The following is a 461373-nucleotide window of genomic DNA, read 5'->3' on the forward strand; positions in this document are numbered from 1 at the left end:
TGCGCGGCCGCGGGCTGCAGATGGCGGTGGTGGTCGACGAGTACGGTGGCACCGCCGGCATCGTCACCCTGGAGGACCTCGTCGAGGAGATCGTCGGCGAGATCGCCGACGAACAGGACCGCCCGACCGGCCGGCATCTGCAGGCCGCCGACGGCTCGTGGCAGCTCTCCGGGCTGCTGCGGCCCGACGAGGCGGCCCGGCTGACCGGGCTCGACCTGCCGGAGGGCCGGATCTCCGACACCCTCGGTGGTGTGATCATCGAGGAACTCGGCCGGCTCCCCCGGGTCGGTGACACCGTCATGGTGGTCGCCGACGACCGGGAGCACCCGGACAGCGACGGACTGCCGACGGCCGTACCGGTGGATCTGACCGTGACCAGGGTCGACGGCCGCCGGGTCGACCGGCTGCTGCTGCTACGCCGCGCGAACGGACACTCCGCCGGCCACTCGAACGGAAACGGATCATGAGCGACGGCGTAGCGATCCTCGTCGGCGTACTGCTGCTCGCCGGCAACGCCTTCTTCGTCGGCGCCGAGTTCGCGTTGATCTCCGCCCGCCGGACGCAGATCGAACCACGGGCCGCGGCCGGCTCCCGGCTGGCCCGGGTCACCCTGCGGGCGATGGAGAACGTGTCGTTGATGATGGCTGGCGCCCAGCTCGGCATCACCGTCTGTTCCCTCGGGCTCGGTGCCATCGGCGAGCCGGCGGTGGCGCACCTGATGGAGCCGGGGTTCGCCGCGCTCGGGGTGCCGGAGGCGCTGGTGCATCCGATCGCGTTCGCCATCGCGTTGGCGATCGTGGTCTTCCTGCACATGGTGATCGGCGAGATGGTGCCGAAGAACATCGCCCTCGCCGGCCCGGAGCGCTCCGCCCTGGTCCTGGGCCCGGTGCTGTACGGCGTCGTCACCGTGTTGCGGCCGCTGATCTGGCTGCTCAACCAGGTCGCGAACATCGTGCTGCGGCTGCTGCGGGTGCAGCCCAAGGACGAGGTGACCTCCGCGTTCACCCGGGAGGAGGTCTCCGGGTTCATCGCCCAGTCCCGCCGTGAGGGCCTGATCGACGAGCACGAGCACCGACTGCTGACCGGGGCACTGGCGTTCAGCGACCAGCCGACGGCGCGAGTGGCGATCCCGCTGGAGTCTCTGGTCACGGTGGCGGCCGCCAGCACCCCGGTCGAGCTGGAGCAGCGGTGTGCCGACACGGGCTACTCCCGGTTCCCCGTCCTGGACGGCAACGCGGAGGTGACCGGGTACCTGCACGTCAAGGACGTCCTCGGGGCGCCGGCAGCCGACCGGGACCAACCGGTCGACGCCCACCTGATCCGGCCGCTGGTCACTGTCCGGGGCACCCAGCCGATGCGGGACACCCTCACCGTCATGCAGCAGCAGGGCGCACACCTGGCCCGGGTGGTGGATGCCGACGGCCGGTTGACCGGGCTGGCCGCGCTGGAGGACGTCATCGAGGAGCTGGTCGGCGAGGTCCGCGACGCCGCGCAGGCCGCCAGCCGCTGACGGCCGCTGGCTGGCTCTGGACGCACTGTCGCCAAGCACCGGTATTCCTGTGAGGAATAATTATTCCTCACAGGAATACCGTCGAACGCGGATACCTTTCAGGCCGGCCGGGCGGCGCGTCACTCAGGGTCGGTGGTCGGCCCGCCCGCAGGCAACGGCCCGCTGGTCGGCTGGCCGAGCGACTGGCGGGCGAGCAGGGTCGCGCCGGCCACCGCCGCCGGCATGATCAGCACCGCGCCGAACGGGATCAGGCAGCAGCAGAAGACCGCCGCCCCGAACCCGATCGCCCTGGGCCGGTTGCCCCGCAGCGCGGCCCGCCGGTCCGGCAGCCGCAGGCCACGGCGGTAGAAGGCGGAGCCGACCAGCTCCAGAGCGAGCCGCCAGCCGCCGAAGAGGGCAGCCAGCACCGGCACCACGGTCTGCCCGACGATCGGGATGAACCCGAGGACGAACAGTGGGACACCGATGATGATGCCGAACGCGATCAGCCGGGACGAGTCGAGCAGGCTGTGCCACAGCGACCGCCACCACGGCACGTCGACCGCGTTCGGCACGCCGCCGTGGTGCTCCTCCACCCACTCGGAGATCTTCTCGTAGAACGGATCCCCGATCAGCAGGGTGACGGCGGTGAAGGTGAGCACCCCGACCAGGCCACCGAGGGCCAGCAGGGCGATGGCGACGGTGCCGCGTACGGCGTCCTGCAGGCCCGTCGACCAGCTGTCGGCGAACGGGGTGAGCCAGTCGGCGAGGTCGACGACGATGCTGACCCAGCCGATGAAGGCGGCCACGAAGAGCACCCCGGAGATGACCGCCGGGATCAGCCCGAGCAGCACCATCTTCGGGTTGCGGGCGTAGGTGCCGAATCCGCGCAGGAACAGCCGCACGCCGTCGATGAACGAGCGGACCATGCCGCCTTGTCCTGCCACGAGGCGAGAGCCTAGTACCTGAGGACCAGTCCGGCGTGATTCGATGAGTGTCGAACTTGACTGTCGTCGAATCAGCCGGCATCGTAGGACTGGTTCGACAACCATCAAGACAACACGTCAGCCCGCCACGGAGGGGTCCATGAACAACGAGGAGTTGCCGGTCGTCGTCATCGGCGCCGGGCCGGTCGGCCTGGCCGCCGCCGCCCACCTGCACGAACGCCAACTGCCGTTGCTGGTCCTCGAAGCCGGCAGCCGGGCCGGCGCGGCGGTCGACCAGTGGGGCCACGTCCGACTCTTCTCCCCGTGGCGCTACGACATCGACGCCGCCGCCCGCCGGCTGCTCGACGCCGCCGGCTGGGCCGCCCCGGACCCCGACCACCTGCCGACCGGCACCGAACTCGTCGGCGACTACCTCGAACCGCTGGCCAAGCTGCCCGCACTGGCCGAGCGCATCCGGTACGGCGCGCGGGTGGTCGCGCTGGGCCGCGCCGGCGTCGACCGGGTCCGCACCGCCGGCCGGCAGCAGGCACCGTTCGTGGTCCGGCTCGCCGACGGTACGGAGATCCGCGCCAGCGCCGTCATCGACGCCAGCGGCACCTGGGGTACGCCCAACGTGCTCGGCGCCAACGGGCTGCCCGCCCACGGCGAGCAGCAGGCCGCCCACCTGATCAGCGGCGCACTGCCGGACGTGCTCGGCGCCGACCGGGCCACGTACGCCGGCCGCCACACCGTCGTCGTCGGATCCGGCCACTCCGCCGCCAACACCCTGCTGGCCCTCGCCGAACTCGCCGACCAGGAGCCCGGCACCCGGATCACCTGGGCCACCCGGGGTGCCAGCATCGACCGGGCCCTCGGCGGCGGGGACGCCGACGCGCTGCCCGGCCGTGGTGAGCTCGGCACCGGGCTGCGACTGCTGGTCGACTCCGGTCGGGTCGAGCTGGTCACCGGCTTCGCCGTACACAGTGTCCGGACCTTGCCGGACGACGGCGGCGTCGAGCTGGTCGCCACCGACGGACGGACGTCGACCGCCGACCGGGTCGTCAGCGCCACCGGCTTCCGCCCCGATCACCGGATCGCCGACGAGCTGCGCCTCGACCTGGACCCGGCACTCGGCTGCACCCGGATGCTGGCCCCGCTGATCGACCCGAACGAGCACTCCTGCGGCACCGTCCGCCCGCACGGGGTGGACGAGCTCAGCCAGCCGGAGCCGGGCTACTACCTGGTCGGGATGAAGAGCTACGGGCGCGCGCCGACGTTCCTGCTGGCCACCGGCTACGAACAGGTCCGGTCGATCGCGGCGGCGCTGGCCGGCGACTGGGCCGCCGCCCGCGACGTCCAGCTCGACCTGCCGGAGACCGGGGTCTGCTCGGTGACGCAGGCCTACCCGGTGTCGCCGGCTGACGCCGAAGCCGACGCTGGGCAGGGCGCGGCCGGTTCCGGTGGTTGCTGCGGTTGACCACCGTCGGGCCTGGTGGATCGTGGCGGCGCTGGCGGTCACCCAGACCGTCGGCTACGGCGCGCTGTACTACTCGTTCCCGGTCTTCCTGCCGGCAGTCGCCGCCGACCTGGCGGTGAGCCCGACCCAGGCGACCGGCGCCTTCACCGCGTCGGTGCTGGCCGGCGCGGCGCTCGCGGTGCCGGTCGGGCGCTGGCTCGACCGGTACGGTGGCCGCGCCTCGATGACCGTCGGCTCGATCGCCGGCACCCTGGCACTGGTCGGCTTCTCCCGGATCGACACGCTGGCCGAACTCTATCTGATGTGGACGGCGATCGGGGCGGTCGGCGCGCTGGTGCTCTACGAGTCGGCGTTCGCCGTGGTGGTCAGCTGGTTCGACGCCGCCCGCCGACCCACCGCGCTCCTGGCGGTGACCCTGGTCGCCGGTTTCGCCAGCACGATCTTCCTGCCGCTGACCGGGCTGCTCGTCGACCGGTACGGCTGGCGGGTCACCGCTCTGGTCCTGGCCGCCGTACACGGCTGTCTCACCGTACCGCTGCATGCGGTGGTGATCCGCCGACCACCGGGACGGGCGGTCGCACCTCGCAGGTCCGGGCGTGGCCGGCGTGGCCCGCGCGCCGACCGCCGGTCGGATCCCGGCCGGGCCGCGCTCGGGCGCGCTGTGCGTGACCACCGGTTCTGGCTGCTGGCCACCGCCTTCGTGGCGCACGCCGCCGGGCTGGTCACCGTCACCATCCACCTGGTGAGCTTCCTGCAGTACGCCGGACACGACGCCACGTTCGCGGCGACGGTCGTCGGCGGGCTCGGCGTGCTGTCGGTCGCCGGGCGGATCATCATGACGGTGCTGCAGCGGTGGCAGACCCCGACGCTGGTCATCGCCGGAGTGTTCGGGGTGCAGGCGGTGGCCGCCGGGGCGCTGCCGGCGGTGGCCGGCGGGACCGTCGGTGCGGTCGCCGGGATCGTCTGCTTCGGCCTCGGATTCGGGGTGGCCACGCTCGCCCGACCGACGCTGCTCAGCCAACTCTTCGGCGCCTCCGGTTTCGCGACCATCTCGGCGGTGCTGGTCGTGCCGGTGACACTGGTGACCGCGCTCGCCCCGCTCGGCGCGGCGGTACTGCAGCAGGTCACCGGCAGTTGGACGGTGGTGTGGGCCGCCGTCGCGGGGTGCTGCGTGGTCGCCGCGACGGCGGTGGCCGCCGTCGGCCGGAAGTCACCGGACCCGGCTACGGGGCGTTCAGGAAGTCGCTGACCCGCTGCCTCAGGTCGGTCCGGTGGTTCCAGAGCACACCGGGGCGGTCGTAGACGTGCAGGGTCGCCTCCGGCAGCGCAGCGACGTACCGCTCGGCGATCTCGACCGGGTGCAGGTCGTCGCCGACGCAGCCGATCACCAGGACCCGGGCGGTGACCGCTGCCAGCGCGGCCGGGTCGGGCACCGGCACCGCCGTGGCCAGATCCACCAGCTCGGTGGCGAGGCCGTCGCGCAGCAACTGGTCGATCCGGGTACGCAGGTACGCCCAGGCGCCCGGGGTGTTACGCACCTGCACCGGCGTCTCGGCGGCGATCACCTCGGCGACTCCGGACACGTCACCGTCGTTGACGGCGGTGACCAGTTCGGCGAACCGGTGCCGGGCCGCGACCGGCCGGGCGGTGTCCAGCACGGCCGGCAGGAACAGCACGACCCGGTCGAACCGTTGCGGGCTGTCGACGAGCAGCCGGGCCAGCGCACCTGCGCCGAGGCTCATCCCGACGGCCCGGCTGGCGCCAGACAGGTCCGCCACCGCCCGCAGGTCGCGGGCCAGGTCCGGGTAGTCCCACGGGCCGGTCGGCGCGGCCGACCGGCCGTGCCCCCGGAACTGGAAGAAGACCTTGCGGCCGGCCACCCCGCTGCCCAGCGGTCGGGTGGTGGCGATGCCGTGCGCGAGGCCGTGCGCGAACACGGTCGTCGGCTCGCCGGCCCCGGTGATCAGCTGTTCCAGCGCCACGCCGTGCGCGGTGGCGACGATGTCGGTCTCCGGCTCCGGCAGCGCCGGTCGGCCGGTGCGGGGGCCGGACGGTCCAGGTCCGTACGTGCGCGGGCCGCCGTCAGGTGGCGGCGGCCAACGGAAATCTCTCACCAGGACCCTCTGCCGTCGGAGATGTCCCGCAGCCCGACCCGTACGTCGAGCAGGTAGACCAGTCCGGCGGCGATCCCGATCAGCCCGAAGAGGCTGACCTGGAACAGCAGGGTGAGCAGCAGGCAGATGCCGAGAATGGCCAGCCACGCACCCTTGGGCAGGGTGCCGATCGCCGGGAACGCCTCGCCCTTCTGCGTGACGCAGTGCACCAGGGCGACACCCTGGACCACCAGTGCGAACACGAACAGCGCCAGGTCGAGGATGTACCGAACGTCGGCATAGAACAGCGGCGCGGCAGAGTCCATGAGCAAAGCTTATGCCGCGCGCCCCGGACGCGTGCCACCTGTGTCCGGGGCGCGGACGAACTCGAACTACTTGGTCGAGGGCCGGGTCCGCTTGGTCGGCTTCGACCCGTTGATCTTCGCCGGGGCCTCGGCCGCCGCCGTCGGCGGCGTGGTCTCGGTGGCGGTCGGCGCGGTGGCCTGCGGGGCCTCGGTGGCTGTCGCGACCGTCGCCGGGGTCGGCTCCGGTTGGCTCTGCGTGGTCGCGGTCACCTGGGCCGGGGCCTCGGTGGCTTCCATGTCGGCGGTGACGGTGTCGGCGGCCCGCACGACACCGGTGCCGACGACCCGCTCGCCGTGGGCGACCAGGGTGCCGTAGATCGCCATCGCCCGCTGGCTCGCGGCCTGCGCACCGGCGAGAACGGCGTCCCGGTTGCGCAGCGCCAGCGCCCGCAGCCGGTCCAGGTCGGCGCCGTTGTTGGCCCGCTCACGCAGCTCGGCGGTGCTCTGCACAGCCTTGGTCCGCAGGTCGGCGGTGCTCTGCGCGGCCTTGGTCCGCAGGTCGGCGGTGGTGACGGTGGCCTTGCCGGTCAGCTCGGTGACGGCCGTCGGCAACTTACGCAGCTGCTGGTACGCCAGGTCACCGGCGCCGGCGACGGCGTACAGCGGGGCGGGGATCCGTTTGGTCTTCGGCTGGCTCATGACTGCTCCTCCTTGGCTGCGGCGGCGGCCTGGTCGGTGGTCCCGGCGCGGGGCGTACGGCGCCGGGCGGTGGTCTTCTTCGGCGGATCCGCTGGCGGGGCCGCGGTGGGCGGGGCGGGCGCGGCACCGGCTTCGGTGACGGCCACGGACCGCAGCGCCTGGTCCTCGGCCTCGTCGGCGGCGGCGCTCGGCGCCGTGGTGTCGGTGTGCGTCTCGGCGTGCCGGGCGTTCTCCCGGCGGAAGGTCTCGTAGATCTGGCTCAGCGACTGCTTCTGCGCCATCGACAGGTCCGGGTCGGCCGCGATCGCGGCGAGCACTCCCTGGCCGTGGTTGTCGTCGAGCAGCCCGGCCCGCAGGTACATCACCGGGGTGGAGACCCGCAGCGCGCTGGCGAGCTGCTGCAGCACCTCGGCGCTGGGTTTACGCAGGCCACGCTCGACCTGGCTGAGGTACGGGTTGCTCACGCCGGCCTGCTCGGCGAGTTGGCGCAGCGAGATGCGGGCGTTGTGCCGCAGGTCGCGGATGAAGCCCCCGATGTCGCGAGGCAGGTCCTTGGGTGTGGCCATGACTCGACGGTAGCCCGAGGTGCTTGCTTCTGCTAGCGAATGCTTGCGAAAGTTAGCGGAGTCACCCGGCAGAGCACCCGCGACCCGGCTGAGCACCCGCAACGCGGTCACCCGAAACCCGGTCGCCCGCCCCCGACCGCCGGCGCTAGGCTCCCCGGACGATGGCATCGACCCGAGTAGGCGACGCGACGATCCACTACGACGAGATCGGCGACGGGCCACCCGTACTGCTGATCCATGCTGGCATCGCCGACCGCCGCATGTGGCAGGCGCAGCTCGCCGCGCTGTCCGGCCAGGCCCGGCTGATCGCCATGGACCTGCGCGGGTACGGCGAATCCGACCTGCCGTCGGCGGCGTTCGCCCACCACGACGACGTGATCGGGCTGCTCGACGCGCTCGGCGTCGCCCGCGCCACCCTGGTCGGCTGCTCGTTCGGCGGCGCGGTGGCCCTCGACGCCACGCTCGCCCACCCGGACCGGGTGACCGGGCTCGCCCTGTTCGGCTCCGCGCTCGGCGGCCACGACTGGTCCGACGCCACCGAAACGCTCTGGGACGACCTCGTCGGGCAGGTCGACCCCGAGGACCTGGACGCGATGGCCGACGCCGAGGTGCGGTTCTGGGTCGTCGGCCCGCACCGCCAACCGGCCGACGTCGACCCGACGCTGCTCAGCCTCGCCCGCGAAATGGACCGACGTGCCCTCGCCGCCGAAGCCGCACTCGGCGACGTCACCCAGCACGAACTCGACCCACCGGCGGCCCGGCGGCTCGGCGAGATCGGCGTACCGGTGCTCGTCGCCGCCGGCGCCCTCGACGTGCCGGACATCCGCACCCTGGCCGACCTGCTCGCCGCCGGCATCCCGCAGGCCCGGCGGCTGCCCGACGTGCCCGGCGCGGCGCACCTGCTGCCGCTGGAACGCCCGGCCGAGGTCAACGCCGCGCTGCACGACTTCCTCGCCGCCCTACCGCACTGAACCGCCCTGGGCGGTCAGACCGCGCTGAACCGCCCAGGGCGGTCAGACCGCGCTGACCCCCCCTGGGCGGTCAGGGCAGTGCCCGTACGGTGCCGACCGGCTGGCCGCCGCCGACCACCACCGCCCCGGCGAGCTGCACCAACGCCGGCTCGGCCGCGTCGTCGTCGCTGACCCCGAGCCGACGCAGCGCCGCCACCACCGGCGGTACCGCCGCCCGCATCGCCCCGTCGTCGACCTTCACCGCGACCGCGCCCACGTCCGGTACGGCGACCGCCAGCACACCCTCCGCGCCGACCTTGGCCAGCAGACCGGGCACCGCCCGCATCAACCGGGTGTCCGCCCGGCCGGTGCCGCCGACCAGTTCCGGGTACGCGCGCATCGCATCGGCCACGGTCCGCTCCACCGAGCCGGGCTGGCCGGACACCAACCGCAGGAACGCCCGCGCCACCGCCGTCAACGACACCGCGAGCACCGGCGCGCCGCAGCCGTCCACGCCGACGGCGGCCGCCGGCTCACCGGCCAGCTCCTGCACCGCGTCCCGGATCCGCTCCTGCAGCGGATGCTCCGGATGCCAGTACTCGTCCACCGGCCAGCCGGCCGCCCGGCAGGTCAACAGCATCCCGGCGTGCTTGCCGGAACAGTTCATCTGCAGCCGGCTCGGCCCGCCGCCGGCCCGCAGTACGGCGGCCGCCGCCGCCTCGCCCATCGGCAGGTCCGGCGGGCACCGCAACGCCGCCTCGGTCAACCCGACGCAGCGCAGCAGCGCCGCCACCCGGGCCAGGTGGAAGTCCTCGCCGCTGTGGCTGGCGCAGACCAGGGCCAGATCGGCCGGATCGGTCAGGCGCAGCCCGGCCCGCAACATGCCGACCGCCTGCAGCGGCTTGTTCGCCGACCGGGGAAAAACCGGCGACGTCACGTCACCGAACTGCTCCCGGCAGGCGCCGTCGGCTCCGAGGACGACCAGCGACCCCCGGTGCGTACTCTCCACGAAACCGGACCGGACCACCTCGACCAGTGGGACCCCACCGGCGTACCGGGCCGGGGCCGCCACCGCGCCGGGCCCGCTCACCGGGCGGCCAGGCCGAGCAGTTCCCGGGCCTGCGCCGGGGTGGCCGGCGGACGCTGCGCCACCTGGGCCAGGCTGACCGCGCGGGCCACCAGCTGCATGTTCGACTCGACCGGGCGGCCCTTGGCGTAGCTGAGGGTGTCCTCCATGCCGACCCGCAGATGCCCGCCGGCGGACAGCGCGGCGAACATCACCGGCAGGCTGGACCGGCCGATCCCGGTGGCCGAGAAGGTGGTGCCCGCCGGCAGGTCCCGGATCGCCTGGGTGCAGGCGACGAGCGCGGCCGTCGTGCCGGGCATGCCGCCGGGCACCCCCATCACCAGGTCGACGTGGACGTGACCGCCGGCCGGCAGCCCGTACCGGTCGAGTAGTCGCTGCAGCGCGGCCAGCTGCCCCAGGTCGAAGATCTCGTACTCCGGCACGATGCCCCGGTCCTGCATCCGGGTGTGCAGCTCGACGATGAACTCCCACCGGTTGCTGAACACGTCGTCGCCGAAGTTGACCGTGCCCATCGTGCAGGACGCCATCTCGGGGCCGGCGTCGAGCACGGCCAGCCGGTCGGCTTCCGGGTCGGTGACGGCCCCGCCGGTGGAGAGCTGGACGATCAGGTCGGTCCGCTCCCGCAGCGCCTCTACCGTGGCTCGCAACCGGCCCGGGTCCAACGTCGGGGCGGCGTCGTCGTCACGGACGTGGACGTGGATCACCGACGCGCCGATCGCGGCGCATTCGACCGCCGTACGCAGCAGTTCGTCGAGGGTGACCGGCAGCGCGGGCGCCTCGTGCCGGGCCGTTTCGGCACCGGTCGGCGCGACCGTGATCAACGTCGTTGTCGTCATGGCGCGATCTTCGCATGCCGGCTGCGTGGCCGGTCAGGGCTCGACTGTCGGGGCTTTCCCGTCAGTCTTCCTCGACGGCCGCCGCGAACTCGCCGACGCGCAGCGGGGCGTCGGCGGGCACGTTGCGTTTGAGTACCGCCAGCGCGATCATCCCGAGCTCGTGGTGGCGCACGGCGGTGCCGACGAACCCGACCGTACGGCCGTCCACGGTCAGCGGGGTGCCGGCGTCCGGCGGGATGTCACTGGCCACCCCGTCCAGGTGCAGCAGCGCCAGCCGGCGCGGCGGCCGGCCCAGGTTGTGCACCCGGGCCACCGTCTCCTGCCCCCGGTAGCAGCCTTTGTCCAGGTGGACCGCCGGCCCGAGCAGCCCGACCTCCGCCGGGATCGTGCGGTGGTCGGTCTCCAGGCCCACCCGAGGGGTACGCGCGGCGACCCGGACCGCCTCGTACGCCCACAACCCGGCCGGGGCGATCCCGGCCTCGGTCGCTGCGGCCACCAGCTGCGCCATCGCGGCCCGGGGCACCAGCAGGTCGACACCGAGCGGCACCCGACGCGCCCACCCGCCGGCGTACGGGCCGTCGCCCGGCAGCGCGGTCACCGCGTACAGCGCGGTGGGCCGGCCGGGCAGCGACCCGGCGGCGAACTTCGGCCCCGGCACCGCCAGCAGGTCCGGCGCGGCCAGCCCGGTCACGCCCAGCGCGGCGGCAGCGTCGGCCGCCGCCGGCCCGACCAGCGACAGCAGCGCCCAGTCGGCGGTCACCACGGCCGGGTCGACCTGGGTGAAGAACCGCATCTTCAGCAGGTACGCCAACAGGTCGTCGGCCATCGCCGGCTCGGTGTCCAGCCAGGTGGTGGTGCCGTCCTCGGCGACCATGGCGTGCTGCTCGACGTGGCCGTGCGGGGAGAGCACCAGCAGTTCGGTGCCCTGCCCGGCCCGCAGCGTCGCCAGGTGCTGGGTGGTGAGGGTGTGCAGCCAGCCGATCCGTTCCGCGCCCGGCACCGCCAGCACGCCCCGGTTGCTCCGGTCGACCAGCCCGACCTCGGTGTCCAGCCGGCGCTGCTCGCGCATCGGGTCGCCGTAGTGGGCGGCGACCCCGCCGTCACGGGCTCCGGGGGTGATCGCGGCGACGTCCACCGCGCCCGGCAGATCGATCATCGTTTGCCTCCGCACTGATCGATCATCGGTTGCCTCCGCACTGCTGGCAGATGCCGAACAGGGCCATGTGCCCGATGTCGACCTGGAAACCCCGCTCGGTGGCCAGCGCGGTGATCAGCGGCTCGGCCAGCGCCGGATCCATCTCCGCCACCGACTTGCAGGACCGGCAGACCAGGTGCACGTGCTGGTCGTCGGTGACCGGGTGGAAGGTGGGTGACCCGTGCGACAGGTGGGTGTGGGTGACCAGGCCGAGCTCTTCGAGCAGCTCCAGCGTCCGGTAGATGGTGGTGATGTTCACGCCGGCGGCGACCTCGCGGACCGCCGTGTGCACCTGCTCCGGGGTGGCGTGGCCCAGCTCGTGCACCGCTTCCAGGATCAGCTGGCGCTGCGCGGTGAGCCGTAGCCCGCGCGAACGCAGCATCTCAGCAAGCGATGAGTCGACCACCGTTCCCATCCTAGCGCCGCTCCGCCCATCCGCTGGCGAGCCGGATCAGCCGCCGACCCGGATCAGCCGGGCCGACAGGTGCGGCGACAGCGGCTGGCCCACCGCGGCCATCTCCTGCGCGTACAGCAGGGCGCCCTCGACGATGCCGAACAGCCGGTGTCCGCCGGTGACCTCCTTGGCGGTGCCGGTCCGGACCACCGCGTCGGTGGCCAACTCGACCTGCACCCCGGTGATCCGGCCCAGGTAGAGCTCCATCACCCCGGTCGGCGTCATCATCGTCGCCTCCAATTCGCCGGTCGCCCGACCCTCGGCGTCGGTGACCGCCCGCCACCAGCCGAGCTCACGGCCGACCGGGCGCACCGGGTGGGACTGCTCGTCGAGCAGCCAGGCCCGGGACTCGTACCGCAGGAACGGCCGGCCGTCGTGGCTGATCCGGATCTCCTGCGCGTAGTCGAAGTCCTCGATCGTGGGGTACCCGCCCCGGCCGCGGCCGCGCCACAGGCCGATGTACGGCAGCAGGGCGTTCAGCGCCGGATGCAGCTTCGGGCCGACCCGCAGGTCGTGGCTCTCCTCGAAGGGGTACGGCTCCACCGGCGGGGCGTCCAGCCACGGCGGCCGGACCGGATCCGGGTCCGCCCCGGCCGGTCGTTGCGTCCCGGGCGCGCTGCCCGGCTGTCCCGTCCCGGGCGCGCTGCTCGCGCTCATCGGTCCTCCGCTTCGTCACCGTCGTCCATGGCACCGTCGCCCATGGCATCGTCGTCCACGGCATCATCGTCCACGGCAGATGCGGACCGCGAGGTAGACCAGGCCACCGGTGAGCGCGCCGAAGCCCGCCACCAGCAGGCTGACGAACCCGATCTCGGTCACCATGACACGGTCATCCTATGCTGGCCGCATGGCTCGCACTCTCGTCGTGAAGGCGACCGCCGGCTCCGACGAGCCGGAGCGGTGCGCCCAGGCGTTCACCGTAGCGGGCACCGCCGCCGCGGCCGGCGTCGAGGTGTCGCTCTGGCTGACCGGCGAATCGGCCTGGTTCGGGCTGCCGGACCGGGCGGCCGCGTTCGATCTGCCGCACTCGGCCCCGCTGCCCGACCTGCTCGACGCGGTGCTGACCAGCGGCGGAACCGTCACCGTCTGTACGCAGTGCGCGGCGCGGCGCGGCATCGGCCCGGACGACGTACTGCCCGGCGTGCGCATCGCCGGGGCCGCTGTCTTCGTCGAGGAGATCATGGCCGACGAGGTGCAGGCCCTCGTCTACTGATCCCCACCCACGCCTCATGATCGCGACGATCTTGCACTTATCGTTGGACAAATCGGATAAATCTTCTCGATAACTGCAAGATCGTCGGGATCATGGGGGTGGGGTCAGCGGCGGCTGGTGGCTCGGCGTACCGCAGCCGCGCTGTAGGCCACGGCCGCGACGCCGGCGAACGCGCCGACGGCGATCAACGACGCGCCGATCGGCCAGAGACTCGCGTCACCCTCGGACGGGACGGTCACCGCGTCGGCGACCCAGATCGCGGTGAGCGTGACCGGCACCGCGATCGTCACGGCCGATGGACGGCGCAGCCAGCCGCCAGCGGCGGCGAGCACTGCCAGCACCCCGACCAGGGCGACGACCTGCCACGGCTGGTACGGACCGGTCTCCTCCAGGGAACCGGCGGCCAGTTCCCTCTCCCCGTGCCAACCGAGCAGCAGCAGATAGCCGGCCACGGTGACGACAGCGGATCCGATCGCGACGACCGCGCCGGGGATCCGGAGCCCCGGCGCACGAGCGGAGAGGTCGGTACGGGGTGCGGCGGAGAGACGAGCTTCGGTCATGTCTCTCAGTCTCGCCGCCCGCCGCCGGCCCGGCATGAGTGTGGATACTCAGCAACCGAAGACGGTCGAGGCGATCCGGAGCCTGTCGCCGTCGGCCTGCACCACGACGCCGGCATCGCCGTCGCGGTAGGCGTACCGCGCCGGTGCGGTGTCGGCGACCACCACCGCCGGGTCACCGACCTCGGTTGCCAGCGCCTCGGCGATCCGTTCGGCCTGGCCGGTGCCGGCCGCGACGGCGCTGCGCAGCCAGCCGCCCGCCGGGCAGGGCACCACGACCGTCCGCTCGGTCCGCACATCGGTCGCCCCGAGCAGCGCCAGCAGCCGGGCGGGTTCGTCATCGGAGTCGCCGGCCGACGCGGTGACGTCCACCGCGCCGGACTCCACCGGCCGACAGCCCGAACTGATCCGGAACTCCAGCACGCCGGGCGCGGTCAGCAACCCCCGTACGGCGACGAACTCCCCCGCGTCGGCGGTCAGCCGGGAGGACCCGCCGGTGGTGTCGCCGTGGCGGGTCCGCGCCACGTAGTGCGCCGGCAGCCGCTGCGCGACCCGGTCCAGCAGCGCCGGGCCCGACTCGGCACCGGTGTGCGCGGTCAGCACCCGGGTCAGCTCCGCGCCGGGGCGCACCGGGGTGATCCGGCAGCCGGACCGGACCACCTCGGCGCCGACGACCATCACGCCGGCGTCGCCGACGGCCGCCGTGAGGTCGACCGCCACCCGGTCCACGACCGGACGGGCGTCGGCGATGCTGCGTTGCTCTCTGACCGTCGGGGCGTCCTGTCGGACCGAGACGACGGCCAGGCCAAGCAGCAGCACCGCCCACGCACCGGAGACGGCGGCCAGCACCCAGCGGCGGCGTGACCGCCCCGGCGGAGTTGACGGCGGATCGAGACTCACCGGCCCATCGTGCCAGGTGCCGGCGACTGCCCACGCCAGGCCGGCGACCGGACCCGCCGACAGGTCCGCGTCAGGCCGGCGTCCGGACCCGGTTGTCGGCCGGCGATGTGACGGTCTGGTCCTCCGGTGCCGGCGCCAGGGGCGTCGGGACCAGGGGATCCAGGTGTGCGCCGGGATAGCCGGCGTAGCCGTGGTCGTCGGGGTCGGCGTAACCGTCGTCGACCGGGTAGCCGTCGTCCACCCCGTCGGCTGTCGCAGGGGTGGCCAGCCGGTAACCGACTCCGCGTACGGTCTGGATCTCCAGGCCGCCGCCGGCGCTGCGCAACTTGCGGCGCAGGCGTTTGACCGCGGAGTGCAGGATCGCGGTGTCGCCGAGGTAGGCCCCACCCCAGACGGTGCCGAAGAGACGTTCGTAGGTCCAGACGACGACGGGCGGCGTGGCGAGCCGGGCGAGCAGTTCCCGCTCCAGGCGGGTCAGGGCCAGTGGCTCGCCGCGCCAGGTGACGAGATGTCCCGGCACGTCGACGACGAGGTCACCGAGGACGACCGGCGCCGTCGGCGGCGGGGTCTCGGTGGGTACGGGCGGAAAGAGCATCGCCCGCAGCTCGGAAAGATCCGCACATATCACTACTGTGCCGCAGTCGTCGAGCCGTCTCACCACGCGCTCGCGGACCGCAACGTCAGCGGTGACACAGACAACCAGTGGCACTTCACCGTTGACCACCGCATTCCTCCCCAGGTAGCTGCGTGTCATCAGACAACGCCGTTTAGTCGCCGTAGTCAACAGCGACAGTCACCGATACCAGTCCCGCCCGACGCTCGACCACAAACTGTCCGGTTACTGCCTGAAAACTGCCCAACATTCCCCATTGATCACCCACGCCACCCGCTAAAGCATGACTCGTAGCCGTCGTGCGAGGACTTTCCGTAGATCATCTCCGCGCACGCGCCGAGCGGACTCCGGGCTTTCCGGGTCGCTGGTCTGCGGCCCGCCGGGTGCGGGCCGCCACGAGCTTGGGGGACCACGTGGTCGACCTGCCTCGCCGTCGTGCCGGACACCTGCACCGGACCCGTCGCGGTCCGGGCCGGCGGAAACGTTCCACCGCCGGCGGCTGGGCCGCCCGGACCCGGGCCACGGTCACCGCCGCGCTGGTCGCCCTGCTCGTCGTCACCGTCCCGCCCGTCGGCGCGGGCGCCGCCCCGTCGACCGGATCGGCGGACGCGCAACTCAGCGCCGAACTCGCCGCCACCCTGGACCGGCAGGGCACCGCCGACTTCATGGTGTACCTGCGCGAACGCGCCGACCTGCCGCGCGCCGCCACCGCCGCCACCGCCGGGCTGCCGGCCGGGTCACGACAGGCCGACGCCCGTGCCGCCGCCGTGTTCCGCGAACTGACCAGCACCGCCGAACGCAGCCAGCAGAGCCTGCGCGAGCTGCTCGACGAGCGCAAGGCCAGCTACACCCCGTACTGGATCGCCAACGCGGTCCGGGTCACCGGCGACCGCGCCCTCGCCGACCGGATCGCCACGCTGCCCGAGGTGGAACGCATCGACCCGGCCCGCAGCTACCCGCTGCTCACCCCGGAACCGGCCACACCGGTGACCGCCACCGACGGGGCCGGCACCGCCGCCGTCGAGTGGAACCTCACCAACGTCCGCGCCCCGCAGACCTGGGCCGAGTTCGGCACCCGGGGCGAGGGCATCGTGGTCGCCACGATCGACAGCGGTGTGCAGTACGACCATCCGGCGCTGGCGGCCAGCTACCGGGGCGCCGACGGTGCCGGCGGCTACGACCACGACTACAACTGGTTCGACCCGACCGGCATCTGCCCGGCCGGCACCCCGTGCGACAACAACGACCACGGCACCCACGTGACCGGCACCATCACCGGCGACGACGGCGGCACCAACCAGACCGGTGTGGCACCGGGCGCCCGCTGGATCGCGGCCAAGGGCTGCGAGGTCGACACCTGCTCGGACGCCTCGCTGCTGGCCGCCGGCCAGTGGGTGCTCGCCCCCACCGACAGCTCCGGCGCGAACCCGCGACCGGACCTGCGCGCCGACGTGGTCAACAACTCCTGGGGCGGCGGGCAGAACGACCCGTGGTACCGGCAGACCGTCGACGCCTGGGTCGCCGCCGGCATCTTCCCCGCCTTCGCCATCGGCAACGAGGGACCGGCCTGCGGCACCGCCAGCTCCCCCGGCGACTACCCGCAGGCGTACGCCGTCGGCAACTACGACGTCAACAACGTGATCGCCGCCCGATCCAGCCGGGGCGCCTCCCTGGTGGACGGTGCGGTGAAGCCGAACATCGCCGCGCCCGGCACCGCGATCCGCTCCAGCGTCCCCGGCGGCGGGTACGCGGCGTTCAGCGGCACCTCGATGGCCTCCCCGCACGTCGCCGGCACCGTCGCGCTGGCCTGGTCGGCGGCACCGACCCTGTACGGCGACATCGCCGCGACCCGGGCCCTGCTCGACGGCACCGCGATCGACACCGACGACACCAGCTGCGGTGGTACCGCCGCGAACAACAACAACTTCGGCGAGGGCCGGCTCGATGCGTACGCCGTCGTCGAGGCCGCCCCGCGCGGACCCGCCGGCCGGGTCGGCGGCGTCGTCACCGGCGACGGCGAGCCGCTGGCCGGCGCGACCGTCGCCACCGGCGAGCGCAGCGTCACCAGCGGAGCCGACGGCAGCTACGCGCTGACCCTGCCGACCGGCGAGCACACCCTCACCGCCAGCGCGTTCGGCTACCGGCCGGTGACCGCGACCGTCACCGTCACCGAGGACGGCACCGTCACGCAGGACTTCGACCTGGCGGCCACCACCGTGGTCACCCTGACCGGCCGGGTCACCGACGGCTCCGGGCACGGCTGGCCGCTGTACGCCCGGGTCGAGGTCGACGGACAGCCCGACACGCTCACCTACACCGACCCGGCGTCCGGGCGCTACACCCTCACCGTCCCCGGCGACACCGCCGTCGCCCTGCTGGTCACCCCGGTGCTGACCGGCTACCAGCCGGCCCGGGTCGAGGTCCCGGCCGGGGCCAGCGACCGGACCGTCAACGTCAGGGTCGGCGTCACCGCCGCCTGCGTCACCCCCGGCTACGCGGCCAGTTTCGGTACGCCGCTGCTCGCCGAGGACTTTTCCGCCGACACCGCCCCGGACGGCTGGTCCGTGGTGGAGCGCACCGCCGGCGGCGGTTGGGAGTTCACCGACATCGGCTCCCGGGGCAACCTCACCGGCGGTGACGGCGGCTTCGCCAACATCGACTCCGACGCACTCGGCGTCGGGCAGACCCAGGACACCGACCTGGTCACCCCGACCCTGGACATGTCCGGTACGGACGCGCCGTACCTGCGGTTCGCCAGCGACTGGCGGGCCGTCGGCCTCAGCGACAGCGCCGAGGTGGGGGTCTCCGTCGACGGCGGCGACACCTGGACCACCGTGTGGCGCCAGACCAGCAGCCGACGCGGCCCCCGGGTCGAGGAGATCCCGCTGACCGAGGTGGCCGGTGCCGCGCAGGTCCTCGTCCGGTTCCGCTTCCAGGGCACCTACGCCTGGTGGTGGCAGGTCGACGACGTCGAGGTGGTCGACCGCAGCTGCACCCCGCTGCCCGGCGGTCTGCTGGTCGGCACCACCACCGACCACAACACCGGGGCCGCGTTGAACGGCGTCACCGTGGCCGCCGTCGCCGACCCGACGGTCGCCGCCGTCTCCGCCGCCACGCCGGCCGACCCGACCCAGCCGGACGGCTTCTACCAGCTGTTCTCGCCGTTGACCGGGGAGCAGGAGTTCACCGCCACCCGGGCGCCGTACCAGGTGCGCAGCCGGACGGTGACGGTGGTGCCCGACGGTGCCCGACGGGCCGACTTCTCCGTCAAGGCCGGCCGGGTGACGCTCAGCCCGACCACCCCGGTGGTGTCCCACCAGCCGTACGGCAGCACCCGCAAGGCCAGCGTGACGGTGACCAACACCGGTAGCGCCCCGGCGACCGTGGAGATGCTGCCCAGCGGCGGCGACTTCGACCTGCTCGGCGCGGCCGCCGGTGCGGCCCTGACCGAGCACCGGGTCAAGGGGATCAGCAAGGCCTGGCAGGGTCAGGCGTACGGGGCTCCGGCCGGCGCGGCGCCGACCCGGATCAGCCCGGCCCCGGCGGCCGGCTCAGCGGCCGGCTCGGCGGCGGACGAGGCGTGGACCCGGGCACCGGACCACCCGACGGCGGTCTTCGACAACGCCGCCGCCACGCTCGACGGCAAGATCTACTCGGTGGCCGGCGGCAGCACCACCGGCACCGAACGCGACGCCTGGGTGTACGACCCGGTCACCGATGCCTGGAGTGCCCTGCCGGACCTGCCGGTGGCCCGCAGCAAGCCGGTGCTCGCCGCGGTCGGCGGCAAGCTGTACCTGTTCGGTGGGTGGGGTGCCGGCGGCACCCCGGTGGCCGGCGTCGACATGTTCGACCCGGCGACCGGGGCATGGTCGACCCTGCCCGGGGTGACCAGCCCGGCACCACGGGCGGCGGCCGGCTCGGCCGTGGTCGGCAGCACGGTCTACCTGATCGGCGGCTGCGTCGACGGCACCTGCACCGACTCCCGTACCGTGCTGGCCTTCGACACCGGCACCGGCACCTTCCGGTCCCGGGCCGACTACCCGCTCGCGGCGTCCTGGTTGGCCTGCGGCGGCATCGGCGACCGGGCGTACTGCGCCGGTGGGGCCGGGGCGGTCGAGTACCGGTCGGCGTACGCCTACGACCCGGCGGCCGACGCCTGGAGCCCGCTGCCGGACCTGCCACTGGACCTGTGGGGTGGCCAGTACGCCGCCGCAGGTGGCCTGCTGGTGATCGCCGGCGGGGTGACCGGGTCGTCGACCACGGTGACCAACCGGACGGTCGGCTTCGACCCGACCGCCGGGGTGTGGCGGGACCTGCCGAACACCCAGTTCGCCCGCTACCGGGGCGCCGGCGCCTGCGGGGCGTACAAGATCGGCGGCTCGCCGACGTCGTTCGTCGGATCGCCGCAGGTGGAGCTGCTGGACGGGTTGGCCTCGTGTGACGCGGCGGCCGACATCCCGTGGCTGGATCCCGCTCCGGGCAGCTTCACGCTGGCTCCCGGCGCGTCCCGGACGGTGACGGTCACCTTGTCGGCCACCGCCGAGGCCGGGGTGGACCAGCCGGGTCGCTATACCGCCACCCTCGGGCTGCGGTCGAACACCCCGTACCCGGTCGGTGCGGTGGACGTGCAGATGAACGTCTCGCCGCCGGCGTCCTGGGCGAAGGTGCAGGGCACCGTCTCCGGGCTCAGCTGCGCCGGGGTCGAGGTCGGAATCGCCGGGGCGACCGTACGGTTGAACTCGCTGACCGAGCCGGGCACCGGGTTCACGCTGCGCACCGACGCGACCGGTGGGTTCGCCTACTGGTTGCCCCGGGGGCAGTACCAGATCATCACCGCGAAGGACGGCTGGGTGCCGCAGGCCCACGAGCACCGGCTCCCGGCCGGGATCGTGACGACGGTCGACACCCTGCTGGAGCAGGTCGACCCGTGTCCGCCCCGGCTCGGCGGGGTCTGACAGCCACGGTGTGACGGCTCCGGCCGCCACGGCGTGACGGCACGAACGGGTGCCGGGCCAGCCCAGCTCTGGCCCGGCACCCGCCGGCGGTCAACCCTCGACGATCACGGGTTGACCGGGCACCGCACCCAGTCCCGGCCCTTCACGTAGGACCAGGAGCAGGTGTGCAGAGACTGGCCTTTCCGGTTCCGCAGGAATGCCTTGTCGCCGTTGACGTTCCACACGAATCCGCCATTGTTCCAGTAGACGGTCCGTGCGGTGTCGTCGCCGGAACCCGACCGCAGCCACACCCGACCACCGTTTGCCGGAATGACGACATCGCCGAATCGGTAGGTCCGGCCGTTGTTGTTGTGCACCGTGTAGCCGCGCAGATTGATGGCCTGCTTGCTCCGGTTGATCAGCTGCAACCATTCCCGGTTGAGCAGTGCTCCGCTGCCGTCGTCAAGCCCGTTCGGGTGGTACTGGACGCTGTGGACTCGCAGTTCAGAAGCTTCGGCACGGGCCGTCGCCGGCGCCGCAGTGGTCAGTGAGGCGACGACTCCGATCGCCACGGCCGTCAGGATACCGACAGTTCTCCGCATGATTCCCCCCATGGGATGAACGATTTTCACGGGCGCCGGAATGTCGAATGCCGATTCTTCGTCCGCTCGCCCCGGCAGGAAAATTGTGCGCGACCGACCCAGGAACAATCCAGGTAGTGACGTCATCAAGTCAGTTCGTCATCGTTCGCCGGAGTGCCGATGAGGGGCGGGCTTGTCGGCGATGCGGAGCGGCGAGTGACCGGGGTGACGCCACCGGTCAGCCGTTTCTGTTGTCGACAGCGCGACACCGGGGGTGCCGCTGTCGGCGACGCGACAGCCCTGATGGCTGCCGGTCCCGGCGGACCCGTACTGCGGTAGAGCGGTATTCCTGTGAGGAATATTTATACCTCTGAGGAATATCGTCCGGGCGCATGTCCCGGTGGGGCGGCGTCACGCGCAGTGACCCTGATCATGAGCTGCGGCCCTCGGAACGTGACGTTCCGAGGGCCGCAGCTTGTCGCAGGGGTGTCGGGGCCTCAGCCGCCGACGGTCACCCCGACCTCGTTGACGCCCTGGGCGGCGGTCACCGGCGTGTCGCCGTTGCCGTGCCGGGACAGGGCCCGCAGCGTCCAGCTGCCCGGGGCGGCGAAGAACCGGAACTGGCCGGCCGGGGAGGTCACCACCTCGGCGGTGAACTCACCGGTGGCGTCCAGCAGCCGCACGTACGCGCCGGCGACGACCTCGCCGTCAGCGGTCCGTACGGTGCCGGTGATCACGGTCTCCTTGGCCAGGTCGACGCTGGCGGGCAGCGGCGCGGACTGGTCCGGCGCGGCGCAGCCCGCAGCGGTCGCGGCGCTCGGCGTTGTCGCAGCTGTCATGGTCACGCCTTTCCGGGTTCGTCGCCGAGCACCACGGGCACGCCGATCAGCGAGCCGTACTCGGTCCAGGATCCGTCGTAGTTCTTGACGTTGGAGTGCCCGAGCAGCTCCTTGAGCACGAACCAGGTGTGCGAGGACCGCTCGCCGATGCGGCAGTACGCGATGGTGTCCTTGCCGTCGTCGAGACCGGCGTCGGCGTAGAGCGCACGCAGCTCGTCGTCGGACTTGAAGGTGCCGTCCTCGTTGGCCGCCTTGGACCACGGCACGCTGACCGCGGTCGGGATGTGCCCGGCCCGCTGCGCCTGCTCCTGCGGCAGGTGGGCGGGGGCGAGCAGCCGGCCGGCGTACTCGTCGGGCGAGCGGACGTCGACCAGGTTCTGGGTGCCGATGGCGGCGACGACCTCGTCGCGGAACGCCCGGATCGAGCTGTCCGGCTCCTGTGCGACGTACTGCGTGGCCGGGCGGGTGACGACCTCGGTGGTCAGCGGGCGGGCGTCGAGCTCCCACTTCTTGCGGCCGCCGTCGAGCAGCTTGACGTCGCCGTGGCCGTACAGCTTGAAGTACCAGTAGGCGTACGCGGCGAACCAGTTGTTGTTGCCGCCGTAGAGCACCACGACGTCGTCGTTGCTGATACCGCGCTCGGAGAGCAGCGCCTCGAACTGCGACTTGTTGATGAAGTCGCGGCGCACCGGGTCCTGCAGGTCGGTCTTCCAGTCGATCTTGATCGCGCCGGCGATGTGGCCACCGTCGTAGGCGCTGGTGTCCTCGTCGACCTCGACGAAGACGACGCCCGGGGCGTCGAGGTTCTTCTCGGCCCAGTCGGCCGAAACGAGTGCGGTGTCGCGACTCATCAGATCACTCCCTGGTTGGTTCTCCCCGACGGCGCCGGTGGCCGGACGGGGAACGCGGGTCGGTGGTGAGTCCACGCCGCAGGTGTCGCACCTGTGCGTGAACCCGTGGAGGACGGATCACGGACGTGCGACGGCGCCGCTGCCGGGCGTTGGTGGAGGATTCTTCGGGCACTGCCACCCGACCGTTGGAGAGGTCGGTGGACAGCCCGCCGGGTCAGCCCGCCGTCAGAGGACCGGGCGACACAGGCAGGTGGCCACACGGCACAGGTCGACCGCGCGCCGCTTGGTGAGGAACTTCCCCATGGGGCCGAAGCTTACCAGCCTGTTTCCGGCCGGTCACCGATCCGACCACGCACTGAGACGGCCGCCACGTCACCGGGTGACCAGGTGACCAGGTGACCGGATCCGGGCGCCGACCTCAGCCGAGGGCGCTCAGCGGCACGTCCTGGGCCGTCGCGGTGACCACCAGACCGGCCGGGGTCACGTGCACCTGCTGCAGGTCGAGCTGGAACGGCAGCTCCGGCAACGGTACGGCGATCGACAGCTGCTGCGCGTAGGCGTCGACGAAGCCACGGGCGGCGTCGTCGCCGGGCAGTCCCTCGGCGTCGAGGTTGGCGAAGCGCAGCAGGACCTGACCGTCGGCGACCTCCAGGTCGGCCGTGCCGGTCAGCACCACCTGCTGGCCGAGGATCTCCACGGGCGCGGTGACGGCGAGCTGGCCGTCGCGTTCGGACAGCTCGACGCCGGGCTGGTCGATCAGCGTGACCACGCTGCCGTACGCGACGGTGGCCTCGCCCTGCACGGTCTCCGCGACGACCTCGCCCTGGCCGGTCCGCAGGGTGTCCAGTGACGCCTGTACGCCGCGGGCGTCCACGTCCAGGGTCGGCAGCCGCACGCTGTTGCCGTTGACCGGGGCGGAGACGTCACGCAGCACGATCGAGATGGACCGGTAGTCGCCGGCGAGCACCTGGGTCAGGAACGGGAAGCCGCCGATCGAGACGTCCGGCTCGGAGGACTCGATGTTCTGCGCGGCGATCTGCTGCCGGATCTGGTCGGTGACCGCACGTTCGGCGTAGGCGACCGCCACCCGGTCGGCGACGACCAGGGCGATGCCGAGGATCACCAGCAGGACGGCGGCGACGACGAGCAGGCGACGCCCGGTACGTCGGCGGGGCCGGCTCCGAGGAGCTGGCTCCGGAAATGCCGGATACGTCGACACTGTCCCTCCTCGGCTGGGGTTCGTCGCGCCGTACCGTATCTACCCAACCTGAGTGCCCCTCACGCGGTCGGCGACCCGGACCGTCAGTTGAAGATCAGGACACCGAGGGCGTACGACAGCGGTGCGGCGAGCGCGAACCCACCGAGTGGACCCTGCATGTGCCGGGCCACCCACATCGTCGGCGGGTCACCGGCCATCTGCCGACTGGCCTCGGCGTACCCGGTGGCCAGGTCGACCAGCACGGCCGCGCTGGCCGCGACGAGGCCGACCACGGCGGCGGTCATCGGGGTGTAGCCGACCACGTAGATGCCGAGTACGGCACTGGTGAGCGTGCCGCCCATCGCGCCGAACACCACTCCGGCGGCGCCCCGGGGCACCTGTGGGGCGAGCCGGGGCCGGGACAGCACCGCGTCGGTGAGCCGGGCGAGCATCAGGGCGCTGCCGGTGCCGGCGAGCGCCACCACGATCGTCTGGGTGCCGCCGAGTTGCAGCCGGCTGAGCACGATGAGGGTGGCGAAGGCGACCGCGCCGACGACGATCTGCAGGTTGGCACCGAGCGACTCGGTGACCCGGGTCCGGTCGGCGGGGCGGACCAGCTGGGCGAGCACCGCGGCGACGAACCCGCCGGCGGCGGCGTACCCGACCGGGGCCAGGGTGGCGACCGTCGGCAGCAGCGCGCCGAGGGTGGCGCCGGCCGCGGCGGCCAGGCCGACACCACCGACCACCCACATCGCCGGTGGCCGAATCGCCAGCGTCCAGGAGATGACGAAGAGCAGCTGTACGCCGAAGACGACCACGGCGAACGGCAGCCGGGCGAGCCCGGGGCCGGCGGTCTGCGCCCCGAAGATCAGCCCCAACGCGAGCAGCACCGAGAACCCGGCGACGGTCAGCGACAGGGTCCGGCTGACCGGCACCGGAGCCGCCCGCGACGGCCCGTCGTCGTCCGTGGCGTCCCCGTCGGCCGGGCCGGCCGAGTCCCGACGTGGCGGGGCGGCGGCGTCCGGACGCGGCGGCGTCGCTCGGCCCGGCCCCGCTGCGGCTGGCGGCCGTACGGCGGCCACCGCCGCTGCCGCCGTACCGGGTGCCGGGGCCCGACCGGGGCCCGGCGGTGGGCCCGGCGGTGGACCGGGGACCGCCGCCCGGCCCGGTGACCCGCCAGGGCCAGGGCCGGGACCAGGGCCAGGGGCAGGGGCCCGCCCCGGCGTCGGGCCGGGAGCGCGGCCCGGCATCGGACCCGGTGCCGGGGCACGCCCGCCGGGCGTCGGCCCGGACGGCCGTCCGGCCGGGCCCGGCCGGCCGCCGTCGGGCCACTGGTCGCGGCCGGTCTCGGATGGCGTGGAGGGATACACGCCCCGATCGTGCCAGACCGGCCGGGCCGCCCGCTGGCGACGGCACGGTTGGTCGCGGTAGTGCAACCTTCAACCGTTATGGCCAACCGCACAGATGAACGGCTGGCCGCCCGGGTGTTTCCGGCACCTGATCGGTTAAGCTCTTGGCTTAACCACCCGTCAGCGAAGCCGGGGTCTCGACGCCGCTGTCTGCGGTGACGGCCGGTTCGGTCGTCAGCCCGCGGTCACCACGCGCGGCCAGGACAGGCCGCGAGGACGGAGGTGATGTGTGGAAATCCTGCTGCTGGTGACGGCCCGTGCAGGCGAGCCGTCGGCCGTACTGCCCGCACTCGACCTGCTCCCCCATTCGGTGCGGACCGCACCCCGTGACGTACGTACCCTGGTGTCCGGGCCCAGCCCCGACGCGGTCCTGGTGGATGCCCGGTCAGAGCTGTCCGAGGCCCGCGCGACCTGCCGGATGCTGCATGCCACCGGTCTGGGCGTCCCGCTGGTCGCGGTGGTCACCGAGGCCGGCCTGATCGCGCTCAACGCCGACTGGGGCGTCGACGACGTGATCCTGGCCAGCGCCGGCCCCGCCGAGGTGGAGGCCCGGCTGCGGTTGGCGGTCGGTCGGCTGACCAACGCCACGTCCGGTGCCGGCGGGCTGATCCGGGCCGGCGAGTTGAGCATCGATCCGGACACCTACGCCGCCAAGCTCAAGGGCCGGCCGCTCGACCTGACGTACAAGGAGTTCGAGCTGCTGAAGTTCCTCGCCCAGCACCCGGGCCGGGTCTTCACCCGCGACCAGCTGCTGCGTGAGGTCTGGGGTTACGACTACTTCGGCGGTACGCGCACGGTCGACGTGCACGTGCGGCGGCTGCGCGCCAAGCTCGGCTCGGAGTACGAGTCGATGATCGGCACGGTCCGCCAGGTGGGTTACAAGTTCGTGGTGCCACCGAGCCGCTCGCCGCTGCCCGACAACGAGCCCGCTCCGCTGCCCGTCTGACGTGGTCGCGCCGCCTTGCACAGGTGGTGACCGGCGCGCAGGCGAACACCGCGACATCAGCCGAGGCGTCATCCGGTTCCGTCCGGATGGCGCCTCGACTTTTATCGGAATGGACCCGTTTTAGGGCGCTATTGACCCATTCACCTCTCGTGACCCGCTGAACCGACCTAACGTCGCCCCCGACGGTGCGGATCCGGGAGGGCGATGGTGGCGGTGCTGGTGGGTTCCCGTGTGCTGGCCCTGGCGGCGGTGGCCGCTACGGCGGCGCTGACCAGCGCGTACGTGATCGGGTTCGGGACCGCACCGACCCGGGTGGCCGGCCCTGGCCCCAGCCCCACGCCGGCTCCGGCACCGGTGGTCACCCCCTCCGGCCACGACCCGGACCTCGGCCCGCCGCCGACCGTCGGACCAGCGACCGCCAACCCGGCGACCACCGGCCCGGCGGTGCCGCTGCCCGAGTACGCACCGCTGGCCGTCGACCGCAGCGGGCCGCACGGCACCCGACTGACCAGCGGCAGCGCCGCCGTGGCACTCACCTTCGACGACGGCCCCCACCCGGTGCACACCCGACAGACCCTCGACGTGCTGCGCCAGTACGGCGTCAAGGCCACGTTCTGCCTGGTCGGGCGGAACGCGGCGGCGTACCCGGAACTGGTCGCGGCGATCGCCGCCGAGGGCCACACCCTGTGCAACCACTCGTGGAGTCACGACTTCGCCCTCGGCAGCTACCCGCCGGCCGCGGTCCGGGCCGACCTGACCCGGACCTCCGAGGCGATCCGGGCGGCGGCCCCCGGCCACCCGGTCTCCTACTTCCGTCAGCCGGGCGGCTTCTGGACCCCGACCGTGGTCGAGGTCGCCCAGGAGCTGGGGATGGCCTCGGTGCACTGGACCATCGACCCGGCCGACTACCACCAGCCCGGGGCCGGCAGCATCACCGCCACCGTCACCGCCCAGGCCGTACCGGGCTCGGTGGTCCTACTGCACGACGCCGGCGGCAACCGCACCGGCACCGTCCAGGCACTGCGGACGATCCTGCCCAACCTGCGGCAACGCTTCCTCGTCGATGCGCTTCCACCGTTCGCCGAACGGGCCGATCAGCGAAGCCGCCGACTGCACCTGAAGACCGGCCAGATCTGACCCGCCGGCACCGCGCCGGACCGGCACCGACGCGGGCGTTACGGTGGGAGGCATGGCGGAGCCGGCGACCCGAACGAGTGTGACCGTCGACCGGTCCGACCGGCTCGACCCGGCCCAGGTCGACCGGGTGCTGACGCTGGCCCGGGCCGCCGCCGACACCGACGGTGCCGACCCGCTGCCCGAACAGGTCGTTCTCACGCTGCGCGAGGCGAGCGCCGCCCGGCACGTCACGCTGACCGGCCCGGCCGGCGACCTGACCGGGTACGCGCACCTCGACCCGACCGACCCGGCCGGCCCGGTCGGCGAGCTGGTGGTGCACCCGGCGCACCGGCGACGCGGGTACGGTCGCCGGCTGCTCGCCGGGCTGCTCGACGCCGCCGGCCCGACGGCCGCATTGCGCGTCTGGGCGCACGGCGACCACCCGTCAGCCGCTGCCCTCGCCCTCGACCACGACTTCGTCCGCGACCGGGTGCTGTTGCAGCTGCGCCGCAAGCTGACCGACCCGCTACCCGAGCCGACCCTGCCAGCCGGGGTACGGATGAGGTCATTCGTGCCGGGTCAGGACGACGCCGTCTGGGTGGCGCTCAACGCCACGGCGTTCGCCGACCATCCGGAGCAGGGCCGCTGGGGGCTGCCGCAGCTGCGGGCCAGGATGGCGCAACCGTGGTTCGACCCGGCCGGTTTCCTGCTCGCCGAGGACGCGGCCGGCCGGCTGCTCGGCTTCCACTGGACCAAGGTGCACGCCGACGCGGCGGTCGGCGAGGTCTACGTACTCGGGGTCGATCCGAGCGCCCACGGCGGCGGTCTCGGCCGCGCGCTCACCCTGGCCGGGCTGCGGCATCTGGCCGGGGCCGGCCTGCCCCGGGCGATGCTCTACGTCGACGAGTCGAACACCGCGGCGGTACGGCTCTACACCCGGCTCGGTTTCCTGCGCTGGTCGGCCGACGTCACCTACCGCCGGCCCTGAAACCGCGCCGGGCCTGCGCCGCGCCTACCGCCGGCCCTGACCCGCATCGGGTCAGGGCCGTTGCCCACCGGTCAGCCGAACCGGCCGGTGATGTAGTCCTCGGTCGCCTTGATCTTCGGGTTGCTGAAGATCTTCTGCGTGTCGTCCATCTCGATCAGCTTGCCGGGCTGGCCGGTGCCGGCGATGTTGAAGAAGCCGGTCCGGTCGCTGACCCGCGCCGCCTGCTGCATGTTGTGCGTGACGATCACGATGGTGAACTCGGTCTTCAGCTGGTGCATCAGGTCCTCGATGGCGAGGGTGGAGATCGGGTCCAGCGCCGAGCACGGCTCGTCCATCAGCAGCACCGCCGGCTTGACCGCGATCGCCCGCGCGATGCACAGCCGCTGCTGCTGCCCGCCGGAGAGGCTGGAACCGGGCCGGCCCAGCCGGTCCTTGACCTCCTCCCACAGGTTCGCGCCGCGCAGTGTCTGCTCGACGAGTTCGTCGAGCTCCGCCTTGCGCATCCGGCCACCGTTGAGCTTCACGCCGGCCGCCACGTTGTCGTAGATCGACATGGTCGGGAACGGGTTGGGGCGTTGGAAGACCATGCCGACCTGGCGCCGGACGGCGACCGGGTCGACGCCGACGCCGTACAGGTCGTCGCCGTCCATCGCGACCTTGCCGGTGACCCGGCCGCCGGGCACGACCTCGTGCATCCGGTTCAGCGAGCGCAGGAAGGTCGACTTGCCGCAGCCGGACGGGCCGATCAGCGCCGTCACCGACCGCGGCTCGATGGTCATGTCGACCTGCTCGACGGCTTTGAACGCGCCGTAGTAGATGTCCAGGTCGGAGACTTCGATTCGCTTGGCCACTTGAGGGGTCCTTTCCGCGTTCAGCGGCTGTTCGGCAGGGAGAAGAACCGGGAGATCAGACGGGCCACCAGGTTCAGTGCCATGACGAGGATGAACAGGGTGAGCGCGGCGGCCCAGGCGCGGTCCACCCCGAACTCCGGCCGGGACCCGGGGATGCTGTACGAGTAGTAGGTGAAGACCGGCAGCGAGGCCATCCGACCGTCGAACAGGTTGGAGTTGAGCGCCGTGGTGGCACCCGAGATGATCAGCAGCGGGGCGGTCTCGCCGATCACCCGGGCGATCGACAGGGTGACGCCGGTGGCGATGCCGGGGGCGGCGGTCCGCAGCACCACCCGCAGCACGGTGCGCCACTTCGGTACGCCGAGCGCGTACGAGGCTTCCCGCAGCTCGTTCGGCACCAGCTTGAGCATCTCCTCGACCGAGCGGACCACCACCGGCACCATCAGCACGGACAGGGCGACCGAGCCGCCGAGGCCGAAGCGGATGCTAGGGCCGAAGAAGAGCGCGAAGAAGGCGAACGCGAACAGGCCCGCCACGATGGACGGAATACCGGTCATCACGTCGACCAGCAGGGTCACCCAGCGGGCCAGCCGGCCCCGGCCGTACTCGACCAGGTAGACGGCGCACATCACGCCGATCGGGACCGAGATGAGCGCCGCCGCGCCGGTCATCAGCAGGGTGCCGACGGTGGCGTGCAGCGCACCGCCGCCCTCGCCGAGCACCCCGCGCATGTCGCTGGTGAGGAAGGTCAGGTCGAACCGGTTGATGCCGTTGCTGGTGACGGTGATCACCAGCGAGAGCAGCGGGAGCATGGCCAGCGCGAAGGCGAGGGCGACCAGCACGGTGACGAAGCGGTCCTTGGCCCGCCGACCGCCCTCGACCCGCCAGGAGACCGCCGGCAGCGCCACCAGGGTCAGCAGCACGCCGAACACGACCGACAGCGCGATGGACAGGCCGAGGCTGAGCCCGCCGAGCAGGCCCACGGACAGGCTGACGCCGACCACCGCCCACGGCGCCCAGGTGGGGAGCACGCCGCTGGTGAGCGAGTTGGTGGCCACCGCCCGGGGCGGGGTGATGGTGGTCATGCGTTCGCTCCCGAGAAGTCACGCCGGCGGGCGACGACGGCCCGGGCGGCGAAGTTGACGGCGAAGGTCAGCGCGAACAGCACCAGGCCGGAGGCGATCAGCGCGTTGACCGCCAGGCCGCTGGACTCGGGGAAGTCGAGGGCGATGTTGGCGGCGATGGTGTTGCTGTTGACCGAGTCGATCAGGTTGATGGTGACCACGTCGTACGCGGAGAGGATCATCGCGACGGCGAGGGTCTCGCCGAGGGCCCGGCCGAGGCCGAGCATGCTGCCGCTGATGATGCCGGAGCGGCCGAACGGCAGCACGGTCATCCGGATCATCTCCCAGCGGGTGGCGCCCAGCGCCAGGGAGGCTTCCTCCTGCAGACGCGGGGTCTGCAGGAAGACCTCCCGGTTCACCGCCGTCATGATCGGCAGGATCATCACCGCCAGCACCAGCCCGGCGGTCAGCATCGTCCGCCCGGTCGTCGAGGTGGGGCCGGCGAAGAACGGGATGAAGCCGAGGTACTCCTCCAGCCAGCGGTAGACCGGCACCACCTGCGGGGCGAGGAAGGCGATGCCCCAGAGTCCGTAGACGACACTGGGTACGGCGGCGAGCAGGTCGACCAGGTAGCCGAGCCCGGCGGCGATCCGGCGGGGCGCGTAGTGCGAGATGAACAGCGCGATGCCGATGGCCAGCGGGGTGGCGACCACCAGGGCGATCACGGCGGCCAGCACCGTGCCGAACAGCAACGGACCGACGTACGCGAGGAAGCCCTCGCCGCCGGGCAGATCCTCGGCGTCGGCGGTGAGCGCGGGGAAGCCTTCGTAGAGCAGGAAGGCGGCGACCGCCGCGAGGGTGACGAGGATCAGTACGCCGGCACCGACGGCGGTGCCGGAGAAGATCTGGTCGCCGATCCGTTTGCCGGACCGGCCCCGACGACGGTCCGTGACGATCGGCGACTCGTCCGGTGACGTGCCGCGCGGCGAGCCGCCCGGCGGCGGATCGCTCGATGGGGTACCGCTGGTGGCGGTGGCGGGCTTTGTCACGGGTTACGCCTCCTCAGGCCGTGTCGTGACGGTGGGGGTTCGGATACGCCGCAGGTCCGGACGGCCACCGGGTGACCGTCCGGACCTCGAGTCGACGGGACTGGACGTGGTGCTGGACTCAGCCGGCGACGGTGATCGCGTCGATGGCCTGCTGCGCCTGGGTCCGCAGCTCGGCGGAGATCGGCGCGGAGCCGGCGTTGTCGGCGGCGGCCTGCTGGCCCTCCTCACTGATCAGGTAGTTGAAGAACGCCTTGACCAGGTCGACGGTCTCCTGGCTGTCGTAGTTGACGCAGGCCAGCTGGTAGGAGACCAGCACGATCGGGTAGACGCCGGCCTCGGTGGTGTCCCGGGGCAGGTCGATCGCGAAGCTGAACTCCGGGCGGCCGGAGACGGTCTCGGCGGCGTCGACGACGGCCGCGGCGGCCTCGGCCGAGTACTCGACGAAGTCCTCGCCGACCTGGACCGCGGCGACACCGAGGTCGGTGGCCTGGGAGGCGTCGATGTAGCCGATGGTGCCCTCGCCGGAGCGCAGCGCGGCGGCCACACCCTGGGTCTGGGCGGCGGCCTCACCGGTCTGGGTCGGCCAGTCGCCGGAGACCTCGTACGGCCAGTCGGCCGGGGCGGCCTTGGCCAGGTAGTCGACGAAGTTCTCGGTGGTGCCGGACTCGTCGGAGCGGTGCACGGCGGTGATCGCCAGGTCCGGCAGGGTGGCTTCCGGGTTGAGCTCGGCGATCGCCGGGTCGTTCCACTTGGTGATCTTGGTGTCGAAGATCTTCGCGATCACCGAGGGCGACAGGTTCAGCGTCTCGACGCTCGGCAGGTTGTATGCCACGGCGATCGGGCTGATGTAGCCGGGGAACTCGATGAAGCCCTGGTCGCCACAGGTGGCCAGGGCCGCGGCGATCTCCTCCTCGTCGAGGTAGGCGTCCGAACCGGCGAACTGGGTGCCGCCGGAGGTGAACTGCTCGCGGCCGCCGCCCGAGCCGATCGGGTCGTAGGTGACGGTCGCGTCGGGGGCCACGGAGGTGAATCCGGCGATCCACGCCTCCATCGCGGCGCCCTGCGAGGAGGCGCCGGCGCCAGCGAGGGTGCCGCTGACCGAGGTCTCGGAGCCGTTACCAGACTCCGAGCCGTTGTCGCCGTCGTTGCCGCACGCGGCCACGCCGAGGGTAAGCATGACGGCGGCCGGCAGGGCGGCCAGCCGGAGGGACTTACGATTCACGGTGCGTTGCCTCTCTGAGGTCGGGTGGCGAGTCACCGCCCGGGTAGCGGGGGCGAGTTCACCGTCTCGAACGCCGAGGACGGTACGAGCCGTGGCTAAACTGACGACCGGAGCATGGTGAACAGAAGGTGAACGGGACTTGTCTGGTCACCGGCAGCGCTGATTCGACGCTCGACTGTGACATAGCTCGCGCCGCGCGGCGACGTTCGGCCGATGCCCGGCCCGACCGCAGGTCGAGGCTCACTCAGCCGATTGCCGACTCCGCACCTGACGCCAGCGGCGTGCCTGCTCGGCGGTGACCCGGTAGGCGACCGCGCCGGAACGGCCCGGCTCACTGCGCGGCACCCGCTGCAGCGGCAGCCCCCACTTCGGATAGTCGTGGTACGCCTTGACGATCCGGGTCAGCCCACCCAGCGCGCCGATGACCTTGTCGACCGGGCTGTCCAGGGCGGCAGCGAGGTCACCGACCGCCAACGTCTCGCCCGGCCGGCTGGCGAGCAGGTCGAGGATCGCGAAGACGGTCTGGTGGGTGCGGGAGCGGCCCTGGGCGAACCGGCGCAGCTCCTCGACGGGCCATTCGCGGACCGCCCGGGTGGTTACCCGGGGCCGGCGGGCGGGCTTCGGGATCGGGCGCGGGCGCTGGTCGAGCTCCTCGATCAGCCGGGCGATGTGGCCGACGTACTCGGCGGGCACGGCGAGGTGCACCAGGTCGCCATCCTGCGACGACGCACCACCCGCGGCTGAGGTTCCTGGTCGTGGAGCCATCTGTCCCGTCCGGTCACGGCGACGGGCGGTGACCGCCCGACTCCCTGGATCGCGATTTGTGCGCGCCAAAGTATCACCGCTCGGTAACGCAAGATCATCTATTCGCGACCGGGGGTTGACACCGACCGCCGGGCCAGTCGGCCGCGTCGGTCGGCCGCCGGTCGGCCGGGCCAGTCGGCCGGGTCAGCTCGCCGCGACGACGAAGCTGACCGTCCCGTCCGGATCGACGTGCAGGTCCGGGGTGATCGGCCGGGCCGCGTCCCGGTCCGCCGAGGCGGCGAAGACCGCCGCCGGGTCGGCGTACGCACCGACCTCGGCGAGATTGACCCAGGTGGGCGGCAGCAGCTGCCACCGACCGGCCGCAGCCCGGCCCAACGCCTGCCGAGGCGTGACCCAGAGCCCGTGGTCGGCCTCGCCGGAGACCTCCCGGGTCGCCTGGCCGGCCGGCAGCCGGGCGACGAAGAAGTACGCGTCGAACCGACGCCGCTCGAACGCCGGGGTGACCCACCGGCTCCACGGGGCCAGCAGGTCCGACCGCAGGGCCAGCCGGTGCCGGCGCAGCAGCTGTGCGAAGCTCACCGTACGGGCCAGCAACGCCTGCCGCTCTTCCTCCCACATCGGACTGTCCACAGCATCGACCATTGTGGCCGAGTCTGAGCCGGCGAGCAGGACGCCGGTCTCCTCGAACACCTCGCGGGCCGCCGCGCAGACCACCGCGCGGGCCTGCTCCGGGGTGCTCCCCCACCGGTGCGCCCAGGTCTGCGGATCCGGCCCGACCCAGTCGAGGTCCTCGTCCGCGTCAGCCGGATCCACCCCGCCACCGGGGAAGGCGTACACCCCGCCGAACGCGACGGCCGGCACCCGGCGGATCAGGTAGACCTCGACCCCGTCGCCGCCCGGGTCGGCCGCCGGCCGCAGCAACAGCACCGTCGCCGCCAGCCGGGTCGGTGCCGGGGTGCGGCCGGCCGCGTAGAAGCCGCTGGCCTGCTCGACCATCGCCTCCGGTACGGCGAACCGCAACGGTCGCGGTGGCCCGACGGCCCCCGTGTCAGCGTCGTCGGCGGTGGCGATGGTGTCGTCGTCGGCGGGCACGCGCCCGAGCGTAGGCGTCCACCGGCCGGCCGGCCAGCACGCCCCGCCGACCCAGGGCCGGACGGTCGGCCCCGCCGGCACCGGGTCTGCTGGTCAGCTAGCGTGCCGGCATGACTCGTTGGGGAATTCTCGCCACCGGCGCCATCGCCGCCAGCTTCGTCGAAGACCTCCGTCTGCTGCCCGACGCCGAGGTGGTCGCGGTCGGCTCCCGCTCGGCCGACAGCGCCCGGACCTTCGCCGACCGGTTCGACATCCCCCGGGCGTACGGCTCGTGGGCCGACCTCGCCGCCGACGACGAGGTCGACGTCGTCTACGTGGCCACCCCGCACTCGGCGCACCACGCCGCCACCATGACCTGCCTTGACGCCGGGCGGGCGGTGCTGTGCGAGAAGCCGTTCACCCTCGACCTGGCCAGCAGCACCGAGCTGGTGCAGACCGCGCGGGCCCGGGACGTGTTCCTGATGGAGGCCATGTGGATGCGGTGCAATCCGACCGTACGGCGGGTGACGGAGCTGATCGCCGACGGCGCGATCGGTGAGGTCGTCTCGGTGCACGCCGATTTCGGGCTGGCCGGACCGTTCGCGGCGGAGAGCCGGATGCGCAACCCCGCGCTCGGCGGCGGCGCTCTGCTCGACCTGGGTATCTACCCGGTGAGCCTGGCGCATCTGATCCTCGGCCGGCCGGACGCGGTGCACGCCTGGGCGAGTCTGACCCCGGAGGGCGTGGACCAGAACACCGGCGTGCTGCTGGGCTACGACTCCGGTGCGGTGGCCGCGTTGACCTGCGGCATTGTCGGTGCCACGCCGGTGACGGCGACGATCACCGGCAGCACCGGCCGGATCGCGCTGCCGGATCCGTTCATCTGCCCGGACGAGTTCACCATCCGCCGGGGCACCGGCGACCCCGAGGTGGTCCGGGTGGTCGAGCCGGCCGGCAACGGCTACCAGTACGAGGCGGCCGAGGTGCACCGGTGCCTGGCGGCAGGGCTGCGGGAGAGCCCGCTGGTGCCGCACGCGGTGACCCTGGAGGTGATGGAGCTGCTGGACACGATCCGGGGCCAGATCGGCGTCAGCTACACCTGACCGCCGGGGCGGACGAGCCCGCCGCCGACCGGCGATTGGACGTCCCGCCGCCGGCCTGCTTCGAGTCGGCGGCGCGCGGTACCGGCTTGACGCCGACAGTTACCTCAGCAATCATTGAGTCAATGAACGCTGAGGCAGTTTCCGACGAGCCGGCACCGACCGACCGGCTGCAGCACCGGGCCCGGGTGCACGCCGCACTCGGCGACCCGGCCCGGCTGGCCATGGTCGACCTGCTGCGCCTCGGCGACGCCGCTCCCGGCGAGCTCGGCCGGCGGCTCGGCCTGGCCAGCAACCTGGTCGCCCACCACGTCAAGGTGCTGCAGGAGGTCGGCCTGCTGCGCCGGGTCCGTTCCGAGGGCGACCGCCGCCGCAGCTACCTGCAACTGGTGCCGGGTGTGCTGGACCAGCTGGCGGCGGCCCCGGTGCGCGGCGCGCAGCGGGTGGTCTTCGTCTGCACCCGCAACTCCGCCCGCTCGCAGCTGGCCGCCGCACTGTGGCACCACCGTGGCCCCACCCCGGCCGCGTCCGCCGGCACCCGGCCGGCCGGCCGCGTCCACCCCCGGGCCGTGGCGCTCGCCGCCCGGCACGGGCTCGACCTCGACCCCACCCGTACGGCGCACGTCACCGACGTCGTCGCCGCCGGCGACCTGGTCATCGCGGTCTGCGACAACGCCCACGAGGAGCTGACCGGGGCGGACGCGCCGGACCTGCACTGGTCGGTGCCGGATCCGGTCCGCGTGGACACCGACGCCGCCTTCGAGTCGGCGTACACCGATCTTGCCGGCCGGATCGACCGGCTGGCCCCCGCCATCGCCCGCACCGGGGCCGCCATTCCCGCACCACCCGGAGCCCACCATGTCTGATGTCACCGTCCCCGTCCGCCCTGACCTCTCCATCGACCAGCAGTTGGCGCTGCGGACCGCCGCCACCCGGCTGGCCCGCGAGTTCGACGGCACCTACAACAGCGAGACGATCGAGCGGTTCCTGCTGTCCAGCTACGACCAGTTCGCCACCGGCAGCACGATCCCCAACTACCTGCCGCTGCTCGCCGAACGGTTCGCCCGGCAGCGGCTGCAGGCCCTGGCCCGGGTCGAGGGGTTGCACTCCGACGGCCGGCCGGTGGTGCTCTTCCTGTGCACCCACAACGCCGGGCGCAGCCAGATGGCCCTCGGTTTCCTCACCCACCTCGCCGGCGAGACGGTGGTCGCCTGGTCCGGCGGCAGCGAGCCGGGGCACGAGGTCAACCAGGCGGCGATCGCGGCGATGGCCGAACGCGGCATCGACATCTCCGGCGAGTACCCGAAGCCGTGGACCGACGAGGTGGTCCGCGCCGCCGACGTGGTCGTCACGATGGGCTGCGGCGACGCCTGCCCGGTCTTCCCCGGCACCCGGTACGAGAACTGGGAGCTGGACGACCCGGCCGGGCGCGACGTCGACGCTGTCCGCCCGATCCGTGACGAGATCGAGCGCCGGGTCCGCCGGCTGCTGACCGAGCTGCAGAAAGTGGAGAACGCGTGAACCCGGTCGCACTCTGGCGACGGCTGCTGGCCGAGTTCGCCGGCACCGCCCTGCTGGTCACCTCGGTGGTCGGGTCGGGGGTGATGGCCCAGACCCTGTCGCCGGACGACGTCGGGCTGCAACTGCTGGAGAACTCGATCGCCACCGCGTTCGCACTGGGCGCGCTGATCCTGATCTTCGGCCCGGTCTCCGGCGGGCACTTCAACCCGGTCGTGTCGGCCGCCGACTGGTTCCTCGGCCGGCGCAGTCGCACCGGCCTGACCCTGTCGGACCTCGGCGGGTACGTCGCCGCGCAGGTCAGCGGCGGCATCGCCGGTGCGGTCCTGGCCAACCTGATGTTCGCCCTGCCGGCGGTGACCTGGTCGACGAAGGACCGGTCGGCCAGCCACCTGTGGCTCGGCGAGGTGGTCGCCACCGCCGGTCTGGTCCTGCTGGTCTTCGCATTGGCCCGCTCCGGTCGGGCCGCCGTCGCCCCGGCGGCGGTCGGTGCGTACATCGGTGCCGCCTACTGGTTCACCTCGTCGACGTCGTTCGCCAACCCGGCGGTCACCATCGGCCGGGGCTTCACCGACACCTTCGCCGGGATCGCCCCCGGCTCGATCCCGGCGTTCCTGGTCGCCCAGTGCGTCGGCCTCACCGTCGGCGCGGCGCTGCTGCTGGCGCTCTACCCCGGTGTCGGCCGCGCCGCCGACCAGGTCGTGGTCCCGGCCGGTGCCGTCGACGACGAGCTGGCCGACGCCCGACGCTGACCCCTGGCACACCCCTTCGAAGGAGACACCCCCGTGAGCAAGCCCAGCGTGCTGTTCGTCTGCGTACACAATGCCGGCCGGTCCCAGATGGCCGCCGGGTGGCTGCGTCACCTCGGCGGCGACGCGGTCGAGGTCCGCTCGGCCGGTTCGGCGCCGGCCGACACGGTCAACCCGGCGGCGGTCGAGGCGATGCGTGAGGTCGGCATCGACATCACCGACCAGACCCCGAAGAAGCTGGAATGGGAGACGGCCGAGTCCTCCGACGTCATCGTCACGATGGGCTGCGGTGACGCCTGCCCGACGTTCCCCGGCAAGCGGTACGAGGACTGGGCGCTGACCGATCCGGCCGGCAAGGGGGTCGAGGCGGTCCGCCCGATCCGCGACGAGATCCGCCGCCGGGTCGAGGCGCTGCTGGCCGACCTGGTTCCCCACGACCAGCTGACCCGCTGACCCGTCGGCGGAGTCAGCTGAACAGCGGCCGGACGGCGAAGTACATCAGCGCGCCGATAGTGCCCGCCGCCGGGAAGGTCAGGATCCAGGCGCCGACGATGTTGCCGGCGACGTTCCACCGGACGGCCGACAGCCGCTTGGTCACCCCGACGCCCATGATCGCCGAGGTGATGGTGTGCGTGGTGGAGATCGGCGCGCCGAGGACCAGGGCGTTGAAGTAGAGCACCGAGCTGGCGACGGTCTCGGCGGCGAAACCCTCCGGCGGCCGCAGGTCGATGATCTTGCGACCGAGGGTACGGATGATCCGCCAGCCACCGGCGTAGGTGCCCAGCGCCAGCACGGTCGCCGAGGTCCAGAAGACCCATTCGGGGATGGTCTCGGCGTCGGATTGGAAGCCGCCGACGAACAGCGCCAGCACCACGATGCCGATCGTCTTCGCCGCGTCCTGCATGCCGTGCCCGACGGACATCGCCGCCGCCGAGATCGACTGGGCGATCCGGAAGCCCCGGTTGAGCTTGCCCGGCTGACCGTTACGGAAGATCCACTGCACGGCGAGCATGACGAGGAACCCGAGGACGAAGCCGACCATCGGGGAGAGCACCATCGGGATCACCACGTCGCCGGCGATGCCGCTCCACAGCACCGTGCCGGAGGCGGCGATGGTGGAGCCGACCAGGCCGCCGATCAACGCGTGCGACGACGACGAGGGCAGGCCGAAGTACCAGGTGATCAGGTTCCAGGTGATCGCGCCGACCACGCCGGCGAAGACGATGCCGAGGCTGGAGACCCCGGCCGGCAGTTCGACCAGGCCGCTGCCGACGGTCTTGGCGACCTCGGCGCCGAAGTGGGCGCCGACGAAGTTGCCGACGGCGGCCATGAGCAGGGCGACCCGTGGGGTGAGCGCCCGGGTGGAGATGCTGGTGGCGATGGCGTTCGCCGCGTCGTGGAAACCGTTGGTGTAGTCGAAGACCATCGCAACGGTGATCACCGCGAGGACGGCGATGAGTTCGGGGCTCACGCGGCTCAGGACTCCTTGACCGCGATGGTCTCGACGGTGTTGGCGACGTGCTCGAAGGCGTCGCAGGCGGCCTCCAGCTCGTCGGCGACCTCCTTCATCTTCAGCACGGTCAGCGCGTCGTACTCGCCGGAGAAGAGGCGGACCAGCAGCATCCGGTACGCCCGGTCGCCCACGTTCTCCAGCCGGTTGCACTCGATCCAGTAGTCCTCGAGGTCCTTCATCGCCCGCAGCCGGGGCATCCCCTCGGCGGTGACCCGGGCCTGCTGGTCGAGGACGGCGATCAGCTCGTGCATCTCGCGGGGCAGCGACGGCAGCTGGGTCAGCCCGTACAGGTAGAGCAGGCTGCCGACCGCTTCCAGGTGGTCCATCACGTCGTCGAGCTGGCTGCCCAGCCGGTAGATGTCCTCCCGGTCGAAGGGCGTGATGAACGCGGAGTTGATCTTCTTGTAGAGGTCGTGGGTGATCTGGTCGCTGTCGTGCTCGACCTCGGTCAGCCGCTCGCTGACCGACTGCACGTCGACCCCGGGCAGCGCCAGTTCGTTGAGCAGCTCGGTGCCCCGCACGAGGTTCTGCGCGGCTTTGGTGAAGAGTTCGTAGAAGGCACCCTCAATGGGGCGGAAGGAGAACCTCACGGCAGCAGACCTCGTCACGGATGGCGGAAACAGGGGCTGGCCACGGCGAACGATCCGCCGGCGCTGAGGGAATGCTAGGGAACCGTGAATCCCGTCTGCTAGCGGCCCACCCCTGGTCACCGTATGGTCAGCTGTCGTTCATCTGTTGTTCACCTCATCTAAATCACCGGACAGCGCAGCATCACCGGCGAGCAGCCGGGCCTGTTCCTGCCGCAGGTCGACGGCGGCCGGCGGGTAGCTCAGCCCCAGCCCGGCGAAGTGCTCCCGGACCAGGTGGGTCAGCGCCCAGTCCCGGTACCACTTGCGGTCGGCGGGCACCACGTACCAGGGCGCGGCGTCGGTGGCGCAGCGACGCATCGCCTCGGTGTACGCGGCCTGGTACTCGGGCCACTTCGCGCGGGCCGCCACGTCACCGGGGTGGTACTTCCAGTGCTTGGTCGGATCGGTCAGCCGCGACATCAGCCGGGTCCGCTGCTCGTCGAAGGAGATGTGCAGAAACACCTTGATCAAGGTGTAGCCCTCATCGACCAGCTCGGCCTCGAAGGCGTTGATCTCGTCGTACCGGGGTCGCCAGACCTCCTCCGGGACCAGCTCGTCGACCCGGACCACCAGCACGTCCTCGTAGTGTGACCGATCGAACATTCCGACGTAGCCGGCGGCCGGCAGGGCCCGACGCACCCGCCACAGGAAGTGGTGGTCGAGCTCCTCCGGCGTCGGCGGCCCGAACGCCCGGATGTGCAGGCCGAGCGGGTTCATCGCGCCGGCCACCCGCTTGACCGCGCCGCCCTTGCCGCCGCAGTCCATGGCCTGCAGCACCAGCAGCACCCGCCGGTCGCCGAGGCCTGCCACCGCCTGGGCGTACAGCATCTCCTGCTGGCGGGCCAGGTCGTCGCCGAGCCGGCGGACCTCGTCGCGGGCCCACGCCTTGCGGTCCGGGCCGGTCACCGGCAACGGCGGCAGACCCGGCGTCGACCTCGGGTCGATCGCGGCCAGGTCGACCGGGCGGCCGGCACCGACCCGCAGCAGGTCCCGGATCGGTACGTCAGGATGCTCCTCAGCAGCAGTCATCCGACGATGATCGCGCAGTCACCGCCCGGTCGCCCACCTCCGAGTGGACCGGTGCGTCGCCGGCCGGGTCAGCAGACCAGCGCGGGCGGGTCAGGAGACCAGCGCGGGCGGGTCAGGAGACCAGCGCCAGCCACTTGCGGTAGGTCGAGGCGAACGGCTCCGTACCGTCGTCGAGCGCGTCGAGCAGCCACCGGGTGGCGGCCCAGGCCGACTCGACCACGTCGTCCGGGTAGCCGTACCGGACCCGGTGCTCGGCGAACTCGTCCTCGTCGCGCAGCTCCACCAGGCCGGTCGCCCGGCGGCGCACCACATCAAGATCAAGATCAATCAGATGTACGGTGTCGGAGTCCTCCCACCGCGCCGGGCTCGCGATGTCGCAGTAGACCTCACTGGTGCGCGGCGGCGGGTTGAACATGCAGGTCCACCACTGCTGATGCGGCACCAGCAGCACGAACGGGATCTGCTCCACCGAGGGCCGACCATGGTAGATCGACCGGGTGCCCCGGTCCACACCCAGCCAGACGCCGAGATCGTCCTCGGCCAACCGGCGCGCCGGGTAGTCGCGGTGCGCCGAGCCGTCGTACTTGCGATAGACCACCCGCACGACATCGCTCGACATGTGACGCACCTTAACCGATGGGATCACGCCGGCAGGCAACGTGCAGGTGACACCCGAGTACACCGTGTGCCACGTTCCGCGTACCGTCGGCGACCCGCTGTGGACAACCCGCCGCACGTCGGCGGCGGTCGGTACTGTCACCCGGTGACTCCCGCTCTGCCCACCACCGCCACGCCCGGACAGTCGACGCCGTCCCGCCCCGCCGGCCAGAGTCAGGGCCGGGTCGGCGGCCAGAGCAGCGGCAGTGCCAGCGGCCGGGGCAGCGGCCGGCCGAGCGCCGACGAGCTGCTCGCCGCCGCCGTCGGCGCGGTCCCCGGCGGCGCGGCCCGGCCCGGCCAGCAGGAGATGACCGCGGCGATCGCCGACGCGGTCCGCAGCCGTACGCACCTGCTGGTCCAGGCCGGCACCGGCACCGGCAAGTCGCTGGCCTACCTGGCACCGGCGTTGACCGTCGACGGCCCGGTGGTGGTCTCCACCGCCACCCTGGCGCTGCAGTCCCAACTGGTCGAACACGACCTGCCCCGGATCGCCGACGCCGCCGAGCCGATCCTGCGCCGCCGACCGACGTTCGCCGTGCTCAAGGGGCGGCACCACTACCTGTGCCTGGCCCGGCTGGAGGCCTCCGACGAGGAGGAGCCGGCCGACCTGTTCGACACCTCCGGCGGCGGCGGCAACGGTGGCGGAGGTGGCGGCATCCAGTGGCTCGGGGCCGCCGGCCGGCTCGGCAAACAGGTCCAGCGGCTGCGCGACTGGGCGATGGAGACCGAGACCGGCGACCGCGACGAGCTCGACCCCGGCGTCGACGACACCGTGTGGCGGCAGGTGTCGATGCCGGCCCGCGAATGCGTCGGCGCCAGCCGCTGCCCGTACGGCGACGAATGCTTCGCCGAGGCGTCCCGGGCGCGGGCCCGGGAGGCCGACGTGGTCGTCACCAACCACAGCCTGCTCGCCGTCGACATGCTCGCCGGCCGGCAGATCGTGCCGCCGCACAAGCTGCTGATCGTCGACGAGGCCCACGAGCTGGTCGACCGGGTGTCGTCGGCCGCCCAGGCGGAGCTGACCCCGGACGCCGTGGACCGGGCCGCCCGTCGGGCCCGGCCGCTGCTGCCGCCGGATACCGCCGAGGCGTTGACCGAGGCCGGCGACGCCCTCGCCGTCGGCCTCGCCGAAACCCCCGCCGGGCGGTTGACCACCGGGCTGCCGCAGCCGCTGCAGGAGGCGTGCACCCTGCTGGAGGCGGCCACCCGGGCAGCGCTGGACAAGATCGGCGACGTCAAGGCCGACGACCCGGACCCGGTGCGCAAGCAGCAGTCCAAGGCGGTGCTGGACGAGTTGTCGACGACCGCGCAACGGCTGCTCGACGAGGCCGAGCACGACGTGGCCTGGGTGGAGAAACCCGAAGGCCCGGCCGCCGGCCGCCGGGCCCTGGTGGTCGCGCCGCTGTCCGTCGCCGGCACCCTGGCCACCCATCTGTACGCGGAGCGGACCGTCGTCGCCACCTCGGCGACGCTGACCCTCGGCGGCCGGTTCGACACCGTCGCCCGGTCGCTGGGTCTGGAGACCGTCGGCCCGGCACCGGCCGCCGACCCCGCCCGGCCCGGCATCCCGGGGCGCGCCGGGGCGGCGGCGTCCGAGGCCAAGGCCACGCTGCCCGTGCAGGTCACCGCCGAGGACCTGTCCTGGCGGTCGCTCGATGTCGGTTCCCCGTTCGACTACCCCAAGCAGGGCATCCTGTACGTCGCCGCGCACCTGCCCCGGCCGACGGTCTCCGGGTTGCCGGCTCAGGCCGGGGAGGAGCTGCTGTCGCTGATCGGCACCCTTGGTGGCCGTACCCTCGGGTTGTTCTCGTCGCGACGGGCCGCGCAGCAGGCCGCGGAGCTGGTCCGGGCGCGGACCGGGCTGACCGTGCTGGTGCAGGGCGAGCAGGCGCTGCCGCTGCTGGTCCGCCAGTTCCGGCAGGACCGGGCCAGCTGCCTGTTCGGGGTGATGTCGCTGTGGCAGGGCGTCGACGTGCCGGGTGACGCCTGCCAGCTGGTGGTGATCGACCGGCTGCCGTTCCCCCGGCCCGACGAGCCGTTGGCTGCCGCCCGCGCCGCCGCCGTCGACGCCACCGGCGGCTCCGGCTTCGCCGCCGTCAGTGTGCCGATCGCCGCCGTCCGCCTCGCCCAGGGCGCCGGCCGGCTGATCCGCGCGAACGGCGACCGTGGCGTGGTCGCGGTGCTGGACTCCCGGTTGGAGACCGCCCGAGGCTACGGCGCGTTCCTGCGCCGGTCGCTGCCACCGTTCTGGTACACCACCCGCCCGGAGGTCGTCCAGGGCGCGCTGCGTCGGCTGGCCGCCAGCTGACCGGTGCCGCGTAGGGCGGTCTACCCGGTTGGCACCGTCACGGCGGGGTCGAGCGGACCACCACCGCTTCCGGCACCGGGGGCGGCACCTTGACGTGCCGCCGCCGGGCCAGCCGGCGGACAGCCGTGTTGAGCACCGCGATCAGCGGTACGGCGACCAGCGCGCCGACGATGCCGGCCAGCACCATGCCGGCGGTCACCGCCAGCACCACCGCCAACGGATGGATCGCCACCGCCCGGCCCATGATCAGCGGCTGCAGGACGTTGCCCTCCAGCTGCTGCACCCCGATGACCACCCCGAGGATGATCAGCGCGGTGACCCAGCCGCTGTCGACGAGCGCCACCAGGATCGCCACCGCGCCGGACAGGGTCGCCCCGACGATCGGGATGAACGCGCCGAGGAACACCAGCGCGGCCAGCGCGAACGCGAACGGGATGTCGAACAGCACCAGGAAGATGCCGATGCCGACGGCGTCGATGAACGCCACCAGCACCGTCGCCCGGACGTAGGCGACCAGGGTCAACCAGGAGGCCCGGCCGGCGTCGTCGACCCGCCACCGGGCACCGGTCGGGAACAGCCCCACCATGAACCGCCAGATCTTCTGGCCGTCGCGCAGGAAGAAGAAGGTCGCGAAGAGCACCAGCAGGGCACCGGTGAACAGCTCCACGACGGTGCCGGCGGTGGAGACCGCGCCGCTGGTCAACGTCTGGGTGTTCTCGTTGATCCAGTTCTGGCCGGCCTCGATGTACTGGTCGAGCTGCCCGTCGGACATGTTCAGCGGGCCGGTCCGCATCCAGTCCTGGATCTGGCTGATCCCGGCGGATGCCTTCACGCTCAGGTCCGGCAGGCCGGTGATGAACTCGTTGACCACCATCGTCAAGGTGCCGACGACACCGGCCAGCCCGGCGATCAGCACCACGGCGGTGGCCAGGGTGCGCGGCACCCGGGCCCGCAGCAGCCAGCCGACCGCCGGGGCGAGCAGCGCGGCGAGCAGCAACGCCACCAGCAGCGGAATGACGACGATCCGGACCCTGCCGATGACCGCCAGCAGCGCCCAGCCGACGATGCCGATGACGATCAGTCGCCACGACCAGGCGGCGGCGAGCCGCAGCGCGTGCGGCACGTCCGCGTCGTCGCGGCTGCTGGTCGACAGGTGACCGTCACCCGGCGGGGGGACCTCGGCCACCTCGTCGGCGACCGGATCGAGCCCGTCGACGTCGCTCGTGCTGCCCCGCCGCGACCGCTCCCGCTCCCGCGCCGTGCGCACCGACTGACGTCCGGCCTCGTACGCCTGGCGCAGCCGCCGTCTCATCTGCTGAAGCCGGCTCAAGCGCACCCCCTCTGATCTGTCCCAGCCTGGTACACGGTAGTCCTCAGCAGCCACGAATCGGCCCCGGCGCAGCCCTGATTCCTCCCGGATGTGCCCGGGAACATGTCCGGCTCAAACCCTGAGACCGACTACCGCAACCACCCGGGGCCGACCGACGATGGCCACGCGGTACGGTTCGGAACGTGACCGCCGACCCGCCGCACGACAACGGCCTGCCGATCCGCCTGCTGCACGACCGGGTGCTGGTCAAACTCGAAGGCGCCGAGGGCGAACGCCGCTCCACCGCCGGCATCGTCATCCCGGCGACCGCCTCGATGGGTCGCCGACTGTCCTGGGCGACCGCCGTCGGCGTCGGCCCCAACGTACGGTCGATCGTCAACGGCGACCGGGTGCTGTTCGACCCGGAGGACCGTTCCGAGGTCGAGTTGCAGGGCCGCGACTACGTCCTGCTGCGCGAACGCGACGTGCACGCCGTCGCCGCCCGCCGCGTCGAACCCGACTCCACCGGCCTCTACCTCTGACTCTGCGCTGACTCCTCGGCCCTGCCGCTCACCGGGGCCGCTTGCGTTTGGCGTCGCCTTGATCCACTGCGCCCCATCGACTCGACACGCCGACGCCACGTCAGATCACCCGCATCCGATGCCGCGCCAAAGGGTGCCGACCCTATTTCGGTGGTTCGAGCCAGGCGAGTGGTTGTCCGGCCAGGGCGGCGTCCGCGAGGCGGTGGGCCGAGGCGGTCTTGAGGGCGGCGCGGGAACTGTCGATCCAGCGTTGGACGTTGTCGATGCCCTGGTGGCGGTACTCGACGGCTTGGACGAGCAGTTCGAGTTTGTCGGCGTCACGGGCGACGACCGCTTCGAGGGTTTCGCCGGCTTCGTACTCGGCGACGGCGGCGGTGATGACCTCGGCGACGTCCGGTGGGCAGTCGGCGACCTGGTCGGCGGTGACGGCAGTGCTGGGTGCTGCTGTGAGGTACCGCTTCGCGATGTGCGGCAGGTCGGTGGTGCGGGTCTCCTGGGTGTCGTGCAGGACGCAGAGCATGGTGACCTTGGCCGGGTCGGCGCCTTCCATCGCGGCGAGCATCATGCCGACGATCGCCGTACGAAACGAGTGGTCGGCGATGGACTCGGGCTGGGCGACGCCAGCGAACCACCAGCCGGTGCGGGCGGCGCGTTTGAGTACGCCGGTCTCGAAGATGAACTTCATCGCGCCGGCGGTGTCGTCGTGGTTGTCGCTCATCTGCTCGTTCCTGTGCCGGGAAACCCGTTGGTACGCAGGCTGTAAAGCACTGAGGTTAGCTCCTGCCGGGACTGGCCGGAGATCGTGTCGCTGTCCAGGAGTGCGGGGCTGCGGTCGACGAGGGTGCGGGCGCTGTCGGGGTCAGCGTGGATGAGTGTGCGCCGGGCAGTGAGCAGAGACCAGAGGTTGTGGATGTTGAGGTCGATGAACGGGTGACCGGGTTCCAGGCGGTGTACCAGGTGTCGTAGAAGTCGGGACCCGTACCAACTGGAGGTGGAAGCGGGCATGAAGGCGTCGTCACGCTGGCGGTAGGGGATCTCGCCGACCCAGTAGGCGGAGTAGTTGATGGCTGCGCGTTCGCATGCGTCGTCCGGGTGGGCTCTGGCGATGAAGTCCCGGAGCGGTTCAGGGTTGCCCTGCTTCGCTAGCGAGGTGGCTACAGACCTGGCGTCGGGCCATTTCGGCGACCACGTATGAAAGGTAAGCCTACGGCGGGCGTTGGTGGCGGTGTCCTGGGCGAGCCAGGCTTCGGAGGTGCCGCTGGGGTCCATGCCGGCTAGGAAGCATGCTTGCCGGTGCAGGAGCAGATGCGGTTGACGTTGACCTGCGGCACGCTCGGCGAGTACCTGCAGGTGAGTGAAAAATGCTCGGCGTTCGTCGGCGGACAGCAGCGGGCTGGCAGCCACCGGTCCACGACGGCGCTGCGGAGCCTGGCGGCTCTGGATGAAAGCGGGTGTCTGACCGATCACCGTCCAGAGTAGTAGATCGGTGAGGCGGTGGGTAAGGACTGACCAGCCGAGCGGTTGCTCGGCGATGTCGGTGCGTTCGATCCTGTCGTTCAGCACTGACGTGAGGATGAAGTCAGCCTCGACGGCGTCCTCGATCGCGGAGAGCAGGGTGGGGTCTGCACCGAGCCTGCCGAGTCGCTGCCGTGTTGCTACTGCCTGCCCTAACGGCACGGCCGCGAACGGTCGACGTCCAGATTCCCAGCTCTGCACGGTCGTGCGCTCAACGGAGAGTTCTGTAGCGAGCTGTTCCTGAGTCAACGGGACGGATTCCCGGATGAGCTTCAACAGGTATCCGGTTGTGTCACCGCGCTGGCGGCTTGATCGTGCGAGATCTGCCATGCATATCCCTACGTCGACCGGCGGTTTACGTTTGTACCGGGGAGGGCTCTGAAGCGGTTCTGGCCGCCTACCTACTCGTACTGCCGGTGAGTCCTACGAACCTCGCCCCGATCGTAGCGTTGTGGCTACCGAACGTGCCAAGTGTGGACACGTACCGGTTAGCCGGCGGCGGCCTCGGGGTTGTCGTGGAGAGCCACCTCGGGGTCGCCGCCCTTCCAACTCGCTTCGAGGGGGCATCGTGTTCGGGAAGTGGTTTCAGCGTGCGGACGTACCGGTGGATGTGGTGTATCCGGTGCCGGGCCGCCGCCGGTTCGCCGAGGTGAGCGCGTCGCCGCCGGATCGGCGGCCGGCGACCCGTACTGATCGGGCGTCGCGGCGGGGTGGTAACGCCGGCCGGCACTTCCTGCCGTGAGGACACCCGCAGCCGGTAGGGGGCCGGTGCATGAGCCGGTGCGGCCGTCGTGGTGGTGTGCGGTGTGTCCGGACGGTACGCCGTGGCCGTGTCCGCCGGGTCGGGTGCAGTTGGCGCAGGCCTACGTGGGTGAGCCGGTCGCGTTGTCGGTGGACGTCGGCGAACTGTTGCCGGTGGCGGCGCGGGAGGCCGGCATCACCGATGTGGTCGAGTTGTATGAACGGTTCGTGGCGTGGACGTGGATCGACGCGGGAGGCCGCCGGTGACCGTGACCGTGGGTGTGGGTCGTCGGGTCGCGCTGTGGCGGGTACGGCGTCAGATGACGCAGCAGGTGTTCGCCGATCGGATCGGCCGGTCGAAGAGCTGGGTCGACAAGGTCGAACGCGGCGTCCGGTCGTTGGACAGGTTTTCGGTGATCCGGCAGGTCGCCGAGGTGCTGCGGGTCGACCCGGCGGAGTTGCTCGACGGCGGCGAGGGTCGGCCGCAGACCGGTGAGGCGACGGCCGGTGTCGACGCGGTCCGGGCAGCACTGGCCAGCTACGACGTATTCGGCACCGCCGGCAACGTGCCGCCGCAGCTGTCGGGGGAGACGGTGCGGCGGGTGGAGCACGGGTGGGCGACGTACCGGCACGGCGACTATCCCCGACTGCTGCGGGCGGCACCCGAGTTGCTGGACACCGCCCGCCGGTTGCGTTCCGCCCGGCCGGAGCAGGGGGCGGACCTGTTGGCGTCGGCGTACCGGGTCACCGCGCTGGTGCTGGTCAAAGTCGGCGAGCCGGACCTGGCCTGGCTGGCCGCCGACCGGGCGCTCGCCGCAGCCGACGGCGACGTGGTGTCGGCCGGGTCGGCGGTGGTGCCACTCGCCCAGGCCCTACGGGCCCTCGACCAGCCCCGACTCGCGATGGCGGCGACGATCACCGCCGCCGACCGGGTAGCCGCGTCAACCGGAGGAGCCGCGTCGACAGAACGGCAGTCGGTGTACGGGACGCTGCTGCTGCAGGCGGCCCTTGCCGCCGCCGGGAGCGGCGACACCCACAGCGCCAGCGAACTCCTCACCCAGGCCGCCACCGTCGCCGGGCAGGTCGGTGACGGGCAGGACTACCGCACCTCCACGTTCGGCCCAGCCGCCGTCGAACTCGCACACGTCGTGGCAGCCGTCGAGTCAGGCGACGCCCACCAGGCCGTACGCCGCCACGACACCGCCACCAGCCGACAACCCTGGCAGGGACTACCCGCCGAACACCGGGCCGCGTACCTGCTCGACGCCGCCCGCGCCCACCTCGACACCGGCGACACCGCCGGAGCGGGACGGTGGCTCGTCGACGCCGACCGCGTCGCACCGGCTGAAATCCGCGCCCGACCCTCCGCCCGTACCCTCGTCGCTGAGATCGCCCGCACCGGACCGCAAGCGGCCGGCGTCGCCCGACTGGCCACGGCCCTCGGGCTCACCCGTTAGGGCATCCGGTCAGGAACCCGGGTGTTCAGTCGGCTGCCAGTGGGTCTCGGCGAGGAGTTGTGTCATGCGTTCCACGCAGCGTTTCCGGGCAGGTGACCAGTCGTAGGGCATCTTCGTGACTGCTTCGAAGGCGCTCATCCGAGGGCCCTTCTCCTCCGTCAGGTCGGCGTCGTCGATCTCGAAGAGCTGCTCCTCAGCCGCGCCCAACCCGGCTGCCTCCACTGCCCGATCCAGGGCTATCTGGTGGGCGCATCGCTGCACGGCGAGTTCCTCCACCCGGGGGTCCTCGGGGTCCACACTGTCGTCCAGAGCCGCCTCGGCCGCGTCCAGACGCTCCTGCTCCGCCCGCAGATCAGGGTCGGTGGCGAGCACGATGAACACGCTGGCCTGGATGGCGGCGCCCAGCGGGCCGAAGATGCGTTCCGTGACCAGCAGCGCGTCCAGATCGGCGGGGCGCAGTGCACCCGGCGGCAGGTGGGCGAGCCGGTCCGTGACCATTTCGGAGAGCAGCCCCAGCGGGCTGCCCACGGCGTGGAGACGCTGGATGGCCGCGCGTTGGCGTCTGATGTCGGCTTCCTTGGCGGCCAGGGTCTCCGCCAGTCGGCCCAGCATCTCCTCGACGTCCCGGGTCTCCTCGAAGGCGGCCCGCATGTCGTCGAGGCTGATGCCGGCCTCCGCCATCTTGCGGATCCACAGCAGGCGGATCATGTCCTCGTAGCCGTAGCGGCGACGACCGTCCGCGCCCCGCTCGGGCTCCGGCAGCAGGCCGATCTGGTGGTAGTGGCGGATGGCGCGCGGCGTGGTCCCAGCGAAGACGGCCGCATCACCGATCTTGACCTGCCGGGGAGGCATGACGGAGGAGTACGTCACAGGCTGAGCCTTTCGTGCTGAGGTGTCTCGAGGAGACCACATGCCACTACGGCATGTGCAACAGCAGCAGTTGGGCGAGCCGACGCCGTCAGTTGGTCGGCGGGTCGTAGTGGCCGGGCCGGACCTGGTAGTCCGACGGCGGACGGTACTCCGGCGGCGGAGGGCTGTTGCCGGGCGGCGTGCCATAACCCGGCGGCGTGCCGTAGCCAGGGGGCGGACCGTAGCCGGGCGGGGGGCCGTAGCCAGTGGGTGGGCCGTAGCCGGGCGGGGAGCCGTATCCGGTGGAAGGGCCGTAGCCGGGCGGCGGTGCGCCGTAGTAGCCAGGAGGCGGTGGGCCGTAGCCGGTCGGCGGGCCGTAACCGGGCGGCGGCGGGGGCGGCGGGGATCCGCCGTACGGCCAGCCCGGCTGACCGCCGTAGGCGTACACCGGCGGGGGCGGCGGCGGGGGCGCGGTCAGCACCACCGGGATCGGCACCACCGGCTCGTCCGGGGCGTCCACCGGCCGCGTCACGCCGTCCGGGAAGGCCATCTGGTAGCGCTCGCCGTCCCAGGTCGCCGCCGGGGCCTGCGGATCGCGGCCGACGAACACCTGCCGGTAGCCGGCCAACGCGGTCAGCAGCCGGTGCTCCTCCTTGGCGTGCCGGGCCAGCTGCTTCGGGGTGGACTCCAGACCACGGATCAGCGAGTCCCGCTGCAGCGCGAGCTTCGTCGCGACGGCCTGGAAGTCCCGCATCGCCCGCAGGCCGGGGTCACCGGCGACCCGTCGGGCCCACCGCCGCGCGGAGTGCCGCCGGCCGAGGCTGCCCAGCGCGGCCACCTCCGGCGGGGTGAACCAGCCAGCGCGGACGTAGTCGGGCAACACCCGTTCGGTGAGCCGGCCTTCCCAGCTGCGCAGCCACACCGCCAGGCCGACCATGCCGAAGAAGATCGGCACCATCAGCCCGATGTAGCCGTACAGCAGGATGAGGGTCTGCCCGGTCGCCTCGACCAGGGTCGGGATCAGGTTCCAGGCACCGTGCAGCATCATCGCCAGCAGCAGGCCGGCGGTCGGGGCGAGGACCCGGATGCGGCGGTCGGCGGTACGGGCGGCGATGCCCAGCCCCACGCCGGCCATCGAGGTGAACAGTGGGTGGGCGAACCCGGTGAACAGGATCCGCACGATGAAGATGGCGAAGACGTTCTGCGCGCCGGTCGCCGGGCCGTACTGTTCGGCGCCGGCGGCGTAGCCGTACCCGCCGAGGTAGAGGATGTTCTCCACCATCGCGAAGCCGATCGCCGACATGCCACAGTAGACGAGTCCGTCGGTGATGCCGGACCACTCCCGGCGGCGGGTCAGCAGCAGCAGGATCGGGCCGAGGGTCTTCGTCAGCTCCTCGATGAACGGGGCGACCAGCACCGCCACCAGCGCTTCCGAGTAGCCCAGGTTGTAGAGCAGATCCGCCGAGAAGTTGTTCACGTTCAGCGAGGCGTACGTGGAGACGAACGCGCCCCAGGCGAAGCAGAAGGCCAGGTAGCGCACCGGCTCCGGTTCGTACCGGTCCAGCCACAGGAAACAGGCGACCAGCACCGGTACGGGCAGCACCGCCGCGATGACGCCGACGGTCAACGCGACCGGGCCGATCGCCGTACCCAGGTAGACCAGGATGGCGACGCCGCAACCGGCGATCAGCACGACGATGCCGGCCAACGCCAGCCAGCGCAGCCAGACGCTGCGCCGCAGCCGACCGGCCGGCACGGCCTCGTCGGCCGGCGGGGCCGGCTCGACCTCGACCGACGCCGCAGCCGGGGCCGGCGGGGCCGGCTCGACCGCCGTGACCGGCTCGACTTCAGCCGAGGCGGGCGGGGCCGGCTCGACCGCCTCCGTCGGCCCGGTCGCCTCGGTCTCGGTCGGGTCCGTGCGGGGACGCTCCGGCGCGGAACCGCCGGACTGAGAGTCGACCATTGTGTCAGCCTAACCAGCCCGGTCCCACCGCGTGGATCACGTCTGCTCGTTGGCCGTCACGTCGCGGCCGAACGCCTCGCCGACCAGCCGTTCGACCTCGTCCGGCGGGGTGCCGCTGGCCCGGACCAGATCGCTCGCGGTGGCCCGGATCTGGGCGATCACGACGCTGCCGTTGAAGCCGACCCCCGACTCGTACGCCTCGGCGGCGCAGCGGGCCGCGTCCAGGGCCCGCCGCCGGGTCCGGGCCGGGTCGGCGCCGGCGTCGAGTTCGTACCGCAGGGTGCGGACCGCCTCGCCGAGGTGGCAGATCGCCGGCGGCAGACTCGGCGGCACCGGTTCCTGGTCGGTCAGGATCGACACCACCCGTCGGGCCAGCACCCGGGAGTTGCGCAACCCACGGGTCAGGTACTCGGCACTCTCGGCGTACTGGGCCAGTGGGGCGCGGGCCCGCCAGCGGGCCGGTGCCAGCACCGCGGTCTCGTGCCCGGCGTGGACGGCGTCGCGGAACGCGGACAACTCCTTCTCGGCGTCGTGCAGCCGTTGGGAGGCGGCCTGGGCGCGGCGGCGGTCCCCGGCGGCCAGCGCGTCGCCGGAGCGGATCAGCATGTCGCCGAGGATGTCGAGCGCCGGGTCGGCGGCGCGGCGCACGATGGTCAGTGGGTTCAGCGGCAGCAGCAGGATCAGCACCACCAGGCCGACCAGACCGCCGACCAGGGCGTCGATGAACCGGTCCGGATAGAAGCTCTGGGTCGTCGGCAGCAGGGTGGCGACCAGGACCCCGGAGGACGCCGACTGGGTGACCAGGGCCGATCCGCCGCCGAGGAAGACGGCGGCGATCACCGCGAGCGGCACGATCAACGCCAGCTGCCAGGTGCCGGTGCCGATGGAGAGGATGATGGCGTCGCCGACCGCGATCCCGATCGCGACGCCGACGACCAGTTCGGCGGTACGTTTCAGCCGCTGGCCGATGGACGCGCTGAGGATGACGACCGCCGAGATCGGGGCGAAGATCGGCAGTTCGTGGCCGATCACCCGGTGGGAGATGAACCAGGCGATGGCGGCTGCCAGACCGGCCTGCAGGGCGAGGACGATGTTGGCGCGGACCCGTTCCGAGCGTTCCCGGAACTCCATCGACGCCCGGCTGCGGGTGACGGTCAGGATCGCGGCGAGGCGCGGGCCCGCCGCCGGGCGGGACGACTTTCCGGCGACGGCCATGCGCGCAGCGTACCGAGCGGAATTGCACCAAACCGGCGCATGCCTACATATCCCCCAGCCTGGTGGTGTCCCGCGCTGGTCGAGGCACCGCCCGGCTGGCTAGCCTGCGACCATGTCCGACCTCATCGACGCCCTCCGCGCGGTGCTGCCCGACGGTGCGGTGCTCACCGACCCCGACCTGCTGCGCGGCCACCAACGCGACGAGGCGGACCTCTGCGCCGCCGGCACCCCCGCCGTCGTGGTCCGGCCCCGCACGACCGCCGAGGTGGTCGCCACCGTCGGCGTCGCCGCCCGGTACGGCGTACCGGTGGTGCCGCAGGGGGCGCGGACCGGGCTGGCCGGCGCGGCGAACGCCGTCGACGGCGCGGTGGTCGTCTCCACCGTCGCGATGGACACGATCGTCGACGTCGACCCGGTCAACCGCACCGCCGTCGTCCAGCCCGGCGTGGTCAACGCCACACTCGCCGCCGAGGTCGGTCGGCACGGGCTGCGCTACCCGCCGGACCCCGGCTCCTGGGAGTCGTCGACCATCGGCGGCAACGTCGCCACCAACGCCGGCGGCATGTGCTGCGTCAAGTACGGCGTGACCAGCGAGTACGTCATCGGCCTCGAAGTGGTCCTGGCCAGCGGCGAGGTGCTGCGGACCGGCCGACGCACCGCCAAGGGGGTCGCCGGCTACGACCTGACCCGGCTGTTCGTCGGCTCCGAAGGCACCCTCGGGGTGATCACCGAGGTGACCGTCGCGCTGCGGCCCGCCGCCGACACCGCCCTCACCCTGGTCGCCGTCTTCGACTCCACCGCCGCCGCCGGGGCCGCCGTCGCCGACATCGCCGCCGGTGGGCTCAGCCCCAGCCTGCTGGAACTGCTGGACCGCACCCACCTGCAGGCGATCGAGGCGTACCGGCCGATGGGGCTGCGCACGGACGCCGCCGCGCTGCTGCTCGCCTCGGTCGACACCGGCACCGCCGCCAGCGCCGACCTGGACCGGATCGCCCAGGTCTGCACCACGGCCGGCGCCACCGAGGTGTACGCCGCCAGCGACGCGGTCGAGGCCGCTGCCCTGCTGCAGGCCCGCCGGCTGGCCCACCCGGCGATGGAGCACTTCGCCGCCCGTACCTTCCCCGACGGCAGCGGCGGGCTGATCATCGACGACGTGGCGGTGCCCCGCTCGGCGCTGGCCCGGATGCTCGACGGGGTCGCCGCGATCGCCACCGCGCACGAGGTGCCGATCGGGGTGGTCGGGCACGCCGGCGACGGCAACCTGCACCCCAACATCGTGGTCGACCGCGCCGACCCGCAGAGCCTGGCCCGGGGCCGGGCCGCGTTCGACGTGATCATGCGGCTCGGCCTGGACCTCGGTGGCACCTGCACCGGCGAACACGGCGTCGGGCTGCTCAAACGGGACTGGCTGGCCGAAGAGATCGGCCCGGTCGGGATGCGGGTGCACCGGGCGATCAAGCAGGCGCTCGACCCGACCGGCCTGCTCAACCCCGGCAAGCTGCTCTGACCCGGCCCAGCGCAGACGCCGGCTGTGAGCTCCTGAGCCGGCCCAGCTCTGGTGCCGGCCGTCAGCCGGTGGCGATGCCGGTGTCCGTCGGCCAGTCCACGCCCCGGTCGGCGGCGAAGCCCCGCACGTCGGCGGCACCGAGCCGGGCCGCGTCCGCCGTCGCGTCGTCCGGCATCCGCTGCGACTGCAACTCTGCCGCCACCCGCGCCTGGTAGTGCTCCACCTCCCGGGCCCGGACCGCGTCGTCCCAGCCGAGCGCCCGGCCCATCACCTCGGCGGTGTGCTCGGCCGAGTCGTTGCCCCGGTGCGGCGTCTCGATCGAGATCCGGGTCCGCCGGGTCAGCACGTCGTCCAGGTGCAGCGCGCCTTCGGCGCGGGCGGCGTACGCGATCTCGGCGGCCAGATACTCGGGGGCCCCGGAGACCGGGCTGGCCAGCAGCGGATCGTCCCGGATCAGCGCCAGCAGCTCCACCGCGAGGGTGCCGTACCGCTCCAGCAGGTGCTCCAGCACGCCGACCGGTACGCCGTTGCGGCGGGCCACGTCCGCCCGGTCCCGCCACATCGCGGTGTAGCCGTCCGCGCCGAGCAGCGGCAGCTGCGCGGTCCGCGACGGCCGGGTCACCCCGAGCCGGGCCGCCGCCCGGTCCACCACGTCGGCGGCCATCACCCGGTACGTCGTGTACTTGCCGCCGGCCACCAGCAGCAACCCGAGCATCGGCTCGACCACCGCGTGCTCCCGGGACAGCCGCGACGTGGAGTCCGCCTCACCGGCCAGCAGCGGCCGCAGCCCGGCGTACACGCCCTCGATGTCGCGCGGCGTCAACGGCCGGTCCAGCACCGTGTTGACCTGGTCCAGCAGGTAGCCGATGTCCCGGTCCGAGGCCGCCGGGTGGGAACGGTCGAGCCGCCAGTCGGTGTCCGTGGTGCCGATGATCCAGTGCCCGCCCCAGGGGAGCACGAACAGCACCGACGTGGCGGTACGCAGGATCAGCCCCGCCTCACCGGTGATCGCCGACCGGGGCACCACCAGGTGCACGCCCTTCGACGCCCGTACCCGCAGACCGGGCCGGACCCCGACGTCGCCGAGCATCCGCGACACGTCGTCGCTCCACACCCCGGTGGCCGCGATCACGGTGCGGGCCCGTACCTCGAACTCGGCGTCCGGGTCCCCGGGCCGGGCCTCCATGTCCCGCACCCGGACCCCCGTCACCTCGCGGGCCTGCCGCAGCAGGCCGACGACGCGGGCGCTGGTCACCGTGGCCGCGCCCAGACTCGCGGCGGTCCGGGCCAGCGTCACGACCAGCCGGGCGTCGTCGACCTGGCCGTCGTAGTAGCGGATCGCGCCGGCCACCACGTCCGGCCGCAGGCTCGGGAACACCCGCCGGGCGCCTTCGCGGGACAGGTGCTGGTGCAGCGGCATGCCCCGGCCGCCGCCGAAGACACCGGCGAACACGTCGTACGCGGCGACACCGGCCCCGTAGTAGGCCCGTCGCCAGGCCCGGCCCGGCAGCGCCCGCACCCCGGGGGCGTCGCCGTGCGGCAACGGCACCAGGATCGGCACCGGCCGGACCAGATGCGGCGCGATCCGGGTGGCCAGCAGGCCACGCTCAGTGAGCGCCTCGTGGACCAGGCCCAGCTCCAACTGTTCCAGGTAGCGCAGGCCGCCGTGGATCAGTTTGCTGGACCGGCTGGACGTGCCGGCGGCGTAGTCGCGCGCCTCGATCAGCGCGACCTTCAGGCCACGGGAGGCGGCGTCGAGGGCGGCACCGGCGCCGGTCACGCCACCGCCGATCACCAGGACGTCGAACCGCTCGCTGCGCAGCCGACGCAGGTCGGCGGCACGACGGGTCACGGACAGCTGGCCGGCGGCATACCGGGAAACGGCTGGGTCACGCACCCGTCCACCGTAACCGCCCGCCTATCGTGGCGGACATGTCGCAGGTCCCCGGATTTCCCGGACACCCCTTACCCGGTCATCCCTACCCCGTCGCGCCCTACCCGGCACCGGCCCCCGCCCCGAGCCCGTGGCCGGTGATCGCTGCCGTCGCCGTCGGGCTCTGGTCACTGGGCGTCACCGTGCTGGCGCAGGCCGGTGGCTGGCTCACCGACCAGGTCCTGCTCGCCAGCGGCCTGCCCCGGCCGGCGGTGGTGTGGCCGCTGATCGGACTCGGCAACGCGCTGCTGGTCGGGGTGCCGGCGATGCTGCTGGCCCTGGTCCCCCGGTCGACCGCGGTCCGGGCCACCGGCCGCGCCTGGCTGGTCGGCGCGTTCGCGCTCGCCGGGTTCGGGCTGATCCGGGCGCTTCCCGGCGCGCAGCACGAGCTGTACCTGCTGCTGCTCGCCGCGCTGGCCGCCGGTGGCGCACTGCTGCTGCGGACGCTACGCCGCCGCACCGCCACCCCCACCGCTGAAGCCGCCCCCGCCGCTGAAGCCGCCCCCGCCGCTGAAGCCGCCCCCGCCGCTGAAGCGGCCCCCGCCGCTGATGCCACCGCCGAAGCGGCCACCGCCGAAGCCGCGCCGGAACCGGCGGCCGGGCGGGACCGGCTGACGCCGACGCTGATCGCCGTCGCGGCCGGGCTGGTCATGCTGGTGCCATGGCTCTGGCTCGGTGCCCTCGGCGGGGTCGCGGAGACCCTGCTGGCGCTCGTCGCGGCCGCCGCCGTCGGCTCGTACGCCGTCGAGCTGCTGCCGCCCGGCTACTGGTCGGCGATCGGCGACACCGCGCGCGGCCCGTCGGCGGTGCGGACCGTGCTGGCCGGCGGCACGGTCGCCGGGGTCGGCCTGGCGCTGCTCGCCGCCGGGGTCGGCCAGCCCGGGGTGCAACTGGTCGCCCTGCTGGCGGTGCCGCCGATCGGCTACGCCGCCGCCGCGATCGTCTGGGCCACCCGCCGGACCGGCAGCGCCCCGGCAGGCGGCGCCGCAGCAGGCACCGATCGGGCCGGCACCTCTCGGGCCGGGCGCGGTATGGCCGGCAGCGCCCCGGTCGGCGTACTGGTCGGGTCGACCGTCGTCGGACCGCTCGCCTTCCTCGACGGCGAGGAGATCTCGCTGCTGCTGATCGGCCGGGACCTGCCCTTCTGGGCGGCGGTCGGAGCCGGCGTGGCGTGGGCGCTCGGCGTCGTACTCAGTGTGATCCTCGGCGTCGGACTCGGCCGGGCCGGTGCCGGCCGGCTCGGCACCGCGCCGGCCGGTAGCGTGCGGCCGCGCCGGATCGTCGCGGCCGTCGTGGTCGCGGTCCTCGCGGCGACCGGTACGGCGGTGTACCTCACCGCCGGGCAACCCGGCCTGTACGGCGAACGCCTCTTCGTGGTGCTGCGCGAACAGGCCGACCTGTCCGACGTCACCCGGGCCACCGGGCCGGCCGGCCGCGACGCCCGGATCGGCGAGGTCTACCGCCGGCTGGTCGACACCGCCGAGTCCAGCCAGGCCGGCCTACGGGCCGACCTCGACCGCTGGGGCCTGTCGTACACCCCGTACTACCTGGTCAACGCGATCGAGGTGGACGGCGGCGCGGCGGTACGGGCGTGGCTGTCGCGCCGCGCCGACGTCGACCGGGTGCTGCTCAGCCCGCAGCTGCGGCCGCTGCCCGCCCCGGTCACCGGCGACGGCGGCGACGAGCCGGCCCCGTCCTCACCACAGTGGAACATCACGATGCTCGGTGCCAACGAAGTCTGGTCCGAGCTCGACGTCGACGGGTCCGGGATCGTCGTCGGCTCCTCCGACTCCGGAGTGGACGGTAGGCATCCGGCGCTGGCCGAAGGGTTCCGGGGCGGCGACGACTCCTGGTACGACCCGTGGAACGACACCCGTACGCCGACCGACAACAACGGACACGGCACCCACACACTCGGCTCGGCGGTCGGTGACACCTCCATCGGGGTCGCCCCCGGCGCCTCCTGGGTGGGCTGCGTCAACCTCGACCGCAACCTCGGCAACCCGGCCCGCTACCTGGACTGCCTGCAGTTCATGCTGGCACCGTTCCCGGCCGGCGGCGATCCGCTGCGCGACGGGCGACCGGAGCGGGCACCGCACGTGCTGACGAACTCGTGGGGCTGCCCGGAGCTGGAAGGCTGCGATCTCGACTCGCTGGCGCCGGCGACGCAGGCGCTCGCCGCCGCCGGGCTGATGATGGTGGCCGCCGCCGGCAACACCGGCCCGTTCTGCGGCTCGGTCGACGACCCGCCGGCCCCGTACGCCGACGTGCTGACCGTCGGCGCGGTCGACAGCGACCGTACGGTGACCGATTTTTCCAGCCGGGGTCCGGCGCCGCAGGGCGACGTCAAGCCGGACCTGGTCGCCCCCGGCGCGGCGGTGCTGTCGGCGATGCCCGGCGGCGGGTACGCGGCCCTCGACGGCACATCGATGGCGGCACCGCACGTCGCCGGCGTGGTGGCGCTGATGTGGTCGGCCAACCCCGCACTGATCGGCGACCTGGAACGCACCGACGAGATCCTGCGGCAGACCGCCGGCGACGCGTCGACCGGGTTCGCCGACCCCTGCGGCGACCGGGCGAACCTGACCGGAGCCGGCCTGGTCGACGCGTACGCCGCGGTCGAGGCCGCGCAGGCAGCCGGTTAAGGTCGACGGTCGTGGAACGCGACGCATCCTCAGGTCAGGACGCCCCGGCAGCCGGGTTCACCATCGAGGAACTGACCGACCGGCACCGGTCGGCGGTCGTCGAGCTGTGCCGCGACGCCCTCGACCTGCCCGCCGACGCCGCCGAGGCCGCGCAGATCATCGACCGGCTGCACCCGGCACCGCCCGTGCTGGCGGCCGATGACGCCGCCGGGCTCAGCCGCCGCCGGACCGTCGCCCTGGTCGCCCTGGTCGACCAGACGGTACGGGGCGTGGTGCTGGGTTCGCTGGCACACCGGGACCCGGCGGTGGGGCACGTCGACCTGATCGCCGTACATCCGGATTTTCGCCGCCACGGCCTGGGTCGGACGCTGCTGGGCCGGGCGGAGAGCGCGTTGGCCGTGCGGGGTGCCGCTGAGGTGCTGCTCGCCGGCAACCCGCCGTACTACGCCTGGCCGGGGGTGGACGTGCGGTACACCCCAGCGGTCTGCCTGGCGATGGCGTGCGGCTACCAGCAGGACCGGACCGCCTGGAACATGACGGCCGACCTGTCCGCCACGGACTCCCCGGCGCTGCGGGACACCGCCCCGGCGCAGCAGCGGCTGGCAGCTGCCGGCATCACGGTACGTCGGGCCACCGCCGCCGACGTACCGGCGTTGGTGGCGTTCACCCGGACCACGTTCGGCGACGCGTGGGCCGCCGAGGTCGCCCAGTCGGTGGGGCGGGCCGGGGCCGGCTGCCACCTGGCGGTACGTGAGCCCGCCGCCACCGCTTCTGGTGCCGCTTCCGCCGACGGCCCGGTCGAGGTGCTCGGCTTCGCCGCGTACGGCTCCTCACGGCCCAGCTGGTTCGGCCCGATGGGGACGGCACCGACGGCGCAGGGCCTCGGCATCGGCGCGTTGCTGCTGCGGCGGTGTCTGCAGGAGCAGCGGGCAGCGGGGCACCACCAGGTCGAGATCGGCTGGGTGGGCCCGGTGCCGTTCTACGCCTCAGCCGCCGGCGCCCGCATCCAACGGGTCTTCTTCCTGTACCGCAAACAGCTCTGACCCGACTCCGACCCCCGCCCCCACCCCCGCCCCACTCTCCCGACCACCCACCCTCCCACCCATGATCGCGACGATCTTGCGCTTATCGTGGAACAAAGTGGACATTTCTTCGCGATAACTGCAAGATCGCGGCGATCATCGGGGGGCAGGCAGGCGGACAGGCCGCAGGGGCGGTCACCGGTGGAGGGTTGTGCACCTCTGCCGGTGACCGCCCCTGCGGTCGATGTCGAGCTGTCGAGCTGGACTCAGAAGTCCATCTCGCCGCCGCCCGGCGCACCCGCCGGGGCCGGGTTCTTCTCCGGCTTGTCCGCCACCACAGCCTCGGTGGTGAGGAACAGCGCGGCGATCGACGAGGCGTTCTGCAGCGCCGACCGGGTCACCTTGGCCGGGTCGATGATGCCGGCCTTGAGCAGGTCCACGTACTCGCCGTTGGCGGCGTTGAGGCCGTGGCCCGGCTCCAGGTTGCGGACCTTCTCCACCACGACGCCGCCCTCGAGGCCGGCGTTGACGGCGATCTGCCGCAGCGGGGCGTCCAGCGCGATCTTGACGATCTGCGCGCCGGTCGCCTCGTCGCCGACCAGGTCGAGCTTGTCGAACGCGGTCTTGCCGGCCTGCACCAGGGCGACACCACCACCGGGGACGATGCCCTCCTCGACGGCGGCCTTGGCGTTGCGCACCGCGTCCTCGATGCGGTGCTTGCGCTCCTTGAGCTCCACCTCGGTGGCGGCGCCGACCTTGATCACCGCAACGCCACCGGCCAGCTTGGCCAGCCGCTCCTGCAGCTTCTCGCGGTCGTAGTCGGAGTCGCTCTTCTCGATCTCGGCCCGGATCTGGTTCACCCGGCCCTGAATCTGCTCGGCGTCACCGGCACCGTCGACGACCGTGGTCTCGTCCTTGGTGACCTGGACCTTGCGGGCCCGGCCCAGCATGTCGATGGTCACCGCGTCGAGCTTGAGGCCCAGTTCCTCGCTGACGACCTGGCCGCCGGTGAGGATCGAGATGTCGGTCAGCATCGCCTTGCGGCGGTCGCCGAAGCCGGGGGCCTTGACGGCAACCGACTTGAAGGTGCCGCGCACCTTGTTGACGATCAGGGTGGCCAGGGCCTCACCCTCGACGTCCTCGGCGATGATCAGCAGCGGCTTGCCCGACTGCATGATCTTCTCCAGGATCGGGAGCAGGTCCTTGACCGAGGAGATCTTGCTGTTGACGATCAGGATGTAGGGGTCGTCGAGGACGGCCTCCATCCGCTCCGGGTCGGTCCAGAAGTAGGGCGAGATGTAGCCCTTGTCGAAGCGCATACCCTCGGTGAGCTCCAGCTCCAGGCCGAAGGTGTTGCTCTCCTCGACGGTGATGACACCTTCCTTGCCGACCTTGTCCATCGCCTCGGCGATGATCTCGCCGACGCTGGAGTCCCCGGCCGAGATCGACGCGGTGGAGGCGATCTGCTCCTTGGTCTCCACGTCCTTGGCGAGCTTGCTCAGCTCCTCCGAGACGTTGGCCACGGCAGCCTCGATGCCCCGCTTCAGGGCCATCGGGTTCGCGCCGGCCGCGACGTTGCGCAGGCCTTCGCGGACCAGCGCCTGGGCCAGGACGGTCGCCGTCGTCGTGCCGTCACCGGCCACGTCGTCGGTCTTCTTGGCGACCTCCTTGACCAGCTCAGCGCCGATCTTCTCGTACGGGTCCTCGAGCTCGATCTCCTTGGCGATGCTCACACCATCGTTGGTGATGGTGGGGGCTCCCCACTTCTTTTCGAGCACGACGTTGCGGCCCTTGGGGCCGAGCGTCACCTTGACGGCGTCGGCGAGGGTGTTCATGCCCCGCTCGAGGCCGCGGCGCGCCTCTTCGTCGAACGCGATCATCTTGGCCATACGGCGTTGTCCTCCTGGACGCTCGCGGCATCGGAGCCGGTCGGCTCCGGTATGCCGCCTGCTTTACGCACCTTCGGACGTCACTACCTGGCGACAGTGACGTCCGCCGGCCGGGCCGGATAGCCCGCGACGACCGGCCAGCCCCCACGGCTCCGCTCCAGGGAACCGCGGTGGTGGCCCCACCGCCCCGACCATTGGCACTCCCGGTTCGCGAGTGCCAATCCTTGTTTAGCACTCTCCCCTGTCGAGTGCAAGCGAACGGCGGGTTGCCGGCACCCCCGAGGAGAGGCCTCGGCCGGCCGACGGCCGCACCCGCGGCCGCACCCACGCACGAAACCGCGCACGAAACCGCGCACGAAACCGCGCACGAAACCGCGCACGAAACCGCGCACGGAACCGCGCACGAAAAAAGGCGCCGGCTCCGCGAGGAGACCGACGCCCTGACAGGTACGGACGTGTGGTGCGACCGGGCGGCGCCGGGTCGGCGCCCCCGGCGATCAGCCGACGAGTCGGACCCGTTCGGCCTGCGGACCCTTCTGACCCTGGCCGACCTCGAACTCGACCCGCTGGCCGTCTTCGAGCGCCTTGTAGCCGTCCATCTCGATCGCGGAGAAGTGGACGAAGACGTCCTGACCTCCGTCGACCGCGATGAAGCCGTAGCCCTTTTCGCTGTTGAACCACTTCACGGTGCCCTGTGCCACGGTGCACTTCCTCACTTCTGTCGCGCCGGGCCTCCTGCCGGCCATGGGCAGGCGTGACTCGCCCACCCGGTCGCCCGTCCGAACGCTGAGTAGCGACGCGCGAACGGAGCGACCGAAATCGCACGCTACACGAGACGCGACGGCGCTGCACTACCCCAAATGGGGACATTAGGTCACGCTCACGTCCCACTGACTCCGCCTGTCGTTGACCATGTGTGTTCCGTACACCGCAGAACGTGAGGTCCGGGCGGCACCGCGCCGCCGGTGCCCGCGCGGCCCGCCGACCGGATCGCGCGGCCCCACGACACGACCACCGACGCGGTGGCCAACGACACCCGGTGGCCGCCGGCATCGGCCTGCTCGTCGTGCTCTCCGCGTTCACCGGGGCCCTGCCCGGCGACGCCGGTACGCCGCCACCCCGCCAGCCCGGCTGGACCGTCCCCGGCGACGACCACCGGACCGTCCTGCTCCGCGAGGGAGAGATCACGCTGCCCGACGACGGGTTCTACTCCTGGGCCGCGCTGAACCGGCGCACCGGGCTGCTCACCGGGTCGGCCAACTACACCGCGCAGAGCGACACCATGTCCCTGATCAAGGCCTGGCTGGCCGCCGACGACCTGCGCCGCGCCGACGAACAGGGACTGCTGCCCCGCGCCCCACGACTGGCCGAACTGTCCGCGATCATCCGCGACAGCGACAACCCGGGCGCGGACGCCACCTACGCCCGGGTAGGCGGCGAGGACTCGATCCACCGGATGGTGCGCGTCTGCGGCCTGACCGACACCGCCCCGGTCCTCGACCGGTGGAGCAACACCGTCGTCTCCGCCCGCGACCTCGCCCGGCTCGGCCGGTGCATCGCCGACGGCCGGGCCGCCGGGCCGCAGTGGACCCCCTGGCTGCTCGGCGAGATGCGCGCGGTACGCGGCGAGGGCGACTTCGGGCCCCGCGACGCCCTCACCCCCGAGTACGCCGCCACCGTCGCCATCAAGAACGGCTGGCTGCTGCGCGACGAGGACGACCTGTGGCATATCAGCTGCCTGGCGATCGGCGAACACTGGGTAATCGGGGCGCTGGCCCGTTACCCCGGCGAGCAGGGGTTCGACCACGGCGTCGGCTTCTGCCGGCAACTCGGTGCGGCGCTACTGCTGGTGGCCTGATAAGCAGATACCCGTGAACGAGGTTGCGACAGGCAGGGCGACGGTACGCCGGATCGGTCCCGACGACGCCGGGCGGATGCGGGCGCTGCGGCTGGAGATGCTGGCCGACTCGCCGCTGGCGTACCTCGAGACCCTCGCCGACGCGGCCGCCCGCCCGCACGACGAGTACGCGGCGAGGGCCGCCCGCGCCGCCACCGGCACCGCGCTGGCCCAGTTCGTCGCGGAGGCCACCGCCGGGCCGGCGCAGCAGCGTCCCGCCGGACCGGCCCAGCGGCGCACCGGCGGCCGGTTCGTGGCCCACGCCGGGGCGCACGCCGCCAGCGACGATCCGGCGGTCACCGTGCTGTACGCCGTCTACGTCAGCCCGCCCTGGCGCGGGCAGGGGCTGCTCGGCGCCCTGGTCGACGCGGTCGCCGACTGGTCTCGTGCGGCGGGCCGCCCGCAGCTGCTGCTGGAGGTGGTGGTCGGCAACGACCGGGCGCTGCGGGCGTACCAGCGGCTCGGGTTCACCGACACCGGGGTCCGCCTGCCGCACCCGACGCTGCCGGACCTGACCGAGCTGCAGATGCGCCGCCCGGCCTGACCCGCACCTGCGGCGGCCCCGACGGCACCAGCGCCGACGGCGGACCGGGCAGCCACCCGAGGCGTGGATCCCGGTTGGTACACAGGATCAGGTGACGATCATCAGCGCTGCGGCGCTGCGTACCCACATCTCGGAGCTGACCCGGCGCGGGCCGCGACATCACACCAACCCGGCCGCGACCGGCCCGGTCCTCGACTACCTGACCGGGCGTCTGTCGGATTCCGGTCACCGGGTGGTCGTCGAGCGGTACGGCGACGCCCCGCACCAGGTCAACCTGATCGCCGACGCGGGCCGGCCGGCCGACGGGCCGATCGTCGAGGTCTGTGCCCACTGGGACACGGTGGCCGGCAGCCCGGGAGCCGACGACAACGCCAGCGGGGTGGCCGGGCTGCTGGAGGTCGCCCGGGTGCTGGCCGCCGACCCGCCGGCCCGGCGACCCCGGTTCTGCCTGTTCGGCGGCGAGGAGGACGACGTGCCGTTCACCGGCAGCCGGGCGCACGTCGCCCGGCTGGGCAGCGACGGCGTACCGGTCGCCGGGGCGGTCGTGCTGGAGATGATCGGCTACCGCGACGCCACTGTGGGCAGTCAGCGGATCCCGGCCGGGCTGGGCGACGTGCTGGGCGACGTCGACGGGCTAGACCGGGGCGACTTCGTCGCCGTGGTCGGCAGCATCGAGTCCAGCCAGTGGTTGGCCGCCTTCCAGGCGGCCGGCTGGGTTCAGGAGCCGTCGCTGCCGGTGGTGCCGCTGCCGGTGCCCCGGCGGCAGGGCGGCGACGTCGCCCGCAGCGACCACGTGCCGTACTGGGACGCCGGGCTGCTCGCCGTGATGGTCAGCGACACCGCCGACTTCCGCAACCCGCACTACCACCGGCCGACCGACACCCTGGACACCCTCGACCTGGGTTTCGCGGCGGCGGTGGCGACGGCGGTCGCCGACGCGGTACGCACGCTGTCGCGCTGACCGACGCGGTACGCACGCGCCTCGCGCTGACCGGCCGGCGGGGCGATCCGCCGGCCGGTCGGGCCTGCACGGGACGGTCGATGCCGCGCGGTCGACTCAGCGGTGCCGGCGGGACTGGACGATGCGGAACCGGCCGGCGACGTACGCCCCGTCGGTCAACGCCGCATTGCCGGCGGCGTTGGCGCCGGTGGCGTGGAAGTCGGAGAAGGCCGCCGACTGGTTGACGAACACGCCGCCAGTCAGGTTCGTCGACAGGTGCACGCCGACGTCGACCGCCGCCGCCTCGACCTCGTCGAGCACCCGCTCGTCGGTCGAGTGGACGCCGGCGGTCAGCCCGCCACGGGTGCCGACGGTCCGCCGGAAGATCTCGATGCTCTGCGCGGTGGAGGCGGTGGCCAAGACGAAGGCCACCGGCCCGAACCACTCCCGGCCGTAGGTCTCCTCGGCCGCCGCGTCCAGCTTGACCAGCAGCGGGGTACGGACCACCGCGTCCGGGTGGGCCGGGTGGGCGAGCTCGCGCGACTCCAGGACCGGTTCGCCCAGCTTCGCGGCGTCGGCGAGCCGCTGCAGTACGCCGTCGTCGCCGATCGCCCCGATGATCTCGACCGCGCGGCCCGGGTCGCCGGTCAGTTTGCCGATCGCGGTGGCGATGCCGGCGGCCACCTCGTCCAGGCTCTTGTGACCCTGGTCGGTGTCGATGCCGTCGGCGGGCACCAGGATGTTCTGCGGGGTGGTGCACATCTGTCCGCTGTAGAGCGACAGGGAGAAGGCAAGGTTGCGGCACATGCCGGCGAAGTCCGCCGTGGAGTCGACGACGACCGTGTTGACGCCGGCCTTCTCGGTGTAGACGCTGGCCTGCCGGGCGTTGGCCTCCAGCCAGTCGCCGTACTCGGTGGAGCCGGTGAAGTCGACGATGCGCACCTGCGGGTGGGTGGCGAGGACGGTCGCCAGCCGCTCGTCCGGCGCCTCGGCCGCCAGCTGCACCAGGTCCGGGTCGAAGCCGGCCTCGGCGAGCACCTGTCGGGCGTACCGGACGGTGATCGCCAGCGGCAGCACCGCGCCCGGGTGCGGCTTGACCACCACCGGATTGCCGGTGACCAGGGAGGCGAACAGTCCCGGGTAGGAGTTCCAGGTCGGGAAGGTGCGGCAGCCGATCACCAGGGCGACGCCGCGCGGCACCACGTGGTACGTCTTGGTCATCCGCAGCGGTTCGCCCCGACCGGCCGGCTTGGACCAGTCGGCGGTGTCCGGGTGGCGGGTCATTTCGGCGTACGCGTACGCCACCGCCTCCAGCGCCCGGTCGAAGGCGTGCGTCGCGCCCGCCTGGAAGGCCATCACGAACGCCTGGCCGGTGGTGAACTGCACCGCGTTGGCCAGCTCGAAGGAGTGCGCGTGCAGCCGGGCCAGGATCTCCAGGCAGACCCCGGCCCGGGTACGGGGGCCGGCGTCGCGCCAGTCGGGCAGCGCCGCGCGGGCGGCGGCGATCAGCTGGTCGACGTCGGGGCGCGGATACCGTACGCCGAGTTCGACGCCGAACGGGCTGCGCTCGGTGGCGACCGGGCCGCCGGTGGCGCTGGCCTGGTCCAGTGGGAAGTCCTGGCCGAGGTAGCCACGGAACGCGGTGGCGCCCTCGTCCGCAGCGTGTTCGCCGTAGATCCGTGGGCTCGGCGACTCGGGGTACGCCGACCAGTAGTCCCGTTCGGTGATCGCGGTCAACGCACGGGCCAGGGTGTCGGCGTGCGTGACGTACAGGGGGTGCGGGGTCTCCGTCATGCACGCCATCATGCCGCAACCGGCCGGCCGGGTGGCGGCACCGACGGCCGGACCGGATGCCTCAGATGGTCTGCTGCCAGTTCTGCCAGATGTCGACGGCCCGGTAGCCGATCGCCTCGTTGATGGCGATCATGTGGCGGTTGCTGTCGGCGTTCCAGGTGTCGATGACCCGCAGCGCCGGCTCGTGCCGCGTCACCAGCCGCAGGTTCTCGATCTTGACGATCAGCCCGAGCCGGTGGCCGCGATGGTCCGGGTCGACGATGGTGATCTGCTGGATGGCGTGCCAGTCGGGCGTGGCCGGACAGGTGATGTGGGTCCAGGCGACGATCCGCCCGCTGTCGACGTGCCAGGCGACGACGTGGTAGCCCCGGACGCCCTGGGCGCGGCGGAACGCCTCGAACTCGCGGATCCGGGCGGCGTCGACCTGCTCGGCCTCCCATTGCAGGTCGCCCATTGGCGCGTCGGTGACCAGCCGGCCGTCGAGGTAGGCGATGTCGTCGAGGTGGGCGTCGGGGACCTCGCCGGCCCAGGTGAGCAGTTCGTAGCCGGCGGCCCGTGGCAGGCTGTCGGCGAGCAGCGCGTCGAGCGCGGCGGCGTCGACCGTGTCGATGTCGAGTCGGCGACGGACATCGACCAGTGCGGACTTGGCACCCAGCGACTGCGCGAAGGCGGTCGGCGCCGGGTCCCGGACCACACCGCCCGGCATGGTGTCCGGCGAGTGCCCCATGATCCGGGTCCGGCCGGCGGCGCGGACCTGCGCCACCCCGTACGCGTACAGTGCCCGCCCCACGCCGCGCCGTCGGTATTCGGGCAGCACCTGGATGTCCAGGCCGGCATTGTCCAGGTTGTCCAGCAGCGGGTACTCGATCTTGATCAGCCCGACCGGGACGCCGTCGAGGTACGCGAGGGCATGGTCGATCCGTTCGTCCTTGCGCTGGAAGCCGATGGTGGCCTCGAACCACTGGCGGGGTGATGGCGGCATGTCCGGTACGTGAACCGAGGCGGCCTTGATCCCGTACGCCTGATCGACGGTGGTCGGATCGGCGGGATCCAGCGGGGTGATGGTGATGTCCATGCCGTCGAGGGTGACGGGGTGGAGCCGCCCGCGCGACCGATTTACCGACACCTGGCGTGATCGGCAACCGCGCCAACTCGGGGCGGACGTTGGTCGGGAGGGCGCTCGCACAGCACCGCCGGCGCTGTTGGTCGTTGGACCTCAGGGTTGAGATTGTTGCCAAGCTCTGTCGAGGCCCTTACGGCGAGTCGCCCTCCCGCACGGAGCATCCTGCGCGGTGCAAGTGCAGTCGTCAAGACCCCGCTGGCGTGTTTTCTCAACCTATGGCAAAACTCTGACTACGGACCGCACACAGCACATCGGCCGATCGGCGCACGCCGACCGGCCGATCAAGGGATTGACCGCTGTTCAGCCGGTCAGCCGAGGAGTCCCGCCTCGCGGACTGAGCGCAACGACGGCTTGACCCGGTGCGTCGGCCCGACCAGTCCGGCCACCGCGTCGATCGTCTTCAGACCCTCACCGGTGTTGTAGACGACCGTCTCCGCTGCCGGGTCGAGCCGACCGGAGTCAACCAGCTTCTTCAGCACCGCCGTGGTCACCCCGCCGGCGGTCTCGGCGAAGACCCCGGTGGTCCGGGCCAGCAGCCGGATCCCGGCGCGGATCTCGTCGTCGTCGGCGTAGTCCATCCAGCCGCCGGTCCGCCGGACCGCCTCGAGCGCGTACAGCCCGGCCGCCGGGTCGCCGATGTTGAGCGACTTGGCGATCCCGGTCGGCTTCACCGGCACGATCGCGTCGGTGTCCCGGTGCAGCGCGGTGGCGATCGGGTTGCAGCCGGCCGACTGGGCGCCGAACACCCGCCAGCCGTTGGCCGACGCCTCGACCAGGCCGATCTCGACCAGCTCGGCGAACGCCTTGTCGACCTTGGTGAGCAGCTCACCGCTGGCCATCGGGATCACCACCTGCTCGGGGATCCGCCAGCCGAGCTGCTCGGCCACCTCGTAACCGAGAGTCTTCGACCCCTCGGCGTAGTACGGCCGCACGTTGACGTTGACGAACGCGGTGTCGGCGAACTCGTCGGTCTCCACCAGCTCACTGCAGAGCCGGTTCACGTCGTCGTAGGAGCCGTCGATCGCGACCAGCTCCCCGCCGTACACGGCGGTGGTGACGATCTTGCCGGGCTCCAGGTCACCGGGGATGAAGACGATCGACGGCACGCCGGCGCGGGCCGCGTGGGCGGCCACCGAGTTGGCCAGGTTGCCGGTCGAGGCGCAGGCGAACCGGGAGAAACCGAGCGTACGGGCGGCGGTGAGGGCGACCGAGACGACCCGGTCCTTGAACGAGTGGGTCGGGTTGGCGCTGTCGTCCTTGACCCACAGCGACCCGGTGATGCCCAGCTCGGCGGCGAGCGCGGCGGCCGGGACCAGCGGGGTGAACCCGGGGTCCAGGCTGACCCGGGTGGCCGGGTCCTGCCCGGCGGGCAGCAGCGGGGCGTACCGCCAGATGTTGGCCGGGCCCGCCTCGATGTCGGCCCGGGTGACGCGGGCGATGGCCGCCGGGTCGTAAGCGACCTCCAGCGGCCCGAAACACTCGTAACACGCGTGCTGCGCGGCGAGCGGATACTCGGTGCCGCAGCCACGGCAGACCAACGCCCGCGCCGGGCTGGCGGAGCTGACGGTAGCCGAGTCGGAACTGGTGGTTGCGTCGATCAGCGACGTCATGCGAGGCCGTCCTCTCATCTTCCCCTGCGCCGCACGTTGCGACGGGGACGGAATTGGCACCTGCCGCGCCTGGCCTCGGGCGATCCGGTCGCCGAGCGGGTCGTGCGGGGTGGTTGCCGGGGCTTCGTCGGGCCGTGTCCCTCTGCCCCTCTGGATGAGGTATGAAGTTGTGTTTCCAGCGAGTGTACGGGCGTGGACAGCTCAGGGCACCTGGTCGTCCCGAGGTGTGAGCAAGCCCGCACCCGGTGCCACCGCGCCGGACTCCGGCACCGCACCACCCGCCTGCGCCGCCGCGCCGGCCTCCGCGACCGCGGCCGCCACCATCGTCAGCACCTCGTCGAGCAGTGGCGGCGGCGCGGCGATCGTGGCCGACGAGTCGAGGGTGTGCGGCGTACCGTCGACGTCGACGACCGCCGCCCCGGCCTCGCGGGCGATGAGGGTGCCGGCGGCCATGTCCCACGGCTTGTTCGACAGGGTGATCGACACGTCGGTGCGGCCGTCGGCGACCCAGACCAGGTCGATCGCGGCCGACCCGAGCATCCGCACCCGCAGGGCACGGTGGGCGACCTGCCGGGTGAGCGCGAACCGGACGGCGTTGCGCTCCCCCGACCCTGCCCCGACCCCGTAGTCACCGAGGTTGGCCAGCGCGTCGGACAGCCGCGCCGCACCCCGGATCCGGATCGGCTCGCCGTCGCGCCACGCGCCGCCACCGGCGGTCGCGGTGTACCGGGCGGCCAGCAACGGCAACTCGACCACGCCAACCACCGGGCGGCGGTCGCGGACCAGGGCCAGGGACACCCCGCACAGCGGTACGCCGTGCGCGAAGTTGACCGTGCCGTCGATCGGGTCCAGCACCCACTGCTCGCCGTCGGTCGCGGCACCGCTGGTGCCCTCCTCTTCGCCGAGGAACCCGATGTGCGGGGTCCGTTCGGCGAGGAAGGTCCGCAGGTCCCGCTCCACCGCGAGGTCCACTTCGGAGGCGTAGTCCCGGTCGCCCTTGCCGGCCAGCCGCCCCGGCTCGCGGGTCCGCATCAGTTCCGCCCCACGGGCGGCCGCCTGCACGGCGACCGCAAGCAGGTCGTCCAGTGACGCCATCGGGTCAGAAACTCGCGGCGTAGCCGCGGCTGGACTCGATCGCGCTCTGCGCCAGCGCCGCCGCCTCGGCCAGCTTCTGCTTGGCCTGCTCCACCTTGGCGATCGTCTCGGCCACCTGCGAGTGGCTCGACCCGCTGGTGATCGCCCGCAACGCGGCCCCGCTGCTGCTCAGCGCCTCCGCGCTCGCCCGGATCGCACCGACCTGCTGGCCGAGCTCGTCACCGAACCGGGCGACCCCTGCCTTGACCTCTTCGACCGAACCCACGCGCACACCCTCCCCATCGGACGACGTCCCGTCCGGTACGACGCTACCGGACCGGCGCCGCCACCCGGCACGACAGTAACTCACAGTGACAACGGACGGTCGTGACGTGACCTGACACGACCCGACCGCCACGCTCGTGACGCAGCGTCGACCGCGCGGTCCGCCTGTGTTCCACTGTCCGTAGTGGAGCACGCGAAAACACAGGCCAGCACCGGATTTCTCGCCAACGGGTGACGGGTGCCGCAGCACCACCGGCGACGTGGCGGCAGCCGCGCGCCCAGCTGCGGCGGGCATGTTTCGACGATCACCGTCGGCAACGATAGAGTGGGGCCGGACCGTGTGGGACAGACCACGCTCGAGGGTACGGAGTTTGCCGTGGGACAGGGTCGCAGTCATCGAGGCACGCTGGTCGAGTCGGATCGCCGACGGCCGGCCCGGGTACGGCGGACACCGCACACCGCCGCACCCGTCGGCTCGACGGTCGAGCATGCGCTCCGGCGCTTCATGCAGCTCGGTTCGGTCGGCGGCGTCGACGACCGCGACCCCGAGCCGGGCCCGCTGCGGGTCGGCTGAGGCCGACCCGGCTCACAGTTCCCGCACCCGGCGGGTCAGCACGACCGAGATCGCCGCGAACAGGACGACGGCGACGGCCAGCATGCCGAGCGCGGTCGGCCACATCGCCTGCCAGCCGAACAGCGCACCACTACGCAGGCAGGAGATTCCGTAGGTCACCGGGTTCACCACCGACAGCCACCGGAGCACCTCCGGCATCTGCTCCACCGGGTAGAACGACGGGCTGGAGAAGAGCAGGAACGGACCGAGCACGTTGATCAGCACCATGAACCGCTGAAAGTCGCGAACGAGTGACGCGAACAGCAGATAGAGGCCGTTGAACGTCAGCGACACCACGACCGTACCCGCCCCGAGGGCGGCCCAGTTGGCCAACGGCCAGCCCAGGTCGAACAACAGCACCCCGACGAGCAGGGCGGCCACGCTCTGCGCGATCACCAGACCGGTGGTGGCGAGGATCTTCCCCGCGATGTAGCCCGCCCGGCTCATCGGATAGGACCACAGCTCGACCGCCATCCCGCCCATCTCCTCCTGGAACAGGGAGGTCCCGGTGGTCGTGGTCGCGGCGAGCATCGACGACAGCATGATCGCGGGGATGGCGAACTCGGCGTACCCGACGCTGATCCCCTGGTACGTGACGCTGCCGACCAGTTTCGTCAGCGACGTGGCGAACAGCAGCAGGTAGATGGCGGTCGGCAGCACCGCCAGCAACAGGTTGGTGCGGTTGCGGGTCAACAGCAGGAACTCGCGGTAGACGATCGCCCGCAGACCGCTGCGGCCCCGCAGCCGCACCCGGTCGGCCCGGCGGGCGGACGGCGCGACCTGGGGCGTCCCGCCTCGGGTGGGCGCGACCAGCACCGATCCGGTCGACGGTGTCGTGGCGTTCACGCGGTCACACCTTCCCGGCCCTGATCCACCAGGGCGACGTAGGCATCTTCGAGTGACGGGGTACGGAACTCGATCGTGGCGCCCCGTACCGCAGCGCCTCGAACGAGGTCGATCACGCTGGGCAGATGGTCGTCGGCCCCAGCGGCATCGAGGGTGAAGGCGGCCTCGTCGGCGGCGGTGACGCGGGCCGCCGGGAGCAGTGCCTGCAGCCGGTCACGATCCTCCACGTCCGGTAGCCGCACCAGAACCGACTGTTCGCCGTACCTGGCGACCAGCGTGGCGGGCGCGTCGTCAGCGGACAGTCTCCCCCGGTCGATGATCAGCACCCGGGAGCAGTTCCGTTCGATCTCCTCGATGTAGTGACTGGTCCAGATGATCGTGGTGCCGTGTTCGACGTTCAGCTTCGCGATCAGTTCCCACATCTGCCGCCGCCCCTGGACGTCGAGCCCGGCGGAGGGCTCGTCGAGGATCAGCAGGCTCGGCACGGTGAGCAACGCCCGGACCAGTTGCAGGCGACGCCGCTGCCCGCCGGAGAGGGTGAACGCCAGTTGCCCGGCGACCTCCTGCAGGTCGAACAGGGACAGCATCTCGTCGACCCGGCGCCGCACGTCACGCCAGCGCAGCCCGCGGAACGCCGCCGCGATCCTTACCTGGTCGATCGCGGGCAGCATGTTGTCCATCGGTCCCGACTGGTGCACGGCGGCGATCGCCTGCTTCACCGTGGCCGCGTCGGCGATCGGGTCCCCACCGCACACCGTCAGCGCACCCGCCGACCGGGACGTGATGCCGCACATGAGTTTCACCAGGGTCGTCTTACCGGCCCCGTTCGGGCCGAGCAGGCCGATCACCTCTCCCTGGTCGAGGGTGAACGAGACGTCGGACAGCGCCGGACGGGACATGGCCTGGTACTTCTTCGTCAGTCCGGCGGCAACGACGATCGCGGTCATCAGCTGCCTCCACCAGTGGTTTGGACCGGGACCGGGACCACCGCCCGGAGCACGGCCGAAAGCGCGGCCAGTGGGGAAACGCGGACCCGGGGCGGTCCGCAGCGCACCCGTACCTCGGCCAGTTCCGGCGGGATGAGGTACCCGGGAAGATCGTCGTCGAGCTGGCCGAAGGAACCACCGACGACGATCTGTGTACCGGGGGGCAGCGGCCCGTCGACGACCTCGCCGACGGCGTGTACCGCGTGCTCGGTGACCCCGACGCAGGGCCGGTCCGCCAACTCCGCCCGCAGCTCGGCCAGGACCACGGCGTCCACTCCGATGCCGTACGCCGGTCTGACACGCACCCGCCAGCCGGCCGGCAGGCCCGACGGCGGCCCGGTCGACGGATCGTCGGTGATGATCCAGACGGTCACCGGCAGGTCGACGGCGGCGGCCGGCGGCACGGCCCGGCCGGCGGGCGGCCACCGGCGGGGCGCGGGGCGGGCGACGATCCCGGGGACGACACCGACGACATCCGCCATCGGCATCGGCGGGTCGAACAGGTCGCGGCTGTCGCCCGCCGTCGTCACCCAGTCGTCGACGAGCGCATGTACGCGGTGCAGCACCAGTTGGTCGCGGTAGCGCACCGCCACGACGTCACCGGGGCGTAGCCCGCTGTCGGGGACAGGGTGGACCTGGACCCGCTCGCCCGGCTGGAGCGTGGGATGCATGCTCCGGCCGTCGACCGGCACGGTGACGCGGCCGAACTTCCGTAGCCCCTGTGCGATCAGGTCGATCGGGACGATGCTGGCCGGCTCAGGAGCCGGCGGCGGAGGGGTCCGGGCCGGATGGCTCGACGCGGATGAGGCCCTGCGCTGCGAGCTGCTCGATGAACCGACCAGTGTCGTCGGCGATGAGGCCGCGTTGGTTGTCATCCTCTGCTCCGAATTCCTCGGCGAGACCGGCCACGATGGCATCCTCGTCGCCGGTCTGGACCAGCTGTCGCCAGATGGCCGCCGCAGTGGCGTTGAGGGTCTGGAACTCTCCAGCTGTGGTGTCGTAGATCTGGATCTCGTCCGGCGAATCGACCCAGACGACGCTGGGACTGACCACCCACCCCATCACGACCTCCGGACAGCGGTGACCGGCAGTTGTCGCCGGTGTGCGGGTTGCGGCTGGGACGTGGCGCCGGCGTACGGGGCGAGCAGCGCGGCTTCCTTCTTCCAGTCCTCGTAGACCGGGTGCACGCTGCCGGTAGCGATCATCAGTGGCAGGAACGCCTCGTCCTCGTTGCTCAGTACGGTCTCGCGGCCGGCGCCGGCCGCGACCCACATCGAAGTGATCATCTGATGTCGCAACACCCGGCACAGCGCTCGCGAGTTGCGCTTCAGGTCACCGGTCGCTGCCATGTGGTACGCCCGGCAGCCGCCCGCGCAGGCCCCACGGATGTAGCAGCGACGACAGTCGGCGAGATTGTCGCCGGCAAAGACGGCGCTCGTGCGCAGATCAGCGAGCATCGGCGACCCGAACAGTTCCCGTAGCCCGGTGCTGCGGATGTTGCCTACCTTGTGGTGGCGTTCGGTGACGAGCTTGCACGGGTACACGTCGCCGAGCGAGTTGACGTAGATCTCGTTGCCGCCGATACCGCAGTTGATTTTCGTGTCGCACGATCGCTGTCCGAGCGGACCGTCGGGCAAGAGGTTCTGTGCCCGCGGATCGGTCCAGACGAACCGGTGTGCGGTCTGGTAGCCGGACCAACCGAACGACGAGTCGTCGGTCGCTCCCCTACCGAGACCGCTGTGATGCATCAGGCGTACGTGCGCGACGTCGATGTCCGCGAAAAGGACGGACAGGTCAGCGAGTTCGCCGACGTTGTCCTCAGAGACCACATGATTGATCATTGGGCGCACACCGAAGGTGTTGAGCATCCGCAGGGCGTCGACGGTCTTGGCGAAGGTCCCCACGCCCCGGGTCCGCTCGTGGGTCTTCGCCGTTCCCCCGTCGATGCTGACGGTCACTCCGGCGAACGTTTCCGCGACCCGCCGGGCCGTCTCAGGTTTGCGGATGAGCGTCGCGTTGGTAATGATGTTCGCCTGCATTCCGAGTTCCCGGACCCGGCCGGCGACCTCGAAGAGGTCCCGACGCAACATCGGCTCGCCACCGGTGAAGATGATCGTCCTGGCACCCATGTCCGCAGACTGTTCGACCAGTTCAAGCGACTCCCGGGTGTCCAGTTCGCCCGGCAGCCGCTTCTCGGAGGAGGCATAGCAGTACGGGCAGCGCAGATTGCACCCATCGGTGATCGCGTAGTAGACAAGTTTCAGCGGAGCGTCGACTTGCCGCAGCTCAGGCCGCTGGCCGGGCAGATAGACCAGCCGCGCCATCACCAACCTGGCGAGGAGACGCTCGGTTCGATCCGGCTCATCCCCGCCAACTGGGAGGTCGTTCGCCAACCGCCGCAGTACCTCGATCTCGAATTCGTCCAGGATCTGCCAGGCACCTATCTCAGGGTTGACGACGAGATTGCGACCACCGTCCCGAAAATAGACAAGATCCGCCGGAACCGAGTCGGACGACAGGAACCCGACAAGCATGATCACCACCTTTTGAGAGCGGAAGCGGTCGGGCGGTTCCGACACTTGCGACTACCGCCCGACCGCACCCTTTTACCAGCACTCTTCTGCCAGCACTCGTCGTCTCGCGGAGAAACTGATTCTCCGCGAATCGGTGCCAGCCGGTCTTAGCGTCCGGATCCCGCGCCGGCCCCAGCACCACCGCTGCAACCACAGGCGCACACGCCTGGCAGCGCCATCGCGGCCGCGAAGTCCGTCGGACGGATTTCAGGCTTGACCCACTTTGCCATTACACACCCCCTTGGGCGTCAGCAACTGCATTGACATGACGCGGGCCGTGATCACAAGTCTCGCGATTGACCAATGTTAACATTGGGGCAACCACTACACCACGATAAGTTTTTGTTGATTATTTGCATTCACATCAATAACTTTTATGCCACTCGCCAGACGTAGACGACCATCGTGGTAATCTCGGCCTCCATCCCAATTCGCCATCTATCCCCAGGGGACGGCCGGGCAGCCCTGCGACAACCTGCGGCTCACCACCGGAAGGTTGGCGTCGCCGGGGCAGGTGCCGGATCATGACGGACATGACGGCGGCGGTGTCGACCGGAGCGGGCCTTCGGCGAGGCACCGTACTGCTGCTGCGCTTCGCCTGGATCGAGGCGAAATCGTGCGGTTTCGCGGTCGCCGTCTTCACCTGCCTGGCGGTGACGTCGGTGGTTCCACTGCCGATCCCCCGGTACGACGCCCTGCTGATCTGCATGATCGTGGTGACGGCCGTACTGTGGCGCATCGGCTGGGAAACCGGCCGGGAGGTCGCCGTCATCGCCGGATTCCACCTGGTCGGGCTGGCCCTGGAACTGTTCAAGGTGCGGGTCGGCTCCTGGTCGTACCCCGAGGAGGCGTTGACCAGGGTCGCCGGAGTGCCGCTCTACTCCGGGTTCATGTACGCGGCGGTCGGCTCGTACATCTGTCAGGCATGGCGTCGCCTGGACCTGCGGGTGACCGGCTACCGGCCGGTTGCGCTGGCCGTGCTCGCCGTCGCCGTGTACGCCAATTTCTTCACCCACCACTTTCTGCCCGACGTGCGCTGGATCCTCGCCGCGCTGCTGCTGGTCGTGCTGCGGCGTACCTGGGTGCACTTCACCGTCGACGACGCCCGGCTACGGATGCCGCTGGCGCTGGCGTTCGTGCTGACCGGCTTCTTCCTCTGGGTGGCGGAGAACGTCGCCACGTTCCTCGGGGCCTGGACCTACCCGGACCAGGAGCACGTCTGGACGTTCGTGCACGCCAGCAAGTTCGGCTCCTGGTCGCTGCTGGTCACCCTGTCGTTCGTCCTGGTCGCGACGGTGAAGGCGACCGAGGGGCGGCTGTACGGCGACCGCCCCCGGCCCAGCGTCGTCACGTCATCGGGCTGACCGGCGTCCGGGCGTCCGGGCGGGTTTCAGCGGCACAGCGGCAGCCCCAGGCCGCCCCGGTCGGCGCTGCGGATCCAGACCTCCGACAGGAAGCCGGTACGCCCGTCCGGCCAGCGGATCTTGTACCAGAGGTTCGACGTGTCGAGGTACGGGTTGGCGTCGTCGGCCGGGTCACCGAGGTTTCCGTTGGTGAGCTGCTGGCCGGTCGTCTGACAGATCGCGTTGAGTTTCGCGCCGCTGTGCAGCTGCGTCTGCTCCAGGGCGCACGGCTGCCCGCAGTTGGCCGGCTCCGAGGTGAGGTACGCCGACACGTCCTCGCGCATCAGGTTGCCGGCGGTGACCCGGTTGTCGACGACCACCGGCGCGCCTTCCGAGATCCCCTGGGTGACATCCGAGGTCGCCACGGCGACCAGGAACTCCACGTCGTACGCCGCCGTCGGTGGCGTCGACGTCCGCACCAGCGCGGCGTAGGCGTTGCCGGCGGTACGGACGCAGAGCCGGGTGCCCTCCGCAGCGACCTGCGGCTCGGGCTGCCACACTCCAGCGGTCCAACAGGCACGTGGGTCGAGCGGGCCGGCCGGCTTCGGGACAGCCGTACTGAGCGACGCCTCGTTGTACGGTGCGAGCTGATCTGCGGTGACCAGCCGGACATCCTTGCGGTTGCCGTCGTCGAACCGCCACGCATCGAGGTCGAACCCCTGCCCGACCGCCAGACGCAGATTGCGGCAGGTCACGCCAGTGATCTGTACACAGGATCCGTGCGGCGGCGCCGGCGTGGCATTCTCGTCCGACGGCTCCGCTTCGGCCTTGTCACCACTACTGCCGACGAGGAACGACATGGTCAGCACCGTCACCGCGAGGACCGCGCCGACGAGCGTCGTCCACCACCGGCGGCGCCGCCAGCGCAGACCCCGCTGGTACCAGCGGAACAGGGCGGTGCCAGCGAAGAGCAGCGCTATCGTCGCGACGGTTCGCAACAGCGCCTTGTCGAGCAACGTCGCCGTCCCCGCCAGGATCATCAGGCCGGGAACAGCGCCGACGACCGGCCAGATCTGTCCGAGGTCGCTCGTCACCCGTTGCCTGGCCGGCTCCGACCCGGACTGCTTCGGTCGGGGCTCGGCCGGGGTGCTTCGGATGGCCCAGTAGGTCGGCAGGTCGTGGGCCTCGCGGAACCTGCGTACCGCGCGGGCCGGAGCCTCGATCAGCCAGCCGTTGGCCGCATCCGTCGGCACCGTGCGCCAACCCATCGGTTCGACGAGCAGCAGGGCGTACAGGGCGGGTAGGAGATCCTTGACGTTCTTGCGTTTGAAACCCAGTCTGGTGCCGACATCCGCACTGCTGATCCGGACCGGCACTCCGGGTTCGCCCGACGGTTCCCGGCTGACCGCCAGCCGTACCGACCGGAAGAAAAGGTCGAGAAGATCATCCGCCCGCCCGGTGGCCCGCGCCCCGGCCACGGTCAGCATGATCAATTGGTCGTCCGGGATGGGCGCGTCAGGAGTGACGCCGCACACCAGTTCCGGAGAGATGTCGTGGAGCAGCCCTTCTGCGGACAGGCCGTGAACGGTGTCCATCACCTTGTCCAGCTCGCAGAATCTCGGCCACCGATTGTTTGACTCGAGGAATTTCAGAACCTCGACCAGAACCATGTGTTGATCAGTGTCAGCCGGCCCAGGCATCGTCACGCCGTCATTGTGCAACGAGAAATCGATCTTCGACGGCGGGGGTGTCACCCGTCTCACATTCTCGACGACGAATCCGGCTATCCCGAAATGTCGGGCGAGCAGCCACCGATATGCAACCGAGCTCGCGCGAAGTCACGTTCAGCTTTCCAGGATGCGAATTGCATTCCCGTACCGCCGGATTGAAGATCAATTGCCGGCGGAGCGCACGGTACAGCGGCTGCGTCCGCGACAAGCTCGTCGCCGGCGCAGCCGCCGCTGGTCCGTGACCGCGCGGGAGGCTACTCCCAGCGGATCTTCACGCAGTTGCCGGTGGTGTAGCTGCCGTTGTCGTGCTTGACCAGGGCGTGCGACGAGTTCGCGATCCGGGCACACACCTTCGGGTAGTCGCCGATGGCGTTGACGAAGGCCGGGTCGTCGGTCCAGATCACCGACGGCTGCTTGTCCTCGACGTACCAGAAGCCCTGCTCGGCGCTGGAGACGTGGGTGCCCATCACCCGGTCCGCCGGGGTGGTGCCGTCGCTGCCGTAGATGTGCAGGTGCCAGCCGCCGTTGGCAGCCGGCTCGTTGTCGCCGAACTCGGCGTCGTACTCGACGGTGAACTTGCCCTCGGCGACCCGGGCCGAGGTCAGGCAGACCCAGGTCCAGTTGCTCTTGATCTCGTCCGTGCACTGCTCGTCGGCCGGAACCTCCGGCGCGGACGGCTCCGACTCGACGACCTGCTCCGGCTCCGGCTGCTCCTGGCCCTGGCCGGGGGCCGCGCCGTCACCGGGTGCCGCCACCTGACCGTCGTCGTTCTGCCCGCTGGTCAGGGCGTAGGTCACCCCACCGCCGGCGAGCAGCACGACGACCACCGCCGCGGCCACCAGCAGCGGGCCACGGCCACGCTTCGCCGCAGTGTCGCCGGCACTTCGCGACGACCCCGGCGGGGTGTCGTCGGCGCCGACGGAGCCGGCCGAGGAGTAGGTCTCGGTCCGCGCGGGGTACGTCGTACCGACGCTCGCCCGGGCCACCGCCCCACCGGCGGCGCTCGGCGCGACCGGCGCCGACGCGGCAGGGGTCGACGCGGCCGGGTACGCGGCGGCCGGCGGCGCGGCCGGGTACGCCGACGTGACCGGAGCGGTCGGTGCGACCGGGGCGGTCGGTGCGGCCGGGGCGGCCGGAGCCGGCGGAGTCACCGCAGCGTGGCCCGCACCCGCACCGTGTCGGCCCATCGCGTCAGCGGCGGCCAACCAGGCGGCGCCGAGGGAGACCGAGTACTTCGGGTGTGCGTCGACCGCCACCGGCCGGCCCAGCTCCGAGCCGACCAGTTGGGCGACGATCGGCATCCGCGACGAACCGCCGACCAGCAGCACCGAGTGCAGCTGCTCCGGCGAGCAGCCGGCGGACCGTACCGCCCGGTGCAGCGCCTCGATGGAGCCGTGCAGCACCGGACGGACCATCGCCTCGAGCTCGGCCCGGGTGAGCCGGATCTCGGTGGAGATGTTGGGCAGCAGCACCGGAATCGAGGTGTCGGTGTCCGACGACAGCGCCTCCTTGGCCTGGATGCACTCGTCACGCAGCCGGGCCACGGCGGCGATCGCCGCCGGGTCCTCCTCGTCGAGCTCCTCCAGTTTGCCGCCGAGCGCGGTACGGACGTGGTTGAACACCGCCGCGTCGAAGTCGATCCCGCCGAGTCGCTCGATGCCCTCCGGCTGACCCATGATCTCGAAGCCGGTCGGGGTCTTGCGCAGCATCGCCGCGTCGAACGTGCCGCCGCCCAGGTCGTAGACGGCGACGATGGAACCCGGCTCGATCCGCTGCTGCTCGGCGTAGTTGATCGCGGCGGCGGCCGGCTCGGTGGTGTACGTCACCGGCACCTCGAGGTTCGCCATCCGGACCGCCTGCCGGAGCAGATCCAGCTTGTACGGACCCCAGTTGGCCGGGTGTGACACGCAGATCGACGCCGGCAGGGCGCCCTCCCGACGGGCGACCTCCTCCACCACCGCGTGGAGCAGGCGCGACATCAGCGCCTCGGCCGACTGCGGTACGCCGCCGAGCAGGATCGGGGTGGTGTCGCCCAGCCGCCGCTTGAACTCCCGGGCCACCCGGTTCGGCTCGGACAGTCCGCGTCGGTGGGCCGCCTCACCGGTGAGGAACGTCTCGTCCTGCCGCAGCAGCACCACCGAGGGGATCGCCGCGCTACGGCCGCCGAGCGAGACGGTCTCCACCCGGCCTTCCCGCCAGATCGCCGCCGCTGTGAACGTTGTGCCGAGGTCTATGCCAAGTGCGTACATCGTGGTCGCTCCGAGGGAGTGTGTGGAGACAGGAATGGCCGGGTCTGGGGGGTCGACCGTACGGCGACGGTCCGGCGGGTGGTCACGCGGACCGCCGCTGGTCGGCGATGATGCCCTCGCAGGACCGGACCGCCACTCGGGCGGCCATCGCCATCTCGTACGAGGTCATCGGGCTCTCGGCGCGCCGCTGCCAGCGGCCCAGGGCCTCGATGGCGCCCTCGGTCACCTCGGCGGCACTCGCGTCGGCCGGTAGCCGCAGCCGCTGGTGCGCCGCCGCGCCGCCACCGCCGATCACCTGCTCCAGCTCGGCGACGACCGCCGCCTTGCCGGTGACCCAGCCGGCGCGCAGGCTGGAGAGCACCCGCAGCTCGTTGAACGGATGCGCCGAGGCGATGATCTCCTCCACCGCGCCGGCGACCTGGTCGCTGCCGGGCCGGACGCAGACCCGGGTGACGTCGGAGAGTGCCAGCAGTGCCGACCGGGCCTTGAGGACGTCACGACGCTCGAAGAACAGCGAGGTGAGGACCTCGCGCAGCTGGGTGAGACCGCTGCGCTCGGTCAACTCCTGAGCAAGTTCCGTCGCGGTGGTGCCGGGGTTGTGGCGCAGCATCGCCGCCGACAGCCGCAGCCCGAACATGCCGAACCGGCCGAGCAGCGCTTCCCGTTCGATCGTGGTCAGGCCGAGCTCGGGCAGGTGCTGCACGAACCGGTCGGCGGAGAGCAGCAGCTGCTCCGCCTGGGCCACCGGCAGTTCGGCGACCCGGCGCAGCTGGGCGACCTCCACCTCGGTGAGGGTGGCGGCGGTCTCGGCGAGCAGACCGGCGACGGGGACCACCGACTGCACCAGCCGGCGGACGTTCGCGTCGGTGCTCAGCCGGTCGGCGATCCGCCGGGCCGAGGCCATCGCGTCGAGCCGGCCGACGCCGATCTCGTCGGCCCGGGAGAGGATGCCGATGGCGTTGACCGGGTTGGGTCGGGACACCTCCACGTCGTGGAAGGCCCGGAGGAAGTCGACGTCGTTGGCGTGCAGGTGACGCATCAGGTAGACGACGGCGTCGGCCGGGGTCTCCTCCTCGTCGGGGACGAGCAGGTCCCAGGCGCGCCGGGAGGTCTGTTCGGACAGTGAGCCGATGCCCGGCGTGTCGATCAGAGTGACGGTACGTAGCGCCTGCGACGGCCAGGTGATCTCCAGTTGCGCGACGTCGTCGACGGTCAGATCGCCCAGGTCGACGTCGATCGCGCCGTCCTCGCGGCTGAACCGCAGCTGACGCGGCTCACCTCCGGTCGGCGTGGCCAGCACCCGGTAGGTGTGCCCGTCCTGGTACCAGGTGACGATCCGGGTGCACTCGCCGGCATCGGTCGGTGCCAGCCGGTCACCGACCAACGCGTTGAGCAGGGTGGACTTGCCGGCCTTGACCCGGCCGGCGATCGCGACCCGCAGTGGTTCGTCCAGGCGGTCGCGCACCGCGGTGAGCCGCTGTTCGTACGCGGTGCCCCGGTAGACGTCGACGGCGTGGCCGAGCACGCTGCGGGTGCGGTCGATCAGGCTCATCACGTCACCGCCGGTAGGCGCTGCCGATGCGGGCGGGTACCGGCCAGCTCGGATTCCACATTCTTCACGCCGCTGCTTTCTGATCTGCCGGGAGGTGTCCTACGTCTCAGCGAGTCGGCCGTCACCCCGGGCCGACCACGGACCGTCCCGGCTGACCTGTCGATCAACGGGTTGCTGACCGGCTGGACAGCCTCGCCGGGAGGGGCACCACACGGCTCACCCGGTGCCTGCTCGGCATCCGGCGGACCAGGCCCCCAGGTCGGGCCGAGAGTACACGGTACATGCGAACGACGTCATGCCCTGCAGCGGAGTCGGGAGCCGTCCGTACACTGCCTCACTGACGCGGGCAAGGAGGGGCTGCACCGGTGACTGTCGTGGTGGGTGTGGACGGCTCCGGCCGGACCCGACGGCTCGACGAGATCGCCGCGTCCGCCGGCCGTACGACCGTACGCGTGACTCCCGCGACCGGCGCGGACCTGGCCGTTCTCCTCGAACAGGCACGTGTCGACGGCGCCCTGGTCCTGGTCGACGACGCGCATCAACTCTCCATTGAGACGGTCCGATCACTGACGGTGGCGGCCCGCGCCGGGGTGACGATGGCGCTCGCCCGTCGGCCCACGATCGACTCCGCGGAGCTCGCCGACCTCGACGGGGTGGTCGCCGGTCAGGGCCCGGTCGAGCAGCTGGGTCCGCTCCCCCCGACGGCCCTGGCCGCGCTGGTCGAGGCGGCCGTCGGCCGGCCGGCCACGCCGGAGCAGGTGACGGCGCTCCAGACGGCCTCGGCCGGGCTGGCCGCCATCGCCGTCGAGATCGCCGCCGACCCCGACGGTACGCCGCCCACCCTCGTCGCCCGGCTGCAGCGGCGGTTCGCCGGCCCCGGACGGGAGATCGCCGGGCTGGCCGCGATCCTCGCCCTCGGACTCGACCTGGCCGACGAGGCCGTCTGTACGGCGGCCGGCCTGAAACCGGCCGAGGCGGCCACCGGGATGCGGTCACTACGCGACGCGGGACTGCTGACCCCGGACGGTGAACGGTTGATCCCGGCGGTGGCCCGCGCCGTGCTGGTCGAGCTGCCACCGACGGAACGCCGCCGGCTGCACGAGACCGTGGCCCGGGCGTTGCTGGCCACCGATGCCGACCCGGTCCGTGCCGCCGAGCAGCTGCGCGCCGCCCGGGCCCGTAACCCGACCGCCGCCGACGTCTACCGACGGGCCGCCGACCGGCTGCGCTTCACCGACCCTGGCAGCGCCCTCACCTGGTACGACGACGCGCTGGACGCCGGAGCCGAGCCGTCCACTGTGGCAGCTGGTCGGGCCGAGGCGGCGACCCTGCTGGGGATGCCGGTGGACCTGGACGGCCCGGTCGAGGCACCGGCCGACGCCGGCCGGGTCGCCCTGGTCGCCGGGGCGGCGGCCGCCTACGACGGCCGGGCCGGCCGGGCGGCAGAGGCGCTGCTCGGTGCCGACCCGCCCGGCCCGGTCCTCGCGGTGCCGGCGCTGATGGTGACCGGGCAACCGGCCGCCGCCCGGTCGGCGGCGACCGGGTCGGCCCCGCTGCCGGTACGCCGACTGGCCGAGGCGGCGCTGGCGATGGCGGACCCGCAGGCGGCGCTGCCGTTGCTGATCGAGGCCGCCGAGGGCTTCGAGCGGACGCCGCCGCAGGTCGCCGTACCGGACCCGCCGCACGCGATCGGCGCGCTGATCGCGGTGGCCGCCGGTGACTGCGCGACGGCCGAACACCTGTTGGAACGGGCGGTGGCCAGCGGATGCGGCGGGCCCGTCGCGCTCGACCGGCATCGCACGTTGCTGGCCTGGGTCCGGATGCGGACCGGTCGGTACGATTCGGCCCTCGCGGAGCTGCGCCGGTTGGCCGGTGTCGCGCTGCCGGGGCGCGAGCGGCTGGTCTACGCCGGCCTCACCGCGGGAATCGCCCGGCGCAGTGGGGACATCGCCCAGCTACGGGCGGCCTGGTCCGTCGCCGAGCCGGTGCTGGCCCGCCGGGCGGTCGACCTGTCCCAGTTGGAAGTGGTCGAGGAGCTGCTGGTCGCCGCCGCCCGACTACGCCAGCACCAACGGATCGCTCCGGTCCTGGCTGACCTGGACGCAATCCTGGACCGGCTGGGCCGGCCGGCCGCGTGGACGGTGTCGGTGGAGTGGATCCGGCTGCAGATCGCCGTCGTCGACGAGGATCCGCTCACGGCCGAGGCGACGGCCGCGCGGTTGGGCTCCCTCGACCCGGCCGGTTTCCGGCAGCAGGCGCAGTGTCGGGCGGCCGCTCGATGGTCCGCCGCCCTGCGCGGCGACGTGGATCCGGATGCGGTGCTGACGGACGCCGCCGCGCTGGTCGCCGCCGAGCTGCCCTGGGAGTCGTCCCGACTGATCGGTCAGGCAGCCGTGCGGACCACCGACGCGGCGGCCGCCCGCCGGCTGCTGGAGCGGGCCCGGGAGCTGTCCCGGCCGGATCCCGTCCCGGACGAGACCGCGCCGGGGTCCTCGCACGGCGGCCTGTCCGACCGGGAGGTCGAGGTCGCCCGGCTGGTGCTGGCCGGCCGGACCCACCGGGAGATCGGCACGCAGCTGTTCCTGTCCCCCAAGACGGTCGAGCACCACGTGGCCAGGATCCGGGGCAAGTTGGGGGCCACGACCCGGGCTGAGATGATCGCTACGCTGCGAAGTCTGCTGCCCGAGGAGCCCTGAGCTGTCGGTTGGCCGACGCGGGCTTGGTGCCACCCCCTAGACCCCCGAAGCTGGCAGGGGGGAAGCCCCGATGCGACGGGTGAGCACCGACCCGCACTCTTGTACCTGTCCGGCCGGTCAGGACGGACCACGAACCCGACGAACCCCTAACCCCCCAGGAGACACATCATGGCCGCGGTAGAAGTCACCCCGCTGATCATCGAGCAGATCAAGAACCTCTTCGACAAGGTGTTCAGCAGCGAGGCGGAGACCGCCAAGTTCCTCGCCGACCCGGAGGGCGCGTTCGCCGCCAACGGGATCGACGCGGAGACGCTGAACGAGCTCGACATCAACCAGATCGTCAACGAGGCGGCCTTCGGTAGCAGTGAGGGTCCGTCCAGCGGGGGCGGTTTCTCCGGCGGGGGCGGCGGCGGGGGCGGCTTCGCTGGTGGGGGGACCGGCGGGGGCGGCGGGGGCGGCTTCGCCGGTGGGGGGACCGGTGGCGGCGGCGGGGGCGGCTTCGCCGGCGGTGGGGGTGGCGGCGGCGCCGGTGGGGGCTTCGGTGCCGGCGCCGCCGCCAACGTGCCGACCCCGGAGGTCGTCCAGCAGGTGACCCAGGTGACCCAGAACTTCACCAACCAGAACTTCATCGACAACTCGCAGAGCTTCACCGACAACTCCATCGACAACTCGGTGGACCTGGACGTGGACGGACCGGTGCTCGGCGACATCGACGTCGAGACCGAAAACCTCAACCAGACCGGGGACGGCAACGTCGCCAACACCGGGTCCGGGGACGTCAACGCGGCGACCGGCGACGGCGCCGTGGCTCAGCAGGGCGACGGCGACCAGGTCGCCGCCACCGGTGGGTCGGTGGCGGCCGGCGACGACGCCTTCGGCGTCACCGGGGACAACTCCTCGCTGGAGTTCGTCGACGGCGACAAGGTGACCGCCGGCGACGGGGCCGTGATCGGCACCGGCGACGGCGACGTGCTCGGCGCGACCGGCGACGGCGCGTTCCTCGGCAACTCGGAGTCCGGCGACGTGGTCGGCAACACCGGCGACAACGCCGTCACCGCCGGCGACGACATCGACGGCGTGGTCAACACCGGACTCAACACCGGGGTGATCGCCGACGGCGACGTCGACCGGACCGTGCTGGGCGACAACACCGGCATCGTCGCCGACGACGTCGACAAGGCCGTGGTCGGCGACAACAACCAGGCCGCCCAGTTCGACATCGACACCAGCGGCGCGGCCGGCGGCGACGCCAGCGGCACCGGCGGGGCCGGCGGTGACGGCGGAAACGCCAACGCCGCCGGTGGCAGCGGCGGCGACGGCGCGACCGGCGTCGGGGCCGGCGTGGGGACCGGCGTCGGCGTGGGCCGGGGCAAGGGCGAAGGCAGTGGCGAGGGCGAGGGCGAAGGCGGGGCCGGCGGGGCCGGCGGGGCCGGCGGCACCGCGACCGGTGGCAGCGCTGCCGGTGGCGCCGGTACCGGCGGTGACGCCAGCGGCGGTGCCGGTGGCGCGCTGGGGCCGATCAACATCAACTTCGGTGGCGGCAGCCAGCAGAACACCACCGACTCCCGGATCGAGGACTCCTCGCTGGCCTCCGGCGGGAACTCGACCAGCAACCAGGACTCGTTCAACGACCAGTCCACCAACGACTCGTTCAACGACCAGTCGACCGACAACTCGGTCAACACGGACGACTCGTTCAACCAGGAGGACTCGTTCAACCAGGAGGACTCCTTCAACACGGAGGACTCGTTCACGACCGACGACTCGTTCAACAACAACAACACCGCCGAGGCGACCGCTCCGGACCCGACCCTCGGGGCGTGACCGGACGACAACTGAGCGGGCCGGACGTCGTACGGCGTCCGGCCCGGTGAGCGCCAACGTGGCGTGGCAGGTCCGGCCGGGGCCTGCCACGCCACGTTGGCGCTCACCCTGCTTTGCCTGCCGACCACCTACCGGCCGACCACCCGCCTGCCGATACCCACCTCACTACCGCAGGAGCGACGTTGACCGCGAAAACGACACCCCCGGACGCTGACGGCACACTGCAACGGGCGACTCAGATCGTCGACCTCGCGGCGCGCGCCTGCGAGGCGTACGACCGCCCCGATCTCGGTCGCCGGCTGGCCACCATCCGCACCACCCTGTCCGACCCGGTGGTGCACGTCGTGGTCGTCGGCGAGTTCAAACAGGGCAAGAGTTCACTGGTGAACGCGCTGGTCGGGACGAAGATCTGCCCGGTCGACGACGATGTGGCCACGGTCCTGCCCACGTACCTGCGGCACGGCCCGCAGCCGTCGGCGCAGCTGCTGTTCAGCGACGACCCGGCCCGGCGGGAGCCGCTGGCGATCGACCAGGTCTCCGACGTGGTCCTGGAGCGCACCACCGGCGACGACGTCCCGACGGGGATCGCCGGGGTGGAGATCCGGCTCCCCCGCAACATCCTGTCCAACGGCCTGGTCCTGGTCGACACCCCCGGGGTCGGCGGGCTGGGCTCGGTGCACGCGGCGTCCAGCCTGGCCGCCGCGTCGATGGCCGACGCGCTGCTGTTCGTCACCGACGCCGCGCAGGAGCTGACCCGCAGCGAACTGGACTTCCTGCGGCAGGCCCGCGAGGTCTGTCCGACCGTGATGTGCGTGATGACCAAGACGGACTTCTATCCGCACTGGCGCAAGATCCGTGACCTGAACACCGGCCACCTCAGCCGTGAGGTGCAGATGCCGATCGTCCCGGTGTCGTCCGCGCTGCGCCTGCGCGCGGTCGCCGGCAACGACAAGGAACTGAACGTCGAATCCGGGTTCCCCGAGCTGGTCAAGTTCGTCACGCAACGGGTCGCCGGTGGCGCGGCGACCCGGGTCGCCGCGCAGGCCGCCGCGTCGGTGGTGGGGATCTGCGAACAGATGGAGAACCAGTTCACGGCGGAACACGCCGCGCTCGCCGACCCGGAGGCGGCGGCGAAGGTGGTGCACGAACTCAACGCGGTGAAGCAGCGGGTCGAGTCGCTCAAGGCCGCGGCGGCGAAGTGGCAGCAGACGCTGAGCGACGGCATCTCCGACCTGAACGCCGACGTCGACCACGACCTGCGTGGTCGGCTCCGCCGAATCCTCGAGGAGGCGGACGCCGCGATCGAGGAGATCGACCCCGCCGACGCCTGGGACGAGACCGAACGGTGGTTGCAGGCCAGGGTCTCCAACGAGCTGCTGGCCAACTACATGATGCTGCGCGACCGGGCGATGAGCCTCAGCGACGACGTGGCCCTGCACTTCCAGGAGGCCGCCGGCGAGGTGCTGCGGCACGTCGCGATCCCCGACCCGGTTCCGCTGGTCGGCAGCGCCCAGGTGGAACACAAGATCGAGCTGGCCAAGATGAAGCTCGGCAAGCAGGCGATGGTGGCGCTCAAGAGCGCGTACGGCGGCGCACTGATGTTCGTCATGCTCGGTTCGTTGACCGGCATCGCGCTCGGTCCGATCGGGATCGGCATCGGGCTGGTGATGGGCCGCAAGGGTCTGCGGGAGGAGAAGAAGCGGCAGCGCGCCAACCGGCAGGGCCAGGCGAGGAACGCGGTCCGCCGGTACTGCGACGAGGTCAGCTTCGTGATGACCAAGGACTCCCGGGACACCCTGCGCCGGATCCAGCGGCAACTGCGCGACCACTACAGCGCGCTGGCCGAGGAGCTGTCCCGGTCCAACTCCGCCGCGCTGGCCGCCGCCGCGGAGGCGGCGCAACGGACCAAGGCCGACCGGGAGAGCCGGCTGCGCGACCTGAAGGCCGAGCTGGACCGGCTGCGGCAGTTGAAGGAGCACGCTGCCGCCATCGTCGGCTGAGCGCCGACCTGACCCGACCTGACCGACCGGTCCGACCCTGACCTGACCCTGACCAACATGGCGGGTCGGGTCAGGCGCTCAGCCTTCGTCGATGTCGTCGATCTCCGGGGTGCCGGCGGCGACCGGCGGCACCGCCCACGGATCATCGGACAGCAGCGCGTCGGTCGGCAGATCCGACCCGTCCAGCTGGCTGTCGTAGCCGGCCGGGCCAGCGGCACCCGACTCGGGCTCGATCGCATCGAGCATGTCCTGAGCAGGGTCGAGGCGGTCGACCGGGGCACCCTCGCCGTGTCCGAACGCCCCGTCGACCGTCAGCCCACCGGCAGACCCGTCGGCGGGCCCGGCGACGATCTCCCCCGGGCCGGTGACGCTGTCACCGCCGTCGACGCTGTCGGGGGCGTCAAGGTCCGCGCCCGGCTCGGCCAGCGCGTCGATCTCCGGCAGGTCGTCGAGCTCGGCTGCGTCGACCGGGGCCGCCGGGGCCGAGGCGAGCAGGTCGAGCGGCGCGGCGAGATCATCCGGTACGGCGCCCTCGCCGACGACCTGGCTGTGTGCCATGACGAACGGGGCCAGGTGCTCGGCCACCTCGACCGGGGCCGTCTCGGCGTAACTGACCACGGCCTGGGCCAGCAGCTCCGCCGGCAGATCCGCGTACCCGTTGGCGTCCAGCACGGCAGCCGCCTCGTCGAGGGCTGCGGCGTCGCCGGACAGCCCAGCGAAGATCTCGTGCAGCGAGCGCGCCGGTGCCATGACACCACTGTAGGAAGCATGGCACCGGTTGCGCCAAGGGGGACATCCCCAGGCGGTCCCCTAACTTGGCGCCCGCCGCCGACCGCCGTGCAACCTCCGCTGGCGGAGATCCGTCAAGGAGGCGTGACGGGATGAGCGATGACAAACCCGCTCGTACCAGATCAATTGTCCCGGCTCGTCCGCAGCACAAAGAGGAGAAACACCATGAACGAACCGCGCAGTCGTCGCCGTACCGGACCGATCGTCGCCGGCTCGGCCTTCGCCGCCCTGGCGATCGCCGGCGCGCTCGCCCTCGGCATGTACGGATACGGCGACTCGACCGCCGGGTCGTCCGACACCGGCAGCGTGACCAGCTCCGCCACCGGCGGCTCCGGCACGGCCGTGCAGCTGGTGGCGTACACCGGCAGCCAGCCGGAGGGCTACAAGCTGGCGACGGTGCCGCAGGGCTGGGTCGTGCAGGGCTCGGACGCCTGGTCGCTGGTCCTGGCCCCGGCCGACACCGCCGACACCGACCCGAACAGCCTCGCCGGCAAGATCGCCGTGTCGACGCAGGCCCAGATGCCCAGCGGGCTGCCGTCCGAGTCGGTCACGGTCAACGGCCTGGCCGGCCACCTGGTCACGATGGAGGACAACACCGACGGCCGGACCCTCTTCGTCGAGCAGCCCGGCGGCGGTTACCTGACCATCCAGGTCTGGGACGGTCTCGGCTGGACCGGTGAGCAGATCGTCGAGTTCGCCGGCGGCATCGAGGTCACCGGCGACGCCCAGCAGACCGTCGGCTGACCACCGCCGTCGGTGAGGGGCGGTGCCGCGGGTACCCGCGGCACCGCCCCTCACCGGTCAGGACGTGACGTCCTTACGGGTGAACCGCCAGTAGGCCACCGACAGGAAGACCGTGGCGTACGCCAACGCCGACACGCAGCCCTTGACGATGTCGTCGGTCTGCGTCGGCGTCGACAGCAACCCCAGCCAGGCGGTGCTGAAATGGGTCGGCAGGAAGTCCCGCAGCACCCCGAGCGCGGTGATCTGGTCCAGGATGCTGGACAGGATCCACAGCAGCACCGCGCCGCCGACCGCGCCGAGCGCCGCGTCGGTCGACACCGACAGCAGGAACGCCAACGACGCCACGATCAGCAGCACCACCGCCAGGTAGCCGACGATGCCCAGCAGCCGCAGCAGCCCTTCCCCGGCGGGGATCTCGGCGGCCACCGTCGAGCGCAGCGGCGACCAGCCGTACCGGACGGTGCCGACCAGCAACGCGGTCGCGGCCAGGACCAGCAGTGACAACCCCGAGTACGCCAGCGCGACGACCAGCTTCACCGTCAACAGCCGGGCCCGGGGCACCGGTACGGCCAGCAGGTACCGCAGGCTCCCCCAGCTCGCCTCGCTGGCCACGGTGTCCCCGCAGAACAACGCCACCGCCACCACCAGCAGGAACGACGACGACACGAAAATGGTGAACAGGGTGAAGTTCAGCCCGCCGGAGGTGGCCAACTCGACCAGGCTGGCGAACTCACCGCCGCCGTTGTCGTCGTCGCCGTCGTCGAACTCGAAGGCGATCAGCACGATCAACGGCAGCAGTGCCATGAAGCCCAGCGTCAACTGGGTGCGGCGGCGCGACGCCTGCCGACGTACCTCGGCCCACAACGGCAAGGTGACGCGGGCCCGGTAGCCGGCGGCGGCGCCGGAGCGCTGCGCCGCCCGGTCCGGCTGGCGCACGTCCGGCGATTCCACAGTGTTCATCAGCGGTCCCCGCTCCCCCGTGAGTTCTCGCCGACCAGGGCGAGGAAGGCGTCTTCCAGCCGGCGACGCGGCACCACCCGGTCCACCGCGACGCCGGCCCGGACCAGTTCGGCCACGACCTCGCTGCGGGCGGTGCCGTCGACGTCGACGATGAGCCCGCCGTTGTCGGCGGCGACGGCCCGGACGCCCGGCAGCCGGTCGAGGACCGCTTCGGCGGCGGCCACGTCGGAGACGTCGAACTGCACGCTCGGCGAGTCACCGACGATCTCGTCGACCGGCCCGGCGGCCACGATCCGGCCCTTGTTGACCACCACCGCGTGGGTGCAGGTCTGCTCGACCTCGGCCAGCAGGTGGCTGGAGACCAGCACCGCACGCCCGCCGGTGGCGTAGCGCTTGAGCACCCGGCGCATCTCGGCGATCTGCGGCGGATCGAGCCCGTCGGTGGGTTCGTCGAGCACCAGCAGCTCCGGCAGGCCCAGCATCGCCTGGGCGATGGCGAGCCGCTGCCGCATGCCGTGGCTGTAGTTGCGGATCCTGCGGTGCACCGAATCCCCGAGGCCGGCGATCTCCAGGGCCTCGTCGAAATGCGCGTCCGCCGCCGGGCGTCCGGTGGCCCGCCAGTACGCCCGCAGGTTCTCGATGCCGGACAGGTGCGGCAGGAACCCGGGCCCTTCGACCAGCGACCCGATCCGGGACAGCACCGGCGCGCCCGGCACCAGCCGGTGACCGAAGACCAGGATCTCCCCGGTGGTCGGCTGGGTCAGCCCCATCAGCACCCGCAGGGTGGTGGTCTTGCCGGCGCCGTTGGGCCCGAGCAGGCCGACGACCTGACCACGTTCGACGGTGAAGTCGACCCGTTCGACGGCGACGAACCCGTCGGCGTACTCCTTGCGCAGGTCACGTACCACCAGCGGAGTCTGGGCGTGCGCGGCGACCACCGTGTGGTCGGCCCGGCGCTGGCGTAGCCGCACGACGGTGACGACCACGACCAGCCCGATCACGATCGCCGCGACCAGCCCGGCGAGCACCCAGCGCCACAGCGCCGCCGAGGTGGCGATCGGCTCACCGGCCACCTGCGGCAGGGTCACCGGCGCGGCGTCGGCGGACCCGATCCCGACGGTGTAGACGGTCGGTTCGACCGGCGTGGCGTACGCCTGGTCGGAGGTGGCGACCACGATCCGCAGCCGGTTGCCGGCCTCGAACCGGTGCACGATCGCCGGCAGGGTCACCTCGACCGGTTGCGCCTGCGCGACGTCCGCCGGCAGGCCGGTCAGCCGTACCGGGGCGACCAGCCCGCTGGGCAGGCTCATCGTGCCGTCCGGGTCGACGTCGTACAGCTTGACGAACAGCACCGCCTCGCCGGTCGGCGACGCGGCCCGGATGGTCACGGTCGGCGCACCGACCACCTCGACCGGGTCGGCCAGCGGTGCCGAGTCGAAGTGGGTGTGCTGGCCGGGCAGTTCGCTGACCACCCCGCCGAGCAGGCCGGCCAGGCCGCCGGCCAACGGCAGCGACGAGATCGCCGCCGGGTTGCCGGCCGGCGGGTTCGCGACCGGCCGTGCCGGCCCGGTGACCTCGACGCTCGTCCGGTCGGTGCCGGCGGTGCCCGGGTAGTCGGCGATCCGGTAGCCGGTGGCCACCAGGCCCTGGTCCATCGCGTCGAAGCCGGCAACCCGCGACCAGGTGAAACTGTCGTCGGGGGCGGCCCCTGCACCGGCCACGTAGTGGTCGAGCCAGCCGGCGGTGAGGAACTTGACCCGGTCCTGGTCGTTGAGCGGGCCGGCCCCGCCGTCGTGCCCGCCGGTGTACCAGGCGACCCGCACCGGAGTGCCGTTCGCGGCGATTCCCCGGGCGTTGGCGTCGGCCTCGGCGAGCGGGAACAGGGTGTCGGCACCGCCCTGGATCAGCAGGGTCGGCGCGGTGACCCGGTCCAGTACGCGGTCCGGGCTGGCCTGGTCGAGCAGCGCCACCGCCTCCGGGGTGCCCCGGCCGGTGGTGGCGATCTGCAGGTAGGCGGCGCAGACCTCGGCGGCGAACCGCCCGCAGGCCACCCCGCCGGCCACCGGGTCCACCGTCGGGTCCACCGTCGGGTCGCCCGGACCGGTGCCCGGGGCGGTGCCTTGGTCGGCACCTGGATCGGCACCTGGATCGGCACCTGGATCGGTGCCTGGATCGGTGCCTGGATCGGGGGCTGGTTGTCCCGCGCCGATCGGCATCCCCGGACCGCCCGCGCTGACCCCGCCGCTGCCGAAGAACAGCCCGGCCCAGCCCTTCTTGAACACCCCGTCCACCGGGTCCGCGCCGGTGGCTTCCGGCAGGAACGACCCGGCCAGGTCGTTCCAGGTGATCATCGGCACGATCGCGTCGACCCGGTCGTCCGCAGCGGCCAGCAGCAACGCCAGCGCGCCGCCGTACGAGCCACCGACGACGCCGACCTGCGGATCCCCGTCGGCGTCGGTGCGCACCTCGGGGCGCGACGCCAACCAGTCGAGCAGCCGGGACGCGTCCCGGACCTCGTAGTCGGGGTTGTTCAGGTGGATCTGGCCACCGCTGGCGCCGAACCCCCGGGCGGTGTACGCCAGCACCGCGTACCCGAGGGCGGCCAGCTCCTCGGCGTCGGCGGCGACCGTCTGCTTGGAGCCGCCGAAGCCGTGCGCGAGCAGCACCGCCGGCACCGGCTGCGCCGCCGACGCCGACTTCGGCAGGTAGAACGTGGTGTCGAGGTCGACCGGCTGGTCACCGTCCGGGCCGGAGAGCACCGTGATCCGTTGCTCGGCGGTGGTGTACGGCACCGACTCCGGCCAGACCGCCCAGGTCACCACGGCGGCGACGACGGCGACCGCGAGCAGCCCGCCGGCCAGCCGCCGCTGGTAGGGCCGGGGCAGGGCACGGCGCAGCCGCGCGGACATCGGAGTCGGCATGAGCAAACCGTACGGTGCCCGCCCGCCGCCAACCTGTGAACCCTCTCAGCTCAGGTGCGCCGGCCGTCGCCGGGCGGCGCACGGCGGCTAGTCTCGGGCGGTGGCCGACCGTGAACTGACCCTGACCGCGAGCCTGCGACCTGCGGCGCTGGACGCCCGCCGGGGCATCGTCCGACTGCACCCGGAGGTGCTGGCCGCGCTGGGCATCACCGCTGGCACGCCGGTCCGGCTGACCGGGCGACGCAGCACCGCCGGGGTCGCCGCCCGCGCCGAGGCCGGCGCGAGCCGGGCCCTGCTGTACGCCGACGACCTGACCCTGGGCAACCTGGGGTTGCGCGACGGCGGCCAGGTGACGGTCACCCCCGTACCGCAGGTGGCCGCCCGGCGGGTGACGCTGGACGGGCCGGCGGAGATCGTCGCCGTCGTCAGCCCGGAGATGCTGCGCCTGGCGCTGCTCGGCAAGGTCGTCACCGCCGGCGACAACGTGTCGCTGCTGCCGCAGGACGTCTTCTCCGACGTCGCGCACCGGGGCCTGCTCGAGGCGGCCCGGCGCAGCCTGGCCAACGTCGTCGGGTACGCCTGGACCAGCACCCTGCTCACGGTGGCCTCGGCCGAACCGGCCGGGACGGCACCGGTTGCCGGAGACGCGGTCCTGGTCACCATGGACACCGTGGTCGGCTGGCGGCACGGACCGGTCACCCACGGCTCGACCGGTGAGGAGGTACGCCCGCTCGGTGCGGTGGCGCAGCCACCGGCAGCGGACTTCGTCGACGAGCCGCTGCCGCAGCTGGACGACCTGCCCGGCCTGCGCGCCCAGGCCGACGAGCTGACCGAACTGCTCGACCTGGGCTTCCACCACCGCGAGGTGCTGGCCCGGTTGGGCACCACCGTGTCGCTCGGCGTACTGCTCAGTGGGCCGGCCGGATCCGGCAAGTCGGCGCTGGTCCGCGCGGTCGCCGCCACCCTGGACGCCCGGGTCGAGGCGCTCTGGGCGCCGGAGGTCGCGGCACTGACCAACGACGCGGCGGCGCAGCGGCTGCGTCGCGCGGCCGAGTCGGTCCGCCGGGGTGACCCGGCGGTCCTGCTCATCTCGGACGTGGACGCGTTGGCCCCGCGCGACGAGCCCGGTCCGGTGTCCACGGTGTTCCGCCAGTTGCTGGCCGAGACGGTGGCCGCCGGCGCGGCCGTGGTCTGCACCACCAGTCACCCGGAGGCGCTGGATCCGGGCCTACGCGGGCCGGACCTGTTGGCGGTGCAGATCGCGGTGCCGCTGCCGGACACTGCGATGCGCCGGGAGCAGTTGACCGTGCTGACCCGGGGCATGCCGTTGGCCGAGGACGTCCGGCTGGACGACGTCGCCGCGCGTACCCCTGGTTTCGTCGCCGCCGACCTCGCCGCGCTGGTCCGCGAGGCCGGGGTACGGGCGGCGTTGCGGCAGAAGACGGCGGACGCGCCGCTGGTCGCGGCCGACGACGTCGAGGCGGCCCTGGAGGTGGTCCGGCCGACGTCGATGGCCACCTCCACGCTGGAGCTGGCCCAGGTCACTTTGGACGATGTCGGTGACATGGTCGAGGTCAAGCAGATGCTGACCGAGTCGGTGCTGTGGCCGCTGACCTACCCGGACACGTTCGCCCGGCTGGGGGTGCAGCCGCCGCGCGGGGTGCTGTTGTACGGCCCGCCGGGTTGCGGCAAGACGTTCCTGGTGACCGCGCTGGCCGGCACCGGCAAGGCGAACGTGTTGTCGGTCAAGGGTGCCGAACTGCTGTCCAAATGGGTCGGCGAGAGCGAACGGGCGGTCCGGGAGCTGTTCCGTCGGGCCCGGCAGGCGGCGCCGACGCTGGTCTTCCTCGACGAGGTGGACGCCCTCGCCCCGGTCCGGGGGCAGGCCTCCGACGGCGGCACCACCGACCGGGTGGTGGCGGCCCTGCTGACCGAGTTGGACGGGGTCGAGGCGCTGCGCAACGTGGTGGTGGTCGGCGCGACGAACCGCCCCGACCTGGTCGATCCGGCGCTGCTGCGGCCGGGCCGGCTGGAGCGGCTGGTGTACGTGCCGCCGCCGGACGGCGAGGCCCGGGTGGAGATCCTCAAGGCGTCGGCGAAGTCGGTACCGCTGGCCGAGGACGTCGACCTGGCCGAGTTGGCCGCGTCGCTGGACGGATTCTCGGCGGCGGACTGCGCCGCGCTGATCCGCGAGGCGGCGCTGGCCGCGATGCGGGAGTCGTTGGAGGCGTCGTCGGTGACGGCCGCGCACGTCGCGACGGCCCGGGAACGGGTCCGGCCGTCGCTGGACCCGGCGCAGGTCGCCTGGCTGGCCGCGTACGCCGACCAGCAGTCCCACCGCTGAGCGGTCTGTGCCCAGCGGCCTGTGGACCCAGCGGTCTGTGGCCCAGCGGCCTGCGGTGCGCTGGTGTCAGCCGGCTAAGTCGGTGCTGAACGCTTCGTCCAGCCAGAACCGGGCGCGCACCTGACCCTGCTCCACCTGGATGATCGCCCCGCAGCGACGCAGCAGGTTGATCGCGGCCCGGTTGGCGGGGGTGGTCCGGGCGACGACCAGTTGGGCACCGAGGCGCACCGCCTCGTCGAGCACCGCCCGCAGGGCGGCGGCACCGATGCCCCGGCCCCGGGCGGAGCGACCGAGCCAGATGCCGGTCTCCACGACGTCGGACGGGGCGTCGAGCCGGGTGAGCCGGACCCCGCCGACCACGTCACCACCGAGGGTGACCGCGTACATGATGGTGCCTGCGGGGCCGAAGTGGCCACCGCCGAAGTGCGCGCGGTGGAACTCGCGGAACGCGTCGCGGCGGGCGGCGGTCCACCCGGCCGGGCCCGGCACCGGGGGCATCACCTCGCCCGGCTCGGCCTCGGCCACGGCGGCGGAGAGCAACGGTTCCAACAGGTCGTCGCTCATCGGGGTCAACCGCACGTCATGCCGCACGGCGGCAGTCTTCCAGGCCGGTGCCGGCTCCGCCTTACTCATTCCGCACCTCCCACCTACCCAGCTTCGGACCCCTGTCCGGGTTATTTGCTCAGCGCCGGCGGTGGTGAAACGCCGCTGCCGGGCCCGGCGACCGTCCACCATCACCGCGTCGACCAGTTGTTCCAGCTCAGCAGGGATCGATGGCCGACATCACCCGCCATCGAAAAGACAAAATACGGCGGTGGCGTCGTCGTGCCGCTTGTGGCGGGGCACTGTCGTCAGGCTCACAGCACCGTCGGTCTCGGCGGCCCGTACCCGGCGGATGAGCTCGGCGGGCCCGGCGTTCGCCAGCAGGTCCAGCAGTCCGGGCCAGTCGAGGAGTCCGAACAGGTCGACGACGCGGGTCGCGCCGTCGGTGAGCAGGGCCGCCCGCCGGACCCGGCCCGGCCCGGTCAGCGGAAGCGTGCCGCAGAGCGCCCGGTCGGCGGCGGCCGGGTCGGCGGCCGCCACCCAGTAGCCGTCCGGGGTGTTGGTGTGCTGCCGCTGCCACTGGACGGCCCGGCGGTAGTCGGCCTCCTGTCGGGTGTCGGTGGCGGGTGGCTCACGCTGCCAGAGCCGGTCCATGGTGGCGGCGAGCCGGTCGTCGGCCACCACCCCGACCTGGCCGGCGACGTCGACGATCAGTGGGCTGTCGCAGAGCACCAGGTAGTCGAGGTGTCCGGAGGTGCGGCGCAGCAGGCACACGGTCGACGACGGAGTGCCGGGGTGGCCCAGGTCGCAGTCGCCGTCGTGGTCGCCGCGTACCGCCCGGACGGCCTCGGCGAGCAGGGCGGCCAGCGGGTCGGCCGGTGCGGTCGCGGCGGCGAGGGTGAGCCGGGCGGTGAGTCTGCGCACGTACCAGGCGGGTCCGTGCCGACAGCCGGTGTCGAAGCCGGCCGGTGCGGTGGCACCGTCCAGGACCGCCACCAGGTCGCCGTACTGCAGTGTCTGGTCCTCGTTGTCCGGTTGACCGGGAGCGGCGACCGAGCAGGCGTCCACCCGCATGGTCGGCACGGCGGGAATCACCCTGAGCATCTCCCACTAACTCTAGGCATCCGTTCGACTACCGAAGGTAGCTTGACCGGTAGGCGGGTGTCGAGGATCGCGGGCCGCGCGGCGGTCGGCCTCGACCCCGGGGGACACAGGGGGGCAGCGAAATGTTGCAGCAACTGCACGAGAAGGGCCTGCGGGCCGAACACATGTACGCCGCCGGCATCGCCAGCATCGCGCTGTCGTTCACCAGCTGGGTGCTGTCCAAGAAGTTCGAGGCGGCCGGGATCGAGCGGGCCGACCGGTGGGGCATCTTCGTCGGCGAGTGGGCACCCACCTTCATCGCCCTCGGCAACGGGCTGAAGATGTACGAGAAGTAAGGTCCGGAGAGGAACCGGAAGTAGGCTCCGCTTCAGCGGCGGCGGGCCCGCGACCGCGCGGCCCGCAGCCGCCGGAGCCGGGCCACCAGCACCGGCTCCGCCGCCAACGCCGCCGGGTTGTCCAGCAGTTGGTGCAGCAGCTGGTAGTAGCGGGTCGCGGAGAGCCCGAAGGTGTCCCGGATCGACTGTTCCTTGGCACCGGCGTGCTTCCACCACTGGCGTTCGAAGTCGAGAATCCGCTGTTCGCGCTCGGTCAACGAGGCGGACGCGGCCGGCACCGGCTCGGCCGGTGCCGCGTCGAGGTCGGACTCGACGTCCGGACCGGTGCCCGGACCAGTGTCCGGGTCGGCGTCCGGGTCGACCCGCTGCCGGGGAACGTTCGTCGATGTCTGGGGCACCGCACCCGGCCCGGGTCCGGTCCGGGACTCGTCAGCAGCCGGCACCTCACCAGGGTAATCGCCGACCTGCCGGCCCGCATCAAACGCACCGGCCGATGTGTCGGCCGGCACCGCACAGGCATGATGGCCGGCACCGCGCCGGCGGCTCGGGTGATGTCAGGTGATGTCGCGCCGGCGCATCGTCCAGGCCGCCACCGTCAGCACCAGCGCCACCACGACCGCCATCAGCGCACCGGTGTGCACCCAGGTGAGTTCCGTCGTCGGCGGTACGCAGGCCGGAGCACCCGCGCATGCCCCGTAGTCGATCAGCTTGACGGACGAATCCATCCAGGCGATCCAGTAGACCGGCAGCAACCACGCCTCCGGATAGCGGGCGTCCACGACCTCGGCGAGGAAGCTCAACGCCGACTGCCCCAGCACCAGTACGCCGAGCACCCCGCCGAGGGCCAACGCGGTGTGCCGGCCGATCGCGGCCAGTCCGAAGCCGACCGCCGCCGCCGCGACGACCAGGACCACCACCCGCAGGTCGGCCAGGGCGAACGACTGCCAGTGTCCGGCGGTCACCCCGTCGGTCGACCCGCGCAGCGCGCCGATCATCCAGTGCGCGACCGTCCACAGCAGCACCGCCGGCACGGTAACCGCCACGACGCCGGTCAGCAGCGCGGCCAGCTTGGTGAACAGCACCCGCAGCCGCTGCGGTCGCCAGAGCAGCAGGTTCATCATCGCGCCGCTGCTCCACTCGGCGCCGACGAACGAGGCACCGGCGGCGAAGAACACCAGAAACAGCAGGCTGGTAACGGTGTAGAGGGTCGCCGGGAACTCGTCGGCGAAGATGAAGGTGATCGGGAGGTAGTTCACGGCCGGGAACGAGTCCCGGGTGGGCAGGCCGATGTCGGCGCAGTCCGGCGGGAACTGGTTGAGATCGGGTGAGCCGGAGGCGTGGCTGCGTTCACACTCGGCCTGCCACTGCTCGGTCCACTCGACGGCGGCCCGGAACTCCTGCTCAGCGGTGCGCTCGGCCTGCGCCAGCGCGGTCGGTCCGACCCTCTGGTTCTGCAGGAACGTCGCGACGACGACCGTGGCGAGGACCAGCAGGGCGGCGAGGGTGAGGTAGCGGACGAAGCGCCGCTTGACGAGGCGACGTAGTTCCGCCCGGTACAGCCCCATCACACTGCTCCCGCTTCGCCGTCGCCGGTCAACTCCAGGAAGACACTTTCCAGGTCCGCGGTGACCGGGGCCAGTTCGCTGACGTACAGGTCGGCGGCGGCCAACGTACGGGTCACCCACTCGGGTGCGCTCACTCCGTACACCAGCAGGTGGTCTGGGTGGCGGGCGACGGTGACCGGTGCCGCGCCGCCCACGCCCGACGAGGCCGCGCCGCCCACGCCCGGCGGCGCTGCGGCCGTGCGGGCCACCTCAGCCGTGAGGGCCGCCTCGGCCGCCGGCAGGTCGGTGGCGGCCGGCAGGCGTACCCGCAGGCCGCCGCCGGAGTGCGCGGCCAGCACCTCGGCGACCGGCCCGGCGGTGACCCGCCGGCCCCGGGCGATGATGGTGACCGAGTCGCAGATGAGTTGGATCTCGCCGAGGATGTGGCTGGACAGCACCACCGTGGTGCCGCTGGCCACCAGGTCGCGCATCAGGGTGCGCATCTCGCGGATGCCGGCCGGGTCGAGCCCGTTGGCCGGCTCGTCGAGGATCAGCAGCTCCGGCTCCTTGAGCAGCGCCGAGGCCACGGCGAGGCGCTGACGCATGCCGAGGGAGTAGGTCCGGACCCGGTCACCGGCCCGGTCGGCGAGACCGACCAGCTCCAGGACGGCGGGCACCCGCTGCGGCGCCACCTCACCGGCCTGGGCCAGCAGCGACAGCGTGTCGCGGGCGGTGAAGTGCGGGAAGAACTGCGGGCTCTCCACGATGGCGCCGACCCGGCGGGTCACCTCGGGCAGGTGTTCGGGCACCGACCGACCGAGGACCTGCATCCGGCCGTCGTTGGCGGCGACCAGGCCGAGCAGCGTCCGCAGGGTGGTGGTCTTGCCGGAGCCGTTCGGGCCGAGGAAGCCGTGCACCTGGCCGGCCTCGACCCGCATGTCGAAGCCGTCGAGGGCGTGGCGGACCCCGCCGCGACGGCTGCGGTACGTCTTGCGCAGCCCGGATATCTCCAGTACGGCAGCCATCGGCCGTCCTCCTCCGTGTGCCCGCCGTCCGGACAGCGCACACCATACGCCGATCCGGGCTCAGGCGGTGACCACCGTCAGGCCGGATTCAGGCAGTGACCACCGTCAGGCCGAGTTCACGGAACGCGGCGACGGTACGCGGGTCCGCGCCGGAGTCGGTGACCAGCGTCGACACCCGCTCGATCGGGCAGATCCGGGCGAATGCGTGCCCGCCGAGTTTGGTCGCGTCGGCGATGATCACGACACGTTTGGCCCGCGCCACCATCAGGGCGTTCATCGACGCCTCGCCCTCGTGGTGGGCGGCGGCGCCGAGCTGCGGGTCGATGGCGTCGACGCCGAGCAGGGCGACGTCCAGGGTGACCTCCCGCAGCAGTGCCCCGCCCAGCGGTCCGACCAGTTCGAACGACTGCGGGCGGACCACTCCGCCGGCGACGACGATCTTCATCCGGGAACGGACCAGCAGCTCGTTGGCGATGTTCAGCGCGTTGGTGACCACGGTCAGTTGGGCGCCGTCCGCGCTGGTGTTCAGATCGGGCCGTACGGCGAGGGCACGGGCGACCTCGGTGGTGGTGGTGCCGCCGTTGAGGCCGACCACCATGCCGGGGGCGACGAGGGCGGCCGCCGCCGCGCCGATGCGCTGCTTCTCGGCGGAGTTCTTGGCGGTCTTGTAGCGCAGCGGCAGGTCGTAGGAGACGCCGTTGGCGACCGCGCCACCGCGCGTACGGGTGATCATCTGCTGCTGGGCGAGCTGGTCGAAGTCGCGCCGGATGGTCGCCTGGGAGACGTCGAGGCGCTCGGCGGCGTCCTCGACGGTGATTCGCCCACTGTCGGTGAGCAGTTCCAGCAGGGCGTTCCACCGCGCGTACCGGTCCATCCCGTCCCTTTCCGCCGCGATCGCGCAGACGGTGAGTAGTTTGCTGCACACTAATGCGCGAAACGCCCGGAGGGCAAAACTCCCGGCTGCGCGATCTTGGAAGTTTGTTGCCAGCCGGTCACCGCCGTGCGCACAATGACGCGCGAAAAGCTGTCTGTTCGAGCGGGAACGCGCAGCGTTCCCTGGCCAACAGGGAGGACGGCGATGACGTACGTCGACGCCGAGATCGCCAGCCAACCCGACTGCTGGCGACAGGCCGCCGCACTGGCCGCCACGTCCACCACTGCGCTGCCGGCGGCCGGCGAGCGGGTCGCGGTGGTCGGCTGCGGCACCTCCTGGTTCATCGCGATGGCCTACGCCGGGCTGCGGGAACGCGCCGGACACGGCGAGACCGACGCCTTCCAGGCCTCCGAGTTCCCGACCGGCCGACACTACGACCGCATCCTGGCGATCAGCCGCTCCGGCACCACCACCGAGATCACCGACCTGCTCGCCGCCGTCGCCGACCCGACCCGCAGCACGGTCCTCGTCGGCGACCCGGCCTCCCCCGCCGCCCACCTCGCCGGCCACGTCGTCGCGCTGCCCTTCGCCGACGAACGGTCGGTGGTGCAGACCCGCTTCGCCACCAGCGTGCTGGCCCTGCTCCGCGCCCACCTCGGTGCCGACGTCGCGGCGATCGCCGCCGACGCAGAGGTCACCGTCCGCGCCCCGCTGCCGATCAACCCGGCCCTGGTCGACCAGGTCACATTCCTCGGCCGGGGCTGGACCGTCGGGCTGGCCCACGAGGCGGCGCTGAAGTGCCGGGAGGCCGCCGGCTTCTGGTCGGAGGCGTACCCGGCGATGGACTACCGGCACGGCCCGATCGCGGTCGCCGGCCCGCACCGGATGGTCTGGGCGTTCGGCGAGATCCCCGACCACCTGGCCGACGACGTGGCCGCGACCGGCGCGGCCTTCGTGCACAGCCGCACCAACGGGGTGCACGCCATCCTCGACCGGTGGGCTGCCGGCCGGCAACCACTGGACCCGATGGCCGACCTGATCCTCGCCCAGCGGTTCGCCGTCGCCCTCGCCGACAGCCGTGGCCTGGACCCGGACAACCCCCGACACCTGACCCGCTCGGTCGTCCTGGCGTGAACGCACCGCCCGCCGACGGCCCAGCCGGCACCGCGCCGGTCGGCCCCGGGATCGTCGTCGCGCCCACCGGGGCCGAGGTGGTCGTCGCGCTCGACGTGGGCGGCACCGGCATCAAGGCCGCCCTGGTCAGCGCCGCCGACCGGACCGTACGGCACACCGAGCGGCGGCCCACCGGCGCGGCCCGGGGACCCGCTGCCGTGATCGACACCATCGGCGAGTTCGCCGGGGCGCTGGCCGACACCGCCCGCGCCGACGGACTCGTCCCGATCGGCGTCGGCGTCGTCGTACCCGGGGTCGTCGACGAGACCACCGGAGTGGCGGTCTGGTCGGCCAACGTCGGCTTCCGCGACGTACCGCTGCGGGACCTGGTGGCCGCGCGCACCGGCCTGCCGATGGCGCTCGGCCACGACGTACGCGCCGGCGGGATCGCCGAGGCCCGCATCGGCGCCGGTCAGGGCTGCCGGCACGTGCTGTTCGTCGCGGTCGGTACGGGGATCGCCGCCGCCGCGATCGTCGACGGCACCGGCTACCCGGGGGCGCACGGCGCCGCCGGTGAACTCGGCCACGTGGTGGTCCGCCCGGCCGGGCCGGTCTGCGGCTGCGGCCAGACCGGCTGCCTGGAAGCCGTCGCCTCCGCCGCCGCCGTGGCCCGCCGGTACGCCGAGCGGACCGGCACCCCCGGCGGCGACACGGCCGGTGCCGCCGCCGTGGCCCGCCGGGCGACCAGCGGCGACCCGGTCGCCGCGCAGGTGTGGGCCGAGGCGGTCGACGCGCTCGCCGACGGCCTGCTGATCGGCCAGGCGATGTACGACCCGGCGGTGGTGGTGCTCGGCGGCGGACTGGCCGAAGCCGGCGACCAGCTCCTCACCCCGCTGGCTGCGGCGATGCGCCAGCGGGCCACCTTCCACCGGGTGCCGCGTCTGGTCCGGGCGGCGCTCGGCGACGAGGCCGGCTGCCTCGGCGCCGCCCTGCTGGCGCTGGACACCGTACGGCGGGTACCGGACACCGTACGGCAGGTACCGGACACCGTACGGCAGGTACCGGACACGGAGGCGGCACCATGATGCTCCAGGGCCGGGTGGTCACCCCCGATCAGGTGATCGAACAGGGGTATCTGACCATCGACGGGCCGACGATCAGTGACGTCGGCAGCACCTCCGACACCGCGACCGGCAGTCTCTCCGACACCGCCACCCACACTGGCTGGCTGGTGCCCGGCTTCGTCGACCCGCACAACCACGGCGGCGGCGGGCACACCTTCACCACCGGCGACGCCGACGCGGCCCGGCAAGCCGCCGCCTTCCACCTGGCCCACGGCACCACCACCCTGCTGGCCAGCCTGGTCAGCTCGCCGGTCGAGCTGATGCACCAGGCAGTCCGGGCGTACGCCCCGCTGGTCGCCGACGGCACCCTCGCCGGGCTGCACTTCGAAGGCCCCTACCTGTCGGTCGTTCGGTGCGGCGCGCAGAACCCGGCGTACCTTCGCGACCCGGAGCCGGCCGAGCTGGCCGGGCTGCTCGACCTCGCCGCCGGCACCCTCCGGATGGTCACCCTGGCACCGGAGCGGGCCGGCGCGCTCGCCGCGATCACCCGCCTGGTCGACGCCGGGGTGGTGGCCGCGATCGGCCACACCGACGCCACCTACGACCAGACCCGGGCGGCGATCGACGCCGGTGCCACCGCCGGTACGCACGTGTTCAACGGGATGCGCCCGCCGCACCACCGCGAGCCCGGCCCGGTGTTCGCCCTGCTCGGCGACGACCGGGTGACCTGTGAACTGATCGCCGACGGGGTGCACCTGCACGATGGCACGCTCACCTTCGCGGCGTCGGTCGCCGGGCCCGACCGGGTCGCGCTGATCACCGACGCGATGGCCGCCGCCGGGATGCCCGACGGCGGGTACGAGCTGGGCGGGCAGTCGGTGACGGTGACCGACGCGGTAGCCCGGCTGACCCGGGACTCCTCGATCGCCGGCAGCACGTTGACCATGGACGCGGCGCTGCGCCGGGCGGTCACCGCCGGGATCGGCATCGTCAACGCCGTACGGATGACGGCGACCACCCCGGCGCGGCTGCTCGGGTTGGCCGGTAGCGTCGGGGCGCTCGCGCCAGGGTTGCGCGCCGACCTGGTCGAGCTCGACGACGACCTTCGGGTACGCCGGGTGATGCGGGCCGGCGTCTGGCAGTGAGCCACGGTCACCGGTTGGTCAGGATGCTGGTGGACGGCAGCCGATAGCCGAGTTGCTGGCCGTAGGTCATCAGGGGGCGCAGGGTCGGCAGCAGGGTGGTGGTCTCCGATCGCCAGTGGTGCCCCCGGTTGCCGTCGAGGCGGCGACGCTGGGCGGATGTCGTCTGCCGCAGCCGCAGGGCGCGCAGTCGCCGGGATGCCGTGGACCGGCCGGAGCGCCAGTCGAGCCAGCGCAGCCACCAGTCCCGCAGTACGTCGATGATCACTTCGTCTCCTTGGTCAATAGTCAGGTCGCGGTACGTTTGGGCAGTCGGTGGAGTCCGCGTCGTTGGACGAAGATCTCGCGCCGTTCCGTGGCGTTGCCGTGGCGGTCCATCACGTAGCCGGTGAGCCAGATCCAGCCGTCGTACGTCCACTTCCGGTCCACTGCGATCACCCGGAATCGGATGCTGCGGTCGTCCGCGAACTGGACGCTCGCCTCCCGCCCGATCAGCAGCACATCTCCTGGGCTCGGTTCCGGTGTCCGGAGCAGCCGGTTGTTCACCGGGTCATCCGTCGCCACATGGCCTTTCCACGCCGTCGGCGCCTCGTTCCATCGGCCAGGTGGCGCATCCGCAGTTGGGGCACCATCTGGATTTCACTCGGAACGACCACAGCCCCGCGCAGAAGCCGAGCAGCGCCGCCCCAACGACCGCGCCGATCTCCACCATCAGACCTCCGAATTGGTCGGGTTCACAACGGACCTCCTGTTCAGAGCGCCCCCTGGGGGCGACAGCTCGAAACGCCAACCACTCAAATACATGTGCACACGAGTCTACGTAGCCGGTCAACAATGTCTCGAACGTCGTCCAATTTGCGGTCTTAAGCCGGAAGGGAGTAAAAGAGCACGAATGCGGCACCATCCATCACGGTGTCGCAGACCTCGACAGGCCTACCGGACGCCACCGCCGTCCGCACGAGGTGCAGAACTGGTGACCCGGCAGGCAACGCGAGGATCCTTGCCTCTTCCTCAGTGGGCATCCGTGCGGTTGTCTCCTCGTCGTACCGCTCGAAGACGAAGCCCTGGTCCTCCATGCGGGCGTAGATGCCGCCAGGACCAGGGTTCGGCTCCGCGATCGGTGTACCGGAACCGATATCCATCGGGATGTAGGACGTGGCGTACTCGATGGGTTGGCCCTCGGCCAGGTACCGGCGGCGCCGGACCACTACCTCACTGCCGCGTGGGAGCCCTAGCCGATCCAGCACCTCAACCGGGGCTTGACCGGTCCCCACGTGCAGCACTTCGACAGTGAACCTGCGCTCGTTCGCCTCCATATCGACGGTGAAGGCCGCTTTGCCTTCCTTCCGCCGGGCAAACCGGTCCGACGAAAGCCGCTTGACCGGTGGCCGACGTCGGACGAACCAGCCCTTGCCGTGCTCGGCAACCACCAGACCGTCCGTAACGAGGACCGACAACGCCCTGCGCGCGGTCACCCTGCTGACCCCGTAGTCGTTGACCAGGGAGCTCTCCGAGGGAAGCTGTGCGCCCGGCGCGAGATCATGCCGCTCGATCGCCTCGCGGAGGTGGTCCGCGATCTGCCGGTAGACCGCTCGGTCACTGGCAGGGTCGATCTTGCGGATGCTCATCGTCAGACTCCAGGAGGTATACATGTGTTGACAACATGTTAACCTGCGTCCATGACCGATGCCACCGGCAGCCCGAGACACTCCGTCAGCGTCGCTGCCGTGATCGTCGATTCAGCCGGGCGAGTGCTGGTGACGCAACGTCGCGACAACGCCCACTGGGAACCGCCCGGTGGGGTGCTTGAACTTGAGGAATCCGTGCTGGACGGCGTACGCCGCGAGGTCTGGGAGGAGACAGGCCTTGTTGTCGAGCCGACTCGGCTCACCGGCGTCTACAAGAACATGCCCCGTGGCATCGTCGCGCTGATGTTCCGCGCCGAGGTCACCGGGGGAACTCTCTCGACGTCCGACGAGACGAGCCAGATCGAGTGGTGGACACCCGACACGGTGACGGAGCGGATGGACCCTGCCTACGCAGTCCGGATCCTCGATGCGCTCCGCGAGGACGGCCCGGCCGTCCGCGCCCACGATGGTGTCGCGTTGCTTACCGGTGTTGCCGCCCTGCCCCGCTGACCCCCCTGAACAGCCTGCTGCACCCAGCGCTGCGAGAGATCTCCCTGCATGTCGTTGGCCCCCGAGCAGGGCGGTCGTCGAGGCAGCGGACGGGGCCGTGGCGAAGTCGGCCCGCGCTCCGCGCGGTGTGGCCGAGCGCACGCCGCACCGGGCGCGCGGGAGCCATCCCGCCCGCCGTCAACCCGGGTGAGCCGAGCAGACCGCTGACGGACCCGCCCGCGTCCATACGCACGTCAAGCCGTCTTGACGTGGCGGGCGGCGGCCCGATCCACAGTGTGCGGGTCGACGGCAGACGGGATGGGGGTGGATGCCTCCCTATCGCTTCTCGCGGTGCAGAGAGGGAGGCCCTGAGACGGTGATCTTGGCTCGCCCTCAGCAGTTGACTACCCGGAAACCGGCGTGGAAGTGCCAAGTGGCCTGCTGCCGCGATCCAAAAGAAAACCCGGCCCCTCTAGGGGAACCGGGTGATGTATGCAGTGAACTCTAGCGCAGCCCGAGCAGTTCCCCGCGCCGGAATCCCATCGTGGCGGCGACCACGTACAGCGCGTACAGCAGGTGACCCTCGGCAGCCTTGAGCAGACCTCGTACCTGTTCAACCGACAGCCCCTTGCCGACCTTCAACGGGGCGATGGAATCCGGACCAGCTCGGCGACGTTGCGGGAGACGAGTTCTTCCCGCTTCGTATGCTGGAGCGCGTTGCGCAGAACAGCGTGCACGAACTGCACCTGAAGCGGGCTTTGGCTGCTTGCCGCAGCAACCGGGGTTGACATCAAAGTGACCCACATCGTCGGCTTCTACACCAACCCCAACCACGTCGTCGACCGTCCATGCGGCTGCGCATCGATCACGGCTATGAGGGGCGTTCGAAGCCGTACATCGGTTAGGACACCGCGAGCCGATCCGTGATCCGCTCGACGGCTTCCAGCAGTGTCGGTCTGGCCCGTACCCAGAACCTGGTGACCGGGTGATCCGGGCCATAGCGCTGCTCGATCTCCGCCAGCCGGTCCGCAACGGCGACATCGTGTCCGTCCGGGCCCGTCGTCATGTCCGCGTACCAGAGGGCATCAGCGGTCAGCGACTGTTCCTGCGGGAACTCAGCGGCCAACTCGTCCCGAAGGCCACGTTCCTCCGCCTCGAACAGCGCGCACGAATGGTGAGCCACCAGAGCCGCCACTCGATCGGACACCCCGACACGGCGCAGCCACCGCCCGCCATCGAGAGCATGCAGGCCGGTATCGGCCACCCCGGGGGCGTACCCGACATCGTGCAGCCACGCGGCAGCGACGAGAACCTCAGCGTCCGCCGGGTCCAGGACATGACTGACCTCGCCGGCCTTCCCGGCAACGGCCTGCACATGACGCCAACGCCGAGGCAGAGCCGCCGCCAACCGTTCCTCGGCAAGCTCAGCCGCTCGCGCCACCAGCCCCGACATGAAGCGTCAGCGGTCAGGACAGGCCGGCGGGGCGGTCCAGGCCGCCGCGCACCCATGGCAGCCGTACGGTGTCCCACGGCACCCGCTGCAGCAGGCGCAGCAGCAGCCAGCCGAGCAGCAGCCCGGCGACCGAGTCGGTCAGCCAGTGGTAGCCCAGGTAGACCGTGGTGCAGAAGATGACGACGGCGGGCAGCAGCCGCAGCGCCCAGTAGCCGGGGAACGGCCGTCCGGCCGGCACCGGCCGCCCGTACGAGCGGCGCAGCGCGGTGATCAGCAGGGCGATCACGGCGTACCAGATGACGGCGTTGGCGACGTGCCCCGACGGGTACGCCATCGCCGGCGTCGCCTCGGTGAACAGCCGCTCCGGGAACGGGTCCTCGAAGTTGCGCGGGTAGGCCCGGGGCAGCAGTACCTTCATCGCGCCGACACTGAGGTAGGTCGACGCCACGGCGGCGAGCACCGGCAGCGCCGGCCGGACCGACCGGACCCGCCGGCCCAGCCAGAGCGCGAGCAGGCTGGAGACCGGGATCAGCACCGAGCCGCCCTGGCCGAAGTAGTTGAGGACTCGGGCCGCCCAGTACGCCACCGGTGGCCGGTTCGCCTCGACCCAGTCGCGTACCGCCACGTCGGTGTCGAGGAACACACCGGCGATCAGCGCCCCGGTCAGCCCGGCCAGGGCCGCCAGCAGCAGTACGTCGAACCACCAGCCGGCCGGCGTCGGTGTCGGCCGCCGTCGCGCGTCGGCCAGCTGCGCGGACGGGCGGGAGGCGGTGGCGTCGGGCACGCCGGCCAGGTTACCGAACGCCGGGCGTGACATTGTCGTGTCGCGGTGGCGACAGGATGGCGGCGGGACCCTACAAATGCCATCAATAACGGACGAATCACGAGTGTTAGCCGAGCCACGGCAGGCGGCATCGCGGCGGCGTACCCGTCATGCTTGATCCCGTGCGGATCACCTCGGCCCTTGTGGACCCGGCGCTGCTCGACCTGCCCTGGTCGACACCGCTGGAGCAGTGGCCTGCCGACCACCTGGTGGCACTGCCGCAGGGCATCTCGCGGCACGTCGTCCGGTTCGTCAAACTCGCCGGCACCGTCTACGCGGTCAAGGAGACCGGTGAACGGGTCGCCGAACGCGAGTACGACCTGCTGCGCGCCCTGGAACGGATCGACTTCCCGTCCGTCGAGGCGGTGGCGATCGTCGCCGACCGCACCGACGCCGACGGCGAGCCCCTCGACCCGGTACTGATCACCCGGCACCTGCAGTTCTCCCTGCCGTACCGGGCGCTGTTCTCCAACCAGCTGCGCCCGGAGACGCTGGCCCGGCTGCTCGACGCGCTCGCCGCGCTGATCGTCCGGATGCACCTGACCGGCTTCTTCTGGGGCGACTGCTCACTGTCGAACACCCTGTTCCGCCGGGACGCGGGCGCGTTCGCCGCGTACCTGGTCGACGCCGAGACCGGGGCGCTGCGGCCCAGCCTGTCCAACGGGCAACGCGGCGAGGATCTGGAGATCGCCCGGGTCAACATCTTCGGCGAGGCGCTCGACCTGCAGGCCGCCGGCCTGCTGCACGAGTCGATCGACCCGGAGACGGTCGCCGAGGAGGTCGTCGCCCGCTACGAACGCCTCTGGCACGAGATCACCTACGAGCAGCACGTCGAACGCGAGTCGCGGCACGACATCGAACGCCGGATCCGCCGGCTCAACGAGCTCGGCTTCGACGTCGCCGAAGTGGCCATGTCGGTCGTCGACCGCGGCTCCTACCTCGTCCGCCCCAAGGTCGTCGACGCCGGCTACCACAGCCGCCGGCTGCTGCGCCTGACCGGGCTCGACGCCGAGGAGAACCAGGCCCGCCGGCTGCTCAACGACCTCGACGCGTACCGGGCGGAGAGCGACCTGACCGACGAGCAGCAGGCGTCGCACCGCTGGCTGACCGAGGTGTTCGAGCCGGTGGTCCGCGCGGTCCCCGCCCACCTGCGCCGCAAGGTCGAGCCGTCGGAGCTGTTCGCGCAGGTCATCGAACACCGCTGGCGGCTGTCCGAGCAGGCCGGCCGGGACGTGGGGCTGGCCCCGGCGGTCCAGTCGTTCCTCGCCGACGTGCTGGTGCACTACCCGGACGAGCAGGCGGTCCTCGGCGCAGAGGTGCCGGTCGGCTGAGACCGGGCACGGTCAGGCGACGACGGGTCGGTGCGGCGCGGTCAGGGCTGTTCGTCGGCCTCGTCTGTCGGGTCCGCCGCCTGCTTGAGCAGCCAGCTCAACCCGGAGCGGCGGGCCACCACGGTGATCCGGTCCCGGGCGTGCAGCCGGTAGCCGGCCGCCGGCAACCAGATCGGGCCCGGCTCGCCGAACTGGGCGAACGCGATGACCCGTACCCCCGGGTTGGTGCCGACCGCGGCCAGGGTCTGCCCGTCGAGCACCGACCCCGGCGCGACGATCACCTCGGCGACCAGCAGCACGTGCCGGCTCACCGGGATCGTCGCGATCACCTCCCGGTCCATCAGCGCCGCCGCGAACGCCGGCGCCGCCAGGTACGACACGCTGCGGGAGACCCCGATGTTGAAGGCCCGCTGGATCCGTCCGGCGAAGTCGCCGTCGAACAGCCGCAGGACGACGGTGACGTCCGGGTTCAGCTCCCGCGCGTAGAGCGCCGCCTGCAGGTTCGTCACGTCGTCGGTGGAGACCACCACCAGCGCCCGGCAGGTCTGCACCGAGGCACTGCGTAGCGTCTCGACCTGGGAACCGTCACCGATGACCACCGCCACGTCGATGTCCCGGGCGACCGCCGCTCCCCGCGCCTGCGGATCGGTGTCGACGCCGACCACCTCGACGCCGAGGTCGTGCAGTTGCCACATCACCCGGGTGCCGACGTTTCCCAACCCGACCACCACGACGTGGCCGATCCGCTCCGGGCGGGCCCGCCCGTCGGTCAGCGCCAGCCGGGCGTTCACCACCCCGTCGACCACGGCGGCGGTGAGCAGCGGAATCAACGCCAGCCCGGCCAGGCTGAGCACCACCTGCATCACCTGGACCGCCGCCGACTTGCCCAGATCCGGATCGGCGCCGCTGAGGGTCATCACCACGGTCAGGTAGACCGCCTGGGCGACGCTGACCCCCTCCGCCCGCGACAGCAGCACACCGAAGACCACCACCACGGCCAGTACGCCGAGAGTCGCCATGCCGATCTTCCGGGTGGCGAACGAACGCAGCGCTCGTACCGGGTTGCGCCAGATCCGCGCCCGCTGCCGGGCGCGGGCGATCCGCCGGGCCGCCGGCACCGGCCCCACCTGCGCCCCGGCCGCCTCGGCCAGCACCAGGTCGGCGCTGTCGGCGTCGGCCGGCAGCACCCGTGGGTGGCCAGGGTCGCGCAGGTCGGCCAGCCCGCACACGACATGCTCCGGGCGGACCTCGTCACGGCGGGCCACGTGCAGGGTCCGGCCGCCGTGGCGGAAGTGGGTCGGCGACACCACACCGAGCGCCGCCGCGACGAACGCCGGTGCCGCCATCGACGCGTCGGAGAGCACCTCACAGTCGGCGAACAGGCGTTTCACCCGGCTACCGAGCCGGGTGTTGAACATCCGCATCACCACCCGCAGGTTCGGCTCGACCTCCTGGGCGCAGAGCGCGGCGTCGATGTTGCCGACGTCGTCCTGGTCGAGCAGGGCCAGCCCCCGGGCACCGGCCAGCCCGGCGCTGCGGAACGTCCGCTCGGTGAGCCGGTCGGCCCGCAACAGCCGGATCCCCTTGATCGACCGCATGTCCGGGCCGTCCGGTCGGGGCCGGGTCGGCACGATCACCGTGACCAGCGCCGACGCCGCGACCAGCTCACCGACCACGCGGTACGCCAGCGGGTCCTGCCCACAGACGATGTAGTGCGGACGGTTGTCGGCGGTGCCACGCCACCGGCCGCCCACGCGGCGGGCCCGGTCACGCCAGGGGTCGGCAACCATGCCCGGGATGGTAGTAACCCGCGGCACGCGCGGGGTGACCGTAAAGCCGCTCGCCGCGCCACAGTGACCGGCACACTGGACGCACCGGCGTCGTCAGGAGGAGCGGTGGGACTGTCCCGAGCGGTCGGCCGGATGTTCGGCGTACGGGCCGAGGTGTCGCCGGCCGACGCGACCGGCACCGATCAGGTCGCCGCCGGCACCGACGCCCTGGTGGTCGGTGGTGGCATCGCCGGCATGTCGGCGGCGATCGTGCTCGCCGAACGCGGCGTACGGGTGACCGTGCTGGAACGCGCCGCGCAGCTCGGCGGACGGCTCGCCGCCTGGCCGGAGACGCTCCACGACGGCACCGTCCAACCCGTCGACCACGGCTTCCACGCCTTCTTCCGGCAGTACTACAACTGGCGGTCGATTCTGCGCCGCGCTGATCCGGCGCTGGGCATGCTGCACCCGGTCGACGGGTATCCGGTGTGGTCGGCGCAGTGGCCGCCGGAGGAGTTCGGCCGGTTGCCGACCACCCCGCCGGTCAACCTGCTGGCGCTGCTGCTGCGCAGCCCGAGCCTGCGGCTGCGGCAGCTGCGCGAGATGGACCGGGCGGCGGCGCTGCCGCTGCTGGCCTTCCATCCGGAGCGGACCTACCAGGACCTCGACGGGCGCAGCGCCGCCGACCTGCTGGACTCGCTGCGGCTGCCGGACCGGGCGCGGGCGATGCTGTTCGAGGTCTTCTCGCATTCGTTCTTCAACCACGAACGCGACATGTCCGCCGCCGAACTGGTCGCCAGCTTCCACTTCTACTTCCTGGGCAACCCGGAAGGGCTCGGCTTCGACGCCCCGGACCGTGACTACGACACCGCGATCTGGCAGCCGCTGCAGGAGCATCTGCGCCGGCACGGTGGTCGGGTGGTCACCGGCGACGAGGTACGCGGCGTCACCCCGCGCCGGGCCAACGGTTGGCAGGTGCGGTGCGCCTCCGGTGCCGCGCACACCGCCCGGTACGTGGTTCTGGCCGTCGACCCGCCGGCGTTGCGGGCGCTGCTGGCCGAGTCGCCCCGGTTGGCGCAGGACGCGCCGACGCTGGCCGATCAGGTCGGCGGGCTGGGCGTCGGGCCGCCGTACGCGGTCGCCCGGTTCTGGCTCGACGGTGACGTCGCCGCCGACCGGCCGGTCTTCTGTGGAGTGTCGCGGCAGCCGACGCTGGACTCGGTCACCCTCTATCACCGGCTGGAGCACCAGGCCCGGCAGTGGGCGCAGCGGCACCGGGGGGCGGTGCTGGAGCTGCACGCGTACGCCTGCCCGGAGCAGGTGCCCGCCGAGGTGCTGGCCGAACGGATGCGGACCGAGTTGGCGACCCTCTGGCCGGAGGTGGCGGCGCTGCCGGTGCGGCAGGTCCGGGCCCGGGTCGAGGCCCAGGCGCCGGCGTTCGCGCCGGGGGCGGCCCACCGGCGGCCCGGGGTGGTCACCGACGCCGACGGGCTCTTCCTCGCCGGCGACGGGATCGGCACCGACGTGCCGAGCGCGTTGATGGAACGGGCGGCGGTGACCGGGATCCTCGCCGCGAACCACATCCTGCGCCGCGAGGGTGCGGCCACCGAGCCGCTGCGGGCGATCCGCCGGTACGGGCTGCTGGCCCGTACCCGGTCGGCGGCCCGCCAATGACGCTGGTGGGCCGCCGACCGGGGTGGGATCAGCTGGTCTGCTCGACCGCGTCCCGGATGCTCACCAGCTCGGCGGCGGCCTCCTCGCCGGTGCTGAAGTAGAACACGTACATCACCAGGGCACCGCGGCTGGTCCAGACGCAGACCCCGCCGGGGATGCCTTCGAGGTCGGCGTCACCGCACCGCGCCGAGCCGCCCTTGGGGCCGGCGTCCACGTCGGTCACGTTGGTCATGCCGAAGCCCATGGCGTCGCCGTTGGTCGCGTCCGCCAACTCCTGGTCGGGATCGGCGATGATGCCGGACGCCCCGGCGATCATGATCAGGTCTTCCTGCTCGATGTCGCCGTAGAACGCTCCGATCGTGCTGGACGACTCGGGCACGTCGGTCTTCAGCCCGGTGGCCACCTCCTCGGCCAGGGAGGTGAACTCCGGGTCGGTGCTCAGCGGCCGGCCGACCAGGGTGTCCGGGGTGACGAGCCGGGTCTGGCTGGCCTGGACGACCTCGCCGACGGTGTCACGGACCAGGAAGTAGGTCGCCACCGCACCGCCGAGGCAGAGCACCAGCACGACGGCGAGAACGATCAGGATGATCTTCCCGGCCTTGGACTTCTTCGGCGGCGCGGCCATCGGCGCGACGGGCTGACCGCCGTACGCCGGATCCATCGGAACGCCAGCCGGCGGCATCGGCTGCCCGGTCGGGCCAGCGGGTTGCTGCGGCTGCGAGGGGTCGGACATGTTCCACCTGCTCCTAGATAAGAGATTCCCCGTGCCCGCGGACCGCCGACGGTGAGAACCACCTGAGCGCCGGCTGTGCGGGACGGCTGATCCTAGCGACGCCGAGCGACAATCGATCGCCCCGCGACCGCCGCCGGGCCGCGATCGCGGCCAACTCGTGATCAGGAGTGGGGAAGGCCTGCACACCGACGGGCTGTCGCCGGCCGGCCCGGCCCGGTCGGACGGACCGGTACTGCGGCAGACCGGTATACCTGTGAGGAATAATCATTCCCCAGAGGAATACCGGCCGAACCGGTACACCGAGAGAGCGTCGTAACGGAGGGTGACATCACCCTCGTGGTGCTGGAGCCCCCGGCCGGGCTCGAACCGGCGACATCTCGCTTACAAGGCGAGTGCTCTGGCCAACTGAGCTACAGGGGCAGGTGTTCCGGGGTCAGCATAGCCACTGACGTGGCGTTACCGCCGCATCGGCCGGTCTGTCCGATCGATCTTTCCCGTTGTACGGGGCGGTGGGGGCGTCCGGATGGGCGGGCCGGGGTGGCATACACCACCATGGTTTCCGTTAAGTCCGGAATCAGCGGTAACGGTAGCCCGTCCCGGCCTTGGCAGCCGGGCAAAACCCGTTTACCGTGGCGTGACACGTGCGACACGACGCCAGGCGGCTGCGTGCCCACGCGTGGGCCGGCGTACGGCGCCGGCCGCTCCTTCACTCGGATCGTCCGGCACGTTCCTGCCGGTGAAAGGAAGCATCGACCATGGCTACGGTCACGTACGAACAGGCGTCGCGCATCTACGCGGGCACCGAACGCCCCGCCGTCAACAAGCTGAACCTCGAGATCGGCGACGGCGAGTTCCTGGTGCTGGTCGGCCCCTCCGGTTGTGGTAAGTCCACCAGCCTGCGGATGCTCGCCGGCCTGGAGGACGTCGACGAGGGCCGCATCCTCATCGACGACCGCGACGTCACGCACCTGCCGCCGAAGGCCCGCGACATCGCGATGGTCTTCCAGAACTACGCGCTCTACCCGCACATGACGGTGTACGAGAACATGGCCTTCGCGCTGAAGCTGCGCCGGACCTCGAAGGCGGAGATCGACCAGCGGGTCAAGAAGGCCGCGGCCCTGCTGCAGCTGGAGGAGTACCTCAACCGCAAGCCGAAGGCGCTCTCCGGTGGTCAGCGTCAGCGGGTCGCGATGGGCCGCGCGATCGTCCGGGAGCCGCAGGTCTTCCTGATGGACGAGCCGCTGTCGAACCTCGACGCGAAGCTGCGGGTGCAGACCCGTACCCAGATCGCCTCGCTGCAGGCCAGCCTCGGTGTCACGACCGTCTACGTCACCCACGACCAGGTCGAGGCGATGACGATGGGTCACCGGGTGGCGGTGCTGCTCGACGGCGAACTTCAGCAGGTCGACACCCCCCGGAACCTGTACGACGCACCGGCGAACGTGTTCGTCGCCGGCTTCATGGGTTCGCCGGCGATGAACATCAAGACCGTTCCGCTGACCGACAACGGCGCGGTCTTCGCCGAGATGGTCGTGCAGCTGAGCCGGGAGCAGATCGAGGCGGCGAAGGCCGGTGGCAACAACCGGGTCACCGTCGGTTTCCGGCCGGAGGACTGCGACCTGGTCGGCGCGACCGAGGGTGGCATGCCGATGGTCGTCGAACTGGTCGAGGACCTCGGTTCGGACGCCAACGTCTACGGCCACGCGACCCTGGACGGCAGCTCCGAGCGGTTTGTGGTGCGGACCGACCGGCGGCACATGCCGGCGATGAACGACACCGTGTTCGTCCGGCCCCGGCCGGGTCAGCACCACGCGTTCCACGCCACCAACGGCCACCGCCTCTGAGGTCTCCGGAACACCGGGCTTTACGCGGCACGGACGGCCGGCCTCCCCGCTTCGGGGAGGCCGGCCGTCCGGTTGTGGGACCCGCGGACAGCGGGGCCGCCACTGCCCGCGGGGGTCTCTGCAGGGAGCCGGGTCAGACCGGCAGCTTGCCGGCTCCGGCGGTGAGCGCGGTGTAGAGCGGGACGACGGCGGCCGGCAGCACCGGCCCGTGCCGCAGGGTCGGCGTCCAGCCGGCGTCCGCGCCGAGGTCCGGGTCGTTGACCTCGTTGTACGCGGCGAGCAGGCTGGCCGGCCGCAGTGGCCGGTGGCCCTGGGCGACCCAGCTGCCCTGCTCGCTGACCACCGTGCCGCCCCAGTCGTAGAGCAGGTCGGCGGTGGTGATCCCGGCGCCCAGTTCGAACGCGTTGTTCTCCAGGTACGGCGCGCCCTGCACGCCGACGCCGACGGCGTACTCGAATCCGTCGCCGCGCAGTTGGTAGTGGTTGTTGTAGATGTCGACCTGACCGAACCGGATCCGGGGCAGGCGTTGCAGGCTGCCGTCGAAGACGTTGTGGTGCAGGGTCACGTTGAGCCGGCCGACGTCCGGGCCGACGGTGTTCGACGAGCCGATCAGCATGACCTTGTCGCGGCCGTCGAACCGGTTGTACGAGACGGTGACCAGGCTGGCGGTGTGGGTGATGTCGAGTGCCCCGTCGTGCACCTGCAGCGGCCGACCGAAGTGGACCGGCTGGGCGCTGTCCGGGTTGTCGCCGTCGGTGAACGTGTTGTGGTCGACCCAGACGTTCTCGGAGCGGCGGACCGACATCAGGTCGTACTGCGAGTTCCAGTTGCCGGCCTCGCCGTCGTTCGGCGACCAGGCCGGGAAACAGTCGTACGCGTCGTCGAAGACGACGTTGCGGACGATGACGTTGTTGGCGCTGTCGACCATCAGGGTGAGATTGTGCAGCCGCGCGCCGCGCAGGCCGATGATGGTGGTGTTCGGGCCCACGTTGATCTGGGTGTGCCGGGTCTGATTGGTGACCGACCGTCGGCGGGCGTCCTCCAGCGGGCCGCTCGGGTTGACCCGCCCCCACACCGCCGGGTCGTAGGTGGCCAGGAACTCGTCGAAATCGTATTCGGGGTCGGCCAGGTCGGCGCAGTTCAGCAGTGCACCATCCGGCCCCTCGAAACCGTTGATCGCGCCTTTCAGATAGATGATCTTCGGAGTATCGTTGGTCCGGTTGGTGGCGTTGTCCCCGCCGAGCGCGGCGATCAGTTCGGCCCGGCTGTCGACGACGTGGACGTCGTCGGCGGCAGCCGACGAACCGCCGGTGGTGCCGGGACCTGCGGCGGCCCAGCCGTCGTTGGCCGGCAGCACCTGCCGGCCCAGGTGCCGGGCCGCCCAGGACAGCCGGTCGGAGTCCCTGCCGGCACCCGCCACGGCCGCCGTCGCCGGCAGCACGGCCACGAGCGCCACTCCGACGACAACGGCGGTCATTCTCCTAAGTCGCATTGCCACACGATAAAATCTCACGAAGAAGCAAGTCAATGGACTTCGTTTGCAGATTGTTTGCAGATTAATCGGGCACAATTTGTTTACCCGGCGAATATTCGCCGAGGTCGGTGACATTTCGTCCGATTTTCTCACTACCGATGTGGCTGCCGATTTGCAAGGACTCAGCCGCCGGCGGGCACCTCCCGTCCCAGTCGGATCCGCTGTGGCCGTACCGCCCAGGGCACCTCGTGCTCGGCGAACAGCGACATCTCGACGGCGCTGCGCCGGACGATCCCGTTGATCCCACTGATCGTCACCACCCGGTCGGCCCCGGCGGTGCCGGTGGCGACCACGTGCGCGGCGTCGACCAGCCGGGGTGCCGGCGCGGCCTGCACGGCCGCCAGCACCTCGGTGAACGGCGCGGTCCGCGCCAGCGGGGCGATCAGCGGTACGCCGCCCGGGTCCCGCCGGTGCGCCAGCAGATTCTGCAACAGCCCGGTCCGCCCCGGCACCAGCCGCATCGCCGCCTCGCCGGGCAGCCGCAGCCGGTCGGTCGGATACTCCAGCACGGCGGTGCCGGCCGTGCCGTGCACCAGCACCTCACCGGCGATGAAGTCCTCCCCGGCCAGGGTCACCGCGACCACGATCGACAGCCCGGAGTCCAGCGTGATCCGCATCGACGCGGTGTCGTCGACCTCGATCGGGCGCACCCGGTAGCGCTCCAGCTCGACCAGCACCGGCCGGCCGCCGCCCACCGCAGCGGCCACCGCCAGGCACTGCATGGTGGCGTGCGCCAACGGGTTGGCCAACGCCCCGTCCAGCGACGGCCGGCCGTCGACGCTGCGCCGCCCGGCCCACGGCGACCGCTGGTAGTAGGCGTCGTCGCGCTGCCAGGCGGCGACCGTGGCGATGCCGGTGACCGTACCGAGCCGGCCGTCGGTCGCCGCCCGGGTCAGCTCGGCCAGGGCCGCCGACCCGAGGGCCTGGAAGCCGACCTGGCAGACCCGGCCGTGCCGGTCCAGGGCCTCGGCGAGCCGCCGGTGCTCGTCGAGATTCACCACCGGCGGCTTCTCCAGCAGCAGGTCGGCGCCGGCGGCGAGCGCGTCGAGGGCGATCGGCAGATGCGTGTACGGCGGCGTGCAGATCACCACCACGTCCGGGCTGGTCCGCTCCAGCAACTGCCGATGGTCGGTCGACACCTCGACGTCGTCGGGAATCGGCGCGTCCGGTGCTGGCGTCACCGGCCGTACGTCGACCAGGCCGACCAGTCGCAGCGCACCGGCGGCGTGCAGCGGGGCGATCTGCCGCCGGTGCCACAGGCCGTGGCCGTTGGCACCGATCAGGGCCACCCGGGGCGGGGTGTTCGTCACGTTCGGGAACCTCCGGTGGGTCAGGTCGCCGCGCCGGTCACCGTACCGGCCGCCCCGTGGGTGTCCAGCGCGGTCAGCCAGGTCACGATGTCGCGCCGGACCTGCTCGTCGGCGGCCAGCTCGGGCGGGAAGATCTCGGTCAGGCCGAGCAGCGCCGGCACCACCGAGGCGGGCGTACCGGTGCTTGTGGCCAGCGCGGCACGGATCCGCCCGGCCAGCGGGTCGTCCAGCGGCAGCGCCGCGCCGTCGTCGGCCCGGCCCTGGACGAACCGCATCCAGGCCGCGACGACCAGCGCCGACCAGTACGCCGAGTGCCCGCCCGCCCGCCGGTCGGCGATGGTGTGCAGCACCCGCTGCGGCAGCTTCTGCGACCCGTCCATCGCCACCTGGATGGTGCGGTGGCGGATCGCCGGGTTGGCGAAGCGGTCCAGCACCGATTCGCCGTACCCGATCACCGACACCCCGTCGGGTGGGGTGAAGCTGGCCGCGACGTCCTCGGCGATCATCCGCCGCAGCACGTCGGCCAGGCCGGGCAGCCGCAGCGTCTCGGCGATGGTCTCCTGCCCGGCCAGCGCCCCGAGGTAGGCGATGGCCGAGTGGACGCCGTTGAGGGCGCGCAGCTTGAGCCGTTCCCACGGGCCGGCGTCGCCGGTCAGCACCGCACCGGCCCGGTCCCAGGCGGGCCGGCCGCCGGGAAAGTCATCCTCGACCACCCACTGCGAGTACGGTTCCCCGGCGATCGCCGCCAGATCCCGCACCCCGAGTGCGGAAGCGGCGGTGTCCAGGGTCTGCGCGGTGGCGGCCGGCACGATCCGGTCGACCATGGTGCCGGGGAAGGTGACGTGGGCGTGCACCCAGTCGGTGGTCGCGTCGGGCACTTTCGCGTACGCCAGGGCCTCGTGGACCAGGCCGCGCAGCCGGTGGCCGTTGGACGGCAGGTTGTCGCAGCTGACCAGGGCGATCGGGCCGGCGTCGGCGGCGGCCCGGGCGGCGAGCCCGCGCAGCAGCAGGCCGGGCACGGTCGTCGGCGGCCGGTCGGTGCTCAGGTCGGCGGCGACGGCCTCGTCCGGGCGCAGCCCGCCGGTGACCGGGTCCAGCTGGTACGCCTTCTCCGTCACCGTCAACGTGACCACCCGGATCGCCGGGTCGGCCAGCAGCGCAACGATCGCCGCCGGGTCGCTGGCGGCGTGCCGGACCCCGGCGAACGCCCCGACAACCTTGGTCTGTGCGCCGGCGGCCGACAGTGTGGTGACGCTGAACAGGCCGTCCTGGTCGGCGAGTCGACGGACCACGTCGACGTTGCGCGGGGCGACGCCGATGATGCCCCAGTCGCCGCCGGCCTGAGCGACCGCCCGCTCGGTGTAGACGGCCTGATGGGCCCGGTGGAACGCACCCAGCCCGAGGTGGACGATGCCGGTGCCGACGTCGCCGGGGCGGATCAGTGGCCGGCTGGCCGCCGGTACCCGGTCGAGGGTGCCCAGGCCGAGCAGCGGGATGTCGCCGTTCACCGCCACACCGGCCCGTCCGGGAAGGAGAACTCGGCGATCGACGCAGGCTTCATGGTGGCGCTGTAGCCGGGCTGGTCGGGCACCAGGTAGCGGCCGCCCCGGGTGCGTACCGGGTCGACGAAGTGTTCGTGCAGGTGGTCGACGTACTCGACCATCCGCCCGTCGAGCGAGGTGCCGACCCGCAGGTAGTCGAAGATCGCCAGGTGCTGCACGTACTCGCAGAGGCCGACGCCACCGGCGTGCGGGCAGATCGGTACGCCGAACTTGGCGGCCAGCAGGATCACCGACAGCACCTCGTTGACCCCGGCGATGCGACAGGCGTCGATCTGGCAGACCCGGATCGCCTCGGCCTGCATCAGCTGTTTGAAGATGACCCGGTTGGCGGCGACCTCGCCGGTGGCGACCCGGCAGCGCCCGTCGGACAGTTCGGTGACGGCGGCGGCGATCCGGGCGTGGCCGAGCACGTCGTCGGCGTGCGTCGGCTCCTCGATCCAGTACGGGTCGACCTCGACCAGCCGGGCCATGTTGGCGATCGCCTCGTCGACGTCCCACACCTGGTTGGCGTCCATCATCAGCAGCGCGTCCGGGCCGATCTCGGCGCGGATGATCCGCGCCCGGCGGACGTCGTCGTCGATCGGGCCGCCGACCTTCATTTTCATCGCCCGCCACCCGTCGGCGTACGCCGCCCGGGTCAACGCGCGGACCTTGTCGTCGGGGTAGCCGAGCCAGCCGACCGAGGTGGTGTACGACGGGAACCCGTCGCGCTGCAGCTCGGCGAGCCGGTCGGCCTGGCCGACCAGCCCCTTGTCCAGGATCGCGGCGGCCTCGTCGGGGGTGATCGCGTCGCTGATGTGGTGGAAGTCGATGCTGGCGACCAGCTCGTCGGTCGGCATTTCGGCCAGCAGCCGCCACAGCGGCTTGCCCTCCAGCTTGGCCCGCAGGTCCCAGACGGCGTTGACCAGCGCGCCGGACGCCATGTGGATGACGCCCTTCTCCGGCCCGAGCCAGCGCAGCTGCACGTCGGCGATGAGTGAGCGCCAGAAGGCGACCGGTTCGGCGACGATCTCGGCGACGGTCCGGCCGGTGACGTGGTGGGCCAACGCGCGTACCGCCGCGCAGGTGATCTCGTTGCCGCGGCCGTTGGTGAAGGTGAAGCCGGCACCGAAGACCCCGCCGGGCGCGTCGGTGCGCAGTTCGACGTAGGTGGCCGAGTAGTCGCCCCGGTTGATCGCGTCCGAGCCGTCGCCGGCGGCGGCGGTCGGGAACCGTACGTCGTGCACGTCGACGCCGGTGATGGTGACGCTCATGACAACTTTTCCCCGATCTTGAAGACCCGCTTGGGCAGGCGGTACGCCAGGTCGACGATGGTCTCGGCGGCCTCGTCGAGGCTGAGCCGGTGCTCGGCGACGAGCCGGGCCAGGTAGCCGGCGTCGATGCGGCGGGCCACGTCGTGGCGGGCCGGGATCGAGCAGAACGCCCGGGTGTCGTCGACGAAGCCGGCGGTGTTGTAGAAGCCGGCGGTCTCGGTGACCGCCTCCCGGAACCGGCGCAGCACCTCCGGGGAGTCCAGGAACCACCAGGGGGCGCCGAGGTAGAGGGCGGCGTACCCACCGGCGAGTGGGGCGAGCTCCCGGGTGAAGGTGTACTCGTCGAGGGTGTAGACGACGATCCGCAGCCTCGGGTCGTTGCCGTAGGCGTCGAGCAGGTCGGTCAGCGCGTGCGGGTACTCGGTGGCCTGTGGGATGTCGCCGCCGACGTCGCGGCCGTGGGTGGCGTACAGCCACTTGTTGTGGTTGCGCACCGAGCCGGGGTGCAGCTGCATCACCATGCCGTCCTCGATGGACATCCGGGCGAACTCGACGAGCATGTGCGCCCGGAACGCCTCGGCGTCGGCGGCGGTGGCGACGCCGCGCAGCCCCCGGTCGTACAGTTCGGCGGCTTCGCGCTGGTCCAGCCGCAGGGTGAGGGCGGTCAGGTGGCCGTGGTCGGAGCTGGTCGCGCCGGCGGCGACGAAGGCCTGCCGGCGGGAGCGCAGGGCGTCGAGGAAACCGGCGTACGTGCCGGTGTCCGTTCCGGTGATCACGCCGAGGGCGGCGACGTTGTCGACCCAGCCGTCGAACTCGAAGTCGACGACGTTGTCCGGCCGGAACGTGGTGATCACCCGCCCGCCGGGGCCGCCCCAGCCGTCGGCGGCGAGCTTGGCGTGTCGGCCGAGGTCGTCCAGGGGCGACTCGGTGGTGGCCAGCACCTCGATGTTGAAGCGGTCGAACAGGGCCCGGGGCCGGTACGCCGGCTCGGCCAGCCGCGCCGCGATGGTGTCGTAGACCTCGTCGGCGGTCTGCGCGCTCAGCCCGACGGTCACCCCGAACACCTCGGCGAAGGTCTTCTCCAGCCACAGCCGTGACGGGGTGCCCCGGAACAGGTGCCAGTTGGCGGCGAGGCGACGCCAGATGGCCCGCCCGTCGGTCTCGGCGGCGTAGTCGCCGTCCCCGGCCGGCGGCCGGGCCCGAATCCCGGCCCGCAGCGGTACGCCGAGGTCGCCCGGCGGGATGCCCTGGCTGAGCAGCATCCGGGTGACGTAGTGGTCCGGTACGACGAGCAGCCGGGCCGGGTCCGGGAACGGCTCGTCGTCGGCGAGGATCGCCGGGTCGACGTGGCCGTGCGGGGAGATGATCGGCAGGTGCCGGGCGTAGCCGTAGAGCTCGCGGGCGATCGCCCGTTGGGTGGGTTCGGCCGGAAACAGCTGGTCGGCCAGCGGGCCGGCGCTCGCGGATGCCGGGTCGGGTTGCAGGGACACGGAAGCAGGCTCCTCGCGGTCAGGCAGGGTCGGGAAGGTCGCCGGTCAGTCGACGGTGAGCAGGTCGGCGACCCGCACCGGTTGGCCGGTCTCGAAGGACCGGTTCGCGGCCAGGCCGGTGAGCAGGGCGAGCGCGCCGTCGCGGGCGGTGGCACCCCGGCCCATCGGGTCGGTCGCGCCGCCGAAGAGCACGGCGGTCATCTTGGCGTCGGCCCCGCCGTGGCCGGTCCGGGTGTAGCCGGCGACCGGCACCTGCCGGGGCTGCTCCCAGAACGGCCGGACAGTGATCTTGGCCCAGCCCTCCTCGACCGCCGCCTGGACGCCGTGCAACGCGGCACCCTTGAGTTCACCGGCGGCGTACGGGCTGACGAAGTCGCTCTCCACCACCTCCAGCTCGAGCCGACCCCGGCTGCCATTGAACATCACCCGGTAGCCCTCCCAGGGGGCGTACGCGGTGAGGTGGTACGTCATCGTGGCCCCGGTGGAGTAGGTGGCCAGCACCGACATGTCGTCCTCGATGGTCACTCCGGGGGCGAAGACGTTCTGGTCACGGTGGTAGCCGTCCTCGGCCTCGGCTTCCAGGTAGAGCGCCCGCAGCCGGGGGTGGGCGGCCAGTTGCAGGGCGAACGGGTCACCGGCGGCGGCGACCTCGCCGTGCGCCCGGTCGTAGTCGCGGGCGTAGCCGTGGCGGCGGCCGGACTCGCCGTAGAAGAACAGCCGGCCGGCCGCGTAGACCTGCACCGGGGCCGCGTCCAGCCACCAGTTGACCAGGTCGAAGTGGTGGCTTGCCTTGTGCACCATCAGCCCGCCGGAGTTGGCCTTGTCGCGGTGCCAGCGGCGGAAGTAGTCGGCACCGTGGCGCACGTCGAGCAGCCATTCGAAGTGCACCGAGCCGACCTCGCCGATCTCGCCGTCGGCGAGGACCTGGCGGACCCGTTCGTGCAACGGGTTGTAGCGGTAGTTGAAGGCGACCTGCACGCTGCGCCCGGTCTGTGCGACCGCGTCGAGGATCCGCTGGCAGCGGGGCACGTCGACGGTCATCGGCTTCTCGGTGATCACGTCGCAGCCGGCGTGCAGGGCGGCGACGATGTACTCGTCGTGCACCCGGTCGACGGTGGTGACCAGTGCGACGTCGACCCGTTCCTTGCCGAGCATGGTGACGAATTCGCTGGCCGGGTACGTCGCGACGGCGTCGCGGCCGAGCTCCTCCAGCCAGGCGTTGTGCGCGTCCATCCGGGCCTGGTTGCTGTCGGCGAAGGCGACGAGCTCGGCGGTGTCGCGGTGGTCGAGCACCAGGGCGCGGACGAACATCTCGGCGCGGGCGCCGGTGCCGACGAGCGCGTAGCGCAGCCGCCGATCGGGTTCTGGGGACATCGCTGCTCCGCCTCCGGTTGGCTGCAAAGGTTTGCAGCCGAAGTTGCCACGAGACCAACACTCTCGTCAATGCCCGCTCGGCAACCGGTCCGATTCATCCGCTAACGCGAGGTTATGAACACTCCGCAGGACCGTCGCCGCAACAAATACGCAATCGAAGACCGTTGACACCTGAGCAACCGTTTGCATTAATTGGCGGACCACGTGACCCCAGCCACACACCGGTCACCGTCCGCGCCCGCCGGGCCGGTGCACCGCTTCGACCCCAAGGACCGCGCGTGCCAGCCACCATTCGAGACGTCGCCCGGGCCTGCGGAGTGCACATCTCCACCGTGTCCCGCACGTTCTCGGCCCCGCACCTGGTCAACCCGGAGACCCGCAGCCGGGTGCTGGCCTGTGCGGAACACCTCGGCTACCGCCCCAACCGGGCGGCCCGCGCGCTGATCACCGGCCGTACGCACAACATCGGGCTGATCGTCGCCGACATCGCCAACCCGTTCTTCCCACCGCTGATCAAGGCGGCGGAGAGCCAGGCCCGGCACCGCGACTACCACATCTTCGTCACCGACACCAACGAGGACCCGGCGGTCGAGGAGGAGCTGGTCCACGCCCTCGCCAAGCAGGTCGACGGGGTGCTGCTGTGCAGCCCCCGGATGAGCAACAGCCTGATCGAGCAGCTCAGCCGGGACGTACCGCTGGTGGTGATCAACCGGCAGGTGACCGGCCTGCCGAACGTGGTGATCGACGTCGGCCAGGGCGCCCGGCTCGCCGTGGAGCACCTGATCGGCCTCGGCCACCGCCGGATCGCCCTGCTCGGCGGCCCGCGCGGCTCATGGACCAACCGGGAGATCCGCCGCTCCGCGACCGCCGCGGTCCGCTCGACCGATGTCACGTTGACCGTGCTCGGCCCCAACCCGCCCACCGAGGGCGGCGGCATCGCCGCGGCGGACCAGGTCCGCCGCGCCGACGTCACCGCCGTCCTGGCCTACAACGACCTGATGGCGATCGGCCTGATCGAAGGGCTCGACGCACACGGGATCGCGGTGCCCCGCGACATCAGCGTGGTCGGCATCGACGACATCGCGCTGAGCCGGCTCACCCGGCCCAAACTGACGACGGTGGCCACACCCAACGCGGCCGCCGGCCGGGCGGCCGTCGACATGCTGCTCCAGCATGGCGACGACCGTCGCACCACCGCCCAGGTAACGCTCCAGACCGAGTTGGTCATCCGCGACTCGACGGGCCCGGAACCGCACCGCCATGCGGACCCGGGCGACGCGGCTGCCGCCGCGCCGGCCGATGTCGCCTCCTAACCCCAAGGAGTGAGCGCAATGCACCCCGCTACATCACCGACGGCAAACACGCCTGCCACGCGTGCTCACCGTACCCCCTTTGGTCGACGCCGCCTGCTGCGCGGCATCGCCGCCACGGCCGTCGTGCCGCTGGTCCTCGGCGTCGCCGCCTGCGGCGACGACGAGGCATCGACCGACCCCGACGCCCCGGTCACCATCGAGTTCTTCTGGTGGGGCGGCGAGGCCCGCGCGGAACTCACCGAACAGGCCCTCGACCTGTACGAGGAGAAGAACCCGAACGTCACCATCAACCCGACCTGGCAGGCGTTCACCGGCTACTACGACAAGCTGGCCACCATCTCCGCCGGCGGCAACGCCCCGGACATCTTCCAGATCGACGACAACGGCCTGGCCGAGTACGCCGGCCGCAACGTCACCCTGGACCTGACGCCGTTCGTGGAATCGGGCGACATCGACCTGAGCAACCACCCGGAGAGCCTGACCCAGTACGGGCAGATCGACGGCAAGCAGGTCGCGGTCGCCGCCGGCGAGAACACCCCGGCCCTGGTCTACGACAAGACCAAGATCGCCGAGTACGGGATGGAAGAGCCGCAGACCGGTTGGACGTACGACGAGTTCATCGCCTGGGCGGCCGAGCTGAGCACGAAGGCCGGCGGCGACTACTGGGGCGCGATGGACCCCAGCGCCGACTACAAGGCGCTCTGGCTCTGGCTGCGCTCGCAGGGCAAGGAGTTCTACGACGGGCCGAAGCTGGCCTTCACCGAGGCCGACCTGGTCGCCTGGTTCGAGATGTGGGTCGACGCGCGGGCCAAGGGCGCCACCCCGCCGGCCGACATCGTGCACGAGGCCGTCGGCGGCGGGGTCGCCGACCAGCTGGTGGTGACCGGCAAGGGAGCCACCTCGTTCATGTGGTCCAACCAGCTCGCCGAGCTGGGCAAGTCGACCACCAACGAGCTGGGCATCGTCGCGTACCCCGGCGACCCGAAGGGCCAGTGGGCGCGGGCGTCGCTGTACTGGGCGGGCTCCCGGGCGACCGACCACCCGGAGGTCGTCGCGGACGTCATCGACTTCCTGGCCAACGACCCGGAGGCGGCCGCCATCCTCGGCGTCGACCGGGGCCTGCCATCCAACCTGGACAACCGGGAGACCGTGCAGGCCGGCCTGGACGACCCGTACATGACCGCCACCGTCGCGTTCGAGAACGAGCTGATCCCGCAGATGGGCCCGGCACCCGCGCCGCCACCGCAGGGCCACGGCCCGCTGCGCTCCACCCTGGTCACCGTCGCCGAGAGCGTCACCTACGGCCAGGCCAGCCCGGCTGACGCCGCCGCCGAGTTCTTCCGACAGGCGCAAGCCACCCTGAAGTAGTCCGGGCCGGACCGGCGCACGGTCGTGGTGCCCACGGTGGACTCGCCGTGGGCACCACGACCCTTGACACCCAGAAAGGACCCCGATCGTGGCCATGACCACGAAACCCGCCCCGGCCACGAGCACTACTCCCCCGGCCCGCACCGTCAAGCGGCGCGGCAGCGCCCCGGGCGCCAGCCGCCGGCACGGCGAAGGGCTGGCCGGGTACGTCTTCCTCTCCCCGTGGCTGCTGGGGCTGATGGCGATCACCGCCTTCCCCATGCTGTTCTCGCTCTACCTGAGCTTCACCAACTACGACATCCTGTCGTCCTGGGAGTTCGTCGAATGGGTGGGCTTCGAGAACTACTGGGACCTGTTCGTCAACGACCAGACGTTCCGCCACTCGGTGTGGGTCACGCTGCTCTTCGCGTTCGTCGCCGTACCGCTGAAGTTGGCCGCCGCCCTCGGCGTCGCGCTGCTGCTCAACCGTGAGGTCCGCGGCGTCGGGCTGTTCCGCAGCCTGTTCTACCTGCCGTCGCTGCTCGGCGGCAGCGTCGCGCTGGCGCTGATCTGGCGGGCCATGTTCAGCGGCGACGGCGCGTTCAACGACTTCCTCGCCCTGTTCGGCATCACCGGCCGGCCCTGGGTCAACGACCCGGCGTGGGCGCTGGAGACCCTGATGGTGCTGGCCATCTGGCAGTTCGGCGCCCCGATGGTGATCTTCCTGGCCGGGCTCAAGCAGGTGCCGACCGAGCTGTACGAGGCGGCCTCGGTCGACGGTGCCGGCAAGGTCCGGCAGTTCTTCAACGTGACCCTGCCGATGCTCTCCCCGGTGATCTTCTTCAACCTGGTGCTGGAGACCATCAACGGGTTCCAGGGATTCACCGCCGCCTTCGTGATCAGCAACGGCACCGGTGGCCCGGTCGACTCGACCATGCTCTACACGCTGTACCTCTACGAGAAGGGCTTCACCGAGTTCCAGATGGGGTACGCGTCCGCGCTGGCCTGGGTCTTCCTGATCGCGATCGGCCTGATCACGGTGCTGTTCTTCAGCACCGGGCGGTTCTGGGTGCACTACTCGGACGGAGACAACGACTGATGACATCCCAGGCTGCTCCGTACACCCGACGCCGGGCCGGCACCGGCGTGCGCACCGTCGCCCGGGTGGCGATCCTGGTCGCCATCCTCGTCGTGGTCCTCTACCCGCTGATCTGGGTGGTCGGCTCGTCGCTGAAGTCGCCGACCGAGGTGGCCAGCAACCTGTCGGTCATCCCGCAGGACCCGACCTGGGCCAACTACCCGGACGGCTGGAACTACCTGCGCAACATCTCGTTCGGCCGGTTCTTCTGGAACAGCACGGTGATCGCCAGCGCCACGGTGGTCGCCAACGCGGTCTCCTGCCTGCTGGCGGCGTACGCCTTCGCGCGGCTGCGGTTCCGGGCCCGCAAGGTCTGGTTCGCAATCATGATCGGTACGTTGCTGCTGCCCAGCCACGTGCTGATCGTGCCGCAGTACATTATGTTCAACACGTTCGGCTGGATCGACACCCCACTGCCGTTGATCGTGCCGAAGCTGCTGGCCACCGAGGCGTTCTTCGTCTTCCTGATGGTCCAGTTCATGCGGGGCATCCCCCGTGACCTCGACGACGCCGCCAAGATCGACGGCTGCTCGCCGTTCGGGGTGTTCCGGTACGTCATCGTGCCGCTGGCCCGTCCGGCGCTGGTCACCACGGCGATCTTCTCGTTCATCTGGACCTGGAACGACTTCCTCACCCAGCTGATCTACCTGCCGAGTGTGGAAAGCTACACGGTGCCGATCGGGCTGCGACTGTTCATCGACTCCACCGGGCAGACCTCGCTCGGCCCGATGTTCGCCATGTCCGTGCTCTCCCTGCTGCCGGTCTTCCTTTTCTTCCTGGCGTTCCAGAAAATGCTGGTGCAGGGCATCAACACCAGCGGACTCAAGGGGTGACCACCGTGTCGCGACCCGACTGGCCGGACACCCCGGCCCCGGCTCGGGCCGACTGGCGCGACACCCTGCGGGCCGCCACCGACCTGGCGCTGCTGGGCATCGTCGCCGCGCTCGCCGCGGCCGCCGTGCTGACGGCGGGCGCGGCGGTCGCCACCGCCAGCACCGCCATCCACCGGTGGACGGTCGACGGCCACTGGCCGAGCCTGCGGGAGCTGGCCGGCGGCTTCTGGCGGGCACTGCTGCCCGGAGCCGCCGCCACCGCCGTGGCGGCCGTCGCGATCGGCGTACTCGGCGGCAACGCGGTGCTGATCTCCGCCGGGGTGGTGCCCGGCGGCACTGTCATGCTGGTCGGCACCCTGGTGCTGGCCGCGCTCGTCGCCGGCTTCGCCGGCCTCGTCGTGGTCGAGGTCGGGATCGGGGTCGGCCGGGCCGGTGCCGGCTGGCGAGCGGCGGTACGCCGTACCTGGCGGCTCGCCGAACGACGGCCGCTGGCGGTCCTGGCCGCCGCCGGGGTGGTCAGCCTGGCCGCCCTGCTCAGCGCCCTGACCATCCCGGTATTGGCACCGATCCTGCTCGGCTACACCCTGCACGGCCTGCACGCCGTGCGCCGCCGCCTCGACCCGCAGCAGTAGAACGTCACGCCGGGATCAGTCGGCGGCTCAGGCAGCGGCTCAGGCGGCGACGAAGCGGTGCGTCACGAACCCGTCGTCGGTCGGGCAGACGATCACCGACCGGTCCCAGGAACAGGCTGCGGCCACCACGTCGCCGAGCACCCCGAGTTCGAGCAGATCGGCCGGGGCCGACACCGGCACGCCGGCCACGCTCACATCGTCGGCGTAACTGCTCGGGTTCTCCCGGAACCACAGCAGGTTCGCCGCGTCGACGCGGACCGCGACACCGTCGCGGCGCAGCACCTCCGTGCCTGACGCGTCGAGCAGCAACGACAGGTGATCGGTGGCGCTGCGGCGCAGCAGTACGTGCTCGCCGACCGGCACGACGACGTCGAACTCGGCCGCGTCGACCCGCCACCGTTGCGCCCGCTCGTCCAGGTCGATCACCACCAGCTCGTTGGTGTCGGCGCTGAACCCGGTCGACTCCAGCAGACAGACCAGCACCCCACCGCAGGGCACCATGGACTGCAGCCGCCGCTGATCGTCCGCCGGGGTGTAGAGGTTGACCGCCTCACCGGTGGTCGACAGGTCGTACGCGGCCAGCCGGTAGCCGCTGCCGGACGCGGCGATCAGCAGCCAGCCGGCGTACACCATCGCCGTGTCGGCCGGCGCGGCCACGTTGGGCCGCTCACCGAGCAGTTCGCCGCTGGCCGCGTCGAACACCCGTACCTGCCGGGTCGCGGTGATCTGCGCCAACCGCCGGTCGTCGCCGTGGTCCGGTGCGGTGGACAGCCCGTCGAACCCGGCCGGCCCGGTCAGGTCGACAGCGCTGACCGCCGGATACACCGCCGTGTCGGTGTCGCCGTACTGGTCGGCCGGGTTGGCGTGCGACCAGCGTTCGGTTCCGTCGGCCAGGTCCAGCCCGACCAGCTGGGCACCGGCCACGTCCGACCAGACGAGGACGTCGTCGAAGACGAAAAGCTGGTCGTCGCCGGTGATCGCGAAGTCCCACCGTTGCCGGCCGTCGTCGGAATCGAGCACCGCGACCGGCCGGGGCTCGCTGCTCAACCCGTCGGCGACGGCGATCAGCGCGTCCGGGGTGGCCCGCAGGCCCGCCCACCGGTCGGACCGCACCGTCGTGGCGACGTCCCACCGTTTCTCGCCGGTGGCCGGATCGATGGCGACGACCCCGAGGCGGCCGTCGTCGCGGAGGTAGCCGCCGTACGCCCGCCCGGCGACGAGCTGGGTGAAGTCGGCGTCGGCGTCCTCGCCGACGAGGATCGCTTCACCGACCGGGGTGAAGGCCCGGAACTCGATCGGCCGGGCCGGATCCCGCAGCAGGTAGACCACGGTGGCGGCGACCACGGCGACCAGGGCCAGCGAGGCCGCGCCGACCAGCCACGGCAGCCGCTTCGACCGCGCCGCCCGCCCCGTGGCTACGCCGACCGGCGGCACCGCGGCCGCGCCGGGTGCGGTCGGCGGCACGAAATTGGGCGCGGCCGGGGACACCGGGCCAGGCGCGGGCGGCGGCGCAGCCGGGGCCGGGCCGGGTGAAGCCGGCGACGCGACCGCAGCCAGCTCCGCGAGGGCGCCTTCGGCGACCGGCAACTCCGGCTGCTCCAGTACGGTCGGTGCGATCCCCAGCTCGCTGTGCAGCAGCCGGGCCACCAGCGGCACCCGCGACGAGCCGCCGACCAGGAACAGTCCGGCGAGCTGGTCGCGGCCGAGCCCACAGCCGTCGATCACCCGCGCCGCCTCCAGCACACCCCGGCGGATCAGCGGGGTGGCGACCCGCTCCAACTCGTCGCGGGTCAGGTGCACCGCCCGGTCCACCCCCGGTACGGCGACCGGCGCCGACGACGACCGGGACAGCATCTCCTTGGCACCCCGTACGTCGTCCCAGAACTGCCGCCGGTTGCGCCACTGCGCCGGCGTCGCCGGTGCCGCCAACTGGCGACCCACCTGCGGATCCAGTACGCCGCCGAGGTGTTCGACAAGCGCCGCGTCCAGATCGAGGCCGCCGAGTTCGGCCAGGCCGCCCGAGCCGATCACGACGAACCGGGCCCGGCCGGCCGGGTCCACCCCCTCGTTGCGGACCACGGCGACGTCCAGGGTTCCGCCGCCGAAGTCGAACACGGCCAGCGCCTGCCCGACGGGCACCGGTCGGCGCAGCACGTCGGCGAAGTAGCGGGCCGCCGCGACCGGCTCCGGCACCAGCCGGGTCCCGGCCGACGGCCAGCCGGCGCGGGCCACCGCGTGGGCCAGAACGTCGCGACGGCGGGCACCCCAGGTGGCCGGGTACGTCAACGCCGCCGGCGGCAGGAACCCGACGGCCTCCACCGCCGCCCGGGCGACCGCGCCGAGGACGGCGGCGAGCAGGTCGACGGTGGGCACCTCCCGGTCGCCGAGCAGCACCGTCGGCTCGTCGACCCGGCGTTTCGGGTTCGGCTCGTACCGGGCCGGGTCCGCCTGGGCGAGGCGCTGCGCGTCCCGGCCGACGTACAGCCGGTCGCCGAGGAACACCCCGGACGGCAGCAGCGGCGCGCCGTCGAACAGCAGCGGGCGGGTCCGACCGTCCGGCCAGCGCAGCACCGCCACGGTGTGCGAGGTGCCCAGGTCGACGCCGAGGGCGAAGCCCCCGTCCTGCCCTGTCATCCGCTGACCTCCGCTGCCGGCGGGACCGTCCCGCCCCCGGCATGCTACGGGTGGCTGACCCGGTGATCAGCGATCGGCCGGTCAGCCGACAGCACGGCGGCGAGGTCAGCCGACAGCGCGGCGGCGGGCCACTTCGGCGAGGGTGACGGCGGCGGCGACACTGGCGTTGAGCGATTCGACGTCGGAGTGCATCGGGATGCGTACCCGCAGATCGCAGGTCTCGCCGACGAGCCGCGACAGGCCGCGACCCTCCGAGCCGACCACCACGACCAGCGGGCCGACGGCGGCCTCCAGGTCGTACAGGTCGGTCTCGCCGTCGGCGTCCAGGCCGACCACGACGAACCCCTCCGCCTGGCACTTCTTCACCGCGCGGGTCAGGTTGACGACCTGGCTGACCGGCATCCGGGCGGCCGCGCCGGCGCTGGTCCGCCACGCCGTCGCGGTGATCCCGGCGGCCCGCCGCTCCGGCACGAACACGCCGTGCGCGCCGAACGCCGCCGCCGAGCGGACCACCGCGCCGAGGTTACGCGGATCGGTCACCCCGTCCAGCGCCACCAGCAACGGCTCCGGCTGCTCGGCCGCCGCCGCGACCAGATCCTCGAACGGCTCGTACGCGTACGCCGGCACCTGCAGCCCGACGCCCTGGTGCAGCACGCCGCCGGTCATCCGGTCCAGCTCGGCCCGGCTGATCTCCAGGATCGCGATGCCCCGGTCACCGGCGGCCCGCACCAGCTCGGTCACCCGCTCGTCGACGTCGATGCCCTGGGCGATGTAGAGCGCCGTGCCCGGTACGTTGGCCCGCAGCGCCTCGACCACCGGGTTCCGCCCGACCAGCAGCTCCGGGGCGTCCTTCGGCGGGTGCGACTTGCGCCCCGGGGAGACCCTCGGCCCGGACCGGCCACCGCCACGGGTCAGCTTGCCGCTGACCGGGCCGCCCCGGCTGCGGCCGCCGCCGCCCCAGGTGGTGTCCTTCGTGCCCGGTACGCCGACCTTCGGTGCCCGGCCCTCGGCGGCCGCCGCCCGGCGCTCCTTCTCCTGCTTCCAGGCGGTCTTGTTCGGCAGCTTCTCGGTGCCGGAGTAGCCCTTGTGCCAGGGGCGTTCGTCGGCGGGCAGGGTCCGGCCCTTGCCGGACAGGCTGGAGCGGTTCTTGCCGCCGGAGCCCTGGGTGGTGCCCTTCTTGGAGGTGACCCGCCGGCCACGTCGTTGCGAGTTGCCGGGCATCAGGTCTGCTCTCCAATGGTCCATCGGGGTCCGTGCGGGGTGTCCTCGACCGCGATCCCGGCCTGCTTGAGCTGGTCACGCACCGCGTCGGCGGCGGCCCAGTCGCGCCGGGCGCGGGCCTGCGCCCGCTGGTCGAGGGCGAGGGCGATCAGCGCGTCGACGGCGCCGCGCAGTTCGTCGCGGGGGGCGGTGTCGCCCCACGCCGGGTCGAGCGGGTCCAGGCCGAGCACGCCCACCATGGCACGGACCCGGCCGAGGCTGGCCCGGACCGCGTCGTCAGCACCGCCGTCGGCATCGGAGCTCGCGCCCGCGCCGGCGAGCAGGTTGTTGCCGTCGCGGATCTCGTCGTGCAGCACCGCGAACGCCGCCGACGTGTTCAGGTCGTCGTCCATCGCGGCGGCGAACGCCGCCGGCACGTCGGTGGCGGCGACCGCGCCGACCCGTTCCACCGCCCGCTGCACGAACCCTTCGACCCGCCGGTACGCCGTGGCGCTCTCCCGCAGCGCGTCGTCGGAGTAGTCGATGCGGGACCGGTAGTGCGCGGCGGTCAGGTAGTAGCGCAACTCGGCCGGGCGTACCCCGAGCTCGGCGACGTGGCCGAGGTCGATGACGTTGCCCAGCGACTTGCTCATCTTCGACGCACCCAGGTTGAGCAGCCCGTGGTGCACCCAGTAGCGGGCGAACGGCAGCCCGGCCGCCTTCGACTGGGCGATCTCGTTCTCGTGGTGCGGGAAGGTCAGGTCCAGCCCGCCGCCGTGGATGTCGAACTCGGCACCCAGGTAGCGCCAGCCCATCGCCGAGCACTCGATGTGCCAGCCGGGCCGGCCCGGACCCCACGGCGACGGCCACGAAGCGTCGGCGGGCTCGTCCGGCTTGACGCCCTTCCACAGGGCGAAGTCACGCGGGTCGCGTTTGGCCCGCCCGACGCAGTCCTCGGCCGGCTGCATCGCGTCGAGGCGCTGCCCGGACAGGGCGCCGTAGTCGGCGTACGAGGCGACGTCGAAGTAGACGTCGCCGCTGCCGTCGCCGGCCGGGTAGGCGTGGCCGCGCTCGATCAGCAGCTCGATCAGCTGGTGCATCTCCGGCACGTGCCCGGTGGCGCGCGGCTCGTACGTCGGCGGCAGCACGTTCAGCGACCGGTACGCGGCGGCCAGCACCAGTTCGTTGGCGTACGCGATCGACCAGAACGGCTGACCGGCGGCGGCCGCCTTCTCCAGCACCTTGTCGTCGATGTCGGTGATGTTGCGGATGAAGGTGACCCGCAGCCCACGGTGGGTCAGCCAGCGGCGCAGCACGTCGTAGTTGACGCCGGAGCGAAGGTGACCGATGTGCGGGGCGGACTGGACGGTGAGCCCACACAGGTAGATCGAGACCTCGCCGGGCTGGCGGGGCACGAAGTCCCGCACGGACCGGGTCGCGGTGTCGTACAAGCGGAGCGTCACGCTACGAGGGTACCGACTGGCCCACGTCCGTACGCTGTCGGAGTGGACGCGCGAGGGGCGGAGACGGCGCAGACCCTGGACCGGGGGCTGCGGCTGCTGCGGCTGGTCGCCGAAGCGCCCGGCGGGGTCAGCGTCACCGAGGCCGCCGGGCAGCTCGGGGTCGGCCGGGCCGCCGTCTACCGGCTGGCCACCACGCTGGCCGCGCACGGCATGCTGCGCCGGGACACCGCCGGCCGGCTGCGGCTGGGTGCCGGGCTGCTGCAGCTGGCCCGCCGGGCGCAGCCGCTGCTGGCCGACGCCGCGCTGCCGGCGCTGCGCAGGCTCGCCGAGTCCGCCGGGGCCACCGCCCATCTGACCGTCGCCGAGGGCGTCGAGGCGGTGGCGCTCGCCGTCGTCGAACCCAGCTGGACGGCGTTCCACGTGGCGTACCGGACCGGGTCGCGGCATCCGGTGGATCGCGGGGCCGCCGGGCGGGCGATCCTGGCCGGCCGCGACGGTACGCCCGGACCGGTGACCAGCAGCGGCGAGCTGCAACCCGGCGCGTACGGGGTGGCCGCCCCGGTGCTCGGGGTGCCCGGCCTGGAGGCCAGCGTCGGCGTGGTGGCGATGGGCACCATGGACGTGTCGGCGATCGGCGCACAGGTGCAGGCGACCGCCGAGGCCGTCGCCCGGCTGCTGGCCGGCGACGCGTGAGCCGCACGCCGACGCGCAGCGGGTCGGCGCGCGAATGGCGGCTCAGAACAGGTCGGCTCAGAACAGGTCGGCGAGGGCGTCGGGCAGCTGTGCCAGGGTGGTGACCTGGGCGTCCGGGCACACCTGCGGCGGGCAGGACTCGCCGCGCCGGTTCAGCCAGATCGCCCGCAGCCCGGCCGCCTGCGGGCCGACCACGTCGTGCGCGATCGAGTCGCCGACGTAGACCACCCGGTCGGCACGGGTGGCCCCGGCGGCGGCCAGTACGGCACCGTAGAACCGCTGGTCGGGCTTTTTCGGCAGGCCATCGACGTGCGCGTACACCTCGAAGGCGAACTGGCCGCGCAGGCCGCACCGGTCGGCGCGGCTGTTGCCGTTGGTGGCCAGGCCGACGGCGTACCGGCGGCGCAGCTGGCTCAGGGCGGGCAGCGTGTCGGCGTACGGTCGGCTGAGCTCGAACCGGCGGGCGAAGAAGATGTCGGTGATCCGGTCCAGTTCGTGCGGCAGACCGACCCGGGCGACGGAACGGGCCAGGGCGGCCCGGCGGATCGACATCACCGGCGCGGACGGATCGGCGGCGAACGCGAGATCCCAGTCCTCGGCCATGTCGTCGAGGGTCAGGTCGGCGGCGCGGGGGGTCAGCTGGCGCAGCTCGGCGAGGACGGTCCGCAGCGCGCCGGTGACCGCAGGCCGCAGGTCGACGAGGGTCTCGTCGACGTCGAACACCACGGTGGTAATCACCCCACCAGGGTATGCCTGCTCAACTGGGGCGGGTCATCCGCAGAACGTCCAGCGCCTCGTCCAGCTCGGCGGCGGTCAGCGTGCCGGCGTCGACGTGGCCGCGTTCCAGGACGACCGCGCGGATCGACTTGTTCTCGGCGAGGGCCTGCTTGGCGATCGAGGCGGCCTCGTCGTAGCCGAGGTGCCGGTTGAGCGGGGTGACGATCGACGGCGACCCTTCGGCGTACGCCAGGCAGGTCTCCGGGTTGGCGGCCAGCTCGACCACGCAGCGCTGGGCGAGCAGCCGGCTGGCGGCGGCGAGCAGCCGGACCGCTTCGAGCAGGTTGCTGCCCATCACCGGCAGCATCACGTTCAGCTCGAAGTCGCCCTGGCTGCCGGCGAACGCGATCGTCGCGTCGTTGCCGATCACCTGGGCGCAGACCTGGCGTACCGACTCGCAGACCACCGGGTTGACCTTGCCCGGCATGATCGACGACCCTGGCTGCAGGTCGGGGATGCGCAGTTCGCCGAGGCCGGCGCGGGGGCCGGAACCCATCCACCGGATGTCGTTGGCGATCTTGTAGAGGCCGACGGCGATGGTCCGCAGCTGCCCGGACGTCTCCACCAGAGCGTCGCGGGCACCCTGTGCCTCGAAGTGGTTACGGGCCTCGGTCAGCGGCAGCCCGGTCGTTTCGGCCAGCTTGGCGATGACGGCGGCGGCGAACCCGGGTGGGGTGTTCACCCCGGTGCCGACGGCGGTGCCGCCGAGCGGCAGTTCGGCCAGCCGGGGCAGGATCGACCGGAGGCGTTCCTGGCCGTAGCGGACCTGCGCGGCGTAGCCGGAGAACTCCTGGCCGAGGGTGACCGGGGTGGCGTCCATCAGGTGGGTACGGCCGGCCTTGACCACGGTGGCGAACTCGTCGACCTTGCCTTCCAGCGCGGTCGCCAGCTCGTCCAGGGCCGGGATCAGCTCGTGCACCACCTGGTGCGAGGCGGCCAGGTGGATCGAGGTCGGGAAGACGTCGTTGCTCGACTGCGAGGCGTTGACATGGTCGTTGGGGTGCACCGGCCGGTCGAGTTCACGGGCGGCGAGGGTGGCCAGGACCTCGTTGGTGTTCATGTTCGACGAGGTGCCCGAACCGGTCTGGAACACGTCGACCGGGAACTGGTCGTCGTAGCCGCCGGAGGCGACGTGCGCGGCGGCGGTGACGATCGCCTCGGCGATGCCGGCCGGGATCACCCCCAGGTCGGCGTTGACCTGCGCGGCGGCACCCTTGATCTGGGCGAGCGCGCGGATCTGGGCGGATTCGAGCGTACGGCCGGAGACCGGGAAGTTGTGCACCGCGCGCTGGGTCTGCGCCCGCCACAGCGCGTCGGCCGGCACCCGCACCTCGCCCATGGTGTCGCGTTCGATCCGGTAGCCCTCGTCGCTGATGCCCTCGTCCGTCACCCTTCCCATCCTGCCCGCAGTGGCGGCACTGCGCAGACGATGTGGCCGAGGCCACCGAGGTGCCGCGCCACCTGGACCCGGGGTTGTCGCGCTCCCTGCCCGGGACCACTGTCGCGCACCAACAGTATTCCTCTGAGGAATAATTATTCCTCAGAGGAATACTGTTGAACGCGAATACATGCTTCAGGCCCGGCCGGGTCAGCCGTCACTCCCGGGTGGTGGCGTCGCTGGTCGAGCCGCCGGCCGGCGTACCCATGCCGCCGCTGGTCGCGTCACCGGTCGTCGTCGGTGCCACCTTGCCCCGGCCCCGGCCCTTCTTCCCACGGCCAGGATCCCGGCCCCGGCCGGGGCCGGCAGCGCGGCGGGTACTGGCCGGCCCGGCGGTGCCTCCGGTGGTGGTCAAGCCGCCGCCCGAGCGGGTTGGGCCGCCGTCGCGCAGCACCTCGGCCGGGATCGGCACGTCGGCCGGGTCGTCGAGGTCACGCTGCTTCACCTCGCGGACCGGGTCCGTCGGCGGCGCGACCACGTCGTCCAGGATCTCCTGGCGGTACGCCGACCGCTGCTCCAGCTCGTCGACGAACGCCTGCCCGTGATCACGCTCGGAGTCCCGGTCCTGCCCCGCGTTGTCGCTACGTCGCCCCATGTCGTCGCCCTCCCGTCCTGGAGGCGGGGGTGCCCCGATCGGCAGCCACGAAACCTACGCGGGCCGCGGCATCGCTCTGTGGGAGCGTCAGAGCGCCGGCCTGGAACGGCTGACGCGCGCGACCTTAGGCAGATACGAACCGGGTGCGCTGGCGGAGCACAGCCAGGGCGGCGGCCGGATCGGCCAGTCGGGCGGCGAGGGTGGCCATCGCGAGCCGGGCCGGCAGGGCGGTGCTGAACTTGAGCCCTTCCAGGGCCTTCTCGTCGACGTCGGGCAGACAGATTCGTTCGGTGGCGTCTGCGGTGAGTGACCGCCAGTCGGCGGGGGTCAGGTCGGCGCGCAACCGGATCTGGCAGTCGTCGAAGCGCTGCACCGGGTCGACCACCTCGCTGAGGGTGGCGGCGAGGGTGGCGTTGGCCCGGTATCCGGCCCAGGTCCACCAGCGCAGGTCGCCGGAGCGGTCGCGCAGAATGACGTTGCCGCCGGGGTGCACGAGCGAGGAGCGCTCGTCGCGTACGCGGTGCAGGCGGTCGACCGCGCGGCCGACCGCCTACGTCTACGCCTACGCCTACGCCTACGATGACCGGCCGACCGGGCAGACCGTCGACGGCGTCGCCACCGCCATCTCCTACGACGCGAACGGCTCCCTGGCCAGCCAGACCGGACCGGCCGGCACCCGCGAATTCGACTACGGCCTCGACGCCAACCTGCGCGCCGTCGAGCTGGAGGACAGCCAGACGATCGGGTACGGCTACGACGAGGCCGGCAACCGCGTCAACCGCACGGTCGACGCGGTCCTGGACGCCAGTTGGAGTTGGGACACCCTCGGCCTGCCGACCCGTCTCGACGAACGCGACGGCACCGACACCCTGACCCATCAGTGGTGGACAGACCCACTGACCGACCTGGGCGGTGCCCTCGCCGACACCGCCGCCGGCACCCCGGCCTGGCTACTCGGCGACCATCAGGGCAGCATCACCGGCGTCGCTGACGCGACTACCCTGACCGGCAGCGGCGACCTCGACCCGTATGGAAGCCCGACCGGTGCGGACACCGGCGACTACGCCGACAACCCGCTGCGCTTCCACGGCCAGTACCTCGACCACACCACCGGCCTGTACGACGTCCGAGCCCGCGACTACGACGCCGCCACCGGTCGTTTCACGTCCCCGGACCCGGCTACCGCCGCAGCGGGAACCGCCTTCACCCAGACCTACCACTACGGCTACAACCGGCCGACCGTCCTGACCGACCCGACCGGACAATGCCCGATCATCTGCACCGCCATCATCGGCGGGGTAGCCGGGGCCGCCGTCGGTGGCATCGACTGCTGGCTCAGCGGCGACGACCGCAACACCTGCCTCACGAAGATCGCCGTCGGCGCGGCGGCCGGCGCGCTCACCGGCGCCACTCTCGGCGCCGGCGGCAGCGCAGCCGCCGGCCTGTATGGCGGGGTCAGCACCGGGACCCAGATCGCCGGGGGCATCGTGGCCGGCGGTGCCGGCAGCGTCCTTTACGGATCCGGGGTAGCCGCCGCCACCGGGCAGCCCTACAGCTACGGCAATGCCGCCAACGACTTCCTCTGGGGCGCCGCCGGCTCCGCTGGTGGCGTCGCAGCCGGTACGGTAGCCCAACGAGCCGCCGCCCGCACCGCAGGGTTCCAAGCCGCCAACTGCCCGGCACCGAACAGCGTGGGTGCGGTTGGTCGGCCATACATAGGCAGGACCGCCAACGAGCTAATCGACGTAAATATTAAAGATCCCGCAGCTCAAGCTCTGGCGGTTCGCATCCACGGTCGAGCCTCCGTGAGGTTTTCGGGCGACCCTAAGGGGCGGGAGTTTGACGCGGTGAGCCACCTCTACGTAGCACAGTCCAAGCCAGCAAATTACCAAATCGGCAGCAGCTTCCGCCGCCAGGCACAGGCAACGTTCGAGATGGCGATTCAGACCGGACGACGTCCGTACTTTCATTTTGAGGGACCACCGATGCCAGAGGTGACCCGCAAGCTCCAGGAGTATGGTGTGCGATACGGGATACAGCCCGTGATCGACACTAGGCGACTCGGAGGATGACATGTACGAACTTCACGGATGGATCACCCTCTTAGACAACACGTATGAATCAAATTTCGACACCCTCGACCCGATGATTCAGCAGCTAAACAGCCTGATCAACAAGGCCCACTGGACGACGATGTCCGTCGAACTTCGACCCCTCAACGGCACCTATCACCTTTCTGTGGACATAAATGCCAACCGGAAACGCGATGAAGCCAGGCTTGCGGACGAGATCTTGCAATTCGTGGCGGACCATCTATCCGGATCCTACGGAATCCTGCACGACCGTGATGACGAGCGATCAGACCCACCTGGACCAAATGCCTTTCGGGTCAGAGTAATTCGACGCGGACAGATAGTCCAAGAATCAGACAACTTCCTATCCCCATGTCGGCCACTAATTGAAGACTGACCCAGAACCGCAGCAGAAACCCCAGGAACCTGCGGTCATCATTCATCGTGAATAAGAAACGGCGAAAAGAAGCAATCGGATGTCGACAGATGGACAACATAGACAGGGATCATAGCAAAAACCGATATTTTCTAGACGAGACACATAAACGCTGGGTCGCTCTTCGGAATCGCGACACCGCCCGCGCCGACTATCATGAAGAATGGTACGATGAGCAATGCGGCTCATGTAAATTTTGGTTGCCGCTCGCAGGTGAGCTGGGTGCAGATTATGGCGCGTGTGCCAACGCCCGATCACCCTTCGACGGCAGGGTACAATTTGAACATGATGGCTGCGATGAATTCGAGGATGCAGGCGAGTGGGTGGCCAGAAGCTCTCCATAGGCGAACACCTTCCGAACAACCCGGCACTAAGGCCTGCGCAAGCACCATCACCGCACATCCAGTCCCATGTAGAAAGCATCTTGGGTCCGACCTAGCCGCCGTCGACGATTGCCTCGGAATAGAAGAACGGAAATGGCAGGAGTTGCCCCGATAGCACCTGGAGTCAACAGCCAACTGCTGTGGCTTGACTACTGAGTGGCCCGACGAACGGCCACGACGCCGATAACTTTAAAGACCGGAGGCGCTGGCCGCGTTCCATACGGACACCGGCCAGCAGGTCGGTTGCGTCGGGGGTGCCCGGGGCCGCGCCGCAGCCATCGATCTCGTCTTGAAGCGGCGAGAAGCTGTCGATCGGCTGGAACAGCCAGCCAGCGCGAGTCACCGAACAGTTGGTCCCTAGTGGAGACGAATCCCGTTGGCAGAAGATAAATTGCTCGTGCAAGTCATGGCTGACTACGATTGTTTTCCACTCTGGCTCCTCAACAGAGGCGGCACGGACAATGTCGACCCAAGAGAGCTGAGGCTCTCGCCGCAGCTTCGCTCAGCACTGTTGGCGTGGGCAGATGCCTACGATGCGACGCTGGACCGCCAGGATCCCGTTGCATCCGGCTTCCCGGACGCCGCAGCAGAGGAGAGCTTCCATGCGCACGGTGTCGAACTGGCCCATCAGGTAGCTGCCGAACTTGGCGCAAGGTACCAAGTAACATACATTGATGGCCGCACCGGCAATGCGCCCAGATCGGGTGACGGCACTTCCGGCCATACGCGCAACTGACCGGCCTACCAGCAAGGGCTGGTCGCAACCTAAGTGGTCGGCGCCGTAAGTCCTTCGGGGGTTACGCGGCCAGGGCGTGTGCGGCGGGTTGGCGTTCGCGGCTGGAGGGCTGTTGGGGGTTCTGCTCTTTCGGTTCGTGTCGCTCGATCCGGGCGAGTAGATCGGCGAGGTCGGTTGGGGTGAACTTCCATCTGAAGGGCCGGGCGGTCGCGTTGTAGCGCTGCTCGAAGGCGGTGAGGCGGTCCTGCACTGGTCGAGGTTGGTGAAGTCGTTGGGGGTGACGACTTTGCGTTGCACGATGGAGAAGTAGATCTCCACTTGGTTGAGCCAGGAGGCGTGGACCGGGGTGTGGATCATGACGGCGTTGGGGTAGCGCCTGGCCAGCCGGTTGATCGCGGCTTGGCCTCGGTGGGAGGAGCCGTTGTCGACGATCCAGAACACCCGCCGGGCGGAGGCGTACGGCTCGCGGGTCATGACTTCGTCGACCAGTTCGGTGAACGGGTCGATGCCGGTGGTGTCCTGGCAGAGTCCGATGACGTGGGCGCGGTGCACGTCGTAGGCGGCGAGGTAGGCGAGTGCGCCGCCGCGGTCGTATTCGTGGTTGACCCGCATGGCGCGGGCCGCGCCCGGTGGCAGGGTGGGGTGGCAGCGGCAGCGGGCCTGGATGCTGGTCTTCTCGTCGGCGCAGATGACGTACTCGTCGTCGCCGAGCGGGACGCCTTGGTAGGAGCGGGCGTAGAGGTCGAGCACGCGGGTGGCTTTGACCGCGAAGTCGGGGTCGCGGATGAAGATCCAGGACTGGTGTTGCCAGGGTTTGAGGGTGTCGGTGGCCAGGATTCGGCGGATCGTGGAGGGCGAGATCTCCGCGACGATGCCCCGGGCGACGACCTCGCGGGCCAGGTCGGGGCAGCTCCACCGCGACAGTGGCGCCTCGGCCTCGGCCGGTAGCTGGCAGGCCAGGGCTTTGACCTCGGCGACCTGCACGGGCGTGAACCGGACTGGCCGCCCGGTTCGCTTGCGGTCGGCCAGACCGGGCAGTCCCTGCTCGGCGTAGCGTCCACGCCAGCGGCGCACGGTGTCGATGTGCACGCGCTGCCGGGCGGCGATCTTCTGGTTGGAGTAGCCGTGGGCGGCGTCGCGGACGATCCGGGCGCGGATGACCTGCTGGTAGGCGGCGGTGTGGGAGTGGGCCAGGGCCTTGAGCCGGTGCCGGTCGGCGGCGGGCAAGGTGATCTGGCGTGCTCGGGGGACGGGCACGGGCGAGCCTTCACGACAATGATCCGGGGTGGGGGCTCGCAGGTTGCCCTGCCGATGCCGCCGTCGGGCGTCGACACGCCGGGGGCAGGATGTGACCCATGCCGGCGATTCCCGAGTCCACCAAGAACTCCCTGGCGCAGCGGCTGCGTGAACACGCCAAGGCGAGATGGCCCCAGCTGGCTGCGGTGGATGTGCGCTGTCGCGGGCGGTTCGCGTACGTCACCGGCGAACTGGCCAACGGCGAGCGGCTGCCGCTGATGCGGTACCGCTACGGCGGGTCCGCGCACCGCTGGGGCACCGCGATCTACGTGGCCGGCAGCAACAGCTACGAGGACCAGATCTGGTTCAGCGGCAGTGTCGAGGACGCCTTCGACTTCGTCTGCGACATCCACATCAGCCCCATCACACCCGAACCCTGACCCCAGTCACCCGTCAACCCCCGAAGGACTTACGGCGCCGAACCACTAAGAACGACGAAACGGCGAGAAGGAGTGGGACTGATTCAATCAGTCAGCTTGGAAGGCAGGAGACTCGGCGTCGGGCTGGCCGCCTTCTGCACGAGCACGGGCCAGCAGGTCGGCAGCGTTAAGGGTGTCCGGGGGCCGCGACGCCGCCGTCGCTGATTTCAGCGAGGGTCTGTCGGTTCTGGCTCGGGTCAGCCTGGTGGACGCGAGCTGCGGAGCAGTTGATCAAGATCGTGGTGGTCGAGCAGGTTCCGCATGGGGAGGAAGAGTGGATCAGGCATCGTGGGCGGGGCGGTCCAGCTCAGGTCGACGAACTTGTCCGGCTCGCGGACCTGGGGGCTGCCGCGCAGGTGGTCGCTGATCATCCAGATGGTCACGTAGTGCCGGGCGGCGTCGAAGACGTCGTTGGTGACCGCGCCGAAGCGTACGTTGGTGATCTCGACGCCGGTCTCCTCGGCGACCTCCCGCCGCGCGGTCTGCTCGAAGCTCTCCCCGTGTTCGAGGTGGCCGCCGGGCAGTGACCAGGTGCCGGCCCCGTGGGCGCCTTTGCGGAAGCCCATCAGGAAGCGACCTTCGCGAAGCACGAAGACCGCCACCCCTACCTGAGGTCGCTGCACGCCGGTCAGCTAACCCCGAGCCGATCCGGGCCGTCAACCGCCCCGTACGGCGATCTTCGGTGTATTGACAGCGTTGGATGCAGTCGCCGACACTTGTCGGCAACACGCTCGTAACAACGGTGTTGTTAACGCTCACATCGAGGAGAGCCGGGAGGCGTCATGAGTCACCGCTCGTTGCGTCAGCTGCTGATCGTGCTGGTGATGGCGATGACCGCGACACTCGGCGGTGTCGTCGTCACGTCCTCCCCGGCGGCTGCCGCCACCAGCCACTTCCGTGGCATGAACTGGGCGGTCCTGGGTGACAACTTCAGCACCGGCCCGCTGGTCGTGCACGGCCTGAGCATGTCCGACAGCAACGCGACGGTACGGGCCAAGGCCAACGCCATCTACGACGACATGGCGGCCACCATGGGGGTCAACACCGTACGGCTGCCGATCAACACCCACACGGTCGGTACGGCCTGGTGGGAGGCGTACCGGGGCGCGATCGACGCCGCGACCGCCCGCGGCTTCAAGGTCATCCTGGCGTACTGGGAGGACGGCGCGGCCTCCGGCGGCCGGGTCACGAACCTCGCGGCGTGGAACGCCATGTGGTCCACGGTCACCCACACGTACGGTGCGAACCCGAACGTCTACTTCGAGCCGATGAACGAGCCGCACGGCTACAGCTCGGCGGAGTGGCGCAACGTGGCGGCCAACTGGCTCAGCTACCACTACTCGGCGGTGCCCGGCCGGGTGCTGATCGGCGGCACCGGCCTCAGCCAGGACCTGCGGGACGTCTGCAACGACAGCCGCTTCAACGCGACGCTGTTCTCCTTCCACCACTACGCCTTCTTCTACGGCGAGATGAGCTACGACGCCTTCCGCAGCCACATCCAGACCCGGCTCGGCAACTGCGCCTCCCGGGCGGTCGCCACCGAGTTCGGTGCGCCGATGAACGACGGCCGTAACTACGCCGAGCCGAACAGCACCGACAACTTCGTCCGCCACATCCGCGCGATGGCCCAGGTGATGCGCGACAACCAGATGGGCGGCACCTACTGGCCGGCAATCGGCGGCAAGACCGGCAACATCGGGTACGACTGGTACTCGATGTTCGCGCTCAGCGGCAGTGGCACCGGCCTGGACCTGACGGTCCGCAACCCCTCCGGTGCCGACCGGATCCGCTACGGCTGGGGCGACGCCGTCAGCGACGACCCCTCGACTCCGCCGACGGGGACGTTCTACCGGGTCACCGCGCGGCACAGCGGCAAGGTCATGGACGTGCAGCAGCCGAACACCGACAACGGTGCGCGGGTCGGCCAGTACACCTACAACGGCAGCGCCTGGCAGCAGTGGCAGTTCCAGGACGCCGGCGGCGGCTACTGGCGGATCGTCAGCCGGCACAGCGGGAAGTGCCTCGACGTGGTGAGCGCCTCCACCGCCGACGGTGCCCAGCTGATCCAGTACACCTGTGGCGGCGGCACGAACCAGCAGTTCCAGATGGTCGCCAACGGCAGCTACTTCCAGCTCCGGGCCCGGCACAGCGGCAAGTGCGTGGACGTGCCGGCCGCCTCGACCGCCGACGGCGTGGTCCTGACGCAGTGGTCGTGCCACTCCGGCACCAACCAGCAGTGGTCCCGTACGGCTGTCTGACCGCTCTCCCCAGTCGGGGCGTGACCGAGTCCAGCACCACGCTGCGTCACCAGACCCGGCACCAGTTGGTCGATCCACGGTATACCTGTGAGGAATGATTATTCCTCACAGGTATACCGCTGAGCACGAATACATCCTGCAGCCCTTCAGGCCCGAGGCTGGGCCGTGGTGGTGGTGTGGGTGCCGTCGGGGTGGAGCCGGACGGTGGCGGGCTGGCCGGGCCGGGTGGCGGCGTGGCGGCGTACCTCGGTGATCCAGGCCCCAGTGTCGGGGAGCGTGCCGGCCGCCGCGGCCTGTTGCGGGACGGGCATCGGCTTCTCCTGGTCGGCGGGGATGGTGGCGCGCAGCGCCCCGTGCAGGTAGCGGTAGCAGAGCGCTACGGCTTCGGGCAGGCTCGCGCTGGTGGGGACGGGGTCGACCGCGAGCGGGGTGGCGGGGTCGACGACCCGGACGGACCAGCTGTGGCCCTGGGACAGTTCGGGGCGGCCGACGGTGTTGCGGTGGTCGACGACGGTCACGTCCAGGGCGAGGCCGAGTCCGCCCACGACGGCGGCGAGTTCGTCGAGGGTGGGGCCGGGCCAGTCGGTGGCCAGGACCATGACGCGGGCGCCGTCGTGGGTGGCGCCGACTTCACCGAGGTACGCGTCGACCGGGTCGCCGCCGGTGTGGGCGACCTGGCTGACGCCGTTGCGCAGGTGCTGGTCGATGACGTGTTCGCCGTCGATGTCGGTCAGGTCGGTCGGCTCGACGCCGAACTGTGCGGCGAGCGCGCCGATCTGGTAGTGCTCGGGCAGCTGCCAGACTGTGGAGCCGGACAGCCGGTCGGCGGGCACCAGGGTGGGCGGCGGCTGGTCGCTGTCGGGTCGCCAGTTGCGGTGCACGGTCCGGCCGCGCAGGTCGGTGACGGTCAGCACCGCGCCGCGCCGGACCTGCCGGGTGCCGTAGCAGTCGAGGCAGAACGGCGGGTCGACCAGGTCGGCGCAGCGTCCACACGGGTGGGTGGGGATCGCCTCGCCCCAGTGTTTCGGGGTCGGCGGCTCCCAGCCGCGCACGAACTTGCCGGCGGTGTCGGCGGGGCGCAGACTGGCGTGCCACCAGTGTCGGTTGCGCCAGATGGCCTGCGCGCCGCCGTGCTGCTCGGCGTCGGCGACCATGCGGCGTTCGAGCTGGTCGAGGTCGTGGCCGCCGGGGTGGCCGTCGAGCCCGACCGGCACCGGGCGGGCGGTCAGCGCATCCTCGGTGAGGTAGTGGGCGGGCAGTTGCGGGTTGGCGACGGTCAGGCCGGTGACGGCGCGTTCGGCGGGGATGGTGGCGAGCGCGGTCGGCAGGTCGGCGATCCAGCGGTGCTGGTAGTCGGGGACCGTACCGCCGGGGTGTTCGAACCGGACGTCCCAGCTGAGCCCGCCCCGGCTGGAGCTGGGCCGCACTTCGAGGACCAGGTCGACGTGCAGCTGGTCGGCGAGGGCGCAGAGCCGGCCGAGCAGCCGGGCCGGGTCGCCGGGTGGCGGCGGTTCGCTGCTGCGGCCGATCAGGACCAGCCACGGCGTGACCTGCCGGTTGGTGAGCGCCACCGCTTCCCACCGGTGGCGATCGCGCTGCGGGATGCCGGGCTGCCACTGGATCGGCAGCATCAGCCCGGAGGACGGGAGCCGGCCGGGTTCGTCGGGGAAGTCGGGGTCGCGCAGCGTCGCGGCGGCGATGCCCGCGCGGGCGGCCAGGTCGGTGACGATCGGGGCGTACGGCAGCCACCAGGTGCCGCCCGGGGTCGGGATCGGGGTGAACGAGCCAGGGATCAGGCTGGTGGAGGCGACCGCCCCGGTGTCGAGGTTCGCGACGGTGAACACGCGTTGCGCCCGCCGGCGGTCCGCGCCGACGCCGACGATGTGCAGCGAGCCGGCCGGCACCTTGTTGACGCCGTTCACGCCGCCACCCCCGCCCCGAACCGGTGCGACTGCTCGAACTGCTCCGACTGCCAGTCCCGCAACGCCTGCTTGAGCCGGGCGTTCTCCTCCCGGGTGGAGCCAAGTTCGGCGCGCAGCGCGGTCAACTCGTCGGCGACCAGGTGCAGAAACGCCCGCACCTCGACCGGGTCGCAGCCGCGCCGCACCCGGTCGCCGAACGTGCGGTCGCGGACCAGTCCGGGGCTGATCGACGGCCGCACCGGCCGCCCGTACAAGTGACCGGCAGCGTTCGGGGCGGGCCGCACCGACGGACGCGGCCCAGGCGCGACGTCGGTCGGCCGCCGGTCGTGGCGGGCGATCTCGGCGAGCAACCGCCGGTTACGCCGGCTCCGCACCGGAGCCCGGCGGAACAGGTCAAGGAACCTACGCACAGCAGGAACCACCTTTCACACAATCGAAAAACCTTCAAGGGGTACGGGTAAAGGGCGCGCGGCTCACGTAGCGCTGCCGCTGCCCTGGTCAGCGGTGGGGCCGGCGCGGGCGGGGTGCCCAGCGGAGACCGTCGCGCTGGACGAAGATCTCCCGACGCTCACGGGCTTCACCGTCGGGTGCCAACACGTAGCCGGTGAGCCAGACCCAGCCGTCGTACGTCCAGCGCTTGTCTACTGTCGTTACCCGGAACCGGAAACCGCGCCCGGCCGCGAACTGCACACTCGCCCGACCATCGATGATCAACTCGTCACCGGGGCGGGGATCGGCCGGGGACCGGTCGTCCGGCACGCTACCGATCAGCCGCCGGCACCGTCGTCCGACCGCAGTCGGGACACCACCGCGACTTGACCTTGAAACTGAACAACCCGACGAAGAACCCGAGCAGGATTCCGGAAACCAGGGCACCAAGCGCCACCATGATCAACCCTTCTGATTGGGCTGGGGACGACCGGGCGAGCCGTTACCGCGACCCGCCCGACCACCTGGGATTTCAGCGATACGCAGCGGGAAACCGATCATGAACTCGCCATTCCCCGCTACCCAGCAGCCGGCCAGTTGATCAACCGTCCACCTTCGATGCACCGCCTACGTTGGCACCAATAATGTGATCTTGCAACTCCCATTGGCTCATAGATTCCATCTCTCGGGACTCGCCAAACTCTGAACCGTGCTGCACACTGTCCTCTATGGCAGGAATCCCGAGCGTTCAGCGCCGTCGACTCGCAGCAGAGCTCCGCGCACGTCGCGAAGCCGCCGATCTGACCATCGACCAGGTCATCCAGAAGGTGAAGGTCGGCAAGTCGACGCTGTCGCGCGTCGAGAATGCGCAGGTGTCGGTGGCACCGAGGACCGTCACCAACCTGCTCCGGCTCTACGGTGTGTCAGACGAGGACGTCGAGGCGCTGACCCAGCTCGCCCGCGAGGCCCAGCAGTACAACTGGTGGCACGATTACTCCAACGCCATGGCACACGAACTCGCCGAGTACGTGGCGTTCGAGGACGAGGCGATCCAGCTTCGCGCCTACAACGTTCAGCTCGTCAACGGCTTGCTCCAGACCACAAACTACGCACGCGCCATCATCAGCGCCGAGTTCCCGGACGGCCCACCAGGGAAGATCGAGGAGCGGGTCGAGGTACGTCTCGTTCGCCAGAAGATCCTGGACCGGCCGAACCCGCCCCGGATGTGGTTCGTCCTCGACGAGGCAGTCCTGCACAGGCCGGTCGGAGGCCCGCAGGTGATGGCAGCCCAGATGGAGCACCTGGCCACAATCGCGCAGCGGCCGTCGACCACCGTCCAAGTCCTGCCCTTCCGCCAGGGTGCCCACATGGGCATGGGCGTCTCCTTCACGATGCTCGACTTCAGCAACCATCCGACGGTCGTCTACCAGGAGAATCTGAGTGGCGCTCTGTACCTGGACAAGGACTACCATGTGGAGACGCACGGGCTGGCGTTCGACCACCTCCGTGCTACCGCACTCTCACCCGCCGACTCGCTGGCCTTCCTGCGGATGAGGGCGGAGGCGATGCTGGCGCAGGGAGCAAGGGAGAGCCCCGAATGACCACCCCCCGTGGCCTGGATCAGGCAATCTGGCGCAAGAGCACCCGCAGCAACGGGCAGGGCATGTGCGTCGAGGTCGCTACCAACGTCCCCGCCACAGTCCTCGTACGCGACAGCAAAGACCCCGCCGGCCCGGCACTCGCCTTTTCCCCCGCCGGCTGGACGTCCTTCCTCTCCACCCTCACCCCCGACGCTCCTCACTGACCCGAGGCAGAGAGCTGTCTCTCCATGCCGAGGGCAGACGACGAGGGTGACGGCATTCAGCGAGTGGATGTTCCGGCCCTCCACCGTTTAGGTGATGTCTGCCCGGCGCGTAAGCGGCGTACCCTCGATCGTCTGTGGACTGAATGCCTGGCCTGGTCGTCGGCCGAAGCTCACCGCCGCCTGCCGCCCGGCAGTGCCATCATGACCCAGTCATCCCAGTCGAATGGAGGCCATCGATGAGCACTGTCGCTGACTCGCTCGCCGACGGCGCAACCCCGATGAGTGCATACGAAGAGCAGGTGTGGGACAGGCTCAACGAGCACTGGCAGCGCCGCAACAACCGCCGTGGTTTACCGAACTGGGCGAGCACTGCACTCGATCGCTCCGGCGAGGTCGCGCGAAACGCCGCGAGCCGGGCCACCAGGGCGGTACCGGAGACGATCAAGGAACCAGTGCGCCGCGGAGGCGACGCGGTTGCCAGCATGGCCCTGCGGCCAGCGGCCGAGGCTGCCGCAGCGCTGCTGGAGTTGGTCAACGCCTGGGCCTTGGAGCTCAACGACCCGAAGGGCGTCGAGAAGATTGCCCGCAAGCGCGGCATGGAGCTGAACAGTTTCACTGAGCTGCGGCAGCAGGACCTCAAGGTGTGTGACCGGCTGCTGACCCGCAACACACTGAGGTGGCGTTCCGCCGGCGCGGTCGAAGGTGGTGCCATGGGCTTGCTGGCCTTGGTCCCCGTGGCAGGGATCCCCGCCGCAATTACTGCCGACATCCTCGTCATCCAGGTCCTGAGCACCTCGATCGCGTCGCGCATCGCGTACTCCTACGGCTACGACGCCAAAGACCCCTCGGAGCAAGCTTTCATCGAACGTCTGGTGCACCGGTCCTTCATGGCACAGGCAGCCAAGGTTGGGCCGCTGCGCGACACCGCACGAGCGGCCAGCGCTCTGAAGGGACGCGTAAGATTCTCCGCCAAGCTCCGTGCGGACCATCGCCTCGTGGTCGCCCTTGAGAAGTTGCTGCAGCACTTGGGTCCGGCTGGTGCCAGGGTTCCAGTTCAGAACGTCGCCAAAGCCGTGCCCATCGTGGGCGTCCTCATCGGTGCAGGGGTGAATTCCACAGTCCTCGGCGGCGTGGCCGCCGATTCCCAGCGATACTGCCAAACCCGTTTCCTGTGCGACAAGTATGGACTGCCGATGCCGGCCGCACTGGCCACCTATCAGACCGAGACCGACGCCATGTAAACCGTAGATAGCCCTCGAAATCGGCGAGATAACAGGAATCTAAGCACGTCTGCAGAACTACGCGACCCGGTCCGATCAGCAGCTCGTCACCGGCATCAGAGTCGACTTGCGGTATCGACAGCACTGACGAGGATGGCATCAATCTCGTCCCCGCTCGCCCGACCACGGGCACGACTGCAGACCGACAGTCTCAGAGATCAGGCGTGACAAATGATCGATCCAGGATAGCCCCGTGTACACCTATAGTCGACGCCGGAGCCCTACTAGTATAAGATCAAGTAGAGCGTGATGCAGGAAGTGCAGCTTGGTAAACGGGAAGGTGACCGCTAACGCGATTGGAGTTGTCGTGGCGAGGCACAGGTACTTGGTTGTCGGGGCACTGATCCTAGGAGCCCTGGTGAGTTGCACCAAGTCCTCGACCGGGGAGGCATGTCGGCTCGTTGGCGTCCAAACCGGGATCGGTCTCCGCATTGCTCCGGTGGTAGCGGAGCAGGTAGGGACGGCAGAGATTATGGCCTGTTGGGACGCCTCCTGTCGGACGCGACAGGTCGCCATCTTCCCGGGTGGTGCGGTTGGCGGCAGCGGCTGCGCCGAAGACGGACTGGACACAGTCTGTTCAGCAGGCTCCGTGGCCAGTGGAAACAAGGCCGGCTTCGCCTCAATCCCCGACCTGCCACCCAGCCCAGTCGAAGTGACTCTGACCTTGGCTGACGCAACGGGCACTCAAATCGTCAACCAGACCTTGACTCTTACCGCGAAGCAGGTCGATGTCCCGGGAGGAAACTGTAGCGGTGGGCTGCAGGGGCACCTCGAGGTCGACGCCGATGCGAACGTACGCTCGGAGGCCTGACCTTGATCTTCGCCAGCCGCTTCGGCTAGGAGTTGGAACGCACTGTCCGACTGCCTGAAAGACCTGCGCTGGCTGCCGGCGGACGCCTACCTGGTGATCCTCGACAACAACCCCAATACCGTAGTGCCGCGCCACCACATCGCCGGGAGTCCCGGACATCAGACCAGAGCTTGGCCACGTACTCGTTCGCGTTCTGCACGGCAGCCTCGAACCGCCGGATCGCCAGCTCAACCTCACGTTCCAACGAGTCCAGCTTCGCCTTCGCCTTCTCGACCTCGTCATGGGTGCTGTCATGCATCGTGGCCCGCGCCAGGGCACCCGCTTCTGCAGCCTCGGTGAGCGCCTGTTCAAGGATCTGACACCCTTGCCGGACTGCTTCGTTGCCCCGCTCGACAGTGCGCTTCACATCGTCAACGCTCATCGACCACCGCTCCGTCGCCCTCCCGGCACCATCCGAACCTACCGAACCCCATCACCGTCCAACAGGGTCAGACGGTGTCGGGTCCTACTCGGGGAGGCCGCGGAGCAGGGACAGAGCTGTGCGGTCGGAGCTGAGGGTGGACAGCTCGGTGTCGATGAAGTCGGTGTAGAACTGTGCCGGCGAGCCGGGATAGCCGGGGCGTTCGGCGGCGTACCACTGGTGTAGCCACGGCTCCAGCTCCAGCAGCCCGGCGAGCAGCGGCAGCAGCCGGTGCGCCTCCCACGCCTCCTGACTGCGCCGGTTCACGTACACCGTGGCCAGCGCCTGCGCCTGCGCCAGGTGGTCCCAGCCGGCCCAGCCGAGCAGCAGACTGGAGTCGGTGTCGCGGCCCATTTCCGGGTACGAGATGAACCGCTCCTTCGGCACGTCGAGCTTGCCCCGCGCCTTCGCGTACGACGGCCGGACAAAGTCCGCCGAGGTGTACTTCGGCGGCACGTCGATCTCGACCGTCTCCCCGGCGTCCTCACGCCGCTGCTTCTCCCAGGTCTGCTCCCACAACACCCGCTTACGCAGCCCGGACGGCTTGTAGCGCTGCTTCGGCAGGAACGGCACATGCTCGGTGGCGACCAGCTTGTCGAGCGCGACGACCAGGCTCATGCCCTCGTACTCCGGTAGCAGCGCCAACACCTGCTGGAAGTCGGCGTCGCCGGCCACCCGGTCGGCGAGTTGCGCCACCGACAGCGGCTCCGGCATGCCACCCCACAGTTCGGGGGCCTCCAGCCGATCCAGCAGCCAGTCCCGCAACGCCGCCGCCTGCATCTTGGCCCAGCCGTCGGTGGCCCAGCGCCGCTTGCACTCCGGACGCTCGATCAGTTGAAGGTGCCGGTTGCCGGCCGTGGCAGCAATCCGTCGTTCCACCAGGTCGCGGTAATCCGCCGGCCAGTCGGGGTTGGGCTTGTCCACCGGTACGGAGTCGTGCCGCATGAACCAGGCCGTCTCCACCTTCTGCTGCACCATCGTGATCTCGAACGCCCGCTCACCAAGGCTCAGCCCTGGCGGGTCCGGATGGGTCAGATCCTCATCCATCAGCCCGTAGAGCCGGTAGACCTCCCAGTCCAGCTCCTCCTGAAGCGCGATCATCCGCGCGCGGACCAGGTCGTACTCGGCTCGCGCCAGCGCCAGCCGCTCCACAGTCGGCACCCCCGACTCGGCCACCGCCGCCGGAGTCAGCTCACCTAGCCGCTGCGCCAACGTGTCCAGCTCACGCGCCCGCCCCAACGGATACTCCGCCGGCAACGGGAAACGCTCAATGTTTGAAGCATTGAACGCATTGAGGTGCCCCGAGGATTCCGGACAGGGAGCCAATAAGGTTACCCTGTAAGGAAAGTCGAGGGAAGAAGCGCGATGGCACGCATAAGCTCATACACCCCAGAGTTCCGTGAAGAAGCAGTGCAACTCGTTCTACAGTCGAACAAGCCAGTGTCGCAGGTTGCCCGGGAGATCGACGTTCACCCGGAGACGCTCCGTTCCTGGGTCCGCCAGTACCGGCGGGAAAACAGCGGCGCCCAGGACAGCCCACCGATCGGCGTCGACGAGCGCGCTCGACTGAAGGAACTCGAACGTCGCAACCGGGAACTCGAAATGGAGAACAGCTTCCTGAAAAAAGCCGCGGCGTACTTCGCGAAGGACCCTCGGTAACGAGCTTGTACGAGTTCATCGAGACGATGCGACTCGACACCGCGAAGTACGCCAACCCCGTCGACTTCATGTGCGAACAACTCGGCGTGTCCAGGTCCGGATACTACGAATGGCGAACCCGCCCCGACTCCGCGACCGCCACCCGCCGCGCCCACCTTCGATCGGCCATCGAGGAGGTGTTCGCCGCGTCCGACGGCACCTACGGGCATCGACGTGTCCACGCGCAACTGCGGCGCCAGGGCGTGTCCGCCGGGCCGGAACTCGTCCGCCAGCTGATGCGCGAGCTCGGGCTCGTGCCGTGCCAGCCCCGCCCGAGGCGGTGGGGTCTCACCCAGTCGTCGTCCGGCACGGTGCCTGACCTCGTCGGCCGGGAGTTCACCGCCGACGCGCCTGGCGAGAAGCTCGTCGGCGACATCACGTACATCCCGACCGGCGAGGGGTGGCTGTATCTGGCGACCGTCATCGACTGCTGCACGAAGGAAGTCATCGGATACGCGATGGACGACCACTACCAGACGCCGTTGATATCCCGCGCCATCCGTAACGCCGCCCGGAATCGCGAACTCAGGAAGAACGCCATCTTTCATTCGGACCGGGGCAGCAACTACATGTCGGACGACTACGGCAGAACGCTGCGGGATCTGAGGTTGCGGCGATCTGCTGGCCGGACCGGAACTTGTTTCGACAATGCGATGGCGGAATCGTTCTTCGGTGCGCTGAAGAACGAACGCGTGTCGCGTGTGAAGTATCCCACTCGTGAGGCGGCACGCCGGGACGTTACTGCCTACATCGAATTCTGGTACAATCGTCAGCGTCTGCATTCAGCGGTGGGCTACCGACCTCCCCGGGAAGTCCACGCAGAGTTCGAGAACCTTCAAATCGCGGCGTGAAAGAACCGGCCGAACCACTGTCCGGAAAACGCGAGGCCCCTCAGGTGAGGGTGACCGGCCGGCGGTGGACGATCGAGGAGGACCACGGCTTCGGCAAGGACCACTTCGGGTTCGACCAGTTCCAGAACCGCCTCCACACCCCGATCATGCGGCACATCGTGCTGGTCATGGCCGCGCTCGCCGTCTGCGCGGTCACCGCCGCCGACGCCGCGGCCGGGACCACGCCACCACCCCGACCCACCCACCCCAGCGAACCACCACCGGCCGACCTCGGACTCGCCCGGCTGACCGTGGTCGAGATCAAACGGCTGTACAACCTCGCGACCAGAGCCTGGCACAGCCTCGAACACCATCTCCGCTGGTCCTGGTGGCGCCGCCGCCATCAAGCCCGCGCCCGCTGGTACCACTACCGATCCAGACTCACATGATCAAGTCACGAAGTACGGCTGCCCTATTAGGGAAGCAGGTCTGCTTTAGCCAAAAGCAGGCAGTGGAGCTGTTGAGTACGCCAAGCAGCTTCAGGTGATCATCCTCAGTCGCATCCTCCGACAGCTTGACCACCGGCGCCGTCTGCTTGAAAACCTTCCCGCCTCGATCAAGAACGAAGTGGTTGTGCGTCGCTACCTCGGCAAACGCAATCGTCAGCGGAACCCGCAACTTCTCCCGATACAGCTCACCGAACTCGTACCAGCACAGAGAAGGGATGTCTTCAATTAAGGTACCGAATCGCTTCCTGCGCTGCAACACCCTTCTGTTCGGCCACAGGTGCACGAACTCGTTGGGGATTCGATCCAGCTCAGCCGCAGCAAGCTCATGACTGTAGGGAAATACGCAGACGATCTCGGGCATGGCCCTGAAGTCCCGCAATGAATCGCCGGTAACCATCGGCCGAATATTCTCGACACCCTTCCGCCTGGCAGCATCGGGGCCAAGAAAGAATGCATCATCTTCAGCGGTGATCGCCACGAAGCCCATCAGATTAACGAGGTTCTTCAGCGGACCACTCGATGCCTGGTTGATCGACTTCATCAGATCAGGAGCGCCACCACCACTGAGGCTCCATGGGTGCTTCAACAGCCGATCGCGAGGGAGGTTTGCAACGGTAACCCACTCCGACTCTGAACCCGGCTCGTCCACCTGCCTGACGATCGCATTCCAAACCAAACCGTCAGCGGCTGGCTCAGGAGTCGATTGCTCCCCACGAATCCCAAGGACAACCCGAACGCTACCACTATAGCGGATGCTTGTGGGCCGATTTTGGCCCACAAGGATAACAGTAGGCGTGCCATGCCCAGGAATAAATGCGCCCGAGGTGTCGATCACTTCGAAAAGATCGACTTCGTGCGCGAAGTACTGCTCAATCAACTTCTTGCCAAACTCGCGCTTCATAAAGCCGTTTCCGGTGATCTGACCCACGAAGCCGGCACCTTCACCGTACTTGTCGCCACGCAACGCCAGCCTGAAGAACCGCTGAGCAAATGGGACGGTGAGTTGGTACTTCCCGGAACAGGCATCGTAGATCTTGCGATAGCGGCCACTCTGCGCCGAGTCCGACACGGTGATGTAAGGCGGGTTGCCAACTACCACAGTGTACTGGTTGACCTCCAGATACTCGGCTAGCAGTTCTGCGTCTTCGCTCTCGTAGGCGAAGACCGGCTCCCCCTCAAGGGCTGCCAGCAGGTCACCTTGTGCGCGGGAGGAGAATCGGCCCCACTCCAGCAGGGAGTCGCCGGTGGCGACGCGGACCGGGAAGGCGGGGCAGCGTTCGAGCTTGTGCCACTTGCCGAGCTTGATCGCGGCGACCAGCAGCCGGAAACGGGCGATGGCGACCGCGAAGGCGTTGATGTCGACGCCGGTGACCTGGTCGAGCGCCCGGTCGACGATGGCCCGGATGTCGGTGGTCGGCTCCCGCTTGCGCCACTCGCGCACCAGCCGGTCGAACGCGCCGAGCAGGAAGTGGCCGGAGCCGCACGTCGGGTCGATCACCTTCATCTCGGGCAGGCCGAACTCGTTCAGCGCCGGCTCGAAGGTCCGGTCCAGGATGAACTTCTCGACGAACACCGGGGTCTGCAACAGCGCGTACGTCTTCTTCGCGTGCGTCGACAACTCCTGGTAGAGGTCACCGAGGAAACGGGTGTCCAGGGTCGCGCTGCGCAGCGACACCCGGCCCTCCCCCGTACGGAAGAAGTTGCTCAGCTCCTCCGCAGCCGCGCCGGAGATGTCGAACCGCCACACCGGGTTGTGCTTGTCGAAGATCTGCGCCGTCGGGCGCAGCCTGCCCAGGTAGCGGAACGCCTCCCGCAGCCAGTGCCGGTCGTTGTGCAACGAATGGTCGGCCTCGATCAGGTACGCCTGCCGCCGCTGCATCCCCGTCTCGGCCGGGGCCGCCGGATCGTCCCCGCCGATCCACAGCCCGTCGATCAGCTCGTTGTCCTCGCAGAAGCGGACGAAGACACAACCCAGCACCCAGGCCACCGCCGCCTGGTCGAGCACGTCCTCCAGCCACACCTCGAACGCGCCGGCCAGCCGCTCGGCCTTCTTCGCCTTCTCGTACTCCTGCAGCAGCTCGGCCCGCAGCGACAGCGACTCCGGCTCCGCGAGCCGCATACGCAGATCGTCGACCAGGTGCTTCACCTGCGCCTGCATCGCCTGCTGGAGTCGCCGCCGCGCGTCTTCGTCGAGTTCGTCGAGCACGGCTGCGATCCTACGGGCAGGAGGTGATCACAAATGTTCGTGCGTCGCGCCTACCTGCCGACCCGGCCGCTGACCCCGGCCGATCAGGCTCGATGGCCGTACACCATCCCTGCTGTGGCCAGGCTGGCTGATCAGGGCGTCGATTTCCCTACGCCGGTGACTCTGCTCGCCGGTGACAACGGCACCGGCAAATCCACCCTGGTCGAGGCGATCGCGGTCGCCGCCGGGTTTAACCCTGAGGGCGGCGGCACGTCCTTCCGGTTCACCACCCGCGCCACCGAATCCCCGCTCGGCGAGCACCTGGTGCTGCAACGTGCCCCCGGCCGCAAGCCCCGCACCGGGTTCTTTCTGCGCGCCGAGTCGTACTACAACGTTGCCACCGAGATCGAGCGCCTCGACGCCGACCCCAACTCCCCACCTCTGCTCGGTGCCTACGGCGGAGTCTCCCCACATGAACGCTCGCACGGGGAGTCGTTTCTCGACCTGGTCAATCATCGCTTCGGCCCGCAAGGGCTCTACCTGCTCGACGAACCGGAGGCAGCGCTGTCCGTACACGGCTGCCTGGCCCTGCTGCTGCGCATCGCCGACCTGGTCGACCAGGGTAGTCAGTTCATCATCGCCACCCACTCGCCGATCCTGCTGGCCAGCCCTGGCGCGACGATCCTGCAAATCGACGCCGCCGGCACCATCGCCCCGGTTGACTACGACCAGGCCGAACCGGTCGCCCTCACCCGAGCGTTCCTGGCCGACCCGGGCCGGTTCCTGCACCACCTGCTCGCCGATCGTTGACCAAGCGCAGCAGATGCCGGTAGGAGCCGGGCTCAGCGCCCAGCGCCCGCAGCACTGTGCCAACGTGCGCATAGACGGCGCTCTCAGCCGGATGGCCGTCGAGGTCACCTCGGTCGAGCATTCGCCCGGCGATGTACAGCTGGCTGAGCATGCCGTCACGGCTGTCCAGCTCAGCGAGATACCGGGCGCGCACCAGCCGCGCGACAGGTGGTGCGGCCAGGCTGTGCAGGTACAGGCTGGCCGCGTCGAACCCGGCCGGAGCCAACCCCCAGCCTTCCCAGTCCAGCACCCAGCAGCCCGGACTGGTCAGCTGCGCCCAGTGCAGGTCCGCGTGCGCGGGCACCCACTGATGTACATCGACCGGCAATGCCTCATCCCAGATCTGGATCCGGGACGCGAGCCGCTCATTATCCACCGCGACCCGATCCGTCTCGACCTCAGTCAGGAAGGAGAGGGTGCCGCCAAGACGCATCCACCACATCTCGCTCAGCGCCGGCACCGCAGTCAGCGCCGCAGTCCGGCTGCACGTCGGCTCGTCGACGTGACTCATCAGGTCGGCGCGGAACCGTAGATCGCTCTCCGCGTGCTCCCAACTGCGCCACACCCGGGGCAGCCGCAGCCCGCCCAACTGCTGCGAGGCGGTGGCGTTGCCGTCCCAGAACACCCCGACTTCTCCGTTGACAGGTTCCCCGACCAGCCGCAGCCACCCGTCGTGGCCGTCGTCGTCCACCCGTGCACCGGTCGATCGGTTACGCCATCCGTACCGGAACTCACCCACCAGCTCAACCCGCAGGGCGGCAGCGGCCCGACGCAGCATCGACGCCAGCCGCCGCCGGTGGTCCTCAGCGTCGTCCTCTGGCCAATGGTCCTCATTCGGTAGCCACCGTGTGTGCTTCACACTGTCAGCATCACCCAGCCACCTCGGTCACCGCGAGCCCACCACGGATATCCGGAGAGTCAGTGACCTGCCGGAGACGCGGCCGCCAGGAAGGGTTAGGTCCGATCGGTCAGCGGTAGTACGGCCAGCACCGCTTCGACGGCGCACAGGGGTTGCACGACGGACTACACGACGGTGAACAGGTCGGCTGGCACCGCGCTGGCGCGCACTGCGGCCCGCACGGCTTCGGCCGCTTCCCGAAGGCCGACCTCAGCTCGGCCCGCACCTGCGCCGTACCCTGGCCGGTCAGGATCGAGGCGAGATTCGCCTCACGGACGTTGCCGACCGGCAGCCAGCGCGAGAACACGCACGGCCAGACCGCACCGTCAGCGCCGACCGCCAACACACCCGACGCACAGTTGCCGCACAACTGCTCTACACCCAAGGCGTCGCCGCCTACCCCACGGCCCACCTGCCGGAGCCAGTCCACACCCACCTCTGTCGCACCCAGACCGCGCAACTCGGCAACCGCAGCCCCCACGCGCTGGCCACCGCCCAGGTCGACCACACCTACCCGCAGTGGAATCGACCGGCGCACCGCCTCGCCGATGTTGGCCCGAGTACGAGCGTGCGAGCCGGCCCGACCGGTGACCGCAGCGTGCTGCCCGGCCTGATCGGAGTAGTACGAGCAGGCCAACCGCACCCCCTGCTGGGCGAACAGCTCCCACATGGCCGGCGTGACATACACGAGGTTGGAGAACACCTCCACCTCCAAGCCGGCGGCCAGGGCATGCCTGAGTAGATCCGGAAGATCTGGATGCAGAGTCGGTTCCCCACCGATGAACTGCACCATCTCGACGCCCAGCTCCACCGCCTGGTCGATCACCCGCCGCCAGTCCACTGCAGTCATTGAACCGTGCCCGCCGGACGGACCGCTGGCGGCGTAACAATGCCGGCACTCCAACTGGCACCTACCGGTGATCTCCAGCCACACGAACGACAGATCCGCCATCCCAGGCCCGCCCCTCTCGAAGGAACGTCAACCCGGAGTATCGCAACAACCACCCAAGATGTTCATCAATTTCCACCGAGAGATGCCCCAGTCGAAAGTTCGGCTGCGGGGTCACTCGTCGTGCTCGGTGTCGTTGTCGGCCACGCCGGTCATGTCCGGCCCGAGCATGACGCCCAGCCCTTTCGCGAACGCCCGCAGCCGCTCCTGCAGCGCCTCGCCCCGCAGCGCCAGGAACCCCTCGTGGTCACCGGCCAGCAGCCTGAGGAAGGCCCGCTCGGTGATGCAGTGGCTGTCCAGCAGCCTCGTCACATGGTCCCGGCTGATCGTGCGCTCCAACTGGCCCTCGCGCAACTCCTTGAACACCCCCAGCGGGTTGTCCCCCGGACCGGTCGGCAGGATGATCCGGTTGGCCGCCGTCGAATGGCCGGGCACGATCTGCCGGTACGCCTGCGGCACCCCGCCGGCCAACCGTTTCACCACGTCGAACTCCTGCCCGAGCGCGTCCCGCCGGGTCGGGAACTCGTGTGCCTCCCACGCCACGTACGCCAGGGTCCGGGCGCTGTTGAGGTTGAACGGCTCCGGCATCGGCTGCACCGCACCGACGTCGAGCTTCAGGGTCGGGGTCGCACCAGCCGCGAACGCCTTCATCTCCGCCAGGCCCTCGCGGATCCGGGTCGAGTTGGCACCCGCGAACGACCCCGCCCACGACGTCACCCAGAACCACTTCTCCAGCTCCAACCGCTGGTTGCCGGTCGGCTCCGGCCGACAGTGGAAGAAGTAGGTCAACAACACCAACTGATGCGAGTACGGCAACAGCGCCGCCAGCGGCAGCCCCGCCGCCCGCAGCAGCTCCACCGCCTTGTGCACCGCCTCCTGCCCGGCCGCCAGCACGTCGACCTGGCTGGTCCGGATCCGCTGCGCCACCTGTTCCCAGTGCGGCTTCATGACGTCCGGCTCGCCGGCGATCGCTAGCATCGACCGGAACACCGCCATCCTGGGCAGCTCGCCGAAGCCCGTGCTCGCGACGGACTCGACGATGCTGTCGACCTGTTCGCCCATTGTGGATTTCTGGACCGGGCCGGTCAGCCGGGAGGCGATCTCGTGTGTCTCCAGGCGTACTCCACGGTTGTTGATCCGGGCGAACACCTCGATGGCCGACCCCAGGTCGCTGTCGCGGACCCGCACCAACGGAATCTTGTACGCACGAACCCGCTGCGCCACCCAGTCGGCTTCGTTGACCAGCCGCTCCATCCGGGTGGCGTCGTTGACCCGCGCTTCCAGGTTCCGCAGGAAGCGGAGAAAGTCGACGGTGCTGTTGACGGAGCGCATCGGAAGGTACGAATCAGGAGGAAGGGGCGGCGGGGAGCCGAACGCCCGATGATGCCGGTAGCGTTCGTTGTCCTCCTGCGGCTCCAGATCGCGATAGATCCGCCACTTCCACTCCCGCTGATCGTCGCCGCGCGGCGGTCGGCCCTGCCTACGCAGCACCCCGAACAGCGTGGAGAGCCGTTGATGCCCGTCGAGCACGTACGACACCGGAGTGCCTGCCGGCGGCATCCGCACCGGCACCTCGCCGAGGTGGTCGAGCGAGGGCACCTCGTCGGTGGTCTCCCACACGGTGATGCCGCCGATCGGCCATCCTCGCTCGATGCTGTCGAACAGGTCCAGCATCTGCTCGGGTCGCCACACGAACGGCCGCTGAAACCTGGGCACCCGGATCCGGCCTGCGGCGATCTCCTCCAGCATGTCGACCAGCATCATCGCAATAGGTTCGACCTGGACGTCTCCCCGGCTGCTGGACATACCGCTAGTGTCCTACAGGATCGTGTGGATCATCGTGAGGATCTGCCGCAGTTCGGCGACGACGTCCGGGCCGAGCTCGTCGAAGTCCGCCTCGGTCAGCTTCCGGCCCGCCACGGTGAGCTGCCTGGGCAGCCCGTTACCGGGGTAGGAGTCCTTCTTCAGGTAGCCACGCTGATTCGCCGGCATCGCCCGCAGCTGGCTGATCCTGCGCCGATGCCGGGGGTAGAGCGACTCCCACACCACGAGCGGGACGTAGTTCTCCGCCGCCCGGTAGGCGAGGATGTGCACGTTCTGGATGCCGGCCGCGTGCGCCTGCGCCTTCCTGGGCTCGTTGTCGCTCGGCTGGCCAGGGCCGTCGCGGTCGCCGTCGAACAGGATCGCCACCCTTGGCGACACGATCGCGAACTTCTTTCCCTCATCGGCGGCGAGTTCGGCCATCTGGCCCTTACCGCCGCCGTTGTGCAGCCGAAGCCACATCCGACGCAGCGCCTCGACGATCCGCTTGTCGTCCAGGGCCGCCGCCATGTCCTGCACGAAGCTGCCATCGGCGAGCTGATTCTCCACCACCAGCACCGCCGGCTTGTCCAGGTCAGCGACCAGATGCTCCAGGTCAGCCAGGCCGACACGCACCGTCCGCCGAGCGTCCGGTGGGCTGGGGTACGCGGCCTCCTCCGTCGCCTCCTCTGCCCACTGGCTGAGCACCGGCATCCGGACACCCGCTCGGGCCAGCCGCTCGACAAGGTCGATCATCCTCGCTGCCTGCGACAACGTCGGATGCCAGTCGTGGCGCTTCTCCGCCACCATGCAGAGCAGCGTGATCACCGGCCGGTGGTCCGCGCCGTCCAGAATCGTCTCGTCGATGTCAAGAAGCACGGGCGTTCCGTTCCGACTGGGCAGCCGCGAGGGCTCGGACCTCGTGGTAGTCCTGGGAGAAGTAGCCCGGCGGCCAGCTGTCGTCGAGGTTGCCGAGACTGTCCAGCGGGATGCGACGTGCCGACGAGACGCCGTCGTGCTGCTCCACGACGTAGATGGCAACCGTCTCCGGGCCGTAGTCGTTGTCGACCTCGGCGATCCGGCGACGCAGCCGCAGCAGCAGCGTTTCGCTGTGTGTCTCGATCAGAAACCGGGTCCCGGTCCGCTGCGCGGTCCTCAGGTAGAGGTCGGCCAGGTCAGCGTGGACACGTGGGTGCAGGTGCGCCTCCGGCTCCTCGATGATCTGCAACGGCGGCGCTGTGGTGATCCCCGCCAGTTCGTCCATCGCACACTGCGCCAGGATCGGCAGCACCTGGGCCAGCCCGCTACCGGCGTCGGCGAGGTTGATCCTTGCCCTGGAGCCGTCCCTGACCAGCACCGTCGACCAGAGCGGGCCGGCAGGGACCTCCTCCAGCCGCCACCCCGGCACGATCTCGCGAAAGTGCGCATTGATCTGTGCCAGCAGCCGTCCGTCCGACTTCCGCTGGCTGTCGGCCAGCAGGCCGGCCAGCCCTTCGCCCTTGGTGCCGAGCACGGCAGGCGTGCCGATCGGCATCCGATGCTGACGGGCCACCCGCTCCCGGTACGGCCCCAGGTATCGGATCAGACCTGGGCGCACCTGGCGGAACAGGTCGTCCAGGTCCGGCAGTTGCCCGGCGGCAGGCAGCAGGCCCGCGAAACGCACCTGCCTCGTCCGGGTCGGCCCGCCACTGATGCGGATGTCGTACTCGTCGAGCCCGTCGACCGAAGGCTCAGGAAGCGTCGACAGCTCGACGCCGTCGATGTCCGAGGTATCCGGCATCGGGGCGGTGAATCGGCTCGACACCAACTCAACGGTGCCGACCGGGTCGGCGCTGTCATCTGTGTCGACCCGAAGCGCCGCCACTACCGCGTTCCGTAGTCTGGCTGAATACTCCAGATCCACCCGCAGTGTGAACGGCAGCGGACCGTCGACGGTCACGCCCAACGTCAGCGGTCGCACATCGAGCTGATCGAAGTAGAGCTCACGCAGGTCGTCGACCGCGTCCGGGCCGAGGCGTTCCAGGTCCAGTGGGGACGGTGAGGTGGTGTCGAAGCCGGTGGCGATCACCAGCGGCGCACGGGTCAGGGCACTCTTGCCGGAGTTGTTCTTGCCGAGCACCACGGTGATCGGTGCCAGCTCGATCTCCTGCCGGTTACGGAACCCTCGGTAGTTCTCCAGAAGCAGCCGTCGAATGGGCATGGTGGATAGTCCTACCAGATCTGGCGTTCAGCCATTGCCCCGAAATCCACAGCGACTGACTCGCCGGTGACGTCAACGGCAACTGGTAACCGTCCAACATCGCCGGATCCGGTTTGCGGGCCGGCACCAGCAGCAGCCGCGCCGCCGGCCGGGGTCGGGTCAGATCCGCCAACTCCGCCAACAGCTCCACCTGGCCGTACCGGGCCAGCGGCGCCGCCTCGGTCAACAGCACCGGCGCGTCCGTGGCCAGCGCCACCCGAATCGCCGGCACCACCTCGTGCCGGACCAGATCCACCAAGCTGCGGAAGTTCGCGTCAGTGGCCGAACCGGAGTCCGCCGCCACCAGCGCCTGCCACGGGTAGCCGAGCGCCCGCAGCCGATCCAGCAGGATCCCGGTCACGTCCACCTCGGTCAGCCCGAGCCGGGCCAGCAGCTCCCGCCGGGCGGCGGCCAGCTCCCGCAACGGGGTCAGCACCGCCAGAAACGCCCGCCGGTCGATCGCCCCGGCCAGCTTCGCCGCCACCTCATCGGCCTGCCACAGCGGCGGGGCGTACCCGCCGGTGACCGTGGCACCCCGGGTGCCGCTGAACACCGACGGCAGCGCCGGCGGCGCGTACACCCGCTGCTCGGAATCCCAGTCAAGCCCGGCAATGTTCAAGACCAGCGTGTCGAGCTGCGGCCGGCCCGGCAGCTGCTGCGCGCGTGGGAAACGGGCCCGGACCCGGCCGATGATCTCGTCCTCGCGTAGCCGCTGCCCGGCGATGCTGCCAGCAGCCAACCGCAACGCCCGCTCGGCCGGCATGTCCACCGGGTAGAGCTGGCCCTGCCCGTTGACGTCGGCCCGGCCGTTGCTGCCGGCGGCCGCCAGCTGCAGCAGCCGCAGCTCCGGCACCACCGGCATCGTCGGCGGCGGCGTGACCGCGGCCAGCTCCGCCACCGCCCGCTGCCGGGTCGGCAGCGGATCAAACTCCACCAACTCGGTTGCCCGGCCGCCGAGCGCCACCACGTACGACAACAGGTCGGCTGCCGTCGTCGTCGACGCCGGATCCACCGGCTCCCGGCCCACCAGCACCGTCGACGAGGCCCGGAACCGCTGGATCGCCAGCCGGGCGTCGCCGCCGGTGGACAACTCCGTCTCCACCGCCGCCCGGACCAGGCCGATCGCCTGCGCCGTGCGTTTCGGCTCCGACGTGAACGAGCCGTGCGTGGCGATCAGCGCATCCGCCAGCTCGGCGGCCGACATCACCGCCCCCCGGCTCTCCACCAGGGCGACGATCTCGTCCCGAACCGCCGACACGGCGTCGTCGGCCCGCCAGGCGTCGATCTGCTTACGCAGCAGCACCGAAATCTGCGGCTGGGTCTGGCCGGTCCGGCGCGCCACCTCACCCTGCGTCGGCCAGTGCAACCACGTGTCGTCGCCCGGTGCCGGCTGCTGGCCCAGCAGCACCGCCAACGTCGTCCGGCGCTTGCTCGTGCGGCCCGTCTCCGCCGGAAGCAGCGCGGCGCAGAGCGTCTCCATGCCGCGCGTCGCCGCCCCGGCAGCCGGCCGACCGTCGCCGCCCTTTTCCGCACCGTCGACATCGCCGACGCCGTCGGCCGGGTCGGCCGCCAACAGCGGGCGCAACGACCGGGCGTACGCCAGGATCTCCTTGCGGGTCGCGTCCGGCACACCCTTCGCGGTGACCAACGTGGATGGTTTGGCCTGGAGCAGGTCCCGCACGGTGACCAACCCGAGCCGGCGCACCGCCGAACGGGCCCGCACCGTCAACGGCGACTGCTCCAACACGGTGTCCAGGCTTGCCACCGACACCGCCGCCGGCGACGCCAGCCCGCCGCCGGCCACCGGCACCTTACGGAAGATGTCCCGCCAGGCGTCGAGCATCTCCTCTGCCGTGTCGAACCGGTCGGCGGTCTCCCTGGCCAACGCCCGGCCGAAGAAGTCGACCAGCCGGTCCGCGACCGCCGGCTCGAACACCGCCGGATCCAGGGTCACCTCGTCGCTGACCGCCGCCGGATTGGCCCCACCCCACTCCGGCAGCGACCCCGTCGCCATCTCGAACAACGTCACCGCGGCGGCGAACCGCTCCGCCGCCCGGTCGTAGCGCAGCCGCTTTGGCGGACCCAGGAACGGATCCAGATAGCCGGCGGTGCCAGCGGTCAGCTGGTCCGTCGGGGTCGCGGAGAGCGAAAAGTCGAAAACGCACAGATGCGGCTGCCGGTCCTTGGCATTCAGCGGTCGGGCCGCCAGGTTCGCCGGCTTCAGATCCCGGTGCCAGATCCCCACCTCGTCGAGGTAGACGACGATCTCCAGCAGGTCCCGGCCGTACCGCTCCAGCAGATCCAGCGTCAGCCGGCCGCCCTGCAGCTCCTCGGCGAGGGTCCGCTCCCCCGCGCTCTCCATCAGCAGCGCCGTCCGGCCACCGACCATGATCGGCCCCCGCACCAGCGCGGCCACCCGCCGGTCCCGCAGCTTGCCCAGCGTCTCCGCCTCCACCGCCAGCCGGGCGGCGTGCTGCTCGTCGCGGGCCACCTTCAACACCAGCCGCCGGCCGTCCTTGCCGTCGACCGCCGGCTCGCTGACCAGCAGAGCCAGCGCCGTCGAACCGGCACCCAGGCGGCTCAGCACGGTGTAACCGATGTCGAGCACGTCGCCCTTGCGGGCGACGAGCGGATCGACCACCGGCTCCGGCTCCGGTGCGGTCAGCTCGTCCCACACCCGCTCCAGGCGGGACCGGAACGCGGCGACACTCGCCGACCGGCGCGTCGGATCCCCCCGGGTCGCGTCGTAGACGGCGTCAACCAACGCCGCCGGCATCCCGTCGACCGCCGCCGCCAGGTTCACCCCGCTGTCGCGTACGGCCGTCGCCAGCTCCTCGGCGCTGCCCGCCGGCGGCTGACCGGCGAAAATCCGGTAGCCGACCGCGCCCAGTGCGAAAACGTCCAACTGGTGGCCCGGCGGACGGCCCGGCATCGCCGCCTCCGGCGCCTGGTAACGCCGCACCTCGTCGTCGTGCAGCAACGTCAGACTGCCCGGGTCCGTCGACGAACCACCGGTACGGGTCAACCGGGTGTCCGCCAGCCGGCCACCGGTCTGCCAGTTCGTCACCACCAGCTGCGGACGCGACGACTCCGGATCGCAGACGTACACCGCCCCCGGATGCAGCGCCCGGTGCGCCAGCCGGCGCGAATGCGCGTAGTCGACGATCTCGGCCAGGTCGCCCAGCAGGTGCAGCCGCTGCGCCAACGTCAGCCGGTCACCCCGCTCCACCAGATACTGGTCCAGGCGTACCCACTGCTGCTGATGGTCGAAGATCAGCGCCGGGCCCAGCGGATGATCGACCAGGTCGTGCGCCTGGGCGATCCCCGGGTGATGGATGCCCTGCAGCAGCCGGAACTCCCGCTCGGCCGCCGCCCGGATCGCCGGGATCTCCTCCTCCGGGGCCCGGCTGGTCAGATAGAACCGCACCCGACGCAGCAACGCCGTGTCCACCACATGCCCGGCGATGAAATCCTGCCAGCCGACGCCCTCGGCGAACGGACGCGGATGCAGCAGCAGCTGCCCCACCTTGCGGTCCGCCACCGACGGGCGGATCTTCGCCCCCTTGACCAGGGCGACGATCTCCCGACCCCGGGCCTCGTCGACCAGATGCGCCGGATTACGCGGCGGGGCCGTCAACATCTCCCGCAGACTCGGCAGACCCGACTCGGGCGCATCGTGCAGGCCGTACACGTGCTGGCGGCCGATCGCATCCAGCTGCGACCGCACCGACCGGGCATGCAGGAACACCGCCGCCCCGATGAATGGCGTACGGGCATGTTTGCGCTGCTGGCGGGCGTAGTGGTCGATCAGGCTCGCCAGCCGCTTCGCCTTACGGTTGGCCAGGATCGTCGGATTGTCCCGCGGGATCAGCCGCGACGTCTTCGTCGCCCGGTGCACCCACTGACCGCCGTCGCCGTGCAGCTCACCCTGCCAGTGCTTGAGCTCCACGACGTACAGCCCGCTGGGGGTGAGCACCAGCGCGTCGACCTCGTTGATCGAGCCGTCGGACGCGACGAACTCGATGTTGGCCCAGACGTGGTACGGGTCGACATCCGGCAGGTACGAGGCCAGCTCCCGCAAGCCCTCCCGCTCCCACTCGTACCCACTGGGGTTGATCTGCTCCCACCTCGGCGAGTCCTGGCGCACCGACCGACGGTAGCAACGAGCCGCCCGTACGCCGATCGCCCGTCCGGTGCAACGGGTGAACGCTGGCTAGAGTGCTCGGCGTGGATGACGACCTCAAACGCATCGCGGCCGGCCTCGCCGAGTTGGGCGACGTGACGGCAGTCCTGGCGCTCGCCGAGAAGCGTCTCCGGGCCGGCGACGCGAGCTTCGTCGCGGACCTCGGCATCGCGGTGTGGCGCAGCTGCGGGGACGATACGACAGCACCGCGGCAGTACAGCAGCGTTCTCGACCGGATCATGCGGCTGCTGACTCTGACGCCAGGGGCGATCGACCAGGCCGTCCGGTTGATGTCCGTCGTGCAGGACCGCCGCCAGATCCGGTACGCCGCGTCGCTGCTCGCTTCGGCACATACCGCCGCAGACCTGGCCGTCGTGTTCGACACGGACGGGTCGGAGGAGTTGCGGGCCTGTCTGCTGCAGGAGCTGGTGTTGCGCGGTGCCGAGGTGCATCACCGGTGGGTTGTCTCGCCGCACCGGCGCCAACATCCGCTCGGCTGGCTGCCGTTGTCGTTGACGCCGATCGAAGGGCACCCCAGCCGTGCCAGGTACCACCACGGCGGGGGCAGCCATGACCTACCAGCCATGGCGGCGGAGCTCGCGCACGGGCACTGTCCTGTTCCCCGGTGGCAGGAGACGACCACGTCTGGCGAGGCTGCGGCGCTCAGCGCGGCGGTCGACAACTGGGCCACCGGATCCAACGGCCGTATCGAGGCACAGACGTTCGCGTTCGACGACGACCTCCCGCCGGACGCCGTCGGCGATGCGCTGGTGAGCGTCGACCTGGAGTGCACCCTGGGCCTGACGACAGGGCTCGGCACATGCTCGCCGCCGCAGGCGTGGCGGCAGTTGTTCGCAGCGGCGTCGACCGGCGGCGCGTACAACCGTGGCGAGTTCGGAGCGTACGGAAGGCTGCTGGCGTGGCGGTCGGTCGCGGCGCTGGTCGGCGCTGCGCCCAACGCACCGGCCGGTGATGTCGAAGCGCTGGCGCATCGCTGCTCGTGGTATTCGTTCGCCGGCTCCACCGCGTGGTTCGACCGTATCGCCTGGGATATCGGTCTGGCGGTGGTCTCACCGGACCGGCGGCGGCTGGCGGTACTGGCTGCCAGCGACACCGATTGATCAGCCTGTACAAGGTTGGCCTGTGGGCAGACGAGGGAACCGTCATTGTCGTCAAATCGGCCCCGAGACAGCCATGGAGGTTCCCTCGCATGTCACTACCCGTGCTCCTCGACGGTAGTGAGGCCCGCGATTGGAAGATTAGACTGCCTGCGTTTGGCAGAGTAACTCTCCTGCACTTGGTAGAGTGACGGGATGGTTGAGTATCGACGCCGCACCCTGGACGGCACGCTGGATGAGCTCCAGCCGCATCTTCGTGCCATGTCGATCCACGGGCCGAAGGGCGTCGGGAAGACCGCGACGGCGATGCAACGAACCGCATCGGTCATCGATCTCAGTCTGACCGCCCAACGCGAGATCGTCACGGCCGACCCGTCGATCCTGACCCGCCTACCGGGGCCGGTCCTGGTGGACGAGTGGCAGCGCCTACCCGAGGCGTGGGACCACGTGCGGCGCGCCGTCGATGCCGGCTCCCCGCCCGGTCACTTCATCATCGCCGGAAGCTCGGCACCGCGAGGCGCAGTGGTCCACTCCGGTGCCGGGCGGATCGTGCCAATGCGGATGCGGCCGCTGAGCCTGGCCGAGCGGGGCATCGAAACGCCGACCGTGAGCCTGGCGGCGCTGCTGGCGGGCGACCGCGTCGTCGGCGGTACCACCAAGCTCCGGTTGACGGACTACGTCGAGGAGATCGTGGCGTCGGGCTTTCCTGCCATCCGCGGATTGCCGCCTCGGGTGCGTCGAGCGGAGCTGGACGCGTACCTGGACAACGTCGTGCAGCGGGAGTTCCCCGAGCAGGGTTACCCGGTTCGCCGGCCGGCCGTGCTACGTGCGTGGCTGGCCGCGTACGCGGCCGCGACATCAACCACGACGGCGTACTCGAAGATCCTCGACGAGGCAACCGCCAGGCTGGCGAACAAACCGGCAAAGGAGACCACCCTCGCCTACCGAGACGCCCTGACATCACTGTCGCTACTCGACGCGATACCGCCGTGGATTCCCAGCCGCAACCACCTGGACCGGCTCGGCCGATCGGCCAAACACCACCTCGCCGACCCAGCGTTGGCCGCCCGGCTGCTCGGGCTCGACGGCGCTGCGCTGTTGCGCGCCGAGCAGGGCAGCACGGATTTGTCCGAAGGCACGATCCTCGGCGCGCTCTTCGAGCACCTCGCCGCGCTGAGCATTCACACCTACGCAGAGGCCGCGGAGGCCCGAGTTGGTCACCTGCGCACCCGCAACGGCGATCACGAGGTGGACCTGATCGTCCAACACGCGGACGGCCGAGTGCTGGGTGTCGAAGTCAAGCTGGCCGATCGCGTCGAGGACGCCGACACCAAGCATCTGCGCTGGCTCCGCGACCGCATCGGCAAGGAACTGATCGATGGAGTCGTCGTGTACGCGGGCGAACACGCCTTCCGGCGCCGCGACGACATCGCGGTCGTGCCGCTGGCTCTACTCGGCCCGTGACGGGCGATGCCCACGCGCCCGCACGCCTGAAACTAGCCATCGAGGTGAACTCGCGCGAACTCACCTGGTCACTTGGCCGGTTGTGGCCACACGACCCTCGTCGGGAGCGGCTCAACGTTGGTGCTGCCATCGTCCGGTCCGGACCACGCGGTGGCCGAGCCTCGTGAGATGTTCGGTGAACTCCCGCTGGGCGGCCGGAAACCCGTGCACCAGCATCACCCCCTGCGCGCCGACGGTGCGGACGATCGACGTCAGGCCGCGGCGGTCGGCGTGCGCCGACAGACCGGCCTTCGACACCTGCGCGTTGACCTCGACCCGGGCACCGTTGAGTTCGAAACCGGCCCGGCTGTCCTTCGACAACGCCAGCAACGCCGCTCCCGGCGACTCCTCGTCCTGGTAGCCGACCAACAGCAGGGCTGCGTTCGGGTCGGGCAGCACGGCGCGTGCCCACTGCACCGCCGGCCCGGCGGTGAGCATGCCCGACGTCGTGATGATGACGCCGCGCCGGAATGACGCGATGAGCTCGCCGCGCTGGGTCGCCGGTACCTCCCGCACCTGGTCGCCGTAGATGTACAGCGGGTCCGGACGCATCTCGGTCTGCTGTTCGTAGATCCGGGCGACCTCCTTGGCCAGCCCGTCGAGCAGCACCGGTACGTCCGGCAGGCGCCGGCGCAACGTCAACGCCACCTCCTGTGCCCGGCCCAACGCGAACGCCGGCACCAGCACCCGTCCGCCGGAAGCCACCGTCTCCTGCACCGTCGCCAGGAACTGCTCCACCTCCGCTTCCCGGTTGGTGTTGCGCTGGCAGTGGGTCGACTCGATGACCAGAAGTCCGCACCCCTGCGCCGACTGCGGGACGATCAGGCCGGGCACGGTGGTCTGGGCCTGGTTCGACACGTCACCGGTGACGGTCAGCCTGCTCTCGCCAGCGGTGACCACCACCCCGGCGGCGCCGAGGATGTGCCCGGCGGGAAACAGTTCGATCGTGATCCCGGCGGCGATCTCGGCCGACGCGCCGAAGCCCAACGGACGGAGACGCCGTTGAGCCTGATCGACCTCCGCCTGGCTGTACGGAGCCAGCGGGAGTTCCGGCCCGCCGGGTGGCGTCCGCGCCACCCGGCGGTCGAACACCCGGACCGAGTCCGCCCACATCGTCGGCAGCAACGCCGCCGTGTCCGCGGTGCAGTAGACAGCCAGACCAGGATGGTCGGCGACGAGAGCCGGCACGTAGCCCGCGTGGTCATGATGGGCGTGCGTGACCACGACGGCGTCGAGCCGGCCACCGCGCACCTCGCCGATGAGCGGCGGACCCGACCGGTCGAGCGGCTGGCGGGGCCGCATCCCGGCATCGACCAACAGACGTACGTCGCCGACCTCCACCAGCAGGCAGGAGCCGCCGATCTCGGTGCCGCCGCCGAGCGGCTTCACCGTCAGTTCGCGGTCTCTGGTAGCAGCGCTGAACTGCGGCGACGGCGGCGGCCAGGGCATTTGCAGCGCCCTCATCACCTGGAGAAACGACTCGCGATCGACCTTGCCGGCGTCAAGTGCCGCGACCAGGCGGGCGTCCTGCGGGTGAACCGGCACCCTGGCTTGCGTCGTCTCGCGCGGGTCGACGTCGATCGCGGGCGTCGCATCGACCGGCGCGGCCACCTCTACCAGGACACCGGCGGCATGCGCGACGTCAGCGGTCAGCGCCGCTACCTCCCGGCGTGCCATCGACAGCTGCGCCCGTAGCGACTCGACGACCGTAAGGGCGTCGTCCCGGTCGGTCAACGCGGCGTCGAGCTGTCGCCTGGCCTCGTCACGTTCCCGGGTCGCCCAGTCACGCTGACCACGTGCCCGGTCACGGGCCCCACGTGACTCCTCGATGTCGCGTCGCAGCCTGGCGATCCGCCGTTCGTCAGCGGTCGATGACGGCTTCTCCGACTTCTTCGACCGTGGCTGCGGGAGCAGGACCTTGCGGTCGGCCAACGCAGCGGCCGCCGCACTGGCGACGACCGGATCAGCCCCGGTCAGCTGCCGCAGCAGCGGATCGGCCCCGGCGAGACGGTCCGCGTACTGGTCGGCGAGGGCGGTTCGCAGCTTCGGGTACCGGACGATGAGCAGCAGCAGCTGACCCCGGTTTGCCTCCGCGAAGGCCGCCGGGTCAGCCTGATGGTCCGCGAAGCGGGAACTGGTCACCGCTACCCGGGCAGCTTCACCGATCAGTTCGTCGAGCAGCTGCTGCGACGTACGGCTCATCCGCCGACAGCCCGGGTCGCTGCGGCCATCACCGGTTCCAGGTGCAGCAGACCGTCCGCCGGATCCAGAATGAGCAGGCCGAGAATCCGCAGCACCTCGACCACCCCGGCCGCGTCCTTGTACGGGGTCTGCGCCAGATACTCTTCGGTGAGGCAGCCCCGGTCCACCTCACTGTTCACCGCGTGCTCGGTCAGCGCCCACGCGATCGTCTCCGGGTCGATCCGATCGTCGTAGTGCTCCGCGACCAGCGTCTCCCATGCCTGTCGCAGCACCTCGTCGCTGCGTATCCCGCTGGCCGCGACCAACGCCTCGGCATGCTCGATCGACGAGAACTCTGCCCGTACCCGGTCGAGTGGATCCGTCCGGGTGTGCAGCTCATGGTCTTCAGTCAACGCCTCGGCGACCTTGTTGATCCGCACCGGCCAGCCGCCGGTGACCGCCAACAGTTCGTTGCGGGTAGCGTCGTCCTGGAACGGCAGCGTCGTGTCGGTAAGCCACAACCGGAGGTCGGTGCGGCCGTACCGACGCAGACCGGTGACCCCGCATGACATGTCGGACTGCTCCTGCGCCTCCAGCCATAACGGTGCCTGCGCCACCCCGGAGATCAGGACGATCCCCAACGTGCCCCCGGTCCGCGTGGCGATGATTTCGCGTGCGGTACGCCAGGTCTCCCGCGCGACGTCGACCGTGGCGTCGCTCACATCGACGTACACCACGGCGTGCCCACCCGCCGACTTCAGCGTGGCCTGCTGGCATGCGTGACGCAACGTCATCGGCGTGGCGTCCCGCAGATGGGTACCGAGCCTTCCGGAGTGGTACGCCTTTTCCTTCTCCTCCTGTAGCACCTTTGCGCACCGCTCGACGGTCAGCGCCGCGGAACCGACGATCAGACGGACCTGGCGACGCGGCGCCAACAGGTCGGCGATCTGCGAGGAGGTGAGCGGGCCCCGGGTGACACCGCTGCCGAACTGCGGGCGCATCATGCTCGCGTCGAAACTCTCCGGAAGCGGCATCGAGTCGGCCTGGGCGAGGAACTCGTCCACCTCCTCCTGAGTGCCCAGCAGGTCGTGCAGATTCGGGGTACGCAGCCGGTACCTGCCCTTGATGTAGGACAGCACCCCGAGGTCGACGCACTCGTCGAGCAGAGCACGGAACTCGCCAGCCCGCATGTCCTGCGCCGCGAAGCCCTTCAGCCACCAGTGTTCGCACTCGGCTCGCAGCTGCGCCGCTGTGAGCGCGGAGCCGACACCGTTGTCATGGGTGTGGTAGGCGACGCTGTAGGCGATCACCTTGTACCTCGGATCCAGGTTCAAGGTCCAGTCGAACCGCTTGCGGAACGATGTCCGCAGCGAGGCGTCGGCCCAGACCGCTTCGATGTCGTCGAGCGTCACCGCCTGCGGCAGCACACCCGACGCCGGGGTCCGCTGCAGGTTGCGCAGCAGCTGAGCGCCGAACAGCTGGATCAACGCCGGCTGGTTGTTGGCCAACGCCAGTACCCGGGAGGCGTGGTCGTGGTTCTCAAACCGCAGGCCCAGCGCCTCCAACGGTCGGGTCAGCAGGTCGTAGGCCGGCTGCGGTGCCAGCGGGCCGACGCAGACCGGGTCCCCGAAGTGCGCGAGCGGGTGATTCGCCAGCCGCTCGAACCTGGCCGTCTGATGCAGGCCGGCGAAGACGACCTTCACCGCCCGGCCGGTGCTCTCCATCAGATCCTTGAACCGGGTGACGTGAGCGAACTTGCCGTCGGTGGCGTCCGCGTCCAGAAACGAATCCGATTCGTCGAGCAGAAGCAGCAGCTGTCGACCCGACCGTCCACCGATCCACGCCGAGACACGGTTGGTGAGCTCCTCGGCGATGTCACCGGATGGCAGGTCGCGGGGCACTATCCCCTTGTCCGCCAGTCGTGGCCACAGCGTCGTCCAGACCGCGTCGACCGGGGTCGCCTGACCGACCTTGTAGATCGACTGGTAGATCGCGTACCGCGCTCCACCGTCCTCGAAATCGCGCGCGGCGGCCCTCAGCAGCGCCGACTTGCCCAACTGCCGGCCGCCGTACACGATGCACGGGCCCATCATGTCGACGACCCGGTCCCGTTCGTCGGTACGCCCGTAGAACATCTCCTGTGGAACCAGCCCGGCGACGTCCGGCGTGAACGGCGTGGCCCAGGTGAACGGGAGGGTGATCGCCATCGTGATGTGCCGGCCCGGCTCCGGCTGGGCCACCAGGTATGCGAAGGCCACCTCGTCGACCACCGCGACGGCCGGTAGCTTCCGGCCGCTGCGGAATGCTGTCGCCAGATCCCGTCTCGCCGTGACATCGAGGATGCCGAGATACAGCACGACGACCGCGTGGTCCGGCGGTTCGTTGCGCAGCAGTTCCACCAGTTCCTGCGGGGTCGGCGACCGGCGGACCACGAGCACCCGCAACGTGTCGCCCGACGGGCTCATCGCGGTGCCGAACGCGGGGATCAGCGCGTTCCCCGAGGTAGCCCGGACGCTGGAAAGGTAGATCCATGACCACCGGTCGTAGATCTGGTTGTGCACCGTCGCATCACGGGCCAGGAACCCGAGCTGTTCGAGGACGGACTTGACCGCACCGACCTTGCTGCCGTCCAGGTTCTTTGAGTCGGTGAGCACCGTCCATTGGCCGATCCGGGTCGCCGCGTTACGCGGGCGGTCGAGCTGCGACAGGTCGATGCCTGCGGTACTCAGCGCAACAGCTATCCTGCCCTCGCTCGGATTGCGCCCCGCCTCGATCGCCCGTCGCAACTCCACCAGCGGCGAGGAACGCCGGGATGCCCGATCACCGGTGAGAGCCGCCAGAAAGCCGGAGTAGAACAACCCAAGATGATCCACATCGTCATGCGGCCCAGGCAGGCTTCGACCGTGACGGACAGTTTCGAGATACTCGTGGGCGGTCGTCAGGTCGCCCTCATCGATACGACTCGCGATACGCGTGGCCGCGGCCTCGTCAGGGACCTCGTCCAGCAACCGTCGGACCTCTCCGACCGCCGTTGACACCTCCGCCGCGCGCTCCTCGTCGAGCTTTCGCAGTTCGTCGAGCATCACGTCGAAGTCCTGGCGGGCAGCACGGACACCTGCCGAGTAGGCCCGGACCCGAGCCGACAGGTCGGACCACAGCTCGGCGGTGAGCCGACCGAACCGGCGGTCCGAGTCCAACGTGGCGACCAACCTGGCGATCTCGTCGTCGAGGCGCTCGGTCGACCGCCCGATCGCTGCCTCGCGTCGGGACGTCAACCCTTGCGCGAAGTGCGGGTCGTACGGCCGCAGCATCTCGACGAGAATCTGTGCCCCGACCTGATCGCCACGGGCGGCGCGTGCCTCGAAAGCCTGCTCCCAGCCGTCGGTTCCTCGGTTGAGGTGCGCGAAGGCGGCGGTGACGTCGACAACTGAGACCTGGCGCCTCGGCTGCAGCCGGGCGTCCAGCGGCAGATCAGGAGCCAACGCCAGCATCCCGTTCAACAGCCGCTCCGACGGCTGCTCGGCACCTTTCAGACTGGCCGAGCCGTCGAGCAGCGCCAGTGCCTCGCGCAGCATCGCCACCGAGGCGTCCACCACAGCCTCTCGGCGCACGTCCCCGGAGCCGGATCCGGCCAGCAACTGCTCGATGGCACTTTCCCGGACCATGTTCACCTTGGTCCGCAGCTCTGTGATCGGATCCGCCATCCAGGATCGGGCAGCCGGATCGCTGAGATTCTCCGTCGCGGCAACCCACTCGACCAGGAGGTCGGTGACCTCACCGGTCCAGGCGAGAAGCTTCTCCCTCGCACGCGCCTCGATACGGCGCTTCCGCTTCCCCGCGCCCCGGGTGTCCCGGTCCAGCTGCGCATCGAGTGTCTGTCGTGACCGTAGGACACCGATCCGGTCCCGGACGAACGTGAGGTCGTCCTTGTCGTGTGAGCCTCTCGCGACAACCGAAAGCGGCGCACCGAGATACCCGGATGGCGCCATCCAGGACTGCCACAGCTCGGTGGCAGCCTGGTACCGGATGGTCCGCGACCGAGCAGAGTCCATGTAGTGCAGCGCGGAGCGGGCGAGCTGCTCGTGCGCCGCCTCCACCTCAGCGGCCTCCGCAATCACCCCGGCACGACGAGGGTTAAGATAGACGCCACTGTATATCGCGCCCAACAACGCCTCGGCAAGGGCTTCCACCGCAGGGCCGGCCTTGACGACACTGGTCGTGAGCTCCCGCAGCGGACCGGCCGCTCCTGCGGTCGGCGACAGCAGCCCGGCCCGAACCGAAGCAGCGAACACCAGCATCTGCGCGTCGGGACGGTCCGCCAGCGAGTTCGCGTCCAGAAGCTGGACCGTCTCTGCGAACGCCGCCGCGTTCGGCCCAGCGGAGCTCCGGATCGCCGCAGCGTGGGCGATGAGCCGATGCGCAGCGGCGACCGGCGCGGGCTGACCCTCGGCCACGACCAGCCAGTACACCAACGCATACTGCTGGTCACCCAGCAGGGAGGCGTACTGTCCATCCGCATCGACGTGGTCGACCTCGCCCACCGCTTCCGGACCCGAAGGCCGATCGGTCACTTCCGACACGGGGTGATAAGCCGCAGCGTTACGCGGTCCGGGAATCGACACTGGTGCCGGTGCCCGCAGGTCGAGCGTGGCCAGCACCTCGTCCAGATCGGGAGGTGCCGAGCTGGCGGAAACGAGCCCGGCCGACCACTGGTCCTGCAGCATGTGCCCTTCACCGCGTTCGGCGACAGGTGGCTCCACTGTCTGGGGCTGGTTCTCGGCAGCCGCCGTCGGGGTCACCGGCTCGACGGCGGGAGCCCCCGCAAGCGGATCAGGAACGTCGTCCGTCCCCGACGTACGGGGCCCGTCGCCGGGGACCTTCCCCGAGGCGTCCGAACCGTCCTCGGTCCGGCCAGAGTCCGCCGTCTCCCGGTTGTCGTGGCTGCCTGCACCGGTGACGCCGGCGAACGTGAAGAGACCGGAGGCCGCATAGGTCATCGCCATTGCCAGCTGTGGCAGCGCGGCCTGCGCGACCGACAACTTCTCCATACGCCCTTGCAGATCCTCGGGCCCCACCTCGATTGCGGTTACCAGCGCGTCCAGCCCGGCGAGGATTTTCGAGTCTGTCTCAGCGGTGACCGAGTTCGCGAAGTCCGCAACCTGGGCGGCCTGCTCAGCAGCAAAATCGGGCGCGACAATCTCCGTCAGTCGGCGGATTCTCGTGATCCGAGCACGGCGGGCCTCCGCCTCCGACGCAGCGATCAACTGCTGGCGAACATCGGCGAGTGACTCAGCTGAAGGCAGGTCGACGACCGCCACCGCCTCATCGAGGTAGTTGCGGATGCCGGCGGCCACTTCAGCGATGCGGGCGAGCACCGCGTCGCTCGGCGGAACACCTCGGGCGAATGCGAGATCGACAGCCGCGAGCTCGACCGATCGGACGGATTCCGCCTCCGCCTCGATCCGCTCGCCGCGTTGCACCAGATCGAGCAGCTGATCCGCCGACGGCAGGGAATCCTCCTGCTCCGCCACCGTCGACACCGCGTCAGGATCTACCGCCGCGAGCAGCTCAGTGAGCTGCGTCAACGAAACGGGATTCTCCGGAAGCATCGGGCATCGCCGACGAACGCGAAGCCAGACTTCGGCGGCGACCTGACGATGCCTGTCGCTCCAAAAGTCTGGAGGCTCCGCGATCAGCCAGGCGAGGGCCGCTACCGCTCCCGCGTGACCGCTGCTAACCATCGATGACCAGGCAACGGCGCGCACCAAGGAAGTCCGTCCGATGATCTGGATGTCCCGCGCTACAGCTTGGACCCCATCGACAGCGAGATAGTCAACGCGGGTCAGGTCACCACGGAGCAGCGCGCTGAGTTGCCCCTCTGACAGGGCACTCGTCGCGGCCGTCGCATGCACTGCGGGGGAGAGCGCGTCGTGCAGCGCCTCAGCGACGGTCTGCTCCGGCTCCTTGACCAGCCTGGTCTGCATCGCCTGAGCGATCACCTGCATGGAGGCACCCGTACGCACCTTCAGATTTCGCTGCACCCGAACCAGGCCGTGGGCAGGCAGTCGAAGCAACTGCTCGGCGAGTTCGCGTTGGCTCAGGGAATTAGCAGCTGCCTTCGCGACGTGCGCTCTGGCTATCTGCTTACATTCCGAATCGGTCAGCGACCATCCACCGGTAGCCGCAGCCTCGGCCCCGCCATGACTCTCGGGCCCCCTTCGGCTCCGTCCACTACCCACATCGCTTTGCTGGCTGAAGCTCGTCACCCGGCAAGACTGCCCGATATCGCAGAAGTCTCCATTATGCCACCAGCCAGGTTTCATCGTCCGACCAGCGCGAGAGCCTCGTACGAAGAGACACAATGGTCAGATGATTGGCTCGCTATCGAGACCGATCTTTCGCAGGTGCCCAGATCCTGACAGGCAAAGAATGTGATAGATACTCACGTGTCGTTCCGCCTGCTGGGCCGACATCCCAGCGACAGGTACGCCCGACAACCTCGGGTGGAGACCGCACCTTCCTGGTTCGGCGGCCACCGGAACCGCTTGTTCGGTGGTCAAGCGTGGCTCGTTACGGCGACAGACAGGCGTCGTCGGACAGGCGGCCCACAATGAGGGGTGGCGCGGCGGTTTCCGACTGGACGTAGCCGACCAGGCAGGCACGCCCGACCGGTACGGCGTACAGGATCGTCCCCGCCGGGGCCGGGTCGGTGTACCTGGCTGGCCGTACCGCCGGGTCGTTGAAGCCGGCAGCGATCAGCGCCTGCCGGACCGCCTCCGGTGTGGTGGCCGGGAGCCGACAGTGCTCCAACGGCCCGGGACAATCCGCGCCGAACTCGCGGACGAGGCCGTCCAGCAACGCCTGCCGGCGCGGCTGCGCCGCTACCCGCTCGTCGTCGGTCACCGGCGTACGCCGGCCGAGATCCTCGGCGATGCGATCGCAGTAGTCATCGACGCTGGACGCCACCTGGGCACACACGAACTGCTCGACAGCCGCAGCAGGCCGCTCATCCGGCTCGCTTGCCGACATGCTGGCCCGCACCAGCGGTACGGCGACCGCAGCCGCGCTGGCGACCACGAACAGCACGGCGATGGGTAGCCCAATCCGGACAGCCCGCATGAGGTCACCGTACCGCCGTCCAGCGACGCTGATGGAGCGATGGGGAGACCTCATGGGCAGACACAGATCGCTCGTTGCCGCCGTACTGCCGAGTTGGTGATCGGCCGGGACACCGCCTGTCAGCGGCGACAGCTCCCGCTCTTCCCCAGCTCGACGGCCGCCGGCAACGATTGCGCTGACGGCGGACCCGACGCTGTCAGCTCCCGTGCTCCTCGAAGGTAGCGGAGCCTGCGTTCGGCAGAGTAAGCGACCTGCGTTGGTAGAGCAGAGGTGGACCTGCACGCTCGACACGCGGACGGCCGGGTGCTGGGTGTCGAAGGCAAGCTGGCCTATCGCGTCGAGGACACCGACACCAAGCATCTGCACTGGCTCCGTGACCGCATCGGCAAGGAACTGATCGATGGAGTTGTCGTGTATGCGGGCGAACGCGCCTTCCGCTGCCGCGACGACATCGCGGTCGTAGCGCTGGCTTTCCTCGGCCCGTGACGGGCGTTGCCCGCACGCCCGAGACTAGCCATCGAGGTGAGGCTGACGCACCTCAAAATCGCGTTTGAGGTGCGTCAGCCTCACCTCGACGCACAGCCGGATGCTCACTCGCCTGGTTGTGGCCACACGATCCTTGTTGGATGCGAGCCGGGCCCGGTGTAGCGCATTCTGCCGAGCGTGCCAGACAAGGTGCAGGAGGTGGCGTCGGCCGGCGCGAGGTACATCGTCGTGTAGAAGAACTGTGTCTCCGTGTCGGCGTGCGTCGAGATGACCAGGACGCTTCCTTCGGGAAACAGCTCCGGCTGCATGGCGTACCCGTCGGTGGAGACCGGTTCACCTTCAGGTCCTAGCTTGTTGAGCGCCTCACTCGTGTAGCCCCGAGCATCGACACCAGGGCAGAAGCGCTCTGGCAGGCCGGTACGCAGCTCGGTTGGTACGCCGGCCTGGCGCAGGTCGGCGGCAAGACCGGCCGGGTCGTTGAGCCGGTCCCAGTCGACCATCAGTCCTACCGAGCCGTCCGGGTTGGCGGTCACCGCGTATGCGGGGGTGGCGCCGCCGGGGCCGTCGAGCCAGATCGTCGACGCCGCGAGGGCCACCGCCACCGCTGCGGCGGCGACCCCGCCGAACGCCAGCCGCCGGTGCCGCACCCGACGACCAGCGGTACGCGGACGGCGTACCGCCGCCAAGCCGGAAGGTTGCGCGGCGTCGGACCGGGGCTGCGCGAGGATTCCGGCCAGCATCGCCGTGGCCTGGGACGATTCGGCGTCCACCCGCCAGTCGGCCACCGGATCCGCGTCGCGCATCAGTCGGTCGGTCTCCATCATCGTCCTCCTTCGTTCGCCAGCGGGGAGAGCGCGGCGTCCGCCGGCCTCCTGGTCGGAGCCGGCTCCAATACCGCCGCAAGCCGCCGCCGGGCCCGGAACAACCGCACCTTGTACGCGGTACGACTGCACCCCATGGCGGTGGCGGCGGCGGTGGCGTCGAGTCCTTCCCAGGCGGCCAACCGCAGCGCCTCCTGGTCTGCTTCGGACAGTTGCGCCAACGCTCGGTGTACCCGTACCTGGTCGATCACGGCATCGGCATGGTCGGCCGTGACCGTCTCGACGACCGCGCCCAGCCGGGTCGTCAGCCTCGCCTGCCGGTCCCGGCCCCGGATCTCGTTGCCGATCAGGTGCCGGGTGGTGGCGTACAGCCAGGGCAGCGGGTCGGTGGTCGGCACGTCCGGCAGGCGTCGCCAGGCGACGAGGAACGCCTCGCTGACGAGGTCCGGCGCGCGTTCCCGGCCGACCCGGCGGGCCGCGTACCGCATCACCGCGCCGTAGTGCCGTCGGAACAGCTCCGCGAATCGTCTCCGATCGTCGTCCATGCCTGGTCTGTTTCCGCCTCCGCCGTCGGGGTTACCGCCCGCGCGGGGGCGTCGTTGACAGCGTTGCAGCCAACTTTGTACGCTAGTACGAAATTCCGGAACAACGATCAGGGGTGACCGGGTGGCATCGGATTCAACGGAGCTGCGGATCGCCGCGCTGGAGCGGCGCGTCGAGCAGTTGGAAACGGCGGCAGGCCGGGGCGGCGGTGGGTCGGGCACCGGTCGAGCAGCCGGAAGCGAAGCGTTGGGGCTGCTCGACCGGCTACGTGAGCAGCGTGCCGAGGCCTCCGGAGAGCCGACGGAGACCGGCTCGATCACCTATGCGGGGGCAGCCGGGTTCGGCCGCCGCGAATACCAGTGGGTCATGGAGCATCGCGTCCAGGATCTCGCCGCCGCCGACTGGGCAGCCGCCGCCGGCACGCTCGAATCCCTCGGCAGCCCGGCACGCCTGGCCCTGCTCGCCGCACTGCTCGGCGCGCCACGCACCCGTACGCAGCTGCAGGAGGTGCTCGGCGAAAGTTCGACCGGACATCTCTACCACCATCTGCGCGTCCTACAGACGGCCGGCCTGCTCGCCCAGCCCCGCCGTGGCGAGTACGAGCTGACCCCGCGAGCAGTCATCCCTCTGCTGACCATCATCGCCGCAACTTCCGACCTCGACACCGGCGGCCAACCGCCGCCAGCGGAGGAGGAGCGGTGAGCCGGCACCAGGGGCTGCTGCCGAGTGGGTCCGCACGCGCCGCGTGGCGGGCGTGGACCCGGGGAGACGTCAGCGAGGTCGAACGGCTGGCGGCGCAGGTGAGCCCTCGGCAACGCGCGCACCTGCTGTTCCTCACCGACTACGTGTGCGGACGCTACGAACAGGCGCTGGCACACCACGCGACGCTGCGACCAGGGCCGCTGGGCTTCAGGCGGTTGGACGGGCTCGTCGCGCAGGCACTGCTGCATCTGGACAGACCAGCCGAAGCGGCGGCGTACCTGCGCCGGCGACGGCCGCGACGACCGACACCGCCGGACCTTCAGCTGCGAGTGGACCACCCGCTGACAAGCAGCCTCGGCCGCACCACGACACTGCCGTTCGCCGACCACGCGTTGGCGCCGTACCTGCCGGCGGTGGCCGCGACCATCGACGGCCACCAGGTGAACGCCGTCATCGACACCGGCGGGCCTTTCATCGTCATGGGCACCCCGCGCGCCGACGCGCTCGGCATCCGGCTCGTCGCCACCGGCCGGCAGCACCACGGCACCACCCGCACCGACAGCTACACCGGCCTCGCCCACGAGCTGACCCTCGGCGACGCCACGCTGACCAACGTGCCCGTCGAGGCGATGCCCACGTTGAAAGGCGGCCAGGATGTAGTGGTCATCGGCACCAACGTCCTGCAACGGTTCCTCACCACCGTCGACTACCCCGGCGAACGGCTGCTCCTGTCGCCCCGTCGCGACCCCGACGGGTCAGCCACGCATCAGGCGTTGCTCGGCAGTTGGCCCGAGGCCGCACGCATTCCGTTCCACCTGTGGAGCGACCATTACATGTTCGCCCGTGGCGGTTTCGGCGACCGCCAGGATCTCAACTACTTCATCGACTCCGGGCTCGCGTACGTCGTCCGGGGCGACGACGGATCGCCGCCCCGGCAGGCCTGCCTGTACGCGACAGCCCGGCGGTACCGCTCCTGGGGAGTCCCCCGTGCCCGCGCCGCCGGCCCGCACTTCGACACCGACGCACCGATCTCACTCGGCCCGCTGCGGCAGCAGCGGCAGTTCGTAGCCACCGCACCGGGTAGACGTGCACCGTGGGCGTCGTTCGGCGGCGTACGGATCGACGGTCTGCTGTCGCACGCCTTCCTGAGCAGGTACGCCTGGACCATCGACTTCGACCGGCACGAGTACGCCTTCCGCCAGCCGGCCCAGCTCTCGTGAGGCAGGGCGGCAAAGCAAGCCCGGCTAGATCTCGGCTAAATCGCCTGCGTCTGGCAACGCCACCATGCGGCGGCGAAAGCGGGCCAGGCAAAGTCGGCACACCCTGGGTAACGGTGGTGGCGGTACCTCGTCTTTGTGGGTCAGTTCTGGCCGGGGCTTGCTACGGGTAGTCCTGCTTCCTTGGCATGGTCGAGCAGCCGCCGGTCGTAGGTTACGAAGGCAGTGAGTGCCGTGCCGGACTCGTTGGTCAGCACCTGGGCGGTGGCCAGGTGGATGGCGTCGAGGCTGCGGAGCGTCGGCTCGGCGAACGCGGCTGCGGTCGCCCGAATCGTGCTGTCGATCTCGAGTCGGAACAGCCGTCCGACGGCAGCCGGCACGCCGATCAACGCTTGCGGAGCTGCTCGGCGCAGCGCTCTGGGCACTTCCACCTCGACGAGAGCGGAGGAGACCAGCGGCACATCGTCGTGCTTGTTGAGCCAGGAGACAAGGTCGGCGCTGCACACCTCCTGCCGAACCAGCTTGACGACGGCAGCTGAATCGAGATAGATCACCAGCGCTCCTCGTCACGCATCGCGACAAGCGAGGCGGCCACGTCCACATCCTCGTCACCGAGCTTCGGGGGAAGCGGCACAGAGCCGCCGCCGGTGGGGGCGACGGCTCGCCCCGCCGCTACCAGCTTCGCCAACACCGACCGGTCGTCGCCTACCGGAACAAGTCGGGCAATCGGGTGTCCGCGGTCGGTGATCTCGACAGTCTCGCCACCACTCACCCGAGCCAACACCTGACTCGTGTTCTGATTCAGCTCTCGGACACCGATACGCTCCATGGACACGAGTGTAGAACTAGATGTTCTACGTTTCCAGCTCCTGGTGATCCGGCGACAGCAGACAGCCGGTCGGCCGTCACCCGCCTCGTTTCCGCCTCGGCCGTCGCGGTTACCGAGCCGGGTGCAGAGCAGGCGTGGTCAGCTCGGGAAGCGACCGCGGCGCCACTGCCAGTGGCGGCCGGCGGACAGGTGGTCGACGACGGCGCGTTGCAGAACGGTACGGCGTGGTAGCGCGTCGAGCGGCGTGCTCAGGGTGCGGAACACGAACCGCAGCACCTCGACGTCGGCGTCCGGCCCGTCCTGCTCCTGGTACGGCTCCAGCTCGAACCGGCGCTGGAACCGGACGATGTTCGAGTCCGCCGGCAGGTACTCCCGCAGTTGCGGGTCGAGCAGCCACGACCCGCAGGCGAACGCCGCGTACCGCCCGTCGGGGAAGTGCCGGGGGAAGAACGCGCGGGCCGCGTCGAGTGACGCGCTGACCGCCTCCGGGGTCAGCGGCCCCGCGTCGGGGATGTGCAGTTCGATGGCGGTGTCGCTGCGGTGGTGCTGCAGCCGGCCCAGCTCGTAGAGGCCGCCGCGCACGTGCAGGGTCAGCCAGGCCTGCATCACCGGCCAGCCCTCGCCACGCATCCGCCGGTCGATGGCGAGGTTGCGGCCCAGGTCCGCGAGGGTCGCCCAGGACACGGCGTCGGCGATGCCGTGGGCGCGGTGGTACGCCCGGACGACGTCGACCAGGGCCAGGTACGCGTACACGTAGAGGTGCCGCCAGGCGGGTCCCCGGTCGCGGGGCAGCTCCGGGCCGGGTGCCAGCCAGCCGTAGCCGCCGAGGTCGGCCCGGACCAGGGCGATCGTCCGGTCGAGCAGCCAGCGCAGCTCCGGAGTCCACAGCGGCGAGTCGGGATCCGGCCAGCCGGCCATGATTTCGGCGGCGTCGTCCGGCCGCACCGCGAGCCGGTCCAGGATCGCGGGCGCGTCGGCCCTGGCCGGCAGCGGAGCCGACGGCCGGTCACCGGCGAGCCGGTGCACCCGCTCGACGTCGGCGACGGGCACCCCGAGCCGGGCGGCGGTCTCGTCCAGGTTCACCCGGACGACGCTACCGCCCAGGCCGCAGTTACCGGCGTGCTGCGGGCGACTCGCCTCCGGCAACGGCGCTGCCCGGTGCGGCGGTCAGGGAATTCGGGCGACCGCACCGTACACCGACACGTCGGCTGCCGCCGGACGTGGCTGGTCCTGCTCGTCGGCGCGCCAGTCGCTCACCACCCCGATCCCGGGTGGTACGAGGTCCAGGCCCTCCACCAGCGCGGCGAACTCGGCGCGTTCCCGGGGCCAGATGTCGGTCTGCCCGGCAGCCAGCATCCGGTCGTAGACCGCTGCGATCGGTGCCGGGAGGAAGTCCTTGGTCGCGTTGCTGACGACCAGGTAGCTGCCCGGCGGCAGCGCGTCGACAAGCTCGGCGACGACCGGCGCGGCCGCCCCTCGACCCGGCAGGAAGTGCAGTACCGCGACGAGCATCAGCCCGACCGGCTTGGACAGGTCCAGGGTGGCGAGCAGGTCGGGATGGTTGAGGATCTTGCCGGGCTCGCGCAGATCGGCCTCGATGTAGGACGTTCTGCCCTGGGTGGTGCTGGTCAGCAGGGCCCTGGCGTGCACCATCACCATCGGATCGTTGTCGACGTACACCACCCGCGACTCCGGCGCGATCGCCTGGGCGATCTCGTGCGTGTTGTCCGCGGTGGGCAGGCCGGTGCCGATGTCGAGGAACTGCCTGATCCCGGCCTCGGCGGCCAGGAACCGGGTCGCCCGGCCGAGGAAGCGGCGGTTTTCTCGCGCCGCGATCGGCGCGCTCGGCCAGGCCGCCGCGATCTGGTCCGCCGAGGCCCGATCGACGGCGAAGTTGTCCTTCCCACCGAGCCAGTAGTTGTATCGGCGGGCCGGATGCGGCACCGAGGTGTCGAGCCGGTCGAACAGCGTTGCGTCGTGGTCGGCCATGAGAACCTCCGGAACCCAGTTGAGTACGCCGGGCCGTCGGCTGTCGCGCCGACGGCCAACGGGCGACCGATCATACTGGACGGTTCGCTGTGTGCTGGCCCGGCGGGCGCACCGTCGTCCAGCGACAGCCGTCATGCCGGCAACGTACCGCACGGCAACTACCGTCGAGCAGGCGAGGTGATGGCCTGTAGTTCGCTGGCGACCTCGGCGATCAGGTCGGTGAGCGAGTCGCGGTTGCCGGGCTCGACCCAGCGGGTGTACGCGACCCGGAACACGGTGACACCCGACTCGGTCGCCAGGGTCGCCGCGGTCTGGTCAAGGCCCTTGGCGCACAGCGCGGCAACGACCGCGGCCGCCAGCGAGCCCATCTTGCGCAGCTCACGTTCCTGCAGCTCGGGACTGCTCTCGATGATGGTCTGGCGCACCCGGACCAGCTCGAGCCGGTCGGCGAAGATCTCCTCCGCCACTTGACGGAACGCGGCGACGACCGCTTCGAAGGGGGCGGCGTCCGCCTCGGTCACCGCCTTGACGAGCAGGTCCTCCAGTTGCTCGCTGCCGCCGAACAGCGCCTCGCGTTTGTCGCCGAAGAGCCGGTAGAAGGTGCGTTTGTCGAGGCCGGCACGGGTGGCGATGTCGGTGACCGTGGTCTGTTCGAAGCCGCGTTCACGGAACAGCTCGAAGGCGGCCGCCTCCAGGCGGCCGCGTGCGTCCGGTTGCCAGCGGGCCATGCCGCGATGGTATCCGATGTCACACTACGACATCTTCTTGATCCAGCCATGTCGCCTAGTGACATCACAAGGTAGGGTGATGTCACAAGGCGACATCGGCACTCACGAAGGAACACCAACATGCGCGTATTCGTCACAGGCGCCTCCGGCCACCTCGGCTCGGCGGTCGTGCCGGCCCTGATCTCCGCCGGACACGACGTCGTCGGCCTGGCCCGCTCCGAAGCATCCGCTACCGCGATCGAGAAACTGGGTGCCGGGACGCGTCGCGCCGACCTGTCCGACCTCGACGTTCTGCGCACCGAAGCGAACGCCGCCGACGGCGTCATCCACCTGGCGTTCCGTCACGACCTACTGCTCACCGGCGACCTGACCGGCGCCGCCGGTGCCGACCTGGCCGCCCTCCACGCACTCGCCGACGGTCTGAGCGGCTCCGGCAAACCGCTGGTCGGCACGGGCGGCACAGCCATGCTCGCGATGGGCGGACTCGTCGGCCGCCCCGGCACTGAACACGACGCTCTCCCGAGCGGCTACCGGGTCGACGCGGAGAACTTCGTGATCGGCCTCGCCTCCCACGACGTGCGCTCCTGCGTCGTCCGGCTCGCTCCGACGGTGCACAGCCCGCTCGACCGCAACGGTTTCGTCACCGTCCTCGTCGCCGCCGCCCGGCAGCACGGGTACGCGGCGTACGTCGGCGAAGGCACCAACCGGTGGCCGGCCGTGCACACGCTCGACGCGGCCGACCTCTACCGGCTCGCCCTCGAAAAGGCCCCGGCCGGCTCCCGCCTGCACGCCGCCGCCGACGAAGGAGTCCCCTTCCGACAGATCGCCGCCGCCATCGCCCGCAACCTCGACGTGCCGGTCCGCAGCATCAGCCCCGAGGAAGCCGACGACTACTTCGGCTTCCTCGGGCCGTTCGCCCAACTGGACAATCCGACGTCGGCCGCGAACACCCGGGAACTCCTGGGCTGGTCCCCCAGCCGCCCCGGCCTGATCGCCGACCTGCACGACGGGCACTACTTCCAGGCGTGACGTCCCCGACGCGACCAACGCTCAGCCGAGGTCCTCGGGATCCGGGGTGAGCCGGTCGCGGGCTGCCGCGTTGAACCTGGTCGTACCGAGGCCGTGCTCGACGGCGAGCTCGGTGAGGTCGCCGAGCAGTTCATCGTCCGGGCCGACCTGGTCCAGGTAGTCCATGGTTTCGCGGGCCAGGTCGGACTCCAGGTTCCAGAGCTGGTCGCTGATCGCGGTGAGCGCGGCGGACCAGGCCGCAACAGACTGACTCGGCGCCAGTTCCCACGACTCGAGTTCGGCGGCGAGAATCCGGTGCCGGTCGGCCAAATCGGACACCCACAGCGGCTGCTCGGTCAGTTGCCCGGGTCGCGCCACCGGGACGGCGGCGGTTCGCAGCGCGAACGCCCGCCGCAGGTCTTCCCCGTCGGTGGTGGTCGGCGTGATGTCGCTGAGATAGCTGCGGGCGGCCGCCCGCTCGGGGTCGGCGTAGGCGCGGTCGAACGCCTCGTCGATCTCGGCGATCCGGGCCGCCAGCACCTCGACAGCGGCGGCGGGCAGGCCCTGCTGCTCGGCCGCCCACCCGGCCCAGGCGGTGACGGCGGCACCGAGCCCGGCCCGCTGGGCAAGGGTCAGTTCGAAGGTACGTGGGACGTGTTCGCCGAGGACGTGTCCGAGCCAGACCGGCCCGATCCGGGTCGGCGCCGAACCGTCCGTCCCGGTGGAACCGGCCAGGACCTGCGCCCAGAACCGCAGGACGTCGCCGTCGACGCCCGGCAGGGGTGCGGTGGCGGCCAGGAACCCGTCGACCGCCGCAGCCCGGTCCGCCCGGGTGTGGCGGGCCGGCTCGACCGGTTCGGGCTGTGGGAGCAGGTCGACCCGCTGCGCCACGATCGGCAGCCAGGCCCGGCTCTCGGCCGGCAGGTCAGAACTGACTCGCCGGAGCACGCCGGCCAACGCCCCGGACGCCCACGCCAGGGTGGTCTCTTCCAGGATCACCGGGCCGGCGGCGGTGGCGGCGGACTTTTCCAGCACCTTCCGCAGCGCGTCGACGCTTCGAGACAGGTGGACCACGCTGACCGTGGGGGTGGGGCAGGTGGCGATCTCGACGAGGATGCCGTGTTCGGCGGCGTCGCCGAGGTAGCCGAAGGTCACCAGCACGGCCTCCTGATCACCGAAGGCGTCCCGGTAGCGCCACGCCCGCCGTGGGTCCACCTTGCCGAGCCGCTCGGCCCATGCCGGAAACGGCACTCCATGCCGGGCCAGGTCGGTCAGCGCCTTCCCCGTGACCAGGCCGGGCATCAGGTGGTTCACGGCGGCGACGAACGCCGCCACGTGCGGTCTCGGCCGCCGGTTCGCGATGGAGAGCGCCCCCATCGCCAGCCCGATCGACCCCGACGGTTGGGTCTGGTCGAACCTGGCCAGCAGCTGCGCGGTGTGGATTTCCACGTCCATGGGGTCGGCCCGGTCGCCGAACTCACGGAACGACTCAGCCTCGGCGGCGACCACGTCGGCGCTGGACTCGGCAAGTTCCATCAGCCCATCGATCGCCTGCCTGACCTGGTCGGCGACCGGCTCGGCCGGCCAGCTGCCGTCACCCGCCAGCACGGTGAACGTGTTGCCGGGTCCGCCGGGCCGGATCTCGTCGAGAGTGGCCGTGTGGCGCCACCTCCGGCCGTGGCCGTGAAAGTAGTGGAACTGGTCGCCGAGTTCGGTGGCGATCGACACCAGCCGTTCCCCGTCCGCCGGGACACCACGCTGGCCAGACCCGGGCGCGACGATCGTGTACTCGTCGGTGCGGAAGGCGTACGACCCCTCACCGGGCAGCTCGAAGGCCTCCTGAAGCATCCGGTGGGCCCGATCCAGCGGGGTGTTCGACGGGATGGCAACCCGCCGCCACACCCGCTGCGCCACCCCGTCGAGCTCGACGGTGAGCACCAGCGACGCCGGGTCGGCCGGTTCGACCGCCAGGAACGACGGTGCCGCGCAGCACCTCTTGTACTTGCGGCCGGAGCCGCACCAGCACCCGGCGTTGCGCTCCGGCGGCCAGGCGACGGTGTCGGCGCCCTGCTCACCGAGCCAGCCCACGAAACCCAGCCGGGTCTGCCGGCTGGTCGGGTCCTGGCCGGTCTGTTCCGCGTACGCCAGCAGGCCGGGCACGTCCAGCGCGACGATCCGGATCGGGCCTCGGCCGTCGGTGGACAGGGCCTGCAGCTGCTGTTGAATCTCGCGGCGGTAGTCCGCGTGGTCCCGGTAGTTGGTGGCGTCCAGCAGGCCGCGCTCCCACGCCTGCTCGTAGGCCGAGGGTGGAAAGTACGCCATCTGTCGGACGGCCGTGATCGGCATGCTCGGGTCCTCGTAGCTGTTCGGAGTGGTCGGGGTCGGACCGGCCGGCTCGGTCAGTGGGTGAGCCAGGCCAGGTCTTCCTGGGCGCGGCGGCGGGCCTCGCGTTCGCGATCGAAGAGCGCGTCGGTCTTGCGCAGCACCAGAGTGTACGGTCGCCCGCTGCGCCGGGTCTGATGGTCGACCGGCAGGTCGGCCTGGTCGATGCGGGAGTGGACGTGGCGGCGGCGCTGCTCGGCCAGCGGCCACTCGAAGGTGCGGCGCGCCGGATCGCCGAGGAACGCCACCAAGGTGGTGCACAGCTCGCAGTCGCATCCCTTGGGCAGTTCCACCGACCAGTCGTCGGCGGCCCGAACTGGCCTGGCGAGCCGCTGCTCGAGCCGCCGGGCGGCGTGCGCGGTGAGGGTGTCGAGGCCGGTCACCTGCTGCCCCGCCTGGTCCGCTGCGGTCGCGCGGGTGGCCCGCAGCGTCGACATCGCGCAGCCAAGCACGTCGTCCTCGTCTTGACAGAGGAACTCGACCGGCCCGTCAGCCAGGTCAGCCGTACCGAGGCTGGCGGCACCAGCCAGGACGACGGCGATCTGCGGCCCCAGGTCCGCGAGGTACCTGCGCCGGTCGCGGGCCGCCGGGTAGCTGAGCAGTCCTCGGGCCCGGCCGTGCAGTTCGGACCAGACGCCGGCCACCAGCAGCCGGCCGACCAGCACACCCCCGGTGTCGGAGGTGGCCCGCAGCGCCGCGCACATCGCGGGCAGCGATGCCAGCCAGTCCGGGGTCTGCTTGTCGAACAGCGACGAACGGGACAGCCAGTTCCGGCCGAACCAGCCGTTGACCCGCTCCCGGGTCCAGGACTCGCCGTAGCGGGTGGCGAGGCGGGCGAGCACCGGGGCGTCGGCCGGCGCCAGCGCCTCCACCCGCAGCGGCGCGAGCAGCATGGCAGCCAGGTCCGGCTCGTCGAGCTCCCAGGCGACCGCCAGTGCCCGCCCGGCAACAAGCTCACCGGCCGCCGGGGTGACCCGCCAGAACGAGGCGAGCGTGGCGGCGCTGCTCCGGGCACCGGCGACGTCCCCGGCCCGCAGCAGACCGGCGAGCCGGTCGAGGGCCCAGCCTGGCGACGCCTGCGCACGGATCGCGAAGGTCCACCGACGTGGCCACACGACGATCGCCGCCCGGCGGTACCACCGGTCCAACGTGTTGCCGTAGTTGCCCATGTACCCTTCGTACTCCGACGATTGGGGCGACAGGTTCGCGGTGGGCGTCGTGGCACACACCTCGTCGTCGGAAACCCGCAGCGACGTCGGCACCACCTCGCCGGACTCGTCCAGCCAGCAGTCGAGGGTCATCGACGAGTCGATGAGCTCTTCGAGCTCGTACTTGCCCGACCCGCTCCCGCCGCTGGGTTCCTCGTCGTTCCGATACCGGCCGTACCGACTCCGGCCCCGACCCCAGCGGCCCCATGATTCCTCGGGGTCGAGGGCGCTCCAGGTCTCCTGCAGCTCCGCCAACGCCAGGGTGACCTCACAACCGGCGGCCTGCGCGGCCGCCCGCACCGCTGCGGCACGTCCGACGTCGTCGCCCTTGAGCCGGTCCCAGCCCAACGCCCGCTGGGTGTACTCGTGGTCCAGCAGGTAGACCAGCCGGGCGGGCCCGTCGGCCGATTCCGCGAAGTGATCGTCCAGGCAGCCGGTCAACTCGGTGACCAGGTCCTGGCCCAGCGAGCCGGCGGCCAGGGTGACCGGGTCACCGGCGAGCAACAGGTTGTAGGTCAACACGATCCGGTGGCCCGTCGTCACCGGCGACACCTGGTGCCGACAGTCGGCGTAGAACGCGACGAAGGTCAGCTCGTCCGGTGACGATTCGTAGCTCCCGGTCCGGCCGGCGTGCTCGATCGACAGCACGCCGCCGGCCGACTCCGACGGCAACGTCACCACCAGGGTGCCGATCATCGCATCGGCCTTCTCCGAATCCTGATGTGGCGCGAAGAACTGGCCGGGCGCGTACACCAGCATCGAGTGCAGCTCGGCGACCAGCTCGCACCCCTGCGGCAGGCCGAGGTCGGCCCGGAGCTGGTCCAGCATCGGGTGGAGCGTCTCGTGCCACCGCTGTTCGTCGATGTCGACGAGGCTCGTCGGGACTTCCCACGTGTCGCGCACCCCGGCGTCCGTCAGCGTCTGCTCACCCTTGCCGAACCTGGCCGGCCGGCCAACTGAGCACAGCTGCTTCGCCTGCTCGGCGGCCGCCGGCAAGGCGATCGGCCCGACACCGCGCACCGCGAGCCTCAGACCATGGGGTGACGCGGTACGACGTGCGCTGAACGCGCCAGCCGGGCCAACGGTGCCCAGTAGCGCGGCCAGTCGGTCAGGCGGGGTCACGGGGGATGCTGGCACGCGCAGACTCTAGGCCAGACAATCCGGTAGGGCCACTCGCACGTCCGTTCAGCGGACAACCGGTGCGACAGTCGACTATGGGCAGGATGATCACGCGCTACTGGGCACCGGACAGGTCGGCGAGGAGGGTGTCGAGGACCAGCTCCTCCTCGACCCGCGTACCGTGCCGGCTCATCGCAGCGGTCAGCTCCGCGTCCCAGCCGGCGTCGACCGGCCGGCCGGTCAGCGTCCCCGACACGGCGCCCACCACGGCCGCGCCCGCCACCGCCGCCCGGTACGCGGCGGCGTCGTAGCGCCACGGCTGCCACGGCACCCGGGAGCGCAACAGGTTGGCGATCCGTACCCCGCCCCAGTCAAAGTCGCCGTGGTAGCGCAACCGCGCGCCACCGGCCGTCAGGCCGGTCAGCAGCCGCAGCGCCGCCGTGCTCGGCTGGCCGTTGACGCAGACCAGCGGCGGACACTCCGGACCGAGCAGATCGGCCGCCGCGGCCAGCACCGTCGGGTTCTCGCAGACGTGGACGGTGCCGGCCGGGAAAGTCGACCGCTCCCGGCCGAGTTGGCGCAGGGTCAGCACTAGCGGCTCACCGGCCGTCGCGGCGGGCGCCGTCAGGGCGGACAGCCGGCTGCCCGGACTCGCCACGACGTTGAGCGTCAGTACGGTCGACGATAGTTCGTCGACAAGGACACCGGCGCTGTCCCACAGCGCCCGCCGCCGCTGCGCCGGGGACGTCGGTTCGTCGTCCCCGGGCCACCAGACGGCCCGCACCGCCGACAGTACGAGGGTGGCCAGTGGACGGTCGGCGTCGAGGGCGTGCGCGTCGCCGGTGGTCTGCGCGGCGAGCCGGGCCAACGGAGCACCGTCGGCAGGCAACGCCGCCAGCACCGCGACCAGGTGTTCGACGAGCCGGGCCGCCGCGTCCGGCGTACCGGACAGTCGGCGGGCCAGCGCGACCGTGGTGCGGTCGCCGCACCAGTCGGCCAGGTGCGGCGCGCGGCGGCCGAGCCGGTCCAACGGCTCCAGCACGGTACGCCATGCGGCGTCGGCGGCGGCGCGGACCTCGGCGGTCACCGGCACCGGCCCGAGGAGGGTCTCGACGGCGGCGGCCAGCCCGTCCGGGTGCAGGCCGCTGCGGCGGACCACCTGGTCGAGGTCGTCGAGGTTGACCGTCAGCGAGGTGCCCCGGGCGGGTGGCCGCCCAAGCAGCCGTTGCACCGCCAGCCGCTCGGCCGGTGTCGGCTGGCTCAGCGAGATCGTGCCGGTCAGCGGCCGGCCGTGGGCCATCCGCTGGCGGACCCGCTGCACGACCCGTTCGGTGTCGGCCCCGCCGAGCTGCCGGCGCAGCCGATCGAGATCCGGCCCAACCACATCGAGATCCGGCCCGACCACATCGCCGTCCGGTGCGGTCACTCGGCGGACCACAGAGCGGGCTGCTCCGAGCCGTCAGGTCCGGTCGGGTCCGGTCGGGTCGGGTCGGGTTCGCCGTCCGGGCGGGTCGGTCGCTGCTGCGGTACCGCCAGCTCGACCCGAGGCATCCGGTGCCGTTCCCGCCCGTCCCACCGCCACGGGGTGACCAGGACGGCGTCGATGCCGTCGTGCCGGGCCAGCTGCGCGATGCCCAGTCCGGGCACCTGCGGATAGCAGCCCCACTCCCGTTCGCTGGTCATCACCACGTCCAGGTCGAAGGTGGCGAGCAGCCCGAGGCACTTGGCCCGGGAGTCGTCGTCGACCCCGGCGAACGCCTCGTCGAGGGCGATCAGCCGCGGCGCGTGCGCATTGCCCGCCGACCCGTAGTACGAGGACGCGGCGGCGAACAGTGGGATGCTGGCGGCCAGCACCCGTTCACCACCGGAGGCCGGGCCGGTGGCCGGCCGCCACTGCCCGTCCTGGTGGCGTTGGATTGCGAACTCGTGCCAGGCCCGGTAGTCCAACGCCCGGGTGAGCTGCTCGTGCCAGGTCGCCGCCTCGTCGCGCAGCCGTTCCCGGCTGATCTGTTCCTGCAGGAACGCGCCGATCGCTCGACGGTCGGCGTCGTTCCAGACGTCGGTGCTCTGCCGCAGCTGCCGGGCGCGCAGCTCGGCCAGGCCGGGCGGGGCGTCGCGGGTGGGCCGCCACAGCAGCCGCAGCCGCATGCCGGTGGAGGTGGGCCGCTCCTCCAGCTCGCCGTTCATCGTCGCAACCTGCTGCTCGGCGCCGGCGACCAGCTCCTGCAACGCTCCGGCGACCTCGTTGACCAGGTGGGTCTCCAGCACCTCCCGCTCGTGGGCGGAGAGCACCCGCTGCCGTTCGTCGATCTCGGTGACCAGGGCGGCGGACAGGTCCGCGACGGAGCGGCCGTGCCCCTGGAACACCACCTCCACGATCATGGTGTCCTCGCGGACGGCGGGCAGCACCTGGTGTCCGTGCCGGGACAGGCTGTCGGTGAGCACCTTCATGTCCAGGCTGACCTGGTGCTGGATCCGTTCCCAGGGGCGGTCACCGTCGTCGACGTCGGCGAGCAGCCGGTCGACGCCGCGCGCCACGGCCACCGCCGGGGTCGTCGCCCACGGCTGTCGGGTGTCCGGTAGTTCCTGCTCGGGGCAGGCCAGGGCGATCAGGCCGGTGTCGGCGAAGGCCCGCAGCACTTCGACGGCGGCGTCCCGGGTGGCGGTGGCCCCGTCGAGTTCCTCGGTCAGCCGGTCCCGTCGCCCGTCGGCGTCGCCCCGGGCACCCCAGGCGTCGCGTTCGCGCTGCCGGGTCTCCCGGCTTTCCCGCTGGCACTCCTGCTCGGCGTCGGCCACCTCGCGGAGCTGGCGTTCCAGGTCGGCGACGGTCGCGCCGGCGGTCGCGTCCAACGTCTCGAACTCCACCCGGGCCAGCCGGGCCGCCTCGGCCGCCTCGGCCGCCTCGATCGCGGCCGGTTCGAGCTTCTCCTGCTTCTCCTCGTAGGTGCGGGACGCCTCAGCGCGGCGGCGCGTCGCATCGCGTACCCCGGTCAGGGTGGGCCACCAGGCGGCCAACGTCACCTGGTAGTCCTGCAGCCCGTCGCGAACCTCCGCCAGCCCGTCGGCGTCGTGTGGCAGACCCACGTCGTCGGCGAACTCGGTCGCCTCGGCCAGCGCCGTCTGCGCCGCCGAGACCGCCGTACGGTGCCTCGCCGCCGCCTCGTCACGTCGGCAGGCGGTGTCCCGGCGCAACTGGTGGGCGCCACGGACCAGGGTGTGCGCCTCGCGTAGTGGCTGGTCGGAGGGGAGACTCTCGGTCTCGTGGCCGACCGCCCGCCGACGTTCGTCCAGTCTGGTGCGTTGCTCGGCGAGGTCGGCCGACACGGCGGCGAGTTCGTCGGACTCGGCGCGCAGCGCAGCGATCCGGGCCCGGCGGGCCGCTTCCCGGGCGCCGTCGCCGATGTGCTCCGCGTCCGGTTTGGTCCACCGCCCGGTGACGACGCCGATGCCGAAGCCGCCGTCGGTGTCGGCCCAGGTCGCCGCACCGGACTCCGCGCCGAGGCCGATCGCGGCGAGGACGGCGGCGACGGTCGGCCCGGTCAGCGCGGCGGCGTGCGGGTCGGCGTCGTCGATGGCCGGACGCAGCAGCGTCCCGAGGTTCGTCGCCACCTCGTCGGTTGGTCGCAGCAGCGCGTCGCCGCTGTCCGGGTCGCGGACCGTGCCGTCCGGGTCGATCCACGCGTCGAGCACCCCGGCGGCTTCCAGCGCCGCCTCGATGCCGGCACGCACCTGCGGCGGCACGCCTTCAACGAAGTCGACGACCCGCCACAGTGGTGCGCCGGGCCGGTCGGGGCGCAGCTGCGGGGACCGGGTGTGCGGTGCCGGTGGCGGCTGGTGCGCCCCGTCGGTCAGCCGACGCAGCTCGGCGTCGATCTCCCCGACCCGGTCGGCGACCCGCCGTTGCTCGGCCTCCACCGCCGCGTCGGCGCGGGCGATCGCCTCGGCGGCTGCCCGGCTGGCGGCGGTCACCTCCCGGGCGGCCGGGTTGTCCCCGTCGAGGGTGCTCACCCAGGAGTCGAGCCGGCCGAGCACCGCCTCCGGGTCGGCGATAGACAGCTCGACCAGCCCGGTCAGGTACTCGCCGGTGCGCCGTACCAGGGTTTCGCCCTGTTCGGCGGCGGCGGTCTCGGCGTCGGTGACCGCCTCGTCGGCCGCCGCCACCTCGGCGTCCAGCCGGTCGACCTCCTCCCGGGCGCGGTCTGCGAGGGTTCGGGCCGACTCGGCGGCCGCGCGGAGCCGATCGAGGGTACGCAGCGCGGCCCGCCGATCCTGGACCAGCTGGCCGGCGGCCCGGCGCGCCTCGTCGAGCCCATGGGCGGAGTCGTCCGGCAGGGCGGCGAGGACCCGGTCACGGTGCCGGTCGGCGATCCGCGCCGCCGCCGCACCGCCGGCCACCCGGGTACGGGCCGCAGCCTCGTCCCGCTGGGCCGACTGAAGCTCCTGCGCCGTCTGCTCGGCGGTTCGCCGGGTCCGGGCCGCCTCCGCCTCGACGTCACGCAGGCGTTTGGCCTGCTGGTCGGCGAACGTCGCCCGCTGATCGGCCGCCTCCCGCAGCCGACGCAGATGCTCGGCGGTACGCGCCTCGGGGCTTTCCGCCAGCGCCCGTCGGCGCGCCTGCAGCTCGGTGGCGCGCGCGTCCAGCTCGGCCAGTCTGACCTCGGCCTGACGTACCGCCCGGTCGGCCTGCTCGTGCGCCCGCTGCGCGTCGCCCAGCTCGCGGCCCAGTTGCTCGTACCGGCTGTGCTGCTGCCGCAGCACCGCGGCCTTGCGTTTCGTCGCGATCCGCGCGTACTGCCGATAGCGGGTGAGGAAGTCGTCGGCGGCCTTCTTCGTCTCGCGCAGCTCGGTCAGCGTCTCCCGCTCGTCGTCGAGACCCCGGAACGCCTCGGCGACCTGGGCGATCAGGTTCTCGTCCAGCGGCGGTAGCGCGTCGCCGAGCGCCCGGGACAGGGTCTTCTCGTCCGGACGCTTGGACAGCTGCGGCTGCCGCAGCTTGATCAGCAGGGACACCAGCGCGTCGTACCGGTCGCCCAGGCCGAACAGTGCCTCGTCGACCGCCCGCCGGTAGTCGACGGCCCGGTCGTAGAGCATCCCCACCGGGCCGATCGCGTCCCGCAGCCGGTCCCGGGTCGCCGCCGTACCGGTGGGGGTGAGCAGCTGCAGATCGGCGCCGACCCGTTGGCTGGTGACGAAGTACCAGTGCCGGGCGATTCCGCGCCCGGCCACCGCCTTCAGTCCGCAGCCGATGGTCAGGTACCGGGCGGTGCCGTCGGCGTCGCGGCGGCCGAACTCCAGCCAGGTGTAGCCGGTCCGCTCCGGGTGCGGGTGCCGTCCACCGAGCAACAGGTTCCACTCCATCCGCTTGTGCGGATCCCCGTCGGGCTCCACTCGGTACGGTGTCAGCTCACCGTCCAGCAGGAACGGTACGGTCAACGCGAGGACCTTCGACTTGCCGGTGCCGTTGTTGCCCCGCAGCAGCAGACTGCCGCCGTGGAAGTGGAACTCCTCCTGGTCGTAGTAGAAGATGTCCACCAGCCCGGCCCGCAGTGGCTGCCACCGTTCCCGGTCCGGCACCGGCAGCTCCCGGTCCAGCATGGACGTCGGTGCGGCGGTGGTGGCTGCGGCGGTCACGGTGACGGTTACCTCCTCAGGGCGGCGGGACGGCTCTGGCGGATCGTCGGCTCCGCCAGGGCGTAACGGGCGATCGCCGGGCGGGCGACGACCAGCGGGTCCTCGGCCGGTTCGACCGTGATCAGTTTCAGGGCACGCAGCGCGTCCAACGCGGTGGCGACCAGTTCGACCTCGGCGCCCGGATCGGTGGCGTGTTTGCGCCAGTACGACCGGTGCGCACGGGCCAGCTCGCGGGTGTGCCGGTGCAGCTCGCTGACCCGCAGGCCGCCTGTGCCCGCCGCGCCGGCACCGGCCGCCGCGATCCGCTCCGCCAGCAGCAGCGTCAGGTGGCTCTGCATCCCCTCGGCCGGCATCCGGACGTCGGTCAGCTCGTCGGCCGGGTCCACCATCGCGACCCCTTCGGCCCGTACCTCGCCAACCAATCCGGTCAGTTGGGTGATCCGGTTCAGGATGGCGTACCGCTGGCTGGTCAGATAGGCCAGCTCGGCCTCGGTCAGCTCGTCGTAGTAGACGACCGGCTGTTCGAGCAGCAGCCGGGTGAGCCGGTGCCGCAGCGCCCGGTTGCGGGCATCCTCGACATCGGGCACCACCTCGACGGTCAGCGCCGCCAGCCGGCCGTCCGGTGCCACCTCACCGATCATCGACGGGCCGCGGCTGCTGGCCAGCAGGCCGGCGATCACCCGCCGGTCAACGTCGTAGAGCACGTCACCACTGGTGCCGAGGTACGCGTCCTCGTGGCCGGCCACCCGGCGCAGCACCCCCCAGTGCAGCAGCAGCCGGACCACCGCCACCATGTCGGCCCGCCGCTCCCGCCGGTCCAGGGCGAACGTGAACCCCGTGGCGGCCAGCGCCGGATCGGCGGCGGCAAGCACCACGTCCTCGGCCAGCCGGCCCAGGGTGATCTGCCCGTCGGCGCGTTCCAGCGCGGCCAGGGCGAGGCAGGTCAACACGTACCGTTGCCGGGAGAACGGGGTCCTGGCCTTCGGATCCCGGGCCGGGTGGGTCTGGTCCTGTGGGTCGGCGGTCAGCTTCATCAGCCGGATCGTCTGGGCGTCGGCGACCAGCCGCCACCCGGTCTCCCGGTCGAACCACTCGCGCAGCTCTACGGCGTACGTGCGGACCAGCCGGAACTCGGCGTCCGGGGTCAGCCCGGCGACCAGCAGCGGGCGGGCGAGCAGCAGCCGGGCGGCCCGCTGCAGCCGGCCCGAGGAGTCGCCCTCGGCCGGGCCGCGCGCCCTCACCCGGCCGCCCCGACCGCCGCGAGGTCGGCTCCGGCAGAGAGCGGGCCGGCAGAGACCAGGTCGGCTCCGGTCGGAGCCAGGTCGGTTATGTCGACCAGATGCTCCGGCCCGGTGAGCACCCCGTCGGCGGTGACGATCCGCACCGGCGGCGCCCCGTCGACGCGGACCAGACGTACCCGTAGCGTGCCGTCGGAGGTGGTGGTGGTCACCTCCGTGGCGTCCGGCCGCCGGGCCGCCAGCGCGTCGCCCAGCAGATGGAGAAAGAGCCGGAACTCGGCGGTGTCCAGTTCACCGAGGCGCGACAGTGGGACGGGCCCGTCAGTGGCCAACGCCGCTCGGGCGCGGGCCGTCTGGGTCGTCTCCCGCTCGGCACGTTCGGCCAACTGCCGCCGCTGCGCGGATCGGTCCAGCACCCGGCTCGGCGAGCCACGCCGCTCGTACGATCCGGTTTTGCGCAGTCGAGGGCTGATCTCCAGCCGGGGTGCCTGGGCCCACGACGTCGATGCCGGCACCGGTCGCTGCTCGACCGCGGCCAGGGTCTCGGTCGTCACGGTCAGGTGCCGCACCGGCGACAGGCCGAACGCGGTGTGCCACAGCCGGTGCGCGGCCTCGTCGTCGGAGGCCTGCGCGAACCACAATGCGAGCGACCGGAAGTCGGCCGACCGGTCCGACCGGCCGGCCCGACGTTCGTTGATCGACGCCACCGCGCCGAGCAGCTGCCGGATCGCGCCGATGGCGGCGGTACGCAGCAGCCGTGCCTGGGACTGCCGGCTGGCGTCGCCGCTGACGAACCAGTCCCGCAGCCCGTCCCAGCGTTGCTGCCAGACCACCCGCGCCTGGTGCAGTGCCCGGTCGTCGGCGTCCTCGCCGGGTGCGGCGTCGACGGCCTCCCGGCGGGCCACTATCTCCAGCAGCGGGCGTACCCCGGTCGCCTCGATCCGGTGGGCCAGGTTGGCGATCTCCGCGCCCCGGTTGGCGAGATCGGCGATGAACCGTTCGAGGTACGCGATCAGCTGTTCCTTGTACGCGAGGAAGGCCGCCACGTCGGCGTCGGCGAAGTCGACGGCCCGCCGCAGCGACGCCATGAACGCCTGCGCGTTGTCGGCCAGCCCGGTGAACCGGTCGACCAGGCTCAGCATCAGCAGGTGGGTCTTCGCCGGGTCGGGCGCGGACCCGGCGGCGGCCTCGGTGGCGATGCCCAGCAGGGCGCGCAGCTGGTCGGCGATGTCGGACAGCGCCACCGACTGCAGGGCGCCGCGTCGGCCGATCGCCTCCTCGTACGTGGCGATGGCCTGCTCGGCGGCGTGGCCGTGCGCGCTCAACTGGTAGAGGTAGCGGGCGCGGTGGAAGTCTTCCACGGTGGTGACCCGTCCGGTGTCCGGGTCGGCCCGCAGGTTGCCCCACTCGGCGAGCTGGGCCAGCGCCGCCGCGACGGCCTCCAGCGACACCCCGGGGCCGATCTCGGCCAGGACGTCCTCCGGCCGCAGATGCACGGTGAACCGACGTTTCGCGCGGATGAAGGCGTCCAGCACGTCCCGGTACAGGGTGACATTCTGCGCCTGCAGGTGCGCGAACGGCTGAGCGGCCGGTGCGGTACCGGTGGACATCCCGCCATCATCGCAGACCCGGATCGGACCACGACGCACACAGCGGGCTCGTGGTTGCCGCGCCGGATGCTGCAGCGCGGGACGCGCTCGCCGGCCCGGTGGTGGAGGTGAACCAGGTGACCAGCCCTTGACGAGGGCTGCCGGAGCATCCTGGCGCTGCCCGATCGCGGCCTTCGGCTACCGAGACACCTGCGGCACCAGGTCAAGCAGCACGAACCGAACTGCCTCACCCCACGGCAGCGGGCCGACGGCTACCTGCTCACCTGCGTGGACCGGCCGATGTCGAAGGTCACCCTGAACATCGCGGGCCTGTGACCGGGCGACCCGACCGACCGGTCTGATGTCGCTGGTCGACTGTGCGGTCAGCTACGACGCCCTCCATGCCGGGCACAGCACGGACGGTCGGACGCAGGCCAACCCGATGGTCGAGTGCCCGACCGTACGGGACCGGCTGCCGGCCGTACCGGCGCAGGCAGCGGCCGAGGTCGACCAGAATCTGAGCCTCCGGCAGATCGCCGAGGCCAACGAACGGTTGTTGACCACAGCCGGCGAGGGCGGCCCGAACTTCGCCCAGAACGCGATCGTGGGGCCGCTGCGGGACAAGCGGCGGGCCGCCCTCGAACGGATCGAGATCGCGATCGGCCGGCACGCGGCGCGGCCGACCGGGCTGACCCGGCTGGCGTCCTGCACCTTGCTCGGGCCGGGCAGCGGCGACAACAGCGGATCCGGTGACAACGGCACTGATGGGGGCGACCAACGGTGGGCCGGCGACGGAGCCGACGGCCCGGACGCTGAACTGTCGGCGCTGCCCGTCCCCGCCGCCCGCCGCGCCGGTCCCCCTCTGGTGACCGGGCTGGTCCAGCCCGGTCACCAGCAAGGCGGAGTCACCGACAGGGCCGGGAGATCACCAGGGGATGCTGCCGTCGTCGTTGACGAACGTGCCGGTCGGGCCGCCGTCGGGCAGGGTGGCCAGCCGGATCGGGGTGGCAGCGGCCTCCTGGACCGGACGCCCGACACCGCCGGTGAAGTCGGTGGCGACCAGCCCCGGACAGGCCGTGTTGATCAGGATGTCGGTGCCGGCGAGTTGCCGCACGTAGTGCACGGTGACCGCGTTGAGGTACGTCTTCGTCGGCGAGTAGGCCGCCATGATCGGGCCGACGTTGATCTCCGGGTCCGACTGCCAGGTCAGTGAGCCGACGCTGCTGGAGATGTTGACGATGCGCGGCGACGGCGACCGGCGCAGCAGCGGCAGCATCGCGTTGGTCACGCGGATCACGCCGTACACGTTGGTGTCGACGACCTGGCGGACCGCGTCGAGGTCGAGCGTGGTCGGGTCCTGCTCCCACCCCGGCCCGGTCTCGCCGGCGATGCCGGCGTTGTTGACCAGGACGTCAAGTCCTCCAGCGGTGCGTTCGATCAGCTGCGCGGCCTCGGTGACGCTGCGGTCGTCGGTGACGTCCAGCGGTACGGCGAACGCGTCGACGCCGGCGGCGTACAGCGTCTTGACGGCCGCTTCGCCGCAGGCGGCGTCGCGCGCTCCCACCGCCACCCGGTAGCCCTTCGCGCCGAGCCCGGCGGCGATCTCGTAGCCGAGTCCCTTGTTCGCGCCGGTGACCAGCGCGGTCTTCGTTCCGGTCGTGGCCTTCGTTCCGGTCGTGGCCTTCGTTTCGGTCATGACGCCGATGGTGGCGCGGCGGTAGCCGCCGTCGTTACACCAGTTGAGTTCCGCTGTCATACCCGGCGGGTATCACCGACGTATCGTTGTCGGCGTGGAGACGCTGGAGACCCGTGAGCTGCGGTACTTCGTCACGGTCGCCGAGGAGCTGCACTTCAGCCGGGCGGCCGAACGGCTCGGCATCGCCCAGCCGCCGCTGTCCCGGGCGATCGCCCGGCTCGAACGCCGCCTCGGCGTCACCCTGCTCGACCGCGACCGCCGAAGAGTGGCACTCACCGACGCAGGTCAGGTGCTGCTCGACGAGGCCCGCGTCATCCTGGCCGCCACCGCGGCGGCGGCCCGGCGTACCCGCCGCGCCGCCGCCGGCGCGAACCGGCTGACCCTGGTCACCAAGGCCGGCGCGGGCCACGAACTGCTGCAGAAGCTGCTCGACGCGCACGCCGTCGAGCCGGACGCGGCCGAGATCGACGTGCTGCTGTGCGGCATGGGCGACCAGGCGCGGATGCTGCGCGACGGCCGCGCCGACGCCGCCCTGATGCAGCGGCCGTTCGACTCGCTCACCGGCTTCGACACTGAGGATCTGCTGACCGAGCAGCAGGTCGCGATCCTCCCGGCCGGGCATCCGCTCGCCACCCGTACGTCGTTGACCATGGCCGGCATCGGCGACGTGCCGGGGCTGCCGGTCGCCCGCTGGCCGCGCCCGGACGGTACGTACGAACCCGGACCCGGGCCGGAGATCCACGACCAGTCGCAGCTGGCCCAGCTGATCGCCCTCGGGCACACCATGGCCGTGCTGTGCGCCTCGTCCCGGTCGTGGCTGTGGAGCGCGCACACGGCAGTGCCGCTGACCGACGCGCCGCACGTCACCACCGTGCTCGCCTGGCTGCCGGACAACCGCTCCCGTGCCGTCGCCGGGCTCGTCCGGACCGCCACCCAGCTGTGATCAGCCGTAGCTGAGCAGGACCGTGCCGAGCGCGGCGGCGTTCCACAGCGCGTGGGCCACCATGGGCGCGGTCAGCCGGCGGGTGGCCAGGAACAGCCCGGTGTAGACCAGACCGGCGACGGTGATGGACAGCCCGTCCAGCGCGCTGGCCGGCAGGTGCAGCACGCCGAACAGGACCACCGAGACGACCGCCGCCACCCACAGCGCCACCCGGGGGCGGGCGGACCGCTGCGGGATCGCCCCGAGCAGGAACCCGCGGAAGTACAGCTCCTCGGCGATGCCGCCGCCGACGATCCCCAGGAAGATGGTGGCGGCCAACGCGGCCGGCCCGGCGGCGGACATGCGCAGGATCTCCTGGACCTCCGGGTTGGCTTCGCCGCCGGCCGCCGGCATCAGCACCCCGAACTCCAGTAGCAGGCGGGGTGGAACGGTGGCCACCGCGATCAGCATGTCCCGCCGCCAGTGCCGCGAGGTCAGGCCGAGACTTCGGCGGGGCAGCCCGTGGCGGCGTAACCACCAGGCGATGAGGGCGGCGGCCGACACCAGTTCGGCGACGGCGACCGCGACCAGCACCGCCGGCACCCCGTCCGCCGCGAGCACACCCATGGCCAGCGGTGGTCCGACGAAGCAGATGATCGCGCCGACGAGGAACACCCCGGCGGTACGGACGGGAACGGGGATGGTCACGGGCTGGTCCAGCCTTCCGGTCTGCGGCTCGGGTCGTTTCGACACACCGGCGGCGGGTGTGCCACCGGTGTGCATATCGAATTTCGATATACTAGACGGGCACCATATCGAATGTCGATAGGGAGGTCGGCCGTGCGGCACGACATCGAACAGGGGACCCGTCCCCGAACCGGTCCAGCGGGGCAGCGGGCCTTCGAGGCGGTCACGGCAGGGGCCGTGGCGCTCGGCACCCTGCTGGCCGTCGGCTCGGCGATCGGCGTACTGGTCGCCGACAACCTGGTCGTACCCGTGACGGTGGACCCGACCACGGATCTCGGGCCGCTGGCCACCGCCGGCCGCTTCGCGCTCGCGCCCCAGGGCGCCGCCGTCCTGACCGTGACCGAGCCGACCGCTGCCGACCGACTCTGGATCTTCGGGCCGGCTTTGCTGCTCGCGGCGGTCATCGCGACGTCCGGCGGACTGCTGTGGCGGGTGGTGCGGTCGCTGCGGAGCGCCGACCCGTTCCACCCGCGCAACGCCCGTCGGGTGGGCGCGGCGGCCGCCGTGCTCCTGCTCGGCGGATCACTGGCCGCCGCGCTGCAGGCCGCCGGTCACCTCGCACTCGTCAGCGCCGCCCGGCACGCCTGGCAGCCGGACCAGGCCTTCACACTGCAGGCCGTCATCGACCCACCGGCGGCCGTCCTGCTGTTCGGGCTCGGCCTCGGCGCGGCGGCCGAGTTCCTGCGCCGGGGCGCGGCGATGCGCGCCGACCTCGACGGACTGGTCTGATGGCCCCGACCGACAGCGAGCAGCCCGCCGGACACCGGGTGGTCTGCCACCTCGACCGGCTGCTCGCCGACCGCCGGATGACCCTCGCCGAACTCGCCGAACGGGCCGGAGTCACCGTCGTGAACCTGTCGGTGTTGAAGAACGACCGGGCCAGAGCGGTCCGGTTCTCCACCCTCACTGCCATCTGCGACGTGCTCCGCTGCCAGCCAGGTGACCTGTTCAGCGTGGCCCCCGCCGGGCCGACGGAAGCGCCCGACCCACCCGCTCACCCCTAGGTCCCCTCGACAAGGTCAGGTCCGACACCCACCTGACCCGTTCGGCGTTCATGTTTACACAAAATTGTGATACATTTCGGTCATGACGACTCCCGGTGAGCACTCGGTCGGCCTTCGGGAGCTGCGCCACAACACCAGCGAGGTGCTGGCGCGGGTGCGACACGGCGAAACGATCGATGTGACAGAGTACGGAAAACTGGTGGCGCGGATCGTGCCAGTTGGCGAGCGCGAGCCGACGCCGGTGCTGGACCGCTTGGTCGAGGCAGGCCGGGCACGTCTGGCGGTACGGCCGGGATTCCGCCCCCGGATGCGGGCCGGGGACGGCACCGACCGACTCGCGGACACCCTCGGGGCGCTACGCGACGAGGAACCTTGGTGAGTCTCTACTACATCGACACATCCGCCGCGCTCAAGCTGCTGGCAGAGGAGAGCCACTCTCGCGCGTTTGCCGCTTTCTACGACGACAACCCGGGCGCGGCGTGGGTCAGTTCGACGTTGCTGCGGATCGAGGTGATCCGCGCCGTCGGCCGGGTCATGCCGGCAGCCCTGCCGGATGCGAGGGCACTCCTACTGGCCTTCGACTACGTGAACATCGACGACGAGGTCGTGGACGCGGCGATGGACGAACCAGACCGGATGCTGCGGTCACTGGACGCGATTCACCTGGCCACCGCGCGCGTGCTCGGGACGGACCTGGACGGCCTTGCCACCTATGACGACCGACTGGCGGCTGCGGCGAAGGACGCGGGAATCCCGGTCGTCGACCCGCGAGACTGACCAATCACGATCACCTGTCCCGGTCGCCGCGTAGGTACCGGGTCACCATGTCGACCAGTTCGTTCTCCAGCGTCTCGACCGGGATGCCCCGTGGATCGGCCATCAGCTTGTGCGTGTTCACCTCCACGGTGAAGAGGATCAGCTCGGCCGCGGTGCCGACGTCGCGGACGTCGACGTCCGGATGCCGGGTGAGCAGGTCCCGCAGCTGACCGACCCGGATCTCGCCGTGCCGGTTGACCGTGTCGAGCAGTTCCGGCGAGAACGGCGCCTCCTCGATCATTATGCGGAGCAGCTGCGGGTCGTCGCGGTGGTTGTCGATGGCGTCACGGACGATCGCCCGGACCATCGCCTTGAGGCTGCCGGCGGACATGTCGAGCTGATCGGCCTGCTGCCAGGCGCCCCGATCGATGTGACGGACCAGCAGCTCGGCGAGGATGGCGTCCTTGTTCGGGAAGTACTGGTACAGCGAGCCGATGGAGATGCGGGCGCGCTCGGCGATGCGGTTGGTGGTCCCGGCGGCGTAGCCGTACTCGGTGAAAACGTGAGCAGCGGCGGTGAGGACGCGCTCCCGGGTCAGCTCGGCCCGCACCTGACGGGGCCTGCGACGTGGCGCAAGACGATCGTCGCCCGACGGCATCCGGGCCCTCCTCGACGGCAGCAAAAGCGAGTAGCCAAAAAGCTGAGCTATTACTCAGAATATAACGGTGATCTGCGAAAACAAGGGCGACCTTCGGCCTGGTGGTGGATCGTGATTCCCAGGGTGCAACTGCCCGGGTCACGGACGATGATCACGCTGGAGGTGCGCCGCCGCGAGTTCCCCACCCCGGGCTTCGCGAGCGTCACCCTGGGTGGCCCCGCCATCAGGGACCTCGTCGTCGCCGGCAACGACCAGGCAGTCCGGCTGTTCTTCCCCCGCGACGGACAGACCCGGCTACGGATGCCCACCGTCTCGAACGACGCCTGGATCGCCCAGCTGCTGATGTGGCCGAAGTCGACCCGGCCATGGGTCCGCAACCTGACGGTCCGGCGGGCCCGAACCGGCGACGACGAGATCGACATCGAGTTCGCACTGCACGGCGACTCACCCATGTCGTCCTGGGCACGCACCGCCGAGCCGGGCACCCCCGCCGGGATCTTCGACATCGGCACCATGTACCGGCTGCCGGAGCAGGTGGACCGGCAACTGCTGGTCGGCGACGAGAGCGCACTGCCCGCCGTACTGTCGATTCTCGACGGCACGCCGCCGACGCTGGCCACGGAGGTCTACCTGGAGGTCCCGACCGGGGCTGACATCCGGCCGGTCGAGACACCCGCCGGCGTACGCGTCCACTGGTTCAGTCGCGACGGCGCGGATCTACGACCCGGCGCTCTGCTGGTGGCTGCGCTACGCGAGGCGGCCCTGCCGACGGCCCGCTTCTACACCTGGGTCGCGGGCGAGTCCTGGTTGGCCACCACGGTCCGGCGACACCTGGTCAACGACAGAGGAGTCGCCAAGCGGGACATCTCGTTCTTCGGCTACTGGCGTCTCGGCCGGGCCGCACCCGGCTGAATTCGCCGCAGAGAGGAATCCCTTGTGCGACAGGTAGACCAGGTAGACCAGGTAGACCAGGTAGACCAGGTAGACCAGGTAGCCACCCCGCGCCGACTCACGACGGCGGAGCAGCTAGCGGCCATCATCGGCCGGCCAGCACCGATGGTCATGCTCAAGCAGATCAGCGCCCTCGACGAGGGCTGCCGCCGCATCCTGAACCGAAGTCCGATCGCCGCCTTCGGCTACCGGGACACCGACGGCCCAGCACGACGACCTTCATCGGCGGTACGCCCGGATTCACCCACGTCCACTCCCCCCACCCGGATCTCGTTCGCCGTAGCGGAGCCGGGCGACCCGTACGGCCCGGTCTCGTCAGCCGGACCGAGCAGGACGTCATCTTCGCCGACGAGCTGCGCCGACTGGAACGCGACCACCCCGACCGGCTGTCGGTCACCCGCGTCCTGACCAGCCGGGACCGGCGACTCGACGCCGACGGCGTACGCCGGTGGATCGTCGACCTGGCAGTGGACCCGGACACCCGCCGTCGACCATTGACTCCGCTTGTCACTGTCGAGCGGAACGGTTCGGCTCCCGTGTCCCACGTCGAGGAGTGAGTCATGCGCGGTTCGGCGGCGGCAGCCGGGATGGTCGTCGGGTTCGGTGTCGGCGTCGTCACCGGTCCGTTCCTCGGCGACGCCGCGCTCTGGGCCGGGGCGGTGATCGCCGCGCTCGGTGTCGCACTCTGCCTGGCGGGCACGACCGACGGCCCCTCGCTGACCGGTACGGGCCTGTCCCCCCTCGGCGATGGCGGGCAGCAGTCGTCTCTCGGCGGCCTCGGCACCCGGGTGGAACAGATCCTGCGACTCGCCGAGGAGCAGGCCGACGATCATCGGCGCGAGGCGAAGCGCGAATCCGAGGCGATCCTGTCCGCCGCCCGGCAGGAGGCTGCCGCGATCCTGCACCGGGCGCACGAGGAGGCGACCGGGATCACCGGTCAGCGGGAAGAATCCGGTCATGGCGAGTCGTAGAGCGATCATTTTCCACGGGACCGGTGGGAATCCGGACGTCTGCTGGTACCGCTGGCTGGCGGGGCGGCTGACCGCCCGGGGGTACGCCGTCGAGGTGCCGCACCACCCGGGCATCAACGTCGAGCCGATCGCGACCTTTCTGCCGAAGATGCTGCAGGAGCACGACTTCGACGAACAGACCGTCCTCGTCGGTCACTCCGGCGGTGCGGCCCTGCTGCTCGCGATCCTGCAGCATCTCGACGTCACCGTCGCCCAGGCGATCCTGGTAGCCGGCTACTGCACCCCGCCCAACACCGAGAACGAACCGGTCCTGCAGCAGGAGTACGACTGGGCCGCGATCCGGGCCCATGTCCGGGACATCTGTTTCATCAACTCCCGCACCGACCCGTACGGGTGCGACGAACATCAGGGGCGGGCGATGTTCGAACGGCTCGGCGGCACGCAGATCGTGCGCGACGACGGCCACTTCGGCGACTACGACCAGCCGTACGAGCACTTCGAACTGCTCGACCGGCTCATCGCCTGACCCGACCGAACCCGCCCGCCGGGGCCGCACCGGCGGTCACCGTGGCGACCTCGGTCGCTCCGCCGAGATCACCGGAGTCCGCCAGGCTGCCGACGCCGGTCCCGGTCGCGGTGCCGCCGGTGAAGATGCGGTACGCTGAGCCGCTGGTGACCTCCGCCGCCGAGTAGACGACGTTCTGCAGCGTCTTGCGCGCGACGAAGCTCGCCAGCACCGCGCCGTCGGCGTCGACGACGTGCACCGTGCTGCCCGGCTCGATCTGGCTGTCCAGGGTCACCGAGAGCCAGCCCTGCGGGGAGTCCTGATCCGGGGCGACGGCCATCCCTGCGCTGCCGGTGGCCAGCAGTACGCCGCCGCTGACCTGGAACGTGCCGTTGACGTCGAGGGCACCGTTCATGCTCTGGGTCGGGCCGTCGACGACGACGGTGCCGCCGCTGATCGTCGCCGTACCGTTGGAGTCGAAGCCGTCCCCGTCGGCGTCGATGGCCAGGGTGCCACCGCTGACCGTCACTGAGTAGTCGCCCACCGCCTCGCCGCCACCGCCCGGGCCGCCGCCCGTGCCGGGGCCACCACCGGTGCTGGGGTCGCCGCCGGCACTGGGGCCACCACCGGTGCCGGGGTCGCCGCCGGACGTGTCGTCGCCGCCGGCCGCGTTCACCCCGTCGTCGCTGGCGACGATGCTCGTCGTCCCACCTGCCACCGTGATCTCGACCGCTTCGATCCCTTCGACCGAGGCGGTGACGTCCACTGTGCCGTCGTCGATGCGCAGTGCCGCGTCGGCGTGCACCGCGTCGTCACCGCTGGCCAGTGTCAACGATGCCCCACCGAGATGGACCGACCCGTTGCTGTGCACCGCGTCGTCGGCGGAGTCGACCGTGACGTCGCCGCCTTCGAGCACGGTGACGACGGCAGACTTGAGCCCTTTGGTCGAGGTGTCGTCGGTCGGGGCGACCCCGCTGCCGCCGCCGGTGGTGACGGCCAGGGTGCCGCCGTCGACCAGCAGGTCGGTGGCCGCGTCGACGCGGTCACCGCCGGCGGTCACGGTGACCGCGCCACCGGTCTGCAGGACGTATCCGGCGTCGGCGGACTCGTCGTTGTCGGCCTTGAGCCCGTCGCCGCCAGCATCGACGGTGACCGTGCCACCGTCGACCACCAGGTAGTCCTTGCCCCGGATTCCGTCGTCGACAGCGTCCACGACGATCGTGCCGGACGCGATGACCAGGCCGTCCTTGCTGGCGATCCCGTCGTTGCCGTTGCCGTGCACGGTCAGCGTGCCGCCGCCGGCGAGAGTGAGGTCACCGGCGCTGAACAGGGCGGCGTTGACGTCGGCGTCCTCGGCGTACGTGTCGGTGTCGCTCAGCGTGTTCGTACTGCCGTCGGCCGCGACCACCACGACGGCGTCGGCGTCGGTCGCCGCGATCGCCGCCCCCGACGTACTGGTGATCGACACCCCGTCGAGGATCAGCTGTACGGTCGCCTCCGGCGCGGCGATCAGCACCTGGCCGTCGGTCAGCTCACCGGTCAGCCGGTAGCTGCCCGCGGCGCTGATCGTCACCGTCGACTCGTCGACCGAGGCGCCGTCACCGTCGACAGTGGCCGAGGTGCCGGTCAGCGTCACGTCGACCACTGCGGCCTCGTCCCAGGTGGTGTCGGTGTCGTCGGTGTGGTCGGCCGTGTTGTCGGCGAGCACGTCGGCGACGGTCGAGGTCACGTCGACCGGGTCGCCGGTGGTGGCGGTGGCGACCGCCGCGACGTCGCCGCTGGCGCCGGGGTCGGCCGTGGCGTCGTCGGAACAGCCGGTCAGCACGGTCGCGGCGAACAGCGCGGCGGCGGCGCAGGCAGCCCGTACGGTGGCACGCCGGTAGCGGACGTTCATCGGAACTCCCTCGGGTCGGGGCCGTCGGTGAGCAGCCGACGCAGCGTCGGCCGCCACCGGTTGGCGGGCAGGTCGGGCCGCAGCGCGGCGAGCCCGGTGGCGTACTTGGAGATGGCGCGGGGCCGGTGTCCGGCGGACCAGAGCAGCCGGTCGACGGCGCAGGCGGCACGGGGTGACTTGGTCTCGACGACGGCCCGGTGCGGCAGACGCAGCTCGCGCCACAGCGCCGGACCCGCGCCGGCCGGCAACGACCAGGTCAGCCCGGTGTCGACCGTCATCCGGCTACCGACCAGCGGCAGGAAGAGGGTGATCCGCTGGTAGGTGGTGGTCAGCACCGGGTCGAACCGCAGGCCGGCACTGTGGAATCCGGCGGCGGCGAGCTGGGCGTCGACCCAGGCGCGGACCGCGCCGTCGGACAGCGTCGGCGTCGCGGCCAGGCCAGTCGACGGGTACGGGATCCGCTGCTTGACGGTGACGCCCCGCCGTCCTCGGGTCTTGACCTCGACGACGTGCAGGTCGGTGTCGAGGTAGCTGCGTACCCGCACCTTGTACCGGTGGCGTCGGGTCCGGGCGGCGGCGTGGAAGCTGGCCAGGTCCGGGGTGTCGAAGTAGACCGACCGGTAGCGGAACGTCCGGCAGCCGTCGATCTGCAGCACCCGGGCGGTGCCGCTGTCCGCCAGGTCACGCAGCACGTCCGGCAGGTCGGTCACCGGCAGCAGATACTTGGCGTCGACCCGGGTCAGCAGCTCGGCCCGGGTGACCAGGTCGTCGAGACCGATCGGCGGCAGCCGGTCGATCACCGACCGGACGGCGTGCCCGGTGTCGTCGGGGCGCAGGTCGAGGAGGGTCACACCGTCACCCGTTCCCGTTGCACCACATGCCGGACCTCGACCAGCGTGGTGTCGTTGACCAGGTCGACGTGCTTGACGCTCAGGTGGGTGACCGGCCCGCCGAGCAGCTCCGTGAGCTGTCGGCGCAGCGCGGCCTCGTCGGTCTGCACCGTGTCCAGGTGCACGGTCTGCTGGCGGTGCCGGTGGAACAGCCGTGGGTGGTCGCCGATCACCAGGGCGGCGATGATCAGGGCCATCAGACCGACCACGAGGACGCTCGGTGCGGAGCTGAGTCCGGCGAGCAGGCCGAGAGCGAGCGCGGCGAAGTAGTACGCCACCTCGTGCTGGGCGATCTCGTCCGACCGCAGCCGGATGATCGACAGGACGCCGAACAGCCCGAGGCCGAGCCCGACACCGACCGCCGAGGTGCCGAGCACCATCGCGACCGCCAGCACCCCGACGTTGACGCCGAGGAAGGCGACGACCAGGTCGCGCCGGTGATGCCGGGGGAAGTAGAGGACGAAGGTGAGTACGGTGATCGCGACAAGGTCGATCGCGATGATCGGTAACTGCTCCACAAGGCCGCCCTTCATCTTTCGTTCACTGTTCGTTCATTCAGCCTCGGCTTCCTGTGCGCCAGCCATGGCAGGCCTGTGAGCGAAAGCTGAGTTCACGGTCGGCCTGTCACCCGACTCTTTACATCGATGTCGCCCGTTCGCCACCACGCCGATAGACGGCCGTCGGTCCACCGGAGTTGCGTCACGTCATCACCCTCGATGTGAACTGGAGTCGATCGACGTGCCTTCCTCCCGTCGTACCTTCCTCGCCGGTGGCGCCGCGAGTGCGGCCGGCGTCGGCCTCGCCGTCGCCGGCGGCCTGCCGTCGCTCGCCCAGGCCCACCCGGGCCGGGAGCACCCGCCGAGGGGCGGCGGCCACGTACCGTTCCCGCCGCTGGTGGACGACCCCGCCGGCATCCTCGCCCTGCCCGAGGGCTTCCGGTACACCGTGGTCACCCGCACCGGCGTCACCCGGCTCGACCGGGGCCAGGGCCTCACCCCGGCCGAGCACGACGGGATGGCCGTCTTCGACGCCGGACCCGGCCGGTACACCCTGATCCAGAACCACGAGCTCGGCCCGGGGGCCGAGTACGGCGTACCGCACGTCCCGGGCACCGTCTACGACCCGGGCGCGGTCGACGCCGGCGGCTGCACGGTGATCAGGACCGACCGGGCCGGCCGCAACCTCGGTGAGTTCGTCGCCATCTCCGGCACCGTCGACAACTGTGCGGGCGGGCCGACCCCGTGGGGGACCTGGCTGACCTGCGAGGAGACCGAGGACCGGGCCAGCGACGAGTGGGACGAGGACGGCCGCACCGGCGTCTATCAGAAGGACCACGGGTACGTCTTCGAGGTCCGGGCCGACGGCCGCGCCGACCCGAGGCCGATCAAGTGCCTCGGACGGTACGCACACGAGGCGCTGGCGATCGACAAGGATCGTACGAAGATCTACCTGTCCGAGGACGCCGACGGGCCGAACGGTCTGTTCTACCGGTGGACAGCGCCGCGCGGCGTGAAGCTCGGCCCCGGCGTGCTGACCCGCCTCGCCCCGGACGCCGGCACCCTCGCCGCGATGCAGATCATCATGGCCGACGGCTCGGTGCTGCCGGACGTCGCCTACCTGACCTCCGCGCAGCTGGGCCGGCCGTTCCCCGTACGGTGGATCGAGGTGCCGGAGCGTGACGCCCGGACCACCCCCCTACGCGAGCAGTTCGCCGACGACCAGGTCACCCGGGGCCGCAAGTTCGAGGGCGTCTGGGGCACCGACCAGGGCGTGTACGTGGTCAACTCGTACGCCTGGGAGGACGGTGACCTGCCGGCGGACGCTGCCCCGCACGACGGCATGGTCTGGTTCTACGACTACCGGGCGCAGACCATCCAGCTGGTCACGTACTTCCCGCACCAGACCTCGTCGGAGGAGGGTACGCCGCCGAAGTACAGCGATCTGACCTTCGACGGGCCGGACAACGTGACCGTCACCCCGTGGGGCAGCCTGGTGCTGGCCGAGGACGGCTCGGGCGCGTCCCACGTGCTCAGCTCGGTCCCGGGTGGCCCGACCTACGCGATCGCCCGCAACCAGCTCAACGACTCGGAGTTCTGCGGGCCGGTCTTCACCGACGACGGCAAGGTGCTCTTCGTCAACATGCAGGACCCCGGTCTCACCCTGGCCATCACCGGCCCATGGGAAAAGTACCTGGGCTGACCCGATCGACCGTACGGGTGGGCCGGACCGACCAGATCCGGCCCGCCCGTACACGGCCACGCTCTCCGAAGTTCGGCCACCGACGTCTGACGCCAGCCCGCCTGCCGCAATGCCCCGGCGGCGCTGGCGTCCGGCGTCGAGACGTCAGGGTCCCCGTCGCCGGTCAGCGGCGGCCGACGGTGAGGACGGGTTTGGTGACCTCGGCGTAGAAGTCGTTGCCCTTGTCGTCGACGACGATGAACGCCGGGAAGTCCTCCACCTCGATCTTCCAGATGGCCTCCATGCCCAGCTCCGGGTATTCGAGGACCTCGACGTGCCGGATGCAGTCCTGGGCCAGCCGGGCCGCCGGGCCGCCGATCGAGCCGAGGTAGAAGCCGCCGTGCGTACCGCAGGAGCGGGTGACCTGCGCGGACCGGTTGCCCTTGGCGAGCATGATGTGCGAGCCGCCGGCGGCCTGGAACTTCTCCACGTAGGCGTCCATCCGCCCGGCGGTGGTCGGGCCGAACGAGCCGGACGCGTACCCCTCGGGGGTCTTCGCCGGACCGGCGTAGTAGACGGCGTGGTCGCGCAGGTACTGCGGCATCGGCTCACCGGCGTCCAACCGCTCGGCGATCTTGGCGTGCGCGATGTCGCGGGCGACGACCAGCGGGCCGGTCAGCGACAGCCGGGTCTTCACCGGGTACTTCGACAGCTCGGCGCGGATCTCGGCCATCGGCCGGTTCAGGTCGACGCGGACCACGTCGGCGTCGGCGGAGGCGTCGGCGGCGAGGGTCTCCTCGGTGACGTCGGGCAGGAAGCGGGCCGGGTCGGTCTCCAGGCGCTCCAGCCACACCCCACTCGGGGTGATCTTGGCGACGGCCTGCCGGTCGGCGGAGCAGGAGACGGCGATCGCCACCGGGCAGGAGGCGCCGTGGCGGGGCAGCCGGACCACCCGTACGTCGTGGCAGAAGTAGCGTCCGCCGAACTGCGCGCCGATGCCGAACTGACGGGTCAGTTCGAGCACCTGCGCCTCCAGCTCCACGTCCCGGAAGCCGTGGGCGGCGGTGCTGCCGCTGGTCGGCAGGTTGTCCAGGTACTTGGCGCTGGCGTACTTGGCGGTCTTGAGCGCGAACTCAGCCGACGTGCCACCGACGACGATCGCCAGGTGATACGGCGGGCAGGCTGAGGTGCCGATCAGCCGCAGCTTCTCCTCCAGGAACTGCATCATCCTGGTCGGGTTCAGCAGCGCCTTGGTCTCCTGGTAGAGGTAGGACTTGTTGGCCGAGCCGCCGCCCTTGGCCATGAACAGGAACTTGTAGGCATCCGGCTGCCCGCCCGGGTCCTCGGCGTACAGCTCGATCTGAGCCGGCAGGTTGGTCCCGGTGTTGCGCTCCTCCCACATGGTGATGGGGGCGAGCTGCGAGTAGCGCAGGTTGAGTTTGGTGTACGCCTCGTACACGCCCTGGGCGATGGCCCGTTCGTCGGTGCCGTCGGTGAGCACGTGCCGGCCGCGTTTGCCCATCACGATCGCGGTGCCGGTGTCCTGACACATCGGCAGCACCCCGCCAGCGGCGATGTTGGCGTTGCGCAGCAGATCGAGGGCGACGAACCGGTCGTTGGGGGACGCCTGGGGGTCGTCAAGGATCGCCCTCAGCTGAGCCAGGTGCGCCGGGCGCAGATAGTGAGCAATGTCATGCATCGCCTCGGCCGTCAGTGCCGTGAGCACCGCCGGATCGATGGTGAGGAACCGGCGATTTCCCGGCCCGTGCACCACGTCGACGCCTTCGTCGCTGATCAGGCGGTATTCCGTCAGGTCGTCGCCGGTCGGTAGCAGCGGGGTGTGGGAGAACGGGGCGGCACTGCTCATGACCGGCAAGCCTAGGCCAGAGAGGGCCGCACCAACCAACCCCCCGGTCACCCCCCACGCCACCCGCCCAAGATCCCGACGATCTTGCACTTATCGTTGAACATTTCGGACAAATCTTCGCGATAACTGCAAGATCGTCGGGGAGGGCGGGGCGGGGGGCAAGATCGTCGGGGAGGGGGTGGACTCAGCCGTCCTTGCTGCCGTCGCCGGGGCAGGACTCCTGCTTCACGCCGCCGCAGGTGGGTCCGGGGTCGACGCCACCTGGGCCGGTGACGGCGGGCGCCGGCAGGTCAGCTCCGGCGAACCTGACGTAGCCGATCTCCCGGCCCTCGCCGATGACCATGCCGGCCGGCCCCACGGCCTTGACCTCGGCCGAGGTACGCAGATTGGCCAGCTCGGTGCCGGTGGCCGGATCAAGGGCCACCACCCGGTCGGGTTTACGGGTGGTCACCAGGGCGGCGTACCGGGTGAGGGCGATCTGCGCGTCGTCGTCGATGTCCCGGGTCCACGCCGGGGTGGTGGTCGGCAGGGCGTACGCCTGGAGGGTGGCGCCGTCGGCGGAGCGGGCCAACGCGTACCGGTCGTCGACGGCCCGCAGCTCCTGCCCGGCGGCACCGGTCCACAGCACCCGCCCGTCGTGGGCGTCGATGACGGTCTCCCGCATGTCGGGGGCGACACCCGCCAGGACGTTGGGGCCGCCGGTGGGGTTGTGCCGCTGGGCGCAACCGGTACGGTCGGCGGTCCGCAGGTTGATCCCGGCCCGTTGCCACACCGGCAGCGCGGTCACCGGGTCGTTGGCGGTGGCGGTGTAGTAGCAGGCGCCGTCGCGCGGGGTGGCGACCAGGGTGAAGACCCGACCGCCGAGCACCACGATCCGTTCGTGCTGCTCCTCCTTCAGCTCCTGCAGCACCTTGCCGGTCCGGGTCTCCACGACATGGATCTTGCCGTCGATCGGGAAGCCGAGCGCGGCCGGCAGGTTCTGCGGGCCGCCAGCGTCGTCGGCGACGCCGCGGGCGGTCAACGGTCGACTGGTGAGCAGCTGCGGATTGTCGGCGAAGAGCACGAGACCCATGCCGGGCAGTTGGGCGGTCCATCGTGGCTGCTGCCCGCGCGGATCCCAGGCCCGCAGGGTGCAGTCACGCGGGCCGGCGCATTCGACGTCGAGCAGCGCGTTGCGGTAGGTCCAGACGGCGACGGCGGCCTCGTCGCGGCGCAGCAGGGCACCGGTCGCCGGGTTCAGCACCTGGTAGCCGTCGACCAGCAGGGTACCGGCGACGACGACCTGGTCGGTGCCGGTGCCGGCGACGGCGGCCCAGTCGGCCTTGTGCTCCCAGACCTGGTTGCCGGAGGTGATGCTGCGCCCTTCGACGGTCAGCCGGTGTTCGACGATGACGGCCCGGTCGGTGACGGTGATGCTCTGCGGTGCGCCGTCGACCCGCTGCTGCCAGGTGACGTCGGGGTCAGCGAGGGGTCGGCTGCGGTTGACCCAGTCCCACAGGCCGGGGAACGGGTTCCAGACGCCGGTGGCGGCGAGCACGATGACCACGACGAGCGCGAAGGCCAGATAGCACTTCACGCACGGCGCGCTCCCCTTCGCCATCGGGCCACGGTATCGGTCGGGTCCGGCCCCGACCGCCCATCGACCTAAATGCCCCTTTTAGGCGTGTCGGGGTACATTCATGCGCGGCACCCGGAGTTGTCGCCACAGCAGCATGGTCGCGACCAGCGACAACGCCCCGAAACCAGCCATCACCAGCCCCGGCGCCAGCCACTGCGCCACCAGCCCGGCGCCACCGGCCGCCAGCCCCTGCCCGGTCATCATCCCCATGTGCGACAGCCCGAACGCCTGGCCGCGCCGATCCGCCGGCACCGCGTCCAGGAACCGTCGGGCCAACCCCAGATGGTACGAGAACCCGAACGTCGCCACCCCGAACAGCACCGCCGCCACCAGCAGCCCGATGTCGGCGACAAAGGCCAGCATCGGCACCCCGAGCAGCAGCGCCAACCACGGCGTCAACGCCTCCCGGCGGGCCGGCGCCGTCCACCGCCCGATCACCAGATCCCCCAGCAGCATCCCGGCGGCACCGGCCATGAACAGCACCCCGGCCCCCTCGCCACCGGTGTACGGCACCACCACCCCCTCCGCCCCGACCAGCAGCGAACCGGGCAGCCACTGCGCCAGCAGCAGCCCGCGTACCGGGCGGTCGGCCAGCAACTGCCGGTTGACCCGCCAGGTCTCGCGGACCGCGCCCGGCCGCGCCACCCCGGCCACCGCGACCGTCCGAGGTGGCCGGTCGGTCAGCCCGAACCGGATCAACGCCGCCGAGGTCAGGCAGGTCGCGGCCGTGATCCAGAGGGCACCGTACGGGCCCAGCAGACCGATCAGTGCCCCGCCGACGGCGAACCCGAGGACCTGGGTGGCACCGGCGGTGACGGTGAACAACGCCCGCCCCAGCACGTACCGGTCTCCGGCCAGCAGATCCGGCAGCAGGGCGGCCCGCATCGCCGACGACACCGGGGTGAACAGCCCGACGACGAACACCAGCGCCAACGCGCCACCGGGCGACAGCACACCGAGCGCCAGCACCGCCACCATGGCCACCCGGACCAGGTCGTAGCCGACCATCACGGCCCGTGGTCGCCACCGGTCGGCGTACGCCAGCAGGAACATGCCGCCGAGCACGCTGGGCAGGAAACCGGCGACGTACGCCAACGCGGCCAGCAACGGCGAACCCGTACGGTCGTAGATCAGCACCGACAGGGCCAGCATCTTCACCGTCTCGCCGACCATGAAGATGCCGTAGCTGGCGAAGAGCACCCGGAACTCGCGGACCGTGAACAGGTCCCGGAAGGTCGCCTGCGGGGCCGGCGGCGCACTCGTGGTCATGCGTCGAGCATCGCGGTGCGGCCCCGACCAGCGGTAACCTTTCGGCGTCAGGCGAAAGAGCCAGGTGGGAGCGGGGGCGGCGGTGCGGATCGAGGTGAGCTCCGGCGACCTGGCGGCCAGTCGGTTCGGGATCTCCCCGCTGGGCGAGACGATGGCCGCGCTGCGGCTGTTCGCCGGCACCCATCCGGCCGGGCCGCTGCTGCCCTGGGTGGGCCGCCACCGGGACCGCTACGCCGCGCTGCGCCGCGCCCAGCCGGGCATCACGGCGATCCGGGCGCTGTACCGGCGCAACGGCTACAATGCCGACTTCGTCCAGCCACCACCGGACGGGGTCGGGTTGAGCTTCGCCGACCAGCTCGCGGTGGTCCGCCGTACCCCGCTGGACCAGGCCCGCGACGAGATCGCCCGCAGCCTGGCCGGCCGGCCGTTCCCGACCGGGCCCACCGGGCGGCTGCTGGCCGCCGACGATGTCGTCGACCGGCTCGCCGAGGCCATCGACGCCGCCTGGCAGGCCCTGATCGCTCCGGACTGGCCCCGGCTGCGGGCGATCCTGGAACGTGACGTCGTCTACCGGGCCGGCCGGCTGACCACGTACGGCTGGAGCGCCGCGTTGGCCGACCTCGACGCCCGACTGCACTGGGAACCCGACCCGGGCACGATCGTCGTCGACCGGTCCCTGCCGGAGCGGCACCGGCTCGGCGGGCAGGGGCTGTTGTTCGTCCCGTCGGTCTTCAGCGCCCTGAGCCTGCACCTGGAGCCGCCCTGGCCGTACGCGATCAGCTACCCGGCGCGCGGCGTCGCCGGACTGTTCGGCCCGCCGCAGGCCGACCGGGCGGCCGACGGGCTGGACCGGCTGATCGGGCCGACCCGGGCGGCCGTGCTGCGCGCGCTGGCGGTGCCGGCGACCACCAGCCAACTGGTCGCCCAGCTCGGCATGACGTTGGGCACCGTCGGCGGGCACCTGGCCGTACTGCGCGATGCCGGGCTGGTCCGGCGGGCCCGCACCGGCCGCGCGGTCCGCTACGAACGGACCGCGCTCGGCGACGCGCTCGACGACACCGGCGGGGGCGCGGCCGACGACGCCAGTGGTGCGGTGCCGCGCCGGGTCCCGTCAGGCACGGCACCGCACCCGGCGGTCAGTGGACCGGGTACTTCCTCGCGCAGCTGATCGTCCGGCTGTTCCAGACGTGGCGCGAACGGTGTCGGCACCCCGTGGCCCAGCACCGCGACCACGGCCGACATGCAATGGGCACCGTACGATCGAGGGCCGTCACTGTCGCCTCGTGCCGGCAGCGGCGCGGCGCGATCAACCGCTGGACAACCCCGCCGACCTGCGTGATCAATCCGGACGAGGCGCCGGCGGCACCGCAGCCGGCGGCGGGCCGTCCGCCGCCGCCGACACCAACGGCAGGACGCGGTACGGGATCTGCTGCGCCAGGGCGATGATCGTCGACGCCCGGCGGATCCCTTCGTAGGCGAGGATCTCGTCCAGCACCCGCTGCAGATCGCTGTTGGACCGGGCCACGATCCGGCACAGCAGGTCACCGGAGCCGGTGATGGTGTGCGCCTCCAGCACCTCCGGGATGGCGCGCAGGTGCGCCGCGACCGGGCCGTGCCCGTGCCGCTGACCGATCTCCAGGGTGACGAACGACGTCACCGTGAACCCGATCGCCGCCGGTGACACCTGCGGGCCGAAGCCTTCGATCACGCCCCGGGCGAGCAGCTTGTCCAGCCGGGCCTGGACGGTGCCGCGCGCCACCCGCAGCCGCCGGGAACACTCCAGTACGCCGATCCGCGGCTCGGCCGCCAGCAGGGCGATCAGGTCAGCGTCCAACCGGTCCAGCTGGACGTTCTGCACAGCATCCATGGCTGGAGACCCTATCCAATGGGCAGCCTGACCAGCGTTTCGTCGAACTATTGCCCAGTCCTGCAGAACCGCTCATCCTGCCCTTACCGGCCACCCGCCGGTACTGAAGGGAGACGACGATGACTGATCTGGCCGAATCCCCGACCGTCCACCGCGCCGAGGTCCGCGACCCGTTCCCGGTGCAGGGCATCGACCACCTGACCTTCCTGGTCGGCAACGCCAAACAGGCGGCGCACTACTACTCGACCGCGTTCGGCATGACCTGTGTCGCGTACCGGGGGCCGGAGCAGGGCTTCCGTGACCACGCCGAGTACGTGCTGACCAGCGGTGCCGCCCGGTTCGTGCTGCGCGGGGCGGTGCACACCGACGCCCCCGCCGCCGCGCACGTCGCCCGGCACAGCGACGGCGTCGCCGACATCGCGCTCGGCGTACCGGACGTCGACGCCGCCTACGCACACGCGCTGGCCAACGGCGCGACCGGGCTGGCCGCCCCGACCGACGTCACCGACGACCACGGCACCGTACGGATGGCCAGCATCGCCGCGTACGGCGAGACCCGGCACACGCTGGTCGACCGGTCCGGTTACGACGGGCCGTTCCTGCCCGGGTTCGTGCCCCGCGCGCCGATCGTCGACCGGACCCCGCTGATCGACGCCGGACTGGCGCCGAAACGGTTCTTCCAGGCCGTCGACCACGTCGTCGGCAACGTCGAGCTGGGTCGGATGGACGAGTGGGTGGAGTTCTACCGCCGGGTGATGGGCTTCACCAACATGGCCGAGTTCATCGGCGACGACATCGCCACCGACTACTCGGCGCTGATGAGCAAGGTCGTCGCCAACGGCAGCCGCAAGGTGAAGTTTCCGCTCAACGAGCCGGCCGTCGCCCGCCGCCGCTCGCAGATCGACGAATACCTGCAGTTCTACGGCGGACCGGGCGTGCAGCACATCGCCCTGGCCACCAACGACATCCTGGCGACCGTGGACGCGATGCGCGCCGCCGGTGTGGAGTTCCTGGACACCCCGGACTCGTACTACGACGACCCGCAGCTGCGGGCCCGCATCGGGAAGGTCCGCGCCCCGATCGAGCAGCTGAAGGCCCGCCGGATCCTGGTCGACCGGGACGAGGACGGCTACCTGCTGCAGATCTTCACCAAGCCGGTGCAGGACCGGCCGACGGTCTTCTTCGAGCTGATCGAACGGCATGGTTCACTCGGCTTCGGCAAGGGCAACTTCAAGGCGTTGTTCGAGGCGATCGAGCGCGAACAGGCCAATCGGGGCAACCTCTGAGGCGGATGGGCGGTCGGTGAACCGTCGACAGGCTGCGGTGCCGGCGGGGTCGGTCGTTAAGGTGCCAGGGTGAGCTTGCCCAACGCGCCCCGCCCGGCCGCCCGCTACCCGGGATCCGTCCGGTGACGTCGATCTCGCCCGGCTGGTACAAGGATCCCGCCGATCCGAGCACCCAGCGGTACTGGGACGGCGGTGGCTGGATCGGTGCGCCGCTGCCGGCGGACGCCAGCCCACCGGACGGGCCACCGCCGGCCGAGGAGCCGCCGAGCCCACCAGCGCAACCTGTGCCGGCCGCCCCGGCTCCGCCGACTCCGGTGGCGGCCCCGCCGGCTCCGGGCTACCCGGCCCCACCGCCCGGATACCCACCGCCGGGCTACCCACCGCCTGGATACCCGGCCCCGCCGCCGGGCTACCCACCGCCGGGGTATCCGGCCTACTATCCGCCGGCCGAACCACGGCCGCACGGGCTGGCCCTGGCCCCGCTCGGTGCCCGGCTGGCCGCCCGACTGATCGACATCAGCGCGGTACTGCTGCTCAACATCGTCATCAACGGTTGGTTCGTCTGGCAGTTCGTGGTCGAGTCCTGGCCGGTCTGGGCCGAGATCTGGCAGCGGTCGCTGGCCGGCGACCGGTCCACCGAGGGACTTCCGCAGGTCACCGAGCGGGCCTCCGGGCTGCAGATGGTGATCATCCTGCTGGCGGCGGCGATCTGGTGGGCGTACGAAGTGCCGGCCGTCGCCAACACCGGCCAGACCCTCGGCAAGCGGCTGACCCGGCTGAAGGTCGTGCCGGTCGAGCCGGGCGGACAGCTCGGCTTCGCCCGCTCGTTCCGCCGCTGGAACACCCTCGGCCTGCCCACTCTGTTGTGGATCTGCTGCGTCGGGTTCGTCCTGCAGTTCATCGACTGCGTCTACCTGCTGTTCGACCGCCCGCTGCGGCAGGCGCTGCACGACAAGTCGGCGCGCACCGTCGTGGTGCAACTGCCGGCCGGCGTACCGGCGAGCGCGGTCGGCACCGGCGGCGCTGGCGGCACCGGGGTGGACAAGCCGGCCGCTGACCGCGACACTCCCGGAAGTTCAGCATGACAGGAGGCCCCCCGATGCCCCCCTCGCTCGGTCTGACCCGCGCGGACCTCGACGCGCTGCCCAGTTACGTACCGGGGCGCAGCCCGGTGGACCTGGCCCGGGAGCTCGGCCTGCCCGAGGCGATCAAGCTGGCCAGCAACGAGGTGCCGTTCGGGCCGCTGCCCGGGGTCGTCGAGGCGGTGGCGCAGGCGGCGGCGTCGACGCACCGCTACCCCGACATGGGGGTGCTGGCGTTGCGGGGTGCCCTCGCCGAGCGGCTCGGGGTGGCAGCGGAGCGGGTCGTCACCGGCTGCGGCTCGGTGGCACTCTGTGAGCACCTGATGCGGGCCAGTTGCCTGCCCGGTGACGAGGTCGTCTACTCGTGGCGGTCGTTCGAGGCGTACCCGATCATCGCCGCGACCACGGCGGCGAACAGCCGCCGGGTGCCGAACACCGCGACCCACGGCCACGACCTGCCGGCGATGGCGGCGGCGATCACCGAGCAGACCCGGATGGTGCTGGTCTGCAACCCGAACAACCCGACCGGCAGCAGCGTGCGCCGGGCCGAACTGGACCGGTTCGTCGACGCGGTGCCGGACGACGTGCTGGTGGTGCTGGACGAGGCGTACCGGGAGTTCGTCACCGACCCGGACGTGCCCGACGGCCTCGACGCCTACGGCGACCGGCCCAACGTGGTGGTGCTGCGGACGCTGTCCAAGGCGTGGGGGCTGGCCGGGCTGCGGGTCGGCTACCTGGTCGCGCACCCTGAGGTGGCGTCGGCGGTACGCAAGGTGGCCACCCCGTTCGGCACCAGCTCGCTGGCGCAGGCGGCGGCGCAGGCCGCGCTCGACCAGGCCGACGAGGTCCGCCGCCGCTGCGACCTGGTGATCGCCGAACGGGAGCGGGTCACCGAGGCGCTGCGCAAGCTGGTGCCGGACGTGCCGACGAGCCAGGCGAACTTCGTCTGGTTGCCGCTGGGTGAGCGGGCGGCGGCGTTCGGCGCGGCCTGCGAGGCACGCGGCGTGATCGTGCGCCCGTTCGCTGACGACGGGGTGCGGGTCACCATCGGTACGCCGGCCGAGAACGACGCGTTCCTCGCCGCCGCCGAAGTAGCACTCCAGGGCTGACGGGGCACGGAGCGGAACTCGCACCCCAGAAACGCCGAAAACGGTCACCGCGTCAGTTACCGTTTGTAACATGCGCAGACTGTCGGTGTGGATCGGGCTCGCGGTGCTGGCCGGATCGATGCTGCCGCTGCCGATGCCGATGACCGTCGGCACGGCGGCAGCGGGACCGATGGTGGCCGCCGCCGCGCCGAAGTGGCTGCCCGCCCTGGCCGCCCGGCAGCAGACCCTCAGCATCACGGTCCCCGCGACCCGCAGCTACGGTGCCGGTTTCCGGGGCTCGACGATCGGCGGCCAGCTGGGCACCGTGACGGTCCGGGACTTCCGGTCGATCAGCCCGAACGTCTGGGTGGCCACCGTCTCGTCCAGCTCGTACACGACCGGTGGGGCGACGGCACCGGAGACGATCGGCAACGACCGGGTCTCCTACTGGTCCGGCACGGCGACCAGCGCCTCCGGTGGTGGCACGCTGGTGCCCGGTCAGCCGACAAGTGCCGCTGCCGTGGTGCTCAGCGTGCCCCGGACCGCCTTCAGCAAGACGTCGGGCAACGCGAACAACACAGTGGCCTGGAACCCGACGGTGTCGATCGCGGTACCCACCGGCGCGATCGCCGGCGCCTACACCGGGACGATCACCCACTCGGTCGCGTGAGCGGCTCGACGACCGCCGACAGCGCCAATCAGATGCTTTGGCCGATTTGCCGACTAAGCGGCGGCAAAAGGGCAATTAGCGTGTGTCGCATGAGAAGAATGTTGCTGCTGGTCACCGCAGTGGTGACGACCATCGCCGTGGTATCGCCCGCTGCCGCCCAGCCGTCCGGAAACACCATCGTGACGTTCACCGTCTCGACGTCCGACCTGATCATCCAGGTGCCGCCGTCGGTCAACCTCGGTGCCGCGTTCCCCGCGCAGACCATCACCGGCCGCTCGGCAACGTCACGGTCAGCGACCAGCGGGCCGCGCTGACGGCGACCTGGACTGCCTCTGTCGTCTCCACCGCCTTCACCACCGGCGCCGCCAGCGCCGAGGAGACGATCCTGCCGAACCTGGTCGACTACTGGTCCGGCCCGGCGGTGTCGACCACCGGCGATGGCACCTTCGTCCCCGGCCAGCCCACCTCGGCCGACGCGGTCTCGCTCAACCTGCCCCGCACCGCGTTCTCCAAGACCTCCGGCTCCGGCGTGAACACGGCGACCTGGAACCCGACACTGTCCATCGCCATTCCACCCGCAGCGGTCGCAGGTCTCTACTCGGGCACGGTGACCCACTCCGTTGCGTAGTCGAATCGCCGCGCTAGCCCTGGTGCCGCTGCTGGTCGGCACCGGGGTGCCCGCGTCCGCCGCACCGGCTCCGGACGCCGGTGCGACCAGCCTCGGCATCCGGCTGCTCGACGCACCGCTGGAACGCCGCGACGACTACCGGGCCCACATCTACATCGTGGACCATCTCAACCCCGGTGACGTCATCGAACGGCGTTTCGAGGTCACCAACTTCTCGACGGGCGCCCGGGAGATCGCCCTGTATCCGGGGGCAGCGGTCGTCGACAAGGGCGGCTTCCTCTTCGGCGACGGCCGTGCGGACAACGAACTGACCGAGTGGATCACGCTCGACGAGACCGAGGTACGCCTCGACCCGGAGCACCGCACCCGGGTGCTGGCCCGGATCACCGTTCCCGACGACGCCACCAGCGGCGAGCACTACGGGGTGATCTGGGCCGAAGCCGGTGACCGGCCCGACCCGAACGCCAACGTCCACAACGTCGCCCGCAGCGGCATCCGGGTCTACCTGTCGATCGGGGACGGCGGCGAACCGCCGTCGGACTTCACGCTCGGCGACCTGACCGCGCAGCGCACGAAGGACGGACACCCGGTGATCGGCGTACGGGTCCGCAACACCGGGCAGCGGGCGCTCGATCTGCGCGGTGAGCTGACGCTGACCGGTGGGCCCGGCGGCCTGTCCGCCGGCCCGTTCCCAGTGGAGATCACCACCCTCGCCGTCGGCGACGACCGGATGATCGAACTGCCGCTGGAGGCGGTCGTGCCGGACGGCCGCTGGACCGCCAAGCTCGCGCTGACCAGTGGAAAGGTCGAGCGGGAGACGACCGCGACGGTCGTCTTCGGCCCGGCGCTGGTCGAGTCGTCCGCGATCGTGAGCCCGACGACGGCGGTGGGGATCAGCGTGCTGATCGCGCTGCTCGCCTTCGGCGCGCTCGGCGTCGTCGCCTACCGCCGCCGGGACCGGACGGCCTGACGGCACCGGCAGGTGGTTGTCCGGCTGTCGTCCGGCCGGGGTGTCGTCCCGCCGGGCGGCAGACCGCGCCGGTCAGGTGCCGGCGACGATGACCGTCTCCTGGATCCAGTAGTAACGGCCGTCGTCGGCGTCCGGGTCGACCGGCAGCCGGAGCCGTTCGACGGCCACGAAGCCATCCTGGGTGTACACGTAGCCCGGCGCCCAGTCGGTCATCCGCTCACTCGGCATGATGAGCACGAAGCGGGACAGCTCGGCACCGGTGGTCGCGTCGAGAGTGACCAGCTCGCGGGCGGCGGTCAACAGGTGTACGCGGCCCGGCTGCACGGCGAGCAGCCGGTCCCCGGTGGTGTCCGGGCCGGGCGCGACCGCCGTCGGCAGCGGCCACCGCCACGCCTGCTCACCGGTGCGGACCGCCTGCGCGACCACCGCCGGATCGCTGGCGTCGGCGGCCAACTGGACCGCCATGCCGTCGACCAGCATCGCGTCCACCGGATCGAGCGCCGCTGCCGGCTCCGGCTCCGGGCCGTCGACCAGCCAGCCCCGGGACTCGCCGGCACCGGTGGTCCGCAGCGCCGCGCACCGCGAGCGGGCGACCGTGCAGCCGAGCGGTTCCACCGCCAGGCCCGGCCCGGCACCCTCCGGCTGCCAGGTCGACGTCAACTTCCCGTCGGCCACCTCGTAGAACTCCACCACCGGTGGCGCGGCGCAGCTGTTGACCAGGGCGAACTGGCCGCCCGTGGTGCTGAAGCCGGCGTCCCGGCAGGCGTCACCCTGGCCGGGCAGCGTGGTCTGCCACAGGCGGCGGCCGGTCGCAGCGTCGAGACCGACCAGCTGGGAGCCGCCCTGCACCAGCACGATCACTCGACCGTCCGCCCCGCTGACCACGGTGTGCAGGCCCGCCGGGGCGTAGACGGTCTGCGCCCCGGTGCGCCGGCCGGCGTACCCGGTGTCGTTGGGTTGCGGTCCGGCCGCCCGCCAGGCGACCTCGCCGCTGACCGCGTCGATCGCCACCAGTTCGCCGTCGGACCAGCGGCTGACCACCGTCGTGCCGGTGGCGACGACCCCGGTCACCTGCTCCGGCCAACGCCGGAACGACCAGGCCGGGGTGACCTGGGTCCGCATGTCGATCGGGCCGTCGGCGCGCACCTGGCGGGTGGTGGCGTAGACCCGGAACCGACCGTCGACCAGCAACGGTGCGGCGGAGAGCCGGGCCACCGGGCCGGGCTCGGCGGTCGGCGGCGACGGCTGGTAGCCGGACGGGGTGACGACCTCGGCCGGGGCGAGCACCCGCCAGGCGACGACCGTGGCGGCACCGAGCACCACCAGACCGGCCAGCACCCCTGCGGTGATCAACTGCCACCTGGGGCGGGATCGCCACCCGGGGCGGGGCCCCTCACCGGCCGACTCCGTCGAAGGGTCCGCTGCGCCCGCCGAGGGGTCCGCTGCGCCCGCTGGGTGTTGGGTGTTGCTCGCCGGCTCGGCCATCCAGGCACCTCCCTCCGCACCCTACCGAACCGGACAGCCCGGTCGGGGCCACGGAGCCGGACGACGGCTCAGCGGGTCAACGAGTCAGCGGGTCGACATCCACTTCTCCCAGGCCGGCCCGTACGCGGCGACGGCGTCGGCGGCGTGCTCGCCGTACCAGAAGATGTCGACGACCATGCCCCGGCTGGTGCCGAAGTCGGCGGCGGTGACGCTGGCGACGCCGTCGGCCGGTTCGTCCAGCAGCAGGGTCATTCCGGTGCCGGCGAGCGCGGCCACCTGCCCGGCCAGCGGTGGTGCGTCGCCGCCGACCCGGACCCGCTCGCCGACGGCCGCGCCGGTCAGCCCGAGGTCGCCGGTCAGGGCCTGCCAGACTTCGACGATCGGTCGGGTCGAGTGTCCCCAGGCGCGCAGCGACGCGCTCGGCCGGCCGGGGAAGTGTGCCCGGTAGAGGGTGAGCACCCGCAGCGCCTGGGTCCAGCCGGCGGCGGTCGACTCGGCCTGACGTTGCGCGTCGGGGCCGGCGGTGCCGAAGCCGGCGGAGACGATCCGGACCAGGCTGGTGCCGCCGGAGACCGCCTCGATCAGGAACTCGGTGGTCGAGGCGACCAGCGCGGCGCCCTCGCTGGGCACCCACTCCTCCACGTAGGCGAAGCGGTGCGGTGCCTCGTGCGCGACGATCGCCCCGTCGGAGACCTCGTCGTCGCCGGGGCCGAACCGGTGCCGGACGGTCCCGGCGACGGCGTCGACCTCGGCCGGCATGAACCAGGTGGAGATGCCGGGGCCGGTGGTCAGCAGCGGCCACAGCTCCTCCGGGGTGCCGACGACCTCGGCGGACACCTCGACAGGGTCAGTCATTGACGCTCTCCCTCGGATGGGTGGTGACGATCAGGCGGTAGTCGTCGCCGGGGGCGTCGGCCGGCAGGTGGTGCCGGCGGATCACGGCGGCGACGGCGGCGGTCAGGTCGTCGGCGAACGCGGCGCGGGCCTGCGCGGACGCCGCCAGCCGCACCTCGCTGTCCAGCGAGAAGGTGACGACCGGCGCGCCGGTGGCGTCCGCGCGGCGCAGCAGCCGGGTCAGCTCGCGGACCGTACGGGCGGCGAGCGCGATCAGGTAGCGGGCCGACCCCCGGTCGGCGGTGCGTGCCGGGTCACCGGCGGCGTCGCCGAGCGCCGCCGGTGACACCAGGTACGCGGCGGCGCTGGCGACCAGCAGCCGCTCGGTGAGGCCGCCGTGCCGCCGCTCCCCGGCCGGCTGGACCAGGCCGTGCTGCTCCAGTGCCTTCAGGTGGTAGTTGGCCCGCTGGCGGGTGAGCCCGGTGCGCCCGGCCAGCTCGGTTGCGCTGGCCGGGGCGGCGAGCGCGGCCAACAGCCGCGACCGGGTCGGCTCCAGCGCGGCGACCGCCACCTGCGGATCCTCGATGACTTCGATGTCCTGCACGGTCACCAACCTGCCATTGACAGGAGATTCTGTCAAGACAGGATCTCCTGTCAATGTTGCCGAGCGGTCGGCGCGCTGCACGACGTCTTCTCGGTGCCGGTCTTCGTCGCGCAGACGGCCGCCTGGCTCACCGTCCTCGCCGTCCACCGCCAGCGTCCCACGACGTCACCCACTGTCACCTCGACACCGGCAGGTAAGGCTTCAGCCGGTATTCCTCTGAGGAATAATTATTCCTCAGAGGAATACCGGCCCGGCGCATTACCTGTCCTCCGCCCGGCGCTCCTCATGCCAGCCAAGACAGACCGCCAGCCAAGGCAGACCGCCGGTCAGGGTGCGCTCAGCGCCCGGGTCGGCGGCAGCCGGGCCGCCTGGAACGCCGGATAGCCGCCCGCGACGACACCGACCAGCAGCGCCCCGCCCAGCCCGGCGAGGGTCGCCCCCGGCGGCACCACCACCGGCCAGTCGTTGACCAGGGCGTAGCCGGCGGTGGCGAGCAGGCCGAGCACCGTACCGGCGAGGCCGCCGAGCAGCGACATGGCCACCGACTCGGTGAGGAACTGCGCCCGGATCTGCCCCCGGCTCGCGCCGAGCGCCCGGCGCAGCCCGATCTCCGCGCGACGTTCCAACACCGAGATCACCATCGTGTTCGCCACCCCGATCCCACCGACCAGCAGCGCCACCCCGGCCAGGGCCAGGAACAGCGACGCGAAGCTGCTCTCGGTGGCGCGTTTGGCGGCCAGCGCGTCCGACGGCCGGGTCACCTGCACCGTGCTGGGCCGCTGCGGGTCGATGGTCGCCGGCAGCACCGCCCGGACCGCCTCGATCGACGGCTCGTGCGCCCGCAGGTAGATCACCGTCGGATGCCCGCCGAAGCCCAACTTCGCCTCGGCGGCCGGCCAGCCGACCAACGCCGCGCGGTCGATCTCGGGTGCCAGCGGCAGCGGCTCCAGGATGCCGATCACGGTGAACCACTCGTCGCCGATGCGTACCTGCGTCGGCGAGTCCGGCCGCCCCAGGTCGACGATGCCCAGCCGGGTCGCGGCCACCGAGCCGAGCACCACCGTCGGCAGGCGTTCGGTGGCGGCGTCGAGGTAGCGGCCGGTCCGCAGCCGCGCGTCGAGCGTCTCCGGCAGGCTCGGTGCACTGGCCAGCACGGTCAGCCCGGAGCCGTCGCGCGGGTCGACCCAGTCGGACCGGCGGATCACCGTGTTGGTGTTGGCGACCGCACTGGTCGCGGTCACCGGGCCGATCCGGGCCACCATCGCGGGCGACTCGACTGGCAGCCGGGTGATCCCGTCGTCGCCGGCACGGGCCGTCGCCTGCAGCAGGTTCACCCCGAGGGCCGACAGCTCGGCCAGCAGGGCCCGTTCGCTGGCCGCCGGAATTCCGGTGACCACGATCATCGTGGCGATGCCGATCGAGATGCCCAGTGCCGACAGCGTCGCCCGCAACCGGCGGGTGCGGATGCCGACCAGGCCGAGCCGCAGCAGGTCCAGCGGAGCGAGCCGCACCGGCCGGGGCAGTTCCAGCGGCGCCCGCCGAGGAGCATCCATCGGGCTCATGCCGCCCCCACCGGCTGCTGGCGGACGTCGCTGACCAGGCGGCCGTCGCGGATCTCCACCCGGCGCGGCAGCCGCGCCGCGATGTCCCGGTCATGGGTGATCACCGCGATCGTGGTGCCGTCGGCGTTGAGCGTGGTGAGCAGGTCGAGTACGGCGCGACCGGTGGCGGTGTCCAGCGCGCCGGTCGGCTCGTCGGCCAGCACCAGCGCCGGGTCGTTCACCAGCGCGCGGGCGATCGCCACCCGCTGCCGTTCCCCGCCGGACAACTGTCGGGGCAGGTGACCGACCCGGTGGGCGAGCCCGACCCGGGCGAGCGCCTCGGTGGCCAGGTGCCGGCGTCGGCGGCGCGGCACGCCGGCGTACAGCAGGCCGGTGGCGACGTTCTCGGCGGCGGTCAGCCCGTCGCTGAGGTGGAACTGCTGGAAGACGAAGCCGAGCCAGCGCCCGCGCAGCGCCGACAGTTGCCGGTCGGACAGGCTGGTCACGTCGTGGCCGCCGAGGCGGACCGTACCGGTGGTCGGGCGGTCCAGGGTGCCCATGATGTTGAGCAGAGTGGACTTGCCGGAACCGGACGGGCCGACGATGGCGACCAGTTCACCGGCGTGGATGTCGAGGTCGACGTCGGTCAGCGCGGCGACCCCGCCGGGGTAGCTCATCCCGGCCCCGACGACCGACAGCACCGCGACGCTCATGAGGTGGTCACCACCGTCATACCCTCGTCGAGGCCGGTCCCGGTCACCTCGACCATGCCCCGGGTGAACAGCCCGGTCTCCACGGCGGTCAGGGTGCCGTCGGTGAACTGGACCGCGTACCCGCCTTCGGCGAGGGCCAGCAGCGCGCCGACCGGTACGGCGAGGACCTGCTCGCGTACCTCGGTGCTGAACTGCACCCGGACCGGCGCGGATTCCAGCGCGGCGACCGCCGCCGGGTCGTCGGGCACGACACTGAGGTTCAGTTGCGGCTCCTGCCCCGGCTGGCCTTCGGGGTCGGTGACGACGGTGCCGACTGCGGTGATCCGGCCGGGGACGGTCGCGCCGTCGGGCAGGGTGATCGTCACCGGCGCGTCGGGCAGCATCCCGTTCGCCTCGCCGGCTCCCACCCGTACCGTAATGATCTTGTCTGTCGGGGTGACCGACATGATGTCCGACGCGGCGCTGTCGCCGGCCAGCGCGGCGACCGCGTCGACCCGGACCTTCCCCGGTAGTACGGCGATCTCGCCGGGCCGCAGCGTGCCGGTGTCCGGCGCGTCGCGGTCACGCTGCCAGCGCCGGATCGCCGCGATCAGGTCCGCGGTGAGGACGGCGTCGCCGGTACGGACGGTGACCGCGCCGCCGGCCGCGGTCGGCTGCCGAGCGGATTGCGCCGACTGTTCCGGGTCCGGTGACTGTTCCGGGTCCGGTGACCGTGCCGGATTCGCGTCCTGACTGGTGTCCGCGGTCTGCTCCGGCATCGCGACGGTCGTGCCGACCGGCGGCTGCCAACCGATGTCGTAGCCCAGCGCCACCAGATTGTCGGCGACCACCCGGACGTCCCGGCCGACCAGGTTCGGCGTGTCGAGGGTACGGAACAACGGCGTACCGCCATAGAACAGCAGGACCGGTTGATCGTCCACCCGGTACAGTTGTTGGCCACGCTCGACAATAGAGCCCTGCTCGGGCAGCCAGGTCAGCACCCCGTCGGCGCCCCGCACCGGCCGGGCCGCCCCGTAGCCGAGAGTGCCGTCCAGCTCCCGACTGTCCGAGATGTCCATCCGGACGACCTCGGTGGTCGCCACCCAGACCGGGTCCGTGGCCGCGTCGGCGGTCGCACCCCGGCCCGGCCAGCCCCAGCCGACCATGGTCGATGCCGCCACCAACCCGGCCACCAGCATCACGACGAGCAGTCCGTACGTCAGGGCCCGCCGCCAACGACGGCCCGCGACCCGCAGGGAGAGCACCATGCCGGCCAGCGTCAGCGGCGATTGTGAGGATCCTGTCAGGCCGCCACGGTGCGATTTCCCACCCCTGTCCCGGCCTCACGACACAGTATGGTTCGGCGGTGGTTGCCCACGTGCTGATCGCCGAAGACGACCGGCGGCAGGCCGAGGTGCTGCGCCGCTACCTCGAGTCCGAGGGCCACCGCACCACCGTGGTCCACGACGGCCGCGCCGCTCTCGACCAGGCCCGTCGGCTACGCCCGCACCTGCTGGTGCTCGACGTGATGATGCCCGGCCTGGACGGGCTGAACGTCTGCCGGATCCTGCGCCGCGAATCCGACGTGCTGGTACTGATGCTCACCGCCCGCGCCGACGAGGACGACATGCTGCGCGGGCTGGACCTGGGCGCCGACGACTACCTGACCAAGCCGTACTCGCCGCGTGAGCTGGTGGCCCGGGTCCGGACGCTGCTGCGCCGGGTCGACCGGCTGCCGACCACGATCGACGGGGTACGGCGGGTCGGTGCGCTCGCCGTCGACCCGGCCCGCCGCGAGGTCACCCTCGACGGGCGGCCGGTGGTCTGCACCCCGGGTGAGTTCGCCCTCCTGGCCGCCATGGCGCAACAGCCGGAGCGTGCCTTCACCCGGGCGCAACTGCTGGAGCACACCCGGGGCGTGGACCGGGACTCGACCGAGCGGGCCATCGACACCCACATGGTCAACCTGCGCCGCAAGATCGAACCGGACGTACGCCGGCCGACGTACCTGGTGACGGTGTACGGCATCGGCTACAAACTCCGCGACCCCACCAATGGCTGAGCCGACCGGCACCGGGTCGGCGGCCACCGGGGGTGCCCGGGTGCCGCTGCGGCACAGTCTGGTGCTGCGGCTGCTCACCGCGTCGGTGCTCGTGACGGTCTGCGCGGTCGTCGCCACCGCCTGGCTGACCGTGGAGTCGACGACCCGGGCGATCGAACAGGAGCAGGGCCGGTCCCTCGCCGACGACGTCAGCATCTACGACACGTTGATCACGTACGCGGTCGAGCACCGCGACTGGTCGGCCGTCGCGCCGACCGTCGACGAGTTGGCGGCCCGCACCGACCGGCGGATCGTGCTGCTCGACCCGGTGACCCGCGACCCGGTCGTCGAGTCGGCACCCGGGCCGGCGCTGCGCGACGCCCGCCCGTCAGCGATCGTCGACCCGCTCGACCTCGACCCGGCGCTCGCCGCCAGCCGCCAGGAGTCCAGCATCGACACCCGGGTCGTCGGGCCGTACCGGCTGAGCGACGACGAACGCGCCGGCATCCGCAGGGCGGCCGAGGACCACCGGAGCTGCCTGGTCGACGGGGCGGGGCTCGCCGCCGAAGTCGTCGAGCTGCCGGGCGGCCGGGCGACGGTGACGATCCTCGACGCCGGCATCGACCGTGGCCGGCCGCTGGCCTGCCCGGAGCCGGCGCTGCTGCGCGAGCCGGCACGCAGCGAGGTCGCACCCCTGGCCGAGCTGCTCGAACTCACCGAGGCCTGTCTCGGGCCCGACTCGGCGAACATCGATCTGGCTGTCACTCCGACACTGGACCTCCGGGTCCTGCGGGCCTCCCCGGGTGCGCCGTCCGAGGCCGACGCCCGCGCCTGCGCCGAGACGAGCCTACGCAACCAGCTCCGGGCGTACGCGGCACCGCCGGTGCTGCTGTACGTCACCGACGCGACGGCCACCGACGCCGGGTCGCCGACCGTCAACCTGTCCACCGGGAATCTGCTGCGGATCGCCGGCGTCGCCGGCCTGGTCCTGCTGCTCACCGTCGCGGTCACCGTCGGAGTCGGGATGCGCCTGGTCCGGCCGTTGCGGGCGCTCACCGAGGCGGCCCGTGCGCCGGTCGACCGGCAGCGCCGGGTGCCGGTCACCACCCGCGACGAGATCGGCTACCTCGCCACCGCCCTCAACGATCTGGCGCAGCGGCGGGACCAGCTGGAACAGCAGCGTCGGGCAATGGTCAGCGACGTCGCGCACGAGCTGCGTACCCCGTTGACGAACATCCGGGCCTGGTTGGAGGCCGCCCAGGACGGGCTGGCACCGGTGGATCCACGCACCCTCACCCTGCTGACCGAGGAAGCCACCCTGTTGCAGCACGTCATCGACGACCTGCGGGATCTGGCCGCCGCTGATGCCGGCACCTTCACCCTGCATCCGGAGCCGACCTTCGTCGGCGACGTCCTCACCCAGGTCGTCGAGGCCAATCAGGGGGCCGCTGCCACCGCCGGGGTCACCCTGACCGGGACGGTGCACGGCGATCCGCAGGTCGTCCTCGACGCGGTACGGCTGCGGCAACTCGTCGGCAACCTGGTGGGCAACGCTGTCCGGCACACCCCGGCCGGGGGTTCGGTCACCGTCGACTGCGCGGTACGCGACGACTGGCTGACCATCGAGGTGGTCGACACCGGAATCGGGATCGCTGCCGACGATCTGCCGAAGTTGTTCGACCGGTTCTGGCGGGCCGACGCCTCGCGCAGCCGGCGCACCGGCGGCAGCGGGCTGGGTCTGCCGATCGCCCGGCAGTTGGCCCGCGCACACGGCGGCGACATCACCGTGGCCAGCGAGCCGGGCCGGGGCACGCACGTCACCGTACGCCTCCCGGCCCGGCACTGCGATCCGGTCAGCTACCGCTGAACACCTCTGCTTCGCAGTCCTCGATCTCGGTGCCGGCTGGTAGTCCATCAGCTAGTGACAGGAAGTCTCCATCGACGAAGGCGTCGATCCCCCGGTCCTGCAGACATTCCGCCCACGCTAGAAGCTTGTCCGGGTACTCGGGGTCGAGGCGCAGGGAACGCTGCCACAGCCGTTCGGGTTCCAGCGGAGCGCAGTCCTCGGCGACCTGCCGCACCTGCGGGGTGTCCGCTCTCGTCTTCCGCTCCATTTCCGACACCCCGTTGTCCTCGAAGCACTGCAGCCAGAGGTTCATCAGCCGCTCCTGTTCCTCAGCGGACGTGTCGGGGCGGATCAACGGACGCTCGGCCTGCGGCGATGGCGAGGCGTCCGGCCCAGCGCTGCCCACGATCGAGGCGACACCACTGTCGCCGGTGTCACCAGCCGACCCTCGGGCACCGGTAGCGCTCGTGTTCCCGTCACCGCCGCCGCACCCGGCCGACAGCCCGATCGCCGTCACGGCGAGCGCGGCCAGCAACGGTTCGGCCAGCCGGCTCGCCGGACGCATCTGTCGATATCTGCTCATGCGAGCCAGAATTCCGGCCAACCGTCAGGAACCTGTCAGCATTGTCAGCCGGCGACGGCCAGGCGGGCGAGGTGCTCGTCGGTGAGGGCAAGAGTGACGCCGTCGAGCGCCGCTTCCAACTGGTACAGCTTGCTGCCGCACGGGGTCGGGCTGACGGCTGTCTGCCTGACCACCGTGCTCGCCGAGCGCGGCCTCGCCGTTGCCGACCGGCCAGCCGCGACCCGCACGCGTCAGCGTTGTTCTGCCAGTGGGTTTCCGTCGCTGAACTTCCAAGCCGGGTACTTCTCGATCATGTACGGGCGGTGACTATCCCAGTCAGCCGGCCCGAGCAACCGCAGTTGCAATAGACGTAACCGGTCCTGCGGATCCTGTTCGTAACCCCAGGCGAACCCTACGAGCGGGACGACAAGACGCCGGTCGAGGTCCCACGGACCAATGGTGAGGAAGCTGTGTGCCCGCCACTGCACAGCGCCAGCGCGCCAGCGGGAGGGTGCGTCGAAGAGCACCGGCCGAAACCCGTACCAGGCGAATGGTGCGGTGGAGTCGGCGAACAGGTCGAACGGGTCGATCTCGAACCGGTCTGCCGTACTTGGCTCACTGACCAGCTGCACCCAACCCAGCATCGACCGGTAGCCACGGGCACTGAATTCGACAGACGCCGTGCAGACCGGCATCCCCAACTCTCGTTCACTCTTGCCGACAGCTACCGGATCGTCGTTCGGCACGACCTCCACCGATACCCGGCCTTGATCACCATCAAAATCAAAGTAGATCTGCACTAGGACATCATGGCTGCCGGGTCAGGCCGGTGTCGTGGCGAGCGGGAAGGCCACGCCGGTCAGTTCCTCGGAAGCTGTCCAGAGTCGGCGGGCCAGCGCTTCGTCGCGGGCGGCCGACGATCGGCCGACGAGTTTGGGCGCGCCACGGATCTCCCCAAGGCCACCCGGTCCGGCGTAGCTGCCGCCGGGGACGTCCGCCACCGCCGCGTAGAGCGTGGGCAGCGCGCCGCCGTCGTCGCTCTGCCCGAGCGCCTTGAACAACACCGTACGCAACCGCTGCAGTGGGCGGCGTTGGTGCCCGAGAAGGTTGGTGGCCGCCATGCCGGGGTGCGCGGCGGTGGCCAGCACCGGCGAGCCCACCTCGGTCAGGCGACGGTGCAGCTCCGCGGTGAACAGCAGGTTCGCCAGCTTCGACTGGGCGTACGCCGGGAAGGCCCGGTAGCGGCGGCGGTGCCAGTTGAGGTCGTCGAAGTCGATTTTGCCAGCGTGGTGGCCGCCCGACGAGATGGTGACCACCCGCTGGCGGATCCGGGGCAGCAGCAGGTTGGTGAGCGCGAAGTGCCCCAGGTGGTTGATGCCGAGCTGCAGCTCGAATCCGTCGGCCGTGCGGCCCAGCGGCGGGATCATCACCCCGGCGTTGTTGATCAGCACGTCGACCGGCTCGGTGAACTTCTCGGCGAAGGTGCGGACCGAGGCGAGGTCGGCGAGGTCGAGCCGGCGCACGACCACGTCGCCGGTCATTGTCGCGGCGGCGTCACGACCTCTGGCGGGGTCGCGGACGGCGAGCACGACCCGGGCATCCCGGGCGGCGAGTGCGCGGGCGGCGGCGCGACCGATGCCGCTGTTGCCCCCGGTGACGACGATGGTCCGGCCGGCCTGGTCGGGGATCCGGGCAGCGGTGAATGTTGTCATGGAAAACAATGTAGTCAGCGACAACAATGTTGTCAACGACAACATTGGGTTAGGGTGGGCTGTGCCCGCGTACCACCACGGAAACCTGCGGACGACGCTGCTCGCCGCCGCCGAACGCAGCCTGCGCCAGCACGGCGCGGGCCAGCTCTCGCTGCGCGAGCTGGCCCGCGAGGCCGGCGTCAGCCACGCCGCCCCGCGGCGGCACTTCGCCGACCGGCAGGCGTTGCTGGACGCACTGGCCGAGGCCGGATTCGCCCGGCTGGGCACCGAACTCCGCGCGGCGATCGACGCCGCCGGGAAGCAGTTCAGGCCGCGACTGCAGGCCATGGCGGCCGCCTACCTCCGGTTCGCCACCGAGGACGCCGCACTGCTGGAGCTGATGTTCGCCGCCAAGCACCAGACCGGCGCCGATCAGCTCGTCGAAGCCGCCGCCGCGCCGATCGGGCTGATGCAGGACCTCATCGAGGAAGGGCAGACGCAGGGCCACCTGGCCCCGGGCGACCCGCAACGGGTGGGCGTCGTGCTGCTCGCGACGTTGCAGGGCATCGCCGCTCTGATCAACGGCAACCTGGTCCCCACCGAACTGCTCGACGGGATCCTGGAGACGGCCGTCGACCAGTTCATCCGAGGATCCCGGCCCGACTGAGCATCAGCCGGCGACATCCAGGCGGGCGAGATGCTCGTCGGTGAGGGCGAGCGAGGCCCCGTCGAGCGCCGCTTCCAACTGGTACGGCTTGCTGCCGCCCAGGATCGGACGGATGCCCTGCGCCACCAGCCAGGCCAGCACCACCTGGCCACGGGTCGCGCCGGTGGCCCGGGCGACGTCGTCGAGCGCCGCGAGCCGCCGCGCGCTGCCCGGGTGGTCGTACACCGGCGGGATCGGCTTGGCCGGGTCGTCGTAGGCACCGGACAGCAGCGGGGTGTACGCCCACACCTCCATCCGGTACGCCTCGGCGATGTCCCGCTGCTCGTCGCTGAGCAGGCCGAACGGATGGACCACCCCCTCGGGTAGCGTGCCGGGGCGGGCCCGCAGATAGGTGGCGTTCAGTTGCAGGGCGTCGATCGGCCGGGCGCCGGTAGCGGCGGCGTGGGCGCGGGCCCGCTCGATGCGCCAGGCCGGGTGGTTGGACGCGCCGACCCTGCGTACGGCACCGGACGCGGCCAGCTCGGCGACCGCGTCGACGGTCTCCTCGATCGGGGCGGCCCGGTCCTCCTGGTGCAGCCAGAGCAGGTCGACGCTGTCGACGCCCAGCCGGTCCAGGCTGCCGGCGAAGGCGTCGGCGACGGCGTGGCGACTGAGCCCGGCCCGCACGCGCGGCCACGAGCCGGCCCACAGCGGCTCGGCACCGACCTTGGTCGCGATGCGCACCCGCTGCCGTACGCCGGGCCGGGCGGCGAGCCACCGCCCGACGACCCGTTCGCTGTCGCCACCCCGGCCGTCCTGACTGGCCCAGAAGGCGTAGCAGTCAGCGGTGTCGATCCACTCGCCGCCCCGCTCGACGAACCGGTCGAGCAGGGCGAACGAGGTCTCCTCGTCGATCCGGGTGCCGAACATCATCGCGCCCAGGACCAGCGGCGAGGCCGGTGCCGGCGTGCTCGGGACAGTGGTGGTGGTAGTCGGGGAGTTCTCGTACGTCATGCGTCCACCTTGCGACCTGGAGCGCGCTCTAGGTCAAGCGGTACTGTCAGCGGTATGACGGCCTACTCACCCGCCGAGGCGGCGGCCCGGTCCGGCTTCTCGATCCACACTCTGCGCTACTACGAGCGGGAAGGGATCCTGTCGCCGGTCGCCCGCAACTCCGGCGGACGCCGCGTCTACAGCGACGACGACCTGGGCATGCTCGACTTCCTGCGCTGTCTGCGGGACACCGGGATGCCGATCGAACGGCTCCGCCGCTACGGCGAGCTCTGCCGCGACCCACAGACCGTCCCGGAGCGGATCGCGCTGCTCCGGGAGCATGCGGATGCGGTCGAGCAGCAGATCGACCAGTTGCACCGCTGGCGGGCCCGCCTCGACGAGAAGCTCGCCTGGTACCAGGGCCAGACGGCGGACACGACCGCGACCGACGGCTAGTCTGCCGGCTTTTCCACCGACCACCCCGCACCATGTAAAACAGCAGGTCAAACGGGGTGAGGAGAGCGATCGTGGCAGCACCGGTGGAGAGCGTCGGCAAGGATCTGCAGGCGATGCGGGCGGGCGTCGAACGGGCCCGGACGGCCGCCGCGGCGGCCCAGCAGGAGGCCGAGCGGGTCGCCGGTCAGGCGGCGGCCGGCGGCTTCAGCGGCATCGTCGCCGGCATGATCCAGGTACGCAACACGCTGAAGGAGTTGCAGGCCGGGCTGGCCTGGGTCACCGGCACGCTCGACGAAGCGGCGGCCACGGTGGTGCCGGTGCCGAGGGAGCCGTCACCGGCGGAGGTGCTGGCCACGCTGGGTCGGGCCGGCGACAAGCTGCGCGCCGTCCGCGACGGCATCGGCGCGGCCGCCGCGAAGGCCGACGAGGCGGCAGGGCTGGTGGCGCGGGTGCTGCAGGGTGGCGACCCGGCCCAGCTGCTCGGTGCGCTCGGCACCGTCAAGGAGACGCTGGCGGCGGTACGGCAACGGGCCGGCGTCGTCGACGAGTCGCTGACCGCTGCCGCCGCCACCGCCCGCCGGGTCGGCGCGAAACCGGGCAGCTGACGGTCGGCCGCCGTCGATACTCGGCCGCCGTTGACGTTCAGCCGCCGCCATCCGGCCGTTCCGCTGCACACAGCTCGCGGGAAATGGTGTGATTTGTGCGGGTCGACAGCCTTCGTTGGTTGCCGGCGCGGCAGGCAGCCGGCGATGTGCCGGACGGCCCCGAGAAGGAGAGGCGATGCGTTTCAACCCGCTCGAAGAAACCGGCATCCCGCTGGAAAAACAGCTACGGAGCTGGTCCGAACTGAACGTCGAGCCGTACGAGCCGCACGGGGTCGATCCGTACACCCGGTGCCGGGTGATCGTGATGAACGGGATCGAGGTGGAGGCGATCACGTTCAGCCACCAGATGAACCGGCACGTCGACGACATCGAGTTACGGCAGAAGCTCGCCTACCTGCGCTACATCGAGCAACAGCAGCAGAAGGCGATCAACTGGATGATCCCCGGCCAGGAGTCGGTGCTGGAGGTCGTGCTCGGGTACGAGCAGGTGGCGACCGACATCACCGCCTGGGTCGCCCGCAACGAGCCCGACCCGTACCTGCGGCAGAACTACAAGTTCGGCCTGCTGGAGGACTTCGACCACCTCTACCGCTACTCCAACCTGTACGAGCTGACCCAGGGCAAGAAGGCGCAGGCGATCGTCGACTACCTGACCGAGGTCATGCCGGGGCGGCCGACGTCGCACCACCACCGCCACCCCGAGGACAACGTCCGCAAGCACTACGACAAGCACACCGTCGATCCGCTGTCACGGATGCACGCCATCACCATCACGGCCGCCGAGCAGCAGACGATGAACTACTACATGAACGTGGGGCCGGAGTTCGTCGAGCCGATCGCCCGGGGTCTCTACCTGGAGATCGCGATGGTGGAAGAGGAACACGTCACGCAGTACGAGTCGATGCTCGACCCGGCGGAGAGCTGGCTGGAGCAGCTCGTCCACCACGAGTACAACGAGTGCTACATGTACTGGTCGTTCGCCCAGGACGAGGACGACCGCCGGATCAAGCAGGTCTGGGAGCTGAACCTGGCGATGGAGATCGAGCAGCTCAAGGTGGCGGCCGATCTGCTGCGCCGGTACGACGGCCGGGAGCCGGAGCAGATCCTCCCCGCCGAGATGCCGCAGCCGACGAAGTTCCAGCCGAACAAGGACTTCATCCGCGAGGTGATCGCCGAACAGGTGGACATCACCACGTTCGGCACCGGTTTCGTCGCCGAGTGGCCGGAGCGCTACATCAAGCACATGGCGACGGTCAACGCCGGTGGCGCACCCAGCGAGCAGGTCATCGACGAGAACGCGCAGCGCAACGGCCGGGAGTACCGCAATATCACCGACGGCCCGTACCCGGCCGAGCAGTACGCCCACGAGAAGGTCCGAGAGGAGGTCGCGCGATGACGCCCAGTGCCGTACGCACCGAGACCGGCGCGATGATCAAGCCCGGCCCGATGGTGACGGTCACGCCGGAGCGGGCGGTGGACGACGACCGACTCGCCGCCTTCGCCACTGGCAGTGGTCTGAACGGCCCGTTCCTGGCCGACCAGCTCTCCGCGTGGAAGACCCACGACCTGATGGGGGTCCACCTGTTCGCCATGCTGACCCGGCGCACCCCCAACCCGATCCTGGCCGGACTGTACGGCCGGCTCAGGACATCGGCCAGCGAGCGGGTGCAGACCTGGGAGGCGCTGATCGGCGAGCTGGGCGGCATGCCCAAGTACGTCAGCCCGACCGCCCGGATGACCGGCGGCATGGACGAGAAGATCATCGCGTCGTTCCTGATGAACGGCTCCGGTGACGAGCTGACCTTCGAGACGGCCGGGCTCAACGCCGCGTTCGCCACCCTGTCACTCGGCGTGCTCAACGCGCAGTCGCTGACCAACTGCGCGGAGAAGGCCGACGACGGCCAGGCCAAACAGGTGATGCAGGCGGCGGCCACCCGGCTCGGCGGGTCGGCGCAGGAGGGCCTGTCCGAGGTCGAAAAGGCGTTGAGCGCCAGCATGCTCCTGCAGGTCAGCAGCGGTACGGCCCAGAAGGTGATGCACGGCGTGGACAAGGCCGCCAGCAAGATCAAAAACACGCTGCGCTCATAGTACGGACCCGTGGCGGGTTCGTAGCTGATAGTCAAAACTCTCACCGGCCACCAGAATGGCTGCCGTGGAGACCATCTCGATCACTGAGGCCAAGGCTCGAATCGCTGAACTCGCCGATCGGGTCGCCCGGCAGCACGACCGCTTCACGATCACCCACTACGGCCACGCGGACGTCATGTTGATCGCGGTAGCCGAGTACGAGTCGATGCGGGAAACGCTGGACCTGCTCTCCGACAACGAAGCCCTCGCGGATCTCTGCCGGTCCAGGCAGGACTTCGCCTCGGGCGACACGTTCTCGATGGCCGAGGTCCTCGGCGAACTGGAGCGCCGTTCGTAGCAGCGCCGGTCTCACGGGCATCGTGCGCTCAGGCAGACAAGATCCACTTGCGACAGCCTCCTACCCTGAGTGTCACGGTTCGCTCCGCTTGAGACGCTGGAGGCGTCATGTCGTTTACCGACGCAGTTCGTTCTGTTTTTACCCAGTACGTCGGGTTCAGCGGACGGGCCCGTCGCTCCGAGTACTGGTGGTTCGCCCTCTTCTCTCTCCTCGTCGGCATCGTGACCTCGATCCTCGACACCGCGCTGGGCACCAACTTCGAGGACTCCACGAACGGCGTCATCGGCCTGCTCGTCAGCCTGGCGCTGTTGCTGCCGTCGTTGGCGGTCGCCGTACGCCGGCTGCACGACACCGACCGGTCCGGCTGGTGGATCCTGATCGGGCTGATCCCGATCATCGGCTGGATCGTGCTGCTGGTGTTCTACGTGCAGAACGGGACGCCCGGCCCGAACCGCTTCGGCTCCGACCCCAAGGACGTCGCCGGGTTCGGCTCGGCCGTCTGACGCCTGCGACAGCGTCGACGATGTGAGGCTGAGATACCTATCGACGAGCTGGTTAGGTATCTCAGCCTCACATCGTGGCAGTCAGCGCAGGTGCGGGCGCGGTCAGACGGTGAGGGTGCCGCCCTTGGTAGCCGTGATGAAGGCGGACCAGCTCGTCGGGGAGATCACCAGCACCGGCCCGGCCGGGGTCCTTGGAGTCGCGTACGCCCACAACGGGGAGGACGTCCGTCAGGGGTCCACGGTAACCTGCCGAGGCGGACAGGCTGAGGGAGACGGCAGGTGAATCTGGTGACTGACCAAAGGCTGGCTGAGCTCGTCGCGGAGTTCGGCCAGATGTGCAAAGCCGCTCTGGAGGGTCCCGGCGAGCGCGAGGCGGCGATCCGCCCGCCCATCCAGCACCTGATCACAACGTTCGCCGACAACCTCAAGCTCTGCACCAGCATGTACCCCGAAGTGCACATGACCGACCTCCAAGTCCGTCCAGATTACGCGATGAAGGTCAACCGGGTGATCAGCGGATACATCGAGGTCAAGGAACCTTCGGTCTCCATCAACCCTGCTAAGTTCCGTGGGCACAACAGGAGGCAATGGGAACGCCTCCGCGATCTGCCCAACCTGCTCTACACCAACGGCCACAGCTGGGCGCTGTTTCGCAACGGCGAACAGGTCGGCGAGACGGCGTACCTGACCGGCGACCTCGCCACGGCCGGCCGCCGGCTGATCGTGCAGGACGCCGCATTCGAGCAGGTGTTGCGGGACTTCCTCTCCTGGCACCCAGCGCCGGTGCGCTCGGTCGCGCAGTTGGTCCGGTCGATCGCGCCGCTGTGCCGACTGCTACGCCACGAGGTCCTGGACCGGATTGGGCGGGAGGCGACCGGCATCCGCGCCGGCCAGGCCAAGGAGGAGCAGCCGTTCACGATGCTGGCCGGCGAATGGCGCCGGCTGCTGTTCCCCACGATCGACGACCACGCCTTCGCCGACGCGTACGCCCAGACAGTCACCTTCGCGTTGCTGCTGGCCCGGTCGGAGGGCATCGACCTGGAGAAGCCGACGCTGCACGAGGTCGGCGGCAAGCTGGGCAACACCCACTCGCTGATGGGGCGGGCGCTGCAACTGCTGACCGACAACATCGAGCAGCAGTTCCGGGTCAGTGTCGACCTGCTGATCAGGGTGATCAACGCCGTCGACTGGCCGCGCATCCGCAGCAGCAACGTGGACGCCTACCTGCACCTCTACGAACACTTCCTAGAGGAGTACGACGAGGCGCTACGCAAGGAGTCCGGCACCTACTACACGCCGCACCAGGTTGTCACCGAGATGGTGCGACTGGTCGACGAGGTGCTGCGGACCCGACTCGGTCGGGCCAGGGGGTTCGGCTCCCCTGAGGTGTTCACCGTCGACCCGGCGATGGGCACCGGCACCTTCCTACACGAGATCATCAAGCAGGTCGGTGACGAGGTGTCCGAGCAGGACGGCCCCGGGGTAGTGCCCGGCGTCGTCGAGGAGCTGGCCAAGCGGCTGGTCGGCTTCGAGATGCAGATGGGTCCGTTCGCCGTGGCCGAGCTGCGCGGTTCCGACATGCTCCAGCGGTACGGCGCGAAGCTTCCATCCGGCGGCTTACGGCTCTACGTCACCAACACTCTCGATGACCCGTACGCCGAGCAGAACATGCCCTCGGTCTTTGCTCAGATCTCCCGGTCCCGCCGGCAAGCCAACAAAGTCAAGCGCGAGACGCCGGTAACCGTCGTCATTGGCAACCCGCCCTACCACGAGCGCGCCGAAGGCAGAGGCGGGTGGATCGAGAAGGGCAACGTCGACACCAAATCGCCGCTGATAGACTTCCGCCTCCCCGGTAACGGCCGCACCGAGTACGTGTTGAAGAACCTGTACGTCTATTTCTGGCGCTGGGCGACGTGGAAGGTTTTCGACGCATACAAGGATGACAGCGATGGCGTGATCGCCTTCATCACCACGGCCGGCTATCTGCGGGGCCCAGGTTTCAAGGGCATGCGCGAATACCTACGCCGCACCTGCGACGAGGGTTGGATCATCAACGCCACGCCGGAAGGGATGCGCCCGGACGTGTCGACCCGCGTCTTCCCTGGCGTGCAGCAGCCGTTGGCGATCGGCATCTTCGTCCGGCACGCCGGCAGCGACCGCGAACAGCCGGCGACCATTCGGTACGCCGTGCTGGAGGGCCGCCGCGAGGCAAAGTACGCCCAGCTCGCCAACCTGACGCTCGACAGCGAGACGTGGCAGCCGGTCCGCCCCGACTGGCACGCCCCGTTCACCCCGGCCTCCGTCTCCGACTGGGACAACTACCCCGCCCTCGACGACCTGATGCCATGGACCGCTCCCGGAGTGAAGCCCAACAGGACGTGGGTATATGCCCCCGATAAGGATGTCCTTCAGAAACGCTGGTCTCGCCTTGTCTCTGTCGAGACGCCCGACCAACGCAAGGTCCTCTTCAAAGAGAGCACCGATCGCACGATAAGCTCTCGGGTAGCCCATCTCCCCGGAGGCCATAAGCACAGCGGCACCATAGCAGACGAAACGGGCGAATGCCCCAAACCAACCCGCGTCTCATACCGCAGCTTCGATCGCCAGTGGATCGTGCCAGACAACCGCCTTATACATCGGCCCAGCCCAGACCTTTGGCAATCCGCGAAGGCCAGTCAGGTTTTTGTGAATGAACAGCATAGCCGACTCATCGAGACTGGGCCGGGCGTGGTCTTCTCGGCGCTGATCCCGGATATGGATCATTTTAAGGGGTCTGAGGGTGGACGGGTGCTGCCGATGTTGCATCCGGGTGGGATGGCGAACGTCGCGCCTCGGCTGTTGGCGGTGCTCGGCGAACGACTCGGGTCGACGGTGACGGTCGAGGAGCTGGTGGCGTACATCGCCGGAGTGGTGGCGCATCGTGGTTTCACGCCGCGCTTCGCCGAGGAGTTGGTGACGCCGGGCATCCGGGTGCCACTGACCACCGATCCGGCCTTGTGGCGGGAAGCCGTGGAGGTTGGCCGCCAGGTGGTGTGGCTACACACCTACGGCGAGGCGTTGGCCGACCCGGCTGCCGACCGTCCTCAGGGGAACATCCGCTACCCCACTGGTGACCCGCGAGGGCCACTAAACACGGTAGCGATCCCGGCCGAACCGCTACCGGCGACGATCAGCCACGACGAGGCCGGCGAGAAGCTACACGTCGGGTCGGGCGAGTTCGCGCCGGTGCCGGCAGAAGTGTGGGCCTACGACGTCGGCGGCATGCAGGTGGTCAAGAAGTGGTTTTCGTATCGCAAGGCCGATCCGGGCGGAAAGGTGTCCAGCCCACTCGACAAGATCCACGTCGAGCGTTGGCCGCACGAGTGGACCATCGAGCTGATCGAGCTGCTGACGGTGCTGCGCCGTCTGGTCGAGTTGGAGCCGCAACAGGCAGACCTGCTGACCCGGATCGTCGCCAGCGAACAGCTCACCGTGAAGGAGCTGACCGCCGCCGGAGTCCTGCCGGTGCCGGCGGTAGCCCGCAAGCCACACCGACAGCCGACGCCGGTCATCGCCGCCGCCGCCGACGGCGACGGCGACGGCGACGGCGACACGGCCGAAAAGCCGCTTTTTTGAGCCGTAGCGGCCAAGCAGCTACGACGATGTGCGGCTGGGATACCTAACCCGCGTGCCGATAGGTATCCCAGCCTCACATCGTGGCAGTCATCGCAGGTGCCGCACGGTCAGGCGGTGAAGGTGCTGGTCCTGGTGGCGGCGATGAAGGCGGACCAGCTCGTCGGGGAGATCACCAGCACCGGCCCGGCCGGGTCCTTGGAGTCCCGCACGCCGACGACGCCGCCGAGCCCGTCGGCCACCTCGACACAGTCGCCCTGATCGTTGGATCGGCTGCTCTTACGCCAGGTGGCATCGGCCACCTCGACACAGTGGCCCTGAGCATTGGAGCGGCTGCTCTTGCGCCAGGTTGCGGTGGACAGGTCGATCATGACTCGTACTCCTTTGCGGTCCGGGCGAGGAGGTCACGTGTCGCGGCCCGACCCAGCGCTGCGGCCGTCAGGTCATCGAAGGCCATCGTATAAGAATCGGCTTCATTAGGGCGGTCCAAATAGAGCGCGCCGGTGAGGCCCTCGACGTAGACGGTGGTCGGCTCCAGCTCGGCGGGGAAGTCGAGCATCACGAAGCTGCCAGTCAGAGATCCGCTGTGGACGCCGGCGCTGAAGGGGATCAGCCGGATCGAGACGTTCGGCAGTTCGTCGACCTGGATCAGCCGGCGCAGCTGGGCGGCCATCACCGCCCCGGAGCCGACCGGGCGACGGATTGCTGCCTCGTCCAGCAGGATGTCGAACCGGGGTAGGTGCGGCTCCATCCGGGTGAGCAGCTTTGCACGCTGCAGCCGTGCCGCCACCCGCTGCTCGATGACCTCGGGCGACAGGCGCAGCGGGTTGCGCGTGAACACCTCGGTCGCGTACTCGCGGGTCTGCAATGGGCCGGAGATGAGGTCGACGTGGTACTCGCGGAGGTGGGAGGCGGCCTCCTCCAGGCCGATGAACAGCTCGAACCAGGACGGGATGCTGGCGTAGTCGTGCCACCAACCCTTCTCCTTGGTCTTCGGAGCCAGCGCGGCCAGCGCCTCGACGGTCTTCAGGTCAGCGCCGTACAGCTCGCAGAGCAGCACCACGTCCTCGGCGCGGATCGGCACCTCACCCCGCTCCATCCGCAGCAGCTTGGTCGCCGACCAGTCCAGCTCACGGGCCGCCGTGGTCTGCGGGACCCGGGCCAGCCGCTCCCGCAGCCGACGCAGCTCCCGACCGAGCTGGCGGCGCGGGACCGACGAGTTCAACAGGGCCGAGGACATTGGTGCCACCTCCTGGAATTGATCACACCCGGGCTGATCATGCACGTCTGGCAGGTCAACTTCTGGTCGACCGAGGTCTATACAACTGGCTGGCCATATCTCTATCACAGGGCCCCGACAGTGTTGCGGTGGCGCGGATTGGCCGACAGACTCGTCTTCGTTCGGGAACGAGATCGAAGCGCCGCAAATCGGCGCGGACCTTTCGTCGACGAATACGACCTGACCGATCGGTGGGCGGCAAACCATCCGAACGGCCAGGGACGTTTCTCCCCAATCAGGCGTGGCGGCCGGCACGGCACCCCCGAGCCGTCCGGCCGCCACGCCGCCCGAACTTTTCCCAGCTCACCACCGTTATGGGAGGTGGAAGATGTCCGACGTCGGTTTCGCGATCGCGATGGCCAGCGCCGCACTGGTCGGCTTCCTCGCCGGCCTGCTCAGTTTCAAGGTCAAGAGCCGGTGGTGCCCCGAGTGCGGGGCGATGACCTACCCACGGCCACCGGACGGCCATGATATGCAGATCAGCAACGGCAGTTGACTTGCAATTTCCACCACGACCGACAACACGCCAATGCGAGGGATCATGCCGTACCGTAATGACAAGCCGGACCGATTCACCAGGCCGCCGCTACCGGCGAAGCTGATCAACGAACGACCCGCTCCCGACCGGCCGCCACTGCCGAAACGGGTGCCGGGTGACACCGATGTCGACGCCGACCCCCGCTTCCACCTGGTCGGCGCGCGAGGCGTTGCCCCGGCGCCACCCGACAACCCGGTGACGGTGGCGCAGCTCGCCAAGCGGATGGCGCAGCGGCACATGCCGGACCGGATGGGCGGCTGTCGACACTGCGGGCGTACGTACTGCGATCTGTTCCTGGAGGCGCTCGCGGTGCTGGACCGGCGCGACCAGGCCGCCGCCCGCCAGATCCGGGCCGTCCTGCAGTACGCCGGCCTCACCCCACCGGCCCGCGACGACGACGACTCAGCACACCCCTCCCCATGATCGCCACGATCTTGCGGTTATCGTGCGACAAAGTGGACAAATCTTCTCGATAAGCGCAAGATCGTCGCGATCATGGGGGGGTGGGGGGTTCGTCCGGTCAGAGAATGTCGAGTACGGCTCGTAGCAGCCGATTGACCTCCACCATCTCGGCGGGGCTCAGTCGTCCGACACGCTCGCCAATGGCTTTCTCGGTGTCGACGGCACGCAGTTGGTCCAGCATGAGCCGGGTCGACTCACCACGCACAGTCACCTCAGGACGGAACACATACGGGTGTGCCGACGTGGAGGTCGGAGCAACCACCGTCGTCGACAGGTGCAGCTCGTCGGACTGCACCACCACGGCGTACCGGCGGCCTTGTTGTTCGTGACCGATCGCGTCACGGGGAGCGCGGAGCCGGTAGACGTCACCACGCACTGAGCTCGTCCAACTCTGCCTGGACCCGGCGAACCTCCGCGAGGTCGTCGGCGTTGCCGCGCGCGTGCTCCGCGTCCGCCCGCATTCTCGCCTTCAACGCGTGGTCGGCATGTTCGTCGAGGAGCCGCGTGATGACATCGTCGATCGACGCGTCTCCGAACTCCTGTGCGCGGGTCCGCATCAGCCGGTCGCGGGTGGCAGCGCTGACCCTGATCGTCGTTGTCGCCATGGAGGTAGTCTACCCACTGGTCTACATATCGTCTACTAAACGATCTACCTGCCCGGCTACCACGCCGACTGGTCAGGAGGCGGGCAGGACGGTGCCGGTGACCTCGCCCAGGCCGATGGTTGCGCCGGCCGGGCCGGGGGCGGTGGCCGAGATCGTCACCGTGTCACCGTCTTCGAGGAAGGTGCGCTCGGAGCCGTCGTCCAGCTTGATCGGCTCGGTGCCGCCCCAGGTCAGCTCCAGGAACGAGCCGACCTGGTCACGCCGGGCCCCGGAGACGGTGCCGGAGGCGTAGAGGTCGCCGGTGCGCAGCGAAGCGCCGTTGACGGTCAGGTGGGCCAACTGCTGCGCCGGGGTCCAGTACATGCCGGCGAACGGCGGCTCGCTGACCTTGGTGCCGTTCCACTCGACGACGATCGAGAGATCCAGACCGAGGCGCGCCGACTCAACGAGATAGTCCAGCACCGGCGGGTCCTGCTCGGGGGCAGGCACCCAGGCATGGTCGAGGGCCTCCAGCGGCACGATCCACGGGCTGACCGAGGTGGCGAACGACTTGCCGAGGAACGGACCCAGCGGCTGGTACTCCCAGGCCTGGATGTCCCGGGCCGACCAGTCGTTGACCAGGGTGACGCCGAAGACGTGGTCGGCGAACCGGCCCGTCGGCACCCGGTCGCCGAGCCGGGTCGGCACCCCGACGACGAAACCCACCTCGGCTTCGATGTCGAGCCGACCCGACGGGCCGAAGACCGGGCCGGCGGAGCTGCGCCGCTGCCCGCAGGGGCGCACGATCGGCGTACCGGAGACGACGACCGTGCCGGCCCGGCCGTGGTAGCCGATCGGCAGGTGCCGCCAGTTCGGGGTGAGCAGCGGCTGGCCGGGGCGGAAGATCTGCCCGACGTTGCTGGCGTGCTGCTCGGAGGAGTAGAAGTCGACGTAGTCGCCGACGGTGAACGGCATGACCAGGTCGACCTGCGCCAGCGGGACCAGCAGCGGCTCGACCGCCGCCCGGTGCTCCGACTCGGTGAGCAGCTCGACGATCCGCCGCCGGACGGTGGTCCACTGTGCCCGGCCGAGGGCCAGGAAGTCGTCGAGGGTCGGCTGACACAGGGCGCCGCCGGCGAGGATCAGGTCGGCATCCTCCGCGCCGCGCAGGTCGAGCACGAAATCGGCGATCCGTACGCCGAGCCGCTGCCCGCCGGCACGCGAGCTGCCGCCGGGCTCACCCGGCGAGCCGGCCCCGCCGCTATGGCGGAAGGCACCGTACGGCAGGGTCTGCACCCCGTACGGTGAACCGTCGGCACCGGGCACCCAGCAGGTCGTCACGCGAATCCTCCGTTGATCAGCCCCAGCCGGACCAGGTCGGTCAGCGGGTCGGTGATGCTGCAGGACCCGAAACCTACCCACAGCGGCCGGTCGGCGCTCCGGCGCGTACGGGCCGGTTCGATCAGCCGGGCCGCGTCGGTGGTGGCGAGCAGTTCGGCGACCTCGGCCACCTCGGCGCCCTCGGCGGCGGTGATCGTGGCGGCGAGGACGTTGAGGAAGCCGTGGTGGGTGAAGCCGGTCTCCGGGTCGGTGTCCCGGATGGCGTGGTGCAGCCCGGCGGTCAGTTTGAACGGCAACGCCCGGTCCCGGCAGGCGCAGATCACGGCGGCCAGCTCGACCGGGGTGGGGAACAGCTCGGCGGCCAGCCCGCCGGTGCGGAACTTCGCGGCCACGTCGACGCCGCCGGCCCGCGCCTCGGCGAGGGTGTCCAGGGCGGCGAGCAGCCCCCAGGTCAGCGGCACCTCCGCGTACCCACTGATCTTGGGCCAGCCGGCGAGGGCCGTCAGCAGCGTCCGGAGGCCGGGTTGCGGGTCCTCGCCGCGTTTGGCAACGGCGACCTCGACCTGGCGCAGCCGCAGCCGGTCGGCGGGCAGTGCGTCGACGGCGGCGGGCAGGACGGCGAGGCCGGTGTCGCCGATCAGGCCGATCTCCAGCTCCTCGCCGGGGCCGAGCAGGCTGCCGAGCAGCCGCCGGGCCGCGTCGATCCCGGAGGCGGGCAGCAGGAACGGGCCGACCAGGTCGGCGTACCAGGCGGTGCGGTGGTCACGGTGCGCGGTGATCGCGTCGGGCAGGTCGGCGCTGCCGGGCGGAAAGACCGCCGCGTCGTCGACGAGGCCGGCGAAGATCCTGGGTACCTGCATTGACACGCCTCTGAACCTAGTGGATTCTACGATTAACGGACAACAGCGTCCGATTATCGGACGCTACCGGCCGGTCAACGGGGAGATACGGAGGGTAATGATGCCCTACTACCGCAGCGTTGGCGAGATCCCCCGCAAGCGCCACACCCAGTTCCGCCAACCCGACGGCAGCCTGTACGCCGAGGAGCTGATGGGGCAGGAAGGCTTCTCCGCCGACTCGTCCCTGCTCTACCACCGGCACCTGCCCACCGCGATCGTCGCCGCCGAGACCTACGCACCACCACCGACCCGACGGCTGCCGAACCACCCGCTCACGCCACGGCACCTGCGTACCCACAAGCTCGACTCCGGACACACCGACGCCGTCCTCGGCCGAGCGCCGCTGCTCGCCAACGACGACGTACGGATCAGCTACGTCGTCGCCGACCAGCCGTCCCCGCTGTACCGCAACGCGACCGGCGACGAATGCCTGTACGTCGAGTCCGGCGCCGCCCGGGTGGAGACCAGCTTCGGGGTGCTCGGCGTCACCTCCGGCGACTACGTGGTCATCCCGACCTCGGTGGTGCACCGGATCGTGCCCGTCGACGACGTACCGCTGCGACTGCTCACCATCGAGGCGACCGGCCACATCGGAGCACCCAAGCGGTACCTGTCGCAGCGCGGCCAGTTCCTGGAACACTCGCCGTACTGTGAGCGGGACATCCGTGGACCCGGCCAGCCGCTGCTGATCGACGGCACCGACGTCGAGGTGTACGTGCGGCACCGGCAGGGCTGGACCCGGCACGTGTACGCCCACCACCCGTTCGACGTGGTCGGCTGGGACGGCCACCTCTACCCGTGGGCGTTGAGCATCCACGACTTCGAGCCGATCACCGGCCGGCTGCACCAGCCGCCACCGGTGCACCAGACCTTCGCCGGCCCGAACTTCGTGATCTGCTCGTTCGTGCCCCGCAAGGTCGACTACCACCCGCAGGCCATCCCGGTGCCGTACAACCACCACAACGTCGACTCCGACGAGATGCTGTTCTACACCGGCGGCAACTACGAGGCGCGGCGCGGCTCCGGCATCGAACAGGGCTCCATCTCGCTGCACCCGGCCGGCTGCACCCACGGGCCGCAACCCGGGGCCGTCGAACGCTCACTCGGTGCCGAGCACTTCGACGAACTCGCCGTGATGGTCGACACCTTCCGACCGCTGGACCTGTGCGACGCCGCCCTGACGGTCGAGGACAGCGGGTACGCCTGGACCTGGGCGGGCAACGCCCGCTGAGGGCGACTACGGCTGGTCCGGCGGCCGGCCCTACAGCTGGTCCGGCAGCCGGCCCTACGGCTGGTCCGGCGGCCGGCCGGTGGCCGAGCGCAGCACCATGAACTGGGCGAACGCGGCGGCACCGATCGCCGACACCAGCAGCCACGGCGAGGCGATCGCCGCGTAGCAGAAGATCAGCACCGGGGCGGCACCCACCGCGTACACGGCCGTCGCCAGGCGGCGGTCCAGCAGCTGCGACAGCACCTCGCTGATCCGCCCCGGCACCCGCCGGGCCAGCAGCCAGACCAGCACCACCCCGCCGACCGCCGAGAACATCGCCCAGCCGCGCGACGCGGTGCTGCCCGCCAGACAGGCCACGGTCACCGCCGCGACCATGCTGTAGCCGGCACCGATCAGCACCAGCCGGCGCAGCTCCTCGTCGACCGTACGCGGCTGCTGCTGCCTCGGATCCGGCGGTGGCGGCGGCGGGGCCATCATGGTCGCCTGCTCGGCGAGGATCGCCAGCTCGGCGGCGTACCGGCGCTGCTCCAGGCCGATCACCCCGACGTCGTGTTGCGCCTCACCGATCAGCGGGTCCAGCCGCAGCGCCTCGCCGTACGCCCGGTGCGCCAGGTCGAACAGCTCCAGCCGGGCACCGACCAGACCGAGCACCAGATGCGCCTGAGCGTCCTGCGGGGCAAGCTCCACCCCGCGCCAGGCCGCGTTCAGCGCCGGCTGGCCGTTGCGTGAGCCGGCCAGGATCGCCGCGCCGCTGCGCTGGGCGTACGCGTCGTCCGGGTACGTGGCCAACAGGTCGGTGGCGACCCGGGCAGCATCGGCGAACCGGCGCAGGTCGATCAGCGCCAGACCGCGTACCACCTGCAGGGCGATCCGGTCCGCGACGTCGAGCCCGGCGGCGGCATCGGCCGGCGGGTGGTCGGCGGCGGCCGCCGACCACGGACTCGGCACGTCGCCGGTGGTCGACCCGTCGGCCGCGGCGAGGGCCTGCTCCGGGCGGTCGGCGGCCAGCTGCACCCGGGCCAGCATGATCCGGGCGGCGACGCTGTCCGGGTCGAGCGCCGTCGCGAACCCGATCTCGGCGGCGGCTTCGTCGTAGCGGCCGAGGTCGGCCAGCAGCCCGGCCCGTTGCAGATAGCCGTGGACGTCGGTGGGCGGCTCGGGGGCAGACTCGCTCGACACCTGTCGAGCCTATCCGGGCGGCGCGAGCGGATAGACGAGCGCGACCGCCAGACCGGCGAGACCCTCACCCCGGCCGGTCAGTCCGAGCCCGTCGGTGGTGGTGCCGGAGACGGTGACCGGGGCACCGGCGGCGGCGCTGAGCGCCTGCTGCGCCTCGGCCCGGCGGGGGCCGATCTTCGGCCGTACGCCGATCACCTGGATTGATACGTTGCCGATGACGAACCCGGCGGCGACCACCCGGCGGGCCGCCTCGGCGAGCAGGTCGACCCCGGCGGCTCCGGCCCACTGCGGCTGGTCGACGCCGAAGTTGGCGCCCAGGTCACCGAGGCCGGCGGCGGAGAAGAGCGCGTCGCAGGCGGCGTGCGCGGCGACGTCGCCGTCGGAGTGCCCGGCCAGCCCGGTCTCGCCCGGCCAGTGCAGGCCGGCGACCCAGCAGGGGCGGTCGGCGGCGAAGGCGTGCACGTCGGTGCCGACCCCGACCCGGGGAACGATCATGCCGGCTCAGGCCGAAGAACGATCATGCCGGCTCGGTCCGTAAGGACGATCATGACGGAAGGGTACGGGGCGCGGGTTCGGTGGCGAGCAGGTGCTCGGCGATCACCAGGTCGAACGGGCGGGTGATCTTCAACGCCCGCTCCGAGCCGGGCACGCAGACCACCGGTACGCCGAGCTTCTCGACCAGCCCGGCGTCGTCGGTGTGCGGGTCGGCTGCGTCGGCGTGCGCGGCGGCCAGCACGTCCCGGCGGAACCCCTGCGGGGTCTGCACGGCCCGCAGCGTCGACCGGTCGACGGTGGCCAGGACGGTCTCGTCGGCGTCCACCGACTTGATCGTGTCGACGACCGGCAGCACCGGGACGACGGCCGGGGCACCGGCCCGGACCGCGGCGGCGACCGAGTCGACCAGGTCGGGTGGGGTGAGGGCGCGGGCCGCGTCGTGGACCAGGACGATCTGCGGGCCGGCCGGTACGGCGGCCAGCGCGGCGGCCACCGACGTCTGCCGGTGCGCCCCGCCCGGTACGACGATCAGCGGGAGCCCGGCGGCGGCCGGGGTGAGCAGGTCGCGCACGGCGTCGACGTCGGCCGGCGGGGCGGCGACCACGATCACCGCGACCGAGGCGGCGTCGGCGAGCCGGTGGACCGCGTGCACCAGCAGCGGTACGCCGCCGAGCAGGCGCAGCGCCTTCGGCGCGCCGGGCCCGAGGCGTACCCCGGCACCGGCCGCCGGAACGAGGACCGCGACGTCACCGCGCTGCTGGAGATGCGCGGTCACGTCGCGGTCCTCGTTTTCGGAGCAACAGACGATCTATGGGTGGAGAGCTGCCTTACGCGTCGGTGAGCACCTTGTCGAGGAGGTTCTCCGCCTCGTCCTTGGTGCTCTTTTCCGCAAGCGCGACCTCGCCGACCAGGATGTCCCGGGCCTTGGCGAGCATGCGCTTCTCGCCTGCGGACAGCCCCCGCTCCCGCTCCCGACGCCAGAGGTCACGAACGACCTCGGCGACCTTGAGCGGGTTTCCGGACGCCAACTTCTCGAGGTTTGCCTTGTACCGCCGCGACCAGTTGGTCGGCTCCTCGGTGTGTGGCGCGCGAAGCACGTCGAAGACCTTGCCCAGGCCTTCTTCGCCAACCACTTCACGCACACCGACGATCTCGGCGTTCTCGGCGGGGACTCGCACCGTCAGGTCACCCTGCGCAACCCTGAGGACGAGGTACTGCTTCTCCTCGCCCTTGATGACACGAGTCTCGATTGCCTCGATGAGTGCGGCCCCGTGGTGGGGGTAAACAACGGTCTCGCCGACACTGAAAACCATAGGTTCGAAGCCCCTTTCGCTGTGTCTAGGGTAACACGCTCAGGCACCGATGTCCCGTCGTACTCATAGCCGTAAGCGCAGGTCAGAGGGGCTGTGAGAGGTCTTTCTCCGGCTTGACACGCAGCCGCCGACACGCTTCGGCCACTGTGAGTAACCAGACGGTCAGCAGGCAGCTAACCCGCCGGGCGGCCTGACGAGGCGCGTTTCGACACCCTCATCCTATCCGTCACCCTCATCTTTGACCTGGCTCTGGCGTAACCAGGTCCGGTGCGGGACCCTGATAGGTGGACCCCGATCGACCTCACGGGCGAGCGGGCTGGGGGTGCTGTGGGCAGGACAGGCAACGGCGATGGGTGGTCTGACGGCGCGGGAGCGCCCGACGACCTGCCGCAGATCCCTGCCGACTGGGGCCCGATCGTCGTGCCCGACGATCCCGCCGCGCTCGCCGCCGAGGCCGAGCTCGTCCGCCGGGAGCTGCGCCGCACCCGCCGCCGTGACCGCTGGCACCGCCGGCTGGGGCTGCGTTCCGACCAGGTCGGGCACCGCCCGCACGAGATCGCCGCGCTGCGCCTGCCGCTGACCATCATGCTGGTCGCCGTGCTCGCCGCCATGGTGAGCCTGTTCATCGTGGCTTGGACCGACCGGCCGCCACCGTCGCCGGGCCAGTCGGCCGACCCGTCGGCGGCACCGTCGGCGGCGGCGGGTTCGGCCGTCCTGCCCGCCGGGCCGCTGCCCGCACTCGACCTGATCGACCCCGGCGGCCGCACGGTCGCCCTGCATGCCCTGCTGCCAGCGGTGATCCTGCTGGTCGACAGCTGCGAGTGCGCGGACCAGGTCGCCGCCGCCCGGGCCGCCGCCCCGGCCGGGGTGTCGGTCGTCGCCGTCACCGACGGCACCGACCCGGCGGCCGGCACCGACGGCAGCGCCGCGACGGCCGGCACCGACGGCGCTGATCCGCCGCCCGCCGCCGACCCGGCCGTGCACCGGCTCGTCGACCCGACCGGCGAGATCCGCGGCTTCGTCGACGTCACCCCGGTCGCCGACACCGCCACCGTCCTGCTCGTGGCGCGCGGCGGCGACGTGGTCCGGCTCGTGCCGGCAGCCCGCACCGCCGAGACGTACCGCGCCGACCTGGCCGGGCTGGTCAGTCAGCGGTGAGCAGCCCGGCGTAGAGCGTCAGCCCCGGACCGAACGCCAGCATCACCACCCGACGCGGCGGCCGCGGCGCCCGTCGCAGCCGGTCCAGGATCAGCAGTACGGTCGGCGACGAACAGTTGCCGTACTCCGCCAGGGTCTCCCGGGACGCCGCCAACGCCTCGTCCGGCAACACCAGCTCCCGCTGCACCACGCTCAGGATGCGGGGGCCACCCGGATGCACCGCCCAGCCGTCGACCTGGGCCACCGACAGACCGTGCCGGGCCAGCAGGTCGGCCACCAGCGCCCGGACGTGCAGCGACAACACCTGCGGCACCCGGGGTGACAGACCCATCCGGAACCCGAGATCGGTCACCTCCCAGGTCATGTGGTCGGCCGTCGCGGTGTCCGTCGCGGCCACGATCTCCCGTACGACGTAGTTGCCCGACCGTGGGGCGTCGTCGACGGACCGTACGACGTCGCCGGACCGGCGCGGACCGGGCGGGCCGCCGCCCGCGCCGGTCGGCCCCGGCCCGGTCGGCGCCAGCACCACCGCCGCCGCCGCGTCCGAGAACAGGGCGTGCGCCACGATCTGCTGCGTGTCGGTACGGCGGCCCGGCGGCTGAATGTGCAGGCTGGTCAACTCGGCGCACAACAGCACCGCCGGCCGACCCCGCGCGGTGACGAAGTCCGCCGCCGCGCCCAGCCCCGGCAGCGCCGCATAGCAGCCCATGTGCCCGACGAACAGCCGCTGGGTCGCCGGTGACATCCCGAGATCCCGGGCCAGCAGGATGTCCAGGCCCGGCGTGGCGTACCCGGTGCAGGAACAGACCACGAACAGGCCGATGTCGCCGGCGGACACCCCCGACCCGGTCAACGCCTGCGTCACCGCCTCCTTGCCCAGCGGCAACGCCTCGACCTGGTAGCGGCGCATCCGGCGCTCCGTCGGCCAGTCCGCGACGTCCTCCAGCAGCGGACTCACCGCCGCCTGCCGGGTCCGTACCCCCGAATTGGCGAAGATCCGCGCGGCCAGCGCCTTCGCGGCACCGGTGTAGCGGGCGGCGAAGAAGTCCCGCCACAGCTCGTCCTGGGTCGCCGACGGCGGCAACGCCAGCCCCAGCCCGACCACCGCCGCCGACCGGTGTGTCGTCGCGCCCACCGCCGCCGGCTCCACCGAGGCGGTCACCACCGGGGCGCCGATCCGTCGCGGTCCGGGTCCCCGCCGAGGGCGGCCACCCCCAGCCAGTCCGCGCAGACGTCCGCCGTCGGCGGATGCAGGGCGCCGCAGCGGGCGTCACGGAACAACCGCTCCACCGGATGACCCCGGCGGGTCGCCCCGGTGCCGGCCGCCTCCACCATCGACGACGCCACCTCGGCCGCCGTGGCACCAGCCACCAGCTTGGCCCGCCACACCCACTGGTTGGTCCGCGGATCCCCCGGCGCGGCGTCGACCAGGCGGGCCGCCTCCCGTACGGTCAGCCACGCCGACGCCGCAGCCGCGTCGGCCCGACCGATCCGGGCCCGCACCGCCGGCAGCCCGGTCAGGCCCCGGTCGGTCAGGTGCGCCACCGCCGCGTCCACCGCCGCCCGGGCCACCCCGGCGTACACCGCCGCGTAGCTGGCGACCATCCAGTGTGGCATCAACTGGGCCACCACCAGCGCCAACCCTTCGACCCCGCCGAGCAGGGCGGACGCCGGCACGGTGACGTCCAGGTGCAGATCGTGCGAGCAGGTCGCCCGCATCCCCAGCGAATCCCAGGTCTGCTCCACCCGCAGCCCCGGGGTGTCCGCCGGCACCAGGAACTGCGACACCGTCGCCGGATCGTCGCCGTGCCGGGCCGCCACCAGGTACCCGCCGGCGTGCCCGGCCCCGGAGCAGAACGCCTTGGCACCCTTGATCTGGAACCCGCCGCCGGGCACCGGGTGGTACACCGTCGACAGTTGGGACAGCCGGGACCCGGCACCCCGTTCGCTCATCGCCACCGCGTACCACGTGCCGGCGGCGGCCGCCGCGAGCAGCTGGTCCCGGGCGGCCAGCGCCTCGGCCGGCAGCCCGAGCGCCTCGGCCAGGTTGTCGTCGACCGCGCTCAGCGCCCCGGTCACCGACACGTGCATGTTGAACACCAGCGCCGTCGCCCCGTTGCCCCGGGCCAGCTCGTACGCCACCTCGGCGTAGTCGGCGAACCCGGCACCCAGGCCGCCCAGGCGCTCCGGGACCAGCAGCCCGAACAGGCCCTCCCGGCGCAGGTCGGCGAAGTCCGCCACCGGGAAACTCCCGGCCCGGTCGTGCTCACCCGCCCGCGCGGCGAACCTCGGCACCAACCGCCGCGCCGCCGCCAATGCGTCGCCCACCATTGCTTCCCCTTCCGCCGGTCGATCAGCCTGACTTCAGCCCCCTGCCCTGGTACAGCAGTGCGGTGGACCGGACCGGCACCATCCGGCGCCGTACCGGCCACAACAGGGGGCGCGCGGCTTCGGTGCCGGTGAGCGCGGTCCCGGTCCGTGCGCTGCCGGCGCGTGCGGTGCGCGGCAGCGCCGCCCGCAGCAGCCAGTCGGCCAGCGCCGGGCCGGTCGGCCGCAGCCCCCGCACGAACAGCCGTACGCCGTGCCGGGCACACTCCGCCGTCAGCCGCCGCGGGTCGACGAACAGCGCCGGATCGTGGATGCCGCGCGGCACCATCGGCAGCCGCTCCCCCAGCTCCACCGCGACCAGCCGGCAGCGCAGCGTCGCGTTCAGGGTGTCCAGCACCAGCAGCCCACCCGGGCGCAGCACCCGGCACACCTCGGCGACGGCTCCCGCCAGGTCCGGCACGTGCTCCAGCAGCTCACCGGCGGAGACCACGTCGGCCACCGCGTCCGCCAGCGGCAACGCCAGCGCGTCACCGCGCACCGGGGTCACCCCGTGCGCGGCCGCCTGCCCGAGCGCGGAGGCGGTCAGGTCCACACCGACGTGCCGGTAACCCTTGCCGCGCAGGTGCGGGGCGAGCAGACCGGCCCCGCAGCCGACGTCGACCAGCACCGCGCCGTCGCGGGTGGCCGGCGGGACCAGCTCGGCCCGCGCCTGCGCGATCCAGTGCAGCATCTCGAACGCACCCGCCGGTCGCCACCACTCGTCGGCCAGTACGTCGTACTGGCGGACGTCGTTCGCGGGCAGCCCGGACATTGAGTGAGCGTGACACGACCAGCTGGTAACGGCCACACTTGACGGCTATGTCACGCCGCGTGTCCGCATTGATCAAGGCCAGCCATCCCGAACCGGCGGTCGCGGTCACCGCCGTCGCGGCGCTGCTGGCCTGGGGCGTCGGGCACCGTCCGGTCGGGATCATCCTGGTCGCACTCACCATCGCGGCCACCCAGCTCGCCGTCGGCTGGACCAACGACTGGCTCGACGCCGACCGGGACCGGCAGGTGGGGCGGGCCGACAAACCCGTACCGGCCGGGGCGGTCAGCCGCCGCACGGTCGGTGCCGCCGGGCTGGTCGCGGCGGCGGCCACCCCGCTGCTGGCCGCGCCGACCGGCGTACCGGCCGCGGCGTGCATCACCGGTGCGCTGCTCAGCGCCCTGGCGTACAACTGGCCGTTGAAGTTCACCGTCGTCTCGGTCCTGCCGTACGCGGTGTCGTTCGGGGCGCTGCCGGCCTTCGTCGTCCTGGCGCTGCCCGGCGCGCCGGCCCCGCCGGCCTGGCTGGTCGCCGCCGGCGCACTGCTCGGTGCCGGCGCGCACTTCGCCAACGTGCTGCCGGACCTGGCCGACGACGCCCGCACCGGGGTGCACGGCCTGCCGCACCGCCTCGGGGCCACCGGGTCCGGGCTGGCCGCCGCCGGGCTGCTCGCCGCCGCCACCGTCACCCTGGTCGCCGGCCCGCCCGGGCCGCCGTCGTGGGCCGGGCTCGCGGCGGTCGCCGGCACCGTCCTCATCCTCGCCACCGGGTGGTACGTGGCCCGCCGTGCCGCCACCGACGGCACCCGGCCGAACGCCGTCTTCCGGGCCGTCATGCTGGTCGCCGTGATCGACGTGGTCCTGCTGGTCGCCAGCGGCCCGGTGGCCTGAGCGGGTACGCCACCCGCGCCGGGTGCCAGGTCAGGTGATTGTCGGGTCCGTGGCGGACGGCCGATCAACGCCAACTACCCTGGAGCCGGTCTGCGCGGGGTGTCGCCCCGCGCCCGGCGCCGGCGCGGCGCGGATCGTAACGAGGAGGACCGACGTGACGCCCTCGACCAGGGGATACCGCCGAGTCACGGTGCTGTTCACCGGCGCGGCCGCGGCGAGCGCCCTGTTGCTCAGCGGCTGTGGCACCGGCCAGATCGCCGAGACCGCGATCAAGTCGACGTCGATCAACGGAGTCAACGTCGACTCACCCGACGGTGCGGTGTCGCTACGCGACCTGTCCGTGCCCTACCCGGGGGTCGAGGGCTACCCGGCCGGCAGCAGCGCCCCCGTCGAGGTCGCGATCTTCAACAACACCAACGACCCGGTCACCGTGACGGTCAGCGTCGCCGGGCCGGGCGACAGCGACCGGGAGACGGTCATCGGTGCCGCGTCGGTGGTGATCGGCGGATCCGACGCCGAGCCGTCGCCGCAGGCCACCGAGGGCGCGGAGCCGACCGGCCAGCCGACCGGCGACCCCGGCCGGGACGCCCGGATCTCGTTGCCGGCCAACGGCTGGGCCCTGTTCAGCACCGACGACACCGAGCCGCTGCGGGTGACCGGCCTGACCGACACGCTGACCGCCGGCCGCTCCGTCAACCTGGTCTTCGAGTTCGACAACGGCAACGAACCGCTGGTCGTGCCGGCCCCGGTCGACATGCCGCTCACCCCGGTGCCGCGCGCCCCGGCCGAGCACGACGAGGAAGAGCACTGAGCTCGCGGTCGATCCCCCGGGGTGCCGGCGGCAGCGCCGCCGGTACCACCCGTGGTGGTGCCGCGCCACGGGCCCGCGCGGCCCGTGAGCCCCGTCCCGCGTACGAATGCGACGCCTGCGGACACCAGCCGCCCAAGTGGGTCGGCCGCTGCCCGGAGTGCGGCGAGTGGGGGTCGGTGATCGAGTCGGTCGTCAGCGGCCCGGTGGTCTCCGGCCGAGTGGTCAGCACCCGGATGCCCACCGAACCGGCCCGGCCGATCGCCACCATCAGCGCCGCGCCGGCCAAGGCCCGCCCGACCGGCGTCAGCGAACTCGACCGGGTCCTCGGCGGCGGGCTGGTGCCCGGCGCGGTGGTGCTGCTCGCCGGCGAGCCCGGGGTCGGCAAGTCCACCCTGCTGCTGGACGTCGCCCAGCAGTGGGCCGCCGGTGCCGGCAGCCCGTCGCTGGTGGTCAGCGGCGAGGAGTCGACCAGCCAGGTCCGGTTGCGGGCGGAACGGATCGGCGCCCTGCACGACAAGCTCTACCTGGCCGCCGAGAGCGACCTCGGGGTGGTCCTCGGTCACCTCGACGCGGTCAAGCCGGGGCTGCTGGTGCTCGACTCGGTGCAGACCATCTCGATGCCCGGCTCCGACGGCATCCCCGGCGGGGTCACCCAGGTCCGGGCCGTCACCGCCGCCCTGGTCGCCGCCGCCAAGGAACGCAACATCGCCACCGTGCTGGTCGGCCACGTCACCAAGGACGGCCAGGTCGCCGGCCCCCGGGTGCTCGAGCACCTGGTCGACGTGGTGCTGCACTTCGAAGGCGACAAGCACTCGTCGCTGCGGATGGTGCGCGGCATGAAGAACCGGTTCGGCGCCGCCGACGAGGTCGGCTGCTTCGAGATGCACGAAGGCGGCATCAGCAGCCTGGCCGACCCGTCCGGGCTGTTCCTCACCCGCTACAGCGAACCGGTGCCGGGCACCTGCGCGACCGTGGCGATGGAGGGCCGCCGGGCGTTGGTCACCGAGGTGCAGGCGCTGATCGGCGCCACCGTCGCCGGCTCGCCCCGGCGGACCGTCTCCGGGCTCGACGGTGCCCGACTGGCCATGGTGCTGGCGGTGCTGCAACGGCGTACCGAACGGCTCACCCTGCACGACCGGGAGGTCTTCGCGGCGACCGTCGGCGGCATCCGGGTGGTCGAACCCGCCGCCGACCTGGCGGTGGCGTTGGCGGTCGCGTCCGGCGGGGTCAACCTGGCCATCTCCCCGCAGCTGGTGGCGATCGGCGAGGTCGGGCTGACCGGCGAGGTCCGCCGGGTCGGCGCGGTCGCCCGCCGGCTGGCCGAAGCGGCCCGGCTCGGCTTCCGGTACGCCCTGGTGCCACCCGGTTCAGCCGCCGCCGGCAGTGACCCGCTACCGGCGAACATGCACGTCACCGAGGTCGGCGACGTACGCGCCGCGCTGCAGGCCGCAGCCCGTGCCTCCGCCGACTGACCACCGGCGTCACCGGGGCAACAGTAACCACGGCAGCACCCACCGCATGCCGGTCCGTAGACTGGTGCCGTGGCGATCGACCGCGATGCGAACAAGACTGCCGGCGCTGGCACGCCCGGCCGGGTCGGTGCCGTCGGCTCCCCGGCCCGCCCGATCAGCGCCGGCACGTCCGCGTTGACCACCCCGGCAGCCACCGGCGACCCGCTGCGGGCCAATCTGGCCCTGATGGCGCCGGGTACCGCGCTGCGCGACGGGCTGGAACGGATCCTGCGCGGACGAACCGGCGCACTGATCGTGCTCGGCTACGACAAACAGGTCGAGTCGCTGTGCACCGGCGGTTTCCCGTTGGACGTCGAGTTCTCCTCCACCCGGGTCCGTGAGCTGTGCAAGATGGACGGCGCGGTGGTGCTCTCCAGCGACGGCACCCGGATCGTCCGGGCCGCCGTGCACCTGATGCCGGATCCGTCGATCCCCACCGAGGAGTCCGGCACCCGGCACCGCACCGCCGAACGGGTCGCCCGGCAGACCGGCTACCCGGTGATCTCGGTCAGCCAGTCGATGCGGATCATCAGCCTCTACGTCAACGGTCAACGGCACGTGCTCGACGACTCCGCCGCGATCCTGTCCCGGGCCAACCAGGCGCTGGCCACTCTGGAGCGCTACAAGCTGCGCCTCGACGAGGTCTCCGGCACCCTGTCCGCCCTGGAGATCGAGGATCTGGTGACCGTCCGGGACGCGGTCGCCGTGGTGCAGCGGCTGGAGATGGTCCGCCGGATCGCCGACGAGATCGCCGGGTACGTCGTCGAGCTCGGCACCGACGGGCGACTGCTCGCCCTGCAGCTCGACGAGCTGATGGCCGGCGTCGACGCCGACCGGACCCTGGTGATCCGCGACTACCTGCCGACCGGGCGCAAGCCCCGCACCCTGGACGAGGCCCTGGTCGAGCTGGACCTGCTGACCGCGACCGAGCTGATCGACCTGGTCGCGGTGGCCAAGGCGATCGGGTACGCCGGCTCCACCGAGGCACTGGACGCGGCGGTCAGCCCGCGTGGGTTCCGGCTGCTGGCCAAGGTGCCCCGGCTGCCGGTGGCGGTGGTCGACCGGCTGGTCAACCACTTCGGCAGCCTGCAGCGGCTGCTCGGGGCCACCGTGGAGGACCTGCAGGCCGTCGACGGTGTCGGTGACGCCCGGGCGCGCAGCGTACGGGAAGGATTGTCCCGGCTGGCCGAGGCGTCGATCCTGGAACGCTACGTCTGAGCCGTCCTGGTCAGTTGGTGATGGTCACGACGAACGGCTCGCTCACCTTGCTGCCCAGCCGGGCGAACAGCTGGTACTCGCCGGCGGCGAGATGGTCACCGGCGGCGACGTCGTTGGCGCAGGTGCTGGCCGCCCGACCGTTCCAGCTGACCTGGTAGTCGCGGGCCGTCCCCGGGCCGAACGTCTGCACGTCGGTGCCGCGCGCCGAGCCGCAGGTGTCCGACGACCAGATCAGCTCGGCACCACGCTTGAGGTAGAGCTCCTGCGGGTCGGCGCCCACGTCCCGGTCGCAGGTACGGCTGCCGGCGTTCTGCACCCGCAGACGCAGCGCCAGGGTCACGCCCCGTTGGGCACTCGCCGGGGACGCGGATGCCGTCAGCAGCAGCTCGTCGTCGGTGCAGGCTCCGGCGGACGGACCGACCGGCGCCTGCGGCAGACCCGGGTCACCGCCGCCGGCGGCGGGCGGCTGACCGCCGGTCGCACCGCCGTCGCCAGTCCCGCCGTCGCCAGTGCCGCCGTCGCCGGTACCGCCGGCGTCGCCGGTGCCGCCACCGGAGGTCCCGTCGTCACCGCCGTCGTCGGCCGGCGGTGAGCCCGTGGTCGGGGTGAGGATCTCGCCCGACGGCGTCGGTGTCGGCGTCGGGCCGCCACCCACACCGGACCGGTCGGAGCCGTTGCAGGAGTAGACCACGATGAACAGCAGCATCAACACTGCGCCGAGCACGACGGCACGACGCCGCCAGTAGATGGCGGATGGCAGCGGGCCAACCGTCAGTCGCATGATGGCACACCGTATCGGCAAGTCCGGGTCGGCCGGCACGCGACGCGCCGACGCCCCGGGCGGGTCCGTCAGAGATATGTCTTGCGCGCGAAGACCGCGTGCGCGCCGGCCACCCGGTCCAGAAAGAGCAGGCCGGCACAGTGGTCGATCTCGTGCTGCAGGGCACGGGCCTCGAACCCGTCGGTGACCAGGCGGACCGGCTCTCCCGTGCCGGGCAGCTGCGCCTCGACCACCACCCGGCTGGCCCGCTTGACGTCACCAGTGAGGTCGGGAACGGACATGCAGCCCTCCCGGCCGGGTCGCCACCGGGTCGCCTCGACCAGCCGTGCGTTGCACAGCACGAACGTGCCGTGTCCGGTGACGGTCTTCGGATGTCCGGTCACGTCGACGGCGAAGACCTGTGCGCCGACGCCGACCTGCGGCGCGGCCAGGCCGACACAGCCCGGCGACACCCGCATGGTGGCGACCAGGTCGGCGGCGAGCCGCACCACCTCGGCCGCGCACGGATCGACCGGCTCGCCGGGCCGGCTGAGCGTCTGATCAGGCGCGGTGACCACCGGGAGCACCTGGCCCGGTACGCCCAGCGCCGCCTCGGTCCAGTCGGCGAGCGGACGGCTGACGGTGCTCACAGCACGTCCGAATCGACCGGTCGCAGGGTCACCTCGACGTCGAGCTCCCGCCCGGTCTCCGCCAGCCGCCGGCCCACCTCGGGCGCCGAACCGACCGGCAGTTCGACCTCGGCGACCAGTACGTAGAGCGGGCCGGTCAGCCGGGTGGTCAGGTCGGTGACGTTGCCGCCCGCCTCGGCGACCACCCGCGTCACTGCGGCGACGATGCCCAACCGGTCGGCTCCGTGCACACTGACCAGGTACGGCTCCCCGGCCGGCGGCAGCTGGTTGTCGGCCGGGACCGGCCGTACGGTGGCCAGCAGCTGGTCGTCGGCGGTCAGCCCGCGCAGCGCCGCGTCGACGTCGGACCCGGCCGGACCGGTGCAGACCAGGGTCATCGCGAAGTGACCGCGCAGCCGGGTCATCGTGGAGTCGGTCAGGTTCGCGCCGAGACCCGCCAACGCCTCGGCGACGTCCGCGACGATCCCCGGCCGGTCCCGGCCGATCACGGTGATCGCGATTTCGTTCATGCCTGTCGGGCCCTCACTTCCGGTCGACTCCACCTGAGCAGTCTGCCCGACCGGATGACGGGGCGTCCGCGCGGCCTGGCAGGATCGTCCCCGCTATGCGTGACGTGAGCTTCGCTGATGCCGCCATCGAATGGTACGACCGCAACGCCCGCGACCTGCCGTGGCGTGAGCCGGGGATCGGCGCATGGGCGATCCTGGTCAGCGAGGTGATGCTGCAGCAGACACCGGTGGTCCGGGTGTTGCCGGCCTGGCGGGCCTGGTTGGACCGGTGGCCGGAGCCGGCGGCGCTGGCGGCAGACCCACCCGCCGAGGCGATCCGGATGTGGAACCGGCTCGGCTATCCACGTCGGGCGTTGCGGCTGCACGAGTGCGCCGTCGAGCTGGTCACCCGGCACGGTGGCGCGGTGCCGACCGACCTGGACGAGCTGCTCGCGCTGCCCGGGGTCGGCATGTACACGGCGCGGGCGGTCGCCGCGTTCGCGTACGGGCAGCGTCATCCGGTGGTCGACACGAACGTACGACGGTTGGTGGCCCGGGCGATCGACGGCGCCGCCGACGCCGGTCCGGCCACCCGACCGGCGGACCTGGTGGCCACGGCGGCCCTGCTGCCGGTGGAGCCGGCCCGGGCCGCCCGGGCCAGCGCCGCGTTCATGGAGCTGGGTGCGGTGGTCTGTGTGGCCCGTACGCCCCGTTGCGGTGGCTGCCCGATGGCCCGACGGTGTGCCTGGCGGGCGGCGGGCAGCCCGCCGCTGGTCGGCCCGAGCCGGCGACCGCAGCAGTACGCCGGCACCGACCGGCAGGTACGTGGGCTGCTGCTGGCGGTGCTGCGGGAGGCGACCGGCCCGGTGCCGCAGCAGCGGCTGGACACGGTCTGGGCCGACGATCTGCAGCGCCGCCGGGCGTTGGCCAGCCTGATCGAGGACGGCCTGGTGGAGCCGGTCGGCCACGACGACGCACCGCCGACCGGGTACGCCCTGGCCGGCCAGGGCTGACCCGTCCCGTACCGCGTGCGGGACGGACGGACCCCCGTGACGCCGTGCGGGGCGGACGGACCCCCCGTGACGCCGTGAGGCGCGGCCGGACCCCCGTGACGCCGTGAGGCGTCGCCGGTGCCCCGGCGACGCCTCACGAACAGGTGGTGCTTGTACAGACCTACTCGTCGGCACCGGCGGCGGCCGTGCCGCCGAGGTCGGCGGGCACTGCGTCCGGCACGGTGACCGGCCGATCCGAGCCCCGGAACACCAACTTGGACTTGTCGATGTCCTCGGGGTCGCCGTCGCAGTCGATGACCACGATCTGACCCGCCTTGAGCTCGTTGAACAGGATCCGCTCCGACAGGTTGTCCTCGATGTCGCGCTGGATGGTGCGGCGCAGCGGCCGGGCACCCAGCACCGGGTCGAAGCCCTTCTTCGCCAGGTACTTCTTGGCGTTTTCGGTGAGCTCCATGCTCATGTCCTTGTTCCGCAGCTGGGTCTCGATCCGGGCGATCATGATGTCCACGATCGACAAGATCTCGGTGCGGTTCAGCTGGTGGAACACGATGGTGTCGTCGATCCGGTTGAGGAACTCCGGCCGGAAGTGCTGCTTCAGCTCGTCGTTGACCTTCTGCTTCATCCGGTCGTAGTTGGAGTCGTTGTCCTCCGACGCCTGGAAGCCCAGCGACACCGCCTTGGCCACGTCCCGGGTGCCCAGGTTCGTGGTCAGGATGATCACGGTGTTCTTGAAGTCGACGATCCGACCCTGACCGTCGGTGAGCCGACCGTCCTCCAGGATCTGCAGCAACGTGTTGAACACGTCCGGGTGGGCCTTCTCGATCTCGTCGAAGAGCACCACCGAGAACGGCCGACGCCGGACCTTCTCGGTCAGCTGGCCACCCTCGTCGTAGCCGACGTACCCGGGCGGGGCACCGACCAGCCGGGACACCGTGTACCGGTCGTGGAACTCGGACATGTCCAGCTGGATCAGGGCATCCTCGCTGCCGAACAGGAACTCGGCCAGCGCCTTGGACAGCTCGGTCTTACCGACGCCGGACGGGCCGGCGAAGATGAACGAGCCGGACGGCCGCTTCGGGTCCTTCAGGCCGGCCCGGGTGCGCCGGATCGCCTTCGAGACCGCCTTGACCGCGTCGGACTGACCGACGACCCGCTTGTGCAGCTCGTCCTCCATGCGCAGCAGCCGGGAGGTCTCCTCCTCGGTCAGCTTGTAGACCGGGATACCGGTCCAGTTGCCCAGCACCTCGGCGATCTGCTCGTCGTCGACCTCGCTGACGACGTCGAGGTCGCCGGCCTTCCACTCCTTCTCCCGCTGTGCCTTCTGCCCGAGCAGCTGCTTCTCCTTGTCGCGCAGCTGGGCGGCCCGCTCGAAGTCCTGCGCGTCGATCGCGGACTCCTTGTCGCGACGCACCTGGGCGATCCGCTCGTCGAAGTCACGCAGGTCCGGCGGCGCGGTCATCCGGCGGATCCGCATCCGGGCACCGGCCTCGTCGATCAGGTCGATCGCCTTGTCCGGCAGGAACCGGTCGGAGATGTACCGGTCGGCCAGGGTGGCGGCGGCGACCAGGGCACCGTCGGTGATGCTCACCCGGTGGTGCGCCTCGTACCGGTCCCGCAGGCCCTTGAGGATCTCGATGGTGTGGGCCAGCGACGGCTCGCCGACCTGGATCGGCTGGAACCGACGCTCCAGCGCGGCGTCCTTCTCCAGGTGCTTGCGGTACTCGTCGAGGGTGGTCGCACCGATGGTCTGCAGCTCACCACGGGCCAGCATCGGCTTGAGGATGCTCGCCGCGTCGATCGCGCCCTCGGCCGCGCCCGCGCCGACCAGGGTGTGGATCTCGTCGATGAACAGGATGATGTCGCCCCGGGTGCGGATCTCCTTGAGCACCTTCTTCAGGCGCTCCTCGAAGTCACCGCGGTAGCGGGAGCCAGCGACCAGCGCGCCGAGGTCGAGGGTGTAGAGCTGCTTGTCCTTCAGCGTCTCGGGCACCTCGCCCTTGATGATCTTCTGGGACAGGCCCTCCACCACGGCCGTCTTGCCGACGCCGGGCTCACCGATCAGCACCGGGTTGTTCTTGGTGCGGCGGGACAGCACCTGCATGACCCGCTCGATTTCCTTCTCCCGGCCGATGACCGGGTCGAGCTTGCCCTCCCGGGCCGCCTGGGTCAGGTTGCGGCCGAACTGGTCCAGCACCAGGCTGGTCGACGGGGCCGCCTCGCCCGCCGCCGCGCCGGCGGCCGCCGGCTCCTTGCCCTGGTAGCCCGACAGCAGCTGGATGACCTGCTGGCGCACCCGGTTGAGGTCGGCGCCGAGCTTGACCAGCACCTGGGCGGCGACGCCCTCGCCCTCGCGGATCAGGCCGAGCAGGATGTGCTCCGTGCCGATGTAGTTGTGGCCGAGCTGCAGCGCCTCGCGCAGCGACAACTCCAGGACCTTCTTGGCCCGCGGCGTGAACGGGATGTGTCCGCTCGGTGCCTGCTGACCCTGGCCGATGATCTCCTCGACCTGTTGACGCACACCTTCCAGCGAGATGCCCAGGCTCTCCAGGGCCTTCGCCGCCACGCCCTCACCCTCGTGGATGAGGCCGAGCAGGATGTGCTCCGTGCCGATGTAGTTGTGGTTGAGCATCCGGGCTTCTTCTTGAGCCAGGACGACAACTCGCCGCGCTCGGTCGGTGAACCGCTCGAACATGCCCTCGTGCTCCTCACGTGCCGTGCGCCAATGGTCTTGGCGGGCCAGCGCACGAGCCTCCAGGTGGAAGCTCGTGCCATCACTCTATCGCCGTGGACCGGCTCCGCTCCTGCCGTGTCTTGCCGGAGCAGGGGCGATCCGCAACGTTTACCCCAACTGTGCAGCCTCGTTGGCTGTTCCCCGAGGCTCCGGCGCTACGCGGTGAGCGAAATCCGGTCGATCCGCAGGTTCGGCGCGGCGTCGGCGCAGTCGGCCGCGCCGTCCGTACCGGGCCGGGCCAGCCAGTTGTCCACAGGCCTGTGGACAACTGGTGCACAGCCTGTGGACAACCTCCGCCGGGCCGCGTGCCCTGCCTTGCCCTGCCCTGCGGCGCACTCGGTGCCCTGCGGTGCTGGCGGTGTGTCCAGGGTCGCAGTCAGTGAGCGCCCAAAAACCCAGAAACCCCCAAAAACGACACGAGGTACGGATGTCGCCATCCGTACCTCGTGTCACTGCACCTGACTGGACCGGCCGAGCCGGCCAGCACCGGTACGCCTGGGACGATCAGCGACCGGCCTTGGCGTGGTACTCGTCCACGATCTCCTGCGGGATGCGCCCGCGGTCGGAGATCTCCTTGCCTTCCTTCTTCGCCCAGGCACGGATCGCCCGGTTCTGCTCACGGTCGGCAGCAGCACCGCCCCGACCCCGCGCGGCCCGACCACCCACGACCACGCCACCGCGGCCGATCTTGGTGCCTGCAGCCACGTACGGAGCGAACACCTGCCGCAATTTGTCCGCGTTCTTCTCCGAGAGGTCGATCTCGTACTGGACGCCGTCGAGGGCGAACTTGACGGTCTCGTCGGCGTCGCCGCCGTCCAGATCGTCGACCAGCTTGTGAATGATCTGCTTGGCCACAGGCCGTTGTCCTTCCGAGCACGTTCTCCCGCAATCAAGAGCACAATAGCCCGAAAGATGCGCCAGCCGTCAATAGGACGCGCAAACTCCCCCAGAAAACTTGCCGGAACTACTCCGGACGGACCAGCGGGAAGAGGATGGTTTCGCGAATACCCAGGCCGGTCAGGGCCATGAGCAACCGGTCGATTCCCATTCCCATGCCCCCGGCCGGCGGCATTCCGTACTCCATGGCCCGCAGGAAGTCCTCGTCGAGGCGCATCGCCTCCGGGTCCCCCCCGGCGGCCAGCCGGGCCTGTGCCACCAGCCGCTCGCGCTGCACCACCGGGTCGACCAGCTCGCTGTACGCCGTGGCCAGCTCCACCCCGCGCACGTAGAGGTCCCACTTCTCGGCCAGCCCGGGCTCGCTGCGGTGCTCCCGGGTCAGCGGGCTGGTCTCCACCGGGTAGTCCCGCACGAACGTCGGCTGGTGCAGATGCGGCACGACCAATTCTTCGAAGAGTTCCTCCGCCAGCTTGCCCGGGCCCCACTTCGGGTCGACGCTGACGTCGAACTTCTCGGCGTAACGCAGCAACTGCGTACGGTCGGTTCGCACGGTGACTTCCTCACCGAGAGCTTCTGACAACACTCCGTACAGTGTGACGGTCCGCCACTCACCACCCAGGTCGAACTCCGACCCGTCGGCGTGCGTCACCACATGTGACCCACTGACTGCGGCAGCGCACTCCTGCACCAACTCCCGGGTCAGCCGCGCCATGCTGTCGTAGTCCCCGTACGCTTCGTAAGTCTCCAGCATCGCGAACTCCGGCGAGTGGGACGAGTCGATCCCTTCATTGCGGAAGTTCCGGTTGATCTCGAACACCCGGTCGATGCCGCCGATCACGCAGCGCTTGAGGAAAAGCTCCGGGGCGATTCGCAGATACAGATCGGCGTCCAGGGCATTGCTGTGCGTGACGAACGGCCGGGCCGCCGCGCCGCCGTGCAGCAACTGCAGCATCGGCGTCTCCACCTCGACGTACCCACGGGTGTGGAACGAGTCACGCAGCGTACGCATGGCCGTCGCCCGGGTGGCGACGGTCCGCCGCGCCTCCGGGCGCATGATCAGGTCGACGTACCGCTGCCGGACCCGCGACTCCTCGCTCAACGGCTTGTGTGCCACCGGCAGCGGGCGCAGTGCCTTGGCGGTGATCTGCCAGGAGTCGGCCAGCACCGACAGCTCACCCCGCCGACTGGTGATCACCTCGCCGGTGACCCCGACGTGGTCGCCCAGGTCGACCAGCCGCTTCCAGTCCTCCAGCGGCTCGGCGCCGACCCGGTCCCGGGAGAGCATCACCTGCAACTCGGTACCGTCGCCGTCACGCAGCGTCGCGAAACAGAGCTTGCCGCTGTTCCGTACGAAGATCACCCGGCCGGTCACCGCCGCCTGCTCGCCGGTCGCGGTGTCGGTCGGCAGGTCGCCGAAGCGCTCGCGCACCTGCGCCAGCGTCGCCGTCCGCGGATATCCCACCGGGTACGGCGCGACGCCCCGGGCCAGCAACCGGTCCCGCTTCTCCCGGCGCACCCGCATCTGCTCGGGCAGATCCTCGGCGAAATCGTCGGGTACGGTCACGTGCTCGGTCACGGTGGGCATCCTCAAACACAGGGGGTACGGACAAACGGTGGGCAGCTCGGGGCGGCCGTCCGGCCACGAGCGTACTCAAGCCGGAGCGGACCCGGCAGTCGATAAGCGCCGCAGCGGCTCAGGTGTTGCGCTCGAACACCATCCGCAGGCCGATCAGGGTGATCATGGGCTCGTGGTGGGTGATGGTCCGGCACTCGCCGATCACCACCGGCGCCAGACCACCAGTGGCAATGACCGCGCTGAGCTGCCCCAACTCTTCCGACATCCGCTCCACGATGCGATCCACCTGACCGGCGAAACCGAAGTACATGCCCGACTGCAGGCACTCCACCGTGTTCTTGCCGATCACCGCCCGGGGCCGGGTCGGCTCGACCTTGCGCAGCTGCGCGGCCCGGGCCGCCAACGCGTCGAACGAGATCTCGATACCCGGCGCGAACGCACCGCCGAGGAACTCCCCCCGGGCGCTGATCACGTCGAAGTTCGTGGTGGTGCCGAAGTCCACGACGATCGACGGACCGCCGTACAGGGTGTGCGCGGCGAGAGTGTTGACCACCCGGTCGGAGCCGACCTCCTTGGGGTTGTCGATCGCCAACTGCACGCCGGTCTTCACCCCCGGCTCCACGATGACGCTCGGGATGTCGCCGTAGTAGCGGGCGAGCATCGACCGTAGCGACCGCAGCGCCGCCGGCACCGTCGAGCAGGCCGCCACCCCGGTGATCTCCACCGCGTCCCTGGCGAGCAGCCCACGGAACATCAGACCCAGCTCATCGGCGGTGGACCGGGCGTCGGTCTTGATCCGCCACGAGTGGACCAGCTTGTCGCCAGAGAAGGTGGCCAGCACCGTGTTGGTGTTACCGATGTCGATGCAGAGCAGCATGTCGTCCTCCCGGCCGGTCAGCGCGACGGCCCGTCGGCACCAGCGTCGCGCGAACCGGCGTCGGCGGCCGGCCGCAGGTCCAGCGCGATGTCCATGATCGGCGAGGAGTGGGTGAGCGCCCCCACCGACAGGTAGTCCACGCCGGTCGCCGCGTACCGCGCCGCGTTGGCCAGCGTCAACCCGCCGGTCGCCTCCAACTCGGCACGGTCGCCGACGGCGGCCACCACCTCCCGCAGCAGCTCCGGCGGCATGTTGTCGCAGAGCAGGAACGTCGCCCCGGCCGCCACCGCCTCCACCGCCTCGGCCAACGTCGTCACCTCGACCTCGACCGGCACCTGCGGGAACGCCGCGCGGACCCGTCGGTACGCGGCCCCCACCCCGCCAGCGGCCAGCTTGTGGTTGTCCTTGACCATCGCCACGTCGAACAGGCCCATCCGCTTGTTGCCGCCGCCGCCGACCCGCACCGCGTACTTCTCCAACGCCCGCAGCCCCGGCGTGGTCTTGCGGGTGTCCAGCACGGTCGCCGTCGAGCCGGCCAGCGCGTCGGCCCAGGCGCGGGTGTGGGTGGCGATCCCGGACAGCCGACTGATCAGGTTCAACGCGGTCCGTTCCCCGGTCAACAGGGTCCGGACCGGGCCGGTCACCGAGGCCAGCACCGTACCGGCCGGCACCCGGTCACCGTCGCTGCGGTGCAACCGCACATCGACCGGCGTACCGGCCGACGGCACCGCGTCGAACACGGCGGCGACCAGCGCCAGCCCGGCCACCACCCCGTCGGCCCGGGCCACCAGCTCGGCGGTGCCGATCTGGTCGGCGTCGATCGTCGCGGCCGTGGTCACGTCCAGCCCGGCCGGACCGAGATCCTCGGCGAGCGCGGTCGCGACCACCCGCTCGACCACGACGGGGTCGAGGTCGCCGTCGACCGGCCCGGCGGTCAGCTCGCTGCGCATGACGGCTCCCAGGTCAGGGTGGGCGCTCCGGCGGAGCCGAGACCGCTCACCAGATGTCCCGACCAGTCCTCGTCGGCCTCCGGGAAGTCGTCACGCCAGTGACAACCCCGGGTCTCCTGCCGGGCGTACGCCGCCGCCACCAGCGCGGTGGCGACGGTGACCAGATTAGTCGTCTCCCAGTCGGCGGTGCCGGGCACACCCGGCACGGCGGCCGCGGCGCGCAACGCGGTCGCCGCTGCGTCGAGGGTGGCCGCCGACCGCAGCACCCCGGCGCCCCGGCTCATCGCCCGCTGCAACGGCTGCCGCGCGGTCGCCGCCACCACCCATCCGGGGTCGTCGCCGGTGCCGGCGTCGGGCCCGGCCGGATCCTGCTGGGCGGGCAGCGCACGGGCGATGTCGCGGGCGATCCGCCGGGCGAACACCAGCCCTTCCAGCAGCGAGTTGCTGGCCAGCCGGTTGGCGCCGTGCACCCCCGTGCAGGCCACCTCGCCGCAGGCGTACAGGCCGGGGATGCTGGTCCGGCCGTACAGGTCGGTACGGACGCCGCCGGAGGCGTAGTGCGCGGCCGGTGCGACCGGGATCAACGCCTGCGCCGGCTCGATGCCGGCGGCCCGGCAGGAGGCGACGATGGTCGGGAAGCGCCGGTCCAGGAACTCGGCACCCAGATGCCGGGCATCCAGATGGACGTGGTCGCTGTCGTTGGCCACCATCACCCGGTGGATGCCCTTGGCGACCACGTCCCGGGGGGCCAGTTCGGCGAGTTCGTGCTGGCCGAGCATGAACCGTTTGCCGTCCGGGTCGACCAGGTGGGCGCCCTCGCCGCGCAGCGCCTCGGAGACCAGCGGCTGCTGTCCGCTGCCGCCGGCCCCACCGGGCACCGCCAGCGCGGTGGGATGGAACTGGACGAACTCCAGGTCGGCCACGACCGCGCCGGCCCGCAGCGCGAGCGCCACCCCGTCGCCGGTGGAGACCGCCGGGTTGGTGGTGGTGGCGAAGATCTGCCCCATCCCGCCGGTGGCCAGCACCACCGCCCGGGCCAGGATCGCCCCGACCCCGTCCGGGGAGCCCTCGCCGAGCACGTGCAGGGTGACCCCGCAGGCGGCACCCGGTGCCCCGGCCCGCTCCGGGGCGGCCCGCAGCAGGTCGACCACCAGGGCGTGCTCGACCAGCCGGATCCACGGGTCCCGGCGGACCGCCGCGTGCAGCGCCCGCTGCACCTCGGCACCGGTCGCGTCACCGCCGGCGTGCACGATCCGGTTCGCCCGGTGCCCACCCTCCCGGGTGAGCAGCAGCGCACCGGCGGCGTCCCGGTCGAACTCCGCGCCGACCCGCATCAGCTCCCGGACCCGCGCCGGCCCCTCCTCCACCAGGGTCCGGACCGCGTCCCGGTCGCACAGGCCGACGCCGGCGACCTCGGTGTCCTGGGCGTGCGCCGCCGGGGTGTCCAGCGGGTCCAGCACGGCGGCGATCCCGCCCTGCGCCCAGCGGGTGGAGCCGTCGTCGATGTTGACCTTGGTCACGACGGTGACGTGCAGGCCGGCTTCCCGCAGGTAGAGCGCGGCGGTCAGACCGGCGATCCCGGAGCCGACGACCACCACGTCGGTGGTCTCCGCCCAACCGGGCTGCGGCGCGGCGAGCCGGCCCGGCAGGGCGGGCAGTTCCGGGGTACGCACGAGCATGGCGTCAGTCAACCCCGCCCGCCGCAGGCCGGGTGCGCCGGGGCGACCGGATGTGGGCCGGTACACCCGCGCCGCCGCCTACTCGTACTGGATCGGCAGCCCGTCGGTCCCGGCGCCCTTGAGCGAACGGCTGACGTTGCGCTCGTTGAGCCACAGGTAGCAGCGGACCCCCCGGTTGCCGGCCGCCCACTCGGTCGCGCCGCCCGGCAGCGAGATCACACCCGTACGGAACTGCAGGTTGTCGTCGAGCGGCACCCCGGCGTACCGGCCGATGATCTTGCGGCACTCGGCGTGGAACTGGGCCCAGTCCCGGTCCTTGGTGGGGAACGGGATGTCCGGTGCCTGCCACACCCCGGCGAACTCCGCGTTGTGCGGCTTGTCGCACTGCTCCGCCGGCATCGTGTCGATCGCGCCGTTGCTGTCGTTGCGCACCGCGTAGCAGGTCAGATGCAGCGGGGACGGCTCGGCGAGCGCGTCCCGCAGACTCGCGGTACGGCTGGCCGTACCGCCGTTGTCCTCGACGTTGGTCAGCTCCGTCATGTCGCAGCGGAACCACCGGGCGCCGCCCTCCCAGGCCGCCGGCGAGGGCACCGCGACGCCGATCCACAGCCGACCGGACCGCCAGTCGCCACCGACGTACTCGCTGGCCTTGGTGTCGCACTCGGCGTACGCGCCACGGATCTCCGCCGACCCCTGGGCCGGCGGCTCGGCCGCCTCGGCCACCGCCGCGCCGAACGCCCCGACGTGCACCGTCTCGGTCCGGTGCGGCGCGGTGCAGTCCACCGGGCTGTACGACGACAGGTAGGCGGTCTCGGCGAAGTCACCCGAGTGGCAGACCTCCGCCGGCGGCACGAACGGGGTCGGCTCGGGGATCGGCTGCCAACTGTTCGTCAGCTTCCCGTCCACCCCGGCGGGCAGGCCGCAACCGGTCAGGCCGAGCGCGAGCGCTCCGCCGACCGCGACGGCGGCGGTCCATCGGCGCATCGTGTCCCTCCCACGGGCACTGGCTGGCAGGCAGTAGTACGGACCGCCGAGCATACGTGAGCTTCCAGTCACCGGCCGGTGACGGTGGGGCAGCACGGTACGACGGCGACGTCCCACGCTACGGCGTGGCGGCAACCGTCGGCCAGCCGACGGCCCGGTCACCGCGTACCGGCTCGCCGACCAGACCGGCCGGCGCCCCGGCCGGGTCCGCGTCCAGCTGGATCACCCGGTTGGCGGCGTCGACGTGTACCACCCGGGGGGTGAAGGCACGCGCCTGCTCGTCGGTGAACTGCCCGTACGCGATCAGGATGACCAGGTCACCGGGGTGCACCAGGTGGGCGGCGGCACCGTTGATGCCGATCACGCCGCTGCCCCGGGCACCTTCGATGACGTACGTCTCCAGCCGGGCCCCGTTCGTCACGTCCACGATGGCGACCTGCTCACCGGGGAGCAGGTCCGCCGCGTCGAGCAGATCGGCGTCGACGGTGACCGAACCGACGTAGTGCAGGTCGGCCTGGGTCACCGTGGCCCGGTGGATCTTCGACTTGAGCATGGTGCGCAGCATCAGGGTCCTTCCGATCGCGGGCCGGACTGCAGGTCGGGTCGGGGGTCGGCCAGGTGCACCGGCGCGTTGTCGATCAACCTGGTCCCGCCGACCCGGGCCGCGATCAGCAGCCGGGCCGGGCCGGCCACCGGCGGGGCCAGGTCGGGACCGGTCAGCACCAGGTAGTCCAGCTCGGCGGCGCCGGCGGTGTGCCGGTCGAAGGCGGCCCGGCCGGCAGCCACCACCTCGGCGGCGTCACCTCCGGCGTCGGCCGTCGCGGCCCCGGCCCGTAACGCCGCGGCCAGCCCCAGCGCCGTCCGTCGTTGCGACGGGGACAGGTACCGGTTGCGGCTCGACCGGGCCAGCCCGTCGGCCTCCCGGACGGTCGGCACCCCGACGATCTCCACCGGCAGGTCCAGGTCCCGCACCATCCGCCGGACCAGGGTCAGCTGCTGGTAGTCCTTCTCGCCGAAGAAGGCCAGATCAGGGCGGGTCAACTGGAGCAGCTTGAGCACCACGGTGAGGACGCCGTGGAAGAAGCCGGGCCGGCTCGCCCCCTCCAGGGTCTCGCCGACCGGACCGGGGTTCACCCGGACCATCGGCTCGCCGTCCGGGTAGATCTCGGCCCGGCCCGGCGCGAACACCAGCCCGACCCCGGCCTGCCGGCAGATCTCCAGGTCGTCGTCGATGGTGCGCGGATAGCGGTCGAAATCCTCGGTCGGACCGAACTGCAGCGGGTTGACGAAGATCGTCACGATGACGTGGTCGGCCCGGGCCGTCGCCGCCCGCAGCAGGGCGGCGTGCCCGTCGTGCAGCGCACCCATCGTCATCACCACCGCCACCGATCCGGTCCAGCCGGCCCGTACGGCGGCCAGCTCGGCGCGGGTCCAGGCGACCTGCAACCCGGCGGTCGACGACGCACCCACCGCGCCCACTCCCGGCGCGCTCACCGCGCCCACTCCCGGCGCGCCGCCGCAGCGGGGTCCCGGCCGGCCAGCACGTCGAGCAGCGGTACGGCGTCGCCGGCCGACAGCCGACCGGCGGCGATCGCCCGGTCGGCGGTCCGCCGGGCCAGCGCCAGGTAGCTCGGCAGACTCTCCGGCGCGGTCCCGGCCAGGCGGTCGACATGCCGCGCGACGGTACCGGCGTCGCCGCGCGACACCGGCCCGGTCAGCGCCGCGTCGCCGTGCGCCAGTGCGTTGTCCAGGGCGGCCCGCAGCAGCGGCGCCAGCACTTTCGCCGGGTCACCGACCCCGGCGTCGCGCAGCCGGTCGGCGGCCTCGTTGACCAGGGTGACCAGGTGATTGGCACCGTGTGCCAAGGCGGCGTGGTAGAGCGGACGGTCGGTTTCGTCGACCCACTCGACGCTGCCGCCGAGATCGGCGACGAGCCGCTGCGCCAACGCCCGCGCCGATACCGGGGCGGTGACGCCGTAGCTGATGCCGGGCAACCTGTCGAGATCCCCTGGCTGCCCGGTGAAGGTCATCGCCGGGTGCAGTGCCAGCCCGACGGCCCCGGCACGCTCCACCTCGGCGAGCACCCCGAGCCCGTACGCGCCCGAGGTGTGCGCCACCACCTGACCGGTGCGCAGCACCTGCCGGGCGGCGAGCTCGGCCACCAGTCCGGGCAGTGTGTCGTCCGGCACGCTCAGGATCAGCAGGTCGGCGGTGGCCGGCACAGCGGGGACCGGCCGACGCGGCACGCCGGGCAGCATCCGGGCGATCCGTTGTCTGCTCGTCGGGCTGTCGCCGGAGACGGCGGTGATCCGGTAGCCGGCGGCGGCGAGGGCGGCGGCGAGCACCACGCCGACCCGTCCGGCGCCGATGACCCCGACGGTGGGGCCGGTGTCCCGGTCGGCGGAGACGTCCGCCGCCGGGCGCGCCAATGCGCTCATAACGTGATCCAGTCCTCGAAACGGGGGTACCGGTCGATGCCCAGTATGCGCCGCCGCCACACGGCCGAAACATGGTGTGTGAAAACCTTCACCCCGGTCGACTAGGGTGGCCGGGTGCTGACCTGGCGGGCCGCCATGACCCGGGCGCTCTACGGTCCGCAGGGCTTCTACCGGGCCGGGGGCGGGCCGGTGCCGGCGACGCACTTCCGGACCAGCGCCCAGACCGGGGTGCCGTTCGCCACGGCGGTGCTGCGGCTGCTGACCCGGGTCGACCGGCTGCTCGGCCACCCCGACCCGCTCGACCTGGTCGACATCGGTGCCGGTGGCGGCGAACTGCTCGGCGCCGTCCACGACCTGCTCGGCGCCGTCCACGACGGGGCCCGACCACTCGCCGGACGGCTCCGGCTGGTCGGCGTCGACCACGCCGACCGACCCGCCGGGCTGGCCGCCGACATCGGCTGGCAGGCCACCCTCCCGACCGGGATCGTCGGACTGCTCGTCGCCACCGAATGGCTGGACAACGTACCGCTGGATCTGGCCGTGCGGGTCGACGGCGTCGTGCGGTACGGCCTGGTCGACCCGGTCACCGGCGCCGAGCGGCCCGGCGACCCGCTTGCCGACGCCGACGCCGCCTGGCTGGCCCGGTGGTGGCCGGCGCTGCCCGACGGCGGCCGGGCCGACCTTGGTCGGGCCCGCGACGAGGCCTGGGCCGAGGCCGTCCGGACGCTGCGGCGGGGCGTCGCGGTCGCGGTCGACTACGGCCACCGGTACGCCGAACGCCCGACCGCCAGCACGCTGACCGGCTACCGGTCCGGTCGGACCGTCGCCCCGGTGCCCGACGGCTCCTGCGACGTCACCGCCCACGTGGCGATCGACGCGGTGGCCGACGCCGGCACCGCCGCCGCCGGTGGCGCCGGTCATCTGCTGCGCCGGCAACGCGACGTCCTGCGGACGCTGGGCGTGTCCGGTGCCCGGCCGCCGCTGACCCTGGCCGGCAGCGACCCACGCGGCTATCTCGCCGCGTTGTCCGCCGCCGGCACCGCCGCCGAACTGACCGACCCGTACGGCCTGGGCGCGCACTGGTGGCTGCTGCAGCCCGTCGGCCTGACCGCCGAGGACGGTTCGCTGCCGGCCGCCGACGCAGCCGCCGCGCTGCTGGCCGACGACGGCGGCAGCGACGTGGCACGATGACCGGCATGGACACCGAGACCGGTTCGCTGCCTGCGGCCGACCCGGCAGCCGGGCTCCGTCAGGTCACCGTCGGCACGGGTGCTGGCCTGGACACCGCCGACATGGTGCTCAACATCGGCCCACAGCATCCGTCCACACACGGCGTACTGCGGCTCAAGCTGGTCCTCGACGGCGAGCGGGTGGTCTCCTGCGAGCCGATCGTCGGCTACATGCACCGGGGTGCCGAGAAGCTGTTCGAGGTACGCGACTACCGCCAGATCATCATGCTGGCGAACCGGCACGACTGGTTGTCGGCGTTCGGCAACGAACTCGGGGTGGTGCTCGCCGTCGAGCGGCTGATGGGCATCGAGGTGCCGGAACGCGCGGTCTGGCTGCGGACCGCGCTGGCCGAGCTGAACCGGGTGCTGAACCACCTGATGTTCCTCGGCTCGTATCCACTGGAGATCGGGGCGCTCACCCCGGTGTTCTACTCGTTCCGGGAGCGGGAGACCCTGCAGACCGTCATGGAGGAGGTCTCCGGCGGGCGGATGCACTACATGTTCAACCGGGTCGGCGGCCTCAAGGAGGAGGTGCCGGCCGGCTGGACCCGCCGGGCCCGCGAAGCCATCGGCCAGGTCGAGGCGCGGATGCCCGACCTGGACCGGCTGATCCGGCGCAACGAGATCTTCCTCGCCCGTACCGTCGGCGTCGGGGTGCTCGACGCCGCCACCGCCGCCGCGTTCGGCGCGTCCGGGCCGGTCGCCAGGGCCAGCGGGCTCGACCTGGACCTGCGCCGCGACGAGCCGTACCTCGCCTACGGCGAACTCGACGTCCCGGTGGTCACCCGGCGCACCGGCGACTGCCACGCCCGGTTCGAGGTCCTGCTCGACCAGGTGTACGTCTCCCTCGAGCTGGCCCGCCGCTGTCTCGACCGGGTCGACCAGCTGACCGGGCCGGTCAACGTCCGGCTGCCCAAGGTGGTCAAGGCACCCGAGGGGCACACGTACGCCTGGACCGAGAACCCGCTCGGCGTCAACGGTTACTACCTGGTGTCCCGGGGCGAGAAGACCCCGTGGCGGCTCAAGCTGCGGACCGCCTCGTACGCCAACGTGCAGGCGTTGGCGACGCTGATCCCGGGCAGCCTGGTACCGGATCTGGTGGCGATCCTCGGGTCGATGTTCTTCGTGGTCGGTGACATCGACAAGTGAGGTCGGGCTAGCGCCGTCGACGGTCCTCGGAGTACTCGTAGTCGTCGGCGTAGCGGCCCCGCCCGTCGTCGGCGTAGCCGTCGTCGCGGTAGCCGCGCCCGACGTCGTCGCGATATCCCCGCCCCGCGTCGTCCCGGTAGCCCCGGCCGGCGTCGTCCCGGTAGCCCCGCCCCACGTCGTCGTGCAGGTCCCGGCCGGTGTCGTCCCGGTAGCGCCGACCGGTGCCGCCGTCGTCGCGGTACCGGCCACCGTCGAACTCGTCGGCCCGGTAGCGCCGACCGGCGTCGGGCTCGCCACGGACGTCCCGGCTGCTCTCGGCGCGGTACCGGCCGCCCGCTTCGTCGGCGCGGTTGCGCCCGCCCGGATCGTCGTCGCGGTAGCGGCCGCCCTCGAGGTCGTCGGGCCGGTAGCGACGGCCGGGCTCGTCGTCGTCGCGGTAGCGGCCACCCTCGAGGTCGTCGGCGCGGTAACGACGGCCAGGTTCGTCGTCGTCGTCGCGGTAACGACGGCTGCGGCGCACCGGTTCGGCGTCGGCCACCTCGCGTACGCCGGACGACCAGGGCGTGACCTCGGCGCTGCTGCCGGCCGGCAGCGCCGGCAGCGCGGTACGGCGCGGACCCGGGCTGTCCGCCACGTCGGGCGCCCGTTGGTCCCAGCGGGCGTCGCGCCACGGCGGTTCGTCCGCCGATCGGGCACCGGACACCGGCGCGTCGAACCGGGAGGCGTCCCGCGCGCCCCTCGGGTCGGGGCCGTCGAACCGGCCACCCGGCCGGTCCAACCGGTCGTCGGGGTAACGGCCGGCCCGGTCCTCGGCGTACCGGTCGGGTCGACCGGCACCGGCCGCCCGGTCGGCGTAGCCGTCCTCGCCCCGGCCGGTCGACCACCGCTGCGCCGGCGAGCCGGTGCCGTAGCCGTCGGCCCGCCCGGCGTCCCACCGGTCCTCGGCCCGGTCGCCGTAGCGCTGCTCGGAACTGTCGTCGCGGTCACCGTTCCAGGACCACCGGTCGTCGGCCTGGCCACGCGGCCGTCGGTCGGACCACGACTGCTCGTCGGCCTCGGCCGCGCGTCGACCGCGTGTCGAACTCGCCGACCATTCCCCGTCGATCGACTCACCGGTACGGGTGCCGTACCGGGTGCCGCCGTACACGGTGCCCCCCGGTTCCTCGGCCGCCGGTCGGCGGCCACTCGCCGGGGCCGGCTCGATCTGCCGGGCCAGCCCGTTGGCCGCTGGCTGACGGGGCAGCACGGTCCCGGTCACCGCCGGCACCGAGGCGCGGCCACCGGTCGGACCGGACCCGTACTGACCGGCCCCGTACTGACCCGCGCCGTACTGACCGTCGTAGTCGGCCGCGCCGTTGCGCCCGCCGTAGCCGTCGGCACCGTTGCGTCCGCCGTAGCCGGCCGGGCCGGAGGCAGGGGCAGCCGCCGGCACCGCCGACGCCGGGGCGCTCGGGTCGAAGCGGTCGTACCCGGCCTCGTCGTCGGGACGGGCCGACCGGCCCCGGTCACCGCCGGAGGCGTCCCGGCCCCGGACCGGTACGTCGCGGGCGGTGGCCTCCGCCCGGACCGCTTCGGCGCGGGCGGACTCGACGCGGACCGCCTCGCTGCGCACCACTTCCCCACGGACCGCGTCCACCTGGCCACGCAGTGCCTCGACGTCGTCCTGCATCGCCTGCACCTTTTCGCCGAGCGCGCGATGGGTGGCCCGTACCGCCGTGGAAATGTCATTACGGACGTCCTCGCGGAGCACGTCCATCTCCTCCACCAGCGCATCTTCCATGTCAGTGCGCATAGTTTCGATGCCACCACGTAAAGTGATTGACAATCCGATCAGGACGACCGATGCGATCGCGATCACCATCGCGAGCCGTAATGACCCGTCACCATCGCCAAGCAGCAACAAAACCGCAGCTAGAGGCGCCAACCCCAGGCCACCCCAGGTAAGCCACTTGAGTGGAACCGTGCGGCGTGGCTCCTCTTCGGCCTCGGGAGCGGACATGGCTGTCGAGCCTACCCACATCTGCAGATCAACGGAACGGGTACCGCTGAGCGGCCGAGTGGACAGGCCCGACGACAGCCGGTGGTGGCATCCGTACGGACGCCACCGGAAAAATCAGCCGGCGGCCAACGCACCGTCCGAGGAGAACACCAGACCGACGCTGATCTCACCGGTGGTCAACGCGGTCTTGGTCTGCGGCCCACCGGCGTCGAGAGAACTGAACTCACCGGCCCGGAAGTCGTACACCTCGACCAACCCCTGCTGGCACTTCGGCCGCTGCGGGCACTCCGGCGGACCACCCAGCACAGTCGCCTCGCCGGAGCATTTCTCGGCCAGCTCGGAAAGCGTCCGCACACCGTACTCCTCGGCGAACGCACTGGTCACCGCGAAGGCGTTCTGGTTCTGCGCCGCCGACGGCTCCCCGAAGACGATGTTGACCTGCTCACCGACGCGGCGCAGCCCGGCCATGGTCTCGGTCAGGTCCGTCGACGAGATCGCCGGAGCGTTCTCGCCCTCGACCTTGCCGTTGATGAAGTCGGCCAGGGTGGCGGCGTACTCCGGGACCACCTGGATCTCACCGGTCTCCAACGCCGGCTCGTACAGCTCGCGGTTGCCGATCTGCTGCACCGTCACCTCGTAGCCGGCGGCCGTCAACGCGATCTTGTACAGCTCGCCCAGGATCTCGCTCTCGCTGAAGTTCGCCGCGCCGACGGTCAACTCGCCGCCCGGTCCGGTCTCGATACCGTCGGCCAGGCCCTCGGCAGCGGCGAACTCCTCGGCCGCAGCCTGCGGCGTCTGCCGGTCGACGTCGACCGCCCGGTTGAGCCCGATCAGCTTTTCGGTGTCCAGCGCAGCCGACACCTTGTCCAGCGCGGCGATGACCTGCGGCGATGCCGCGTCGGCGTTGATCGCCGGCACGATGTTGTCGGTGTTCTGCAGATTCTGGTCGTCGTCGAGGACCACCAGCTGATCGCCGGCGACCGGTGCGCAGCCGGCACCGGACGCCCCCGCCTGCGGCGCGTCGGTGCCGGACGACCCGGCATCCCCGCAGCCGGCGAGAATCCCCGCCGCCGCGACCGCGCTCACCGCGCCCAGCGCGACCCGTGTCCGTACCAGCATGACTGCCCGCCTCCCGTATGCCCGCAAACGCGACCGGCTTGTGCCGTCGCCGGCGCCGTCGCCCGATTCCTCTACCGAACATCCTCACAGCCAGGTCCGACAAGCGCTGAAGATCGGTTGTCATCGGATCGTCACAGGACGCGTCAAGCCGCTCCCACCGCACTGGCCTGTTCGTCGGCCGGCCGCCGGTAGCGCCGCAGCGGCAGTGGCGTGAGCATCCGCTCGGCCACCGCCAACACCGCCTCGGTGACCAGCGCGAGCGACGCGACCAGCAGGCCGCCGGCCAGGATCTGGCCGCCGCCCACCGAGATGCCCAACCCGAATCCGGCACTGATGATCTGGCCCAGACCCCCGCCGTTGACGAACGCCGCCAGCGCCGCCGTCGCCACCACCTGCACCGCGGCGGTCCGGAACCCGGCGGCCAGGTACGGCACCGCGAGCGGCAGCTCGACCCGGCGCAGCACCTGCCAGCCGGACAGGCCCATCCCCCGGGCCGCCTCACGCACCTGCGGGTCGACCTGGCGCAGCCCGGTGTACGCGTTGGCCAGCAGCGGCGGCACCGCGAACACCGCCAGGGCCAGGATCACCGGCGGTTTGCCGAAGCCCAGGAACGTCAACGGCAGAATGGACAGCAGCGCGATCGTCGGCACCGCCAACGTGATGTTCGACACCAGGACCACCACGGCACCGCCGCGTCCGGTGTGGCCGAGCCAGAGGCCGAGCGGCCAGGCCACCAGGACCCCGATCGCCACCGCCGCCGCCGAGATCACCAGATGCTCGCCCAACCGGTCGAGCACCCCACCCGGATTGGTCCAGTTGAGCGGATCGTTGAGCCAGACCACCGCCTGCTCGACGGGGTTCGCCGCCGCGTACCGACGGCTCATCGGACGGCCCGCCGGGCGGTCCACGGCGTCAGCAGCCGCCCGGCGACCGCCAGCAGCAGATCGAGCGCCAGCGCCAGCGCCACACTGAGCAGGGTCCCGGTGAGGATCTGTGCCTTGTAGAAGTTGTTCCGGAAACCGCTGAAGATCAGGTCGCCGAGACCGCCGTAGCCGATCAGCGACCCGACGGTGACCAGCGCGACGGTGGAGACCGTCGCCAGCCGTACCCCGGTCAGGATGCTCGGCAGAGCCAGCGGCAGTTCGATGCGCAGCAGCCGGACGAGCCGGCCGTACCCCATCCCGTCGGCCGCCTCGATCGTGTCCGCCGGCACCTGGGTCAGCCCGGCCAGGCAGTTGCGCACCACCAGCAGCAGCGCGTACAGGACCAGGGCGATCAGCACCGACGCCGGGTTGGTCGCCCCCACGTACGGGGCCAGGAAGGCCAGCAGGGCCAGCGACGGGATCGTGTAGAGCACCCCGGTGAGCGCCAGGATCGGACCGGTCAACGGCCGGAACCAGTACGCCAGCACCGCCAACGGCACCGCTATCAGCGCCGCCACCACCACCGCCTGTACGGTCAGGGTGACGTGTTCGGTGAACGCGGCGACGATCGTCGACCAGTTGTCCCGCACGTACTGGCCGGAGAACCACGGGTTCCCCGGATCAGCCCGGTCGTCGAGCAGGTGGAAGGACACAGGTGGACGGTACCGCGCGGGACGCCGGTGGCGCGGCGGCGATCACGTTGACCGGCATCGGCAAACAGTTTCCGGACGGCACCCGCGCCGTACGCGACCTGTCGCTGCGCATCCCCGCTGGCGAACTGGTGGTGCTGATCGGGCCGTCCGGCTGCGGCAAGTCGACCGTCCTGCGCATGATCAACCGGCTGATCGAGCCGACCAGTGGCCGGATCCTGCTCGGCGACGAGGACGTCACCGGGGTCGACCCGGTGCGGTTGCGCCGGCGGATCGGTTACGTCATCCAGCACGTCGGACTCTTCCCGCACCAGACGATCCGGGCCAACGTCGCCACCGTGCCCCGGCTGCTCGGCTGGCCCCGCGACCAGATCCGCCGCCGCGCCGACGAACTGCTCGACCTGGTCGGGCTGGAGCCGGGCCGGTACGCGAAGCGGTACCCGCACGAGTTGTCCGGTGGGCAGCGTCAACGGGTCGGCGTGGCCCGCGCCCTCGCCGCCGACCCGGTCGTCCTGCTGATGGACGAGCCCTTCTCCGCAGTCGACCCGATCGTGCGCGGCCGGCTGCAGGAGGAGTTCCTGCGGTTGCAGGCCGAGGTCCGCAAGACGATCGTGCTGGTCACCCACGACCTCGACGAGGCGGTCCGGCTCGGCGACCGGATCGCCGTGCTGTCCGAGGGCGGCCACCTGGAGCAGTACGCCGACCCCACCACCCTGCTCGGTCAGCCGGCCACCGGGTTCGTCCGGGAGTTCGTCGGCGCGGACCGGGCGATCCGCCGCCTCGCGGTCACCCCGGTCGACCGGGACCTGCTGGAGCCGGAGTCGGAGCTACCGGACCTGGCCGGGCTGCCCACCCTGACGCTGGGCGTCTCCCGCTACGACGCGCTGGCCCGGCTGCTCGCCGACGGGACCGAGCACGGGCGGGTCGTCGACGCCGCCGGGGATCCGGTCGGCGTGGTCAGCCGCCGCCGGCTGCTGGACGCCGGCTGACGGGCGGGTACCGGCTGGCGGGGCTCAGTCGCGGTGACCGTCGTGCAGCAGGTAGTCGATGAACGCCGCGCGCAGCAGCGGCTCGGACTCGCCGTACTCGTGGCCGGTGAACTCCCGCCACATCGCCACCGCGTCGTCGACGGTCGGGCCGATCGAGTTCGGTGCGCCGTCCAGCTCGCTGGCGTCGTCGGCCCGCGACAACCGCTTGGTGATCGACCAGAAGAAGCCGAGGTCCTTGCGCTCGCGGGCCAGGTCGAAGGCCCGTTCCCGCAGCTGCTCGGTGGAGAGCACGTCGAGTTCGGCGAAGGTCGGCACAGCGCGCCCCGGGGCCGGCGATTCGGTCATACGCCGAGCCTAACCCGACCGTCGCGGGCCCGGGCGGGTCGGCAGCGGGTCGGCCACCGCCGCACTGGCCGGCCTCACCCCCAGTGGTTGCCGGTGTCCCAGCGTTCCCGGGCCCGGGCCGGCTGCGCCGGCAGCGTCGCCGACCACGAGTCCTGGGTGACGGCCGGCGTCCAGGACTGCGGCGGTGGCTCGACCCACTCGTCCTCCTCCTCCGGCGGCGGTTCGGCGTCCTCGACCTCCTGCCGGACGCGGGGCCGTCCGAAGGTCTCCACCAGCCGGGTCACCACGAGCCCGACCGCCAGGGTGACGGCAGCGGTGGCGTACAACGCGATGTCCAGCTGGCGAAGGTCGGCGTACCGGATGAAGATCGTCAGGCCGACCACCGCGAACACGGCGCCGAAGATCCCGCCGCGCCGGCCGAAGACGCTGGTGCCGCCGAGCAGCGCGGCGCCGATCGCGAGCGCGCTCCACTCCAGCCCGACCGACGGGCTGACCGGCCCGCCGCCGACCGCGGCCAGCAGCACGCCGCCGCCGACCGCCAGACCCATCGAGACCACCAGCGCCCCGCTGGTGACCATGGCGGCGGTCGCGCCACGCCGCAACGCCGGATCGGCGACCGGGCGGAACCGTCCGACACCCCGGCGTACCGGTTTGACGGTGCCGAGGATCCCGCCGAGCACGGCCACCGCCACGAACCCACCGAACAGGAAGACTGCCTGGCCGGTCGGGTCGAACGCACCCTGCAGGTCGACCGGCGCGGCGCGTTGCTGGATGAACACGACCGCGACGCAGGCGGCGACGAGACTGCCGGCCCAGCCGGGCATCTGCAGACCGGTCACCAGCACGGCCGTGAGCACGCCGAGCACCACCGCCCAGATGCCGGCGGTGACCAGCACCGGCAGCACGCCGTTGTCGCCGTTCTCGGCGAAGTGCAGCGCGGCCGCGATGGCCACCGGCCCGATGGCGAGATTCGGTGCCCCGGCACGCAGGCTCACCCCGGCGGCCAGTACGAGCAGGCCGAGCCCGGTGGCGTAGACCAGCAGCGGATCCCGGGCCGCCGCCCCGGTGACCGTCGGATCCTCCTGGTAGAGCAGGTAGCCGAGCCCACCGACCACGGCCAGCAGGATCGTCTCCCAGACGACGTGCACGGCGAGCCGGTCGCGGCCCGGCTCGCCGTGCCGTGGATCGTCGAAGACGTCGTCGAGCCCGGGGGCCGGGCGGCGGTGGCCGGACCGCCGACCCGCCGACCGCCTGCCGCCACCACGGGTCCGGCCGGTGGTCGTGGTGGCGGTGCCGGCACCCGCGTCGGTGACGGCCCCCGCCGTGGTGAACGAACTCGTCTGATAGCCGGAGGCGGTACGGTTGCCGGGGTCGCCGTAGCCGGGGTCGCCGGAGTAGCCGTGGCCGGGATCGCCGTGGCCGGGATCGCCGTGGCCGGGATCGCCGTGGCCGGGATCGCCGTGGCCGCCCGGTTCCGGTACGCCCGCGCTCCGCCGGCGATAAGGCGAGTCGTCGTACGCCATACCGCGTCTCCTCTGCCGTGCCCGTCCACCACCGTCGGTCGGGACTACGACGGCAGGTGGACCTGGTCGTTCGATCGACCAGTGCGGCAGGCGCGGTGGCGCGTCGAGCGGTACCGGTCGCTGGCACCGTACCCGCGACCGGGTACGGCCGTCACCCCCCGTGTGCGCAGGCGGCCACCGGGACCGCTGCGGGCGACAGCCGGCGGCGGGTCAGCCGACGGGCGGTTGCGGGGCGTCGGAGTCCTCCGGCTGGTCCGGCACCCGGCAGGCGCGTTCGAGCCAGACAGCGGCCGCCACCAGCGCGAGCGACGCGGCGAGGCCACTGACGGCCGCGGGCAGATCGTTGTCCGCCGCCCGGGTCTGCTGGATGAACAGCCAGAGCACCAGCCCCGCGTAGAAGCCGGCGAAGATCGCCCCGGCGAGAGCCGAGGCCTTGGCCAGCACCACGAACCTGGCGACCAGCAGGGGGTTGACCGGATCCTGGCCCGGCCGGCGGTCGATGCGGGCCCGGGTGTTGACCGCCGCGTACGCCTCGAGCACCGCCAGAGCCGCCAGCGTCACGGAGGGTAACCACGGAAAGACCGGCATCCGTACGTACCAGGTGCTGATCACCCACCAGCCGACGGCGGCCGCCGCCAACGCCGCCACCACGAGCGTCGAGGCCCGCGTGGGTTCCATCCGTGGCTCGTCCGGACCCCGGCCACGCGGGCTGACCCCGGGCCCGGTCACGGCAGCACCGGCACAGCGATCGACAGACGCACCTTCACTGTGCCGACTCTAGCGGCAGATCCGGGCGCGGGCGCAGATCGCGCAGGTCACTCGCGACAGGTTCCCGACCGAGCAGGTCCGTCAACCAGCCGTGTCCCGGCAGCTGCCCGTACGGCGTGATGTCGATCCACGGGCGCAGCACGAAGGCCCGCAGATGGGCCCGGGGATGCGGCAGGACCAGCTCGGGGTCGTCGCTGTGCACCGGGGCGCCGTCGGCGGCCCAGACGGCGACGACGTCCACGTCGAGGCTGCGGGGGCCGTACGGCCGGTCGGCGTCGCGCACCCGCCCGGCGGCCTGCTCCAGGGCCCGGCAGCGGGCCAGCCAGTCGACGGCGGTGGCGTCCGGGTCGGCGACGAGGGCGACGGCGTTGAGGTAGTCCGGCTGCGCCGGGTCACCCCACGGCGGGTTCTCGTACACCCCCGACACCACCAGCAGTACGTCGTCGAGCGCCCGGACCGCGTCGCGCAGCCGCGCGTACCGGTCGCCGAGGTTGCTGCCCAGGGCGAGCACCGCCCGGGTCACGCCCGGCTCCGGGTGAGGGTGACCGCGACGTCGGCGAACTCGTGCGGGATCGGTGCCTGCGGTTTGTGGACGGTGACCGTCGCGGTCCGGACCCGGCGGTCGGCCAGGCAGACGGTCGCCAGCCGGTCGGCCAACGTCTCGATCAGGTTGACCGGCTCGCCGGCCACGACGGCGACGAGCTGGCCGGCGAGGTCCCCGTAGTGCACGGTCTGCTCGACCTGGTCGGTCCGGGCCGCCGGGGCGAGGTCCAGTTCGAGTACGACGTCCACGACGAAGTCCTGGCCGGCCGCCCGCTCCTGCGGGTAGACGCCGTGCCGGCCACGGGCCCGCAGCCCGGTGAGCTGGATCCGGTCAGTCATCGTCGGCTCCCGTGATCGGTTCCGTGGGTCGGCTGGCGATGGTCGGGCCGGTGGCTCGCGACGGTCGTCGGCTGTGGGAGGCCGACGGTGAGCGTGGGGCGACCGCTGGCCTGCCAGACGGCGAGTGCGTCGACGGTGTCCCGGACATCGTGGACGCGGACCCCCCAGGCACCGGCGGCGACGGCCAGCAGGCTGGTCGCGGTGGTCGCGGCGGCCCGCTGGTCCACCGGGCGGGGCGTGCCGTCCGGATCGGCGAGCAGCCGCCCCAGGTAGGACTTGCGGCTGGCGGCGAAGAGCAGCGGGTAGCCGAGGCTGAGTAACTCACCCAGGTGCACGGTCAGCTGCCAGTTGTGTTCCGGACGTTTGGCGAAGCCGAGGCCGGGGTCGACGACGATCCGCTCGGCGGCCACTCCGGCGGCGAGCGCGGCGTCGACCCGCGCGGCGAGTTCCGTGCGGACCTCGGCGACCACGTCGCGGTAGTCGGCCAGATCCTGCATCCGGTCGGAGTGGCCCCGCCAGTGCATCAGGATCCACTGGCAGCCGGCGGCCGCGACCACGGCGCCCATCGCCGGGTCGGCCAGGCCACCGGAGACGTCGTTGACCACGCTCACCCCGGCGGCGAGCGCGGCGTCGGCCACCCGGGCCCGGGTGGTGTCGATGCTCATCGGTACGCCGGCGGCGGCCAGCTCGCGGATGACCGGCAGCACCCGGGCCACCTCGGTCTCCGGGTCGACCCGCTGTGCTCCGGGGCGGGTGGACTCGCCGCCGACGTCGACCAGGTCCGCGCCGTCGCGGTGCAGCCGGACCCCGTGCGCGACGGCGGCGTCGAGGTCGGCGTACCGCCCGCCGTCGGAGAAGGAGTCGGGCGTGACGTTCAGGACGCCCATCACGACCGGCCGGGTCGGGCGTAGTAGATCTGTCACGGGTAGACGGTACCGGCGCACTTCGTGGCCGGACGCGACCGGGCGCGGTGGGTACCCTCGAATCAGACAACGGTCACGGGCGGCGCTGTCGGTCTGGTTCCACGCAGCTTGTACCAGACAAGGGTGGCCCGTACGCTTTGCAGTTGCCGGGGGCCAGTGGGGGCGAAGGTTGAGAAGAAGGGCCGAAGTTGGACAAAGTGCCCAAAAGTCGTCACCGTACGCGGTGACCGTCGGACACAGGGTCGACATCCGCGGCTCGACCCACGACGCCCACAAGGTGTGACAACTGCAGTGCCCCGGCTCTGCCGGCCGCACACCGGGGAGGTTCCCATGATCGAAACGACGCTCGTCGCAGCGGTCCACGCCAGCGTGGTCTCCGCCATCGACACGCTGTCGCTGCTCGCCGCGCCCACCGGCGAGCCGGACACGCCGACCGGTTTCAACACCGAGGGCGTCGTCTCCTTCCTCGCCAGCAAGGTCGCCCCGATCCTGCTGGCCGTACTGGGCGTGATCTTCATCGGGCGGGCCAGCAAGGGTGAGATCTCCAAGGTGCTGACCAGCTCCGCGATCGCGATCGTCGGCCTGGCCTTCATCGCCGGAGCCGCGACCCTGTTCTTCGTCGGCGACTACCTCATCAACCTGATGTTCGAATAGAGCGCGGAGCACGAGATGCGGCTGCGCACCGACGACGACATCTACCGGGCCCGGTTGGTCTACCTGGGCCCGCCTGGCTACACGCTGCCGGTCCACCTGCCGTACGCCCAGTACGGGGTCTTCATCCTACTTGTTCCGTTCTACATGTTCGTCCACTGGGCGTTCACCCTCAACGTGGAACTCTTCCCCGCCTGGGAGATCGCGCTCGCGATCGTCACCACCTCCTTCATCTTCCGGTACGTCGACCCGGACCGGCCGGCCCGGATGGTCGTGCGCACCGCCCTCACCGACTGGCGCCGGACCCGGGAACCGGCGACCGAGCAGCGGGACCCACGCCTGATCGCCAGCCACATCAGGATCCGGGAGGAGTTGGCATGACCTGCACCGGCATCCGGACGCCGGCCCGCACCCACTCCGGCAGCCACGCGTGCGAGGCGATGGCATGAGTCGATCATTCCCGCCGGGCGGCCCCCGCCCGGCAGGTCAGCCGGCCGGCAACGGCGGTAACGGTAAGCGATCACACGACTACCGCGACCCCGACGTGGACGAGGCGGCCGAGACCGAGCTCGTCACCAGCCCTAGCCACGGCGCGGTCGCGGTCTTCCAGACCCCGTCGGCGACCCGCGGCCCCCGCGCCGGCCGTACCGCCGCCGGCCCGGCCGCCACGCCGACCTCGCCGCACCACCCGGTACCGCCCCCTCGGGCCTCCGGTGTCACCGACCACGGCGACATCGACTCGCCCTTCCTCGACCTGTTCTCCGGCACCACTCCCACCACCCAGCGGCACCGGCCGGCGATCCAGCCCCCGAACCGGCCCACCGCCATCGAACCGCCGACCCGGCCCGCCGCCATCGAGCCTCCCGCGCGCCCCGCCGAGATCCCACCGCCGGCCCCACCCCGCGCCACCGCACCGCCGGCCCGCTCCGGGCCCACCCAGACCCCGCCGGCCCGCTCCGGGCCCACCCAGACCCCGCCGGCCCGCTCCGGGCCCACCGGACCCCCGCCGGACCAGATCGGCACCGCGCTGACCGGCCCCACCACCGATCACCCCGATCCGGCGACCCGACGGCGCAGCGCGGCACCACCGCCCCGTACCGCAGCAGAGGCCGCCGCCCCGACGGAGCTGGCGGCCCCGGCACCGCACGGGCCCGGCACCGCCCCGGCGGACCGCGCGGGCCACCCGTACCCCGACGCACGCCCCGCACCGACGGCACGGACGACGCCGCCGGACCGCCCGGCACCACGGACCCGGACCTCGCCGGACCAGGTCGCGCCCGGCGACGTCCCCGGCCCGCCGGCGGCCGGCCGGGACACCGCCGGCCGGCCCGATCCCACCGTCGGCCCGCCCGCCGGCCGAAGCGGCCGGGACGCCCCCGTCGCCGGCCCGACGGCCGACAGCACCGCTGCCCGGACGGCCGACGACACCGCCGACCCCGCAGCCGGTGCCGGTGTCGCGCCGGCCACCACCGGTGGCAGACGACCACGGCGGCGACCCAAGGCCGAGACCTCCCGGTCCGACAAACCGATCAAGCCGGTCCCGGTACGCCCCCCGAAGGTCAAGTTCACCGACCGCGACCCCGCCGCCGAACTCGCGATCACCGAGATCGCCGGCCACCTGACCTTCACCCCGAACACCGTCACCGCCTGGTACTGGCTTCCGGAGGTGCGCTGGGCCTTCCGGCCCGACGCCGAACGGGAGGTGCTGCTGTCGGCGATCTCCGAGCAGTACGCCGGACTCGCCGGCTTCCGGCTGCACCTGCGCCGCACCACCCGACCGTTCCCCGCCGACGAATGGGCCCGGACCATCGACGGGCTCACCGCCCACCCGCTGGCCGCCGTCGACGGAGCCGCGTCCTGGGCCGACCACCTGGTCGCCGCCCAACGACACCTGATGTCGGTCAACCACGCCGAAGGCCAGACCTACCTGGGCATCACCTTCGCCCGGCGGTCGCTCGGCGACTCGCTGTCCGAACGGGTGCTGCGGTTGTTCGGCCGGGGCGTCGCCGAGAGCGAACGCCGCCGGCTCGGCCGGATGGTCGACCAGTTCGACGAGGTCCTCGGTGCCTTCGGGATGCGCGGCCGGCGGGTCACCGCCGGCGAACTCGAATGGCTGCTCTACCGGTCGGTCGCCCTGTGCATGACCCCACCGACGATGCTGTCGCCGGTGCGCGACGGCAACTGGGACCGTGGCGACCTGCTCGCCCTCACCGAACAGATCGAGCGCTACCGCACCCCGTACGGCTCGACGCTCAAGCTGGTCAACCGGATGTCCGGCGAGGAACGCCACGTCGCCGTGCTGGCCGTGGGCCGGATGGAACCGCTGGAGATCCCCGAACGGCACGAGCCGTGGATGCACTTCCACGAGCGGCTGCCCTGGCCGATGGAGATCTCCTCCCGGATCGACCTGCTCGGCCCCACCGACTCGTTCCGCAACCTGGAACACCGGCTCCGCATGATCCGGTCGCAGCAGCTCGACTACGCCGAACACGGCATCGACGCCCCGCCGGAGCTCGAGCGCCTGGCGAAACGGGCGCTCAACATCGGCGACGAGATGACCACCGGACTGCCCGTCGAGTCCGCCCGGGCACACGGCTGGCACCGCATCGCGGTCGGCGGCCGCACCCGGGAGGAGTGCCTGGAACGCGCCCGCCGGCTCATCCAGCTCTACTCCCGCGAGATGCGGATCTCGCTGCAGCACCCGAAGAACCAGGACTGGCTGGCCCGCGAGTTCATCCCCGGCGAACCGGTGGCCAACACCGGCTACATCCGACGGATGCCGGTGAAGCTGCTCGCCGCCGCGCTGCCGCAGGCGGCGTCCACCGTCGGCGACCGCCGTGGCGACCTGATCGGCCGGACCGCCGGCACCTGCCGCCGACCCGTCTTCCTCGACCTGCACTTTCCGATGGAGGTCCGGGAACGGTCCGGGCTCGCCGTCTTCGTCGCCGAACCCGGCGGTGGCAAGTCGACCCTGCTCGGTGCCCTCGGATACCTGGCCGCCCGCCGGGGCGTGCAGGTGACGCTGCTCGACCCGTCCGGGCCGCTCGCCCGGCTCTGCGCCATGCCGGAGCTGCGGCCGTACTCGCGGGTGCTCAACCTGACCGGCTCCGAACAGGGCACGTTGGCGCCGTACTCGCTGATCCCGACCCCGATCCGGGCGGAGTTCGCGACCGGCGCCGCCGGCGACCGCGAGTACGAGATCGCCGTCTCCAACGCCCGGGCCGAACGTCGGATGCTCGTCCAGGACATCTGCATGATGCTGGTGCCGCCGCAGGTGGCCCGGGAATCCTCGACCGCCACCCTGCTGCGGCACGCGGTCCGGCAGGTCCCCGCCGAGGAGACCTCGACCCTCGACGACGTCGTCGCCTGCCTCAACGGCATCGACGAGGACGGCCGGGAGCTGGCGAACCTGCTGCTGGACACCGCCGAGATGCCGTTGGCGCTGCTGTTCTTCGGCTCCCCGTCGCCCGGGCTGCTCGGCGCCGACGCCGCGCTGACCGTGATCACCATGGCCGGGCTGCGGCTGCCGGACCTGAAGATCGAACGCGAGTACTGGTCGGCGGAGGAGGCCCTGGCGCTGCCGATGCTGCACACCGCGCACCGGCTCGCCGTCCGGCGCTGCTACGGCGGCTCGATGTCGTCGCGCAAACTGGTCGGCCTCGACGAGGCGCACTTCATGGAGGGCTGGCGCTCCGGCCGGTCCTTCCTGGTCCGACTCGCCAGAGACTCCCGCAAGTGGAACCTCGCGGCGCTGGTCTCCTCACAGAACCCGAAGGACATCCTCGGCCTCGACGTGCAGAACCTGGTCTCCACCGTCTTCGTCGGACGCATCGCCGAGGACGAGGAGATCGCCGCCGAGGCGCTACGCCTGCTGCGGGTCCCGGTCGACGACGGTTACGAAGCGACCCTCGCCTCGTTGTCCAGCGTAGACAGCTCGTCGGCGGCCCGCCTCGGCTTCCGTGAGTTCATCATGCGCGACGTGGACGGCCGGGTGCAGAAGGTCCGGGTCGACGTGTCATACGTGGACGGCCTGCTCGACCATCTGGACACCACGCCCGGCACGCCGCAGTCGGCACCGGCAGGACTGCCATCAGCGCTCAGCGACCTGGAGGTGTGACGTGGCGAGGACCGCGACCCGGTGCACCGCACTACTGCTCGCCGTCCTGATCACCGCCGTGGCGAGCGTCTCCTGGCCGGTCCTGGGTGCCGGATCCGCCGCACAGGCCGCCCCGATCGCCCCGATCGCCCAACTGCCGGCCCAGGATCCGACGAACCTGTGCCCGGTGGAGGCGTGGCAGGCCGACTTCCGGGCCTGCCTCGACCGGCTGGAGGACGTCGGTTCCGCCCGCGCCCAGTGTCTGAAGCCACCGGCCCCGAGCGCTCCCGACTCCGGCTTCGGCGGCTGGTTCGCCACCCAGCCGGAGCAGACCGAGGGCGCGGGCGGGCTGTACATGAACTACGGATACGCCGGCTACCGGTTCCCCACCTACGACCTCGACGGCGGCTGCGCCTCCAGCGTGACCAACGTCGACGTCAGCGCGTTCAACGGCCTCGCCAACTTCGAGATGATGGTGGCCACGGCGATCATCGGCGCCTCGAACGCGATCCGCGAACGCGCCTGGGATCCGGGCACCATGTACGCCTGGGCCGACCCTCTGGTGGAGCAGGCCACCACCGCCATCTACGAGGAGGTCTTCACCGTCTTCGGCCTGATCACGCTCTGCGTGGTCGGCCTCTACCTGATCTGGCGGTCCCGGCAGTCCGACATGAGCAACATGATCACCACTGCTGGCTGGGCGGTCCTGATCATGGTGGTGGTGACGGCGATCGCCGCCTGGCCGGTGCGCTCGGCCAACCTCGCCGACGGCGCCCTGACCAGCACGCTCGGCGTCGTGCACGAAGCGGTCGGCCCCCGCGCCGTCGAGATTCCGGCCGAGGACTGCCCGGAGGCAGACGCGCAGCGCTGCGCCGACCAGCGCCCGCCGGCCGTGCGGGCCAGCGACACCATCACCTCGTCAATGGTCTACCGCAACTGGCTGCGGGGGGTGCTCGGGTCGGCGGACAGCCCGACGGCCCAGAAGTACGGCTTCGCGCTGTACGACGCCCAGGCCTTCACCTGGGCCGAGATCGAGGCGATCCGGGCCGACCCGGCGCGACGCGACGCCATCATCGCGGCCAAGAACCAGCAGTGGATGAAGGTGGCCGAGCAGATCCGGACCGAGGATCCGGAGGCGTACGAGCACCTGCAGGGCATCCGCGAGATGGACCGGGTCGGTACCGGCCTGATCGCGATCTTCGCTGCGGTCATGTTCGCCATGTTCGACCTGGCGGCGTCGCTGCTCGTGCTGCTGGGCTTCCTGCTCTTCCGCTGGGTGGTGGTCGCGGCGCCGATCCTCGGCACCATCGGGCTGCTGCGCCCGGCCGGGGCCGGGATGCGCCGGCTCGGCAACGCGGTCGTCGCCGCGATCTTCAACATCGCGATCTTCGGTACCGGCGCGGCCGTGTACCTCTTCGCCGTCGATCTGATCATGAGTACGCCGACCCTGCCGGGCTGGCTGCAGGTGGTGCTGATCTGGCTCTGCGGCATGGTCGGCTGGCTGTTGCTGCGCCCGTACCGGCGGATCACCGAACTGGGCGGTCGCGGCGGCGCCGGTGGCGGCAACTCCTGGCACCTGCGCTACTTCCGGGAGACCCGGGAGACCCGCGAGCCGGAACAGGTCGTGGTCCGTACCAAGGGCAGTGACCGTAGCACGGTGGTCAAGCAGTCCACCGTACGACCGGAGGCCCGCCTGGAGGATCCGGCCGCCGACAAGCCACGCACCGACAGCACCGCCGCCCCGGTGCGGGAACGCCCGGACGGTCGCGAATCGGCCCCGGAACCGTCGCCGGAGCGCTCGACGGCCCCGGCGGCCAGACCGCGCCGCACTCCGACCTGGACGGCTCCCGACGTGCCGGCCGAGCAGCAGCAGTACGCCGTCTACCGGCCGGGCAGCGCGCCGAAGAGCACCGAGGCGCCGAAGCCACGGATCCGTACCGAGGCGCGGTGACCCCGGATGCGCGCCGTCATCGCCTTCCTGACCCGGTTCCTCTTCCGGTCCCGGGTCGGGCTGGCGATCCTGCTGCTCGTCGTCGTGGTCAGCGTGATCGGGGTCGGGCAGGTGGTCGGTCCCGGTGACGGTGCCGTCCGGCCGCCGTTGGGCAACCCCGGTCCACAACCGGCGCTGACCATCGACCCGACCGCCGGTGACGACGGCATCCAGTCGGTCGCCCCGCCGCCCGACCCGGTGACCAGTCCGGGCGCGCCGGAGCCGCAGACCGTCGCGATGGACTTCGCGACCGAATGGATCCGGCGCGATCTCGCCCCGGAGCAGTGGCACCGGGGGCTGCGCCCGTACGTCACCGCCGAGCTCGCCGACAAGCTGGTCGGAGTGGACCCGGTGGTGGTGCCGGCGGAGCGGTTGACCGGGGAGCCCGCCGTCGTGCCGTACGCGACGAATCTGGTCGAGGTGGTGATCGACGTGGACTCCGGCCTGCTGCGGCTGCGGCTGACCGGCCCGGACGGGATCTGGTTGGTCGACGGGGTGGACTGGGAGCGGGGATGAGCGACGCCGAACCCAGTCTCCGGTCGCGGGCCGGCCGGCACGTCGCCCTCACCGTGGCGCTGACCGCGACGATGGTGCTGCTCTGCTGCACCGGCGGGATCGGCGCCGTGCTGTTCAGCGAGGACGCCGACCAGTCGACCCTGTTCAGCACGTTCGGCTGCGGCCGGGAGGGGCCGGTCGACCCCGACCGTGCGCCCCGGATCGGGCCGTACGGGCCGGACCAGATCGCCAACGCGGTGGTGATCATCAACGTCGGTGCCGAAATGTCGGTCCCGCCGCGCGGCTGGGTGATCGCGGTCGCCACCGCCATGCAGGAGTCCGCCCTGCGCAACCTGGGGAATCTGGGGTCCCGCAACGATCACGACTCGCTCGGGCTGTTCCAGCAGCGGCCGAGTCAGGGCTGGGGCACCCCCGAGCAGTTGCAGGACCCGGCGTACTCGTCCGGGAAGTTCTACGACAAGCTGCTCACCATCGACGGCTGGGAGACGATGGCGTTGACCGTCGCCGCGCAGCGCGTACAGGTCAGCGCCTTCCCGGACGCCTACGCCAAGCACGAACCCCTCGCCACCCGGATCGTCAACGTCCTCACCGACGGCGCGGCCCGCGCGGTGAGCGGGCCCGACGGGCTCCGCTGCGCCGCCGACGGGGAGATCGCCGCCTCGGGGTGGACCAGGCCGGTGCCGGGCAACGTCGGCTCCGGGTTCCGCACCAATGCCCGGCCGGGACACAACGGGGTGGACATCGCCCAGCCCAAGGGGGTGCTGATCCGGGCCGCGGCGGCAGGCCGGGTGATCGTCTCGCGGTGCGACCCGGACCAGTACGGCCGCCTCAACTGCGACGTCGACGGCTCCACCGACACGGGCGGCTGCGGCTGGTTCGTGGACATCCTGCACGCCGACCAGGTGATCACGAGATACTGTCACATGGTGCAACGGCCGGACGTCGCCACCGGAGACCTGGTCGACGCCGGGCAGGTGATCGGCAAGGTCGGCTCCAGCGGCAACTCGTCCGGACCGCACCTGCACTTCGAGGTGCACATCGACGGCGACCGGAGCCGACGCGGCGCGGTCGACCCGGTGCCCTTCATGCGGGAGCGGGGCGCGCCACTGGGTGAGAGCGGCTGATCGACCGGGCGGGAGGACACGATGACCCGGGAACCGATGCCGGATCCCTTCGCCGACCAACCCGACTGGGCGCCCCGACCACCCCGGCCACTGGCCCTGGTGCCGGCCGCCGCCGAGCCGGAACTGCGCGGTCGGCGGGTGCTGATCGGGCTGCCCGGCACCGGTTGGCGCGGCGATCTGCGCGGCGACGAGAAGGTCGTCCAGCGCAGCCGCACCTACGTGCCGGTGCTACCGGAACAGGAGTGGTACCGGGCGGAGTCCGAGGGCGTCGAGGTGTTCGCGCCGCTGGTGCCGGCGGACCGGGTCTGGGTCGAGCGGCCGGACGAGCGGCTGACCGCCCCGCCGCGCGACGACGTCCTGTCGCGGCTGGTCTCGTTGGACGCCCCGGCGGCCCGCTTCCCGGTGCCTGCGGTCGACGCCGGCCCGCTCGCCGGCCGCCGCATCGTGCACATGGACGACGGCACGGAACGCCGGGATCTACGCGCGGTCACCGAGCTGCACACCGGCGCCGACGGCGACATCTGTGTCCGGGCCAGCACCGAGCTGGCGTGGTACCGCTGGGTCTGGACCGGGCAGCCGCCGGAGACCATCGAACTGCCGGTGCATCTGGTCTGGGTCGAGTGACGCGTCGCCGCGCTCACGTCAACCGCTCGACCTGGCAGACCCGCCAGCCGTCCTCGTCCACCGTGGTGATCCGCCAACGGTCGGTCAGCCGGGTGATCAACCCGCCGGTCGGCAGCCTCCGTTCCACCTCCACGGTCAGCACCGCCCGGTCCTGTCCCGAGGACTCGGTGGTCAACTGCCCGATCGTCATCGCCGACAGGGTGCCCTGACGCTGCTCCCACTCGACGGTGTCGGTGCGGTAGGCGGTCAGCGGCGCGATCGACGGTTGCTCGCAGAGATGCAGATCGGCCACGACATCGTCGCGCTGCAACAGGTACGCGTCGAGGAAGCTCAGCGCCGCCGTCTCCGGCGTGCTGCGGTCGGGGGTGGTGACGTTGGCGTAGAGCACGAAGGCGACGCCGACCCCGCCCATGCAGAGCAGGGCGAGGGCACCGGCGACCAGGACCACCACGAGGCGGAGCCGGCGACCGGGCGGGACCACCACCGGGGGGGTTACGCCCGGAGCGGTCCGCTGCCGGGGCACCCAGCCCCGGCGTACGGGGGTCGCCGGTCGCGTCTGCTCCACCCTTCGACAGTATCCGTCGACAACGTGAGACTGAATAGCGGAGCGGCGTCCTCATTGGTCACATATCCGGCGAAGCACCCCGACGAGTGCCGATCAATCGTGAAACATCGGTTGCCGCCGACCGGCTCCCAGATCGCTGGGATACCGTCTCAGGTCTGGACTCGACCGGCACCCGCCAGATCGGGTTGGCGAACAAGCAGTAGGCAGGTGGTCGAGATGGGCATTGACCTGGACCGCGCCGCCGCGCTGCACCGCTCGGCTGCCGCCGGCGTCGCCGCCCTGACGCTGACCGGCCACCACCCGGCAGCCGGCACCGACCGGCCCGGCGTCGACCGTGACGGCGTCGACCGTGACGGCGCTGACCGTGCTGGCGCCGACCGCAACGGCGTCGACCCGGGCACGAGCCAGCACGAGATCGCCGAACAGTTACGCAGCCTCGCCGCCCGGCTGGCCCCCGGCTGGTGGGGCGCGCCGCTGGACGCGCAGACCCCGGCCCTGCCGCTCGGCGACGTGGACCAGGCCGGGCACGTCCGGATCGGGATCGCCCAGCCGCTCGACGACGCCCGCTTCCCGGTCGTCGTACCGCTGCTGGGCACCGGGCACCTGGCCGTCGACGGCGACGTCCGGGACAGACGGGTGGCCGGACTGCTCCGGGCGCTGGTGCTCCGGCTGCTGGCCGCCGTACCGCAGCGCCGCCTGACGGTACGGGCGGTGGACGGCATCGCGACAGTGCCCGGCGGCGTACTGGCCCCGTTCGGGGCGCTGATCGACGCTGGCGTACTGCGCCCGGCGGCGACCCAGACCGCCGGGCTGCGATCCGTGCTGGCCGAGGCGGAACAGTGGATCCGTCCGGCCCGACCGACCGTCGCCCGGCACCATCGGCACGGCCGGTTCATGGTCCTGGTGATCGCGTCACTGCCCGAGGACACCGAGGGCGTCGATCTCGACCGGATCGCCCGGCTCGCCCAGGCCGGCCCCGAACACGGTCTGCACCTGGTGGTCGCGGGTTGGCCGCCGCCGCCGTTGAGCCTCGAGCAGACCCGCGCCGACCTGCCCCGCAGCACCACGGTCCGGCTGCGCAATCCGCACGTGCTGGTCGGCGACCCGCCAGGCGAGGCCTTCGGCGATCCCGCGTCGGCCGGGCCCGGCCGGCCGGGCGGGTTGGCCGTACCGGTGTACCTCGACGCGGACCCACCGCACCACCTCGTCGACCGGGTCAGCGCCGAACTGGCGGCGGCCGGTCCCCCGGCCCGCCCGACGCTCACCGAACTCCTGCCCGACCCGGCCACGGGGTGCTGGACCGAGTCGGCGGCCGACGGGCTGGTGGTCGTCGCCGGTTTCGACGGCCACCGCCAGGTGCCGCTGGGCCTCACCGACGTCACCCCCCACTGGCTGGTCGCCGGCGAGGCCGGTGCCGGAGTGGCCGAGTTCCTGGTCGACGTCCTGTACGGGCTCGCCGTCCGGTACCCGCCGGACGAGCTGACCGTCCATCTGGTGGACCTGTCGCCCGGGGAGTCCTTCGCCGGCGTCATGTCCGCCGCAGCCGAGCCGGGCGGGCCACCGCAGGCCGGGCCGGCCGGGTCACCGCAGGCCGGGCCGGCCGGGTCACCGCAGGCCGGGCCGGCCGGGTCACCGCAGGCCGGGCCGGCCTGGTTGCCGCACGTCGCGTCGGTCGGCGTCGAGGCCGACCCGGAGTACGGACTGTCGGTGCTGCGGCTGCTCGCCGCCGAGGTGGAGCGGCGCACCTGGCTCGCCGGCCGCAGCGGCTCCAGCCGGTTCGCCGACCTCGCCGCACACGCCCGGATCGGCCGAGTCCTCTGCGTGATCAAGGATCCGGGGCCCCTGCTCGACCGCTCCAGCGACACCGCCGCCGACGCCGTCGACCTGCTGGACCGGATCGCCCGGGGCGGCCGCGGCTGCGGCGTCCACCTGGTGCTGGCCGACTCGACGGGCGGCCGACCGGCCGACGACACCGACAGCGGGACGGCCGGGCCAGCCGAGCCGGCCGCCGGTGCGCCCTGGTGGCAGGACGACACGCTGCGCGGCCACTTCCCCGTACGGGTGGCGCTGCCCGGCGGTGACTGGCTGCTGGAGCCGGACAACGACGCGGCGGCCGGCCTGCCGCTGGGCAGCGCGGTGGTGAACACCGCCGGTGGTCTCGGCGGGCCCCGGGGTGCCACCCGGGGCCACGAGCGGACCGTCGCCTTCCCGGACCCGTACGCGGACCGGCCGGAGCTGGCCCGGCTACGCCGGCAACTCTGGTCCCGGGCCGACCCGCAGGCCAGTCCGCCGCAGGTGTTCGCCGGGTACGCCGAACCGATGTCGGCGGCGGGCGCGTCGAAACCTGGCGACGGCACCGGGCCGCCGGTGTGCCGGCTCGGTCGGGCGGTGGAGCTGCCGGAGCGGGCAGCCGAGTTCCGGTTCGAACGCGCCCCCGGGCGGCACCTGGCCATCTTCGGTTCCCGTACGCGGACGGCCAAACTACTGGCCACGGCGGTCACTAGCCTCGCCGGGCAGCACGAGCCGGGCACCGGCCGGCTGATCCTCGTGTCGTTCGGCGAACATGACCGGCCGCAGCTCGACAACCTCGCCGCCGCCGTCGACGGTCGGCTGACGACGGAGATCGTCGATCTGGACGTGCTGCGGACGCTCGGCGACACGTCCGGACCCGCCTACCTGATCATCGCGACGGCCGACGTACTCGAACTCGGTGGGCCGGCCGCCGCCCGGCTGCGCAACCTGCTGGATTCCGGACCGGCGCGCGGGGTCCACCTGCTCTCCTGCTGGGAACGGGTGGACCCGTTCGTGGCGTTCCTCGGGCCGAGCCCGGAACTGATCGCCGGCATCGTGCTGCTCGACCTGCCGGTGGCCGCAGACACCGGCGGCCCGGACCGGCTGCCGCCGTGGCGTCCCCGGGACCGTCGTGGCCTGCTGTACGACGCCCAGACCGACCGGCGCACGGTCTTCGTGCCGTACGGCCGGGGCACGGTGTCCGACCACGGGGAGGTGCCGTCGTGACCGCGCCCGCCGACTGGGCGGAGTACGCCGCGACCGTCCGGCGACTCGCCCGGCTGCGCCAGGCCCCGGCGGTACCGCCGCCGGGGGCGGCTCCCGGTGCGCCGGGGGCATCGTCGGCCATCACGGACCGGCTGGCGGCGCAGCGGCACCAGCTGATCGCGTTCGGCGTACCGCCGGGGGCCCTGGACCCGGCGGCGGAGGAGGTGGCCGCGACGCGGGCCGCGCTCGAGTCGGGTGGTGCCTCCGCCCGCCAGGCCACGGTGGCGCGGACCGTGGCCGCGCTGGACGGGGCGGCGGCCGCACTGGCCGGGCCGGCACCGACCGGCGGCGGTAGCCCGGCGTGGCTGCGCAACCTGCTGGTGTACGGGCCGTTCGCGATGATCGTCGTGGTGATCCAGATCGCGTTGTTCGCCGCCGCCGGCGACCAGGTGCCGCTGCGCTACGTGCTCGGCTGCGGGGTGGTGATGCCGGCGGTGGCGTTCGGTCTCGGCTGGCTGGCCGTCGGGTTCGTCTACGCCGGCCCTGGTCGGCAGGTGGACCGTACGCCGGTGGCCGGCCTCGCCGTCTGCTCCGCTCCGCTGCTGCTGGCGCTCGTCCTCGCGGCCGTCGTCGCCCTGCTGCGGTGACGACCCGGGCGCTGTCGTACCAGGCTCAGCTGTGGATGATCAGGCTCATCGCTTCGGCCCGGGACTTGGCGTCCCGCTGGAACACGCCACGGACGGCGGAGGTGATCGTCCGGGCTCCGGCCTTCTGGATGCCGCGCATGGCCATGCACATGTGCTCGCACTCCAGTACGGCGACCACGCCACGCGGCTCCAACCGGGCCATCAGCGTGTCGGCGATCTGGGCGGTCAACCGTTCCTGGACCTGCAGCCGCCGCGCGTAGACCTCGACCAGCCGGGCCAGCTTCGACAGCCCGGTGATCCGCCCGGTGGTGCCGGGGATGTAGCCGATGTGCGCCACGCCCCGGAACGGCAGCATGTGGTGCTCGCACAGCGACATGACCTCGATGTCGCGGACCAGGACTAGCTCGTCGTGGTCGGCCTCGAAGGTCGTGGTGAGCACCTGGCCGGCGTCGGCCCGCAGTCCGGCCAGCAGTTCGGCGTAGGCGCGGGCGACCCGCCCCGGCGTCTGGCGTAACCCGTCGCGGTCCGGGTCCTCGCCGACGGCGATCAGGATCTCCCGTACGGCGCGTTCGATGCGGCCCAGGTCGACGGAGCGTTCGATCGGGGTGCCGTTGAGTTTGCCGTTGATCAGGCGGGCGGCGAGATAGTCCAACGCGTCGTCGTCCGGTTCGGTCGACGACGCGTTGGACGGTGTCGGGCTGCTCAGGGGGTGCCGTCCGAGTTGGCGGACATGCCGGTGCCGAAGATGGCCTGGGCACCGTCCTCGGCGGCCTGCCGGCCGAGGTTCTCCTTCTCGGCCGGGGTCAGCACCGGCGGCTCGGTCGACGGCTGCCGCTTGCCGAAGCCGTTGAACGGGGCCATCGGCGGACGCTTGACCACCCGCTCGCAGATCCGGGCCATGTCGGCGGTGGAGAGGGTCTCCTTCTCCATCAGCTCCAGCACCATGTTGTCGAGCACGTCGCGGTACTCGACGAGGATCTCCCACGCCTCGTCGTGGGCCAGCTCGATCAGCGCCCGGACCTCGCCGTCGATCTCCGCGGCGACGGTGTCGGAGTAGTCCCGCTCGTGGCCCATGGTGCGGCCGAGGAACGGCTCGTCGCCGTTGGTGCCGTACTTGACCGCGCCGAGTTTGGCGCTCATGCCGTACTGGGTGACCATGGCCCGGGCCAGCGCGCTGGCCTTCTCGATGTCGTTGCCGGCACCGGTGGTGGGCTCGTGGAAGACCAGCTCCTCGGCGGCCCGGCCACCGAGGGCGTACGCCAGGGTGTCGATCATCTCGGCACGGGTCTGGGTGTACTTGTCCTCGGTCGGCAGCACCAGGGTGTGGCCCAGCGACCGGCCACGGGACAGGATCGTCACCTTGTGCACCGGGGCGGCGTGCGGCAACGCCCAGGCGACCAGGGCGTGCCCGCCCTCGTGGTACGCGGTGATCTTCTTTTCCTTGTCGCCCATCACCCGGGTCCGCCGCTGCGGGCCGGCAACCACCCGGTCGATCGACTCCTCCAGGGCCTCGTTGCTGATCGCCCGGGCGTCCTGCCGGGCGGTCAGCAGCGCCGCCTCGTTGATCACGTTGGCCAGGTCGGCGCCGCTGAAGCCGGGGGTCCGGCGGGCGACCGCGTCCAGGTCGACGTCGGGCGCGAACGGCTTGCCCCGGGCGTGCACCCGCAGGATCGCCTTGCGGCCCTCCATGTCGGGGGCGTCGACCGGGATCTGCCGGTCGAACCGGCCGGGCCGCAGCAGCGCCGGGTCGAGGATGTCGGGCCGGTTGGTGGCGGCGATCAGGATCACGCCGCCCTTGGTGTCGAAGCCGTCCATCTCGACCAGCAGCTGGTTGAGGGTCTGTTCCCGCTCGTCGTGGCCGCCGCCCATGCCGGCACCCCGGTGCCGGCCGACCGCGTCGATCTCGTCGACGAAGACGATCGCCGGTGCGTTCGCCTTGGCCTGCTCGAACAGGTCACGGACCCGGCTGGCGCCGACGCCGACGAACATCTCGACGAAGTCGGAACCGGAGATCGAGTAGAACGGCACCCCGGCCTCGCCGGCGACCGCGCGGGCCAGCAGGGTCTTACCGGTACCGGGTGGGCCGAACAGCAGTACGCCCTTGGGGATCTTGGCACCGAGGGCCTGGTACTTCGCGGGGTTCTGCAGGAAGTCCTTGATCTCCTGCAGCTCCTCGACCGCCTCCTCGGAGCCGGCGACGTCGGCGAAGGTCGTCTTCGGGGTGTCCTTGGTGATCACCTTCGCCTTGGACTTGCCGAAGTTGAGCACCCGCGAGCCGCCGCCCTGCATCTGCGACATGAACAGCAGCAGCAGGATCACCAGAATGGCGATGGGCAGCAGGTTGACCAGCAGCGTGATGAAGATGCTGTCCGACGAGACCTCGGCCTCGGCCGGGCCGGTGATCCGGCCGGCCTCCTTGGCCGCCAGCACGTCGGTCCAGATCTCGCCGCCGACCTCGTACGGGAACTGTGCCTCGATCCGGTCGGTCTCGGTCTCGCCGAACTGCTCCGGCTCGGCCAGGTCGAGCCGGATCGTCTGCTCCCGGTCCTGGAATATCGCCTTGTCGATGCCGCCCTGCTCCAGCCGCTCCAGCGCCACCGAGGTGTCCACCTTGTGGTAGCTGGGGCCGTTGGTGAAGAACGAGCTGAGCGCAATCGCACCGATGATCACCAGGATGATCCAGACCACCGGCCGGCGGAAGAAACGCGTACGTTCCATACGTATGTCGAGCGCCGCGGCGCCCGGACCCTCCTGATCGACGTTCTGACCGTCTGGTTAGCGACCCCGAGGCGCCACCCGCACGCCACGGTCATTCGACGGTACACCGTGGTGGCGCGGCGCGTGTCCGCGCGCCCGGTCGGTCGGTCGGCGTGGGCCTGTCGACTGGCCGGTACGGTGGCTTCCGCCCCGCCGGTACGGGTGTTCGCCCGCACCATCAGACACCGTAGCGCTGTTTTCTGGAAGTGGCCTGGACGTCCCGGCGAGTTTCCCGGACGGAAGACCCGGCGACAGCTGGTACGCGGCTACCGGCCGCCCACGGCGACCATCGGCCGCGCACCGGTACGGCTACCGGGCGTACACCTCGGGCTTGAGCACCCCGACGTAGGGCAACTCCCGGTAACGCTCGGCGAAGTCGAGGCCGTAGCCCACCACGAACTCGGTCGGGATGTCGAAACCGACGTACCGCACCGGGACCGGCACCTTGACCGCCTCCGGCTTGCGGAACAGCGCGACCACCTCGACGCTGGCCGCCGACCGGGACTCCAGGTACTTCAGCAGCCAGGACAGGGTCAGGCCGGAGTCGATGATGTCCTCGACCACCAGTACGTGCCGGCCGGCGATGTCGCGCTCCAGATCCTTGAGGATCCGCACCACGCCGGACGAGGTGGTGCCCTGCCCGTAGGAGGAGACTGCCATGAACTCCAGCTCCACGGGTGGGCCCTGCCGGCCGAGCGCCCGGGCGAAGTCGGCCATGAACATGACCGCGCCCTTGAGCACGCAGACCAGCAGCAGCCCGCCCGGCACGTCGGCGTGGTCGGTGGCGACCTGCTTGGCGAGTTCCGCCGTCTTCTCGCGGATCTCGTCCTCCGTGATGATCACGTGGTCGATGTCGGCGTCGTACCAGGAGCCGTCAGCCATGCCCCTAAGCCTGCCGCATCCGGCTCACCGACCGGCAGCCGGGCCGGCCGTGACGATGATCGCCCACCCGGTCACCAAGAGCGCCGCTCGCCCTGGTGGCTCGGCCGCCAGTCGGCCGAGTCACGGCTGTCGTGGGTCAGGCCCGCCGCCGAGGCGGCGGCCAGCAACGCGATGATCGTCGTGACAATGAACAGTTCCATGGCGGCGTCACCTTCTGATGGTGTTCGACAGGTCTGCCGCCGGTGCGCACCGGACGTCTGTGACCAGTCTGCGACCGCCCGCCCCGGGCCGACAGTGGCAGGAATGCCATCGCCCCTCGATTTACTGCCAGCACCGCGCTAACCTCGGTCGTATGATCCGTACCGTCGCAGTGATCGCCCTCGACGACGTCGCCGCCTTCGAGCTCGGGGTGATCTGCGAGGTCTTCGGCCTGGACCGCAGCGCCGACGGCTTCCCGACGTACCGCTTCGACGTCTGCACCGTCGACGGGGCACCGGTCCGCAGCACGTCCGGGTTCTCGATCACCCCCACCGCCGACCTCGGGCCGGTCGCCGACGCCGACCTGGTGGCCGTCCCGGCCGCCGCCTACCAGCGCACGGTGCCGCCGCCGGTGCTCGACGCGCTACGCGCCGCCGACCGGCGCGGCGCCATCCTGCTCAGTGTCTGCTCCGGCGCGTTCGTGCTCGGCGCCGCCGGTCTGCTCGACGGCCGCGCCTGCACGACCCACTGGAAGTACGCCGACGAACTCGCCCGCCGTCACCCGACCGCCCGGGTGCAGTGCGACTCCCTGTACGTCCACGACGGCAACGTGTTGACCGGCGCCGGCACCGCCGCCGGGATCGACGCCTGCCTGCACCTGGTCCGCCAGGAGCACGGCTCGGCGCTGGCCACCAAGCTCGCCCGTCGGATGGTGGTCCCGCCGCACCGCGACGGCGGTCAGACGCAGTACATCGAGACCCCGATCGCGGCCAGCCCGACCGCGACCACCCTGGAACCGGTGCTCGCCTGGATGCAGGCCCACCTGGACGTACCGGCGAGCGTCGACGACCTCGCGGCACGGGCGCACATGGCCCCGCGCACCTTCGCCCGGCGGTTCCGCGCCGAAACCGGCACCACCCCGCACGACTGGCTGACCGGCCAACGGGTGCTCCGGGCCCGCCAACTGCTGGAGGAGACCAGCCTCGGTGTCGAGGCGGTCGCCCGGCACTGCGGCTTCGGCGACGCGGCCACCCTGCGCCACCACTTCACCCGCCGGGTCGGCGCCACCCCGCAGGCCTACCGCAGCACGTTCCGCGACCGCACCGCCGTCGGCGCGTCCGCCGCCGGCTGAGTGGTCGCCGCCGGCTGATCGTCCCCCACCGGCTGAGTGGTGCCCACCGGCTCGTCGGCGGTCGCGCTCACGGCGGCCAGTACGCCGGCCCGACGGTGGACCTGGATCCCCCCGGGCAGGTGCACCGCCCGCTGCCCCCGCCAACCGGTCACCAGCGTGTCGAGGGCGTCGACGTGCCGGTGGGACAACGCGCCGCCCGCCGCGCCGAGCTCACGGGCCCAGCGGTGCAGCACCCGGGTCCGTACCGCGTCGGGCTGCTCGGCGAGCACCGCGACCACCAGCCCGGCCGGGGTCCGGGCCCGGCGCAACGCGGCGTCGGCCAACCCGTCGAGTACGGCGTTGTCGGCCGCCAGCAGCGTGGCGGTCCGGGCCAGGTTCGCCACCACCCCGGCACCCAACGTGTCGACCAGCGCCGGCAGCAGATCGGCCCGGACCCGGGCCCGGGCGTACGCCGGGTCGGTGTTGTGCGGGTCGGTCCACGGGTCCAGCCCCAGCGCGGCACAGGCCGCCGTCGTCTGCGCCCGGGTCACCGACAGCAACGGCCGCAGCAGCGTGACGCCGGCGACCTCGCGGGCCGGCGGCATCCCGGACAGTCCCGCCGGCCCGGCCCCCCGGGCCAGCGCCAGCAGCACCGTCTCGGCCTGATCGTCGCGGGTGTGCCCGAGCAGCACGGCGACGGCACCGTGCCGGCTGGCCACCTCCTGGAGGGCGGCGTACCGGGCGGAGCGGGCCGCCGCCTCCGGACCACCGTCGCGCCCGACCGACACCGGTGCCACCACGACCGGGTCGAACCCGACGTCGGCCGCCCACCGGGCCACCTGCCCGGCCCGCGCGGCGGAACCCGGCTGCAGGGCGTGGTCGACGGTCACCAGACCGGCGGTGACGGCACAGCGCGGGGCCACGAACGCGACGGTGGCCGCCAACGCCAGCGAGTCCGGACCGCCGGAACAGGCCACCAGCACGGTCCGTCCGGCGTACCCGCGCAGGACCCGGCGGACCGCGACCCGCAGCGCGGCGACCTCAGCAGCGGGCCCGGCCACCGGCGGCTCAGGCAACCGTGGGCGGCGAACCGGACACCGGGCCGTGCACCCGGGCAACCCACGCGTCGGGGTCGCCGAGCTCCTCCAGCCGGGGCAGGGTCAACGGCGAGTCGAAGATCTTGTTGAAACCGGCCATGCCGACCCGCTCGACGACGCCGTGGACGAACTTGCGGCCCTCGGCGTACTGGCGCATCTTGACCTCCACGCCGAGCAGCCGACGGATCGCCTTCTCCAACGGGTTGCCCGCCTCGCGGCGCCGGTTGAAGCCGGCCCGGATCTGCTCCACGGTCGGGATCACCTCCGGCCCGACGCCGTCCATGACGAACTCGGCGTGCCCCTCCAGCAGGGTCATCAACGCGGTCAGCCGGTCCAGGACGGCCCGCTGGGCCGGGGTCTGGACGATGTCGAGCACGCTGGCCCGGCTCTGCGGATCGCGGATGGCGTCGGACAGTGTGCCGACGCCCCGTCGAATCCGCTCGACGATGTTGTCGCCGCCGGCCTGGGAGGCGTCGACGAAGGCCTGCACCTGGCCGAGGAAGTGCCCCCGCATCCACGGCACCGCCGTGAACTGGGTCCGGTGCGTCACCTCGTGCAGGCAGACCCAGAGCCGGAAGTCCCGGGGGTCGGCCTGCAGTTTCCGCTCGACCTCGACGATGTTCGGCGCGACCAGCAGCAGCTGGCCGGGGTCACCGGAGAAGACCTCGTACTGGCCGAGCACCCGTCCGGACAGGTAGCTGAGCACCGTACCGGCCTGGACGCCGGTCACCCGCGAGCCGATCGCGTCGGTCAGCGCACCGGGCTGGCGGTCCCCGGCGGCCCGGGTCACCAGCGGGGTGATCACGTCGCGCAGCCCGGCGATGTTCGCCGCCGCCCAGTCCCGCCGGTCGACCACCCGCACCGGGGGGTGCGCGACCTGGGCCTGCAACCCGGTGTACGCGACGACGTGCCCGGCCGCTTCGTCGGTGAGTCGCCGGAGGTCGTCGACGACCTGGGTCGCCTCGTCCAAGGTAGCCTTCGGCCCCGACTTGCTCAGCGCGCCAGCGGTAGCGGCGGCCAGATCCCAGTCCACGAACTGCGCCATGCCACCCACCGTACCCGCGTACCGCTCGTCGACCCTGTTGATCATGTCCTGGTCAGCGGCAACCGCAACCCGCCAGGGTCGCCGCGATCCGGTCCAGCGCCTCCTGGGCCTGGTCGATGTAGAGCGGCACCGCGTCGGCCAGCACCGCGAACGCCAACAACCGGCCATCGGCGGTCGTGACCGTCCCCGCCAGTGAGTTCACCCCGGACAACGAGCCGGTCTTGGCCCGCACCACGCCGGCGCCGGCCCGCTGCGGCGCGGCCGTCGCCCGGTACCGGCCCTGCAGCGTTCCGGACCACGCGGCGACCGGCAGTCCGGCGAATATCCCGGCCAGCTCGGGACGGCTGCCGCTGCCCGCCAGCACCGTCAACTCGGTCAGCAGGCGGGGCGACATGCGGTTGGTCCGCGACAGGCCGCTGCCGTCGAACAGCTCGCTCTGTTCGGCCGGCAGGCCGAGATCAGCCAGTACGGCGTCCATCGCGGCCGCCGCGCCCGCGTACGACGCGGGTTCGCCCCGGGCGATGGCGACCTGTCGGGCCAGCGCCTCCGCCACGACGTTGTCGCTGTCGGCCAGCATGGTCTCCACCAGGCTGATCATCGGCGGCGACTCGACCCGGGCGAGTTCGGTGCCGGGACGCACCGCCGGGTCGCCGGTGCCGGCGGTCTGCGAGGGCGCGCCGGTGCCGGCGGTCTGCGTGGTCGCGTCGGTGCCGGTCCCCGCCGCCGAGGTGGCCGGGGCGCCCGCGACCGCCCCGGTGCTGCCCGTCGGCTGCCCGGTCGATCCGGCGAGCTGCTCGGCGTAGCCCGCAGGTGCGCTGGTCACCGCCTCCGCCGGCAGGCCCAGGGCCCGGGCGAAGGCCCGGCCGGCCGCCAGATCCGGTGCCGACGAGCGGGGTGCCCACCCCTTGCCTGCCTTCGGGTCGGTCCGGCCGCCGTCGACCATCAACGCGGTGATCGCCGCGGCGTACCCGCCGGTGGGGATGTCGTCGTCCCAGCCGGACCCGAACGCCGGACCGGAGAACAGCGACGCGTCGATGACGACCCTGGCGACCGGGGTCGCCCCGAGCGCCGTACGGGTGGCGGCCGCCAGCTCGTCGAGTCGCGCCGCCGTCGGGTAGAACCCGGTCCCGTCGATCGCCAGGGTCGGGTCACCGCCACCGACCAGCACGACCTCACCGGGAGCCGACCCCGCGACCACCCGGGTGGCGATCCGGTGGGTCGGGCCGACCGTGGCCAGCACGGTCGCCGCAGTGACCAGTTTCGTGGTCGACGCCGGCATGGTCATCATGTCCGGCTGCTGGCTGAACAGCACCGACCCGGTCGCCATGTCCTGGACGGAGACATGCACCCGACCGCCGAGTCCGGACGAGGCGAGTGCCGCGGTGAGCTCCGTCGCCAGCGCCGTCTGGTCCGGCACCGGTGCGTCCGCCGCCATCGCGGCCAGCACCGGCCCGGGCGTCGGATCGCCTGACGGGCTGGGGGTGGGATCGGGTTGGGCACCGAACCAGCCGGCCACCGGCCCCGGTCGCAGCACGGCGACCGACGTACCACTCACCAGCAGGAAGGCACCGACGATCGCGGCGGCCAGCAACATGGCCCGCCGGCGACCGACCCCAGCGCCGGTCGGCTCGGGCCCGGCTGCAGGCTGCTCGGGTACGGCCACAGGCTGCTCGGGTACGGCCACAGGCTGCTCGGGTACGGCCACAGGCTGCTCGGACTCGACCGCAGCACGCTCGGGTACGGCCACAGGCTGCTCCGGCGCGGCCACCGACGGCGATGCGGACTCGGCCGCAAGCACGGACTCAGACGGAGGCGCTGCTGCTGGCGGCTGCGGCGCTGACGCGGTGGCGCGCACCGGTACGACGGCCTGACCACGATGCGGCCGGGGCGGGGTGTTCGACGGTACGACGGCCCGCCCGGTCACCGGCCGCCGCGCCGGCTCGGGCTCAGCGACCGGCTCGGGCCCGACAACCGGCTCGGACTCAGCGACCGGCTCAGGTACGACGACCGGCTCAGGTACGACGACCGGCTCGGGCCCGACGACCGGCTCGGGCCCGACGACCGGCTCAGGTACGACCGCGCCGGGCTCAGCAACCGGCTCCGGCGTGACTGTCGACTCCGACTCCGGCTCGCGCTCGGGTTCCGGTACGGGCTCGGGTACGGCTGCGGTCACCTCGTCGGCGGTGACCACGGCCGGCGAGGCCGGCGCGTCGGCCGGACCGTCCTCGGGCGGATCACCACCAGCCAGATTGTCACTCTCCGCATCGACCACCTTGCCCTGCGGCGAGATGTCGGGCTCCCGGCCCGACGGGTCGGCCTCACCGGCGGTCTTACCCGAGTGTGAATCTTCCCTCCCCACCGGCCCCACCTCCCATACGACGAACCGACTAGGCGACACTACTTGTGTTCACAAAGCGAGCGGGAGCCAACGGTCGGGCGGGGCAACGCCCGAGCGGCGTACCGCTCTATTTCCGTAGCCAGCGCGGGCGACGAGGGAGCGTGATGATGGATTTCGACGTGACGGTTGAGATCCCCAAGGGTCACCGGAACAAATATGAGGTCGATCATGCGACCGGCCGGATCCGGCTGGACCGTACGTTGTTCACCTCGACGCAGTACCCGGCAGACTACGGTTTCATCGAGGGAACCCTTGGGCAGGACGACGATCCACTGGACGCACTGGTACTCGTACCGGAACCCACCTTCCCAGGATGCCTCATCCGATGCCGGGCGATCGGCATGTTCCGGATGAAAGACGAAAAAGGCGCCGACGACAAGGTCCTCTGCGTGCCGTACGAGGACCCGCGCCAGGAGCACCTGCGCGACATCCACCACCTCGGCGAGTTCGACCGGCTGGAGATCCAGCACTTCTTCGTGGTCTACAAGGACCTCGAGCCGGGCAAGTCGGTCGAAGGTGCGACCTGGGTCGGGCGGGTCGAGGCCGAGGCCGAGATCCAGGCGTCGTTCCGGCGGCGTGAGGCCGCCCTGGAACGCGGCGAGGCAGCCCACTGACCGGCTGAACCCAGCCCCCCCCGGGTGGGCTGCCGGCCACGCTCAGCCGAGCAGGCCGGTGGCCCACCGGTACAGGCCCAGCACCGCACCGGCGACCGGGATCAACGACACCACCGCCAGCGTGTCCAGCACGTCCGCCGCCCGACCGAGGTACGGCGACGGGGCCCGGGTGGCGTACCGGCCGCCGGCCGCCGCCGTGGTCAGCGCGAGTACGGCCGCGAGCGCGACGAAAACGGTCGCCGGCAACGGCAGGTACGCCGGGAGACCGACGAACACCAGCAGCACCCCTGCCGTGAGCCCCGCTGCCTGCAACGGCACCCGCTGACGGGCGACGACGAACATCCGGCCGCGCAGCGGCAACGCCACCGCCGCCGTCCCGAGCAGAACCAGACCGGCCACGCCGCCGCGCCACACCAGGACGGCGCTCGCGACGGCGGCCAGGACGGCGGACCCGACCAGCATCCCGGTGAGCACCTGTTCGGCGCGGACCACGCCATGTGCCACCGCGTCCGCGTCCGGAGCGGACCTGTCGGCGGTGGTCGCCCCGGCTGCGGTCGCGTCACTCGGGCCGGTCGCCGGGCTGGTCACCGGCAGCCGCCCGATCCGGACCGCGAGTCGGGGCAGCAGACCGGTTCCGCAGCCGACGAGGGCCAGCGTCAGAGCGGCCGCACCGGCCGCTCCCGCGCCAGCGAGCGCCACCGCCGCTGCCAGGCTGCCGAGCAGACCGACGGTGGTCGCGGCGGCGAAGATCGACCGGCCGGTGGACACGCCGAGTGCGATCAGCGGCGCGGCCACCAGCATCGCCAGGTGAGCGGCGAGTACCGCCCCGGCGCTCGGCCAACCGTGCGGGTCGGTGCCGACCGGTCCGCCGTCCCCGGCGAGCAGCAGGCCGGCGGCGAAGGCGTACGGCAGAGCGCCCGCGCCCAGCGTCAGGCCCGCCACCGGATTGCGCCACACCCGGTCGGCGAGCACCCCGGCGACCGCCACCGCCACGGTGACGGCCACCGCCAGCTCCGCCAGGTCGGGACCGTTGGAGCGGACCAGCAGCAGCCAGCCGCCGGCGAGCCAGGCAGCCGCCGCCGCGCCGGCGTAGCGCCGGGTGGTCTGCCCGGACCACGGCGTGCGCCGGCGGCGGGAGGTCGCCGCGACCAGGTCCGCCAGGTCGTCGTGTTCCGGCTCCGGCCAGAAGGTGTCGCCGAGCACCAGGTGCAGCACCTCGCCGTCGCGTACCCCCTGCTGCGGCAGTGGCCGAGTGGCGCTGACCGGCGTACCGTCCGTGCGGCACAGCAGCCAACCGCCGTGCCGCTCGCCCTCGTCGGCCAGCCCGTCGCCGGCGCGACGCAGCACCTCCGGCAGCCATTCGGCGACCGGCACGTGGGCCGGCAGCGCCAGGTCCAGCCGACGTCGCGGCCCGCAGACGGTGATCTTCGCCAGACGTACGCTCACGGCACCTCCGTTACGCACAGCTGCACTGGCCGAACAGACCGGAGCACTGTATCCACTTTCGATACACTGGGGAACACCACGGTGTGTCCGTTGCGGACGACGCAGCGTGCCGTGTTAGCTGAGTCGATGTCCGGTACCGTCCTCGACCGACCGGCCCGCCAGCCGGCACCCGACGTCACCGGTGGCGAGATCCGCATCGCCGCGCCACCGTCGTTGCCGACCGAACCCACCGGGGTCGCCGGCCGATGGCAGCAGGCGTTCATGCTGCTGCCGGCGCTCGGCGGCTCGGTCGCGGCGGCGATGGCCCTCGGCCAGGGCGGCGGCGCCTACCCGTACCTGATGGGCGCGGTGTTCGCGGTCTCCGCGCTGGCGATGCTGGCCACCTCGTGGCAGGCCGGCGGCGGTGCGGCCACCGCGTCCGAGATGGACGTCGCCCGCCGGCGGTACCTGCGCTACCTGGCCGAGCTACGCCGACAGGTGCGCCAGACAGCGGTACGGCAACGGGCAGCGCTGTGCTACCGCCACCCGGATCCGCACACGCTGTGGTCGACGGCGGCCAGCAGCCGGGTGTGGGAGCGCCGGGCGGGCGACGACGACTTCGGCGTGGTCCGGGTCGGGGTGGGCCCGCAACGCCTCGCCACCGCGCTCGTCGCCCCGACCGGCCAGGCACCCGAGGACGTCGAGCCGCTCACCGCCGCCGCCGTACGACGGTTCGTCGACACCTACGCCGTGGTGCCGGACCTGCCGGCGACGGTCGCGCTGCCCGCGTGGTCCCGGATCGTCGTCACCACGACCGGAAACCGGTCGGCACCACACGTGAGCGGCGAGAGCCCGGCGTGGGACGGCGGTACGCGGCCGGAGCGGGACGGCGGTACGCGGCCGGAGCGGGACGGCGGTACGCGGCCGGCGGCGGTGGTACGGGCCATGCTGGCCCAGCTCGCCGTCTTCCACCCGCCGGACGAGCTACGGATCGCCGTCTGCGCCGCACCGCAGCGTCGACCCGCCTGGGAGTGGACGAAGTGGCTGCCGCACGTCTGGCATCCGCAGCGGCACGACGCCGCCGGTGCGCTGCGGCTCGTCGCCACCGACGTCGCCGAGTTGGCGCCGCTGGTGGCCCCGCTGGTGGCGGCGCCGCCGAGCGGCGCCGGGCCGGCCACCGGCACCGGCGCGCACCTGGTGGTCGTCCTCGACGGCGTCACCGGCGACCTGCCGACCCTGCGTCGCGACAGCGGTGGTACGGCCCGGCTCACCGTGATCGAGGTGGACCCCACGCCGGCGACGCTCGACCCGGCCACGCTGGAGCTGGCGATCGGACCGGACGGCCGGTTCACCGACCAGCGCAGCGGGCCCACCGCTGCCGACGGGGTCCGGACGGGACTGCCGGCGACGGCGACGGCGGACCAGCTCAGCACTGTCGAGGCGGAGGCGCTCGCCCGGCAGTTGACGCCGCTGCGGCTGGCGGCCGGCGACCGTACGACGCCGGGGTCGGCCGCTGAGGCCGACCTGATCCGGCTGCTCGGACTCGACGCCGCGCCCGCCGCACGGTGGTGGACGGCGGACGGGCCGGTACGCGGCCCGGCGGCCGGTCGGCAGCTACGGGTACCGATCGGCGTCGACGCCGACGGCCGGCCGGTCGAACTCGACCTGAAGGAGTCGGCGGCGCAGGGCATGGGTCCGCACGGGATGGTCGTCGGCGCCACCGGCTCCGGCAAGTCCGAGCTGTTGCGGACCCTCGTGCTCGGGTTGGCGTTGAGCCACCCGCCGGAGGAGCTGAACGTCGTCCTCGTCGATTTCAAGGGCGGTGCCACGTTCGCGGCCCTGGACCGGTTGCCGCACACCGCCGCCGTCATCACCAACCTCGCCCGGGAGCTGCCGCTGGTCGACCGGATGGCGGACTCGTTGACCGGTGAGGTGGTGCGCCGGCAGGACCTGCTGCGCCGGGCCGGCAACCTGGCCAGCCGTCAGGAGTACCTGCGGGCCCGGCAGAACGACCCGGCGTTGCCGCCGCTGCCGGCGCTGCTGATCGTCTGTGACGAGTTCACCGAGCTGCTCACCGCCAAGCCGGACTTCATCGAGGTCTTCGGTCAGATCGGACGCCTCGGTCGGTCACTCGGCATCCACCTGCTCCTCGCCTCGCAGCGGGTGGACGAGGGCCGGCTGCGTGGGCTGGACACCCACCTGTCGTACCGGATCGGGCTGCGCACCTTCTCCGCGCTGGAGTCCCGGGCGATTCTCGGCGTACCGGACGCCTACCACCTGCCCCGGGATCCGGGACACGGTTTCCTGGCCTACGGCACCGAACCGCCGGTGCGGTTCCGGGCCGCGTACGTGTCCGGACCGTACCGCCGGCCGAGGCCGCGACCGGCCGGCGGACGCCGCCGTGCGCCCCGGCTGTACGACTACCGGACGGCGGTGGTGCCAGCGGTCGCGCCGGAGCCGGTCGTCGCGCCGCCGGTCACCGGGCCGAGCCTGTTGGACGTCACCGTCGACCGGCTCGCCCGGTACGGCCCCACCGCCCACCAGGTGTGGCTGCCGCCGTTGGACACCTCCCCACGCCTGGACGACCTGCTCGGGCCGGTCCGTCCGGTGCCCGGTCGGGGTCTGCAGGTGGCGGACCCCGCCGTCGCGGGCCGGCTGCGGGTGCCGGTCGCGCTGGTCGACAAGCCGGCCGCACAGCAGCGCGACCCGCTGTGGCTGTCGTTGGACGCCGCCGCCGGGCACCTCGCCGTGGTGGGCGCGCCGCAGGCCGGCAAGTCGCACCTGCTCCGTACGGTGGTCTGCGCGCTGGCGCTGGCTCACACCCCGGACGAGGTTCAGCTGTACTGCCTCGATTTCGGTGGCGGGACCCTGGCCGGACTGCGCGAGCTGCCGCACGTCGGAGCGGTGGCCGGCCGCGCCGACACAGCCACGGTCCGCCGTACGGTGGCCGAGGTCGCCGACCTGCTCGCCGTCCGGGAGCGGCGGTTCGCCGCGCTCGGGGTGGACTCGATGCCGGCGTACCGCCGTCGCCGGGCCGCCGTCGGGGTCCGCGCCGCCGTTGGTGGTGATGCGGCGGACGGCCCGGCCGACGACCTCGACCGGTACGGCGACGTGTTCCTGGTCGTCGACGGCTGGCCGACGCTGCGCGGCGAGTACGACGACCTGGAGCAGCCGATCACCGACCTGGCCACCCGGGGCCTGTCGTACGGCGTACACCTGGTCGCGTCGGCCCCCCGGTGGACCGATTTCCGGCCGGCGCTGCGGGACCTGTTCGGGTCGCGGTTGGAGCTGCGGCTGGGCGATCCGGTCGAATCGATGGTGTCCCGCCGCTCGGCCGGCAACGTGCCGGCGCAGCCGGGCCGGGGGTTGTCCGTCGACGGTTTCCACTTCCGCACCGCTCTCGCCGAGGTGGGCGAGACCGCTCTCGCCGAGGTGGCCGAGCCGGGTGCGAATGCGAATGCGGTTACGGACGCGGGTGCCGGCACCGCCGGACTGGTCGCCGCGATCGCCCGGCACTGGCCGGGACGGGGCGCGCCGCCGGTGCGGCTCCTGCCGGACCTGGTGCCGTACGCCGAGTTCTCCCGGGTCGCGGGGGCGGCCGGGGACGGTGCGGACGGGCTGCGGCTGGCGATCGGCCTGGCCGAGGCGGACCTGCGACCGGCGGCGGTCGACTTCGCGGCCGACCCGCACCTGGTGGTCTTCGGCGAAGCGGAGTCCGGCAAGTCGGCCTTTCTCCGTGCACTCGCCACATCCATCGTCGACCGGTTCGTTCCCGAACAGGCCAGGTTGATCATCGTCGACTACCGACGCAGTCTGCTCGGCGCGGTCACCTCGCCCCACCTCATCGGGTACGGCAGCACTCCGTCGCACACGGCGGACCTGATCGCGTCGGCCGCGAGCTATCTGCGGGACCGACTGCCCGGGCCGGAGGTGACCGCCGGCCAACTGGCCGCCCGGTCCTGGTGGTCGGGTCCGGAGCTGTTCGTCCTGGTCGACGATCACGACCTGGTCGACAACGGCGGTCCCGATCCGCTGCTGCCGTTGGTGGAACACCTGGCCCAGGCCCGCGACGTCGGGCTGCACCTGGTGCTGGCGCGGCGCAGCGGTGGGGCGGCGCGGGCCCTGTACCGGCCGGTCCAGCAGCGACTACGGGAGTTGTCCAGCGCCGGTCTGGTCCTGCGCGGCGACCCGGACGAGGGCCCGCTGGTCGGCCCGGTCCGCCCCACACCGCTGCCGCCGGGCCGTGGGTGGCTGGTGACCCGTCGGGAGCCGACCCGGCTGATCCAGCTGGCCTATCTGCCGCCGCCGGTGCCCGACGGTCACATCAGTCTCCCCAAGAGCACATCTGGCGGTGGAGAATCACGGTAACCTCCGTGCAGCAAGTGTCTGTTGGGGTGAGAAGGCCAGATTGTGACGTCGTTGCCGCGCCAACCGCGCCGCGCCGTCCGACGCCTCGTCGGGACGGTGCCTGCCGTCCGTGTCGTCGCGGCGGTGCTCGTCGTGCTGGTCACCGTCACTCCGGTGGCCACCTCCCGGACCGCCCCGGTCGCCGGCCGTGGCGCCAGCCCGTTGTCGGCCGGGGTCGCCGCAGCGGCCGTCGCCACGCCGCCGACCGCGTTGCCGGTGCGGTACGACGCGATCCGCGACGAACAGTGGCAGTTGCGGGAGCTGTCGGCGCCCACCGCCTGGCAGCATTCCACCGGCACCGGCGTCACGGTCGCCGTGATCGACTCCGGGGTCGACGCGGAGCACGTCGATCTCGTCGGTCAGGTGCTACCCGGGATGGACTTCGTGGCCGACGGTGACGGCCGGTCCGACCCGGTCGGGCACGGCACCACCGTCGCGGGGCTGATCGCGGGGCGCGGGGACGACGACAGTGGGGTGCTCGGGCTCGCCCCCGGTGCCCGGATTCTGCCGGTGCGGGTGCTGGACGAGGAGAACCGCTACGACGACGCGATGATCGTCGCCAAGGCGGTCCGGTGGGCGGTCGACAACGGCGCCCAGGTGATCAACCTGTCGCTGGGCGGCAGCGGCGACAGCCCGGCACTGGCGGCGGCGCTCGACTACGCGTTCGCCAGCGACGTCGTGGTCGTCGCCTGCACCGGCAACGTCTCCGCCACCGGCACCACCGAGGTGTGGTACCCGGCACGGGAGCCGGGCGTGATCGCGGTGGCCGGGCTCGAACGTGAGGGCGAGGCATTGTGGGCCGGGTCGATCACCGGCGCGCAGACGGTGCTGACGGCACCGGCCACCGGGTTGGTCGGTGCCCGGCCGGGCGGCTACTGGCGGGTCCAGGGCACCAGTTTCGCCGCGCCGCTGGTCGCCGCGACCGCCGCGTTGATCCGGGCGCGCTGGCCGGAGATGTCGGCGGCGACGGTGGTGACCCGGCTCATCGAGACGGCGCGGGACCTCGGTGCCGCAGGTCGGGACGACCGGTACGGCTTCGGCGTGGTCGATCCGGTCGCCGCGCTGACCGAGGGCGTGGAGACCGTGGCACACAACCCGCTCGACGACAACGAGACACCGGGCATCGTCGGGTTCGGCCCGGCACCCGGGCTGGAGTCCGCCACCGCGGCGGTGGCCGGCGCCGCGACCCGGCTGAGCGGGCCGGGTGACGATCAGGGCGCCGGCTGGTCGATCGGTCCGGTCGGCGCGGACCCTGACGACGGCGGTCAGGGGCTGCTCAGCGGCGGCCTGCTGGTCCTGGTCACGGTCGGCATCGGGGCGTGGCTGGCCCGTCGGATGCACCTGGTGTCCGTGACCGCCACGACTCCCCGTGTGGAGGTCACGCGCACTCGCCGGTGGCGGTCTGACGGGTGCTCCGTACTCCCAGCGCCGCCGAAACCGACGCCTCCTCGGCGGTGACCGCGAAGCCGGTGTTCGGGTCGTCGGCCGCCGCCGCGAAGATCACCCCGAGCACGAGGCCGTTCGCCGCGACCAGCGGTCCGCCCGAGTTGCCGGAGCGGACCAGCGCCCGGATCGTGTAGACGTCCCGGTTGACGTCGCCTTCGTTGTAGATGTTGGGGCCGGTGATCGGGCCGACGTCGCGGACCCGGGCGGACTGCGCGTCGTAGGGACCGTCCAGTGGGAAGCCCAGCACGATCGCGTCCGCGCCGGTCGGGGCCGGTCGGTCGGCGAACGGCAGCACCGGGGCCGGCAGGTTCGGTACGTAGATGACGGCCAGGTCCAGGTCCGGGTCGTAGACCACCACCCGCCCGTTGTGCTGTTCACCCAGTACCTCGACCGCCACGGTCTGCGTACCGGCCACCACGTGCGCGTTGGTCATCACCCGGTCCTCGGCGTACACGAACCCGGATCCCTCGATGCGGCGGGAGCAGCGGGGCGCGGATCCGAGCACCTTCACCACGGAGCGTTCGGCGTTGGCGACCACCGCCGAGCCGGCCAGGGCGGGGTCCGGGGCGGGCACCTCCCGTACCCGGGTCGGGGTGAGGCCGCCGAAGACGTCGGGGAAGCCACGGGTGTCGACGGTGTCCCGCAGGGCGGTGGAGAGGGCCTGCGCCTGCGGGGGCATCACCCGGTCGATGCCGTTGAGCAGCGCGCTGTTGCGGACCGCGCCGGCGAGTCCGGGCATCGCCGAGGAGCCCAGCGGCACCGCGACGAGCCAGGCGACCAGCAGGACCGCGACCAGGGAGACCGCCGCCCCGCCGATGTCGTCGGCCCGGCGGCCCGCCGGGCTGGTGATCGCGTGCCGCAGCCGGGAGCCGGCCCAGCCGGCCAGGGCCTGCCCCAGTACGGCGAGGCCGAAGACCGCGACCAGCGAGACCACCACCCGGGCCGCGTTGTCGACGAACTGCTGCGCCAGCAGCGGGCCGAGTTGCAACCCGATCAACGCGCCGCCGAGGAACCCCGCGAACGACAGGATCCCGATGACGAATCCCTGGCGGTAGCCACTGACCGCGAAGACCAACATGAGCAGCAGAAGTACGACATCGACGGCGGACACCCGTCAAGACTACGGGGGCACGTCAGGTGGTCGGACCGGTAGCCGTCCGTGGCGGCCGCCGTCAGGACCGCTGCGGCGCCGACCCGTCCACAGTTGGCGGTACGTCGCCGAGCCGTTCACCCACCGTGTCGACCAGCCCGACGCCGACGGGCGGGGTGGCCGGTAGGTCGATCACCCGGTCGGTCGGCCACGGGCCGGCCCAGCCGCCCATGTCGAGCAGCGCCGACAGCACGCCGGCGGTGAACCCCCAGACCAGCATGCCGCGCACCTGGAAGGCCGGGCCGATCCAGCCGCTGGGGTGGCGTACCTGCAGTCGGTTGTCGGGGTCGACCAGCTCGGCGACGGGCAGTCGGGTGACGTGGGCCACTTCGGCGGGCTGGCAGGGGTGCACCGGGTGCGGGCGGTGCCACCAGGCGAGCACCGGGGTGACGACGAATCCGCTGACCGGAATCCACAGCCGGGGCAGTTGGGCCACCACGGTGACGCTGTCGGGGTCGAGCCCGACCTCCTCCTGCGCCTCCCGCAGCGCGGTCGCGGGGGCGTCGGCGTCGCCGGGTTCGGCACCGCCGCCCGGGAACGCCGACTCCCCCGCGTGGTTGCGCATGGTGGCGGCCCGCTGCAGCAGCAGCACGTCGGGTTCGCCCGGTCGGCCCTCGCCGAGCAGCACCAGCACCGCGCTGGGCCGGCCGCCGCGCTCCGGCGTGGCGAGCCGGCTGAAATCGGTGGTACGGGCGGCGTGCAGCCGGTTCAGCAGCGGCTGCCACCAGGGCGGTAGCGGACCGACCGGCGCGGTTGGTCCGGCTGGCCCGGTCACCGGGCCACCGGCAGCCCGAGCTCGCGCTGCACCAGTTCGGCGAGGGTGACGTCGTCGACGGTGCCCTCGTAGGTGTGTCGGATGGTGCCACGGTCGTCCACGAACAGGGTCAACGGCAGGCCGACGCGCTCCACGCCGAGCAGCAACGCCCGGTCCCGGTCGACCAGGCTCGGGAAGCTCAGCCCGAGGTCCTCGGCGATCGCGACGGCCCGGTCCCGGTCGTCCCAGGTGTTGACGCCGACCAGGTGCAGCTGACCGTCGGTACGGTCGGCGAGGCGCTGCAGCGCCGGCAGTTCGTCGCGGCACGGTTCGCACCAGGAGGCCCAGAAGTTGATCACCGCAGGGCCGCGGATCGCGTCGACCGCGACCGGGGTGCCGTCGGCGAAGCAGGCCAGCTCGATCGCGGGCAGCGACGTGCCGGTCGGCGTGGCGTCCGGCGACACGCCGTCGGTTGGCGGTGCGGCGGCGTCCGGCGGGGCGGTGGAGGCCGGCGGTGCGGTGGTCAGGCCCGCGCAGTCGGCGAACGGCACCGCGCCGGCCTCGGTGGTCGACCCGCCGCCGGCGCCACCGCCGCAACCGGCCAGCACCAGCAGCGGTACGGCGACCGCCAGCAGCCGCCGCCAGCCCGGCATGACGCCGGTCGACGCGGCAGGGGCCTGCACGGTCATGGTGCCTCCGCCGCCACGGCGGCCGCCGGCACGAGCTCGGCGCTGATCCCGGCCGCCTCGGCGAGCTCCCCGGCACGGGGCCCCTTGAGCAGGGTGACCGCGTCGGCCGGCGCGGTCGGGCCGGTGCCGTACGCGGGGCAGAGCGGGGCGAGCGTACAGGCGCCGCAGGCTGGTTTGCGGGCGTGGCAGACCCGCCGGCCGTGGAAGATCACCCGGTGGGAGAGCATGGTCCAGTCGCGGCGCTCGATCAGCGCCCCGACCGCGTGTTCGATCTTGACCGGGTCGGTCTCCTCGGTCCACCGCCAGCGTCGGACCAGTCGTTGAAAGTGGGTGTCGACGGTGATGCCGGGCACGTCGAAGGCGTTGCCGAGGATCACGTTGGCGGTCTTACGGCCGATGCCGGGCAACGCCACCAGCTGCGGCAGGGTGCCCGGGACCGCGCCACCGTACTGGTCGGACAGGGCCTGGCCGAGCCGGATCAGCGAGTCGGTCTTGTTCCGGAAGAACCCGGTCGGGCGGATCAGCTCCTCCAGCTCGGCCCGGTCCGCACCGGCGTAGTCGGCTGCCGTCGGGTAGCGGGCGAACAGCCGTGGGGTGACCTCGTTGACCCGCTTGTCGGTGCACTGTGCGGACAGGATCGTCGCGACCGCGAGTTGCAGCGGCCCGTCGTGGTCGAGCTCGCAGTGCGCGTCCGGGTGGGTCCGGGCCAGCACTTTCGCCATCCGCCGGGCCCGGCGTTTGCGGCCCAGGTCGGTCTCCGGGTGGTCAGCCCGGATTCTCGTGGCGCGGGGGGCCGAGGTGGTCACGCCGGCCAGCCTACGTCGCCGGCTCAGTCCAGTGGAGGGGAGATGGTCCCGTCATCAGCGAATTGTGCGGCTGTCTGCGGAAAGTCCGACTCGCTCAGCTCGCGGACCAGGTCGAGGCCCCGGCGATCGTCGTCGACGGTCGGCAGGCCGTTGCCGTTCATGTACGTGGCGACGAACTCACCGTCGACCCAGCTGCCGTCCGGATTGAGCGACACCTTCAGTACGCCGCCCCAGCCCAGCCGCCCGTTGTTGCTGAGCGTGCCGCCGCCACCGGCGAAGTTGCCCAGGCTGTAGGCGATCAGCCGGCCCTGGTAGAACTCCATGCCGCGCAGCACGTGCGGGCCGTGGCCGACGATCAGGTCCGCCCCGGCGTCGATCATGGCGCGGGAGAAGGCCATCGGGTCGCCCCGGTTCTCCCCGAGGAACAGTTCGGTGCCTTCGGTGACCCGGGTCATCTCCGACCCCTCGGCCCCCATGTGCACCTGGACGACGACCAGGTCGGCCTGCTCGTCGGCCCGGCGCACCAGATCCGCCGCCGCGTCGATGTCGATCAGGCTGTTGTTCGGCGGCGAGTAGGACGAGAACCCGGCGACCGCGACGCTGACCCCGGCGACGTCCAGCACGGTGATCTGGTCCAGCGCGCCGGTGTGCCGCATGCCGTGTTCCTCGATGGCCTGCTGGGTGTTGCGGTAGCCGGCCTCACCGTAGTCGTACCCGTGGTTGTTGGCCTGGTTGAGCAGCATGAACCCGCCGTCGCGCAGGTGCGCGGCGTACTCCGGTGGGGCCCGGAACTGATGGCACTGGGTCGAGCCGGGCGCGCACTTGCCGGTGCCGGTGTCGACCGTCAGCGGCTCCTCCAGGTTGCCCATCACCAGGTCCGCCGCGAGCGCCTCGGTGACCGAGTCGAAGAAGCCGGCCCCGTCGTCGGGCGGCAACCGGTCCGGGGCGTTGCCGAGCACGATGTCCCCGGTGGCGGACATGCTGATCGGCTGGGGCTGCGGGCTCGGGCTGGCGCTGGGCGAGAGCCCGGCGGCCGCGCGCCACTGCGGATCCGGCTCGTCCCGGTTGATACCGCCGAGCGCCACGATGCCGACCAGGACGGCACCGAGCAGCACGGCGGTCAGCACGACGATCGACACGATGGGGCTGCCGGCGGTGGATTCCTGCCGCCGCCGGCCCCGCGAGGAACGCTGGGCGTCGGTCACTGGCGTGACCCTACCGGCCGGTGGCGCCCGCCGACGACCACCCGTCCGGCTGGTTCATCCGGCGTGTCCCGGCCCACCTGGCCGGGCGCCGTCGTGCACGGTGCGGTGCGCCACCCGGGCCAGCCGGGCCCCCCAGGTGGAACGCGGTCCGCCGTAGGGCTCCGGCGGACCGTCCGGCGGGCAGAGCACGACGACCGCGTCCGTGGCGGTACCGGTGGCCCGCAGCCCCAGTTCGACCAGGGCCTGGCTCTTCGCCTCGGTGATGGTGGCCACGGCGTTCACCAGCGCCGCGTCGCTCAGCCGCACCGGCAGTGCGGCCACCAGGTTGATCGTGCCGACCCGGCCCGGGTCGGCACCCGGGTCAGGGTCGGCCGCGGCCAGGATCGGGGTGCCGAGCCCGACGGTCGCCCAGATCCGCACACCGGCCTCGTCGCAGGTCACGGTCCTGCGTACGTCCACCCCGGTGAGCAGCCCGACCCCCGGCCCGCGCAGGTCGGCCTGGTCGGCGAGGGCCGTCAGGTGCGCGTCGGGGTCGTCGCGGCGGTACGACATCGGCACCGTCGCGTTGATCACCCACCAGCGCAGGCCGATGCCACCACCGAGTGGCGCGGAGCTGATCGCCAGCGCCGGCCCGGTCAGGGCCCAGCAGGCGTACGGCAGCGCCGTACCGTCCTCGGTGCGGGTGGCGAACCAGGGGCGGGCGAGATCAGACACCGGTCGACGATACGGCCAGCCGGGTGGGCGCGGTCCGCCGGCCGCGCCGCAGGCACCGGTGGGCGAACCGGTGCCGCATATTAACGACGGATCCACCCGGTTGGGTTACGCTTCTGGATCAAGATTCGGAGGGTGCGCATCCGGCCAGGGGCGGGATGCACCTAGACTGACTGCGCGCGGTAGCTGCCGGCTGGGTGCCGGAAGCGGACGCCGCGCAGGCGGAGGTGCGCGATGGACGAGGTGCTGGCTCGTAGCGGGATCTTCCAGGGCGTCGACCCGGAGGCCGCAGAGGCGCTCGCCAAGGAGATGGAGACGATCGAGGCCCGCAAGGGCGAGATCGTGTTCAACGAGGGCGAGCCCGGAGACAGCCTGTACATCGTTCTGACCGGCAAGATCAAGGTCGGTCGGCGGGCGGCCGACGGCCGACAGAACCTGATCGCCGTGATGGGGCCGTCGGACATGGTCGGTGAGCTGTCCCTGTTCGACCCCGGGCCGCGTACCGCGACCGCGACCGCGGTCACCGACACCCGACTGGCCCGGCTGCGCAAGCAGGCCCTGCGGCCATGGCTGAACAACCGGCCGGAGATCGCCGAGCAGCTGCTGCGGGTGCTCGCCCGCCGGCTGCGGCGGACCAACGACGCCCTCGCCGACCTGATATTCACCGACGTGCCCGGCCGGGTGGCCAAGAACCTGCTGCAGATGGCGGGCCGGTTCGGCACCCGCGACGGCGGCGTGCTGCGGGTGACCCACGACCTCACCCAGGAGGAGATCGCCCAGCTCGTCGGCGCGTCCCGGGAGACCGTGAACAAGGCACTGGCCGACTTCGCCTCGCGGGGCTGGCTGCGGCTGGACGGCAAGAGCATCATCATCCTGGACCCGGAGCGACTGGCCCGCCGGGCCCGGGTCTGAACGACCTGCCTCGGCCCGGTCACGGCCGGGCCGCCGCTGAGGCCCTGCCGGGCTGCTGCTGAGCCCCTGCCGGGCCGGTCACGACCCAGGGGCGGTCGCCCGGCAGACCGCGCCGACCGGGGTGATCGGTCGCACCTGCCGGCCCAGCGCCTGCAGCAACGAATCCTCGACGTGGAATCCGTGCACCCACAGCCGGTACCGGGGCAGGTCGCCTTCGTCGGGGCAGAGCACCCGGGCCCCCACCTGTTCGGTGTCCACGTAGCGGATGCCGCCCTGCTCCTGCAGGATCACCACGCTGACGTCGTCGACCGCGATCACGCTGCCCCGGATCTGCTCGGTCTCGTCGTCGGCCACCTCGACGGTCGTCACCGTTGTCGGCAGCACCGGGGCAGTGGCCACCGAGTAGGACGTCCAGGCCAGCATGATCATGATGGCCAGCTGGCCGAGCCCGACGAGTGGCCGTACGGTGGCGGCCAGCACCGGGCCGGTCACCGCGACGGCGAGCAGCGGCGGCGCGGCCAGCACCAGCGCCGCGATCCACTCCCCGGCGCCGACGGCCGCGGCCACGGTCGGGCCGAGCAGGCCGTAGTAGGCGATCAGGAGCGCGGCGAGGGCCGCCAACTGGAATGCCCGACGCTCGTGGACCCGGCGCAGCGAGAGCTGGAAGGTCGCGGCCACCACGGGCAGCAGCAACGGCAGGTAGAGGATCTTCCAGGTCACCGCCGCGACCAGGAGAGTGACGATCACCAGCCAGACCGGGACCACCCGCTTCCAGCGGACCAGCAGCGGTATCGGTCGTCGTCGCCAGCCCGCCGGGTCGTTGTCGATGCTGACCGCGAGCACCGCGCTGATCGCGAACAGCGCGACCATCGCGCCGGAGACCAGCCGACTCGCCGTGGTGACGAACGCGGCGACCAGGTTCACCGGGTTGACGTTGGCGGCCAGCAGCAGCGTCGTCTGCAGTTCGCCGCCGGCCTCGACGACGAGCCGCAGCACCGAGACGATGGCCGGCGCGCCGACCACCACGCTCCAGAACTGCTGCGCTGCCCGGTTCCGCCGGTCCTCGTCCTCCGGGCGGCGGGCCGGCGCGGTCACTGGCGGATTTTGTCGTCGTGGTCGAGCAGATCGGGTGCGCCGATCGGCGGTGGCTGCTGCGCCTCGCCGAGCCAGTTGCCGAGGGTCACGGTGTACGCCGTCTGCCATGCGGTCGCCTCGCCGCGTTGGCTCTGTTCGTAGCTCTTGGCCAGGAAGTAGGCGACCAGGTCCCGCAGGTTCTCGTCCTCCAGCGGCACCCCGATGCCGAGCGCCTCCTCCACCCCGAACGGCATGTCCACCAGTTCGAACTCGGTGGGGTCCTCGGACAGGAAGCCGGCGAGGATCGTCTCGTCGGAGACCATCGCCTGGAACTTGCCGTCGAGCAGACCGTCCCGGCAGTCCGACGGGCTGTCCGCCTCCCCGACCGGGACGGACAGCTCCTTCAACATGCTCTGGGTGGTGGAGCCACCGGCGACGCAGACGGCGTACTCGTCCTTGCGCAGATCCGGGATGGTCTGGATCTCGTCGGCGTACTCCTTCAGGACCAGCACCTCCGGCGTGGTGATCAGGTACGGTCCGGCGAAACCTACGTCCTTCGCCCGCTCGTCGGTGATGGAGAAGCTGGCCACCACGATGTCGACCCTGCCACTGCGCAGAAATTCGACCCGCTGCTCGGTGGTCAGCGGAACCCACTGGATGCTCTGGTCCCCTTCGAACCCGAGGGACCTGGCGATGTAGCGGGCGACCTCGATGTCGAATCCTCTGCGGGTGTTCCCGTCGAGGTAGGACATCAGCGGAAAGTCCGGATTGACGCCGATACGCAGCTTGGCCCGGTCGTGGATGGTGGACGCCTCGCGTAGCTGTTGCACGGTCGGCAGGCCCGGATCGGTGTCGTCGTCGCAGGCCGCAGCCGTGGCCAGCAGCAGTGTCGCAGCCACCGCGATGGTGGTCACGAGCTGGCGTGGCCGACTACGGCGGACCGGATCCGGGGAAATGGTCACATCCGTCACGGCAGCCTCCGCCCGTCAACGACAGTAACGGTCGATCATGCACTGGGCAGCCGTCCACATTGCCGGCCGTCCTCAATCTAGCCGTCGACGGCAAGCGCCTCTGATCACCCGTTCAGCGGATTGCCGCACCGCCGCCGGCGTCGTCCGGTCACGCCACTGGGCGAGGCTACGGGCGAATCTCCGCCAGCAACTCGCGCATTTCGCCGATCTCCGCCTCCTGGCTGGTCGCGATCGACTCGGCCAACTGCCGGACCGCCGGGTCGGCACCGTCCGCGCGCAGGATCCGCGCCATCTGCACCGCGCCTTCGTGATGACGGATCATCATGTCGAGAAACCGCCTGTCGAATTCGACGCCCGTCGAATTCGACAGGGCGGTCATCTCGTCACCGGTCATCATGCCCGGCATCCCGTGATGCCCGTCCGCGCCGGTGTGCTGTCCAGGGCTCGGCAACGGCTGACCCCACTCGGTGAGCCAGCCGGCCATCTGGTCGATCTCCGGGTCCTGCGCCGCACGGATCCGCCCGGCCAGATCCTGCACGGCGGCGCTCGCCGACCGCCCGGCGACAAGCCCCGCCATCTCGATCGCCTGCTGGTGGTGCGGGATCATGTCACGGGCGAAAGCGATGTCCGTCGCGTTCGGCGCGGCGGGGGCGGTGGCCGCCGGCGGCTGGGTCGTGGGGCCGGAGTCGTCCACCGACGGGCCGACGGCGCAGCCGCTGAGCAGTACGGCTGCGGCCGGACCCCCGACGACGGCGACGGCGACGGCACGGCTGCCGGTCGCCAGGGCGACCCGCACGCCGGTGGTCACCGCCGTCCACCGCGACCACCAGGTGTGCACTGTCAACGTCGATCTCCTCCTGTCGGTACCCGTAACGGATACGGTCGGCGACCACGGATGGTTGCGGGTCGATCCGACATCGTCGCCACCGGCGACCGTCTCGACATCGTCGCAACCGTGATCAGGCCGCCTTGACGCTCGCCGGTGTCGTGGACCTGCTGTGGGCCGACGGGCGACCGGCGGTGGCGGCCGCCAGCAGGCAGCCGGCGAGCGTCCAGCCGACGAGAACCGACCACTGTCCGAGGGTCGGGGCGTCGGGAAAGTAGGAGATGCTGCGGATCAGCGACACCGACGCGCCGGGTGGGAAGAACTGGCCGATCGCGCCCCAGGGTCGGGGCAGGAACTCGACCGGCAGCATCGCGGCGGAGATCGGGCTGCCGACCAGCATGATCACGACCGTGCCGACGCCGACGCCGTGCAGCCCGATCAGGTTCCGCAGGCCGATCACCGTGGCTGCGATGGCGGCGATGGTGAGGCCACTGGCGGCGACGTTGAGGGCGAATGCCCCGCCGAGGATGCGGAACGCCACCTGGCCGACGAGCGCGACCATGACACCGGCCGTCCCGGCCAGCACCGCGAGGGTCAGCAGCCGCCGACCGGTGCCCTGGATGCCGATCGCGATGAAGATCCCGCCCTTGAGCCCGCCGAGCAGCAGCGGGAAGAAGAACGCGCTGAGTCCGGCACCGTGCTCGTCGTGCGGCGACAGCGGTACGACATCGGTGACCTGCGGTCGATCGGTGGCGGCCGGATCGGCGGCACCGAACGCCGCCGACAGTGCCTCGATGAGCTGGCGGGCCACCGTACTGGCACCCGAGGCGACCAGCAGTTCCGGCGGCGTCCCGTCGCCGACCACGACCGCGCCGTAGACGTCCCGGTGCCGGATGGCGTGCACCGCGTCGGCGCGGTCGGCGTAGCGCCGGACGACGAACTCGTGCGGTCGGGCCTGGTCCAGCGCGTCGGTGACGGCCTGCGACGCGCCCTGCGGCGCGACCAGACCGATCGGTACGCCGCGTGGCTCGGCGTACACGGCGGGCCAGGTGAACGCGGCCATGATCGCGGTCGCCGCCACCGCGAGGATCGCCCCGGTCAGCAGGCACCGGCTGATCCGGGTCGGTTGGTCCGGGTGCGGCTGGTCCATCGGCCACCTCAGCCCGCTCGGCTACTTCTGGCCTGCCCAGCCTAGGGGCGCGGGGTGCACCTCAACTGGTGTTTGCCAAGTCAGCGGGCGGCCAGAACCGGGCCGAACAGCCCGTGTGGCCCCTTGCCTGCCAGGCAGCGGTAGCTGTGTTCGCCGCCGGCCAGCGCCACCTCGCCCGGTCCGAGTACCGCGAACCGCCAGTCACTGACGTCCATCCGCAGGGTGACGAGCCGGAACACCTCCGCGCTGCACCCCGCCCGTACGGTCGGGTCCGCCTCGATCGTGGCGTGGTCGGCGCCGGACAGGTGGGCCGGCAGCTCGCCCACGGCGAAGGTCTCCCAGGTGTGCCGCCCGGTGCAGGCGACGACCGCGAGCTGCTGCTGCCCGCCGGTCAGCTCGCCCTCGAAGCACTCCAGGTCGTCCGGGCAGCGCAGACCGGGGCGGGTGGCCAGCTCGCAGTTGGGCAGTACGGCACCGGCCGGTCCGGTGACGCCGGCCGGGCGGGGGGTGCGCTCCTGTGGCGTGGCCACCGACGGCCGGTCGAACCCACCGGGCAGGGTGCCCTTCGCGACCATCCAGGTGCCGACGCTCGTCATCGCGAGCAGCACCAGCACCCCGAGCCCACCGGCCAGCAGGCGCATCCGGGGGTGCGCGGTGGCGGTACCGGGTCGGGCAGCCGGGGTGAGCGCGCCAGCGACCGCACCGTTCGCACCGTTCGCACCGGGCGGGCCGACCGCACCGGGCGGCTGCGGAATCGGCACGGTCCAGCTGGTCTGCTCACTCGGTTGCGCCGACGGTTGCGCCGGCACCGACGCGCGGCCGCCACTCACCGTGCCACCGGTCGACGGCCCGCCCGAGACCGGGGCGATCGAGAACGGCGGCCGGTGCGGCGCCGCCGGGCTCCAGTGCGGGCCGAGCGGTACGGCGGCCAGCATGTCGCGCAGTGCGACCGCCGAGGGTCGCGCCGCGGGGTCGTTGGCCATCCCCTGACGCAGCACGTCGGTGAACGCCGTCGGCACGCCGGGCAGCTCCGGCAGGGGCCGGTCGAACAGTTCGAGCAGCATCACCAGGCTGGGACTGCGGTCGTCCTCCCAGCGGGGCGGCCGGCCGCGCATGATGGCGTACAGGCTGGCGCAGAGGGCGTAGACGTCGGCGGCGGGCGACGGTGGGCGGTGGTGGAACGACTCGGGCGCGGCGTACGCGGGGGTCAGCACCTCGAGGGTGACCGACGCGTCGCGCGCCTCGACGAGTACGGCGAGGCCGAAGTCGGCCAGCGCCGGTTCGTTGAAGCGGGAGTAGAGGATGTTGGCCGGTTTGACGTCGCGGTGCAGCACGCCGAGGTGGTGTGCGTCGGCGAGGGCGTCGGCGATCTTCACCCCGACGTCGCGGGCCTCGAAGGCGTCCAGCGGCGAGGTCTTCATCCGGTCGCCGTACGAGCCGTCGCACATCTCCATGATCAGGTACGGGTGCATGTCGGAGGTGACCCCGACGTCGAACAGGTCGACGACGTGAGGGTGCGAGGACATCCGCCCGGCGGCCCGCGCCTCCCGCATGAAGCGACGCTGTTCCCGTTCGTTGTCCAGGGGACGGTTCTCGACCTTGACGGCGACCTCGCGGCCCACCGACTCCTGGACGGCGCGGTACACGGTGGCGAATCCGCCCCTGGCAAAGACTGACAAATCCGACAGTCCAGGCACCATGGGGAACGGCAGTGCGCTCGGCGTCCTGTCGTTCACACCGTAAACGGTACCCAACGTCTCAGCCGGAGAGCGCCACCCGCCCCTCGCGACGACGCTCGACGTACAGCGCGACCCCGGTCACCACCGCGCCCAGGCCCTCCCAGGCCGCGACCCCGACGAACCGCAGCGGAGCCACCTCCGCCGCCACCAGCACGCCGAACACCACGGTCGTCACCAGCCGGAACACGACGGTGAACAGGAAGAACGGCCGCCAGTCGGTGACCGCGGCCAGCAGGTAGTAGACACCCATGTTGAACGACGCCATCGACGACGCCGCCATGAACGTACGGGTGTAGTCACCGGCCACCCGGTCCGCCGCCGGCACCACGTCGAACCCGAGCATCACCAACAGGACGTCCGGCTGGACCAGCCCCACCGCGCCCAGCAACAGGGCCATCGCCCCGAAGACGGCGATGGTCCAACCGGCAACCGAACGGGGCAGCTTCATCAGGGGGGTCCTTCCGGCCACAGTGACCCCCTGGCGGGACACTGTGGCTTCAGGCTAGCTACCGCTCGGTCCGACCCACATCGTCGGGTCCGGTGACCGCTCGGCACCGGGTGTACCGTCCACTGCCGACCGGATCTGCTCGGCGGTGGCCCGTTCGCTGACCTGCTCGGTCGCGTAGGCGAGGGTCACCGCCTGATCGGCGGCCAGCCGGGCCGCCGTACCGTCGCCGGTGGCCGCCAACGCGGTGGCCAGGACGCCGAGCGCGATCACCCGGCTCCGGACGTCCTCGGCGGCGGCGTGCAACGCCCGACGCGCCCAGTGCAACGCCGCCTCCGGCTGCCCGTCGGCGAGCAGCGCGGAGGCGTACCGGGCCAACGCCTGCCGCCGGGAGAACAGCACCGCAGGGCTGCCGGCGGCGGTCGCGATCGGTGCCAGCAGGCCCACTGCGGTCGCCGCGTCCCCCGCCGCCAGCCGTGCCGACGCGAGCAGCACCCGGGGCGCCACCTGGACCGCCGCCAACGGATTGTGCGGCTCCACCGAGGTCAGCACCGACTGGGCCAGCCGCTGCGCCTCGTCGATCTCACCGCGTTCCAGCGCGACGAACCCGCACAACGTGCCGGCCATCGCGATCAGCAGCGGATGGTCGATCCGTTCACCCTGCGCCAACGCGTCGGACAACAGGTCGACGGCATGGTCGCGCTCACCCAGCCCACGGGCGACCGCGCCACGGGCCAGCAGCGCGAAACCCCGGCCCCAGTCGTCGGCCGCGCTGTCGAAGTCGCGGTACGCCCGACGCGCCGACTGGTCCGCCTCGGCGAGCTCACCCAGCTCGGCCGCCGCGAACGCCTCGACCGCCCGCAACGTGCCGACCGCCCACGCCTCCCCCACCCGCTCACCGAACGGCAGGAACACCTGCGCCAGCCGCCGAGCGTCGGCCAACCGGCCGGAGAGCAACCGGGCGAACGCCGTCGTCCCGCGCAGCCACGCCCGACCAACCGGATCGTCGAGCTCGGCGAAGAGCCGGGCCGCCCGGCCCAACACCGCGTCGGCCCCGGCGAAGTCACCCCGGGTCGTGGTCACCCAGGCCAGGCTCTGCAGCGACCACGCCTGCCCGCGCAGGTCGCCGGCGGCCAGGTTGACCTGGTACGCGGCGGCGAACCGGCTGCTCGCCCGACTGAGCCGGCCGGCCAGGAAGTCGGCCATGCCGAGCCGGCGCATCGCCTCGGCCCGCTCGGCGGGCAGCCCCACCTCGGTGGCCACCTGCAGCGCTTCCCGCCACGTCGCCGTCGCCCGGGTCGAGTCACCCAGCGCCCGGTGGGCCCGCCCGGCCACCAGCAGCGCACCGGTCCGGGCGGTCGCGTCGTCGGCCGCGTTGGCGAGCACCTTCTCCGCGTCGGCGAGGGCGTCCGCCGCCCGGCCGGTCTGTAGCAGTGCCCGCGTGTACACCAGCCGGTCGGCGGCGGGCACCGACTCGCCGCCCAACGTGGTCGCCCGCTCGGCGTACTCGACGGCCAGCTGCGGCTCGCCACCGGCGATCGCCTTGCGGGCCGCCCGGCCCAGCGCGGCCACCCCGATCGCCGCCACCGTACGGGCCGGTGCGTCCGGTCGCAGACCCACCGCCTCGGCGAGCCCGACCGCCCGCTCGGCGTGCTCGGCGATGAAGGCGTCCCGCAGCGCCAGGCTTTCCACTGTGTCGGCCCACCGGGCCAGGCAGGCGTGCCGCTCGGCCAGGTCCGCCTTACCGATGCCGGCGTACGCCGCCTCCCGCATCAGCGGGGTCGGAAATGCGTACCCGGTCCGGGTCCGCCGCAGCATCCGGCGCTGCAGCAGCTCCTCGACGGCGCGGGCCAACTCCACGGCGACCACCGCCGCAGGGCGACCGTCGCGGCGGTCCCGCAACGCCTCCAGGGTGCCCTCCGGCACGACGTCACCGACCACCGACGCGTCCCGCAGCACCGACCGCGCGTCGGCCGGCAGCGCGTCGATCCGGGCGGCCAGCACCGCCGCCAGGTCCCGGGAGAGTAGCCGGCTGCTCAGCGAGCCCGGTACCAGCCGCCAGTCCACGTCGTCGACGGCCCCGTCGCCGGGCACCGGGCCGGTCCGGGTCAGCGCCCCCCGCTCGATCAGCAGGGTGACCAGTTCCGCCAGGTAGAACGGGTTGCCCTGGGCGGTGGCCAGCAGCCGGTCCACGTCCGGCTGCGGCAACCGGCCACCGCTGAGGTACGAGGTGAGCAGCCGGGCCGCGTCGGCACCGCGCAACGGCGGCAACGCGTGCACCTCGGCGTCGGCGACCCGGTTCAGCGCGCCGGCGGTGGTGCGGACCAGCTCGGGGCGGCCCAGCAGCAGCACCAGCACCGGGCCGGTGAGCCGCGACAGCGTCTCGCCGAGTGCCTCGACCGTCTCCGGCAGGGCGTCGTGCAGGTCGTCGACGACGACCAGCAGCGGCGTCTCCCGGGCCAACGCGCTGAGCAGGTCGGCGACCGCGCCGGGGATCGCCTCCGCGTCGAGCACCGGGGCCTCGGCGGTCAGGTCCGCCGGCCCCGACGACGGGTGGGCGGTCGGCGGGTCGGCGTACCCGAGCAGGTTCAGCAGCAGGTCGACGGCGATCGTCGGCGGCTGCGGGGAGAGCCGGGTCAGCCGGTGGCCGAGCCGGCGCAGCCGCTCCTCGACGACGGCCCGGGTGACGGCGGTGGACCCGTCCCGGGGCAACCCGGCCGCGATCCGCACCAGGTCCGCCAGCGGTGCCAGCCGTCGGCGCTCGCCGAACGCCGCGCAGCGCACCGACAGCACCCGGGCACCGGTCGGGGCGGCGTACCGGCCGGTGCCGACGTCGTAGCCGGCCGCGTACCGCTCGACCTCGGCGGCGAACCGGGACTTGCCGATGCCGGCCTCCGCCGTCAGCACCAGCACCCGGGGCTCGCCGTTGTCGATCACCTCGGTGAGCCGGCCGGCCAGCCGGCCCACCTCGGCCTCCCGGCCGACGAACGGTGCCTGGTCGCCGATGCCGGACCGGGTGCCGGGCGCGTCGTGCAGGCCGAGCAGTTCGTACGCCTCGACCGGGGCCCGTTTGCCCTTGAGCCGCAGCGGACGCAGCCGCCGCCAGGCCGCCACGTGCCGGGTCGCGGTCTCGGTGCTGGCACCGGCGTACACCGCGCCGATCGCGGCGGCGTCGGCCAGCCGGGCGGCGGTGTTGACCGTGTCGCCGATCACCGTGTACTCGATGGCCGCCTGGATGCCGGCCACCACGTCGCCCGTGTTCAGCCCGACCCGCAGGCCGAGCGGGGCCCCGCCACCGCGTTCGTCGTCGAGGACCCGCCGCACCGCGCGCTGCATGCTCAACGCGGCCCGGACGGCGCGTTCGGCGTCGTCCTCGTGCGCCACCGGGGCGCCGAAGACCGCCATGATCCCGTCACCGGTCAGCTTGTCGACGTGCCCGCCGAAGGTCTTGACCGCCCCGGCCAGGGCGGCCAGCACCCGGTCGGTCACCGCGCCGACCCGCTCCGGGTCGAGATCCTCCGACCAGGAGGTGAAGTCGGACAGGTCACCGAAGAGCACCGTGACCACCCGGCGTTCGGCGGCCGGCAGGAACGCGGCGGCCGGCAGCGCCGCACCGCAGTTGTGGCAGAACCGGGCACCGGGCACCGGGACGGTGCCGCAGACCGCGCAGGTCACTGCGGGTCCGACCGCTGCAGGTAGGCCAGCTGTGCCCGTACCGACCATTCGGCGGCCGGCCACAGCGCCCGGTCGACGTCGGCGTAGACCTCGGCCACGACGGCGGCCGGGTCCGTCACGCCGGCGGCCACGACCTGCCGGACCTGGTCGAGCCGGGCCTGCCGGTGGGCCAGGTAGAACCGGGCGGCGGCGGCGCAGTCGACCAGCGCCGGGCCGTGCCCCGGCAGCGCGGGCACCCCGTCGTACGCGGCCAGCCGCTCCAGGCTGGTCAGGTAGTCGCCGAGGTCACCGTCGGGCCAGGCGACCACGGTGGTGCCGCGCCCGAGGATGGTGTCGCCGGTGAGGATCACCCGCTGCCCGTCGGTGTCGGCGACCAGGAAGCAGACCGAGTCCCCGGTGTGCCCCGGGGTGGCCAGCGCGGTGACCGTCAGGCCGCCGACGCGCAGGGTCGTCCCGTCCGCGACCGCGTGCTGCACCGGGGCGTCGACCCGCCCGGCGAGCGTCGGGACCGCCTCGACATGGTCCGGGTGGCCGTGGGTGAGCAGGACCGCCGCGTACGGGCCGGCGGCGACGATCCGGTCCAGGTGCCCGGCGTGCGCCGGGCCGGGGTCGACCAGGACGCCGAAGGGCCGCCCCGGCTGGCGCAGCACCCAGGTGTTGGTGCCGTCGAGCGTCATCGGCCCCGGGTTGGGTGCCCGCAGCAGGCGCACCCAGCCCGGCAGCTGGTCGGCCAGTGCCGTGGCGGGGGCGGTGACGTGCGAGGTCATGGCTGCGATCGTACGACCGCAGCGTGACTTCGCCGAGACTTCCTCGTGTCGACCGGCCCCGCCGGGTCAGGACACCTCGACGATGATCTCCACCTCGACCGGTGCGCCGAGCGGCAGCTCGGCGACCCCGACCGCGCTGCGCGCGTGCCGGCCGGCCTCGCCGAAGACCTCACCGAACAGCTCCGACGCCCCGTTGATCACCGCAGGCTGGCCGGTGAAGCCGGCGGCCGACGCCACGAAGCCGGTGACCTTGACGATCCGGGTGACCGCGCCGAGGCCGACCAGCTGCTCGATCGCGGCGAGGGCGTTCAACGCGCACTGGTGGGCCAGCGCCTTGGCCTCCTCCGGGGTCACCTCGGCGCCGACCTTGCCGACCGCGAGCAACGCGCCGTCGGCCATCGGCAGCTGCCCGGAGACGTAGACGTGCTGGCCGGAACGGACCGCCGGGACGTAGGCGGCCACCGGCGGCACGACCGTGGGCAGGCTCAGCCCCAGATCGGCGAGCCGGCCGTACGGGTCGGCGCTCATGCCTTCGGCCGCTTCATGTACGCCACCAACTGGTCCGGGTTGGGTCCGGGCACCACGGCGACCAGTTCCCAGCCGTCGTCGCCCCAGTTGTCGAGAATCTGCTTGGTGGCATGCACCAGCAGTGGCACGGTGACGTACTCCCACTTCTGCATCGCGGTAGGGCTCCTCAGTTCTCCTCGGGTACGGGCACAGCCTACGGCCACCTGACGGCGCGGTGCTCCGGGTGCGACGGGCGGCTACCCTGTCACCGTCGGGTGACGACGATCCCGCCGCCCGCAACGACACCAGGGGATGAGGATGACGCAACCGCCCAGCGGCGGCACCCCGCAGCCGGACGCCCCGCAGCCGGACGCCCAGCCGCCGCAGACCCCGCCGGCCTCGCCGCCGGCTGCGCAGGCACCAGCCGGGTCGACCCCGCCGGCTGGCGGTCAGCCGCTTCCGCCGCCGCCCTGGCAGCGGCCGGACCCGCCGGTGTTCGCCCCGCCGCCCGCCGGCCCACCGGCACCCGCCGGACCGCCGTCCTCCGCGCCGCCAGCGTTCGCCCCGCCACCGCCCGGGCAGCCGTTCGCCGCCCCGACGCCGCCGCCCGGCCAGCCGTTCGGTGCGGCACCCTCGCCCGGCCAGCCGTTCGGTGCGCCGCCGCCACCCGGGCAGCCAACGTCGCCGGGATACGCAGGTGGTCCACCGGGGCCCGCCGGCTTCCCGCCGGCACCCGGCCAGCCGGTGCCGATGGCACCCGGGTCGCCGGCCGCGCCGGGGGCGGGCCGCCGACGCGGTCTGCTGATCACCTCGATCGTGCTCGGGGTGGTGCTGCTGCTCTGCGGCGGCGGTGGACTCGCCGCCTTCCTCGTGATCAACAACCTGGAGACCGGCGGGGGCGCCGCCGAGCCGGTCGCTGCGGTCGACGAGTTCCTCGAGGCCGTCTACACCGAGCGGGACGTCACCGCCGCCGCCGACCTGGTCTGCCGCGAGGCCCGCGACGAGACCGCGCTGATCGACAAGGTAGAGGAGATCGAGGGTTACTCCTCGACGTACCGCAACCCCCAGTTCGAGTGGAACGTGCCGACGATCGACGAGCAGAACGAGGAACGGGCCCTCGTCTCGGTCACCGTACGGATGGTCACCGAGGACGAGCGCAGCGCCGAGCAGGAGCTCGACTTCGTGGTGGTGCAGAAGTCGGGCTGGTTCGTCTGCGACGTCAACTGAGCCGGACTGACTAGTCTGGTTGCACGTGGGGGTATTCGAACAGTCACCGGGGTCGGCGGTGCCGGGCTGGCCGTCGCGACTGCACGTGGTCACCGGCAAGGGCGGCACCGGCAAGACCAGCGTCGCCGCCGCGCTGGCGCTGGCGTTGGCCGGGGCCGGCCGGCGGACCCTGCTGGCCGAGGTCGAGGGCCGGCAGGGGGTCGCCCAACTGTTCGGCATCGCACCCCTGCCGTACCAGGAGCGGCGGATCGCGGCCTCGGCCGCTGGCGGTGAGGTGCGTGCCCTGGCGGTCGACGCCGAGGAAGCCCTGCTGGAGTACCTCGACATGTTCTACAAGCTGGGGGCGGCCGGCCGGGCGCTGCGCCGCTTCGGCGCGATCGACTTCGCCACCACGATCGCGCCGGGCCTGCGCGACGTGCTGCTCACCGGCAAGGTGAAGGAGGCCACCACCCGGATGGTGGACCACCACCGGGTGTACGACGCGGTGGTGCTCGACGCGCCTCCGACCGGCCGGATCGGGCGGTTTCTCAACGTGACCGCGGAGACCGCCCGGCTGGCCAAGGTCGGCCCGATCAAGTCCCAGAGCGAAGGCGTGGCGGCGCTGCTGCGGTCCCCGATCACCGCGGTGCACGTGGTGACGCTGTTGGAGGAGATGCCGGTCCAGGAGACGGTCGACGCGGTCGCCGAGCTCACCAGCCTGGGCATTCCGGTGGGCAACGTCATCGTCAACGCGGCCCGCCCGCCGCTGCTGCGGGGCGGGTCGGTGAGTCAGGCGCAGCTGCGGCGTGGGCTGGCCGCCGCCGGGCTGCCGGTCGACCGGGCCACGGTCGCCGCCCTGCAGACCGAGGCCCAGGAGCATCTGACCCGCCGGGCGTTGGAGGAGTCGTTGCAGACCGACCTGATCGAGCTGGGTCGGCCGATCGTGACGTTGCCGCTGCTTCCGGACGGCGTCACCCGGGCCGGACTCGACCTGCTCGCCACGGCACTACTCGCCCAGGGTCAGGCGGCGGCTGGAAGCGACCTCACAGCGACTTGATCAGCGGATCACGGTCGGGCCCCGATACGCTCGACTGGTGCCAACTGATCACGCAGCGCCACCGCTGGACGTCGACCGGATCCTGGCCGATCCGGGCGTACGGATCGTGGTCTGCTGCGGTGCCGGCGGGGTGGGCAAGACGACGACCGCCGCGGCGCTGGCGCTGCGCGCCGCCGAACGGCACGGCCGCCGTACGGTGGTGCTCACCATCGACCCGGCCCGTCGGCTCGCCCAGTCGCTGGGCCTGACCGAGCTGGACAACACGCCCCGGCAGGTCAAGGGGATCGACGCGGAAGCCAGCGGCGGCGAGTTGCACGCGATGATGCTGGACATGAAGCGCACCTTCGACGAGGTGGTGCTCGCCCACACCGACGCGGACAAGGCCGCCGACATCTTCGCCAATCCGTTCTACCAGGCGATGAGTTCGACGTTCGCCGGTACGCAGGAGTACATGGCGATGGAGAAGCTGGGTCAGCTGCACGCCGGTGGCGAGTGGGACCTGATCGTGGTGGACACCCCGCCGTCGCGTTCGGCGTTGGACTTCCTCGACGCGCCGGCCCGGTTGTCGCGGTTCCTGGACGGGCGGATGCTGCGGCTGCTGCTGGCCCCGGCGCGGGCCGGCGGTCGGAGCATGTTCAGCCTGGTCACGGCGTCGTTCGGGATGTTCTCCCGGGTGGTGCAGAAGATCCTCGGCGCGCAGTTGCTCAGTGACCTGTCCGGTTTCGTGGCGGCGTTGGACTCGATGTTCGGCGGGTTCCGGCAGCGGGCCGAGCAGACGTACCGGGTCCTGCAGGCCGACGAGACGGCGTTCCTGCTGGTCGCGGCGCCGGAGCCGGACGCGGTTCGGGAGGCGGCGTACTTCGCCGGCCGGCTGGGGGCGGAGCGGATGCCGTTGGCCGGTCTGGTGCTCAACCGGGTGCACGAGCCGGCGACGGAGTTGTCGGCGGAGCGGTCCCTGGCCGCCGCCCGCGACCTGGACCGCGGCGGGGCGCATCCGGCCACCGCCGAGGTGCTGCGGGTGCATGCGGCCCTGGCCCAGCAGTCGGCCCGGGAGCGGCAGGTGGCGACGGTGTTCACCGACGCCTACCCGCAGGTGCCGGTGGCGACGGTCCGGGCGCAGCCCGCCGACGTGCACGACGTCGACGGGCTACGGACGATCGGTCAGGCGATCAGCCAGGGCGGCTGAGTCAGCCGGGCGGTCCGGGTCACTTGGTGCTGACGAGCACCTTGTCGCGGTCGCGCATGGCGGCTTCGAACATCTTGCGCCAGCTCACCACCTGTGGGTGCCGGCGCAGCAGGGCACGCCGTTCCCGTTCGGTCATGCCGCCCCAGACTCCGAACTCGATCCGGTTGTCGAGCGCGTCGGCCAGGCATTCGTACCGCACGGGGCAGCCCCGGCAGACGCGCTTCGCCACATTCTGCTCGGCGCCCTGTACGAACAGTGCGTCCGGGTCTCCGCTCTGGCATGCCGCCAGGCTGGGCCAATCAGCGATCATGCCCATCGTTCCTCGTCCCCCCTAGCAATTTCCGCTTCCAACCGGTGGAGTCAGTCGGCAAGCCCGGCCGTACCCGCGCTGCTTTCCCCCGCAGCACGGCGGGCCGTGCGATCCTCGCCGGACCATCATCATAGGTAGTCGGATGATTACGCAACGTTATTGATGAAATCCACTTATCCGGACACACCCGTACTTGTCAGGCGCAGTACCGGGCAGGGGTACCCGAGCCGGAAAGCGGGAAACCCACCGCCGACGCCTTCCCGGAGGAAACTGGGCGGCGAGACCACAACCGGGTGACGGGTCTCTGCGTTAAGCACAACGAGGCCGACGCCGGCAGGAAATGCACCGGTACGCCAACCGGCGGCCACTTCAGTACCTCACGTACCCTGACTGGGTGACCTGGATGCGGAAGCGAGACCACAACCTTCTGACCAACGCCGCATCGCTGCTGATCTGTGGGCTGCTGGCCGGCGTGGTTGTCGCCGCCGCGGCGTTCCCCGCAGTGGCGATGTCAGGGCTGGCCGCCAAGGCGGGCGCGGAGACCTTCGACAAGCTGCCGAGCGAGCTGACCGTCAAGCGGGCGCCGCAGATCAGCTACCTGTACGCCTCCGACGGCAAGACGATGCTCGCCGCGATGTACGACGAGAACCGCCGCGACGTACCGCTCAAGGACGTCTCGCCGCTGATGCGGGCCGCGATCATCGCTGCCGAGGACCACAACTTCTACGAGCACAACGGCGTCGACGTCAAGGGTGTCGCCCGGGCCTTCGTCGCCAACCAGGGCGCCGGCGAGACCACCCAGGGTGCCTCGACGCTGACCATGCAGTACGTCCGGCTGGCCATCGCCTACTCGGCGACCCACCCCGAGGACGTCATCGCCGCCACCGAGGACACCAACGCCCGCAAGCTGCGCGAAATGAAGTACGCGATGCAGCTCACCAAGGAGATGTCCAAGGACGAGCTGCTCGAGCGCTACCTCAACATCGCCCCCTTCGGCAACGGTGCGTACGGCGTCTTCGCGGCCAGCCAGGTCTACTTCAGCAAGCAGCCGGCGGACCTCACCATCGACGAGGCCGCGCTGCTGGCCGGCCTGGTCAAGGCACCGACCGCGTTCGACCCGACCACGCCCGGCGGCTACCCGCAGGCGGTCGACCGGCGCAACTACGTGATCGACAACATGGTGCAGACCGGGGCGATCACCAAGGAGGAGGCCGACGCGGCCAAGGCCGTCGAGCTGGTCGTCAACGGCAAGCGCGCGCCGAACGGCTGCGTCGCCGCCAACAAGAACCACTGGGGCTTCTTCTGCGACTACTTCTACCGCTGGTGGCTGGAGCAGGAGACGTTCGGCGCCACCGCGTACGACCGGGAGCGGCGACTCAAGAGCGGCGGCTACCACATCGTCACCAGCCTGGACGTGCAGACCCAGGAGTCGGCGAAGAAGGCCGTCGAGGACGCGCTGAAGACCGGCAGCAAGAACGCGCTGATGGTCGCGGCCGTCGAGCCGGGGACCGGGTACGTGCGCGGCATGGCGGTCAACCGCAACTACAAGCTCGACGACCCGGACAACCCGCAGAACAAGATCTCCAGCGACCCGAAGAAGGCCGACAAGGGCATCCGGGGCACCTACCCGAACACCACCAACCCGCTGCTCACCGGCGGTGGTGACATCACCGGCTACCAGTTCGGCTCGACGTTCAAGATCTTCCCGCTGGTGGCGGCCCTGGAGAAGGGCTACCCGCTGGAGTACACGATCAACGCGAAGAGCCCGTACGAGTCGAAGTACATCGTCGAGCGGGGCAGCCCGGCCGCCTGCGCGGGCACCAACAAGTACTGCCCGAAGAACGCCAGTGCCAGCATGAACGGCGTACACGACATGTGGAGCGCCTTCGGCTCCTCGGTCAACACGTACTTCATCCCGCTGCAGGAGCAGGTCGGCGCCGCCGCCGCGATCGACGTGGCACAACGCCTCGGCATCACCTTCCGGTCGGCCAACGACGCCAAGTTCGCCGGCGACCCGGAGAGCGCCAACCAGTGGGGTGCCTTCACCCTCGGCGTGTCCAACACGACGCCGATGGAGATGGCCAACGCATACGCCACCCTCGCCGCCGACGGCAAGTACTGCAAGCCGCTGCCGGTGCAGGAGATCCGCGACCAGGACGGCAACAGCCTGGACATCGCCAAGCCGCAGTGCAAGCAGGCGGTCTCCGCCGAGGTGGCCCGGGCCGCGATCGACGCCGCCCGCTGCCCGGTCGGCGACCGGTCCAGCACCACCCGGTGCCGCGGCGCCACGGCGGGCGGCGTCCGCAGCGCCGTCGGCCACCCGGTGGCCGGCAAGACCGGCACCACCGACGCGGAGAAGACCGCCACGATGGTGGTCACCACCAAGCAGCTCGCGGTCGCCGGGGTGCTGGCCGACCCGGACTGGGCCGACACCAACGCCAAGATGAAGCACGACATCGTCAACCCGGCGGTCTACGAGACGCTGCGCGACGCGATGAAGGGCAAGGAGAAGAAGCAGTTCACCCCGCCGAGTGGCAAGGTGGTCCGCGGTGAGCAGCGCTCCATCCCGGACGTGGCCTGCCAGTCGATCGACAACGCCCGGTCGCGGCTGTCCGGTGCCGGCTTCCAGGTCGAGGTGGACCGCTCCGGCGCGGTCGACTCCACCTGCCCGGCCGGCACCGCCGCCGGCACCAGCCCGAGCGGCCGGACAATCAAGGGCGGTGCGGTGATCATCCGGGTCAGCAACGGCCAGGGCGCCCAGCCCAGCCCCGGCAACGGAGACGGTCCCGGCAACGGACCCGGCGGTCCTCCCGGCCGCCCCGGCAACCCGGGCAACCCGGACGACTGACCGACAGTCACCCACGCCGAAGGGGCGAGCACCGAACACCGGTGCCCGCCCCTTCGGCGTCAGCTGACGCTCAGAGCCCGAGCTGGCGACGTACCTCGGCGGCGACCCGGCCCCCCTCGGCCCGGCCGGCCACCGCGGCCTGGGCCGCCTTCATCGCCGGGCCCATCTGGGCCTTGCCGGTGAAGCCGCCCTGCGCCAACGCCGTGGCGACGATCCCGGCCAACGCCTCGTCGTCGAGCTGGCGGGGCAGGTAGCGGTCCAGCACCTCGCCCTCGGCCCGCTCCTTGGCGGCCTGCTCGGCCCGGCCGGCCTCAGCGAACGCCTCCGCCGCCTCCCGGCGCTTCTTGGCCTCCTTGGTCAGCACGGCCAGCGCCTCGTCGTCGGAGAGCTCCCGCTTGGCCTTGCCGGCGACCTCGGCGTTGCCGATCGCGGCCAGCGCCATCCGCAGGGTGGACGTGGTCAGCTCGTCGCGGGCCTTCAACGCGGCCCGCATGTCAGCGGTCAGGCGGTCCTTCACGGTGCTCATGGGTGGCCAAACTACCCTGGTCGGCATGCGAAAGCGCACCGTATTCCGGCTCGCCGCCGGCACCATGGCCCTCGGCGCCGCCACCCTGGCGTACGCCTCGCTCATCGAGCGCAACATGTTCACCCTGCGCCGGTTCGACGTGCCGGTGCTCGCGCCGGACGCGGAACCGCTGCGCATCCTGCACCTGTCCGACCTGCACATGATGCCCGACCAGCGGCGCAAGCAGGCCTGGGTGGCGGCGCTGGCCGGGCTGGACCCGGACCTGGTCGTGGTCACCGGCGACAACCTGGCCCACCCGGACGCCGTACCGGGTGCGCTGCGGGCCCTGCAGCCCCTGCTCGACCTGCCCGGCGCGTTCGTCTTCGGGTCCAACGACTACACCGGCCCGGTGTGGAAGAACCCGCTGAGCTACCTGCTGCCCGAGCGGGAGTACCGGTCCGGCCCGGACCTGCCGTTCGAGGATCTGCGCGAGGTGCTGGTCGGTGCCGGCTGGCACGACCTGAACAACCGGCGGGCGTCGTTCAAGGCCGGCGGCCGGCTGATCGAGGCGGTCGGCGTCGACGACCCGCACATCGAACGCGACGACTACGCCGCCGTCTCCGGCCCGCCGTCTCCGGAGGCCGACCTGAGCCTCGGCCTGACCCACTCCCCCGAGCCCCGGGTCCTCGACGAGATGGCCGCCGACGGGCTCGACCTGCTGCTCGCCGGGCACACCCACGGCGGGCAGGTCTGTGTGCCGTTCGTCGGTGCCCTGGTCACCAACTGCGACCTGCCCCGGTCGATGGCCAAGGGCCTGCACCGGTGGCCGGCCACCGACTCCTGGCTGCACGTCTCGGCCGGGCTGGGCACCCACCCGACCGCGCCGGTACGGTTCGCCTGCCCGCCGGAGGCCACCCTGCTGACGTTGATCGCCCGCTGAGCAGGTGCGCCGTCCTCCCGGCAACGGGCGCGCGGCGCACCGGGGATACCGAATTTGCCCCGCCGGGCCGGTGGGCTAGTATTGCCCAGCGGACCTCGGGGTGTGGCGCAGTTTGGTAGCGCGCTTCGTTCGGGACGAAGAGGTCGTCGGTTCAAATCCGGCCACCCCGACCAGGTCAAGGGCCATGTCGATCACATCGACATGGCCCTTCGCATACCTGTCACCGTCTCCCCGACAGGTCAGTGCGCGGCCGGTCCGTCACTGCGCCGCCAGCCGCTCAGCCAGCAGGTTCGCTATCTGCACAGCCCAGTCGGTGCGCCCCTGGTCGGGGAAGTAGAACGTCACGATCCCCAGCCTCTGGCCGGTCTGCATCAGCACCGTCACCCCTCTGGTCGTGCCGCTGACCGCGGTCAGCTCCACCGACAGGCTGAAGACGGCGACCCCGGCCGGCACGGACACCTCGGGTACGTCCGGCGTCAGCGTCTCCACGAAAGTGAAACCGTCGGCGTAGACCAACTCGAAACGGTCGCAGCCCCGCAGGGTCCGCTCGGCGTCGCGGAACCGTTCGGTTGCCTGGTCCTGCGGATACCAGCGGATCACGTGCTGCGTCAGTTCGCCGTACTCCGGCCGTTCGAATGCGGCGCGGACCTCGACGGTGCCCGGTGCCGTCTCCGGATCCACTTCGAGCGAGTTCATCAGCGCCAGGCACTGCGGCCGGTCCGAGGTGGGCGTCGCCTCGTCGGGGATGTTGGGTTCGGTGGGTCGGAAATCGGCGGTCAGGTCGTCGGCGACAAGCAGTGCGGTACGCAGCTGCTCGGCCAGGTCACCGGTGGGCTGGACGACCGGTGGTCGGACCGGGACGTCCGGTGAGCCGACGGTGCAGCCGGCGACAGCCAGGACGACCGTGGCAGCGCAGACGACGACGGTGGTGGGTCCGCGCCGGCGTGGCGTGCCCGGGCGGGCGTACGGACTGCGGGACATCGTGCCTCCTAGTAGATCTCGCAGCGCCGGAGCACCGCCCGGCGCGCGTCGGCGACGGCCTGCTCATCGCCGCTGATGGATGCCGCGCTGAGCACGGCACCGGCATGGCGCAACATCGGATCGTCGCGCCCCGTCAGGTATGCGCCGAGTTGTCGCTGGTACGCGGCGTCAGCGGCGGGTCCGAGGGCGCTCGGCTCCCGGCTGATCCACCGGCACGCCAGGAACCAGTTCTCGGCCCGAGGGCGGATCTCGGGGGTGGCTACGGCCCCCGCCTGACCGGGTACCAGGGCCAGCTGGCCGGATACCAGGACAAGTTGGCCGACCAGCACAGCGGCGCAGGTCAGCACCGCGCCCAGGGCCCGGCGGTTCGGCCGCCACCGTCGGCGACCTCGACCGGCTGCGGACAGCAGCGCCGCCGCGAGCAGCGCGACGGCGGCGGTCGACGCACCGGCCAGCATCACCGGCAGCTGCGCGGCGCGTAGCTGTGCGGCCAGTTCGAGCACGCTCTGGCCGGCGCCGGCCAACCTGGCCGCCAGGAACCAGGTGCCCAGTGCCAGTCCCCAGACCGGGCTGGTCACGACGAGGCCGAGCAGCCAGCGAGGTGGACCGGCCCGGTCGGTCGCTGCGGCGGCGAGTCCGGCGAGCCAGCAGACGCCGAGTACGCAGATCGCCACCATCGCGACAGCGAGCAGTACGGCCACCGTGGTGCCGCTGGCCGACCACCAGGCCAGCGCGTTCCCGCGCGGCGGCGCGGTGCTGACGACCCGGGACCAGACTGCGGCGGTACGGGCCGCGGTCGCTGAACCGAACAGCAGGCCGACGCCGAGCGCCAGCCCGATGGTCACCGGGCTGGCCAGCAGCCGGGTGACCCGGCGCTGACCCCGGTCGGCCAGGGCGGTCCGCACCGCGCCGAGCCAGACGACGCCCATCAGCGGGACCGCCACGACGGTGCCGGTCAGGGCGTACGTCAGCGGCATCGCCGTCGGCAGCAGCACTTCCATGGTCATGGGCAGTTCGGTGAGGATCAGTCCGGCGCCGATGCCGCCGACGAGAGTGTCCGCCGCCGACCAGCGCAGCGTCGGCGCCGGGTCGGCGAGCAGCTCGGCACGGCGGCGGCCGGTGGGATGCAGCGGCTGCCAGCGCTGGGCGGCTGGCAGCACCGGCGGCGTGAGGCGCATCGCCCGCAGGTCCGCGTCGTGCTCCCGGCTGCGGATCACCTGGACCACGGCGTAGCCGAGCACCGCCACGACAATCAGCAGCCGGCCGGCCAGGGCGGCGGTGAGTCCGTCCCACCGGGACGTGTCGACGGCCAGCAGGGCGACCAGCGGTACCGCCGCCAGCCAACCGCCGACCAGCAGGTAGGTGCGGGTCACGTCCCGGTTGACCAGGTGGCTGATCTCGTGGGCGAGCACGGTACGCAGCTCGGCCGGCACGCCGTCGGCCGTCGCGGGGACCAGACGGGCTCCGAAAAGCACCCGGTACCGGCCGGGCCGGCCGTAGGTGAGTGCGTCGTCGGGGAACCGCCAGTTGGCGATCCGCAGTCGCGGGCGGTCCCGGCCGACCAGCCCGGCGGCGTCGACCAGCTCGGTGAACGTCCGCTCCAGGTCGGGCCCGTACCGGACCGGCCCGGCCCCGAACCGGACGCCGATCAGCCACGGCGTCAGCCGGTATCCGGTCCAGGCGGCGGCGAACAGCAGCAGGGGGCCGGCCAGTGGGGTCACCGCCTGCCAGAGGTCGAGTCGACCGGTGCAGTCCAGCAGGTGTCGCACGGCGGTCGCCGAGTCGGTGAGCGCCGCCGCCTCGGTCAGACAGTCGAGGCGGGCCTCGAACCAGCGAGGCTGACGCAGCACGAGCAGCCAGTGGGCGCCGAACAGGCCGCTGGCGACCAGCCCGCCGGCGAGCAGGACGAACTGGGAGGTGCTCACCGGCGGTACGGCGAACGGATCGGGCCGGGCCGGGCGTCCGCCGTCGCCGGCACCACGTCGCCGCCCGCCTCCGGTCAATGTGGGTCTCGGCTCAACCGGTCGATGACGATCACGGTGACCCGGACCAGCCGGTCGGCGTCGGCCGGGGTCCGCCCGACCGCCTGGGCGTAGGTGCGTGCCTGTTCCACCAGGTCGGCGCGTTCGGCGGCGGTGAGCTGGCGGTCTGGCAGGGCACCGGCCTGCAGTTGGCGGGCGGCGCGGCGGCGACGGCTACGCGCAGCGATCCGGCGGAACAGGCCGGTGGTGCCGGCCGCCGTGGCGTCGGTCATCATGTTCAGCAGGACGCCGCCGAGGAAGCTGACCACCACCGGCGCCCAGGTGCCGAGGTCACCGACGATCTCGCCGAACCGCACCAGGCCGATGGAGCGCCCTCGCCGGTGCGGCCCGGGGTCGGCGAGGAAGGCGTCCCACACGGCGGGCAGGAACGGCAGCTCCTTCGGCGCGAGCTGGGTGAGCGCCTCTTCGATCAGCCGGTACGCCGGGGTCCGCTCGATGTCGTCGGGGTGCACAGGTGACGTCCCTTCAGGACGGGCCGGAAACCACGCACCTTTATTGGACGCCCGCCGGAGTGGGGGCGGCATCGGCCCGTCGGCTGACGCCAACCGTCCACTCGCACCGGACACGCTGTGCAATCAGGCGGCGCCAACCGCCGCACGTGCCGGTCGTCCAGGAGCCGGCTGGCGCAGTCCGGTCTCTCACCCGGCGGCGGATCGCCGGATGAGGCGGTAGCGGGGCGGGGGCGGGTCCGGACGCCCGCGATGCTCGCGTTGGTGTTCACGCACCTGGTTCTCCCAGGTCGCCTGGTCGTAGTCGGGGTCGGGTGGGATCCAGCGGTGTGAGCCGTCGTCGTAGTGCATCGGTTCGTCGCCGGGGCGCAGGATCGACATCGGCGTCACAGCCAGCCGAGGAATCGCCAGTAGAGGTCGCCACCGTGTCCGGCCGGCAGGTCGGTCATGGCCTCGACCATGTTGGTGGCGAGGTAGACCGAGAGCGAGACGCGGGCGTCGGCGTACTCGATCGTGAGTTGTCGCCGGCTGTCCAGGCACGGCCAGGCGTGCCCGCAGCCGGCGCAGACCCAGCTCGGGCGGACCGGGGCATGCAGGCTCATCCGGCATCCTCCGGCCGGTCGACGGCGGCGACGTGCACACCGAGGTCGCGGAGCCGGGTGAGCGCGACCTCGGTGCGCCAGCAGCGGCCGGCGGCGGTGAGCGGGTCGCCGCAGGCGCAGCCGTCGGCGCCCGGGGTATGCCGGTCGACCAGCTCCGTCAGGTGGTCGATCTCAACCTGGCGGGGGACGGGGTCAGTCATCGGCCGACGCGGTGCGGTCGCTGACCAGGTCGCTGCCGGCCGGTTCCGGGCTGGGGTCAGCCCATACCCGGGTACGCAGCAACGGCTGGTCGGTGGCGGACAGCGTGGTGTCGGCGAAGTCGACGACGTCCAGGTGGGCCAGCGAGTCCCGCAGCGCGGCGGCGAACCGGGCGGCGGCTTCGATGTCGGTAAGCCGGGTCGGCAGGTGGATGGTCCAGCGCGGTTCGTCGCTCACCAGTGGCCTCCGTTGCCGGTCTGCCGCTGGTGCTCCGACTGGTAGACGCCGGCGGGCGGGTCGTTGAAGCGGCAGCCGACGTGCCGTTGCCGCCACTGCCGCAGTCCTTCGCGGCACCGGTCGGCCTCGGCCCGGTCGACGGCGGCCTGCCGGGTGATCCGGTCAAGCTCATCGGCGACGTCGCGCAGGTACGCGTACACCGCCGCCGGGTCCAGCCCACGCCACCGCGTGTCGAACTGCACCGCCCTGACCTGCCACGGCTCGACGAGTACGCCCTGCCGAGGCACCACCCGCCCCCGCCTGCTCCGCTGCTCCATGACTTCTCCTCGTGAACTCGACACCAACGCTCAGCCAACACAGCCAGGGGAGGCCACGCTGATCGACAACTCGCATCTATGGATGAGCCGATTAGTAGTTCGAATCGCGAAGCGCAATCGTTCGCCATCCAATGATCATCGCCGCGCTCTACTCCGATGCGGCAGGACCTGTTTGTAGTAAACGGATTGTCGGCGTCCTCCGGTAGCCTGTGAGGACATTGGACGCGTTGAACGCGTTGAACGCCGGTCCGACCCAGGGAGGCTGCGGATGACACGGCGGCAGAGGCAACGCAACGAGCAACTGCGGGAGATGATCAAGGCGTGCCAGTGGTCGTACGATGCCTGTGCCGCAGCAGTTCGAGTCATCGCCCGCGAGCACAACGATGACCTGCGATCCTGCGATCGGTCACACGTCGGCCACTGGGTCGCAGGGGCACGGCCGAGTGGTCGAACCCCTCGCTACCTCGCCGAAGCGGTCAGCCGTCGACTCGGTCATCTGGTCTCACCGACCGACCTTGGCTTCGACGTGGACGGTAGCCTGGAAGCCGACCTAGGCGGACTCGACTGGTGGGTGGACGACTGCGCCACCAACCTCGTGACGATCGGGAGGGCCGACTTGGAGCGACGAGCTTTCGCGCTCAAAGCCTTGTACTCGCTGGCTGCGCTCGCGGTTCCCCTCGAGTCCTGGCAGGAGGTCGCAGACCGAGGGCGACGCGCACAAGGTGGTGGGGTCGCGGTAGGCCGCAGCGAGATTGACGCCGTGCGAGACATGCTGGCGGTGTTCAGCCGAGCTGACGAGCGGTTCGGCGGCGGCCACGCCCGTCTTGCGGTCGTTCAATACCTTTCGTCAGATGTCGCTGACTATCTGCGCGGCAGGTTCTCGTCCGACTCGGAACGCAGGGCAATGTTCAGCCTGGCTGCGGAGATGACCTACCTTGCCGGATGGAAAGCATTTGATTCGTCCCTGCACGGCCTAGCTCAGCGGTACTACGTCCAATCACTGCGGCTCGCAAATGAAGCCGACGACCGCGCACTTGCAGCGTTTACTCTGCGTGCGATGGCTCATCAGGCTGTTGACCTCGGTCACGGGCAACAGGCGCTCAACCTCGCGGAATCCGCTCTCGGCTGGTCGAAGGGAAGCTCCACCCCGGCCGCCACTGCTCTGTTCGCGATCCTAGTGGCGCGGGGTCACGCGGCAACAGGTGACCGTACACGCACCTCCACGGCGATCTCTGCTGCAGAGAAGCGCCTTGCGGAATCTGCACCGGACGAGGAGCCGCCGTGGATTCAGACCAGCGGTTTCACGGAAACCTCGCTTGCTAGCCAAGCTGGACAGGCCCTGCGAGATCTGGGAGACATGTCGGGCGCCGAGACGCAGCTCCGCCGGTCGATTGCGACTCGAAACTCAGATGTCTACCGCCGTATTCACACGCTGACGTTAGCCAACCTGGGCGACGTGCAGTGCGCGCAGGGCCGTCTCGGCGAGGCAGCCGCGAACTGGAACATGGCCATGGACGCGATGACTGGTGTCAAGTCGGGCCGTGCGCGTGCCGCCGTGAAAAACATGCGAGCGCGTCTGGGTGGCGTTGGCCAGCGACTACCCTCATTCGCTAAACAACTTGATCAGCGCGGTGCCGCTCTTCTCCGTGATGGAAGTACATCTTCGGGAACCTGACCAGATGCGCGATCTCCTGGATCAAGCAACACCGGCCCAGTGCGGTCACCCAACGATTCCACGGCAACGACGGTCAACCGCATCTGACAATGCGTAGTAGCACGGTCCTCCCGAAACCGGGAAGCTCATGCGCGGTCGAAGGTCAGATCAACCGGATGATTATAATGAATCGGATGTATCGATGCCCCGTGGCGGATCGCCGATGAGTGTCGGCAGGGCGTCACGCCAAGTGGCGTTCTTGTCGCGGCAGAGACGGTTGAAGCTCGTGAACCGAGGGCTTTCTGGCGGGGAGAGTTCTAGCGACCAGGTGCCGAAGACGCAACTGTATCGCGCGCGCCAGCCGTCGCCGCGTTCGAATAGGCGGCTGCCGCTGATCCCGCCGCTTCGCGAGTATCCACAGGTGCGGAATCCGTGCTCGTGCAGCCAGGCGGTGGCGGTGGCAACGTCCGCTGGTTCAGCCAGAGGGCCTTCGGAGTCTTGATCAGAGGCAGCGGCGGCTTCGATCGCCGCCGCAGTGTCGGCGTCGATGAGGGTAAAACTTCCGTCGTCGTCTGGGCGGCCCACCGCGACATCGCACGTCGTGCCGTCCGAGAACCGGAGTGTGAATATCGGGCCCCAGTCGTGCGTGTCCCTGAGATCTTCGAGCGTGTCCAGATCGCGCAGTCGAGCGTGGCTGGCGTCGATGCTGACGTGCACTGGCCACGGCCCGATGCTGAGCGCATGGTTGAGCTGCCATTCCAGGTCGGCGTCCATGCCACCATCATGCGCCGCTGCCGCAAAGGGTGGGGCGTCAGGGCGCGGGGTGCAGGCAGACCTCCGCGAGGCGTTGCAGGAGACGCTCAGGCGTCTCGCGCAACTTCGCGTACCAGATCACCAACTCGACGTCGTTCCCTCACCCCAGTAGCGGTGTCGTCCATCGACCGCATCTGGCGTACCCATGAGGTCGAACGATGGATCAAGCAGCACCGACCGGACCTCCACGGCCCGGTGCGTCAGCGCTGCTTGGCGAGGTCCCGGGCGATCAGTTCGGCGATCTGGATGGTGTTCAGCGCGGAGCCCTTACGCAGGTTGTCCCCGGTGACGAAGAAGTCGATCGCGCGCGGGTCGTCGGTGGACCGGCGGATCCGGCCCACCCAGGACGGCTCGGTGCCGACCGCGTCGATGGGCATCGGGAACTCGGCGTTGCCCGGATCGTCGACCACGATCACGCTGGGGGCGTTGCGCAGCACCTCGCGGGCGCCGTCCGCGGTCACCTCGCTGCCGAAGACGGCGTGTACGGCGACCGAGTGGCCGGTCACCACCGGCACCCGTACGCAGGTCGAGGAGACCTTCAGGTCCGGCAGCCCGAGGATCTTGCGCGACTCGTTGCGCAGCTTCAGCTCCTCGGTGGACCAGCCGTCGTCGGCCAGTTCGCCGGTGAACGGGACCACGTTGAGCACCAGCGGTGCCGGGAACGGGCCCAGTTCGTCGCCGACGGCCTGGCGTACGTCGCCGGGGCGGGAGCCGAGGGTGCGGTCGCTGGCGGCCCTGGCCAATTGGCTGTGCAGCAGTTCGACGCCGTACCGGCCGGCGCCGGAGACGGACTGGTAGCTGGCGAGCACCAGCTCGCGCAGGCCGTACTCGTGGTGCAGCGGGGCGATCGCGACGATCATCGCCAGGACGGTGCAGTTGGCGTTGGAGACGATCCCGCGTGGGCGGCGGCGGACCTGCCCGGCGTTGATCTCCGGCACGACCAGCGGTACGCCGGGGTCCATCCGGAACGCGCCGGAGTTGTCCACGACGGTCACGCCACGGGCGGTGGCGACCGGTGCCCACTGCCGGGACACCTCGTCGGGTACGTCGAACATGGCGACGTCGACGCCGTCGAAGGCTTCCGGGCTGACCGCGACGACCGGCAGCTCCTCGCCCCGGCAGCGCATCCGTTGGCCGGCGGAGCGCGGCGAGGCGAGCAGCCGGATGTCGCCCCACACGTTGGCGCGGGAGGTGAGCAGCTCACACATGACGGTGCCGACCGCGCCGGTCGCGCCGAGCACCGCCAGCGTCGGCAGCGGGTGTGCCTTGGTGTCAGGCACCGGGGTTCACCGCCCGGTGCCCGCGTAGACCACCGCCTCTTCCGTACCGCCGAGGTCGAAGGCCGCGTGCACCGCGCGTACCGCGGCGTCCAGGTCGGTGTCCCGGCAGACGACCGAGACCCGGATCTCCGAGGTGGAGATCATTTCGATGTTGACGCCGGCCTCGGCGAGGGCGGCGAAGAAGTTTGCGGCCACGCCCGGGTGTGAGCGCATGCCGGCGCCGATCAGCGACACCTTGCCGACGTGGTCGTCGTAGAGCAGGCCCTTGAAGGCGATCTGTTCCTGCACCTTGCCGAGGGCGGCCATCGCGGTCGGGCCGTCGGCCTTGGGCAGGGTGAAGGAGATGTCGGTGCGGCCGGTGCCCTCGGTCGACACGTTCTGCACGATCATGTCGATGTTGGTCTCGGCGTTGGCGACCGTCTCGAAGATCCGGGCGGCGGCACCCGGCTCGTCGGGCACCCCGACGATGGTGATCTTCGCCTCGCTCCGGTCGTGGGCGACTCCGGTGATGAGTGCTTGCTCCACGGAAAGATCCTCCATCGATCCGGTCACCATCGTGCCGGTGTTGGTCGAGTACGACGAGCGGACGTGGATCGGCAGCCCGGACCGGCGGGCGTACTCGACGCTGCGCAGGTGCAGCACCTTCGCGCCGCAGGCGGCCAGCTCCAGCATCTCCTCGTAGGTGATCTGCTTGATGTGCCGGGCGTTGGGCACGATGCGCGGGTCGGCGGTGAAGACCCCGTCGACGTCGGTGTAGATCTCGCAGACGTCGGCGCGCAGCGCGGCGGCGAGCGCGACCGCAGTGGTGTCGGAGCCGCCCCGGCCCAGGGTGGTGATGTCCTTGGTGTCCTGGGACACGCCCTGGAAGCCGGCGACGATGGCGACCGCGCCCTCGTCGAGGGCGCCCTGCAGCCGGCCGGGGGTGACGTCGATGATCCGGGCCTTGCCGTGCGCCGAGGTGGTCAGCACGCCGGCCTGCGAGCCGGTGTACGACCGGGCCTCGTAGCCGAGGTTGTGGATGGCCATCGCGAGCAGCGCCATGGAGATCCGCTCGCCGGAGGTCAGCAGCATGTCCAGCTCACGGCCGGGCGGCAGCGGGCTGATCTGCCCGGCGAGGTCGAGCAGTTCGTCGGTGGTGTCGCCCATCGCGGAGACGACCACGACGACGTCGTCGCCGGCTTTGCGGGCGGCGACGATCCGTTCGGCGACGCGCTTGATGCGTTCGGCGTCGGCGACCGAGGATCCGCCGTACTTCTGCACCACCAGTGCCACGGCGGTCCACTCCTTCCAGCTGCTGCCAACCTGCCGGCATCAGGGTACCGGCGTCGGCGGACCGTACCGTGAGCCGTTCCCACGATCCGGCCGGGCGCGGTCACTGCCCGTATCGGCTGCGGCGACGCCGTGGGATGCCGTCCGGTGCGGGCCGGACCGGCCGCCGGCCGCAAGGCCGGAGGTGGACGCGGTGCCTGCGGCGCAAATCGGCGTGTTGGCGGACCGCCCTGCCGCAAAACCCGGAGCGGTACGCAGAATGGGCGGATGCGTTCCCGGGGTGTCGATGCGTCACGAAACTCACCTGCCGTCCTGGCTTCCGTGGCGTTCGTCACGTTGTCCCTGCTGGGCTGTGATTCGGCCGGCCCGACAGCCGGGCCGAGCCCGTCGCCGGAGGAGACCGGTGCCTCGGCGGACCCGCCGGGCACCTCCCCCGACAACCCCCGGCTGCAGCTGGCGGCGGCCGCTGCCGCCGCCAGCGACCTGCGGATGACCGGCTTCTACACCCTCACCACGCCGGGCCGGGCCGACCGCACGCTGGCGGTGACCCTGGCGACCGACGGCAGTTGGCGGGTGGACGTCCCAGGCGGCGCGAACGGCGGCGCGGTGGACATCGCGATGGCGCAGAACGCCGACGGGCTGTTCCAGTGCGCGCTGCCGTCGCCGGCGCAGCCGGTGGCACCGTCCTGCGTCCGGCTGGGGGATCCGGACGCGGCGGTGGATCCGGGCGTGGATCCCCGGTTGCAGCACCTGTTCACCGACTGGCGGCGGGTCCTCGCCGACCAGCGGGCACCACTGGCGGTGTCGGTTGCCGACCCGCTGCCCAACACCGACGGCACCTGTTTCTCGGTCGAGTCGACGACCGCGTCGCTGCGCCCGCCGCTGGACGTCGGCATCTACTGCTACCGGCCCGACGGCACGCTCACCGGTGCCCGGCTGGAGCTGGGCACGGTCGTGCTGGCCGGGCAGCCGGGGGCGGCACCGCCGTCGGTCACCCTGCCGGGTCCGGTGACGGAGCGGCCGGCGCTGCGTACCGGCAGCCCACCGGCACCGCCGACGACCGCGACGTCCGGTTGACCGATTCGAACCGTACGGCTTTGCCGTCGGCCCGCCGACCACGTAGGGTAACTCCTGTCATGTGGCAGGCGCTCCTCCTTCGCTGCCGCGACGAGGCTTCCTAGGCCGGCACCTCGTCGCGGAGTTGCTTCGCGCCGCCTTGACCTTCCCCGCGCCCCGTACGGCGTACGCGCCTCGCCCGACACGAGCGCCCCGAACGGCACCAGCGGGATCCTTTCGACTCAGCGGAGTTCCCATCATGTCCACGACTGCCGGCACCAGCCCGACCACCACCGACGACAGCACCGACCCGACCACCACCGACGACAGCACCGACCCGATCGCCCGGCAGCAGCCGAGCCGGATGGCGTACCAGCGGTACCAGCCGTACCACCAGCAGTTCGCCGTCGACGTACCGGACCGGCAGTGGCCGGCCCGCCGCATCGAGCAGACGCCCCGCTGGTGCGCGGTCGACCTGCGCGACGGCAACCAGGCGCTGATCGACCCGATGTCGCCGGACCGCAAACGCCGGATGTTCCAGCTGCTGGTCCGGATGGGCTACAAGGAGATCGAGGTCGGCTTCCCGTCGGCCAGCCAGACCGACTACGACTTCGTCCGGCAGCTGATCGAGCAGGACCTGATCCCCGACGACGTCACCATCCAGGTGCTGACCCAGTGCCGGGAGCATCTGATCGACCGGACCTTCGAGTCGCTGCGTGGCGCGAAGCGGGCGATCGTGCACTTCTACAACTCGACGTCGGTGCTGCAGCGGCGGGTCGTCTTCGGCCTGGACAAGGCCGGGATCACCGACATCGCCACCACCGGGGCCCGGCTGTGCCAGAAGTACGCCGAGATCCACACCCCGGACACCGACATCTTCTACGAGTACTCGCCCGAGTCGTACACCGGCACCGAGCTGGACTACGCGCTCGAGGTGTGCAGCGCGGTGATCGACGTGATCGCGCCCACCCCGGACCGGCCGCTGATCATCAACCTGCCGGCGACCGTCGAGATGGCCACCCCCAACGTGTACGCCGACTCGATCGAGTGGATGCACCGGCGGCTGCCCCGGCGGGACAGCCTGGTCCTGTCGCTGCACCCGCACAACGACCGGGGCACCGCGGTGGCCGCCGCCGAGCTGGGTCTGCTGGCCGGGGCCGACCGGGTCGAGGGCTGCCTGTTCGGCAACGGCGAACGGACCGGCAACGTCGACCTGGTCACCCTGGGGCTGAACCTGTTCAGCCAGGGCGTCGACCCGCAGATCGACTTCTCGCAGATCGACGAGATCAAGCGGACCGTCGAGTACTGCAACCAGCTGCCGGTGCACGAGCGCCACCCGTACGCCGGTGACCTGGTCTACACCGCCTTCTCCGGTTCCCACCAGGACGCCATCAAGAAGGGCCTGGACGCGCTGGCCGCCGACGCGACCGCCGCCGGGGTCGAGGTCGACGCGCACGACTGGGGGGTGCCGTACCTGCCGATCGACCCGCGTGACGTGGGGCGCACCTACGAGGCGGTGATCCGGGTCAACTCGCAGTCCGGCAAGGGCGGGGTGGCGTACGTGATGCGCCAGGAGCACAACCTGGACCTGCCCCGGCGGCTGCAGATCGAGTTCTCCGGTGTGGTGCAGGCGTTCACCGACGACGCGGGCGGCGAGATCGAGCCGCAGCGGATGTGGGACGTCTTCGCCACCGAGTACCTGGCCGGGCAGCAGCCCGACCCGGCGGTGGTGCTGGAGTCGTACGCGACGAGCACGGTCGACGGCAAGGTGGAGGCGACCTCGGTCGTCGTGGTCGACGGGGTCCGGCACACGCTGAACTCGGTCGGCAACGGTCCGATCGACGCGTACGTCAACGCGCTGCAGTCGGTGCGGGTGGGCGTGCGGGTGCTGGACTACCACGAGCACGCGCTCTCGGCCGGGGGCGACGCCCAGGCGGCGGCGTACGTGGAGTGCGAGGTCGGTGACCGTACGGTATGGGGGGTCGGCCTGGACTCGAACATCGTCATCGCTTCGGTGCGGGCCGTGACCAGCGCGGTGAACCGGGGCCGCCGGGCCGGCTGACAGCCAGCAGGCGGGCCGGCTGACGACTCGCAAGATCCACTTTGGTCCTGGCGAAACGCCGGAACTGCGGGTGCCTGGCGCTGACCGCCCGGCACCCGCAAGCTGGACGGGTGCGAACCCCTCAGCAACGACACCTGCCGACCGACCGTTTTTCGCTGCGCCGGGCGGTGGCCGCGGTGGCCGCCGCCCTGGCGCTGGCCGCGACCGCCGGCTGTGAGTCCGTCGACATCTCCCTCGGCAGCCCGTCGGCCGCGCCACCGGTGGACGGACCGGCCGCCGGCTCGGCGGACGAGGCCACCGCCCTGCTCGACCAGTTGACGGTGGCGGCCGCCGGCAGCATGCAGGGCTACAGCCGGGACCGGTTCCCGCACTGGAGTTCCGCCGGCAGCAACTGCGACGTGCGCGACACCGTACTGGAACGCGACGGCACCGCCATCGAGCTGGACGGCTGCAACGTGGTCGGCGGCGAATGGCTCAGCGCCTTCGACGGCGAGTCCTTCACCAACCCCCGCGACCTCGACATCGACCACATCGTGCCGCTGGCCAACGCGTGGCGCTCCGGTGCCGACACGTGGAACGACGACCAGCGCCGTGAGTTCGCCAACGACCTGGAACGCCCGCAGCTGATCGCGGTTTCCGCGTCGACCAACCGGGCAAAGGGAGACCAGGACCCCTCCCAGTGGCAGCCACCGAACCGGGACTACTGGTGCCAGTACGCCCAGGACTGGATCACGGTGAAGCACTACTGGGAGCTGTCGGTGACCCAGCCGGAGAAGGCGACGTTGGCCGACATGTTGGCGACCTGCCCGTGACCGCGTCGCACGGCGCAGGCTGAGGACAGGAGCAGACTGTGGGTGACCCGCCGGAGAACAGCCGTACCCAGGACATCGTCGCCGGCCCGGGCGGCGTGATGACCGACGAGGTCGGTGTGGTGACCGGCGACCTGACGTTGCGGACCGAGCTCGCCGCCGGCGAGGTCACCCTCCGCGTGCAGTACAAGGACGCCGACGAGTGGTACGTGGTGACCGGCGGCCGGGCCAGCCTGGCCGACCCGGCCGACCTGGCCGCCGTACACGCGATCGCGGTCGGCCTGCTGCACCGCCCGGACGGCTGACGACGGCGTCCGCGCCCGGCGGGCCCGGGACGTCCACGCCCGGCGGGCCCGGACCAGGAGCTCAGACGTACGACTCCGGTTCGCTCGGGGCCGAGACGGTGTGCGGCGGCGCCGCACCGTCGGCCGGGTGCACCAGCTGCGCGGTCACCTGGTGCGGGCGCAGGGTGCCGGCGGCGATCTGCTCCGCCCAGTGGCAGGCCACCCGGGAGGCGCCGATCTCCCGCAGCACCGGACGCTCGTCGACGCAGCGGGTCGGCTGCGCCCACGGGCACCGGGTGTGGAACCGGCAGCCGGCCGGCGGGTTCGCCGGCGACGGCAGGTCACCGGCGAGCAGGATCCGCTCCCGGCGGTCCTCCACCTCCGGGTCCGGCACCGGCACCGCCGACAGCAACGCCCGGGTGTACGGGTGCAGCGGTTCCTGGTAGAGCCGGTCGCCGGGAGCCTCCTCGACCAACGCCCCCAGGTACATCACCCCGATCGTGTCGGAGATGTGCCGGACCACCGCCAGGTCGTGGGCGATCACCAGGTAGGTCAGGCCCCGGTCGATCTGCAGCTCGTCGAGCAGGTTGATCACCTGGGCCTGGATCGACACGTCAAGGGCGGAGACCGGTTCGTCGGCGACGATCAGCTCCGGCCCGAGCACCAGTGCCCGGGCGATGCCGATCCGTTGGCGCTGCCCGCCGGAGAACTCGTGCGGGTAGCGCGACAGCGCCCAGCGGGGCAGCCCGACCGCGTCGAGGGCCTCGACGACGATCCGCCGCCGGTCGTCGCGGTCGGCGCCCATGCCGTGCGCCTGCAGCCCTTCGACCAGGATCGACTCGACGTTCTGCCGGGGGTCCAGGCTGGACATCGGATCCTGGAAGATCATCTGGAAGCGGCGGCGCATGGTGCGGAGCTTGGCCGCCGGCAACCGGTTCAGCGTCACCCCGTCGAAGACCACCTCACCGGCGGTCGGCGGGGTCAGCTGCAGGATCGCCCGGCCCAGCGTCGACTTGCCGCAACCGGACTCGCCGACCAGCCCGTACGTCTGGCCACGGGCGATCCGCAGATCGACCCCGTCGACCGCCTTGACGTGCCCGACCACCCGGTCGAACAGCACGCCCCGGCTGATCGGGAAATGCACCTTGAGGTCGCGGACCTCGACCAGGGTCTCACTCACCGGTGGCCTCCGCCGGGTCGGTCGCGGGTGGATTGACGCAGCGGAACGCGTGCCCGCCGGTGTCGCGGCGCAGCGCGGGCGGGGCACCGAGGCAGTCGTCGACGCGGCGGTCGCAGCGCGGCGCGAAGGCGCAGCCGTCCGGCCAGGGCAGCAGGTCACGTACCGAACCGGGAATCGGTTGCAGTCGCCGTCCGTGGCCGGCGTCCAGCCGGGGGATGGAGCCGAGCAGACCGACCGTGTACGGATGCCGGGGCGCGGCGAACAGCGGCCGCCGGCGGGCCGTCTCGACCACCCGGCCGCCGTAGAGCACGTTGACCGTGTCGCACATGCCGGCGACCACCCCGAGATCGTGCGTGATCATGACCAGGGCGGTGCCCGACTCGCGTACCAGGTCCTTGAGCAGTTCCAGGATCTGCGCCTGGATGGTGACGTCCAGCGCGGTGGTCGGTTCGTCGGCGATCAGCAGCCGGGGCTGGCAGGCGACCGCCATCGCGATCAGCGCCCGTTGGCGCATCCCGCCGGAGAGCTGATGCGGGTACTCCTTGAGTCGGCGGGTCGGGTCCGGGATGCCGACCCGGTCCAGCAGGTGCGCGGCTTCCTTGCGGGCCGCGTCGCCGCGCATTCCCCGGTGGCGGACCAGCACCTCGGTGACCTGCACCCCGATCGGCACCACCGGGTTCAGCGAGGAGAGCGGGTCCTGGAAGATCATCGCCACGTCGCGGCCCCGGACGTCGCGCATCGCCCGGGGCGCCAGTCGCAGCAGGTCGGTGCCGTCGAACGTGGCCCGACCGCTCACCCGCACCCCCTTGCCGGCGGGCAGCAGGCCCATGATGGCCAGTGAGGTGACGCTCTTGCCGCAGCCGGACTCGCCGACCAGGCCGGTCACCTCACCGGCGTCGACCGAGAAGGAGACCCCGTCGACCGCGTGCACGGTCCGCTGGCCCCGGCGGGCGAAGGTGACCGCCAGTTCATCCACGTCGAGCAGCGCCATGGTTCACTTCCGCAGTTTCGGGTCGAGGGCTTCCCGCATCGCCTCACCCAGCAGGGTGAAGCCCAACGCGGTGACGATGATGCCCAGCGCGGGCAGGATCGCCAGCCGGGGTGCCGCGTCCAGGTAGCGCTGTGCGTCGGCCAGCATCACCCCCCACTCGGGAATCGACGCGTCCGGGTTGCCCAGGCCGAGGAAGGACAGGGCCGCCACCTCGATGATCGCCGTGGCCAGGGTGAGGGTGGACTGCACGATCACCGGGGCGAGCGAGTTCGGCAGGATGTGGGTCACCGCGATCTTCGACCGCCGTACGCCCAACGAGGTCGCCGCCACCACGTAGTCGCTGTTGGCCTGGGCGAGCATCGAGCCGCGCAGCAGCCGGGCGAAGACCGGCACCGAGACCACCCCGACGGCGATCATCACCGTGGTCAGGCTGGCCCCGAGCAGCGCGGCGATGCTGATCGCCAGCAGCAGGCTCGGCATGGCCAGCAGCATGTCCACGATCCGCATCAGGACGGTGTCGATCCAGCGCCCCCAGCGGCCGCCGAGTCCGGCGGCCGCACCGGCCAGGCCGCCGATCAGCGCGCCGACGGTCAGCCCGATCAGCGTGGCGACGACCCCGACCAGCAGGGTCTGCCGGGCCCCGACGATCATCCGGCTGAACTCGTCGCGGCCGAGGTGGTCCACGCCGAACCAGTTCTCCGCGCGCGGGCCCGGGTAGTAGGCCTGCGACTCGCGGATCTCGTCCTTCCACAGCTGCGCCACCGGGTCGTACGGCACCAGGAACGGTCCGACCAGGGCGACCAGCAGGAACACGCCGAGGATCGCCGCGCCGACGATCGCCGCCGGGTTGCGCCGCAGCCGGCGCAGCGCCTCCTGCCAGAGACTCACCCCGCGTTCGTCGTCGTGCGCCGCCGACAACTCGGCCAGCCGGTCGAGCTTGGCCTTCTTGCGTCCCGGGTTCAGCAGGTCGCTCATCGGGCCGTCCTCCGTCCACGCCTGCGTGCCTGACCCGCCGCCGACCCCGTCGCGCTCACCGGACCCGTACCCTCGGGTCGATGAAGGTGTACGAGATGTCCACCAGCAGGTTCACCAGCACGTACACCAGCGCGATGATCATGATGAAACCCTGCAGCACCGGGTAGTCACGCTGGCCGATGGCGTCGGCGACGAACGCGCCGATGCCGCCGAAGGCGAAGACCGTCTCGGTCAGTACGGCACCGGAGAGCAGCCCGCCGGTCAGCAGGCCGATGCTGGTGGCCACCGGCAGCATCGCGTTGCGCAGCACGTGCCGGCGCCGGACCACCCGTTCGGTGAGGCCCTTGGCCTGCGCGGTCCGGACGAAGTCCTCGCCGAGCACCTCCAGCACGCTGGCCCGGGTGATCCGCACGATGATCGCCAACGGGATGCTGGCCAACGCCAACCCGGGCAGGACCAGGTGCCACAGGGCGTCGAGCGAGGCGTCCCATTCCCGGGTGAGCAGTCCGTCGAGGACGAAGAAGTTCGTCACCCGGGTGGCGTCGATGCGCGGATCCTGGCGTCCGCTGGACGGGAACCAGCCGAGGTTCTCGGCGAAGATCGCCTTCAGCACGTACGCGAGGAAGAAGACCGGGATGCAGATCCCGATCAGCGACGCGACGACCGAGCCGTGGTCGAGCAGCGTGCCGCGCCGGCGGGCGGCGAGGTAACCGAGCGGGATTCCGACTCCCACCGCGATCACCATGGCCGCGATGGTCAGCTCCACCGTGCCCGGGAACCGCTGCAGGAACTCGGTGGTGACCTCCCGTTTGGTGGAGATCGACGTACCGAGGTCGAACTGCAGCAGCCGCTTCATGAACCGGCCGTACTGGATCAGGATCGGCTCGTCGAGCCCGAGGTTGCGGCGGATCGCGGCGCGCATCTCCGGGGTGCCGCGCTCACCGAGGATCGCGGACTCCGGGCCGCCGGGCAGCCGGTGCAGCCAGATGAACAGCAGCAGCGACAGGCCGAACAGGGTGGGGACGAGTTGGAGCAGACGTCTGACGATGAAGCGGAACACGGTGCCTCGGCAGGGGGTGTGGAGGGTCGCGTGGGCGGGCACCGCCGTACCCCGGCTGGTGGCCGGGGTACGGCGGACGCCCGCCCGCGTTCCGTTCGCTAGTGCACTCGGTGGGTCAGGACTTGAACTCGGCGGTGGCGAACCGCTCGTCGGTGAGCGGGCTGGCCTGCACCCCGATCACGTCCTCGGCGAACACGATCGCCGGCGGCGAGTGCGAGATCGGCACACCCGGCAGGAACTCCATGATGTCGGCGTTGAGGCCCTTGTACAGCTCGTAGCGGGCCTCGATGTCGGCGGTGCCGTCGGCGGCGGCGAACTTCGCGAACAGGTCCGCGTTGTCGTAGCCCCACTCGTCCTTCGGCCGGTCGAAGAAGGTGCCGATGAAGTTGTAGGCGTCGCCGTAGTCACCGGTCCAGCCGAGCAGGTGCAGGTCGTGTGCGTTGCCCGAGGTGGTGGCGTTGAGGTAGTCCGGCGACCACTTCAGCGGGATCGCCTCGACGGTGATGCCGGCCGCGCGAAGGTCGGCGGCGAGCAACTCGAAGATGTCCTTCGGGTTGGGCATGTACGGCCGGGTGACCTCGGTCGGGTAGTGGAACCGCAGGGTCAGGTTCGGGTGACCGGCCTCGGCCAGCAGCGACTTGGCCTTCTCGACGTCGTAGTCGTAGGTGGTGACGTCGGGGTTGTGGCCGTCCACGGTCGGCGGGATGAACTGGGTGGCGACCTCGGCGCCCGGCGGCAGCTTCGAGTCGACCAGCGCCTGGCGGTTGAGCGCGTGCGCGATCGCCTGCCGGACCCGGATGTCGGCCAGCGCCGGGTTGCCGGCCTGGTTCATCGCCAGGTAGAGGATGTTGAACGCCGGCCGGGTCAGAACGTTGAACCCGTCGTCCTTGAGCGGCTGCACGTCGGCCGGGCCGACCAGGTCGTAGCCCTGGATGCCGCCGGTGCGCAGCTCCTGCTTGCGGGCGTTCTCGTCGGAGATGGTCCGGAAGATCAGCGTCTTGATCTTGGCCTTGTCGCCGGCGTAGTCCTCGTTGCGCTCCAGGGTGAGCGTCTTGTTGGCGATGTCCCAGCCCGCGAACTTGTACGGACCGGTGCCGGTCGGGTGCTCCAGGGCGTACGCCGGGTAGGTGATGTCGTCGGCGCTGCCGGTGACGTCGCTGGCGCCGTACTCCTCCAGCGCCGCCGGCGAGTGGATCGAGAACGACGGCAGCATCAGCGCCGCCGGGATCTTGCTCGACACCCGGGTGAAGGCCAGCTCCACGGTCGTGTCGTCGACCGCGTTGCAGGACTTGAAGAGGCTCTCCGGCAGGTCTTCGCTCTCGTTGGCGGCGAAGCCACCCATCACGTCCTGCCAGTAGGCGGTGACGTCCGGGCTCTGCATCAGGCCCTTGGCGTTGTACCAGCGGTCGAAGTTGACGCAGACAGCCTCGGCGTTGAAGTCGGTGCCGTCGTGGAACTTCACGCCGGACCGCAGCTTGAACGTCCACACCGTACCGGTGTCGTCCGGGGTCCAGGTCTCGGCCAGGCCGGGCGAGATGGCCGTACCGCCCTCCTCGGGGCGGACCAGGGTCTCGAATATCTGCCGGGCCACCCGCAGCGACTCGCCGTCACTGGCGAAGCTGGGGTCGAGGACCTTCGGGTCGCCGGCTACGCCGAAGACCAGGGTGGCATCGCTGGATTCGCCGGAGTCGTCGCGCTCGCTCTCGGCACAGCCGGCAAGGGCCAGCGCCGCGACCGCGACGGCCGCGATGGCGGCCTTCGGCCTGGGTGCACGCATGGGTGCTTCACCTCGTCCTTTGGGTACGGACAACGTAGTGACGGGGGTCACCGATGGCGAGACCTTAGCCGGCGTTCGACGCGGCCGGAAACCGGCCGGAACGCGGTTGGTACCGGATCGTGTCTTAACTGTCCCGACAGCGGCGGTCAGACCCTCCACGGGAGATGATAGGCCAGATTTGTCGGAAATTGGGCTATACCAACTTGTTACATGTTTCGCATGTTTCGGCGGCGAGCTGTCAGACCGACCGACGGCCCTCGAAGGCCCGGCCCAGGGTGATCTCGTCGGCGTACTCCAGATCGCCACCGACCGGCAGCCCGCTGGCCAGCCTGGACACCGCGATCCCCATCGGCTTGACCAGCAACGCCAGATACGTGGCCGTGGCCTCACCTTCGGTGTTGGGGTCGGTGGCCAGGATCAGCTCCTTGACCTCGCCCGAGCCCAGCCGCAACATCAGCTCGCGGATCCGCAGGTTGTCCGGGCCGACGCCCTCCAACGGATTGATCGCCCCGCCGAGCACGTGGTAGCGGCCCCGGAACTCGCCGGTCCGCTCGATCGCCACCACGTCCTTGGGTTCCTCGACCACACAGAGCACGTCGTCGCCGCGCCGGGTGTCCCGACAGATCCGGCACTGCTCGGTCTCCGCCACGTTGAAGCAGACCGTGCAGAACCGCACCAGCTCCTTGACCCGCCGCAGCGCGGTGGCCAGCCGGGTGATGTCCGCCGCATCGGCCGACAGGATGTGGAACGCGATCCGCTGGGCGCTCTTGGGGCCCACCCCCGGCAGCCGCCCCAACTCGTCGATCAGATCCTGAATGGCGCCTTCGTACATGCCGGCGACGGCTCAGAAACCCGGCAGGCCGAGACCGCCGAGGCCACCCGTGACCGGGCCCATCTTCTCCTCGGTCAGCTTGCGCACCTCGTCGTTGGCGCTGCGGACCGCCGCGAGCACCAGATCCTCCAACGTCTCCACGTCGTCCGGATCCACCGCCCTCGGGTCGATCTTGACCGAGCGCATCTCGCCGATGCCGGACAGGGTCACCGTGACCAGGCCGCCGCCCGCCGTACCGGTCACCTCCGCCTCGGCCAGCTCAGCCTGGGCGGTCGCCATCTGCTGCTGCATCTTCTGCGCCTGCTTCATCATCTGCTGCAGGTTGGGCTGTCCACCGGGGCGCACGGCACCGCTCCTTCGTCATGGCTGGCTTGGGCCGCCGCCCAGCCTAGCCCGTCGATCCGGCCCGGCGGCGGCTGGCACGACGCGACCGCCTAGCGCGCGTCGATCTCGCCGATCTTCTCGGCGCCCAACGTCTGCCGCAGCAGCTGCATCGCCTGCTCCTCGCTGCTCTGCCGGGCGGTCTTCTCGTCGACGATCTCGTCGAGCGGCTCGTCACCCGGGTCGAAACCCTCGTAGGCGGCGGTCGGCCGGCCCGACGCCTGACCCGACGTCTGCCCCGAGGCGGGTGCCGTCCGCTGCCCGGCGGCCGACCCACCGGATCCCCGGCGCAGCGGTCCGTCGTAGTCCGGGTCGTACGGCGGCTCCTCCGCCGGAGACCCGTCGGACCACGCGCCGCCGTCACCGCCGACCGGCCGGCGCGCGCCGTGGCCACCCGGACCGACCCCATTGGTACGCGCGGCGGACCCGTTGCCGGCCGCCCCCGCACCGGCGGGGCCGCTCGCCCCTGCACCGGCCGGCGTTGCGGACCCGTGGCCGGCCGTAGCCGACCCGGTCCCGGCGGAACCACCGGCCGCCGCCTGACCGCCACCGGGTTGCGCCGCCTCCGGCCAGTCCGTGTCGTCGCCACCGGAGGCCGTCGGCCGCTGCGCCGATCCGCCCGCGCCGAACTGACCGCCACCGGCCGCAGCCCGGGCGGCGCTGGCCGCCGCGCTGCGCTGCGGAGTCGGAGCCGGAGCGGGGACGGCGGGCGGGGTCGCCGGGCGCGCCGCAGCGGACCGGGCCGGCCCGGCCGCGCCACCGGCGGTCTCGCAGCGGATCTGCCACCGCACCCCGAGGGTCTCGTAGATCGCTTCGAGCAGCAGGTCGGGCGAGGCGGAGAGCATCGTGGCGTGCACGCTGTGCCGGAACGTCAGCACCAGGGTGTCGCCGGCCACCTCGCGTACCGTCGCCTCCCGGACCACGGCGGCGGCCCGCTTGCTGCGGTTGCCGACCATCGCGAGAATCTGGTCCCAGGCCCGCCGGACCCCGGCGGCGTCGAGCGCCCCCGGCACGGCCGGCGCGGGCACCGGGTCGGGGATCGCCGGATCCGGCATCACCGCCTCCGGTGCGACCGGTCGGCGCGGCGGTTCGGCAGGTGCCGGGGCCGGCTCCGCAGCCGCCGGTGCGGCGGACGCCGGTGGTGCCGGTACTGCGGCGGACGGCGCTGCGGCAGGTGGCGCGACCGACGCCGGTGGTGCGGCCGGGACCGCAGCCTGCGGCACCGCCGTCAGGTCGACACCCCCGGCCGGTACGCCGGCCGCGAGCCGCCGCTCCATCCGTTCGAGGCGCTGCAGCAACGCCCCGGTCGAGTCCTCGGCACCGGGCAGCAGCATCCGGGCGCAGACCAGCTCCAGCAGCAGCCGGGGGGCGGTCGTGCCGCGCATCTCGACCAGCCCGTTGTGCACGATGTCGGCGCACCGCGACAGCGTCGCCGACCCGAGCCGCTCGGCCTGGGCCGTCATCCGCTCGATCTGGTCCGTCGGGCCGTCGATCAGGCCCTTGCTCACCGCGTCGGGCACCTGCTGCAGCACGATCAGATCCCGCAGCCGCTCCAGCAGGTCCGAGGCGAACCGGCGCGGATCGTGCCCGGCCTCGGCGACCCGGTCGACGGTCGCGTACGCGGCGGCCCCGTCACCGGCGGCCAGCGCGTCGCACATCTCGTCCAGCAGGGCGCTGTCGGTGACGCCGAGCAGCGCCACGGCACGCGGGTAGCTGACCCCTTCCGGGCCGGCTCCGGCGATCAACTGGTCGAGCACCGACAGGCTGTCCCGGGCGCTGCCGCCGCCGGCCCGCACCACCAGCGGGAAGACCGCCGGGTCGACCTTGACACCCTCGGCCGAGCAGAGCTGCTCCAGGTACGGCCGCAGCACCCCCGGCGGGATCAGCCGGAACGGGTAGTGGTGGGTCCGCGACTTGATGGTGCCGAGGACCTTCTCCGGCTCGGTGGTGGCGAAGATGAACTTGACGTACTCCGGTGGCTCCTCGACCAGCTTGAGCAGGGCGTTGAAGCCGGCCGACGAGACCATGTGCGCCTCGTCGATGACGTAGATCTTGAACCGGCTGCTGGCCGGCGCGAAGAAGGCCCGTTCGCGCAGCTCGCGGGCGTCGTCGACACCGCCGTGGCTGGCCGCGTCGATCTCGATCACGTCGATCGAGCCACCACCGTCGGCGGCGAGCGCGCGGCACGAGTCACACGTACCGCACGGCTCGGGCGTCGGCCCCTGCTCGCAGTTGAGCGACCGGGCCAGGATCCGGGCGCTGGAGGTCTTGCCGCAGCCGCGCGGCCCGGAGAAGAGGTACGCGTGGTTGAGCCGGCCGGTCCGCAGCGCCTGCGACAACGGCTCGGTGACGTGCTCCTGGCCGATGACCTCGGCGAACGTCCTCGGCCGGTACTTGCGGTAGAGCGCCAGAGCCACCCTCGCCGCCTCCTTTCGACCGTGCCGTGCTGCGCCGGGGGCCATTCTGCGCGGCCGGCCCGGCCGCTGCCACCCCGGCCCCGCCGGTGCCCGACGCCGACGGGCGTCGCCCGTCGTGGGCGCCTGTCAGGCTGTCATGTCAAACTGGCGATTACCAGGCCAACGACGTGCCAGGGTCCTGGGCGTGCCAGGGCGCTGGCGTGCTCATGGCCGCAGTGCCTGGCCCGGAAACGAAAGGGCCCCCCGTGCACCCGCCAGAGCCCGCTTATCCTTGCTGCCTTCCGGCCCTGGGGAGGTTCACGAGATGCACGCCGCACGAGGGGTTGCGACCACTCTACCCCGGGCGGCACCCGGCCGCCGGCGACCCCGGCCCGCCGTGGCCGTAGCGACCGCGGCCTGTATCCTGTCGCACGGAGGATTCGCCTAGAGGCCTAGGGCGCACGCTTGGAAAGCGTGTTGGGTTAACACCCTCACGAGTTCGAATCTCGTATCCTCCGCTCACTGAGCAGCCACAACGCCGCTGGCCGGTCCCCTGAGGGGACCGGCCAGCGGCGTTCGTACGCCTCTTGGTCCGGAAGTTCGGCGTCCGACCCGGCCGCCGGGTCAGATCACAGTCTCGCCGGTACGCGGTAGCCGAGCCGCTGGCCGTAGGTCATCAGCGGACGCAGGGTCGGAGTGAGCACCGTCGGCTCCGACGACCAGCGGTGACCCCGGTTGCCTTCCAATCTCCGATGCCGCGCCGCCGACCGCTCCTGGGCCAGCCTCGCCAGCCGCTTCGACGCCACCGACCGCCCGTCCCGCCACTCCCGCCACCGCAACACCAGCTCACGAAGCATCTCGACGATCACTGCTCTCTCCACTTCACGGTCGTTGTTCGCGCCGGGGCAGCCGGTAGAGCCCTCGGCGTTGCACGAATATCTCCCGCCGTTCGGCGGCGTCCCCGAATCTGTCGATCACGTACCCGGTCACCCACGCCCAGCCTTCGTACGTCGGCTTCCGGTCGACCGAGATGACCCGGAACCTCAGTGCCCGGTCACCGGCGAACTGCATGCTGGCCTCACGGCCGACCACCAGGACGTCGCCCGGCTTCGGCTCCGGCGTGCGGAGCAGCCGGCTACCCGCCACACCGATCCGCCATCGGGTACGTCGCACACCCGCAGACCGGACACCACCGCGACTTCACCTTGAACGACCACAGCCCCGCGCAGAAGCCGAGCAACGCCGTCCCGAACAGCGCACCGATACTCCACATCGATGAACTCCTTTCAGATGGACGACTTCGAGCGATCCCGCGTCGTCAGTCGTCGAGCGACACCGGCTCACCACCGTTGGCCTCCCACCGAGTCAGGATCTCGGCGAGAATCCGCCGGGCGCCGACCTCACCGTGCTCGGCCTTCAAGTCCTCGTAGCTCCACCGCAGCGTGAGAACCATGTCGGCCGCCTCATCGGTCACGCACTCACGGGTGACGTCGGCGTCGTCTGTGCTCGGCTCCGATTCAGCCCAGAGATCCTCATCCATCGACGTCATGCCTCCAAGGCCGACCCGGCACCATCTGTACGACGTAGGCTTGCCCTGATGACTGACACTGGGCTCGGCTCCCGTCTGCGGCAGCACCTTGTTGCCTACCGATGAGACTGCCGTGCCTGCGGCGATCCGGGCAGGTACTACGTACGGACACGAAGGACACGGCCCATGTCCGCTGAGGCCCCGCGGCGGTTCAAGCCCAACCTCCTACTGGTCAACCGCCGGAAAGCAGCCGGCTGGGAGTCCCGTAAGCGCGCAGCGCGCGAGCTACACCGGGTAGGTCAACAGCACGGCATTCGCGAGACACCGACGGTCGAGGCCATCGAGAAGGCGATGTACCGGCACGAGACCGGGCGCGTTTCGGTCACCGACCCTATCTACCGCCAGCTCTACTGCCTGGCGTACGACGCAAAGCCCCATGACCTGTTCGGCGAACTGGCCGGCAGCGCCGAGGACCGGCCTTACTTCACCGCGCGGTCCCACAAGTTCCTGACAGCGTTCGTCGGCGCGGAAGGCGCCGCCCTGCTACGCGAGGCCACCGGCTGCACGCCAGCCGAGGGTCAGTTGCACACCTGCTACTCGACTCCGGTCGAGCATCCGGAGGGCGACTGCACGCTGTACGTCTGGCCGTGCGGGTCGGCGATCTTTCACCTTGTCGAGCACATCGAGTTGTCCACGATCGCGGCGCTCGCAGCGTGGCGGGAGGTGTCGTACGGCGACAACATCAGATGGGCTGCCGACTACCTCGCGCCCATCGCACCTCCCAAGGACGAGTCCGCGATCTACGTCCTTGGCGCTCATTGGGTTACTGAGCCAGCGTGGCCGGCAGATCTGCTGGATGCCGCGCTACGAATCATGACGACCCCGAAAGTACTGTTGCACCGTGATCGCGCTCTGGACGACGAACACCTCGCTCACGCCGAACTGGTTGAGCAGTCGTTGCTTTCTGAGGCATACGACCATGTAGGCATCGAATCGTTCGGCGTGCCTGGGGTCTCGGTGGGTTACGCCTCATGGTCCGGAGTCGTGTATCACCCGATCTCAACTGAGCGTTCCTTGACTGAAGCCGAGATGGTCGCCTGCGAGCTTGCAGTTCAGGCCATGTGGGCATACAGCGACGCGATCGCCCGGCAGGTGGAGCGGGGAAGAGATCCGAAGGTACCGCAAGAACATGGATGGCGTTACCTTCGGGGAGTACGCTCCCGCCTCACTGTTTCCCGGCTACGGGAGACCGGGCAGCATCAGGCAATGCGTCGAGCAATCCTGCAGACCTGCGACCTCATGCCGGCTCTGAACCAAGCCATTGAAACCCTCCGTGACACGGATCGAGGTTGAGCCAATGACAGCGGGTCGCCCCGTGCTCGTCGTGACCGACATGCAGAACGGCTTCGTGCGTGAGCAGTCAGCACACATCGTTCCCATCGTTACCGACCTGGTGCACCGTTGGCAGGCAACCGGCGGCGACACTCTGTTCACCAGATACCTGAACTATCCGGGCAGCCCTTTTGAGCGCTTCTTCGGCTGGCGGAGACTGCAAGACGAACCCGAAACAAATATTGTGTCCGAGTTGGCGCCGTACGTCGAGCACGGAGTCGTGCTCGACAAACTCATTTACAGCCCGTTCACCGACGAGGGCGACAAGTTGTTCCAACAGCGTGGGTGGACAGAGCCATATTTCTGTGGAATTGCCACCGAAAGCTGCGTCCTGAAGGGTGCAGTGGACGCCTTCGAACGAGGCCTTACCCCGTGGTTGATTGCTGATGCGTGTGCTAGCCATGCAGGCTTCGAGGCACACACTGCGGGACTCCTCGTAGTCCGCCGCTTCATCGGACCTGGACAGGTGATCATGCGGGACAGCATCCCCTCATCACTGGTTACCCTGGCGTAGCGTGCGCAGCATGAGACTGGTGGCTTTGAGCGAGATTCAGGCGCTCATGGGCGGCATCAGCCGTCAGCGCACCCAGACCATCGTCAACCGGCCAGACTTTCCGAAACCACTCGATACGCTCACCGTCGGCCGGATCTGGGCACGCGAAGAAGTCGTCGCGTGGATCAAACAGAACCGGCCGTTCCAAGAAGAAGCGCTTTAGCGATTCCCGACGTACCTGGTCGGCCACGCGCTGACAGCGGACAACGCACCATGATCCACAGCGCTCCAGCTGACCGGGCCCCGGCGTGTCGGGTCGAAGAGACGCCGTGGATCACGGCTCGGGGCCGGCAGAGTTGGTCGCAGGGTCAGCGGGGTGCCGCGTTCGGCGGGTCGGGCAAGGACTCCTCCGCAGTGGCCGAAACACCCGGCTCCGGTTCCACCGGCACCGCCGGGTCCGCCGACGGAGAGATGTCGATCGCCGGCCCGCCGGGGGACGAGGCCGGCGCACGCGGCGAGTCGGGTACGGCCGGGGTCGGCGGGTGGTCCGGTGCCGGAGTGAATGTCGGGGCCGGCGTGGCAGGCACCGGCGGCTCCGGTACGGCGGTCGGCGACGAGTAGCCCGGTTCGATCGGAGGAGCCTCGTGCCGACCGGACGACAACGCGTTCACCGTACCGATGCCCAGGGTGACGACCACGAGTACGGCCAGCCCGCTGCCGGCCGTCGTGGCGATCCGACGGCGGCGGCGTGCCTGCTGTCCGGCGGCGATCAGAGCTTGCGGTGTCAGCCGGTGCGGCGGCGCGGCGGCCGCCCGGACCTCGATGAACGCCGAGGTCAAGTCGGACTCGTTCACAGGCTTCGCCCCCCTATGGCCACGTCGTCGGGCAGAAGTTCACGCATCCGCTGCAACCCACGGGCGCATTGGCTCTTCACCGTGCCAACCGAGCAGCCCAGTGCTTCGGCGGCCTCGACCAGGCTCAGGTCCTCCCAGTACCGCAGCACCAGCGCGGCCCGCTGCCGCTTCGGCACCTTGGCGAGCGCCCACATGATCAGCATCCGTTGCTCCGGAGCGGGCGGCGACTCGGCCAGCGGCTCGGGAGGTGCGCTGGTCAGCCGTTCCAGCTTGCGCCACAGCCTGCGCCGCTCGTTCAGATAGGTACGGGTGACGATCTTCCGTACGTATGCGTTGATGGGCTCGGTCCGGTCGACGCGCTCCCACGCCAGGTACAGACGGACGAACGCCGCCTGCGCCAGGTCCTCCGCCTCGTGCCAGTCGCCGCAGAGCAGGTACGCGGTGAAGCGCACCTGCTCTGCGTGGGTCGCGACGTACTCGCTAAACCCGGCGTCCTCTTCATGCGAACCGTTCGTCAACGGCAGCGCTTCTCCTCAGGAACAGGGGGACCTGCGACGGATCCGGTGCGATGGTCCCCCGACTCGGACCTGACCGGCTACTTCGCGGGAACTGCCGTCGGTGCCGCTGGGACCGGCTCCGCAACCGGCGGTGGTGACGCCTCCACCGCCGGGACTGGAGAGACAGTCGGCGCGATCGGTACGTCCTCGGCCGGCGGCGGCGTGGCCTCAATCGCCACCGGCGGAGCCGACTCAGCCGGGACCGGACTCTCCGCCGGCGGAGCCGGCACCGCCGGGACCGGACTCTCAGCCGGCGGGGCAGACACCGCAGGAGCCGGTACGGCCGTGACAGTCGGCCGTGGCTGCGGCTCGGATGACTCGGAGGACATCGCGGCGATCGCCGGCACCGCGTAGACCAGGGCGGCAGCGACCCCTAGCAACGCGAACACGACAGGCTTCTTCGACAAAACGGCCTCCTTGGCGGTCGGACCGGCGGCTGCCGGCCCCTTTCCACCCCTTCCCACACGGCTGCGCGGCGGGAGGTTGCACGCCGCGCCGGAATCGTCGTCGCGCGGGAACCGCAACCTCGAAGACGTCGACGGCGGCGCGACGGCCGTAGCGTGACGGCGTGCGGGTGTACGACATGGTGGTGCGCGAACGGCAGGCACTGGCCGCGACCCTCGGCCGGCTCACCCCCGACCAGCTCCGTACGCCGAGTCTGTGCGCCGGGTGGACCATGCACGACGTCGCCGCGCACCTGACCACCTACCTGAGGTTCGGGCAGGTCAAGCTCTATCTGGGGATCGTCGCCACGGCCGCCGACATCGACCGGATCAACGTGACGCTCACCCGCTGGGCCGCCCGACGACCGATCGCCGAACTCGTCGGGACGTTGCACCGGCGGGCCGGGGCACGCACCACGATCCCTCGTTCCGGCTTCGACCCGGTACTCACTGACGCCGTACTGCACGACCTGGACATCCGCCGGCCGTTGGGGATCCCCCGGGACGCGCCCGAGGAGTCCCGCTGGGTGGCCTTCCACCATCTGGCGCACCATCCGGCCCTGGGTTACTCGCGTGGGCCGCAACTGCGCGGGCTGGAGCTGGTCGCCACCGACACCGGGTGGCGGATCGGGCAGGGTGCCCCGGTACGCGGCCCGGCGGAGGCGCTGCTGCTGACCATGAGTGGCCGCGACGCCGGCTGGGACGAGCTCGACGGCGACGGCGTACCGGTCCTGCGTGCCCGGGTCCTCGGCGACCGGCCCAAGTTCCACCCGGTGCGCCGGCTGACGATGGCCGGCCAGGTCCTGATCGACCCGCCGCCGGCGGACCGGCGGACCCGGGCGGCGGTCGCGCCGCCGCTCACCCCTGGCTGAACCGCGCCAACGGCTCGACCAGTTCGCGTTCCTCGTACGACAGGTGCGACAGCAGGGTGTCGGTCAGCAGGTCGACGGCGGCCTGCACCTCGCCGATCCGGTCCGGTTCGCTGACCAGGGCGACCAACGCCCGGTCGACCCGCTCCAGCACGTCGTGGATCACGTGGTGCTCCTCGGCGAGCCGGTCGACCACCGGCGCCAGGCCGGGGTCGGCGCGGCGCAGCTGCGGCAGCATGCTGATGTCCTCGATGGTGTGGTGGGTGGTGACCACCCGGCAGTACGACTCGCAGTAGGCGCCGAGCGTCCAGTTGTTCTGCCGCATCGTCATCGTGTTGATGTGGGCGCGGGCGCCGCCGGCGCTGATGCTGCCAGCGGCGACCTGGCCGATCAGGTCCCGCACCGTCCGCAACTCGCTGCGCAGATGATCGTGTACGTCGATCAGGTGCTGGCCGGCCGCCCGCTGGGCGGGGCTGTACCGCAGGGTCGGGTCGGGCGCGGGTGCGGTCGGCCGGGTCGACTCGTCCCAGAGGCGCTCGTCGCTGAGCCGTACCCCGTCGTCCGGGGTCGGGGTGATCCCGGCGGCGGCCGCAGCCGCCGACGCGGCCGGGCTGCTCACGGCCGGGGCCGGCGCTTCCGCCGGAGCCATCGTGGCGGCCGGGGCCGGACTGCTCGCCGCCGGGGCTGCGGCGGCGGACCGGCCGGCGGCGACCAGGTCGCGCACCGCCGGGGCCACCTCGGCGGCGAACCGCCGGATCATGTCCGGGTCGTCGCTGGTCAGGATGTATCCGCTGACGCCGTCCCGCAGGGTCAGCTCGGCCAACTGCTCGGCCCAGTCCGCCGGCGACCCGGTGAGGAAGTCGCTGCCCCGGCCGAAGGATCCGGCGATGTTGTAGAGCCGGCGGACGGCGGCCGGGTCGCGGCCGGCGTCGTGGGCCGCGTCGTCGATCACCGCGTTCATCGCCGGCAGTTGCTCCAGCGGCGCGTACGGGCTGCTCGGCAGCCAGCCGTCGGCGAGCCGGCCGGTGACGGTCAGCATCCGCTTTTTGTACGCGCCCAGCCAGATGCCGATGTCGTGGGCGGGTGCCGGCCCGGGATGGACACCCCGGACCCGGTGGTGGGTGCCGTCGACCTTCACCGATCCGCCGTCGACCGCCCAGATCCCCCGGATGATCGCGATGGCCTCCTCCAGCGCCTGGACGCTCTGCCCGGGGGTGAGTCGGCCGCCGCCCATCGCGGCGATGGCGTCCCAGAACGCGCCCGCGCCCAGGCCCAGCTCGACCCGGCCGCCGGTCAGCAGGTCCAGGGTGGCCGCGCTGCGGGCCAGTACGGCGGGTTGGCGCAACGGCAGGTTGGCCACGTTCGGCGCGACCCGTACCCGGTTGGTGCGGGCGGCGATCACCGACAGCAGCGTCCAGGTGTCCAGGAACCGGGCCTGGTACGGGTGGTCCTGCACGGTCACCAGGTCGAGGCCGACCTCTTCGGTGAGTTGGGCCAGCGCCACCACCTGGTCGGCCTGTGCGGCGACCGGTGTGACGAACGTACCGAACAGCAGATCGTGCCCGTAGTCGGTCATTTTCTCGCCCCCCTCGATCCGCGACAGGATCGTCCTGCGGAACGGTCGACGCGGCCGGGACCTGCCCGACAGTGGCCAGGATCACCAGTCCGGCTGACCGCCAGTGGGCGTCAGCCGAGGAGCAGCGACACCGCGAGGACCACCATCACCACGGCGATCGACGCGTCCAGCACCCGCCACGCGACCGGGCGGGCGAGCAACGGCGCCAACCAGCGGGCACCGAGACCCAGCCCGGCGAACCACAGCAGGCTCGCCGCCGCCGCCCCTGTGCCGAACGCCCACCGGCTCGGGTACTGCTGGGCGACCGCGCCGACCAGCACCACCGTGTCCAGGTAGACGTGCGGGTTGAGCAGGGTGAACGCCAGGCAGGTCAGCAGTGTGGCGCGCAGCGTCGCCGGCGGCCGGTCCAGTGGGGTGAGGTCGCCGGGCCGCAGGGCGCGCCGGGCGGCGAGCGCCGCGTAGCCGAGCAGGAACGCCGCGCCGCCCCAGCGGACGGCCGTCAGGATCGCGGGGGCCGCGGTCAGCACCGCGCCGAGGCCGGCGATGCCGGCGGCCATCAGGACCGCGTCGGTTGTCGCGCAGGTAAGCACGACCGGCAGTACGTGTTCCCGGCGCAGCCCTTGGCGCAGCACGAACGCGTTCTGCGCCCCGATGGCGACGATCAGCGCGAGGGAGAGGCCGAACCCGGCGAACACGGAACCCATGTGGCGAACGCTAGGGCGGCGACGTCCTGCACTCCAGCTAAAGTTTCTTCCGTACGGTGAATCTCGCTTATGTTAGGTCTGCTCATGCCACTCGACCCGGTCCAGCTCGCGACCTTCCAGGCGGTCGTGGCGCACGGCAGCTTCGACACGGCCGCACAGGTCCTGCACGTCACACCGTCGGCGGTCAGCCAACGCATCAAGGCGCTGGAGCAGGTCGTCGGTCAGGTCCTCGTCCAGCGGACCCGACCGTGCGCGCCGACCGCCGCCGGGCTGCCCCTGGTCCGCCTCGGCGGCCAGATCGCGCTGCTGGAGCACGAGGCGCTGCGCGCCGCACGCGGCGTACTCGACGGGCCGTCCCGCACCCGGGTAGCCGTCGTCGTCAACGCCGATTCCCTCGCCGGCTGGTTCCTGCCGGTCCTCACCACCCTGCCCGACGTGATCTTCGAAGTGCACACCGACGACGAGGGGCACACCGCGCAGCTGTTGCGCGCCGGGACGGTGATGGCGGCGGTCACCACCGAACGGGTCGCCGTCCAGGGCTGCCGGGTGCACCGGCTCGGCGCGATGCGCTACCTCGCCGTCGCCGCGCCCGACCGGTACCCGGTGTGGTTCGCCGACGGCGACCTCGCCACGGCGTTCGCGACCGCCCCGATGCTCCGGTTCAACCGCAAGGACACCCTGCAGCACCGCTTCGTCCGCGCCGTCACCGGCCGCGACCTCGACCCACCGACGCACTCGGTGCCGGCGTCGGCCAGTTTCACCGAGGCGATCCGACTCGGCCTCGGCTGGGGCCTCGTCCCCGAGGACATCGCCCGGCCCGACATCGCCGCCGGCCGGCTGGTCGAGGTCGCCGCCGGACACCACATCGACGTGCCGCTGTACTGGCAGTACTGGCGTCTGGAGTCCACAGTGCTGTCGGCGCTCACGGCGGCGGTCCGGGCCGCCGCCGGCACCGCACTGCACTGACGGCCCGCACCGACCTCGCCCGATCGCGGTCAGGTCTCCTCAGCGGCAGGATGCGGCGAGCCGACTATCCATAGTGGTAACGGCAGGAGATGATCGTGACCTCGCCCGGCTCGACGGCGTACACCAGGCGATGCTCGTCGTCGATACGACGCGACCGGAGTCCGGCGAGGTTGTTCCGGAGCAACTCGGGCTTGCCGATGCCCGGCCCGTCGGGGTCTCGTTTGATGTCGGAGATCAGCGCGTTGATCCGCTTGAGGGTCTTGCGGTCCTGGGTCTGCCAGTACAGGTAGTCGTCCCAGGCGTGGTCCGTCCAGCTCAGCTTCACTCTTCGGGGCCCAGATCGCGTTCCCGGGCCTTACCCGCGCGCCACTGCTCGACACTCTCCACGAGACGCTTCGCGTTGGCGGGGGATCGAAGCAGGTAGTTGGTTTCCATGATCGAATCCCAGTCTTCCTTGCTGACCAGGACCGCGTTGCCGCGCTTGGAGACGATCTCCACCGGCGTGTGGTCCTCGTTGACCCGCTCGATGAGCGGGAACAGGGTCTTGCGCGCCTCGCTCGCGGTGATCGCCTCGGTCATGGCACCCCCAAACTCGTACCGTAAATGGTACCAGTCATTGCACTGAGACCAGGACTGAGACCGACAGGCAAAACGCCCGGCTGGTCCTCCTGGACTGCCGGACGTTTTGCCTGTTCAGTGGCGGTGGCGGCGGGATTTGAACCCGCGGAGGGCGTGAACCCTCACACGCTTTCGAGGCGTGCTCCTTAGGCCACTCGGACACACCACCGCCGAGAAGGGTACCCGACGAGCGGTGGCGACGTCGCGGCGGTATCCGCCCGCACCGGAGCGGTCCCGACCCCACCTGGCAGGATCATGGACATGAGCACGCACATCGGAGCCAGCCCCGGCGACATCGCCGAGCGGGTCCTCATGCCGGGTGACCCGTTACGCGCCAAGTGGATCGCCGAGAACTTCCTCACGGACGCCACCTGCTACTCGACCGTACGGGGGATGCTCGGCTTCACCGGCACCTACGCCGGCACGCCGGTCTCCGTCCAGGGTTCCGGCATGGGCATGCCGTCGGCGTCGATCTACGCCCACGAGCTGATCAACGACTACGGGGTGAAGACCCTGATCCGGGTCGGCTCCTGCGGCGCGCTCACCGACGACCTGCAGCTGCGGGACGTGATCGCCGCCAACGGCTCGGCCACCGACTCGAACATGAACCGGGTGCGGTTCGCCGGCCTGGTCGACTACGCCCCGGTCGCCGACTTCGGGCTGCTGCGTACGGCGGTCGACGTGGCGGCCCGGCACGGCGTCGCGATGCGGGTCGGGCCGGTGCTCGCCGCCGACGCCTTCTACACCGACCGGCCGGACCTGTACGACACCCTCGCCGACTACGGGGTCCTGGCGGTCGAGATGGAGTCGGCCGCGCTGTACACCATCGCCGCCCGGTTCCGGGCCCGCGCGCTGACCATTCTCACGGTCAGCGACCACATCCGGACCGGCGACAAGACCAGCGCCGAGGACCGCGAGCAGACCTTCAGCGAAATGGTACGGATCGCACTCGACACCGTCGTCGCCTGAGCGTCGCCGTCACCCCTACCGACCGAGGTACGCCGCCGCCAGGGGTACGGCCGCCGCCGCGAGTTCGCGGGCACCCGTACGTCAGCGGAAGAACGCCCGCAGCGCGGCGGCGCACTCGTCGGCGAGGACCCCGCCGTACACCGCCGGCCGGTGGTTGACCCGCCGGTCCCGGACCACGTCCCACAGGGAGCCGAGCGCCCCGGTCTTCGGCTCCCACGCGCCAAAGACCACGGTGGCGACCCGGGCCAGCACCAACGCTCCGGCGCACATCGTGCACGGCTCCAGGGTGACCACCAGGGTGCAGCCGTCCAGCCGCCATTCGCCGCGTCGGGCGGCGGCCCGCCGCAACGCGAGGATCTCGGCGTGGGCCGTCGGGTCGCCGGTCAGTTCACGTTCGTTGCGCCCGGTCGCCAGTTCGATGCCGTGGGCGTCGTAGACGACCGCCCCGACAGGCACATCGGCCGCGCCGACCGGCGGCGGTTCGGCCGCGGCGACCGCCAGCGCCCGCCGCATCCACCGCTCGTGCTGCGGGTCGCGGTGGCGTCGCGCGGCCGGCACGGTGCTCCCCGGACCGGTCACGCCTCGCGCAGTTCCTCGATCTCGTCGCCGCAGCCGAGGGTCTGGCAGACCTCTGCCGTCACGTCGGCCGGCAGCATCCCGTCCCGGGAGCAGAGCGCCAGCAGCCGGCGGGCGGACACCCCGAGGTCGGCGAGCAGGTCGGCGTCGCCGACCGGCTCCGCGTCCGGGTCGGCGACCGGCTCCTCGTCGTCCTCCTCGTCGGCCAGGGCGTCCACGTCGTCGTCGAAGTCGGCCAGTGGGTCACCGGCGGCGTACCCGCCGGCACCGCCACCGGGCGACGGGGCGACGCCACCGGCGACCGTGCCCCCGCCGGCGGCGGCACCGACCACGACCGGTTCCAGATCGACCTCGACCGCAGGTGTCCGGATGTCGCCGATCAGCAGCGCCCCCAGCCGGGACTCGTCGGCGAACGCCGCGTCCGAGCTGAAGATCCGCAGGTCCTCGCCCTCGTCAAGGCGCATGATCACCAGGTAGCAGTCGTCCGATTCGACGAACAGCAGTGACACCTCGGCGTCCGGGTCGACCTCGCGGAGCCGGTCGACCACCTCGTCGATGTCGGCGACCCCGCCGAGGTCCAGTTCGGCACCTGACCAACCGGCCGGGCCGCGTACGGCAGCGGCAGCAAAGTAGGGCACGGTCCCCCCAATGGTCCCTGCGGTGACCTTCCGGCGTCGTTCGCCGCCGTCGGTAACCGCCGAATCAGTCGTCAGGATGACGGTATCGGGTCAGGTCGGTCGTTGACCCCACAACGCCCCGAACACCCCTGACGTGCAGGGACGGGTGTGCGACAGCCGTCGGGAAAGTCAGTTGACCAGTCGGCGTGCGGCGATCAGCTCGCGCAGCTGCTGGTCCCGCACCCGGCGGGGGCGCTCCCGGTCGCGGGCGATCTTCGCGCCGGCGAGTTCGGCGAGGATCTGCAAGCGACGGCGGTGCCGCTGCGGGTCGAGCCGATGCCCAGTGTTGGCCATGCCGCCGAGCGTGCCGACCGGTACGGCGTTCGTCAAGCCCGCAATTCGGCCGCCCGGATCACCACAGCGGCCAACTGCCGGTGGCGGCCCAGTGAGTGGCGATCGCCACAGTTGCGATGCTCCAGCCCGCCGACGTCGCCAGGGCGACACCGGTGGCGACGCCCCGGTCACCGATCCAGGCCAGCAGGACCGCGACCCCCCAGGCGACCGCCCCGCCGGCCAGCGTCGTCAGGGCGTAGCTGCGCAGATCCGTACCGAGCAGCCCGGTCAGCAGCAGCCAGAGGGCGGTGGCGAGCGCACCGGCGGCGATGGCCCCCGGCCGCACCGGATGCGGTTCCCGGTACGTCGGCCGTGGTGGCGGCATCGGCGGAAGCGGCGACGGCCAGTGGGGCGACGGCCAGTTGATCGGGTGGTCCCGCATCTGCCTCGCTCCTTCGTCCGCCCCGCCCGCTGCACCGACCGGCCGTCTGCCGCCCCGCACGCTTGAGGACCGTGTCCTGCCGCGCGCCGGTTGTCCTGCCGACAGCGTACCGACGACGGCTGCCCGGCCGACCCCGACGGCGATGTGGCAGAGTCACCGCGTGCGTCTGGCGGTCATCGGGTTGGGGCTCATCGGCGGCTCCGCGCTGCGCGCGTTCGCTGCGGCCGGCCATCGGGTGTTCGGCTACGACGCCGACCCGGCCACCCGGGCGACCGCCCGGACGGCGGCGGCCCGGGCCGCGACCGGGGCCCGGTGGCAGGTGTCACCGACGGTGCGGGACGCGGTCACCGACGCCGACCTGGTGCTGCTGGCGGTGCCGTTGCCCGCGCTGGGCCAGGTGCTCGACCAGGTCGCGGCGGTCGGCTACACCGGGCTGGTGACCGACGTGACGTCGGTCAAGGAGCCGGTACGCCAGCTCGTCGACCGGCATCTGCACCGTCTGCACGACCGTACGGCCGGTTTCGTCGGCGGCCACCCGATGGCCGGCCGGGAGACCTCCGGATTCACCGCCGCCGACCCGGAGTTGTTCACCGGCTGCTCCTGGGTGCTCTGCCTGGAACCTCAGGTCACCGCGATCGACGACTGGTTGACCGTCGCGGCGGCGGTCACCGGGCTCGGTGCCCGGGTCGTGCCGGCCACCGCCGGTGAGCACGACCGGGCGGTCGCCGCCATCAGTCACGTACCGCATCTGCTGGCCTCGGCGCTGGCCGCCACCGCCGTGACGGACCCGCTGGCCTGGTCGCTGGCGGCGGGATCCTTCCGCGACGGCACCCGGGTCGCCGCCAGCCGCCCCGAGCTGGTCGCGGCGATGTGCGGCGGCAACGCGGCGGCCGTGCGGTCGGCGTTGGACGAGGTGCTGGCGGCGTTGTCGGTGGCCCGGGCGGCGTTGGACGCCGCCGAGCCGATCCCGGCGCTGGTGCCGTGGTTGTCGACGGGCAACGCGGCGCGCACCGACTGGCCGCCGACCCCGGGGCGTCCGTTGGAGCTGCCGGCCCAGCCCGACGCCCTGCTGCGGCTGGGTCGGGCCGGCGGGTGGGTGAGCGCGGTCGCCGACGACCGCCGTACGGTGACCGCGGTTCGGCCGGCGCCGGCCGAACCGACGGACTGAGAAACGGCGCGGTCAGACCCGCTCGCCGCGATCGAGCCGGATCACCCGCTGGTCGGTGACGATGGCGGTGACCAGGTCGGCCGGGGTCACGTCGAACGCGGGGTTGACCGCCTCGGTGCCGGGCGGGGTGGTCCGGGCCGTGGCGAACCCGACGACCTCGGCCGAGCCCCGGTCCTCGATCTCCACCTCCGCTCCGGTCGCGGTCGCGACGTCCACCGTGGACTCAGGTGCGACCACGATGAACGGCAGCCCGGCCCGGCGGGCACCCAGCGCGTGCGCGTACGTACCGATCTTGTTGATCGTGTCGCCGTTGGCGCAGATCCGGTCGGCGCCGACGATCACCGCGTCGATCAGCCCCCGGGCCATCAGGAACGGTCCGGCCCCGTCGACCGCCACCCGGAAGTCGACCCCGGCCCGGCCCAGCTCCCAGGCGGTCAACCGGGCGCCCTGCAGCAACGGTCGGGTCTCGCTGGCGACGACCGCGCCGAGCGCACCCCGTCGGTGCAGTTCGGTGACGACCCCGAGGGCGGTGCCACCCACCACGGTCGCCAGCGCCCCGGTGTTGCAGTGGGTCAGCAGCCGGGGCCGGTCACCGCAGAGCTCGCCGAGCAGGTCGGCACCGGCGCTGGCCATCGCGGCCGAGGCGGCCTCCTCTTCGGCCATCAGCGCGGTCGCCTCGGCCAGCACGGCATCGGGCCCCACGGGGATCCGGGCCGCCGCCCGGTCGACGCCCCGGGCCAGATTGACCGCGGTGGGGCGGGCCGACCGGAGCCGGGCGACGGCGGCTGCGAGGTCCGCCGGCGCGGCGGCGTGCAGCCGGGCGGCGAGTGCCACGCCGAGTGCGCCGGCCACGCCGATCGCCGGAGCGCCCCGTACCGCCAACGACCGGATCGCCTCGACGACCTCCTCGACTGTGGATAGTCGCCGGACGATGGTGTGCTCCGGCAACGCGGTCTGGTCGATGATCTCGACGGCGTCGCCGGCCCAGTCGATGGTCCGCATGGCGTCGACCCTATCGTCGTCGGCGCCCTGCGGGCACCCGCAGATTCGACCGTGGGTAGTGCGGCGGACACCCGTCGCGTTCGACGGCCGACGCGGCGGACACCCGTCGGGATCGCCGCGCGCGGTCGGTCCGTACCGCCTAGGGTGGCCGGTGTGAGCACTGCCCGGGACCCGGTCGCCGACCTGCGTCGCATCGCGTTCCTGCTGGAACGCGCCAACGAGGCCACCTACCGGGTACGGGCGTTCCGCTCTGCCGCCAGTGCGCTCGCCGCCCTGGGCGCCGACGAGGTCGCCGAGCGGGCCGCCGCCGGCACCCTGACCGAGCTGGCCGGGGTCGGTGAGGTCACGGCCCGCTGCGTCGCCGAGTCGCTGGCCGGCGAGGAGCCGGTCTACCTGCGGCGGCTGCTGGCCACCGAGGGCACCGACCTGGACGAGGCGGCGACCGCGTTGCGGGCCGCGCTGCGCGGCGACTGCCACACCCATTCGGACTGGTCCGACGGGGGCTCGCCGATCGAGGAGATGGCGTTGGCCGCGGTCGAACTCGGCCACGAGTACCTGGCGCTGACCGACCACTCCCCCCGGCTGACCGTCGCCCGGGGGCTGACGGCCGCGCGGCTGCGCCGGCAACTCGACCACGTCGCGGCGGTGAACGCCGCGCTGCCGGCCGGATTCCGGATCCTCACCGGCATCGAGGTGGACATCCTGCCGGACGGTTCCCTCGACCAGTCCGACGAGCTGCTCGACCAACTGGACGTGGTGGTCGGCTCGGTGCACGCGAACCTGCGCGACGACCGGGCGCGAATGACCAGGCGGATGCTGGCTGCGGTGGCCAACCCCCGGCTGGACATCCTCGGTCACTGCACCGGCCGGATGGTCACCGACCGGCCGGCCGGGGTGACCGGACCCGGCGACCGGGGGCACCGGGCCCGGTCACGGCCGCCGAGCGACTTCGACGCGGCGGCGGTCTTCGCCGCCTGCGCCGAGCACGGCAAGGCAGTGGAGATCAACTCCCGGCCGGAGCGGCAGGACCCGCCGAAACGGCTGATCCGGCTAGCGGTGGAGACCGGTTGCCTGTTCGCCGTCAACACCGACGCGCACGCTCCCGGGCAGCTCGACTGGCAACGATTCGGCTGCGCCCGGGCGGTGCTCTGCGGGGTCGAGCCGGACCGGGTCGTCAACACCTGGCCGGTGCGGCGGCTGCTCGACTGGACCGCCGGACATCAGCCGGCGGCCGCCTGAGGTCAGCCGGCGGCCGCCTGAGGTCAGCCGGCGGCCGCCTGAGAGCCGACGCGGCCGGGACCCCTGGGCCAGGGCCACCCCGGCCAGGACGACCACCGCGCCGACCGGCTGGTGCCAGGCCAGCCGCTCGTCGAGCACCAGCACACCGATCGCCACCGCGACCAACGGGACCAGGTAGGTGACGGTGGCCGCCGTACTCGCCCCGACCAGCCGGATGTTGCGCATGTTGATCACGAACGCCACCCCGGTGCCGAGCGCGCCGAGCACCAGCACGCTGCCGAGGGCCTGCGGGGACAGCTGCGTCGGTACGGGTGGTGCGCCGGCCACCAACGGGGCGACGACCAGCAGCTGAACGGTGGCGAGCAGCAACTGCGCGGTGGTCAGCGCGACGCCGGTCTCGGGCCGCCCGGCGACGAACCGCTTCTGGTACGGGATGGCGAACCCGTAGCAGGCCGCCGCACCGAGGCACATCAGCTGCCCGGTGAGCTGCGCCCCACCCACCCCCTGCCAGACGCCGAGCACCACCAGGACCCCGACGAAGCCCAGCGCGGTGCCGGCCGCCCGACGGACCGTCAACCGCTCGGTACGGAACACCAGCACCGCGAACGGCAGCACGATCAGCGGCGTGGTGGCGTTCCAGATGCCGGCAAGCAGCGACGGGATCCGCTGCTCGCCGTACCCGAACAGGGTGAAGGGCAGTGCGACGCCGACCGCCGCGACGACCGTCAGGTGCAGCCACAGCCGCAGGTCGCGGGGCAACCGGTCGCCGGTGACCACCAGCACGACCAGCAGCGTCGCCGCGCCGGCGGCGACCCGGCCCAGGGTCACGTACAGCGGGTGCAGCTCGGCCACGCCGACCTTGATGAACAGGAAGCTGGACCCCCAGACGACCGCGAGCAGGACGAACCCGGGTAGCCAACGGGCCGGCCGGGGGCCTGCTCCGCTCAGGTCAGGGCCGATAGGGGTCTGCACCCCTGACACTCTGCCCGGCGGGTACGACACCGGCGACCACCGGCCACGTAGGGTCTCCCACCATGGGACGTGTGGATGACATCAGCGACCGCTATGTCGATCAGTGGGCGCGGCTGAACCCGGTCGGCGCCACCTACGCCGGGATCGCCGGCCACGACGACCAGCTCGACGACCTGTCCCCCGACGGGTACGCGCAGCGGGCAGCGTTGATCCGTGACACGCTGCGGGAGCTCGACGTCGCCGAGCCGCAGACCGAGACGGAACGGGTCGCCCGCGACGCCATGGCCGAACGGCTCGGGTTGGAGCTGGCCCGATACGACGCCGGCGAGGAGACCAGCGAGCTGAGCGTCATCGCCAGCGGGCTGCACCACCTGCGCCAGGCGTTCGACCTGATGCCGACCGACGGCGACGGGGCGGTGGCGAACATCGCCGCCCGGCTGGACCGCTACCCGCAGGCCCTGGAGCAGCTGCGGGTGACGCTGCTCGACGCCGCCGCCGCCGGGCATTCCGCGCCCCGGGCCCAGATGCTCAAGGTCGCCGACCAGTGCGACGTCTGGACCGATCCGCAGGCCGACGACTTCTTCCACGGCCTGGTGGCCCGGCTGACCGCGCCGGAGAGCCTCACCGCCGAGCTACGCCGGTCCGCGTCGGCCGCCACCGCCGCGACGATCGCCTTCGGCCACTTCCTGCGTACCGAACTGGCCCCGCACGGGCGCGACACCGAGGCGGCCGGCCGGGACCGCTACGAACTGGCCTCCCAGTACTTCCTCGGTGCCCGTGTCGACCTGGAAGAGACGTACGCCTGGGGCTTCTTCGAGCTGGACCGCATCGAGCAGGAGATGCGCCGGGCGGCGGCCGAGATCGCCGGGCACGGTGCCCGGGTCGACGACGCGGTGCGGCTGCTCGACGCGGACCCGGCCCGCACCGTCGCCGGCGGCGAGGCGTTCCGCGACTGGATGCAGGCGCTGGCCGACACCGCGATCAGCGAACTGCACGGCACCCATTTCGACATCCCGGAGCAGGTCCGGCGGATCGAGTGCTGCCTGGCACCGACCAGCGACGGCAGCATCTACTACACCGGACCCTCCGAGGACTTCTCCCGGCCGGGCCGGATGTGGTGGGCGGTGCCGCAGGGGCTCACCGAGTTCTCGACCTGGCGGGAGGTCACCACCGTCTACCACGAAGGTGTCCCCGGCCATCACCTGCAGATCGGCCAGACCCAGGTCCGGGCCGACCGGCTCAACCGCTGGCAGCGGCTGCTCTCCTGGTGCTCCGGGCACGGCGAAGGCTGGGCGTTGTACGCCGAGCGGTTGATGGACGAACTGGGGTACCTGGCCGACCCCGGTGACCGGCTCGGGATGCTCGACGGGCAGGCGTTGCGGGCCGCCCGGGTGATCGTCGACATCGGCATGCACCTGGAGCTGACCATCCCGCCGAACTCGTTCAACTTCCATCCGGGCGAGCGGTGGACGCCCGCGCTGGGTTGGGAGTTCCTCCGGGCGCACTGCCGGGTGCCGGACGAGATCCTGCGCTTCGAGTTGGACCGCTACCTGGGGTGGCCGGGGCAGGCACCGGCGTACAAGGTCGGTGAGCGGATCTGGCTGCAGGCGCGGGCGGACGCCCAGGCCCGCAAGGGTGCGGCGTTCGATCTGAAGGAGTTCCACCGGTCCGCGCTCGATCTCGGGGTGCTGGGCCTCGATCCGTTGCGCACCGCCCTGGACCGGTTGTGACCGTCCGGTCGGGCGGGCTGTTGCGCGCCGGGCCGGCGGTGGCGTTGGCCGGCGTGCTGGCCAACGGTCTGGCGTACCTGGCGCCGATGCTCGGTGGCCGGACGCTGCCGGCGGCCGGCCTCAGCGCGTTGGCGACCGTGCTGGCGCTCGGCGCGATCGGCTCGGTGCCCGGCCTCGGGCTGCAGATCGCGGTCGCGGTGCACCGGGCGCGTGGTGGCACCGATCCGGCCGGGCGACTGGCCTGGATCGCCGCCGGGATCTGCGCGGCTGCCGTGCTGGCCGCCGGGCCGGTGCTGGTCGGCGCGCTGGACCTGTCGCTGGCGATGGTCGGACTGCTCGCCGCCGCGACCGGTACGGCAGTGCTCGGTTGCCGCTGGTTGGGCGAGTTGCAGGGCGATCAACGGTTCCTGCGGCTCGCGGCCGCGATGACGGTACTCGCGGTGACCCGCTACGGCGGCGTGATCGCCGGCCTGCTGGTCGGTCTGGACGCGACCGGTGCGCTGCTGGCCGGGGTGCTGGTCGGCGTGGCGACCCTGCCGGTGCTGGCCTGGTTGGCCCGGCCGGCCGGGCGACGGGCCGCCTCGACGGCCGACGCCGCAACCGCAGCGGGGCCGGCGGCCGACGCAGTGCCGGGCCCGGACCCGGTGCCGGGCCCGGTGACCGGTCGGCTGACCGCCGCCGCCGTGCTCACCGCGAGCAGCGCCACCCTGGCGATGCTGGTGCTCTCGTACGCCGATCTGATCATGGCGCGGTACCTGTTGTCCCCGGTGGACTCCGGCGGCTATGCGATCGGCGCGGTGCTGACGAAGGGGGCCATCTGGGCTCCGCAGGTGGTCACCATCGTCGCGTTGCCCCGGCTGGCCCGGGGCGACCGGCGGGCCCGGGGAGTGGCGCTCGCCCTGGTGGCCGGCTGTGGCGCGCTGCTGGTGCTGGCGTCGGTGCTCGCCGGCGGCCTGGCGTTTCGGCTCGCCGGCGGCCCGGACTACGTGCCGCTGGGGCGGTACGCGCCGTACTTCGCCGCCGTCGGCGCGCTCTACGCGCTGGTGTACGTCATGGTGAACGCGCAGGTCGCGGCGGGCGCCCGACGGCCGGCGGCGCCACTGTGGATCACCACGGTCGGGCTGCTCGGCTGGTTGCTGGCGACCCGTCCGGAGTCGATCCTGGCGGTGGTGGTCGCCGCGCTGGTGGCGGCGGCGTTCGCCACCGCCGCCACGGCGGTGGCGATGCGGCGTACCCCAGTGCCGGTGCCGGTCGCCGAGGCCGCGCCGACGGCGACCGGGTGACCGGGGCCGGACGTCAGCCGAGGGCGGCCATCAGCTGCCGGCACGCCTGTTCGCACCGCTGGCAGGCCTCGGCGCAGACCCGGCAGTGCTCGTGCGTGTCGGCGTGCGCCATGCACTCCTCGGCGCACGACCGGCAGGCCTGGATACAGGCCTGCAGGATGGTACGGGTGGTGTTGGCGTCGTAGCCGGTGTGCCGGGACAGCACCCGACCGGTCGACGCGCAGATGTCGGCACAGTCGAGGTTGGTACGGATGCACTTGACCAGGTCGGCGACCATGTCTTCACTCAGGCACGCGTCGGCGCAGGCGGTGCAGGTCTGGGCGCAGTCGAAACAGGCGTCGATACAGTCGGCGAGCGCCTGCCGGTCGACGTGGCCCAGGTCGAGCGGGTACGTGTCGAGCATCGCGGTTGCTTGGGTCATGGCTACCTCCAGAGATTCGACCTGTCGGAGGGCGTACCCACGGTGGCACGAAGTTAACGCCGTCAGTCGGGCAGCCGCAGCGCCGCCCAGACCGACTTGCCGTCCGGCATCGCGGCGTAGCCCCAGTCGTTGGCCAGCGCCTCGATGATCGCCAAGCCGCGACCACGGCGGCCGGTGTGCGCCGATCCCGTCCGGTTCACCGGCCTCGGCAACTGGGCGGCACGGTCCCGGACACTGATCCGGATCGCCCCGGCCTGGCGGGTGGTGGTGACGTCCAGCTCGGTTCCGGCGTGTTCGACGGCGTTGCCGACCAGCTCCGAGCCGATCACCATGGCCTCGTCGAGCAGCGCGGTGAGCTGCCAGGATCGGCAGGCCGCCTCGATGAGGCGGCGGGCCGTCCCCGGGGTCCGCGGATGGGGGGCGAGGTGCTGATGCCAGCGGTACGGCGACCGCGGCCCACTCTCGATCAGCTTGACCGCGTCGATGACGCTGTCCTGCACACTCACCAGATCGCTGATGCTGCGTCGGGCCAGCAGGCCGGCGGGGGTGCCCGGGTGGGCGCACAGGTGCATCGCCGGCCGGTGCCCGGCCCCGCCGCCGGCGAGGATGGCGAAGACCCGCAGCCCGATCGGACTGGCCACGGTGACCTCGCCGAGCTCCACGATCAGACCCAGCGGCTCCTCGACCAGGCAGCGTCGCAGCACCGGGGCGAGCCGGACCAGCTCGGTGTCGGTGAGCGCACCGGTGAGTCGGACCTGGGTGACACCGCTGGCGAAGTCACGGCTCACCTGCCAGGTGAGGGTGTTCACCCGGCGTTCCCGGCGCCGGCGGCACCACTACCGGGCCCGGTACCCGCCTGGTCGGGCCCGGTGCCCGGCTGGCCGTACACGGTGCCCGGTTGGTCGGCCGGCGCGATGCCGAGCACCGCCGCGACACCGGTTACCCGCAGTACCCGAAGGACGATCGGCCGGGCGTTGCGGACGAGCAGGATCTGACCCCGCTCGGCGGCGGCATGGTGAGCGTCGACCAGTTCCTTGATCGCACTGGAGTCGATCAGTGTCACGCCGGCCAGGTCGACGATGATCCACTCTGCCTGGCGGGGATCGATCGTGGCGACGGCCCCGCAGAGGTCCCCGGTGGCCGCCATGTCGAGCTCGCCGGAGGCCTCGACCACGCAGTGCCGGGCTTCCGGCGGCGACACCCGGATCTCGTGCATGCTGCTCTCCGTATGGCGAGTCGCTTCTCTCCGACCGGTGCGGTCCAGTGCGGCGCGGACGGGGGTGGGGCTGCTCGAAGGGACCAGCGTACGCGACGTTGCCGACGGACGGGTGGGTGGATCGGCGGCCGACGACCGACGATGGCGCAACGCCTAGAGTATGCTGACAGCGCGTGACAAAATATTGACTAGTTTTGATTACTGTCGTTACGCTCCTCTCGCCGTGGGACCCGAATTTCCCCGATGTACGAGGAGTCCCTCCATGTCCCCAACTGAACGCCTGCCCGAGATCGTCACCGCGCTGTTCCGGGTGGTCGTCGGACTGCTGTTCACGCTGCACGGCGCTGCCACGCTGTTCGGAGTCTTCGGAGGCCACCGCGGCAGCGGTGAAGCCGCAGCCATCGGTTCCTGGCCCGGCTGGTGGGCCGCGTTGATCCAGTTCGTCGGTGGGCTCCTGGTCCTCACCGGACTCGGGACCCGGATCGCGGCGATCATCTGCTCCGGCTCGATGGCCTACGCGTACTTCGTCATGCACCAGCCGTCAGCGCTGCTGCCGCTGAACAACGGTGGCGAACTCGCCGCCCTGTTCTGCTGGTCGTTCCTGCTGGTCGCGGCGCTCGGGCCGGGCCGCTACTCGCTCGACGCCCTGCTGCGCGGGCGTCGGGAACAGGTGTCGGCACCGGAGCCGGTCTGATCCCACCCCCTGCACGACGAGAGCCGCGGCCCGGTGGACCATCTGGTCCACCGGGCCGCGGCCTCTTGCGTCACCTGTCGGTACGCACGCTCAGCTCAATCTCACAGCTTCGCGCACTGCCCGGAGGCCGGACCCTGCACCGTGTTCGCCCGGCCCTCGTCGACCGGCTTCGGGCTGTTGCCCTGGCAGTGGAGCGGGCCACGGACCGTGGTCCCGGCCACCACCACCGGCAGCTCGTCGTGCTTGTTGTTGACCAGGCTCACCGGGCCGGAAATGTCGGCACCGTCGAGACGCAGGCCACCGTCACCGCCAGTCACCTCCAGCGGACCCCGGATCGTCACCCCGGTGAGGGTCACCGACCCGGTCGCCCGCAGCAGCGCCAGCGGACCGGCGAAGGTGGTGCCGGTGAAGGTCAGCGCCGCCGGCCGGTTCGCCGTCAGCGGACCGTTGACCGCCCCGTCGGTGGCGATCAGCGTCGCACCGGGCCGGACCGTGACCGGGCCGTTGACCGTCGCCGCCGTCAGGCAGTAGGTCATCCCGGCCTTGACGATCAGTTCACCGGAGTGGGTACCGGTGACGGTCACGTCGCAGGTCGGTTCCGGCTGACCGATCGCCGACCGCGACGCGGTGTCCGCGGTCACCGGCGAGTTCGCCGCGAAGTACGCGATCAGCATCGTCAGGTCGTTGTCGCCGGTGGTCATGGTGTCCGTGCCGGCGGCCAACGTGGTGAAGTTGTCCCCACCAGAGGCCAGGAACGAGTTGACCGTGACCCGGTAGGTGCCGGTCGGTGAGATCGGCTGCCCGTTGAGCCGCATCGAGGTGATCCGCTCACCCTGGGCCGCCGTCGGGTCGTACGTGTAGAAGAAGCCCTCCGACACGCCCAGCCAGAGCACCGGACGGGACGCCCCGGCCGGCTGCCACTGCTGCTCGAGCACCTCCTTGACCTGCGCCCCGGTGTAGGTGCGGGTCACCATGTCGTTGGCGAACGGCTGGACCGAGAACGCCTCCGCGTAGGTGATCACCCCGTCCTCGCCGTACAGCAGGTCGGAACGCAGCCCGCCCGGGTTCATGAAGGCGATCTGCGCACCACCGCGACCCGGCTCCCGGGTGCCGGCGAGCTGGACGTCGGCGATGAAGTTGCCCAGCGCCGACTCCTTGCCCCGGTCCTCGTTACCGTCGGTGTAGGCCCGACGGATGTCGGCGGTGATCGACCCCAGCGGCTGCTGGCCGAGCACCTCGGCCTCGGCCTTGGCCGCCGCGACGATGTCGGCCACCTCCTGGTTGACCGGCGTGCCCACCACGTCGACCAGCTCGACCAGCTCGGTGTCGATCTCCCCGGACTCGACGTCCACCTGGAGCACCACCCGGCCGACCTTCTTGCCGTAGTCCTCGGCCTGCACGACCGGCCGGGTCTCGTCGGTGCCGGGTACCGGCACCTCGAAGGCGTACGGCTGGTGGGTGTGGCCACTGAAGATGACGTCGATCTCGGGCACCGTACGGGTGAACGGGCCGAACACCGGGTCGGCCATCAGCGCCTCGGGCGAACCGATGTTCTGGGTGGCCGCCCCCTCGTGGGTGAGCAGCACCACCACGTCGGCCTCGCCGTTGGCCTCGTTGCCGTCCTTGAGCTGCTCGGCGACCATGCTGGCCTCGGCCGCCGCCGGGCGGAAGGTGATCCCGACGATGCCGTCCGGGCTGACCATCGCGGCGGTCTGCTCGGTGACCACACCGATGTAGCCGACGCGGATCCCGTCGATCTCCTGGACGTGGTACGCCGGCAGCGCCCGCTCGTCACCCCGGTAGACGTTGGCACCCAGGTGCGGGAAGTCCGACCGGGGGATGACCCGGTCGGTCAGATCGGTCATGCCCTTGTCGAACTCGTGGTTGCCGACCGCCGAGACGTCCAGCCCGGCGGCGTTGAGCACGTCCAGGGTCGGGTTGTCGTCGGCAATCGCCGACACGAAGGTCGACGCACCGATGTTGTCCCCGGCGGAGACGAACGCGGTGTTCGGGTGCGCCGCCCGCAGCTGGTCGACCAGCCCGGCGACCTGCGCCGCGCCGCCGACCGGCTGGCCGTTCGAGGTGCCCACCGACTCGAGCCGACCGTGGAAGTCGTTGATGCTCAGCAGCTGCAGCTCGACCGGACCGGCCTCGCCGGTGGCCAGGCCGATCACCATCGGGTTGTGGTCGCTGGCCCGGTACGGACCGGCGTCGTAGAAGGCCGGGAAGCCGTCGTACTGGAAGGCGTACGACTCGACGGCGTTGATCTGCCAGACGTCGGCACCGGTGACCCGGGCCGCCAGCGACGGCGACGCCAGCGCGTGGTCCAGCGAGCCGGACTCACCGCCGAAGACGTAGGTGCTGCGTCCGGTGTCGTTGAGGTTGACGTAGTCGGCGTCGTAGAGGATCCGCATCGGATCCTCCTGGGTGTACGAGTTGAAGTCGCCGAGCAGCAGCACGTCGTCGCTGCCGGTGGCCTCGGTCAGCCCGGTCACGAACGCGGCCAGGGCAGCCGCCTGCCGGGTCCGGTCACCGTTGTACGCGCCCTGACCGTCACCGGCGTCGGCGTTGTCACCGGTGGGCGACCCGGAGGCGCTCTTGGACTTGAAGTGGTTCACCACCACGGTGAAGGTGAGGTCGTCGGCGGTGAACGTCTGCGCGATCGGCTCGCGGGCGTTGAACCAGACCGTCTCGTCGTCGATCGACCGGGACGGACCGGCGGGCGTCACCGCGGCCGGCTTGAAGATGATCGCGTTGCTGATGAAGTCCTGCTGTGCCGCGCCCGGCAGGTCGCCCGGCGAGCGGACGTAGTCCCAGGTGCCGGCCCCGTCGACGGCGTTCAGCGCGGCGACCAGCCGCTTGAGCGCCTTCTCCGGGTCGCTCGGCGCGAACCGCACCGAGTTCTCGATCTCCTGCAGGCCGACCACGTGCGCGTCCAGCGCGGAGATCGCCGAGACGATCTTGGCTTCCTGCTTGGCCAGGCCCGCCTCGTCGGCCGCGCCGCGGGCGTCGCCGCCGAAGTGGACGAAGTAATTCAGCACGTTGAAGCTGGCCACCCGGATGTCGCCACCCACCTCGGCGGGTGCGGCGGTACGGGGGTTGGCCACCTTGAAGGTGGTCCGCTCGGCGGCCGGGGTGTCGGCGTCGACCGGTCGGGTCGGCTGCAGCCGCCACTCGTCGAAGCCGTACGACAGCACGCTCGGCCCGAACGCCTCGACCGCGTCACCGACCCGCAGCGGCTGTGCCGGCGAGACGTACGGCGGGGCGAGCCCGGCGCTGGCCAGGTTGGTGGTCCGGCCGTCGTCGACCAGGATCCGGGCCAGCCGGTTCGCGGCGGCGAGCTGCTGGGCCTGGTCACTGCCCGGCGCGGCGACATCGGTCGGGATGACCGCCGGTGCGTCCCCGGCGGCGAGCACGACCTCGCCATACCGGTTGGTGTTGTAGACCTCGGACACGGCGTAGGCGCCGACCGGGGCGACCAGCATCGACTCGACCGACTCGCGGGCGGCGGCGTCCAGCGGCAGGGTCAGCGCGACCGGCTCGGGCAGCGGGTTGTCCTGGTCGCAGACCTGGACGCCGGCCTTGCCGGCGATGCTGACCTGGGTGAGGCCGAAGTACTCGCTGGCGGTGCCGCTGACCCGGACCCGGTCACCGATGGCGACGCTCGGGTGGTTGGCGGCGTTGCTGGTCAGGTAGACGAAGATGCCGTCGCTGGCGGTGCCGGCGCCGACGGTCCGCTCGCCACCGGTCCCCGGGGTCTGCAGGTAGATGCCGTTGTAGCCGCCCGTGCGGTGGTCGGCGACGACGATGCCCTCGATGGTGACGGCGACACCGGCCAGCGGCGTGGCGTCACCGGTGCCCTGCACCTGGGCGATGCTGTGGGTCACCGCGACGTCGCAACCCGGCGCGGGGTCGGGGTCGGGGTCGGTGCCGTTGACCACACCGAAGGTGTGCGGCGCCGGCGCCTGCCAGCTGTCGCCGATCTTCTGCAGCGAGTGGCCGGCCGGGGTGCTGGCGGTCTCGGCGACGCCGATGTCGACACTGGTCGCGCCGTCCGCCGGGCCGCCGGCCGCGGTCAGGGTGCCTTCGTAGCTGAGGAACTCCACGACAGTGGTCGCGGGGTCGACCAGGGCCACGCCGTCCGGCGATCCGTTCTGGATGCCGTCGGTGGGGTACTCGGCGACGAGGACCCCGGCCGCCGGCACCGCGCCGGACAACGTACGGGTGCCGTAGACCGCGCCGTTTGCACCGTTGTAGAGGACGATCTGCCAACCGGTCAGGTCGAACCCGGCCGGGGCGGTGATCTCGATCGCCTCACCGGTGTCGGTGCCCGCGTTGTCGTAGTGGATCTCGCTGATGAACGGGTCGTCGGAGGCCGGTGCTGCCACAGCGGCCGTGCCGCCGGTGACACCGAGTACACCGGCTCCCACGACCGCAGTGATCAATTTCCAGGTTGCTATGCGTCTGTGCTGGCGCATGTATGTGTTCCTCCGGTCAGAGGGTGAGTCAGGTAAATCTAGGAGACGTCGGTGTCGAAGCACAGACGACGCGGGGGTGGCCCGTTAAACATTCGGGTCACGTGACCTCATCGTGACAACGGCCACGCAGAAGGCTCCCCGACTGCGGACACCGATCGTTCATCCGCAGGTCGCCGGGCGTCCGTGTGCGCGTTCGGTGGTGGTCGTGGTCGGCAGCCTACGGTCCCGGTGCCAGCGGCCGGTGTTCCAGCTCGGACCGTCGATCAGGGGCGGTACGCAGCCGGCGCCGGTGCGCCGTGGAGCGGCCGGCCGCTCGACCGAATGAGGATCGACATGTCACTCGACCATGACAGGCACGTTCCCGTCGACCCGGACGAGATCAGTTCCAACCCGTCAGGCAACCGGCCGATGCGCGAGGTCATGGCGGCCCGCGCGGCCCGCCGCGACGTGGTGCGTGGCGGTACGGTGATCGCCGCCGCGGCGTTCCTCGGGCTGGCCGGCGCGGTCGGCGCAGCCGACCCGGCCACCGCCGGCAAGGGCCACGGTGGCTCCGGCGACGGCCACGGCGGTGGCTCCGGCCACGGCCCCGGCAAGCCGGACCGCCCCGGTAGGCCCGGCCGCCGGCCGCTGCTCGGCTTCACTGCGGTGGCGCCGAACACCGACGACCGGATCACCGTGCCGCCCGGCTACACCGCCCAGGTGCTGATCCCGTGGGGCACCCCCCTGCACCGCAGGGGTCCGGCCTGGCGCCGCGACGCCTCCAACACCGCCGCCGAGCAGGCGCAGCAGGTCGGCAGCCACCACGACGGGATGCACTTCTTCCCGCTGGGCAAGGGCCCGCTGGGCAACCGTCGCGGTCTGCTGGTGCTCAACCACGAGTACATCGACCAGACGCTGCACTACACCGACGGCGACGCGATCATGACCAAGGAGAAGGTCGACAAGGGTCTCGCCGGGCACGGGGTGACGGTCATCGAGATCGAACAGGCCGGCGACCAGTGGCGCCAGGTCGACTCGAGGTTCAACCGGCGGGTCACCGGCACCACCCCGGTGGCGTTCTCCGGGCCGGTCGGCGCCCGGCATCCGGCGCTGCGGGCCGACAACCCCGCCATGGGTACGTTGAACAACTGCTCGCACGGGTACACCCCGTGGGGCACGTACGTGGCCTGTGAGGAGAACTGGAACGGCTACTTCGGCACCGAGGACCCGACCTGGACGCCGACGGTGGAACAGGCCCGGTACGGGGTGAACGCCACCGGGTTCGACTACCGCTGGCACCTGGCCGACCCCCGGTTCGACGTCGCCGAGAACCCCAACGAGCTGAACCGTTTCGGGTGGCTGGTCGAGATCGACCCGATGAACCCGAGGTCGACGCCGGTGAAGCGGACCGCGCTCGGTCGGTTCAAGCACGAGGGTGCCACGTTCTGCGAGTCGCGCGGCCGGGTCGTCGTCTACTCCGGTGACGACCAGGACGGCGAGTACGTCTACAAGTTCGTCGGCGACGGATCGTGGCGGATGCAGCGGGCCCTCGGCCGCGACCCGCTCGACCACGGCACCCTGTACGTGGCCCGCTTCGACGACGACGGCCGGGGCGCGTGGCTGCCGCTGACCTTCGGCAAGGGGGCGTTGACCCGGGCCAACGGCTGGCGTGACCAGGCCGACGTCCTGCTGCGCACCCGGCAGGCGGCGGACGCGGTCGGGGCCACCCCGCTGGACCGCCCGGAGTGGGTGGCGGTCAACCCGGTCAACGACGACGTCTACCTGACCCTGACCAACGGCACCGGCTGGCCCGGCGAGGTCAACCCGCGTACGCCGAACCCGTACGGGCACATCGTCCGGTGGCGGGAGCGGGGCGGCGACCACACGGCGACCAGCTTCGAGTGGGACGTCTTCGTGCTGGCCGGTGACCCGGCGTACGACCCGCAGGTGCAGCTGGACGAGACGAACATCTTCGGCTCGCCGGACGGCATCTGGTTCGACGGCGACGGCCGGCTGTGGATCCAGACCGACGTCTCCAACTCCACCCAGAACCGGGCCGACCGGGGCCACGACAACCTGGGCAACAACGCGATGCTGGCCGCCGACCCGCACACGGGTGAGATCCGCCGGTTCCTGGTCGGGCCGCGTGGCGCGGAGATCACCGGGGTGGTCACCACGCCGGATCAGCGGACGATGTTCGTCAACGTGCAGCATCCGGGTGAGTCGACGACGTTCTGGGGCGATCCCACCCCGGAGAACCCGCGCGCGGTGAGCAACTGGCCGGACTTCGATCCGGCCGGTCGTCCCCGCTCGGCGACGGTGGTGATCCGCAAGGTCGACGGTGGCGTGATCGGCACCTGATCGGCCGGCGGTCCGCGAGGGACCGGCGGTCCCTCGCGGGCCGTCAGGGTCGCGGGAAGGAGCTATTCCAGGTCGCGCAGGATCCGGTGCAACAGATCCTGGGTACGGGCGGGAGGCTCGGCCTCGATGCAGAGCCGTTCCATGGCGGCGGCGTAGTGGTCGACGTCCTCCCGCTTGTCCAGGTAGATCGCGCTGGTCAGCTGCTCGATGTAGATGATGTCGGGCAGGTCCTGGTCGGCGAAGCGCAGGATGGTGAAGGCGCCGCCGGCGGCGGCGTGGCCGCCCGCGTCGAACGGCACGATCTGCAGCCGTACGTTCGGCAGCTTCGTCGCCTCGATCAGTGTCTGGATCTGCTCGCGCATCACGTCGGCACCGCCGATCGGGCGCCGCAGCACGGCTTCGTCGATCACCGCCCACAGGTACGGCGGCTGCGCCCGGCGGAGCAGCTCCTGGCGCTCCATCCGGAGCTCGACACGGCGTTCGATCTCGTCGGCGGGTGCCCGGCCGTGACCGAGCAGGACGACCGCCCGGGCGTACTCACGGGTCTGCAACAGCCCCGGCACGAACTGGACCTCGTAGCTGCGGATCATCCGGGCGGCGGCTTCCAGGCCGAGGTAGGACTGGAACCAGGTGGGCAGGACGTCGCCGTAGCGGTGCCACCAGCCGGGGGTGTTCGCCTCCCGGGCGAGCCCGAGCAACGCGGTCCGCTCCCGGCTGTCGGTGACGCCGTAGAGGGTGAGCAGGTCGGTGACGTCCCGCTCCTTGAAGCCGACCCGGCCGAGCTCCATCCGGCTGATCTTGGACTCGGAGGCCCGGATGTGCCAGCCGGCGGCCTCCCGGCTCACCCCCTGACTCTCCCGCAGCCGGCGCAGCTGGGCGCCGAGCAGCATGCGCAGCACGGTCGGGCCCGTGGCCGAGCCTTCTGGTTGGGCCGTCATCGTCACCCACCGACCTCCGGACACCCTCGCGTTGCACGACATCCCGCTGCTGGCGAGTAAGCATGCCATGACCTGAGGGTGATCAGTTACTTCAGCCGGTCCGATTCCGATCTGTGGACGGCGATGTCCGGCAGGCGGTGGACGACGGCGGCACGTCGGGGCCCTGCAGACGGGCCGGGCTCGCCGCCATCGATGCTAACTGATCAGGTCGTCGAAGTCACCGTCCCGAGCACCCAGGATGAACGCCTCGATCTCCGCGAGCGTGTAGATCAGCGCCGGACCCTCCGGGTGCCGGGAGTTACGCAGCGCGACCGCGTCGCCGCCGGGCAACCGGGCGAGTTCCACACAGTTGCCGCTGGGGTTGCTCCGGCCGCTCTTTCGCCATCGGAGGGTTGGCAACTGGGCGCCGGAAACGCCATTGTCAGGCTTATGCATCCATTTAATCCAAATCGGACATTATTCGCGATGGCTGTCGGAATCCACCCTGAGCCGCGCCTCGTCGCGGAGCGATCAAATGCACGTGCATCTGCTCTTGCGCCTGCAAGGTATAGCGAGCATGATAGCGCACGTGAAGTTGTATCCGGCGGTTTACCGATCGTGATGGAAAATCGGGCATATGGTGTCCAGGGCATCGATAACCTCGAGGCCCGGGTGGAGACAGGCACACACAGAGTGAGCATTTTGCGGACTCCACCACCGCCCAACGGCCCATCCGACGACCCCGCGCACGACGAGTCAGGAGGGCGATGAGCATGCCGGCTCCCATCCTCAAACCCAGCCAACGCGATCCCGACGACGTCTACCCGACCGATCGCTACCAGCCCGCCGACCCGGTCTGGGTCTACCGAGGCGGCACCTGGTGCGCCGGCGTGATCGAGGCGGCCTCCGCCGGCGCGGCGACGGTCACGTACCGCCCGACCGGCTCCCGTGGGACAGGCGTGGACACCATCACCGCCCCCTACGTACTCCCCCGGGCGGAGACCGACCCGATGCTGGACGCCGCGCGACGCTGAATCGGCGTGGCACCGCTCAGCGGTGCCACGCCCGCCGGCACGACCTGCGGAAAGGCGACTGCAGGTCGCCGATCGACCACTCAGGGATTGACAGCCCTCACTTCTGGCGCGAGAATTTCCGGCATTGTTGATCCGACGACTCGGGCACATCGGCGAGTCGGTCGGTGCAGTGACCCGACACCGTACCCATGCCCGGAAATCCGCCAGAAGGGCAATTCCCTGTGTCTGTCGGCAGCCTCGACCTTCCGTATCCGGAACTACTGCCCGCAAGCAGGGGCGAAATTCACCAGGCGATCGCCGACTACGCGCCGGCAGGGCCGCAGGCGTACGCCGTACCGCCTGAACTGACGCCGGATCGGACGGACCCGGCCGAGGTCGATTTCCAGGAACACGACCGGTACTTTCAGATCCGCCGCACCCGTCTTTCACCTGGCCCCACTTTCCTCACCGCCCTTGCGTGCGCAGGCCAATCGGTTTCGGAAGATGCAGCTCGGCACCATCTTTCGGAACTCGGGAAGAGCGATTTCCCGCAGCTCTGGACAGGCGCGAAAAGGCTGTTCGAGTACGCCGGGACCGACCCGACGGCAGCCACCACCGCAGCGACATCGGCAGCCGACGGTGGTGCCGACGCCGACGCACCGGCGGGCGCGTCGGCGGCCGCCGACCGGTGGCTGGTCGGTCACCAACTCTTCTTCGTCCTGATCCAGGGCACGATCACCGGGCTCAACTGCTTCCTGCGGGCGAGCGCCGCCGGGGACAGCGACGACGCCCGCGCCGCACTGTCGGTCGCCGCTGGCTTCATGCGCAGCTCGGCCGCGGCCTTCCGCTTCACCTGTGACTTCACCCCGGTGGACTACACGCAGCTGATCCGTCCCGCGATGGCGCCGCCGGCCGTCCGTGCCGGCTTCAGCGGCCTGCAGACCCGCGACCACGCCCACCTGACCGCAATGTTCGCCGAGGTCCGGGTGATGCGGGCCAAACTCGGCCCGGCGCGACTCGGCAGCGCGTTCGAGGAGTTCGTCGAGGCGACGGTGGCGGCGTACGAGGCCCACCAGCTGATCTGCGCGCGGTTCGGCGGCGACGTGCTGCCCAGCCTGCGGATGGCGGCCCGCTCCGCCGGCCGGGCCGCCGCCCCGGGCACCCAGGTGGTACGCCAGTTGATGCGGGCCCGGCTGTTCGCCCTCGACGGCGGCTCCCGCGACGACGGCTCCCGGCCGGCCGGTCCCGACGACGGCTCCCGGCCGGCAGCACCGGACGCGGGCGGTGCCCAGTGGTGACCGACCGGACCCAGGTCGGCGTGATCGGGGCCGGGCCGGCCGGGATGTTGCTGGCGGTGCTGCTGCGCCGGGCCGGGGTGGACTGCGTCGTGCTGGAGCGGCGGGACCGGGAGTACATCTCGCACCGGGCGCGCGGGGCCACCGTCGAGCACCGGGTGGTGCAGCTGCTGCGCCGGCACAGCCTGGCCGACAACCTGCTGCGTACCGGCGCGGTCGAGGACGCCGTGGAGTTCCGGTTGGGCGGCCGGCGCTACCCGGTCCGCTACGAGCCGTTGGCCGCCGGCCGCAGCCACTACATCTACCCGCAGCAGTTCCTGGTACGTGACCTGGTCGAGGCGTACCTCGGCGACGGTGGCGACCTGCGGTTCGAGACGGCGGCGGCGGGGATCGTCGACCTGACCGGTCAGCCGCGCATCCAGCTGGCCGACGGCGGTGAGCTGCGCTGTGACGTGGTCGTCGGCTGCGACGGCGAGTACGGCGTCGCCCGGGGCGCCGTCCCGGCCGGGGCGCTGCGCAGCACCGGATACCAGTACGACTACGCCTGGCTGTCGGTGCTCGCCGACGCCCCGCCGTCGAGCGACTGTGTGATCAACGCCCTGCACGAGTCCGGAGCCTGCGTGCACGTACGGCGTACCCCCACGGTGAGCCGGTTCTACCTGCAGTGCGCCCGGACCGAGACAGCGGCGGACTGGCCGGACGAGCGGATCTGGAAGGAGATCGGGATCCGGCTGGCCCTGGACGAGCCGTGGACGCTGCACACCGGACCGATCACCGCCACCGGCACGGTCCGGATGCGCAGCCTGGTCTGCGAGCCGATGCGGTACGGAGCTCTCTTTCTCGCCGGCGACGCGGCGCACATCGTGCCACCGGTCGGCGGCAAGGGCTTCAACCTGGCCCTGGCCGACGCGCAGGAGCTGGCCCTCGGACTGATCGACCGGTTCACCGCCGGTGACGACCGTCGGCTCGACGGCTACTCGGCGACCCGACTGGCCCGCGTCTGGCGGGCCCAGGAGTTCGTGCACTGGATGATGAACCTGGTCAACACCCCTGGCTACGGCACCGCCGACGCGCCGTTCCGGCACCGGGTGCAGGCGGCCCGGCTGGCCCGGCTGGTGGACTCACCGGCCTACCTGGCCGCGTTCCTCGAGGACTACGTCGGGTGGTGACGCAGGATGTTCGTCGCCCGCCAGGGCGCGCCAGCGGTGAACGTCAACTCCTGGCCCTCGGCGACCAGCTGCGGTACGGCCACCGGGCTGTACGACTCGCTGGTCCACACCGGTGTCCCCGCGTAGCGCAGCTGCTGGGTCCAGATCACGCCGGTGAGCCGACCGGCGGCGGTGGCGGTCAGCCGGACCTGGTCGGGGAAGCCGGCGAAGGTCGGTGCCTGGTAGTCGACCGTCACCCACTCCGCGGCGTCGGTCAGCAGGCGTACGTCGCCGCGCGGGAACCGCAGGGCCCCGGAGCGGGTCGGCGACCGCCAGACCGGGGCCACCGCCTTGGCCGGGCGCGCGGCCGGCACGGCGACACCGCCGCGGACCGCATCGAGCAAGGGCTGGAAGTCCCAGCCGTACGCCCCCCGCAGCGCCTCGCCTGCGGACGCCAGATCGGTCAGCTCGGTCGGCAGGTCCCAGTCCCGCCGCTCGCAGCCGGTCGCCTGGTAGCGCACCTCGCCGGGCACCACCCGACACCCGGGTACGCCGAACCGCCGACGCAGGTCGACGACGAGCCGGGAACGCTCCTCGTCGATCAGCGGGTCGTTCGTGTGGATCATGGCGATCAGTACGTCGAACCGGCCACCGAGGTCGGCCGGGTCGAGGTCGGCGAGGTCGGACTCGACGAACGCGATCCGGTCGGTGAGCCCGTTGTGTGCGGCTATCCGCTGCGCCATCGCGACGTGGTGGCGGTCGACGGCGACCACCTCGGCACCGGCGTCGGCCGCGATCATCGCGAGCAGGCCGCTGCCGGTGCCGGCGTCGAGCACCCGGTCGCCGGGCCGGACCGCGGCCCGTACGGCGCGCTGCACGTTGTGCCCACGGTCGATGCTCAGCAGCAGACGTAGGTGCAGCTCAGGGGTGAACGGAACGTCCATCGGCCGGGCCATCGCGCGGTCTCCGCTCCTCGGACCGGTCGCCAAAACCGGATCAATGCCGATAAATTATCCATTGTCGATCGAATTGTCAACGGGGGGTCCGCCGGTGCGCGTGCTGATCACCAGTCCGCCCGGGGCCGGGCACCTCTTCCCACTCGTACCGCTGGCCTGGGCGTTGCGCGCCGCCGGCCACGACGTACTGGTCGCCACCACGGCCGAAGGGCTCGCCGGCGCGGCCCACGCCGGCCTGCCCACGGTGGACGTCGCGCCCGGCGCCCCGGTCGCCGGGGTCTTCGGCACCGGCACCCCGGCCGAATGGACCGAGCGGATGCGCCGACGCGGGCTGCGGATCGCCGCCGCCGGCAGCCGGATCGACCCGCTGCTGCTGGAGACCTTCGGCCGGATCGCCGACCTGATGGCCGACGGCACCCTGGCGGTGGCCCGCTGGTGGCGGCCGGACCTGATCGTCCACTCCCGGCTGCACCCGGTCGGACCGTTGGTCGCGCGGGCGCTGCGGGTGCCGGCCGTCGAGCACGGATTCAACCTGCTCCGCGAGCAGACCCTGGCCACCCGGTTCCTGCCCTGGCTGGCGGCGGCGTACCGCCGACTCGGCGTACCGCTGGAACTGCCCGAGCGGGTGGTCCTGCACCTCGCGCCGGCCGAGCTGATGATCGGCGACGGCGACGGCTGGCCGATGCGGTACGTGCCGTACAACGCCGGCGGGACGCTGCCCGACTGGCTGCGCCGGCCAGCCGACCGACCCCGCGTCCTGATCACCCTGGGCACCGTGGTGCCCGCCCTGGCCGGTCTGTCCGGGCTGCGCCGCACCATCGACGCCGCCGCCGACGTCGACGCCGAGTTCGTACTCACCGTCGCCGAGGGTGACGCGCCAGGAGACGGCGGCCGGGGCGACGACACCGACCCGGTCGGGCTCGGGCCGCTGCCGGGCAACGTCCGGGTCACCGGCTGGCTGCCGCTGGCCCCCGCCCTCGCCGCCTGCGCCGCCGTCGTGCACCACGGTGGCTCCGGGACCATGATGACCGCGCTCGGCGGCGGCGTACCGCAGCTCGTCCTGCCGCACGGCGCCGACCAGTTCGTCAACGCCGCGCTGGTGGTCCGGCACCGGCTCGGCCTGCGCGCCGACCCCGACGCGGTCACCGCCGACCTGCTCGCCGCGCTGCTCGCCGGTGGCCCGGCGACCAGCGGCGTCGACCGGGCGGCCCGGTTGATGGCGGCGCTGCCGCCGCCGGCCGTGACCGCCGCCCAACTGACCGACCCGGTCGCCGCCGGCACCACCGCGCCGGCACCCGCCGCGACCGGCACCACCGCACCGGCACCCGCCGCGACCGGCACCACCGCACCGGCACCCGCCGTCACCTCGGCGCAGGTGCTTTGATTGCCAGGTGACCAACCCGGCGATCCTCACCGTCGACGACGACCCCAACGTCTCCCGTGCCGTCGCCCGCGACATCCGCCGCCGGTACGGCGACCGCTACCGCGTCGTACGGGCCGGCTCGGGCGCCGAGGCGCTCACCGCCCTGCGGGAGTTGAAACTCCGCGCCGAGCAGGTGGCCCTGCTGCTGGCCGACTACCGGATGCCGGAGATGAACGGCATCGAGTTCCTCGAAGCCGCGATGGACCTGTACCCGCAGGCCCGGCGGGTGCTGCTGACCGCCTACGCCGACACCGACGCCGCCATCGACGCCATCAACATCGTCGACCTCGACCACTACCTGCTCAAACCCTGGCACCCGCCGGAGGAGAAGCTCTACCCGGTCTGCGACGCGCTGCTCGAGTCGTGGCAGCGCACCCCGGTCGCCGCCGCCGACGAGCTGCGGGTCGTCGGCCACCGCTGGTCGGCCCCGTCGTTCGAGGTCCGCGACTTCCTCGCCCGCAACCTGGTGCCGTACCGGTGGCTGCTCGCCGACGACCCCGAGGCGCAGCGGCTGCTCGCCGCCGCCGACGCCGGGCCGGCCGACATCCCGGTGGTGATCTGCCCGGACGGCACGGTGCTGCGCAACCCCGACCGGGCCGCGCTGGCCGCCCAGGTCGGTCTGCGCACCGAACCCGCCCGGGACTTCTACGACCTGGTCGTGGTCGGTGCCGGCCCGGCCGGCCTCGGCGCCGCCGTGTACGGCGCGTCCGAGGGTCTGCGGACCGTCCTCGTCGAGCGCCAGGCCACCGGCGGCCAGGCCGGACAGAGCAGCCGGATCGAGAACTACCTCGGCTTCCCCGACGGCGTCTCCGGTGCCCAGTTGACCGACCGGGCCCGGCGGCAGGCGTTGAAGTTCGGCACCGAACTGCTGACCACCCGCGACGTGGTCGGCCTGAGCACCGCCGGCGCGACCCGGCTGCTGCACTTCGCCGACGGCAGCACCATCGCGGGACACACCGTCGTGCTCGCCACCGGGGTGGCGTACCGGCAACTCGACGCCCCCGGCCTGGCGGAGCTGACCGGCCGGGGGGTCTTCTACGGTTCGGCGGCGACCGAGGCACCACACTGCGTCGGCCAGGACGTCTACATCGTCGGCGGGGCGAACTCGGCCGGACAGGCGGCGGTCTACTTCGCCCGGCACGCCGACCGGGTGCACCTGCTGATTCGAGGAGCCGACCTGACCCAGTCGATGTCCCGGTACCTGATCGAACAGATCGAACGAATCGACACCATCCAGGTGCATCCGAACTCGGAGGTCGTCGCAGCGACCGGCGAGGACCATCTGGAACGGCTCACGGTGCGCGACACTCGCACCGGCGACACCCGCGACGTCGACACCTCGTGGCTGTTCGTCTTCATCGGCGCACAGCCGCGCACCGACTGGCTCGACGGGACGGTGGTGCGCGACGGCCGTGGCTTCGTCGTCACCGGACCCGATCTGACCGTCGACGGGCGCAGGCCCCCCGGCTGGTCGTTGCCCCGGGACCCGTACCTGCTGGAGTCGAGCGTCCCCGGCGTGTTCGCGGCCGGCGACGTACGGGCCGAGTCGGTGAAACGGGTCGCCTCCGCCGTCGGCGAAGGCGCCCTGGTGGTCACCCTGGCGCACCGCTACCTGGCGGCGCAGTGAACGCCGACCAGGTGCCGGCCACCGACCCGACACCCCCCACCGACCCGACGTCGGCCACCGACCGGCTCGACCCCGCCGACCTGCGCGGCCTGTTCCTGTTCGAGTCGCTCACCGACGACCAGCTCGCCGAGGTGAGCCGCCTCGGCCGGGTCCGCCGCTGGCCGCCCGGCACCGACGTGTACGCCGAAGGCGACCCGGCGGAGTGCTTCTTCGTGCTGCTCGACGGGGAGATCGCGCTGACCCGTCGGGTCCGCGGCGCCGACGTCGAGGTGACCCGCAGCGACCAGCGTGGCGCGTACGCCGGGGCCACCCAGGCGTACGCCGGTGAACGGATGGAGCAGGTCTACCCCAACACGATGCGGGCATTGACCGACGTCGCCCTGCTGGCGCTGCCCGCGCCGGAGTTCGCCGCCGTCATCCGGCAGTGGTTCCCGATGGCGATGCACCTGCTGGACGGGCTGTTCGTCGCGATGCGGACCACGCAGACGGTGGTCGGTGAACGGGAGCGGCTGGTCGCGCTCGGCTCGCTCACCGCCGGGCTGACCCACGAGCTGAACAACCCGGCCGCGGCGGCGGTGCGGGCGACCGCCGTACTGCGGGAACGGCTCGCCGGAATGCGACAGAAGCTCGCCATGGTCGCCGACGGCCGGCTCGACGGGGCGCAGCTGCACAGACTGGTCGAACTGCAGGAGACCGCGGTGCGCCGGGCCACGACGGCCCCCTTACGCACCCCGTTGCAGGTCACCGACGCGGAGGACGCACTGGCCGACTGGCTCGACGCGCACGGCGTACCCGATGGGTGGGAGCTGGCCGCCACCCTGGTCGCCGGCGGCTTCGACGACGACGCCCTCGACGAGGTGGCCGGCGCGGTCCTTGCCTCGGACCTGACGGCGGCGGTGCGCTGGCTGGCGTACACCGTCGAGACCGAGCTGCTGCTCGGTGAGATCGACGACGCGGTCCGCCGGATCTCGTCGCTGGTCGGTGCCGCCAAGCAGTACTCGCAGCTGGACCGGGCCCCGCACCAGACGGTCGACGTGCACGAACTGCTCGACGCCACCCTCGCCATGTTCACCGGCAAGATCCCGGCCGAGGTACGGGTGGTCCGCGACTACGACCGGACGCTGCCGGCGGTGCCGGCCTACCCGGCGGAGCTCAACCAGGTCTGGACCAACCTGATCGACAACGCGCTGGGGGCGATGGGACCGGCCGGGACCCTCACGGTGCGCACCGGCACCACCGGCGACCAGCTGTCGGTGGAGATCACCGACACCGGGCCCGGGATCCCGCCGGAGGTGCGGCCCCGGATCTTCGAGCCGTTCTTCACCACCAAACCGATCGGCGAAGGTACCGGGCTGGGGCTCGACATCTCCTACCGGATCGTCGTCAAGAAACACGGTGGGGACATCCGGGTGGATTCGGCCCCCGGGGCGACCAGCTTCCGCGTGCTGCTCCCATTGACCGCTGGTTGACCGCACACTGGGTGGGTGAACGACGTCGCCGCGGTGCTGCTGGTCGATCCGGCGGGTGCCGTCCTGCTGCAACTGCGCGACGGCCGGGCACCCAGCCATCCGCACACCTGGTGCGTGCCCGGCGGGCACTGCGAGCCCGGCGAGACGCCCGAGCAGACCGCGCTGCGGGAGCTGTGGGAGGAGACCGGCCTGCGGCCCGAGCACGGGCTGCGGTTGTTCTGCCGCCGGGAGCTGGCCGACGACCGGACGGCGCACTACTTCTTCGGCACCACCCGGGCCCGCCAGCGCGACGTCGTGCTCGGCGAGGGCGCGGCCATGACGTTCCTGCAGCCGGCCCAGATCGTCGACGGCCGCCCGCTGTCGCCCGGCTCGGCCAGCCTGCTCGCCGAGTTCCTTGCCTCGCCGCACTACGCCTGGGGTGCCACCGGCGCCGCGTACGATTCGCCGCATGATCCGGACCGACGCCAGTTCCGCGCGCTCCACCGGGCCGACGGGTAGGCCGACGGGGACGGGTAGGCCGACGGGCAGGTCGTTCCTCAAGTGGGCGGGCGGCAAGACGCGGTACGCGGCGACCATCGTCAGCGCCGCGCCGCCGTTCACCGGCACCTACCGGGAGCCGTTCCTGGGTAGCGGCGCGGTCTTCTTCGAGCTGGCACCCGAACGGGCGGTGCTCAGCGACGCCAACCCGGAGCTGATCGTCTGCTTCCAGGTGGTGGCCGCCGACCCGGCGGCGGTGATGCGACTGCTCGACGAGCAGCCCAACACCGCCGAGCACTTCGCGGCGATGCGCCGCCGGTCGCCCGCCGACTGCTCCGACCTGGAACGCGCGGTCCGGGTCGTCTATCTGAACAAGACCGCGTTCCGGGGGCTGTGGCGGGTCAACCGACGAGGCGAGTTCAACACGCCGTACGGCGCCTACGACCGGCCGTACTACGACCGGCGGGTGCTGCTCGACGCCGCCCGCACGCTGCGCCGGGCCGAGCTGCGTACGGGCGACTTCGTCGACGAGCTCGACGCGGCACAGGCCGGCGACTGGGTGTACCTGGACCCGCCGTACGTGCCGCTCGGTGGTTGGGCCGACTTCAAGCGGTACACCTCGGCGCAGTTCGGCCCGCACGACCACGTCCGGCTGCGGGACGCGATGGTACGGGCCGCCGGACGCGGTGTCTGGTTGACGCTGACCAACAGCGACACCCCGTTCGTCCGGGACCTGTTCGGCCCGGACTTCTCGATCGCCCGGATGGCCACCCGCCGGGACATCAACCTGCAGGCGGCCAACCGGCGCAGCTGGGACCTGCTGATCACCAACTACGAGCTGCCGGTGCCGGTCGGGCCGCCGGGCTGACGTTCCGCCTGCCCGGCGGCTGTGACCAGCGGTCGCCCGTCTGGCGGGGTGCGGGTCCCGCTGTCCACCTACCCGGCGGCGACGGCGGCCCGGACCGCCGACGCGAGGGTGGTGGTGGGCCGGCCGATGAGTCGGCGCAGGTCACCGCTGTCGGTGGTCAGGTCGCCCTGGCTGATCCCGACGTCGGAGGCGGCCAGCACGGCGGCGAACTCCGCCGGCACGCCCGCGTCGGTCAGCGCCTTGGCGTACACGTCCTCAGGCAGGTCCTGGTAGCCGACCGGACGTCCGCTGGCCTGGCTGATCTCGGCGGCCAGTTCGGCGAGGGTGAACGGGTGGTCGCCGCCGAGTTCGTACACGACCCCGGCCGGGTCGGCGGCGGCCGGATCGGTCAGCACCGCAGCGGCGGCGGCGGCGAAGTCGGCGCGGGTCGCCGCGGCCACCCGGCCGTCGCCGGCGGACCCGAAGACACTGCCGGTGGCCAGCGCCTGCGGCAGTGCCGCTTCGGTGTAGTTCTCCAGGTACCAACCGTTGCGGAGCAGGACGAACGGCAGCCCACTGGCGCGGACCAGCTCCTCGGTGGCGAGGTGCTCGGCGGCCAGCGGGACGCTGCTGGTGTCGGCGCGCAGGATGCTCGTGTAGACGATCAGCTCGACCCCGGCCGAGGTGGCGGCGTCGATCACGTTGCGGTGCTGCGGTACCCGCTTGCCGACCTCGCTGCCGGAGACCAGCAGCAGCCGGCGGGTGCCGGCGAGGGCCGGGCCGAGGGTCTCCGGTCGGTCGTAGTCGCCGACGCGGACCTGCACGCCCCGGGCGGCGAGGTCGGCGGCCTTGGCCGGGTCGCGGACGACGGCGACGATCTCGCCGGCCGGTACGCCGCGGTCCAGCAGGTCGGTGACGACGAGGCGACCGAGATGGCCGGATGCGCCGGTGACAGTGATCATGTCTGCTCCTGGGTCTTGTTGGGTGGCGACCCGGCGGCCGCCACCCACAAGAGTGCACTAACTTTTCGAAAGTGCAACCTATCGGTGAGCGCTGTCACTGACTTCGTACCCGATCGGGGTTAACCTGGGTCCATGGCCACCCGGTCCCCGACCACGCCGCACCCCGACCACGTCGGGGCCACCGCCGACGACCCGATGGCGCAACTGATCGCCGACGTGTTCGCACGGGCCTGCCCGTCCCGGGAGACCCTGGAGCACGTTTCCGGCAAATGGGGCATCCTGGCGCTCGTAGCGTTGCTGGACGGCAACTACCGCTTCAACGCGCTGCGCCGCCGGGTCGATGGCATCAGCGAGAAGATGCTGGCCCAGACCCTGCAGGCGCTGGAGCGCGACGGGATGGTCAACCGTGACGTCCAGGCCACCATCCCGCCGCGCGTCGAGTACAGCCTCACCCCGCTCGGGCAGTCCGTCGCGACCGCTCTGATGGGGCTGATCGAGCTCGTGGAAGGCGCGATGCCGACCGTACTCGCGGCCCGCGCCCGGTTCGACGCCGCCAGCTGAGGGTCTCAGCCGGCGGCCGTTCTCAGCCCGGCGGCCGGTCACCGCAACAGGCTGCCGACCCGCTACCGCAACAGGCTGCCGACCGGTTACTGCAGCAGGCTGCCGACCGGGGACAACAACGCCCAACCCAGGAACGCGGTGTGCCGGTCCAGCCGGATCCGCTCGCTCTCCATCGCCGCCGCATCGTCGCGCAGCGTCCACATCCGCGCGGCGTCACGCCAGGCGATGTCCCGGGTGAACTCGACCAACCGGTTCTGGTACCAGTCGTCGATGCGTCCGTTCAGCCGGTCGATGCAGATCTGCCAGGTGCTCAGATAGCTACGCCGCAGCTCGGGGATCCGGTCGAAGAAGATCTCGTTGATGTACAGGTAGTCGCGGTGCTGGGCGTCGTTCTCCGGCCCCGACCCCAACTTCGCCCAGGTGTTCAGCAACGCGAACGGCAGGTCGTAGTTGATGTGAGCGTTCACCCCGGCGGCCGCCGACGGCAACGACCGTACGCTCTCGTCCCGCAGCCGACGGAACAGGACCTGCCAGGCCGCCGGGGTGTCGGCCCGGTTGCCCCAGCAGCGCAACGCCTCGAAGTAGCGCTCGGCGAACTCGATGTCCAGCAGGGTGAGGAACTCCGGGTCGGCGAACGCGCCCGCCTCGAGTCGCTCCTGAATGGTCCGGGTGATGACCCAGTAGAGATGGTTGAAGTCGGCGACCGGGTTCTCCGGGTCGTCCGGCGTGGCCTCGGTCAGCAGAAGTTGCAGCGCGGCCAGATCCTCGACCACGCCGGCGACGTCGGTCGGCCGATGGCAGAGAATCTCCATGATCTGGTCGTGCACGTGACCCCAGCGAAGTTCCGGCATCGGACACCTCCAGTCTGCAGTGGCCCCTGTTCTTTCGAGACAGTCGATCCCTACAGTGGCAGGGCCTGCCAAGTCGCAGGTATCCGCGCAACGACGGGTGTGCACTGGCCGAACCCGGCAGACACCGACGCGGTCGCCCGGCAGACACCGTCGACCGGCCGGGTCCGGCCGGCCGGTCGGTGTCCGCCGTCAGCCGGACTGGCAGGTCTACAGTCGGGTTTCAGGCACGTGGCTGATTGCGCATGAACACCCGGGTTGCCTCGACCCGCGTCTTGACCTGCAGCTTGTTCAGAATGTTCGACACGTGTACGCCCACCGTGCGTTCACTGATGAACAGCGCCTCGGCGGTGGCCCGGTTGGTCCGCCCCTCCGCCACCAGCTCCAGCACCTGCCGTTCCCGGTCGGTCAGCACCGCCAACTCGTCCGCCGTACGCGGCGACAGGGTCCGGCTGGTCCGCTCGGTCACCGACGACCGGCCGGAACGCTCGTTGCCCAGCGCGCGGGCCACCCGGTCACCGACGCTGGGCGGGCTGGTCAACCCGGCCCGTAGGGTGACCGGCTCCTGACTGTCCACCTCGGGCAACGGCTCGGACTCCCCGGGGTGCAGGGCGATCCGGGCCCGCTTCGCCAACGCCTGGATCTCCTCGGTGAACGGCCGGGCACCGAGCCGCCGGGCGGTCCGGTACGCCGACTGCAGCGCCCGGGTCGCCTCGGCGTTACGGGTACGGATCGCGTACAGCGCCTCCGCCTGCCGCAGCCGGGCGTACGCCGCCGGGTACGGGTGGCTACGCCGCTCCCACACCTGCGCGGCCCGGTCCCACAGCGCCGGATCGGACCGTCCGTCGATGCGGCTGATCTCCGCCGCGCACAGCTCCCGGTAGCCGATCACCGCGTCCCGTACCGGAGCAGCGGTGTCCGTGGTGCTGCTGCGCTCCATCCGCTCGACCACCCCGACCAGCCGCTGCACCACCTTCGGGCAGGGCGGCGCGCCGGCCGACCGGGCCTCCGCCTCCGCCCGCAGCCCGTGCCAGACCAGCGGCGCCTGCAGCCAGACGTCGTCGGATCGGCTCTCCGCCAGGTCGATCCCCTGCCCGACCGCGTCCCGGGCCTCCCGGTGCCGGCCACGCCACATCGCCAGCCCGGCCCGCAGCGTCAGCAGCGGCAGCATGTACCGGACCCCACCACCGGCGGCGAGCAGCGTCTCGATCGCCTCCAGATCGGCCTCGGCGCCGTCGAGCCGCCCGAAGCCGACATGGATCCGGCAGCGGGCGAGCAGCAGCTCGACCGCGTCCGCGCCGGACGGGCGGTGCCGCAGGGCAGCGGCGATCAGCTCCTCGGCCTCGGCCCACCGGCCCAGCCGGAACAGACCGTTCGCCGCGACCGACAGCAGCCGGGTGCCGTACGTACGGGCCAACCCCACCCGTTCGGCCCGCTCGGCACCCTGGCGGGCCACCGCGACGCCGTCCTCCAGCTCGTTCAACGGGCCGCTGAGCAACTCGGCCAGCTGCAGGTCGGCGACGGCGACGTCCTCCGGGCCGCCGAACGACTCGGCGGTACGCCGGGCCTCGCGGACCGCCTCCTTGCCGGCCGCCGGGTCGTTGAGGTACGCCTGGCTGTAGCCCAGAGTCACCCCGGCCAGCACCATCGCCGAGGCGGCGTCGGGCACCCCGGCGGCCAGGTCGAGGGCCTCACGGGCGCGCCGACCGGCGTCGGCGTACCGGCACAGCTGCAGCAGCAGGTCGGCCGAGTGCGCGGCGGCGGCGACCCGTTCACTCGGGGCGACGTCGGCGGCGGCGAGCGTCCGGTCGTACTCGCGCTCGGCGGCGGCCAGCTGCCCGACCGCCGTGAGGTACCGGGCCCGCAACGTGTACAGCCAGGACGGCGGCGGACCGAACAGGTTGGTCGCCAACTGCTCCAGCAACGCCAGGGCGCGCTCGTGCTCCCCGCTGCGGTGCGCCGCCTCCGCCGCCCGACGCCCCAGCGTGGTCACGTCGAACTCCATCAGCCAGGCGGGCGGCACCTGGTTGGCCAGGTCCACCGCGCTGGCCCAGTGCTCGAACGCCTCGGCGAAGCCGTACAGCCGCTCGGCCTCCTCGGCCGCGGCGACCACCGCCGGCAACGCCCGCGTCGTCTCGCCGGCCTCCCGCCAGTGGTACGCCAACCGGGCGTGCTGCAGGTCACCGGAGGGTACGGCGGCGAGGGTCTCGGCGTACCGGCGGTGCCAGCGGGTCCGCTCACCCGGCAGCAGCCGGGGTTGCAGCACCTCCCTGATCAGCGGATAGCGGAACCGGTAGCCGTCCGGCTCGGACAGCAGCACCCGCTGGCCGACCGCGTCCCGTACCGCCTGCAGCAACCGGTCCTCGGCCAACTGCACCACCCCGGCCAGCAGGTCGTGCGCGACCGGCTCCACACCGGCTGCGACGGCGTGGGACACCAGCTGCGCGTCGGCGGGCAGCGCGTCCACGTGGGCCAGGGTGATCTCCCGCAGCGTCTCGGAGAGCCCGACCCGGCCGTCGCGGGCGTCGCGGGCCAGCTCCTCGGCCACGAACGGCACACCGCCGCTGCGCCGCCACACCGACTCGGCGAGCTCGGGGTCGGGTGGGCCGCCGACCACCTCGGCCACCAGTTCGGCGGTCTCGGCCCGGTCCAGCGGGGTCAGCTCCAGCACGTGCACCGCCCCGGAGCGAGCCCGGGAGCGGCGGAGTTCCAGGACCATCCGACGGATCGGGTCGTCGGCCTGCAGCGTCTCGGAGCGGGCGGCGGCGAGCAGCAGCAGCCGTACGTCGCTCAACCCGGCGATCAGGTACAGCAGCAGGTGCCGGGTGGTCAGGTCGGCCCACTGCAGATCGTCGACGGCGAGGACCAGGGTGCGTCCGGCGGCGACGCCACCCAGCCCGCGGGAGACCCGCTCCAGCACCGCACCGGCCCCGTCGGGGTCGCGGGCGTCACCGTCGAGCACCGCGAGCAGGTCGCGGGCGGCGGCGCTGGCGACGGCACCGGAGTGGCCCGGCTCCGGACGGTAACGTCGCAACGCCTGGCGCAGCGGATGCAATGGCGATGAATCCCCAATGTCCAGACATGCGCCGGTAAGGACCAGTGCACCGGCGGTCCGCAACCGGTCGCTGGCCGCACTGAGCAGCCGCGTCTTGCCGATGCCGCTCTCGCCCATGACGAAGACTGCGGCCGTGTCCCCCCGCTCGACCCTACGTAACGACTCGTGCAGCACCCGCAGCTGATCCCGGCGCCCGACGAAGGGAACATCGTCGGCGCCCCAGGCCAGCGAGCTGGCTTCGCGTGACTGTGTCAATCCGATCACCGACATAAAGGGTGGGAGTATCTGACATACGTCGTTCTACAGATCCTAGGGCTGCGCCGTGCTGGGACCGTTTCAGCCATCCGTTCCATACGTCGGTCCGCACGGACCGGATCACGTCCACCTCGGAGCGGACCGAAGCACCATCACCGCGCAGGAGGCGATCATGAGGACGCTCCGTCGCAACCCCAGCCGTCGCGCCGGACTCGCCACCGTGCGGGTCGTCGCCGATGCCCACCGCTGTCCCTCCGGCGAACACCAGCGGCCCACCGCCATGGGCCCGAACTGCCCGAGCTGCACTGCTTCGGACCGGTCCACCCACCGCTACTGTGCCGACTGCGGTCGGCGACGTGTACCGCCGACCGGGTGGATCGGACCAACCGTGTGTACCCAGCGACGCACCGTCACTGTCCTCTTCGTCGACATGGTCGGCTTCACCAGGCTGTCCGCCCGGCTCGACCCTGAGGACGTCCGTCAGATACAGCTCCGCTACTTCCATGCGGTGCGGTCGGTGATCCACCGCCACGCCGGCATCGTGGAGAAGTACATCGGCGACGCGGTGATGGCCGTCTTCGGCACCGGGAGCGAGCCCGGTGTCGGCGACCCTGGCGGTGCGGACGGCCCCGCCGATGAGGCAGACCCGACCGGCGCTGCCGGCGAAGCTGCCCTCCGGGCGGTCCGGGCCGCCACCGAACTGGCCGAGGCGGTACGGCGTACCGAGTTCCCGCACGGCGTACGGCCGACGCTGCGGGTCGGTGTGGCCACCGGCACCGCCGTCGTCGACCCGGCCGAGGCGGTCGACGGCGGCGTCGGTTTCCTCACTGGTGACGTGATCAACATCGCGGCCCGGCTCCAGGCACACACCGCACCCGGCACGGTGGCCGTTGCCGGCGGCACCTACCGCCTGATCCGGGCCCGGATGACCTTCCGACGGCTGGCCCCGATGTCGATAGCCGGCCGGGACGAGCCCGTCGAGGTGTGGCAACCGCTGTGCGGGGTGCCGACCGGCACCCCGCACCCGGGCCGGACGGGTCGCCCCGCCCGCGCCGACAGCTACTCAGACACCGGCCACCGAGGCGATCCAGCTTCGGCTGGCGGCAACCGATCCGTAGTTCTGGTAGGTCGAACCGTTGCCCGTCGAGCAGACGCCGACCTGCTGTCCGTTGTAGAACTGCGGACCGCCGGAATCGCCCCGCCAGGCGACGCCGTTGACCCCGGTGCTGCGGATCGCCGGGCCGCCGTACGCGTCACTGGCGCCGTTCGTGGTGGTCCGGACCGACGCGGTCTTGAGCTGCGGCGACGCGTCGCAGGTGCTGCAGGTCCGACCCCAGCCGAAGATCGTGTTCGTCGATCCGACCGGCGGGTTGCTCGAAGCCAGCGTGACGTAGGTGGTGGAGACCGACGAGCTCAGGTAGAGCAGGCCGAGGTCGTAGCGGCTGTACGTGGCACTGACCGAGCGGGTCGTGCCGCCGGAGGAACGGTAGACACTGCCCACCCGTACGGACATCGTGCCGCCGATGCAGTGCCGCGCGGTCAGCACCCAGCGCGGCGCGATGATCGAGCCCGAGCAGGCAAACGAGCCGTTCTGGAAAACGGCCGCCGCCCAGGGCGCCGAGGAAACGGTACTGCCGCCAATGATCGGCTCTGGCGCCGCAGCCGCTGCGGACGGCGCGACGAATACGCCGACGAGAGCTGTCGCGGCGATCGCCAAGGTGAGTCGGATACGCAAGTCTGGCTCCTTACCGAGGGGTGAACCCGTTTCCGGGTCGGCCGGGCCGAGGCGTCCTGCTGCGGGTCACGCCGCAGGAACGCCCGTGGTGTGCGGCACCGGGCAGGTGCCACGCCAGCGCGCCGATCGCACGCTGGTGAGGCCAGAGGCTAGGGGCAACAGGTTTCACGAACAAGCATCAGTGACAATTATTTCTGATAGCGTGCGACAATCACCTGGCGCACGTAGATGATATGACGTCGGCAATATGTATTGTCGCCTATGATCGCGTTGCGGCAGCCGTGCGGCCCGGCAGGGCCCGCACTCCGCCAGCCAGCGGTACGCACCGCGTTGTGACCCGTCACACCGTTGGCCGCATCGGGAATGCCGGGCAGGTCGGCCACCTTGACACCGGGTGCTGCGCGGCAGTCCCGCAGCACCCGTACGTACCCGGGCCGGTCGGCCCGCACCGGCACGCGCGCGACGACGCGCCCCTCGCGGAAGAGGCACCATGACAGCGCTCGCCCAACGCCCGGACGCGCCGGCTCCCGCCACCGCGTCGACTCCTGCGGCGGGGCCGACCCCAGGTGAGCTGCTCACCACGTGGCAACGGGTCCGGTTGATCCTGGTGCTCGGCACGCTCATCGCGGTCGGCCCGCTGACGATCGACATGTACCTGCCCGCGCTGCCGGCGATCGGTGACGACCTCCAGACGACCGCCGCCGGGGTCCAGTTGACCCTGACCGGCACCCTTGCCGGACTCGCCGTCGGGCAGCTCATCATTGGCCCGCTCTCCGACGTGTGGGGCCGGCGGCGACCGCTGCTCGCCGGAACCGCACTACACGTACTCGCGTCGGTACTCTGCGTCGTAGCGCCCAACATCGCGGTGCTCGGCGGCCTCCGGGTGGTGCAGGGCTTCGGCGCCGCAGCAGCGTCGGTGATCGCGATGGCGGTCGTCCGTGACCTGTTCACCGGCATCGCGTTCGCCCGGGTGTTGTCCCGGCTGCTGCTGGTGATGGGGGTGGCGCCGGTGCTCGCGCCCACGCTCGGCAGCGCCCTGCTGAACTGGACCCAGTGGCGCGGGGTGTTCGCCGCGCTCGCCGTACTGGGGGTCGCGCTGTTCGCGGTGACCATGTTCGGCCTGCCGGAGACGCTCCCGCCGCACCACCGTCGCCCAGCGCGGGTGCTGGACACCCTGCGCGTGTACGGCAGCCTGCTGCGCGACCGGGTCTTCGTCGGCCTCGTGCTGGTCGCCGGCTTCGCCATGGCGGCACTTTTCGCGTACGTCGCCGGCTCGTCGTTCGTGCTGCAGGACCAGTACGGGCTGGACGAGCAGCAGTTCGGCATCGCCTTCGGGGCCGGCGCGATCGGCATGATCACCGCAACCCAGCTGAACGTCCGACTCCTGCGCCGCTACTCCCCGCAGCAGATCCTGCTGACCTCCCTGATCGCCGCCCTGACGTGCGGCATCGTGCTCCTCGGCTTCGCCGTCACCAATTTCGGCGGACTCGCCGGGGTGCTGATCCCGCTCTGGGCCGTGCTCGCCGCCACCGGCTTCGCCCTGCCGAACGCACCGGCCCTGGCCCTCGCGGGCCACGGCGAAGCCGCCGGCACCGCCTCCGCGCTGCTCGGCGCCGTACAGTTCGGGGTCGGCGCACTCGCCGCACCGGCCGTGGGCATGCTCGGCACGGGCAGCAGCGCGATGGCGACGGTGATCGCCGGCGGCATGCTGGCTGCGGTCGTCGTGCTGGTGGTCGTCGTACGGCCGGGCAGGTTGCCGGTCCCGGACCGGAAGGGGTCGATCCCGCTGGCGGCGCACTGACCGATCCCTGAGTCGCATCCCGGGATCCCTCGGGCGATACGACCCGGGGCAGGGTGCTTTGCCCCGGCAGCGCCCCGCCCTGTATCCTCGGTCGGCGGTGGTCTGCAGCGGCCGCCGAGGAGACTTCGCCTAGTCTGGTCTATGGCGCCGCACTGCTAATGCGGTTGGGGTCTTACCGCCCCTCCCGGGTTCGAATCCCGGAGTCTCCGCGCTTCGGCAGGGTGTGTATGCTTGCCGGGCAGCCTGCGCCCGTAGCTCAACGGATAGAGCATCTGACTACGGATCAGAAGGTTAGGGGTTCGAGTCCCTTCGGGCGCGCAAGATCATCAGGGGTCTGACCTGCGGAAACGCAGATCAGACCCCGTTGCTGTTGATGGAGTGTGGACGTTCGTTGCCACACCTGTGTCACGCCTGCGTCATCACTCTTTGTAGTTGCTCAGTGATCATCATGGCCTTGACCTGGGGTTCGGCGGTCCTCAGGCTGGTCCGGCCCCGCTGGGCCTTCTGGTTTTTTCGCTGTCTTGGCGGCCTTGCGGGCGGCGCGCCCGATGGCGGCGCGGCGTTCCCGGGCTGCATTGCGGACGAGTTCAGCGGTGGCCGCGGCGGCCTGATGTTGGGCTGCTGGTAGCACGCTGGTGTACACGTCTGCGGTGGTGTCGATCCGCGAGTGGCCGAGCTGGGCTTGGATGGTTTTGAGGTCCGCGCCGGAGTTGTGGGCGAGCGACGCGGCGCCGTGCCGCAGGTCGTGTAGCCGGATGGGTGGCAGGGTGGATTTCTGGACCAGAGTTGGGAACCGTTGGGTGAAGTAGCCGGGGTGGTAGGGCTGGCCGTCGGGTCGGGTGAAGACGTATCCGGTGTCGCGGTAGGTCTGCCGGGCTTCGATCCGTCGGGCGGCCTGTTGCTGTTGTTGCTGGCGGTGGTGGGCCAGGGCGGTGGCGGTGGCCTCGTCGAGGGCGACGACCCGCTGTCCCGACGCGCTCTTGGGTGGCCCCTCGTAGACGTGGTGTCCGGCGGACGTTCGCTGCTGGTGGATGGTCAGCTCGTTGGCGTCGAGGTTGGTGTCGGACCAACGCAGGCCGGCGACCTCGCCCCTGCGAAGCCCGCGCAGGCCGATCAGGCGCCAGAGGGCGTGGAGCGGATCGTTGACGGTGAAGTCGAGGAACGCGGCGAGTTGGGGTGCCGTCCAGACCGAGACCGCCGGCCGGTTGCCGGTTTCCTGCCAGGCCGCGACGTTTTCGTCGGTCCAGATGTGCGCTCGGGTCTGGCCCGGGTGGGGCAGTTCGACGCGACGTGCGGGGTTGTCGGTGAGCAGGCCCTCCCGGATCGCCGCGTTGAGGGCGGCTCGGAGCGTGGCACGGATGTGCCTCAGTGTCGATGCCGAGTGGGGTCGGTCGTGCTTGTTGCGTTGCCGCGCGATGGCACGGAACGCCGCGTTGAGCTGGCTTGAGGTCAGGTCGGACAGGAGCGTCCGTCCGACGTGCGGGATGAGGAACCGTTCGATGTCGCGGGTGTAGAGGAGCTTGGTGGTCGGGCGCAGCCGTGTCCGGGTCTGGAGCCAGTGCTCCAGCCACCGCGCCACCGTCCAGCTCTGCGCGGTACGGCGCTCCGATGACATCGCCAGCAGTTCGTCACGGGCGCGACGGGCCGCGGCCTGCGACGGGAACCCGCCCCGGCGAACCCGTTGCGGACGGCCGAGAATGTTGGTGGTGGAGCAGTGGAAATACCAACTGCCGTGACCGCGATCGTTCAGCCGGGAACAATGACCGCCTCGGTTACCTCCTGTCACGTAGTCGGAGCATGCGCAACGCTTGAAGATGCGGCCTCTGGATTTCACGGCTCCCCGATCCGATGAAAGATTCCCGCCTATCTGGCACCCGCTGGACCTGCGGGAATGTGGGTACTCGGATGGCCAACGCCGCCGTGGCAACGCCTGTTCCCGACAGGAGTCACCCCGAGAGGCCGCTGGGGCCAGGGAGACAAACGAGAACACGGAGAGTTATAAGTCGATTGGTTGGTGAACCACGCCGTCATTCGATGATCGCCAATCCCCAATCCCGGTTGTGGTGTTCCTGACGGCGCACCCCGGGACTCCCACACGTCGGGATCGCGTGTATCGCGCGCCGGGGACGCGGTCACCGCAGGCGATGGCCTGTTGGCGTGTCGTAGTGGATGCGGTGTGGGGCGGTGCATAGCCTCCATCAACGGCGACTCGCGGCGGACGCGACCGCCTCGCCCCATCACCTGCCGAAGGAGAGCGCCAGTGAGGCAGACCAGCGACCTTCCTGACCATGCGGCGTCGCCGGTGCCTTCCGAGATGGCCGCCGAGGCCGTCGACGCCGTCCTAGCGGACCTTGCCGCGGTGGCCGACCGTCTCATCGAGGAATCGGCCGTGGCCCAGCGTGAAGTCGATGAACGCAACGACGACAACGAGCGCTGGCTCACCCAGACCAGGACGCCGGCCGGCTATCGAAGCTACCCGAACCCACGCCGCGCGCTGTCCTCAGTGCGCTTGGACCACGCCGTCCACCGCGCCCGCCTCCTACGACAGTCGAGTCGGGAAGTCGTCGCGTGGTGGGCGGACCTGGCAACCCATGCCGCGTTGTCCACCGCGGCGGGTCAACCGGTCAGCCCTGTGCGCGCTGCCGGTGCCGATCCCAGCGCCTATCTCACTGAGGAGGAGCTTCACCAGCTGCCGGGATGGTCCGACGAGGACAGGGCGTTGGCCGAGCTCGTCGCGCTGTTCACCGTCCCGCCCATGAATCCGGAAGCCACCGACATCTCCATGGATGCGGGCGAGTTCGCCGCCTGGGCGGGACCGATGGCGCAACGCTCCCCGTCGGGAGAGCTGATCGCGGCTGATGAATCCTCGCTGGGTGCCCACCTGCCGCGCATGTGGGGTGACACGTGGATCGCCTACCAGATGCCGGCCCTGCCGCCTGCGGACAGACTCGCCGCAGCGTTCACTACCGCCGGTGTGCCGCCGACCGTTGTCGAGGCCATCCGGGAAGCGGCCAGGGCCGTCGACGACGCACTCGCCGCAGCGGTCCGGGTCGCCGAGCCGGAGGACGCCGACGGCCTCCTCGACGACCCGGAGGTGACCACGGAGGAAGAGGCACTGTGGGACCACGTCGAACGGTCAACGGAGATCCTGGCCGCATACGCCCGGACCCTGACCAACCACCTGCCCGCGATCCGCACGGCAGCTCAACACCCGCGTCCGACCCTGACGACCACCCAAACCGGGTAGCAGATCCGGGTGTAGGACACCAGCCCAGCCCGCCCTGCACCCGAATCTGCCCGGGCCCCTGACGCACCCCGCACTGTCCCCCGGGATCGGCAACAGCCCCGGCTCCGTGACCGGATCACTGCAGCTACCCGAATCGCCGCTCGATCCTTGACTCCCCGGTGGACGCGACACCACGATTCGTCATCCACTGCCTGGCCGTCAGAGGCCTTCGAGCCCGCTGCACGGCTGAGGTCCCCCCGGTTTCACGGAGCTTCTGATCGTGGTCTGATGGCCATGGGAGGAGGCATTCGTGCCAGCACCGAAGAAGTACCCCGATGAGCTGCGTGCTCGTGCTGTCCGGTTGTATCGGGAGTCGGATCCGAAGCCGGTGATCCGTCGGCTGGCTGACCAGCTCGGCGTGCATCACGAGGCGCTGCGCAACTGGATCCGTCAGGACGAGGCCGACCAGGGTCAGCGCGGTGATCGGCCGACGACGGACATGGTTGAGGAGAACCGGCGGTTGCGGCGGGAGAACACCGAGTTGCGCAGGGCGAACGAGATCTTGAAGGCCGCGTCGGTGTATTTCGCCCAGGAGCTCGACCCGACCCGGCGTCGGTCATGAGGTTCGTTGACGAACATCGTGGCCGTTACGCGGTCGCGCTCCTGCTACGGGTCCTGAACATCACCGCGTCGACGTACTACGGCTGGCGCGACAAGACGGTCCGGCCGTGTGATCGGGCTGAGGTCGACCGGGCGTTGTTGTCCAACATCCACGAGATCTGGGTCGCGTCGGGGCACACCTATGGCGCGGACCGGGTGCATCGGCGGTTGGCGCGGGACGGTGTCCGGGTCGGCCGTAAGCGGGTGGAGCGGCTGATGGCCGGCCAGGGTTGGCAGGGGGCGTTCCTGCGACGTGGCTGGCGGGGCGGGTCCACGAAGCAGGACCCGCGGCACACTCCGGCACCGGACCTGGTCAACCGGGACTTCACCGCGTCGGCGCCGAACCGGTTGTGGGTTGCCGACGCGACCCGGATCCCGTGCGGTCAGGGTGTGTTCTGGCTGGCGGCGGTCCGGGACGCGTTCTCGAACCGGATCGTGGGGTGGAAGACCTCCGATCGGTGCGACACCGACCTGATCCTCGGCGCGTTGGAGTACGGGATCTGGTCGCGGGATGTGCGGGATCAGGAGTTGATCCACCACAGCGACAAGGGGTCGAACTATACGTCGTTCCGGTTCGGGCAACGGTTGGCGGACAACGGGATTCTGCCGTCGATGGGTTCCACTGGGGATAGTTATGACAACGCTCTGATGGAGAACTTCTTCTCGACGTTGAAGACCGAGTTGGTGTACCGGACGTCGTGGCGGACCCGCGACGAGGCCGAGAACGCGATCTTCACCTACATCGACGGGTGGTACAACCCTCGTCGGATCCAGCGTGACCTCGGCTACCTCAGCCCGGACGAGTACGAGACCGCCTGGGCGTCGACACGAATCGATCAGCCAGACTCGAACGGAACCATCCCGGCGCCGACCGGCGTCAGGTAACCACCGCTCCACGAAAGCGGGGGGACCTCACGCTACGCACAGTGCCAGGTTGCTGCACGCCGTCCTGCTCGACGGCGTCGGGTGCGTCGGCCCCGTTCCGCCGACACCCGGCACGCCGTGGGCCGCCATCGCGGGGCGCCTGGCCCACGACCGCCTTGCGGCACCGCGCGAGATCGACTCCGCCATGCGTGATTTGGTCGTCGCACAGGCGCTACACCACGCGCGCGCCCCGAGCACGGCGACGCCGGCAAGCGGAAGTACGCCATCTGTGGTGCTCGTCACTGCAGACTCGAAGGTCACCCGTCACCCGTTCACACCCGCCCCAGGCGCGACGGCGGACGCCCCCGCGACCTCGTCACCCCCTGCCTACACGGTGGCACGGCCGTTCGGCGAACGGGTCGTCCGACTCGTGGATCCTCGACTCGGCATCATCAGCGAGATCCGCGAGGCCGGCCACCGGCAGGCGCCGATACACGTCAGCGAGGCCGAGGTACGCCGCCCCGGCCATCCGACCGGAACGCCGATTCGCCTCGTCGCCGCAGGTGAGACGCTCTCCGAGGCACGGGCCACCGTGGCACGGAAAGCGCTTGAGTGGTACGCGGCGCACTGCTTCGACGAGCGGCTCACGGACGGACCGGATGCTGCCCGCGCGCCCGGGATCCGAGTGGTCACCGGCCGCCGATTGTCCGACGACAACCCGGTGCCGCTGCGCGTCAACGAGGTCTTCGAGCTCACGCCGACGCCGTCACCTGCCGTACCCGCCGGTGTTGGCAGCGGCGAGAGCTGGTCCGATGCGGTGCTGGCCGGGCTGCTCAGCCGGGTGTGTCAGCTGGCGACGGCAGCGGTCGGACATGAACCGGTTCCGCCCCTAGCGTTACGCGCGATGACGGCCAACAGCGACATACGCATCGCGCTCACCGAACTGACCGCCGCTGGGCTCCAGGCTGACCTCTGCGACCTCACCTCGCACTCCGGCATACCCACCGTCGGAGTCGTGGCTGACGGATCGCTCGCAGCGGTCGCGAGCGACGTCAGCCTGGTAGGTGCGGTACGCGCGGCGGTACGCGCCGCAGTGCTGCGACAGCAGTCTGCTCTTGACACGGCGATACCGGCCGCGACGAGTGGTGTGGTCCTCCCAGTCCGACTCGGCGCAGCGCCCATCCGTCCGTCCGCCGACGTATCGCTCTCCGGAGCGGTGCATGCGCTGGAGGCCAAGGGCCTGATTCCGGTGGCCGCCGATCTGGACCACGATCCTGCGATCAGTGACGCACTGCCGTACGTCGTACGGGTGGTACTGCATGGGTGAGGCGGTACGTGTGGTCGGTCACGGCCTGTTGTACGAGGGACTGCGCAGCCGGCTCGACGAGTTGGCCACGGCGGCCATCGACGGCCGGCCGGTCGTCGTCAGCGCCACGGACACCTGGTTGGAGGTGCCACCAGCCGACCACGATGGATGGTGGTTGCCAATCCGGATCGAACATCACCAGATCGTGTTGGGGCCGTTGACCCATCCAGGAGTTCCAGGGTGTCTCGAATGCTGCAGAGCTCGGCGCGCCCGTGCCCGATCCGCAGCATTTACCGCGCTGTGGGAGCAGCACGGTCCGGACCTGCTTACATGGACACCGACCTACCTACCGCCACTCGTGGTTTCAGCCCTGTCCGCGCTGGTCCGACTGGAACTCACCCGAGCCGCAGACGGGCCGACGCGACCCACCTACGTACGCCTCGCGCTCGAAACGCTGACCGTGACCCGACATCACTTTCTGCCCGATCCACTCTGCTCGCAGTGCGGTGTGCTGCCGGTGGACGTGCCGGATGACGCAACAATCGTCTTTGCTTCGCGGCCCAAGGACCCAGAGGCATACCGGACGCGTACGGCAGCGGAGTTGCACCCCGTGCTGCTAGACACCTTTGTCGACGCCGACGCGGGGATAGTCGCCCGGATTGAGCGGGGCGACGAGGCTGGCTTCGCTGTCGCAAGGGCGTCGATGCGGCTGCGGACCGCCGACGAGCGGATCGTCGTTGAGTCCGGCTGGGGACGCAGCAACGACTATCAGACGAGCGATGTCGTGGCGCTCCTAGAGGCACTCGAACGGTGGGGCGGGCTACAGCCGGGTGGCAAACGCACGGTGGTGCACGCCTCGTACGCCGAGCTGGCCGACTTCGCGCTGGACCCGCGATCGTTCGGACTACCGGACGTCTCCGGAACCGGCTCGTTCCAACGGTTCGATCCTGATGTGCGGTGCAGATGGGTATGGGCCTGGTCATTTGCGGGTCAACGGCCAGTGCTGGTGCCCGAGGGACACGCCTACTACGGCATCCGGCTGACCCGCCCAGACGAACCCCGCTTCGCCGATGAGATCTCCAACGGCTGCGCGATCGGCAGTTGCATGGAGGAAGCAGTCCTCCATGGTCTGTTTGAAGTCGCCGAACGGGACGCCTTCCTGACAACCTGGTACACGCGGTTCCCACGTCGCGCAATTCGGCTGACCAACCCGGCTGATCGACCGGGGGCCGAACTGGTAAACCGCATCCGGGCCAACACCGGCTACAAGGTCCTGCTGTTCGACACGACCCTGGAGTACGGAATCCCCTCGGTCTGGGCGATGGCGGTACACCCGGACGACCGGCCAGACGACGCCAAGGCGGTCTGCTCGGCTGCCGCCCATGTCGACCCTCGGCGGGCAGTACTGGCGGCCGTGAGTGAACTCGGTCCTGTCCTGTCGAGCGTCCGCCGGTCCTTCCCGCAGCACCGCACTCGGGTGAGGGCGATGCTGGCGGATTCTGCGCATGTCAGCAGGATGACAGACCACTCCTTATTGTATGCTGACGTCGATGCTTTTGTCCGGTTCAGCTTCCTCCTCGACGAGGTGCCGACCATCGAACCCGCTGAGATGGCATCCGACCATCCGCCTAGAATGGACCTTCGCGATGACGTCCTGGACACCATTGGACGATTTCTCGCACACCACCTGGATGTCATCGTGGTCGACCAGACCACGGACGAACACCGGGCGGCCGGCCTGACGTGTGTCAAGGTCCTCGTACCAGGCACCGTGCCGATGAGCTTCGGACACGCGAATCGGCGCACGTCGGGCCTACCGCGGCTGTTCGACGTACCGTCGAAGCTGGGACATCGGACCGCGCCGACAAAGCCAGATGAGCTGAATCCGTACCCGCACCCATTTGCCTGACCGGCAGGACTGGACAGGAAGCCGAGATGATAATTGCCCTCGACGAGGTGACCCTCGCCTACGACGACCGAGTCGTGCTGTCGAACCTGTCGTTGCAGGTCGAAGCCGGTCAGTCGATCGCCTTGAGGGGACGCAACGGAGCGGGTAAATCGACTCTGCTCAGATGCATCGCGGGACTACTCCAGCCGCGGCGCGGTACCGTCTCGGTGGACGGTCGGGTAGCTGACGAGACCAAACCCTGGTTCCGCCGGGTGGTGGCCGCGCTGCTCGACGACGCGGCGTGGTATCCGTCACTGACGGTGGCCGAGCATGTCGATCTCATCCGTGTGGTGAACGGTCCGGCAGCCGGGTCCTGGTGGAGCCCGGGCGACCTCACCGAACGGTTCGGGCTCGCCGCGATCGCCCACGACTCGCCGGCGCGGCTGTCGTCCGGGCAGCGTCAGCGGCTCGCGTTGGCCATGACCTTCGCGCGTCCCAGCAAACTGCTGCTCCTCGACGAACCGGAGCGGCATCTCGACCCGGCCGGGCGCGCCGCGGTCACCGACCTCGTCGCCGAGTACGTCGGCGGCGGCGGGACAGTCCTGACCGCGACCCACGACTCCGGACTCGCCGACGCCTGCGAAGTCGTCACGTTGGACGACGCCGGTTCCGCTGCCACCGTCGGCGCCGCCGGAAGCCGGACGCGTCGGGAACGGCGGTGAGCCCGCTCATCGCCACGCGGCCGAACCGGGCCGGGACTGCCGATCGTCCGCCGCCCGCCTCGGACGTTCGTAGGTGGCTACGCCGGACGCAGATCCAGTCGCAACGCACCCGTTGGAGCTGGGACGGCGCGTACACCGTTGCACTCGCCATCGTGTTTCTCCTGGTCGCGATCGTGACGGCCGCCCGTACACTCGCCGCCGCCACCTCCGACGGCTCGGACCTGCCGTCGAGCCTCCTGCTAGCGGCCACGCTGGGCTGCTTCGCCGTGATCCTGGCGATCGCTGCGGCTTTCGGCCCGCTCAGTGCGCCGCCGGCTGCCCTGACCTGGCTGGCGACCAGCCCGGTCAGTCGCCGAGGGCTGCTCCTGCCGCGTTTCGCCGCAGTGGTGACGGCCGGTGCCGTCGCCGGTGCGCTTTTCGCCATTCTGGTGCTGCCGTACCTGCCGGCCAGGGATAGCGTGGCCCTCGTCGGTCTCGGTCTGGCACTCGGTGTCACGACCGCCGCTGGCGCCGCGCTCACCCAGGTCGTGGTACGGCGGCCCGAACGCCTGTTGCGCGGCACCGCGGCGGTGGCTGGCCTGGCCGCGTTCGCCACCGCGTTCGCCGACATATCCGGCTTCTGGTCCGGACCACCGGTACGAGGACTGCTACCGGGTGGTGCGCCGTGGGTGGTGGGCGCCGTCCTCACCGGCCTCGTCGTGGTCGCCGCCGCATACGCGCGGCTCGAGGCCGTACGGCTTCCCGCCCTGCGGGCCGCGGCGGCGTCGGCCGCAGCGCTGACCGGCGGTATCGGTGCCGCGGACCCGGGTCTGCTTTCCAGAGTGACCGAAGACCGCCGCTGGCAGCAGCGGCGACTGCGGGTACGGATACCGCTGCCGCCAGGCTCACTGGCTGTCGTAGGCCACGACCTACTCACCTTTTTCCGGCAACCGGGCCGTGTCGTCGTGTGGACGACGCTGGCCGCGGTGCCCTGGCTACTCGCTTCGCTGTCCGAATCGGAGACCCTACGCGCCGCCGGTTGGCTACTCGCCGGCCTGCTGGCGACCGGGCAGTTCACTGGCAATGTCCGTTACGACATGGACCGGCCAACGATCGCCCGGCTGATCGGCGTGACCGATCGCCGCCTGCTCATATTCAGATCTGTGCTGCCCACCGTCCTCGCTGTGGCGTGGAGCACCGGCTCGGTCATGCTCGCCCTCGCCCCTGACACCGGCAACGTGACAACCGCCGCCCTGCTCGGGCTCACAGCCGGACCCGCCGTCGCCGCCGGGGCACTGCGGTCCGCCCGCCGGTCCTTCGTCCGGCACGACTACCCACTCATCGTCACACCCATGGGGGTAGTGCCCAGCGGACCTTTCGTATGGGCGGGACAAGCCGTCGATCTTGCTTTGCTCGGTACGGCACCGACGCTCATCGCACTCGCCACCCGGGACGTCGATCTCCGCACCATCGTCGCCCAGGCCGTATTCTCCGCACTCGCCCTGGGGCTCTTTCTTCGGCCTGCCGGGAGAAGCCAGTGGGCCCAAGGGCTCGTTCGACGCGGGTGGGCGATGATCGCCCGAGCCGTGACGGTGATCTGGCGTCTATGACCGTGTGTGGCGATCTGGGACTTGTTACCCTTCCCGATGCTCAGATCACCTTCCCAGAAGCCTGTACACCGACTTGGCTCATTTAGTGCGTGCGGTGGATGGCGTTGAGGGCGGTGTGGAGGTCGTGGGGGATGGGGTCGGCTGCGGTGATGGTGTGGTCGCCGGCCTAGATCTGGATGGTGCGGTAGCGGCGGGCGGCGGTGACGAAGTGAGTCGAATTTCTGGCAGCTAGGATCTTCGGCATAGACAAAGTCGTTACCATTGGCCGAGGTGAGGCGTACGAGCACACCGAGCGCGGCCTCGACCGCCGCGACCCAGGTTCCTGGATCCCGCGTTGGGTCGGCGACCCAAGCGCTGGAGCGCTAGGTCCAGCGGGGCAGGTAGCGCAGCAGGTAGAGGTGGCACCCGCCGAGAAGACGCTCCGCGCGAGGACCCGGCGGCCTGACGACTCCGCGTCTCCGCCGACCAGATGCCTGCTGGAAGGCGCATCGGCGGTAACCCCGGGTAGTGATGTGTGGTGGACGGCGGCAAAACAGGGCTGCTCCTGGGTGCTCCGTGGGTGCTCGGACGTCGGGGAACTGACACGGACATGCCGGGACTAACCAGGATTCCCCACCTCCCCGAACCTCCAGGCGTCAATAGATCTATCTCGATTGATTACCGGACCTGCGGGTACGTGCCCGGACTAGGCCGGACAAGGCGGGACGCTGTAGCACTTCGCCACTCTCCGCAAGATCATCTGACTACGGATCAGAAGGTTAGGGGTTCGAGTCCCTTCGGGCGCGCAAGATCAACAGGGGTCTGACCTGCCGAAACGGCAGTCAGGCCCTTTCGCTTTTCCGTCCCTTGTGGTCGGTTGGGTGCTCGGTGGGTGCTCGTGCGACGAGCATCCCTCACGTCCCGGCCAGTCCAGGGGTGACCCGTCCTGTCCCGATGGGTTTTGATCATGGGTACCCGCGTCGGGCCGAAAGTCCAGACAGTGGGACGTGCTTCCGTGGTCGAGGTGCCGCTCTCCCCCGGCCGGGTTCGCGGTGCTGGAGGCGCGGCCGTGTCGCCCGGTTTGGTGTGCGGGGGCAGGCTGCCACTGTCGCCGGTATCCGTCAATGTCAACTTGCCGTTAGAGGAACGTAGCGAGCGGTGATCACTTTCCTCCGACGATCGCCCCAGCAGGTCCCTGCCGCCGCGAGTTTCTGCTCGCCGACCAGCGCCCCTGTACCGTTCGAAAACTCGGCCACAGCCGTTGACGTGCGGCTTTGTCCGCTGCGGGATCGATGGATGGCGTCATGCTGCCGGTCATGATCCTGTCGTTCGGCTACCTGATTCTTCGTCAGGCACTGCAGTTGATCATCTTGTTGGCCCGGGGTGGGGACGCCAACGCGGTCGAGGTGCTCGTGCTGCGGCACCAGGTCGCGGTCCTGCGTCGGCAGGTACGCCGTCCGGATCTGGAACCGGCTGACCGGGCGGTGCTTGCCGGCCTGTCGAGGCTGTTGCCGCGGACCCGGTGGGCGGCGTTCTTCGTCACCCCGGCCACGTTGTTGCGCTGGCACCGCAACCTGATCGCACGGCGGTGGACCTACCCGAGACGGCGACGCGGTCGACCGCCGATCACGGCCGAGGTGCGCCAACTGGTGCTACGGCTGGCCCGGGACAACCCCACCTGGGGATGCCGACGCATCCAGGGCGAGATGACCGGCCTGGGCTACCGGCTCGCGGCCAGCACGATCTGGGCGATCCTGACCACCACCGGAGCAGGTCCGGCTCCACGACGGGCGGGACCGACCTGGACCGAGTTCCTCACCACCCAGGCCAAAGGCATCCTGTCCTGCGACTTTCTACACGTCGACACCATCGGACTGACCCGCGTCTACGTCCTGTTCCTCATGGAGATCGCAACCCGGCGAGTGCACCTGCTGGGCGCCACGACGAACCTGAGGTGTACCAAGGATCTTGGACATGTCCTCCGAGTTGAGAGGATGGATCCATGTCCGAGCAACGTCGTCGATACAGTCCGCAGTTCAAGGCCGAGGCTGTGCAGATGGTCGTCGAGACCGGTAGACCGATCGCCGCGGTGGCCCGTGATCTGGAGGTCCACGAAGCCACCCTGGGCAAGGTCGCGAACTGTCAGATCGGGGTGAGCGTCCACGCGGGCGTCGACACCGCGTCGCGTCCTCTGGACTGGCGGTTGTTTCTGCCGGTGCTGTGGGACGGCGACGCGGTCGATGAGGCGAACCGGGCCGAGGTGACCGCCCGTCGGGGCCGGTGCCAGATACTCGAGGGTGAGCATCATCGGCCGAAGCGGGCACTGGTGGTGGAAATGCTCGACGAGCTGGCCGAGCACAGGCTGCGTCCGCCGCTCGTGCCCGCGGACGCCGGCTACGGGGACAACAGCCAGTTCCGCAGCACCCTGGACCGGCTGGAAATCGGTTACATCATGCGGGTCGACGGCGGCGCACTCGCCACAAGCCGGATGTATGGTAGGTCGAGCGGGTGTGTTCCGGCTTGGCGCACGGTTCTCAAACCGCACCTCGCAGCCTCCGGAGTGACGCTCGGCCGCGAAGGGGACACATTTCAAGCCTGCAGTGTCGTCACCTGGTGCGAGATCCCTCGACGTCCCAAGTCACCTCGTCGCAGTCGACGATGTTAGGTGCGCCGTCGTTCATCGGACCGGCTTGCGGAGCTGAGCTCGGGCCGGTGACCGTTCCCAACGGACTAGACAAAAAAGTTGCACTAAAGTCTTTGAGCTTCTACGGTGGATGCATGCCACCCGGATCGAACCGGCGACTCACGAACGTTGCCGAGCTACGGATGTTCGCCCATCCATTGCGGCTGCGGTTGCTCTACGCGCTGACCGTGGAGCGGGAGGCGACTGCGTCCCGGCTCGCCGAGTTGGTCGACGAGTCGCTCTCACTGGTCGGCTACCACCTGCGGGAGCTGGCCACGCACGGCCTCATCGAGGAGGCGCCGTGCCGCTCTGGTGACCGGCGGGAGCGCTGGTGGCGCAAGACCCACGAGGGTTTCAGCTTCGCGGGGTCGGAGTTCGCCGACGATCCGCAGGCCCGTGGCGTGGCGGTCGCGGCCAGGCGTCAGATGCTGGCCCATCAGATTAGCCGGCTCGAACGGTGGATCGACGAGGATCACGCCTGGGGCGAGGCGTGGATCGACGCCTCGTTCTCCAGCGACTCCCTGCTCCGTCTCACGGCGCCCGAGTTGGCCGAGCTGAGTGCCGAGCTGACGACGGTGGTGCAGAAGTGGGCCGAGCGCGGGCGAGTCGGTGCCGAGGATCGGCCCGACGAGCCCGGCCGGGAGCCGGTTCTGATGTTCATCCACGCCTTCCCGTTCAGGCCATGACGCCGCAGACGGTTCCGGTCCGGCAACCGCCTCCTTACCGGGACGGGAACGTCCTGCGCTGGCTCGCTGGGCTGGGCGTGTCGATTGTGGGTGATCAAGTCTACTTCGTGGCGTTGGCCTGGACCGCTGTCCAGGTTGCTGGTGCCGGTGGGGCCGGGTTGGTCCTGGCCACCGCTTCGGTATCCCGGCTGGTGCTGCTCCCGGTGGGTGGGGCGGTGGTCGACCGGTGGGGTGTGCGGCGGCTGATGCTTGGCAGCGACGCGCTGCGTTGCGCGGTGATGGTCGCTGCGGCGGTGGCTACGGCCACCACGGAACCAGCCCTCGCGGTGCTGATCGTGGTGGCGCTGGTGTTTGGCGCGGTCGACGCGGTGTTCCTGCCCGCTGTCGGGGCGCTGCCGCCGTATCTGGTGGCGTCCGAGCACCTCGCCCGGCTGCAGGGCATGCGGATGACGCTGGCGCGGGGGGCGATCGTTGCCGGTGCGCCGCTCGGCGGGGCGGTCGTGGCCGCACACGGGATCACGGCGGCGTTCGCGCTCAACGCGCTCACCTTCGCCGTTTCTGTGCTCGCGCTCGCCACGGTCAGGGTCCGCCCCGGAGCGGCAGCCAAGCCCGCCGGGGGATCCCGGGGTATGGGTAGAGAGGTCCGGGCCGGACTGGCTGTGGCCGCGCGGTCGCCGTTGCTGCGTACCATCCTGCTCGTCTCGGCGGTTGCCGAGTTGGGCTTCACCGGCCCGTTCAACGTGGGCATCGCGCTGCTGGCCCAGGAGCGCGGTTGGGGTGCTACGGGGGTCGGCCTGATCGTCGGCGGCTTCGGTGTCGGTGCCGCGCTGGCAGCGGTGGCCGTGGCAGTGCTCGGCCGGCTCCCGCGCGCCGGCCTGCTCATTGGCCCTCTCACCTTCGTGACGGGGGCCGCGCTCGCTGGTGTCGGTTTTGCCCCGGCCAGGCAATGGGCGGTCGCCGCGTCGGTACTGCTCGGCGTCAGCATCGGTCTGGCTGGCGCGCTCGGGATGGCCCTGCTGCAGGCGCACACACCGCCGCAGTACCTGGGCAGGGTGATGAGTCTGAGCAGCCTGGCCGGTTACGGTGGCATTCCGGTCAGCTACGCGCTCACCGGTTTGGTCGCCGGGCTGTGGGGACCGGCGGCGGCACTTATGGGCGGCACCGCCCTCGCGGCCGCTGCAGGGCTCACCGCGCTGTCGAACCAGACGCTACGTCGCGCCGTGCTGCCCGTCGCGCGTTGACGCCGATTGGAGGTCATCACCGAGACTTGTGGATGCCGAAAACCTCATCCATCCTGGTCACAGCCTTTTGATCAACAAGCCTTGGAGTAGTCGGTCCCGGCGAGGATTCGGGCGGCTGAATCGCGAAAGTGGTTGACGTCGAGCGCTGCGAAATGGGGGCCTGTAGGTAATTTTATGTAGCGGATGTCGGTATTAGTCCGTTATGACCGGCGGGTAGCCGGTCGACACAGATAGGACCAGTTTCGATGACAGTCTCAACGGTGAGGCTTATTCAGCAGGGCCTCGATAGCCCACAGTGGACCCCCTGATAAATGAGACGGCCCGCCCTCCCATAGGATGGAGTTACCACACAACAACCAAAGAAAAGCGGACCGCCGAACATGTATCATACCACCGGCTTCACGACCGATCAGATCCGCGACCTCTGCGTGCTGGTCCGCGCCGAATGCCGGAACCTGGGCATGGAACCGTGGCCACCGATCCTCGGCCTCTACCGCGCCCTCGTGGTCACGTTGACCTACATGCGGCGCAACCGCGTCCAAGCGGAGATCGCCGAGGCGCACGGCGTCTCCCAGTCGACGATCTCACGGGCGGTCACCGCCATCACCCCGGTCCTCGACCGCGTGCTGGCGGGGTTCGTGCCGACCGCCGACGAGCTCGACCCGACCGTCCAGTACATCGTCGACGGCACCCTGTTCCCCTGCTGGTCATGGCGCACGGACCGCTGTCTGTACTCCGGCAAGCACAAGACCACGGGCATGAGCGTCCAGGTCGCCTGCACCCTCGACGGCGCGCTCGTCTGGGTCTCCGATCCCGTCACCGGCAACCACCACGACTCGTACGCGATCAACGACACCGGTGTTCTCGTCAGCCTGAATCCTGCAGGCTGGATCGGCGACAAGGGATACGTCGGCAACGGCATGATCACCCCGTACAAGAAGCCCAAGGGCGGCGAGCTCACAGAGTGGCAGAAGGAATACAACAGGCAGGTCAACAAGATCCGCTGGGTCGTCGAACAGGTCATCGCGAATCTGAAGACCTGGAGAATCCTGCACACCGACTACCGCAGACCGCTCGCGACCTTCACAGAAACGATCTCCTGTGCCATCGGGCTGCACTTCTACAGGATCGCCTGTGAATAGACCTCGCTGCAGTCCATCACGTCGTCCTGGATCAGCGCGAAGGCGTGGAACAACTCGAGCGCCGCTGCCACCCGGGCGATTCCCGGCAGGTCCCTACCGCCGTGGATGGACCAGCCGAGATGACACATGAACGGTCGTGTTCGCTTGCCCGAGTTCATCGTCAGCCGCCTCACCAGGGACACGTCATGCACCCAGTCCGGGTCGCTGTCGGCGTCCCGGACGGCGGCGAACGTGTCGTTGAGCACGTCGTCCACATCCTGACGCGCCACGCTCATGCTCCGCGCCATCGATACTGCGGTGATCACCTCGTCGATGTTCGTCATGGGTCCCTAATGAGTTCTGGGAGTGAGCCATCCGGCAAACTCCTGGTGGGTAGGTAGCCGCCAGCCGGTGAGCACTCCGGGTTCCTGGACGTCGAGTCCTGACGAAAGATCGTGCCCCGGCTGGTCGGTGTGGAGAGTTGATCGCTGATGGGATGTCGTGCCCGCCCGGTCGCGGCGTGAGCACTGCTTCATTAGGTCGCTGATGGTTCTCCTCCTGGCTACCAGCGGTGATCGACTCAATAGGCGGGAGAGACGTTGCTGTTCATAGGAGATGACTGGGCGGAGGACCACCACGACGTCGAGCTCATGGACGCCTCCGGCCGCAGGCTGGCCAAGGCGAGGCTGCCCGAGGGCATCGCCGGCATCACCAGGCTCCACGCGATGATCGGCACGGCGCTCGGCGACGACATCGACGCCGACGCTGCTGCTGCTCAGGTAAAGATCGGTATCGAGACCGATCGGGGCCCGTGGGTGCAGGCGCTGGTCGCCGCCGGGTACACGGTGTACCCGGTCAACCCGTTGCAGGCGGCCCGCTACCGGGAACGTCTGGCGGTGTCCCGGGCCAAGAGCGACGCCGCCGACGCGCACATGCTGGCCGACATGGTGCACACCGACTCGCACCAACTGAGCCCGATGGCCGGAGACTCGGCGGACGCCGAGGCGGTCAAGGTCGTCACCCGGATGCACAAGACGCTGATCTGGGAACGCACCCGTGCTGTGCAGCGGCTGCGGCACGCGCTGCGGGAGTACTTCCCTGCGGCGTTGGAGGCGTTCGAGGACCTCGACGCCGCTGACACCCTGCAACTCCTCGCGAAGGCCCCTGATCCGGCCAGCGCCGCCCGGCTGAGTATCAGCCAGATCAGCGCCGCTCTCAAACGGGCCCGGCGCCGTGACGTCGCGGCCAAGGCCGCGTCGATCCAGGCGGTGCTGCGTGCCGAGCACCTCGGCCAGCCGGCCGTGGTCACCACCGCCTACGCCGCGTCGGTGCGCGCCCTGGTCGCCCTGCTGGTCACTCTCAACGAGCAGGTCAAGGCCCTGCAAGGGCAGGTGGAGGACCATTTTGGCCGGCACCCGGACGCTGAGATCATCCTGTCCCAGCCCGGACTGGGTGCCGTCCTCGGCGCCCGGGTGCTCGCCGAGTTCGGTGACGACCACGACCGCTACGCCACCGCGAAGGCCCGGAAGAACTACGCCGCGACCAGCCCGATCACCCGCGCGTCCGGGAAGAAGAGGACCGTCGCGGCCCGGTTCGTCCACAACGACCGGCTCATCGACGCCCTGATGACCCAGGCGTTCTCCGCGTTGAAGGCCTCGCCGGGTGCCCGCGCCTACTACGACCGGCAACGTGCCCGCGGCGCCAGCTACAACGCCGCGCTGCGCCAACTCGCCAACCGGCTCGTCGGCACCCTGCACGGATGCCTGAAGACCGGCACCGTCTACGACGAGGCGACCGCGTGGTCGCATCACCTCAGCAAGGCTGCTGCTTGACATTCAAGCTCCTGGGATGTCTTTCGGCATGGATCCCGGCTCGCCGCGCGGCGGCGACGCCGCCGATCGAGGCGCTGCGCGAGAGCGCGGCGGAACCCCGGGGCGTAAGCCCGGCGCGGACGGCGAGCGGGCTCGTGCTCGCCGCGGTGGCGATCGCTGGAGGAGCTGTAGCTGTCGTGCGCTCGAACGCGACGTGGGTCATGCTCGTCGCTGTCATCGTCCCGGCGCTCGTGCTGTGCGGCCCGGCGATCGTGACCGCCGCATCGCGAGGGAGCGCTCGGGTGGCACGCCGCGTCGCAGGTGTGGGTGGCTCGATCGCAGCGGGCAACCTGGCTGCGAGCCCTCGTCGATCGGCGTCGACGGCGCTCGCGCTCATGCTCGGCACCGCGATGGTGACGATGTTCGCGGTCTTCGCGAGTTCACTGACGAGCGCGGTCGGGACGGACGTTCGGGACGGACTGCAGGCAGACCTGGTGGTCACGTCGGCGACCGCCGACTTCCCGACGATCGACCCGACCCTGGCCGGCCGGATCACAGAGCTGCCCGACGTCGACGCAGTCGCCGCGCTGTCCGTCACCGAAGGGATCGTGGCAGGCAAAGCCGAGGCGGTCGGCGGCATCGACCCGACGACACTGCCCACCATGTTCGACCTCGACCCGATCGCCGGCGACCTCGCCGACCTGAGCGCGGGGGGCGTGGCCGTGGTCGGCGACGACCCGACGCTGCTCGGCGACACCCTCGCGATCGAGTTCGAACGCTCGACACTCGAGGCGCCGATCGTCGCCGTGGTCGCGAGAAGCACCGGCGGTTTCGAAGCCCCTTTGTACTTCGTCGACCGTCAGACACTCGACACCCTGGTCGGCCGCCTGCTCGACGCTCGGTTGTTCGTCGGCCTCGCCGACGGAGCGGTCGCAGACGCCGACGAGGACGTGAGGGCGCTGGTCCGAGCCACGCCTGGGGCATTCTTCGAGACTCGGGCGGAACACGTCGCCAACAGCGGGAGCGGAATCGCCGCGTTCCGCAACTTCATCGACGGGATGCTCCTCCTCGCCGGCTTCATCGCGCTCCTCGGAGTCGCCAACACCACGGCGCTCGCGATCGATGAACGCTCCGGAGGGCTCGGGCTGCTGCGAGCCGTCGGCGCGACTCGCCGCGAGCTGCGTCGGATCGTGCGGCTCGAGGTGGCGCTCCTGTCGTTCGTGGCAGCATCGATCGGTATCGCCGTCGCAGTCGGTCTCGGCTGGGCGCTGATCGACGTCGCCGGTGGTACGGAGATCCCGTCCGTCGTCGTACCGTGGCCCCGCCTCGCGGCAACGCTCGTCGTCGCGGTCGCAGCCGGCGTCGCCGCTGCGGCGTGGCCCGCGTTCCGGGTCTCCCGGGTACCCGTGCTCGAGCTGGCGGGCCGGAACCACTGATGCGCAGGTCCCGGCACCTGGACCGGGCTAGGGATCAGAAGGTCGCACCAATCGACAACCGACTCGTTGGTGAGATGGCCTCGATACTCGCTGGCTGCGGTCGGCGTAGTGGTCAGCCCTGGTGGCGGGGCCTGCTCTTGAGCCGACGGCTGAACTCCCGGGCGATCTCCCGGTTCGCCTCCCGTTCGGCGATGGCCTGTCGCTTGTCGAAACTACGCCGGCCCTTCGCAAGGCCGAGTTCGACCTTCGCCCAACCGTTCTCGAAATACAACGACAGCGGTACGAGTGTCAGGCCACCCTCCCGGAGGCGCTCCAGGATTCGATCGATCTCCACCCGACGCAGCAGCAACTTCCGGGTACGCCGGGGCTGATGGTTCGTCCAACTCCCGAAGCCGTACTCGGCGATGTGCAGCCCGTACAGCATGATCTCCCGGTCCCTCTCCTGCGCGAAGGCGTCCACCAGCGACACCCGACCGGCACGCAACGACTTCACCTCGGTGCCGACCAGGACCACCCCCGCCTCGTAGGTGCGCAGGATCTGGTAGTCGTGCCGTGCCCTCTTGTTCGTGGCCACCAGCAGGTGACTGCTCTCGCCGGACCTACCCATGGAAACCATCACCTCGCTGCTTTACCTCACCCACCAGGGTATCGGGGGCGCGGTGTGCAGCGGGGCCGACGCAGGAATCCGAACCCGGTACGCATCGAATGTCGTACCCGGCGGGCACCATGACCGCATGGCTGCCCGCGCCCTGCCGGCGGCCGCCGCGCGCAGCGTCGCGCAGGCACGCGCAGGCACGAGCCGACGCGGGGCGGATCGCCGAGGTCACCGCCGGCTGGGCGCGCCGGTTGGAGCAGACGCGACAGCGCAGCGCCCGCGAGCACGCCAGCGACCTGCGGGTGCTGACCGACGCCCTCACGGAGGTCTGGGCCGAGCTTGAGCGGCGGATCCCGTCGGCCAGCGACCCGGCGCTGGCACGGCTGCGGGCCGCACATGTACCTGCCGCGGCGCTGACCGCGCTGACGGAGTCGTTGGGCAGTCCGGTCTGTCCTACAAATGCCACCGGCCCCAGAAATGGTGCACCCGGCCGAAGGGCCGGTAAGACGCCCCTACCCGGTCCTCTTGAGTCGAGACATACCGGGTAGAGGTCTGGTCGTAGCGATTGCGGAAGGCACGGATGAAGTTGCTGCTGTCGGCGAACTGCCAACGGGCGGCAACCTCGGAAGCCGGCTAGCCGGCAGTCAAGGCTCTGCGTGCCTCCTCCGGGCGGCGGCGAACAATCTCGTCGCCAGCTGTGCCGCCGACACGCCGCAACAACTGGTCGACCAGGTCAGGACCTGGATGCGGCGAAAGGCCGAAGCGACGGCCCCGCCTATTTGATCGATCCCTTGCGGAGTCGGTACGAGAACCGGCAAATCCCAGCTCACCGCGTAGGTTCCCGGGCAGCCCGGTCACGTGACGCTTGTCTGCCGGCGCGCTCCTCCCGGCAGTGCCGCAAGTACCCAGAGCCCAGTCGTCACCAAGAGTTCATCTTCCCGCACCGGTCGGCGGATCGACCATCACCGGTCGGCTCTGAGCTGCGGATTCGCCCGTTCGGGGCGGACTGCGGCCGCCACTGCCGACCACTGCCCGCGACTACCATCGGGGCGCGGCTGCGCCGTACCCGGGCCGGCCACGGGCGGAGGAGGAGCACGGTTGAACACGCCGTCCTTCAACGAGCTCGGCCGTTTCCTGGACACCAACCGACAGACGCTGCTGACCGTACTCACCGTGCTGGAGCTGTTGATCCTGCTGGTGGTGCTGCTGCGGTGGTTCGACCGCCGGTACGGCCTGCGGGGCACCGGACGGCGCATCCGGCGCGGCGTCGTCGGCGCAGCGCGGGAGCTGGCGGCACCGATCGTCGGGTTCGTCCGGCTCCGGCGAGGAATGCGGGTGGTCGCCGGGAGCTTCGCCGGCTCGGGGCCGGTGCCGGCAGCCCGCGCCTGGATCGCATCGGCTCGATCGGCGCTGGCCGAACGGGACGATTTCTGGCCGTACCTTGTGCTGTCGGGCCATGGGGAGCTCAGCGTGCGACTCGCGGGCGCGGGCGCGGACGCGGACGTGCCGTCTCCGGCGCCGGGATCCCCGTGGCAGGTCACCGCGCCGCGTCAGTGGCGGGCCCGCGGCCAACTGCCCCCAGGTTCCGCACCGACCGCCAGCGACGCACTGCCGATCGCCGTAGGGGTAAAGGACAGGACGATGGTCCTGCTGGATTTCGCCCGCTCCCCCGGCATCGTGTCGGTGCACGGTGCCCCGGCACCGGCGCAGCGACTGGTCTCCGCGTTGGGCCTCCAGTTGGCCGCGCTGACCGGCGGGCACGGCGTCCACCGCCTGATCGTCGCGGCGGAAACCGGCGACGGCTCCGGGGCGTTCGGCGTCGACCGGATGTCACTGTCCGCAGCCGTGACAGATCTCGCGACCCGTACGGCACCGAGCGGGCGTACCGTCCTGGTCTGCCGGCGGCCCGATCCGCAGACGGCGGCGCGGCTCGCCAGCCTGGTCGCCGGTGATCCCGGGCTGCTGGTCCTGGTCGCCGGCTACCTGCCCGGATCGCGGTGGCGGTTGCGGGTCGACCTGGTCGGTCGGGTGACCGCACCGGAGTTGCTGCTCGACGTGGACTCCGTACCACTTGTCCGGTGCCTGCTGCCCCGCCGCCGGGCCGCGCCCGCCGCGCCACCGGCACCGGCATGGGCCGAGGAGGAGTTCCCCAGGCCCGCCGCCCTCGCCGCAGCGTCCTCCGCGCCAGCAGAACCGGCCATGCCCGAGCGCCCCCGGCCATCCGTCCCGGCGGGGGCCACTCCGCCGGCCGCCCATCCACCGCCCGGACCGTCGGTTCCGCCCACCGCGAACGACGACCTGATCGAACAGGCGCACGACGGGCAACGGCCGACGGCCTACTCCGGCGTCGAATCTGGCGGCCGGGCCGCAGACCCTGCCAGCCGGGCCGCAGGCCCTGTCAGCCGAACCGGGGACCGATAGTGCGCCTGCTGCTGACCGTCGTATCCGGCGGTGCCCACCGGGACATCGCCGTGGACGTCGAGGCGGACACCCCGGTGGGTGCGCTCATCGAGCGGGACGGCTCCCCGGGCGACTGGTACCTCGACGGGGCACGGCTGGACCCTGGCTGGACGGTGGGTCGGGCCGGGCTGGTCGCCGGGGTCCGGCTGGGCGACGGTGCGCCGGTGCCCGGCGGCGAAGTCCGGTATCTGCCGGGCGACCCCCGGACCCACTGGCTGGAGGTGCACGGCGTCGGCGGCCCGAGCGCCGGACGGATCTGGCCGGTCGGCCTGGGCTGCCACGACATCGGCTCGGCACCCGGGTCCGCGATCGATCCGGGCGGCGAGGGAGTGCCCGCGCACGCCGCGCGACTCACCATCGACGAACAGGGTCGCGCCTGGATCGCCACCGGCGGCGCCGAGGTACGTCTGGCGGTGCCGCAGCCTCCGGCCCAGACCGAGGCGATGCCCACGCCCGGGTACCCCACCAGCCATCCTGAGCAGCGCGGGTCGGACCTCCGGGGCGAACAGCGGCGGGCGCACGCGGACGAACCCGACGACGCGGAACGCAGACGTGACGGGTCCCGCCGCTGGCCGCCCGGTGTGGACCTGGCCGTGGGCGGCAGCCTGCTACGGCTGGTCTCGCGCCCGACCCCGGACGCCGCGGTGACACCGGCCGTGGACGTGCCGATGCTGGACTTCAACCGGCCGCCACGGATCGTGCCGCCGCTGCTCTTCGCTCGGCGACGGCTGCCCAGCCCGCCGGTCAAGCCGAACAGCCGCCCGATCCCGCTGCTGATGATCCTCGCCCCGATGGTGATGGGTCTGGCGTTCGTCTTCCTCTTCCGGTCGTACTTCTTCCTGCTGATCATGGCGCTCAGTCCGGTGCTGGCACTGGCGAACTGGTACACCGACCGGCGCAGCGGCCGCAAGCGGTACCGCCGGGATCTCGCCGAGTACCTGCGCAAGCGGACCCGGATGATGCGGGAGCTGACGGCGGCGGTCGCCGAGGAGCGGTTGGCCCGGTGCGAGTCGTCGCCCGACCCGGCGACCGTCCTGCACACCGCCGTCGGCCCCGGCCGGCGGCTGTGGGAACGACGCCGCCGCGATCCCGACCACCTCGTGCTACGGGTCGGCACGCTGGACCAGCCGTCACTGATCGAGGTGGACGACCCGGCCCGCCCCGACACGGACCGCCAGCTGCGCTGGACCGTGCCGGACGCGCCGGTCACCGTGGACCTGGTCGACCGCAAGGTGATCGGCCTGGCGGGCGCGGCGGAGACGACGTACGCGACGGCACGCTGGCTCGTCCTCCAGGCCGCCACCCTGCACAGCCCACGTGACCTGCGGATCCACGTACTGACCGAGCAGGCTGGCGAGGAGCGGTGGAGCTGGGTGCGCTGGCTGCCGCACACCCGCCCGGCCGAGGACGGCGTCCCGACCGGCCGGCCCTACACGTTGGTCGGCAACGATCCGGAGACCGTGGCGAACCGGGTGGCCGAGCTGGTGTCCCTGGTGACCGCGCGCATCAAGGCGCGGGGTTCGCAGCTCGGCCAGGTCCTGTTCAGCGAGCCGGACGTGCTGCTGGTCGTCGACGGCGCGCGTCGGCTGCGCGACGTGCCCGGCATGGTGCAGGTGCTCACCGACGGGCCGACGGTGCAGGTCTTCGCGATCTGCATCGACGCCGAGGAGCGGCTGCTGCCGGAGGAGTGCACCGCGGTGCTCCGGGCGGACGCGGACGGGTTGACGGTTCGGCAGACCGGCGTGCCCGAGGCCACCGGAGTCCGCCCGGACATCATCACCGCCGGGTGGTGCGAGCGGGTGGCCCGGGCGTTGGCCCCGCTGCGGGATGTCACCCCGGACGAGACAGCCGGGTTGCCCGACCGCAGTCGACTGCTGGACCTGCTCGACGCCGACCCGCCGGACGCTGGCGACCTGGCCGAGCGCTGGTCCCGACAGCCCGCCTCCACGAGCTTCGTGATCGGTAGTGGCTTCGACGGAACGGTCGCGCTCGACCTGGTCCGCGACGGGCCGCACGCGCTGGTCGCCGGCACCACCGGTGCCGGCAAGTCCGAGCTGTTGCAGTCCATGGTGGTCTCCCTGGCGACGGTGAACCGACCGGACGAGCTGACCTTCGTACTGGTCGACTACAAGGGCGGCAGCGCGTTCCACAGTTGCGTACGGCTGCCGCACACCCTCGGCATGGTCACCGATCTGGACAACGCGTTGGTGGTCCGGGCACTGGAGTCGCTCGGTGCCGAGTTGCGCCGCCGCGAGGAGATCCTGGCCGGGGCCGCCGCCAAGGACCTCGTGCAGTACCGGACGATGCGCGGCCGCGACCCCTCGCTGCCGGCGGTGCCCCGGCTGGTGCTGGTCATCGACGAGTTCGCCACTCTCGTCCGCGAGGTGCCGGACTTCATCCCCGGGCTGGTCAGCATCGCCCAGCGGGGCCGGTCGCTGGGCATCCATCTGATCCTGGCCACCCAACGCCCGGCTGGTGTGGTGACCGCCGACATCCGCGCCAACACCAACCTGCGCATCGCGCTGCGGGTCACCGATCCGATGGAGAGCGCGGACGTCATCGACGTACCGGACGCCGCGATGATCCCGGTGGCCACCCCGGGTCGGGCGCTCGCCCGGCTCGCCCACCGGTCCACCCTGCCCTTCCAGACCGGGTACGTCGGCGGGGTGTACCCGGGTGCCGGCCCGGACACGTCGGAGTCCCGGCCGGCCCCACCGGTGTACGGCACGGAGCTGCCCTGGCCGCGGCTGGGTCGGGCGCTGCCGCCGCCGGTGGAGCAGACGCGTGACGGTGCAGGGCCGGACGAGTTGGCCGCCACCGACCTGGACGTGCTGGTCGACACGATCGACGCCGCGGCTCGCGAGGTGGGCTGCGAGCAGCAGCCGAGCCCGTGGCTGCCGCCGCTGCCACCGGTCGTGCTGCTGGACGACCTCACCCTCCCGCAGTCGCGTACCGGTCCTGGTCTGCCGCCGGTGCCGTACGCGCTGACCGACCTGCCGTTGCGGCAGAGCCAGCCGGTGCTGGCCTGTGATCTCTCCACGCTCGGACATCTCTACGTGCTGGGTGCCTCCCGTTCGGGACGGTCACAGTTGCTGCGTACGCTGGCCGCGTCGCTGGCCCGGTCGGTGTCCTGCGCCGACCTGCATCTGTACGCCGTCGACGCGGCCGGTGGGTCGATGGTGGTGCTGTCGGAGTTTCCGCACTGCGGTGCGGTGGTGCCCCGCGCCGACCTGGAACGCCTGGAACGCCTGCTGGGCCGGCTGCAGGGCGAGCTGGCCCGCCGACACGAGTTGCTGGCTCAGCACTCGTGCGCCGGGCTCGACGAGTTGCGGGCGGCGCTGCCGCCGACGCAGCGTCCGGCGCACCTGATGCTGCTCGTCGACGGTTGGGACTCGCTGGCCGCCGTCCTCAACGACCACGACGGTGGACGGCTGATGGACCAGTTCCTCGGCCTGCTGCGGGAGGGGCCGGCCGCTGGCCTGCACATCGTGATGTCCTCGGAGCGATCGCTGTTGACCGGCCGGGTGGCGAACCTCAACGACCACCGGATCATGCTGCGGATGACCGACCGCACCGACTACTCGGCGATCGGCGTCAACCATCGTCGGGTGCCGGAGGTGGTGCCGCCCGGACGGGGCTGGCACTCCGTGGACCAGGCGGAGATCCAGATCGCCCTGCTGGACCCGGATCCGTCCGGTCCGGCGCAGGTCGAGGCGATGCGCCGGATCGCGGCTCGGGCCCTCGCCCGCGACAGTGCCGTGCCGGCGCCGCGCCGGCCGTTCCCGGTGGCCGGGCTGCCTGCCGCGGTCACCTTCGCCGAGGCGTTCGCACAGGTCCCGGCGCAACAGCGGCATCCGTTGCGCGCGCTGCTCGGTATCGGCGGCGATGCCGCCGCGCCCTGTTACGTGGACTTCGCTGGCCGGCAGGCCACCTTCCTCGTCGCCGGTCCGCCTGGCTCCGGCCGCAGCAACACGCTGGCCACGCTCGCGGTGTCGCTACTGGCCGGGGGTACCGGACTGGTGATCCTGACGCCCCGGGAGTCGGTGTTGCGCCGGTTGGCGGTGCATGCCCGGGTGCGGGCGATCGAGGGGGCAGCCCCGGACCCGGCACAGGTGACCGCCGCGCTGGAGGAGCTGGGCGGCCCGTTGGTGGTGCTGGTCGACGATGTCGACCTGCTGGGGTTCGCCAATCCGCTGGAGGCGGTGCTGCGTCAGGTGGTGGGCACCGGTCGGGACCGCGGTTTCGGCCTCGGCTACGCGGGGACGGCCGAGACCCTGACCCAGTCGTTGGGCGGTTGGATCGCCGAGGCCCGACGTTCCCGGCAGGGTGTGCTGCTCGCACCGCAGTCGGCGTTAGAGGGTGACCTGGTCGGAGCGAGGGTGCCGCCAGGGCTGCTGCGGTCGGGCAGCCGACCGGGTCGCGGCTACGTGCCGGACCCGGTGACCGGTGCACTGGGCGCGGTGACGATCCCACACACCGTTCTGCGCTGACCCGGACGCGCGGCGCGGCCGCCGGTCCAGGCGCGGCCGCCGGTCCAGGCGCGGCCGCCGGTCCAGGCGTGGCCGCCGGCCCAGACGCGGGTCGCCGGCCCAGACGAGGCGCGGCCCGGCTGCCGTCACCGGCGACCGGGCCGCGCGCGAGACACCTGCCGCGCAGGTCGAGAGGGTCAGCTCGCGGGTGGCGGCTGGGACAGCGTCTGGTCCATGTCGCTCAGGTTCTTCGCGATCATCGAGAAGCTCGACGCGAAGGTCTCCAGGTTGCTGACAGCCTTGGTCAGTGAGTTGGTGAACTCGGTGTACTGCGTGCTCATCACCGGGCTGGACTGCTGTAGCCACAGGCCGCCCTGGCTGGTCAGCAACTCACTGACGCTGGTCTGCAGGTTCGTCAGTACGCTGGCGATCTCCGCGCCCTCGGTGGTCAGCCGCCCGGCGACGGTGTTGACCAGGGCGTAGTCGACATTTACTTCGGGCATCGGATGCCTCCGGTTGGCTGGTTCAGCTGGCGCTGCTGGAGGTGGCGATCTGCTCGTCCATCGTGCTGAGCTGAACGGTGATGTTGTGGAACTGCTGGGCGAAGGACCGGATACTCTCGATCGCTGCGGTCAGCTCGGTGTTGAAGGTCTGGTACTGCCCGCTGAGGGTGGGGCTCGACTTCTGCAGCCACAGGCCACCGTCGCTGGTGAGCAGCTGGGACACCGCGGCGAGCAGGTTCTCCAGGCGCGGTACGGTCTGCGTCACGGCGGAGTTGAGCTGGTCGTTGACCGACTGCACCTTGCTGAAGTCGACGGTGATGTTCGGCATGGCATTGCTCCAAAGGTGACTGGGTCAGATGGTGACAGTGGTGTAGGGGACGTAGTCGTCCTCGGAAGACTCCTCGGAGACGAGCGTCCACTCCCCGGTGTTCGGATTGCCGGTGTACGTCCTGGTGCCTTCCGAATCCACGACTGTCTTGGTGCCGGTGTCCGGTCCGGTCACCACGATGTCGGTCGTGGTGGTCTCGCCTTCGTGGTCGACGGTCACCTGATGCGATCCGCCGTCGGCCTTCGGGGTGACCGTGCTGGTGGTGGTGCCCTCGCTGGTGGTGGAGGTCACCACGAACGAACCGTCGTCGTTGGTCTTCTTCTCGATCTTCTCCTCCGCGCCGTCGGAGTGGGTGATGGTGGAGGTGTAGTCGACGACGTCGGTCTTCCCGTCGCCGTCGGTGTCGCGGTAGGTGAACTGGGTCGTCTCGGTGTAGGTCAGCCCGTCGCCGGAGGTGACCGTGGTCGTCTCGGAGACGACGTTGCCGTCGTCGTCCAGGACCGCCGTCGTCTGGTTGCTGCCCACCGGCGAGGTGCCGTCGATGGAGGTGGGCGGGTCCCCTGGCTCCGGCACCGGATCGCCACTCCACACCGGCACTGAACCGTCGACCAGGTTTCCGTCCTCGTCGTAGTACTGGAAGGTGATCTCCCGGTCCTTCAGGTCGAGGTAGCGCTCGTACGCGGCGGTGTCGGACTGCCAGCCACTGATGCTGGACCGCAGCCGGTCCAGGTTCACCTTGCCGGCCACGTCGGCGTCCAGGTCGAAGTAGGCCTTGGCGATGCTGTCGAAGGTGTTCGCCAGCTCGTCGAGCAGCTCCATCGAGTCCTTGAACGGGGTATGGCAGGCGGAGAAGAATGCGCTCAGCGTCCCGTACAGGGTCGAATTGCCGACCTGGCTGGAGTCGACGACGGTCCCGTCGGCGGTGACCACTGCCCGGCGCGAGCCGGTCTCCACGTCGAACTGGATCTTGCTTTTCAGCTCACGCAGGCTGCCCGCGAGGCTGTGCAGCAGCGCGTAGTCGAGCACCAGGTCAGCCACCCTGCGCCCCTTCCTCCGGCTCGTCGGCGTACGCCGTCTGTGTGGTTCGACGCGGCCGGGGCCGCCAGCGGTTCACTGTGAACCTCCACGCGGGTGCGCCACGTCGAACATGACGACGGCGTCCGGGGCAGCGGGAGGGTCCGGTGGGGGTACGGCCTGGTGACTGGTCACCGCTCACGCTGTCGGGTGACCCCACACCCGGCGATCCGGACGTGCTGCTGCGCGTCGCCAGCTACATGGACGTCATGGCGGGCCACGCCAAGACCGCCGACGACGGGCTCGCGGCGGTGCTGCGGCAGAGCGGCGACGGGGCGTTCGTCGGCAAGACCGCAGACTGGCTGCGCGAACAGATCAGCAAGGAGATGAGCGGGTTCATCGCCGGGGTACGTACCGCCTTCTCCGCCGCCGGGCCGGCCGTCCGCACGTACGCCGAGGCGCTGCGCGAGGCGCAGGCAAAGGCGGACCAGGCGCTGCGCGACGCGGCCGGGGCCGGCGACGACGAGGAACGGATCAACGCCCTCAAGACCACCGCGGAGAACGCCGCCGCGGACGTCAAAACCGCAGCGGGTACGGCTCGCCAGGCCATTCTCGACGCCACCGGCCACATCAAGTCACCCGTGACGCCGAAGTCCGCCTGTGAGGTGTTCTGGGAGATCTTCACCTGGCTGACCCTCATCGTCACCGTGGTCGCGATCTTCGTCGGCGGCCCGCTCGGCCTGATCGCCTTCGCGATGAACGCCGCCCTGGCGGTGAAGGCGACCCTGGACTTCGCCATGGGCAAGACGAACGCGCTGGGTCTGGCGCTCGGCCTGCTCGGGCTGCTCGGCCCCAGCACCCGACCGCTGATCGCCCTCGGCGACCTCACCAAGCTGGCCACCACCGCCTGGCGCAACATCACCCAGTTCAGCCGGAACAGCTTCACCCTGGCGCGCGCCGGCATCAACGACTTCTGGCGGACGGTGTCGACGCTGAGCCTCAGCGGGGCCATGCGCGGCATCGGCGACATCGGGGTCACCCTGGCCAACTCGGTGAAGGTCGGCGCGCTGATGATCCCCCGGATCGTCGGCCCGATGGACGGACTGGCCGCTCGTGGATTCGTGACCCTGGAGAAGTTCACCCTGGTCACCGTCCCGGCGACGGTCGTCCGGTTGGGCACCGTCGGACAGCTGGGTCTGGTCAAGCTCGCGGGTGTGACGGCCGACGCGGGCCGGTTCATCGCCGCCAACGCCGTCAGGTTCGGCAACCTGATGGCGCGGGAGCTGGGCGGCTGGCAATGGCTACGGATCTTCCTGCCCTTGGCCGGTCATGAGATCCGCGCCGTCGGAGTGTCCGGGGCGTTCAAGCTCGGCGTGCTGGGTCGCGGTCTCGGACTGACCCGGTTCGACGGACTCGCGGCGCTCGGCGGCGGTGTCCGGCTCGCCAACGGCCTCACCACGGTGCACGTCGTCAAGCCCGGCGGAGCGCCACCGCCCGCCGGCGGGATCAACTTCAGTCCCAGCGGGCTGCACCTTCCCGACCTGATCGAGAAGCCGCTGATCGGCGCCCCGTCGGCGCAGCAGCTCAGCTTCTCGGCCCGTGGTCTCGACCTGTCCGCGGCACGTGGCGCGCTCGGCCTGCATGACCTCGCGGGGCTACGCGGCGTGCAGAACCTGGACGTACCGATGCCGAGAACGGCCGGCACGGTCACCCCGATCCCCGCGACCAATCTGCCCGGTGCCGCGCACGCGGTCGACCTGGGCCACATCTCCAGGCTCGAGGTACCGACAGTCGGCCCGGTCGTGGGGATGAATCAGGTCAGCATGCCCACGGTGGCCGCGCCGGGCGCGGTGACGTTGCCGAACATGCAGATCGGCAACCTCAGCGCCACCCTGAACCGGGGCGTCGGCGGCGTCGAAGGGCTGGCGGATTTCGGTCGCGCCGAGCTGCGCAACCTGCACATGGGCGAGGTCAGCGCGATCCGGGTCTCGGAGACCGGGGTGGCGTTCAACCTCGGCGCGCCGGAGAAGGCGTTCGGTGACGTCAGTCTGGCCTCGCCCACGCCGACCCCCGTCTCGGCGCTCACCCCGACTCCGACTGGTTCGATCTCGCCGACGGCGCCGACGGGCATCACCCGGGTCGACGCTCCCGCGCCGATCGGGATGCAGCTCGGCAGGACCGCCGACGCGACCACCGTCCACCAGGCGCTGAACCTGCTCGACGAGCCTGGTACGGCCGCGCTCACCGGCCTGCACCGACTCGATCCGCCGACGGTCACCGTGCCCACCAGCCTCAGCCGTGACCTCTCGATGCCCGCCCCGCCCCGCCTGGATCTGGCCGGCGGCCCGTCGCCGCAGCAGCTCAATCACCTGCACGCGGTGGAGCAGCTCAAACAGGCACAGCACGCGCTGGCCAACGTCTCCGGGGATGCGTTGGCCCTGGCCCGCGCCGAAAAGGACGTCCGGGTCGCTGAGGCGCTGGTGCGTAGGACCGCAGACGGAGTCAAGGTCGAAGCCCGCGAGGTATCCAACACCGTCGACAACCCGGCGGCTAACCGCACCGGTACGGTCGCACCAGACCTCGCGGCGGCCAGACCGGCCGCCGACGTGGACCTCGCGGCGGCCAAACCGGCCATGACGGTGGACGAATCGGTGCAGGCGCTGCAGACCCGGCTGGACAACCTGCGCGGCCCGGACGCCCCCCGTACCGATTTCGCCGCGCTGGACCTGGAACATCGGTTCGCCCAGCTGCGCCCGACGGCCTCGGCCGACCTCGCCGAACTGCCTGCGGTCCCCACCCACCGGCCCGGCACCAGCATGGCGGAGCTGGAGAGCCGGCTGGCCGCGCTGCGCGGCACCGATCCGCCCTCCCCGGCGGCCCGCCAGTTGGAGCTTGAACACCGCTTCAACCAGCTCCGACCAGGCGGGGCGGTCGAACATCGCCAGGTCGACCCGGCGATGTTCCCGGACGTCCCCACGATCTCCCCGGCGGAGGCCACCGCCCGCGCGACCGCCGTCGAACGCCTGACCGATCTGGAAGCTCAGCTGGTCGCCGTCCGCGCCGAGGAGACTCCCCTCGATGTCGGTCCGACGCGCCTCGACGACGCCGGGTCTGCGGCCACGCCGCAGTCCGGCACGGGTCGACCGCAGACCCCCGACCAGACGGGTACGCCGGGCCGAGCTGAAGGGCCAACCGGTACGGGTAAAGACGACGGTCTGCTGAACCTGCCCAGCGTGCCACGCACCGATCCGGCGGCCACCCCCGGCGCGGAGGCACTCAGCCAACGGTTGACCGAACTCGTCTCCGACGCGCGGGGTGTCGACCTGCCCGGGTCTGAACTGAGGGTGCTGAGCACCGAGGTTCGTACGGCGATCGAGCAGGGCCGGCACGGTGACGCGGCCCGAGGGCTCAACACGCTGCACGACCGGATCGACCGGCAGGCCCTGTTCCAGCGGCTCGACTCGTACCGGGTGCACGTCGACGCCGGGCATCACCGCGCCGCGCAGCTGGGCATGGACAAGTCGACCTGGTTGCAACACGCCATCGACATCGAACGGGCGACCGCCGCCGGACGCACCTACGAACTGCACCGGCTGCTGAACGACTACGAGAACAGCCTCGCCGGCAAGCTCGCCGAGCAGAAGTTGCACGACCAGGTCGTACCCGACGGCGCGCCGGGCCGGGCTCCGGACGAGGCCGGGTCGACGGGCGACCTCGACGAGTTGCAGGCCCGCCTCGACGCGCTGCGTGGCGACCACACTCCCGACCCGCGACTCGCCGAGCTGGAACTGGAGCTGCGCTTCGCCAACCTGCGCGGCTCCGACGGCCCCGACGTAGCGCTCCCGGCGTTTCCGGAGCCACCCACGGCGCCGCCCACGTTGCCGTCGGGCGGCCTCGACGACCTGCAGAAGCGCCTGGACGCGTTGCGCGGGGACAGCACGCCGGACCCGAACCTGGCCGGCCTGGAACTGCGTCACCGGCTGGACGCGTTACGTGGCGTCGGGCCGGACACCCCACCGGTCAGGATCGAGGAACTGCCCGACGTACCGACGGTGCCGCCCGGCGCCCTCGACGACCTGACCGACCGGCTCGCCGACCTGCGCGCCCACCGGGAGGAAGTGCTCGGCATGCCGCTGGCGGAGCGGGCCGAATGGAGTGCCGAGTTCGCCCGGTCCGGCGACGAGGCCGCCGACGCGGCCGTGCTGGCCCGGTACGAGACGCGCATCGCGGCGTTGGAACGCGAGGCCCGCCTCGCACAGCTGCGCGACGGGACCGGTCCGCTCTCCGCCGACGAGTACCGGACCTGGCAGGACGCGCTCGTCCGGGCCGGCGACAATCAGGCCGACATCGATCAGGTGCTGTCCCGCTACGCCGCGCGGCTCGACGAGCACCGGCTGGACAGCACCACCCAGATCAACGTCGCGCTCACCTCCCCGGACCACCTCCGCCCACTCGATTCCCGCCTGGACGAGGCCCTCGGCGGGCTGTCCCAGGGCCTGCGCAACGACACCGCGGCGCGCTACACCACCCTCGGCGACCGGTTGGCCCAGCTACGCGGAGCCGACGCCACCGCGGTGTCCGGTCGGGCCGCAGACGAGCTACCGTCGCCCGGGCCGCAGGCTGCCGACTCGACGATCGGCCACCGGCTCGATGAGTTGCCGAGCCCGCCGCGCGACCTGCCGACGACCAGACCGGACCCGAACGCGGCGGACGCGGCGACCGGAACGAAGCTCACGGAAACCCCGGCGATCACCCCATCGGCGGAGACGCCTGCAGTCACCAAATCGGCGGAATCGCCGACGGCAACGAAGCCGCAGGACGCACCGGCCCGACCGACGCCGACGGCTGGCGACGAGGTCCTCGAACTGCCGGCACCGCGCCGCGTCGCCGACGATGCCTCCGCCACGCAAGCCGAGAAGCTGGTGACGCCGCCACGCGATCTGCTCGGCGACGGCCGACCCACCGGCCCGGCCCGGGTGATCGAGGTGGACGCCGAACGGTGGACGCCGTTCAAGGACGCGTTCCGCATCGAGCCCACCACCCCCGGCCAGCCGCCGAAGGTCACCCGGCCGCCGGCCAGCGGCGAGCGGGTCGGCGTCGGCTACCGCCTCACCGTCACCGAACAGGACATGCACGTCGCGCTCAAGCTGCACCTCGATGCCGCGCCCGGCGTCACGGCACGAGAGATCGCCGAGGTGAAGGCGCGCACCGTCGAAGGGCTGCAGCGGTACGTCAACGCACCCCAGCAGCACCTGCCGGGCTGGGACGTACCGATGCGGGTGACGGTGGACTTCGTCGACGACCCGGCCGATGCGCGCGGCACCATCACGGTCGCCCCGGCCGGCACGCAGATGTCCCAGCAGACCTGGGCGGCCGGCGCGTCGCCGGCCAAGTACGCCCACGAGATCGTGCACCAGCTCGGCGTGAAGGACAGCACGGCGCCGCCGAACGCGTTGCTGCGCGACACCCACCAGCCCGAGCACGGCGATCTGATGGGCAGCCACCCGCACGGCGTCGACGACTTCGTGTTGACCCCTCGGGCCCTCAGCCAGATCGCTGCGGTGCTCTCGCCGTACTTCTCGGGATCCACCGCCGCGCGGCCGGCGCCGGACCCGCTCACCGGCCACCTCGCCGAGGAGTTCTGGGCCTCCGGCGTGGACATCCCTCCCCCGGTCACCGAGGAGGCCGTGGCGCCCGCCCCAGCCAGGACGGTGTCCACCCCGTCGGGCCTCGCACCGGCGCCGCTGGCGGCCGTCGTCACGAGCAGCACCACGCCCAGGATCACCGTGACCGCGCCGGACGAGAGCATCGAGATGACGGTCCTGGCGCCGATCACGATGGTCGACAGCCCGCTGCCGGGCCTCTACAAGACCCGACCCGACCTGCTGTACACGTCGGAGACCATCGACGACCTCGACGGCCTGATCCGTGGACTCGAACAGAGCGTCGCCGACGCGGTGCGCGCCCGGGTGGCCGAGAAACTGCCGTTGGTGCCGGGGCTGTCGAAGCTCTCGGTGCAGACCGACGAGATCGGGCAGGCGCTACGCGACGATGGCAAGTCGTTCTTCACCACCGGTGGCCGTAGCTTCGACGTCCGCGACGGGCTGTTCGGTTGGCACCGGGTCACCGTCGTACCGACCTGGTCGCCGGCCGAGGCCAAGGTCATCGACCAGTCCGAGGACAAGGCGAAGTTCGACACCCGCAGTGACCAGTCCGCGGGAACCAAGCACGGGTCCACCAGCGGCGGCTCCGGGTCGGTCGGCGCCGGCACGATGTTCCCGCAGCGGGTCGGCTACGGCGCCGGCGGCTCCGTCGACGTCGCCCTCTCCCGGCCGCTGGAGTCGTTCGAGGACGGCGTCAAGCTGACCGACTCGCACAACGTCCGCAGCGGGTCAGCCTCCCACCTGGTGGCCGCGCCGGTCGGCTTCTCGGTCGTCGTGACGGACCCGGCCAGGCCGCTCACCGGCCCGAAGGCCGCCGATCGGCACGTTGGCGAACCGGTCCGGGCCGACGTGACGTTCCGCAGCGTCGACGACATCGCCAAGGCCACACCCCGCGAACCTGACTGGCTCACGGTCGACCCGAGCAAGCACACGTCCATGCTGGTCGAGAACTTCACACCGGTACGCATCCTGCGTGCGGACATCGGTCTGGCCGAGGGCGCCGACCCGACGGGGACCTGGAACGACGTGGTCGAGGATCTACTCGTCCTGCTGCAGCCCACCAAGGCCGTCGGGCCAGGCACTCTTGGGTCAGGGCAGGCCCGTGGCCTGTTCAAGGAGTCCGCCGTGCTCGGCAACCTCATGCCGGCCCTGGACACCGTCGTCCATCCGCCGACGATCACCAGCACCCACGGCGCGCACGCACTGTCACTGGAACTCACGGCGAGCGTGCCGAAGCTGTCCGTCCTGGC

Annotated in this window: 409 protein-coding genes, 6 tRNA genes, 1 other RNA gene, 9 pseudogenes and 1 riboswitch (2 of these 426 only partly in view); of the genes and pseudogenes, 171 read left to right on the top strand and 254 right to left on the bottom strand. The window is 71.4% G+C overall.

Annotated elements, in window-relative coordinates:
- Together ACN28F_RS12220 and ACN28F_RS12225 are read left to right on the top strand one after the other, a co-directional pair.
- A protein-coding gene (locus ACN28F_RS12220) for a hemolysin family protein (protein ID WP_289208094.1) crosses the window boundary here: on the top strand, nt 1-467 show its 3' portion. Its footprint begins 913 nt before the window's first position; 467 of the gene's 1380 nt are visible here — the last part of the coding sequence; its start codon lies off the left edge, out of view; it ends in the stop codon at nt 465-467.
- A complete protein-coding gene (locus tag ACN28F_RS12225; protein WP_421357794.1) occupies nt 464-1510 on the top strand; it encodes a hemolysin family protein in 1047 nt (348 codons plus the stop codon). Before ACN28F_RS12220 ends, ACN28F_RS12225 begins: the two co-directional genes overlap by 4 nt.
- A 119-nt stretch (nt 1511-1629) precedes the next feature.
- Here the strand turns inward: ACN28F_RS12225 and ACN28F_RS12230 are convergent, their stop codons facing one another.
- Complete coding sequence (locus tag ACN28F_RS12230) at nt 1630-2418, bottom strand: EI24 domain-containing protein (RefSeq protein ID WP_289211141.1); 789 nt, start codon at nt 2416-2418, stop codon at nt 1630-1632.
- A 157-nt stretch (nt 2419-2575) separates the two neighbouring features.
- Between ACN28F_RS12230 and ACN28F_RS12235 the strand changes: the two genes are divergently transcribed.
- Complete coding sequence (locus tag ACN28F_RS12235) at nt 2576-3892, top strand: NAD(P)-binding domain-containing protein (RefSeq protein WP_421357796.1); 1317 nt, start codon at nt 2576-2578, stop codon at nt 3890-3892.
- Nucleotides 3876-5141, top strand: coding sequence for an MFS transporter (locus ACN28F_RS12240; protein ID WP_421357798.1), 1266 nt, complete (start codon nt 3876-3878; stop codon nt 5139-5141). Before ACN28F_RS12235 ends, ACN28F_RS12240 begins: the two co-directional genes overlap by 17 nt.
- On the opposite strand, the gene ACN28F_RS12245 is transcribed toward ACN28F_RS12240, so the two are convergent.
- The 4 genes from ACN28F_RS12245 to ACN28F_RS12260 form a co-directional block, all read right to left on the bottom strand.
- Nucleotides 5116-6006: an alpha/beta fold hydrolase gene (locus ACN28F_RS12245; protein ID WP_289208098.1), complete on the bottom strand. Its 891-nt coding sequence runs from the start codon at nt 6004-6006 to the stop codon at nt 5116-5118. The genes ACN28F_RS12240 and ACN28F_RS12245 overlap by 26 nt on opposite strands.
- Entirely contained in the window at nt 6003-6311 is a 309-nt protein-coding gene (locus ACN28F_RS12250) for a DUF2516 family protein (RefSeq protein WP_282225333.1), read from the bottom strand. The genes ACN28F_RS12245 and ACN28F_RS12250 overlap by 4 nt, the downstream gene beginning before the upstream one ends.
- A 66-nt stretch (nt 6312-6377) precedes the next feature.
- Entirely contained in the window at nt 6378-6989 is a 612-nt protein-coding gene (locus ACN28F_RS12255; protein WP_421357801.1) for a hypothetical protein, read from the bottom strand.
- Nucleotides 6986-7555 (bottom strand): helix-turn-helix domain-containing protein, encoded by a 570-nt coding sequence (locus ACN28F_RS12260; protein WP_289208101.1) that lies wholly within the window; start codon nt 7553-7555, stop codon nt 6986-6988. Before ACN28F_RS12260 ends, ACN28F_RS12255 begins: the two co-directional genes overlap by 4 nt.
- 161 nt (nt 7556-7716) lie before the next feature.
- Between ACN28F_RS12260 and ACN28F_RS12265 the strand changes: the two genes are divergently transcribed.
- Nucleotides 7717-8526 carry an alpha/beta fold hydrolase gene (locus ACN28F_RS12265; protein WP_421357803.1) on the top strand — a complete coding sequence of 270 codons (810 nt, stop codon included), beginning with the start codon at nt 7717-7719 and terminating at the stop codon, nt 8524-8526.
- Between the two features lie 70 nt (nt 8527-8596).
- On the opposite strand, the gene ACN28F_RS12270 is transcribed toward ACN28F_RS12265, so the two are convergent.
- The 6 genes from ACN28F_RS12270 to mtfM all read right to left on the bottom strand — a co-directional run bounded on the left by ACN28F_RS12270 (nt 8597) and on the right by mtfM (nt 12899).
- On the bottom strand, nt 8597-9595 hold the full coding sequence (locus tag ACN28F_RS12270) for an asparaginase (RefSeq protein WP_289208103.1): 999 nt from the start codon (nt 9593-9595) through the stop codon (nt 8597-8599).
- Nucleotides 9592-10428 (bottom strand): 3-keto-5-aminohexanoate cleavage protein, encoded by an 837-nt coding sequence (locus ACN28F_RS12275; RefSeq protein WP_421357805.1) that lies wholly within the window; start codon nt 10426-10428, stop codon nt 9592-9594. Before ACN28F_RS12275 ends, ACN28F_RS12270 begins: the two co-directional genes overlap by 4 nt.
- Nucleotides 10429-10489: 61 nt before the next feature.
- Entirely contained in the window at nt 10490-11584 is a 1095-nt protein-coding gene (locus ACN28F_RS12280) for a YgfZ/GcvT domain-containing protein (protein ID WP_421357807.1), read from the bottom strand.
- 22 nt (nt 11585-11606) lie between these two features.
- Nucleotides 11607-12029, bottom strand: a complete 423-nt coding sequence (locus ACN28F_RS12285; RefSeq protein ID WP_289208106.1) for a Fur family transcriptional regulator — start codon at nt 12027-12029, stop codon at nt 11607-11609.
- A 45-nt stretch (nt 12030-12074) separates the two neighbouring features.
- The gene (locus ACN28F_RS12290) at nt 12075-12734 is read right to left on the bottom strand and encodes an FABP family protein (RefSeq protein ID WP_289208107.1); all 660 of its coding nucleotides are present in this window, start codon (nt 12732-12734) and stop codon (nt 12075-12077) included.
- A gap of 63 nt (nt 12735-12797) precedes the next feature.
- Nucleotides 12798-12899, bottom strand: coding sequence for a small membrane protein MtfM (gene mtfM / locus ACN28F_RS12295; RefSeq protein ID WP_289208108.1), 102 nt, complete (start codon nt 12897-12899; stop codon nt 12798-12800).
- Between the two features lie 25 nt (nt 12900-12924).
- Between mtfM and ACN28F_RS12300 the strand changes: the two genes are divergently transcribed.
- Complete coding sequence (locus tag ACN28F_RS12300) at nt 12925-13290, top strand: DsrE family protein (protein ID WP_289208109.1); 366 nt, start codon at nt 12925-12927, stop codon at nt 13288-13290.
- Nucleotides 13291-13394: 104 nt separating this feature from the next.
- On the opposite strand, the gene ACN28F_RS12305 is transcribed toward ACN28F_RS12300, so the two are convergent.
- The 3 genes and pseudogenes from ACN28F_RS12305 to ACN28F_RS12315 form a co-directional block, all read right to left on the bottom strand.
- Entirely contained in the window at nt 13395-13850 is a 456-nt protein-coding gene (locus ACN28F_RS12305) for a hypothetical protein (protein ID WP_421357810.1), read from the bottom strand.
- Between the two features lie 48 nt (nt 13851-13898).
- Nucleotides 13899-14747 carry a hypothetical protein gene (locus ACN28F_RS12310; protein ID WP_421357812.1) on the bottom strand — a complete coding sequence of 283 codons (849 nt, stop codon included), beginning with the start codon at nt 14745-14747 and terminating at the stop codon, nt 13899-13901.
- Between the two features lie 238 nt (nt 14748-14985).
- Nucleotides 14986-15471, bottom strand: a pseudogene (locus tag ACN28F_RS12315) (winged helix-turn-helix domain-containing protein); the annotation flags it as partial.
- Nucleotides 15472-15896: 425 nt separating this feature from the next.
- Here ACN28F_RS12315 and ACN28F_RS12320 point away from each other — a divergent pair.
- Complete coding sequence (locus tag ACN28F_RS12320) at nt 15897-20315, top strand: S8 family serine peptidase (RefSeq protein WP_421361374.1); 4419 nt, start codon at nt 15897-15899, stop codon at nt 20313-20315.
- 104 nt (nt 20316-20419) lie between these two features.
- Here ACN28F_RS12320 and ACN28F_RS12325 read toward each other — a convergent pair whose 3' ends face one another.
- From ACN28F_RS12325 to ACN28F_RS12350, 6 genes are all read right to left on the bottom strand, one after another.
- Nucleotides 20420-21022, bottom strand: coding sequence for a lamin tail domain-containing protein (locus tag ACN28F_RS12325; protein ID WP_421357814.1), 603 nt, complete (start codon nt 21020-21022; stop codon nt 20420-20422).
- 350 nt (nt 21023-21372) lie between these two features.
- On the bottom strand, nt 21373-21714 hold the full coding sequence (locus ACN28F_RS12330) for a DUF1416 domain-containing protein (protein ID WP_289208113.1): 342 nt from the start codon (nt 21712-21714) through the stop codon (nt 21373-21375).
- Nucleotides 21715-21716: 2 nt separating this feature from the next.
- Complete coding sequence (locus tag ACN28F_RS12335) at nt 21717-22565, bottom strand: sulfurtransferase (RefSeq protein ID WP_289208114.1); 849 nt, start codon at nt 22563-22565, stop codon at nt 21717-21719.
- Between the two features lie 225 nt (nt 22566-22790).
- Entirely contained in the window at nt 22791-22868 is a 78-nt protein-coding gene (locus tag ACN28F_RS12340) for an Ms5788A family Cys-rich leader peptide (RefSeq protein WP_421361375.1), read from the bottom strand.
- Between the two features lie 115 nt (nt 22869-22983).
- Nucleotides 22984-23784 (bottom strand): DUF2993 domain-containing protein, encoded by an 801-nt coding sequence (locus ACN28F_RS12345; RefSeq protein ID WP_289208115.1) that lies wholly within the window; start codon nt 23782-23784, stop codon nt 22984-22986.
- Nucleotides 23785-23867: 83 nt separating this feature from the next.
- The gene (locus ACN28F_RS12350; protein ID WP_289208116.1) at nt 23868-24845 is read right to left on the bottom strand and encodes a hypothetical protein; all 978 of its coding nucleotides are present in this window, start codon (nt 24843-24845) and stop codon (nt 23868-23870) included.
- Between the two features lie 556 nt (nt 24846-25401).
- Between ACN28F_RS12350 and ACN28F_RS12355 the strand changes: the two genes are divergently transcribed.
- From ACN28F_RS12355 to mshD, 3 genes are all read left to right on the top strand, one after another.
- Entirely contained in the window at nt 25402-26118 is a 717-nt protein-coding gene (locus ACN28F_RS12355) for a winged helix-turn-helix transcriptional regulator (RefSeq protein WP_289208117.1), read from the top strand.
- Nucleotides 26119-26337: 219 nt separating this feature from the next.
- Nucleotides 26338-27255 carry a polysaccharide deacetylase family protein gene (locus ACN28F_RS12360; protein WP_421357817.1) on the top strand — a complete coding sequence of 306 codons (918 nt, stop codon included), beginning with the start codon at nt 26338-26340 and terminating at the stop codon, nt 27253-27255.
- A gap of 52 nt (nt 27256-27307) precedes the next feature.
- Nucleotides 27308-28222 carry a mycothiol synthase gene (gene mshD / locus ACN28F_RS12365; protein WP_421357819.1) on the top strand — a complete coding sequence of 305 codons (915 nt, stop codon included), beginning with the start codon at nt 27308-27310 and terminating at the stop codon, nt 28220-28222.
- Between the two features lie 71 nt (nt 28223-28293).
- On the opposite strand, the gene pstB is transcribed toward mshD, so the two are convergent.
- The 6 genes from pstB to ACN28F_RS12395 all read right to left on the bottom strand — a co-directional run bounded on the left by pstB (nt 28294) and on the right by ACN28F_RS12395 (nt 34169).
- A complete protein-coding gene (gene pstB, locus ACN28F_RS12370; protein WP_289208120.1) occupies nt 28294-29073 on the bottom strand; it encodes a phosphate ABC transporter ATP-binding protein PstB in 780 nt (259 codons plus the stop codon).
- Between the two features lie 20 nt (nt 29074-29093).
- A complete protein-coding gene (gene pstA, locus ACN28F_RS12375; protein WP_289208121.1) occupies nt 29094-30158 on the bottom strand; it encodes a phosphate ABC transporter permease PstA in 1065 nt (354 codons plus the stop codon).
- Nucleotides 30155-31186 (bottom strand): phosphate ABC transporter permease subunit PstC, encoded by a 1032-nt coding sequence (gene pstC, locus ACN28F_RS12380; protein WP_289208122.1) that lies wholly within the window; start codon nt 31184-31186, stop codon nt 30155-30157. The genes pstA and pstC overlap by 4 nt, the downstream gene beginning before the upstream one ends.
- Nucleotides 31187-31304: 118 nt before the next feature.
- Nucleotides 31305-32408, bottom strand: a complete 1104-nt coding sequence (pstS, locus tag ACN28F_RS12385; RefSeq protein ID WP_289208123.1) for a phosphate ABC transporter substrate-binding protein PstS — start codon at nt 32406-32408, stop codon at nt 31305-31307.
- A 240-nt stretch (nt 32409-32648) separates the two neighbouring features.
- Nucleotides 32649-33113 (bottom strand): hypothetical protein, encoded by a 465-nt coding sequence (locus ACN28F_RS12390; RefSeq protein ID WP_282225308.1) that lies wholly within the window; start codon nt 33111-33113, stop codon nt 32649-32651.
- Nucleotides 33114-33356: 243 nt separating this feature from the next.
- Nucleotides 33357-34169: an NUDIX hydrolase gene (locus tag ACN28F_RS12395; RefSeq protein WP_421361377.1), complete on the bottom strand. Its 813-nt coding sequence runs from the start codon at nt 34167-34169 to the stop codon at nt 33357-33359.
- Between the two features lie 206 nt (nt 34170-34375).
- Here ACN28F_RS12395 and ACN28F_RS12400 point away from each other — a divergent pair, with 206 nt between their 5' ends.
- From ACN28F_RS12400 to ACN28F_RS12420, 5 genes are all read left to right on the top strand, one after another.
- Nucleotides 34376-35347: a Gfo/Idh/MocA family protein gene (locus ACN28F_RS12400; protein WP_421357822.1), complete on the top strand. Its 972-nt coding sequence runs from the start codon at nt 34376-34378 to the stop codon at nt 35345-35347.
- A gap of 122 nt (nt 35348-35469) precedes the next feature.
- Nucleotides 35470-36210 carry a helix-turn-helix domain-containing protein gene (locus tag ACN28F_RS12405; RefSeq protein WP_421357824.1) on the top strand — a complete coding sequence of 247 codons (741 nt, stop codon included), beginning with the start codon at nt 35470-35472 and terminating at the stop codon, nt 36208-36210.
- A complete protein-coding gene (locus tag ACN28F_RS12410) occupies nt 36203-36865 on the top strand; it encodes an arsenate reductase ArsC (RefSeq protein ID WP_289208126.1) in 663 nt (220 codons plus the stop codon). Before ACN28F_RS12405 ends, ACN28F_RS12410 begins: the two co-directional genes overlap by 8 nt.
- The gene (locus tag ACN28F_RS12415; RefSeq protein WP_289208127.1) at nt 36862-37614 is read left to right on the top strand and encodes an aquaporin; all 753 of its coding nucleotides are present in this window, start codon (nt 36862-36864) and stop codon (nt 37612-37614) included. Before ACN28F_RS12410 ends, ACN28F_RS12415 begins: the two co-directional genes overlap by 4 nt.
- A 33-nt stretch (nt 37615-37647) precedes the next feature.
- Nucleotides 37648-38064: an arsenate reductase ArsC gene (locus ACN28F_RS12420; RefSeq protein WP_289208128.1), complete on the top strand. Its 417-nt coding sequence runs from the start codon at nt 37648-37650 to the stop codon at nt 38062-38064.
- A 13-nt stretch (nt 38065-38077) separates the two neighbouring features.
- On the opposite strand, the gene ACN28F_RS12425 is transcribed toward ACN28F_RS12420, so the two are convergent.
- The 4 genes from ACN28F_RS12425 to ACN28F_RS12440 form a co-directional block, all read right to left on the bottom strand.
- Nucleotides 38078-39082, bottom strand: a complete 1005-nt coding sequence (locus ACN28F_RS12425) for an inorganic phosphate transporter (RefSeq protein ID WP_421357827.1) — start codon at nt 39080-39082, stop codon at nt 38078-38080.
- Nucleotides 39083-39087: 5 nt separating this feature from the next.
- Nucleotides 39088-39714, bottom strand: a complete 627-nt coding sequence (locus ACN28F_RS12430; RefSeq protein ID WP_421357829.1) for a DUF47 domain-containing protein — start codon at nt 39712-39714, stop codon at nt 39088-39090.
- A gap of 138 nt (nt 39715-39852) precedes the next feature.
- Nucleotides 39853-40782, bottom strand: coding sequence for a PPK2 family polyphosphate kinase (locus tag ACN28F_RS12435; RefSeq protein ID WP_421357831.1), 930 nt, complete (start codon nt 40780-40782; stop codon nt 39853-39855).
- 112 nt (nt 40783-40894) lie between these two features.
- The gene (locus tag ACN28F_RS12440) at nt 40895-41401 is read right to left on the bottom strand and encodes a DUF402 domain-containing protein (protein ID WP_289208132.1); all 507 of its coding nucleotides are present in this window, start codon (nt 41399-41401) and stop codon (nt 40895-40897) included.
- 285 nt (nt 41402-41686) lie between these two features.
- Here ACN28F_RS12440 and ACN28F_RS12445 point away from each other — a divergent pair, with 285 nt between their 5' ends.
- Nucleotides 41687-43747 (top strand): ATP-dependent DNA helicase, encoded by a 2061-nt coding sequence (locus ACN28F_RS12445; protein ID WP_421361379.1) that lies wholly within the window; start codon nt 41687-41689, stop codon nt 43745-43747.
- A 37-nt stretch (nt 43748-43784) separates the two neighbouring features.
- On the opposite strand, the gene ACN28F_RS12450 is transcribed toward ACN28F_RS12445, so the two are convergent.
- Nucleotides 43785-45059, bottom strand: coding sequence for an AI-2E family transporter (locus tag ACN28F_RS12450; protein WP_421357834.1), 1275 nt, complete (start codon nt 45057-45059; stop codon nt 43785-43787).
- A 200-nt stretch (nt 45060-45259) separates the two neighbouring features.
- Here ACN28F_RS12450 and ACN28F_RS12455 point away from each other — a divergent pair, with 200 nt between their 5' ends.
- Nucleotides 45260-45598 (top strand): GroES family chaperonin, encoded by a 339-nt coding sequence (locus ACN28F_RS12455; protein WP_282225299.1) that lies wholly within the window; start codon nt 45260-45262, stop codon nt 45596-45598.
- A 142-nt stretch (nt 45599-45740) separates the two neighbouring features.
- Here ACN28F_RS12455 and ACN28F_RS12460 read toward each other — a convergent pair whose 3' ends face one another.
- Entirely contained in the window at nt 45741-46316 is a 576-nt protein-coding gene (locus tag ACN28F_RS12460; RefSeq protein WP_289208134.1) for an HD domain-containing protein, read from the bottom strand.
- Entirely contained in the window at nt 46313-47443 is a 1131-nt protein-coding gene (locus tag ACN28F_RS12465; RefSeq protein WP_421357836.1) for a helix-turn-helix transcriptional regulator, read from the bottom strand. Before ACN28F_RS12465 ends, ACN28F_RS12460 begins: the two co-directional genes overlap by 4 nt.
- A gap of 516 nt (nt 47444-47959) precedes the next feature.
- Here ACN28F_RS12465 and ACN28F_RS12470 point away from each other — a divergent pair.
- Together ACN28F_RS12470 and ACN28F_RS12475 are read left to right on the top strand one after the other, a co-directional pair.
- The gene (locus tag ACN28F_RS12470; RefSeq protein ID WP_289209231.1) at nt 47960-48121 is read left to right on the top strand and encodes a hypothetical protein; all 162 of its coding nucleotides are present in this window, start codon (nt 47960-47962) and stop codon (nt 48119-48121) included.
- Nucleotides 48118-49311, top strand: a complete 1194-nt coding sequence (locus tag ACN28F_RS12475) for a helix-turn-helix domain-containing protein (protein WP_421357838.1) — start codon at nt 48118-48120, stop codon at nt 49309-49311. Before ACN28F_RS12470 ends, ACN28F_RS12475 begins: the two co-directional genes overlap by 4 nt.
- A 9-nt stretch (nt 49312-49320) precedes the next feature.
- On the opposite strand, the gene ACN28F_RS12480 is transcribed toward ACN28F_RS12475, so the two are convergent.
- The 3 genes from ACN28F_RS12480 to ACN28F_RS12490 form a co-directional block, all read right to left on the bottom strand.
- A complete protein-coding gene (locus ACN28F_RS12480) occupies nt 49321-50181 on the bottom strand; it encodes a MerR family transcriptional regulator (RefSeq protein WP_421357840.1) in 861 nt (286 codons plus the stop codon).
- Between the two features lie 88 nt (nt 50182-50269).
- Nucleotides 50270-52123, bottom strand: coding sequence for a PrsW family intramembrane metalloprotease (locus ACN28F_RS12485; RefSeq protein WP_421357842.1), 1854 nt, complete (start codon nt 52121-52123; stop codon nt 50270-50272).
- A gap of 36 nt (nt 52124-52159) precedes the next feature.
- Nucleotides 52160-53338: an FUSC family protein gene (locus tag ACN28F_RS12490; protein WP_421357844.1), complete on the bottom strand. Its 1179-nt coding sequence runs from the start codon at nt 53336-53338 to the stop codon at nt 52160-52162.
- Between the two features lie 112 nt (nt 53339-53450).
- On the opposite strand from ACN28F_RS12490, the gene ACN28F_RS12495 reads away from it, so the two are divergent.
- Nucleotides 53451-54845 carry an FAD-binding oxidoreductase gene (locus ACN28F_RS12495; protein WP_421357846.1) on the top strand — a complete coding sequence of 465 codons (1395 nt, stop codon included), beginning with the start codon at nt 53451-53453 and terminating at the stop codon, nt 54843-54845.
- A gap of 61 nt (nt 54846-54906) precedes the next feature.
- On the opposite strand, the gene ACN28F_RS12500 is transcribed toward ACN28F_RS12495, so the two are convergent.
- The gene (locus ACN28F_RS12500) at nt 54907-56742 is read right to left on the bottom strand and encodes a glycerol-3-phosphate dehydrogenase/oxidase (RefSeq protein WP_421357848.1); all 1836 of its coding nucleotides are present in this window, start codon (nt 56740-56742) and stop codon (nt 54907-54909) included.
- A gap of 35 nt (nt 56743-56777) precedes the next feature.
- Between ACN28F_RS12500 and ACN28F_RS12505 the strand changes: the two genes are divergently transcribed.
- Complete coding sequence (locus ACN28F_RS12505; RefSeq protein ID WP_421357850.1) at nt 56778-59423, top strand: S8 family serine peptidase; 2646 nt, start codon at nt 56778-56780, stop codon at nt 59421-59423.
- Between the two features lie 11 nt (nt 59424-59434).
- Nucleotides 59435-60466: a GNAT family N-acetyltransferase gene (locus tag ACN28F_RS12510; RefSeq protein ID WP_421357852.1), complete on the top strand. Its 1032-nt coding sequence runs from the start codon at nt 59435-59437 to the stop codon at nt 60464-60466.
- Between the two features lie 245 nt (nt 60467-60711).
- Here ACN28F_RS12510 and groL read toward each other — a convergent pair whose 3' ends face one another.
- Together groL and ACN28F_RS12520 are read right to left on the bottom strand one after the other, a co-directional pair.
- On the bottom strand, nt 60712-62334 hold the full coding sequence (gene groL, locus ACN28F_RS12515; RefSeq protein WP_289208142.1) for a chaperonin GroEL: 1623 nt from the start codon (nt 62332-62334) through the stop codon (nt 60712-60714).
- A gap of 497 nt (nt 62335-62831) precedes the next feature.
- Entirely contained in the window at nt 62832-63035 is a 204-nt protein-coding gene (locus ACN28F_RS12520) for a cold-shock protein (protein WP_289208143.1), read from the bottom strand.
- A 338-nt stretch (nt 63036-63373) separates the two neighbouring features.
- Here ACN28F_RS12520 and ACN28F_RS12525 point away from each other — a divergent pair, with 338 nt between their 5' ends.
- From ACN28F_RS12525 to ACN28F_RS12535, 3 genes are all read left to right on the top strand, one after another.
- Nucleotides 63374-64192: a serine hydrolase gene (locus ACN28F_RS12525; RefSeq protein ID WP_289208144.1), complete on the top strand. Its 819-nt coding sequence runs from the start codon at nt 63374-63376 to the stop codon at nt 64190-64192.
- Nucleotides 64193-64268: 76 nt separating this feature from the next.
- Nucleotides 64269-64775 (top strand): GNAT family N-acetyltransferase, encoded by a 507-nt coding sequence (locus ACN28F_RS12530; RefSeq protein WP_421361380.1) that lies wholly within the window; start codon nt 64269-64271, stop codon nt 64773-64775.
- Nucleotides 64776-64866: 91 nt separating this feature from the next.
- Entirely contained in the window at nt 64867-65736 is an 870-nt protein-coding gene (locus ACN28F_RS12535; RefSeq protein WP_421357854.1) for a M28 family peptidase, read from the top strand.
- A 96-nt stretch (nt 65737-65832) separates the two neighbouring features.
- Here the strand turns inward: ACN28F_RS12535 and paaN are convergent, their stop codons facing one another.
- The 5 genes from paaN to ACN28F_RS12560 all read right to left on the bottom strand — a co-directional run bounded on the left by paaN (nt 65833) and on the right by ACN28F_RS12560 (nt 71602).
- On the bottom strand, nt 65833-67509 hold the full coding sequence (paaN, locus tag ACN28F_RS12540) for a phenylacetic acid degradation protein PaaN (RefSeq protein WP_421357856.1): 1677 nt from the start codon (nt 67507-67509) through the stop codon (nt 65833-65835).
- Nucleotides 67510-67570: 61 nt separating this feature from the next.
- Nucleotides 67571-68584 (bottom strand): GNAT family N-acetyltransferase, encoded by a 1014-nt coding sequence (locus ACN28F_RS12545; RefSeq protein ID WP_421357858.1) that lies wholly within the window; start codon nt 68582-68584, stop codon nt 67571-67573.
- A gap of 356 nt (nt 68585-68940) precedes the next feature.
- Nucleotides 68941-70242, bottom strand: a complete 1302-nt coding sequence (gene thrC / locus ACN28F_RS12550) for a threonine synthase (RefSeq protein WP_421357860.1) — start codon at nt 70240-70242, stop codon at nt 68941-68943.
- A gap of 11 nt (nt 70243-70253) precedes the next feature.
- A riboswitch (SAM riboswitch) is annotated at nt 70254-70403 on the bottom strand.
- A 40-nt stretch (nt 70404-70443) separates the two neighbouring features.
- Nucleotides 70444-71337, bottom strand: a complete 894-nt coding sequence (locus ACN28F_RS12555) for an inositol monophosphatase family protein (RefSeq protein ID WP_289208149.1) — start codon at nt 71335-71337, stop codon at nt 70444-70446.
- A gap of 4 nt (nt 71338-71341) precedes the next feature.
- Entirely contained in the window at nt 71342-71602 is a 261-nt protein-coding gene (locus tag ACN28F_RS12560; RefSeq protein ID WP_282225283.1) for a hypothetical protein, read from the bottom strand.
- A gap of 375 nt (nt 71603-71977) precedes the next feature.
- Here ACN28F_RS12560 and ACN28F_RS12565 point away from each other — a divergent pair, with 375 nt between their 5' ends.
- Entirely contained in the window at nt 71978-72175 is a 198-nt protein-coding gene (locus tag ACN28F_RS12565) for a hypothetical protein (protein ID WP_289208150.1), read from the top strand.
- A gap of 12 nt (nt 72176-72187) precedes the next feature.
- Here ACN28F_RS12565 and ACN28F_RS12570 read toward each other — a convergent pair whose 3' ends face one another.
- The 6 genes from ACN28F_RS12570 to stsA form a co-directional block, all read right to left on the bottom strand.
- Nucleotides 72188-73060 carry an ABC transporter permease gene (locus tag ACN28F_RS12570; protein ID WP_289208151.1) on the bottom strand — a complete coding sequence of 291 codons (873 nt, stop codon included), beginning with the start codon at nt 73058-73060 and terminating at the stop codon, nt 72188-72190.
- On the bottom strand, nt 73057-74007 hold the full coding sequence (locus tag ACN28F_RS12575) for an ABC transporter ATP-binding protein (protein ID WP_289208152.1): 951 nt from the start codon (nt 74005-74007) through the stop codon (nt 73057-73059). Before ACN28F_RS12575 ends, ACN28F_RS12570 begins: the two co-directional genes overlap by 4 nt.
- Nucleotides 74007-74717: a S24/S26 family peptidase gene (locus tag ACN28F_RS12580; protein ID WP_289208153.1), complete on the bottom strand. Its 711-nt coding sequence runs from the start codon at nt 74715-74717 to the stop codon at nt 74007-74009. Before ACN28F_RS12580 ends, ACN28F_RS12575 begins: the two co-directional genes overlap by 1 nt.
- Nucleotides 74718-74802: 85 nt before the next feature.
- Nucleotides 74803-75108, bottom strand: a complete 306-nt coding sequence (locus ACN28F_RS12585; RefSeq protein WP_289208154.1) for a PqqD family protein — start codon at nt 75106-75108, stop codon at nt 74803-74805.
- Nucleotides 75108-76580 (bottom strand): StsB family radical SAM/SPASM domain sactipeptide maturase, encoded by a 1473-nt coding sequence (gene stsB, locus ACN28F_RS12590; protein WP_421357864.1) that lies wholly within the window; start codon nt 76578-76580, stop codon nt 75108-75110. The genes ACN28F_RS12585 and stsB overlap by 1 nt, the downstream gene beginning before the upstream one ends.
- Nucleotides 76581-76726: 146 nt before the next feature.
- Nucleotides 76727-76849: a StsA family sactipeptide RiPP gene (stsA, locus tag ACN28F_RS12595; RefSeq protein WP_353850482.1), complete on the bottom strand. Its 123-nt coding sequence runs from the start codon at nt 76847-76849 to the stop codon at nt 76727-76729.
- Between the two features lie 294 nt (nt 76850-77143).
- Between stsA and ACN28F_RS12600 the strand changes: the two genes are divergently transcribed.
- Nucleotides 77144-77983: a DUF817 domain-containing protein gene (locus ACN28F_RS12600; RefSeq protein ID WP_289208156.1), complete on the top strand. Its 840-nt coding sequence runs from the start codon at nt 77144-77146 to the stop codon at nt 77981-77983.
- 26 nt (nt 77984-78009) lie between these two features.
- Here the strand turns inward: ACN28F_RS12600 and ACN28F_RS12605 are convergent, their stop codons facing one another.
- The 3 genes from ACN28F_RS12605 to ACN28F_RS12615 all read right to left on the bottom strand — a co-directional run bounded on the left by ACN28F_RS12605 (nt 78010) and on the right by ACN28F_RS12615 (nt 83493).
- Complete coding sequence (locus ACN28F_RS12605) at nt 78010-79557, bottom strand: hypothetical protein (protein WP_421357867.1); 1548 nt, start codon at nt 79555-79557, stop codon at nt 78010-78012.
- Nucleotides 79558-79946: 389 nt separating this feature from the next.
- Nucleotides 79947-81941, bottom strand: coding sequence for an Hsp70 family protein (locus tag ACN28F_RS12610; RefSeq protein ID WP_421357869.1), 1995 nt, complete (start codon nt 81939-81941; stop codon nt 79947-79949).
- 82 nt (nt 81942-82023) lie between these two features.
- On the bottom strand, nt 82024-83493 hold the full coding sequence (locus ACN28F_RS12615; protein WP_289208159.1) for a dynamin family protein: 1470 nt from the start codon (nt 83491-83493) through the stop codon (nt 82024-82026).
- A 365-nt stretch (nt 83494-83858) separates the two neighbouring features.
- Here ACN28F_RS12615 and ACN28F_RS12620 point away from each other — a divergent pair, with 365 nt between their 5' ends.
- The 3 genes from ACN28F_RS12620 to ACN28F_RS12630 all read left to right on the top strand — a co-directional run bounded on the left by ACN28F_RS12620 (nt 83859) and on the right by ACN28F_RS12630 (nt 90013).
- On the top strand, nt 83859-86189 hold the full coding sequence (locus tag ACN28F_RS12620; RefSeq protein ID WP_421357871.1) for a LuxR C-terminal-related transcriptional regulator: 2331 nt from the start codon (nt 83859-83861) through the stop codon (nt 86187-86189).
- Nucleotides 86190-86357: 168 nt separating this feature from the next.
- A complete protein-coding gene (locus ACN28F_RS12625) occupies nt 86358-88013 on the top strand; it encodes a hypothetical protein (protein ID WP_421357873.1) in 1656 nt (551 codons plus the stop codon).
- A 182-nt stretch (nt 88014-88195) separates the two neighbouring features.
- Complete coding sequence (locus ACN28F_RS12630; RefSeq protein WP_289208162.1) at nt 88196-90013, top strand: dynamin family protein; 1818 nt, start codon at nt 88196-88198, stop codon at nt 90011-90013.
- Between the two features lie 78 nt (nt 90014-90091).
- Here ACN28F_RS12630 and ACN28F_RS12635 read toward each other — a convergent pair whose 3' ends face one another.
- A complete protein-coding gene (locus ACN28F_RS12635; RefSeq protein ID WP_289208163.1) occupies nt 90092-90763 on the bottom strand; it encodes a hypothetical protein in 672 nt (223 codons plus the stop codon).
- A gap of 204 nt (nt 90764-90967) precedes the next feature.
- Here ACN28F_RS12635 and ACN28F_RS12640 point away from each other — a divergent pair, with 204 nt between their 5' ends.
- Nucleotides 90968-91546, top strand: a complete 579-nt coding sequence (locus ACN28F_RS12640; RefSeq protein ID WP_421357875.1) for a hypothetical protein — start codon at nt 90968-90970, stop codon at nt 91544-91546.
- Nucleotides 91547-91603: 57 nt separating this feature from the next.
- Here ACN28F_RS12640 and ACN28F_RS12645 read toward each other — a convergent pair whose 3' ends face one another.
- Together ACN28F_RS12645 and ACN28F_RS12650 are read right to left on the bottom strand one after the other, a co-directional pair.
- A complete protein-coding gene (locus tag ACN28F_RS12645; RefSeq protein WP_421357877.1) occupies nt 91604-92506 on the bottom strand; it encodes an ABC transporter permease in 903 nt (300 codons plus the stop codon).
- The gene (locus tag ACN28F_RS12650; RefSeq protein WP_421357879.1) at nt 92506-95427 is read right to left on the bottom strand and encodes an alpha/beta fold hydrolase; all 2922 of its coding nucleotides are present in this window, start codon (nt 95425-95427) and stop codon (nt 92506-92508) included. Before ACN28F_RS12650 ends, ACN28F_RS12645 begins: the two co-directional genes overlap by 1 nt.
- Nucleotides 95428-95527: 100 nt before the next feature.
- Here ACN28F_RS12650 and ACN28F_RS12655 point away from each other — a divergent pair, with 100 nt between their 5' ends.
- Nucleotides 95528-97771: an AAA family ATPase gene (locus ACN28F_RS12655; RefSeq protein WP_421357881.1), complete on the top strand. Its 2244-nt coding sequence runs from the start codon at nt 95528-95530 to the stop codon at nt 97769-97771.
- A 66-nt stretch (nt 97772-97837) separates the two neighbouring features.
- Here ACN28F_RS12655 and ACN28F_RS12660 read toward each other — a convergent pair whose 3' ends face one another.
- Entirely contained in the window at nt 97838-98404 is a 567-nt protein-coding gene (locus ACN28F_RS12660; RefSeq protein WP_421357883.1) for a GNAT family N-acetyltransferase, read from the bottom strand.
- A 150-nt stretch (nt 98405-98554) separates the two neighbouring features.
- Nucleotides 98555-99418 (bottom strand): hypothetical protein, encoded by an 864-nt coding sequence (locus ACN28F_RS12665; protein ID WP_421357885.1) that lies wholly within the window; start codon nt 99416-99418, stop codon nt 98555-98557.
- 122 nt (nt 99419-99540) lie between these two features.
- Between ACN28F_RS12665 and ACN28F_RS12670 the strand changes: the two genes are divergently transcribed.
- Nucleotides 99541-99753, top strand: a complete 213-nt coding sequence (locus tag ACN28F_RS12670; RefSeq protein ID WP_289208169.1) for a hypothetical protein — start codon at nt 99541-99543, stop codon at nt 99751-99753.
- A 32-nt stretch (nt 99754-99785) separates the two neighbouring features.
- Here the strand turns inward: ACN28F_RS12670 and ACN28F_RS12675 are convergent, their stop codons facing one another.
- The 4 genes from ACN28F_RS12675 to ACN28F_RS12690 form a co-directional block, all read right to left on the bottom strand.
- The gene (locus ACN28F_RS12675) at nt 99786-100196 is read right to left on the bottom strand and encodes a DUF3263 domain-containing protein (RefSeq protein WP_289208170.1); all 411 of its coding nucleotides are present in this window, start codon (nt 100194-100196) and stop codon (nt 99786-99788) included.
- A gap of 111 nt (nt 100197-100307) precedes the next feature.
- Nucleotides 100308-101318 (bottom strand): ABC transporter permease subunit, encoded by a 1011-nt coding sequence (locus ACN28F_RS12680; RefSeq protein ID WP_289208171.1) that lies wholly within the window; start codon nt 101316-101318, stop codon nt 100308-100310.
- Nucleotides 101318-102322, bottom strand: a complete 1005-nt coding sequence (locus ACN28F_RS12685; protein ID WP_289208172.1) for an ABC transporter ATP-binding protein — start codon at nt 102320-102322, stop codon at nt 101318-101320. The genes ACN28F_RS12680 and ACN28F_RS12685 overlap by 1 nt, the downstream gene beginning before the upstream one ends.
- Before the next feature lie 88 nt (nt 102323-102410).
- Nucleotides 102411-103196 carry a DeoR/GlpR family DNA-binding transcription regulator gene (locus ACN28F_RS12690; protein ID WP_289210729.1) on the bottom strand — a complete coding sequence of 262 codons (786 nt, stop codon included), beginning with the start codon at nt 103194-103196 and terminating at the stop codon, nt 102411-102413.
- A gap of 204 nt (nt 103197-103400) precedes the next feature.
- Here ACN28F_RS12690 and ACN28F_RS12695 point away from each other — a divergent pair, with 204 nt between their 5' ends.
- Genes ACN28F_RS12695 through nagA form a run of 3 tightly spaced genes read left to right on the top strand, consistent with a single transcriptional unit; the run spans nt 103401 to nt 106518 of the window.
- Nucleotides 103401-104330 (top strand): SIS domain-containing protein, encoded by a 930-nt coding sequence (locus tag ACN28F_RS12695; RefSeq protein WP_421357888.1) that lies wholly within the window; start codon nt 103401-103403, stop codon nt 104328-104330.
- A 50-nt stretch (nt 104331-104380) separates the two neighbouring features.
- Nucleotides 104381-105394 carry an ROK family protein gene (locus ACN28F_RS12700; protein WP_421361381.1) on the top strand — a complete coding sequence of 338 codons (1014 nt, stop codon included), beginning with the start codon at nt 104381-104383 and terminating at the stop codon, nt 105392-105394.
- On the top strand, nt 105391-106518 hold the full coding sequence (gene nagA, locus ACN28F_RS12705; protein WP_421357889.1) for an N-acetylglucosamine-6-phosphate deacetylase: 1128 nt from the start codon (nt 105391-105393) through the stop codon (nt 106516-106518). The genes ACN28F_RS12700 and nagA overlap by 4 nt, the downstream gene beginning before the upstream one ends.
- Nucleotides 106519-106525: 7 nt before the next feature.
- Here nagA and ACN28F_RS12710 read toward each other — a convergent pair whose 3' ends face one another.
- From ACN28F_RS12710 to ACN28F_RS12720, 3 genes are all read right to left on the bottom strand, one after another.
- A complete protein-coding gene (locus ACN28F_RS12710; protein ID WP_289208175.1) occupies nt 106526-106783 on the bottom strand; it encodes a hypothetical protein in 258 nt (85 codons plus the stop codon).
- A 20-nt stretch (nt 106784-106803) separates the two neighbouring features.
- Nucleotides 106804-107061: a hypothetical protein gene (locus ACN28F_RS12715; protein ID WP_289208176.1), complete on the bottom strand. Its 258-nt coding sequence runs from the start codon at nt 107059-107061 to the stop codon at nt 106804-106806.
- Between the two features lie 317 nt (nt 107062-107378).
- Nucleotides 107379-108143 (bottom strand): GntR family transcriptional regulator, encoded by a 765-nt coding sequence (locus ACN28F_RS12720; RefSeq protein WP_289208177.1) that lies wholly within the window; start codon nt 108141-108143, stop codon nt 107379-107381.
- A 51-nt stretch (nt 108144-108194) separates the two neighbouring features.
- On the opposite strand from ACN28F_RS12720, the gene ACN28F_RS12725 reads away from it, so the two are divergent.
- Nucleotides 108195-108653 (top strand): NUDIX hydrolase, encoded by a 459-nt coding sequence (locus ACN28F_RS12725; protein WP_289208178.1) that lies wholly within the window; start codon nt 108195-108197, stop codon nt 108651-108653.
- Between the two features lie 483 nt (nt 108654-109136).
- Here ACN28F_RS12725 and ACN28F_RS12730 read toward each other — a convergent pair whose 3' ends face one another.
- From ACN28F_RS12730 to ACN28F_RS12740, 3 genes are all read right to left on the bottom strand, one after another.
- Nucleotides 109137-109274: a hypothetical protein gene (locus ACN28F_RS12730; RefSeq protein ID WP_289208179.1), complete on the bottom strand. Its 138-nt coding sequence runs from the start codon at nt 109272-109274 to the stop codon at nt 109137-109139.
- A 259-nt stretch (nt 109275-109533) separates the two neighbouring features.
- Nucleotides 109534-110085, bottom strand: coding sequence for an HD domain-containing protein (locus ACN28F_RS12735; RefSeq protein WP_289208180.1), 552 nt, complete (start codon nt 110083-110085; stop codon nt 109534-109536).
- Nucleotides 110086-110098: 13 nt separating this feature from the next.
- Complete coding sequence (locus ACN28F_RS12740) at nt 110099-110869, bottom strand: phosphatase PAP2 family protein (protein WP_289208181.1); 771 nt, start codon at nt 110867-110869, stop codon at nt 110099-110101.
- Nucleotides 110870-111018: 149 nt separating this feature from the next.
- Between ACN28F_RS12740 and ACN28F_RS12745 the strand changes: the two genes are divergently transcribed.
- On the top strand, nt 111019-112239 hold the full coding sequence (locus ACN28F_RS12745) for a DUF4032 domain-containing protein (RefSeq protein WP_289208182.1): 1221 nt from the start codon (nt 111019-111021) through the stop codon (nt 112237-112239).
- Nucleotides 112240-112280: 41 nt separating this feature from the next.
- Here ACN28F_RS12745 and ACN28F_RS12750 read toward each other — a convergent pair whose 3' ends face one another.
- Nucleotides 112281-114029: an NAD-binding protein gene (locus tag ACN28F_RS12750; protein ID WP_421357892.1), complete on the bottom strand. Its 1749-nt coding sequence runs from the start codon at nt 114027-114029 to the stop codon at nt 112281-112283.
- Between the two features lie 105 nt (nt 114030-114134).
- Between ACN28F_RS12750 and ACN28F_RS12755 the strand changes: the two genes are divergently transcribed.
- Nucleotides 114135-115682 (top strand): hydroxysqualene dehydroxylase, encoded by a 1548-nt coding sequence (locus ACN28F_RS12755; protein ID WP_421357893.1) that lies wholly within the window; start codon nt 114135-114137, stop codon nt 115680-115682.
- Between the two features lie 28 nt (nt 115683-115710).
- On the opposite strand, the gene ACN28F_RS12760 is transcribed toward ACN28F_RS12755, so the two are convergent.
- Both ACN28F_RS12760 and ACN28F_RS12765 read right to left on the bottom strand, forming a co-directional pair.
- The gene (locus tag ACN28F_RS12760) at nt 115711-116415 is read right to left on the bottom strand and encodes a hypothetical protein (RefSeq protein WP_421357894.1); all 705 of its coding nucleotides are present in this window, start codon (nt 116413-116415) and stop codon (nt 115711-115713) included.
- A 343-nt stretch (nt 116416-116758) separates the two neighbouring features.
- Nucleotides 116759-116835 (bottom strand) — tRNA-Thr (locus tag ACN28F_RS12765).
- A gap of 335 nt (nt 116836-117170) precedes the next feature.
- On the opposite strand from ACN28F_RS12765, the gene ACN28F_RS12770 reads away from it, so the two are divergent.
- Nucleotides 117171-118259, top strand: a complete 1089-nt coding sequence (locus ACN28F_RS12770) for an ABC transporter ATP-binding protein (RefSeq protein ID WP_289208185.1) — start codon at nt 117171-117173, stop codon at nt 118257-118259.
- A gap of 133 nt (nt 118260-118392) precedes the next feature.
- On the opposite strand, the gene ACN28F_RS12775 is transcribed toward ACN28F_RS12770, so the two are convergent.
- The 6 genes from ACN28F_RS12775 to ACN28F_RS12800 form a co-directional block, all read right to left on the bottom strand.
- Nucleotides 118393-119736, bottom strand: coding sequence for a pectate lyase family protein (locus ACN28F_RS12775; RefSeq protein WP_289208186.1), 1344 nt, complete (start codon nt 119734-119736; stop codon nt 118393-118395).
- Nucleotides 119737-119915: 179 nt separating this feature from the next.
- On the bottom strand, nt 119916-121103 hold the full coding sequence (locus tag ACN28F_RS12780) for a Gfo/Idh/MocA family protein (RefSeq protein ID WP_289208187.1): 1188 nt from the start codon (nt 121101-121103) through the stop codon (nt 119916-119918).
- A 20-nt stretch (nt 121104-121123) separates the two neighbouring features.
- Nucleotides 121124-122617 (bottom strand): mannitol dehydrogenase family protein, encoded by a 1494-nt coding sequence (locus ACN28F_RS12785; RefSeq protein ID WP_421357897.1) that lies wholly within the window; start codon nt 122615-122617, stop codon nt 121124-121126.
- Nucleotides 122608-123918, bottom strand: a complete 1311-nt coding sequence (locus tag ACN28F_RS12790; protein ID WP_421357898.1) for an enolase C-terminal domain-like protein — start codon at nt 123916-123918, stop codon at nt 122608-122610. Before ACN28F_RS12790 ends, ACN28F_RS12785 begins: the two co-directional genes overlap by 10 nt.
- Nucleotides 123915-125402 (bottom strand): glucuronate isomerase, encoded by a 1488-nt coding sequence (gene uxaC, locus ACN28F_RS12795; protein WP_421361382.1) that lies wholly within the window; start codon nt 125400-125402, stop codon nt 123915-123917. The genes ACN28F_RS12790 and uxaC overlap by 4 nt, the downstream gene beginning before the upstream one ends.
- A 51-nt stretch (nt 125403-125453) precedes the next feature.
- A complete protein-coding gene (locus ACN28F_RS12800) occupies nt 125454-126782 on the bottom strand; it encodes a Gfo/Idh/MocA family protein (protein ID WP_289208191.1) in 1329 nt (442 codons plus the stop codon).
- A gap of 278 nt (nt 126783-127060) precedes the next feature.
- On the opposite strand from ACN28F_RS12800, the gene ACN28F_RS12805 reads away from it, so the two are divergent.
- From ACN28F_RS12805 to ACN28F_RS12825, 5 genes are all read left to right on the top strand, one after another.
- On the top strand, nt 127061-128095 hold the full coding sequence (locus ACN28F_RS12805) for a LacI family DNA-binding transcriptional regulator (RefSeq protein WP_289208192.1): 1035 nt from the start codon (nt 127061-127063) through the stop codon (nt 128093-128095).
- Nucleotides 128096-128113: 18 nt separating this feature from the next.
- Complete coding sequence (locus ACN28F_RS12810; protein WP_289208193.1) at nt 128114-129463, top strand: ABC transporter substrate-binding protein; 1350 nt, start codon at nt 128114-128116, stop codon at nt 129461-129463.
- Nucleotides 129464-129551: 88 nt separating this feature from the next.
- Nucleotides 129552-130541 carry a carbohydrate ABC transporter permease gene (locus tag ACN28F_RS12815; protein WP_421357900.1) on the top strand — a complete coding sequence of 330 codons (990 nt, stop codon included), beginning with the start codon at nt 129552-129554 and terminating at the stop codon, nt 130539-130541.
- Entirely contained in the window at nt 130541-131413 is an 873-nt protein-coding gene (locus tag ACN28F_RS12820) for a carbohydrate ABC transporter permease (protein WP_289208195.1), read from the top strand. Before ACN28F_RS12815 ends, ACN28F_RS12820 begins: the two co-directional genes overlap by 1 nt.
- Before the next feature lie 5 nt (nt 131414-131418).
- Nucleotides 131419-132045 (top strand): hypothetical protein, encoded by a 627-nt coding sequence (locus ACN28F_RS12825; protein ID WP_289208196.1) that lies wholly within the window; start codon nt 131419-131421, stop codon nt 132043-132045.
- 39 nt (nt 132046-132084) lie between these two features.
- Here ACN28F_RS12825 and ACN28F_RS12830 read toward each other — a convergent pair whose 3' ends face one another.
- From ACN28F_RS12830 to cysS, 3 genes are all read right to left on the bottom strand, one after another.
- Entirely contained in the window at nt 132085-134679 is a 2595-nt protein-coding gene (locus ACN28F_RS12830) for an Hsp70 family protein (RefSeq protein WP_421357902.1), read from the bottom strand.
- Between the two features lie 105 nt (nt 134680-134784).
- Nucleotides 134785-135900, bottom strand: a complete 1116-nt coding sequence (gene rlmB, locus ACN28F_RS12835; protein ID WP_289208198.1) for a 23S rRNA (guanosine(2251)-2'-O)-methyltransferase RlmB — start codon at nt 135898-135900, stop codon at nt 134785-134787.
- The gene (cysS, locus tag ACN28F_RS12840) at nt 135900-137342 is read right to left on the bottom strand and encodes a cysteine--tRNA ligase (protein ID WP_421357904.1); all 1443 of its coding nucleotides are present in this window, start codon (nt 137340-137342) and stop codon (nt 135900-135902) included. Before cysS ends, rlmB begins: the two co-directional genes overlap by 1 nt.
- 42 nt (nt 137343-137384) lie before the next feature.
- On the opposite strand from cysS, the gene ACN28F_RS12845 reads away from it, so the two are divergent.
- Nucleotides 137385-138035 carry a helix-turn-helix domain-containing protein gene (locus ACN28F_RS12845; protein WP_289208200.1) on the top strand — a complete coding sequence of 217 codons (651 nt, stop codon included), beginning with the start codon at nt 137385-137387 and terminating at the stop codon, nt 138033-138035.
- Between the two features lie 57 nt (nt 138036-138092).
- On the opposite strand, the gene ACN28F_RS12850 is transcribed toward ACN28F_RS12845, so the two are convergent.
- The 4 genes from ACN28F_RS12850 to ACN28F_RS12865 form a co-directional block, all read right to left on the bottom strand.
- Nucleotides 138093-138773 carry an HAD family hydrolase gene (locus ACN28F_RS12850; RefSeq protein ID WP_289208201.1) on the bottom strand — a complete coding sequence of 227 codons (681 nt, stop codon included), beginning with the start codon at nt 138771-138773 and terminating at the stop codon, nt 138093-138095.
- Nucleotides 138774-138792: 19 nt separating this feature from the next.
- A complete protein-coding gene (locus tag ACN28F_RS12855; RefSeq protein WP_289208202.1) occupies nt 138793-140211 on the bottom strand; it encodes a class II fumarate hydratase in 1419 nt (472 codons plus the stop codon).
- Nucleotides 140212-140407: 196 nt separating this feature from the next.
- The gene (locus ACN28F_RS12860) at nt 140408-140845 is read right to left on the bottom strand and encodes a hypothetical protein (protein ID WP_421357906.1); all 438 of its coding nucleotides are present in this window, start codon (nt 140843-140845) and stop codon (nt 140408-140410) included.
- 124 nt (nt 140846-140969) lie between these two features.
- Nucleotides 140970-141338, bottom strand: a complete 369-nt coding sequence (locus ACN28F_RS12865) for a hypothetical protein (protein ID WP_289208204.1) — start codon at nt 141336-141338, stop codon at nt 140970-140972.
- Here ACN28F_RS12865 and ACN28F_RS12870 point away from each other — a divergent pair.
- The 3 genes from ACN28F_RS12870 to ACN28F_RS12880 all read left to right on the top strand — a co-directional run bounded on the left by ACN28F_RS12870 (nt 141316) and on the right by ACN28F_RS12880 (nt 143697).
- Entirely contained in the window at nt 141316-142917 is a 1602-nt protein-coding gene (locus ACN28F_RS12870) for an RHS repeat-associated core domain-containing protein (RefSeq protein ID WP_421357907.1), read from the top strand. The two genes, ACN28F_RS12865 and ACN28F_RS12870, sit on opposite strands and share 23 nt — an antisense overlap.
- A gap of 1 nt (nt 142918) precedes the next feature.
- Nucleotides 142919-143314 carry an Imm7 family immunity protein gene (locus ACN28F_RS12875; protein WP_289208206.1) on the top strand — a complete coding sequence of 132 codons (396 nt, stop codon included), beginning with the start codon at nt 142919-142921 and terminating at the stop codon, nt 143312-143314.
- An 89-nt stretch (nt 143315-143403) separates the two neighbouring features.
- Nucleotides 143404-143697, top strand: a complete 294-nt coding sequence (locus ACN28F_RS12880) for a DUF3027 domain-containing protein (RefSeq protein WP_421361384.1) — start codon at nt 143404-143406, stop codon at nt 143695-143697.
- Between the two features lie 541 nt (nt 143698-144238).
- On the opposite strand, the gene ACN28F_RS12885 is transcribed toward ACN28F_RS12880, so the two are convergent.
- On the bottom strand, nt 144239-145699 hold the full coding sequence (locus ACN28F_RS12885) for an IS630 family transposase (RefSeq protein ID WP_421357909.1): 1461 nt from the start codon (nt 145697-145699) through the stop codon (nt 144239-144241).
- A gap of 128 nt (nt 145700-145827) precedes the next feature.
- Here ACN28F_RS12885 and ACN28F_RS12890 point away from each other — a divergent pair, with 128 nt between their 5' ends.
- Complete coding sequence (locus tag ACN28F_RS12890; RefSeq protein WP_289208210.1) at nt 145828-146148, top strand: hypothetical protein; 321 nt, start codon at nt 145828-145830, stop codon at nt 146146-146148.
- Nucleotides 146149-146384: 236 nt separating this feature from the next.
- Here ACN28F_RS12890 and ACN28F_RS12895 read toward each other — a convergent pair whose 3' ends face one another.
- A complete protein-coding gene (locus ACN28F_RS12895; protein WP_353850483.1) occupies nt 146385-146810 on the bottom strand; it encodes a nucleotide triphosphate diphosphatase NUDT15 in 426 nt (141 codons plus the stop codon).
- A 159-nt stretch (nt 146811-146969) separates the two neighbouring features.
- Here ACN28F_RS12895 and ACN28F_RS12900 point away from each other — a divergent pair, with 159 nt between their 5' ends.
- Complete coding sequence (locus tag ACN28F_RS12900) at nt 146970-148445, top strand: RICIN domain-containing protein (RefSeq protein WP_421357911.1); 1476 nt, start codon at nt 146970-146972, stop codon at nt 148443-148445.
- A 146-nt stretch (nt 148446-148591) separates the two neighbouring features.
- On the opposite strand, the gene ACN28F_RS12905 is transcribed toward ACN28F_RS12900, so the two are convergent.
- The 3 genes from ACN28F_RS12905 to ACN28F_RS12915 form a co-directional block, all read right to left on the bottom strand.
- Nucleotides 148592-150367, bottom strand: a complete 1776-nt coding sequence (locus tag ACN28F_RS12905; RefSeq protein WP_421357912.1) for a hypothetical protein — start codon at nt 150365-150367, stop codon at nt 148592-148594.
- The gene (locus tag ACN28F_RS12910) at nt 150364-150777 is read right to left on the bottom strand and encodes a DivIVA domain-containing protein (RefSeq protein WP_421357914.1); all 414 of its coding nucleotides are present in this window, start codon (nt 150775-150777) and stop codon (nt 150364-150366) included. The genes ACN28F_RS12905 and ACN28F_RS12910 overlap by 4 nt, the downstream gene beginning before the upstream one ends.
- 88 nt (nt 150778-150865) lie before the next feature.
- Nucleotides 150866-151126: a hypothetical protein gene (locus tag ACN28F_RS12915; protein WP_281567140.1), complete on the bottom strand. Its 261-nt coding sequence runs from the start codon at nt 151124-151126 to the stop codon at nt 150866-150868.
- Nucleotides 151127-151524: 398 nt separating this feature from the next.
- On the opposite strand from ACN28F_RS12915, the gene ACN28F_RS12920 reads away from it, so the two are divergent.
- The 4 genes and pseudogenes from ACN28F_RS12920 to ACN28F_RS12935 form a co-directional block, all read left to right on the top strand.
- Entirely contained in the window at nt 151525-152397 is an 873-nt protein-coding gene (locus ACN28F_RS12920) for a helix-turn-helix domain-containing protein (protein ID WP_281567141.1), read from the top strand.
- Entirely contained in the window at nt 152394-152600 is a 207-nt protein-coding gene (locus ACN28F_RS12925) for a DUF397 domain-containing protein (RefSeq protein WP_421357916.1), read from the top strand. The genes ACN28F_RS12920 and ACN28F_RS12925 overlap by 4 nt, the downstream gene beginning before the upstream one ends.
- Before the next feature lie 236 nt (nt 152601-152836).
- Complete coding sequence (locus tag ACN28F_RS12930) at nt 152837-153841, top strand: EcsC family protein (RefSeq protein ID WP_281552894.1); 1005 nt, start codon at nt 152837-152839, stop codon at nt 153839-153841.
- A gap of 874 nt (nt 153842-154715) precedes the next feature.
- Nucleotides 154716-155030: pseudogene (locus ACN28F_RS12935) on the top strand (barstar family protein); the annotation flags it as partial.
- 166 nt (nt 155031-155196) lie between these two features.
- Here the strand turns inward: ACN28F_RS12935 and pglX (ACN28F_RS12940) are convergent.
- Nucleotides 155197-156477 (bottom strand): BREX-2 system adenine-specific DNA-methyltransferase PglX, encoded by a 1281-nt coding sequence (gene pglX / locus ACN28F_RS12940; protein ID WP_421357918.1) that lies wholly within the window; start codon nt 156475-156477, stop codon nt 155197-155199.
- Between the two features lie 39 nt (nt 156478-156516).
- On the opposite strand from pglX (ACN28F_RS12940), the gene ACN28F_RS12945 reads away from it, so the two are divergent.
- The 3 genes from ACN28F_RS12945 to ACN28F_RS12955 are packed head-to-tail and all read left to right on the top strand — an operon-like array spanning nt 156517 to nt 158128.
- Entirely contained in the window at nt 156517-156810 is a 294-nt protein-coding gene (locus ACN28F_RS12945; RefSeq protein WP_421357920.1) for a transposase, read from the top strand.
- 5 nt (nt 156811-156815) lie between these two features.
- Complete coding sequence (locus ACN28F_RS12950) at nt 156816-157700, top strand: IS3 family transposase (protein ID WP_421357922.1); 885 nt, start codon at nt 156816-156818, stop codon at nt 157698-157700.
- A 50-nt stretch (nt 157701-157750) separates the two neighbouring features.
- Nucleotides 157751-158128: a hypothetical protein gene (locus tag ACN28F_RS12955; protein WP_421357924.1), complete on the top strand. Its 378-nt coding sequence runs from the start codon at nt 157751-157753 to the stop codon at nt 158126-158128.
- Here ACN28F_RS12955 and pglX (ACN28F_RS12960) read toward each other — a convergent pair.
- Complete coding sequence (gene pglX, locus ACN28F_RS12960) at nt 158121-160394, bottom strand: BREX-2 system adenine-specific DNA-methyltransferase PglX (RefSeq protein WP_421357926.1); 2274 nt, start codon at nt 160392-160394, stop codon at nt 158121-158123. The genes ACN28F_RS12955 and pglX (ACN28F_RS12960) overlap by 8 nt on opposite strands.
- Before the next feature lie 33 nt (nt 160395-160427).
- On the opposite strand from pglX (ACN28F_RS12960), the gene ACN28F_RS12965 reads away from it, so the two are divergent.
- Nucleotides 160428-161183, top strand: a complete 756-nt coding sequence (locus ACN28F_RS12965) for an AAA family ATPase (RefSeq protein ID WP_281567152.1) — start codon at nt 160428-160430, stop codon at nt 161181-161183.
- On the opposite strand, the gene ACN28F_RS12970 is transcribed toward ACN28F_RS12965, so the two are convergent.
- From ACN28F_RS12970 to pglW, 6 genes are all read right to left on the bottom strand, one after another.
- Nucleotides 161122-161913 carry a hypothetical protein gene (locus ACN28F_RS12970; protein ID WP_421357928.1) on the bottom strand — a complete coding sequence of 264 codons (792 nt, stop codon included), beginning with the start codon at nt 161911-161913 and terminating at the stop codon, nt 161122-161124. The genes ACN28F_RS12965 and ACN28F_RS12970 overlap by 62 nt on opposite strands.
- 277 nt (nt 161914-162190) lie before the next feature.
- A complete protein-coding gene (locus tag ACN28F_RS12975; protein ID WP_281567154.1) occupies nt 162191-163072 on the bottom strand; it encodes a radical SAM/SPASM domain-containing protein in 882 nt (293 codons plus the stop codon).
- 111 nt (nt 163073-163183) lie between these two features.
- Nucleotides 163184-164875 carry a GmrSD restriction endonuclease domain-containing protein gene (locus ACN28F_RS12980; RefSeq protein WP_421357931.1) on the bottom strand — a complete coding sequence of 564 codons (1692 nt, stop codon included), beginning with the start codon at nt 164873-164875 and terminating at the stop codon, nt 163184-163186.
- 12 nt (nt 164876-164887) lie between these two features.
- The gene (locus tag ACN28F_RS12985; protein ID WP_281552888.1) at nt 164888-165748 is read right to left on the bottom strand and encodes a hypothetical protein; all 861 of its coding nucleotides are present in this window, start codon (nt 165746-165748) and stop codon (nt 164888-164890) included.
- Complete coding sequence (locus ACN28F_RS12990; protein ID WP_289212034.1) at nt 165738-167069, bottom strand: AAA family ATPase; 1332 nt, start codon at nt 167067-167069, stop codon at nt 165738-165740. The genes ACN28F_RS12985 and ACN28F_RS12990 overlap by 11 nt, the downstream gene beginning before the upstream one ends.
- Nucleotides 167023-171255 (bottom strand): BREX system serine/threonine kinase PglW, encoded by a 4233-nt coding sequence (gene pglW, locus ACN28F_RS12995; RefSeq protein ID WP_421357934.1) that lies wholly within the window; start codon nt 171253-171255, stop codon nt 167023-167025. The genes ACN28F_RS12990 and pglW overlap by 47 nt, the downstream gene beginning before the upstream one ends.
- Before the next feature lie 80 nt (nt 171256-171335).
- Between pglW and ACN28F_RS13000 the strand changes: the two genes are divergently transcribed.
- The gene (locus ACN28F_RS13000) at nt 171336-172412 is read left to right on the top strand and encodes a DUF6183 family protein (protein ID WP_421357936.1); all 1077 of its coding nucleotides are present in this window, start codon (nt 171336-171338) and stop codon (nt 172410-172412) included.
- Between the two features lie 258 nt (nt 172413-172670).
- A complete protein-coding gene (locus ACN28F_RS13005; RefSeq protein ID WP_421361386.1) occupies nt 172671-173873 on the top strand; it encodes an ATP-binding protein in 1203 nt (400 codons plus the stop codon).
- A gap of 111 nt (nt 173874-173984) precedes the next feature.
- Here ACN28F_RS13005 and ACN28F_RS13010 read toward each other — a convergent pair whose 3' ends face one another.
- From ACN28F_RS13010 to ACN28F_RS13020, 3 genes are all read right to left on the bottom strand, one after another.
- A complete protein-coding gene (locus ACN28F_RS13010; protein ID WP_421357938.1) occupies nt 173985-176114 on the bottom strand; it encodes an MBL fold metallo-hydrolase in 2130 nt (709 codons plus the stop codon).
- Nucleotides 176111-182098 (bottom strand): hypothetical protein, encoded by a 5988-nt coding sequence (locus ACN28F_RS13015; RefSeq protein ID WP_421357940.1) that lies wholly within the window; start codon nt 182096-182098, stop codon nt 176111-176113. The genes ACN28F_RS13010 and ACN28F_RS13015 overlap by 4 nt, the downstream gene beginning before the upstream one ends.
- Nucleotides 182099-182663: 565 nt before the next feature.
- Nucleotides 182664-183212 (bottom strand): hypothetical protein, encoded by a 549-nt coding sequence (locus tag ACN28F_RS13020; protein ID WP_421357942.1) that lies wholly within the window; start codon nt 183210-183212, stop codon nt 182664-182666.
- A gap of 270 nt (nt 183213-183482) precedes the next feature.
- Between ACN28F_RS13020 and ACN28F_RS13025 the strand changes: the two genes are divergently transcribed.
- Nucleotides 183483-183698, top strand: a complete 216-nt coding sequence (locus ACN28F_RS13025; RefSeq protein ID WP_281552882.1) for a hypothetical protein — start codon at nt 183483-183485, stop codon at nt 183696-183698.
- Between the two features lie 104 nt (nt 183699-183802).
- Here ACN28F_RS13025 and ACN28F_RS13030 read toward each other — a convergent pair whose 3' ends face one another.
- On the bottom strand, nt 183803-184519 hold the full coding sequence (locus ACN28F_RS13030) for a hypothetical protein (RefSeq protein ID WP_421357944.1): 717 nt from the start codon (nt 184517-184519) through the stop codon (nt 183803-183805).
- Complete coding sequence (locus ACN28F_RS13035; protein ID WP_421357946.1) at nt 184519-185064, bottom strand: RNA polymerase sigma factor; 546 nt, start codon at nt 185062-185064, stop codon at nt 184519-184521. The genes ACN28F_RS13030 and ACN28F_RS13035 overlap by 1 nt, the downstream gene beginning before the upstream one ends.
- A gap of 121 nt (nt 185065-185185) precedes the next feature.
- On the opposite strand from ACN28F_RS13035, the gene ACN28F_RS13040 reads away from it, so the two are divergent.
- Entirely contained in the window at nt 185186-185764 is a 579-nt protein-coding gene (locus ACN28F_RS13040; RefSeq protein ID WP_421357948.1) for a helix-turn-helix domain-containing protein, read from the top strand.
- Nucleotides 185761-186984, top strand: a complete 1224-nt coding sequence (locus tag ACN28F_RS13045) for a retropepsin-like aspartic protease (protein ID WP_281552878.1) — start codon at nt 185761-185763, stop codon at nt 186982-186984. The genes ACN28F_RS13040 and ACN28F_RS13045 overlap by 4 nt, the downstream gene beginning before the upstream one ends.
- A gap of 140 nt (nt 186985-187124) precedes the next feature.
- On the opposite strand, the gene ACN28F_RS13050 is transcribed toward ACN28F_RS13045, so the two are convergent.
- From ACN28F_RS13050 to ACN28F_RS13070, 5 genes are all read right to left on the bottom strand, one after another.
- Nucleotides 187125-187535, bottom strand: coding sequence for a type II toxin-antitoxin system VapC family toxin (locus ACN28F_RS13050; RefSeq protein ID WP_281552877.1), 411 nt, complete (start codon nt 187533-187535; stop codon nt 187125-187127).
- Nucleotides 187532-187810 (bottom strand): type II toxin-antitoxin system Phd/YefM family antitoxin, encoded by a 279-nt coding sequence (locus ACN28F_RS13055; RefSeq protein ID WP_281552875.1) that lies wholly within the window; start codon nt 187808-187810, stop codon nt 187532-187534. The genes ACN28F_RS13050 and ACN28F_RS13055 overlap by 4 nt, the downstream gene beginning before the upstream one ends.
- Before the next feature lie 138 nt (nt 187811-187948).
- On the bottom strand, nt 187949-188893 hold the full coding sequence (locus ACN28F_RS13060) for an acyltransferase domain-containing protein (RefSeq protein ID WP_281552874.1): 945 nt from the start codon (nt 188891-188893) through the stop codon (nt 187949-187951).
- Nucleotides 188894-188977: 84 nt separating this feature from the next.
- Nucleotides 188978-189799, bottom strand: coding sequence for an SAM-dependent methyltransferase (locus ACN28F_RS13065; protein WP_281552873.1), 822 nt, complete (start codon nt 189797-189799; stop codon nt 188978-188980).
- Nucleotides 189800-189957: 158 nt separating this feature from the next.
- Nucleotides 189958-190527, bottom strand: a complete 570-nt coding sequence (locus ACN28F_RS13070; RefSeq protein ID WP_289212023.1) for a TetR family transcriptional regulator — start codon at nt 190525-190527, stop codon at nt 189958-189960.
- 120 nt (nt 190528-190647) lie between these two features.
- On the opposite strand from ACN28F_RS13070, the gene ACN28F_RS13075 reads away from it, so the two are divergent.
- Nucleotides 190648-191556 carry an SDR family oxidoreductase gene (locus tag ACN28F_RS13075; protein WP_421357950.1) on the top strand — a complete coding sequence of 303 codons (909 nt, stop codon included), beginning with the start codon at nt 190648-190650 and terminating at the stop codon, nt 191554-191556.
- A gap of 21 nt (nt 191557-191577) precedes the next feature.
- Here the strand turns inward: ACN28F_RS13075 and ACN28F_RS13080 are convergent, their stop codons facing one another.
- The 7 genes from ACN28F_RS13080 to ACN28F_RS13110 all read right to left on the bottom strand — a co-directional run bounded on the left by ACN28F_RS13080 (nt 191578) and on the right by ACN28F_RS13110 (nt 206398).
- On the bottom strand, nt 191578-193881 hold the full coding sequence (locus ACN28F_RS13080; protein WP_421357952.1) for an IS1096 element passenger TnpR family protein: 2304 nt from the start codon (nt 193879-193881) through the stop codon (nt 191578-191580).
- Nucleotides 193882-193934: 53 nt separating this feature from the next.
- Nucleotides 193935-196262 carry a 2OG-Fe(II) oxygenase gene (locus ACN28F_RS13085; RefSeq protein ID WP_421357953.1) on the bottom strand — a complete coding sequence of 776 codons (2328 nt, stop codon included), beginning with the start codon at nt 196260-196262 and terminating at the stop codon, nt 193935-193937.
- 97 nt (nt 196263-196359) lie between these two features.
- Nucleotides 196360-197670: a TIGR02679 family protein gene (locus ACN28F_RS13090; protein WP_289208235.1), complete on the bottom strand. Its 1311-nt coding sequence runs from the start codon at nt 197668-197670 to the stop codon at nt 196360-196362.
- Nucleotides 197667-201875 (bottom strand): TIGR02680 family protein, encoded by a 4209-nt coding sequence (locus ACN28F_RS13095; RefSeq protein WP_421357955.1) that lies wholly within the window; start codon nt 201873-201875, stop codon nt 197667-197669. Before ACN28F_RS13095 ends, ACN28F_RS13090 begins: the two co-directional genes overlap by 4 nt.
- Before the next feature lie 8 nt (nt 201876-201883).
- Nucleotides 201884-203116, bottom strand: a complete 1233-nt coding sequence (locus tag ACN28F_RS13100) for a TIGR02678 family protein (protein ID WP_421357957.1) — start codon at nt 203114-203116, stop codon at nt 201884-201886.
- On the bottom strand, nt 203113-204723 hold the full coding sequence (locus ACN28F_RS13105; RefSeq protein ID WP_281552865.1) for a TIGR02677 family protein: 1611 nt from the start codon (nt 204721-204723) through the stop codon (nt 203113-203115). The genes ACN28F_RS13100 and ACN28F_RS13105 overlap by 4 nt, the downstream gene beginning before the upstream one ends.
- A 904-nt stretch (nt 204724-205627) precedes the next feature.
- Entirely contained in the window at nt 205628-206398 is a 771-nt protein-coding gene (locus ACN28F_RS13110) for an SDR family oxidoreductase (RefSeq protein ID WP_421357959.1), read from the bottom strand.
- Between the two features lie 103 nt (nt 206399-206501).
- On the opposite strand from ACN28F_RS13110, the gene ACN28F_RS13115 reads away from it, so the two are divergent.
- Nucleotides 206502-207341, top strand: a complete 840-nt coding sequence (locus ACN28F_RS13115) for a LysR family transcriptional regulator (protein ID WP_281555813.1) — start codon at nt 206502-206504, stop codon at nt 207339-207341.
- On the opposite strand, the gene ACN28F_RS13120 is transcribed toward ACN28F_RS13115, so the two are convergent.
- Nucleotides 207342-208028, bottom strand: a complete 687-nt coding sequence (locus ACN28F_RS13120; RefSeq protein WP_421357961.1) for a CPBP family intramembrane glutamic endopeptidase — start codon at nt 208026-208028, stop codon at nt 207342-207344.
- Between the two features lie 132 nt (nt 208029-208160).
- Between ACN28F_RS13120 and ACN28F_RS13125 the strand changes: the two genes are divergently transcribed.
- The 4 genes from ACN28F_RS13125 (at nt 208161) to ACN28F_RS13140 (ending at nt 209848) form a co-directional block, all read left to right on the top strand.
- Nucleotides 208161-208796 (top strand): DUF2975 domain-containing protein, encoded by a 636-nt coding sequence (locus tag ACN28F_RS13125; protein WP_289208240.1) that lies wholly within the window; start codon nt 208161-208163, stop codon nt 208794-208796.
- Nucleotides 208796-209071 carry a helix-turn-helix domain-containing protein gene (locus ACN28F_RS13130; RefSeq protein WP_289208241.1) on the top strand — a complete coding sequence of 92 codons (276 nt, stop codon included), beginning with the start codon at nt 208796-208798 and terminating at the stop codon, nt 209069-209071. The genes ACN28F_RS13125 and ACN28F_RS13130 overlap by 1 nt, the downstream gene beginning before the upstream one ends.
- 82 nt (nt 209072-209153) lie before the next feature.
- A complete protein-coding gene (locus tag ACN28F_RS13135; RefSeq protein ID WP_289208242.1) occupies nt 209154-209450 on the top strand; it encodes a type II toxin-antitoxin system Phd/YefM family antitoxin in 297 nt (98 codons plus the stop codon).
- The gene (locus ACN28F_RS13140; RefSeq protein WP_289208243.1) at nt 209447-209848 is read left to right on the top strand and encodes a type II toxin-antitoxin system VapC family toxin; all 402 of its coding nucleotides are present in this window, start codon (nt 209447-209449) and stop codon (nt 209846-209848) included. The genes ACN28F_RS13135 and ACN28F_RS13140 overlap by 4 nt, the downstream gene beginning before the upstream one ends.
- A 10-nt stretch (nt 209849-209858) precedes the next feature.
- Here ACN28F_RS13140 and ACN28F_RS13145 read toward each other — a convergent pair whose 3' ends face one another.
- On the bottom strand, nt 209859-210437 hold the full coding sequence (locus ACN28F_RS13145; RefSeq protein ID WP_289208244.1) for a TetR/AcrR family transcriptional regulator: 579 nt from the start codon (nt 210435-210437) through the stop codon (nt 209859-209861).
- A gap of 195 nt (nt 210438-210632) precedes the next feature.
- On the opposite strand from ACN28F_RS13145, the gene ACN28F_RS13150 reads away from it, so the two are divergent.
- Complete coding sequence (locus tag ACN28F_RS13150; RefSeq protein WP_289208245.1) at nt 210633-211397, top strand: siderophore-interacting protein; 765 nt, start codon at nt 210633-210635, stop codon at nt 211395-211397.
- 224 nt (nt 211398-211621) lie between these two features.
- Here the strand turns inward: ACN28F_RS13150 and ACN28F_RS13155 are convergent, their stop codons facing one another.
- Nucleotides 211622-211981 carry a hypothetical protein gene (locus ACN28F_RS13155; protein ID WP_421357965.1) on the bottom strand — a complete coding sequence of 120 codons (360 nt, stop codon included), beginning with the start codon at nt 211979-211981 and terminating at the stop codon, nt 211622-211624.
- A gap of 219 nt (nt 211982-212200) precedes the next feature.
- On the opposite strand from ACN28F_RS13155, the pseudogene ACN28F_RS13160 reads away from it, so the two are divergent.
- Both ACN28F_RS13160 and ACN28F_RS13165 read left to right on the top strand, forming a co-directional pair.
- A pseudogene (locus ACN28F_RS13160) lies at nt 212201-212383 on the top strand (cell division protein DivIVA); the annotation flags it as partial.
- Between the two features lie 10 nt (nt 212384-212393).
- The gene (locus ACN28F_RS13165) at nt 212394-212933 is read left to right on the top strand and encodes an RBBP9/YdeN family alpha/beta hydrolase (protein ID WP_289208247.1); all 540 of its coding nucleotides are present in this window, start codon (nt 212394-212396) and stop codon (nt 212931-212933) included.
- Here the strand turns inward: ACN28F_RS13165 and ACN28F_RS13170 are convergent.
- Genes ACN28F_RS13170 through ACN28F_RS13180 form a run of 3 tightly spaced genes read right to left on the bottom strand, consistent with a single transcriptional unit; the run spans nt 212923 to nt 216229 of the window.
- Complete coding sequence (locus ACN28F_RS13170; RefSeq protein WP_421357967.1) at nt 212923-214806, bottom strand: carbohydrate-binding domain-containing protein; 1884 nt, start codon at nt 214804-214806, stop codon at nt 212923-212925. The two genes, ACN28F_RS13165 and ACN28F_RS13170, sit on opposite strands and share 11 nt — an antisense overlap.
- Nucleotides 214803-215657 (bottom strand): polyphosphate polymerase domain-containing protein, encoded by an 855-nt coding sequence (locus ACN28F_RS13175; RefSeq protein ID WP_289208249.1) that lies wholly within the window; start codon nt 215655-215657, stop codon nt 214803-214805. Before ACN28F_RS13175 ends, ACN28F_RS13170 begins: the two co-directional genes overlap by 4 nt.
- A complete protein-coding gene (locus ACN28F_RS13180; protein WP_421357969.1) occupies nt 215654-216229 on the bottom strand; it encodes a DUF4956 domain-containing protein in 576 nt (191 codons plus the stop codon). Before ACN28F_RS13180 ends, ACN28F_RS13175 begins: the two co-directional genes overlap by 4 nt.
- Nucleotides 216230-216434: 205 nt before the next feature.
- Here ACN28F_RS13180 and ACN28F_RS13185 point away from each other — a divergent pair, with 205 nt between their 5' ends.
- Nucleotides 216435-217895: an alkaline phosphatase PhoX gene (locus tag ACN28F_RS13185; protein WP_421357971.1), complete on the top strand. Its 1461-nt coding sequence runs from the start codon at nt 216435-216437 to the stop codon at nt 217893-217895.
- A 163-nt stretch (nt 217896-218058) separates the two neighbouring features.
- Here ACN28F_RS13185 and ACN28F_RS13190 read toward each other — a convergent pair whose 3' ends face one another.
- The 3 genes from ACN28F_RS13190 to ACN28F_RS13200 form a co-directional block, all read right to left on the bottom strand.
- Nucleotides 218059-219741 (bottom strand): fumarate hydratase, encoded by a 1683-nt coding sequence (locus ACN28F_RS13190; protein ID WP_421357973.1) that lies wholly within the window; start codon nt 219739-219741, stop codon nt 218059-218061.
- A gap of 184 nt (nt 219742-219925) precedes the next feature.
- Nucleotides 219926-221341 (bottom strand): PQQ-binding-like beta-propeller repeat protein, encoded by a 1416-nt coding sequence (locus ACN28F_RS13195; RefSeq protein ID WP_289208255.1) that lies wholly within the window; start codon nt 221339-221341, stop codon nt 219926-219928.
- A gap of 57 nt (nt 221342-221398) precedes the next feature.
- Nucleotides 221399-222628 (bottom strand): MFS transporter, encoded by a 1230-nt coding sequence (locus tag ACN28F_RS13200; protein WP_289208256.1) that lies wholly within the window; start codon nt 222626-222628, stop codon nt 221399-221401.
- A gap of 82 nt (nt 222629-222710) precedes the next feature.
- Here ACN28F_RS13200 and ACN28F_RS13205 point away from each other — a divergent pair, with 82 nt between their 5' ends.
- On the top strand, nt 222711-223796 hold the full coding sequence (locus ACN28F_RS13205; RefSeq protein WP_289208257.1) for an ArsR/SmtB family transcription factor: 1086 nt from the start codon (nt 222711-222713) through the stop codon (nt 223794-223796).
- Nucleotides 223797-223967: 171 nt separating this feature from the next.
- Here the strand turns inward: ACN28F_RS13205 and ACN28F_RS13210 are convergent, their stop codons facing one another.
- Nucleotides 223968-224495, bottom strand: a complete 528-nt coding sequence (locus tag ACN28F_RS13210; RefSeq protein WP_289208258.1) for an Lrp/AsnC family transcriptional regulator — start codon at nt 224493-224495, stop codon at nt 223968-223970.
- A 119-nt stretch (nt 224496-224614) separates the two neighbouring features.
- Between ACN28F_RS13210 and hppD the strand changes: the two genes are divergently transcribed.
- The 5 genes from hppD to ACN28F_RS13235 all read left to right on the top strand — a co-directional run bounded on the left by hppD (nt 224615) and on the right by ACN28F_RS13235 (nt 228935).
- Nucleotides 224615-225781, top strand: a complete 1167-nt coding sequence (hppD, locus tag ACN28F_RS13215; RefSeq protein WP_289208259.1) for a 4-hydroxyphenylpyruvate dioxygenase — start codon at nt 224615-224617, stop codon at nt 225779-225781.
- Nucleotides 225782-225903: 122 nt separating this feature from the next.
- The gene (locus tag ACN28F_RS13220; RefSeq protein WP_421357977.1) at nt 225904-226866 is read left to right on the top strand and encodes an RDD family protein; all 963 of its coding nucleotides are present in this window, start codon (nt 225904-225906) and stop codon (nt 226864-226866) included.
- Nucleotides 226867-226880: 14 nt separating this feature from the next.
- Complete coding sequence (hisC, locus tag ACN28F_RS13225; RefSeq protein WP_421357979.1) at nt 226881-227972, top strand: histidinol-phosphate transaminase; 1092 nt, start codon at nt 226881-226883, stop codon at nt 227970-227972.
- 70 nt (nt 227973-228042) lie between these two features.
- Entirely contained in the window at nt 228043-228621 is a 579-nt protein-coding gene (locus tag ACN28F_RS13230) for a hypothetical protein (RefSeq protein ID WP_421357981.1), read from the top strand.
- An 89-nt stretch (nt 228622-228710) separates the two neighbouring features.
- Complete coding sequence (locus ACN28F_RS13235) at nt 228711-228935, top strand: hypothetical protein (protein WP_289208263.1); 225 nt, start codon at nt 228711-228713, stop codon at nt 228933-228935.
- An 88-nt stretch (nt 228936-229023) separates the two neighbouring features.
- Here the strand turns inward: ACN28F_RS13235 and ACN28F_RS13240 are convergent, their stop codons facing one another.
- Nucleotides 229024-229185 carry a hypothetical protein gene (locus tag ACN28F_RS13240; RefSeq protein ID WP_289208264.1) on the bottom strand — a complete coding sequence of 54 codons (162 nt, stop codon included), beginning with the start codon at nt 229183-229185 and terminating at the stop codon, nt 229024-229026.
- A 56-nt stretch (nt 229186-229241) separates the two neighbouring features.
- Here ACN28F_RS13240 and ACN28F_RS13245 point away from each other — a divergent pair, with 56 nt between their 5' ends.
- Nucleotides 229242-230219 carry a hypothetical protein gene (locus ACN28F_RS13245; RefSeq protein ID WP_421357983.1) on the top strand — a complete coding sequence of 326 codons (978 nt, stop codon included), beginning with the start codon at nt 229242-229244 and terminating at the stop codon, nt 230217-230219.
- A 72-nt stretch (nt 230220-230291) separates the two neighbouring features.
- Here ACN28F_RS13245 and ACN28F_RS13250 read toward each other — a convergent pair whose 3' ends face one another.
- The 6 genes from ACN28F_RS13250 to ACN28F_RS13275 all read right to left on the bottom strand — a co-directional run bounded on the left by ACN28F_RS13250 (nt 230292) and on the right by ACN28F_RS13275 (nt 236643).
- The gene (locus ACN28F_RS13250; protein WP_289208266.1) at nt 230292-231572 is read right to left on the bottom strand and encodes a PQQ-binding-like beta-propeller repeat protein; all 1281 of its coding nucleotides are present in this window, start codon (nt 231570-231572) and stop codon (nt 230292-230294) included.
- 216 nt (nt 231573-231788) lie between these two features.
- A complete protein-coding gene (locus ACN28F_RS13255; protein WP_421357985.1) occupies nt 231789-232559 on the bottom strand; it encodes an SRPBCC family protein in 771 nt (256 codons plus the stop codon).
- Nucleotides 232552-233142 carry a helix-turn-helix domain-containing protein gene (locus ACN28F_RS13260; RefSeq protein ID WP_289208268.1) on the bottom strand — a complete coding sequence of 197 codons (591 nt, stop codon included), beginning with the start codon at nt 233140-233142 and terminating at the stop codon, nt 232552-232554. Before ACN28F_RS13260 ends, ACN28F_RS13255 begins: the two co-directional genes overlap by 8 nt.
- A 326-nt stretch (nt 233143-233468) precedes the next feature.
- Nucleotides 233469-234704, bottom strand: a complete 1236-nt coding sequence (locus ACN28F_RS13265; protein ID WP_421357988.1) for an ABC transporter permease — start codon at nt 234702-234704, stop codon at nt 233469-233471.
- A complete protein-coding gene (locus ACN28F_RS13270) occupies nt 234701-235396 on the bottom strand; it encodes an ABC transporter ATP-binding protein (RefSeq protein WP_421357990.1) in 696 nt (231 codons plus the stop codon). Before ACN28F_RS13270 ends, ACN28F_RS13265 begins: the two co-directional genes overlap by 4 nt.
- Entirely contained in the window at nt 235393-236643 is a 1251-nt protein-coding gene (locus ACN28F_RS13275; RefSeq protein ID WP_289208269.1) for a hypothetical protein, read from the bottom strand. The genes ACN28F_RS13270 and ACN28F_RS13275 overlap by 4 nt, the downstream gene beginning before the upstream one ends.
- 98 nt (nt 236644-236741) lie before the next feature.
- Between ACN28F_RS13275 and ACN28F_RS13280 the strand changes: the two genes are divergently transcribed.
- Nucleotides 236742-237437, top strand: a complete 696-nt coding sequence (locus ACN28F_RS13280; RefSeq protein ID WP_289208270.1) for a response regulator transcription factor — start codon at nt 236742-236744, stop codon at nt 237435-237437.
- The gene (locus ACN28F_RS13285; protein ID WP_289208271.1) at nt 237430-239283 is read left to right on the top strand and encodes a sensor histidine kinase; all 1854 of its coding nucleotides are present in this window, start codon (nt 237430-237432) and stop codon (nt 239281-239283) included. Before ACN28F_RS13280 ends, ACN28F_RS13285 begins: the two co-directional genes overlap by 8 nt.
- Here ACN28F_RS13285 and ACN28F_RS13290 read toward each other — a convergent pair.
- Genes ACN28F_RS13290 through ACN28F_RS13305 form a run of 4 tightly spaced genes read right to left on the bottom strand, consistent with a single transcriptional unit; the run spans nt 239270 to nt 241536 of the window.
- The gene (locus ACN28F_RS13290) at nt 239270-239845 is read right to left on the bottom strand and encodes a hypothetical protein (protein ID WP_289208272.1); all 576 of its coding nucleotides are present in this window, start codon (nt 239843-239845) and stop codon (nt 239270-239272) included. The two genes, ACN28F_RS13285 and ACN28F_RS13290, sit on opposite strands and share 14 nt — an antisense overlap.
- Before the next feature lie 44 nt (nt 239846-239889).
- The gene (locus ACN28F_RS13295; protein ID WP_289208273.1) at nt 239890-240018 is read right to left on the bottom strand and encodes a hypothetical protein; all 129 of its coding nucleotides are present in this window, start codon (nt 240016-240018) and stop codon (nt 239890-239892) included.
- A gap of 57 nt (nt 240019-240075) precedes the next feature.
- A complete protein-coding gene (locus tag ACN28F_RS13300) occupies nt 240076-240624 on the bottom strand; it encodes a hypothetical protein (protein ID WP_289208274.1) in 549 nt (182 codons plus the stop codon).
- Between the two features lie 21 nt (nt 240625-240645).
- Nucleotides 240646-241536, bottom strand: a complete 891-nt coding sequence (locus ACN28F_RS13305) for an oxidoreductase (RefSeq protein WP_289208275.1) — start codon at nt 241534-241536, stop codon at nt 240646-240648.
- Between the two features lie 61 nt (nt 241537-241597).
- Between ACN28F_RS13305 and ACN28F_RS13310 the strand changes: the two genes are divergently transcribed.
- Nucleotides 241598-242182: a TetR/AcrR family transcriptional regulator gene (locus ACN28F_RS13310; protein WP_421357994.1), complete on the top strand. Its 585-nt coding sequence runs from the start codon at nt 241598-241600 to the stop codon at nt 242180-242182.
- A gap of 3 nt (nt 242183-242185) precedes the next feature.
- Here ACN28F_RS13310 and ACN28F_RS13315 read toward each other — a convergent pair whose 3' ends face one another.
- Entirely contained in the window at nt 242186-243175 is a 990-nt protein-coding gene (locus tag ACN28F_RS13315; RefSeq protein ID WP_421357996.1) for an aldo/keto reductase, read from the bottom strand.
- Nucleotides 243176-243229: 54 nt separating this feature from the next.
- Here ACN28F_RS13315 and ACN28F_RS13320 point away from each other — a divergent pair, with 54 nt between their 5' ends.
- The 7 genes from ACN28F_RS13320 to ACN28F_RS13350 all read left to right on the top strand — a co-directional run bounded on the left by ACN28F_RS13320 (nt 243230) and on the right by ACN28F_RS13350 (nt 250758).
- Complete coding sequence (locus ACN28F_RS13320) at nt 243230-243610, top strand: MerR family transcriptional regulator (RefSeq protein ID WP_289208278.1); 381 nt, start codon at nt 243230-243232, stop codon at nt 243608-243610.
- Nucleotides 243611-243681: 71 nt separating this feature from the next.
- Nucleotides 243682-244215 carry a DUF6244 family protein gene (locus ACN28F_RS13325; protein ID WP_421357998.1) on the top strand — a complete coding sequence of 178 codons (534 nt, stop codon included), beginning with the start codon at nt 243682-243684 and terminating at the stop codon, nt 244213-244215.
- A gap of 175 nt (nt 244216-244390) precedes the next feature.
- Nucleotides 244391-245611 (top strand): hypothetical protein, encoded by a 1221-nt coding sequence (locus tag ACN28F_RS13330; RefSeq protein ID WP_281552841.1) that lies wholly within the window; start codon nt 244391-244393, stop codon nt 245609-245611.
- Entirely contained in the window at nt 245608-246303 is a 696-nt protein-coding gene (locus tag ACN28F_RS13335) for a hypothetical protein (RefSeq protein ID WP_421358000.1), read from the top strand. Before ACN28F_RS13330 ends, ACN28F_RS13335 begins: the two co-directional genes overlap by 4 nt.
- Before the next feature lie 64 nt (nt 246304-246367).
- Complete coding sequence (locus ACN28F_RS13340; protein WP_421358002.1) at nt 246368-246640, top strand: type II toxin-antitoxin system Phd/YefM family antitoxin; 273 nt, start codon at nt 246368-246370, stop codon at nt 246638-246640.
- 107 nt (nt 246641-246747) lie between these two features.
- A complete protein-coding gene (locus ACN28F_RS13345) occupies nt 246748-247143 on the top strand; it encodes a DUF805 domain-containing protein (RefSeq protein ID WP_421358004.1) in 396 nt (131 codons plus the stop codon).
- A gap of 279 nt (nt 247144-247422) precedes the next feature.
- On the top strand, nt 247423-250758 hold the full coding sequence (locus ACN28F_RS13350; RefSeq protein ID WP_421358006.1) for a type ISP restriction/modification enzyme: 3336 nt from the start codon (nt 247423-247425) through the stop codon (nt 250756-250758).
- Between the two features lie 107 nt (nt 250759-250865).
- Here ACN28F_RS13350 and ACN28F_RS13355 read toward each other — a convergent pair whose 3' ends face one another.
- Together ACN28F_RS13355 and ACN28F_RS13360 are read right to left on the bottom strand one after the other, a co-directional pair.
- A complete protein-coding gene (locus tag ACN28F_RS13355) occupies nt 250866-251126 on the bottom strand; it encodes a DUF397 domain-containing protein (RefSeq protein ID WP_421358007.1) in 261 nt (86 codons plus the stop codon).
- Nucleotides 251123-251995, bottom strand: coding sequence for a helix-turn-helix domain-containing protein (locus ACN28F_RS13360; RefSeq protein WP_421358009.1), 873 nt, complete (start codon nt 251993-251995; stop codon nt 251123-251125). The genes ACN28F_RS13355 and ACN28F_RS13360 overlap by 4 nt, the downstream gene beginning before the upstream one ends.
- 367 nt (nt 251996-252362) lie before the next feature.
- Here ACN28F_RS13360 and ACN28F_RS13365 point away from each other — a divergent pair, with 367 nt between their 5' ends.
- Nucleotides 252363-252530, top strand: a complete 168-nt coding sequence (locus ACN28F_RS13365; protein ID WP_289208283.1) for a hypothetical protein — start codon at nt 252363-252365, stop codon at nt 252528-252530.
- A 45-nt stretch (nt 252531-252575) separates the two neighbouring features.
- Nucleotides 252576-252995, top strand: coding sequence for a hypothetical protein (locus tag ACN28F_RS13370; protein WP_289208284.1), 420 nt, complete (start codon nt 252576-252578; stop codon nt 252993-252995).
- Nucleotides 252996-253092: 97 nt separating this feature from the next.
- Here the strand turns inward: ACN28F_RS13370 and ACN28F_RS13375 are convergent, their stop codons facing one another.
- The 4 genes from ACN28F_RS13375 to ACN28F_RS13390 all read right to left on the bottom strand — a co-directional run bounded on the left by ACN28F_RS13375 (nt 253093) and on the right by ACN28F_RS13390 (nt 255825).
- Entirely contained in the window at nt 253093-253410 is a 318-nt protein-coding gene (locus ACN28F_RS13375) for a type II toxin-antitoxin system PemK/MazF family toxin (protein WP_282225174.1), read from the bottom strand.
- Nucleotides 253400-253639 carry a hypothetical protein gene (locus ACN28F_RS13380; protein WP_421358012.1) on the bottom strand — a complete coding sequence of 80 codons (240 nt, stop codon included), beginning with the start codon at nt 253637-253639 and terminating at the stop codon, nt 253400-253402. The genes ACN28F_RS13375 and ACN28F_RS13380 overlap by 11 nt, the downstream gene beginning before the upstream one ends.
- Before the next feature lie 72 nt (nt 253640-253711).
- Entirely contained in the window at nt 253712-254959 is a 1248-nt protein-coding gene (gene fahA / locus ACN28F_RS13385; RefSeq protein WP_421358014.1) for a fumarylacetoacetase, read from the bottom strand.
- Nucleotides 254956-255825, bottom strand: coding sequence for a hypothetical protein (locus ACN28F_RS13390; protein ID WP_289208287.1), 870 nt, complete (start codon nt 255823-255825; stop codon nt 254956-254958). The genes fahA and ACN28F_RS13390 overlap by 4 nt, the downstream gene beginning before the upstream one ends.
- Before the next feature lie 94 nt (nt 255826-255919).
- Here ACN28F_RS13390 and ACN28F_RS13395 point away from each other — a divergent pair, with 94 nt between their 5' ends.
- The gene (locus ACN28F_RS13395) at nt 255920-257089 is read left to right on the top strand and encodes a homogentisate 1,2-dioxygenase (RefSeq protein ID WP_289208288.1); all 1170 of its coding nucleotides are present in this window, start codon (nt 255920-255922) and stop codon (nt 257087-257089) included.
- Between the two features lie 54 nt (nt 257090-257143).
- Here the strand turns inward: ACN28F_RS13395 and ACN28F_RS13400 are convergent, their stop codons facing one another.
- The 4 genes from ACN28F_RS13400 to ACN28F_RS13415 are packed head-to-tail and all read right to left on the bottom strand — an operon-like array spanning nt 257144 to nt 260076.
- Complete coding sequence (locus ACN28F_RS13400; protein WP_421358016.1) at nt 257144-258268, bottom strand: tetratricopeptide repeat protein; 1125 nt, start codon at nt 258266-258268, stop codon at nt 257144-257146.
- Nucleotides 258269-258277: 9 nt separating this feature from the next.
- Nucleotides 258278-258763 (bottom strand): 2-C-methyl-D-erythritol 2,4-cyclodiphosphate synthase, encoded by a 486-nt coding sequence (gene ispF, locus ACN28F_RS13405; protein ID WP_289208290.1) that lies wholly within the window; start codon nt 258761-258763, stop codon nt 258278-258280.
- Between the two features lie 49 nt (nt 258764-258812).
- Nucleotides 258813-259538 (bottom strand): 2-C-methyl-D-erythritol 4-phosphate cytidylyltransferase, encoded by a 726-nt coding sequence (ispD, locus tag ACN28F_RS13410; protein ID WP_421358019.1) that lies wholly within the window; start codon nt 259536-259538, stop codon nt 258813-258815.
- A gap of 52 nt (nt 259539-259590) precedes the next feature.
- The gene (locus tag ACN28F_RS13415; protein ID WP_282225167.1) at nt 259591-260076 is read right to left on the bottom strand and encodes a CarD family transcriptional regulator; all 486 of its coding nucleotides are present in this window, start codon (nt 260074-260076) and stop codon (nt 259591-259593) included.
- 420 nt (nt 260077-260496) lie between these two features.
- Here ACN28F_RS13415 and ACN28F_RS13420 point away from each other — a divergent pair, with 420 nt between their 5' ends.
- Nucleotides 260497-261234: a hypothetical protein gene (locus ACN28F_RS13420; protein WP_289208292.1), complete on the top strand. Its 738-nt coding sequence runs from the start codon at nt 260497-260499 to the stop codon at nt 261232-261234.
- Here the strand turns inward: ACN28F_RS13420 and ACN28F_RS13425 are convergent.
- From ACN28F_RS13425 to ACN28F_RS13435, 3 genes are read right to left on the bottom strand one after another with little or no spacing between them, the layout of a single operon-like run.
- Nucleotides 261221-262399 (bottom strand): type III polyketide synthase, encoded by a 1179-nt coding sequence (locus ACN28F_RS13425; RefSeq protein WP_289208293.1) that lies wholly within the window; start codon nt 262397-262399, stop codon nt 261221-261223. The two genes, ACN28F_RS13420 and ACN28F_RS13425, sit on opposite strands and share 14 nt — an antisense overlap.
- The gene (locus ACN28F_RS13430; RefSeq protein WP_421358022.1) at nt 262393-263565 is read right to left on the bottom strand and encodes an acyl-CoA dehydrogenase family protein; all 1173 of its coding nucleotides are present in this window, start codon (nt 263563-263565) and stop codon (nt 262393-262395) included. Before ACN28F_RS13430 ends, ACN28F_RS13425 begins: the two co-directional genes overlap by 7 nt.
- A 22-nt stretch (nt 263566-263587) precedes the next feature.
- Nucleotides 263588-264373 carry a methyltransferase domain-containing protein gene (locus ACN28F_RS13435; protein ID WP_289208294.1) on the bottom strand — a complete coding sequence of 262 codons (786 nt, stop codon included), beginning with the start codon at nt 264371-264373 and terminating at the stop codon, nt 263588-263590.
- A gap of 47 nt (nt 264374-264420) precedes the next feature.
- On the opposite strand from ACN28F_RS13435, the gene ACN28F_RS13440 reads away from it, so the two are divergent.
- The 4 genes from ACN28F_RS13440 to disA all read left to right on the top strand — a co-directional run bounded on the left by ACN28F_RS13440 (nt 264421) and on the right by disA (nt 268800).
- On the top strand, nt 264421-265260 hold the full coding sequence (locus ACN28F_RS13440; protein WP_421358024.1) for a UbiA family prenyltransferase: 840 nt from the start codon (nt 264421-264423) through the stop codon (nt 265258-265260).
- A 154-nt stretch (nt 265261-265414) separates the two neighbouring features.
- Complete coding sequence (locus ACN28F_RS13445; RefSeq protein ID WP_289211153.1) at nt 265415-266071, top strand: hypothetical protein; 657 nt, start codon at nt 265415-265417, stop codon at nt 266069-266071.
- Between the two features lie 11 nt (nt 266072-266082).
- Complete coding sequence (gene radA, locus ACN28F_RS13450; protein ID WP_289210736.1) at nt 266083-267543, top strand: DNA repair protein RadA; 1461 nt, start codon at nt 266083-266085, stop codon at nt 267541-267543.
- Nucleotides 267544-267612: 69 nt separating this feature from the next.
- A complete protein-coding gene (disA, locus tag ACN28F_RS13455; RefSeq protein ID WP_282225162.1) occupies nt 267613-268800 on the top strand; it encodes a DNA integrity scanning diadenylate cyclase DisA in 1188 nt (395 codons plus the stop codon).
- Between the two features lie 10 nt (nt 268801-268810).
- On the opposite strand, the gene ACN28F_RS13460 is transcribed toward disA, so the two are convergent.
- The 3 genes from ACN28F_RS13460 to ACN28F_RS13470 all read right to left on the bottom strand — a co-directional run bounded on the left by ACN28F_RS13460 (nt 268811) and on the right by ACN28F_RS13470 (nt 270719).
- Nucleotides 268811-269581, bottom strand: coding sequence for a hypothetical protein (locus ACN28F_RS13460; RefSeq protein ID WP_421358026.1), 771 nt, complete (start codon nt 269579-269581; stop codon nt 268811-268813).
- 68 nt (nt 269582-269649) lie between these two features.
- The gene (locus ACN28F_RS13465; RefSeq protein WP_289208297.1) at nt 269650-270210 is read right to left on the bottom strand and encodes a peptide deformylase; all 561 of its coding nucleotides are present in this window, start codon (nt 270208-270210) and stop codon (nt 269650-269652) included.
- Nucleotides 270207-270719, bottom strand: a complete 513-nt coding sequence (locus ACN28F_RS13470; protein WP_289208298.1) for a glycine cleavage system protein R — start codon at nt 270717-270719, stop codon at nt 270207-270209. Before ACN28F_RS13470 ends, ACN28F_RS13465 begins: the two co-directional genes overlap by 4 nt.
- A gap of 95 nt (nt 270720-270814) precedes the next feature.
- Between ACN28F_RS13470 and ACN28F_RS13475 the strand changes: the two genes are divergently transcribed.
- Nucleotides 270815-271711: an A/G-specific adenine glycosylase gene (locus ACN28F_RS13475; RefSeq protein WP_282225158.1), complete on the top strand. Its 897-nt coding sequence runs from the start codon at nt 270815-270817 to the stop codon at nt 271709-271711.
- Nucleotides 271712-271871: 160 nt separating this feature from the next.
- Here the strand turns inward: ACN28F_RS13475 and ACN28F_RS13480 are convergent, their stop codons facing one another.
- From ACN28F_RS13480 to ACN28F_RS13525, 10 genes are all read right to left on the bottom strand, one after another.
- Nucleotides 271872-274403, bottom strand: coding sequence for an ATP-dependent Clp protease ATP-binding subunit (locus ACN28F_RS13480; RefSeq protein WP_289208299.1), 2532 nt, complete (start codon nt 274401-274403; stop codon nt 271872-271874).
- 543 nt (nt 274404-274946) lie between these two features.
- Entirely contained in the window at nt 274947-275297 is a 351-nt protein-coding gene (locus tag ACN28F_RS13485; protein ID WP_123603817.1) for a histone-like nucleoid-structuring protein Lsr2, read from the bottom strand.
- 109 nt (nt 275298-275406) lie between these two features.
- Complete coding sequence (gene lysS / locus ACN28F_RS13490; protein ID WP_421361388.1) at nt 275407-276924, bottom strand: lysine--tRNA ligase; 1518 nt, start codon at nt 276922-276924, stop codon at nt 275407-275409.
- 109 nt (nt 276925-277033) lie between these two features.
- Nucleotides 277034-277792, bottom strand: coding sequence for a type III pantothenate kinase (locus ACN28F_RS13495; RefSeq protein WP_421358029.1), 759 nt, complete (start codon nt 277790-277792; stop codon nt 277034-277036).
- A gap of 17 nt (nt 277793-277809) precedes the next feature.
- The gene (gene nadC / locus ACN28F_RS13500) at nt 277810-278742 is read right to left on the bottom strand and encodes a carboxylating nicotinate-nucleotide diphosphorylase (protein WP_289208302.1); all 933 of its coding nucleotides are present in this window, start codon (nt 278740-278742) and stop codon (nt 277810-277812) included.
- Nucleotides 278727-280421 carry an L-aspartate oxidase gene (locus ACN28F_RS13505; protein ID WP_289208303.1) on the bottom strand — a complete coding sequence of 565 codons (1695 nt, stop codon included), beginning with the start codon at nt 280419-280421 and terminating at the stop codon, nt 278727-278729. Before ACN28F_RS13505 ends, nadC begins: the two co-directional genes overlap by 16 nt.
- A gap of 78 nt (nt 280422-280499) precedes the next feature.
- Entirely contained in the window at nt 280500-281405 is a 906-nt protein-coding gene (locus ACN28F_RS13510) for a septum formation family protein (RefSeq protein ID WP_289208304.1), read from the bottom strand.
- Between the two features lie 118 nt (nt 281406-281523).
- On the bottom strand, nt 281524-281970 hold the full coding sequence (panD, locus tag ACN28F_RS13515) for an aspartate 1-decarboxylase (RefSeq protein ID WP_289208305.1): 447 nt from the start codon (nt 281968-281970) through the stop codon (nt 281524-281526).
- Entirely contained in the window at nt 281970-282851 is an 882-nt protein-coding gene (gene panC, locus ACN28F_RS13520; protein WP_289210737.1) for a pantoate--beta-alanine ligase, read from the bottom strand. Before panC ends, panD begins: the two co-directional genes overlap by 1 nt.
- 44 nt (nt 282852-282895) lie before the next feature.
- Nucleotides 282896-283843 carry a Rossmann-like and DUF2520 domain-containing protein gene (locus ACN28F_RS13525; RefSeq protein WP_289208306.1) on the bottom strand — a complete coding sequence of 316 codons (948 nt, stop codon included), beginning with the start codon at nt 283841-283843 and terminating at the stop codon, nt 282896-282898.
- A 135-nt stretch (nt 283844-283978) separates the two neighbouring features.
- On the opposite strand from ACN28F_RS13525, the gene ACN28F_RS13530 reads away from it, so the two are divergent.
- Complete coding sequence (locus ACN28F_RS13530; RefSeq protein ID WP_421361390.1) at nt 283979-285034, top strand: SAM-dependent methyltransferase; 1056 nt, start codon at nt 283979-283981, stop codon at nt 285032-285034.
- Nucleotides 285031-286221: an NADH-quinone oxidoreductase subunit D gene (locus ACN28F_RS13535; RefSeq protein WP_421358032.1), complete on the top strand. Its 1191-nt coding sequence runs from the start codon at nt 285031-285033 to the stop codon at nt 286219-286221. Before ACN28F_RS13530 ends, ACN28F_RS13535 begins: the two co-directional genes overlap by 4 nt.
- Before the next feature lie 7 nt (nt 286222-286228).
- Here ACN28F_RS13535 and ACN28F_RS13540 read toward each other — a convergent pair whose 3' ends face one another.
- The 4 genes from ACN28F_RS13540 to ACN28F_RS13555 all read right to left on the bottom strand — a co-directional run bounded on the left by ACN28F_RS13540 (nt 286229) and on the right by ACN28F_RS13555 (nt 290915).
- Nucleotides 286229-288013: a hypothetical protein gene (locus tag ACN28F_RS13540; protein ID WP_289208308.1), complete on the bottom strand. Its 1785-nt coding sequence runs from the start codon at nt 288011-288013 to the stop codon at nt 286229-286231.
- 321 nt (nt 288014-288334) lie between these two features.
- Complete coding sequence (locus tag ACN28F_RS13545) at nt 288335-289339, bottom strand: glycine betaine ABC transporter substrate-binding protein (protein WP_289208309.1); 1005 nt, start codon at nt 289337-289339, stop codon at nt 288335-288337.
- A 143-nt stretch (nt 289340-289482) separates the two neighbouring features.
- Nucleotides 289483-290223 (bottom strand): ABC transporter permease, encoded by a 741-nt coding sequence (locus tag ACN28F_RS13550; RefSeq protein ID WP_289208310.1) that lies wholly within the window; start codon nt 290221-290223, stop codon nt 289483-289485.
- Nucleotides 290220-290915 carry an ABC transporter permease gene (locus ACN28F_RS13555; protein ID WP_289208311.1) on the bottom strand — a complete coding sequence of 232 codons (696 nt, stop codon included), beginning with the start codon at nt 290913-290915 and terminating at the stop codon, nt 290220-290222. Before ACN28F_RS13555 ends, ACN28F_RS13550 begins: the two co-directional genes overlap by 4 nt.
- Nucleotides 290916-290917: 2 nt before the next feature.
- On the opposite strand from ACN28F_RS13555, the gene ACN28F_RS13560 reads away from it, so the two are divergent.
- Complete coding sequence (locus ACN28F_RS13560; protein WP_289208312.1) at nt 290918-291901, top strand: ABC transporter ATP-binding protein; 984 nt, start codon at nt 290918-290920, stop codon at nt 291899-291901.
- A gap of 24 nt (nt 291902-291925) precedes the next feature.
- On the opposite strand, the gene ACN28F_RS13565 is transcribed toward ACN28F_RS13560, so the two are convergent.
- The 6 genes from ACN28F_RS13565 to folP form a co-directional block, all read right to left on the bottom strand.
- Nucleotides 291926-292246 (bottom strand): hypothetical protein, encoded by a 321-nt coding sequence (locus ACN28F_RS13565; protein ID WP_282225144.1) that lies wholly within the window; start codon nt 292244-292246, stop codon nt 291926-291928.
- A gap of 74 nt (nt 292247-292320) precedes the next feature.
- Nucleotides 292321-293769, bottom strand: coding sequence for an ABC transporter permease (locus tag ACN28F_RS13570; RefSeq protein WP_421358036.1), 1449 nt, complete (start codon nt 293767-293769; stop codon nt 292321-292323).
- Between the two features lie 210 nt (nt 293770-293979).
- A complete protein-coding gene (locus tag ACN28F_RS13575; protein ID WP_289208314.1) occupies nt 293980-294447 on the bottom strand; it encodes a DUF3180 domain-containing protein in 468 nt (155 codons plus the stop codon).
- 85 nt (nt 294448-294532) lie between these two features.
- Nucleotides 294533-295060, bottom strand: coding sequence for a 2-amino-4-hydroxy-6-hydroxymethyldihydropteridine diphosphokinase (folK, locus tag ACN28F_RS13580; RefSeq protein ID WP_289208315.1), 528 nt, complete (start codon nt 295058-295060; stop codon nt 294533-294535).
- A complete protein-coding gene (folB, locus tag ACN28F_RS13585) occupies nt 295057-295419 on the bottom strand; it encodes a dihydroneopterin aldolase (RefSeq protein WP_289208316.1) in 363 nt (120 codons plus the stop codon). The genes folK and folB overlap by 4 nt, the downstream gene beginning before the upstream one ends.
- Nucleotides 295416-296306 (bottom strand): dihydropteroate synthase, encoded by an 891-nt coding sequence (gene folP, locus ACN28F_RS13590; RefSeq protein WP_421361392.1) that lies wholly within the window; start codon nt 296304-296306, stop codon nt 295416-295418. The genes folB and folP overlap by 4 nt, the downstream gene beginning before the upstream one ends.
- A 366-nt stretch (nt 296307-296672) precedes the next feature.
- Between folP and ACN28F_RS13595 the strand changes: the two genes are divergently transcribed.
- On the top strand, nt 296673-296996 hold the full coding sequence (locus ACN28F_RS13595) for a hypothetical protein (RefSeq protein WP_289208318.1): 324 nt from the start codon (nt 296673-296675) through the stop codon (nt 296994-296996).
- A 15-nt stretch (nt 296997-297011) separates the two neighbouring features.
- Nucleotides 297012-297374 (top strand): hypothetical protein, encoded by a 363-nt coding sequence (locus ACN28F_RS13600; RefSeq protein ID WP_289208319.1) that lies wholly within the window; start codon nt 297012-297014, stop codon nt 297372-297374.
- Nucleotides 297375-297521: 147 nt separating this feature from the next.
- Here ACN28F_RS13600 and ACN28F_RS13605 read toward each other — a convergent pair whose 3' ends face one another.
- Nucleotides 297522-298037: a hypothetical protein gene (locus ACN28F_RS13605; protein ID WP_421358039.1), complete on the bottom strand. Its 516-nt coding sequence runs from the start codon at nt 298035-298037 to the stop codon at nt 297522-297524.
- 26 nt (nt 298038-298063) lie between these two features.
- Here ACN28F_RS13605 and ACN28F_RS13610 point away from each other — a divergent pair.
- The 5 genes and pseudogenes from ACN28F_RS13610 to ACN28F_RS13630 all read left to right on the top strand — a co-directional run.
- Nucleotides 298064-301110 (top strand): annotated as a pseudogene (locus ACN28F_RS13610) (ATP-binding protein); the annotation flags it as partial.
- A gap of 1 nt (nt 301111) precedes the next feature.
- Nucleotides 301112-303040, top strand: coding sequence for an MFS transporter (locus ACN28F_RS13615; protein ID WP_289208321.1), 1929 nt, complete (start codon nt 301112-301114; stop codon nt 303038-303040).
- Between the two features lie 6 nt (nt 303041-303046).
- Nucleotides 303047-303595, top strand: coding sequence for a hypothetical protein (locus ACN28F_RS13620; RefSeq protein ID WP_289208322.1), 549 nt, complete (start codon nt 303047-303049; stop codon nt 303593-303595).
- Nucleotides 303592-304719 (top strand): M23 family metallopeptidase, encoded by a 1128-nt coding sequence (locus ACN28F_RS13625; RefSeq protein ID WP_289208323.1) that lies wholly within the window; start codon nt 303592-303594, stop codon nt 304717-304719. The genes ACN28F_RS13620 and ACN28F_RS13625 overlap by 4 nt, the downstream gene beginning before the upstream one ends.
- Nucleotides 304720-304740: 21 nt before the next feature.
- Nucleotides 304741-305343 (top strand): hypothetical protein, encoded by a 603-nt coding sequence (locus ACN28F_RS13630; RefSeq protein WP_289208324.1) that lies wholly within the window; start codon nt 304741-304743, stop codon nt 305341-305343.
- A gap of 13 nt (nt 305344-305356) precedes the next feature.
- Here ACN28F_RS13630 and ACN28F_RS13635 read toward each other — a convergent pair whose 3' ends face one another.
- Entirely contained in the window at nt 305357-305908 is a 552-nt protein-coding gene (locus ACN28F_RS13635; protein ID WP_421358042.1) for a hypothetical protein, read from the bottom strand.
- Between the two features lie 216 nt (nt 305909-306124).
- Here ACN28F_RS13635 and ACN28F_RS13640 point away from each other — a divergent pair, with 216 nt between their 5' ends.
- Nucleotides 306125-308926 carry a cell division protein FtsK gene (locus ACN28F_RS13640; protein WP_421358044.1) on the top strand — a complete coding sequence of 934 codons (2802 nt, stop codon included), beginning with the start codon at nt 306125-306127 and terminating at the stop codon, nt 308924-308926.
- The gene (locus ACN28F_RS13645) at nt 308923-309552 is read left to right on the top strand and encodes a hypothetical protein (protein WP_289208327.1); all 630 of its coding nucleotides are present in this window, start codon (nt 308923-308925) and stop codon (nt 309550-309552) included. The genes ACN28F_RS13640 and ACN28F_RS13645 overlap by 4 nt, the downstream gene beginning before the upstream one ends.
- A 25-nt stretch (nt 309553-309577) precedes the next feature.
- On the opposite strand, the gene folE is transcribed toward ACN28F_RS13645, so the two are convergent.
- The 4 genes from folE to ACN28F_RS13665 form a co-directional block, all read right to left on the bottom strand.
- Nucleotides 309578-310204, bottom strand: coding sequence for a GTP cyclohydrolase I FolE (gene folE / locus ACN28F_RS13650; RefSeq protein WP_289208328.1), 627 nt, complete (start codon nt 310202-310204; stop codon nt 309578-309580).
- Nucleotides 310205-310254: 50 nt separating this feature from the next.
- The gene (gene ftsH, locus ACN28F_RS13655; protein WP_289208329.1) at nt 310255-312270 is read right to left on the bottom strand and encodes an ATP-dependent zinc metalloprotease FtsH; all 2016 of its coding nucleotides are present in this window, start codon (nt 312268-312270) and stop codon (nt 310255-310257) included.
- Nucleotides 312271-312618: 348 nt separating this feature from the next.
- Nucleotides 312619-313191, bottom strand: coding sequence for a hypoxanthine phosphoribosyltransferase (hpt, locus tag ACN28F_RS13660; protein WP_289208330.1), 573 nt, complete (start codon nt 313189-313191; stop codon nt 312619-312621).
- Between the two features lie 71 nt (nt 313192-313262).
- A complete protein-coding gene (locus tag ACN28F_RS13665) occupies nt 313263-313391 on the bottom strand; it encodes a hypothetical protein (protein WP_289208331.1) in 129 nt (42 codons plus the stop codon).
- A 152-nt stretch (nt 313392-313543) separates the two neighbouring features.
- On the opposite strand from ACN28F_RS13665, the gene ACN28F_RS13670 reads away from it, so the two are divergent.
- Nucleotides 313544-314521 (top strand): GlxA family transcriptional regulator, encoded by a 978-nt coding sequence (locus ACN28F_RS13670; protein WP_289208332.1) that lies wholly within the window; start codon nt 313544-313546, stop codon nt 314519-314521.
- Nucleotides 314522-314589: 68 nt separating this feature from the next.
- On the opposite strand, the pseudogene tilS reads toward ACN28F_RS13670, so the two are convergent.
- The 3 genes and pseudogenes from tilS to dacB all read right to left on the bottom strand — a co-directional run.
- Nucleotides 314590-315561, bottom strand: a pseudogene (gene tilS, locus ACN28F_RS13675) (tRNA lysidine(34) synthetase TilS); the annotation flags it as partial.
- Nucleotides 315562-315568: 7 nt separating this feature from the next.
- Complete coding sequence (locus ACN28F_RS13680) at nt 315569-316642, bottom strand: zinc-dependent metalloprotease (protein ID WP_289210739.1); 1074 nt, start codon at nt 316640-316642, stop codon at nt 315569-315571.
- Between the two features lie 52 nt (nt 316643-316694).
- Nucleotides 316695-318236, bottom strand: coding sequence for a D-alanyl-D-alanine carboxypeptidase/D-alanyl-D-alanine endopeptidase (gene dacB / locus ACN28F_RS13685; RefSeq protein ID WP_421361394.1), 1542 nt, complete (start codon nt 318234-318236; stop codon nt 316695-316697).
- A gap of 911 nt (nt 318237-319147) precedes the next feature.
- Between dacB and ACN28F_RS13690 the strand changes: the two genes are divergently transcribed.
- Nucleotides 319148-319654: an inorganic diphosphatase gene (locus ACN28F_RS13690; protein ID WP_282225122.1), complete on the top strand. Its 507-nt coding sequence runs from the start codon at nt 319148-319150 to the stop codon at nt 319652-319654.
- Nucleotides 319655-319696: 42 nt separating this feature from the next.
- On the opposite strand, the gene eccD is transcribed toward ACN28F_RS13690, so the two are convergent.
- Nucleotides 319697-321100, bottom strand: coding sequence for a type VII secretion integral membrane protein EccD (gene eccD / locus ACN28F_RS13695; protein ID WP_421358047.1), 1404 nt, complete (start codon nt 321098-321100; stop codon nt 319697-319699).
- 126 nt (nt 321101-321226) lie between these two features.
- On the opposite strand from eccD, the gene eccCa reads away from it, so the two are divergent.
- Together eccCa and mycP are read left to right on the top strand one after the other, a co-directional pair.
- The gene (gene eccCa, locus ACN28F_RS13700; protein ID WP_421358049.1) at nt 321227-325447 is read left to right on the top strand and encodes a type VII secretion protein EccCa; all 4221 of its coding nucleotides are present in this window, start codon (nt 321227-321229) and stop codon (nt 325445-325447) included.
- 96 nt (nt 325448-325543) lie between these two features.
- On the top strand, nt 325544-326944 hold the full coding sequence (gene mycP, locus ACN28F_RS13705) for a type VII secretion-associated serine protease mycosin (RefSeq protein ID WP_421358051.1): 1401 nt from the start codon (nt 325544-325546) through the stop codon (nt 326942-326944).
- Here mycP and ACN28F_RS13710 read toward each other — a convergent pair.
- The 6 genes from ACN28F_RS13710 to ACN28F_RS13735 all read right to left on the bottom strand — a co-directional run bounded on the left by ACN28F_RS13710 (nt 326865) and on the right by ACN28F_RS13735 (nt 332250).
- Nucleotides 326865-328043 (bottom strand): MarP family serine protease, encoded by a 1179-nt coding sequence (locus ACN28F_RS13710; protein WP_289208336.1) that lies wholly within the window; start codon nt 328041-328043, stop codon nt 326865-326867. The two genes, mycP and ACN28F_RS13710, sit on opposite strands and share 80 nt — an antisense overlap.
- Before the next feature lie 61 nt (nt 328044-328104).
- Nucleotides 328105-328857, bottom strand: a complete 753-nt coding sequence (locus tag ACN28F_RS13715; RefSeq protein WP_421358053.1) for an NUDIX hydrolase — start codon at nt 328855-328857, stop codon at nt 328105-328107.
- Nucleotides 328854-329525, bottom strand: a complete 672-nt coding sequence (locus ACN28F_RS13720) for a TlpA family protein disulfide reductase (RefSeq protein WP_421358055.1) — start codon at nt 329523-329525, stop codon at nt 328854-328856. The genes ACN28F_RS13715 and ACN28F_RS13720 overlap by 4 nt, the downstream gene beginning before the upstream one ends.
- Complete coding sequence (gene nth, locus ACN28F_RS13725; RefSeq protein ID WP_289208338.1) at nt 329522-330331, bottom strand: endonuclease III; 810 nt, start codon at nt 330329-330331, stop codon at nt 329522-329524. Before nth ends, ACN28F_RS13720 begins: the two co-directional genes overlap by 4 nt.
- 23 nt (nt 330332-330354) lie before the next feature.
- Nucleotides 330355-331473 (bottom strand): CapA family protein, encoded by a 1119-nt coding sequence (locus ACN28F_RS13730; protein WP_421361395.1) that lies wholly within the window; start codon nt 331471-331473, stop codon nt 330355-330357.
- A 117-nt stretch (nt 331474-331590) separates the two neighbouring features.
- Nucleotides 331591-332250: an adenosylcobinamide amidohydrolase gene (locus ACN28F_RS13735; protein WP_421358057.1), complete on the bottom strand. Its 660-nt coding sequence runs from the start codon at nt 332248-332250 to the stop codon at nt 331591-331593.
- Nucleotides 332251-332481: 231 nt separating this feature from the next.
- On the opposite strand from ACN28F_RS13735, the gene ACN28F_RS13740 reads away from it, so the two are divergent.
- The gene (locus ACN28F_RS13740) at nt 332482-333159 is read left to right on the top strand and encodes a Crp/Fnr family transcriptional regulator (RefSeq protein ID WP_278119492.1); all 678 of its coding nucleotides are present in this window, start codon (nt 332482-332484) and stop codon (nt 333157-333159) included.
- A gap of 78 nt (nt 333160-333237) precedes the next feature.
- Here the strand turns inward: ACN28F_RS13740 and ACN28F_RS13745 are convergent, their stop codons facing one another.
- The 10 genes from ACN28F_RS13745 to ACN28F_RS13790 all read right to left on the bottom strand — a co-directional run bounded on the left by ACN28F_RS13745 (nt 333238) and on the right by ACN28F_RS13790 (nt 344486).
- Nucleotides 333238-334254, bottom strand: a complete 1017-nt coding sequence (locus ACN28F_RS13745; protein WP_289208339.1) for a hypothetical protein — start codon at nt 334252-334254, stop codon at nt 333238-333240.
- Nucleotides 334251-335132, bottom strand: a complete 882-nt coding sequence (locus tag ACN28F_RS13750; RefSeq protein ID WP_289208340.1) for a transporter substrate-binding domain-containing protein — start codon at nt 335130-335132, stop codon at nt 334251-334253. Before ACN28F_RS13750 ends, ACN28F_RS13745 begins: the two co-directional genes overlap by 4 nt.
- Before the next feature lie 238 nt (nt 335133-335370).
- Nucleotides 335371-336042, bottom strand: coding sequence for a DUF305 domain-containing protein (locus ACN28F_RS13755; protein WP_289210743.1), 672 nt, complete (start codon nt 336040-336042; stop codon nt 335371-335373).
- Between the two features lie 121 nt (nt 336043-336163).
- Nucleotides 336164-337180, bottom strand: a complete 1017-nt coding sequence (locus tag ACN28F_RS13760; protein ID WP_289208341.1) for a hypothetical protein — start codon at nt 337178-337180, stop codon at nt 336164-336166.
- Nucleotides 337181-337260: 80 nt separating this feature from the next.
- Nucleotides 337261-338916, bottom strand: coding sequence for a protein kinase domain-containing protein (locus ACN28F_RS13765; protein WP_421358060.1), 1656 nt, complete (start codon nt 338914-338916; stop codon nt 337261-337263).
- A gap of 22 nt (nt 338917-338938) precedes the next feature.
- Entirely contained in the window at nt 338939-339367 is a 429-nt protein-coding gene (locus tag ACN28F_RS13770; protein ID WP_289208342.1) for a hypothetical protein, read from the bottom strand.
- A 54-nt stretch (nt 339368-339421) separates the two neighbouring features.
- Nucleotides 339422-343039 carry an adenylate/guanylate cyclase domain-containing protein gene (locus ACN28F_RS13775; RefSeq protein WP_421358061.1) on the bottom strand — a complete coding sequence of 1206 codons (3618 nt, stop codon included), beginning with the start codon at nt 343037-343039 and terminating at the stop codon, nt 339422-339424.
- A complete protein-coding gene (locus tag ACN28F_RS13780; protein ID WP_421358063.1) occupies nt 343036-343806 on the bottom strand; it encodes an MBL fold metallo-hydrolase in 771 nt (256 codons plus the stop codon). The genes ACN28F_RS13775 and ACN28F_RS13780 overlap by 4 nt, the downstream gene beginning before the upstream one ends.
- 66 nt (nt 343807-343872) lie before the next feature.
- Nucleotides 343873-344334 (bottom strand): RidA family protein, encoded by a 462-nt coding sequence (locus ACN28F_RS13785; protein ID WP_289208345.1) that lies wholly within the window; start codon nt 344332-344334, stop codon nt 343873-343875.
- Nucleotides 344331-344486 (bottom strand): hypothetical protein, encoded by a 156-nt coding sequence (locus ACN28F_RS13790; RefSeq protein WP_282225106.1) that lies wholly within the window; start codon nt 344484-344486, stop codon nt 344331-344333. The genes ACN28F_RS13785 and ACN28F_RS13790 overlap by 4 nt, the downstream gene beginning before the upstream one ends.
- 145 nt (nt 344487-344631) lie before the next feature.
- Here ACN28F_RS13790 and ACN28F_RS13795 point away from each other — a divergent pair, with 145 nt between their 5' ends.
- From ACN28F_RS13795 to ACN28F_RS13805, 3 genes are read left to right on the top strand one after another with little or no spacing between them, the layout of a single operon-like run.
- The gene (locus tag ACN28F_RS13795) at nt 344632-345540 is read left to right on the top strand and encodes a hypothetical protein (protein WP_421358065.1); all 909 of its coding nucleotides are present in this window, start codon (nt 344632-344634) and stop codon (nt 345538-345540) included.
- Nucleotides 345541-345565: 25 nt separating this feature from the next.
- Complete coding sequence (locus ACN28F_RS13800) at nt 345566-346576, top strand: ArsA-related P-loop ATPase (RefSeq protein WP_289208347.1); 1011 nt, start codon at nt 345566-345568, stop codon at nt 346574-346576.
- 37 nt (nt 346577-346613) lie between these two features.
- The gene (locus ACN28F_RS13805; protein ID WP_421358066.1) at nt 346614-347762 is read left to right on the top strand and encodes an ArsA family ATPase; all 1149 of its coding nucleotides are present in this window, start codon (nt 346614-346616) and stop codon (nt 347760-347762) included.
- Nucleotides 347763-347781: 19 nt separating this feature from the next.
- Here ACN28F_RS13805 and ACN28F_RS13810 read toward each other — a convergent pair whose 3' ends face one another.
- The gene (locus ACN28F_RS13810) at nt 347782-348078 is read right to left on the bottom strand and encodes a WhiB family transcriptional regulator (protein ID WP_289208349.1); all 297 of its coding nucleotides are present in this window, start codon (nt 348076-348078) and stop codon (nt 347782-347784) included.
- 397 nt (nt 348079-348475) lie between these two features.
- On the opposite strand from ACN28F_RS13810, the gene ACN28F_RS13815 reads away from it, so the two are divergent.
- On the top strand, nt 348476-350920 hold the full coding sequence (locus ACN28F_RS13815; protein ID WP_421358069.1) for a transglycosylase domain-containing protein: 2445 nt from the start codon (nt 348476-348478) through the stop codon (nt 350918-350920).
- 70 nt (nt 350921-350990) lie between these two features.
- Here ACN28F_RS13815 and ACN28F_RS13820 read toward each other — a convergent pair whose 3' ends face one another.
- Nucleotides 350991-351446 carry a GatB/YqeY domain-containing protein gene (locus ACN28F_RS13820; protein WP_421358071.1) on the bottom strand — a complete coding sequence of 152 codons (456 nt, stop codon included), beginning with the start codon at nt 351444-351446 and terminating at the stop codon, nt 350991-350993.
- Nucleotides 351447-351471: 25 nt separating this feature from the next.
- On the opposite strand from ACN28F_RS13820, the gene ACN28F_RS13825 reads away from it, so the two are divergent.
- Both ACN28F_RS13825 and ACN28F_RS13830 read left to right on the top strand, forming a co-directional pair.
- Nucleotides 351472-352365 (top strand): metallophosphoesterase, encoded by an 894-nt coding sequence (locus ACN28F_RS13825; RefSeq protein WP_421358072.1) that lies wholly within the window; start codon nt 351472-351474, stop codon nt 352363-352365.
- Between the two features lie 96 nt (nt 352366-352461).
- A tRNA-Pro gene (locus ACN28F_RS13830) sits at nt 352462-352538 on the top strand.
- Nucleotides 352539-352623: 85 nt separating this feature from the next.
- Here ACN28F_RS13830 and ACN28F_RS13835 read toward each other — a convergent pair.
- From ACN28F_RS13835 to ACN28F_RS13870, 8 genes are all read right to left on the bottom strand, one after another.
- Nucleotides 352624-353346, bottom strand: a complete 723-nt coding sequence (locus ACN28F_RS13835; RefSeq protein WP_421358074.1) for a hypothetical protein — start codon at nt 353344-353346, stop codon at nt 352624-352626.
- An 8-nt stretch (nt 353347-353354) separates the two neighbouring features.
- On the bottom strand, nt 353355-355271 hold the full coding sequence (locus tag ACN28F_RS13840) for a M48 family metalloprotease (protein WP_421358076.1): 1917 nt from the start codon (nt 355269-355271) through the stop codon (nt 353355-353357).
- A 74-nt stretch (nt 355272-355345) separates the two neighbouring features.
- Nucleotides 355346-355840 carry a hypothetical protein gene (locus ACN28F_RS13845; protein ID WP_421358078.1) on the bottom strand — a complete coding sequence of 165 codons (495 nt, stop codon included), beginning with the start codon at nt 355838-355840 and terminating at the stop codon, nt 355346-355348.
- Between the two features lie 186 nt (nt 355841-356026).
- Nucleotides 356027-356218 carry a hypothetical protein gene (locus tag ACN28F_RS13850; protein WP_421358080.1) on the bottom strand — a complete coding sequence of 64 codons (192 nt, stop codon included), beginning with the start codon at nt 356216-356218 and terminating at the stop codon, nt 356027-356029.
- 5 nt (nt 356219-356223) lie between these two features.
- Nucleotides 356224-356439: a flavin reductase gene (locus ACN28F_RS13855; protein ID WP_421358082.1), complete on the bottom strand. Its 216-nt coding sequence runs from the start codon at nt 356437-356439 to the stop codon at nt 356224-356226.
- Entirely contained in the window at nt 356436-356639 is a 204-nt protein-coding gene (locus ACN28F_RS13860) for a hypothetical protein (protein ID WP_421358084.1), read from the bottom strand. Before ACN28F_RS13860 ends, ACN28F_RS13855 begins: the two co-directional genes overlap by 4 nt.
- A complete protein-coding gene (locus ACN28F_RS13865) occupies nt 356632-356874 on the bottom strand; it encodes a hypothetical protein (protein ID WP_421358086.1) in 243 nt (80 codons plus the stop codon). Before ACN28F_RS13865 ends, ACN28F_RS13860 begins: the two co-directional genes overlap by 8 nt.
- The gene (locus ACN28F_RS13870) at nt 356871-357191 is read right to left on the bottom strand and encodes a DivIVA domain-containing protein (protein WP_421358088.1); all 321 of its coding nucleotides are present in this window, start codon (nt 357189-357191) and stop codon (nt 356871-356873) included. Before ACN28F_RS13870 ends, ACN28F_RS13865 begins: the two co-directional genes overlap by 4 nt.
- 268 nt (nt 357192-357459) lie before the next feature.
- Here ACN28F_RS13870 and ACN28F_RS13875 point away from each other — a divergent pair, with 268 nt between their 5' ends.
- Nucleotides 357460-358866, top strand: coding sequence for a Tat pathway signal protein (locus tag ACN28F_RS13875; RefSeq protein ID WP_421358090.1), 1407 nt, complete (start codon nt 357460-357462; stop codon nt 358864-358866).
- 159 nt (nt 358867-359025) lie between these two features.
- Here the strand turns inward: ACN28F_RS13875 and ACN28F_RS13880 are convergent, their stop codons facing one another.
- From ACN28F_RS13880 to ACN28F_RS13890, 3 genes are all read right to left on the bottom strand, one after another.
- Nucleotides 359026-359619 (bottom strand): hypothetical protein, encoded by a 594-nt coding sequence (locus tag ACN28F_RS13880; protein ID WP_421358092.1) that lies wholly within the window; start codon nt 359617-359619, stop codon nt 359026-359028.
- 239 nt (nt 359620-359858) lie between these two features.
- A complete protein-coding gene (locus ACN28F_RS13885; protein WP_421358094.1) occupies nt 359859-360938 on the bottom strand; it encodes an aspartate-semialdehyde dehydrogenase in 1080 nt (359 codons plus the stop codon).
- Nucleotides 360939-360944: 6 nt separating this feature from the next.
- Nucleotides 360945-362210: an aspartate kinase gene (locus tag ACN28F_RS13890; RefSeq protein WP_289208360.1), complete on the bottom strand. Its 1266-nt coding sequence runs from the start codon at nt 362208-362210 to the stop codon at nt 360945-360947.
- Between the two features lie 318 nt (nt 362211-362528).
- Between ACN28F_RS13890 and ACN28F_RS13895 the strand changes: the two genes are divergently transcribed.
- The 4 genes and pseudogenes from ACN28F_RS13895 to ACN28F_RS13910 all read left to right on the top strand — a co-directional run.
- Nucleotides 362529-363284 (top strand): hypothetical protein, encoded by a 756-nt coding sequence (locus ACN28F_RS13895; RefSeq protein WP_289208361.1) that lies wholly within the window; start codon nt 362529-362531, stop codon nt 363282-363284.
- A gap of 238 nt (nt 363285-363522) precedes the next feature.
- The gene (leuA, locus tag ACN28F_RS13900; protein ID WP_421358096.1) at nt 363523-365325 is read left to right on the top strand and encodes a 2-isopropylmalate synthase; all 1803 of its coding nucleotides are present in this window, start codon (nt 363523-363525) and stop codon (nt 365323-365325) included.
- Nucleotides 365326-365435: 110 nt separating this feature from the next.
- A complete protein-coding gene (locus ACN28F_RS13905) occupies nt 365436-366137 on the top strand; it encodes an HNH endonuclease family protein (RefSeq protein ID WP_421358098.1) in 702 nt (233 codons plus the stop codon).
- Between the two features lie 59 nt (nt 366138-366196).
- Nucleotides 366197-366439: pseudogene (locus ACN28F_RS13910) on the top strand (hypothetical protein); the annotation flags it as partial.
- A gap of 61 nt (nt 366440-366500) precedes the next feature.
- Here the strand turns inward: ACN28F_RS13910 and ACN28F_RS13915 are convergent.
- From ACN28F_RS13915 to ffs, 9 genes are all read right to left on the bottom strand, one after another.
- Complete coding sequence (locus ACN28F_RS13915) at nt 366501-367598, bottom strand: ABC transporter ATP-binding protein (RefSeq protein ID WP_421358100.1); 1098 nt, start codon at nt 367596-367598, stop codon at nt 366501-366503.
- Nucleotides 367591-368589 (bottom strand): ABC transporter ATP-binding protein, encoded by a 999-nt coding sequence (locus ACN28F_RS13920; protein WP_289208363.1) that lies wholly within the window; start codon nt 368587-368589, stop codon nt 367591-367593. The genes ACN28F_RS13915 and ACN28F_RS13920 overlap by 8 nt, the downstream gene beginning before the upstream one ends.
- 3 nt (nt 368590-368592) lie before the next feature.
- Nucleotides 368593-369564: an ABC transporter permease gene (locus ACN28F_RS13925; protein WP_289208364.1), complete on the bottom strand. Its 972-nt coding sequence runs from the start codon at nt 369562-369564 to the stop codon at nt 368593-368595.
- A 55-nt stretch (nt 369565-369619) separates the two neighbouring features.
- Nucleotides 369620-370624, bottom strand: coding sequence for an ABC transporter permease (locus ACN28F_RS13930; protein WP_289208365.1), 1005 nt, complete (start codon nt 370622-370624; stop codon nt 369620-369622).
- Nucleotides 370625-370739: 115 nt separating this feature from the next.
- Nucleotides 370740-372401 (bottom strand): ABC transporter substrate-binding protein, encoded by a 1662-nt coding sequence (locus tag ACN28F_RS13935; RefSeq protein WP_289208366.1) that lies wholly within the window; start codon nt 372399-372401, stop codon nt 370740-370742.
- A gap of 238 nt (nt 372402-372639) precedes the next feature.
- A complete protein-coding gene (gene recR / locus ACN28F_RS13940) occupies nt 372640-373233 on the bottom strand; it encodes a recombination mediator RecR (protein ID WP_289208367.1) in 594 nt (197 codons plus the stop codon).
- A gap of 12 nt (nt 373234-373245) precedes the next feature.
- Nucleotides 373246-373554, bottom strand: coding sequence for a YbaB/EbfC family nucleoid-associated protein (locus ACN28F_RS13945; RefSeq protein WP_282229515.1), 309 nt, complete (start codon nt 373552-373554; stop codon nt 373246-373248).
- Nucleotides 373555-373667: 113 nt separating this feature from the next.
- Complete coding sequence (locus tag ACN28F_RS13950) at nt 373668-376031, bottom strand: DNA polymerase III subunit gamma and tau (RefSeq protein ID WP_421358104.1); 2364 nt, start codon at nt 376029-376031, stop codon at nt 373668-373670.
- 234 nt (nt 376032-376265) lie between these two features.
- An RNA gene (gene ffs, locus ACN28F_RS13955) (signal recognition particle sRNA small type) lies at nt 376266-376356 on the bottom strand.
- An 87-nt stretch (nt 376357-376443) separates the two neighbouring features.
- Between ffs and ACN28F_RS13960 the strand changes: the two genes are divergently transcribed.
- Nucleotides 376444-376528, top strand: a tRNA-Ser gene (locus tag ACN28F_RS13960).
- A 111-nt stretch (nt 376529-376639) separates the two neighbouring features.
- Here ACN28F_RS13960 and ACN28F_RS13965 read toward each other — a convergent pair.
- The 3 genes from ACN28F_RS13965 to ACN28F_RS13975 all read right to left on the bottom strand — a co-directional run bounded on the left by ACN28F_RS13965 (nt 376640) and on the right by ACN28F_RS13975 (nt 377463).
- A complete protein-coding gene (locus ACN28F_RS13965; RefSeq protein ID WP_421358106.1) occupies nt 376640-376891 on the bottom strand; it encodes a hypothetical protein in 252 nt (83 codons plus the stop codon).
- Nucleotide 376892: 1 nt separating this feature from the next.
- Nucleotides 376893-377183 (bottom strand): hypothetical protein, encoded by a 291-nt coding sequence (locus ACN28F_RS13970; RefSeq protein WP_421358108.1) that lies wholly within the window; start codon nt 377181-377183, stop codon nt 376893-376895.
- A 145-nt stretch (nt 377184-377328) separates the two neighbouring features.
- Nucleotides 377329-377463, bottom strand: coding sequence for a hypothetical protein (locus tag ACN28F_RS13975; protein WP_421358110.1), 135 nt, complete (start codon nt 377461-377463; stop codon nt 377329-377331).
- Between the two features lie 261 nt (nt 377464-377724).
- Here ACN28F_RS13975 and ACN28F_RS13980 point away from each other — a divergent pair, with 261 nt between their 5' ends.
- From ACN28F_RS13980 to ACN28F_RS13990, 3 genes are read left to right on the top strand one after another with little or no spacing between them, the layout of a single operon-like run.
- Nucleotides 377725-378891, top strand: a complete 1167-nt coding sequence (locus ACN28F_RS13980) for a hypothetical protein (protein ID WP_421358112.1) — start codon at nt 377725-377727, stop codon at nt 378889-378891.
- Between the two features lie 4 nt (nt 378892-378895).
- Nucleotides 378896-379444 (top strand): cysteine hydrolase, encoded by a 549-nt coding sequence (locus tag ACN28F_RS13985; protein ID WP_421361397.1) that lies wholly within the window; start codon nt 378896-378898, stop codon nt 379442-379444.
- Between the two features lie 10 nt (nt 379445-379454).
- Nucleotides 379455-379646: a hypothetical protein gene (locus ACN28F_RS13990; RefSeq protein WP_289208375.1), complete on the top strand. Its 192-nt coding sequence runs from the start codon at nt 379455-379457 to the stop codon at nt 379644-379646.
- A 145-nt stretch (nt 379647-379791) separates the two neighbouring features.
- Here ACN28F_RS13990 and ACN28F_RS13995 read toward each other — a convergent pair whose 3' ends face one another.
- Nucleotides 379792-380277, bottom strand: a complete 486-nt coding sequence (locus ACN28F_RS13995; protein ID WP_421358114.1) for a hypothetical protein — start codon at nt 380275-380277, stop codon at nt 379792-379794.
- Nucleotides 380274-380795, bottom strand: coding sequence for a SigE family RNA polymerase sigma factor (locus ACN28F_RS14000; RefSeq protein WP_421358116.1), 522 nt, complete (start codon nt 380793-380795; stop codon nt 380274-380276). The genes ACN28F_RS13995 and ACN28F_RS14000 overlap by 4 nt, the downstream gene beginning before the upstream one ends.
- 607 nt (nt 380796-381402) lie before the next feature.
- Here ACN28F_RS14000 and ACN28F_RS14005 point away from each other — a divergent pair.
- Nucleotides 381403-382149: a maleylpyruvate isomerase family mycothiol-dependent enzyme gene (locus ACN28F_RS14005; protein ID WP_421358118.1), complete on the top strand. Its 747-nt coding sequence runs from the start codon at nt 381403-381405 to the stop codon at nt 382147-382149.
- Here ACN28F_RS14005 and ACN28F_RS14010 read toward each other — a convergent pair.
- Together ACN28F_RS14010 and ACN28F_RS14015 are read right to left on the bottom strand one after the other, a co-directional pair.
- Entirely contained in the window at nt 382136-383722 is a 1587-nt protein-coding gene (locus tag ACN28F_RS14010; RefSeq protein ID WP_421358120.1) for an LLM class flavin-dependent oxidoreductase, read from the bottom strand. The two genes, ACN28F_RS14005 and ACN28F_RS14010, sit on opposite strands and share 14 nt — an antisense overlap.
- Before the next feature lie 110 nt (nt 383723-383832).
- Nucleotides 383833-384426 carry a LysE/ArgO family amino acid transporter gene (locus tag ACN28F_RS14015; RefSeq protein ID WP_289208379.1) on the bottom strand — a complete coding sequence of 198 codons (594 nt, stop codon included), beginning with the start codon at nt 384424-384426 and terminating at the stop codon, nt 383833-383835.
- Between the two features lie 84 nt (nt 384427-384510).
- Between ACN28F_RS14015 and ACN28F_RS14020 the strand changes: the two genes are divergently transcribed.
- On the top strand, nt 384511-385392 hold the full coding sequence (locus tag ACN28F_RS14020; RefSeq protein ID WP_421358122.1) for a LysR family transcriptional regulator ArgP: 882 nt from the start codon (nt 384511-384513) through the stop codon (nt 385390-385392).
- Nucleotides 385393-385456: 64 nt separating this feature from the next.
- Here the strand turns inward: ACN28F_RS14020 and ACN28F_RS14025 are convergent, their stop codons facing one another.
- The 3 genes from ACN28F_RS14025 to ACN28F_RS14035 form a co-directional block, all read right to left on the bottom strand.
- Nucleotides 385457-385717: a Txe/YoeB family addiction module toxin gene (locus ACN28F_RS14025; protein WP_289208381.1), complete on the bottom strand. Its 261-nt coding sequence runs from the start codon at nt 385715-385717 to the stop codon at nt 385457-385459.
- The gene (locus tag ACN28F_RS14030) at nt 385714-385971 is read right to left on the bottom strand and encodes a type II toxin-antitoxin system Phd/YefM family antitoxin (RefSeq protein ID WP_289208382.1); all 258 of its coding nucleotides are present in this window, start codon (nt 385969-385971) and stop codon (nt 385714-385716) included. The genes ACN28F_RS14025 and ACN28F_RS14030 overlap by 4 nt, the downstream gene beginning before the upstream one ends.
- A gap of 118 nt (nt 385972-386089) precedes the next feature.
- Nucleotides 386090-386179: transfer RNA gene (locus ACN28F_RS14035), tRNA-Ser, on the bottom strand.
- A 92-nt stretch (nt 386180-386271) separates the two neighbouring features.
- Here ACN28F_RS14035 and deoD point away from each other — a divergent pair.
- Nucleotides 386272-386979, top strand: coding sequence for a purine-nucleoside phosphorylase (gene deoD, locus ACN28F_RS14040; RefSeq protein WP_289208383.1), 708 nt, complete (start codon nt 386272-386274; stop codon nt 386977-386979).
- 81 nt (nt 386980-387060) lie between these two features.
- Here deoD and ACN28F_RS14045 read toward each other — a convergent pair whose 3' ends face one another.
- The 4 genes from ACN28F_RS14045 to ACN28F_RS14060 form a co-directional block, all read right to left on the bottom strand.
- Complete coding sequence (locus ACN28F_RS14045) at nt 387061-387558, bottom strand: nucleoside deaminase (protein WP_289208384.1); 498 nt, start codon at nt 387556-387558, stop codon at nt 387061-387063.
- Nucleotides 387555-388193, bottom strand: coding sequence for a tRNA adenosine deaminase-associated protein (locus ACN28F_RS14050; RefSeq protein WP_289208385.1), 639 nt, complete (start codon nt 388191-388193; stop codon nt 387555-387557). Before ACN28F_RS14050 ends, ACN28F_RS14045 begins: the two co-directional genes overlap by 4 nt.
- Nucleotides 388194-388361: 168 nt before the next feature.
- A complete protein-coding gene (locus tag ACN28F_RS14055; protein WP_289208386.1) occupies nt 388362-388526 on the bottom strand; it encodes a hypothetical protein in 165 nt (54 codons plus the stop codon).
- A gap of 58 nt (nt 388527-388584) precedes the next feature.
- A complete protein-coding gene (locus tag ACN28F_RS14060; protein WP_289208387.1) occupies nt 388585-388947 on the bottom strand; it encodes a hypothetical protein in 363 nt (120 codons plus the stop codon).
- Nucleotides 388948-389089: 142 nt separating this feature from the next.
- On the opposite strand from ACN28F_RS14060, the gene ACN28F_RS14065 reads away from it, so the two are divergent.
- Nucleotides 389090-390115 carry a prephenate dehydrogenase gene (locus ACN28F_RS14065; protein ID WP_421358126.1) on the top strand — a complete coding sequence of 342 codons (1026 nt, stop codon included), beginning with the start codon at nt 389090-389092 and terminating at the stop codon, nt 390113-390115.
- Nucleotides 390116-390127: 12 nt separating this feature from the next.
- Here the strand turns inward: ACN28F_RS14065 and mtnA are convergent, their stop codons facing one another.
- Nucleotides 390128-391117, bottom strand: a complete 990-nt coding sequence (gene mtnA / locus ACN28F_RS14070; RefSeq protein WP_289208389.1) for an S-methyl-5-thioribose-1-phosphate isomerase — start codon at nt 391115-391117, stop codon at nt 390128-390130.
- Between the two features lie 153 nt (nt 391118-391270).
- Between mtnA and ACN28F_RS14075 the strand changes: the two genes are divergently transcribed.
- The gene (locus ACN28F_RS14075; RefSeq protein WP_421358127.1) at nt 391271-392356 is read left to right on the top strand and encodes a PHP domain-containing protein; all 1086 of its coding nucleotides are present in this window, start codon (nt 391271-391273) and stop codon (nt 392354-392356) included.
- 41 nt (nt 392357-392397) lie between these two features.
- Here the strand turns inward: ACN28F_RS14075 and ACN28F_RS14080 are convergent.
- Nucleotides 392398-393316: pseudogene (locus ACN28F_RS14080) on the bottom strand (DMT family transporter); the annotation flags it as partial.
- Between the two features lie 74 nt (nt 393317-393390).
- Between ACN28F_RS14080 and ACN28F_RS14085 the strand changes: the two are divergent.
- Together ACN28F_RS14085 and ACN28F_RS14090 are read left to right on the top strand one after the other, a co-directional pair.
- Nucleotides 393391-395058: a DUF885 domain-containing protein gene (locus tag ACN28F_RS14085; protein WP_421358129.1), complete on the top strand. Its 1668-nt coding sequence runs from the start codon at nt 393391-393393 to the stop codon at nt 395056-395058.
- Nucleotides 395055-396341, top strand: coding sequence for a polysaccharide biosynthesis protein (locus tag ACN28F_RS14090; RefSeq protein ID WP_289208392.1), 1287 nt, complete (start codon nt 395055-395057; stop codon nt 396339-396341). Before ACN28F_RS14085 ends, ACN28F_RS14090 begins: the two co-directional genes overlap by 4 nt.
- A gap of 13 nt (nt 396342-396354) precedes the next feature.
- Here the strand turns inward: ACN28F_RS14090 and ACN28F_RS14095 are convergent, their stop codons facing one another.
- The 3 genes from ACN28F_RS14095 to ACN28F_RS14105 form a co-directional block, all read right to left on the bottom strand.
- A complete protein-coding gene (locus ACN28F_RS14095) occupies nt 396355-396762 on the bottom strand; it encodes a four-helix bundle copper-binding protein (protein WP_289208393.1) in 408 nt (135 codons plus the stop codon).
- Between the two features lie 62 nt (nt 396763-396824).
- Complete coding sequence (locus ACN28F_RS14100) at nt 396825-397571, bottom strand: ATP-binding protein (RefSeq protein WP_289208394.1); 747 nt, start codon at nt 397569-397571, stop codon at nt 396825-396827.
- Nucleotides 397568-397978 (bottom strand): STAS domain-containing protein, encoded by a 411-nt coding sequence (locus ACN28F_RS14105; protein WP_289208395.1) that lies wholly within the window; start codon nt 397976-397978, stop codon nt 397568-397570. Before ACN28F_RS14105 ends, ACN28F_RS14100 begins: the two co-directional genes overlap by 4 nt.
- Before the next feature lie 262 nt (nt 397979-398240).
- Between ACN28F_RS14105 and ACN28F_RS14110 the strand changes: the two genes are divergently transcribed.
- Nucleotides 398241-398672, top strand: coding sequence for a DoxX family protein (locus ACN28F_RS14110; RefSeq protein ID WP_289208396.1), 432 nt, complete (start codon nt 398241-398243; stop codon nt 398670-398672).
- A 101-nt stretch (nt 398673-398773) separates the two neighbouring features.
- Here the strand turns inward: ACN28F_RS14110 and ACN28F_RS14115 are convergent, their stop codons facing one another.
- Complete coding sequence (locus tag ACN28F_RS14115; protein ID WP_289208397.1) at nt 398774-403102, bottom strand: ExeM/NucH family extracellular endonuclease; 4329 nt, start codon at nt 403100-403102, stop codon at nt 398774-398776.
- A gap of 381 nt (nt 403103-403483) precedes the next feature.
- Here ACN28F_RS14115 and ACN28F_RS14120 point away from each other — a divergent pair, with 381 nt between their 5' ends.
- On the top strand, nt 403484-405490 hold the full coding sequence (locus ACN28F_RS14120) for a PhoX family protein (protein WP_289208398.1): 2007 nt from the start codon (nt 403484-403486) through the stop codon (nt 405488-405490).
- Nucleotides 405491-405552: 62 nt separating this feature from the next.
- Here the strand turns inward: ACN28F_RS14120 and ACN28F_RS14125 are convergent, their stop codons facing one another.
- On the bottom strand, nt 405553-406380 hold the full coding sequence (locus tag ACN28F_RS14125; protein WP_289210748.1) for a helix-turn-helix domain-containing protein: 828 nt from the start codon (nt 406378-406380) through the stop codon (nt 405553-405555).
- Nucleotides 406381-406623: 243 nt separating this feature from the next.
- Nucleotides 406624-406863, bottom strand: a complete 240-nt coding sequence (locus tag ACN28F_RS14130; protein WP_289208399.1) for a DUF397 domain-containing protein — start codon at nt 406861-406863, stop codon at nt 406624-406626.
- Nucleotides 406864-407174: 311 nt separating this feature from the next.
- Here ACN28F_RS14130 and ACN28F_RS14135 point away from each other — a divergent pair, with 311 nt between their 5' ends.
- The 3 genes from ACN28F_RS14135 to ACN28F_RS14145 all read left to right on the top strand — a co-directional run bounded on the left by ACN28F_RS14135 (nt 407175) and on the right by ACN28F_RS14145 (nt 409884).
- On the top strand, nt 407175-407441 hold the full coding sequence (locus ACN28F_RS14135) for a hypothetical protein (RefSeq protein WP_289208400.1): 267 nt from the start codon (nt 407175-407177) through the stop codon (nt 407439-407441).
- Nucleotides 407442-407662: 221 nt separating this feature from the next.
- Nucleotides 407663-408718, top strand: a complete 1056-nt coding sequence (locus tag ACN28F_RS14140; RefSeq protein WP_289208401.1) for a hypothetical protein — start codon at nt 407663-407665, stop codon at nt 408716-408718.
- Nucleotides 408715-409884: a 4-hydroxybenzoate 3-monooxygenase gene (locus ACN28F_RS14145; protein WP_289208402.1), complete on the top strand. Its 1170-nt coding sequence runs from the start codon at nt 408715-408717 to the stop codon at nt 409882-409884. The genes ACN28F_RS14140 and ACN28F_RS14145 overlap by 4 nt, the downstream gene beginning before the upstream one ends.
- Here ACN28F_RS14145 and ACN28F_RS14150 read toward each other — a convergent pair.
- The gene (locus ACN28F_RS14150) at nt 409869-410819 is read right to left on the bottom strand and encodes a methyltransferase domain-containing protein (RefSeq protein ID WP_289208403.1); all 951 of its coding nucleotides are present in this window, start codon (nt 410817-410819) and stop codon (nt 409869-409871) included. The genes ACN28F_RS14145 and ACN28F_RS14150 overlap by 16 nt on opposite strands.
- Before the next feature lie 94 nt (nt 410820-410913).
- Here ACN28F_RS14150 and ACN28F_RS14155 point away from each other — a divergent pair, with 94 nt between their 5' ends.
- Genes ACN28F_RS14155 through ACN28F_RS14175 form a run of 5 tightly spaced genes read left to right on the top strand, consistent with a single transcriptional unit; the run spans nt 410914 to nt 416683 of the window.
- Nucleotides 410914-412203 (top strand): nucleotide disphospho-sugar-binding domain-containing protein, encoded by a 1290-nt coding sequence (locus ACN28F_RS14155; RefSeq protein WP_421358135.1) that lies wholly within the window; start codon nt 410914-410916, stop codon nt 412201-412203.
- Between the two features lie 7 nt (nt 412204-412210).
- Entirely contained in the window at nt 412211-413869 is a 1659-nt protein-coding gene (locus ACN28F_RS14160) for an FAD-dependent oxidoreductase (RefSeq protein ID WP_421358137.1), read from the top strand.
- Nucleotides 413866-415338, top strand: a complete 1473-nt coding sequence (locus tag ACN28F_RS14165; protein ID WP_421358139.1) for an ATP-binding protein — start codon at nt 413866-413868, stop codon at nt 415336-415338. The genes ACN28F_RS14160 and ACN28F_RS14165 overlap by 4 nt, the downstream gene beginning before the upstream one ends.
- 15 nt (nt 415339-415353) lie before the next feature.
- Nucleotides 415354-415836, top strand: a complete 483-nt coding sequence (locus ACN28F_RS14170) for an NUDIX domain-containing protein (RefSeq protein ID WP_289208407.1) — start codon at nt 415354-415356, stop codon at nt 415834-415836.
- Nucleotides 415787-416683: a DNA adenine methylase gene (locus ACN28F_RS14175; protein ID WP_421358141.1), complete on the top strand. Its 897-nt coding sequence runs from the start codon at nt 415787-415789 to the stop codon at nt 416681-416683. The genes ACN28F_RS14170 and ACN28F_RS14175 overlap by 50 nt, the downstream gene beginning before the upstream one ends.
- A 68-nt stretch (nt 416684-416751) precedes the next feature.
- Here ACN28F_RS14175 and ACN28F_RS14180 read toward each other — a convergent pair whose 3' ends face one another.
- The gene (locus ACN28F_RS14180) at nt 416752-417624 is read right to left on the bottom strand and encodes an SDR family oxidoreductase (protein ID WP_421358143.1); all 873 of its coding nucleotides are present in this window, start codon (nt 417622-417624) and stop codon (nt 416752-416754) included.
- A gap of 132 nt (nt 417625-417756) precedes the next feature.
- Here ACN28F_RS14180 and ACN28F_RS14185 point away from each other — a divergent pair, with 132 nt between their 5' ends.
- Entirely contained in the window at nt 417757-418185 is a 429-nt protein-coding gene (locus ACN28F_RS14185; protein ID WP_421358145.1) for a winged helix-turn-helix transcriptional regulator, read from the top strand.
- Between the two features lie 86 nt (nt 418186-418271).
- On the opposite strand, the gene ACN28F_RS14190 is transcribed toward ACN28F_RS14185, so the two are convergent.
- Nucleotides 418272-419036: a DUF5995 family protein gene (locus ACN28F_RS14190; RefSeq protein ID WP_289208411.1), complete on the bottom strand. Its 765-nt coding sequence runs from the start codon at nt 419034-419036 to the stop codon at nt 418272-418274.
- 220 nt (nt 419037-419256) lie between these two features.
- Entirely contained in the window at nt 419257-422316 is a 3060-nt protein-coding gene (locus ACN28F_RS14195) for a helix-turn-helix transcriptional regulator (RefSeq protein ID WP_421361399.1), read from the bottom strand.
- Between the two features lie 307 nt (nt 422317-422623).
- On the opposite strand from ACN28F_RS14195, the pseudogene ACN28F_RS14200 reads away from it, so the two are divergent.
- Nucleotides 422624-423307: pseudogene (locus tag ACN28F_RS14200) on the top strand (adenylate/guanylate cyclase domain-containing protein); the annotation flags it as partial.
- 99 nt (nt 423308-423406) lie between these two features.
- Here ACN28F_RS14200 and ACN28F_RS14205 read toward each other — a convergent pair.
- Both ACN28F_RS14205 and ACN28F_RS14210 read right to left on the bottom strand, forming a co-directional pair.
- Nucleotides 423407-424078 (bottom strand): S1 family peptidase, encoded by a 672-nt coding sequence (locus ACN28F_RS14205; RefSeq protein WP_289208413.1) that lies wholly within the window; start codon nt 424076-424078, stop codon nt 423407-423409.
- 188 nt (nt 424079-424266) lie between these two features.
- Nucleotides 424267-424461 (bottom strand): hypothetical protein, encoded by a 195-nt coding sequence (locus ACN28F_RS14210; protein ID WP_421358148.1) that lies wholly within the window; start codon nt 424459-424461, stop codon nt 424267-424269.
- A 107-nt stretch (nt 424462-424568) separates the two neighbouring features.
- On the opposite strand from ACN28F_RS14210, the gene ACN28F_RS14215 reads away from it, so the two are divergent.
- From ACN28F_RS14215 to ACN28F_RS14225, 3 genes are all read left to right on the top strand, one after another.
- Nucleotides 424569-425879 (top strand): multidrug effflux MFS transporter, encoded by a 1311-nt coding sequence (locus ACN28F_RS14215; protein WP_289208414.1) that lies wholly within the window; start codon nt 424569-424571, stop codon nt 425877-425879.
- Nucleotides 425880-425997: 118 nt separating this feature from the next.
- A tRNA-Ser gene (locus ACN28F_RS14220) sits at nt 425998-426088 on the top strand.
- A gap of 36 nt (nt 426089-426124) precedes the next feature.
- Nucleotides 426125-426197 (top strand) — tRNA-Arg (locus ACN28F_RS14225).
- A 118-nt stretch (nt 426198-426315) separates the two neighbouring features.
- On the opposite strand, the gene ACN28F_RS14230 is transcribed toward ACN28F_RS14225, so the two are convergent.
- The gene (locus ACN28F_RS14230) at nt 426316-427713 is read right to left on the bottom strand and encodes a tyrosine-type recombinase/integrase (protein WP_421358150.1); all 1398 of its coding nucleotides are present in this window, start codon (nt 427711-427713) and stop codon (nt 426316-426318) included.
- A gap of 426 nt (nt 427714-428139) precedes the next feature.
- On the opposite strand from ACN28F_RS14230, the gene ACN28F_RS14235 reads away from it, so the two are divergent.
- The 12 genes and pseudogenes from ACN28F_RS14235 to ACN28F_RS14290 all read left to right on the top strand — a co-directional run bounded on the left by ACN28F_RS14235 (nt 428140) and on the right by ACN28F_RS14290 (nt 441865).
- Complete coding sequence (locus tag ACN28F_RS14235; RefSeq protein WP_421358152.1) at nt 428140-429126, top strand: hypothetical protein; 987 nt, start codon at nt 428140-428142, stop codon at nt 429124-429126.
- Between the two features lie 289 nt (nt 429127-429415).
- Nucleotides 429416-429727: a transposase gene (locus ACN28F_RS14240; protein ID WP_289207449.1), complete on the top strand. Its 312-nt coding sequence runs from the start codon at nt 429416-429418 to the stop codon at nt 429725-429727.
- Nucleotides 429724-430650, top strand: a complete 927-nt coding sequence (locus tag ACN28F_RS14245; protein ID WP_289207450.1) for an IS3 family transposase — start codon at nt 429724-429726, stop codon at nt 430648-430650. Before ACN28F_RS14240 ends, ACN28F_RS14245 begins: the two co-directional genes overlap by 4 nt.
- A 271-nt stretch (nt 430651-430921) precedes the next feature.
- A complete protein-coding gene (locus ACN28F_RS14250; RefSeq protein ID WP_421358155.1) occupies nt 430922-431956 on the top strand; it encodes a YcaO-like family protein in 1035 nt (344 codons plus the stop codon).
- Nucleotides 431949-433844 (top strand): TOMM precursor leader peptide-binding protein, encoded by a 1896-nt coding sequence (locus tag ACN28F_RS14255; protein ID WP_421358160.1) that lies wholly within the window; start codon nt 431949-431951, stop codon nt 433842-433844. The genes ACN28F_RS14250 and ACN28F_RS14255 overlap by 8 nt, the downstream gene beginning before the upstream one ends.
- Before the next feature lie 26 nt (nt 433845-433870).
- Nucleotides 433871-434545, top strand: coding sequence for an ABC transporter ATP-binding protein (locus ACN28F_RS14260; protein ID WP_421358162.1), 675 nt, complete (start codon nt 433871-433873; stop codon nt 434543-434545).
- Between the two features lie 152 nt (nt 434546-434697).
- Entirely contained in the window at nt 434698-436134 is a 1437-nt protein-coding gene (locus tag ACN28F_RS14265) for a DUF6297 family protein (protein ID WP_421358164.1), read from the top strand.
- Between the two features lie 1295 nt (nt 436135-437429).
- Nucleotides 437430-437858, top strand: a pseudogene (locus tag ACN28F_RS14270) (helix-turn-helix domain-containing protein); the annotation flags it as partial.
- 257 nt (nt 437859-438115) lie between these two features.
- Entirely contained in the window at nt 438116-438778 is a 663-nt protein-coding gene (locus ACN28F_RS14275; protein ID WP_421358166.1) for a transposase, read from the top strand.
- A 113-nt stretch (nt 438779-438891) separates the two neighbouring features.
- A complete protein-coding gene (locus ACN28F_RS14280) occupies nt 438892-439482 on the top strand; it encodes an ArsR/SmtB family transcription factor (protein ID WP_289211935.1) in 591 nt (196 codons plus the stop codon).
- A complete protein-coding gene (locus ACN28F_RS14285; RefSeq protein WP_421358168.1) occupies nt 439479-440723 on the top strand; it encodes an MFS transporter in 1245 nt (414 codons plus the stop codon). Before ACN28F_RS14280 ends, ACN28F_RS14285 begins: the two co-directional genes overlap by 4 nt.
- Before the next feature lie 380 nt (nt 440724-441103).
- Complete coding sequence (locus ACN28F_RS14290; protein ID WP_289205445.1) at nt 441104-441865, top strand: transposase family protein; 762 nt, start codon at nt 441104-441106, stop codon at nt 441863-441865.
- On the opposite strand, the gene ACN28F_RS14295 is transcribed toward ACN28F_RS14290, so the two are convergent.
- Nucleotides 441844-442188 carry a polyprenyl synthetase family protein gene (locus tag ACN28F_RS14295; protein ID WP_421358170.1) on the bottom strand — a complete coding sequence of 115 codons (345 nt, stop codon included), beginning with the start codon at nt 442186-442188 and terminating at the stop codon, nt 441844-441846. The two genes, ACN28F_RS14290 and ACN28F_RS14295, sit on opposite strands and share 22 nt — an antisense overlap.
- A gap of 255 nt (nt 442189-442443) precedes the next feature.
- Here ACN28F_RS14295 and ACN28F_RS14300 point away from each other — a divergent pair, with 255 nt between their 5' ends.
- Entirely contained in the window at nt 442444-443676 is a 1233-nt protein-coding gene (locus ACN28F_RS14300; protein WP_289208458.1) for an IS110 family transposase, read from the top strand.
- Nucleotides 443673-445091, top strand: coding sequence for an FtsX-like permease family protein (locus tag ACN28F_RS14305; protein ID WP_421358172.1), 1419 nt, complete (start codon nt 443673-443675; stop codon nt 445089-445091). The genes ACN28F_RS14300 and ACN28F_RS14305 overlap by 4 nt, the downstream gene beginning before the upstream one ends.
- A gap of 112 nt (nt 445092-445203) precedes the next feature.
- Here ACN28F_RS14305 and smpB read toward each other — a convergent pair whose 3' ends face one another.
- The gene (smpB, locus tag ACN28F_RS14310; RefSeq protein WP_289208460.1) at nt 445204-445698 is read right to left on the bottom strand and encodes an SsrA-binding protein SmpB; all 495 of its coding nucleotides are present in this window, start codon (nt 445696-445698) and stop codon (nt 445204-445206) included.
- Between the two features lie 1086 nt (nt 445699-446784).
- Between smpB and ACN28F_RS14315 the strand changes: the two genes are divergently transcribed.
- Both ACN28F_RS14315 and ACN28F_RS14320 read left to right on the top strand, forming a co-directional pair.
- On the top strand, nt 446785-448107 hold the full coding sequence (locus tag ACN28F_RS14315; RefSeq protein ID WP_421358174.1) for a hypothetical protein: 1323 nt from the start codon (nt 446785-446787) through the stop codon (nt 448105-448107).
- Nucleotides 448107-452636, top strand: a complete 4530-nt coding sequence (locus tag ACN28F_RS14320; RefSeq protein WP_289208462.1) for an FtsK/SpoIIIE domain-containing protein — start codon at nt 448107-448109, stop codon at nt 452634-452636. Before ACN28F_RS14315 ends, ACN28F_RS14320 begins: the two co-directional genes overlap by 1 nt.
- Before the next feature lie 176 nt (nt 452637-452812).
- Here the strand turns inward: ACN28F_RS14320 and ACN28F_RS14325 are convergent, their stop codons facing one another.
- From ACN28F_RS14325 to ACN28F_RS14335, 3 genes are read right to left on the bottom strand one after another with little or no spacing between them, the layout of a single operon-like run.
- Complete coding sequence (locus ACN28F_RS14325) at nt 452813-453118, bottom strand: WXG100 family type VII secretion target (RefSeq protein ID WP_289208463.1); 306 nt, start codon at nt 453116-453118, stop codon at nt 452813-452815.
- Nucleotides 453119-453140: 22 nt separating this feature from the next.
- Nucleotides 453141-453446, bottom strand: coding sequence for a hypothetical protein (locus ACN28F_RS14330; RefSeq protein WP_289208464.1), 306 nt, complete (start codon nt 453444-453446; stop codon nt 453141-453143).
- Nucleotides 453447-453470: 24 nt separating this feature from the next.
- Complete coding sequence (locus ACN28F_RS14335; protein WP_421358177.1) at nt 453471-454484, bottom strand: hypothetical protein; 1014 nt, start codon at nt 454482-454484, stop codon at nt 453471-453473.
- Nucleotides 454485-454627: 143 nt separating this feature from the next.
- On the opposite strand from ACN28F_RS14335, the gene ACN28F_RS14340 reads away from it, so the two are divergent.
- On the top strand, nt 454628-461373 hold the start of the coding sequence (locus ACN28F_RS14340; protein WP_421358179.1) for a hypothetical protein. 9814 nt of this gene lie beyond the right edge of the window; 6746 of the gene's 16560 nt are visible here — the first part of the coding sequence; it begins with the start codon at nt 454628-454630; its stop codon lies beyond the right edge, outside the window.

It is taken from the genome of Solwaraspora sp. WMMA2101 (genome assembly GCF_049179175.1).
Lineage (GTDB): Bacteria > Actinomycetota > Actinomycetes > Mycobacteriales > Micromonosporaceae > Micromonospora_E.

Excerpts from the sequence above, each read along its gene's own strand:
- ACN28F_RS12880 (WP_421361384.1), top strand. The coding sequence starts at position 143,404 with ATGGACAACATAGACAGGGATCATAGCAAAAACCGATATTTTCTAGAC.
- ACN28F_RS14055 (WP_289208386.1), bottom strand. The coding sequence starts at position 388,526 with ATGGCCAACACTGGGCATCGGCTCGACCCGCAGCGGCACCGCCGTCGC.
- ACN28F_RS14295 (WP_421358170.1), bottom strand. The coding sequence starts at position 442,188 with ATGACGAACATCGACGAGGTGATCACCGCAGTATCGATGGCGCGGAGC.
- folP (WP_421361392.1), bottom strand. The coding sequence starts at position 296,306 with ATGGGCGTCCTGAACGTCACGCCCGACTCCTTCTCCGACGGCGGGCGG.
- ACN28F_RS12280 (WP_421357807.1), bottom strand. The coding sequence starts at position 11,584 with ATGATCGATCTGCCGGGCGCGGTGGACGTCGCCGCGATCACCCCCGGA.
- ACN28F_RS13360 (WP_421358009.1), bottom strand. The coding sequence starts at position 251,995 with ATGTCCTCGGCCCTGTTGAACTCGTCGGTCCCGCGCCGCCAGCTCGGT.
- ACN28F_RS12235 (WP_421357796.1), top strand. The coding sequence starts at position 2,576 with ATGAACAACGAGGAGTTGCCGGTCGTCGTCATCGGCGCCGGGCCGGTC.
- ACN28F_RS13110 (WP_421357959.1), bottom strand. The coding sequence starts at position 206,398 with ATGACCGAAACGAAGGCCACGACCGGAACGAAGGCCACGACCGGAACG.
- ACN28F_RS12650 (WP_421357879.1), bottom strand. The coding sequence starts at position 95,427 with ATGCCGACTCCGATGTCCGCGCGGCTGCGCCGTGCCCTGCCCCGGCCC.
- ACN28F_RS12335 (WP_289208114.1), bottom strand. The coding sequence starts at position 22,565 with ATGAGTCGCGACACCGCACTCGTTTCGGCCGACTGGGCCGAGAAGAAC.
- ACN28F_RS12465 (WP_421357836.1), bottom strand. The coding sequence starts at position 47,443 with ATGGCAGATCTCGCACGATCAAGCCGCCAGCGCGGTGACACAACCGGA.
- ACN28F_RS12230 (WP_289211141.1), bottom strand. The coding sequence starts at position 2,418 with ATGGTCCGCTCGTTCATCGACGGCGTGCGGCTGTTCCTGCGCGGATTC.
- ACN28F_RS12485 (WP_421357842.1), bottom strand. The coding sequence starts at position 52,123 with ATGGTCGACTCTCAGTCCGGCGGTTCCGCGCCGGAGCGTCCCCGCACG.
- ACN28F_RS13475 (WP_282225158.1), top strand. The coding sequence starts at position 270,815 with ATGCGTGACGTGAGCTTCGCTGATGCCGCCATCGAATGGTACGACCGC.
- ACN28F_RS12925 (WP_421357916.1), top strand. The coding sequence starts at position 152,394 with ATGACCACCCCCCGTGGCCTGGATCAGGCAATCTGGCGCAAGAGCACC.
- ACN28F_RS13770 (WP_289208342.1), bottom strand. The coding sequence starts at position 339,367 with ATGAAGCTGCCCCGTTCGGTTGCCGGTTGGACCATCGCCGTCTTCGGG.
- ACN28F_RS13625 (WP_289208323.1), top strand. The coding sequence starts at position 303,592 with ATGAGCGACGCCGAACCCAGTCTCCGGTCGCGGGCCGGCCGGCACGTC.
- ACN28F_RS14325 (WP_289208463.1), bottom strand. The coding sequence starts at position 453,118 with ATGCCCGAAGTAAATGTCGACTACGCCCTGGTCAACACCGTCGCCGGG.
- ACN28F_RS13630 (WP_289208324.1), top strand. The coding sequence starts at position 304,741 with ATGACCCGGGAACCGATGCCGGATCCCTTCGCCGACCAACCCGACTGG.
- ACN28F_RS13600 (WP_289208319.1), top strand. The coding sequence starts at position 297,012 with ATGCGGCTGCGCACCGACGACGACATCTACCGGGCCCGGTTGGTCTAC.
- ACN28F_RS13190 (WP_421357973.1), bottom strand. The coding sequence starts at position 219,741 with ATGAGCAGTGCCGCCCCGTTCTCCCACACCCCGCTGCTACCGACCGGC.
- ACN28F_RS13330 (WP_281552841.1), top strand. The coding sequence starts at position 244,391 with ATGCGTTTCAACCCGCTCGAAGAAACCGGCATCCCGCTGGAAAAACAG.
- nadC (WP_289208302.1), bottom strand. The coding sequence starts at position 278,742 with ATGCGCAGCGAGCTGACCGCCGGGCCGGTCGACGGCGACCTCGACCCC.
- ACN28F_RS13540 (WP_289208308.1), bottom strand. The coding sequence starts at position 288,013 with ATGCGCACTGACATGGAAGATGCGCTGGTGGAGGAGATGGACGTGCTC.
- ACN28F_RS13080 (WP_421357952.1), bottom strand. The coding sequence starts at position 193,881 with ATGCCGATCACGGCCGTCCGACAGATGGCGTACTTTCCACCCTCGGCC.
- ACN28F_RS13510 (WP_289208304.1), bottom strand. The coding sequence starts at position 281,405 with ATGCGCCGATGGACCGCCGCCGTCGCGGTCGGCGGAGCGCTCGCGCTC.
- ACN28F_RS13875 (WP_421358090.1), top strand. The coding sequence starts at position 357,460 with ATGACACGGCGGCAGAGGCAACGCAACGAGCAACTGCGGGAGATGATC.
- ACN28F_RS13210 (WP_289208258.1), bottom strand. The coding sequence starts at position 224,495 with ATGGATGCTGTGCAGAACGTCCAGCTGGACCGGTTGGACGCTGACCTG.
- ACN28F_RS12275 (WP_421357805.1), bottom strand. The coding sequence starts at position 10,428 with ATGACGACAACGACGTTGATCACGGTCGCGCCGACCGGTGCCGAAACG.
- ACN28F_RS14105 (WP_289208395.1), bottom strand. The coding sequence starts at position 397,978 with ATGCACGAGATCCGGGTGTCGCCGCCGGAAGCCCGGCACTGCGTGGTC.
- eccCa (WP_421358049.1), top strand. The coding sequence starts at position 321,227 with ATGTCCGGTACCGTCCTCGACCGACCGGCCCGCCAGCCGGCACCCGAC.
- ACN28F_RS12305 (WP_421357810.1), bottom strand. The coding sequence starts at position 13,850 with ATGACCGAAGCTCGTCTCTCCGCCGCACCCCGTACCGACCTCTCCGCT.
- ACN28F_RS14030 (WP_289208382.1), bottom strand. The coding sequence starts at position 385,971 with ATGACCGAGGCGATCACCGCGAGCGAGGCGCGCAAGACCCTGTTCCCG.
- ACN28F_RS13035 (WP_421357946.1), bottom strand. The coding sequence starts at position 185,064 with ATGGACGACGATCGGAGACGATTCGCGGAGCTGTTCCGACGGCACTAC.
- ACN28F_RS13760 (WP_289208341.1), bottom strand. The coding sequence starts at position 337,180 with ATGGACCAGCCGCACCCGGACCAACCGACCCGGATCAGCCGGTGCCTG.
- mshD (WP_421357819.1), top strand. The coding sequence starts at position 27,308 with ATGGCGGAGCCGGCGACCCGAACGAGTGTGACCGTCGACCGGTCCGAC.
- ACN28F_RS12330 (WP_289208113.1), bottom strand. The coding sequence starts at position 21,714 with ATGACAGCTGCGACAACGCCGAGCGCCGCGACCGCTGCGGGCTGCGCC.
- ACN28F_RS12585 (WP_289208154.1), bottom strand. The coding sequence starts at position 75,108 with ATGGGGTGGGTGGTCAGTCCCAGCGTCGTCTGGGTCGATTCGCCGGAC.
- ACN28F_RS13170 (WP_421357967.1), bottom strand. The coding sequence starts at position 214,806 with ATGAACGTCCGCTACCGGCGTGCCACCGTACGGGCTGCCTGCGCCGCC.
- ACN28F_RS12735 (WP_289208180.1), bottom strand. The coding sequence starts at position 110,085 with ATGTCGGGGCTGGTGGCGCGAGCGGCTGAGCTTGCCGAGGAACGGTTG.
- ACN28F_RS13690 (WP_282225122.1), top strand. The coding sequence starts at position 319,148 with ATGGATTTCGACGTGACGGTTGAGATCCCCAAGGGTCACCGGAACAAA.
- ACN28F_RS14065 (WP_421358126.1), top strand. The coding sequence starts at position 389,090 with ATGTGGCAGAGTCACCGCGTGCGTCTGGCGGTCATCGGGTTGGGGCTC.
- ACN28F_RS13395 (WP_289208288.1), top strand. The coding sequence starts at position 255,920 with ATGCCCTACTACCGCAGCGTTGGCGAGATCCCCCGCAAGCGCCACACC.
- ACN28F_RS13230 (WP_421357981.1), top strand. The coding sequence starts at position 228,043 with ATGCGCAGACTGTCGGTGTGGATCGGGCTCGCGGTGCTGGCCGGATCG.
- ACN28F_RS13990 (WP_289208375.1), top strand. The coding sequence starts at position 379,455 with ATGAGACTGGTGGCTTTGAGCGAGATTCAGGCGCTCATGGGCGGCATC.
- ACN28F_RS14150 (WP_289208403.1), bottom strand. The coding sequence starts at position 410,819 with ATGGCCCGGCCGATGGACGTTCCGTTCACCCCTGAGCTGCACCTACGT.
- ACN28F_RS12615 (WP_289208159.1), bottom strand. The coding sequence starts at position 83,493 with ATGAGCCTGATCGACCGCACCCGCAGCGTGCTCGGCCACGCCGTCGAC.
- ACN28F_RS12760 (WP_421357894.1), bottom strand. The coding sequence starts at position 116,415 with ATGTCCGACCCCTCGCAGCCGCAGCAACCCGCTGGCCCGACCGGGCAG.
- ACN28F_RS12900 (WP_421357911.1), top strand. The coding sequence starts at position 146,970 with ATGAGTCACCGCTCGTTGCGTCAGCTGCTGATCGTGCTGGTGATGGCG.
- ACN28F_RS13075 (WP_421357950.1), top strand. The coding sequence starts at position 190,648 with ATGCGCGTATTCGTCACAGGCGCCTCCGGCCACCTCGGCTCGGCGGTC.
- ACN28F_RS13235 (WP_289208263.1), top strand. The coding sequence starts at position 228,711 with ATGAGAAGAATGTTGCTGCTGGTCACCGCAGTGGTGACGACCATCGCC.
- ACN28F_RS13975 (WP_421358110.1), bottom strand. The coding sequence starts at position 377,463 with ATGGTTCTCACGCTGCGGTGGAGCTACGAGGACTTGAAGGCCGAGCAC.
- ACN28F_RS13015 (WP_421357940.1), bottom strand. The coding sequence starts at position 182,098 with ATGCAGGTGATCGCTCAGGCGATGCAGACCAGGCTGGTCAAGGAGCCG.
- ACN28F_RS12720 (WP_289208177.1), bottom strand. The coding sequence starts at position 108,143 with ATGAGCATCCGCAAGATCGACCCTGCCAGTGACCGAGCGGTCTACCGG.
- folB (WP_289208316.1), bottom strand. The coding sequence starts at position 295,419 with ATGACTGACCGGATCCAGCTCACCGGGCTGCGGGCCCGTGGCCGGCAC.
- ACN28F_RS13920 (WP_289208363.1), bottom strand. The coding sequence starts at position 368,589 with ATGGCGCTGCTCGACGTGGATGAACTGGCGGTCACCTTCGCCCGCCGG.
- nagA (WP_421357889.1), top strand. The coding sequence starts at position 105,391 with ATGATGCTCCAGGGCCGGGTGGTCACCCCCGATCAGGTGATCGAACAG.
- ACN28F_RS14190 (WP_289208411.1), bottom strand. The coding sequence starts at position 419,036 with ATGCCGGAACTTCGCTGGGGTCACGTGCACGACCAGATCATGGAGATT.
- ACN28F_RS14135 (WP_289208400.1), top strand. The coding sequence starts at position 407,175 with ATGAGCATGCCGGCTCCCATCCTCAAACCCAGCCAACGCGATCCCGAC.
- ACN28F_RS12460 (WP_289208134.1), bottom strand. The coding sequence starts at position 46,316 with ATGAGCGACAACCACGACGACACCGCCGGCGCGATGAAGTTCATCTTC.
- ACN28F_RS13380 (WP_421358012.1), bottom strand. The coding sequence starts at position 253,639 with ATGGCGACAACGACGATCAGGGTCAGCGCTGCCACCCGCGACCGGCTG.
- ACN28F_RS13740 (WP_278119492.1), top strand. The coding sequence starts at position 332,482 with ATGGACGAGGTGCTGGCTCGTAGCGGGATCTTCCAGGGCGTCGACCCG.
- ACN28F_RS12405 (WP_421357824.1), top strand. The coding sequence starts at position 35,470 with ATGAACGCTGAGGCAGTTTCCGACGAGCCGGCACCGACCGACCGGCTG.
- ACN28F_RS12685 (WP_289208172.1), bottom strand. The coding sequence starts at position 102,322 with ATGGCTGCCGTACTGGAGATATCCGGGCTGCGCAAGACGTACCGCAGC.
- ACN28F_RS14120 (WP_289208398.1), top strand. The coding sequence starts at position 403,484 with ATGTCACTCGACCATGACAGGCACGTTCCCGTCGACCCGGACGAGATC.
- ACN28F_RS12610 (WP_421357869.1), bottom strand. The coding sequence starts at position 81,941 with ATGTACGCACTTGGCATAGACCTCGGCACAACGTTCACAGCGGCGGCG.
- ACN28F_RS13460 (WP_421358026.1), bottom strand. The coding sequence starts at position 269,581 with ATGCGACTGACGGTTGGCCCGCTGCCATCCGCCATCTACTGGCGGCGT.
- ACN28F_RS13315 (WP_421357996.1), bottom strand. The coding sequence starts at position 243,175 with ATGACGTACGAGAACTCCCCGACTACCACCACCACTGTCCCGAGCACG.
- hisC (WP_421357979.1), top strand. The coding sequence starts at position 226,881 with ATGCCCCCCTCGCTCGGTCTGACCCGCGCGGACCTCGACGCGCTGCCC.
- ACN28F_RS13820 (WP_421358071.1), bottom strand. The coding sequence starts at position 351,446 with ATGAGCACCGTGAAGGACCGCCTGACCGCTGACATGCGGGCCGCGTTG.
- ACN28F_RS13415 (WP_282225167.1), bottom strand. The coding sequence starts at position 260,076 with ATGGTTTTCAGTGTCGGCGAGACCGTTGTTTACCCCCACCACGGGGCC.
- ACN28F_RS12770 (WP_289208185.1), top strand. The coding sequence starts at position 117,171 with ATGGCTACGGTCACGTACGAACAGGCGTCGCGCATCTACGCGGGCACC.
- ACN28F_RS12290 (WP_289208107.1), bottom strand. The coding sequence starts at position 12,734 with ATGAGCGCGAGCAGCGCGCCCGGGACGGGACAGCCGGGCAGCGCGCCC.
- ACN28F_RS12775 (WP_289208186.1), bottom strand. The coding sequence starts at position 119,736 with ATGACCGCCGTTGTCGTCGGAGTGGCGCTCGTGGCCGTGCTGCCGGCG.
- ACN28F_RS13535 (WP_421358032.1), top strand. The coding sequence starts at position 285,031 with ATGACCGGCATGGACACCGAGACCGGTTCGCTGCCTGCGGCCGACCCG.
- ACN28F_RS13595 (WP_289208318.1), top strand. The coding sequence starts at position 296,673 with ATGATCGAAACGACGCTCGTCGCAGCGGTCCACGCCAGCGTGGTCTCC.
- ACN28F_RS12495 (WP_421357846.1), top strand. The coding sequence starts at position 53,451 with ATGTCCGACCTCATCGACGCCCTCCGCGCGGTGCTGCCCGACGGTGCG.
- ACN28F_RS13275 (WP_289208269.1), bottom strand. The coding sequence starts at position 236,643 with ATGGTGCTCTCCCTGCGGGTCGCGGGCCGTCGTTGGCGGCGGGCCCTG.
- ACN28F_RS13195 (WP_289208255.1), bottom strand. The coding sequence starts at position 221,341 with ATGGCGAAGGGGAGCGCGCCGTGCGTGAAGTGCTATCTGGCCTTCGCG.
- ACN28F_RS13790 (WP_282225106.1), bottom strand. The coding sequence starts at position 344,486 with ATGCAGAAGTGGGAGTACGTCACCGTGCCACTGCTGGTGCATGCCACC.
- ACN28F_RS13785 (WP_289208345.1), bottom strand. The coding sequence starts at position 344,334 with ATGAGCGCCGACCCGTACGGCCGGCTCGCCGATCTGGGGCTGAGCCTG.
- ACN28F_RS12975 (WP_281567154.1), bottom strand. The coding sequence starts at position 163,072 with ATGGCGGATCTGTCGTTCGTGTGGCTGGAGATCACCGGTAGGTGCCAG.
- ACN28F_RS13620 (WP_289208322.1), top strand. The coding sequence starts at position 303,047 with ATGCGCGCCGTCATCGCCTTCCTGACCCGGTTCCTCTTCCGGTCCCGG.
- ACN28F_RS12300 (WP_289208109.1), top strand. The coding sequence starts at position 12,925 with ATGGCTCGCACTCTCGTCGTGAAGGCGACCGCCGGCTCCGACGAGCCG.
- ACN28F_RS12830 (WP_421357902.1), bottom strand. The coding sequence starts at position 134,679 with ATGACAGGGCAGGACGGGGGCTTCGCCCTCGGCGTCGACCTGGGCACC.
- lysS (WP_421361388.1), bottom strand. The coding sequence starts at position 276,924 with ATGCCCACCGTGACCGAGCACGTGACCGTACCCGACGATTTCGCCGAG.
- ACN28F_RS12545 (WP_421357858.1), bottom strand. The coding sequence starts at position 68,584 with ATGGACATCACCATCACCCCGCTGGATCCCGCCGATCCGACCACCGTC.
- ACN28F_RS12575 (WP_289208152.1), bottom strand. The coding sequence starts at position 74,007 with ATGACCGCGATCGTCGTTGCCGCCGGACTGACGAAGAAGTACCAGGCC.
- groL (WP_289208142.1), bottom strand. The coding sequence starts at position 62,334 with ATGGCCAAGATGATCGCGTTCGACGAAGAGGCGCGCCGCGGCCTCGAG.
- ACN28F_RS12440 (WP_289208132.1), bottom strand. The coding sequence starts at position 41,401 with ATGTCGAGCGATGTCGTGCGGGTGGTCTATCGCAAGTACGACGGCTCG.
- ACN28F_RS13265 (WP_421357988.1), bottom strand. The coding sequence starts at position 234,704 with ATGAGCCCGATGGATGCTCCTCGGCGGGCGCCGCTGGAACTGCCCCGG.
- ACN28F_RS13680 (WP_289210739.1), bottom strand. The coding sequence starts at position 316,642 with ATGGCGCAGTTCGTGGACTGGGATCTGGCCGCCGCTACCGCTGGCGCG.
- mtfM (WP_289208108.1), bottom strand. The coding sequence starts at position 12,899 with ATGGTGACCGAGATCGGGTTCGTCAGCCTGCTGGTGGCGGGCTTCGGC.
- ACN28F_RS12450 (WP_421357834.1), bottom strand. The coding sequence starts at position 45,059 with ATGAGACGGCGGCTGCGCCAGGCGTACGAGGCCGGACGTCAGTCGGTG.
- ACN28F_RS13810 (WP_289208349.1), bottom strand. The coding sequence starts at position 348,078 with ATGGGCATGATCGCTGATTGGCCCAGCCTGGCGGCATGCCAGAGCGGA.
- hppD (WP_289208259.1), top strand. The coding sequence starts at position 224,615 with ATGACTGATCTGGCCGAATCCCCGACCGTCCACCGCGCCGAGGTCCGC.
- ACN28F_RS13530 (WP_421361390.1), top strand. The coding sequence starts at position 283,979 with ATGACCCGGGCGCTCTACGGTCCGCAGGGCTTCTACCGGGCCGGGGGC.
- ACN28F_RS13010 (WP_421357938.1), bottom strand. The coding sequence starts at position 176,114 with ATGAGCCGTACGTCGCAGCAGCTGCTCGACGAACTGATCGGTGAAGCT.
- ACN28F_RS12555 (WP_289208149.1), bottom strand. The coding sequence starts at position 71,337 with ATGGCGTCACTGGACGACCTGCTTGCGGTCGCCGTGCAGGCGGCCGCC.
- ACN28F_RS13440 (WP_421358024.1), top strand. The coding sequence starts at position 264,421 with ATGTCACGCCGCGTGTCCGCATTGATCAAGGCCAGCCATCCCGAACCG.
- ACN28F_RS13860 (WP_421358084.1), bottom strand. The coding sequence starts at position 356,639 with ATGACTGACCCCGTCCCCCGCCAGGTTGAGATCGACCACCTGACGGAG.
- ACN28F_RS13870 (WP_421358088.1), bottom strand. The coding sequence starts at position 357,191 with ATGGAGCAGCGGAGCAGGCGGGGGCGGGTGGTGCCTCGGCAGGGCGTA.
- ACN28F_RS13925 (WP_289208364.1), bottom strand. The coding sequence starts at position 369,564 with ATGAGCGACCTGCTGAACCCGGGACGCAAGAAGGCCAAGCTCGACCGG.
- deoD (WP_289208383.1), top strand. The coding sequence starts at position 386,272 with ATGAGCACGCACATCGGAGCCAGCCCCGGCGACATCGCCGAGCGGGTC.
- ACN28F_RS12680 (WP_289208171.1), bottom strand. The coding sequence starts at position 101,318 with ATGGGGCTGTACCGGGCGGAACTACGTCGCCTCGTCAAGCGGCGCTTC.
- ACN28F_RS12670 (WP_289208169.1), top strand. The coding sequence starts at position 99,541 with ATGTTGCAGCAACTGCACGAGAAGGGCCTGCGGGCCGAACACATGTAC.
- ACN28F_RS13335 (WP_421358000.1), top strand. The coding sequence starts at position 245,608 with ATGACGCCCAGTGCCGTACGCACCGAGACCGGCGCGATGATCAAGCCC.
- ACN28F_RS12930 (WP_281552894.1), top strand. The coding sequence starts at position 152,837 with ATGAGCACTGTCGCTGACTCGCTCGCCGACGGCGCAACCCCGATGAGT.
- ACN28F_RS12600 (WP_289208156.1), top strand. The coding sequence starts at position 77,144 with ATGACGGACATGACGGCGGCGGTGTCGACCGGAGCGGGCCTTCGGCGA.
- ACN28F_RS14260 (WP_421358162.1), top strand. The coding sequence starts at position 433,871 with ATGATAATTGCCCTCGACGAGGTGACCCTCGCCTACGACGACCGAGTC.
- ACN28F_RS14330 (WP_289208464.1), bottom strand. The coding sequence starts at position 453,446 with ATGCCGAACATCACCGTCGACTTCAGCAAGGTGCAGTCGGTCAACGAC.
- ACN28F_RS13105 (WP_281552865.1), bottom strand. The coding sequence starts at position 204,723 with ATGTCCACCGGTACCGCACCGGCCGCTCAGCCGTTCGCGCACCTGCAG.
- ACN28F_RS13320 (WP_289208278.1), top strand. The coding sequence starts at position 243,230 with ATGACGGCCTACTCACCCGCCGAGGCGGCGGCCCGGTCCGGCTTCTCG.
- ACN28F_RS13345 (WP_421358004.1), top strand. The coding sequence starts at position 246,748 with ATGTCGTTTACCGACGCAGTTCGTTCTGTTTTTACCCAGTACGTCGGG.
- ACN28F_RS12645 (WP_421357877.1), bottom strand. The coding sequence starts at position 92,506 with ATGAACACTGTGGAATCGCCGGACGTGCGCCAGCCGGACCGGGCGGCG.
- ACN28F_RS12410 (WP_289208126.1), top strand. The coding sequence starts at position 36,203 with ATGTCTGATGTCACCGTCCCCGTCCGCCCTGACCTCTCCATCGACCAG.
- ACN28F_RS12580 (WP_289208153.1), bottom strand. The coding sequence starts at position 74,717 with ATGCATCCCACGCTCCAGCCGGGCGAGCGGGTCCAGGTCCACCCTGTC.
- ACN28F_RS12750 (WP_421357892.1), bottom strand. The coding sequence starts at position 114,029 with ATGGTTGCCGACCCCTGGCGTGACCGGGCCCGCCGCGTGGGCGGCCGG.
- rlmB (WP_289208198.1), bottom strand. The coding sequence starts at position 135,900 with ATGCCCGGCAACTCGCAACGACGTGGCCGGCGGGTCACCTCCAAGAAG.
- ACN28F_RS13480 (WP_289208299.1), bottom strand. The coding sequence starts at position 274,403 with ATGTTCGAGCGGTTCACCGACCGAGCGCGGCGAGTTGTCGTCCTGGCT.
- ACN28F_RS14245 (WP_289207450.1), top strand. The coding sequence starts at position 429,724 with ATGAGGTTCGTTGACGAACATCGTGGCCGTTACGCGGTCGCGCTCCTG.
- ACN28F_RS13640 (WP_421358044.1), top strand. The coding sequence starts at position 306,125 with ATGGGCATTGACCTGGACCGCGCCGCCGCGCTGCACCGCTCGGCTGCC.
- ACN28F_RS13200 (WP_289208256.1), bottom strand. The coding sequence starts at position 222,628 with ATGACCACGAGTGCGCCGCCGGCCCCGCAGGCGACCTTCCGGGACCTG.
- ACN28F_RS12250 (WP_282225333.1), bottom strand. The coding sequence starts at position 6,311 with ATGGACTCTGCCGCGCCGCTGTTCTATGCCGACGTTCGGTACATCCTC.
- ACN28F_RS12920 (WP_281567141.1), top strand. The coding sequence starts at position 151,525 with ATGGCAGGAATCCCGAGCGTTCAGCGCCGTCGACTCGCAGCAGAGCTC.
- ACN28F_RS13570 (WP_421358036.1), bottom strand. The coding sequence starts at position 293,769 with ATGGCGTACGACGACTCGCCTTATCGCCGGCGGAGCGCGGGCGTACCG.
- ACN28F_RS13255 (WP_421357985.1), bottom strand. The coding sequence starts at position 232,559 with ATGACTGACCCTGTCGAGGTGTCCGCCGAGGTCGTCGGCACCCCGGAG.
- ACN28F_RS13365 (WP_289208283.1), top strand. The coding sequence starts at position 252,363 with ATGTCCGACGTCGGTTTCGCGATCGCGATGGCCAGCGCCGCACTGGTC.
- pstA (WP_289208121.1), bottom strand. The coding sequence starts at position 30,158 with ATGACCACCATCACCCCGCCCCGGGCGGTGGCCACCAACTCGCTCACC.
- ACN28F_RS13435 (WP_289208294.1), bottom strand. The coding sequence starts at position 264,373 with ATGTCCGGGCTGCCCGCGAACGACGTCCGCCAGTACGACGTACTGGCC.
- ACN28F_RS13670 (WP_289208332.1), top strand. The coding sequence starts at position 313,544 with ATGATCCGTACCGTCGCAGTGATCGCCCTCGACGACGTCGCCGCCTTC.
- ACN28F_RS13070 (WP_289212023.1), bottom strand. The coding sequence starts at position 190,527 with ATGGCCCGCTGGCAACCGGACGCACGCGGCCGCCTGGAGGCGGCCGCC.
- ACN28F_RS12490 (WP_421357844.1), bottom strand. The coding sequence starts at position 53,338 with ATGGCCGTCGCCGGAAAGTCGTCCCGCCCGGCGGCGGGCCCGCGCCTC.
- ACN28F_RS12225 (WP_421357794.1), top strand. The coding sequence starts at position 464 with ATGAGCGACGGCGTAGCGATCCTCGTCGGCGTACTGCTGCTCGCCGGC.
- ACN28F_RS12980 (WP_421357931.1), bottom strand. The coding sequence starts at position 164,875 with ATGTCCAGCAGCCGGGGAGACGTCCAGGTCGAACCTATTGCGATGATG.
- ACN28F_RS12605 (WP_421357867.1), bottom strand. The coding sequence starts at position 79,557 with ATGGACACCGTTCACGGCCTGTCCGCAGAAGGGCTGCTCCACGACATC.
- ACN28F_RS14060 (WP_289208387.1), bottom strand. The coding sequence starts at position 388,947 with ATGCGGGACCACCCGATCAACTGGCCGTCGCCCCACTGGCCGTCGCCG.
- ACN28F_RS14015 (WP_289208379.1), bottom strand. The coding sequence starts at position 384,426 with ATGGGTTCCGTGTTCGCCGGGTTCGGCCTCTCCCTCGCGCTGATCGTC.
- stsB (WP_421357864.1), bottom strand. The coding sequence starts at position 76,580 with ATGCTTGTCGGGTTCCTGTCGTCCGACTCGGTTCCGGCGGATCTTGTC.
- ACN28F_RS12860 (WP_421357906.1), bottom strand. The coding sequence starts at position 140,845 with ATGGGGCGACGTAGCGACAACGCGGGGCAGGACCGGGACTCCGAGCGT.
- ACN28F_RS13720 (WP_421358055.1), bottom strand. The coding sequence starts at position 329,525 with ATGACCGTGCAGGCCCCTGCCGCGTCGACCGGCGTCATGCCGGGCTGG.
- ACN28F_RS12725 (WP_289208178.1), top strand. The coding sequence starts at position 108,195 with ATGACCGATGCCACCGGCAGCCCGAGACACTCCGTCAGCGTCGCTGCC.
- ACN28F_RS12265 (WP_421357803.1), top strand. The coding sequence starts at position 7,717 with ATGGCATCGACCCGAGTAGGCGACGCGACGATCCACTACGACGAGATC.
- ACN28F_RS14285 (WP_421358168.1), top strand. The coding sequence starts at position 439,479 with ATGACGCCGCAGACGGTTCCGGTCCGGCAACCGCCTCCTTACCGGGAC.
- ACN28F_RS13665 (WP_289208331.1), bottom strand. The coding sequence starts at position 313,391 with ATGGAACTGTTCATTGTCACGACGATCATCGCGTTGCTGGCCGCCGCC.
- ACN28F_RS13825 (WP_421358072.1), top strand. The coding sequence starts at position 351,472 with ATGCGAAAGCGCACCGTATTCCGGCTCGCCGCCGGCACCATGGCCCTC.
- ACN28F_RS13985 (WP_421361397.1), top strand. The coding sequence starts at position 378,896 with ATGACAGCGGGTCGCCCCGTGCTCGTCGTGACCGACATGCAGAACGGC.
- ACN28F_RS13135 (WP_289208242.1), top strand. The coding sequence starts at position 209,154 with ATGACGACTCCCGGTGAGCACTCGGTCGGCCTTCGGGAGCTGCGCCAC.
- ACN28F_RS13795 (WP_421358065.1), top strand. The coding sequence starts at position 344,632 with ATGACGCAACCGCCCAGCGGCGGCACCCCGCAGCCGGACGCCCCGCAG.
- ACN28F_RS12875 (WP_289208206.1), top strand. The coding sequence starts at position 142,919 with ATGTACGAACTTCACGGATGGATCACCCTCTTAGACAACACGTATGAA.
- thrC (WP_421357860.1), bottom strand. The coding sequence starts at position 70,242 with ATGACGTCGCTGATCGACGCAACCACCAGTTCCGACTCGGCTACCGTC.
- ACN28F_RS12400 (WP_421357822.1), top strand. The coding sequence starts at position 34,376 with ATGACTCGTTGGGGAATTCTCGCCACCGGCGCCATCGCCGCCAGCTTC.
- ACN28F_RS13065 (WP_281552873.1), bottom strand. The coding sequence starts at position 189,799 with ATGGCCGACCACGACGCAACGCTGTTCGACCGGCTCGACACCTCGGTG.
- ACN28F_RS13285 (WP_289208271.1), top strand. The coding sequence starts at position 237,430 with ATGGCTGAGCCGACCGGCACCGGGTCGGCGGCCACCGGGGGTGCCCGG.
- ACN28F_RS13430 (WP_421358022.1), bottom strand. The coding sequence starts at position 263,565 with ATGGTGGGCGACGCATTGGCGGCGGCGCGGCGGTTGGTGCCGAGGTTC.
- ftsH (WP_289208329.1), bottom strand. The coding sequence starts at position 312,270 with ATGGAACGTACGCGTTTCTTCCGCCGGCCGGTGGTCTGGATCATCCTG.
- ACN28F_RS13550 (WP_289208310.1), bottom strand. The coding sequence starts at position 290,223 with ATGAGCCGTCGGTACGCGGCGGCGAACCCCGTCGAGCAGGCGGTGGTC.
- ACN28F_RS14280 (WP_289211935.1), top strand. The coding sequence starts at position 438,892 with ATGCCACCCGGATCGAACCGGCGACTCACGAACGTTGCCGAGCTACGG.
- ACN28F_RS13470 (WP_289208298.1), bottom strand. The coding sequence starts at position 270,719 with ATGAACGAAATCGCGATCACCGTGATCGGCCGGGACCGGCCGGGGATC.
- ACN28F_RS13525 (WP_289208306.1), bottom strand. The coding sequence starts at position 283,843 with ATGAGCGCATTGGCGCGCCCGGCGGCGGACGTCTCCGCCGACCGGGAC.
- panD (WP_289208305.1), bottom strand. The coding sequence starts at position 281,970 with ATGCTGCGCACCATGCTCAAGTCGAAGATCCACCGGGCCACGGTGACC.
- ACN28F_RS14275 (WP_421358166.1), top strand. The coding sequence starts at position 438,116 with ATGTCCGAGCAACGTCGTCGATACAGTCCGCAGTTCAAGGCCGAGGCT.
- ACN28F_RS12640 (WP_421357875.1), top strand. The coding sequence starts at position 90,968 with ATGAACGAACCGCGCAGTCGTCGCCGTACCGGACCGATCGTCGCCGGC.
- ACN28F_RS12505 (WP_421357850.1), top strand. The coding sequence starts at position 56,778 with ATGTCGCAGGTCCCCGGATTTCCCGGACACCCCTTACCCGGTCATCCC.
- ACN28F_RS13165 (WP_289208247.1), top strand. The coding sequence starts at position 212,394 with ATGGCGAGTCGTAGAGCGATCATTTTCCACGGGACCGGTGGGAATCCG.
- smpB (WP_289208460.1), bottom strand. The coding sequence starts at position 445,698 with ATGGGTAGGTCCGGCGAGAGCAGTCACCTGCTGGTGGCCACGAACAAG.
- ACN28F_RS13005 (WP_421361386.1), top strand. The coding sequence starts at position 172,671 with ATGTCGATCCACGGGCCGAAGGGCGTCGGGAAGACCGCGACGGCGATG.
- ACN28F_RS13370 (WP_289208284.1), top strand. The coding sequence starts at position 252,576 with ATGCCGTACCGTAATGACAAGCCGGACCGATTCACCAGGCCGCCGCTA.
- ACN28F_RS14110 (WP_289208396.1), top strand. The coding sequence starts at position 398,241 with ATGTCCCCAACTGAACGCCTGCCCGAGATCGTCACCGCGCTGTTCCGG.
- ACN28F_RS12820 (WP_289208195.1), top strand. The coding sequence starts at position 130,541 with ATGACATCCCAGGCTGCTCCGTACACCCGACGCCGGGCCGGCACCGGC.
- ACN28F_RS14125 (WP_289210748.1), bottom strand. The coding sequence starts at position 406,380 with ATGCTGCTCGGCGCCCAGCTGCGCCGGCTGCGGGAGAGTCAGGGGGTG.
- ACN28F_RS14185 (WP_421358145.1), top strand. The coding sequence starts at position 417,757 with ATGGCCACCCGGTCCCCGACCACGCCGCACCCCGACCACGTCGGGGCC.
- ACN28F_RS13290 (WP_289208272.1), bottom strand. The coding sequence starts at position 239,845 with ATGAGCAGATATCGACAGATGCGTCCGGCGAGCCGGCTGGCCGAACCG.
- ACN28F_RS13150 (WP_289208245.1), top strand. The coding sequence starts at position 210,633 with ATGATCACGCTGGAGGTGCGCCGCCGCGAGTTCCCCACCCCGGGCTTC.
- ACN28F_RS13850 (WP_421358080.1), bottom strand. The coding sequence starts at position 356,218 with ATGTCGATCCTGCGCCCCGGCGACGAACCGATGCACTACGACGACGGC.
- ACN28F_RS14020 (WP_421358122.1), top strand. The coding sequence starts at position 384,511 with ATGCCACTCGACCCGGTCCAGCTCGCGACCTTCCAGGCGGTCGTGGCG.
- ACN28F_RS12530 (WP_421361380.1), top strand. The coding sequence starts at position 64,269 with ATGCGGGCGCTGCGGCTGGAGATGCTGGCCGACTCGCCGCTGGCGTAC.
- ACN28F_RS12690 (WP_289210729.1), bottom strand. The coding sequence starts at position 103,196 with ATGGACCGGTACGCGCGGTGGAACGCCCTGCTGGAACTGCTCACCGAC.
- ACN28F_RS14130 (WP_289208399.1), bottom strand. The coding sequence starts at position 406,863 with ATGCATAAGCCTGACAATGGCGTTTCCGGCGCCCAGTTGCCAACCCTC.
- ACN28F_RS12965 (WP_281567152.1), top strand. The coding sequence starts at position 160,428 with ATGTTCGTGCGTCGCGCCTACCTGCCGACCCGGCCGCTGACCCCGGCC.
- ACN28F_RS12945 (WP_421357920.1), top strand. The coding sequence starts at position 156,517 with ATGGCACGCATAAGCTCATACACCCCAGAGTTCCGTGAAGAAGCAGTG.
- ACN28F_RS13880 (WP_421358092.1), bottom strand. The coding sequence starts at position 359,619 with ATGGACGCCGACCTGGAATGGCAGCTCAACCATGCGCTCAGCATCGGG.
- ACN28F_RS13935 (WP_289208366.1), bottom strand. The coding sequence starts at position 372,401 with ATGCGTGCACCCAGGCCGAAGGCCGCCATCGCGGCCGTCGCGGTCGCG.
- stsA (WP_353850482.1), bottom strand. The coding sequence starts at position 76,849 with ATGGCAAAGTGGGTCAAGCCTGAAATCCGTCCGACGGACTTCGCGGCC.
- ACN28F_RS12625 (WP_421357873.1), top strand. The coding sequence starts at position 86,358 with ATGGCCGCGGTAGAAGTCACCCCGCTGATCATCGAGCAGATCAAGAAC.
- ACN28F_RS13270 (WP_421357990.1), bottom strand. The coding sequence starts at position 235,396 with ATGAGCGTCGCGGTGCTGTCGGTCGTCGGGGCCGGGATGAGCTACCCC.
- ACN28F_RS14010 (WP_421358120.1), bottom strand. The coding sequence starts at position 383,722 with ATGACCGACTACGGGCACGATCTGCTGTTCGGTACGTTCGTCACACCG.
- ACN28F_RS12435 (WP_421357831.1), bottom strand. The coding sequence starts at position 40,782 with ATGACTGCTGCTGAGGAGCATCCTGACGTACCGATCCGGGACCTGCTG.
- ACN28F_RS12260 (WP_289208101.1), bottom strand. The coding sequence starts at position 7,555 with ATGGCCACACCCAAGGACCTGCCTCGCGACATCGGGGGCTTCATCCGC.
- ACN28F_RS13355 (WP_421358007.1), bottom strand. The coding sequence starts at position 251,126 with ATGATCGACCTGTCCACCGCAACCTGGCGCAAGAGCAGCCGCTCCAAT.
- ACN28F_RS12855 (WP_289208202.1), bottom strand. The coding sequence starts at position 140,211 with ATGGGAAGGGTGACGGACGAGGGCATCAGCGACGAGGGCTACCGGATC.
- leuA (WP_421358096.1), top strand. The coding sequence starts at position 363,523 with ATGTCCACGACTGCCGGCACCAGCCCGACCACCACCGACGACAGCACC.
- ACN28F_RS12695 (WP_421357888.1), top strand. The coding sequence starts at position 103,401 with ATGACGTACGTCGACGCCGAGATCGCCAGCCAACCCGACTGCTGGCGA.
- ACN28F_RS13505 (WP_289208303.1), bottom strand. The coding sequence starts at position 280,421 with ATGCTCGTGCGTACCCCGGAACTGCCCGCCCTGCCGGGCCGGCTCGCC.
- recR (WP_289208367.1), bottom strand. The coding sequence starts at position 373,233 with ATGTACGAAGGCGCCATTCAGGATCTGATCGACGAGTTGGGGCGGCTG.
- ACN28F_RS13980 (WP_421358112.1), top strand. The coding sequence starts at position 377,725 with ATGTCCGCTGAGGCCCCGCGGCGGTTCAAGCCCAACCTCCTACTGGTC.
- ACN28F_RS12660 (WP_421357883.1), bottom strand. The coding sequence starts at position 98,404 with ATGAGTAAGGCGGAGCCGGCACCGGCCTGGAAGACTGCCGCCGTGCGG.
- ACN28F_RS12990 (WP_289212034.1), bottom strand. The coding sequence starts at position 167,069 with ATGCCCATTCGACGGCTGCTTCTGGAGAACTACCGAGGGTTCCGTAAC.
- ACN28F_RS14085 (WP_421358129.1), top strand. The coding sequence starts at position 393,391 with ATGGGACGTGTGGATGACATCAGCGACCGCTATGTCGATCAGTGGGCG.
- ACN28F_RS14180 (WP_421358143.1), bottom strand. The coding sequence starts at position 417,624 with ATGATCACTGTCACCGGCGCATCCGGCCATCTCGGTCGCCTCGTCGTC.
- ACN28F_RS13305 (WP_289208275.1), bottom strand. The coding sequence starts at position 241,536 with ATGACAACATTCACCGCTGCCCGGATCCCCGACCAGGCCGGCCGGACC.
- ACN28F_RS13495 (WP_421358029.1), bottom strand. The coding sequence starts at position 277,792 with ATGCTGCTCTGCATCGACATCGGTAACACCAACACGGTGCTGGCCACC.
- ACN28F_RS13545 (WP_289208309.1), bottom strand. The coding sequence starts at position 289,339 with ATGCTGGTACGGACACGGGTCGCGCTGGGCGCGGTGAGCGCGGTCGCG.
- ACN28F_RS12395 (WP_421361377.1), bottom strand. The coding sequence starts at position 34,169 with ATGGTCGAGCAGGCCAGCGGCTTCTACGCGGCCGGCCGCACCCCGGCA.
- ACN28F_RS12665 (WP_421357885.1), bottom strand. The coding sequence starts at position 99,418 with ATGCTCAGGGTGATTCCCGCCGTGCCGACCATGCGGGTGGACGCCTGC.
- ACN28F_RS12800 (WP_289208191.1), bottom strand. The coding sequence starts at position 126,782 with ATGTCCCCAGAACCCGATCGGCGGCTGCGCTACGCGCTCGTCGGCACC.
- hpt (WP_289208330.1), bottom strand. The coding sequence starts at position 313,191 with ATGGCTGACGGCTCCTGGTACGACGCCGACATCGACCACGTGATCATC.
- ACN28F_RS13130 (WP_289208241.1), top strand. The coding sequence starts at position 208,796 with ATGGCCCCGACCGACAGCGAGCAGCCCGCCGGACACCGGGTGGTCTGC.
- mtnA (WP_289208389.1), bottom strand. The coding sequence starts at position 391,117 with ATGCGGACCATCGACTGGGCCGGCGACGCCGTCGAGATCATCGACCAG.
- paaN (WP_421357856.1), bottom strand. The coding sequence starts at position 67,509 with ATGACGGAGACCCCGCACCCCCTGTACGTCACGCACGCCGACACCCTG.
- dacB (WP_421361394.1), bottom strand. The coding sequence starts at position 318,236 with ATGTTGCTGGCCGCCGCGATCGTCGGTGCCTTCCTGCTGGTGAGTGGT.
- ACN28F_RS12890 (WP_289208210.1), top strand. The coding sequence starts at position 145,828 with ATGCCGGCGATTCCCGAGTCCACCAAGAACTCCCTGGCGCAGCGGCTG.
- ACN28F_RS12810 (WP_289208193.1), top strand. The coding sequence starts at position 128,114 with ATGCACCCCGCTACATCACCGACGGCAAACACGCCTGCCACGCGTGCT.
- ACN28F_RS13055 (WP_281552875.1), bottom strand. The coding sequence starts at position 187,810 with ATGGAGCGTATCGGTGTCCGAGAGCTGAATCAGAACACGAGTCAGGTG.
- ACN28F_RS13575 (WP_289208314.1), bottom strand. The coding sequence starts at position 294,447 with ATGGAACCCACGCGGGCCTCGACGCTCGTGGTGGCGGCGTTGGCGGCG.
- ispF (WP_289208290.1), bottom strand. The coding sequence starts at position 258,763 with ATGATCGTTCCCCGGGTCGGGGTCGGCACCGACGTGCACGCCTTCGCC.
- ACN28F_RS13240 (WP_289208264.1), bottom strand. The coding sequence starts at position 229,185 with ATGGACAGTGTCGGGTTCCAGGTCGCCGTGTTCACGCCGGAGCCGGAG.
- ACN28F_RS12790 (WP_421357898.1), bottom strand. The coding sequence starts at position 123,918 with ATGAGCGTCACCATCACCGGCGTCGACGTGCACGACGTACGGTTCCCG.
- ACN28F_RS12745 (WP_289208182.1), top strand. The coding sequence starts at position 111,019 with ATGCTTGATCCCGTGCGGATCACCTCGGCCCTTGTGGACCCGGCGCTG.
- ACN28F_RS13835 (WP_421358074.1), bottom strand. The coding sequence starts at position 353,346 with ATGTCCCGCAGTCCGTACGCCCGCCCGGGCACGCCACGCCGGCGCGGA.
- ACN28F_RS13855 (WP_421358082.1), bottom strand. The coding sequence starts at position 356,439 with ATGAGCCTGCATGCCCCGGTCCGCCCGAGCTGGGTCTGCGCCGGCTGC.
- ACN28F_RS13815 (WP_421358069.1), top strand. The coding sequence starts at position 348,476 with ATGCGGAAGCGAGACCACAACCTTCTGACCAACGCCGCATCGCTGCTG.
- ACN28F_RS13565 (WP_282225144.1), bottom strand. The coding sequence starts at position 292,246 with ATGACCGAATCGCCGGCCCCGGGGCGCGCTGTGCCGACCTTCGCCGAA.
- ACN28F_RS13780 (WP_421358063.1), bottom strand. The coding sequence starts at position 343,806 with ATGACCTCGCACGTCACCGCCCCCGCCACGGCACTGGCCGACCAGCTG.
- ACN28F_RS14290 (WP_289205445.1), top strand. The coding sequence starts at position 441,104 with ATGTATCATACCACCGGCTTCACGACCGATCAGATCCGCGACCTCTGC.
- ACN28F_RS12255 (WP_421357801.1), bottom strand. The coding sequence starts at position 6,989 with ATGAGCCAGCCGAAGACCAAACGGATCCCCGCCCCGCTGTACGCCGTC.
- ACN28F_RS14095 (WP_289208393.1), bottom strand. The coding sequence starts at position 396,762 with ATGACCCAAGCAACCGCGATGCTCGACACGTACCCGCTCGACCTGGGC.
- ACN28F_RS13020 (WP_421357942.1), bottom strand. The coding sequence starts at position 183,212 with ATGCGGGCTGTCCGGATTGGGCTACCCATCGCCGTGCTGTTCGTGGTC.
- ACN28F_RS13180 (WP_421357969.1), bottom strand. The coding sequence starts at position 216,229 with ATGAAGGGCGGCCTTGTGGAGCAGTTACCGATCATCGCGATCGACCTT.
- ACN28F_RS14175 (WP_421358141.1), top strand. The coding sequence starts at position 415,787 with ATGATCCGGACCGACGCCAGTTCCGCGCGCTCCACCGGGCCGACGGGT.
- ACN28F_RS12635 (WP_289208163.1), bottom strand. The coding sequence starts at position 90,763 with ATGGCACCGGCGCGCTCGCTGCACGAGATCTTCGCTGGGCTGTCCGGC.
- ACN28F_RS13030 (WP_421357944.1), bottom strand. The coding sequence starts at position 184,519 with ATGGAGACCGACCGACTGATGCGCGACGCGGATCCGGTGGCCGACTGG.
- ACN28F_RS12325 (WP_421357814.1), bottom strand. The coding sequence starts at position 21,022 with ATGACGTCACTACCTGGATTGTTCCTGGGTCGGTCGCGCACAATTTTC.
- ACN28F_RS12340 (WP_421361375.1), bottom strand. The coding sequence starts at position 22,868 with ATGGGGAAGTTCCTCACCAAGCGGCGCGCGGTCGACCTGTGCCGTGTG.
- ACN28F_RS12870 (WP_421357907.1), top strand. The coding sequence starts at position 141,316 with ATGACGTTGCCGCCGGGGTGCACGAGCGAGGAGCGCTCGTCGCGTACG.
- ACN28F_RS14255 (WP_421358160.1), top strand. The coding sequence starts at position 431,949 with ATGGGTGAGGCGGTACGTGTGGTCGGTCACGGCCTGTTGTACGAGGGA.
- ACN28F_RS14215 (WP_289208414.1), top strand. The coding sequence starts at position 424,569 with ATGACAGCGCTCGCCCAACGCCCGGACGCGCCGGCTCCCGCCACCGCG.